307 protein-coding genes, 4 tRNA genes, 1 pseudogene and 1 riboswitch (1 of these 313 only partly in view) are annotated in these 344218 nt (G+C 69.1%); of the genes and pseudogenes, 217 read left to right on the top strand and 95 right to left on the bottom strand.

Going from position 1 to position 344218, the window contains the following annotated elements; all coding sequences use genetic code 11:
- Window positions 1-313: 313 nt before the first annotated feature.
- Together ABD708_RS14415 and ABD708_RS14410 are read right to left on the bottom strand one after the other, a co-directional pair.
- Complete coding sequence (locus ABD708_RS14415) at window positions 314-1204, bottom strand: hypothetical protein (protein ID WP_344755626.1); 891 nt, start codon at window positions 1202-1204, stop codon at window positions 314-316.
- Window positions 1205-1256: 52 nt separating this feature from the next.
- Window positions 1257-1514 carry a hypothetical protein gene (locus tag ABD708_RS14410; RefSeq protein ID WP_344755624.1) on the bottom strand — a complete coding sequence of 86 codons (258 nt, stop codon included), beginning with the start codon at window positions 1512-1514 and terminating at the stop codon, window positions 1257-1259.
- Window positions 1515-1599: 85 nt separating this feature from the next.
- On the opposite strand from ABD708_RS14410, the gene ABD708_RS14405 reads away from it, so the two are divergent.
- Window positions 1600-1968, top strand: a complete 369-nt coding sequence (locus ABD708_RS14405) for a hypothetical protein (RefSeq protein WP_344755622.1) — start codon at window positions 1600-1602, stop codon at window positions 1966-1968.
- A gap of 432 nt (window positions 1969-2400) precedes the next feature.
- Here ABD708_RS14405 and ABD708_RS14400 read toward each other — a convergent pair whose 3' ends face one another.
- Window positions 2401-3339, bottom strand: a complete 939-nt coding sequence (locus ABD708_RS14400; protein WP_344755620.1) for a diacylglycerol/lipid kinase family protein — start codon at window positions 3337-3339, stop codon at window positions 2401-2403.
- A 665-nt stretch (window positions 3340-4004) separates the two neighbouring features.
- On the opposite strand from ABD708_RS14400, the gene ABD708_RS14395 reads away from it, so the two are divergent.
- Window positions 4005-4208 carry a cold-shock protein gene (locus tag ABD708_RS14395; protein ID WP_344755651.1) on the top strand — a complete coding sequence of 68 codons (204 nt, stop codon included), beginning with the start codon at window positions 4005-4007 and terminating at the stop codon, window positions 4206-4208.
- Window positions 4209-4598: 390 nt separating this feature from the next.
- Here the strand turns inward: ABD708_RS14395 and ABD708_RS14390 are convergent, their stop codons facing one another.
- Entirely contained in the window at window positions 4599-4745 is a 147-nt protein-coding gene (locus ABD708_RS14390; protein ID WP_344755618.1) for a hypothetical protein, read from the bottom strand.
- A 736-nt stretch (window positions 4746-5481) separates the two neighbouring features.
- Here ABD708_RS14390 and ABD708_RS14385 point away from each other — a divergent pair.
- Window positions 5482-6777 (top strand): Fic family protein, encoded by a 1296-nt coding sequence (locus tag ABD708_RS14385; protein WP_344755616.1) that lies wholly within the window; start codon window positions 5482-5484, stop codon window positions 6775-6777.
- Window positions 6778-6780: 3 nt separating this feature from the next.
- Here ABD708_RS14385 and mobF read toward each other — a convergent pair whose 3' ends face one another.
- Window positions 6781-10221, bottom strand: a complete 3441-nt coding sequence (mobF, locus tag ABD708_RS14380) for a MobF family relaxase (RefSeq protein ID WP_344755614.1) — start codon at window positions 10219-10221, stop codon at window positions 6781-6783.
- 199 nt (window positions 10222-10420) lie between these two features.
- On the opposite strand from mobF, the gene ABD708_RS14375 reads away from it, so the two are divergent.
- From ABD708_RS14375 to ABD708_RS14360, 4 genes are all read left to right on the top strand, one after another.
- Window positions 10421-10960: a uracil-DNA glycosylase family protein gene (locus tag ABD708_RS14375; RefSeq protein ID WP_344755612.1), complete on the top strand. Its 540-nt coding sequence runs from the start codon at window positions 10421-10423 to the stop codon at window positions 10958-10960.
- Window positions 10961-11592: 632 nt separating this feature from the next.
- Complete coding sequence (locus ABD708_RS14370; RefSeq protein WP_344755610.1) at window positions 11593-12663, top strand: restriction endonuclease; 1071 nt, start codon at window positions 11593-11595, stop codon at window positions 12661-12663.
- A gap of 3 nt (window positions 12664-12666) precedes the next feature.
- Entirely contained in the window at window positions 12667-13785 is a 1119-nt protein-coding gene (locus ABD708_RS14365) for an adenine-specific methyltransferase EcoRI family protein (RefSeq protein WP_344755608.1), read from the top strand.
- A complete protein-coding gene (locus ABD708_RS14360; RefSeq protein WP_344755606.1) occupies window positions 13782-14948 on the top strand; it encodes an HNH endonuclease family protein in 1167 nt (388 codons plus the stop codon). Before ABD708_RS14365 ends, ABD708_RS14360 begins: the two co-directional genes overlap by 4 nt.
- A gap of 24 nt (window positions 14949-14972) precedes the next feature.
- Here the strand turns inward: ABD708_RS14360 and ABD708_RS14355 are convergent, their stop codons facing one another.
- The 3 genes from ABD708_RS14355 to ABD708_RS14345 are packed head-to-tail and all read right to left on the bottom strand — an operon-like array spanning window position 14973 to window position 17483.
- Window positions 14973-15527 (bottom strand): DUF4276 family protein, encoded by a 555-nt coding sequence (locus ABD708_RS14355; protein ID WP_344755649.1) that lies wholly within the window; start codon window positions 15525-15527, stop codon window positions 14973-14975.
- Between the two features lie 17 nt (window positions 15528-15544).
- Window positions 15545-16726, bottom strand: coding sequence for an AAA family ATPase (locus ABD708_RS14350; RefSeq protein ID WP_344755604.1), 1182 nt, complete (start codon window positions 16724-16726; stop codon window positions 15545-15547).
- 46 nt (window positions 16727-16772) lie between these two features.
- Window positions 16773-17483 (bottom strand): hypothetical protein, encoded by a 711-nt coding sequence (locus ABD708_RS14345; protein ID WP_344755602.1) that lies wholly within the window; start codon window positions 17481-17483, stop codon window positions 16773-16775.
- Window positions 17484-17626: 143 nt separating this feature from the next.
- On the opposite strand from ABD708_RS14345, the gene ABD708_RS14340 reads away from it, so the two are divergent.
- Together ABD708_RS14340 and ABD708_RS14335 are read left to right on the top strand one after the other, a co-directional pair.
- Window positions 17627-17824 (top strand): helix-turn-helix transcriptional regulator, encoded by a 198-nt coding sequence (locus ABD708_RS14340; protein WP_344755600.1) that lies wholly within the window; start codon window positions 17627-17629, stop codon window positions 17822-17824.
- A gap of 59 nt (window positions 17825-17883) precedes the next feature.
- The gene (locus ABD708_RS14335) at window positions 17884-19059 is read left to right on the top strand and encodes a tyrosine-type recombinase/integrase (protein ID WP_344755598.1); all 1176 of its coding nucleotides are present in this window, start codon (window positions 17884-17886) and stop codon (window positions 19057-19059) included.
- Window position 19060: 1 nt separating this feature from the next.
- Here the strand turns inward: ABD708_RS14335 and ABD708_RS14330 are convergent.
- From ABD708_RS14330 to ABD708_RS14320, 3 genes are all read right to left on the bottom strand, one after another.
- Window positions 19061-19136 (bottom strand) — tRNA-Phe (locus tag ABD708_RS14330).
- A gap of 83 nt (window positions 19137-19219) precedes the next feature.
- A tRNA-Asp gene (locus ABD708_RS14325) sits at window positions 19220-19293 on the bottom strand.
- 26 nt (window positions 19294-19319) lie between these two features.
- Window positions 19320-19392 (bottom strand) — tRNA-Glu (locus ABD708_RS14320).
- A 169-nt stretch (window positions 19393-19561) separates the two neighbouring features.
- Here ABD708_RS14320 and ABD708_RS14315 point away from each other — a divergent pair.
- Both ABD708_RS14315 and ABD708_RS14310 read left to right on the top strand, forming a co-directional pair.
- The gene (locus ABD708_RS14315) at window positions 19562-20872 is read left to right on the top strand and encodes a peptidoglycan DD-metalloendopeptidase family protein (protein ID WP_344755596.1); all 1311 of its coding nucleotides are present in this window, start codon (window positions 19562-19564) and stop codon (window positions 20870-20872) included.
- Window positions 20869-22215, top strand: coding sequence for a C40 family peptidase (locus ABD708_RS14310; RefSeq protein WP_344755594.1), 1347 nt, complete (start codon window positions 20869-20871; stop codon window positions 22213-22215). The genes ABD708_RS14315 and ABD708_RS14310 overlap by 4 nt, the downstream gene beginning before the upstream one ends.
- Before the next feature lie 84 nt (window positions 22216-22299).
- On the opposite strand, the gene ppa is transcribed toward ABD708_RS14310, so the two are convergent.
- On the bottom strand, window positions 22300-22794 hold the full coding sequence (gene ppa / locus ABD708_RS14305; RefSeq protein WP_344755592.1) for an inorganic diphosphatase: 495 nt from the start codon (window positions 22792-22794) through the stop codon (window positions 22300-22302).
- 17 nt (window positions 22795-22811) lie between these two features.
- Here ppa and tilS point away from each other — a divergent pair, with 17 nt between their 5' ends.
- The 8 genes from tilS (at window position 22812) to ABD708_RS14265 (ending at window position 29365) form a co-directional block, all read left to right on the top strand.
- Complete coding sequence (gene tilS / locus ABD708_RS14300; RefSeq protein WP_344755590.1) at window positions 22812-23816, top strand: tRNA lysidine(34) synthetase TilS; 1005 nt, start codon at window positions 22812-22814, stop codon at window positions 23814-23816.
- Between the two features lie 92 nt (window positions 23817-23908).
- Complete coding sequence (hpt, locus tag ABD708_RS14295; protein WP_344755588.1) at window positions 23909-24460, top strand: hypoxanthine phosphoribosyltransferase; 552 nt, start codon at window positions 23909-23911, stop codon at window positions 24458-24460.
- An 84-nt stretch (window positions 24461-24544) separates the two neighbouring features.
- Window positions 24545-26548, top strand: a complete 2004-nt coding sequence (gene ftsH / locus ABD708_RS14290; protein ID WP_344755586.1) for an ATP-dependent zinc metalloprotease FtsH — start codon at window positions 24545-24547, stop codon at window positions 26546-26548.
- Window positions 26549-26558: 10 nt separating this feature from the next.
- A complete protein-coding gene (gene folE, locus ABD708_RS14285) occupies window positions 26559-27131 on the top strand; it encodes a GTP cyclohydrolase I FolE (protein WP_344755584.1) in 573 nt (190 codons plus the stop codon).
- On the top strand, window positions 27128-27928 hold the full coding sequence (folP, locus tag ABD708_RS14280) for a dihydropteroate synthase (RefSeq protein WP_344755582.1): 801 nt from the start codon (window positions 27128-27130) through the stop codon (window positions 27926-27928). Before folE ends, folP begins: the two co-directional genes overlap by 4 nt.
- Entirely contained in the window at window positions 27925-28326 is a 402-nt protein-coding gene (folB, locus tag ABD708_RS14275; protein WP_344755580.1) for a dihydroneopterin aldolase, read from the top strand. The genes folP and folB overlap by 4 nt, the downstream gene beginning before the upstream one ends.
- On the top strand, window positions 28323-28868 hold the full coding sequence (gene folK, locus ABD708_RS14270) for a 2-amino-4-hydroxy-6-hydroxymethyldihydropteridine diphosphokinase (protein ID WP_344755578.1): 546 nt from the start codon (window positions 28323-28325) through the stop codon (window positions 28866-28868). Before folB ends, folK begins: the two co-directional genes overlap by 4 nt.
- On the top strand, window positions 28865-29365 hold the full coding sequence (locus tag ABD708_RS14265; RefSeq protein ID WP_344755576.1) for a DUF3180 domain-containing protein: 501 nt from the start codon (window positions 28865-28867) through the stop codon (window positions 29363-29365). The genes folK and ABD708_RS14265 overlap by 4 nt, the downstream gene beginning before the upstream one ends.
- Before the next feature lie 158 nt (window positions 29366-29523).
- On the opposite strand, the gene ABD708_RS14260 is transcribed toward ABD708_RS14265, so the two are convergent.
- Complete coding sequence (locus ABD708_RS14260) at window positions 29524-30129, bottom strand: biotin transporter BioY (RefSeq protein ID WP_344755574.1); 606 nt, start codon at window positions 30127-30129, stop codon at window positions 29524-29526.
- Between the two features lie 123 nt (window positions 30130-30252).
- Here ABD708_RS14260 and ABD708_RS14255 point away from each other — a divergent pair, with 123 nt between their 5' ends.
- The 5 genes from ABD708_RS14255 to lysS are packed head-to-tail and all read left to right on the top strand — an operon-like array spanning window position 30253 to window position 35469.
- On the top strand, window positions 30253-30738 hold the full coding sequence (locus ABD708_RS14255) for a PH domain-containing protein (RefSeq protein WP_344755572.1): 486 nt from the start codon (window positions 30253-30255) through the stop codon (window positions 30736-30738).
- Complete coding sequence (locus ABD708_RS14250) at window positions 30735-32264, top strand: PH domain-containing protein (RefSeq protein ID WP_344755570.1); 1530 nt, start codon at window positions 30735-30737, stop codon at window positions 32262-32264. Before ABD708_RS14255 ends, ABD708_RS14250 begins: the two co-directional genes overlap by 4 nt.
- 10 nt (window positions 32265-32274) lie before the next feature.
- The gene (locus ABD708_RS14245) at window positions 32275-33069 is read left to right on the top strand and encodes a Rossmann-like and DUF2520 domain-containing protein (protein WP_344755568.1); all 795 of its coding nucleotides are present in this window, start codon (window positions 32275-32277) and stop codon (window positions 33067-33069) included.
- Window positions 33066-33929 (top strand): pantoate--beta-alanine ligase, encoded by an 864-nt coding sequence (panC, locus tag ABD708_RS14240; protein ID WP_344755566.1) that lies wholly within the window; start codon window positions 33066-33068, stop codon window positions 33927-33929. Before ABD708_RS14245 ends, panC begins: the two co-directional genes overlap by 4 nt.
- A 10-nt stretch (window positions 33930-33939) precedes the next feature.
- Entirely contained in the window at window positions 33940-35469 is a 1530-nt protein-coding gene (gene lysS, locus ABD708_RS14235) for a lysine--tRNA ligase (protein WP_344755564.1), read from the top strand.
- Between the two features lie 48 nt (window positions 35470-35517).
- Here lysS and ABD708_RS14230 read toward each other — a convergent pair whose 3' ends face one another.
- Window positions 35518-36462: an SDR family oxidoreductase gene (locus tag ABD708_RS14230; RefSeq protein ID WP_344755562.1), complete on the bottom strand. Its 945-nt coding sequence runs from the start codon at window positions 36460-36462 to the stop codon at window positions 35518-35520.
- A gap of 131 nt (window positions 36463-36593) precedes the next feature.
- Between ABD708_RS14230 and ABD708_RS14225 the strand changes: the two genes are divergently transcribed.
- Complete coding sequence (locus ABD708_RS14225) at window positions 36594-37436, top strand: MmyB family transcriptional regulator (protein ID WP_344755560.1); 843 nt, start codon at window positions 36594-36596, stop codon at window positions 37434-37436.
- Between the two features lie 21 nt (window positions 37437-37457).
- On the opposite strand, the gene ABD708_RS14220 is transcribed toward ABD708_RS14225, so the two are convergent.
- On the bottom strand, window positions 37458-38393 hold the full coding sequence (locus ABD708_RS14220) for a cytochrome c oxidase assembly protein (RefSeq protein WP_344755558.1): 936 nt from the start codon (window positions 38391-38393) through the stop codon (window positions 37458-37460).
- Here ABD708_RS14220 and ABD708_RS14215 point away from each other — a divergent pair.
- Window positions 38392-39207: an SDR family oxidoreductase gene (locus ABD708_RS14215; RefSeq protein WP_344755556.1), complete on the top strand. Its 816-nt coding sequence runs from the start codon at window positions 38392-38394 to the stop codon at window positions 39205-39207. The two genes, ABD708_RS14220 and ABD708_RS14215, sit on opposite strands and share 2 nt — an antisense overlap.
- A gap of 67 nt (window positions 39208-39274) precedes the next feature.
- Here ABD708_RS14215 and ABD708_RS14210 read toward each other — a convergent pair whose 3' ends face one another.
- The 3 genes from ABD708_RS14210 to ABD708_RS14200 all read right to left on the bottom strand — a co-directional run bounded on the left by ABD708_RS14210 (window position 39275) and on the right by ABD708_RS14200 (window position 44829).
- Window positions 39275-41998, bottom strand: a complete 2724-nt coding sequence (locus tag ABD708_RS14210) for an AAA family ATPase (RefSeq protein WP_344755554.1) — start codon at window positions 41996-41998, stop codon at window positions 39275-39277.
- Window positions 41995-43158 (bottom strand): exonuclease SbcCD subunit D, encoded by a 1164-nt coding sequence (locus ABD708_RS14205; RefSeq protein ID WP_344755552.1) that lies wholly within the window; start codon window positions 43156-43158, stop codon window positions 41995-41997. The genes ABD708_RS14210 and ABD708_RS14205 overlap by 4 nt, the downstream gene beginning before the upstream one ends.
- Before the next feature lie 126 nt (window positions 43159-43284).
- A complete protein-coding gene (locus tag ABD708_RS14200; RefSeq protein WP_344755550.1) occupies window positions 43285-44829 on the bottom strand; it encodes an HNH endonuclease signature motif containing protein in 1545 nt (514 codons plus the stop codon).
- A gap of 137 nt (window positions 44830-44966) precedes the next feature.
- Between ABD708_RS14200 and ABD708_RS14195 the strand changes: the two genes are divergently transcribed.
- Both ABD708_RS14195 and cls read left to right on the top strand, forming a co-directional pair.
- Window positions 44967-45137 carry a hypothetical protein gene (locus ABD708_RS14195; protein ID WP_162940079.1) on the top strand — a complete coding sequence of 57 codons (171 nt, stop codon included), beginning with the start codon at window positions 44967-44969 and terminating at the stop codon, window positions 45135-45137.
- 24 nt (window positions 45138-45161) lie between these two features.
- The gene (cls, locus tag ABD708_RS14190) at window positions 45162-46637 is read left to right on the top strand and encodes a cardiolipin synthase (protein WP_344755546.1); all 1476 of its coding nucleotides are present in this window, start codon (window positions 45162-45164) and stop codon (window positions 46635-46637) included.
- 40 nt (window positions 46638-46677) lie between these two features.
- On the opposite strand, the gene ABD708_RS14185 is transcribed toward cls, so the two are convergent.
- Genes ABD708_RS14185 through rfbB form a run of 5 tightly spaced genes read right to left on the bottom strand, consistent with a single transcriptional unit; the run spans window position 46678 to window position 52079 of the window.
- The gene (locus ABD708_RS14185) at window positions 46678-47454 is read right to left on the bottom strand and encodes an NYN domain-containing protein (RefSeq protein ID WP_344755544.1); all 777 of its coding nucleotides are present in this window, start codon (window positions 47452-47454) and stop codon (window positions 46678-46680) included.
- Window positions 47455-47458: 4 nt separating this feature from the next.
- Entirely contained in the window at window positions 47459-48331 is an 873-nt protein-coding gene (rfbA, locus tag ABD708_RS14180; RefSeq protein WP_344755542.1) for a glucose-1-phosphate thymidylyltransferase RfbA, read from the bottom strand.
- 15 nt (window positions 48332-48346) lie between these two features.
- Window positions 48347-49660, bottom strand: coding sequence for a UDP-glucose dehydrogenase family protein (locus ABD708_RS14175; protein ID WP_344755540.1), 1314 nt, complete (start codon window positions 49658-49660; stop codon window positions 48347-48349).
- Window positions 49661-49670: 10 nt separating this feature from the next.
- Complete coding sequence (locus ABD708_RS14170; protein ID WP_344755538.1) at window positions 49671-51068, bottom strand: sugar nucleotide-binding protein; 1398 nt, start codon at window positions 51066-51068, stop codon at window positions 49671-49673.
- A 12-nt stretch (window positions 51069-51080) separates the two neighbouring features.
- On the bottom strand, window positions 51081-52079 hold the full coding sequence (gene rfbB, locus ABD708_RS14165) for a dTDP-glucose 4,6-dehydratase (protein WP_344755536.1): 999 nt from the start codon (window positions 52077-52079) through the stop codon (window positions 51081-51083).
- A 194-nt stretch (window positions 52080-52273) separates the two neighbouring features.
- Here rfbB and ABD708_RS14160 point away from each other — a divergent pair, with 194 nt between their 5' ends.
- Window positions 52274-52516, top strand: coding sequence for a hypothetical protein (locus ABD708_RS14160; protein WP_344755534.1), 243 nt, complete (start codon window positions 52274-52276; stop codon window positions 52514-52516).
- An 84-nt stretch (window positions 52517-52600) separates the two neighbouring features.
- On the opposite strand, the gene ABD708_RS14155 is transcribed toward ABD708_RS14160, so the two are convergent.
- Complete coding sequence (locus ABD708_RS14155; RefSeq protein WP_344755532.1) at window positions 52601-53614, bottom strand: pirin family protein; 1014 nt, start codon at window positions 53612-53614, stop codon at window positions 52601-52603.
- A 51-nt stretch (window positions 53615-53665) separates the two neighbouring features.
- Between ABD708_RS14155 and ABD708_RS14150 the strand changes: the two genes are divergently transcribed.
- The 4 genes from ABD708_RS14150 (at window position 53666) to ABD708_RS14135 (ending at window position 59091) form a co-directional block, all read left to right on the top strand.
- Complete coding sequence (locus ABD708_RS14150; protein ID WP_344755530.1) at window positions 53666-54103, top strand: hypothetical protein; 438 nt, start codon at window positions 53666-53668, stop codon at window positions 54101-54103.
- A 133-nt stretch (window positions 54104-54236) separates the two neighbouring features.
- Window positions 54237-56765, top strand: coding sequence for an ATP-dependent Clp protease ATP-binding subunit (locus ABD708_RS14145; protein ID WP_344755528.1), 2529 nt, complete (start codon window positions 54237-54239; stop codon window positions 56763-56765).
- Window positions 56766-56980: 215 nt separating this feature from the next.
- Window positions 56981-58438: an MFS transporter gene (locus tag ABD708_RS14140; protein WP_344755526.1), complete on the top strand. Its 1458-nt coding sequence runs from the start codon at window positions 56981-56983 to the stop codon at window positions 58436-58438.
- Between the two features lie 149 nt (window positions 58439-58587).
- Entirely contained in the window at window positions 58588-59091 is a 504-nt protein-coding gene (locus ABD708_RS14135) for an amino-acid N-acetyltransferase (RefSeq protein WP_344755524.1), read from the top strand.
- Here ABD708_RS14135 and ABD708_RS14130 read toward each other — a convergent pair.
- Window positions 59078-61006, bottom strand: a complete 1929-nt coding sequence (locus ABD708_RS14130; protein WP_344755522.1) for a chorismate-binding protein — start codon at window positions 61004-61006, stop codon at window positions 59078-59080. The two genes, ABD708_RS14135 and ABD708_RS14130, sit on opposite strands and share 14 nt — an antisense overlap.
- A gap of 178 nt (window positions 61007-61184) precedes the next feature.
- Here ABD708_RS14130 and ABD708_RS14125 point away from each other — a divergent pair, with 178 nt between their 5' ends.
- The 9 genes from ABD708_RS14125 (at window position 61185) to ABD708_RS14085 (ending at window position 72327) form a co-directional block, all read left to right on the top strand.
- A complete protein-coding gene (locus ABD708_RS14125) occupies window positions 61185-61859 on the top strand; it encodes a hypothetical protein (RefSeq protein WP_344755520.1) in 675 nt (224 codons plus the stop codon).
- A gap of 84 nt (window positions 61860-61943) precedes the next feature.
- Complete coding sequence (locus tag ABD708_RS14120) at window positions 61944-66452, top strand: type VII secretion EssC family protein (RefSeq protein WP_344755518.1); 4509 nt, start codon at window positions 61944-61946, stop codon at window positions 66450-66452.
- 87 nt (window positions 66453-66539) lie between these two features.
- Window positions 66540-66860 carry a hypothetical protein gene (locus ABD708_RS14115; RefSeq protein WP_344755516.1) on the top strand — a complete coding sequence of 107 codons (321 nt, stop codon included), beginning with the start codon at window positions 66540-66542 and terminating at the stop codon, window positions 66858-66860.
- Between the two features lie 9 nt (window positions 66861-66869).
- Complete coding sequence (locus tag ABD708_RS14110; RefSeq protein WP_344755514.1) at window positions 66870-68303, top strand: putative T7SS-secreted protein; 1434 nt, start codon at window positions 66870-66872, stop codon at window positions 68301-68303.
- Window positions 68304-68316: 13 nt separating this feature from the next.
- The gene (locus ABD708_RS14105) at window positions 68317-68925 is read left to right on the top strand and encodes a hypothetical protein (RefSeq protein WP_344755512.1); all 609 of its coding nucleotides are present in this window, start codon (window positions 68317-68319) and stop codon (window positions 68923-68925) included.
- 4 nt (window positions 68926-68929) lie between these two features.
- Window positions 68930-69550, top strand: a complete 621-nt coding sequence (locus ABD708_RS14100) for a hypothetical protein (RefSeq protein ID WP_344755510.1) — start codon at window positions 68930-68932, stop codon at window positions 69548-69550.
- Window positions 69543-70316 carry a hypothetical protein gene (locus ABD708_RS14095; protein WP_344755508.1) on the top strand — a complete coding sequence of 258 codons (774 nt, stop codon included), beginning with the start codon at window positions 69543-69545 and terminating at the stop codon, window positions 70314-70316. Before ABD708_RS14100 ends, ABD708_RS14095 begins: the two co-directional genes overlap by 8 nt.
- A gap of 177 nt (window positions 70317-70493) precedes the next feature.
- Window positions 70494-70790 carry a WXG100 family type VII secretion target gene (locus ABD708_RS14090; protein ID WP_344755506.1) on the top strand — a complete coding sequence of 99 codons (297 nt, stop codon included), beginning with the start codon at window positions 70494-70496 and terminating at the stop codon, window positions 70788-70790.
- Between the two features lie 169 nt (window positions 70791-70959).
- Complete coding sequence (locus ABD708_RS14085; RefSeq protein WP_344755503.1) at window positions 70960-72327, top strand: HNH endonuclease signature motif containing protein; 1368 nt, start codon at window positions 70960-70962, stop codon at window positions 72325-72327.
- 172 nt (window positions 72328-72499) lie between these two features.
- Here ABD708_RS14085 and ABD708_RS14080 read toward each other — a convergent pair whose 3' ends face one another.
- From ABD708_RS14080 to ABD708_RS14025, 12 genes are all read right to left on the bottom strand, one after another.
- Window positions 72500-73159, bottom strand: a complete 660-nt coding sequence (locus ABD708_RS14080; protein WP_344755501.1) for an FHA domain-containing protein — start codon at window positions 73157-73159, stop codon at window positions 72500-72502.
- A 33-nt stretch (window positions 73160-73192) separates the two neighbouring features.
- A complete protein-coding gene (locus ABD708_RS14075; protein WP_344755499.1) occupies window positions 73193-78475 on the bottom strand; it encodes an Ig-like domain-containing protein in 5283 nt (1760 codons plus the stop codon).
- A 25-nt stretch (window positions 78476-78500) separates the two neighbouring features.
- Window positions 78501-80786, bottom strand: coding sequence for a transglutaminase TgpA family protein (locus tag ABD708_RS14070; RefSeq protein ID WP_344755497.1), 2286 nt, complete (start codon window positions 80784-80786; stop codon window positions 78501-78503).
- Window positions 80783-82081 (bottom strand): DUF58 domain-containing protein, encoded by a 1299-nt coding sequence (locus ABD708_RS14065; protein WP_344755495.1) that lies wholly within the window; start codon window positions 82079-82081, stop codon window positions 80783-80785. Before ABD708_RS14065 ends, ABD708_RS14070 begins: the two co-directional genes overlap by 4 nt.
- A 2-nt stretch (window positions 82082-82083) precedes the next feature.
- Window positions 82084-83052, bottom strand: a complete 969-nt coding sequence (locus ABD708_RS14060) for an AAA family ATPase (protein ID WP_344755493.1) — start codon at window positions 83050-83052, stop codon at window positions 82084-82086.
- 28 nt (window positions 83053-83080) lie between these two features.
- Window positions 83081-88420 (bottom strand): Ig-like domain-containing protein, encoded by a 5340-nt coding sequence (locus tag ABD708_RS14055; protein WP_344755491.1) that lies wholly within the window; start codon window positions 88418-88420, stop codon window positions 83081-83083.
- On the bottom strand, window positions 88413-89117 hold the full coding sequence (locus tag ABD708_RS14050) for an FHA domain-containing protein (protein WP_344755647.1): 705 nt from the start codon (window positions 89115-89117) through the stop codon (window positions 88413-88415). The genes ABD708_RS14055 and ABD708_RS14050 overlap by 8 nt, the downstream gene beginning before the upstream one ends.
- A 5-nt stretch (window positions 89118-89122) precedes the next feature.
- On the bottom strand, window positions 89123-90790 hold the full coding sequence (locus ABD708_RS14045) for a serine/threonine-protein kinase (RefSeq protein ID WP_344755489.1): 1668 nt from the start codon (window positions 90788-90790) through the stop codon (window positions 89123-89125).
- Complete coding sequence (locus ABD708_RS14040; protein WP_344755487.1) at window positions 90790-92052, bottom strand: FHA domain-containing protein; 1263 nt, start codon at window positions 92050-92052, stop codon at window positions 90790-90792. Before ABD708_RS14040 ends, ABD708_RS14045 begins: the two co-directional genes overlap by 1 nt.
- 5 nt (window positions 92053-92057) lie before the next feature.
- Window positions 92058-92879 carry a PP2C family protein-serine/threonine phosphatase gene (locus tag ABD708_RS14035; RefSeq protein ID WP_344755485.1) on the bottom strand — a complete coding sequence of 274 codons (822 nt, stop codon included), beginning with the start codon at window positions 92877-92879 and terminating at the stop codon, window positions 92058-92060.
- Between the two features lie 83 nt (window positions 92880-92962).
- Window positions 92963-94297 carry a DNA repair protein RadA gene (gene radA, locus ABD708_RS14030; protein WP_344755483.1) on the bottom strand — a complete coding sequence of 445 codons (1335 nt, stop codon included), beginning with the start codon at window positions 94295-94297 and terminating at the stop codon, window positions 92963-92965.
- A 9-nt stretch (window positions 94298-94306) separates the two neighbouring features.
- Window positions 94307-95449, bottom strand: a complete 1143-nt coding sequence (locus ABD708_RS14025) for an acyltransferase family protein (protein WP_344755481.1) — start codon at window positions 95447-95449, stop codon at window positions 94307-94309.
- A gap of 129 nt (window positions 95450-95578) precedes the next feature.
- On the opposite strand from ABD708_RS14025, the gene ABD708_RS14020 reads away from it, so the two are divergent.
- Window positions 95579-95665: transfer RNA gene (locus tag ABD708_RS14020), tRNA-Ser, on the top strand.
- A 24-nt stretch (window positions 95666-95689) separates the two neighbouring features.
- Here ABD708_RS14020 and ABD708_RS14015 read toward each other — a convergent pair.
- Both ABD708_RS14015 and pdxR read right to left on the bottom strand, forming a co-directional pair.
- Window positions 95690-96091 carry a hypothetical protein gene (locus ABD708_RS14015; RefSeq protein WP_344755479.1) on the bottom strand — a complete coding sequence of 134 codons (402 nt, stop codon included), beginning with the start codon at window positions 96089-96091 and terminating at the stop codon, window positions 95690-95692.
- 34 nt (window positions 96092-96125) lie between these two features.
- Entirely contained in the window at window positions 96126-97478 is a 1353-nt protein-coding gene (gene pdxR / locus ABD708_RS14010) for a MocR-like pyridoxine biosynthesis transcription factor PdxR (RefSeq protein WP_344755477.1), read from the bottom strand.
- A gap of 86 nt (window positions 97479-97564) precedes the next feature.
- On the opposite strand from pdxR, the gene ABD708_RS14005 reads away from it, so the two are divergent.
- The 7 genes from ABD708_RS14005 (at window position 97565) to ABD708_RS13975 (ending at window position 101753) form a co-directional block, all read left to right on the top strand.
- Window positions 97565-98407: an NAD-dependent epimerase/dehydratase family protein gene (locus tag ABD708_RS14005; protein WP_344755475.1), complete on the top strand. Its 843-nt coding sequence runs from the start codon at window positions 97565-97567 to the stop codon at window positions 98405-98407.
- Complete coding sequence (locus ABD708_RS14000; RefSeq protein WP_344755473.1) at window positions 98404-98694, top strand: hypothetical protein; 291 nt, start codon at window positions 98404-98406, stop codon at window positions 98692-98694. The genes ABD708_RS14005 and ABD708_RS14000 overlap by 4 nt, the downstream gene beginning before the upstream one ends.
- A 311-nt stretch (window positions 98695-99005) precedes the next feature.
- Window positions 99006-99485 (top strand): PaaI family thioesterase, encoded by a 480-nt coding sequence (locus tag ABD708_RS13995; protein ID WP_344755471.1) that lies wholly within the window; start codon window positions 99006-99008, stop codon window positions 99483-99485.
- Between the two features lie 58 nt (window positions 99486-99543).
- Window positions 99544-100032: a YbaK/EbsC family protein gene (locus tag ABD708_RS13990; RefSeq protein WP_344755469.1), complete on the top strand. Its 489-nt coding sequence runs from the start codon at window positions 99544-99546 to the stop codon at window positions 100030-100032.
- 68 nt (window positions 100033-100100) lie between these two features.
- Window positions 100101-100451 carry a DsrE family protein gene (locus tag ABD708_RS13985; RefSeq protein ID WP_344755467.1) on the top strand — a complete coding sequence of 117 codons (351 nt, stop codon included), beginning with the start codon at window positions 100101-100103 and terminating at the stop codon, window positions 100449-100451.
- Between the two features lie 12 nt (window positions 100452-100463).
- On the top strand, window positions 100464-100775 hold the full coding sequence (locus tag ABD708_RS13980) for a RidA family protein (RefSeq protein ID WP_344755465.1): 312 nt from the start codon (window positions 100464-100466) through the stop codon (window positions 100773-100775).
- A 48-nt stretch (window positions 100776-100823) separates the two neighbouring features.
- Window positions 100824-101753 (top strand): cyclase family protein, encoded by a 930-nt coding sequence (locus tag ABD708_RS13975; RefSeq protein ID WP_344755463.1) that lies wholly within the window; start codon window positions 100824-100826, stop codon window positions 101751-101753.
- Window positions 101754-101810: 57 nt separating this feature from the next.
- Here the strand turns inward: ABD708_RS13975 and ABD708_RS13970 are convergent, their stop codons facing one another.
- A complete protein-coding gene (locus ABD708_RS13970) occupies window positions 101811-102176 on the bottom strand; it encodes a winged helix-turn-helix transcriptional regulator (protein ID WP_344755461.1) in 366 nt (121 codons plus the stop codon).
- Between the two features lie 14 nt (window positions 102177-102190).
- On the opposite strand from ABD708_RS13970, the gene ABD708_RS13965 reads away from it, so the two are divergent.
- Window positions 102191-103606 carry an MFS transporter gene (locus ABD708_RS13965; RefSeq protein WP_344755459.1) on the top strand — a complete coding sequence of 472 codons (1416 nt, stop codon included), beginning with the start codon at window positions 102191-102193 and terminating at the stop codon, window positions 103604-103606.
- A gap of 111 nt (window positions 103607-103717) precedes the next feature.
- Here the strand turns inward: ABD708_RS13965 and ABD708_RS13960 are convergent, their stop codons facing one another.
- The 5 genes from ABD708_RS13960 to ABD708_RS13940 form a co-directional block, all read right to left on the bottom strand.
- Window positions 103718-105208: a bifunctional hydroxymethylpyrimidine kinase/phosphomethylpyrimidine kinase gene (locus ABD708_RS13960; protein WP_344755457.1), complete on the bottom strand. Its 1491-nt coding sequence runs from the start codon at window positions 105206-105208 to the stop codon at window positions 103718-103720.
- Window positions 105205-105831 carry a thiamine phosphate synthase gene (thiE, locus tag ABD708_RS13955; RefSeq protein WP_344755455.1) on the bottom strand — a complete coding sequence of 209 codons (627 nt, stop codon included), beginning with the start codon at window positions 105829-105831 and terminating at the stop codon, window positions 105205-105207. Before thiE ends, ABD708_RS13960 begins: the two co-directional genes overlap by 4 nt.
- Window positions 105832-105847: 16 nt before the next feature.
- On the bottom strand, window positions 105848-106669 hold the full coding sequence (gene thiM / locus ABD708_RS13950; RefSeq protein WP_425553300.1) for a hydroxyethylthiazole kinase: 822 nt from the start codon (window positions 106667-106669) through the stop codon (window positions 105848-105850).
- Window positions 106652-106744, bottom strand: a riboswitch (TPP riboswitch). Its footprint overlaps the gene before it by 18 nt.
- Before the next feature lie 6 nt (window positions 106745-106750).
- Window positions 106751-107632, bottom strand: coding sequence for an NAD(P)-dependent oxidoreductase (locus tag ABD708_RS13945; protein ID WP_344755453.1), 882 nt, complete (start codon window positions 107630-107632; stop codon window positions 106751-106753).
- Entirely contained in the window at window positions 107629-108237 is a 609-nt protein-coding gene (locus ABD708_RS13940; RefSeq protein ID WP_344755451.1) for a TetR/AcrR family transcriptional regulator, read from the bottom strand. Before ABD708_RS13940 ends, ABD708_RS13945 begins: the two co-directional genes overlap by 4 nt.
- Before the next feature lie 129 nt (window positions 108238-108366).
- Here ABD708_RS13940 and pdhA point away from each other — a divergent pair, with 129 nt between their 5' ends.
- The 4 genes from pdhA (at window position 108367) to ABD708_RS13920 (ending at window position 112869) form a co-directional block, all read left to right on the top strand.
- Entirely contained in the window at window positions 108367-109545 is a 1179-nt protein-coding gene (pdhA, locus tag ABD708_RS13935; RefSeq protein ID WP_425553299.1) for a pyruvate dehydrogenase (acetyl-transferring) E1 component subunit alpha, read from the top strand.
- Window positions 109542-110534, top strand: coding sequence for an alpha-ketoacid dehydrogenase subunit beta (locus ABD708_RS13930; RefSeq protein ID WP_344755447.1), 993 nt, complete (start codon window positions 109542-109544; stop codon window positions 110532-110534). The genes pdhA and ABD708_RS13930 overlap by 4 nt, the downstream gene beginning before the upstream one ends.
- Window positions 110535-110562: 28 nt before the next feature.
- A complete protein-coding gene (locus tag ABD708_RS13925) occupies window positions 110563-111858 on the top strand; it encodes a dihydrolipoamide acetyltransferase family protein (RefSeq protein ID WP_344755445.1) in 1296 nt (431 codons plus the stop codon).
- A gap of 117 nt (window positions 111859-111975) precedes the next feature.
- Complete coding sequence (locus tag ABD708_RS13920; RefSeq protein WP_344755443.1) at window positions 111976-112869, top strand: arginase family protein; 894 nt, start codon at window positions 111976-111978, stop codon at window positions 112867-112869.
- 178 nt (window positions 112870-113047) lie between these two features.
- Here ABD708_RS13920 and ABD708_RS13915 read toward each other — a convergent pair whose 3' ends face one another.
- Entirely contained in the window at window positions 113048-113710 is a 663-nt protein-coding gene (locus tag ABD708_RS13915) for a hypothetical protein (protein WP_344755442.1), read from the bottom strand.
- Between the two features lie 407 nt (window positions 113711-114117).
- On the opposite strand from ABD708_RS13915, the gene ABD708_RS13910 reads away from it, so the two are divergent.
- Window positions 114118-115506 (top strand): ABC transporter substrate-binding protein, encoded by a 1389-nt coding sequence (locus tag ABD708_RS13910; protein WP_344755440.1) that lies wholly within the window; start codon window positions 114118-114120, stop codon window positions 115504-115506.
- A 388-nt stretch (window positions 115507-115894) separates the two neighbouring features.
- Here ABD708_RS13910 and ABD708_RS13905 read toward each other — a convergent pair whose 3' ends face one another.
- Window positions 115895-116782 (bottom strand): carbohydrate ABC transporter permease, encoded by an 888-nt coding sequence (locus ABD708_RS13905; protein ID WP_344755643.1) that lies wholly within the window; start codon window positions 116780-116782, stop codon window positions 115895-115897.
- 47 nt (window positions 116783-116829) lie between these two features.
- Entirely contained in the window at window positions 116830-117738 is a 909-nt protein-coding gene (locus tag ABD708_RS13900) for a carbohydrate ABC transporter permease (RefSeq protein WP_344755438.1), read from the bottom strand.
- A 291-nt stretch (window positions 117739-118029) separates the two neighbouring features.
- Here ABD708_RS13900 and ABD708_RS13895 point away from each other — a divergent pair, with 291 nt between their 5' ends.
- The 10 genes from ABD708_RS13895 (at window position 118030) to ABD708_RS13850 (ending at window position 133444) form a co-directional block, all read left to right on the top strand.
- On the top strand, window positions 118030-119094 hold the full coding sequence (locus ABD708_RS13895; protein WP_344755436.1) for a LacI family DNA-binding transcriptional regulator: 1065 nt from the start codon (window positions 118030-118032) through the stop codon (window positions 119092-119094).
- 80 nt (window positions 119095-119174) lie between these two features.
- Window positions 119175-120164 carry a BadF/BadG/BcrA/BcrD ATPase family protein gene (locus ABD708_RS13890; protein ID WP_344755434.1) on the top strand — a complete coding sequence of 330 codons (990 nt, stop codon included), beginning with the start codon at window positions 119175-119177 and terminating at the stop codon, window positions 120162-120164.
- Complete coding sequence (locus ABD708_RS13885; RefSeq protein ID WP_344755432.1) at window positions 120161-121429, top strand: 6-phospho-beta-glucosidase; 1269 nt, start codon at window positions 120161-120163, stop codon at window positions 121427-121429. The genes ABD708_RS13890 and ABD708_RS13885 overlap by 4 nt, the downstream gene beginning before the upstream one ends.
- The gene (locus ABD708_RS13880; protein ID WP_344755430.1) at window positions 121426-123312 is read left to right on the top strand and encodes an alpha-amylase family protein; all 1887 of its coding nucleotides are present in this window, start codon (window positions 121426-121428) and stop codon (window positions 123310-123312) included. Before ABD708_RS13885 ends, ABD708_RS13880 begins: the two co-directional genes overlap by 4 nt.
- Window positions 123313-123352: 40 nt before the next feature.
- A complete protein-coding gene (locus tag ABD708_RS13875) occupies window positions 123353-125197 on the top strand; it encodes an MBL fold metallo-hydrolase (RefSeq protein ID WP_344755428.1) in 1845 nt (614 codons plus the stop codon).
- Between the two features lie 128 nt (window positions 125198-125325).
- Window positions 125326-126324, top strand: coding sequence for an ROK family protein (locus ABD708_RS13870; RefSeq protein ID WP_344755426.1), 999 nt, complete (start codon window positions 125326-125328; stop codon window positions 126322-126324).
- 13 nt (window positions 126325-126337) lie between these two features.
- The gene (locus ABD708_RS13865) at window positions 126338-126937 is read left to right on the top strand and encodes a D-sedoheptulose-7-phosphate isomerase (protein WP_344755424.1); all 600 of its coding nucleotides are present in this window, start codon (window positions 126338-126340) and stop codon (window positions 126935-126937) included.
- Complete coding sequence (locus ABD708_RS13860; RefSeq protein ID WP_344755422.1) at window positions 126934-129501, top strand: alpha-mannosidase; 2568 nt, start codon at window positions 126934-126936, stop codon at window positions 129499-129501. The genes ABD708_RS13865 and ABD708_RS13860 overlap by 4 nt, the downstream gene beginning before the upstream one ends.
- Window positions 129502-129506: 5 nt before the next feature.
- Window positions 129507-131468, top strand: a complete 1962-nt coding sequence (locus tag ABD708_RS13855; RefSeq protein ID WP_344755420.1) for a hypothetical protein — start codon at window positions 129507-129509, stop codon at window positions 131466-131468.
- The gene (locus ABD708_RS13850) at window positions 131465-133444 is read left to right on the top strand and encodes a beta-N-acetylglucosaminidase domain-containing protein (RefSeq protein WP_344755418.1); all 1980 of its coding nucleotides are present in this window, start codon (window positions 131465-131467) and stop codon (window positions 133442-133444) included. The genes ABD708_RS13855 and ABD708_RS13850 overlap by 4 nt, the downstream gene beginning before the upstream one ends.
- 71 nt (window positions 133445-133515) lie before the next feature.
- On the opposite strand, the gene ABD708_RS13845 is transcribed toward ABD708_RS13850, so the two are convergent.
- Genes ABD708_RS13845 through ABD708_RS13835 form a run of 3 tightly spaced genes read right to left on the bottom strand, consistent with a single transcriptional unit; the run spans window position 133516 to window position 137209 of the window.
- The gene (locus ABD708_RS13845; RefSeq protein ID WP_344755416.1) at window positions 133516-134751 is read right to left on the bottom strand and encodes an alpha-hydroxy acid oxidase; all 1236 of its coding nucleotides are present in this window, start codon (window positions 134749-134751) and stop codon (window positions 133516-133518) included.
- A gap of 17 nt (window positions 134752-134768) precedes the next feature.
- Window positions 134769-136094: an alpha-L-fucosidase gene (locus tag ABD708_RS13840; RefSeq protein ID WP_425553303.1), complete on the bottom strand. Its 1326-nt coding sequence runs from the start codon at window positions 136092-136094 to the stop codon at window positions 134769-134771.
- Window positions 136095-136135: 41 nt separating this feature from the next.
- A complete protein-coding gene (locus ABD708_RS13835) occupies window positions 136136-137209 on the bottom strand; it encodes an acetylxylan esterase (RefSeq protein ID WP_344755412.1) in 1074 nt (357 codons plus the stop codon).
- 131 nt (window positions 137210-137340) lie between these two features.
- Here ABD708_RS13835 and ABD708_RS13830 point away from each other — a divergent pair, with 131 nt between their 5' ends.
- From ABD708_RS13830 to ABD708_RS13805, 6 genes are all read left to right on the top strand, one after another.
- On the top strand, window positions 137341-138147 hold the full coding sequence (locus ABD708_RS13830) for an RraA family protein (RefSeq protein ID WP_344755410.1): 807 nt from the start codon (window positions 137341-137343) through the stop codon (window positions 138145-138147).
- The gene (locus tag ABD708_RS13825) at window positions 138140-138913 is read left to right on the top strand and encodes an SDR family NAD(P)-dependent oxidoreductase (RefSeq protein WP_344755408.1); all 774 of its coding nucleotides are present in this window, start codon (window positions 138140-138142) and stop codon (window positions 138911-138913) included. The genes ABD708_RS13830 and ABD708_RS13825 overlap by 8 nt, the downstream gene beginning before the upstream one ends.
- 275 nt (window positions 138914-139188) lie before the next feature.
- Window positions 139189-140391, top strand: a complete 1203-nt coding sequence (locus ABD708_RS13820; RefSeq protein ID WP_344755406.1) for an ABC transporter substrate-binding protein — start codon at window positions 139189-139191, stop codon at window positions 140389-140391.
- Window positions 140370-141332 (top strand): carbohydrate ABC transporter permease, encoded by a 963-nt coding sequence (locus ABD708_RS13815; protein ID WP_344755404.1) that lies wholly within the window; start codon window positions 140370-140372, stop codon window positions 141330-141332. Before ABD708_RS13820 ends, ABD708_RS13815 begins: the two co-directional genes overlap by 22 nt.
- On the top strand, window positions 141329-142204 hold the full coding sequence (locus tag ABD708_RS13810) for a carbohydrate ABC transporter permease (protein WP_344755402.1): 876 nt from the start codon (window positions 141329-141331) through the stop codon (window positions 142202-142204). The genes ABD708_RS13815 and ABD708_RS13810 overlap by 4 nt, the downstream gene beginning before the upstream one ends.
- 4 nt (window positions 142205-142208) lie before the next feature.
- The gene (locus tag ABD708_RS13805; protein WP_344755400.1) at window positions 142209-144038 is read left to right on the top strand and encodes a DUF8034 domain-containing protein; all 1830 of its coding nucleotides are present in this window, start codon (window positions 142209-142211) and stop codon (window positions 144036-144038) included.
- Window positions 144039-144073: 35 nt separating this feature from the next.
- Here ABD708_RS13805 and ABD708_RS13800 read toward each other — a convergent pair whose 3' ends face one another.
- Window positions 144074-144754, bottom strand: coding sequence for a GntR family transcriptional regulator (locus ABD708_RS13800; RefSeq protein ID WP_344755398.1), 681 nt, complete (start codon window positions 144752-144754; stop codon window positions 144074-144076).
- Window positions 144755-144852: 98 nt separating this feature from the next.
- On the opposite strand from ABD708_RS13800, the gene ABD708_RS13795 reads away from it, so the two are divergent.
- Genes ABD708_RS13795 through ABD708_RS13785 form a run of 3 tightly spaced genes read left to right on the top strand, consistent with a single transcriptional unit; the run spans window position 144853 to window position 149705 of the window.
- Window positions 144853-146859 carry a right-handed parallel beta-helix repeat-containing protein gene (locus tag ABD708_RS13795; protein WP_344755396.1) on the top strand — a complete coding sequence of 669 codons (2007 nt, stop codon included), beginning with the start codon at window positions 144853-144855 and terminating at the stop codon, window positions 146857-146859.
- 4 nt (window positions 146860-146863) lie between these two features.
- On the top strand, window positions 146864-147700 hold the full coding sequence (locus ABD708_RS13790; protein WP_344755394.1) for an amidohydrolase family protein: 837 nt from the start codon (window positions 146864-146866) through the stop codon (window positions 147698-147700).
- Window positions 147701-147737: 37 nt separating this feature from the next.
- Window positions 147738-149705, top strand: coding sequence for a heparinase II/III domain-containing protein (locus ABD708_RS13785; protein WP_344755392.1), 1968 nt, complete (start codon window positions 147738-147740; stop codon window positions 149703-149705).
- Between the two features lie 25 nt (window positions 149706-149730).
- On the opposite strand, the gene ABD708_RS13780 is transcribed toward ABD708_RS13785, so the two are convergent.
- A complete protein-coding gene (locus ABD708_RS13780; protein WP_344755390.1) occupies window positions 149731-150603 on the bottom strand; it encodes an acyltransferase domain-containing protein in 873 nt (290 codons plus the stop codon).
- Window positions 150604-150685: 82 nt separating this feature from the next.
- Window positions 150686-151537 carry a DeoR/GlpR family DNA-binding transcription regulator gene (locus tag ABD708_RS13775; RefSeq protein WP_344755388.1) on the bottom strand — a complete coding sequence of 284 codons (852 nt, stop codon included), beginning with the start codon at window positions 151535-151537 and terminating at the stop codon, window positions 150686-150688.
- A gap of 186 nt (window positions 151538-151723) precedes the next feature.
- Here ABD708_RS13775 and ABD708_RS13770 point away from each other — a divergent pair, with 186 nt between their 5' ends.
- From ABD708_RS13770 to ABD708_RS13735, 8 genes are all read left to right on the top strand, one after another.
- Entirely contained in the window at window positions 151724-153022 is a 1299-nt protein-coding gene (locus ABD708_RS13770) for an ABC transporter substrate-binding protein (protein ID WP_344755386.1), read from the top strand.
- A 62-nt stretch (window positions 153023-153084) separates the two neighbouring features.
- Entirely contained in the window at window positions 153085-154020 is a 936-nt protein-coding gene (locus ABD708_RS13765; protein ID WP_344755384.1) for a carbohydrate ABC transporter permease, read from the top strand.
- The gene (locus tag ABD708_RS13760) at window positions 154017-154868 is read left to right on the top strand and encodes a carbohydrate ABC transporter permease (protein WP_344755382.1); all 852 of its coding nucleotides are present in this window, start codon (window positions 154017-154019) and stop codon (window positions 154866-154868) included. Before ABD708_RS13765 ends, ABD708_RS13760 begins: the two co-directional genes overlap by 4 nt.
- 37 nt (window positions 154869-154905) lie before the next feature.
- A complete protein-coding gene (locus ABD708_RS13755; protein ID WP_425553297.1) occupies window positions 154906-155769 on the top strand; it encodes a ketose-bisphosphate aldolase in 864 nt (287 codons plus the stop codon).
- Window positions 155741-156997, top strand: coding sequence for an ADP-dependent glucokinase/phosphofructokinase (locus ABD708_RS13750; protein ID WP_344755378.1), 1257 nt, complete (start codon window positions 155741-155743; stop codon window positions 156995-156997). Before ABD708_RS13755 ends, ABD708_RS13750 begins: the two co-directional genes overlap by 29 nt.
- Window positions 156994-158028 (top strand): class I mannose-6-phosphate isomerase, encoded by a 1035-nt coding sequence (locus tag ABD708_RS13745; RefSeq protein ID WP_344755376.1) that lies wholly within the window; start codon window positions 156994-156996, stop codon window positions 158026-158028. Before ABD708_RS13750 ends, ABD708_RS13745 begins: the two co-directional genes overlap by 4 nt.
- A gap of 34 nt (window positions 158029-158062) precedes the next feature.
- The gene (locus ABD708_RS13740; RefSeq protein WP_344755374.1) at window positions 158063-158944 is read left to right on the top strand and encodes a TIGR01777 family oxidoreductase; all 882 of its coding nucleotides are present in this window, start codon (window positions 158063-158065) and stop codon (window positions 158942-158944) included.
- Window positions 158945-159020: 76 nt separating this feature from the next.
- Window positions 159021-159608 carry a DUF2127 domain-containing protein gene (locus ABD708_RS13735; RefSeq protein ID WP_344755372.1) on the top strand — a complete coding sequence of 196 codons (588 nt, stop codon included), beginning with the start codon at window positions 159021-159023 and terminating at the stop codon, window positions 159606-159608.
- 13 nt (window positions 159609-159621) lie between these two features.
- Here the strand turns inward: ABD708_RS13735 and ABD708_RS13730 are convergent, their stop codons facing one another.
- Together ABD708_RS13730 and ABD708_RS13725 are read right to left on the bottom strand one after the other, a co-directional pair.
- Window positions 159622-162924 (bottom strand): S8 family peptidase, encoded by a 3303-nt coding sequence (locus tag ABD708_RS13730; RefSeq protein ID WP_344755370.1) that lies wholly within the window; start codon window positions 162922-162924, stop codon window positions 159622-159624.
- A 214-nt stretch (window positions 162925-163138) separates the two neighbouring features.
- Window positions 163139-163480 carry a carboxymuconolactone decarboxylase family protein gene (locus ABD708_RS13725; protein ID WP_344755368.1) on the bottom strand — a complete coding sequence of 114 codons (342 nt, stop codon included), beginning with the start codon at window positions 163478-163480 and terminating at the stop codon, window positions 163139-163141.
- Window positions 163481-163622: 142 nt separating this feature from the next.
- Between ABD708_RS13725 and ABD708_RS13720 the strand changes: the two genes are divergently transcribed.
- Window positions 163623-165158: a CoA-acylating methylmalonate-semialdehyde dehydrogenase gene (locus ABD708_RS13720; RefSeq protein WP_344755366.1), complete on the top strand. Its 1536-nt coding sequence runs from the start codon at window positions 163623-163625 to the stop codon at window positions 165156-165158.
- Here ABD708_RS13720 and ABD708_RS13715 read toward each other — a convergent pair.
- A complete protein-coding gene (locus ABD708_RS13715; RefSeq protein WP_344755364.1) occupies window positions 165133-165825 on the bottom strand; it encodes a hypothetical protein in 693 nt (230 codons plus the stop codon). The genes ABD708_RS13720 and ABD708_RS13715 overlap by 26 nt on opposite strands.
- Window positions 165826-166153: 328 nt before the next feature.
- Between ABD708_RS13715 and ABD708_RS13710 the strand changes: the two genes are divergently transcribed.
- The 6 genes and pseudogenes from ABD708_RS13710 to ptsP all read left to right on the top strand — a co-directional run bounded on the left by ABD708_RS13710 (window position 166154) and on the right by ptsP (window position 173518).
- A complete protein-coding gene (locus tag ABD708_RS13710) occupies window positions 166154-167860 on the top strand; it encodes a glycerol-3-phosphate dehydrogenase/oxidase (RefSeq protein WP_344755362.1) in 1707 nt (568 codons plus the stop codon).
- Window positions 167857-169359 (top strand): glycerol kinase GlpK, encoded by a 1503-nt coding sequence (gene glpK / locus ABD708_RS13705; protein WP_344755360.1) that lies wholly within the window; start codon window positions 167857-167859, stop codon window positions 169357-169359. Before ABD708_RS13710 ends, glpK begins: the two co-directional genes overlap by 4 nt.
- Before the next feature lie 20 nt (window positions 169360-169379).
- Window positions 169380-170378, top strand: coding sequence for a dihydroxyacetone kinase subunit DhaK (gene dhaK, locus ABD708_RS13700; protein ID WP_344755358.1), 999 nt, complete (start codon window positions 169380-169382; stop codon window positions 170376-170378).
- The gene (gene dhaL / locus ABD708_RS13695) at window positions 170378-171058 is read left to right on the top strand and encodes a dihydroxyacetone kinase subunit DhaL (protein WP_344755356.1); all 681 of its coding nucleotides are present in this window, start codon (window positions 170378-170380) and stop codon (window positions 171056-171058) included. Before dhaK ends, dhaL begins: the two co-directional genes overlap by 1 nt.
- A gap of 6 nt (window positions 171059-171064) precedes the next feature.
- Window positions 171065-171742, top strand: a pseudogene (gene dhaM / locus ABD708_RS19495) (dihydroxyacetone kinase phosphoryl donor subunit DhaM); the annotation flags it as partial.
- A 90-nt stretch (window positions 171743-171832) separates the two neighbouring features.
- On the top strand, window positions 171833-173518 hold the full coding sequence (gene ptsP / locus ABD708_RS13690) for a phosphoenolpyruvate--protein phosphotransferase (RefSeq protein ID WP_425553302.1): 1686 nt from the start codon (window positions 171833-171835) through the stop codon (window positions 173516-173518).
- Here the strand turns inward: ptsP and ABD708_RS13685 are convergent.
- A complete protein-coding gene (locus ABD708_RS13685; protein WP_344755352.1) occupies window positions 173508-174401 on the bottom strand; it encodes an aminoglycoside phosphotransferase family protein in 894 nt (297 codons plus the stop codon). The genes ptsP and ABD708_RS13685 overlap by 11 nt on opposite strands.
- Window positions 174402-174470: 69 nt before the next feature.
- On the opposite strand from ABD708_RS13685, the gene ABD708_RS13680 reads away from it, so the two are divergent.
- The gene (locus ABD708_RS13680; RefSeq protein ID WP_344755350.1) at window positions 174471-175778 is read left to right on the top strand and encodes a S1C family serine protease; all 1308 of its coding nucleotides are present in this window, start codon (window positions 174471-174473) and stop codon (window positions 175776-175778) included.
- Window positions 175779-175793: 15 nt separating this feature from the next.
- Here the strand turns inward: ABD708_RS13680 and ABD708_RS13675 are convergent, their stop codons facing one another.
- The gene (locus ABD708_RS13675; protein WP_344755348.1) at window positions 175794-176369 is read right to left on the bottom strand and encodes a TetR/AcrR family transcriptional regulator; all 576 of its coding nucleotides are present in this window, start codon (window positions 176367-176369) and stop codon (window positions 175794-175796) included.
- Window positions 176370-176463: 94 nt separating this feature from the next.
- On the opposite strand from ABD708_RS13675, the gene ABD708_RS13670 reads away from it, so the two are divergent.
- Window positions 176464-177522, top strand: a complete 1059-nt coding sequence (locus ABD708_RS13670) for an NAD(P)-dependent alcohol dehydrogenase (RefSeq protein ID WP_344755346.1) — start codon at window positions 176464-176466, stop codon at window positions 177520-177522.
- Between the two features lie 186 nt (window positions 177523-177708).
- Here the strand turns inward: ABD708_RS13670 and ABD708_RS13665 are convergent, their stop codons facing one another.
- Window positions 177709-179076: an HNH endonuclease signature motif containing protein gene (locus ABD708_RS13665; protein WP_344755344.1), complete on the bottom strand. Its 1368-nt coding sequence runs from the start codon at window positions 179074-179076 to the stop codon at window positions 177709-177711.
- Between the two features lie 95 nt (window positions 179077-179171).
- Window positions 179172-183920, bottom strand: coding sequence for an ATP-dependent helicase (locus ABD708_RS13660; RefSeq protein ID WP_344755342.1), 4749 nt, complete (start codon window positions 183918-183920; stop codon window positions 179172-179174).
- A gap of 66 nt (window positions 183921-183986) precedes the next feature.
- Here ABD708_RS13660 and ABD708_RS13655 point away from each other — a divergent pair, with 66 nt between their 5' ends.
- Entirely contained in the window at window positions 183987-184568 is a 582-nt protein-coding gene (locus tag ABD708_RS13655; protein ID WP_344755340.1) for an NUDIX hydrolase family protein, read from the top strand.
- On the opposite strand, the gene ABD708_RS13650 is transcribed toward ABD708_RS13655, so the two are convergent.
- From ABD708_RS13650 to ABD708_RS13640, 3 genes are all read right to left on the bottom strand, one after another.
- Window positions 184565-185047, bottom strand: a complete 483-nt coding sequence (locus ABD708_RS13650) for a GNAT family N-acetyltransferase (protein WP_344755338.1) — start codon at window positions 185045-185047, stop codon at window positions 184565-184567. The genes ABD708_RS13655 and ABD708_RS13650 overlap by 4 nt on opposite strands.
- A gap of 219 nt (window positions 185048-185266) precedes the next feature.
- Window positions 185267-186880 (bottom strand): DEAD/DEAH box helicase, encoded by a 1614-nt coding sequence (locus ABD708_RS13645; RefSeq protein ID WP_344755336.1) that lies wholly within the window; start codon window positions 186878-186880, stop codon window positions 185267-185269.
- A gap of 205 nt (window positions 186881-187085) precedes the next feature.
- Window positions 187086-187781 carry a DUF1684 domain-containing protein gene (locus ABD708_RS13640; RefSeq protein ID WP_344755334.1) on the bottom strand — a complete coding sequence of 232 codons (696 nt, stop codon included), beginning with the start codon at window positions 187779-187781 and terminating at the stop codon, window positions 187086-187088.
- Between the two features lie 40 nt (window positions 187782-187821).
- On the opposite strand from ABD708_RS13640, the gene ABD708_RS13635 reads away from it, so the two are divergent.
- Complete coding sequence (locus ABD708_RS13635; protein WP_344755332.1) at window positions 187822-188382, top strand: 2-phosphosulfolactate phosphatase; 561 nt, start codon at window positions 187822-187824, stop codon at window positions 188380-188382.
- Here the strand turns inward: ABD708_RS13635 and ABD708_RS13630 are convergent.
- The gene (locus tag ABD708_RS13630) at window positions 188339-189319 is read right to left on the bottom strand and encodes an NAD-dependent epimerase/dehydratase family protein (RefSeq protein WP_344755330.1); all 981 of its coding nucleotides are present in this window, start codon (window positions 189317-189319) and stop codon (window positions 188339-188341) included. The two genes, ABD708_RS13635 and ABD708_RS13630, sit on opposite strands and share 44 nt — an antisense overlap.
- 8 nt (window positions 189320-189327) lie before the next feature.
- Window positions 189328-190665: an MFS transporter gene (locus ABD708_RS13625; protein ID WP_344755328.1), complete on the bottom strand. Its 1338-nt coding sequence runs from the start codon at window positions 190663-190665 to the stop codon at window positions 189328-189330.
- Between the two features lie 108 nt (window positions 190666-190773).
- Here ABD708_RS13625 and ABD708_RS13620 point away from each other — a divergent pair, with 108 nt between their 5' ends.
- The 3 genes from ABD708_RS13620 to ABD708_RS13610 are packed head-to-tail and all read left to right on the top strand — an operon-like array spanning window position 190774 to window position 194194.
- Window positions 190774-193059: an FAD-dependent oxidoreductase gene (locus ABD708_RS13620; protein ID WP_344755326.1), complete on the top strand. Its 2286-nt coding sequence runs from the start codon at window positions 190774-190776 to the stop codon at window positions 193057-193059.
- Between the two features lie 3 nt (window positions 193060-193062).
- Complete coding sequence (locus ABD708_RS13615) at window positions 193063-193863, top strand: IclR family transcriptional regulator (RefSeq protein ID WP_344755324.1); 801 nt, start codon at window positions 193063-193065, stop codon at window positions 193861-193863.
- Window positions 193864-193891: 28 nt separating this feature from the next.
- Window positions 193892-194194, top strand: coding sequence for a DUF427 domain-containing protein (locus ABD708_RS13610; RefSeq protein WP_344755322.1), 303 nt, complete (start codon window positions 193892-193894; stop codon window positions 194192-194194).
- Between the two features lie 75 nt (window positions 194195-194269).
- On the opposite strand, the gene ABD708_RS13605 is transcribed toward ABD708_RS13610, so the two are convergent.
- Entirely contained in the window at window positions 194270-195121 is an 852-nt protein-coding gene (locus ABD708_RS13605; protein WP_344755320.1) for a LysR family transcriptional regulator, read from the bottom strand.
- 41 nt (window positions 195122-195162) lie between these two features.
- Here ABD708_RS13605 and ABD708_RS13600 point away from each other — a divergent pair, with 41 nt between their 5' ends.
- Window positions 195163-196173 carry a DMT family transporter gene (locus tag ABD708_RS13600; protein WP_344755318.1) on the top strand — a complete coding sequence of 337 codons (1011 nt, stop codon included), beginning with the start codon at window positions 195163-195165 and terminating at the stop codon, window positions 196171-196173.
- Here the strand turns inward: ABD708_RS13600 and ABD708_RS13595 are convergent.
- The 4 genes from ABD708_RS13595 to ABD708_RS13580 all read right to left on the bottom strand — a co-directional run bounded on the left by ABD708_RS13595 (window position 196170) and on the right by ABD708_RS13580 (window position 198824).
- Window positions 196170-196658 (bottom strand): SprT-like domain-containing protein, encoded by a 489-nt coding sequence (locus tag ABD708_RS13595; RefSeq protein ID WP_344755316.1) that lies wholly within the window; start codon window positions 196656-196658, stop codon window positions 196170-196172. The genes ABD708_RS13600 and ABD708_RS13595 overlap by 4 nt on opposite strands.
- A 9-nt stretch (window positions 196659-196667) precedes the next feature.
- Window positions 196668-197201 carry a hypothetical protein gene (locus ABD708_RS13590; protein ID WP_344755314.1) on the bottom strand — a complete coding sequence of 178 codons (534 nt, stop codon included), beginning with the start codon at window positions 197199-197201 and terminating at the stop codon, window positions 196668-196670.
- A 70-nt stretch (window positions 197202-197271) separates the two neighbouring features.
- Window positions 197272-198135 carry a spermidine synthase gene (locus ABD708_RS13585; protein ID WP_344755312.1) on the bottom strand — a complete coding sequence of 288 codons (864 nt, stop codon included), beginning with the start codon at window positions 198133-198135 and terminating at the stop codon, window positions 197272-197274.
- Between the two features lie 41 nt (window positions 198136-198176).
- The gene (locus ABD708_RS13580; RefSeq protein WP_344755310.1) at window positions 198177-198824 is read right to left on the bottom strand and encodes a GntR family transcriptional regulator; all 648 of its coding nucleotides are present in this window, start codon (window positions 198822-198824) and stop codon (window positions 198177-198179) included.
- Between the two features lie 111 nt (window positions 198825-198935).
- Here ABD708_RS13580 and ABD708_RS13575 point away from each other — a divergent pair, with 111 nt between their 5' ends.
- From ABD708_RS13575 to truA, 70 genes are all read left to right on the top strand, one after another.
- Entirely contained in the window at window positions 198936-199502 is a 567-nt protein-coding gene (locus ABD708_RS13575; RefSeq protein WP_344755308.1) for a hypothetical protein, read from the top strand.
- Window positions 199503-199507: 5 nt separating this feature from the next.
- The gene (locus ABD708_RS13570; protein WP_344755306.1) at window positions 199508-200698 is read left to right on the top strand and encodes a sensor histidine kinase; all 1191 of its coding nucleotides are present in this window, start codon (window positions 199508-199510) and stop codon (window positions 200696-200698) included.
- 4 nt (window positions 200699-200702) lie between these two features.
- Window positions 200703-201446, top strand: a complete 744-nt coding sequence (locus tag ABD708_RS13565) for a response regulator (protein ID WP_344755304.1) — start codon at window positions 200703-200705, stop codon at window positions 201444-201446.
- 76 nt (window positions 201447-201522) lie between these two features.
- The gene (locus ABD708_RS13560; RefSeq protein ID WP_344755302.1) at window positions 201523-202944 is read left to right on the top strand and encodes a serine hydrolase domain-containing protein; all 1422 of its coding nucleotides are present in this window, start codon (window positions 201523-201525) and stop codon (window positions 202942-202944) included.
- A gap of 224 nt (window positions 202945-203168) precedes the next feature.
- Window positions 203169-206660: a DNA-directed RNA polymerase subunit beta gene (rpoB, locus tag ABD708_RS13555; protein WP_344755300.1), complete on the top strand. Its 3492-nt coding sequence runs from the start codon at window positions 203169-203171 to the stop codon at window positions 206658-206660.
- Window positions 206661-206704: 44 nt separating this feature from the next.
- On the top strand, window positions 206705-210586 hold the full coding sequence (locus ABD708_RS13550) for a DNA-directed RNA polymerase subunit beta' (protein WP_344755298.1): 3882 nt from the start codon (window positions 206705-206707) through the stop codon (window positions 210584-210586).
- Between the two features lie 192 nt (window positions 210587-210778).
- Window positions 210779-211972 (top strand): serine hydrolase domain-containing protein, encoded by a 1194-nt coding sequence (locus ABD708_RS13545; protein ID WP_344755296.1) that lies wholly within the window; start codon window positions 210779-210781, stop codon window positions 211970-211972.
- A 109-nt stretch (window positions 211973-212081) separates the two neighbouring features.
- Window positions 212082-213236: a serine/threonine-protein kinase gene (locus ABD708_RS13540; RefSeq protein WP_344755294.1), complete on the top strand. Its 1155-nt coding sequence runs from the start codon at window positions 212082-212084 to the stop codon at window positions 213234-213236.
- Between the two features lie 39 nt (window positions 213237-213275).
- Window positions 213276-219359 (top strand): Ig-like domain-containing protein, encoded by a 6084-nt coding sequence (locus ABD708_RS13535; RefSeq protein ID WP_344755292.1) that lies wholly within the window; start codon window positions 213276-213278, stop codon window positions 219357-219359.
- A 27-nt stretch (window positions 219360-219386) separates the two neighbouring features.
- The gene (locus tag ABD708_RS13530; protein ID WP_344755290.1) at window positions 219387-220352 is read left to right on the top strand and encodes an AAA family ATPase; all 966 of its coding nucleotides are present in this window, start codon (window positions 219387-219389) and stop codon (window positions 220350-220352) included.
- Entirely contained in the window at window positions 220349-221701 is a 1353-nt protein-coding gene (locus ABD708_RS13525; protein WP_344755288.1) for a DUF58 domain-containing protein, read from the top strand. Before ABD708_RS13530 ends, ABD708_RS13525 begins: the two co-directional genes overlap by 4 nt.
- Window positions 221701-224214, top strand: a complete 2514-nt coding sequence (locus ABD708_RS13520) for a transglutaminase domain-containing protein (RefSeq protein ID WP_344755286.1) — start codon at window positions 221701-221703, stop codon at window positions 224212-224214. Before ABD708_RS13525 ends, ABD708_RS13520 begins: the two co-directional genes overlap by 1 nt.
- Window positions 224211-225476: a DUF5684 domain-containing protein gene (locus ABD708_RS13515; RefSeq protein ID WP_344755284.1), complete on the top strand. Its 1266-nt coding sequence runs from the start codon at window positions 224211-224213 to the stop codon at window positions 225474-225476. The genes ABD708_RS13520 and ABD708_RS13515 overlap by 4 nt, the downstream gene beginning before the upstream one ends.
- Window positions 225469-226296: a PP2C family protein-serine/threonine phosphatase gene (locus ABD708_RS13510; RefSeq protein ID WP_344755282.1), complete on the top strand. Its 828-nt coding sequence runs from the start codon at window positions 225469-225471 to the stop codon at window positions 226294-226296. Before ABD708_RS13515 ends, ABD708_RS13510 begins: the two co-directional genes overlap by 8 nt.
- Window positions 226289-226723 carry a hypothetical protein gene (locus ABD708_RS13505; protein ID WP_344755280.1) on the top strand — a complete coding sequence of 145 codons (435 nt, stop codon included), beginning with the start codon at window positions 226289-226291 and terminating at the stop codon, window positions 226721-226723. Before ABD708_RS13510 ends, ABD708_RS13505 begins: the two co-directional genes overlap by 8 nt.
- A 193-nt stretch (window positions 226724-226916) precedes the next feature.
- Entirely contained in the window at window positions 226917-227765 is an 849-nt protein-coding gene (locus ABD708_RS13500) for an endonuclease domain-containing protein (RefSeq protein ID WP_344755278.1), read from the top strand.
- A 14-nt stretch (window positions 227766-227779) separates the two neighbouring features.
- Window positions 227780-228037 (top strand): ribbon-helix-helix domain-containing protein, encoded by a 258-nt coding sequence (locus tag ABD708_RS13495; RefSeq protein WP_344755276.1) that lies wholly within the window; start codon window positions 227780-227782, stop codon window positions 228035-228037.
- Window positions 228034-228411 carry a type II toxin-antitoxin system VapC family toxin gene (locus ABD708_RS13490; protein ID WP_344755274.1) on the top strand — a complete coding sequence of 126 codons (378 nt, stop codon included), beginning with the start codon at window positions 228034-228036 and terminating at the stop codon, window positions 228409-228411. Before ABD708_RS13495 ends, ABD708_RS13490 begins: the two co-directional genes overlap by 4 nt.
- 178 nt (window positions 228412-228589) lie before the next feature.
- The gene (locus ABD708_RS13485) at window positions 228590-230266 is read left to right on the top strand and encodes a GspE/PulE family protein (RefSeq protein WP_344755272.1); all 1677 of its coding nucleotides are present in this window, start codon (window positions 228590-228592) and stop codon (window positions 230264-230266) included.
- A 51-nt stretch (window positions 230267-230317) separates the two neighbouring features.
- Entirely contained in the window at window positions 230318-231742 is a 1425-nt protein-coding gene (locus ABD708_RS13480) for a type IV pilus twitching motility protein PilT (RefSeq protein WP_344755270.1), read from the top strand.
- Entirely contained in the window at window positions 231742-232980 is a 1239-nt protein-coding gene (locus ABD708_RS13475; RefSeq protein ID WP_344755268.1) for a type II secretion system F family protein, read from the top strand. Before ABD708_RS13480 ends, ABD708_RS13475 begins: the two co-directional genes overlap by 1 nt.
- Window positions 232981-233158: 178 nt before the next feature.
- Window positions 233159-233656: a type II secretion system protein gene (locus ABD708_RS13470; protein WP_344755266.1), complete on the top strand. Its 498-nt coding sequence runs from the start codon at window positions 233159-233161 to the stop codon at window positions 233654-233656.
- A gap of 88 nt (window positions 233657-233744) precedes the next feature.
- Entirely contained in the window at window positions 233745-234161 is a 417-nt protein-coding gene (locus ABD708_RS13465) for a hypothetical protein (protein WP_344755264.1), read from the top strand.
- The gene (locus tag ABD708_RS13460; RefSeq protein WP_344755262.1) at window positions 234161-234754 is read left to right on the top strand and encodes a PulJ/GspJ family protein; all 594 of its coding nucleotides are present in this window, start codon (window positions 234161-234163) and stop codon (window positions 234752-234754) included. The genes ABD708_RS13465 and ABD708_RS13460 overlap by 1 nt, the downstream gene beginning before the upstream one ends.
- On the top strand, window positions 234745-236406 hold the full coding sequence (locus ABD708_RS13455; protein ID WP_344755260.1) for a hypothetical protein: 1662 nt from the start codon (window positions 234745-234747) through the stop codon (window positions 236404-236406). The genes ABD708_RS13460 and ABD708_RS13455 overlap by 10 nt, the downstream gene beginning before the upstream one ends.
- Before the next feature lie 5 nt (window positions 236407-236411).
- The gene (locus ABD708_RS13450; RefSeq protein ID WP_344755258.1) at window positions 236412-237233 is read left to right on the top strand and encodes a prepilin peptidase; all 822 of its coding nucleotides are present in this window, start codon (window positions 236412-236414) and stop codon (window positions 237231-237233) included.
- A gap of 18 nt (window positions 237234-237251) precedes the next feature.
- Complete coding sequence (gene pilM, locus ABD708_RS13445; RefSeq protein ID WP_344755256.1) at window positions 237252-238301, top strand: type IV pilus assembly protein PilM; 1050 nt, start codon at window positions 237252-237254, stop codon at window positions 238299-238301.
- On the top strand, window positions 238298-239134 hold the full coding sequence (locus ABD708_RS13440; protein WP_344755254.1) for a PilN domain-containing protein: 837 nt from the start codon (window positions 238298-238300) through the stop codon (window positions 239132-239134). Before pilM ends, ABD708_RS13440 begins: the two co-directional genes overlap by 4 nt.
- Before the next feature lie 8 nt (window positions 239135-239142).
- Window positions 239143-239862 (top strand): hypothetical protein, encoded by a 720-nt coding sequence (locus tag ABD708_RS13435; RefSeq protein ID WP_344755252.1) that lies wholly within the window; start codon window positions 239143-239145, stop codon window positions 239860-239862.
- A gap of 28 nt (window positions 239863-239890) precedes the next feature.
- Window positions 239891-240340 carry a MaoC/PaaZ C-terminal domain-containing protein gene (locus ABD708_RS13430; protein ID WP_344755250.1) on the top strand — a complete coding sequence of 150 codons (450 nt, stop codon included), beginning with the start codon at window positions 239891-239893 and terminating at the stop codon, window positions 240338-240340.
- A 49-nt stretch (window positions 240341-240389) separates the two neighbouring features.
- On the top strand, window positions 240390-241424 hold the full coding sequence (locus tag ABD708_RS13425; protein ID WP_344755248.1) for a hypothetical protein: 1035 nt from the start codon (window positions 240390-240392) through the stop codon (window positions 241422-241424).
- 1 nt (window position 241425) lies between these two features.
- Window positions 241426-241917, top strand: a complete 492-nt coding sequence (locus tag ABD708_RS13420) for a DUF6121 family protein (protein ID WP_344755246.1) — start codon at window positions 241426-241428, stop codon at window positions 241915-241917.
- Window positions 241918-242955 (top strand): hypothetical protein, encoded by a 1038-nt coding sequence (locus ABD708_RS13415; protein WP_344755244.1) that lies wholly within the window; start codon window positions 241918-241920, stop codon window positions 242953-242955.
- A 193-nt stretch (window positions 242956-243148) separates the two neighbouring features.
- Window positions 243149-243523: a 30S ribosomal protein S12 gene (gene rpsL / locus ABD708_RS13410; RefSeq protein WP_120788527.1), complete on the top strand. Its 375-nt coding sequence runs from the start codon at window positions 243149-243151 to the stop codon at window positions 243521-243523.
- Window positions 243523-243993 carry a 30S ribosomal protein S7 gene (gene rpsG, locus ABD708_RS13405; RefSeq protein ID WP_344755241.1) on the top strand — a complete coding sequence of 157 codons (471 nt, stop codon included), beginning with the start codon at window positions 243523-243525 and terminating at the stop codon, window positions 243991-243993. Before rpsL ends, rpsG begins: the two co-directional genes overlap by 1 nt.
- A 90-nt stretch (window positions 243994-244083) precedes the next feature.
- Window positions 244084-246228 (top strand): elongation factor G, encoded by a 2145-nt coding sequence (fusA, locus tag ABD708_RS13400; protein WP_344755239.1) that lies wholly within the window; start codon window positions 244084-244086, stop codon window positions 246226-246228.
- 142 nt (window positions 246229-246370) lie between these two features.
- On the top strand, window positions 246371-247564 hold the full coding sequence (gene tuf / locus ABD708_RS13395) for an elongation factor Tu (RefSeq protein WP_344755237.1): 1194 nt from the start codon (window positions 246371-246373) through the stop codon (window positions 247562-247564).
- Between the two features lie 134 nt (window positions 247565-247698).
- Entirely contained in the window at window positions 247699-248082 is a 384-nt protein-coding gene (locus tag ABD708_RS13390) for a hypothetical protein (protein ID WP_344755235.1), read from the top strand.
- 642 nt (window positions 248083-248724) lie between these two features.
- On the top strand, window positions 248725-249033 hold the full coding sequence (gene rpsJ / locus ABD708_RS13385) for a 30S ribosomal protein S10 (protein ID WP_027479364.1): 309 nt from the start codon (window positions 248725-248727) through the stop codon (window positions 249031-249033).
- A 15-nt stretch (window positions 249034-249048) separates the two neighbouring features.
- A complete protein-coding gene (gene rplC, locus ABD708_RS13380) occupies window positions 249049-249705 on the top strand; it encodes a 50S ribosomal protein L3 (RefSeq protein ID WP_344755231.1) in 657 nt (218 codons plus the stop codon).
- A gap of 4 nt (window positions 249706-249709) precedes the next feature.
- Window positions 249710-250354, top strand: a complete 645-nt coding sequence (rplD, locus tag ABD708_RS13375; protein WP_344755229.1) for a 50S ribosomal protein L4 — start codon at window positions 249710-249712, stop codon at window positions 250352-250354.
- Window positions 250354-250650, top strand: coding sequence for a 50S ribosomal protein L23 (rplW, locus tag ABD708_RS13370; RefSeq protein WP_344755227.1), 297 nt, complete (start codon window positions 250354-250356; stop codon window positions 250648-250650). Before rplD ends, rplW begins: the two co-directional genes overlap by 1 nt.
- Before the next feature lie 16 nt (window positions 250651-250666).
- The gene (rplB, locus tag ABD708_RS13365; protein ID WP_344755225.1) at window positions 250667-251506 is read left to right on the top strand and encodes a 50S ribosomal protein L2; all 840 of its coding nucleotides are present in this window, start codon (window positions 250667-250669) and stop codon (window positions 251504-251506) included.
- 12 nt (window positions 251507-251518) lie between these two features.
- Complete coding sequence (gene rpsS, locus ABD708_RS13360; RefSeq protein WP_022882686.1) at window positions 251519-251800, top strand: 30S ribosomal protein S19; 282 nt, start codon at window positions 251519-251521, stop codon at window positions 251798-251800.
- A 24-nt stretch (window positions 251801-251824) separates the two neighbouring features.
- The gene (rplV, locus tag ABD708_RS13355; protein WP_120788516.1) at window positions 251825-252190 is read left to right on the top strand and encodes a 50S ribosomal protein L22; all 366 of its coding nucleotides are present in this window, start codon (window positions 251825-251827) and stop codon (window positions 252188-252190) included.
- A complete protein-coding gene (rpsC, locus tag ABD708_RS13350) occupies window positions 252190-252948 on the top strand; it encodes a 30S ribosomal protein S3 (RefSeq protein ID WP_344755219.1) in 759 nt (252 codons plus the stop codon). Before rplV ends, rpsC begins: the two co-directional genes overlap by 1 nt.
- Window positions 252948-253367 (top strand): 50S ribosomal protein L16, encoded by a 420-nt coding sequence (gene rplP / locus ABD708_RS13345; RefSeq protein ID WP_120788514.1) that lies wholly within the window; start codon window positions 252948-252950, stop codon window positions 253365-253367. Before rpsC ends, rplP begins: the two co-directional genes overlap by 1 nt.
- Window positions 253367-253696, top strand: coding sequence for a 50S ribosomal protein L29 (gene rpmC, locus ABD708_RS13340; protein WP_344755217.1), 330 nt, complete (start codon window positions 253367-253369; stop codon window positions 253694-253696). The genes rplP and rpmC overlap by 1 nt, the downstream gene beginning before the upstream one ends.
- Window positions 253697-253698: 2 nt before the next feature.
- A complete protein-coding gene (rpsQ, locus tag ABD708_RS13335; RefSeq protein ID WP_344755215.1) occupies window positions 253699-253998 on the top strand; it encodes a 30S ribosomal protein S17 in 300 nt (99 codons plus the stop codon).
- Window positions 253998-254366: a 50S ribosomal protein L14 gene (rplN, locus tag ABD708_RS13330; protein ID WP_120788511.1), complete on the top strand. Its 369-nt coding sequence runs from the start codon at window positions 253998-254000 to the stop codon at window positions 254364-254366. Before rpsQ ends, rplN begins: the two co-directional genes overlap by 1 nt.
- A 5-nt stretch (window positions 254367-254371) precedes the next feature.
- Entirely contained in the window at window positions 254372-254731 is a 360-nt protein-coding gene (gene rplX, locus ABD708_RS13325; protein WP_344755212.1) for a 50S ribosomal protein L24, read from the top strand.
- Window positions 254731-255321, top strand: a complete 591-nt coding sequence (gene rplE / locus ABD708_RS13320) for a 50S ribosomal protein L5 (RefSeq protein ID WP_344755210.1) — start codon at window positions 254731-254733, stop codon at window positions 255319-255321. The genes rplX and rplE overlap by 1 nt, the downstream gene beginning before the upstream one ends.
- Window positions 255322-255496: 175 nt before the next feature.
- Entirely contained in the window at window positions 255497-255895 is a 399-nt protein-coding gene (gene rpsH / locus ABD708_RS13315; RefSeq protein WP_344755208.1) for a 30S ribosomal protein S8, read from the top strand.
- Window positions 255896-255901: 6 nt separating this feature from the next.
- The gene (rplF, locus tag ABD708_RS13310) at window positions 255902-256438 is read left to right on the top strand and encodes a 50S ribosomal protein L6 (protein ID WP_344755206.1); all 537 of its coding nucleotides are present in this window, start codon (window positions 255902-255904) and stop codon (window positions 256436-256438) included.
- Between the two features lie 2 nt (window positions 256439-256440).
- Entirely contained in the window at window positions 256441-256800 is a 360-nt protein-coding gene (gene rplR / locus ABD708_RS13305; protein ID WP_344755204.1) for a 50S ribosomal protein L18, read from the top strand.
- Window positions 256801-256829: 29 nt separating this feature from the next.
- The gene (gene rpsE, locus ABD708_RS13300) at window positions 256830-257534 is read left to right on the top strand and encodes a 30S ribosomal protein S5 (RefSeq protein WP_344755202.1); all 705 of its coding nucleotides are present in this window, start codon (window positions 256830-256832) and stop codon (window positions 257532-257534) included.
- Window positions 257534-257716, top strand: a complete 183-nt coding sequence (rpmD, locus tag ABD708_RS13295) for a 50S ribosomal protein L30 (protein WP_344755200.1) — start codon at window positions 257534-257536, stop codon at window positions 257714-257716. The genes rpsE and rpmD overlap by 1 nt, the downstream gene beginning before the upstream one ends.
- Window positions 257716-258267 carry a 50S ribosomal protein L15 gene (gene rplO / locus ABD708_RS13290; RefSeq protein WP_344755198.1) on the top strand — a complete coding sequence of 184 codons (552 nt, stop codon included), beginning with the start codon at window positions 257716-257718 and terminating at the stop codon, window positions 258265-258267. Before rpmD ends, rplO begins: the two co-directional genes overlap by 1 nt.
- 109 nt (window positions 258268-258376) lie before the next feature.
- On the top strand, window positions 258377-259699 hold the full coding sequence (secY, locus tag ABD708_RS13285; protein ID WP_344755196.1) for a preprotein translocase subunit SecY: 1323 nt from the start codon (window positions 258377-258379) through the stop codon (window positions 259697-259699).
- Window positions 259696-260322: an adenylate kinase gene (locus ABD708_RS13280; protein WP_344755194.1), complete on the top strand. Its 627-nt coding sequence runs from the start codon at window positions 259696-259698 to the stop codon at window positions 260320-260322. The genes secY and ABD708_RS13280 overlap by 4 nt, the downstream gene beginning before the upstream one ends.
- An 11-nt stretch (window positions 260323-260333) precedes the next feature.
- Window positions 260334-261170, top strand: a complete 837-nt coding sequence (gene map / locus ABD708_RS13275) for a type I methionyl aminopeptidase (protein WP_344755192.1) — start codon at window positions 260334-260336, stop codon at window positions 261168-261170.
- A 17-nt stretch (window positions 261171-261187) separates the two neighbouring features.
- Window positions 261188-262081, top strand: a complete 894-nt coding sequence (locus ABD708_RS13270) for an aminodeoxychorismate lyase (protein ID WP_344755190.1) — start codon at window positions 261188-261190, stop codon at window positions 262079-262081.
- Between the two features lie 174 nt (window positions 262082-262255).
- Window positions 262256-262477 carry a translation initiation factor IF-1 gene (gene infA / locus ABD708_RS13265; RefSeq protein ID WP_021759551.1) on the top strand — a complete coding sequence of 74 codons (222 nt, stop codon included), beginning with the start codon at window positions 262256-262258 and terminating at the stop codon, window positions 262475-262477.
- Between the two features lie 69 nt (window positions 262478-262546).
- Complete coding sequence (gene rpmJ, locus ABD708_RS13260) at window positions 262547-262663, top strand: 50S ribosomal protein L36 (protein WP_120788500.1); 117 nt, start codon at window positions 262547-262549, stop codon at window positions 262661-262663.
- Between the two features lie 138 nt (window positions 262664-262801).
- Entirely contained in the window at window positions 262802-263182 is a 381-nt protein-coding gene (gene rpsM, locus ABD708_RS13255) for a 30S ribosomal protein S13 (RefSeq protein ID WP_344755186.1), read from the top strand.
- Between the two features lie 35 nt (window positions 263183-263217).
- Window positions 263218-263616 (top strand): 30S ribosomal protein S11, encoded by a 399-nt coding sequence (rpsK, locus tag ABD708_RS13250; protein ID WP_344755184.1) that lies wholly within the window; start codon window positions 263218-263220, stop codon window positions 263614-263616.
- 126 nt (window positions 263617-263742) lie between these two features.
- Window positions 263743-264729 (top strand): DNA-directed RNA polymerase subunit alpha, encoded by a 987-nt coding sequence (locus ABD708_RS13245; RefSeq protein ID WP_344755182.1) that lies wholly within the window; start codon window positions 263743-263745, stop codon window positions 264727-264729.
- A 44-nt stretch (window positions 264730-264773) separates the two neighbouring features.
- Window positions 264774-265367, top strand: a complete 594-nt coding sequence (gene rplQ, locus ABD708_RS13240) for a 50S ribosomal protein L17 (protein WP_344755180.1) — start codon at window positions 264774-264776, stop codon at window positions 265365-265367.
- A 103-nt stretch (window positions 265368-265470) separates the two neighbouring features.
- The gene (locus ABD708_RS13235) at window positions 265471-265866 is read left to right on the top strand and encodes a YchJ family protein (protein WP_344755178.1); all 396 of its coding nucleotides are present in this window, start codon (window positions 265471-265473) and stop codon (window positions 265864-265866) included.
- A gap of 89 nt (window positions 265867-265955) precedes the next feature.
- On the top strand, window positions 265956-266831 hold the full coding sequence (gene truA / locus ABD708_RS13230) for a tRNA pseudouridine(38-40) synthase TruA (RefSeq protein WP_344755176.1): 876 nt from the start codon (window positions 265956-265958) through the stop codon (window positions 266829-266831).
- Here truA and ABD708_RS13225 read toward each other — a convergent pair.
- From ABD708_RS13225 to ABD708_RS13215, 3 genes are read right to left on the bottom strand one after another with little or no spacing between them, the layout of a single operon-like run.
- A complete protein-coding gene (locus ABD708_RS13225) occupies window positions 266806-268131 on the bottom strand; it encodes a DUF6716 putative glycosyltransferase (RefSeq protein ID WP_344755174.1) in 1326 nt (441 codons plus the stop codon). The two genes, truA and ABD708_RS13225, sit on opposite strands and share 26 nt — an antisense overlap.
- A gap of 1 nt (window position 268132) precedes the next feature.
- On the bottom strand, window positions 268133-269005 hold the full coding sequence (locus tag ABD708_RS13220; RefSeq protein WP_344755172.1) for an N-acetylneuraminate synthase family protein: 873 nt from the start codon (window positions 269003-269005) through the stop codon (window positions 268133-268135).
- Window positions 269002-269703 (bottom strand): acylneuraminate cytidylyltransferase family protein, encoded by a 702-nt coding sequence (locus tag ABD708_RS13215; RefSeq protein WP_344755170.1) that lies wholly within the window; start codon window positions 269701-269703, stop codon window positions 269002-269004. Before ABD708_RS13215 ends, ABD708_RS13220 begins: the two co-directional genes overlap by 4 nt.
- Before the next feature lie 268 nt (window positions 269704-269971).
- Here ABD708_RS13215 and rplM point away from each other — a divergent pair, with 268 nt between their 5' ends.
- Genes rplM through glmM form a run of 3 tightly spaced genes read left to right on the top strand, consistent with a single transcriptional unit; the run spans window position 269972 to window position 272338 of the window.
- A complete protein-coding gene (gene rplM / locus ABD708_RS13210; RefSeq protein WP_344755168.1) occupies window positions 269972-270418 on the top strand; it encodes a 50S ribosomal protein L13 in 447 nt (148 codons plus the stop codon).
- Between the two features lie 35 nt (window positions 270419-270453).
- On the top strand, window positions 270454-270939 hold the full coding sequence (gene rpsI, locus ABD708_RS13205) for a 30S ribosomal protein S9 (protein WP_344755166.1): 486 nt from the start codon (window positions 270454-270456) through the stop codon (window positions 270937-270939).
- Window positions 270940-270964: 25 nt separating this feature from the next.
- Complete coding sequence (glmM, locus tag ABD708_RS13200; protein ID WP_344755164.1) at window positions 270965-272338, top strand: phosphoglucosamine mutase; 1374 nt, start codon at window positions 270965-270967, stop codon at window positions 272336-272338.
- Between the two features lie 112 nt (window positions 272339-272450).
- Here the strand turns inward: glmM and ABD708_RS13195 are convergent, their stop codons facing one another.
- Window positions 272451-273488, bottom strand: a complete 1038-nt coding sequence (locus ABD708_RS13195) for a GNAT family N-acetyltransferase (protein ID WP_344755162.1) — start codon at window positions 273486-273488, stop codon at window positions 272451-272453.
- A 16-nt stretch (window positions 273489-273504) separates the two neighbouring features.
- The gene (coaA, locus tag ABD708_RS13190; protein ID WP_344755160.1) at window positions 273505-274446 is read right to left on the bottom strand and encodes a type I pantothenate kinase; all 942 of its coding nucleotides are present in this window, start codon (window positions 274444-274446) and stop codon (window positions 273505-273507) included.
- Between the two features lie 86 nt (window positions 274447-274532).
- On the opposite strand from coaA, the gene glmS reads away from it, so the two are divergent.
- Genes glmS through ABD708_RS13165 form a run of 5 tightly spaced genes read left to right on the top strand, consistent with a single transcriptional unit; the run spans window position 274533 to window position 279460 of the window.
- Window positions 274533-276383 (top strand): glutamine--fructose-6-phosphate transaminase (isomerizing), encoded by a 1851-nt coding sequence (gene glmS, locus ABD708_RS13185; protein WP_344755158.1) that lies wholly within the window; start codon window positions 274533-274535, stop codon window positions 276381-276383.
- Between the two features lie 13 nt (window positions 276384-276396).
- Window positions 276397-276795 carry a holo-ACP synthase gene (locus ABD708_RS13180; RefSeq protein WP_344755157.1) on the top strand — a complete coding sequence of 133 codons (399 nt, stop codon included), beginning with the start codon at window positions 276397-276399 and terminating at the stop codon, window positions 276793-276795.
- On the top strand, window positions 276788-277924 hold the full coding sequence (alr, locus tag ABD708_RS13175) for an alanine racemase (protein ID WP_344755156.1): 1137 nt from the start codon (window positions 276788-276790) through the stop codon (window positions 277922-277924). Before ABD708_RS13180 ends, alr begins: the two co-directional genes overlap by 8 nt.
- Window positions 277917-278402 carry a tRNA (adenosine(37)-N6)-threonylcarbamoyltransferase complex ATPase subunit type 1 TsaE gene (gene tsaE, locus ABD708_RS13170; RefSeq protein ID WP_344755155.1) on the top strand — a complete coding sequence of 162 codons (486 nt, stop codon included), beginning with the start codon at window positions 277917-277919 and terminating at the stop codon, window positions 278400-278402. The genes alr and tsaE overlap by 8 nt, the downstream gene beginning before the upstream one ends.
- Window positions 278399-279460 carry a DUF2891 family protein gene (locus tag ABD708_RS13165; protein WP_344755153.1) on the top strand — a complete coding sequence of 354 codons (1062 nt, stop codon included), beginning with the start codon at window positions 278399-278401 and terminating at the stop codon, window positions 279458-279460. The genes tsaE and ABD708_RS13165 overlap by 4 nt, the downstream gene beginning before the upstream one ends.
- 12 nt (window positions 279461-279472) lie before the next feature.
- Here the strand turns inward: ABD708_RS13165 and ABD708_RS13160 are convergent, their stop codons facing one another.
- From ABD708_RS13160 to ABD708_RS13150, 3 genes are read right to left on the bottom strand one after another with little or no spacing between them, the layout of a single operon-like run.
- Window positions 279473-280357 carry a 5-oxoprolinase subunit C family protein gene (locus tag ABD708_RS13160; RefSeq protein ID WP_344755151.1) on the bottom strand — a complete coding sequence of 295 codons (885 nt, stop codon included), beginning with the start codon at window positions 280355-280357 and terminating at the stop codon, window positions 279473-279475.
- Entirely contained in the window at window positions 280354-280980 is a 627-nt protein-coding gene (locus tag ABD708_RS13155; protein ID WP_344755149.1) for a 5-oxoprolinase subunit B family protein, read from the bottom strand. Before ABD708_RS13155 ends, ABD708_RS13160 begins: the two co-directional genes overlap by 4 nt.
- Complete coding sequence (locus tag ABD708_RS13150) at window positions 280977-281735, bottom strand: LamB/YcsF family protein (protein WP_344755147.1); 759 nt, start codon at window positions 281733-281735, stop codon at window positions 280977-280979. The genes ABD708_RS13155 and ABD708_RS13150 overlap by 4 nt, the downstream gene beginning before the upstream one ends.
- A 185-nt stretch (window positions 281736-281920) precedes the next feature.
- Between ABD708_RS13150 and tsaB the strand changes: the two genes are divergently transcribed.
- The 4 genes from tsaB to ABD708_RS13130 all read left to right on the top strand — a co-directional run bounded on the left by tsaB (window position 281921) and on the right by ABD708_RS13130 (window position 285119).
- Window positions 281921-282541, top strand: a complete 621-nt coding sequence (tsaB, locus tag ABD708_RS13145) for a tRNA (adenosine(37)-N6)-threonylcarbamoyltransferase complex dimerization subunit type 1 TsaB (protein WP_344755145.1) — start codon at window positions 281921-281923, stop codon at window positions 282539-282541.
- Window positions 282538-283002, top strand: a complete 465-nt coding sequence (gene rimI / locus ABD708_RS13140) for a ribosomal protein S18-alanine N-acetyltransferase (RefSeq protein WP_344755143.1) — start codon at window positions 282538-282540, stop codon at window positions 283000-283002. Before tsaB ends, rimI begins: the two co-directional genes overlap by 4 nt.
- The gene (tsaD, locus tag ABD708_RS13135; protein ID WP_344755142.1) at window positions 282999-284066 is read left to right on the top strand and encodes a tRNA (adenosine(37)-N6)-threonylcarbamoyltransferase complex transferase subunit TsaD; all 1068 of its coding nucleotides are present in this window, start codon (window positions 282999-283001) and stop codon (window positions 284064-284066) included. The genes rimI and tsaD overlap by 4 nt, the downstream gene beginning before the upstream one ends.
- Before the next feature lie 66 nt (window positions 284067-284132).
- Window positions 284133-285119, top strand: a complete 987-nt coding sequence (locus ABD708_RS13130; RefSeq protein WP_344755141.1) for a DUF4190 domain-containing protein — start codon at window positions 284133-284135, stop codon at window positions 285117-285119.
- Here ABD708_RS13130 and ABD708_RS13125 read toward each other — a convergent pair.
- Entirely contained in the window at window positions 285101-286318 is a 1218-nt protein-coding gene (locus ABD708_RS13125) for a class I SAM-dependent methyltransferase (protein ID WP_344755140.1), read from the bottom strand. The two genes, ABD708_RS13130 and ABD708_RS13125, sit on opposite strands and share 19 nt — an antisense overlap.
- Before the next feature lie 161 nt (window positions 286319-286479).
- Between ABD708_RS13125 and groES the strand changes: the two genes are divergently transcribed.
- The 3 genes from groES (at window position 286480) to ABD708_RS13110 (ending at window position 289201) form a co-directional block, all read left to right on the top strand.
- A complete protein-coding gene (gene groES, locus ABD708_RS13120; protein ID WP_344755138.1) occupies window positions 286480-286776 on the top strand; it encodes a co-chaperone GroES in 297 nt (98 codons plus the stop codon).
- Between the two features lie 136 nt (window positions 286777-286912).
- Complete coding sequence (rarD, locus tag ABD708_RS13115) at window positions 286913-287833, top strand: EamA family transporter RarD (protein ID WP_344755136.1); 921 nt, start codon at window positions 286913-286915, stop codon at window positions 287831-287833.
- 102 nt (window positions 287834-287935) lie between these two features.
- A complete protein-coding gene (locus ABD708_RS13110) occupies window positions 287936-289201 on the top strand; it encodes an ABC transporter substrate-binding protein (RefSeq protein WP_344755134.1) in 1266 nt (421 codons plus the stop codon).
- 118 nt (window positions 289202-289319) lie between these two features.
- Here ABD708_RS13110 and ABD708_RS13105 read toward each other — a convergent pair whose 3' ends face one another.
- Genes ABD708_RS13105 through ABD708_RS13090 form a run of 4 tightly spaced genes read right to left on the bottom strand, consistent with a single transcriptional unit; the run spans window position 289320 to window position 293424 of the window.
- Window positions 289320-290084, bottom strand: a complete 765-nt coding sequence (locus ABD708_RS13105) for an ABC transporter ATP-binding protein (protein ID WP_344755132.1) — start codon at window positions 290082-290084, stop codon at window positions 289320-289322.
- On the bottom strand, window positions 290081-291055 hold the full coding sequence (locus tag ABD708_RS13100; RefSeq protein ID WP_425553293.1) for an ABC transporter ATP-binding protein: 975 nt from the start codon (window positions 291053-291055) through the stop codon (window positions 290081-290083). The genes ABD708_RS13105 and ABD708_RS13100 overlap by 4 nt, the downstream gene beginning before the upstream one ends.
- Window positions 291048-292022, bottom strand: a complete 975-nt coding sequence (locus ABD708_RS13095) for a branched-chain amino acid ABC transporter permease (RefSeq protein WP_344755639.1) — start codon at window positions 292020-292022, stop codon at window positions 291048-291050. The genes ABD708_RS13100 and ABD708_RS13095 overlap by 8 nt, the downstream gene beginning before the upstream one ends.
- A 13-nt stretch (window positions 292023-292035) precedes the next feature.
- Complete coding sequence (locus ABD708_RS13090) at window positions 292036-293424, bottom strand: branched-chain amino acid ABC transporter permease (RefSeq protein ID WP_344755130.1); 1389 nt, start codon at window positions 293422-293424, stop codon at window positions 292036-292038.
- A gap of 250 nt (window positions 293425-293674) precedes the next feature.
- On the opposite strand from ABD708_RS13090, the gene guaB reads away from it, so the two are divergent.
- Entirely contained in the window at window positions 293675-295177 is a 1503-nt protein-coding gene (guaB, locus tag ABD708_RS13085; protein ID WP_344755128.1) for an IMP dehydrogenase, read from the top strand.
- A 79-nt stretch (window positions 295178-295256) separates the two neighbouring features.
- Window positions 295257-296249, top strand: a complete 993-nt coding sequence (locus ABD708_RS13080; protein WP_344755126.1) for an LLM class F420-dependent oxidoreductase — start codon at window positions 295257-295259, stop codon at window positions 296247-296249.
- 126 nt (window positions 296250-296375) lie between these two features.
- Here the strand turns inward: ABD708_RS13080 and ABD708_RS13075 are convergent, their stop codons facing one another.
- Window positions 296376-297539, bottom strand: coding sequence for a MalY/PatB family protein (locus ABD708_RS13075; RefSeq protein WP_344755124.1), 1164 nt, complete (start codon window positions 297537-297539; stop codon window positions 296376-296378).
- A 47-nt stretch (window positions 297540-297586) separates the two neighbouring features.
- Here ABD708_RS13075 and ABD708_RS13070 point away from each other — a divergent pair, with 47 nt between their 5' ends.
- The gene (locus tag ABD708_RS13070) at window positions 297587-298708 is read left to right on the top strand and encodes a GuaB3 family IMP dehydrogenase-related protein (RefSeq protein WP_344755122.1); all 1122 of its coding nucleotides are present in this window, start codon (window positions 297587-297589) and stop codon (window positions 298706-298708) included.
- Window positions 298709-298710: 2 nt separating this feature from the next.
- On the opposite strand, the gene ABD708_RS13065 is transcribed toward ABD708_RS13070, so the two are convergent.
- Window positions 298711-299817, bottom strand: coding sequence for a hypothetical protein (locus ABD708_RS13065; RefSeq protein ID WP_344755120.1), 1107 nt, complete (start codon window positions 299815-299817; stop codon window positions 298711-298713).
- Window positions 299818-299939: 122 nt separating this feature from the next.
- Between ABD708_RS13065 and ABD708_RS13060 the strand changes: the two genes are divergently transcribed.
- From ABD708_RS13060 to guaA, 5 genes are read left to right on the top strand one after another with little or no spacing between them, the layout of a single operon-like run.
- Window positions 299940-300473: a cation:proton antiporter regulatory subunit gene (locus tag ABD708_RS13060; protein ID WP_344755119.1), complete on the top strand. Its 534-nt coding sequence runs from the start codon at window positions 299940-299942 to the stop codon at window positions 300471-300473.
- Between the two features lie 2 nt (window positions 300474-300475).
- Complete coding sequence (locus ABD708_RS13055) at window positions 300476-301870, top strand: cation:proton antiporter (RefSeq protein ID WP_344755117.1); 1395 nt, start codon at window positions 300476-300478, stop codon at window positions 301868-301870.
- A gap of 40 nt (window positions 301871-301910) precedes the next feature.
- Window positions 301911-302723, top strand: coding sequence for an SURF1 family cytochrome oxidase biogenesis protein (locus ABD708_RS13050; protein WP_344755115.1), 813 nt, complete (start codon window positions 301911-301913; stop codon window positions 302721-302723).
- Window positions 302724-302728: 5 nt separating this feature from the next.
- Window positions 302729-303265: a DUF3817 domain-containing protein gene (locus ABD708_RS13045; RefSeq protein WP_344755113.1), complete on the top strand. Its 537-nt coding sequence runs from the start codon at window positions 302729-302731 to the stop codon at window positions 303263-303265.
- Between the two features lie 16 nt (window positions 303266-303281).
- On the top strand, window positions 303282-304859 hold the full coding sequence (gene guaA / locus ABD708_RS13040) for a glutamine-hydrolyzing GMP synthase (RefSeq protein WP_344755638.1): 1578 nt from the start codon (window positions 303282-303284) through the stop codon (window positions 304857-304859).
- A gap of 113 nt (window positions 304860-304972) precedes the next feature.
- On the opposite strand, the gene ABD708_RS13035 is transcribed toward guaA, so the two are convergent.
- Complete coding sequence (locus ABD708_RS13035; RefSeq protein ID WP_344755111.1) at window positions 304973-305851, bottom strand: SDR family oxidoreductase; 879 nt, start codon at window positions 305849-305851, stop codon at window positions 304973-304975.
- 86 nt (window positions 305852-305937) lie between these two features.
- Here ABD708_RS13035 and ABD708_RS13030 point away from each other — a divergent pair, with 86 nt between their 5' ends.
- Window positions 305938-306516, top strand: a complete 579-nt coding sequence (locus ABD708_RS13030; protein ID WP_344755109.1) for a TetR/AcrR family transcriptional regulator — start codon at window positions 305938-305940, stop codon at window positions 306514-306516.
- Between the two features lie 44 nt (window positions 306517-306560).
- Here the strand turns inward: ABD708_RS13030 and ABD708_RS13025 are convergent, their stop codons facing one another.
- Window positions 306561-307277, bottom strand: a complete 717-nt coding sequence (locus ABD708_RS13025; protein ID WP_344755107.1) for an SDR family NAD(P)-dependent oxidoreductase — start codon at window positions 307275-307277, stop codon at window positions 306561-306563.
- Window positions 307278-307379: 102 nt separating this feature from the next.
- Here ABD708_RS13025 and ABD708_RS13020 point away from each other — a divergent pair, with 102 nt between their 5' ends.
- The 4 genes from ABD708_RS13020 (at window position 307380) to ABD708_RS13005 (ending at window position 310482) form a co-directional block, all read left to right on the top strand.
- Window positions 307380-308237: a helix-turn-helix transcriptional regulator gene (locus tag ABD708_RS13020; protein WP_344755105.1), complete on the top strand. Its 858-nt coding sequence runs from the start codon at window positions 307380-307382 to the stop codon at window positions 308235-308237.
- Window positions 308238-308334: 97 nt separating this feature from the next.
- Entirely contained in the window at window positions 308335-308787 is a 453-nt protein-coding gene (locus tag ABD708_RS13015) for a YciI family protein (protein WP_344755103.1), read from the top strand.
- A 2-nt stretch (window positions 308788-308789) separates the two neighbouring features.
- Complete coding sequence (locus ABD708_RS13010) at window positions 308790-309224, top strand: YciI family protein (RefSeq protein ID WP_344755636.1); 435 nt, start codon at window positions 308790-308792, stop codon at window positions 309222-309224.
- A complete protein-coding gene (locus ABD708_RS13005; RefSeq protein WP_344755101.1) occupies window positions 309217-310482 on the top strand; it encodes an RNA polymerase sigma factor in 1266 nt (421 codons plus the stop codon). Before ABD708_RS13010 ends, ABD708_RS13005 begins: the two co-directional genes overlap by 8 nt.
- 428 nt (window positions 310483-310910) lie before the next feature.
- Here the strand turns inward: ABD708_RS13005 and ABD708_RS13000 are convergent, their stop codons facing one another.
- A complete protein-coding gene (locus ABD708_RS13000) occupies window positions 310911-311726 on the bottom strand; it encodes a Bax inhibitor-1/YccA family protein (protein ID WP_344755099.1) in 816 nt (271 codons plus the stop codon).
- Window positions 311727-311809: 83 nt separating this feature from the next.
- On the opposite strand from ABD708_RS13000, the gene ABD708_RS12995 reads away from it, so the two are divergent.
- The 4 genes from ABD708_RS12995 to ABD708_RS12980 all read left to right on the top strand — a co-directional run bounded on the left by ABD708_RS12995 (window position 311810) and on the right by ABD708_RS12980 (window position 317078).
- Window positions 311810-313237, top strand: coding sequence for a glycosyltransferase family 39 protein (locus ABD708_RS12995; RefSeq protein ID WP_344755097.1), 1428 nt, complete (start codon window positions 311810-311812; stop codon window positions 313235-313237).
- Window positions 313238-313291: 54 nt separating this feature from the next.
- On the top strand, window positions 313292-314323 hold the full coding sequence (locus ABD708_RS12990; RefSeq protein ID WP_344755634.1) for a glycerophosphodiester phosphodiesterase family protein: 1032 nt from the start codon (window positions 313292-313294) through the stop codon (window positions 314321-314323).
- Between the two features lie 77 nt (window positions 314324-314400).
- Entirely contained in the window at window positions 314401-314583 is a 183-nt protein-coding gene (locus ABD708_RS12985; protein WP_344755095.1) for an antitoxin, read from the top strand.
- A gap of 86 nt (window positions 314584-314669) precedes the next feature.
- Entirely contained in the window at window positions 314670-317078 is a 2409-nt protein-coding gene (locus ABD708_RS12980) for an ATP-dependent helicase (RefSeq protein ID WP_344755093.1), read from the top strand.
- Between the two features lie 239 nt (window positions 317079-317317).
- Here ABD708_RS12980 and ABD708_RS12975 read toward each other — a convergent pair whose 3' ends face one another.
- Window positions 317318-317800 (bottom strand): ATP-dependent zinc protease family protein, encoded by a 483-nt coding sequence (locus ABD708_RS12975; protein ID WP_344755091.1) that lies wholly within the window; start codon window positions 317798-317800, stop codon window positions 317318-317320.
- Between the two features lie 24 nt (window positions 317801-317824).
- Here ABD708_RS12975 and ABD708_RS12970 point away from each other — a divergent pair, with 24 nt between their 5' ends.
- Window positions 317825-319021: a RimK family alpha-L-glutamate ligase gene (locus tag ABD708_RS12970; RefSeq protein WP_344755089.1), complete on the top strand. Its 1197-nt coding sequence runs from the start codon at window positions 317825-317827 to the stop codon at window positions 319019-319021.
- On the opposite strand, the gene ABD708_RS12965 is transcribed toward ABD708_RS12970, so the two are convergent.
- Window positions 318978-319775, bottom strand: a complete 798-nt coding sequence (locus tag ABD708_RS12965) for an oxygenase MpaB family protein (RefSeq protein WP_344755087.1) — start codon at window positions 319773-319775, stop codon at window positions 318978-318980. The genes ABD708_RS12970 and ABD708_RS12965 overlap by 44 nt on opposite strands.
- 69 nt (window positions 319776-319844) lie before the next feature.
- On the opposite strand from ABD708_RS12965, the gene sucC reads away from it, so the two are divergent.
- Genes sucC through ABD708_RS12950 form a run of 3 tightly spaced genes read left to right on the top strand, consistent with a single transcriptional unit; the run spans window position 319845 to window position 322091 of the window.
- On the top strand, window positions 319845-321008 hold the full coding sequence (sucC, locus tag ABD708_RS12960; RefSeq protein ID WP_344755085.1) for an ADP-forming succinate--CoA ligase subunit beta: 1164 nt from the start codon (window positions 319845-319847) through the stop codon (window positions 321006-321008).
- Between the two features lie 14 nt (window positions 321009-321022).
- Entirely contained in the window at window positions 321023-321931 is a 909-nt protein-coding gene (sucD, locus tag ABD708_RS12955; RefSeq protein ID WP_344755083.1) for a succinate--CoA ligase subunit alpha, read from the top strand.
- A 22-nt stretch (window positions 321932-321953) separates the two neighbouring features.
- A complete protein-coding gene (locus ABD708_RS12950; protein WP_344755081.1) occupies window positions 321954-322091 on the top strand; it encodes a hypothetical protein in 138 nt (45 codons plus the stop codon).
- Here ABD708_RS12950 and ABD708_RS12945 read toward each other — a convergent pair.
- A complete protein-coding gene (locus ABD708_RS12945) occupies window positions 322079-322516 on the bottom strand; it encodes a MarR family winged helix-turn-helix transcriptional regulator (protein WP_344755079.1) in 438 nt (145 codons plus the stop codon). The two genes, ABD708_RS12950 and ABD708_RS12945, sit on opposite strands and share 13 nt — an antisense overlap.
- Before the next feature lie 103 nt (window positions 322517-322619).
- Between ABD708_RS12945 and ABD708_RS12940 the strand changes: the two genes are divergently transcribed.
- The 7 genes from ABD708_RS12940 (at window position 322620) to ABD708_RS12910 (ending at window position 332754) form a co-directional block, all read left to right on the top strand.
- The gene (locus tag ABD708_RS12940; protein WP_344755077.1) at window positions 322620-323531 is read left to right on the top strand and encodes an alpha/beta hydrolase; all 912 of its coding nucleotides are present in this window, start codon (window positions 322620-322622) and stop codon (window positions 323529-323531) included.
- A 173-nt stretch (window positions 323532-323704) separates the two neighbouring features.
- On the top strand, window positions 323705-325006 hold the full coding sequence (locus ABD708_RS12935) for a cell division protein PerM (protein ID WP_344755075.1): 1302 nt from the start codon (window positions 323705-323707) through the stop codon (window positions 325004-325006).
- Window positions 325007-325121: 115 nt separating this feature from the next.
- Window positions 325122-325754, top strand: coding sequence for a phosphoribosylglycinamide formyltransferase (gene purN, locus ABD708_RS12930; protein WP_344755073.1), 633 nt, complete (start codon window positions 325122-325124; stop codon window positions 325752-325754).
- Between the two features lie 9 nt (window positions 325755-325763).
- Complete coding sequence (purH, locus tag ABD708_RS12925; protein WP_344755071.1) at window positions 325764-327419, top strand: bifunctional phosphoribosylaminoimidazolecarboxamide formyltransferase/IMP cyclohydrolase; 1656 nt, start codon at window positions 325764-325766, stop codon at window positions 327417-327419.
- A 16-nt stretch (window positions 327420-327435) separates the two neighbouring features.
- Window positions 327436-328620 (top strand): dimethylarginine dimethylaminohydrolase family protein, encoded by a 1185-nt coding sequence (locus ABD708_RS12920; protein ID WP_344755069.1) that lies wholly within the window; start codon window positions 327436-327438, stop codon window positions 328618-328620.
- A gap of 394 nt (window positions 328621-329014) precedes the next feature.
- Window positions 329015-330943 (top strand): ABC transporter ATP-binding protein, encoded by a 1929-nt coding sequence (locus tag ABD708_RS12915; RefSeq protein WP_344755067.1) that lies wholly within the window; start codon window positions 329015-329017, stop codon window positions 330941-330943.
- A complete protein-coding gene (locus tag ABD708_RS12910) occupies window positions 330940-332754 on the top strand; it encodes an ABC transporter ATP-binding protein (RefSeq protein ID WP_344755065.1) in 1815 nt (604 codons plus the stop codon). The genes ABD708_RS12915 and ABD708_RS12910 overlap by 4 nt, the downstream gene beginning before the upstream one ends.
- A 202-nt stretch (window positions 332755-332956) precedes the next feature.
- On the opposite strand, the gene ABD708_RS12905 is transcribed toward ABD708_RS12910, so the two are convergent.
- Window positions 332957-333319 carry an MGMT family protein gene (locus ABD708_RS12905; protein WP_344755063.1) on the bottom strand — a complete coding sequence of 121 codons (363 nt, stop codon included), beginning with the start codon at window positions 333317-333319 and terminating at the stop codon, window positions 332957-332959.
- Entirely contained in the window at window positions 333316-333768 is a 453-nt protein-coding gene (locus tag ABD708_RS12900; RefSeq protein ID WP_344755061.1) for a GNAT family N-acetyltransferase, read from the bottom strand. The genes ABD708_RS12905 and ABD708_RS12900 overlap by 4 nt, the downstream gene beginning before the upstream one ends.
- A 144-nt stretch (window positions 333769-333912) precedes the next feature.
- Here ABD708_RS12900 and ABD708_RS12895 point away from each other — a divergent pair, with 144 nt between their 5' ends.
- The 6 genes from ABD708_RS12895 (at window position 333913) to ABD708_RS12870 (ending at window position 343885) form a co-directional block, all read left to right on the top strand.
- The gene (locus tag ABD708_RS12895) at window positions 333913-336123 is read left to right on the top strand and encodes an NADP-dependent isocitrate dehydrogenase (protein ID WP_344755059.1); all 2211 of its coding nucleotides are present in this window, start codon (window positions 333913-333915) and stop codon (window positions 336121-336123) included.
- A gap of 182 nt (window positions 336124-336305) precedes the next feature.
- Entirely contained in the window at window positions 336306-337538 is a 1233-nt protein-coding gene (locus tag ABD708_RS12890; protein WP_344755057.1) for an ROK family transcriptional regulator, read from the top strand.
- A 123-nt stretch (window positions 337539-337661) separates the two neighbouring features.
- The gene (locus ABD708_RS12885) at window positions 337662-339014 is read left to right on the top strand and encodes an extracellular solute-binding protein (RefSeq protein WP_344755055.1); all 1353 of its coding nucleotides are present in this window, start codon (window positions 337662-337664) and stop codon (window positions 339012-339014) included.
- Window positions 339015-339022: 8 nt separating this feature from the next.
- On the top strand, window positions 339023-339970 hold the full coding sequence (locus tag ABD708_RS12880; protein ID WP_344755053.1) for a carbohydrate ABC transporter permease: 948 nt from the start codon (window positions 339023-339025) through the stop codon (window positions 339968-339970).
- 1 nt (window position 339971) lies between these two features.
- Window positions 339972-340808 carry a carbohydrate ABC transporter permease gene (locus tag ABD708_RS12875; RefSeq protein ID WP_344755051.1) on the top strand — a complete coding sequence of 279 codons (837 nt, stop codon included), beginning with the start codon at window positions 339972-339974 and terminating at the stop codon, window positions 340806-340808.
- 53 nt (window positions 340809-340861) lie between these two features.
- Entirely contained in the window at window positions 340862-343885 is a 3024-nt protein-coding gene (locus ABD708_RS12870) for an alpha-mannosidase (protein ID WP_344755049.1), read from the top strand.
- Between the two features lie 81 nt (window positions 343886-343966).
- On the opposite strand, the gene ABD708_RS12865 is transcribed toward ABD708_RS12870, so the two are convergent.
- On the bottom strand, window positions 343967-344218 hold the final stretch of the coding sequence (locus ABD708_RS12865) for a carbohydrate ABC transporter permease (RefSeq protein WP_344755047.1). The gene runs 621 nt beyond the window's last position; the window shows 252 of its 873 coding nt (coding positions 622-873); the start codon falls outside the window, past its right edge — the gene reads right to left on this strand; the stop codon is at window positions 343967-343969.

The raw sequence follows: 344218 nt of genomic DNA, 5'->3' as shown, positions 1-344218 counted from the left end.
CGCAGCAGCCCGGCGGCGCGGATCTGCTCGGACAAGTCAGCGAAATCCGTGCTCCGCCGGGCCGAATGCTCCTCGCCCGAGACCGGGCGGGTCGTGCGCTGGATGGTGCCGGGCCCGGTCGATGCGAAAGAGTCGTTGTTGCCGGTCGTGATGCCTGCGGTGGCCATGGCGGCCTCCCCTGTTTGCGGCCATTGACCTGATGCCTTGACCCGCTCCGCACGCTACGGCCTGAGGGATGGAGCGGGCTCGGAGCCAGGAGAACTGCCAGGAAGCGGCGCGACCTGTCACGGGCTTTGCGGCTGACCGTGCGGGATCAATCCCGAGGTGCGACGAATCTGACGGCGGCGGCTGCAGTCGTGACGTACTGCTGTCGATTGCTCTCCTGCTCCGCCTGCCGCGCGGCGTCCGCGGCGGCTTCGACATCCCGGGTCGCGGCCTCGCTGCTGATGCCGATGAACGCCGAGCTGATGACATCGGCAAGCCCGGCCCGAAGCTCTTCGAGGCTCGTGCCGTGGATCTCGAGCCGGCGATCGCGGATCGTCAGGACGGCCTCGGGGTATCCCGCAGCGCTCATCTGCTGACGCAGCGACGTCCCGGTGATCATCTCGATCTCCCGCGGAGTGGGCGCCCGGGTGAACTCGACGGCCACGGTGTAGCGCGGAGAAGCCGAGTCGGTTCCGAGCGCGGAAGGCAGTAGGCCGGTCGCGATCCGCGCGAGGCCGAGCTGGGGCTGTTCGTCCGAGGGAGCGGAGGCCGAGAGCGGGATCTCCGCGATCAGTGCGTTGATTGCCGCCAGGCGGCGCTCTTCCGACTGCTCGTGGTCTGCGAGATCGCCGGCGGCCGAATGAGCCTGCGTGGCGTCTTCGGCGCTGAGGTGGGCGAGGAGCCCCGCGATGGTAGCTGCCAGACCGCTCGCGAGCTGTTCCAGGCTGGTGTTTGCGATCTCCAGTCTGCGGTCGCTGACCTTGAGGCTGACCTCCGGGAACTGTGCCCCGTCAAGCCAGGAGCGCGCTGCTGCTCCGTTGATTCCCGTGATCTCCCCGGCTGAAGGCCGGCGGTTGAACACGGCTGAGACGGTATAGCGCTCGGGCCCATCGCTCGTATGGACGGTGGGGGGAAGGAGGCTGGTGAGAATGTGGCTGAGGCCCAATGCCTCCGGGGCGGCTGGCTGCGACGATGTCGGCGGCCGGGTTGTCTGCATCATCTTCGGAAGCTACGCGCACAACATGTGCTCGCTCACAGGCCATGAGCTCGGTCTAGAGGGTGCCCTCGTCGATGAGGAGCAGGTCGAGGCCGCGATCGTGGATCGAGTCCCGCGCGTTGGTGCGCGAGAGCGGGTCGTTGCTGTTCGCGAGTTCCTGCAGGATGTCCAGCGCTTCTCCGAGCGCCTCGTCACGGATGCTGGCAGGGTGCAACATTCGCTGCGGATGCAGGTCCACGTCTCGCAAGGCCCGCTTGAGCCTGGCCTCATCCGGATCCGGCGCAGAACCTTCCGAGCGCGCCTCGTCATTCATCGTTTGACCATAGCCTCTCGAGCCTCCCTCAGCGTCGGCAATTCTTGCTCCTGCCGCTGCTCCAGCCGTGCCGTAGAGTCACACGATGACAACCCGCTTCCGCAGTACCTCCTTTGTGACCGTCTCGGCGGGTTCTCTTGCCGGTTTCGGCAAAGCGATCAACCGTTTCGGCCCGCGCGAACATGCCGGTCTCACGTTCGGATACACCTCCGTCATCCGGCAGACCACCGGCCCCGAGCGCGGCAAAAACAAGGTCCTCATCGATGCGCTCGGCGAGAGCGGCGATGAGGAACAGGCTCATACGGCTGCCCTGGACACAGTCGTTCGCGCGTTGAAGCATGTCGGAGCCGATCTGGACCAGGCCGTCGTGCACACCGTCAGCGTCTCGTCGCGGTCGTCAGCGGAGCCGAGCGAGAGAGATGTCGATGGCCGTCTCGTAGTCGACGGGCTCTGAGCGAACGTCGGCCTCATGAGGTCCGGTGACGACATAGCGTCCGTTGGGCTGCGGATGGACGACCGCTGACCGACCATCTTCGATGACGAGGTAAAGCCCGTCCTCCGTGCGCGCGACCGTCACGGTCCGCCCTGCGATGTCGAATTCGCGAGAGTGCCCAAATGGGACGGCGATCTGCGAGCGGATGGCGGTGGTCTTCATCGGGCGTCTCCGTTCGTCGAGCACCCCGCCCGCAATGTGGACGGACGAGATGCCCCCATGAACCGCCCGCGGTCATTCGCTGGACGACAACACCCTGGCAGCCGCCGCTGTGGGAGAGCGGCTCTCCATCTCGACGTGCGCTCGGGGTGACAGGCGTGACGCTACGCCGGGCGGCTGTGGGGGCTCACATGAAACAGGAGTAGGACTCGAGAGCCGCAGTGCGGCCGGCTCTCAGCTGATGAGCTGCAGGGCTCCGGGCCTGATGGTGATGCTCGCGGAGGTGATCGCGCCGAAGCTGTCACCATCGAGCTCGACCTCTTGAGGGGTGTTGAACGCGACATCGATCCGGCGCGCGCGGCCGTAACGCAATGCGAACGGCTGCCGGACGAGTTGGCGAAGCAGTCTGCCCGTCGTGGTGCGGTGCAGGAAGCGGGACAGCGCGAGACGGATGCCGATCTGCAGCCACGCGCCTTTTCGACGGGGCCGAAGGATGACGGTATCCAGGATGCCGTCGTCCGGGCGGGCATCCGGGATGAGCAGGATGCCGCCAGTGAGGGTGCCGCAGTTGCCGACGATGACGGTGTGCGCGCGGGTGGAATGGCGCCGCCCGCCATCGAGGCGGTAGTGGATGGCGAAATCCGCGTTGGCGATCACGGACCGTCCGATCGGATCGGCATAGGCGAGCCAGCCCAGATGCTTCTTCAGCCGGGGATTGGTTCCAGCTGCCATGCGCGCGTCCAAACCGATACCCGCCATCACCAGGAACGCGTGGGACGTGACGGTACCGTTCGCGTGCTGCAAAGTGGCATGCCCGACATCGATCCCGTGTACACCGCCGCCGAGCGCGGACTTCACCGCGGCAGGCAGGTCGTCCACCGGCAGGCCGAGCGCCCGTGCCAGTAGGTTGCCGGTCCCTGCGGCCGCGACCGCGAGCGGAACGCCACTGCCTGCCAGCTGCTCGGCAACCGTGCGGACCGTGCCGTCACCCCCGACGACGAGAACAAAAGAGGGACGAGTCGCCTCGGCGTCGGCCGCCGCCTGCCTTCCCTCGTCGCCCGAGGCAGTCTCGAACCATGACGCAGCCTCGAACCCGGCGGCGGATTCCGCCTCTCCGAGAAGCTGACGCAACCGCTCGACATCGACCTTCGTCGGGTTGTAGACCACCGCCACCCGCGGCGCTCTCGCTGGCATTGAAGAAGGCGCGGACGTCACCTGCGAAGGCTACGTCACGATCACAGCCAGGGTCCGCCGGTCGCAGGGAAAGCCGAGGGGTCGCGACCGCGCGTCACCTCCTCGAGGGCACGTCGGGCGTCGGCTCTCATCTGCGTGCCGTACACTGAGAAGGCATCGGCAGTACGACGCTCCGTCGTTGCCGAATTCATTGACGCGACCCGCACGTGAGGCATCCTGCCGCCTGCACCGCTGTCATCCAATACCGGCGCATCAATCGCCGCCGATCTTCCCGCGATAGCGAACCGATGCAGGTTCAGTCGCGGCTACGAAACGACCGCCCCATCCCTTCCCTGCTCTCCGCATCCTCTTCCGCCCGCCTCTCCACCGCCACGCTCGAATGGCGCCAAGCCGACGACGACGTCCACGTGGCCACCCTCGGCCAGGAGTTCGCCGGCTACGCCGCAGCGGTCCTCGACGGCTTCGAACTGCGCAACGCGCACGCAGTGCACATCGGAGTGTTTCCAACCCTGGCTGCCGCGCAGGCGGCCCTACACCCACAGGCGCCGACCCCACGGCACCTCCCCAGCCGTTCGCGACATCGTCACCGCCGCGACATCCCGGATCGCACCCACGGTCCGAAAACACGAAAGAAAGACGACGACATGGCCACCGGCACCGTCAAATGGTTCAACTCCGACAAGGGCTACGGCTTCATCGCCCCCGACGACGGCACCGCCGACGTCTTCGCACACTTCTCCGCTATCACCAGCAGCGGATACCGCAACCTCGAGGAAGGCCAGAAGGTCGAATTCGACACCGAACCCGGACAGAAGGGCCCGCAGGCGGCGAACATCCGCCCGCTCTAAGGCTCCGTCGCGGGTGGCGCCTGCGGGCTTGCAGGGCGAGGCGGCGGTCCTGGTTTGGGCGCTGGCTTCGGTGTATCCATCGTGCCTCCTGTCAGAAGGAATCCCGCTCGCTCCAGGAGTGAGCGGGATTCCCACCATGAACCGCCCCGTCATTGTGGGCGTCAACGCGTAAACCGGCCGCCACCGCGCGAGCTGAACCCGCTGGCGTGACGTCTACGCGGACTGCCGACTCTACGGAGAGCGGATGTGTGCCCTCACATCAAAGGGGCGTAGGATTTGGCGAGGACACATGTTCGGCGGGCGCCTGCGAATCCCGTGACCGCCTCTCGACAGAGAGCAGCCCGGCTCAGGCAGATACTTCGATGCGAGAGCCGGGCTCAGTGATGCCGATCAGCGCTTCTTAGCGCCCCCCAGCACGTCGGCGTTCTCGGCGCGAAGAACGCGCGCCTTCTTGTCGGCCTTATCGAGCCGCTTCTCCTTCAGCGTCTTCGACGCAGGAGTCTTGCTGCTGCTTTTTCGAGCGGACTTGTCGCCCATCGGTCTGGCCTCCATTGAGAGCCACGGTGACCCTGTGCTGCGAGTGTACGCGCGAACATTGCGGAGCCCATCGGGACCATCGAGGTCGTCATTGGCACCTCCATGCACGTCGTCGAGATGATGGGTGGAACAAGGGACTGCCGACGGTTGCTCTGGTTCTCCGCAGCCGCTTGAGGATCATGGGCGCCTCCCGCTGGTAGCTCCCTCCGCACGGACGCTGATTTGCTCAGTGCGGAGATCTGCTCTCAGAACCCTGCGTGGAGTGAAGCGTCAGCGTTCCCCTCGACCTCACGATCATGCGGCAGAAGGTCACCCCCTGAAAACGTGGGTGAGATCCAGGTCGTGAGTCGGCGCGAGAAATGGTCCGCGATCGTCATGAGGCCAACGTCGCGCCGAACGCGCGCCTCGGATAGATCATCTGATCAGGGCAAATATTGGTGGCTCCGACGGGCGTCGATCCCGTGACCTCACGATTTTCAGTGAGTTCGGGGCCGATTTCGCACTGTATCTCTATGCGCGACAAGCCTCTGATCAGGACTTTTTCCGTTTGGTCTCAGTTGCTCGCAGTTCGTCCTCGCCGAATTAATGGCACGTTAATGGCACAAGATCTTGCCGGGCTTGTGTTGGCGTCGAGCGAGCCGCTGAAGTCCGACTGTACTAACTGTTAGCGCCGCCGTTCTATTTCTCGTTTATCTCATCTAAAGTAGAAGTTCACGGCGAGGGGCGGGAGGCTCCGATGGGCGAGTACATCGAACGCCTCTGGCATCCGGAGGACGCGGCGGGCCTGAGTCGCAAGGATCGGGCTCCGGGTCGCTACCTGGCGTACATGCCGGACGAGCTCGGCGACCGGCTACCCGTCTTGGGGCCTGCCGCGCAAGCAGCCGCGGAGGATGCGCTGGCCGTGCTGGCGAGAGCGGATGAGCGGATCGGCTCGCGTGGCCGGTATCTGAACCATCTGCTGATCCGGTCGGAGTCGATCTCGTCGTCGTGGATCGAGGGCAACCGGGTTACGCCTAAGCGTCTGGCAATCGCGGAACTGCTGCACCATGGCCCCCGGCAGGCCCTGGATGTCGTGGCGAACGTGCGCGCCACCGAAGAAGCGATCGCCGGCTTGGCCGATCGGGATCGCGCGATCACGGCCTCGGACATTATTGATCTCCAGCACGTCATCGAACCCCGCCTGGAACACGGATTACGGCAGGAGCAGAACTGGGTCGGCGGCCCCGGATGGTCCCCATTGCGGGCCGCCTTCGTGCCGCCGCCGGAGTCCGAGGTGCCTCGCCTGGTGGAGGATCTGGTCCGCTTCGCAACCGCGACTGAGGGGAACCCGGTCGTGCGGGCGGCGATCGTGCACGCGCAGTTCGAGACAATCCACCCCTTCATCGACGGCAACGGGCGTACCGGCCGGGCGTTGATCCACACGGTGCTGCGGCGGGCGGACGCTTTGCGGAACACGCTCATCCCGATCAGCACCGTGTTCGCCGGCGACACCGACTCTTACCTCGCAGGTCTCACCGGCTATCGGGCGGACCCACCGAAGCTGGACGAGTGGGTGGCCGGCTTCGCGCAGGCCGCCGAACGCGCCGCCGGCAACGCGGTCCGCCTCGCTCAGGACATCGCCGCCCTCGACGAGCAGGTGCGCCAGGAGCTGATTGCCTTCCGCCGCGAGCGGGGCCTGAGTCCCGCGGTACCGCGCCGCGACGCGGCGGTCCTGCGCATTCTCGACACCCTCGCCTCCGATCCCGTGCTGACGGCCGAATCGGTCAGCGCCCGCCTGAGCGTCTCGCCCGCGGCCGCGCATCGGGCGCTGACGGAGCTGGCCGAGGCGGGCATCCTAGGGCGGGCGAAGGAGGGCGGCCGGCTGATCTGCTGGACCGCCGACCGCCACCTCGCCTTGGTTGCCTTGACCGAGCGCAGCAACCGCGTCGGCGGCGAGGACACCCGTAACCGCAAGCCTCGACTTGGGCCGCCCCTGCCCTTCCTGTCGGCCGGGCCGGATCGCCCCGCGGGGCGAGACGTGCCGCGCCTGTAGCTCTCAGCGCTCGAGCCCGCGGTCCGGTGCGCCGGGACTCTGCCTCGGCGGCTCCAGCGCGGCCGCGGCGCGGGCCTGTCGCTCGGCACGAGCCTGCTTGGCAGCTTCTCGGAGGGCCTGTTCCTGCTCGGTGCGAGCCTGGATGAACTCGACTGCCTCGTCCATCGGTAGGGCCTCGATGCGGGCAAGATCGGTTCGAGCAGCCTCGGACTGCTGACGCAACCGCAGCACCGTCGCCTCGACGGCGCTCGGGGCGCGGTCTCCGAGGAGTTGACGCCGGAGTGCCGCACGCTCGCGCACCTGCCGAGTCGCAAGGTCCTGCCGAGCGGCTCGGGCTTCGGCGAGCTGTTCGCGAGCGTCGACCACCGTGGGGTCGGTTTCGGCCGCCTGGTGCGCGACGTTCTGCGCCCAGACCGGAACTCCGTGCCGCGTCTGCGGGAGTTCACCCCAGCGCTGTCGTACGGACTGCTCCACGTTCTGCGCTTCCTCACTCGCCCGAGCGAGAGCGCGTGCAGCAGACCGCCCCCGGAGCCCGCGGGAATTGCGCCGGGTCTCGGATGCCGCCCACATCAGCTCCCGCGCAGCCAGGAACGCTGCCCCGTCATCCGCTGCCTCGCGGATCAGCGGCGCGACGATCTCTGCTCGAATCTTCTCGGCCTGGGCTTCCGCTGCCGCGACGATTGATTGCCGCGACTCCGCCTCGGCATGCTGCTCCTGGCCCAAACGGCTCAGCTCAGACAGCGCGCACTCCAATGCCAGCGCATGCTGCTCGGCCTGCTCGATGAACTGCGTCAGCCGGGCACGCTCGACGTTCACGAACCGCACCGGGCCGCTGCCAGTGAGCCCGGCCACCGCTGCGGCGGCCTGCTGTGTGGCCTTCTCCAGACCACGGTCGGCACGGTCCCGGGTCAACGCATTGGTGAACTGCTCGCGGGCATCGTCGGCGTCGGCCGCGACGAAGTGGAGGGCGTTGGCCTCCTTGCCGCGGGTCAAACCGACATACACACCGGCGGCGTCCACCGCCTCGGACAGGACCGTGTGCGAGCATGGTGCGGTGACGCCCTGGACTCCATAGCCGGTGGCGGCGTAGGCGAGGTGGGTGTGCTCGGCCACGTACTCGGCTGGCAGCCGCACCGTGTTGTGGTGCTTACGACCGTCGATGGGTGCGACCCAGAGGGCGCCGTCCTCGCCGACGTGCTGCACGGTGAAGGTCTGCCGATTGGTCACACCGAACTCGGCGTCGTTACGGCGAGTCTGAATGAGGTCCCCGGCCCCGATCGGCAACCCGTCGCTACCGAACGTCGTCCGGGCGTCATCGACGACACCGTCGAGGACGAACTGGGCGCGGATGCGCTCGTTGAGCTCCCGCGTTTCGTCGTTCGTCGCGGCCGTGACCGCGGCTCCATCCCGGTACTGCCCTGCGACCGCGTCCCGCAGGGCTTCCTCGTCGTCGTGGAGTCGGATCAGCCCAAGAGTCTGGAGGCGATCGAAGATCAGGGCCGGGTTGCGCGCCTCGCGCAGCTCGAGGCTGAGGGCCGCGTACTCGGGATCGGTGAAGCGGTGCACCCCGGTCATCTCCACCCGACCAGGGGTGAGGCTTGCGGCGATGTCGAGGACCCCGCCTCGGCCGACCGCGGCAAGCTGGGCACGGTCCCCGACCAGCGCAAGCGTCGCCCCGGATTCCTCGACTACGGTCAGAAGGGCGAGGGCGGTGTCCTGGTCGAGCATGCCCGCCTCATCCACCACGATCCGCTCACCACGGGTGAGGCGTGCCTCCCGGGACGGACCGTCGTAGGTCGTCCCAGTCTCGGGGTCGGCCTCGCCGGGCACGAGCCGGGCCCACACGCCATCCGCATTCCAGCGGTATCCGTGGGCATGCACGAGCGCGGCGACAGAGCCGGTCGGCACGCCCAACTCTTGTGCGGCGACGTCGGCGGCCTTCTTCGTCGGCGTCACCACCCGCACCGGCCGGCCCTCGCGCTCGGCCGTCCGGATCGCCATGCCGAGCATGGTCGTCTTGCCCGCACCAGCCGCACCCTCGACCACCACGAGGGCTGAGGTCGACGCGACCGCGGCGGCCGCCTCCGCCTGCTCATCGTCCAGACCGGGACCCCGCTCCGCCGGTGTTGCCGTACCGGTTGAAGCATCCGCGAGGTGTTGGAGGCGGTCGCGCAGCTCGGTCTCGACCGCGGCGACGTGCAGCGAGGTCAGATGCGCCACATGCTCCGGTGCCGGTGTGCCTGGCGGCAGCACCGAGAGACAGTCATCGGCCGCGAGCTTCGTGGTGATGCGCACGAACTCCCGCAACTCCGCAGGTGTTGCGCGCACACCGGCCTCGGTCGCAAGGCAGGTGACCTTCTCGTGAATGTCGTGCAGTGTCCACGTCGACGCGCCCGCTGCGCAACGGTCCAATGCGCGGGAGGCGAGCTGCTGCACCGACAGGTCCTCCAGCGAGCCCAGCGCGTGCACGGCCACGCGGGCGAGGTTCGGGGTGTAGCCGGCGTCCTCCAGCTCCCGCAACCACCCGGCCTCGCTGCCAAGCTGCGACGGCTTCTTGCTCGGTCGCTCGTGGTCCCACGCCTTTGCCTGCAACCGGGCGCGCACCACCGGCCCCGGCTCCTCACCTGGATGGGCCTGCTCCCATTGCGTCTCGAACATGGCGAGGTTGCGGGCCACCTGCGCGGCGCGCTTCGACATGACCGGGTTGAACGGTTGCAACTCCGCAACCTCCCCGGTCACCGGATCGAGGGTGAGACCGTGCGCGTCCAGCACCGCGGCGAGCTGCGGGTGCGCGGCCAGGGCCGCGGTGCCGAGCGTACGGATCGCGCCCTGTTGCTTGAACAGCGCCGCCGTGTCCAGACCCCGCCATGCGCCGGCCGCCCAGACCCGGGTGCCGACCTGGAAGTGAATATGCCGGTGCGGGTCCCCGGCGCGTGAGGTCTTGTGCGAGACGGCCACGGTCTCCAACTGCTCGACAGGCACGACCTCTTGTTTCCCGCGCGGCCCGACCCGCGTCACCGAGTGCTGGCCGAGCCAGGAACGAATCACTGCCACCGTGTCGCGCTGCGCCGCGTCCAATGCCTCAGAGACCTCTGGGTGCAGCGCGGCAGCGATTGACAGCGACTTCGGCACGTTCACGACCATCTCCGCGAACCGGGGGCTCCCTCGACGACCTTTACCTGGCAGACGTGGGGTCCCCATCGACTCGCCGGTCAGCGGGTTCACCCAATCCACCCACTGCGCGTACTCGTCCGGGGTCAATCCGACTTCGCCGACCACCCGGCCTTCTCCGTCGACAGCGGAGAACTCCGCGAGCGCGGTCCCACCCTCCAAGTAGTAGTCGTCGGCCTGCGAGCGGTCTGACTCGAGGTAACGGCGCGCGTCCGTGCCGGAGCCCCGGAACAGAATCACGCCGCCATGCATCAGCCCACCCCAGTAAGTCATGTATCTGCAACTATCGAAGGTAGCATACGTCCATTCCTGCAGGGAGTTTGCTGTCTCTTGGTGGTGATGGCGGAGAGTGATGGGGGTCTTGTAGGGAGGGGCTCTTGTAGTTGATTAGAGCGTTCTTGGGAGGGGATTGTTCGTAGTCTCTGGGGAAGGGTCTTCGAGCATCGTCATAAGGGATCAGTAGCCTGAGAGCGTGACCCTGATCGGCTACCAGTGCATCGCGGACTGGATGGGCGACCCGGTGCTGACGCTCGCCGACCTGTGGCCGGAGCATCCTCGTGCCATGATCGTCGGCCTCAACCCGGCGCCGGTCAGCGTCGCCGCGGGGCACTACTACCAGGGCCAGACCGGGCAACGACAGCTCAGCCGCCTCGTCGAGGCCGGGGTGTTCGCCCGTCCCGTCGGGCACGCCTTCGAGGAGTCCGCGCTTGCAGCCGGTATCGGCTTCACCGACATCGTCAAGCGACCGACAAAGGGTGAAGGCGGGGTCAGTGCGATCGAGATCGAGCAGGGTCGTCGGGCGCTTCGCGACAAGCTCGCGGCTTGCGAGGTCCCGCTTGTCATCTGCGTGTTCCGCCATCCGGTGAGGGCGCTACTCGGCGCTGAAGGCGCGCCGGGCGTGCAGCGTCACCGGACCGACTGGGGTGCGGCCGTGTTCCGGATGCCCGGTCCGTTCGACGCCCGGGATCGGGTGGCATCGGTGATGGCGCAGCTCCCGCCGCTGCTCGGATAGCATCAACGCTCCTGCCGCTCCCTGCCCTCAGCCGGACTGCGCCGGGCGGCGCAACATCCTCGGGCCGATCCGCGATCCACGACCCCGCTTGCGCCGACGGGGGCGGTCCGGCACGCTCTCGCCGCGGGCGGCGTCATCGATGTCGGCGGCGCGTGCGACCATGGGGCATGAGGACACGACCGCGTGAGGGGCTCCAGAAACAGCCCCGGTTCGTCCTTCGTCGAGGGGTAGCGGGCCGGGGCGCTGAGCACCCTCGGAGGCCCGCTGTGTCTCATACCGACGCCCATGTTCCGCTTCGCGTTCGTGTCGCCCGTGGCGATATCGGTTGCACGGAAGTCCACGATCACACCGATGGCGTGTGCGATCTGCCTGACCCTTTCACCGATGAGGCATGGTCTCACCGCCGCGGTCATTGCCACTGGGAGTGGCGCTACGACGGTCACGCCGTCTGCTCCTGCTGGATGCGCCACGGCGGGTACGAACTGCGCGCCGAGCGTCGCCGCAACCGCCGGCGCGCACGCCGCGAGCTCCACCCTGAGCGCGACCGTTGGAACGAGTGACCATCGACGGCTCTGCCACAGTACCGGGCGCGCCCGCGGCGAATGTCCGTGCTGCCCGGCAGGATAGAAGGCATGAGCGGGACGACGGAGCCGAGAGCCTGGCTGGTGCGCGGGTCGAAGAACTGGGCCTACGACCAGTGGATGCTCGACAACGGCTACACCGCGGTCGACTTCTCGGAGGTCGGCGACCTAAGCCCCGCGACGGACCTCCCGGCGATGCGCGCGCTCCTGACCCCGGCCATGCCTGGCAAGTCGGAGAAGGCGATCGGCAACTACGCCGCGCAGCTCAACGCCTTCGCGAACCGGATCGCAATCGGTGACATCGTCGTGTTGCCGCTCAAACAGCAGAGCCGCCTGGCCTTCGGCATCGTGACCGGCGACTACGAGTACCTCCTGGGCGCAAACATCCTCAACCACGTCCGTGAGGTCGACTGGAAGCGCCCCGATGTCGCTCGCGCAGCGATCAACCAGGATCTGCTGTACTCGCTCGGCGCGTTCAGCACCGTCGTCCAGATCAGCCGGAACGACGCCGCCTATCGGCTCGGCAAGGTGCTGACTGGTGCTGAGACCGATCCGGGCGCGCGTGCCGGAGTCCCGCTGACGGTGCCGAAGGCGAGCGAGGACGTCGTCGACACGGACGATGCGATCGCCAACGATGGGCAGGACATCGAGCAGTTCTCCCGCGACCGGATTCGCAGCCGTATCCGGGAACAGTTTGACGGCTACGGATTCCAGGGGCTCGTCGCCGCCCTGCTCGAAGCCGAGGGGATGACCTGCAAGGTGCCGCCGAAGGGCAAAGACGGTGGCATCGACATCATCGCCGGCTCGGGCGTGCTCGGAATCTCGGCGCCGACGATCATCGTGCAGGTGAAGGCGCAGGCCGGAGCGATCGGCTCGCAGGTGCTCGATCAGCTCGGCGGCGTCGTCAGTCAGCACAACGCCGACCACGGCCTGCTCGTCACCCTCAGCGACCTGACGAAGGACGCCCGAGAGAAAGTCGCCGCCCAGCAACTCAAGGTCGCCGTGTGGGATACCGAGGAAGTGCTCCGCCGCCTGCTCAAGCACTACGAAGTTCTGCCGGATGACATCAGGGCGAAGATCCCGCTCAAGCGGGTCTGGCTCATCGACGAAGCCGAGGGCTGAGCGATGGCGAACGAGAATCTCAACTCTGCCCGATGGTCGAGTTATGACGAGTTCTACACCCAATGGGCAGACATCGAGCGGGAGATGAACGCCTACCTGGAGTATGACCCGGACGTGTTCCGCGACAAGGTGATCCTGCTGCCGTGCGATGACCCTGAGTGGTCGAACTTCACGAAGTTCTTCGCCCTGCACTTCATGGACTTCGGGCTGAAGAAGCTGATCTCGACCTCGTTCGCGCCAGACTCAAACCCTGCGACGTTCAGTTACGAGCCGACCCTCTTCGAGCTGAATGATCCGGCTTTCGATCCAACGAAGACGCACGCGAACGGGCGGATGTTTGTGCTCGATTCAACGGACGTCTCTGGTGACGGGCTTGTCAATATCGATGATCTGCAGTGGTCATACCTGGCAGGCGACGGCGACTTCCGAAGTGCGGAAGTTACTGCCCTCCGGGATGAGGCAGACATCGTGATCACCAATCCGCCATTCAGTCTGTTCCGTGAGTTCGTTCAGTGGGTCGTCGATGGCAGCAAGCAACTGTCCGTAATTGGAAGCAGCAACGCGGTTACCTACCGTGAGGTGTTCCCTCTGATTCGGGAGAACCGTCTGTGGAAGGGCGCGACGGGGAACAACACGGACATGGTGTTTGCGGTGCCGAAGGGCACTGAGATCAAGGATGCAGACCGGCAAAAGGCGGAGCGACTCGGCTATCCGAGCAACGGCGAGTACGACTACACGCGACTGGGCAACTCTTGCTGGTTCACGAACATCGAGCACGGCCGTCGGCACGAGCCGCTCCAGTCAATGAGCCAGGCCGACAACACCAAGTTCAGCCGCCATAAGGAAGTGAAGGGCATTGGGTACCGCCGGTATGACAACTTCGACGCGGTCGACGTTGGGTTCGTCGACGCGATACCGAGCGACTACGCCGGCGTGATGGGCGTGCCCATCAGCTTTCTTGATCGGTACAATCCCGACCAGTTCGACATTGTCGGGATGAGCGCCTACGGGCAAGTTCTGCCAGAGCTCAAGGTTCCGTTCAAGCAAGGACACCATCGGCCCTACGTTGGCGGCGAAGCGGTGTACCAGCGCATCTTCATCCGACGAAAGGCATCTGCATGAAGGCGGAGCTGCGGCACTACACCGTTCGCGAGATCGTGGACGGCTTCGTCTACAACGAGTTCGAGGGTAAGGGTCTGTTCGGCCTGGCGGGGAAGCTCGTCATCCAGCCGGAGTTCCAGCGGAACTACATCTACAACGACGGCAAGAAGGACGTCGCCGTCATCGACTCGCTGCTCAAGGGCTACCCGCTCGGTCTGATCTACTTCAACGATGCCGGGACGAGTCTCGAAGTGCTCGACGGCCAGCAGCGCATCACGAGCGTCGGGCGGTTCGTCACCGGCAAGTTCGCGATCCAGCAGGACGGCAAGGAGCAGACGTTCTCGTCGCTGCCAGCCGAGGAGCGCGACAAGATCATGGACAGCGAGCTGCTGGTCTACGTCTGCACCGGGACGGAGAAGGAGATCAAGGAGTGGTTCCGGACGATCAACATCGCCGGGGTGCCGCTCAACGCGCAGGAGCTGCTCAACGCCATCTACTCCGGGCCGTTCGTGACGAAGGCGAAGGCCGAGTACAGCAACTCGCAGAACGCGAACCTGCAGAAGTGGTCGGCGTATGTGAAGGGCGACCCGAAGCGGCAGGAGATCCTCGCCGTCGCCCTCGACTGGGTGGCCGAGTCGCAGGGCACCGAGATCGACGCCTACATGGCGAAGCATCGGCAGGACGCCGCCGTCACCGAGCTGAAGACGTACTTCACGACCGTCATCGACTGGATCGACAGCGTCTTCACCGCCTCGCCCGAGAAGGAGATGCGCGGCCTCGACTGGGGTCGGCTCTACGAGACCTTCCACACTACCGCCTACGACCCGGCGAAGATCGACGCCGGGGTGAAGCGACTCATGGGCGATCCATTCGTGAACAACCGCAAGGGCATTTACGAGTACCTGCTCGGCGGCGAGCAGCACCCCGAGTTGCTGGAGGTGCGGCTCTTCGACGACAAGACGAAGGCGCTCGCGTACAAGCGCCAGACCGACGCCGCGACCGCGGCGGGCACGTCGAACTGCCCGCTGTGCGCGGTCGGCGAGAATGCGAACAAGACCCGCATCTACAAGCCAACCGAGATGGACGCCGACCACGTCGCCGCCTGGTCGAAGGGCGGCGCCACCGACCTCGACAACTGCGAGATGCTCTGCGTCCCGCACAACCGCGCCAAGGGCAACAGGTAGACCAGGAACAGGATCGCTCGAGGGCTAGAGCAACTCCCCGAGTAACTGGATGAACTGGGCAAACGACGGTGACCGGGACTCCGTTGCCGTGATATCCAGAATCGCCGTGAACTTCTTCTGGTCGACAGTCTCCGAGTACACGCGGTTGGTGGTCAGCTTTTTGAAAGCGCCCTTCGCCCCTCTAACTGATTCAGCACTCCCGCTGTATGTTGCGTCGGCTGGGAGAGTGAGTTGCCCTGCCATTTCGGGAATAGAGGCTATGAGCCATGCTTCGTATTCGCGTACCGCCGGTGCGACGCGAACCGGCACATGGCCGACTAACTGTTGAGCTCGCGACTCTAAGCTGCTCCGGAGCGTTGCTGGGTCGTCGTCGTCGCTGTCAAGCACAACGAGGATTCCGTCGCACTGAGGTGCCAGGAGCTGAAGAGCTTTGGAGTAGTCATCGAAGTTTGCGCTGAATCGACTTCGCGTAATACGCATGGGGGTCTTGGGCATGACTACATCTGTGCGTTGGAATCGTTCCCTCGCTACGCGCGTGATCAGAGTTGGGAGTGCGAGTGAATCACCGTGGCCCTCCACGATCGTCCCGAGGCGCACTAGAACAGCCTCACCCGCGTCGATGTTGGGGCAAAAATATCCGGCTTGATCTGCTCCAAACGCAGGAGGTCGCCGGGTGTGTACAAGTTGTTGCGGACGGCGTCGCGAGTGGCCTGGTCAACGCGACCGAACTGGCTTGTGCCTCGCTCTGCCTGAACAGCGATCACTGAGTCGATGTCGATATCGGGGTGATCCAGAAGGTCGGGGCTATGCGTCGTGAAAATCATCTGCCGTCGTTCCGAGGCTTCAAGCAGCGCGTCCATGACCCGGCGTGCGGCTCCGGGATGGACAGCGGTTTCAGGCTCCTCAATCCCGACCAGCGATGTTCCTTCCTGGAAAGCGGCGACGAGCACGCAAAGCGCTCGCAGGGTTCCGTCCGAAACGCTTGCGGCGTCGAACTTCCAGGGGTTCTGGCCGCCTACGACCTCTTGGCGAAACTCGACCGTCTCTTTGGGCCCGTATGCGCGTGCGGAGACGGACCTGATTCCGGGGACGACTGTGCCGAGGTAGTCGACGACGCGAGTCATCACATCCGAGTGGGACGCGGCGAGTCGACGGATGACCGATGCCAGATTCCTGCCGTCGCCAGCTAGCACGTCGCCAGTGTCTGGGTCCTGCAAGTCGCGGGCGCGGTCTGGGTTGAAGTTGTAGAAGCCCATGTCTGCGAGCGCAGACGCCACAGGCGCAAACGCCGGATAAGCGCCTACCAGCGGCAGTGCGAGCGCATCTTTGGCGAGGCGCACCGAACGTAGATCATGGCTTGGCGACGTGAGAACGCCATCCTCCACAGTGAACGATGTGACGGTCTTACCGTCCTCAAAGACGCGGCAGACCTCTTTCTGGACCTCGAAGGTGAAACCGGATCGGGCGGCCACCTGATACGCGTACTCCGCGTGGCCTCCCTCTATGTTGATGTCGAAACGAAGGCCGAAGTGTGTTGGGTGGCCGGTGCTTCTGCGCCTGACATCATCGACGCCGCCACGTTCGCGGATCGCGTTCTCCAAGTTGGTGCGGAGTGCATCGCGGGTAAGTTTCAGGGCGTCGAGGAAGTTCGACTTGCCGGAGCCGTTGGGGCCGACCAAGAGTGTCATCGCCCCGAGCCGGACGTCGCATGACTCAATGCTTCTGAAGTTCTTGAGGACGACGCGAGACACCGTCCTCGAGGTGTCTGCGGTGTCCACGGTTCTCCTTTTGTTTGAGACGATCACGAAAGTCGGTAGACCGAGCCTACCCAGCCCGCCCGCGCCGCCCCGGCGGCAGCAGCCCGCGGTCGCGGGCCTTGGTGACCCAGCCTTGTGCCGTGGATAGCGCGACGCCGTTGATCTGCGCCATCGTCGCGCTCGGGTTCTTGTCGCCCTGCTGCGTCAGCCGGCCGTGCTGGAGGGCGACCAGTTCGTAGAAGTCGGGTGTCTTCTTCGGATCACCGAGCGGCTTGAGCAGATCGCGCTCGGAGACCTTCCGGCCGGAGGGTAGGAGGATTTTGCCGCCGGTGATCGTTTCGGTTCGTTTCATAGCGAACAGGCGCTTGTTGATCGCCGCCTCGATGCGGGCGGTGGGCAGCTCACGCAGGAGCTGGCTGGTGATCGGGTCCCCCGGTCGCCATGGCAGGTAGATGACGCCGGTGATGCGCACCTCCTCCGGTACGGCGAACATTTGCCGCTGGAGGCGGATCATCACGCGGGTGTGCGTCTCGGTGTGTTCGATGTAGCGCCAGCGACCGTCGACCGTCTCGTTCTCGTCGGATGTCGCCTGTGATCGATGTTGTTCCTCGGGGTCGGCTTGGTCGTTGTAGCCGAGGATTGCATCGATCTGGTTGCTTGCGTCGTCCTCCCGCTCGCCGGGGAAGCGATGGGGCAGATGCCAGCCCTCGGGAAGATCGTCTTGGACGAGCAGCCCGTCATAAGTCTGGTTGCCAGGACGCGGGGAGGGGTTGGGCACGCGCCGAGTCTAACGTTCCTGAGCGTTTACCTCAGATAGTTGCTAGAAGACGCAGCATATGTCTATTCTCAGATGGTTGCAGGTATCTGCTGTCTCGTTGCGGGCGCAGATGAAGCAGCGGACCGGGCTGGGAGGAGTGCGGCATGGTCGAGGCCGCATGGCGGATCGAGTACTTGAATCGCGCGGAAGCAGCCGAGCGCTGCCGTGTTCCGGTCTCCACTTTCGACAAGCTGCGACGAGACGGCTTCATCCCGGAGCCGGACGCGCAGATGGGTAAGCACCTGCTGTGGCGGGTCGACACAATCGACGAGCTGCTTGCCCGCGGCGGGACGCGGCTCTGATGGCGGGGCGGCCAGGCAAAAACGCGCCAGGGAGAATCGACCCGCGTACGGGTCGTCGCTTGCCCGAAGGTATCCGCTGGAGGCAGGATCGGCAGCGATATCAGATCCGTTTCGTCAGCCAGAGCGTCGACGGCGCGACCGAGCGCACCGCGACCTTCGAGACCCTGAGCGAGGCCAAACGCGAATTAGCCCGCTTGGTCGCAGGACGCAACCCGAACGGTTCGATGACCCTGGAGCAATGGCACGGGAAGTACTGGCCCGCGATTGAGTCCTCCGTACGCCCGGCCACCGCGCGCTGTTACGACGTCGGCTGGCGGCTGAGGGTAAAGCCCAGCCTCGGCAAGCGCCGTCTGGATGAGATCACCTCTCCGATGGTCGAGTCGGCGATGGTGGAGTGGCCGGGCGGAGCTTCGGCGAAGAACGATGCGCTCGCGATCCTTTCCCGCCTCCTCGACGCGGCTCGCCGTGGTCGCATCATCGACTACAACCCGGCCCGCGAGGTCCGACGTCCGTCCATGCGCGAGTCCATCTCGCCGACCTCCCGCGCTCTCACCGTGGCCCAGGTGAAGTTGCTCCTCGAGCTGGTCCCTGAGGGTGTTTACCGCCGTTTCGCTGCTGCGCTGTGCTTCACAGGGATGCGCACAGGTGAGGTCACGGCACTCCGGGTCAGTGACGTCGACTTCTCCCGAGGCGTGATCCACGTCAGCCGGTCTCTCAGTCCCGGCGCTCACGGCGAGTTGGTCGAGCAGAGTCCGAAGAGCCACAAGGAGCGCGAGGTACCGCTCACCCAAGCGTTGCGTCCTTATGCCAAGGACGCCGCCCGCGGTAAGCAGCCGGACGACTTGCTGTTTGCCGGCCCCGACGGTGGACGGCTCACGAACCACAACCTGCGCCGAGCGGTCAACTGGGACAAGCTCCGGGTGACTATAGGTCGGCCCGATCTGCGTATCCATGATCTGCGGCACACCTTCGCCACGATCCTCTTCGACGCAGGGGCGAGCGCGCCCGATGTGCAGGCAACCCTCGGGCATTCAAGCCTGCAGGTCACGGAGCGCTACTCCCGTGCTCGCGAAGGAGTTGCCCAGCGTGCCGGCAGCGTGCTCGATACTGCCTTCGGCGACGCGAAGAAGCCCGGTCGCGCCCGAATTAATGGCACAAAAATGGCACAACTCAATCGATCAGAAGAATCGAACGCCGCGCGATCCAGAAAGAAGCCTGATCCGCCGCAACTTTAGGTGGTGGCTCCGACGGGCGTCGATCCCGTGACCTCACGATTTTCAGTCGTGCGCTCTACCAACTGAGCTACAGAGCCGAAGCGGGGCCGTGTCGTTCAAAGACGCAGCACCCGCCTCTGGAAGAAAAGCCCTACCTCTCGATAGGGCTTTGTCGCTTCCGCGACCCTGACGGGACTTGAACCCGCGACCTCCGCCGTGACAGGGCGGCACGCTAACCAACTGCGCTACAGGGCCATGTGTTTTGTTTTCGGTCGTCATTGTGACCCCAACGGGATTCGAACCCGTGCTACCGCCGTGAAAGGGCGGCGTCCTAGGCCACTAAACGATGGGGCCGTCGCGCGGTTTCCCGCATGACTACCGAGGACCAAGCATACGTGAGCCTGCACGGCTGGACAAATCGGTGCGGCCGGTTCGCGACACCCGGGCGTGTTAGCTGCGACGGATGCCTGCGCCGAGGTTACGTTCGAGGCGACATGCTCGCCCCCGACCTCGAAGGAGACGCATGGCGATGCGGCTGACGACGCCATCGAGCGCCCCCTCGCGAGGCTCGCTGAGGGCCGCGCCGAGGCGCGCCCTGTGGGCGGCAGGCGTGCTCGTGGCATCCCTCGCGCTCGCCATCACGGCGAGCATCGCCGGACCTGCACCGGCCTGGGCCGATCAGTACCCGACGTGGGGCGATGTGCAGGCGGCGAAGGCGAACCAGGCATCCGCACAGGCCAAGGTCAACCAGGTGACCGCCCTGATCAAGACGCTGCAGACGCGGTCGAAGCAGGCGCAGGCCGCGGCGACGGCGGCCGGTCAGAAGCTCGCCGATGCGCAGGACGCCCTCTTCGCCGCCGATCAGAAGTACCAGGGGCTGAAGGCGCAGTCCGACAAGCTCTCCGCCGACGCCGACACGGCGAGCACGCGCGCCGGCCGGGTCGCCGCGCAGCTGTACCGCTCGGGGGGCCACAACATGACGGTGTCGCTGCTGTTCTCGAGCACGAAAGACAGCGGAACCGACCCGACGGCGCTGCTCGACGATCTCGGCACGATGACGAAGCTCACGGAGTCGACCTCGAACCTCTGGGGTCAGGCGCAGCAGGCGAAGAACACCGCCAAGGCGGCATCCGATCAGGCGAAGTCCGCGCTTGATGAGCGCACCCGGTTGCAGCAACAGGCGCAGGCCGCGCTGGTCGCCGCGCAGCAGGCGTCGGCCGCCGCGCAGAAGGCCGTGTCTGACGAACAGGCGCACAGCGACGAGCTGAACACGATGCTCGCAGCGCTGAAGGACAAGACGAACAAGACGGTCGCCAGCTATCAGCACGGCGTCGAGGTGCGTGCCGCCGAAGCTCGTGCCCGCGCCGCTGCGGCGGCGGCAGCCGCTGCACGTGCCGCAGCCGCCGCAGCGGGCGCGGTCGGCGCCCAGGGCTGGTCGGTGCCGGTGAGCGGGCCGATCACCTCGCCGTTCGGAGCACGCCCCGCCCCCTGCGCCGGCTGCACGACCTACCACGAGGGCGACGACATCGGCGCGACCTGCGGCACGCCGATCCGCGCGGCACACGCCGGCACGGTCGTCTACGCGGGGTGGTACGGCGGCTACGGCAACTTCATCCTGCTCGACAACGGCGGCGGCATCGGAACCGCATACGGCCACAACATCAACGGCGGCATTGTCGTCGGGGCCGGTCAGCATGTGAGTGCAGGGCAAGTCATCGGGCACGTGGGCTCGACTGGCAACTCGACCGGGTGCCACCTGCACTTCGAGGTGCGCCAGAACGGCGTGCAGATCAACCCCGTCCCCTGGATGGCGAGCCACGGAGCAACACTGTGAACGAACACGACGGCGCGAGCTTCCGGCGCCCGGCCATCACCATCACCGCCGCAGCGATGGGGGTGCTGACCGCGTCGGTCGGCATCGTCGCGCACCCCTCCGCCGCGCTCGCCGCCGACTACCCCACGTGGAACGACGTGCAGCAGGCCAAGGCGAACGTGCAGGCGCAGAAGGCGATGGTCGACCGCATCAACTCCCTCGTCGGCCAGCTGCAGGAGCAGGCGACGAGCGCGGGCATCAAGTCCGAGCAGGCGGTCGAGGCCTACAACCAGGCGCTGACGCAGCTCGATGACGCCACCGACAAGGCCAAGAGCTTGAAGGCGCAGGCGGATGCCGCGCAGAAGACCGCCGAGACCTCGACCGTGCGCGCGGGGCTGCTCGCCTCCCACCTGATGCGCACGGCGGGGACCGACGGCTCGATCGGAATCCTGCTGCAGGGCGGCAACGCGGGCGCCGCCGACAAGCTGCTGTACCAGCTCGGAACGATGAGCCAGCTCACCGAGCAGTCGAAGCGCGTCTACGACCAGGCGGTCGCCGACCGCAACACGGCGCAGTCGCTCGCCGCGCAGGCCTCGGCTGCGCAGGACGCGAGGCAGAAGGCGGCGGATGCCGCACAGGAGGCCCTGCAGGCCGCCAATGACGCCGCGGACGCGGCCAAGGCCGCCGTGACCGCTCAGCAGCAGAAGCAGTCGGAGCTCACCGCGCAGCTCGCCTCGCTGCAGAACACCTCCAACGCGGTGGCCGCGAAGTACGTGGCCGGGCAGCAGGCGATCGCTGCCGCGAAGGCAGAGGCCGCGGCGGCGGCCGCCCAAGCCGCCGCAGCGCAGCGTCAGCGCGAGCAGCAGGCCGCCGCGGCGCAGCATCAGAACCAGAACTCGGGATCGGGCTCGTCGAACTCGTCGGGTGGGTCGAATCCGTCAGGCGGCTCGGCGCCGCCGGTGACGACGGCGCCGCCCTCGGCGTCCATCGTCCAGACCGCGATCAACTACGCGCGGGCGCAGGTCGGCAAGCCCTACATCATCAACGGCTCGGGCCCGGCCGGCTACGACTGCTCGGGGCTCACCATGCAGGCCTACGCCGCGGCAGGCGTCTACATCGGCGGCCATGGCTCGACCTGGCAGTACCAGTACGCGGCCGCGCACGGCCAGCTCGTCGCGCGCAGCAACGCGCAGCCGGGCGACCTGATCTTCTGGGGCACCCCGCCGAACGACGTGTACCACGTCGGCATCTACATCGGCGGCGGCATGATGATCGCTGCTCCGCAGGTCGGCGAGAACGTCAAGATCCAGTCGGTCTGGGGCTCGCCCCTGAACGTCGTGGCGCGCCCGTCGATCGGGCACTGAACCCACCCGAAGGTTCAGTTCGGGCGGTTAACGCCGCGAGGAGTGCGCCGAAACGCACCCCTCGGGGAAGTTGTGAAATCGGGGCTAGTGAGCCGACGTCTTGAGCCGCTCGATGGCCTCTTCGATCAGGCGCTCTGCGTCGGCGGCCGAGCCCCACTCGTCGACCTTGACCCACTTGCCGGGCTCCAGGTCCTTGTAGTGCTCGAAGAAGTGCTGGATCTCCTTCTTCGTGTACTCGGGGATGTCGTCGACGTCCTGGATCCACGTCCAGCGCGGGTCCTTGTACTGGACCGCGATGACCTTGTCGTCGCCGCCGGCCTCGTCGCTCATGTGCAGCACGCCGACCGGGCGCACCGTGACCCCGACGCCGGGGAACAGCGGGTAGTCGAGCAGCACGAGCACGTCGAGCGGGTCGCCGTCCTCGCCGAGGGTGTTCTCGAAGAAGCCGTAGTCGGTCGGGTAGGTGAAGTTCGTGTAGAGCACGCGGTCGAGGTAGACGCGACCGGTCTCGTGGTCGACCTCGTACTTGTTGCGGCTGCCGCGCGGGATCTCGATGACGGCGTCGTAGCTGTTGGTCATGCGGCTAACTTTAGTCAGTGCCCCTTGACCCCGAAGACCGCCGGCCGCGGCTCACGCCCGCCATCGCGGACGTGCGGCGGGCGGTCAGAGCGGCACTGGGTGAGGCGACGGATGCCTTGGTCCTCGTCGCGCTGAGCGGGGGAGCCGACTCGCTCGCGCTCGCCGCGGCCACCGCGTTCGAGGCGCCGCGTGCCGGGTTGCGCGCCGGGGCGGTCATCGTCGATCACGGACTGCAGGAGCATTCCGCCGAGGTCGCCGCCCGCGCGGCGGAGCAGGCACGTGAGCTCGGCCTCGACCCGGTGACCGTCGTGCGCGTGGCCGTCGACACCGAGAGTCCGGCGGGGCCGGAGGGGGCGGCACGAGCGGCGCGCTACGAGGCGCTTCGGCGTGCGGCATCCGATCTCCACGCGTCCGCCGTGCTGCTCGCACACACCCTCGACGACCAGGCCGAGACGGTGCTGCTCGGGCTCGCGCGCGGCTCGGGGGCCGGGAGCCTGCAGGGCATGGCCGCGGAGTCGGGTCTGTACCGGCGGCCTCTGCTCGGCGTCCGTCGCTCGACCACCCGTGCGTTCTGCGCGGACTCCCGCCTCGAGCCGTGGGACGACCCCCACAACGTCGACCCTTCTTATGCGCGCGTGCGCGTGCGCGAGCGGGTGCTGCCCGTGCTGGAGCGGGAACTCGGGCCGGGCGTCGCCGAGGCACTCGCTCGCACTGCTGAGCAACTGCGCGAGGACAGCGAGGCGTTCCAGCAGATGATCGACGAGACCATCGAGGACATCGTGGAGCACGTCGAGGCCGGCATCGCGATCTCGGTGTCGGCGCTCGCCGCGAACCCGCCCGCCCTGCGGGGCCGGATCGTGCGGTACGTCGCGCAGTCCGAGTTCGGCGTCGCGCTCGAGCGGGTGCACGTGCAGGCGGCGCTGCGGCTCGTCACCGACTGGCACGGGCAGCAGCCGATCGACCTGCCGGGCTGCACGGCCGCGCGCGAGGGCGGCCTGCTCGTGCTCCGCGCCGCGGGCTGAGGCATCCGTTCGCCCCGGTCGTCACACACGCGCGTGAATTCGCGCCTCTCCGTGATTTATCGACGACCTGGCGCACCGCTTACGCTTTTCGCATGCTGCCTGAAGACATCTCCTCCGACCTCGACACGGTGCTGCTGACCGAAGAGCAGATCACCGCCCGGCTCGCGGAGATCGCCCGGAAGATCGAGGCGGATTACGAGGGCCGCGATCTGCTGCTCGTCGCCGTGCTGAAGGGCGCCGTGATGGTCATGGCCGACCTCGCCCGCGAGCTCGAGCGGCATGTGGAGATCGACTTCATGGCGGTGTCGTCCTACGGGAAGAGCACCCACTCGAGCGGCGTGGTGCGCATCGTGAAAGACCTCGACGTCGACCTGTCGGGCCGCAACGTGCTCATCGTCGAGGACATCATCGACTCGGGGCTGACGCTCGACTGGCTGCGGCGCAACCTGCAGTCGCGGAACCCCGCGTCGCTCGAGGTGTGCGCGCTGCTGCGCAAGCCGGATGCCTTGAAGGTCGACATCGACGCGAAGTACGTCGGCTTCGACATCCCCAACGACTTCGTCGTCGGCTACGGCCTCGACTACGCCGAGCGCTACCGCAACGTGCGCGGCGTCGCCGTGCTCGCGCCGCACGTGTACTCGTAGGCGCGCCGCCCAGGCCAAGCCATAGCTCGCCTGCGGCGAACAGAGAGGTCCCGCCCAGATCCCAGGGCGTAACCTCTTATCACCATGAATCTCAAGAAGCTCTTCCGTGGGCCGATCCCCTATATCGTCCTCGCGGGAATCATCGTGTGGATCGGCATGAGTGTCTTCACCATGTCCGGTTTCAAGGAGATCACCACGCAGAAGGGCCTTGAGCTGCTCGCCGACGGCAAGGTCCAGTCGGCGCAGATCATCGATGGCAACCAGCGTGTCGACCTCGTGCTCAATTCGCCTGACGGCGACAACGGCGACCATGTGCAGTTCTATTACGTGAACCAGCGCGGTGCCGACGTCGTGAAGGCGGTCGACAACGCCGACCTCTCCAAGGGCTTCGACGACAAGGTGCCGCAGCCCAGCATCTGGGGCTCGGTGCTCGGATTCCTGATTCCGGTGCTCGCCATCGGCGCGCTGTTCTGGTTCATGCTCGCGGGCATGCAGGGCGGCGGCAACAAGGTCATGCAGTTCGGCAAGAGCCGCGCCAAGCTCGTCTCGAAGGAGAGCCCGAAGGTCACCTTCGACGACGTCGCCGGCGCCGACGAGGCCATCGAGGAGCTGCAGGAGATCAAGGACTTCCTCAAGGAGCCGGCCAAGTTCCAGGCCGTCGGCGCCCGCATCCCGAAGGGCGTGCTACTGTACGGCCCTCCGGGAACGGGTAAGACCCTGCTGGCCCGCGCCGTCGCGGGTGAGGCGGGCGTGCCGTTCTACTCCATCTCCGGTTCCGACTTCGTCGAGATGTTCGTCGGCGTCGGCGCGAGCCGCGTGCGCGACCTGTTCGACCAGGCCAAGCAGAACGCGCCGTCGATCATCTTCGTCGACGAGATCGACGCGGTCGGCCGTCACCGCGGCGCCGGCCTCGGCGGTGGCCACGACGAGCGCGAGCAGACCCTGAACCAGCTGCTCGTGGAGATGGACGGATTCGACGTCAAGACGAACGTCATCCTGATCGCGGCGACCAACCGCCCCGACATCCTCGACCCCGCTCTTCTCCGTCCTGGCCGCTTCGACCGTCAGATCGGCGTCGACGCGCCCGACCTCAAGGGCCGCCAGAAGATCCTCGAGGTGCACGGCCGCGGCAAGCCGCTCGCGAAGTCCGTCGACCTCGAGGTCGTCGCCCGCAAGACGCCGGGCTTCACCGGCGCCGACCTCGCCAACGTGCTGAACGAGGCCGCGCTGCTCACCGCGCGCTCCAACGCCCAGCTGATCGACAACCGCGCCCTCGACGAGGCCATCGACCGTGTCGTCGCCGGGCCGCAGCGCCGCACCCGCGTGATGAAGGACAAGGAGAAGCTCATCACGGCCTACCACGAGGGCGGTCACGCCCTCGCCGCCGCCGCGATGCGCCACACCGACCCCGTCACCAAGATCACGATCCTGCCGCGCGGCCGCGCCCTCGGCTACACGATGGTGATGCCCCTCGAGGACAAGTACTCGGTCACCCGCGAGGAGCTGCTCGACCAGCTCGCCTACGCGATGGGCGGCCGCGTCGCCGAGGAGATCGTCTTCCACGACCCGACCTCGGGTGCCGCGAACGACATCGAGAAGGCCACGGGCATCGCCCGCCAGATGGTCACCGACTACGGCATGAGCGCCGACATCGGCTCGGTCAAGCTCGGCCAGTCATCCGGCGAGATGTTCCTCGGTCGCGACATGGGGCACCAGCGCGACTACTCCGAGAACATCGCGGAGAAGGTGGATGCCGAGGTGCGCGCCCTCATCGAGAAGGCGCACGACGAGGCATACGAGGTCCTCAACGCGAACCGCGAGATCCTCGACCGGCTGGCCGGTGAGCTGCTCGAGAAGGAGACGCTCGACCACAACCAGATCGCCGAGATCTTCGCCGACATCAAGAAGCTGCCCGAGCGCCCGCAATGGGTCTCCAGCCCGAACCGGCCGCTGCCGAACATCCCCCCGATCGAGATGCCCGCACCGAAGGCCCCGATCGACCCGGGTGTGACCGACGGCGGAATCGACAGCGGAAGCTCGCGCCCGCGTCGCAGCCCGAGCACCAACCCGCGCCCCGCGACCGCGTAAGGCGTCGGGCGTGACCGGCGTCGACCGCGCGCGCGTCGAGGCGGCCGTGGCCGAGTTGCTCGCGGCGATCGGCGAGGACACCGCGCGCCCCGGCCTGCGCGAGACACCGGCCAGGGTGGCGGATGCCTACGAGGAGTTCTTCGCAGGAGTGGGTGCCGACCCGCTCGAGCCGCTGCGCGACACCATTCCGGTCGGCGACGTCGAGCCCGAGCTCGTCATCGTGCGCGACCTCGAGTTCCGCTCGGTGTGCGAGCATCACCTGCTGCCGTTCCTCGGCCGCGCGCACCTCGCATACCTGCCGGCCGAGAAGGTCGTCGGGCTGGGGCGGCTGCCTCGACTCGTCGATGTCCTCGCTGCGCGGCCGCAGTTGCAGGAGCGGCTGACCGAGCAGATCGCGGATGCTCTGATGGAGGCGCTCGAGCCACGCGGCGTCGTCGTGGTGCTCGACGCCCAGCACCAGTGCGTGACGACGCGCGGCGCGCGCCAGGTGCACTCGACGACCGTGACCGTCGCGAGCCGCGGGGTGCTCGACGACCCCGTGCGGCGGGCAGAGGTCATCACGCTGATCGGTACGGCCGCGTGACCGTCATCATGGGCGTGCTCAATGTCACGCCCGACTCGTTCAGCGACGGCGGCAGGTGGACCTCGCCGGACGCCGCGATCGAGCACGCCGCGACGATGACCGCCCAGGGGGCGGACTTCATCGACGTCGGCGGAGAGTCGACGCGCCCCGGGGCGCCGCGCGTGCCGGTCGAGGAGGAGCTGGGGCGGGTGCTGCCCGTGATCCGGGAGCTGACCGCGCGAGGCATCCGCACCTCCATCGACACGATGAACGCCGCGACCGCCCGGGCCGTGGTCGAGGCGGGTGCGAGCTGGATCAACGACGTCTCGGGCGGGCAGGCCGACCCCGACATGCTCGGCGTCGCGGCCGAGCTGGAGTGCGGCTTCATGCTCAGCCACTGGCGCGGGCACAGTGCGAACATGAACGCGCTGGCGCACTACACGGATGCCGCGGTCGACGTGCGCGACGAGCTGCGCGCGCAGCTGGAGCGCGCGCTCGACGCCGGCATCCACGGTTCCCGGCTGGTCATCGACCCCGGGCTCGGATTCGCGAAGAACCACGAGCACAACTGGCGGATCCTGGCGCGTCTCGATCTGCTCGAGGAGCTCGGATTCCCCGTGCTGATCGGCGCCAGCCGGAAGCGGTTCCTCGGCGCGCTGCTGCCCGAGGGGGCGCCGACCGGCGACCGCGATCTGCCGACGGCCGTCATCAGTGCCCTCGCCGCGCGGGCGGGGGTGTGGGGCGTGCGGGTGCATGACGTCGCCTCCACGCGCCTCGCGCTCGATGTCGTCGAGGCATGGAAAAGTGGTTCGCGATGACTTCTGCCGACTCCATCACGCTCACGGGGCTCGCCGTGCGCGCGAACCACGGCGTCTTCGACTTCGAGCGCGAGAACGGGCAGACCTTCGTCATCGACGTGACGGTGTGGCTCGACCTCGCGCCGGCGGCCCGCGGCGATGAGCTCGCGGCGACGGTGCACTACGGCGAGCTCGCCGAGGCCGTGCATCATGCTGTGGCATCCGACCCCGTCGATCTGATCGAGACGGTCGCCGAGCGGGTCGCGCGCGTGGCGCTCGGGTTCGCCGCGGTCGAGCGCGTGCGCGCGACCGTGCACAAGCCGGACGCGCCGATTCCCGTGCCGTTCGGCGACGTCGCCGTGACGGTGGAGCGGGATCGGGAATGGGCGTCGCGGTTCGAGAACGGGTGGGACGCATGATGCGGATTCCCGATCGCGGCCGCCTCGACGCGCCCAGCCGCCTGCAGCCCGCGGTGCTCGCCCTCGGCAGCAACCTCGGCGATCGCGGCGAGCTGCTGCGCGACGCCGTCGGGGCTCTGCGCTCGACGCCGGGGGTCGAGGTGCGCGCGGTGTCGCCCGTGGTGGAATCCGTCGCCGTCAAGCCAGCCGGTGTCGACCCGAGCGCGCCGCGCTATCTGAACGCCGTCGTGCTCGTCGACACGCTGCTCGACCCGCACGAGCTGCTCGCCGAAGCTCACCGCATCGAGGCCGAGCACGGCCGCGTGCGCGCCGAGCGCTGGGGCGACCGCACCCTCGACATCGATATCGTCGACTTCGACGGGGAGGTCTTGGCGGACCCGGCACTCACACTGCCGCACCCGCGCGCCGCCGAGCGCGCCTTCGTGCTCGCGCCGTGGCTGGCGGTCGATGAAGAGGCGGTGCTGCCGGGCGCGGGCCGTGTCGACGCGCTGCTCGCGGCGCTCGGCGATGACACCGTGCCCGCCGAGGGGGTGTCTCTGTGAAGCGCACGCACCCCACGACGCTCGTCATCATCGGGCTGATCGGCACGGTGGTGGGACTGCTGACGGATGCCGCGCTCGCGGCATCCGGTCGAGCGCTCTTCGTGCCGCCCGTGACGCTCAGCGTGACGCTCGCGGTGATCGCCGTGATCGTGGTGGCGCTCGCCTGGCCGATCCGGCGCGCGATCAGGGGGAAGACGACGCTGCGCATCGACCCGTTCCGCGCCGCGCGCACCGCGGTGCTCGCGAAGGCGTGCTCGATTCTGGGGGCGCTCCTCGCCGGGCTCCCGCTCGGACTGCTGCTGTTCATGCTGACCCGTACCGTGCTGGCCGACACCTCGAGCATCGTGCTGACCATCTCGGCCGTGCTGGGCGGCGCGCTGCTGCTCACGGGCGGCCTGCTCGCGGAGTGGTTCTGCACCCTGCCGCCCGACGACCCCGACTCGGATCGCGAGGAGGATCGGGGCCCCGAGCCGGGAGCGACGCACTCGCACGCGTGAGCCGGCCCTTCCCCGGTCGTCACGAAAGCGCGGAATCGCGCGTGCCGGCGTGCATTCGTGACGACCAGGGTGAGGCGAGCACGTCCGGTCGTCACGAATGCACGCTACGCGGCGGCAGAGCGTGATTTTGTGACGACCGGGCGCGGGGTGCGAGGGCGCTACTTGCGCAGGGAGCTGAGTAGCCTCCAGGCCAGGGGCAGCGCGGCGGCGGCAATCGCCCACTTCACCAGGCCGCCGACGATGAATGGCGTGAAGCCCGCGTTCAGCACGGTGACGACGTCGTGCGGCAGGCCGTAGTGTGCGAGAACCGCCGCGAGCCACGGCAGGCCGAAGAGGAACGGCACGGCCGAGGCCAGGCCGAAACCGGCGATCGAGAGCAGCGGGTGGCGGTCCCAGCGGCGCTCGGACAGCCAGCCGACGAGGGCCGCGGCGGGCAGGAATCCGATCGCGAATCCGAAGCTCGGCAGCACGCCGGCGCCGAGGCCGTGCGCGGCGCCGGCGAAGATCGGGGCGCCGGCGAGCCCGGCGGCGAGATAGAGCGCCATCGACGCGGCGCCGCGCCACATTCCGAGGGTGGCGCCGACGAGCACGACGGCGAGCGTCTGTCCGGTGATGGGCACGGGCCACAGCGGGATCTGCAGCTGTGCGAACAGCGCGGTGAACCCGGCGCCGCCCACGACGAGCAGCGTGTTGGCGAGGGCGCCGCGACGCACGAGCGCGTCAGCGAGCACGGGGCGGTTGAGCGAAGCGGAGGCGATCGTCATGCAGTCCACGATAGGGCGGGGAGAGAGCGGATGCTTGGGCCGGGTCTACATCGAACCGGTGGGTTCGTTGGCGGAATCCCATGAGCCGTCGTGCTGTCGGGGCTGGGCCGTACGATGACACTCGTGGCACAGCGGCTCGACATCGACGGGGACTGGCAACGCGTCTCGCCCAAGTACGTCTGGATCGTGATCGTCGGCTCGCTCGTCGCGGCCGTGATCTCGGCGGCCGTGGTGGCCTTCGTCTGGTACCTCGGCGATTGGGCGTGGTGGGGCTGGCTGCTCGTCGCGGCATGGGCGATCGGCTACGCGGCGCAGCTCGTGTTCGCGCCGCGGCGCGCCCGCGCGATCGGCTACCGCATGCGCGAGGACGACCTCGTCGTGCGCCGCGGCATCGCCTGGCTGCGCTTCGTCGCGGTGCCCTACGGCCGCATGCAGCTCATCGACGTCACGCGCGGGCCGATCAGCCGCGCCCTCGGCCTCTCCGACCTGCGGTTCGTGACCGCGAGCGCGTCGAGCAACGTCGCGATCCCCGGGCTGCCGGCCGAATCGGCCGATGAGCTGCGCGACCGGCTGATCGCGCTGGCGGAGACCAGGCGCGCCGGGCTATGAATCCGCTCGCCGACGGCCAGTGGCACCGCATGCACCCGGCCACGCCGCTGCTGCGCGGCGGAGCCGTGCTGGTCGCGATCGCCGCGATCGTGTTCGCCAACCTGCGTGAGCGACTCATCGACTGGGTCGCGCGCGTGCCGGATCGCACCAGGGAGGGCGACCCGATCGACGCGATCGTGCAGCACGGCTGGGTGCTCTGGGCGCTGCTCGGAGTGCTCGTGCTGATCGCCGTGATCATCGTCTGGTACCGCGTGACGTGGCAGATGATGCAGTTCCGCGTGACAGGGGATGCGGTCGAGCTCAAGTCCGGCGTGCTGAACCGGCAGAACCGGCAGGCGCGGCTTGATCGGATTCAAGGCGTGAACGTGCACCGCACGCTGTTCGCCCGCGTGTTCGGCGCCGCACGACTCGAGATCGTGGTGGCGGGGCATGACGCGAACCTCAACCTGCAGTACCTCGCCTCGAGCGCGGCGGAGGAGCTGCGGCGGGAGATCCTCGGACTCGCCGGGTCGAAACGGGCGGCTCACGTCGGCTCTGCTGCGAGTGGTCTCGATACGCCGGCTTCGCCGGCTATTCGATCAGCGGGAGCAGCCGGGGCGGGAGCGGAGTACCTCGTCCGCTCCCGCGCCGAGGAATTCGTCGCACCGGCCGACCTGCACCCCGACTTCGCACCCGCCTCCATCGTCAAGGTGCACCCGGGTCGGCTCATCGGCTCCCTGATCCTCAGCCCGTTCACGATCGTGCTCATCGCGATCGTCGTGTGGCTCGTGGTCGAGGTGGCGCGCGGCAACTATTTCCTGCTGGTCGCGGTCATCCCGTCGGTCTTCGGCATGTTCACCGGCTACTCGCGCCGCTTCAGCCGACTCGCCCGCTACACGATCTCGGGCAGCTCCGACGGCGTGCGCGTCGGCTACGGGCTGCTCTCGACGAGCAGCGAGACGATCCCCACGGGCCGCATCCACGCCGTCGAGGTCGTGCAGCCGCTCCTGTGGCGGCCGTTCGGCTGGTGGGCGATCCGCATCGCCCGCGCCGGCCGAGCCCGTCAACGCGGCCAGGCCGAGAACGCGTCGACCGTGCTTCCCGTGGGCTCGCTCGAGGACGTCGGCCGGGTGCTGCCGCTGCTGCTGCCGGCATCCGATCGCACCGCCCTGCTCGCCCTCGTCGACGCGACCGCGAGGTATTCGCGCACCGCCCGCCTGTTCTCGCAGCCGCCCCGCGCGGCGGCGTGGCTGCACCCGTTCTCGTGGCGGCGCGTCGGCTATGCGTACGTCGGCGACACGCTCGCGCTGCGTGCGGGCGTCATTCACCGCACCCTCGCCTTCGTGCCGCTCGCGCGCGTGCAGAGCGTGGCGATCAAGCAGGGGCCGATCAGGCGGATGCTGGGCCTGGTGCGGCTCGCGGTGCACGTCGTCGACGTGCGGATCCGCCCGCGGCTCTCCGTCATCGGCACCGCCGCCGGGGTCGAGCTGTACGACCAGCTCGCGCGCAGTGCCGTAATGTTGGCGAGTCGCGACGCGAGGAGTTAGGGGCGAGTCTGTGCGAGCATCCGACAGCCAGGGCCGCTCAGGCAGACTCGGCGCCGGCATCGTCGGCGCGGGCCATGTCGGCCCCGTGCTGGGCGCCGCGCTCGCCGGAGCAGGCCACGCGATCGTCGGCGTGAGCGCGATCAGCGAGGCGAGTCGCGAGCGTGCCCAGGACATGCTTCCGGGCGTGCCCATTCTGGAGACGCCCGAGCTGCTGGAGCGCAGCGAGCTCGTGCTGCTCGCCGTGCCGGACGCGCAGCTGCCGGGGCTCGTCGAGGGCCTCGCCGCCGTCGGCGCCTGGCAGCCGGGGCAGATCGTGGTGCACACGGCGCCGGGGCTCGGCGTGGGTGTGCTGCGACCGGCGCTCGCCGCTGGCGCCATTCCGCTCGCGATCCACCCGGCGATGGCGTTCACGGGCACGCGCATCGACCTCGCCCGCATGACCGAGACCTACTTCGCCGTCACCGCCCCCGCACCGGTGCAGCCGATCGGCCAGGCGCTCGTGGTCGAGATGGGCGGCGAGCCGGTGCTGGTGGCCGAGGAAGACCGCGCGGCCTACGGCGAGGCGATCGCGACCGCCACCAGCTTCAGCCGCCGCATCGTCGAGCAGGCGACGGGGATACTGGCCGAGATCGGCTTCGAGCAGCCGGGCTCCTACCTCAGCTCGCTCGTGCGCTCGACGGTCGACGAGGCGCTGCGCACGGCGGGCATGGCCGGGCCGCTCGACCTCTCCGAGCTGGACGCAGATCTGGGCCCCGAGTCTGGCTTCGGGCTCGGCGGCGGCTACGACCCGAACGGGAACGCATGACGACGACCTCCACCTCCACCCCGACGGTGCTCTCGACGATCGCGGCGACGCGCGAGCTGGTGCGCGCGGCGCGGGCCGAGGGCCGGCGCGTTGCGCTGGTGCCGACCATGGGTGCGCTGCACGAGGGGCACCTCGCGCTGGTGGCGCGCGGCCGAGAGCTCGCCGACCTCGTCGTCGTGTCGATCTTCGTGAACCCGCTGCAGTTCGGGCCGAACGAGGACTTCGAGCGCTACCCGCGCACTCTCGACGCGGACCTCGCCGCTCTCGCCGGGCGGGCGGATGCCGTGTTCGCACCGAGCGTCGCCGAGATGTACCCGGCAGGGGCGTCGCAGACGACCGTGCACGCCGGCGCCGTCGGCGAGCGCTACGAGGGTGCCGCGCGCCCCGGCCACTTCGACGGCATGCTGACGGTCGTCAGCAAGCTCTTCAACATCGTGCAGCCCGATGTCGCGCTGTTCGGGCAGAAGGATGCTCAGCAGGCGTTCCTGGTGAAGCAGATGGTCGCCGACCTGAACCTGCCGCTCGCGATCGAGGCGGTGCCGATCGTGCGCGAAGCCGACGGGCTCGCGCTCTCGAGCCGCAACCGCTACCTGTCGCAGGGCGAGCGGGTTCTCGCGCTGACGCTCTCCGCCGCGCTGGGGGATGCCGAGGAGGAATCCGTGCGCGGCGTCCCCGCCGCCCGCGCAGCGGGCCTCGCACGTTTCGACCAGCAGCCGGACGTTAGGCTGGATTACCTGGTCATCGTCGATCCGGCGACGTTCCTGCCGCTGGAGGACGACGCGACGGGCGACGGTCTCATGCTGGTCGCCGCTCGCGTGGGCGCGACCCGCCTGATCGACAACGCACCCATTCACTTCTGACAGGACTGCCATGGCCGACGCCACGCCCGCCACGCCGATCGATGAGACCCCCGAGCCGACGCCTGAGGAGATCAACGAGCAGAAGGCCGTGCGCCTGGCGAAGCGCGAGCGGCTCGAGTCGGAGGCTTCGGGGCTGGGCGGGGGTGCATACCCGGTGACCCTGCCGGTGACGACGACGATCCCCGAGGTGCGCGCGAAGTGGGGCCACCTCGTCGCCGACGAGACCTCGGGCGAGGTGGTCGGGCTCGCCGGCCGCGTGATCAACCAGCGCAACACCGGCAAGCTGTGCTTCGCGGTGCTGCAGGCGGGCGACGGCTCGCGGCTGCAGGCGATGGTCTCGCTGGCATCCGTCGGCGAGGAGTCCCTGCAGCGCTGGAAGGAGCTCGTGGACCTCGGCGACCACGTGTTCGTGCACGGCGAGGTGATCTCCTCGCGGCGCGGCGAGCTCTCGATCATGGTTGACGAGTGGCAGATCGCGGCGAAGGCGATCCTGCCGCTGCCGAACATGTACAAGGAGCTCTCGGAGGAGACCCGGGTGCGCTCGCGCTACCTCGACCTCATCCAGCGCGAGCAGGCGCGGCGCACGGTCGTGAACCGCGCGAAGGCGACCGCATCGGTGCGCGCGACCTTCGCGAAGAACGGATTCCTCGAGGTCAGCACCCCGAAGCTGCAGACCATGCACGGCGGGGCATCCGCCCGTCCCTTCGTCACACACTCGAACGCCTTCGACACCGAGCTGTACCTCTCGATCGCGCCCGAGCTGTTCCTCAAGCGCGCCGTCGTCGGCGGCATCGACCGCGTCTACGAGATCGCGCGCAACTTCCGCAACGAGGGCGCGGACTCCACGCACTCGCCCGAGTTCGAGATGATCGAGGCATACCAGGCGTACGGCGACTACAACACGATCGCCGACCTGACGCAGGAGCTGATCCAGGATGCCGCGCTGGCCACCAACGGCTCGCACGTCGTCACCTGGGCCGACGGCACGGAGTTCGACCTCGGCGGGCAGTGGGACCGCATCTCGATGTACGACTCGCTGAACGCGGCGGCGGGGACCTCGTTCACGCCGTCGACGCCGGTTTCGGAGCTGGCGGCTCTTGCGGCGCGCGAGGGCATCGAGATCTCGCACCCCATCCACGGCAAGTACGTCGAGGAGCTCTGGGAGCACTTCGTGAAGGGCTCACTGACCCGGCCGACCTTCGTCATGGACTTCCCGGTCGACACCTCGCCCCTCACCCGGCAGCACCGGTCGATTCCGGGTGTGGTGGAGAAGTGGGATCTCTACGTGCGCGGCTTCGAGCTCGCCACCGGCTATTCCGAGCTCGTCGACCCGGTGATCCAGCGCGAGCGCTTCCTCGAGCAGGCCGCTCTGGCGGCGGCCGGCGACGACGAGGCGATGCGCGTCGACGAGGACTTCCTGCGCGCTCTGGAGTTCGGGATGCCGCCGTCGGGCGGCATGGGCATGGGGGTCGACCGCCTGCTCATGGCGCTGACCGGCCTCGGCATCCGCGAGACGATCCTGTTCCCGCTGGTGAAGTAGCGGTCTGCGTCCGCGCGTGCTCGCGCGATCGGCCGCTTCGGTGCCGTGTCAGACGAGGGCGAAGGTCGCGCCGGTGAGCTGCGCCGACGTCTCCCATACCCGGGTGGCCTCTTCCGCGCTGCGCAGCCGGGAGAACAGGCGCTGCTCGGCGGGTGCACCGCCGAGGTGTCCGAAGCCCTTTGGCGCGTAGAGCCGCCCCGACGCCGCATCGGGCGAGGTGGCCGCATAGACGGCGGGAAGCGCGGCGGTCTCCGGTGTTCCGACGATGAGGCCGTGGGCGGACAGCCAGCGGATCATCCGCACCTCGCGCGTATCTTCCGAGCGTCCGAGCTCTGGTCGGGAGGCGAGCAGGCTCGTCGGTGCGACGCCGGGGTGCGAGAGCGTGCTGGTGACGCCCCACCCACCGGCCTGGCTGCGCCGATCGAGTTCGAGGGCGAACAGGCCGAAGGCGATCTTCGACTGGCTGTAGGCGCGCATCCCGTCGTAGGAGCGCTCCCAGTTGAGGTCGTCCCAGTTGATGGCGCCCTGGTTCGCCGCGACGCTGATCTGCGAGGTGACGCGTGCGCTGCCCGCGCGCAGAAGCGGCAGCAACTCGGAGACGAGGGCGAAGTGGCCGAGATGGTTCGTCCCGAACTGCAGCTCGAATCCGTCCTGCGTGACCTGTCGATCGGGCGGGGTCATCACACCGGCATTGTTGATGAGCAGATCGATGGGCGTCCCGTCGGCGCGCATCCTCGCGCCGAATTCGGCCACGGACGCGAGCGACGACAGCTCGAGCTGCTCCAGCGAGACGCGAGCCGACGGGGCGAGCCCGCGAATGCGGGCTGCTGCCCGTTCGCCTTTGGAGAGGTTGCGAACCGGCAGCACGAGCTCTGCGCCTGCCAGGGCGAGCCGGCTCGCGATGCGCAGGCCAATGCCGTCGCTCCCTCCTGTGACGATGGCGCGCTTTCCGGCGAGGCTGGGGACGGTGATGTCGATGGGGGTGCGCGGCATGATGATGCTCCTGATTCGTGGCGGTCATTCGAGCATCGTGAACGGCGTGCCGCCTATCCAGGACCTGACGAGTCACGGATAGCCGCCCGCATCCGCGATAGGAACGTAGGGAACACCGAAGGGAGGCGGACATGACCATCGATCGGGCCGGCCTGGCCGGATTCCTGCGCCATCGCCGCGCGGCGCTGCAGCCAGAGGACGTGGGGCTCCCACGCGGTCGCCGACGGCGCACCGACGGACTGCGGCGCGAGGAGGTCGCGGTGCTCGCGCACATGTCGCCTGACTATTACGCCCGCCTCGAGCGGGGGACGGGCCCGCAGCCGTCCGAGCAGATGGTGGCGGCGATCGCGCAAGGCCTTCACCTGTCGGTGGTCGAACGCGATCATCTCTTCCGGCTCGCCGGCCACCACCCGCCGCAGCGCGGCGCGTCGAGCGAGCACATCAGCCCCGGCCTGCTGAGGGTCTTCGATCGCCTGCAGGACACGCCTGCCGAGATCGTGACCGAGCTCGGCGAGACGTTGCGACAGACGCCGCTCGGCGTCGCGCTCACTGGTGAGACCACGGGATACACGGGGCCGGCGCGCAGCCTCGGCTTTCGCTGGTTCACCGACCCCGCGACCAGGAGCCTCTACGCCCCGCGGGATCATCCCTTCATGTCGCGGATGTGGGCCTCCGGCCTGCGTGAGATCGCGACCCTGCGGGGGCGGTCGTCTCGCGCAGCAGAGTTGGCGGACACGCTGCTCGCGAGAAGCGAAGAGTTCCGGGAACTCTGGGAGCTGCACGAGGTTGGCCTGCGGCCCGAGGAGACCAAGCACTTCGTCCACCCTGAGCTCGGCGAGTTGGAGCTCGCGTGCCAGGCACTCGTCGATCCCACCCAGTCGCACTCGCTTCTCGTCTATACCGCGATTCCTGGCACGGAGAGCTACGAGAAGCTGCAGTTGCTCTCCGTCATCGCGACGCCGGGCGTCCGCTGAGCCGGTGCTCGGCTGCGCGGGTCAGCCTCGCTGGGAGAGGTGCGCGCGGACCGCGGCCTCGTACTCCTCGTCGGAGAGCTCGTCGACCTTCTGCGCGTCCTTCCGGTCGACGCGCGACCAGCGCGTGAACAGGGCGATGATCACCGGCAGGTCGGCGATCTCGGCGAGGAACCAGAGGAAATCGCCCGAGAGGTGCTGGTCGTGCAGTGGGTTCGGGAACCAGTGCGGCAGCGCGGCGCCGGCGACCGTTTGCGTCGCGGCGGCGACACCGTCGAGAACGCTGCCGTTGAGGCGCAGCAGGATGCCGGGGATCGAGTCCAGCAGCAGCTCGACGATCGCCAGCAGAAACTCGTAGATGATGAAGGTGCTCGATCGGCTATCGGTGTCCTCCGTGATCGGCAGCGTGATCAGCAGGCCGATGAACGGCACGAGCAGCGTGATCGCCGCCGCCCAGCCGGGGTCGAGACGCAGCGGGCCGGCCAGCGGCGTCAGGAAGAACAGGAAGCCCACGAGCGGCACGAGGGGTGCGAAGATCGCGTTGCCCATGAGCCGCACAGGCCATGAGCGCAGCACACCCTCGAGCACGGCGCGCGCCCGTGGCCGGAACACCCGCCGCATGAGCGTGATCGGCATGCCGAGCGCGACCATCATCGGGGTGAGGAAGATCAGCAGCGCGATGCGCGTCGTGAACGCCCAGCGCAGGTCGTGCGACCACGTGCCGAGGAATCCGAACTGGATCCAGGCGTACGAGCCGAGCCCCAGCAGATAGAAGCACCAGGCGCGCCACGCCGGCCAGCGCTCGCCGCGGCGCGCGAGCACGACGAGGCCCCACGTGTACAGCACCGCGCCGATCGCGATCGCGAGCGCGGCGACGGGGTCGAATGAGAAGGTCGTCAGGAAGACGGGAATCGGCGGCGTGGTGGTGCTCCTTTCGACCGAGTACCAGCATGGACCCATGAACTATCCGCTCGCTGGACGGACCGCCCTCGTTACCGGAGTCTCGCGTCCGAAGGGCATCGGCTACGCCGTCGCGCTTCGGCTCGCGCAGCTGGGCGCGAGCGTCGTGGTGCACCATTTCGCACCGCACGACGCAGAGCAGCCATGGGGTGGCGCTGATGTCGAGGCGGTGCGGTCGGGCATCCGATCGGCGCTCGTCGATGGTGCGCAGACCGCGGATTTTCACGCGGATCTCGCGGATGCCGGGGCCGCGGCGTCTCTCATCGACGAGGCCGCCGCGGTGACGGACCGACTCGACGTGCTCGTGTGCAACCATGCCCGCTCGGGCGACGCGTCGATTCTCGACGTGAGCGCCGAACTGCTCGACGCGCATTGGAACGTGAACGCGCGGGCGAGCTTCCTGCTGACGCAGCGCTTCGCCCAGCTCTTCTCGTGGGACGGCAGCGAGCACGGCACCGGCCGTGCGATCTGGTTCACGAGTGGGCAGCTCTTCGGGCCGATGACCGCCGAGTTCGCGTATGCGGCGTCGAAGGCGGCGCTCGCCGGCGCGACGCAGACCGCGACGGCGGCGTTGCTGCCGCGCGGCATCCTGCTCAACACCGTGAATCCGGGGCCGACGAACACGGGTTACCTCGACCCGGAGACGACGGATCGGCCCGAGATCCTCGACGAGCTGAGGGCAGCGATGCCGCTCGGCCGCTTCGGCTCGCCCGACGATGTGGCCCGGCTGGTCGCGTGGCTCGTCGGGCCGGACGGGCGCTGGGTGGTCGGCGAGGTGATCTCGAGCGACGGGGGCTTCCGGCTGGGGTTGTAGGTGCGGGGGAGGGTCTCGATGCATCGACGCGGGTCGCCGGCTGCTCGACCATCGGTGTGGCGACTCCTCAGGACTGCGTGATCACGCTCCACCCTCCGTCGGCGACGTCGACCTGCAGCTTCGCCGGGATCTGCTCCTTCATGGCCTCGACGTGGCTGATCAGGCCGATGGTGCGGCCGCCGGCCCGCAGCGTGTCGAGGGTGCCCATCGCGATCTCGAGAGTCTCGGAGTCGAGCGAGCCGAAGCCCTCGTCGATGAACAGCGTGTCGAGGGTGATGCCGCCCGCGCGGCCGGTGACCACCTCGGCCAGCCCGAGCGCGAGGGCGAGACTCGCGAGGAAGGTCTCGCCGCCCGACAGCGACGGGGTCGGCCGTGCGACGCCCGTGTGCTGATCGAGGATCGCGAGCCCCAGACCGGACTGCGCCCCGCGCGCCGCCCGCTCGTCGGAGTGCTCGAGCAGATACCGCCCGCCCGACATCTGCGCGAGCCGCGCGTTCGCGGCCTGCACGATCTCCTCCAGCTCGGCCGCGAGCACGAAGCTCTCGAGCCGCATCGCCTTCGTGTTCGGCACGAGCCCGTGCACGGTGTTGGCGAGGCGCTGGACGACGTCGAAGCGCGCCGACAGCTCGACGGAGCGCTCATGCGTCGCGCACGCGCTCGACAGCAGCCCCTCGGCCGTCGCGAGATGGGCGGCGAGCGTCGTGCGCGCCGTGAGCGCGGCATCGCGAGCGGCGGATGCCTCGTCCAGCGCGCGCTTCGCGGGCTCGAGCTCCACGGGCTCGGTGGGCGCGTCGCGCACCGCCTCGTCGGCGAGCGTCGCCTCGACGCCGGCGAGCTCTGTCGCGTGCTGCTGCAGCTGCCGCTCGGCATCGCGCACGGCGCGTGCGCTCGCGCTGACGGACGCGGCGCGCTCGGCGACAGACGCATGCCCCGCGAGGGCGGAATCGACGATCTTCTGAGCCTCGGCGAGGGTCGCACTCGCGGTCGTGCGCTGAGCGTTGGCGGCGTCGCAGGCGGCCCGCAGCTTCTCGAGCTCGGCGTCGTGGTTCTCGAGCTTGGCGGCGATGGAGTCCCGCGTGCGGCGCAGCTCCGTGGCGCGCTTCGCCGCGGCCTTCGCGGTGCTCAGTCGTGCGGCGGCGGCCTGCTTGACCTCTTCGGCGGACTCGAGCGTGTGCCCGGCCGCGGCGCCCTGCAGCTCAGCGAGCTTCGCGCGCGCGTCCGTCGCCTCGCGCGATCGCTTGTTCGCCGCATTCTCGGCGGTCGCGAGCGCTGCTTCGGCCTCGGCGATGTCGGCCTCGGTCACAGGCTCGCTCGTACGGCTCGCCTTCGCGGGGTGGCGCGTCGAGCCGCACACGGGGCACGGCTCGCCCTCTGTCAGCGCTTCGGCGAGCTCGGCCGCGTGACCATCGAGCCTGCGCGCGCGCAGCTCGTCGAGCGCGCCGGATGCCTTGGTGCGCGCCTGCCCCGCCTCCAACTCGCGACGCTGCGCGGTCTCGAGAGCGCTGCGCGCCGCATCCGCGGCGGCGAGGGCCCGCAACACGGGCGCGATGCCTTCGGCGAGCTGCTGCGCGGCGCCCTCGTCGGCTGCGGCGGCGCTCGCCGCGTCGATCTCAGGGCCGAGTTCGTCGAGCGCCGTCTTCCACGCGATGGCGTTCTGCTTCGCCGCCTCCACCGCGGCGTCGGCGGTGGCGCAGCCCGCCTCGGCGGCGGTGACGGCGCGCTCGAGGCCGGGAAGGTTTCGCTCGGCGGTGACCGCCGCCCCGAGCGAACCGCTCAGCTCGGCCAGCGCGGAGCTCGCCGCCTCGAGCGACGGCTGCTCGTCGACATGCCGGCCGGCGTCGGCCAGCGTGCGCGCCGCCTCGGTCTCGAGCTCGACCGCGCTTTCGCGCAGCGCGTCTCGCTGCCGTACGGCGACGGCCCGCCGCTGCTGCAGCTTCTGCACCTCGGTGAGACGGGAGTGTTCCTCTTGTGCGCGCCGCCACGCGGCATCCGTTCGCCCGGTCTCGCTTTCAGCCTCGGCGAGCTGCTCGCGCTGTGCGCCCACGCGGGTGCCCATCCAGTCGACTACCTCGGCCGATTCGGTCGGCACCGCGCTCTCGTCGCCGTCGCTGTCGGACGGCAGCAGCTCGTCGAGCTGTCGCGCGAGGCGCGCGATCTCGTCGCGTGCGCCGCCGACCTCAGCTTCGAGCGCCTTCCGCCGCGCCTGCAGCGCCTCGTCGTAATCGTCGAAGCGCCGCGTTCCGAACAGCGTGCGCAGCAGCGACTGGCGTTCCTCACTCTTGGCGAGCAGGAACTCCTGGAAGCGGTTCTGCGCGAGCAGGATCACCTGCAGGAACTGATCCTGCGTGAGCTGCACGATCTCGGCGACCTTCACGCCGACGGTGCGCAACTGCGCCTCGAGGCCGACCCAGCTGTCGCCGTCGCGCACCGAGAGCTCGGCTTCGGCCTTCTGCGTGGTGAACCCGTCGCCGCGCGACTTCGGCCGCTCGTATTCGGGCGAACGGCGTAGCCGGTAGCGCTCGGAGCCGACGCTGAACTCGAGCTCGACGAAGCTCGGGTCGTCGGGGGCGCAGTGGTCGCTGCGCAGCTTGGTCGCGGCTTGGGTCTGCCCGTCATAGCGCGGAACGGCGCCATACAGCGCGAAGCAGATCGCGTCGAGGATCGTCGACTTCCCTGCACCCGTCTTCCCGCCGATGAGGAAGATGCCGTCGTCGCGGAACGCGTCGAAGTCGACGGTCTGGGCGGACCGGTATGGCCCGAAGCCGGCCATGGTGACCCGGTTGACTCTCATCGGGCGGCCACCGCCCGGGTGTGCTCGTCGACGATCTCGGCGATCAGCGCGGACTCCGCCTCGCTCGGCCCTTCGCCGTTGCGCACGAAGCTCAGGAACGATCCGATCAGCTCGGCGTCGGGAACGCCGCGACCGACTCGCTCGCGGTAGCGGGCGGCACCGTCTTCGGTGACATTCGCAGGCCGGTGCATGAGGTTCGCGCAGTGCGGGAATCGGCGCTGCAGCTTGCGCATCGCATCGATCGGGCGGGTGTCGTCGGTGAGCACGGCGCTCACCCAGTCCTGCGTGTGGGCCTCGAGTGCGGCATCCGTCAACAGCTCGTCGAGCGTGCCGGTCAGCACCGCGAGCGCGCGCGGTACGGGCAGCGCAATCCATTCGACGGATGCCGGCCCCGTTGCCGCGAGCTCGATGAGCCATGCCCCGCGGGGCTTTCCTGTCTCGCTGAACGAGTAGTGCAGTGGGGCGCCCGAGTAGCGCACCGACTCGGCGAGCGTCGCGCGGCCGTGGATGTGCCCGAGTGCCGCATAGTCGACACCCTCGAACGCGCCGAGCGGCACGACGTCGAGGCCGCCGGCGCTGAGGTCGCGCTCGGCGTCGCTCGCCTGGCTCGCACCGCCGGCGACGAAGCAGTGCGCGAGCACGACGGAGCGGTGATCGGATGCCGCGGCGGCGGTCGCCACATTGCGCATGGCGAAGCCCAGCGCGTCGGATTGCGTGCGCAGCGTCTCCTCGGGCCAGAGGTGCCGGATCAGCGCCGGCTCGAGATAGGGCACGCCGTAGAAGTCGGCCGTGACGCCGTCGAGCCCTGTGATCGTCACGGGGCTCGCGTGATCCTCCGGACGGGTCACGATGTGCACGCCGCCGAACGCCGCGAACTCGGATTGGAAGCCGAGCCGCGCGGGCGAGTCGTGGTTCCCGCTCGTGATGACGAGCTCGGCACCGGCCGATCGGATGCCGCGCAGCACGCGCCCGAGCACGGCGAACGCGTCTGCCGAGGGCGTCGCCGAGTCGAACACATCGCCCGCGACCGCGACGACGTCGATCTCACGCTCGCGCACCACATCGATGAGCGCGCTGAGCACGGTCTCGAGCGCATCGAGCGTCGAATGGCCGTGGAAGGTGCGCCCGACATGCCAGTCGGAGGTGTGCAGGATGCGCATGAAGTCACGCTATCCATCGCGTCTGACATGGACGCGCGCCGCTGAGGGGCGGTCGCCCAGTGAGCGACCGTGCGGCGGATGCCGAGCAGGCTATGCCTGCGAGGGCGCGGCCCAGTAGCGGGATGTTCACGAGATCGTTCCTTGTGTGCGGAGTTGGGTGGTGAGGCTGTGTTTGGGCAGGAGTCGGGTGGGTTCGCGGCCGGGCCAGTGGAGCCAGTAGGTGTTTCCGCGTCTCTCGATGTGTCCGCCTTGGTTGTGGAGGTTGAGGTGGTGGAACCGGCAGAGGCAGATGCCGTCTTTCGTCTCGGTTTTCCGGTTCTGCGGTCTTTCGTTCCAGGGGTTGAGGTGGTGTGCTTCGGTGGCGTCGGGGGGCATGGGGCAGCCGGGGATGAGGCAGCCGCCGTCGCGGATGGCCATGGCGCGTCTTTGCCGGGTGGAGAAGGTTCTTTCTGCTTTGGTGGCGTCGAGGGTCTGACCGGTCTCGTCGAGGAGGGCTGCGGCGGCGCTTCCGTCGCAGAGCGAGGTGATGAGTTGCGCCCCGGTGAGGGGGTGGGGTGTGCCGTCGAGCCAGGCGATGCCGTCCTCGGGTGGGGGTGTGGCGGGTGGCCGGTGGGTGCTCGTGCCCGAGGCGGCGCCGGGTGGCTGCCCGGGCGGTCCGTCGTGCGGTGGGCTGTTTCTGCGTGCGGCATCCGCGGTGATCGCTTTCTTCAGCTCACTCGTGGTGACGGCGATGGTGACGGTGGGGGTGTGCTTCCCGAATACCCCGGAGGAGGTGATGCCGGCGGTGAGGAACGCCGTGAAGGTGTCGGCGAGGAGCTGCTCGTTGGTGCGGGCGTCCTGCTGGAGTTCTTCCGCGCGGGCGCGTTCCTCGTCGGTGAGGAATCTCGGCCCGCCGAGGCGGGGTGCGAGGTGGCGGCGGATGGGGGTCCAGATCTGCGCGTCGGTGGCGGGGTCGACGAGGAGGTCGTATTTCACCATCCCGTCGCTGCGGACGGTGCGTTTCAGGGACCGCTGCTCATACAGTCGCTGTGCGTTCTGGGTGGCCCATTCCCGGTCGAGGACCGCCCGGGTGGCTTTCGCGTTGCGTGCGGCGTCTTCGGGGGTGAGCTCCCCGTCCCAGCAGTCGGCGATGAGCCGCAGGACCGCCTGCCGGTAGGCGGGGGTGGAGGCGTCGTCGCGGGGCACGCCGAGTCCGGAGGTGATCCGGTCGGCGTGCTCGGCCGGCAGCCACCCGTTTCTGACCGTGACGGCGATCGGCGCCGACCAGGGGCCGCCGAGCGCCGCGAGGGCCTCGATCGAGCGGGGTTCCGCCGGGGCATCCGTCTCCTCCGCAGGCGAAACGGACGCGGCGGTCTCGAGCAGGCCGCCCACCCGCACGGCCTTCCGCGCATCCGTGAGAGAGGACCCGGTCAGGCGCTGCACCAGCTCGGCTCCCGATCTCACCCCGGCCCGCCGCGCCAGCGACTCGGGGCCCAGCTCGCGTGCGGACTTCCGCTCGATGTCGGAGGCCACGAGTGAGATGGCGGTGTCGACCTCGCGGCGCAGGGCGGACAGCTCGCCGAGAAGGGCGAGCTGCGCGGCATCCGTCAGCGCTGTGATCTCGTCGGCGCACGGCAGCGCCCCGGCCGCGGCGGCGGTCAGGGAATGCACGCGCGAGACGATTTCGGACATGCCCTCAAGCTACAACCCGCAACTGACATTCAAGGCCGAACATTCAAAACTGTGTACAACTCCCCGAAACCACACCTGTGCACGCCAAGACCGTCACAGCCACCCCACACCCAGCCGCCGATAAAGTGAGCAGCAGCATGAACGCGTGGCAAGGGATCGTCTGGGCACTGGCCCCCACAGTGCTGGTCGGGCTCATCTTCTGGTGGGTGATGGCCGCGATCGTGCGCGCCGACCGCACTGAGCGCAAGGTGTACGCCAAGATTGAGGCTGAGGAGCGCGCCAAGAGAGGTCTGCCCTCCAAGAACTAGCGAAGACTGAGCGCTGGAGGCCGGATGAACGCGGGATTCTGGACCTCGGCGATCATCATCTTCGCGCTGGTCGTCGACTTCATCTTCCGCGTCGTCGCGATCATCGTCGTCCCGCGCAACCGGCGCCCCACCAGCGCGACGGCCTGGCTGCTGGCGATCAACTTCATCCCGTACCTCGGCCTGCTGGTCTTCCTGCTGATCGGCTCATACAAGCTGCCGAAGGCCCGCCGCGCGAAGCAGGCGCAGATCAACCAGTTCATCCTCGACCAGACCGAGGGCATGGAGCGCGTCCGCCGCGACCACCCGTGGCCGAACTGGCTCGAGCAGGTCGTCCACCTCAACCGCAGCCTGGGCTCGATGCCCCTCGTCGGCGGCAACTCGGCGACGCTCATCACCGACTACCAGCAGAGCTTCGACGAGATGATCGCCGCGATCGACGCGGCCGAGCGCTACGTGCACGTCGAGTTCTACATCTTCACCCTCGACCCGACGACGGCCCCGTTCTTCGACGCCCTCGAGCGTGCGAAGAATCGCGGCGTCACGGTGCGCGTGCTGCTCGACCATATCGCGAGCCTGCGCACGCGCGGCTACCGCAAGACCATCAAGCGGCTCACCGAGATGGGCGCGGAGTGGCAGCTGATGCTGCCCATCCAGCCCTTCAAGGGCCGCTACCAGCGCCCCGATCTGCGCAATCACCGCAAGCTCGTCGTCATCGACGGCGAGGTCGGCTTCATGGGCTCGCAGAACATCATCGACGCGGGCTACGACAAGGCGAGCAATCACCGCCGCGGCCTGCAGTGGAAAGAGCTCGTCGCGCGCCTCGACGGACCCATCGTCTCGGGCCTCAACGCGATCTTCATCACCGACTGGTACGTCGAGACCGACCAGCTGCTCGCCCGCGAGGCGCGTCTCGTCGAGCCGACCTTCATCGCCCCGCCGCGTGAGCAGATCGACTGCCAGCTCGTGCCGAGCGGCCCGGGATTCCCGCACGAGAACAACCTGCGGCTCTTCCTCGCGCTGCTCTACTACGCGCAGGAGCAGATCATCATCACGAGCCCCTACTTCGTTCCGGACGAGTCGATGCTCAACGCCCTGCTCACGGCCATCCAGCGCGGGGTGCGCGTCGAGCTCTTCGTCTCAGAGGTCGCAGATCAGTGGCTCGTCTACCACGCGCAGCGCTCCTACTACGAGCAGCTGCTCGAGGCCGGCGTCGTGATCTGGATGTACAAGGCGCCCACGATCCTGCACGCCAAGCACTTCACGATCGACGATGAGGTCGCCGTCGTCGGCTCGAGCAACATGGACATCCGCTCGTTCCAGCTCAACAGCGAGATCTCGCTCATGGTGCGCGGCCGCCATTTCGTCGCCGAGCTGCGCGAGGTCGAGCAGAGCTACCGCGACAACAGCCGCCAGCTCACCCGAGAGGAATGGGCGGCACAGACCACCGTGCGGTCGACGATCGCCGACAACCTCGCGCGGCTCACGAGCGCACTGCAATAACCGGGCGAACAACCGGACAGGAGAGAACGGATGCCTGCGGCTACGGCCGCTCGTCCTTGACCCGCACCAGCGCGCCGCCGCTCGGCGACTCCACGCGCTCCACGGTGAACAGCCCGATCGCGGTCACGAGGTCGGCGAGCTTCGTGAAGCCCCAGTTGCGCGAGTCGAAGTCGGGCGCCTGCTGGCGGATGAGCGTGCCCACCTGCCCGAGGTTCGCCCAGCCCTCGTCATCGGATGCATCACGGATGCCTGCGCGCAGCAGCCTCACGAGCCGGGTGTCGCCGCGCAGCGCGTTCTGAGGCGCCGGCTGCAGGGGCCGCGGCTCCGGGGCGGCCTTCGCCCGGGCATCCGTCTCGGGCTCCTGATCGTCCTCGACGGCCGCGGGCTCGAGCACATCGAGGTACGTGAAGCGGTTGCACGCGTTCACGAACGCCTGCGGTGTCTTCCGCTCGCCGAAGCCGTAGACCGTCGCGCCGGACTCCCGCAGCCGCGAGGCGAGCCGGGTGAAGTCGCTGTCGGAGGACACCAGGCAGAAGCCGTCGAACCGCCCGGTGTAGAGCAGGTCCATCGCGTCGATGATGAGCGCGCTGTCGGTCGCGTTCTTGCCCGTCGTGTACGCGAACTGCTGGATCGGCTGGATCGCGTGCTCGTTGACCGCGCTCTTCCAGCTCTTGAGCTGATCGCTGGTCCAGTCGCCGTACATGCGGCGCACCGACGCGTCGCCGTAGCGGCTCACCTCGGCCAGGAGCGCCGCGATGCGCCGAGGCGCCACGTTGTCGGCGTCGATCAGGACGGCGAGGTGCGGCGTCTCAGGCATCCGTCTACCGCTTGTTCGTGTCGACGAGCCGCTGGATGTACTGGCCGTAGCCGCTCTTGCGAAGCGGCTGGGCGAGCGCCTCGAGCTCGTCGAGGCCGATCCAGCCGGCCCGCCAGGCGATCTCCTCGATGCAGCCGACCTTGAAGCCCTGTCGGTCCTCGATGACCTTGACGTATTCGGAGGCCTGCATCATCGACTCGAAGGTGCCGGTGTCGAGCCACGCGGTACCGCGGCGCAGCACCTGCACCTGCAGCTTGCCTGCCTCGAGGTAGCGCTCGTTGACGGTCGAGATCTCGAGCTCGCCGCGCGGGCTGGGCTCGATCGTCTTCGCGATCTCGACGACCGAGTTGTCGTAGAAGTACAGGCCGGGAACGACATAGTTCGACTTCGGCTGCGCCGGCTTCTCTTCGATCGAGATCGCCTTGAAGCTCTCGTCGAACTCGACCACGCCGTAGCGCCGCGGGTCGCTGACCTCGTAGGCGAAGATCAGCCCGCCGTCGATGTGCGTGTGCTGGCGCAGCGACGAGCCGAGGCCCGCGCCGTGGAAGATGTTGTCGCCGAGCACGAGCGCGACCGAGTCGTCGCCGATGAACTCCTCGCCGATGATGAACGCCTGCGCGAGGCCGTCGGGCGACGGCTGCACGGCGTATTCGAGACGGATGCCGAGCTGCGAGCCGTCGCCGAGCAGGGCGCGGAACTGCTCGTTGTACTCAGGGGTCGTGATGATCAGGATCTCGTTGATGCCCGCCATCATCAGTGTCGACAGGGGGTAGTAGATCATCGGCTTGTCGTAGATGGGCATCAGCTGTTTCGAGATGCCCTTGGTGATCGGCCACAGGCGCGAGCCCGAGCCGCCGGCGAGGATGATTCCGCGCATTGTGTTGCTCCTTGCTTACGGGCGGCCGAGCGCTCGGTAGCGCCAGCCGGCGGCGCGCCACTGCTCTGGGTCGAGGCAGTTGCGGCCGTCGAGGATGTTCTTGGTGCCGACGACGGCGCCGAAGGCGGCGGGGTCGAGCTCGCGGAACTGCTTCCACTCGGTCAGCAGCACCACCGCGTCGGCATCCGTCGCCGCCTGCTCAGCCGATGCGGCGAAGTCGAGCTCGGGGTGCAGACGTGTCGCGTTCGGCACGGCCTCGGGGTCGTAGGCGATGACGCGGGCGCCCTGTGCGCGCAGCTGGGAGGCGACATCGAGGGCGGGGGAGTCGCGCACGTCGTCGGAGTCCGGTTTGAAGGCGAGTCCGAGGACGGCGACCTTCTTGCCGAGCAGCGAGCCGTCGAGCAGCTCGCGGGTGAGGTCGACGGCGCGCGAGCGGCGGCGGATGTTGATCGCGTCGACCTCGCGCAGGAAGGTGAGCGCCTGGTCGGCGCCGAGCTCGCCGGCGCGGGCCTGGAACGCGCGGATGTCCTTCGGCAGGCAGCCGCCGCCGAAGCCGAGGCCCGCATTGAGGAAGCGGCGGCCGATGCGCGCGTCGTAGCCGATCGCGTCCGCGATCTTGGTGACGTCCGCGCCGGTGACGTCGGCGACCTCCGCGATCGCGTTGATGAAGGAGATCTTGGTCGCGAGGAACGCGTTCGCCGAGACCTTCACGAGCTCGGCCGTCTCATAGCCGGTGACGACGAGGGGCGTCTCGTTGCCGAGCGCGACGGCGTAGATCTCGTCGAGCACGGCCTTCGCCCTCTCGCCCGCCGCGCCCTCTGGCACGCCGTAGACGAGCCGGTCGGGGCGCAGGGTGTCCTCGACGGCGAAGCCCTCGCGCAGGAACTCGGGGTTCCACGCCAGCTCGGCCTCGGGCTGCGCGGCTTTGACGATGCCGGCCAGGCGGCGGGCGGTGCCGACGGGAACGGTCGACTTCCCGATCACGAGCGCGCCGGGCTTGAGGTGCGCGGCCAGGGCGTGGGTCGCCGCGTCGACGTACGTCAGGTCTGCGGCGTTCTCGCCCTTCTTCTGCGGCGTGCCGACGGCGATGAAGTGCGCGTCGTAGTCCGCCACCTGGGAGAAGTCGGTCGTGAACTTCAGCCGCCCGGTCGCGCCGGCCGAGGCGAGCAGCTCGGGCAGGCCCGGCTCGAAGAACGGGGCGCGGCCCGCAGCGAGCAGCTCGATCTTCGCCGGGTCGACATCGATGCCGAGAACCTCGTGACCGAGCTCGGCCATGCAGGCGGCGTGCACGGCGCCGAGATAGCCGCAGCCGATGACGGTGATTCGCACGGAAGGTCTCCTACTCGTTCGCGAGGTACTCGTCGAGCGCGGCGAGGTGGTCGCGCGTGGTGAAGCCCGTCGCCTCGATCTTGTCGAGCGGCAGGACGCTGTTCAGCGGGCGGGGCGAGACCTGCTTGCCCGCGAAGTAATCGGCGGTGCTCACGCCCGTCACGGCCGCGGGGTCGTGCCCCGTCGCGGCGAAGACGCGCCGGGCGATCTCAGCCCAGCTCACGGGCGTGCCCGCGCCCGTCAGGTTGTAGGTGCCGAAGGGCGCATCGGACGCGATGAGATGACGGATGCCTGCCGCGATGTCGCTCGTGAAGCTGAGACGCCCGATCTGGTCGTCGACGACGCTCGGGGCGATGCCGCGTTCGGCGAGCGAGGCCATGGTGCGCACGAAGTTGCCGCCGTCGCCGATCACCCAGCTCGTGCGCACGATGTAGTGCCGCGGCACGGTCGCCACGATCGCGTCGCCCGCGGCCTTGGTCTGGCCGTAGACGCCCAGGGGGCTGAACGGCTCGTCCTCGGGGTGAGCAGAGGCGGCGCCGTCGAAGACGTAGTCGCTCGAGACGTGCACGAGCGTGATGCCGTTCGCCGCGGCGACGCGGGCGAGCGCGCCGACCCCGGCGACGTTGGCGGACCAGGCCGCCCGGCGCCCGGCATCCGTCTCTGCCTCGTCCACCTTCGTGTAGGCAGCGGCGTTGATGATCACGCCGTAGTCGCGCCACGCGCGCGCCGTCTCGAAGGCGGGGTCCGCGATGTCGAGCGTCGCGCGGTCGGCGAACTCGGCGTCAGGGAAGACGGCCCGCAGCGCACGGCCGAGCTGCCCGTTCGCGCCGAGTACCAGCGTCGTGCGCCCGGGCATCGGCGCCACCTCGGCGAGCCGCGGGTGCGCCCTGTCCTTGTCGCTCAGCACCGCCTGCGCGAGCGGGATGGGCCAGTCGATCGCCGCGGTCTCGTCGGCGAGGTTCAGGAACGTGTACTTCGCGCCGGCGTCGGGCGACCAGTGGTCGTTGACGAGGTAGGAGTAGACGGTGTTCGGCTCGAGGGTCTGGTACGAGTTGCCGACGCCGCGCGGCACGAAGACCGCCGTCTCGGGGCCGATCTCGACGGTGAACACCGTGCCGAAGCTCGGCCCCTCGCGCAGGTCGACCCACGCGCCGAACACGCGGCCGTTCACGACCGACACGAACTTGTCCCACGGCTCGGCGTGGATGCCGCGCGTCGTGCCGACCTCGTCGTTGAACGAGACGTTGTTCTGCACTGGGCCGAAGTCGGGCAGGCCGAGCGGCAGCATCTTCTCGCGCTGCCAGTTCTCCTTGAACCACCCGCGGTTGTCACCGCGCAGGTCGAGATCGACGACGAAGAGCCCGGGGATCGGGCTCTCGTGCAGGGCCGGGCGCTGGGAGTCGCTCATCGCACAAGGAGCCTACTGGCCCTGGGCGACGTACTTCGCCTCGGTCGCCGCCTTCTGCGGCAGCCACCAGGACTGGTTGTTCTTGTACCACTCGATCGTCGCGGCGAGGCCCGCCTCGAAGTCCTGGTACTGCGGCTGCCAGCCGAGCTCGGTGCGCAGCTTGGTCGAGTCGATGGCGTAGCGCAGGTCGTGGCCCGCGCGGTCGACCACGTGCTCGTAGGCATCCGTCGGCTGCCCCGTCAGCTTCAGGATCAGCTCGACCACGGTCTTGTTGTCCTTCTCGCCGTCGGCGCCGATGAGATAGGTCTCACCGATCACGCCCTTCTCGACGATCGTGAGCACCGCGCTGGAGTGGTCGTTCGCGTGGATCCAGTCGCGCACGTTGAGGCCCGCGCCGTAGAGCTTGGGGCGCTCGCCCGTGAGCACGTTCGTGATCTGGCGGGGGATGAACTTCTCGACGTGCTGGTACGGCCCGTAGTTGTTCGAGCAGTTCGAGATGGTCGCCTGCACGCCGAAGCTGCGCACCCAGGCGCGCACGAGCAGGTCGCTGCCGGCCTTGGTGCTCGAGTAGGGGCTCGACGGGTTGTAGGGAGTCTGCTCGGTGAAGCGCTGCGGGTCGTCGAGCTCGAGGTCGCCGTAGACCTCGTCGGTCGAGATGTGGTGGTAGCGCACCCCGTGCTTGCGCACCGCCTCGAGCAGCGTGAACGTGCCGATGAGGTTCGTGTCGACGAACGGGCGCGGGTCGTGCAGCGAGTTGTCGTTGTGGCTCTCGGCCGCATAGTGGACGACGACATCGGATGCCGCGACCAGCGGGTCGACGACGGAGGCGTCCGCGATGTCGCCCTTGACGAAGGCGAAGCGGTCTTCGGGCAGGCCGTCGAGGCTCGCCAGGTTGCCCGCGTAGGTCAGCTTGTCCAGCACGGTCACGTGGTCGTCGGTGTTCTCGAGCAGGTAGTGGACGAAGTTCGAGCCGATGAAGCCGGCGCCACCGGTGACAAGGACTTTGCGCATGCGCACCAGGCTACCGGGCGCTCTCTGAGCGAACGGATGCCTGCGCTTGCGCGCTCGCCCTCGCCCGGCGACGCCGGTTGAGCTACTACGATCCGCGGTGCGCTACTCGGACCCGAGGCGCGCACAGCGGATTCTGATAGCGCACGCTGGACTTCGCGCCGCCCGGCACGCTGAAATGGGCCAAGGAGGACTCATTGGACTATCGATGGGCGAGCGCAGTCGTCGGATTGTTCATCATCGCGATCGGGTTGCTCGTTCTCTTCAAGGGCCAGGAGCTATCGAAGTTCCTCTACGCCGGCCGTCTGATGATCTTCGGCCAGAGGGCGGCGGGGAAAGGGCAACCGGTGCTCGCCCGCTGGTGGCAGATCACCTTTTCTTGCATGATCCTCGCCTTTGGCGCCTGGGCGATTGTCTCGGGATTCTTCCCGGCGCGCTGACGTTGGAGCTCATCCATGGGTGCGAAATGCATGTCGACGCGCCGGGGAGCGTACTTTTCGCACCGCTCGATGTGCGGCAGAGAACTACTGCTCGCGGGGTTTCAGGCGCACCGTGGGAAGAACAGGTGCGGGCAAGGCGGCCTCGCCCTGCGAGACCGGGACGTAGCCGAAACGGCCATCGGGTGAGCGCGGGCCCTCGATCGCCTGCTCCTGCCAATCGGCACGGGCGCGCACGATGTCGTCGTGGGTGCGGCCGACGAAGTTCCACCACATGACGATCGGCTCGTTCAGCGGAGCGCCGCCGAGCAGCAGGATGCGCGTGGCATCCGTCGCCTGCAGGCGAACGTGCGAGCGCCCGGGTTCGAGGTAGCCCAGCTCGCGCTCGCGCAGCGGTGCGCCGTCGACGTCGACCCCTCCCTGGTCGACCAGGATGCCGTGCTCGAAGCCGGCGTCGAGCGCCAGCTCGAGCGAGGCCCCGGCCGGCAGCTCGAGCTGCGCGCCGACGAGCGGCGAGTGCACGTCGGTCACGGCGGCGTGCCCCGGGAAGCCCGGAAGCGCGCCGACGAAGACGTGCGCGCGCACCACCGCCCCGGCATCCGCCGGCAAGCTGAAGGGAACGGGCTCGGTGTGCTCGAACGACGGAGCGCGGTCCCGGGTGGCATCCGGCAGCATCAGCCAGAGCTGCACGCCGTGCAGCACCGTGGTCTCGGGCGTCGAGTACTCGGTGTGCGAGATGCCATGCCCTGCGGTCATGAGATTGAGCTCGCCGGGACGCACCAGCGCATCGGACCCGACGGAGTCGCGATGCCGGATCTCGCCGCGGAACAGCCACGACACCGTCTGCAGGCCGATGTGCGGGTGCGGGGGAACGCTCATGCCGCCGGTCGCGGAGACGTCGTCGGGGCCGTAGTGGTCGAGGAAGCACCAGGCCCCGATCGTCGAGCGGCGGCGCTGCGGCAGCGTGCGGTGCACGGTCATCGCACGCGGGCCGCCGAGGGGCACCTCGCGGGGCTCGAGCACGACCATGGGCGCCGCGGATTCGCCCGCAGCGCGGCACTCGTCGACGGTCTCCGCCGGGTCGAGCTCGAGGTTGCTCACGCGGGCGAGCCTACGGGTTTCGGACAGGTGTGGCGCTTTAAGATGCTTCGCATGTCCGCCCCACGCACTCGTCTCGTCGCGAGTCTCGTTGCGCTCGCCGCGGCGGCGCTCGTGCTCGCAGGGTGCGCGAGTCAGGCATCCGTCTCGCCCGATCCTGTCGCCAGCTACAAGGGCGAGCCGAAGGGCGTGACCGCACCCGCGTCGAGCGCCGGCGGCGCTCCGTGGGCCGTGTGGATGAAGAAGGACGGCAGCGAGTTCGCCGTCACCCTCTATGGCTCGGCGGACTGCCCGCCGTACGCCACGGGGTACAAGGTCACGGCGCCCGACGAGATCACGATGAAGGTGAAGAAGGCGACGGATTCCTGCCCTGACGGCTACACGCCGTTCACAACCGTCTTCCAGACGCCTCCGAGCCTCGACCGCGAGGTGCACATCCAGTTCACCGCGCAGAACACGCACTTCTACCTGGCTCCCGTCAAGAAAAAGTAGGCCGCGCGCCGCAGGGGCGGCGGCGCGCGAACAAACACATCCGCCTGGGGCGAACAGGGGCATTCAGGTGCCCACCCCCTGGTTACTCTCGATGTAACGCGGCTGCCAGCCCAGTCGTGACGAGAGGTGACTAATGTTCGAGAGGTTCACGGACCGGGCCCGCCGGGTCGTCGTCTTGGCTCAGGAAGAGGCCAAGATGCTCAACCACAACTACATCGGCACCGAGCACATCCTGCTCGGGCTGATCCACGAGGGCGAGGGCGTCGCCGCCAAGGCCCTCGAGTCCCTTGGTATCTCCCTTGACGCGGTGCGCGAGCAAGTGCAGGACATCATCGGCCAGGGTCAGCAGCAGCCGACCGGCCACATCCCCTTCACGCCGCGCGCGAAGAAGGTGCTCGAGCTGTCCCTGCGCGAGGCGCTGCAGCTCGGCCACAACTACATCGGCACCGAGCACATCCTGCTCGGCCTCATCCGCGAGGGTGAGGGCGTCGCCGCCCAGGTGCTCGTGAAGCTCGGGGCCGACCTCAACCGGGTGCGCCAGCAGGTCATCCAGCTGCTGTCCGGCTATCAGGGCAAGGAGCAGGTGCAGGTCGGCGCGAACGAGCAGCAGCAGGCGCAGGCCGGTTCGCAGATCCTCGACCAGTTCGGCCGCAACCTGACGCAGGCCGCGCGCGAGGGCAAGCTCGACCCGGTCATCGGGCGCGAGAAGGAGATCGAGCGCGTGATGCAGATCCTGTCGCGCCGCTCGAAGAACAACCCCGTGCTGATCGGCGAGCCCGGCGTCGGCAAGACCGCCGTCGTCGAGGGCCTCGCGCAGGCGATCGTGCGCGGCGACGTTCCCGAGACGCTGAAGGACAAGCAGCTCTACACGCTTGACCTGGGGTCGCTGATTGCAGGAAGCCGCTACCGCGGTGACTTCGAGGAGCGCCTGAAGAAGGTCACGAAGGAGATCCGCACCCGCGGCGACATCATCACCTTCATCGACGAGATCCACACGCTCGTCGGCGCGGGCGCTGCTGAGGGCGCGATCGATGCGGCATCCATTCTCAAGCCCCTGCTCGCCCGTGGCGAGCTGCAGACCATCGGCGCCACCACGCTTGACGAGTACCGCAAGCACTTCGAGAAGGATGCCGCGCTCGAGCGCCGCTTCCAGCCGATCCAGGTCGCCGAGCCGTCGCTGCCCCACGCGATCAACATCCTGAAGGGGCTGCGCGACCGCTACGAGGCGCACCACAAGGTGTCCATCACCGACGGCGCGATCGTGGCCGCGGCGAACCTGTCCGACCGCTACATCTCTGACCGCTTCCTGCCGGACAAGGCCATCGACCTGATCGACGAGGCCGGCGCCCGCCTGCGCCTGTCGATCCTGTCGGCTCCGCCCGAGCTGCGCGAGTTCGACGAGAAGATCGCCGGCGTGCGCGAGAAGAAGGAAGCCGCCATCGAGGACCAGGACTTCGAGAAGGCCGCGGCTCTGCGCGACGAGGAGAAGAACCTCCTCGGCGAGCGGCTGCGCCTCGAGAAGCAGTGGAAGTCGGGCGACGTCAAGACGACGGCAGAGGTCGACGAGGGGCTGATCGCCGAGGTGCTGGCTCAGGCCACGGGCATCCCGGTGTTCAAGCTGACGGAAGAGGAGTCGTCGCGACTCGTCTTCATGGAGAAGGCGCTGCACGAGCGCGTCATCGGCCAGGAGGAGGCCATCTCGGCCCTCGCCAAGACGATCCGCCGCACGCGTGCGGGTCTGAAGGACCCCCACCGCCCCTCTGGCTCGTTCATCTTCGCCGGCCCCACCGGTGTCGGCAAGACCGAGCTCGCCAAGGCGCTCGCCGAGTTCCTGTTCGACGACGAGTCGGCGATGATCTCGCTGGACATGTCGGAGTACGGCGAGAAGCACACCGTCTCGCGGCTGTTCGGCGCCCCCCCAGGGTTCGTCGGCTTCGAAGAGGGCGGCCAGCTCACCGAGAAGGTGCGCCGCAAGCCGTTCTCGGTCGTGCTCTTCGACGAGATCGAGAAGGCCCACCCCGACATCTTCAACTCGCTGCTGCAGATTCTTGAGGAAGGCCGCCTGACCGACGGTCAGGGCCGTGTGGTCGACTTCAAGAACACGGTCATCATCATGACGACCAACCTCGGCACCGCGGCGATCTCGGGCGGCCCCGTCGGCTTCCAGGCCGAGGGCGACGCCGGTGAGTCGAGCGGATACGACCGCATGCGCGGCAAGGTGATGGAGGAGCTGAAGAAGAACTTCAAGCCCGAGTTCCTGAACCGCGTCGACGACATCATCGTGTTCCCGCAGCTCACCAAGCCCGAGCTGCGCCAGATCGTCGATCTGTTCATCCGCCGCCTCGGCACCCGCATGCTCGACCGCGACCTGACGGTGGAGATCACGGATGCCGCGAAGGACCGCCTCATCGAGATCGGCTTCGACCCGTCGCTCGGCGCCCGGCCGCTGCGCCGCGCCGTGCAGCGTGAGGTCGAGGACCGGCTCTCCGAGAAGATCCTGGCCGGCGAGCTGAACGCGGGCGACCACGTGCAGGTCGACTTCGAGACCGGTGACTTCACCTTCCACATCGCCCCGCGCGGTGGCGAGAAGGTCGGCAGCATCGCCTCGGGTTCGCACGCCGCCGGATCGGCGACGCCCGACCTGGCCATCACCTCGGACTGATTTCCGGCATCAGAAGTGCCTCTTCCGCTTCGGCGGGAGGGGCACTTCGTCGTATCCGGCATCCGCGCTACATCTACGGGATGGCGCGCCTGTGCCAGCTGCCGCGGGGATCCGTAGCTGTAGCGCAACCGGGCAGGGTGGGCGCGCGCCTCGTGTGCGCGCCGTGAAAGCGGCACGAAAGTCTCGTGAAAGTCGCGGCTGGTCCACTGGGTGTCATGACCACTTCGACCATCGCTCCCACCCGGGCCCGGAGCTACGGCTCGCTGCGCGCAGCCTGGATTCCGCTCGCAGCCCTGTGCCTCGCGTTCTTCGTCGAGATGGTCGACAACACGCTGCTGAGCATCGCGCTGCCGACCATCGGGCGAGACCTCGGCGGCACGACCACCGCCCTGCAGTGGGTGACCGGCGCCTACTCGCTCACCTTCGGCGGCCTGCTGCTGACCGCCGGCTCCATCGCCGACCGCTTCGGGCGCCGCCGTGTGCTGCTCGTCGGCCTCGCGGTGTTCGGCCTGGTCAGCCTGCTCGTCATCTGGGTGCACTCCACCGGTGAGCTGATCGCACTGCGCGCCGCTCTCGGCATCGCCGCCGCGGCGATGGCGCCGATCACCAACTCGCTCGTGTTCCGCCTGTTCGAGGGCGAGGCCGAGCGGATGCGTGCGATGACGCTCATGATCGTCGTCGGCATGGGCGGCTTCATCCTGGGGCCTCTGCTCGGCGGCACGGCACTCGCGCATCTCAGCTGGCAGTGGCTGTTGGTCGTGAACGCCCCGATCGCGCTCATCGCCCTGATCGGCGTGCGCATCGGCGTCGCCGCCGACCGCCGTGAGGACCTGACCTCAGACCGGCTCGACCTGCCCGGCGCCGTGCTCAGCATCATCACGATCGGTCTCGCCTGCTTCGTCGGCACCAGCGGCGTGCAGTACGGCTGGCTCTCGGCCGCCACGATCGCCTCCGCGGCGGGCGCGCTCGCGGCCCTCGCCGCGTTCGTCTGGCACGAGTTGCGCACTCCGGCGCCGATGCTCGACCTGAGGCTGTTCGTGAACGGCACGATCCGCGGGGCGTTCATCGCCGAGATCGGGGCGGCGATCGCGATGGCATCCGTCATGTTCGCGCTGATCCTGCACTTCCAGTACGCGTATGGCTGGAGCCCCGTGCGCGCCGGTCTCGCCAACCTGCCGATGATCGTCACCATGGTCGCCGCCGCGCCGCTCACCGAGTGGCTCGTGAAGCGCCTCGGGCACCGCACCGCCACCCTGATCTCCGCCGCCCTACTCGCGGGGTCGCTCGGCGGCATGGCGTGGGGCGTCTCCCACGGCTACCTCGTGATCGCGGTCTTCATGGTCACCATGACCCTCGGCCTGCGCAGCATCATGACCGTCTGCGGCGTCGCCCTCGTCGCCGCGATGCCCGAGAACCGCACCTCGATCGGCACCGCGCTCAGCGACACCGGCCAGGAGCTCGGCACGAGCGTCGGCACCGCCGTCGTCGGAACCCTCATCGCCGCACTGGTCACGAAGGTGCTTCCCGCCGGCATCTGGACCCACTCGCTCGTGGCGTCCTTCTTCCACGGCGAGAGCGTGACGTTCGTGGTGATCGCCATCGTCGTCGGCATCATCACCGGGTGGGGCGCGCTCTACCTGACCGGCTCGCGCGAGACCGAAGAGGCGCACTGAGCGAGCCGGTGGCCGGCGTGGGCTGCGCAAAACTCAGGGACTTTTACCGCTCGGGCCCATGCAGCCGCCGATTTCCGGGCGCGGAGCCACCGCGCCAGCGCGTTTCCCCTGAGTTTTGCGCAGGGGCCGCCGGGCGGAAGACTACGTGAGTGACAGGAATTACGGTGCGGCGCGCCCGCACGACCGACGTGCACGGCATCCGCGACCTCATCGAACCGCTCGTCGAAGAGCGCATCCTGCTCGGCAAAGAGCTCGTCACCCTGTACGAGGGCGTGCAGGAGTTCCGCGTCGCGGAGGACGAGGACGGCCGCCTCATCGGCGTCGGCGCCCTGCACGTCATGTGGGAGGACCTCGGCGAGGTGCGCACGCTGGCCGCGGCATCCGATTGGCGCCACCGGGGTGTCGGGCACGCGCTGCTCGAGCGGCTCGAGACGGATGCCCGTGAGCTCGGCCTCTCGCGCCTGTTCTGCCTGACCTTCGAGACCGGCTTCTTCGGCCGCCACGGGTACACCGACATGGGCTCGGAGACCGTTGACCCGGCGGTCTACGCCGAGCTGCTGCGCTCGACCGATGACGGCGTCGCCGAGTTCCTCGACCTCGCCCGCGTGAAGCAGAACACCCTCGGCAACACGAGGATGATCAAACAGCTGTGACCGCGGGCTGCAGCGCGTGCTTCACGAGGCGTGCGAGGGTCGCGTAGCCGTCGCCGGAGAGCACCGACTCGAGGTGGCCCTGGATCGAGGCGATGCCCGGGCCGCGCAGGGCGGTCACGAATCCCTCGGAGTCGACGGATGCCTCGAGCTCGACCTCCGTCCTGCGCGCGCTGCGGGCGCGCGCACTGAAGGTGTTGTAGAAGCCGATCGCGGCGCGCTCGCCGAAGACGTCGACCTCGAGGCGCACTCCCTGTCGCGGCATGGGCAGCGGAGCGAGCTCGTAGCCCGCGAGGCCGGCCAGCACCTGATGGCTGAGGCAGACGGCGAGCAGCGGCAGCCCGGCCCGCAGCCGTTCGAGCAGCAGGGCGCGCAGGCGGGCGATCCTCCGTTCGGAGAGGTCCCGCGGGTCGCCCGGCCCCGGCCCGAAGACGACGAGATCGTCGTCGAGAACCGACTCAACGGCGGCCCACGGCTCGACGCGCACCGACAGCCCGAGGTGCCGCAGCTGGTGGGCGAGCATCGTCGTGAACTGGTCCTCGTTGTCGATCACGAGGGCGGTCATCCCGGTGGACAGCGCGGTTCCGGCATCCGTCGTCTGCGGCCTGACCCAGAACGACGCGAGCCGCTCGTTGCGGGCTGCGAGGGCATCGGCGACGCCCGGCTGCGCCGTGAGATCGAGGGCGGCGACGGATGCCTGTCGCGGCAGCACCCCCAGCGCGGCGAGCACGCCCGAGGCCTTCGTGCGCGTCTCGGCGACCTCGCCTTCGGGGGTCGAGTGCCGCACGAGGGTCGCGCCGGCGGGCACGGTGAGGCGGCCGCCGTCTTCGAGATACGCCGTGCGGATCAGGATCGGGGCGTCGAGGGAGTAGCCGGCGCCTGAGGGCTCGAACAGCGCCAGCACACCCGCGTAGTACCCCCGCGGCTCCGGCTCGTGCCGGGCGATCACGGTGCAGGCGTTCTGCATCGGCGACCCCGTCACGGTGGGGGCGAACATCGTGCGGCGCAGCGCCTCGCGCACATCGAGCGCAGTGCGGCCTTCGAGCAGGTACTCCGTGTGGCTGAGGCGCGACATCTGCGTGAGGTACGGGCCGAGGATCCGGCCACCCGTCGGGCAGACCGCGCTCATCATCTTCATCTCCTCGTCGACGACCATGAAGAGCTCCTCGCTCTCCTTCACGTCGGCGAGGAAGTCGAGCACCCCGGCGCGCGTCGGCCCGCCGGCCGGGTGCCGATAGGTGCCGCTGATCGGATTCATCATCGCCACGCCGTCGCGGACAGAGAGGTGCCGCTCGGGGGTCGCGCCGACCATGGACAGCGCGGTGCGGACAACTGCGGGTGATGCGGCGGCCGCAGTTGTCCGCGGCACCGACAGTCCGTCGGCAGCCCCGGGAGCGGGCAGGTGCACCGCGAAGGTCCAGTAGGCGCCCGACTCGTCGGTGAGCAGCGCGCGGAACCACGAGAGCAGGGCGGGAACGGCCGGGGCATCCGTATGCCCCACGAAACTCCGCTTGATCACGAAGTTCGCGCCCTCGCCCCGCCCGATCTCGTCGGCGATGACGCGGCGCACGATCTCGGCGTATTCCTCGTCGGAGACGTCGAAGCCCTGCGGGGTGACGTGCGCCGGGGCATCCGGCAGCATCGCCAGCACCGTGTCGAGGGGCGCGCGCGTGCTCTCGCCGACGACGAGGCAGCGCAGCGGCGCGCCGTCGTCATGCGCCGCGAAGCCGCGCTCGCGCACCTGGCGGAAGGGTGCGGCCGACAGCACGGGCCGTCCGTCGAGGGGGATGTCGGCGAGCGCGTCGACGTCGACGACCTCGCCGGTGAGCACCTCGATCTCGGGCGCGCCGTGGCGCCGCAGCAGCGCGAAGGGAAGCGAGCCGTCGGAGGCGGCGATCGTGGTGAGCAGGTCTTTCATGGCAGTCCTCGTGGTCTGCCGCCCGGCGGAGAGACCGCCCGCACACGCGAAACGACCGCCCCGAGAGGCGGTCGTCGTGATGGGTACGCGTCGGCTCGCCTAAGAGGCGGGCCACCAGTTCTGGGCGAGACGCGTGTGCATGTGAGGGACAGTACCAGACCCCGGATATCCTGCGCACATGTCGACGCCACACCACCCCGTCGGCCGCAGATCTGCCGCCGTCTACCGGCGGCGTCGCCTGGTGGTGCTGCTCGTTCTGCTCGCGATCATCGCGGCCGTCCTGTTCCTCATCTTCCGGCCGGGGGGCGGCGGCGCCGCGACCGCCGGCGGCACCCCCACGACGCCGGCCAGCACCGCGCAGTCGGGCGGCTCGGGCACCTCGCTGCCCGGCCCGTCGTCCAGCGCGAAGCCGGCCTCGACCCCCACGTCGACGCCGAAGCCCGTCGCGGGCAAGCCATGCGCGAGCTCGAACGTCGATGTGGAGGCGATCACGGATGCCTCCAGTTACCGCTCCGGCGCGCGGCCGCTGCTCTCGCTGTCCTTGACGAACACCGGTCAGGTGATGTGCACACTCGATGCGGGCACCGCGACCATGGTCTTCACGATCACGAGCGGCAAGGAGCCCTACTGGACGTCGACCGACTGCCAGTCGAACCCCGTGCACACCGACATCAAGCTCGAACCGGGCAAGACGCTGACCACGACCCCGATCCCGTGGGATCGCACCCGCTCGTCGAAGACGACCTGCGGCGGCGCCCGCCCCGCGGTGCCGGCCGGCGGGGCCGCGTACCACCTCTCGGTCTCCGTCGCCGGCATCGCGTCGAAGACGAGCAAGCAGTTCCTGCTCTATTAGGGAGCGGGGAGCGCTCCCCATCGGTGCGCGCGGCCGCACGCAGATAATGTCGTCAGCACGGGTTTCTTGGGGGAAGGGGCATAGGTGCGCCTCAAACTGACGCTGGCACGGCAATCGGGGCAGTCCGACGACATCGTGGTGACGACGGATGCCGTGGCGACGGTCGCCGACGTCGCGGCCGCCATTCGCCGGCTTGACCCGCGGGGGCAGGAATGGGCGGTCGGCGGCGCGGGCCGCGTGCTCACGCTCGCGGTCGCGATGCCGGGGCAGCAGCAGCCCGACGTGCTCTCACCGGACATCCCCATCGGCGAGGCCCAGGTCGGCGACGGCGCAACGGTGCTGCTCGCCGACTCGACGAGTTACGGCGCCGGCCAGCCCGCCGCGGTGCGCACGGTCGCGCGCCTGCGCATCCTCACCGGCCCCGCGGCCGGGAAGGAGTATCAGATCGCCGCGGGGTCGACGACGATTGTCGGCCGCGATCGGAGTTGCGACATCGTGCTCGACGACCCGTTCGTCTCAGGGCGGCACGCGCGCGTCCAGGCGACGGGCGGCCTTGAGCTGATCGACCTCGGCTCGGCCAACGGCCTCGTCGTCGACGGCGGTATCGTCGACCGCCTGCCCGTGCGGCAGGCCGTGCGGGTGCTCATCGGGGACACAGAGGTCGAGCTGACGCCGATCGCACAGGCCGCGCCGGCCCAGGCATCCGTCGCCGTCCCCACGGCGAAGCCGGGCCCGGTGCTCTTCAACCGCTCGCCCAAGGTCGAGAGCCGCTACGTCGGCGCCGAGTTCGAGGTGCCGGAGGTCCCGCAGGAGACCGAGCCGCAGCCGATGCCGCTCATCGCGCTCGCCACCCCGATTCTGATGGCCGGCGTGATGTACATGCTCACGCACCAGCTGACGTCGATCATGTTCGCGGCGATGTCGCCGCTGATGGTGGTCGGCAACTGGTTCATGGGCAAGAGCCAGCGCAAGAACAAGCTCACGCGCTCGATCGCCCGCTTCGACGAGGGGCTCGAGAGCCTCACCGCGACGCTGGGGCGCGAGCGCGAGAAGGAAGCCGTGCAGCGGGCGCTCGAGGCGCCGTCGACCGAGGAGGTCTACGACGCGGCGATCACCCGCAAGCCGCTCCTGTGGACGAGGCGCCCGGAGCACTGGTCGTTCCTCAACGTGCGGCTCGGGGTCGGCTCGGTCACCTCGCGGAACACGATCGATGTGGCATCCCGCCCCAATCTGCTCGTCGAGTTCCAGGAGCGACTGGATGCCGTGATCGAGGCGAACCGCACGGTCCCGAATGTGCCGATCACCGAGAACCTCTACGACGCGGGCGCGATCGGCGTGGCCGGCGACCCCGTGCAGACCGCCGGCGCGCTCAACTCGCTGCTCGTGCAGCTCACGGGGCTGCACTCGCCCGCCGAGCTCACGGTCGCGGCGATCGTCAGCTCGCGCTGGTCGCGCGAGGTCGAGTGGCTGAAGTGGATGCCGCACTCATCGAGCCCGCACAGCCCGCTCGAGGTGGGCCAGCTCGCCGACAGCGAGTCGAGCGCGAGCACGCTACTCGCGGGCCTTGAGGGCCTCGTCGCCGAACGACTCGCGGCGGCGCGCAACGCCGAGCGCCGCGGCGCGGTGGCGCAGGGCCAGGCGGCCAATGAGCGCGGCAAGAACGTGGCCGAGAGCGAGGCTGCGGCGGGTACCCCGTCGCCGATCCCCGCGGTCGTCGTGGTCGTCTCCGACGATGCGCCGGTCGACCGGGGGCGCCTCATCCAGCTCGCCGAGGCGGCCGCCGACGCCGGAGTGTTCCCGATCTGGGTCTCGCCGGACGTGCCCTCGCTGCCCGCCGTGTGCCGCAGCTATCTCGCGATCGACGGCGACGGAAAGGCCGAGGTCGGCTTCGTGCGCCTCGGCGAGCACATCACTGACGTCGTCACGGAACCTATCGACGCGCAGCGCGCCCAGGCGTACGCGCACCTGATGGCGCCCGTCGTCGACGCGGGCGCGCCCGTCGCCGACGCGAGCGACCTGCCCCGCAGCATCTCGCTCGTGACCCTGCTCGGCCACGACCTCGCCGAGTCGTCGGCGGCGGTCGTCGACCGGTGGCGGCAGAACGACTCGATCCACGACCGCTCGGGCGGTCCGCTGACGCCGCGGCGTGCGGGCAAGCTGCGCGCCATCGTCGGCTCGGGCGGTCACGACCCGATGCACCTCGACCTGCGCACGCAGGGCCCGCACGCGCTCGTCGGCGGCACGACCGGCGCCGGGAAGTCCGAGTTCCTGCAGGCGTGGGTGCTCGGCATGGCCGCCGAGTACTCGCCCGACCGCGTCACCTTCCTGTTCGTCGACTACAAGGGCGGGTCCGCCTTCGCCGACTGCGTGCAGCTGCCGCACTGCGTCGGACTTGTCACCGACCTCTCGCCGCACCTCGTGCGCCGCGCGCTGACGTCGCTTCGGGCAGAGCTGCACCACCGCGAGCACCTGTTCAACCGCAAGAAGGCCAAGGACCTGCTCGAGCTCGAGAAGCGCGGCGATCCCGACAGCCCGCCCGCGCTGGTCCTGGTCATCGACGAGTTCGCCGCGCTCGCCGGAGAGGTGCCCGAGTTCGTCGACGGCGTCGTCGACATCGCCCAGCGCGGTCGCTCGCTCGGCATCCACCTCATCATGGCCACCCAGCGGCCCGCCGGCGTCATCAAGGACAACCTGCGCGCCAACACGAACCTGCGCGTCGCCCTGCGCATGGCCGACGAGTCCGATTCGCAGGACGTCATCGGAGTGAAGGATTCCGCGCACATCGACCCCTCGCTGCCCGGTCGCGGCTACGCGAAGACGGGGCCGGGGCGCCTCGCCGCGTTCCAGTCCGCCTACGCGGGCGGCTGGACGACGCGCGACCCGGAGCGCGCCGACATCCAGGTCGCCGAGCTGCGCTTCGGCGGCGAGAACCGGTGGGAGGACAGCTCGGCGCCGGCATCCGCCGACAGCCATCAGCGCGATCTCGGCCCGAACGACCAGCAGCGCCTGGTCGCGAACATGATCGCGGCGCACGGCGTCGCGGGCATCCCCGCGCCGAGGCGGCCGTGGCTCGACGAGCTCGCGCCCGTCTACGACCTGTCGAAGCTGCGGCAGCGCACCGACGCCGAGCTGCTGCTCGGCGTCGCAGACGTGCCGGAGCAGCAGGAGCAGGTGACGCAGTACTACCGGCCGGATGCCGACGGGCACCTCGCCATCTTCGGCACGAGCGGCTCGGGGAAGACGACCGTACTGCGCACCCTCGCGAGCGCCGCGGCGATCACACCGCGCGGCGGCCCCGTGCACGTCTACGGCCTCGACTACGGCGCTGGGTCCCTGCGCATCCTCGACCGGCTGCCGCACGTCGGCGCGATCATCGCCGGGGAGGACACCGAGCGCATCATCCGCCTGTTCCGGACGCTGCAGGGCGAGCTCGAGCGGCGCGCGGCGGCGTGGGCGGAGGTGAACGCCTCGAGCATCGCCGAGTACCGGCAGCTGGCGAGGCGCCCCGCCGAGCCGCGCATCCTGCTGCTGATCGACAACTTCACCAACTTCAAGGACGACTTCGAGGTCGCCGCGGGGCGCGCCCAGTGGTACGACGTGTTCCGCGATGTCCTGGCGGACGGCCGCCGCCTCGGCGTCCATGTCGCGCTCACCGCCGACCGCGCGGGTGCCGTTCCGACCTCGATCGCCGCGTCGATCCAGCGTCGCGTCGTGCTGCGCCTCGCCGACGACGGCTACGGCACGCTCGGCGTGCCGAGCGACATCCTCGGCCCGGCCTCGCCCCCCGGGCGCGCCATCGTCGACGGCCTCGAGACGCAGATCGCGATCCTCGGCGGCACGACCTCGGTCTCCGAGCAGGGCGAGGCGCTCGTGAAGCTCGCCGAGGCGATGGGGCGCGCAGGGGTCGCCGCGGCGCCCGAGATCGGCTCGCTGCCCAAGGAGTACCTGCAGAGCTCGCTGCCGGCATCCGTCGCGGGTCAGCCCGTGCTCGGCATCAGCGACATCGATCTCGGGCCGTACCCGTTCGACCCGACCGGCACCGTGCTGCTCGCGGGGCCGCCGGCGAGCGGCCGCACGACCGCGCTGCAGACGATCGCGAACGCGATGCTGCGCGTGGGCGACGACACCCGCGCCTACTACTTCGGCAATGCGCGCTCCCCGCTCGCCCGCCTCGAGCTGTGGTCGGACGCCGGCACGAACCCCGACGACGTCGCCGCCATCGCGCGCGACCTCGTCGCCGCCGTGACCGACCCGGAGACCGAGGGCCGCATCGCGGTGTTCATCGAGACGATCGGCGACTTCCTGCAGACGGCGGCCGACGGCCCGCTCGTCGAGCTCATCAAAGCCGTGCGGCGCAGCGACCACTTCCTGCTGGCCGAGGGCGAGACGAGCGCGTGGGGCTCGTCGTGGCCGCTGTTCGGCGAGGTGAAGAACGGGCGCCGCGGCATCCTGCTGCAGCCCGAGGCGGTCGAGGGCGACATCCTGCTCAAGACCTCGCTGCCGCGCATGGCCCGTAACGAGTTCCCGCCGGGGCGGGGCGTCTACATCTCGCGTGGCCAGCACGCGCGCGTGCAGCTGCCGCTGCCCGGGTGACCTGATGGGGAGTTCTCCCCGTGGCCCGATGCGGCCCGGCCAAATACATTGACAGTGGATCCCACGGGGGCGACACGAGGAGGAGCCATGGGGAGCGATCTGTACCTCAACTTGCAGCGGGTGAGGGAGCTGTACCACGAGCTTGATGCCGTCGCCCGCGAATTCGAACGCGCGGACAAGCTCAGCGATGACGTGGCGGACGCGACCGGGCACGACGAATTGAGCGGCAAGGTCCACGACTTCGCGCATTCCTGGAATGACAAGCGCGAGAGCATGAACAAGAACGTCGAGGCGCTGCGGGACCAGGTCAAAGCCGTCTCCGACGGGTTCACCCAAGTCGACCAGGGGCTTGCAGACGCCTTAGAGAAGAGCGCAGGCCCTGCGCCGGCGCCGCAGGCCAAGAGCTGAGGAACTGCCATGGCAGATCAGGAATTCAAGCCTCTCACCGGCCGCCCCGACTTCCTCAGACAGAAGGCCGCGCACTACGAGCAGGTCGCCCGCGACATCGCGAAGGCGGTGCAGACCCTGCGGAGCATCCGCGATGAGTCCATGCGAAGCGAGGCGATCGACGCCCTGAAGGACAAGTCGGGCGAGGTCGCCGACGACATCACCAAGGCCTACGACCGATACAACCGGACGGCAGGCGCGCTCACGGTGTACGCGAACGCCCTGGACCAAGCGCAGCAGGACGCGCGTGCGGCGATCCTCGAGATCGCGCAGAAGCAAGATGACGCAGACGCCGCCGCCCGGACGGCGTCGACCGCGCAGCAGACCGCCGATTCGGCAGCGGATGACGATAAGTCGGACGCTCAGCACGACGCGAAGAAGGCGCAAGATCAGGCGGATGACGCGCAGCGGGCACTGGACGGCGCCAAGGCGAAGTGGCATGCGGCGCTTGACGACAAGAACAACGCGGCGCACATCGCTGCCTCCGCCATCGACGACGTGGTGAACGGGCCCGCGAATCACGGGCTCAAGGACAGCTGGTGGGACAACTGGGGTGCCGACCTGTACAAGGCCTTCAAGGCGGTGTGCAAGTGGGCTGCGATCCTCTCGATCTTCCTGGGGTGGGTGCCGATTCTCGGGCAGGTGCTGCTCATCCTCGCGGCGATCGGCGCGGTACTGGACCTGGTCGACGCGATCGTGGCCAAGGTCACCGGAAACGGAAGCTGGGGCGACATCCTGCTGGCAGCAGGTGGGGTCGCACTCACCTTCGTCGGCGGAGCTGCGTTCGCGCGCATTGCGAAGGGCCTCAAGTCGGTCGCCGTCGTCAAGAACGTCTCGCGCATCGGCAAACTCGAGGCCAGTGCGGCGAAGGTGTCCGAGATGCGGAAGATGAAGAGCATCCTCAACATCCGCGAGGGCGAGACCATCGTCGGCAAGCTCCGCCCATCGTCGACGTCCCGCGTGAAGATGTTCAGCAAGTCGTGGACGCGCAGCATGTTCAAGGACTCGTTGGCCAAGTTCCACCCGAAGCTCGGGATGTCGGACATTCAGAAGCTCAGGCCGCGGTCCGTCGGGGATGCGTTCAAGCAGGCGTGGATCAAGGGCGTCATCCCGAACCCCAAGACGATGCTGGGCGTCAGCGACGACTATGTGCAGATCGCGCGACTGGTGGCGAAGAACCCCGAGCTGCTGCGTTCGCCGGAGTTCGTCAAGCCGGCGGTCGCTCTGACGCTCTACCAGGCCGACCAGACCTTCGGCTTCGATCTCTCCGGCAAGCCCGGGGCTGTGGCCTCGCTGGTCAGTGACCCGTTGGGTAAGGTCACGGGTAGCACGTTCGGTCCGACTCGTGACCTCGTGCAGTCGATTCCAAAGCTCGTGCACGACGACTGGAAGTGGTCGGGCTGATCCAAGGGGGAGCATGGCGTTGTTCGGGAAATCGAAGTCGCGGCCGATCGCAGATTTCGATATGGGGCTCGATGAGGGGTGGCAGGGCGTCGACGCGACGTCAGCCGAGTGGGTGTCGGACGTCGTCGGCGCTCTGCCGCTGACCGAGGCGCAGCGCGCGCCGCTCGAGTACCAGCTCGGCGTCATCCGCGACCGGGTCGCCGAGCTCGATGAAGAGGGGACTCAGTCGCTGATCTGGATCCCGGGTGATGCGCCAGATCACGTCAAGTGCACGATGACGATGGCCATCCGCCCCCGCTTCGACGGTGGCCCGGAGGCGTACGCGGCCCAGCTCGCCGCGGAGGAGTCCAACGGGACGATTGAGCAGTCGTACGACGTCGCGCGCACCTGGACGGCGGAAGTCGGCGCAGGCCCGATGGCCTGCGCGTACTTCCTCATCACCTACGCCCCCGACGGCGAGGTCCCGCACAGCGAGGCCCGCACGGTGTATCGGGTTTTCCCGCCCGGTTCCTCCGAGGACTTCGAGGTGGTGTTCTCGAGCCAAGACCTCGCCGACTTCGCTGACCTCGTCGAGACCACGACGAACTACATGTCGACGGTGACCTTCGAACTCGAGAGGTGACGCCGTGCAGGTTCGACGCACCCTCTTTGACGACCGCGTCTTCAGCGTCGTGCTGCCCGGGACGTGGGCGTGGATCCCGATCGCCGACAAAGACGAGCGTGCCCGGCGCATCCAGGCACTGGTGAAGAAGCAGTTCGGCATGAACGATCGCCTCGCCGGTCGGCGCCGCCAACTTCGTGAAGAGCTGGCGAAGGCCGCACAGGATGCGGAGGATGCCGGGGCGATCGCCTTCTCCGTCGCTACAGAGCTGCTTCCCGGCATCCCCTTCGGTGGCGCCATGATGTCGCGGCTGGACGCGTGGCCGATCGGCGGCGCGGGGGTCGAGGCCATCTCGGAGAGACTGGCCGCCGCGTTCCCCGGCGCCACACTGATCGAGACCGTGTCAGGGCCGGTTGCGCGCCGGGCAACCGCCGGGGTGCAGCGCTACGTCGAGCAGGAGACGCCATCGCTCGACATCGACTACTGGGCGCCGACGCCGGGCGGTGACAAGGTGCTCGCCACCAACGTCTCGTTGCCGATGGCGCCCGATGAGCGGTTGTTCACCGAGCTGTTCGACTCGGTCATGGGGTCGCTGGAATGGGTGACCCTCATCCAAACGGACGACGACGGGGTCGCAGATGACTAGCCTCGACACGGCGAGCGCGGATGAGTCGACGCAGGCCGCCCCTGTCGCGCGAGCGGCGGTCGCGCTGCGACCCCTCGGCTATGGCCTGGTCACGCTCCTCTGGCTCGTCATCTTCTGCATCACGGTGGCGCTGGCGCTGTGCTGGGTCGTGGTCCCGCCCGGTCAGCTCAGCCAGCGGCCGGGGCTGACCACCCAGCTGTCAGGCGACCTGAAAGAGACCCTCGCGGCGCTCGTCGTGCTCGGTCTTGTCCTGCCGTTCGCGTGGGGTTTCGCACTGTGCCTCGTGGGCATGGCTCTCGGCCCGCTCCTTCTCGCCGGACTCGCGTTCTCTCGATCCCTGCGGCGCTCCTATCGACGAGAGAAGCTCACGGGGACGAATCTCAGGTACGACACCCTCGGCGGGCCGGGCGCAGCGGCCACCGGGGTGGCGATCTCGCTGCTTCCTCGACGACACACCCCGTACAGCCTGTGGGCGACCAAGCTCAACGCGCGCGCGTGGATACCCGGCTTCCAGGTGTATTTCGGGCTGGTCTGCCTGGCGTATGTCGAATTCCTGCTCGTCTTCCTCTTCCGGTGGCCCGTTCACAATCCGATCGGCATCGTCGCCATCGTGATCGTCGCCGCAGCGTTCCTCGTGCTCGCGGTGTGGCGAATCGCCATCGGGTGGTCGCGGATGCGGATCTCCGGAGCGGACGGCGAGCTGCCCACTTTTCACAAGCTCGACGCCGAGGGCAAGGTCGAGAAGCCCGAGGTCGACACCGACTAGGGCGCAGCGGGCCGGGCATGGGGAGTCCTCCCCGTTCCCCTCGTGCGACGGGGTCAGTAGCTTAGGTATCAACAAGCCGGTCGGCCAGGGGGCCGTCGCACACAGAACAGCAGAGTTCGGTGGGCGCGGGCTTGCCGACGCAGTGCATGCTGCAATCCAACAAGGGGAGTAACACTCATGGCTAACTTGAACGTCACCTACGGCGACATGACCAGCGCGGCCCAGCGCCTCACCGCCGGCAAGGACGACATCACCGCGAAGCTGCACGAGCTGCAGGCGCTGGTCAACAACCTGGTCAGCGGCGGCTTCGTGACCGACACCGCGTCGGGCGCCTTCCACAGCTCCTACGAGGAGTTCACCAAGGGCACCACGCAGGCGGTCTCCGGCCTCGACGGAATGTCGCAGTTCCTCACCAAGGCCGCCGACGCTCTGCAGAACGTCGACCAGCAGCTCGCCCAGGGCATCGGCGGCTGATCGCCAGCGCATGCGAAAGCGGGTCCGGTTTCGACCGGGCCCGCTTTTTCTTTTCGAGACGGATGCCTGTGTCAGTGGGCTGTGGGAAACTCGGGGTGCCGGCGGGGTTGTGAACAAGTCTACGAAACTCATGCTTGCAATGTGAGATTGTCGGGATAGACTCGGGGGTATGTCGAAGGTCGGTTCCGCAGCTTGTGAGGCGCTGTCGCGTCTGGGTGCGGTGCTGCCGGTGGATCCGTCGGCGCTGACGGATGGGCAGCTTCTCGATTTCGTCTCCCGGGTGGAGGCGGCTTCCGGGCAGGTGGAGGCGTTGAAGCTCGCGGCGGCGCGGGCGGTGAGTGAGCGCTCCGCGGGCGGGGCGCCGGATTCCTTGGCTCGCCGGTTGGGGTTCAAGACCGCGGCCGGGGTGATCCAGGACCTCACCAAGACCTCCGGGAAAGAAGCCGCGAGGCTGATCCGGGACGTGGAAGATCTTGCGAAGCTCCCCCAGGTGGAGGAGGCCGTCATGGACGGGCGGATCGGCCGGGAGGCGGCCGGGGTGATCGCAGGGGAGCTGAAGAAAGCCGCGGGCGGGAAGCTCGAGAACCTTGGTGCGGCATCGGGAACCCCCGAGACGCGCGAGCTCGAAACCCTGCAGACGGAGCTCGTCGAGCTCGCGACCTCTGCGGGTGCGGATGAGGTGAAGGCCAAGGCGGCGGAGAAGGCCGCGGCGTTGAACGTCGCGGCGGTGGTGGATCAGGCGGCGAAGGCGATGGACGGCCGGTTCTTCTGGATCGGGCCCACCATCGACGGCGCCGCCCGGGTGTCCGGGCTGCTGCCTGCCGGGCACGCGGCCGTGGTGCGGGGTGTGCTGGACGGGTTGTCGAACCCGAAGGGGAAGAAGACGGTGAGCTTCCAGCCTGATCCTGATGAGCCGCCGGCGGATGCGCGTACCCGGGGGCAGAAGGCTGCGGATCATCTGCGGGACGTGTTCGCCACCGCCGCCCGCTCGGCGCAGATGCCGGACATGGGCGGGGATCACCCCACCGTGTGGATCAGCACCACTGCCGCCGAGCTTCAGTCCGGTTCGGGGTTCGCGTTCTACGCCGGCACCCCCGAACCCGTCCCCGTCTCGGAGGCGGTGCAGGCGGCGTGTGCGGGCGGGATCCAGACCGTTGTCTTCGGCAAAGACGGCGACGTCCTCAACCTCGGCCTTCAGGTGCGGGGGTTCACGAAAAGGCAGCGCCGCGCGATCGCGCTCCGCGACGGGGGCACCTGCATCATCCCGGGATGCGATGTGCCTGCACAGTGGTGCGAGGTCCACCATGTCACCCCGTATCAGGACGGCGGACCCACGGACGTGTGCAACGGCGTCCTCGTGTGCTGGTTCCATCACCACGAGATCGACACGGGGCCCTGGCACCTCAGAATGACCCACGGCACCCCGGAAGTCCGGTACACCCACGGCAGCACCGACACCGGATGGAAACCCGTAGGGAACGGGGCCGCCTCGAGACTCAGAGCACAAGCACCACCCGGAGCACCACCTGGCAGCTGAGCCGGGGGCACCACCTGCGGCGTGAGCCAAGGCGTTTCTCGGCACATGACGGGGTACAAGAGCCCGGGGTACATGAGCCCGGGGTACATGAGCCCGAGGGCGCTGCTCAGCGATTGCGCCCCGGCGCATACCGGCGCGGCGTCAGCCCAGAGCAAGCACGTCCGGGCTTGGCTCAGTCGCGCTTCACCGTGACCGTGAACGAGCCGAGTTGGAGTTGCGAGCCGGTTTTGACGGGCGAGGTGCGCCCCGGCTCGAGCACGGTCACCGCTCCATTCGGCGCGATCACCGCGAGTCCGTTCGTCGAGTGCAGATCGGTCACCATCAGGTAGTCGAGCTCGGGCACCAGCAGGGCGTGCGTCTTCGACAGCGACTTGGCCGGGTCGGCCAGCGGCAGCACCGCCGCGTCGGGCGCGGCGCCCGTGGCGGTCGGATTGCGGCCGATGAAGGTGGCGCCCCCGAGCGCGACCCTCGAGCCGTCTGCGAGCACCAGCGTCCACGACGGCGCCGGAACCGAGTCTGGGCGCGTCACCTGAACCGTCTGCGCCGTCACCGGCGCCGGCTCTGCCGGAGGCGCGGGCGGCGCTGCCGGAACCTGGGCGGGCGGCGCAGGCGGCGCAGGCGGCGCCGTGGGCGCGGGCACCGGCGCGTTCGCCGGCGGCCGGAAGTTCGGGATCGTCGGCCCCGTCGTCGGGTTGGGTCCCGGGTTCGGCGTGAAGAACGGCATGCCGCCGGGCACCGCGGGCACCTGCTCGCGCTGAGGAACCCCCTCCGGCTCCCGCGGCGGCGGCAGAAGCCCAGGGGGCGGCTTGATGTATCCGTCCTTACCCGACACGGGGTCCACTATACGAACGCTCCTCTCGTCGCATCAGTTGAAGTTCACCCAGCTGCTGCCGATCTCGTTGACGAGGGCGCGTGCGTTCGGGGAGCCGCAGGTCTGGCCGCCGTCGCTCTGACTGTCCCAGCTTCCGGAGCCGTCGGAGCCCACGGCCATCGTGTACGACCCCCCGACTTGCGCGCCGTTGCAGTACAGCTTGACCGGGTAGCTGCCCGCCACGTAGTTCGAGACCGTGACGTGGTAGTAGTGGCCGCTGCCGCCGGCTGCGCCCTTCGACAGCGTCACGGTCACCTGCGGCGCCGGCAGCGTCGCCTCTCCCGACTGGGCGATGCCGGATGTCTTGCCCGCATCGTTGACCGCGCGCACCCGGAAGCTGTGCCTGCCGGAGCCCGCCGTCGGGCTCTGCACACTCGTCGCGGTGGTGCTGTTCCACGCGCCGTTGTCGAAGCTCCACTCGTAGCGCACCGACTTGCCCTCCGTGTCGGTCACGGGGCTCCAGGACAGCGTGTAGGTGGCCGGCGCGAACTGGCCGTTCTCGATGAGGCTGGCGTTCTGCGGGGTCGCGGGCGTGCCGTACGGGGTGACCGAGGCGCTCGGCGCGGAACCCTGCGACCAGCCGTCCTTGTTGTGCGCCGCGACGGTGAAGGCGTACGTCGTGCCGTTCGTCAGCCCGTCGATCGTCACCGCGCCCGCCTTGTTGAAGGTCCAGGTCTTCCCGTTCGAGGTGACGCGGTACTGGTCGATGGGCAGGCCGTTGTTGCTCGGCGCGTCGATGGTCATGGTGGCGGTGCGGTCGTCGGCGTTGACGCTCTGCGGTGCGCGCGGCGTGGCCGGCACGTCGTGGATCGTCACCCGGAACTGGCCGATGACCTGTGCGGTGCGGGCGGGGTCCTTCGTGGCATCCTGCACGTGATAGCTGACGTTCACCTCGCCGGGATCCGCGCCACTCGCCGCCGTCACCGTGATCGCGTCGGCCGTGTGGGTGACGGTCACGCCCTTCGGGGCGTTCGCGAGCGTGGCATCCGTGATCGTCAGCGGGGTGTCGGGGAACGGGTTGATCCAGTCGGCCGTCCCGACCGCGTTCGACAGGGTGACCGAGTGCGCACGCTGCAGGCTCTTCGTCTGCGGGGGGTTCTTCTGCTGTGCGAGCGGGCGGGTCGAGCTGGTGACCGTGACGTCGACCTCGCCCGGGATCGAGAAGTTCGCCGACTTCACCGTGAAGTGGAAAGCGGCCGTTGTGTTCGGCTTCTGCGTCACCGGCGCCTGCACCGTCAGGGTCGAGCCCGAGAGGGTCGCGGTCACCCCGTTCACGGTCGAGCTCTGCAGCTCCGTGTACGTCAGGCTGTCGAGGATCTGCGGGTTGGGGTGGTAGCTCGCCGCGCGCAGGTCGACCTTGGTTGCCGCCTCGCCCGGCTCGATCTGCACCTTCGGCGTGGTGAAGGTCGGCGGCACGTCGGACTGGTCTTTGGACCCCACGGTGATCGGCAGCACGAGCCGCGTGATGCGGTCGCTGCGCGCGCCGTCCTCCTTGCCGTCGTCCACATTGAAGGTGACGGATGCCGGGCCGCGGTAGTCCTTCGCGGGCGTGAAGGTGAACGAGGTGCCGGAGCCCGAGACCGTGCCGTGCTCCGCCGTCAGCGCGCCCGAGAGCTTCGCGGGGCGCCCGGACGGCACGCTCAGGATGGCGCCGAACGAGAACGTCTTCGAGCCGTTCTCGGGCACGATCTGCTCGCCTGACTTGACGTACGGCGCGTCGGTGGTCTTGTGCGAGACGGCGTTCTGGTTCTGGTTGGGCGGCAGGGTGGTCCTGACGTTGCGCGGCGGGATGACGATGAACGCCTTGCCGGTGAGCTTCGTCGCCGGATCCGTCACCTGGTAGGCGATCACGGTGCGCTGCGTCTGCGGTTTCACGGTCACTTCGCCGTCGGAGCGGGCGGTCGCGAGCTTCGCATTGCCGCCCGTTGTCTGCACGGTGAGATCGGCGACGGGGCCGGAGGGGTTCGTCGCGCCGTCGAGGGCGTCGAGGGTGACGGATGCCTTCGCGGCGTCTTTCGCGGAGACGTAGTGGTCGATCGCCGTCGGATACCGGGGCTTCGCGTTCTTCGAGACGGTCACTTGCACGTAGGCGCCGTCGCGCCCGCCGTGGCCGTTGTCGACGGTGTAGTGCAGCGAGTAGACGCCTTCTTCGTCGGGAGCGGTGAAGAGCACGGCAGAGCCGTCGGTCTTCACATCGGTGAGCGCCGGATCGACCTGGTCGAGCTTCTTCTCGAGGGTGAGCGGGTAGCCGTTCGGGTCGGAGTCGTTGGCGAGCACCTGCACCGAGCCGGTCTTCCCCGGGCGCACCTCGACCTTGTCGTTCACGGCGGTGGGCGGCTGCAGCGTGGTCGGGCGGGGGATGACGGCGATACGGATGACTCCCGTAGCGGTCTTCCCGAGCGCGTCCTCCACCTGGTAGTGGAACTGATCGGTGCCCGCGCCGGAACCCGCGGCCTCGTAGGTGAAGCCGGTGGCGTTCGTGCCGCTCACCTTCCCGAGCTTCGGGGCGTCGGTGATGCCGTCGAAGAACACCGAGTCGCCGTCCGGGTCCGTGTCCGCCACCGGCACGGTGATCGGCACCGTGCTGCCCGCGAAGACTCGGCCGGTGACCGCCTGGGGCTGCGGCGCCTGGTTCTGGCCGGAGGGGATGACGTTGAAGATGACGTTCGCCGTCGCCGACTGATGGTGGTCGTCGGTGACCGAATAGGTCACGCTGTACGAGCCGGGCTTCGACGGGGCCTGATAGCGCACCGTGCTGCCGGCGACGAAGGCGAGGCCGCCGCCGGCGTTCGCGGTCGATTTGAGGGTGGGGTCGAGGGCGAAGGGCTGGTCGTCGGGGGAGTAGTCGTTGTCGAGCACGTTCACCGTCGTGATGTCGCCGGCGCGCACGTTGACGGCGTCTGCGACGGCCACGGGTGGCTGGTAGTTGACCAGCGGGGCGACGGGGACGACGGTGATGGTTCCTTTGGCGGTTTTCACGCCGTCGCTGACGGTGTAGCTGAGTTGGACCTGTTTCTCCAGGACGCCGGGTGAGGTGATCTTGACGAGGGTGTTGTCCAGCAGCTGGATGTTGATGGCTCCGGCATCCGCCCCGCCGGTGACCTGCTGCACGGCGAGGACGCGTCCTGAGGGTGAGACGTCGTTGTCGAGGGGGGTGACGGAGGTGGTCTGGCCGGGGTGCACGTAGGCGACGTCGTTGACGGCGAGGGGCGGCGCGTTCTTGTCGCTCGGCTCGACCACATCGACCCGGATCAGCCCGTCCACCGGCTTGTGCGTGCCGGCGCCCAGTTCGTACGTGAGGTAGTAGGTGCCGGTCGCGCCGCCGATGACGGAGAGCGTGCCCTGCTGCTGGTTCACGCGGACGCTCAGCGAGGAGTCCTTCGAGGTCGCCCCGACCAGCTGCAGCTGATCGCCCGACGGTGACTCGTCGTTCGTCAGCGGGTCGACGGTCGTCGCCGCACCGAGGGTCGCCTGAGCGAAGTCGGGCACCGCAACGGGGTCGAGCGTGCCCCGCGCCTTCACGTTCACGGTCAGCGTGCCCTGCGTCTTGAGCACGCCGTCGGAGACGGTGAACTGCACCGTCTTGGTGCCGACCTGGTTGGAGGTGTTGTTGAAGGTGACGTCGCCGTCGGGGGTGAACGAGACGTCGTCCTGGCTGGTAGGGCTGGCGTTCTCGAGGAAGATGGAGTCCCCGTCGGGATCCCTCCAGTCCTGCAGCACGTTGTAGCTGATCGACTGCCCGGCCTCGACGTCGATGGAGCTGTCCCGCTGGGCGACCGGCGCCGCGTTCTCGGCGGCCTCGTGCACGCGCACCTGCACGTTCGCGGTGTCCTCGCCGCCCGGGCGGCCGTCGGTGACCGTGTATTTGAACGCCGCGCTCGAGGCGCCGGGAGCCGGGGTGAACTGCAGCGCGCGGCCGCCGTCGATGACATCCAGCTTTCCCGTCGCCGTCGGGATCGGGTCGAAGCTCTTCACCGTGAGCACGTCGCCGTCGGGGTCCTGGTCGTTGTCCAGCACGGGCAGTACGGTCGTCCGCCCCGGTCGCACGCCGAACTGGTCGTCGACCGCGTCGGGGCGGTGGTTCACCTCCGTGCGATGCGCGAGCGTCTGCTGGAACGACCTCATCGCCGGCTGCTCCTTGCCGGTGTCCGACTGCTTCTTCTGGGTGTTGTCGGGCTCGAGCATCTGCCAGTTGCGGACGAGCTTGAGGTTCGTCGAGGCGACCCATGCGTCGCCGTTCTGCACGTTGTTGAGCGCCACGATGCCGTGGTTCACGCGGAACCGCAGATCGGCGCCCGTCACGGGCTCGCCGATGCTCTGCGACACCGGTTTCGCGCCGTCGCACGCATGCAGGTAGCGGCCGCTTGCGGCCCACGCCGCGAAGTCGCAGCCGTTCACCTGCACCGGTGCCGAGACGTCCGCCGCGGAGACGGCGTCGGGGGTGTTCCCGCCTGCGGCGAGTGAGGTTGCGTCGCCTCCGTCGAGGGGCACGCGATACAGGCGATCGGATGCCGCGACCAGCACATTCGACGAGGACGAGCTGACCTGCTGCAGCCGCAGCCCGGCGGCCGGCAGCTTCAGCGTCCGCGTCGGCGTGCGCAGCCGGGCGCCGCCCTTGTCGAGCACGACGGGCGTCGAGCCGACGGCCGTGAGCTGCGGCGTGCCGTCGATCGCGAGCTTCGTCTTCGTCGCCTTGGCGCCGGGGTGGTCGATCGTGTAGAGCGTGTCGGTGGATGGTGAGGTGGCGAATGTCTCGCCTTTCGCGTCGACGGCCGCGGCGGCGTCCTTGCCGAGTTTTGCGGCGGGTTTGTCCTTCGTGGCGTTGAAGCTCAGCTGATTGCTGGTGTCGATGGTCCAGAGTCTGCCGTCGGGGGCGAGGATGGCGAGGGTGTTTCCGCCGTAGCCGAGCCAGGAGTCGTCGGGGACGGTGATCTGGTCGGTGAGGCTGACGTAGGCGGGGTCGATTTTCTGGACGGAGCCTTTTGAGGCGTCGGTGAGGAAGTAGTCGGCGCCGTTCTGGAGGACGTCGAGGTCTTCGGAGGAGCCGTTGACGGAGGCGTCCAGTTCGTCGATCTGGTGGTTGAGCCGTCCGCCGAGCAGCTTCGCGCCGTTCGTGACCCACACATCCGCCGCGTTGAGGTCGACGTCGGTGACGGGGAATCCCTTGTGCAGCACGGCGAACGTCGTCGGCACCCCCGCGAGCACGGCGAGGGCCGCCACCGACGCGATCGTCCGGTGGCGTTTCAGCCCGCTCATGAAGCCCGAGGTCAGCGACACCGCGGCATCCGTCTCACCCCGCGCACTACGACCGGCTGTAGCGGTAGTCCGAGAGCCGGCGGCGCACCCAGCTCAGGCCGTCGCGGGCGTGCGCGAGCACGCCGTCGACGTCCTTCCACAGCGCGTCGGCGGCTTCGTCGGCGAGCTGCCCCGCCGAGAACACCGCGTGGTCGACGCGGCGGGCGAGCGGGCCGAGCACGCCCGGCTGCACGGGGACACCGGATTCCTCGCTCGTGGTCTCGTAATGCCGCACCAGCTGGCCGCGGGTGGCGACGTGGCCCGGGCGGTCGAGGCCCAGCTCGTGGAATCCGCTCGCCAACTCCGCCCAGGCGCCCGCCGCACGCCGGTCCGTCGGGCCGGTGCCGCGCTTCCTGCGCCGCCGCTTGCGCAGCAGCCACACGACGAGCAGCGGCACGAACACGATCGCGAGGAGCAGCAGCAGGCCGCCGCCCGCCCAGTACGCCCAGGCCGGGATCTGGAAGCCGTGCTGGCTCTTCTTCTTCTCCTGGTCCTTGGTCTGCACCGGGGTGAGCAGCTGGTCGTCCTTGGGGTGGTCGCGCGGGGGCTGGCGCACCTGGGGTTGCGGGATGATCTTCGGCTTGACGGTCTGCTCCTTCGGGGCATCCGTCTTGGTCGGCGTCGGGAAGAACGGCACCCAGCCGACGCCCGCGAACGCGACCTCGTCCCACGCGGTGACGTCGTTGCCGGTGATCGGCACCTCGCCCGCCTTCTTCGGCACCTTCGCGCCGAGCACGACCCTCACCGGGTAGCCGAGCGAGTGCGCCATGAGCGCGAACGCCGTCACGTACTGCTCCTGGTCGCCGACCATGGGCGACTGGGTGAGCAGCTGCTCGACGCGGTCGGCCCCCTCGCCGGCGCGCGACGGCACCGGGTCGCTCGCGCGGCCGTGGCTCAGATAACCCTGGTTCACGAGCGACTTCTGCAGGTTCTGCAGCGTCTGCAGCGCCGTGGTCGCGCCGCCCGCGTACTGCTTCGCGGTGCTCGAGACGACGTCGGGCACGCTGGCCATCGGCGGGGTGGAGACGTTCGCCGCCGGGACCGCCGCGAGCGCCTTGTTGTTCGGCACCTTGAGCGCGGTCACGTCGAGGTCGTAGCTGAGGCCGGATTCCACACCGGAGGTCAGGGCGATCGTGCCGGTCTCGGTGTTGACGCGCAGGTTCTGTGACAGCTTGGCCGCGTCGGGGCCCTCGAGCGAGAGGCCCGTCGGGTAGCTCGCGTTCGGCAGCCACACGCCCGAGTAGTCCTTGATCGTGATGCTTACGGGCGTCGTCGCGCCCGCGCTGAACAGCTTCGGCTCGGGCAGGTCGCGGCCGAGCAGCCGGAACGCGCCGGAGCCGTTGGCCGTGCCGGAGTCCCGCGAGACGTTCCAGACCACGCCGTTCCAGCTGTCCATCGTGGCGAGGCGCACGTACGAGCCGGGGGCGAGGCCGTCCACGGTGAACAGCGTCTTCTTCGTCTGGTCGTTGACATAGTGGCGGAACGCGGCGAGCGGCGCCGGGTAGTCGAGCGGGTCGAACGGCGGGACGATCTCGTCGCGGGCCACGACGCGCTGCGCCGTCGCCGGCTGCACGACGGCGCCGACGAGGCTGCCCGCCACGAGCGCGCCGAGCACGACCGTGCCCATGCCCACGAGCTTGCGGCGGGTCGCCGCCGATGCGCCCGAGGTGGCCGGGGTGTTCGCCGTGGCATCCGATGCGGAGCGCCAGCAGATCCAGACCAGGGCGATCGCGGTGAACAGCACGCCGCGCAGGCCCGCGAGGAAGGTCAGGTGCGTGCCGAGGATGATCGTGGCGATCAGCAGGGCGAGCGGCGCGGCGGCGGCGACCGCGCGGCGCAGCGTGGAGCCGGCGCCGACGCGTACCGGCCAGTAGGCGACGATGGCTGCCGAGATCACGGCGGTCGCGAAGGCCGCGAAGTATGCCAGCACGGGAATGTATGGCGGCGCCTCGAGCGGGATCGTGAGCGTGACCGCGTCCGACCAGCCGAAGACGGCGCCGCGCACGAGGCCGTCGAGCGTCTCGAGGTTCGGCAGCACGCCGAAGGTCGCGACCGTCGGCATCGCGAGCGCGCTCCCGAGTAAGAAGTATGCCGCGACGGCGATCACGACGGAGGTGACGAGCGTCTGCTTCAGCAGGCGGCCGAGCAGAATCGAGCCGAGCCCGACGACGAGGCCGCCGAACGCCGGCAGCGCGAAGACCGCGCCGCCGTACATGGGCTGGAAGCCGAGGGCGGCCAGCGCGACGAGCGCGGCGGCGACGCCGAGCTCGATGAGGCGGGGGCGGGTGATCACTGCCGGGTCCCCAATCGCGAGAGCATGAGCGGCAGCTCGCGCAGGGCCGTGACCGACGCGACCGTGACGGGGCCCGAGCGGCGCAGCACGGCCTCGCCCGCCTCGTCGACGCGCACGGCGGTGAACACCGTGTCGTGGTTGAACAGCGTCGCGACGGCGCGGATGTCGGCGGGCGGGGTCTGCGAGCCCACGACGAGCAGCACGACGCTCGGCTGGGCACGCCGTGCCGCGAGCGTGCGCACGACCTCGCGCAGCGGCTTGGCGCCGCGCTTCACGGGCTCGAGCCGGCACGAATCGTCGAGCAGCGAGACCGGCGAGACGGTGTGCAGCGTGCCGCCGTCCCACCCGGCGGTGATCTGGTTCTCCTCGCCGATGACATGCACGCCGACGGATGCCAGCACCGAGACCGCCAGCTCGAACTCGTCGTCGCTCGCGTAGTGCGCGGCATCCGCCCCGAGCACGAGCAGCATCTGCGAGCGCCGTGTCTCCTGGTACTGCCGCACCATGAGCTGGCCCGTGCGCGCCGAGGTGCGCCAGTGCACATTGCGCATCGAGTCGCCCTGCTCGTAAGGGCGCAGCGCGTGGAAGGCCAGGTCGCTGTTGGTGATGGACTTGGTGGCCTGCCCCTCGAGGTCGCGCACGAGCCCCTGCGCCGAGGCCTTCAGCCGGGTGGTGAGCGGGTGCACGAAGAGCTCGATGCGGTCGGTCCAGGTCTGGGTGCGGCGCAGCAGCCCGAGCTGATCGCCGCGCACCGAGGTCGCCGGCCCGGCGAGGATCAGCGCGCGCCGGTGCGTGGGCACCGCGAACAGGTCCTCGTGCTCCTGCCCCGGGGCGAGCCGGGGCAGCTGGAACTCGGCGTGCGCGGCGCCGACCGGCAGCTCCATGCGGCTGCCGAGCACCGGCCGGGTGCCCGAGTTCGTGACGGCGATGCGCCCGAGGGCGCGGCCGCCGACGATCACGCGCCGCGGGTTGAGCTCGACGGTCACGGCGTAGGTGGTGCGGCCGATGGCGTACCCCGCGGCGATGGCCACCGCCGCGGCGAGCGTCACGCCGATGAAGACGAGCTCTGACCAGTGCAGCAGGAAGCCCGCGATCAGGCATCCGATCGCCCCACCGATCACGATGCGCCCCTGCACGGGCACCGCGGCCGCCGCCGTCCGGCCCGCGCGCGCGACCGGCGCCGCCGCGCGCGTGACGGGCTCGATGAAGCGCATCGAGCGCGTCGACAGCGCGGCGAGCCGGCTCGTGACGGTGCCGGAGACGGAGGTGGCGAGGCCGCCCAGGGTGCTCGACATCGTCAGGAGACCCGCGTAGTCGGGGGCGCGACGGCCGCCAGGGCGCGCTCGACGATGTTGGCCGCGGTCACGCCCGTGAACTCGGCCTCGGGGTCGAGGATGATGCGGTGCGCGAGCACCGGCACCGCGAGCTCCTGGATGTCGTCGGGCGTGACATAGCTGCGCCGGTCGGTGAGCGCCCAGACCTTCGCGGCGCGGGCGAGCGCGAGCGCCCCGCGGATGCTCACGCCGAGAGAGGCGTCCGAGTCCTGGCGGGTGCGCTCGACGATGTCGCTGAGATAGCTCATCACGGCGGCGTCCGCATGCACCTCGGCCGCGAGCTGGATCATCGAGGCGATGACGGATGCCTGGATGATCGGCTTCACCGCGTCGGAGCGCGTGCGGTTCTGCGAGTCGAGCAGCAGGTTCACCGTCGTCTGGCGGTCGGGGTAGCCGAGGCTCGTCTTGATGAGGAAGCGGTCGAGCTGCGCCTCCGGCAGCGAGTAGGTGCCGGCCTGCTCGACCGGGTTCTGCGTCGCGATGACCATGAACGGGCTGCCGACGGGGTGCGGGGTGCCGTCGACGGTCACGACGCCCTCCTCCATCACCTCGAGCAGCGCGGACTGCGTCTTCGGGCTCGCGCGGTTGATCTCGTCCGCGAGCACGACCGAGGCGAACACAGGGCCCGGGTGGAACTGGAAGGAGCCGCTCGACTGGTCGTAGATCGTGACGCCGGTCACGTCGGAGGGCAGCAGGTCGGGCGTGAACTGGATGCGCGACTGTGTGCCTTCGATGCTGTTCGCGAGCGACTTGGCGAGCACCGTCTTGCCGGTGCCCGGCACGTCCTCGAGCAGCACGTGGCCACCGGTGAGCATGCTCGTGACGACGAGCTTGATGACGTCGTGCTTGCCGAGGATCGCCTGGTCGAGATTGGCGATCAGCTGCGCGACGGCGTCGGCGAACCAGTCGGCCTGTTCCTGGCTTACGGGCATGGTGATTCCTTACTTGTCGGGGTCTGCATCAGCCGTTCGCGGTGAAGTCCTTGTTGCCGCTGCTCACGCCGCCCACCGTGACGGACGCCGGGTTGTAGCCGCACCACTTCTTGGGGTTCGTGGAGGTGCTGTAGCTGCCGCTGCCGTTGCCGCCGATGCTCATCGTGCGGGTCGTGCCGTTCTCGCTGCCGTCGCAGTAGAAGTGGATCGTCTGCGTCGAGTTCGCGGGGAAATTGCTGACGGAGACGTCGTAGTAGTAGCAGGTTCCGGGGGAGTGGCAGTACCCGCCGTTCCCATCGTTGATGACGCCGGTCATCCCGCCCTTGGTGAGCGTCACGGTCGGCGGGGGGTTGGTGATCTTGACCGACTTCGAGGTGACCCAGCCCGACGTGCGACCGGTCGCGACGCTGACCGCCTGCACGCTGAAGCTGTAGCTGCCCTCGCCCTTGCTGCCCGTGGTCCGTGACGTCCCGGCGATGCCGTCGACCTCGTTGCCGTCGAACTTCCAGTTGTACCTGACCGCACCGCCGCCGGTGTCGGCAGGGGCGGACCACGAGGTGTTGAAGGTGCTCGGCGCGTCCTCGCCGCTGGTCGCGTTGATCCTGAGGTCCCTCGGGACGGTCGGCGTGCCGTACGGGGTGGCCGTGGTGCCCGCGGATGCCGCCGACCAGCCGTCCGCGTTGTGGGCCTGCACCGTGAAGGTGTACGCCTTGCCGTTGGTCAGCCCTGAGACGGTGTACTTGCCCGGCGCCGTGATGCCGTCCTTGACCACGTCCTTGTCTGCAAGGATCCGATACTGGTCGATCTCCAGACCGTTGTTTGCGCTCGTCTTGAACGAGACGGACGCGCTGGCGTCGCCGGCGTCCACGACGGGCGCCGCCGGCGCATCCGGCACGTCGTGGATCGTCACCTTGTACTGGCCGATCACCTGCGCCGTGCGCGCAGGATCCTTCGTCGCATCCTGAACGTGATAGGTCACGTTCACGTCGCCGAGGAACTTCCCGCTGGAGCTCTTGACCGTGATCGTGCTGTCCGTGTGCGAGAGGGTCACGCCGTCCGGTGCGCTCGCGAGCTTGGCATCCGTGATCGTCAGCGGGGTGTCTGGGAATGGATTGATCCAGTCGGCGTCGGTGACGGCCTTGAGTGTGTATGACTCTCCGCGCTGCATGCTGTGCGTCTGCGGCGGGTTCTTCTGCTGCGCGAGCGGCCGGGTCGAGCTCGTGACGGTCACGTCGACCTCACCGGGAATCGAGAACTTGTCCGACTTCACGGTGAAGCGGAACACCGCGGTGGTGCCCGGCTTCGCCGTGACCGGCGCCTGCACCGACAGCGTCGAGCCGTTCAGCGAGGCCGTGACGCCGTTCACGCTCATCGCCTGCAGATCGGTGTACGTGAGGCTCGCGAGGATCTGCGGGTTGGGGTGGTAGCTCGCCGCGCGCAGGTCGACCTTCGTGGCGGCCTCGCCCGGCTCGATCTGCTTCTTGGGCGGCGTGAAGGTCGGCGGCACGTCGGACTGGTCCTTGGAGCCCACGGTGACGGGCAGCACGAGGGTGGTGACGCGGTCGACGCTCGAGCCGTCCTCCTTGCCGTCGTCCACATTGAAGGTGACGGATGCCGGGCCGCGGTAGTCCTTCGCGGGGGTGAAGGTGAAAGAGGTCCCCGAGCCGGTGACTCGGCCGTGGTCGCTCGTGGGGGTGCCGGCGAGCGAGGCGGGCCGGCCAGAGGGCACGTCGAGGATCTGCCCGAAGCTGAAGGTCTTCGAGCCGTTCATCTCGACGACCTGTTCGCCGATGCCCGGCTTGATGCGCGGCGCGTCGGTGGTCTTGCGGGAGACGGCGTTCTGGTTCTGGTTGGGCGGCGGGGTGGTCTTGATGCCGCGCGGCGGGATGACGATGAACGCCTTGCCGGTGAGCTTCGTCGCTGGATCCGTCACCTGGTACGCGATGATCGTGCGCTGCGACTGCGCCTGGACCGTCACGCTGCCGTCCTTGTGCACCTCGGCGAGCTTCGCGTTGTCCCCCGTGGCCTGCACGGTGAGATCGGCGACGGGGCCGGAGGGGTTCGTCGCGCCGTCGAGGGCGTCGACGGTGACGGATGCCTTCTTGGCCTGCTGCGCCGGGATGTAGTGGTCGGTCGCCGTCGGGTAGCGCGGCTTCGCGTTCTTCGTCACGGTGACCTGCACGTAGGCCGCGTTCTCGCCGCCGTGCCCGTTGCTGATGCTGTAGCGCAGCGAGTAGACGCCCTCGGTCTGGGGAGCCGTGAAGAGCACGGCAGAGCCGTCGACCTTCACGTCGGTGAGCTGCGAGTCGACCTTGTCGATCTTCTTGTCGAGGGTGAGCGGGTAGCCGTTCGGGTCGGAGTCGTTGGCGAGCACCTGCACCGAGCCGGTCTTGCCCGGGCGCACCTGGACCTTGTCGTTGACCGCCGTCGGGGGCTGCAGGCTGCTGGGGCGGGGGATCACGGCGATGCGGATGGTGCCGATCGCGGTCTTCCCGAGCGCATCCTCGACCTGGTAATGGAACTGATCGGTGCCCGCGCCCGAGTCGGCCGCGCGGTAGGTGAAGCCGGTCGCGTTCGAGCCGGAGATGGCGCCCAGCTTCGGCTTGTCGGTGACCCCGTCGAAGAACACCGAGTCGCCGTCGGGATCCGTGTCCGCCACCGGCACGGTGATCGGCACCGTGCTGCCCGCGAAGACCCGGCCGGTGACGGTGAGCGGGTCGGGCGCCTGATCGGTGCCGGTCGGGATCACATTGAAGATGACGTCAGCGGATGCCGTCTGCTGGTGCTCGTCCGAGATGGTGTAGGTGACGCTGTACTGGCCGGGCTTCGCGGGCGCCTGGTAGCGCACGGTCGAGCCGCTGACGAATGCGGTGCCGCCGGCGTGTGCGGTCGATTTGAGGGTGGGGTCGAGGGCGAAGGGCTGGTCGTCGGGGGAGTAGTCGTTGTCGAGCACATCGACGGTGGTGATGTCGCCGGCGCGTACGTTGACGGCGTCTGCGACGGCCACGGGCGGCTGGTAGTTGACCAGCGGGGCGACGGGGACGACGGTGATGGTGCCTGTGGCGGATTTCACGCCGTCGCTGACGGTGTAGCTGAGTTGGACCTGTTTCTCGAGGACGCCGGGTGAGGTGATCTTGACGAGGGTGTTGTCCAGCAGCTGGATGTTGATGGCGGCGGCATCCGCCCCGCCGGTGACCTGCTGCACGGCCAGGACACGTCCGGAGGGGGAGACGTCGTTGTCCAGGGGGGTGACGGAGGTGGTCTGGCCGGGGTGCACGTAGGCGACGTCGTTGACCGCCAGCGGCGGCGCGTTCTTGTCACTCGGCTCGACCACATCGACCCGGATCAGCCCATCCACGTCCTTCCGGTCGCCCGCCCCAAGCTTGTAGGTGAGGTAGTAGGTGCCGGCGGTGTTGCCGGTGACCGACAGCGTGCCCTGCTGCTGGTTCACCCGCACCGAGAGCGACGGGTCCGTCGACGTCGCGTCGTCGAGCACGAGCTGGTCGCCCGAGGGCGAGGTGTCGTTCGTGAGCGGGTCGATGGTGGTGGGGCTCCCGAGGGTCGCCTGCGCGAAGTCGGGAACGGCGATCTGCGGCAGGGTGCCCTTGGCCTTGACGTTCACCTCGAGCGTGCCCTGGGCCTTCAGCGTGCCGTCGGAGACGGTGAACTGCACGGTCTTCGTGCCGACCTGGTTGGAGGTGTTGTTGAAGGTGATATCGCCGTCGGGGGTGAACGAGACGTCGTCCTGGCTGGTAGGGCTCGCGTTCTCGAGGAAGATGGAGTCCCCGTCGGGATCCCTCCAGTCCTGCAGCACGTTGTAGCTGATCGACTGGCCCGCTTCGACGTCGACGGTCGAGGTGCGCTGGACCGCGGGCGCCGCGTTCTCGGCGGGCTCGTGCACGCGCACCTGGACGTTGGCGGAGGCCTCGCCGCCCGGGCGCCCATCGGTGACCGTGTACTGGAAGGCCGCGCTGGAGGCGCCGGGGGCCGGGGTGAACTGCAGCGCGCGGCCGCCGTCGATGACGTCGAGCTTTCCGGCGGCCGGCGGCACTGCGCTGGTGCTCTTGACCGTCAGGATGTCGCCGTCGGGGTCCTGGTCGTTGTCCAGCACCGGCAGGATGGTGGTGCGGCCGGGACGCACGCCGAGGGTGTCGTCTTCGGGCTCTGGCCGGTGGTTGACGTTGGTGCGGTGGGCGGCAGTCTGCTCGTAGGACTGATAAACGGGCACTTCCTGGCCCTTGTCCGACTGCTTCTTCTGCGTGTTGTTGGGCTGCAGCATCTCCCAGTTGCGGACGAGCTTCATGTTCTGGGAGACGATCCAGGCGTCGCCGTTCTGGAGGTTGTTCAGGGCGATGACGTTCCCGTTGACGCGGAAGCGGAGGTCGTCGCCGCTGACGTCGGTGCCGATGTTCTGGCTGAGGGGCTTCTTGCCTTCGCAGGCATACAGGTAGCGGCCGCTGGTCGCCCATGCGCCGTAGTCGCAACCCGCGAGCTGCACCGGCGCCGAGACGCCGCTTGCGGTCGCCTGCACCCTGCCGCCGGAAGGGACCGCGGTTGCGTCACCCCCGCTGAGAGGCACGCGGTACAGGCGATCGGATGCCGCGACCAGCACGTTCTGCGACGAGCCGCTCACTTGCTGCAGTTTGAGGCCCTCGCCCTTCAATGCGAGCGTCTTGTCCGGCGTGCGCAGCCGCTTCCCGCCGTCGTCGAGCACGACGGGTGTCGAGCCGACCGCGGTGATCTGGGGAGTGCCGTCGATCGCGAGCTTCGTCTTCGTCGTCTTGGCGCCGGGGTGGCTCACGGTGTAGAGCGCGTCGGCGGATGGCGAGGTGGCGAACGTCTCGCCTTTCGAGTCGACGGCTGCGGCGGCGTTCTTGCCGAGTTTGGCGGCGGGTTTGTCTTTGGTGGCGTTGAAGCTCAGCTGATTGCTGGTGTCGATGGTCCAGAGTCTGCCGTCGGGGGCGAGGATGGCGAGGGTGTTTCCGCCGTAGCCGAGCCAGGAGTCGTCGGGGACGGTGATCTGGTCGGTGAGGCTGACGTAGGCGGGGTCGATTTTCTGGACGGAGCCTTTTGAGGCATCCGTCAAGAAGTAGTCGGCTCCGTTCTGGAGGACGTCGAGGTCGTCGGAGGAGCCGTTGACGGAGGCGTCCAGTTCGTCGATCTGGTGGTTCAGCCGGCCGCCGAGCAGTTTCGCGCCGTTCGTCACCCACACATCCGCCGCGTTGAGGTCGACGTCGGTGACGGGGAATCCCTTGTGCAGCACGGCGAAGGTGGTCGGCACCCCCGCGAGCACGGCGAGGGCGGCGACGGATGCCAGCGTGCGGTGCTGCTTCAAGCGGCCCAGCACGCCCCGTGCCAGGTCAGTCATTGTCGATCTCCTGCGGTGCGTCGAGCAGCGGCAGGTCCTCGGGGCCGACCAGGTGCGTGGCGACCGCGTACTCGACGAGCCGGGCGCGCCGTCCCGTCGCGAGCTTCCCAGGCCCCCCGCGCAGCCCCGCGACACCGAGCTTGTCGAGCTTGTCGCAGACGTTGTCGAGCTTGCGGTTGAACTTCGTCAGGTTCCAGCCGAGCCGGGCGGCGGCTTCGGCCGAGGTGGGCACAGAGCCGCGCCCCGCGATGCGCTCGGTGAGCACGCCCTCGGCGAGGGCGACGATGAGAAGCTTCTGGCTGCTCGTGAGCGTCACCGGCAGAACGGTCGTCGAGCCGAGCTCGCGGTTCATGACCGAGGAGGTCTCGTAGACGTTGCCCTCGCTGTAGACCATGAAGTCGTAGGTGGTCGAGCCCGCGCTGAACATGACGTGCAGCTTCTGGAACACGATCGGCAGCCGAGCGCCCGGCGCGAGCCAGGCCTGCACGGAGCCCGACGCGTCGGCGACGGTCGCAGTGAGCAGATTCCCGACGTTCGCGATCCACCACATGCCGTGCTCGGAATACAGGCTGAGGAAGTGGCGATGCAAGTAGGGGTTGTCGTCGATCGACAGATCCGCCTCGCGGCCGATTATGAACGGCTCGCCTTCGACGACGTCGTACCACTCGCCGACGTACTCGACCCGCAGGCTGCTCATCTCGGTCACTTCGTGCACTCCGTGAGAGCGTTGGGCGAGGTGCGGCCCGAGCGCAGGATGCGCACCTGGATGCACACCTGTGTGCTGGGGTCCGTGCCTGTGACGACCGCCTGCGGCTTGTCGACGGTGGTCTGCGTCGGGTTCGTGGCCTGCAGCGTCCAGACGTACTGGTCGCCCTTCGCGGGCGACGGATTCGACCAGGTGAAGGTCACGGTCGAGCCGGAGCGCGTCACCGGGCCGGCCTTCGCATCGGGCACGACCTGCACGAGCGGGCCGCTGTCGCTCGTGATCGGGCTCGTCGTCGAGTGGGCCTTCGGCTTCGGGCTCGCGATCACGCCGATGATGATGGCCGCGGCGACGAGCGCCGCAGCGCCGACCGCGATGCCGATGACGAGCCCGCGGCGCTTGGGGGCCGACTGCCCGGCCGCTGCCTCGTCGCCGGCGGTCTCGGGTGTGGCGGCCTCGGCGTCGGGCTGGGCTCCGATGGTGCGGGGCCGCACGATCGTGTGCGCCTCGGTCGCCGCGCTTCCAGCGCTCGCCGAGCCCGTCGCACTCCCCGCCGGTGAAACGACGGGCGTGATGCCGCGCACCCGGGTCGCCTGTTCTTCGACGGCGGCCGCCGCGGGCGAGGGCGTCGACGCGCTGGCCGGCGGAGCCGAGATGGGCCGCGGCGGGGTCTTGGGGCTCTGCGCGTCGACCGTCGCGATGGGGCGGAAGCGGGTCTCGTCGCCGCCGTCGTTCTCGGGGCGGGTGAGCGCCTCTGCGCCGAAGCTCGGCAGGTCGATGCCGGTCGGGGAGTAGCCGAGCTCGAGCTCGATGCGCTGCAGGGCGCGCACGAAGTCGACCGCGGTGGCGTAGCGGTCGGCGCGCCGGGGCGACATCGCCTTGTTCAGCACGGCAACGAGCGACCGCGGCACGTCGTCGCGGCCGATCGGGGTGATCGCGCCGCGCTCGATGCGGCCGATGATGTCGAGGGTGCCGTTGCTCTTCCCCGGCAGCTCGAACGGGGTGCGGCCGGCGAGCACGGTGTGGATCGTCGCGGCGAGCGAGAACACATCGCTGCGCACATCGGGATCCGGATCGTCCTGGAACATCTCGGACGGGGACCACGGCACTGACAGCCCGACCGAGGCGGTGCCCTCGCCGCCGCCGCCCAGCGAGGTCGTGTGGGTCGGCACGTCGCCCTCGAGCGTCGACGCGATGCCGAAGTCGGTGAGCGCGGGCCAGCCGAAGCCGTTGGTCAGGACGTTCGCCGGCTTGATATCGCGATGCAGGATGCCCTGTGCGTGCGCCGCGGCGACGGCGCTGCCGACGCGGATGCCGGTGCGCAGCGCGTCCGCGACATCGAGCGGCCGCACCTTGTAGCGGTCGGCGAGGCTCGGGCCCGGGCAGTACTCCATGACGAAGTACGGGCGGGCGCCGTCGGCGAGGTCGGCGTGGTAGATCGTGACGATGTAGGGGTGCGTCGAGAGCTGCGCCATGACGTTCGCCTCAGCCACGAAGCGCTTGCGCGCTTCACCCTCGAGGCCGTCGGCGAGCAGCACCTTCACGGCCACATCACGGCGCGGCAGCTGCTGCTTGTAGAGGAAGACGTCGGCGAAGCCACCCGAGCCGAGCAGCTTCTCGTACTCGAACCCCGGCAGCTGCGGCGGGGTGGAGACCGCTCGGCGCATCAGCGCGCCGCCTTCTCGGTCGTGCCGGTGACGGTGATACGGATGCCCCCGCCGAGGTCCACGACGGTGCCCACGAGGGCACTTGTCGGCTCGCCTTCGCGCAGCTTCAGCGGCGGGCGGCCGGGCAGGGACATCAGCGTGCCGTTCCGGGAATGCAGATCGGTGATCACCACCGTGCCGCCCTCGACGGTGAAGCGCACGTGGTTGCGCGAGATGTCGGGGTCGGAGTCGCCGACCTTGATCAGCCGGGGCAGCTCGCTGCCGCTGACCTTGTTCGCGCTGGGGCTGCGGCCGACGATGATCGGACGGTCGAGCAGCTCCGTGCGGCCGTCGGGAAACTCGATGCGGAACTCGGGGTCGGCGTCTGCCGCGCGGCGACCCACCGGGACGCCGCCCTGAGCGGCAGACGCCGCTCTCTTCCGTAGCTCGGCGATATCCCCCGACATCATGGTGAGGCCGTCGTGGTCGCCCGCGTCCTCCACGTCGGTCGCGGGCGCGGCCGCGGGAGCGACGGATGCCTGCGCTTCGTCCTCCTCCTCGCCCTTCGGGCGAACCGCGGCCGCCTCGACGCTCTTCATCTGTGTGACGCCGAAGAGGTGGTCGTAGCCGGTCGTTCCCTCGGGCAGCGGGATGGAGTCCTCGGGGACGATGGGCGTCTCGGGCTGCTGCGTGAGCACCGGAAGGGGCGTGATGACGGTCTCTTCGTCGATCGATTCGGGAAGGAGAGTCTCCTCAGCAGGGACCGCCGTTTTGGCTGGTTGAGGAGCCTGCGAAGCAGGCGTCTCGAAACCAGCTGTGCTCGCGAAGGGTAGTTCCGCCGAGGCATCCGTGCCCCGATATTCGATGCGCTCCCCCCAAACCGCCCCATCGACGAGCGGAAGCCCCTCGCCGCCGGCAGCACCGGCCGCCGCGACGCTGAACGCGTCCACCCCCGAGATGAGCTGCTCGGTCCAGGTGGTGATGCCGGCGCCCGAGGCGGTGCGCTCGCCGCCCGAGCCGGTGAACGCGATCTCGACGCCGCCGCGCACGAAGTAGTGGGCGCTCTGGCCGCGGTACTCGACCAGGGCGAAAGCGGGCATCGCGCTGAATCCGCCTGAGGTGAGGATGTCGAGTGCAGCAGGCACCGGATCGCTGGAGTGCAGCGCGGCGAGCAGCTCGTCGGCGTCGGGTACGCGCGAAGGGGTGGACTCGACCAGCAGCAGAGTGCCGGGAATCGCGACCGTCAACCAACCCCCGGATGCGGTCGCGTGGACTCTCAACACGCGCCTTACCCCCTCGGCCTGGTCTCTTCGAGCACGCCGAGCCCCCGCTCGTGCGTCTGGTCGGCATCGCCGGCCGTCTCGCTCGCGTGCGATTCAACCACTATCGCGGTGATGTTGTCATATCCACCAGCAACATCGGCCGCTTCGACGAGCTGCTGCGCGATGGTGCCCTCGGGTTCGGCGCCGAAGACGACGTCGCCCGCGAGGATGCCGCTGATCATCTCGAGCGTGAGCAGCTTGGTGAGCCCGTCGGTGCAGATCAGGAAGGTGCGGACCTGGTCGTAGGGCAGCACCCAGACGTCGGGCTCGACCTCGTCGTCGGCGCCGAGCGCGCGGGTGATGACGTTGCGCTCGGGGTGGTGGGCGGCCTGCTCATCGGTGATGACGCCGCGGTCGACGAGTTCCTGCACGGCGGAGTGGTCAACGGTCAGCTGCGTCAGCACCCGGCCGTCCCAGCTGTACACGCGGGAGTCGCCGACATTGACGACCATCCAGTGCGGTCCGGTCTCGGTGACGATGCGGGCGACGCCGGCGAGCGTGGTGCCGGCGACCGCGAGCCCGGTCTCACCGTGGGTGGAGAGCGCCCGCACTGCGAGGTTGGCGTCGACGACGGCTTCGAGCACGTCGTCGGGCGACGGCTCCGACCCGGCAGGCACGCGCTCGGTGAGCGCTGCGACGGCCGCCTGGCTCGCGCGATCGCCGAAGGCGTGGCCGCCCATGCCGTCGGCAACGAAGAACAGCGGATCGCTGGCGAGGTAGGAATCCTCGTTGAGGGAGCGCACTCGACCGGTTGCGCTGTGTGCGCTGACGTCGATGGTGTGCGGCATCCGTCCCCCTCCGGTGGTTCTACGAATCGTAACGTGAACGGGGGTGGCGGCGTCGTGGGGAGTGCTCCCCATGACCTGCGCGGTCAGCCTGCGGGTGCCTTCACCGCCTTGGGGATCGCGAAGCTGACGTGCAGTGCGTCGGCGTCGATGAGGGTCGTGAAGCCGAGTCGGCCGGCCTCGCTGGTGCGCTGTCGCGCGGCGGGGGCGGGGCGGATGTCGCCCGCGAGGCTGATCTCGCCGAAGGCCGCTGTCTCGTTGGCGACGGTGCCGCCCGAGGTCGCGCTGGCGATCGCCAGGGCGATGGCGAGGTCGGCGGCGGGCTCGGTGACCCGCACGCCGCCCACCGTCGAGACGTACACATCGCTCTTGCGCAGCACTTCGAAGCCGACGCGGCGGTCGAGCACCGCGATCAGCATCGCCACGCGTGCCGGGTCGACGCCGCTCGTGATGCGCCGCGGGTTGGACGCCTCGGTCGGCACGACCAGCGCCTGCACCTCGACGGGCAGCGGCCGCCTGCCCTCCATCGCGATCGTGACACAGGTGCCCGAGACGGGGATGACGGAGCGGGAGAGGAACAGCCCGCTCGGGTCGGGCACCTCGGCGATGCCGTCGCCGGTCATCTCGAAGCAGCCGACCTCGTCGGTCGGGCCGAAGCGGTTCTTGAGCGCGCGCACGAAGCGCAGGGGGGTCTGCCGGTCGCCCTCGAACTGGCACACCACGTCGACGAGGTGCTCGAGCAGCCGCGGCCCCGCGACATTGCCGTCCTTCGTGACGTGCCCGACGAGCAGCACCGGGATGTTTCTCTCTTTCGCGACGCGGATCAGCGTCACCGCGACCTCGCGCACCTGGGCGGGGCCGCCCGCGAGCCCGCCGATGTTCTCGCTCGACACGGTCTGCACGGAGTCGACGATGACGAGCCCCGGTTTCACGGCGTCGATCTGCCCGACCACACGGCCCAGCTCGGTCTCCGCAGCGAGATAGAGGTTGTCGTGCAGTGCGCCCGTGCGCGCGGCGCGCAGCCGCACCTGGCCCGCGCTCTCTTCCGCGCTGATATAGAGGACGCGGTCGTACGCGGCCGCTGCCTTCGAGGCGACCTCGAGCAGCAGCGTCGACTTGCCGACCCCCGGCTCGCCGGAGAGCAGGATCGCGGCGCCCGGAACGATACCGCCGCCCAGCACACGATCGAACTCGACGATTCCGGTGGGCCAATGGCTCGCGGCATCCGTCTCGATCTCGTTGATCGGCCGCGCGCGCCGCTCACCGCCGATCGCGACCGGATTCAGGGCGCGCAGGACGCCCGTCGGCGATGCGGCCTCGACCACGGTGTTCCACTCGCCGCACTCGGCGCAGCGCCCCGCCCATTTCGAGGTGGACCACCCGCACTCGGTACAGGCGAAAGTCGTCGCGGTCTTCGGCATGCCCTCACGTTATGCGGGGGCACTGACATTGAGGGGGCGCCCCGCTCGCGGGCGGGGAATCAGCGGCATCAGCCGGCACTCGACGAGCCAGGCGCACCCCACCGTGACGCCGAGCAGGGGCAACCACACCCGCCAGCCGAAATCCTCGGCAGGCTGGATGAGCACCGGGTAGTGCAAGAGGTACAGGCCGTACGAGATGGATGCCACCCATGCCCAGATCGGCGCCCAGCCGGCGGCGAGTCGCCCGAGCGCGGTGCGCGCCGGCGTTGCGAGCAGCACGAGCAGCAGCAGGCAGACGCCGAAGTGGCGCACCATCAGGAACGGGTACGAGCTCGTGCCGTGGAATCCCGCGAGCAGAACGCCGCCCGCCGCGGTCAGGGTGAGCGCGGCCTGCCAGCCTGCCTCGACGGCGACGGCGCGCAGACGGATGCCGCCCTCGAGGTGTGCCTTCGCGGCGATGGCGCCGGCCCACCAGAGCGCGAAATACGCGGTGACGAGCAGGAAGTGGTTCGGGTGCCAGAGGAAGCCGAGATACGCGGCGACGGCCATCGCGCCGACGAAGTGGCGGGTCGCGTTCGGCCGCTTGCGCCACAGCATCATCACGAGCGGGAACACCGCGTAGAAGAAGACCTCGTAGGACAGGGACCAGAGCGGCACATTGTTGAGGTACGCGCCGCTCACGACCCCGGGCTTCGAGGTGAGATCGTCGACGCTGAACAGCGTCGCGAGGGTGCTGCGCCAACTCGGCCCGCTCTGGATGATGCCGAGCGCCCACACGATCGTCGAGACGCCCATCGCGATGAGCACGAGCGGGTAGATGCGGCGCAGGCGGCGGAGATAGAAGGAACGCAGGTCGCGCACCCGGTCGGCCTCGTTGGCGAAGATCACGAAGCCGCTCAGCAGGAAGAAGACCATGACGGCTTCCTGGCCCAACGACAGCGCGTGCGTGAGGAGCGGCGGCATCGGCAGTGCGGTCGAGGTGTGGTGGAGGACGACATAGACAGCGCTGCAGGCGCGGGCGGCGTCGAGCCCGGCGCGGGCGCGCGAGGACAGGCGAGGCCGCGGGTGCGGGGCGGCTGCCGGCCCCGGCATCCGTGTCGTCTCACGGCCCTTGTCCTGGGTCGTGTCCTGGGTTGGGATCGCCGTCGTCATCTCGCCCACCCAACGTGCCCGGCCTGGGCGTTATCTAAACGTTACGTGTTCGGAGCGTGGCAATTGCGGGCATCGTGGGCCGGGGTGCTCGATTCGCTTCCGGGGTTGCGCTCCCGTAAGATCGATCCCGGTACCGTGTCCGAGCGGCCGAAGGAGCATGTCTCGAAAACATGTGATGGTGCAAGCCATCCGTGGGTTCAAATCCCACCGGTACCGCGTTGTGATGTGTCAGGTCATCGTTTACTGGAGCCCCTCCGTGTGGAGGGGCTTCGGTCGTTTCTGGGGTTGGTAGTCCTTGGCGGCGTCGATGGTGTGCTCGGCGGTGTGGCGGCTGGTGACGATGGTCTCGAGCCGTTCATGACGACGGTGATGCGTATGCCCCGGTGGGAGCGGCCGATGGTGGGCGCGGTGTGGGCGTCTCCCGTCGTCGCACTCGCGGAACGCGTCGAGCCGAGCCTGTAGCTGCCGGGCGTCCGCGGCGAGCAGCAGGGCGGCGAGGTATTTCTGCGGGTTCTGGTGGAAGCGTTCGAACTTGTCCTGGGCCTGTGGGCGGGCGGGGAGCCGTTCTTCTGTTTCGCGCCAAGCAGCGGCCACGCCGGGCTGACCTCGTCCAGTGCTGGTCGCCGGTTTGCTCGTGCTCACCACCCAGGGGCTGTCGGGCTCCCGTGCGACCGTCCTATCGGAGCCATCGGACCAGTGCCGCGATAGCCGAGGGAAATGCTCCGCGCGAGGGTGTCGCGAAGCCGATCACCGCGGCGGGGGCGTTTCCGGGCTGTCGGGCGTATCGGCCCAAGGAGTGGGTGATGAGATCGCCAACTTGGATGACCCCGTTGGTGTCCGCGAGCGACTCCAGTGTCGCCGGGAGAGGTACGAGGGCTTGCAGGCCGGCGGGGATGCCGGTCAGGGGGATTCCGGCCTGTGTCGCCGCGGTGTGCAGAACGTCGTGCCGGCGGGCGTACTCGCGGCGCTGTCTGCGAACGTGGCGTTCGTATTCGCCGCTGCGGATCAGTTCGGCCACTGTGAGCTGGTCGAGTAGGGAGACACCGCCGGTCAGTGTGAGGGTCGCAGCGCGTACGGGCTCCACCAGATCGTGGGGCAGCGCCAACCATCCCAGCCGGAGCCGGGTGTCGAGCGTCTTGCTGACACTGCCGGCGTAGATCACGCGCTGCGGGGCGGATCGCTGGAGCGCGGCGATCGGCCGCCGGTCGAAGCGGAACTCGCCGTCGTAGTCGTCCTCGACAACGAAGCCGTCGGTTCGGTCAGCCCATGTCACCACCTCGCGTCGCCGCTGCGCGTCCAGCGCGCCGCCGAGCGGGAACTGGTGGGCGGGCGTGAGCACGGCGATGTCTGTGTCGCCGTGGAGCAGGCTGGTCTGCGCGCCCGAGTTGTCGACGGGCAGGTCGATCACGTGCAGCCCGGCGGAACTCCAGAGGCGGTCCAGCCCGGGAAGCGCCGGGTCTTCGATGGCCGCCTGAGTAGCACCGAGCGAGCGCAGGGCCGCCGCGAGGACCGTGGAGGCGGAGCGGTAGCCGGCACTCACGACGATGGACGCCGGACTTGTCTCCACCCCGCGGGCACGAGCAAGGTAGGCGGCGAGTTGGGTCCGGAGTTCCAGGCTGCCGGCCCCGTCGTCGTCTGTTGGAGCCGTCGCGAACGCGGCGACTGCGGCCTTCCGCGCTGCCGAGGTCCACCGGGCGATCGGGAACGACCCGGTCTCCGGGCGTCCCGGCCTCAGATCCAGCCGGGGCGCGTGCGGCATCGAGGCGGTTGCAGGCTCGTCCATTGCGGTCGGTGTGCGAGCCACGAAGGTCCCGGTACGGGGGCGGGTGACGAGTAGGCCGTCGGCCACGAGATCGTCGATCGCGGCGACGACGGTGCCACGGGCGACTCCGAGCTCGGCCGCCAGTTCGCGCGCTGCCGGCACGCGGCTGCCCTCCGGCAAGAGGCCGAGGAGGGCCGCGCGGCGGATCGCCTCCTCCACACCGCGGCGCTTGGGCAGCGCTGGGTCCAGGGAGAACAGCACATCCACTGGCCCAGATTATCCGGTACCAGGTGGCTCTCTTTTCTGATCCAGGGTTCTCGTAGTCTCATGCCGTGACGAAAGAGGGATCGCGCATGAGAATATTCGTTGCCGGAGCATCCGGCGTCCTGGGCCGGGCGTTCCTACCGTTGGCGGTGGAGCGTGGCTACGAGGTGATCGGCATGACCCGCTCGTCTGTCGGCGCGCGCACCGTCGAATCGCTGGGTGCGGTGCCGGCGTTGGCCGACGCGCTGGACCGCAAGCAGCTCGGCCGTGCGCTCGCCGCGGCGCGACCCGACGTCGTCGTCGATCTCCTCACCGACCTCGCCACCGGCGACTCCGGAAGCAATGCGCGCCTGCGCACCGAGGGCACCAGGAACCTGGTCGACGCGGCACATCAGGCCGGGGTCTCCCAGATCGTGGCGGAGAGCATCTCGTGGGTGTACGCACCCGGCACCGACCCTGCTGACGAGAACGAGGGCCTTGATGCGGAGGCCGTCGAGCCCCGGCTCACCACCATCCGCGGCATCACCGCGCTGGAGGCCGCGGTCCGCGAGGTCCCGCACAGTGCCGTGCTGAGGTTCGGGCAACTGTACGGCGAGGGCACGTGGTACGCCCGCGACGGCCGCTTCGCCGACGCCGCTCGGGCAGGCGAGCTGGCCGCCACCGAGACGGTCACCTCCTTCCTCCACATCGATGACGCGGCGGCCGCGACACTGGCTGCCCTGGACTGGCCGACTGGAGTATGGAACATCGTGGACGACGAGCCGGCCGCAGGAACCGAGTGGGTGCCCGTGTTCGCAGACGCCGTCGGCGCGCCTGCCCCGACGGTCACGCGGGCCGGCGACATCGGCCGCCCGGTCAGCAATGCCCGGGCACGCGCCCAAGGCCTGACTCTCCGCCATCCGAGCTGGCGCGACGGATTCCGCACTCTATGACGGACAGCAGACAGCCTTTGCGCATCGGAACCTGGCGCCAGGGGCTCCTCACCTTCGCCGGAGTCCTGCCCGTCAGCCTCGTACTCAACCTTGCCCTCGCCCCGCTCCTCGCGGGCCTCCTTCCGCACCTCGCAATCGTCGCCATCGACGCGGCGATCCTCGTGGCGGCACTCAACTGGGTCTTGCTTCCTGCGCTGCACTGGGTGACGAACGGGTGGGCTGTCAGATCACGCACCTCGGATCACGTGGACGGCGAACGCCGCTCGCGCGTGCAGGAATCCGCCTAACGCATCAGCTCGTCGCTTCCTTCATGGCGAGAAGTTGAGCTCGGCTGAGACCAGGCGCCGCTCGATCGGCGCGCTCCGCAACGGCCACCAAGAGACGTGCACGGTCGTCCGGGTCTGTGTCTTGCCAGGCGTCGGCCCGGTCGAGGCGGCCACCAGGCTGCTCGCCGAACACGGCATCCGCGTCGACGTCCTCTCGCTGCACCCAACCTCGCTCACTTCCTGGCCTAATAAGGGCGCACCCGCCTGGCTCTTCCGGCTCCGGCACGACGACCCATAACCTCGCGTCCGTCTCTCTCGAAAGGCGCCCACGCATGACGCAGACGTCCCTCCCCGTTCTCGAATATCTGCAACGACAGCTCACCGGCAGCCTGCAGCCCGGCGACACGACCCATGCGCGTTACCCGACGGCGATCTCGCGCCTGCTGGGCATCGAGATCATCGCTGTCGCCGAGCGGGAGGCCACGGTGCGGATCGCGGCCGACGTGGAGTTGCACGGAAACCAGCAGGGCACGATCCACGGCGGACTTCTGTGCGAGCTGGCGGATGCGGCGATCGGAACCGCGCATTCGACGGTCATCGAGCCGGGCGAGTCCTTCACGAGCCTCGACCTCGACGCGCGGTTCGTGAGGCCTGCCTGGACCGGGGCCCTCATTGCCGCCGCGCACTGCACCCACTCCGGACGCACCATCAGCCACTACCACTGCGACATCCGGCGCGAGGACGGCACCACGATCGCTACGGTGACGAGCGCGGTGATGACCCTCCGCGGTGCTGCAGCGGCGGGGCGGTGACGCCGCGCTCCGGGCCACGCAGTGCCACCATTCGAGAGTAAAGACAAGGAAGGACTCCATGACCGAGGAACAGGAGCTGCCGGAGCGCAGCCGGATCGTCCAGCAGCATCTGATCGACGCCGGGCTCACCGCGCGAGTGCGCGAGCTGCCCGCCTCCACCCGCACGGCGGCCGAGGCGGCTGCCGCCCTCGGCTGCGAGGTCGGCGCGATCGCCAGCAGCCTGCTCTTTCTCGCCGACGGCGCGCCCCTGCTCGTGATGACCAGCGGCCGGCACCGCGTCGACACCGCGCTCCTCGCTGTTGAAGTCGGTGCAACGACGATCGAGATGGCCAGCGCCAAGCAGGTACGCGCCGTCACCGGACAGGCCATCGGAGGCGTCGCGCCGGTCGGGCACCCCGCCCCCGTGCGCACCGTCATCGACCGTGCGCTTGCGGACTACGACACCGTCTGGACGGCCGCAGGCACGCCCCACACCGTCGTGCCGCTGAGCTTCGAACAGCTCATCGCGCTCACCGGTGGAGCCACCGTCACCGTCGCCACCACCTGAACGGCCGGCGTCCGCTCTCTCTCGGATGCCCTTCCCCCATAACGCCCCATCACGCCAAGGAACACATCATGAAGACCGTCGCGCACATCTTCCACGACGACGCAGACTCGCTGACCATCGGCAGCCGGCTCCCGGCGCGCGTCGCCGAGATCGCAGCCCACGACGACATCGCGGTCGAGGTGTTCGTCTTCGGCCCCGCGCAACGCCGGCTCACCCACGCGGACACCGAGACGGACCGCCTGTTCAACACGCAGATCGACGCGCTGATCGCCTCCGGCATCCCGGTCGGAGCGTGCGTCAACGCCGCTCGCGAAGCGGGCGCCGAAACCGCCCTCGCACAGCGCGGCCTGACGCTCTCCGTCGCCCGAGACGCGTTCATCCGCTTCACCCTCGAACGCGCCACCGTCATCACCTTCTAAGCGAAAGACGCCATGAGCACAGACTTCATCGATGCCGGACTGGATGCGCGCTGGTCAGACACTCTCGCCAGCGAGGCGACGCTCGCCGAGCAGACCCGCGCCTGCCTCGCCAACATCGACCGGATTATCACGGCCGCCGGTGGTCAGCGAACAGACATCGCCGCAGTCACGATCTACAACACCCGGCTCGCCGAACAGGACGTCGTGAACGCGGTCTGCTCGGAGTTCTTCGGAGAGCACCGCCCCGCACGCACCCATGTCGAAGTGAGCCGCCTCGCCGACCCCGAGTTGCTGATCGAGATCTCGGCGATGGCGGCGCTATGACGGGACGACCGGTTGGCGGGAACGCCGTCCTGGAAGGATCGAGACACGATGAATGACTATCGCGCCGTCTTCGACGTCCGAGTCTCTTTCGTGAACGGCGGAGGTCTCTCGGCGGACGGGTTCCGGCTCGACATCCCGGGGCAACATGTCTCCCAAGAGGAAGTGGCGCGCCTGCTGGTTCAGCACCTCGGGCTGGCTCTCGTCGGCGAAGTCCGCTTCGACCGGTTCGAGATCGTGGCCGAGCAGCACAAGGGCAGCCGTGGCATGAGCGAGTCCTCGCCGCTGCCCGGAGGCACCGACTACCGCCTTGTCGATCTCGGCCACACCATCCGCGAAGGGCTCGTCACGCTGCCGGGAGTGCCGTCTCCGGTCATCACGCCCCACCTGAGCCGCGAGGATTCCGCCCAGCGGTACGCGCCAGGGACGACGTTCGCCATGGACGTGATCTCGTTGCCGGGGAACACCGGCACCTACTTCGACACGCCGTTCCACCGCTACGAAGACGGCTCCGACCTCTCCTCGGTCGAGCTCGACAGCGTCGTGGATCTGCCCGCCGAGGTCTTCCATCTCGCCGACGCGACCGCGCGAGGCATCCCTGCGTCGGTCTTCTACGATCGCGACGTGCGGGGCAAAGCCGTCCTGCTGCACACCGGATGGGACCGCTACTTCGGCACCCCCGCGTACCAGGAGCGCGCCCCGTTCCTTCGCGAAGACGGCGTGGACTACCTCGCAAGCCAGGGAGTCAGGCTGGTCGGAATCGACTCGATCAACATCGACGACACCTCAGCTGAGGCGCACGGCGAGCGGCCGGCGCACACCGTCTTCCTCGCCGCCGGCATCCATATCGTCGAGCACCTCACGGGACTGGCAGCCCTACCTGCCACCGGCGCCAGCTTCACCGCCGTCCCGCTCAAGATCGAGCGCTTCGGCACCTCCCCGGTACGCGCGTTCGCCAAGGCGCCCGTCACCGGCGTCTGACCCGGGCGGGGAGTTGTCTTTTTCGGGGGCTTCGGATGCTCGCGAGCGCGCTATGCGTCAATTCGGCGCGGTCTCGGCCTCTGACCGTTGGGCGTAAGCCAGACCCCACCGCGCCATCGCATCCAAGACCCCCTGCGCCTCTACTCCCAAATCGGTGAGGCGGTATTCGACCTTAGGGGGCACCTCCGGGTAGACCGTGCGGGAGACCAAGCCATCGGCCTCGAGCTCTCTGAGCTGCCGCGTCAGACCTCGGTCAGTGAGCCCTGGAGTACGCCGCGCCAACTCGCCGAAACGAAGAACGCTCTCTCGGCGCAGCTCATGCATGATGAACGGCTTCCACGCGCCAGCGAGCACCGTCGCCGCGATCTCCGCAGCGCACCGGTCGCGCCAGAGCTGCACCGCTTTCTGCGTCTGTGGTCGCATGCCGCTAAGGATAAATGCTGACACTGTCAAAAATGACAGTACTTGCTCACAATGTAGATACCTCAGAAGATCGCCGTATGGGTGATACGAGCCAACCGAACGACCGTGCTCTGGGCAGACGGTGGCTCGTGCTGTCTCCGCTGCTCATCAGCGTCTTCGGAGCCAGCCTCTCAACGGGCCTCCTCACGGTCTCCGCGCCGCGCATAGGCGCCGACATCGGGTTGCCCACCGTGAGCCGGGCGTGGCTCCTCGACGCTTACCCCCTCTGCCTGGCCGCGGTGCTCGCGGCCGCGGCCAGGCTCGGAGACAGATACGGGCGACGACCAGTGCTGCTGACGAGTTCGACGCTGATCGTCGTCGCGTCCGTCGGCGCCGCCCTCTCGCCCGGCGCTGCCACGTTGATCGCCTGGCGCTGCGCCCACGGCGTCGCGGGTGCCGGAGTGCTGGCGAGCGTCGTCGGCACGATCGGGTCACGGTTTGCGGGCGCCGATCTGGCCGTCGCGAACGGCGCGTGGGTCGCCGCCGTCGGCGCGGGTAACGCGCTTGGCCCCGTCGTCGGAGGCGTCATCACGGACATGGCCGGCTGGCGCTGGCTCTTCGCCTTCCCGGCTCTTGCCGCGCTCGTCTCGATTGCGCTGTCGATCCGCTTTCTGCCGAACTCATCGGCCCCAGACCGGCCGCGTATGGATCCCTTGAGCATGGTGCTTGCGGGCGTCGCCGCCGGCACCCTGATCGAGGGGGTGAATGTGGCGCCCGGGTCACCGATCGAGGGTGCTGTGCTTCTTCTCGTCTGCGCTTCCGCTTGCGTCGCGCTGTTCCGGCGGCAGCGGCGCTCCACTCACCCGATGATCGACGTCTCGCTGTTCCGCGACCGGCGATTTGCCGTCGCCGCGGTACAGATCCTGGTCTCAGCCGCATCGGCGAGCGGATGCATGTATCTCGTCAGCCTTCATGTGCAGCAAAGCCGGGGGTACACGGCGACAGCAGCAGGGCTCGTACTGTTGCCCCTCGCCATCGGGACTACAGCAGGGGGCGTCGCCGCCCCCTTCGCCCGGTCGCGGCTTTCATCAGGCGCCATCGTGAGGGCCGCGTTGGTCCTCCAAGGAGTCGGAGCTGCGGGTGCAGGCGTCGCGGGAACTCCGCTTCAGCTCGCCGTTGCCCTTGCTGTCGCCGGAATCGGCTACGGCATCGTCGGAACGGTCGCGACCACGACACTGTTCGCGATCGCCGCGCACGTTCGCGCCTCGCAAGCCGGAGTTCTGCAGGAGATGACGTTCGCGCTGGGCTCCGGCATCGGAATCGCTTTGTTCGGCACGGTTGCAGCTTCCTCCGCGGGATTCTCACTCACGTTGGGATCCGCCGCAGCGGTCACCGCCGCCGCGGCGCTACTGCGGAGTCGACGCTGCCTGACGCGGCGCGGCTTCCGATGACGGCCTGATGCAGGACGACCTCGCCGGTGTCAGCGCATCTTTGACGGCCTCCGCGTTCCCAGAGCCTGATGATTCGCAGCGGGCCCATCTATGGATGGGCCGTCGTTGACGTCACCGCTCCGCGAGGGGCGCGGCGAAGAAGGCGTGCTCGTGTGCGGCGGATGCGCGCAGCGCATCACGCATCGCGCGACGTGTTCTCTCCTCTGCGGTGGCTGCCGCCCGTGTGGCGATTTGGATCGCTCGCCTCGTTGCGGCTGCGAACGATTCGTCCGCGTAGCTGTCGAGCCAGTCGCGGTAGGGATGCTCAGGGTGCGAGAACTGCCGCAGCCGCGCGCCCACGTCCGCGTAGATCCAGTAGCACGGCAGGACGGCCGCCGTCAGGATGCGGTAGTCGCCCCTGGCGGAGACGGCGAGCAGGTGGTTGAGGTACGCCGTGGTGGCCGCGCTCGGCGTGATGTCGTCCATCGTCGCCGAGGGAACCCAGCGTTCGTGCAACTGCAGTTCGACCGCGATTGCGTCGCGAGCGCCCGCGGCCCAGAACGCCTGCTCCTCGGCGGTCGGCGCGAGGCTGCTTGCCCGCGCGAGCACGCGGGCGTAGTCCCGCAGGTAGAGCGCGTCCTGAGCCAGATACCAGACGAATGCTGTCCTGTCGAGGGTGCCCTCGGCGAGCTGGCGGACGAAGGCCAGCTCATCGATGTCGGCCCTGATGTCCTCGATGTGCGCCCACCATCCGGACTCGACCGCCTCCGGCTCCGGCCGCGTTGCGATGCCTCCGCGCTCCCAGAGGCCGGCGAAGTGACTGACGGGGCCGTGCCCCGCGCCCACTGCCAGCTCGGCTCCGTGACGGATGCTCTCGACGAGCCACTCCTTCGACTCCGCAGCGGCCCGCGCCCAGTCGCCCGAGCGCGCGAACCTGGTGGCGAGTGCCGAGGAGAGGGAGCATCCTGTGCCATGCGTGTTGGTCGTCTCGACGCGGATGCCCGGAAACTCAGTGACCTCGATCGTGCCGTCGACGGCTTCTACAAGTGCGTCCGGCAGGCTCGCGCCGGCAAGATGACCGCCCTTGACGAGGAGCCGCGTCCCATAGCGGGCCGCGACCTCGCGGGCCTGTGTCACGGCACCGGACCAGGTTGTTGCGGCCGGCGCTTCGGCGAGGATCGCAAGCTCAGGGATGTTCGGGGTGACCAGATCCGCGAGCGGCGCCAGCGCGCGCAACTCATCTTCGGCATCCGGGTCGAGCAGTCGATCGCCGCTGGTGGCGACCATGACCGGGTCGAGCACGACGACCGGCGGGTTCACCCGCTCGAGCCACTCCCGGACAGCGCGGACGATGTCCGCGGTGGCGAGCATCCCGATCTTGACCGCGTCGATCTCGACGTCGTCGGAGACGGCGTCGAGCTGTTCGACGAGGAACGGCACGGGCGGGACATGGACGGAACGAACCCCGCGCGTGTTCTGAGCGACGAGCGCTGTGACCGCGGCCATGCCGTAGCCGCCGTTCGCGGCGATGCTCTTCAGATCCGCCTGAATCCCCGCACCGCCACTGGGGTCGGTGCCCGCGATGCTCAGGACGCGCGGGACCGGCCGGGCCTCGTCCCTCATGCTGCTGCCTCCCACGCTGCGCGCAGTTCCCGAGCGGCAGCGGCGGGGTCCGCCGCTGAGCAGATCGCCGAGACGACCGCGGCGCCGACCGCCCCGGCGGAACGCAGCGCCGGCAGGTCGGCGCGCTTCACGCCGCCGATCGCGACCGCGGGCAACGCGGTGGCGGCCAGGAGCCGAGCAAGGCCGTCATGCCCGAGCGGCGGGGGCGCGTCCGACTTCGTCGGCGTCGCGTGGAGCGCTCCGATGCCGAGATAGTCCACGCGGGCGGCGCTCATCTCCGCACGATGCACCTCGTCGTCGGTCGCAGCGCTGAGACCGAGGGTGGCGTCCGCACCGATGAGCTCGCGCACCGCCTCGACCGGAAGATCCGACTGGCCGATGTGCACGCCGGAGACCCTCGCGCCTGCGAGGCGCGCCGCGAGGAAGACGTCGACCCGATCGTTGACGATCAGCGCCACTCCTTCCGGCAGCACCGCGGCGACCCGCAGCACCGTGTCGAGGAACTCCCGCGCCGAGGCATCCTTCTCGCGCAGCTGCACCGCTGTCACTCCGGCCTCGGCGGCGGACCGCACCAGATCCACGAGGTCATGACCGGCTGCCGCGGCGAGCCTGGAGTCGGTCACGAGATAGACAGAGAGGTTAAACACGGATGGCCGCCCTCTCGCGAATGTCGTCGGCGGTCACGGTCGCAAGTGCGTCGAGGTGGGCCGCGAGGAAAGTGCCCGGCCCGGATGCTCGTTGCGCCGCGAGCTCGGCCGCCACCGTGTAAACGGTCGTCGCAGCGACGGTAGCGGCGAAGGGATTGTCGTCGATTGCGGCGAATGCCGCCATCACCGCGCCGAGCGCGCATCCGCCCCCGGTGATCTGCGTCAGCGACGGATGCCCGTTGCGGATGCGAGCCGAGCCTCGGCGATCGACGACGAGGTCCTCGGGGCCGGAGACCGCGACGACCGCGCCGATCGACTCGGCGAGGGAGCGTGCGGACGGGACAGCCGCCTCCACGACGAGCGAGGAGTCCACACCGCGTCCGCCCGGCCCGGCATCGGCCAGCGCGACGATCTCCGACGCGTTGCCGCGCACGATGGCGGGGGCCAGCGCGCGTAGCCGAGACGCGAGCGGCGTGCGCACCGGAAGGGAACCGACGGCGACGGGGTCGAGCACCCACGGCGTTCCGCTCTTGCTCGCGCCGTCGACGGCTTCGAACATGGCCTCGCGTTGCTCAGCGGTGGGCGTCCCGAGGTTGACCAGCAATCCCGAGGCCATGTCGGCGAACATGCCGGCCTCCCCGGGGATGTCCACCATCGCGGCCGATGCGCCGAGCGCCAGCAGCACGTTGGCGGTGTGGCCAGCCACGACACGGTTGATGATGCACTGGACGAGCGGCATCTGTGCCCGCACGGACGCGAGGTCGGCACAGGTTGATTCGATCAGGTTTTCTGGCGTGCGCAACATGCGCGACATCCCTTCGCTAGTACGAACTAGATCAGGTTCGACGGGTGTGATCTCAGCCCAAGTCGGGCACCCCGTGTCACGTTCTGTGAGTCAGGTTAGCGGGTGCGAATCGAACGCCGCGATCACGCCGATCATGTCGAGAGCACCGTCGCCTGCCCGCACCGCTGCCTCGTACAGCTCACGGCTTGCCCGGGTGAGCGGATGAGCTGCCTGCGCGTCTATCGCAGCGTCTTCGACGAGGCGTGCGTTCTTGAGCACATCCGCGATCGCCGCCTGTGGCGCGAAATCGCTTTGAGTCAACTTCAGCGCTTTCCCTCGGGAGGCCACGGATGACATGGGCCCGGCGTCGAGAACCGCTCGGAGCACCTCTGCGTCCACACCGGTCCTGGCTGCGAAATGGAACGTCTCGGCCAGACCCGTGACCATGGTGATCAAGAAGGTGTTGACGGCGAGCTTCGTTGCGAGCGCCGATGGCACCGGCCCGCAGCGAAAGCGCTGCGCGCACATGGCGTCGATGATCGGCTCGATGTCGGCGATGGCGTCTTCGGAGCCGGCAAGCATCGCCACCAGTGTCCCCTCGGTAGCCGGGCCGCGGGAGCCTGAGACAGGTGCCTCGACATATCGGCCGCCGTGTGCGTGGACGTCTGCGGCCAGCGCCTGCGAGTAGGCCGTGGTGAACGTGCCCATCTGAACGATGGTGTGGCTGCCGACCAGGCGCCCGAATTCGGGCGTATCGCGCGCCAGGACGGCGTCGACCGCTGCCTCGTCGCGGAGCATCAGGACCACGGTCTCCGCGTGCGAGAACACGCCCGCGACGTCGGCGGCGGCGTGAGCGCCGAGGGCGACGAGCTCCTCGACCGGCGCTGCGGAACGAGCCCAGACAGCAAGGTCGAAGCCTGCGGCGATGAGATTCTTCGCCATCGGCACTCCCATGATGCCGAGGCCGATGAATCCGAGATGTCTGCCGTTCATTCGTCATTCCCTTCCGCTTGGCCCACCAGGCGTTCGATCGCGTCCCGCGCGTGAGCGGCTGCCGCAGGCCGTGTCGGCGCAGGCAGCAGTCCGAGGAGCCGCTGCCGGTGCCGTTCGCCGAGAAGGAGGGCGAACAGGGCCTCGGCTTGCGCGGCATCAGGAGTGCCGAGGTGCTCGCTGAGCGCGGCGATATAGCCGCGAGGGCCGTCCTCGTAGAAGCGGCGCGCGAGTTCGGGGAACCGGCGGGATTCAGCGATCATCAGCCGGTGCAGGCCGACCGCCTCGTCTGAGTGGAGCGTGAAGACGATCTCCGCCGCAAGGTCGTTGAGGTCCTTTCCCCGAGCCGGTGGCCTCAGCGTGCGGTCGCGAAGACGCTCGACGGCGGCCAGGAATATCTCCGTCCGGTCTCCGAAGTAGGCGTAGATGGTGCGCTTGGTCACATGGGCCTCGGGCGCGATGTCATCGAGAGTGACCTGCTCGAATCCGCCGGCGAGGAACAAGCGCACTGCGGCGTCGAGGATGTCGTCCCGCCGTTGGGAGCGCTCAGCGTCGGTCGGGCGCCCGCGCTTGCGGGCGGTCGGCATCGAGGCCGCTTCGTCACGCATTCCGCCTCCTCACCGATCAGCCTGGCATGGATTCACCATAGAATGAAACGTAATTCGTGTCATTATGAGTGGAGCCGCCCTAACCCGCAGGCCCCAACCGCCGTACCCCAGCCACGGCCGACAGGATCGATGCTGCGGGCGCGGTTCACCCGGGCGAGAAGGAGATCCCACATGCCCCCGACTCCCAGGCCACCACAGGGCCGGAGCACAAGCTCGACACGCCCCGCAGCAGGCGGAGGCCGGACGGCGCAGCGCCGGAAGCCGGGCACTGGTACCGCCCCGGTGTCACCCGATCAGAGGCTTCGGTTCTATCGGCAGATGGTGCTGGTGCGTCGCTTCGAGGAGCGCGCGGCTCGCGCGTACACCGAGGCGAAAGTGGGTGGCTACTGCCATCTGAACCTCGGCGAGGAGGCCACCGTCGCCGGGCTGATGGCGGCGGTGCGCACAGAGGACTATGTCTTCACCAACTACCGGGAGCACGGCTACGCGTTGGCGCGGGGCATCGCGCCGGAGCGGATCATGGCCGAGTTGTACGGACGCTCAGACGGCGTCTCCCGCGGATGGGGCGGGTCAATGCACATGTTCGACATCGCCTCCCGGTTCATGGGCGGCTACGGAATCGTCGGCGGGCAGGTGCCGCTTGCCACCGGTGCCGCCCTGGCGATCGACTACCGCGGCGGCACGGAGGCCGTGGTCTGCCTGATGGGCGACGGAACGACGAACATCGGCGCCTTCCACGAGTCGCTGAACATCGCCGCGCTGTGGGGCCTGCCGATCGTCTACGTCGTCGTCAACAACGGGCTCGGCATGGGGACCACCGTCGAGCAGGCATCCGCCGAGCCCGAGCTGTACAAGCGCGCGGCGTCCTATCGGATGGCGTCGGCTCGCGTGGACGGCAACGACCCTGTCGCGGTATTCCAGGCTGCCGAGCTCGCCCTGGGCAGCGCTCGCGCGGGCAAGCCCTACCTGCTGGAGACCATCTCAGGCCGCCTCAAAGGGCACTCTGTGGTCGACCCCGCTCGCTACCGCAGCCGCGAGGAGGCGGAGGCGCTGAAGGCGGCCGACCCGGTCGCCGCATACGCCGTGCGCCTGCACCAGGAGAAGCTGCTGACCGACGATCTCATGGCCGAGATCGATGCCGATGCGGCAGCGGCGGTCGCGGCGGCGGCAAACTTCGCCGACGCGAGCCCGCACCCGAACGTCTCGACCTTGTTCGACTTCACCTACGCCACGCCGGTGCCGAACGACTCTCGGCGCTTGCCCGGCGACGCCTTGTACCCGACCCCGACGGAGCGGATGCCGGCATGAGCGTGATCAGCTACCGCCAGGCTCTCCACGATGCGCTTCGCGCGGAGATGCTGCGGGACGAGAGCGTGTTCCTGATCGGCGAGGAGATCGGCCGGTTCGAGGGCTCCTACAAGATCACGGCCGGGATGCTTGACGAATTCGGCTCCAAGCGCGTCCGGGACACCCCGATCGCCGAGGAGGGCTTCACGGGGGCCGCGATCGGTGCCGCCATGCTGGGGTTGCGGCCGGTCGTGGAGATCATGACGATCAACTTCTCGCTCCTTGCCCTGGACCAGATCGTCAACCACGCCGCGAAGATCTACGGCATGTTCGGCGGCCAAGCGCGGGTGCCGATCGTGATCCGCACACCCGGCGGCGGCGGACAGCAGCTCGGCGCCACGCACTCGCAGAACATCGAGCTGTACTACGCCTTCGTCCCCGGCATGAAGGTCGTCGCGCCCTCGAGTCCCGCGGACGCGAAGGCCCTCATGCTGGCAGCGATCCGGGACGACGATCCCGTACTCGTACTGGAGAACCTCGCCCTTTACAACACAACGGGAGAGGTGCCCGACGAGCTCGGTGCTGCCGAGATCGGCAAAGCCGCCATCACTCGTGCAGGCACTGATATCACCGTCGTGGCCTACTCGCGCATGGCTCTTGTCGCCCTCCAAGTCGCCGAGCGCCTCGCCGGCGAAGGGATCGACGTCGAGGTCGTCGATCTGCGAAGCCTCCGCCCGCTGGACAGGGAGACGGTCATCGCATCGGTGAAGAAGACCAACTGCGCCGTCATTCTCGAAGATGACTGGCTCACCTACGGAATCGGTGCCGAGGTCGCCGCCACCGTCAGCGACGGCGCCTTCGACTGGCTCGACGCACCCGTGCGCCGCGTCGCCATGGCCGAGGTTCCGTTGCCCTACGCGAAGTCCCTGGAGAGCGCGGCGCTGCCGTCCGCGGACGACGCGATCACCGCCATCCGCGAGACCCTCGCCGCCGTCGCACGGCGCTGCTGAGCGCCCCGTGAACTAGGGAAGAGACACCATGATCGACATCCTCATGCCTCGGCTGTCCGACACCATGACAGAAGGCGCCATCTCCGCATGGCTCAAGAAGCCAGGCGACGCCGTCAGCCCTGGCGACATCCTCGTCGAGATCGAGACCGACAAGGCGCTCATGGAGCAAGAGGCCTACGATGCCGGCATCCTGGCCGAGATTCTCGTCGCCGAGGGCGAGAACGTGGCGATCGGCACCCCCATCGCCCGCTTGGACAATGGCATGGATGCCGGGCGGGCCGCCCCGACGACTGCTGACGATGTGGAAGTCGAAGCTGCTGAACCGTCCACGCCAACGGCTGCCGCGGCATCGCTCGCGTCCAAGAACGCTGACGCGGAAGCGCCAGTGGCTGGCGTGGCTACACCGCCCAGCCGACTCGAACGCAGGCGTGCGACGCCATTGGTCCGCCGCATCGCGAAAGAGCGCGGCATCGACCTCGGCACCGTCACGGGGAGCGGCCCGGGCGGTCGGATCGTGCGCGCCGATCTCGACGCCCTAGCAGCTGAAAGCGCCCAAGCTGAGGCCGATGTCCCACATAAGCCGTCGGTGCTGCCAACCGACTCCACACCTATCGATCAGGACGAACGAGAATCACGTTCTGTTCCGTTCGACGCAGTCCGGCAGTCGATCGCTTCTCGGCTGACCGAAAGCAGCACCACCATTCCTACGTTCGCCGCGACCGCCTCCGCGGACATCACCGAGTTGCTCGCATTGCGCGCACAGATCAATGAGGCAAAGGCCGAGGACGGCGTCAAGCTCAGCTTGAACGACTTCCTCATTCGCGCAAGCGCACTCGCGCTGCGCGCGCACCCCGAAGTCAACGCCTCCTATTCGGCGGAGGGCCGCGGCGCCACACTTCTGCATGGTCGCGTTTACATCGGCGTCGCGGTCGCGTCGCCCGCGGGCCTCGTGGTCCCCGTCGTCCGGGATGCAGATCGCATGTCCGTGGCGACGATCGCAGCCACGTCGCGCGACCTCATCTCGCGGGCGGCCGACCGCAAGCTGACGCCCAGAGACATGAGCAACGGCACTTTCACCGTGAGCAACCTCGGCATGTACGGCGTCGAACAGTTCTCCGCCATCATCAACCCACCTCAAGGGGCGATCCTTGCAATCGGCGCGGCTCGCGACGAGCTGGCCTTGGTCAACGGGGAGCTCACGTCGCGCGCGCGGCTGAAGTACACCATCACAGCAGATCACCGCATCGTCGACGGCGCTCTTGCTGCCCAGTTCCTTGCGACTCTGACATCCCTTCTTGAGGCCCCGATGCGGATCATCGCATAGGCGCCCGTGGTCGCCACACCAGCTGAGATCACCGCCGCCGTGCGGCTCCGCCCAGGCCTCGCGAAGCGCCAGCCGCTTGTGTGATTCTGGTCGTGAGGAAGCTGTGAGGAGCTGGTTGTGAAGGTCACCGTGCTCGGCGTTCCGGACAGCGCCGGCGCCTATTGCGTTGGGGTCGAGGACGCGCCCGCCGCACTACGTGAGGCCGGGCTCCTGGACGCCCTGGCTGGCGCTGGCCACGACGTGCGCGACGCGGGCGATCTCATGATGCGACGGTGGAAGCCGGATCGGGCCCACCCGCGCGCGCAGAACCTGCCTGACGAGGTCGATGCCGCACGAGAGCTGGCGGATGCGGCATCCGTGCTTCTTGAAGACGGCGCGCGACTCCTCGTGCTCGGCGGCAGCTGCCTAGTGGCCCTCGGGGTGAGCGCCGCGGTCGCGCGACACAGCGGACGCCCCAGGCTCGTTTACATCGACCGGCACCTTGATCTGAACACCCCCGCCAGCACTGAACAAGGGTCGCTGAGCTGGATGGGAATGGCCCACGCCCTCGACATCGAAGGCTCCGTCGTCGAGCTCGCCGAGGCGTTCGGCCCGCGCCCGCTGCTTGCACCTGAGGAGCTGGTCTACCTCGGCGTGAGCGAGGCGCAGACGACCGAGTGGGAACGGCGGCAGCGAGAGGCTCTGGGGGTCTCACTCGTGCCGCAATCCGATCTGGTCGCCGACCCGGCGGCCGCCGCTCGGCGGGCGCTGAGTCACCTGCCTGCGGGCCCCTTCGTCACGCATGTCGATGTCGACGTGCTCGACTTCCTCGACGCTCCGCTCGCTGAGGACTCCAATGGAGCGAACAGCGGTCCGACCCTCGATCAGCTCGGCTTGGCCCTGCGCGAGCTGGCACAGGCCCCGCACTGCCTCGGCCTCTCGCTCGGCCAACTGAACCCGGCCCATGCCAGTGCCGACCCGACGGCACTCCCGCGGCTCGTCGGCGCGCTCACGTACGCATTCCGCGACTGAGCGCACCCGCGAGCGCCGCTAGAACGTCGTGGGAAGCGCAGGCACATTGCGCCTTGCCGACGAAGCGTTAGCGCGAAACGACCGAACGTTGCGCATTCGACAGCGGGCGGCCACAAAGAGGTGCACGCCGCGACGATTCGGGGGTGGGCTGGAAGCGTCGCAGCCTGGGAAATCGGCGTCAGAGCGTGTGGCGGAAAGCGCTGGGGTCGTCAAGCCGTGGCTGATGCGCTTCGTATTCGGCGCGGCCCGCAAGGTCGTCGCCGGGGCGAGCTCCTGCGAGCCGGTGACCGGGCACGCCGTGCGACGCGTTGTGCACCCCACCCGCGCGCATCAACATTCCGCACACGGGGCAGGTTTCGGCACCGTTTATGCGTGCCGTGCGGTCGTACCGGAAGGCCCCGTCGTCTGACTCGGCCACGTAGATGGCCTCGAGTGGCTCTTCGGCCGACGAAACCGGTACACGAATCTCGCGTACGCGACCGATGTCGCCTGGCACAAGCACGATCACGTCGCTTGTCGCGAAGGTCGGCCGGCCGCCCGTCACTGAGAGGGCGCGATGGTTGCTTATGTCGAATGCCTCGGGGTCCCGCGAGGCGCGTTGATCGTCCGCGTATGACTCCGGCATTCCGTGGGCGAGGGCGCCGCGACGGAGCCGACGGTAGCCCCGCGGGCCGCGGTCCTTCCAGTTCATCACAATGGAATCGGGCGCGACTCGAGTGAACAAGAGAACCGCCGTCTCGGCATACCCGTCCGCCTCCGTCAGAACAGCTACTCCGCTCGCCCGCACTGCATGCGGTCCCAGCGCCCACGCGTCACCGTCTGTCCCCAGCGGACCGTTCATTGATTGCACTCTGTCACCCACCTTTACGGTCGCGATAGCCGCGACCTGTTCATTAAGAGCAATGAAGAGACGTCTGGCCAGGCACTTGACAGAGGGCCTCCCGCGCGCCTCCTCTCCGGGCGCATTGTCAGTGCCCTACACGGGAACCGTGAGGTCGTACGTCGACGTCAGAGGTAAGCGGCGGAAGATCGCTCTGAAAACGTTGCCATATGGGTTCCAAAGCCCGCTTCGTCCGTTATCACTTCGAAATACCCGTTTCGTTGCAAGCCGTTGGAAAGCGAGGATTGCGCGGCTAGCGTTCTTTGTGGGAAGGTTCCCACATAAAGCTCGCTTGTGGGCGACAGCAAGCCCATGCCCCTCAACGGCGAGGATGACGTCACCATTAGGAAGGTACGAAGGCAATGCGCATGAGAAAGCTAGTGGCGGCCGCAGCGGTGTCTGCTGCGCTCGCTCTGACTGTCGCGGGATGCAGCTCGTCGGGAACGAATGCATCGTCGACGGGAAGCAACGGCGTCAAGGTGCCGGACTTTACGGCGAAGCCGGCGAAGACGTTGACGGTCGAGGGTGTCAACCCGACGGACGAAGTCGCGACGTCGCGCGTCGACTACGCAGACTCGAAGCTCAAGGCGGAAGGGGTGTCGGTCACCCTCAACAAGGCGACGTTCGACCCGCAGAAGTTCACCGCGCAGATCGCGAGCGGCAAGGTTCCCGACTTGATCTACATGGATCGCGCCCAGGTGGCGACGTTCGCGTCCAAAGGCCTCGTGGTCCCCCTGGATCAGTGCTTCAAGGACAACAACGTCAGTGCGACGAAGGCCTACTACCCGGCGATCCTTGACGCGGTGAAGTACCAGGGTGATACCTATGCCATTCCGGAGTTTTGGCAGACCAACGCGATCATGCTGAATCAGCGCGTGCTCCAGAAGGCCGGAGTGACCGCGGACGACTTCAATATGAAGAACCCCGATGCCGTGCTCGCCGCTGCCAAGAAGGTCTACCAGGCCAGCGGAGGCAAGCCGAGCGTGATCGGCTTCGACCCGGCAGTCTCGGGCGGCAACGCCAATGTGTGGCTCTTCGCCTTCGGTGGCGGGCTCGTGGACTCAAAGGGCAAGCCGACACTGAACTCGGACGCCAACATCAAGGCGTTCACCTGGCTCAAGCAGCTTTACGACGAGCAAGGCGGCTACGCAAAGGCGGCCAGCTACGTCAACACCTTCGATTACTTCGGCGACGACAATCAATATGTGAAGGATCAGGTGGGTGCCGAGCTCGTGCAGCAGTGGTATCCGGCCGTGCTCACCGCTGTCGCGTCGAAGATCGACATCTCTGCGGTACCGCTCACCAACACGTCCGGCCAGCCGATCGGGTTGGCGGACGGCAACGCGTATGCGATCCCGGCCGCGTCCAAGAACCCGCAGGCCGCATGCCAGTGGGCGCTCGACATGACATCGGCAACGGCCTGGAACAAGGCTGCGGCCGCCCGCCTGGCCACGGACGCCAAGCAGAATCCGAATATTTTCACCGGGTTGTTCACCGGTTCGCCTGAGGCGGACAAGGCGATCAATGCAAAGCAGACGTCAGGCGGAATCGCAGGGTTCCAGCAGGTCGAGCAGGCATTCAACCAGACTCTGACCAACGGCATCTCCTGGGGTTCGTCGCCGGTGGGACAGCAGGTGACCACGGAACTGACGAACGCGGTTGTGCCGGCGATGACGGGTGCCAAGTCCGTGAAGCAAGCGTTGGACGACGCGCAGACCGCCGCGCTCAGGGAGTACAGCCAGGCGAGCAAGAAATAGCGAGCGACCTTGTTGGGAGGCGGTCCTTGCTGAGGGCCGCCTCCTTTCTGATTGGCCGGTCGCTAGGCTCGGGTTGCCACCGAGTGGCGCTTCCCCACCTTCTTTATCTATATACCCGGGGGGTCTTCTTTATCTGTAAACCTGGGGATGCCGACAAACGAAACGAACCTGGGGGCGATCACCTGGTTGCAGGCTTGCGGAGTTCGAGCGAGGCGCCCGTGCCACGCCAACCGCCCAGTGGGTGTGCGCGCGACTTTGGTTCGCAGGGCCGGCTCAACAATTCATTCAAAGCGGCCGATAAACAAGCCGAGCGAGTGCGGCTCATACGGGACAGCGACAGCGGCTGCGCCACCGGATCGTGTTCCGCTCTCCGGGTCCGTGGCTCGGCTCAGCCCTTTCGCCCCTGTGTTGCGATCCCCTGGATGAAGTACCGCTGACCGAACGCAAAGATGATCAGCATCGGCAACGTCACGATGAGAGCGGCGGTCATCACATACTGATAGTCGCCCTCCCCACCCGTCTGCGGGTTGTAGAGGCTCATCGCGTACGAGATGCCAAGGGGCACGGTGTACTGCTTCGAGTCGCCAAAATTCAAGTAAATAAGCGGATTCTGCAGGTTGTTCCAACTGGCCTGGAACTCGAAGATGAACACGATGATGAATGAGGGGATCGACAGGGGCATCGCGATACGCCGGAACAGGCCCCAATATGACGCCCCATCGATACGGGCCGCCTCGAACAGCTCACGCGGCAAGCCCAGGAAGAACTGGCGCTGCAGGAAGATGTAGAAGGCCGAGCCGAAGAGGTTCGCGCCCCACAGCGGCACCGTCGTTCCGAGCAGGTGCAGGTCTTTCCAGATCAAGTAGGTCGGGATCATCGTGACGGCTCCCGGGAGCATCATCGTGCCGAGGACGAGGCCGAACAGTGCGTTGCGGAACGGGAACCGGAAGTACGCGAAGCCGAAGGCGACGAGAGAACTCGAGATCGTCACGAGCCCGGCGGCAAGCAGCGCGATATAGACGCTGTTGCCGAGCCAATGCAGCAGCGGCAGGTGCTGCCACACGGTGACGTAATTCGAGAAGTTGAAGGTCTGCGGGATCAGGCGATTGTCGAAGACGGTTCCGCGCGTCTTGAATGATGCTGCCAGAAGCCAGACGAGCGGGTACAGGAACGCGATCGAGAATGCGATCAGGGTCAGCCAGAGGACGATCTTCCCGATCAGCCAGCCCGGTCCCCGTCGCTTGCGGCGCGGTGTGAGAGCGCCCACGGGGCGCATGTCCGCGCGGGACTCCGCGATCTGTTGCGGCACAGAGGTGATGGCCATCAGTTGGCGTCTCCTTCGTAGTAGACGAAGCGGTTGCCGTATTTCACCTGGATGACCGTGATGATCATGATGATGACGAACATGAGCCAGCCCATCGCTGCGGCGAAGCCGAGGTTGAACTGCTGGAAGGCCTGCTGGAAGAGGTAGACCGCGATGAAGAGTGCCGCGTCGGGTGCGGGGATCGAACTGCTCGGTGAGTTGTAGAACAGCAGGTAGACCTGGTCGAAGATCTGCAGCGCCGCGATCGTGGCTGTGATGACGCAGAAGAACATCGCATTCGAGATCATCGGCAGCGTGACGCGGAAGAATCGTCGGAAGGGGCCGGCGCCGTCGATCTCGGCGGCCTCGTAGAGGTCCGTCGGGACGTTCTTGAGCGCGGCGAGGAAGATCAGCATCGTGCCGCTGACAGCCCACATCGCCATCAGCACGATGGACGGCTTGACCCAGTTCGGGTCGATGAGCCACTGAGGGCCTGGGATGCCGAAGAAGCCGAGGAACTTGTCGATGGCGCCCTCGTTGCCGTTGAGCAGCAAGAGGAAGACCGACGCCGCGGCGACTGAGGGTGTCATGACGGGCAGGTAGAAGATGACACGGAAAACTCCGGCGCTGCGCTGCAGACGGTTGAGGAGCATCGCGAGGAAGAGCGCGAAGCACACCGTCAGCGGCACGGCCATGACCGCGTAATACAGCGTGTTGCCCAGGGACATCATGACCTTGGGGTCCGAGAAAAGCTGCTGGTAGTTGGCGAGGCCCACAGGCGAAGCCGTGTTGGTCGAGAGGTCGTAGTTCGTGAACGAGATCACGAGGCTATAGATCATCGCGCCGAGCGTGAAGACGAGGAATCCCACGATCCATGGCGAGATGAACAGGTAGCCGGCGAGCGCCTCGCGCCGTTGCATCTTGGTCATCCGTGCGCGGTTCGGACGAACACGCCCGAACATCCGGCGCGCCGCGGTAGGCGGCGGTGCCTGGTTGACTAGTCCCATCGGGTTCCCTTCAGCGACGACTCTGACTGCTGAACAGCGCGATGTGACATCGTTACCACACCTTGCGGAGAACATTAGGTCAGTCCGGACGGATTTCGCAATCGCTTGCGTCCGCTGCGCGCCCCATGCTTCACGGTGGTCGGATACTGAATGCGAGCGCAACGAGCGCCTGGGGATCGTGCCGAATTCGCGAACCGGAGAGGATTTATCGAGGTGACCGTCGCGGACGAGGAAGACGGCAAGCCGAAGCGGCAGAGTCTGCAGCTGCGACGCGCCACCATCAAGGATGTCGCTCGCGCGGCCGGCGTCTCGCAATCCACCGCGGCGCGCGCGCTGAGCGGCGAAGGCTACGTCGCCGAGGCGGTGCAGCAGCGTGTGCGCGCCGCGGCGGACGATCTCGGCTACGTGCGTCATGCCATGGCGAGCAGCCTGCGCAGGCAGTCGAGCCGCTCGATCGGCGTCTTGGTCTCGGATCTGCGGAACGCCTTCTACGCCGATCTGGCGGCGGGCGTCGGCCGTCGGGCCCGCGAGCACGGCTACACGATGGTGCTCGTCGATGACCGGGGCTCGGTCGATGAAGAGCGTGAGGCGCTTGCGGTCTTCGTCGCAATGCGAGTCGCGGGCGTCATCCTGACTCCGCTGTCGGCAGCGGCCGTCGACTACCTCACACGCCAGCGCACGCCGTTCGTCGAGGCGGACCGCACCTTCTCGGGAGGCGCATCTGATGCGGTCGTCATCGACAATGTCGAGGCATCGAGGCGCATGGCCGACCATCTGATCTCGTTGGGGCACCGCCGGATCGCCCTGTTCATCGACGAGACGGACTGGACGACCGGTGCCGACCGGTTCCGCGGCTACCAGGAATCCCTTGCCCAGTCTGCGCTCGAGGTCGATGAATCCCTCATCATCCCGTCAGGCTGGGACGCGGGCGGCTCCCGCCGGGCGGCGGTCGACGCTCTGTCGCGACGGGATCGGCCGACTGCGATCTTCGCGGCCAACAACGTTATCGCGGAAGGCGTGTGGCGCGGCATCCAGGATCTCGGTCTGCGGGTGCCGGACGACGTCTCGCTCGTGGCCTTCGATGACGCGCCGTGGATGAGCATGGTGACGCCCGGCGTCACCGCGGTGGCTCAGGACACCGTCGCGCTCGGCGCGGCCGCGATGGACCGCATGCTCGAGCGCATCCGCGAGCCGGAAGCAGCCCCGCAGACACTCGTCCTGCCCGCCGAGATGCTGCCGCGCGGTTCGACGCTCGCGCCGCTCTCGCTGCGCCGCTGACGGGCGGGATGCTGTTGCGACGCCCCCCATTCGGTCGTCGGCGTTGACCCAGCGCGACGATGTGGGTACGTTCTCACATAATGTCTCTGCTCCTGGCCGTCGACGGCGGCAATTCGAAGACCGAAGCCGTCGTGTTCACGGAGGCGGGTCGGGTGGTCGCCGAACTGCGCGGCGAGGGCTCGGGCGGCGGCCCTGAGCACGTCTGCTCGGTCCTCGCCTCGCTCCTCGACGAGAGCCTGCGGAGTGGCATTGCGGGTGCGGCCCTCGCCCTGGCCGGTGTCGACTTCCCCGATGACGAGGAGGCCTTCACTGCGGCCGTATCCGCGCTACTGCCGGCGGCGCGCGTCGTCGTCGAGAACGACGCCGCCGCACTGCTCGACCTGCGCGAGCACCCCGACGCGAGCGTCGTCGCCGTCGTCGTGAGCGGCGCCGGTCTGAATGCCGTCGCCCGCGGCCCGATGGGTCTCGCGACGGTGCCCGCGATCGGCTGGCCATCCGGCGACTTCGGCGGCGGCGACGAGGTGGCGCGCCGCGCGATCGCCGCGGCCTACCGCTCCGCGGACGGGCGCGGGCCCTCGACCGCGCTCGAGCGGGTCGTTCTCGACGTGACGGGGGCGCCCGACCATCGCAGTCTCGCCCGGCTGATCCGCCGGGACCTGCTGCCCGGCGAGGTCTTCGCCTCGCTCAGCTCCGTCGTGGCGCGCTGCGCCGAGGAAGGCGATCCGGTCGCCGCGCAGCTCATCGCGGAGGCCGCCGACGAGGCCGTCGGGCTGCTGTGCACGGTCGTCGCCGAAGCGGCCGGCCGTCGTCGCGGCGAGGTCATCGACGGCCGCGTCGAGGTCGAGGTCGCCGGCGGGATGTTCCGCGATGAAGGCTTCCGCAGCCGCGTCGAATCGGCGGTCGTGTCGCAGGGCTGGATCGTCGAGCACGCGCACGGCCGCCCGGTGACCGGCGCGGTGCGCCTGGCATGCCGCGAGCACCTCGCGGACCCGCGCGAGGCGGAAGAGCTTGCCGAGCGGGTGCTCGGCGCATTGGACAGCGCACGCACAGAAAGGACGGCAACCGAATGAAGATCGCCGTGATCGGAGCAGGATCGACCTACACGCCGGAGCTCGCCTCCGGCCTGTGGAACGAGCGGGATCGGCTCGCCGTCGACGAGCTGTGGCTCATGGATCCCAATCTGGAACGACTGGAGACCGTCTCGGGCATGGTGAAGCGGATGCTGGCCAAGCAGGGCGCCCGTATCGCGGTGACCGCCACGACCGACCGGGCCGCGGCGATCGCCGGCGCCGACATCGTCCTGATCCAGCTGCGCGTCGGAGGCCAGGCCGCTCGCCTCAAGGATGAGACCTTCCCCCTCGCGTGCGGCTGCATCGGGCAGGAGACGACGGGGGCCGGCGGTCTCGCGAAAGCCCTGCGGACCGTGCCCGTCGTGCTCGACATCGCCGACGACGTGCGCCGCCTCGCCGCCCCCGGCGCCTGGATCGTCGACTTCACCAACCCCGTCGGGATCGTCACGCGCGCCCTGCTCGACCACGGGCATCGTGCCGTCGGCCTGTGCAACGTCTCGATCGGGGTGCAGCGCTGGATCGCCAAGGACAACGGCGTCGACCCATCGCGCGTCGAGGTCGACCCCGTCGGTCTCAATCACCTCTCCTGGTTCCGGCACCTCAGGGTCGACGGCGTCGATGTGCTGCCGGGCATGATCGCGCGCGACGCCGACGACCTCGGCAGCCGTTCCGGCACCTCCGGCGCGCTGGTACGCGAGCTCGGCGTCCTGCCGTCCTACTACCTGCACTACTACTACGAGCACGATCGCGTCGTCGAGAGCATGCGGCACGAGCAACCGCGCGCCGCCCTCGTGGCCGGCGTCGAGGAGGAGCTGCTGCGCCTCTACCGCGACCACGCCGTCGACACGAAGCCCGCTCTGCTCGAGCAGCGGGGCGGCGCCTTCTACAGCGAGGCGGCCGCGGCGCTGGTCGCATCTCTCGTCGATGACACGGGCGACGCCCAGGTCGTCAACGTGCGCAACAACGGCACCGTCGCGGGGCTCGCGGACGACGACGTGATCGAGACGCTGTGCCGGGTCGGCGCGGGCGGCCCGGAGCCGCTGCCGCAGGCGCCGGTCGCCCCGGAGCTGCTCGGTCTGATCCAGCACGTCAGTGCGTACGAGCGACTCGCCGTCCGCGCGGCCGTCGAAGGTGACCGCGGGCTGGTGCGCAAGGCGCTCCTGGCGCATCCGCTCGTCGGGCAGTGGCAACAGGTCGAGGAGCTCGAGGCGGCGATCATGCAGACGAGCGCCGACTATCTTCCGCAGTTCGGCGTCGCACGGTGAGCGGCGGGCGACTTTCGATCGCGACGGATGCTGCGGCGACGGTCATCACCGGCGACCGGTACCGCCTGACGATGCCGGCGGGCTCGGCCGACGCATACCTCGCGGACGCGGAGGGCACGGTGTGGACGCGACTGATGCTCACGACATCCGTCGACCGCGCCGACGCCGTCGACGAGCGCTACGGCCGTGCCGACATCGCAATCCGCGACGCCGGCCACTTCTTCGAGCTCATCGTCACCCAGGCGTCGAGCGCCTGGCGAGCGGAGCGGACGGTGCTCGAATGCAGGCCCGGCGACGTGCGCGTGCGCGTCGAAGTCGAGGGATCCGGCCGCGTCTCCGACGTGACGCTGCTCGGTGGCCGGGCGATCCTGCCGTCCGGCGCAGCGGGTGTGTTCCGCTCCTCGATCGGATTCCGCACTGTCTTCGTGCCGACACCCACCCGGCCCGTCGCGTTCCTGCGGCCGTCGTCCGCCCCGGCGCAGCTCGGCGTCGTGGGCGATGCCGACCCCGGTCGCCTGAACGCGATCTTCTCGCCGCCGCCGCTGTGCTTCGGGTTCGGCCGCGCGGACGAGCTGGCGACTGAGGCGGTGCTTGCCGAGGCATCCGTCACAGCCGGCGAACCCGAGCAGTGGCTCGCCGCGCACCTCGCGGCACCCGTCGAGGAGTGCGGCTTCACGACGCTCGGCTACGAGCCCCTCGACGGCGGCTACCTGTTCCGGCTGCGCTACGAGGGGCACACCACGGCACGAGACCGTTGGGTCTCGCCCGAGATCGTCCTGCACCCCGTGGACGCGCCCCTCGATACGGTCACGGGGCTGCGCGACGACCTCGTCGCGCGCGGCTGGGCGCGGTCGGCGACACGCGATGGCGCGGATGCCGCCCCCGCATGGTGGCAGGAGCCGCTGTTCTGCGGCTGGGGCGCTCAGTGCGCGGCGGCGATCGCCGACTGGCCCGACCCGGCCGAGGCGGCGGCTGCGCGCGGCTGGGACCCGTGGCTGAATCCGGTGCGGCCGCCGAAGCTGCCGACCTCCGCGCTCTCGAGCAGGGCCCGCTACGACGACTGGCTCGAGCTGCTGGAGCGGAACGGGCTCGAGCCGGGCACCGTCGTGATCGACGACCGGTGGCAGAAGAGCTACGGCCTGAACGACGTCGACGAGAGCCAGTGGCCCGACCTCAAGGGATGGATCGCGCAGCAGCACGCGCGCGGTCGCCGCGTGCTGCTCTGGTTCAAGGCGTGGGCTCCGGACGGTCTGCCGGCCGAGCTGTGCATCCGCACGGCGGCGGGCGAGCCGGTCTGCGCGGACCCCGGCAACCCCGAGTACCGCGCGCTGCTCGCCGAGCAGGTGCGGTGGATGCTCGGCCCGGACGGTCTCGGCGCCGACGGCTTCAAGGTCGACTTCACGCAGCGGGGACCGTCCGGCGTCTCGCTGCAGGGCTCGCCCGCGACGGGGGAGGGCCACTGGGGCATCGCCGCGCTCCACACGCTGCTCGGCACGCTGCGCGCCGCGGCGAAGGAGGCGAAGCCCGACGCGATGATCATCGCCCATGCCATGCATCCCGCGTTCGGCGACGTCGAAGACGTCCTGCGGCTCAACGACATGCAGGAGCGCGACGAGAGCGGCCGCCTTGTGCCGATCGCGCTGCAGGCGACGGTGCGCGCCGCGATCGCGCGAGCGGCGCTGCCGCGGCATCCGATCGACACTGATCAGTGGCCCATGCCGAACCACGCCGAATGGGCGGCCTATGTCGACGTCCAGCCCGAGCTCGGAATCCCAGCGCTCTACTACGTCGATTCGATCGACAACTCCGGCGAGTCGATCACGGCCGGTGACCTTGAGCAGGTGGCACGATCCTGGCGGGAGTACCGTGCCCGCGCGCGCTGAAGCGAGCACCGCGGCAAGGTCGGGGAGAAAAGGCGACGTGATGGTCATCCATGACGAGGTGGCGCCCGGCGTCCACCGTGTTCAGGACACCTGCAATGTGTATCTGATCGAGAACGGCACGGGTCCCGAGCGCACGGCGATCGCGATCGACTTCGGCTCGGGCCTCGCGCTCGAGATTCTCGACGAACTCGGCATCACGCGCATCACCGACGTCCTCATGACGCACCATCACCGCGACCAGGGGCAGGGCCTGCCGCGCGCGGTGGCCGCAGGCATCCCCGTGTGGGTGCCGCCGGTCGAGCAGGACCTGTTCGCCCACGTCGACGAGATGTGGGCGACGCGCACGCTCGTGAACGACTACAACCTGCGCCAGGACCGGTTCTCGATCCTCGACCCGATCCCCATCGCGGGAACGGCGCCCGAGTACCGCACGCAGGACTTCGGCGGCGTCGCCGTCACGACGGTCCCGACCCCGGGCCACACCATGGGCTCGGTCACGTACCTCGTCGACTGCGCGGGAACCCGGGTCGCTTTCACGGGGGATTTGATCTTCGCGCCGGGAAAGGTCTGGAGCCTCGCGGCGACGCAGTGGTCGTATACCGAGAACGAGGGCCCCGCCATGACGGTGCTGAGCTGCCTGCTGCTGGGCGCGGAGAATCCGCAGTTGCTGCTGCCATCGCATGGCGAGCCGATGGCGGATGCCGCGAGCGCGCTCACCCTGCTGGGAGAGCGCATGCAGGCCTACGTGGACTCGCGCCGCCCCTCGCCGTGGGACCTCGCGGAGATGCTCGACGACCCGTTCGTGCCGATCACCGAGCATTTGCTGCTCAACTGGACCGCGAATTCGTGCAGCTATGTGCTGCTGTCGAGGACGGGCGAGGCGCTGCTGATCGACTACGGCTACGACATGTCGACGGGGTGGCCGGCCGGCACCGATCGCGCCTCGCGCCGGCCATGGCTCGCTTCGTTGCCCGCACTGCGGCGGCGGTACGGCGTCACGCGCATCGAGGTGGTGCTCGGCACGCACTATCACGACGACCACGTGGCCGGCTTCAACCTGCTGCGCGACGTCGAGGGCACCGAGGTCTGGCTGCCTGACCATGTCGCCGACATCATGGAGTCTCCGATGCGGACGGACCTGCCCTGCCAGTGGTTCGACCCGATCCCCGCCGATCGCCGTCTCGAGCTGGGCGGCACCGTCGAATGGCGCGGCATCGCGATCACCACGCACGACCTACCGGGCCACACGCTCTACGCCGCAGCCTTCGAATTCGAGGTCGACGGAGTGCGCGTGCTCGCCACGGGGGATCAGCAGACCGGCCTCGGCGTTCCCGGTGTCGAGCGCGAGATCCTCAACTACCAGTACCGCAACCGGTTCCGCCGCGACGACTACATCGCGAGCGCGGCGCTGTACCGCCGAGTGGCGCCGGGTCTGATGATCAGCGGGCACTGGCGGGGACGCTGGGTCGATGACGCCTATCTCACCATGCTCGAGGAGGAAGGGCGCGAGCTCGCGGAGCTGCATCGTGACCTGCTGCCCCTGGAAGGCGCGTCGCCCGACGGCGGCATCGCCTCCTTGGAGCCGTTCTTCACGCAGGCGCGGCCCGGCGAGCGGCTGCGCTACACCGTGCGGGTGCGGAGCCCGCTGCGCGAGGCGTCCGTCGCCCACGTGACGCTCGAGGCGCCTGACGGCTGGCTCGTCGAGCCCGCCGTTGCCGCGATCGACGCCCCCGGTGGCGGTGGCGATGCGTGGACCGAGTGCAGCTTCGACGTGGTCGCGGGGGAGCGGCCCGCACGCCGCCAGCGACTTGCGGCGGATGTGGCCTTCAATGGGCGGCCGTTCGGCCAGCAGGCCGAGGCGCTGATCGACGTGGTGAATGACTGACAACGATCCCATATCAAGGGACCGGCTCATCTTCGGCTCAGTTGACGCCATCTAAACTACCGGCATAGGATTTTGTGGGAACGATGTCATATCGCACTGGGCACAGCGGCCCGAGCGTGCATCGACGCATGACTGGGGAGGACCGCATGGGAGACGGCGCGAAGCCCGTCCTTGCTCTCGACATCGGTGGAACGAAGCTGGCGGTCGCCGTGGTGACCCCCGATGGCGTACTGCACGGCTACCGGATCGAGCCGACGCGCCGCGAGGAGGGGCCGGGGGTCATCATCCCTCGTCTCTTCGCGATGGGGCGCGCGGCGATCGCATCCGCGGCCGATGAGGGCATCGGGCCGGTCGGGGCTGTCGGCATCTCGTGCGGCGGCCCGCTCGACGCGGCGGCCGGGGTGCTCGTGAACCCCCTTCACCTGCCGGGCTGGATCGACATCCCGATCGTCCGGATGGCGGCAGAGGCGTTCGGAATCCCCGCCGTGCTCGAGAACGATGCCACGGCCGGCGCCCTGGCCGAGTACCGCTTCGGCGCGGGCCGCGGTGCGTCGACCGAGCTGTATCTGACGGTCTCAACGGGCATCGGCGGCGGTGCGATCGTCGACGGACGGCTGCACCGCGGCGCGGCGGGCAACGGAGGCGAGTTCGGACACATCATGGTGCGGCCCGGCGGCCGCACCTGCCTGTGCGGTCGCCTCGGCTGTCTCGAGGCTTACGCCTCGGGAACGTCGATCGCCACCCGTGCGGTCGAGGCGCTCGCGGTCGACGACCGCGCGTCAGTGCTGCGCGACATCGAGCGCCCGACGGCAGCGGACGTCGCGCATGGCTTCGAGAGCGGTGACGCCCTCGCCAGCGAGCTGTGGACCGAGACCGCTGACGTGCTGGCAAGCGCCGTCACCGACCTCATCAACGTCTTCGAGCCGGACGTCGTGATCTTGGGTGGGGGCGTGACCCGCTCGGGCGCGGCGCTGCTCGACCCGGTGCGCAGCTCGGCCCTGTACAGCGCGATGCGCCCCGCAGCCGCGAAGGTCGACATCGTGCTCGCCGAGCTCGGCGACACGGTGTGCGTCGTCGGCGCGGCCGCTCTCGCGTTCGACGCGCTGAGCGAGGCGGCCCATGTCTGAGAGCAGGGAAGCAATGTCAGATGCCGACTGGATGGCGCAGCAGCTGCACGACCACCTGGAGGTCGTCGGTGCGAGTAAGAGCCTCATCGCCGAAGCCCGCGTAGTCGGAGAGCTGCTGTGCGAGCGCTTCGCCTCGCGTGGCATCCTCTACACGATCGGCAACGGCGGCAGCGCGGCCGACGCGCAGCACCTGACCGGCGAGCTGATCGGGCACTACCGCCACGACCGGCGACCGCTGCCCGCCGTGACCCTGACCACCGACGCGACCGTGTCGACCTGCATCGCGAACGACTACGAGTTCGACTCCGTGTTCTCCCGTCAGGTCGAGGCGCTCGCGCATGAAGGGGACATCGTGGTGGCGTTCACGACGAGCGGGCGCTCTCTCAACGTCATCCGTGCGCTTGAGGCAGCGAAGGCGAACGGCGCGACCACCGTGCTGTTCGCGGGCGGCGACGGCGGCCCCGCCCTCGCGCTCGCGGACCATGCGTTGATCGTCCCATCGCGCGAGACGCCGCGGATCCAGGAGGTGCACACGCTGCTGCTGCACATCATCAGCAAGCTCGTGGACGATTGGGCCGAGGCCCTGCAGCATGGAAACGGAGCCGCCCTGTGACGACCGCACCCTCCTCGAACGTTCCGCCGGGCCGCGACTTCGCGGATGACGGCGTGCGACCCATCGCGGCATCCGATCGCACCCTGCACATGATCGGCGCGACGCACCTCGACCCTGTCTGGCTCTGGCCGTGGCAGGAGGGCTATCAGGAGGCGCGGGCGACGTTCCGCTCCGTGCTCGATCGCATGGACGAGTACCCCGACTTCTTCTTCACCTGCGACCAGATCGTGCTGCTCAGCTGGGTCGAGGAATCCGACCCCGAGCTGTTCGAGCGCATCCGGCAGCGGGTCGCCGAGGGGCGCTGGGTCAACGCCGGCGGCTGGTGGGTCGAGCCCGATTGCAATATGCCGATGGGGGAGTCCTTCGTGCGCCAGGGACTCTACGGGCAGCGGTTCCTGATGTCCCGCTTCGGAAAAGCGGCGACGGTCGGCATGAACGTCGACCCGTTCGGGCACAACGCGATGATCCCGCAGATCCTGCGCGGTCAGGGCATGGACTCGTACTGCTTCCTGCGCCCCGGGCCGCACGAGGGGGATGCCGGCGACACGCTGTTCTGGTGGGAGTCGCCCGACGGCTCCCGCGTGCTCGGCTACCGCATCCCGAACGAGTACGGCAGCGCGCCGGGCTCGGTCCAGTACCAGACCGAGAAGTCGCTCGGGCAGCTCGACCGCTCGCTCGGGTCGATGATGGTGTTCTACGGCGTCGGCAACCACGGCGGCGGCCCGACGAAGGCGAACATCGACTCGATCCACCGCTTCGACCGGATGGGTTCCTTCGGGAGGATGACCATGTCGACCCCGCGCGCGTACTTCGATGAGATCCTCGCCCGGGGCGGCGAGTTCCTCGACGGGCTCGCGGTGCGCCGCGACGACCTGCAGCACCACGCGCCGGGCTGCTACTCCTCCCACTCGGGCATCAAGCTGTGGCAGCGCCGGGCGCAGTCCGCCGTGCTGTCGGCCGAGCGATGGTCGGCCGTCGTGACGGCGGCGTTCGGCGACGCCTACCCGCGCGCGGACCTGGAGCGCGCGTGGAAGCAGGTGCTCTTCAACCAGTTCCACGACGTGCTGCCCGGCTCGGCGATCGAACCCGCCTATGACGATGCCCGCGACCAGCTCGGCGAGGCCATCGCGATCGCGAAGCGGCAGATCGTGCGCGCCCACAATGTCATCGCGCGCCGCGTGGACATCCCGTTCGACGAGCCCACGCAGCCCGTTCTCGTCTTCAACCCGCACCCGTGGCCGGTCGAGACCGACGTCACGATCAACTACAACGGATTCGCCGGGGGAGTCCACATCGTCGACGGCAACGGCGTGCCGACCCCGTCACAGCTCATCCAGGCGACCCCAACGCTCGAGGACGCGGGCCGCGGCGCTGTCGCTTTCCGTGCAGAGGTGCCCGGGCTCGGCTACCGGCTCTACCGTCTCGCCCCGGGCTGGGGCGGCGCGGGCGCCTCCCAGCCGGCTGCGGCCGTCGCGGCGCAGGACGCGACGACGCTCGAAAACGACCTCGTGCGCATCGAGCTCGACCCGAAGACCGGCTGGATCTCGTCCTACCTCGACAAGGCGACGGGCATCGACGTCATGGCCGGCGTCGACGGCACGCAGCACACCCAGGTGTCCGAGGACCTGACCGACACCTGGGGCCACGCGGTGGTCTCGTACGCGTGGCCGGGTGCGCCGATGGCGGTCGACCGCATCCTCACCCGCGAGAGCGGCCCGCTGCGCACCCGCGTGCGCGTCGAACGCTCGTGGGGGTCGTCGCAGCTCGTCGAAGAGCTCGTGCTCGACCACGACTCGAGCGTCCTCCGCGTCGACGTCAGGCTCGACTGGCATGAGCCGCTGCGACTGCTCAAGCTCCGCTTCCCGACGAGAGTCGTCGATCCGGCAGCCACCTACGAGATCCCCTTCGGGCACCTCGAGCGCCCGGTCGACGGGGCCGAGGAGCCCGCGCAGTCGTGGGTCGACGTGAGCGGCACGGTCGAGGGCACGGCGGCGGGCCTGACCGTGATCGTTGCGGGCAAGCACGGTTACGACGTGTTGCCCGGCGACGAACCGAGCATCGGCATCACGGCCGTGCGATCTCCGGTCTACGCCTGGCACGACCCCAAGACGCTCGATCCGAACGGCATCTACGAGTACCACGACCAGGGCATCCAGCGCTTCTCGTACGAGCTCGTCCCTCACAGCGGCGACTGGCGCGAGGCACAGCCCGCCCGCCGGGCCGCGCTGCTGGCCTCCCCGGTCCGCGCGATGCTCGAGTCCTTCCACCCGGGCGAGCTGCCCCACACCTACTCATTCGCCGACGATGGCGCGGGCACCGTCATGGTGACCGCCGTCAAGGGCAGCGAGGACCCGGCGCCCGACGGTGGAACCAGGCTCATCGTGCGCGCAGTCGAGACCGACGGCCGCCACGGGCGAGCCCGGATCGCACTGCCCGTCGCCGGGCGCGAGATCGAGGCGGATTTCGGGCCGAGCCAGCTGCGCACCTTCCTCGTGCCGACCGACCCGGCGGAGGAGATCGTCGAGGTCGACCTCCTCGAGCGCCCCCTCGCCACGGGCGATTAGCGCGCATGCTGCGCCAGCCGCTGCCCGGCAGCCCGGGTGTCTTGCTGCAGGTCGCCGCCGAGGCGGCAGCTGCCACGCCGTTTGAATTCGAGCTCGGTCTCACCGAGCGCGCTGAGGACCGATGGGATGCCGCCGTCGAGGTGCGCTTCACGGGCCGGCAGCCCGTTGAGGCACGCATCGCCGTCGCGCTCGTGGTGCCGGAAGCCGATGCGCCGCACTGGCTGATCCCGGGACTCTTCTACGCAGAGAACCGCCCGAGGGGCAACGATCGCCTGTTCCCACGCTTCGAGATCGGTGCGGCGCCTGAGGCGGCGCGCGAGATGACGAGCTCCTCGTGGGGCTTCCGCGCCGATCGCTGTGCGACGCCCGCGGTCTTCCTCTGGCCTGGTGAGGGCCGTGGCGGGTTCGCACTCGCCGTCGCCGAGACGACCGAGCTGGGGCTGAGCGGTGTCGGCTTCGCGCACGACGCCGAGGCCGATGATGCGCAGCTGCGGCTGAGCTTCCCGTTCCGCGAGTACCCGATCACGTACTACGGAGACTCCGAGCCGCGGCCGCCTCAGGAAGAGGCCTATCGCTGGCAGCCCGGCGAAGTGCGCACCCTGCGCTTCTCGGTCTTCGCGATCGGGCCCGATCGGCACGGCTACGACCCCGTGCTGCGCGCGCTGCACGCGGAATCCGTCCCTGCCGCGCCCATCGAGCCGTGGGTGGATGTCGCCGAGGCGGCCGCGCTTGCCGCCGAGGGGCTCACTCGCTGGCACTTCGACTCCGACCCCGGCGTGTTGCTCGAGACGGTCGGCTTCGACCGCGAGGTGACCGGCCGCGACGGATTCACCGTCGATCGACAGGCGATGCACGTCGGCTGGGTGAGTGGCATCCCCTGGGCCTACGCGTTGCTCGCGCACGGCCTGCGCACGGGGGACGACGGAGTGAGGGATGCCGGTCGCGCGGTGATCGACACGATCACCGGTGCGCTCGCGCCGTGCGGCACGTTCTGGGGCGTGTGGTATCGCGATCACGGCTGGAGCCAGAGCTGGTCCCATGTCAGGGGCGCCCTGCACGCGCGCACCCTCGGCGAGGCGAGCCTGTTCCTGTGCCGCGCGCTCGCGCAGGAGCCCGGGCATCCGCAGTGGGAGGCGGCGCTGCGCTCGAATCTCGACGCGGTCGTCGCTCGGCAACGGGCGGACGGCAACCTCGGCACGCTCCACCATGCCGTGACCGGCGAGGTGCTGAGCTGGCAGGGCTCAGCCGGTCTCACCTGGGTCGCCGCACTCGTCGAGGCGGCCGACCGCGATCCCGCGTATCTCGCCGCCGCCATGCGGGCCGGCGAGTACTACGCCTCGTTCGTCGAGCGCGAGTACCTGCATGGGGCGCCAGAGGATGTCGACCTGGCGCCGACCTCCGAGGACGGGTATCTCGCCGTGATGTCGTACGCCGCGCTGTACCGCCGCACGGGCGAGGAGCGCTGGCTGCGCCTCGCCGCGCGCGCTGCCGACTGGACGCTCACCTTCCGCTACAGCTACAACGTCACCTTCGACCCGCGCACCATGCTCGGCGTCTACGGCTTCGCGTCGCGCGGCGCCGACCAGGCGTCCCCGTCGAACCAGCACCTGCATGCCTACGGCCTCGTGTGCACGCGCGAGTTCGCTGAGCTGAGCGAATGGACCGGCGATGCGTATTACGGGGCCAGGGCCGAGGAATCCCTCGCCTGCTTCCGGCAGTTCATCGCACGCACCGACGGCGACTTCAACGCATATCGCGGCATGGTGACCGAGCGCTACTACCAGACGGCGTGCTTCCAGCCGAAGGGCATGCTGCTGACGCTCTCGCACGCGTGGAGCGCCGGGGCTCTGCTACTTGCTTGCGAGCAGACGCTCGCTCGCGCCGCGAGCCGCGGCTTGGCCGTACTCGGCACCCTCACCCCGACCTCTCATCGATCAACGCCTCTGCGTCCCGAAGATCTCCCATGACCCCACCGCGACCCGCTGTGACCGACGCCGTCGACCCGCACCGTGCACCAACCGCGCTGCCATGGCGCGGCCTCGTCGAGGGCTTCTACGGGACACCGTGGTCGGGTGCCGAACGCCGCGCGTATTTCGCCTTCGCGGCACCGCTCGGCCTGGACCGCTACGTCTATGCCCCGAAGTCCGACCCCTATCACCGCGAGCGCTGGCGCGAGCCGTACCCCGAGGCACAGCTTGCCGAGCTGGCCGCGCTCGCCGCCGACGCTAAGGCGGTCGGCATCCGATTCGGTTATGCCATCTCTCCTGGCCTCTCGATGCGTTTCGCCGACCCCGCTGACGCCGCCGCGCTGGCCGCGAAGGCGCGGCAGCTGTTCGACGCGGGCATCCGGCACTTCTGCGTGCTCTTTGACGACGTGCCGCCGACGCTCACCGACGCAGCGGACCTCGCGCGGTTCGGCGACGATGATGCTGCCGTCGGCCGCGCGCACGGCGCGGCCGCATCCGAGTTCGCCGGCTTCCTACGCACCGAGCTCGGCATCACCGAGCCGCTGCTCGTATGCCCGACCGACTACGCGGGAATCGCGCCGTCGCCGTATCGCGAGGGGCTGGCTGAGACCCTGCCGACCGACGCACTGCTGTTCTGGACCGGCTCCGACATCGTGGTGGGCGAGGTGACGCGGGCGGCGGTGGACGCGGCGGCCGCCTCCTATCGGCGCGACCTCGTCCTGTGGGACAACTTCCCCGTCAATGACTTCGACCGCTCGCGGCTGTTCCTCGGACCGCTCACTGGACGTGCCGGCGACGTCGTGGGCAGCCGGCTCGTCGGCATCGCGGTGAACCCGATGGTCGAGGCCGCGCCGTCGCGTTTCGCGATCGCGGCGTGCGCTGAGTGGGCGGCGTATCCGGCCCGCTACGATCCGGACGCCGCCGCCGCACGTGCACGCCGGCTCGTCGCAGGCCCCGCCGCCGAGGGCCTGGCGCCGCTACTCGACGCGTGCTCGTCGTGGCCACCGTCGGCCGCGCCAGATCCGGCCCTCGACGCCCTCATCGAACGTGCCCGCAGGGGCGACGTGGCCGCGCTCGCCGAGGTGCGCGGGCGCATGGAGGCGCTCGCCGCGACGTCGTCGGCCGGCGCGCCGGCCGATCTGCGCAGCGCGCTGTTGCCGTGGGTGCGGGCGGCCCAGGCGGTCGGAGCGGCGGGCGTGCTCGCCTGTCGGCTGCTCGCGAACGACGGCAGATCGGATGCCGCCGCGACGGTCTCCGCGTTGCGCGCGGCATGGACTGCGGCAGAGGCGCACTATCCGAACGTGCTGCGCTCGAGCGTCGAGCTGCTCGTGGCCGCGGCACTCGAACGCGCCGGCGCGCCACGCTTGCCAGTGACGGCTCCGCAGGGCGGCCGCGTGCTGCTACTGACCGGCGCGAACCCGTCGCCGGGCGACCGTGAACTCGCGGAATTCCTGCACGCCGACGGACACGCCGTGACCATCCGGTCCGAGAGCGCGGCCTCCGACATCGCCCCGGACTTCGACCTCGTCATCATCGCGCGCGCGGCATCCGAACGGGCGGCACTCGAGCTTGCCGACATCGCGATCCCGGTGATCGCGTGGGGCCATCTCGTGGCGCTTCGTCTGGCGAGCGCGTCCGAGATGCCGCTCGCGCTCGACACTATCGAGCTCAGCGATGGCGACCACCCGATCGCCGCCGGTCTTGCCGGTGCCGTGCGCGCCTATCGTGGGCCCTCGCGGCTCACCTGGGGTGTGCCGGCAAGCGGTGGCCGCGTGATCGCGTCGACGCCGCAAGACCGGCATCCGGTCCTCGTTCTCTACGACGCGGGCATGCCCCTCGTCGACGGGCGTCCGGCCCCGGCCGCCCGACTCACCTTCTTCCTCGGCAGCGATGGTTTTGCGCCCTGGCTCGTCACCGACGCCACGCGTCAGATCGTGCGCGCGGCGGTGACGCACCTGCTTGGTCGAGCTGCATAGACGCTCGGGATGCGCGCGAGGCGGATGCCCCCCTCCGTCGCTTTTGTGGCGGCGAGGGCCGTTCCGCGTCGTCACAGTTGGCGGGGTTCGAGCCTCCGTAGTTGGGTGACGTGGGCGGGGGTGAGTTCGTCGAGGGATGCGACTTGGAGGAGCTTCATGGTGCGGATGAGCTGGTCCGAGAGGATCTGGATGGCGCGGTCGACGCCTTGTCGGCCGCCGGCCATGAGGCCGTAGAGGTAGGCGCGGCCGGTGAGGGTGAACTTCGCGCCGAGGGCGAGGGAGGCGATGATGTCGGCGCCGTTCATGATGCCGGTGTCGAGGATGATCTCGACGTCTTTGCCGACCTCGCGGACGACGTCGGGGAGGAGGCGGAAGGGGATGGGGGCGCGGTCGAGCTGTCGGCCGCCGTGGTTGGAGAGCACGATGCCGTCGATGCCGAGGGAGGCGAGTTTCTTGGCGTCCTCGACGTTCTGGACGCCTTTGACGGCGATCTTGCCCGGCCACAGGGCGCGGATCTCGGTGAGGTCGTCCCAGCTGATGGTCGGGTCCATCGCGGCGTCGAGGAGTTCGCCGACGGTTCCGCCGGTGGAGGACAGCGAGGCGAACTCGAGTTTGGGGGTGGTGAGGAAGTCCCACCACCACCAGGGCCGGGGGAGGGCGTTGATGACTGTCTTCGGGGTGAGCTGCGGCGGGATGGAGAAGCCGTTGCGCTTGTCGCGCAGCCGGGCGCCGGCGACCGGGGTGTCGACGGTGAAGAAGAGGGTGTCGAACCCGGCTTGGGCGGCGCGTTCGACGAGCCCGTAGGAGATCTGGCGGTCGCGCATGACGTAGAGCTGGAACCAGTTGCGCCCGGTGGGGTTCGCCTTCTTGACGTCTTCGATGCTGGTGGTGCCGAGGGTGGAGAGGATGAACGGGATGCCGGCCGCTCCTGCGGCGGAGGCCCCGGCGGTCTCGCCTTCGGTGTGCATGAGCCGGGTGAACCCGGTGGGGGCGATCCCGAAGGGCAGGGCCGACGGCCCGCCGAGAATCGTTGTGGATGGGTCGGTGTGGGAGACGTCGTGGAGGATCGAGGGGTGGAACTCGACGTCTTCGAACGCCTGCCGGGCGCGGGCGAGGGAGAGTTCGCCTTCGGCGGCGCCGTCGGTGTAGTCGAAGGCTGCGGCCGGGGTGCGCCGCTTGGCGATGTTCCGCAGGTCGTAGATCGTGAGCGCCGACTCCAGCCGCCGTTTCCGTCCGTCGAGCTCGGGCTTCTTGAACTTCATCAACTCGAAGATCTCCGCCGGCCTCGGCACCTGACGCTCAACCATAGGAAACGCAGTCCCTCTCACTCAGCCGGATTCGCATCGCGAAGGAAGATCTCGATCACCGGAACGGCGACGTCCGGGCGTCTGACGGGGAGCTCCAGGGTCAACGTTCCGGCGGGCTGCCCGCCCTGGGTCAGGTTCTGCGCCGCAGTGTCGGGGTCGATGACCCTGAACCGCACCTCGGAGCCGTCGTTCAGCAACTGCGCGTACTCGACCCGGTCGGCGAGACCCAGAAGATGGAGGCTGCCGAATGGCCAGGCGAACACGTGGACGTACAGCCTGTCGCCGCGCTGGGTGTATCGGACGTCGCTCGGCGGCACGAAGCCGCTGGCACCCGCTCCGCGGATCGAACGGGCGTGCAGTCGCATCCATTCGCCGATGCCTGCCAGGGCATGCTCGGCGTTCGGATCGAAGGCACCGCGGCCGTTCGGCCCGACATTGAGCAGGAGATTGCCGTTCTTGGCCACACCGTCGATGAGCATCCTCACCAGCAGGTCGACGCTCTTGTAGTCGGTGTTGTCGCGGTCGTAGCCCCAGCTCCCGTTGAGCGTCTGGCAGGCCTCCCACGGCACCTGCATGCCGGAGCGCTCCATGGGGCGGTCCGGCTGATATTGCTCGGGGGTGACGAAATCGCCGGGAACACCGAGCCGATCGTTGACGAGGATGCCGGGCTGAAGCTCACGCACCATCGTCAGCAACTCCGCGGATCCCCACTCTTCGGCCCCTTTCCCGCCCCACACCGGTGGATTGTGGCCTGATGCGTACGAGAAGTCGAAGAAGAGGTAGTCGATGGTGCCGTAGTGGGTGAGCAGTTCCCGCACCTGCCCGTGCAGATACTCCCGGTAGCGAGCCATGTCGCGCGACTGGTTCAGCTCCGTGACGTTCGGCGCATCCCGCTGCGGGTGGAACCCGTCGATGAGGAAATCCGGGTGGTGCCAGTCGAGAAGCGAGTAATAGAGCCCGACCTTCAGACCGGCTGCGCGCACGGCGTCGACGAACGCGGCGACGACATCTCTGCCGAACGGCGTATGCATCACCGTGTAGTCGGTGAGCGCGGAATCCCACAAACAGAATCCGTCGTGGTGTTTCGCGGTCAGCACGACGTACTGCGCTCCCGCCGCTTTCGCGGCCGCCGCCCACTCTGACGCGTCGAACAGATCGGGATCGAAGCGCGCCGCGAACCGCTCGTACTGCTGAGCAGTCATCTGCTCGCGACTCATCAGCCACTCGTGCCGCGCCCCCATCGCGTAGAGGCCCCAGTGCACGAACAGGCCGAATCGATCGTGCCGGAACCAGGCGGAGCGCGTGTCGGCGGTGGGCGTCGGCGGCGTGGTGGTTGAGAGCATGCCAGAGGTCATTCGGGTCTCCTTCGCGGAAAGGGGCCGGGTCATGCGGGGCGAGCGTCTTGAGCCTCGGCCGGATGCTCTGCCGCGGCACTGGCACCTCGTGCGCTGAGCGCGCGCACCGTGCCGAGTCGGCTCGACGCGTCGGCCTGCGGAGCGCCGAACGCGTCGGTCAAGAAGCTCAGCCGTCGCTCGGCCGCGAGTTGCCCGCCGCCCTCGTGCCCGTTGAACGGGTAGACGTCGATGGACTTGGCCCCGGCGTAGTGGTTGTAGGCCGCGAACACCGTCGAGGCCGGCGCGACGCCGTCCATCAGCGCCGCCGAGAACCGGGCGGGCGCCGTCGCCCGCGACGCGAAGTTCATGGCGTCGAAGTAGCTCAGGGTGCTGAAAGCGCGCTCGACGAGCTCGGGGCGGCTTTTACCGAGCTCGGCGAGCTCGAGGTACGGGCCCGACGAGGCCACGTCTGCCGCTCGCTTGAGGTCGCTCAGGAACGGCAGGTCGGCGAGCACGGCGATCGGGGTGTCGTCCAGCGCCGCCGCCGCAAGAGCGAGGGCTGCCCCTTGGCTTCCGCCGGCGACGGCGATGCGCGTCGCGTCGATCTCCGGATGCCTGGCGGCCGCGCGGACTGCTTGCACCGCGTCGACGATGAGCCGGCGATAGTAGAACGTCTCAGCGCTGAGCACGCCCTGCGTCAGGAAGCCGGACGCCTGCGTCCGCCGGGATGCGTCCCCGTCTGCGGTGTCACTGCCGAGCTGCCCGCGATTGTCCACGATGAGATTCGCGTACCCGGCTGAGCTGTAGAGCAGATTCGTCAGCGTGACGGGCGTTCCGCGACCGGTGCCGTAGCCCATGTACTGCACGACGCAGGGCAGTGCGCCGCGGCGGTGCCGAGGCAGATGGAGCCAGGCCTTGATCGGCTGATCGTCGAATCCGGCGAAGGTGACGTCGAAGGTCTCGATCGTGGCGAGCGGCGTCGCGACCGAGTCGAAGCGCGGGGCGCTGGCCGATCCCGCGTGATCCGTCAGCGTGGCCGCCCAGAACGCGTCGAAATCGGGGCGGGCGGTCGTCGCCGGGCGATAGTCGCGGAGCTTGTCGAGCGGCAGGTCGAGCACGGGCATCGGTGCGCGTGTCCTTTCTGAATTGACTCGGTGCGTCTCGCGCGACGGCGGGAGGCATCCGATCACAGCATCACGATGTGCTGAGACGATTATCGATGAACGATAGCATTCGTGAAGTCGAAAGGATTCACATGCGGGCAAGGGATGACATCGATGAACGGATGCCGGTCGTGTGGCCGCTTCCGGTGCGTGGCGAGCCGTTCGAGCGGGCCGATGCCGACATCGTTCGCCGGATGGATGCCGTGAGCGCCGCGACCGCCTGCGCCAAACTGCACGCCATGGGGATCACCCGCACTGCCGTGCAAGGGCCGGCGGCGTTGGAGCGCGGGCATAGGATCACCGGTTCCGCGCTCACACTGCAGTTCATGCCGCAGCGCGAGGACGTCGCGAGCGGGACCGGTCAGGAATACGTCGAACGTGACACCGCGCTCTGGGCGGTGCTCGAGACCGTCCAGCCAGGGGATGTGCTCGTCGTTCAGGCGTGGGGCAGCGCATTCACCGGCTGCTTCGGGGACATGCTCGTCAGGTATTTCCGGCGCCGCGGCGGTGCGGGCATCGTGGTGGACGGGCGGATTCGGGATGCCGCTCGGGTGCGCGAGCTCGGGGTGCCCATCTGGTGCACCGGCACGACTCCGCACTACGCGTCGCAGAGCGAGCTCTTCCCGTGGGCCTATGACGTGCCGATCGCCGCGGGCGGTGTTCTGTGCCTCCCGGGGGACATCGTCGTCGCCGATGACGATGGAGCGGTGGTCGTTCCCGCCGGCAAGGCGCGAGCGCTCGTCGAAGACGCCGAAGACCACGAGGACTGGGAGTCGTTCAGCCGCATGCGCCTCGACCAGGGCGCACGCCTGTCGGACTACTACCCGCTGAGCCCGAACAGCCGGGCAGAGTACGAGCATTGGCGTGACGAGAGGGATGTGAGGGGCAGCAATGGGTGATGAAGAGCAGGGCTCAGGGCCGCGCGTGAGAGATTTCGAAGGGCGCGTCGCGGTGGTGATCGGCGGTGCGTCGGGAATCGGGAAGGCGACTGCTCGGCTCTTCGCCGCGCGCGGTGCGCGGGTCAGTCTCTCCGATCTGGATGCCGATCGTGGGCGTGCGGTCGCGGAGGAACTGGCCGCGGGTGGTGCTGAGGCGATTTTCACGCTGGCCGACATCCGTGCCCCTGGCGACCTTGCAGAGCTCGCGCACCGCACCGTCGAGACCTTCGGCCGGATGGACGCGGTCTTCGTCAGCGCCGGCAGAGCCGAATCGGATCTCGGTGCGATGCTCGAGCTCTATCTGCAAGGACCGGCGAACTGCGTCGAGGCGATGGTGCCGCACCTGCGCCATTCGGATGCCCCGACCCTGACGTTCACGGGGTCGATGTCGGGGCTGCGGGCGCATCCCGGCGCTCCGTGGTACGCGACGGCGAAGTCCGGATTGGTGGGGATGACCCGCACCCTCGCCCTCGATCTCGCGGCACAGGGCATCCGAGTGAATTCCGTGTGCCCGAGCGGCGTCGACACGGCGATGCTGCGCGCGACGATGCGCGGCCCCGCCGACGAGATCGAGAAGCGGCTTGAGGCCGAGACCGAACGGAAGCCGCTGAGACGGTGGGTGACGCCCGAGGACGTGGCCGAGGCGGCGGTGTTCCTCGCCTCTCGGCACGCCGCCATGATCACCGGTGTCTCACTTCCGGTCGATGGCGGCGAGCGCCTGAAGTAGGGCCGCTGCCCGGGTTGACGCGCAAACATCCGATGTGCCATTCTTTCGACTATCGATAGTCGCTCCACCGGTTCAATGGTGAGTGATGCAACCCGATCGATCTGGCAGTGCAGCCGGGTTTCAGCAGCGGGCGGCGGAGCGGACTGGCGATCCTGCAACGAGGCTCGAGACCCTTCTCACGCCTCAAACCCGAACATCAGAGTGGAGTCGGAATGAAAGGCACAGGCATTTGGCGGCGCGTGGGCGCCGCGGCGGTCCTAGCTGGCGCAGCATCGATGGTGCTGGCCGGCTGCGCCGCGAAGACCCCGGCGTCGACGTCGGGGTCGGGGTCGGCGCACCTTCGCGTCATCATGAACGTCACGCCCAACCTCACCGTGGCGTTCTGGAACGACCTGTTCTCCAAATACGAGAAGGCCCATCCCGGTGTGACCATCAGCCTCGAGCGCACCGGCACCATCCAGGCCAGCGACAAGCTGAACCAGGACCTCGCCGCCGGCGATCCGCCGGACATCGTGCAGCAGGTCACGCCCACTGCTCAGACGGTCAAGCTGTTCACCGATCTCTCCGATCAGTCGTGGACCAAGGACACCCCGCTGGTCGACAACTACAAGATCAACGGGAAGACCTACCTGGTCGGCGCCGGGCAGCAGGTGCAGTCTCTGGTCTTCTATAACAAGGAGGCGTTCCAAAAGGCCGGGCTCGACGCCTCCGCGATCACCTCGGTGGCCGACCTCACCGACGCGATGGGCAAGCTCAAGGCCGCCGGTTATGTGCCGCTCCAGACGGCGGGCCAGTGGGTCACCGGAGCGCAGTTCACGCTGTTCAACGACTCCACAACCATGACCCAGACGCCGAACTGGATCAAGCAGCGCACCGAAGGAAAGGTGAAGTTCTCAGAAGGCCAGTACCTGGACTCGCTCAAGACCTATCAGTCCTGGGTCGAAGACGGATACCTCCAGAAGAGCGACCTCGGGCTCGCCTACGCCGACGGGCAGACGAACTTCCTCAACGGCAAATCGGCGATGTACATGATGGGCTCGTTCTTCGTGCCGGCGGCCGATCAGGCCAAGAAGAGCGATCAGTTCGGGGTGTTCTCGATGCCGACCACGGGGAAGTACCCGACGAAGCAGTTCAGCAACATCGCCGACTCCTATGTCGTGGTGAAGCAGTCGAAGAACCAGAAGGCGGCGATCGACTTCGTGAAGTGGCTGACCACCGACAAGACGGCTGTCACCGCCGAGCTGGCGGCCGACGGGAACTTCCGCGCCGGCTATTCCTACAAGATGTCGAGCCTGGGCGACGGAGTCCAGAAGATCGTGAACGCGTCACCCGGCGGCTTCGTGGAGGCCGCAGATGAGCAGCCTCTGACGGGCTTCTCGACGGAGCTCACCAGCCAGATCCAGTCGCTCATCTCCGGAACGAGTGCCAAGCAGGTGGCTCAGAACTTGGACAAGTGGTGGGACTCACAGACACAGTGATCGCCGACGCGCGTTCTCCCCGGGTCCAGCCCGGGGAGAACGCCGCGCGGCGCAAGCGCATCAGGCGGCTGAAGGAGACCGCGGTCTCGCTCGGAATGGCCGGCCCCGCGGTAGCGCTCTACAGCCTGCTCATGGTCGTGCCGGTGCTCGTCGCGATCTATCTGAGCCTCACGGACTGGGACGGCTTCTCAGCCGCGGACTTCATCGGCATCCGCAACTACCTGCATCTCTTCACGGACACGAACACCACGCACTCGATGTGGGTGACGCTGATCGTGGTCGTCTTCGGCTCCGCCTTCGAGATCGGCCTGGGCCTGGCATACGCGCTCGCCCTTCGGCAGAAGTCCCGCACCAACTCGGTGTTCCGCGCCCTGGCGTACTACCCCCACGTGATCAGCGCCTTGATCCTCGGATTCCTCTGGAACGCGATCCTCGGCACGAACGGCGCGTTCAACTCGCTGCTCGCCTCGTTCGGCATCAAACCGGTCGGCTTCCTGTTCGAGCAGAACCTCGCGCTGATCTCCTTGATCGCCGTCATCGTCTGGGCGGGATTCGGATTCAACGTGGTCCTGTTCGTCGCCGCGCTGCAGACCGTGCCGCTCGAGCTCATCGAGGCTGCAGAGATCGACGGGGCCAGCCGCTGGCAGATCAACCGGCACATCGTCATCCCGATGATCTCGCCGGTCGTGACCGTGGCGCTCATCCTCAACCTGATCGGGCTGCTGCGCGTCTACGACATCGTCGTCAGCCTCACCGGCGGCGGCCCAGGAGGCGCCACTCAGACCTATGCGTTCGTCATCCTCATGCAATCCTTCGGCGGCACGAAGATCGGCTATGCCAATGCCCAGGCGGTGTTCCTCATGATCGTCTCCGCGGCGCTCGCGCTGCTCGTCACCGCGCTGCGGAACCGCAGCGACAGAGCCGCTGGAGGTGAAGGATGAGCGGCGGCCAGATCGCGGACACCGCCGTGCCCCGCCGTCGGCGAGGGCGGGTCAACGTGGTGCGCGTCATCATGCTGGCGCTGCTCGTGCCGGTGATGGCCGGCCCGGCCTACATCCTGGTGGTCAACGCGTTCAAGACGCAGCAGCAGATCCAGGACCAGCCGTTCGGCATCCCCTTCGGCCATCTCACGCTGCAGCCGATGCTCGCGGCGATCACGAGCCCCGAGTACAACGTGATCGCCTCGTACGGCTTCACGGCCTCGCTCGTGGTCCTGGTCGACGTCATCTGCGTCGCACTCGCGGGCCCCGCGGCCTACGTGATCGCGCGCAGCGTGAGCCGGAAGACGCGCCTGCTCATGCTGTACTTCCTGGCGGGCACGTTCATCCCCGGGGCCGCCATGGTGATCCCCGCCATCTACGTGCTGCGCGCCATCGGGCTGGTGAACAGCTTCGCGGGGCTCGTGCTGTATCTGTCGGCGACGACCCTGCCGGTGAGCATCTTCCTGCTGGTGGGCTTCATCTCGACGCTGCCCCGCGAGATCGACGAGGCCGCGCAGATCGACGGGGCGGGCCGCTTCCGCACCTTCTGGACGCTGATCTTCCCGCTGCTAAGGCCGGCGGTCGTGACGGTGCTGATCCTCAATTCGATCGGCATCTGGAACGACTTCGTGAGCCCCCAGATCCTGCTCGGCCCGTCGTCGGGCCAGTACACCGTGACGACGGCGATCTACACCGGCATCAGCCAGTACACGACGGATCTGACCAAGGTCTTCCCCAACCTGCTGCTCGCCGTCGCGCCGGTGATCGTGTTCTTCATCTACATGCAACGTCACATCGTGAGCGGCCTCACGGTCGGCGCGACGAAGGGATAGCCCGGTGCAACACCCGGAATGGGCGCTTCTGCAGGTGAGCCTGCGTGAGCGCCTCGAAGAGGCGTGGCGCGAATTCGCCGCGAAGTACACCGACTCCGACGGCAGGCTCGTTCCCTCGGGGCGCCCGATCGGCCGTGACGGCGCCGACGACTTCCTCGAGGCGATCTTCAACTGGCCGACGCTGTACGCACTCGGCGGCAGCCCGGAGCTGCTGGAACGCTGCCTGCGCATCTGGCGGGGCGTCGGCGGACAGCTCGAGGAGCTCGGCCTCTTCAGCGACGGCTTCGAGATCGGGTACGACTGGTTCCACATCGGCGAGGGGCTCGAATTGTTCTACGGCCTCTGCCTCGCGGATCCGACGAATCCCGAGCTGGTAGAGGCGGTCACGCGTTTCGCGGGTCTCTACCTGCCCGATTCGCCTGTGGGCAACTATGACGAGCGGCTCAACATCATCCGCGCCCCACACAACGGCGCCGGCGGGCCCCGGCCCGGAATCCAGGACGGTCTGACGCGCTTCGGCACGGAACGCGTCGAGATGAGGACCTACGGCCTGCCCGTTCACGGCCTTCCCGGCATTCGCATGTGGGACGACCTCGACGCGCCCGGCAATGCCGAGCGCATGGCGGAGGCGATGCAGCGGAGGTTCGGCTCGGGCGACGTCGCCGTCAACCTCAGCGCCGTCTCGCTCGTCACGCTGGCATGGCTCCTGACGGGGGAGCGGCGCTGGCGCGACTGGGTCGAGCACTATGTCGCCGGCTGGATGCAACGCGCCGAGGACAACGGCGGCCTCCTGCCCGACAACGTCGGCAGCGACGGCGTCGTGGGCGGGGAACCGGTCGGCTCGTGGTTCGGCGGCCTGTACGGGTGGACCTGGCCGCACGGCATCCACAGCCTCCTGCCGTCTGCGCTCAATGCGGCAGCAGGGCTGCGGACGGTCGGCGGCGGTGAATCCGGATTCGCTCTGGTGCGGGGCATTCTCGACGCTGTCGCGGAACAGGCGATCCGCGAGGTCCCCGCCGCGCGCGAGATGACCATGAAGAGACGCTGGAGCACGCACTTCGGGGACGAGTTCGAGCACGAACTCGAGCTCTGGCCCACGCGTCTCGCCCCCGAGGGCTGGTTCGACTACCAGCCGCCGCAGGCCGCTTTCCCGGTATGGCTGTGGTGGCACGCGCGCGGGCAGGAGGATTACGAGCGGCTCGCCGCGTTGAGGAACACCGGCGGCTGGGACTGGCGGCGCGTTCGTCAGTTCCGCTCGAAAGAAGAGGCGGGACATGAGGATGCCTGGTTCGCTGCGCTCGCGGACGGGAGCGTCGAGCAGTTCGCGGGCCGACTGCTGCAGGTCGCGCATCGCCAGGTCGACGAGCGGCTCGCGGCGATGCGCGCAGACGACATCACGTCCGGATTCGATCAGGACCGTTGGCAGCATGCCAACCCGGTGGTGACCGAAGCGCTCGTGATGACGGCGCTCGGCGCGCCGCAGGCGCTCTATAACGGCGGCCTTCAGCACAGCCTCGTGCGCTATCTCGACCCCCTTTCCGGAAGGCCGGGACTTCCTCCACGCGTCGCTGCCCTCGTCGAGTCGATCGATCCAGAGCGGGCGATCGTGCAGCTGGTGAACCTCGACGCCGAGGCGGTCGAGCTGGTGCTTCAGGCGGGGGGATTCGGCGAACACATCATCGAGCGCGCTCGAACGACTGCGCTCGCCAGTGGGATCGAGAGCGAACTGCGCCCCGAGAACGCGTCACGCCTGACGGTGCGCATCGAGGCGGGCGAGCAGATCAGAGTGACGATGAAGCTCACGCTGCACGGCGGGGTGCCGCGGCTGGCCTGAAGCGGAGCGGCGCCCGCCATAGGGGGGCCCGCCTGCTACGGCTGCAGCAACGACGCGTGACGTGCGAACGCTTCGGCGGCCTCGTCGGCGGTGTCGGGGCGCAACAGGCTGAGGAGATGCGCGTGGTCCTCGGCGATCGCCGACCAGTCTCCGTGGAACAGGGGGTCTCCGACTGCGCGCGAGGAGCGCAGAGCCGGCTCGATGGCGTCCCAGCATTTGACGATCAGGGGATTGCCGCTCGCGACGCAGACATCGCGATGGAACGTGAAGTCAAGGGTGCGGAACGCAGCGACGTCTCCGCGGCCGGCGGCATCGCGCATCTGCTCGACGACGGATTCCAAGCCGGTGCGAGCTTCGTCGGAGATCTCCGACGAAGCGAACCGGGCGGATTCGCGCTCGATCATGGTGCGTGCGGCAATGGCGTGATCGAGGTCCTTCTCCATCACGACCGTCACGAAGTGGCCGCGACGCGGGGCGTGCGTGAGGATCCCCTCGTAGGCGAGCCGCTTGACGGCGTCGCGCACGGGGGCCTGGCTGATGCCGAGCCGCTTCGAGAGCTCCAGCTCGACCACCCGATCGCCGGGCTTGAGCGCCTGCTCGATGATGAGCCGGCGAATCAGGTCGTACACCTGATCGGAGAGCAGGCTGCGGCCGAAATCGCCGCGCTCTGCCTCCAGGGTGCGGCGCAGCAGGTCGGCATCGGGTGTGGTGGCCATGCTGCGAGTCTATCTATCGATAATTCAACGATTCAGCATTGACGCCGATTTCCCGGCTCACTAACGTTATCGATTAAATCTGATCGATAGGAGCAAAGATGCTTCGTAGTCAACGCCGCCGAGCCGACGGTCGGCTTCCGCGTCTCGCATTAGCCGCTGCGTCCATCGCAGCTATCGCCGGAGCGGCGGTCACCGTTCCCGCGGTCGCATCAGCAGATCCGGCATCCGGAACCACCTATTTCGTCTCCGTGCACGGCAACGACAGCACGGACGGGCGTTCGCCTCAGCACGCCTTCGCCACCATCCAGCGCTGTGCGGATGTCATGGTCGCCGGAGACACCTGTGAGATCGCCGGCGGCACCTATCGCGAGACGATCACTCCGACGGCCTCGGGTACGTCCCAGGCCCCCATCACCTACCGGGCCGCTCCCGGCGCGACCGTCACCGTATCGGGCGCTGACCCCGTCACCCATTGGCGGCATGTCGGCGCTGCAGATGTCTCCGCGCTCGCAACGTCGGATCCGTACGTCGTCGGCTCCGCGTTCAGCCAGGCGGTGTCGGCCGGCGACGTCTACCGGGTGCCGATCGATCTCGGCGACGATTCCAGTCCGGTCCAGGTTTTCACGAACGGCGCGATGGACGTCGAGGCCCAGTGGCCGTATCCGGGTGCAGACCCGATCCATCCGCTGACCGTCGAACGGGCGCAGGCGGGCAGCACCGGTGCGACGATCGTGGACCCGGCTCTGACCCAGCCGGCGGGATATTGGACAGGCGCCCGAGTTCTGACCAGCTATTGGTACGCCACAGAGACCGGCACGGTGATCGACTCATCACCCGGGTCACTGACCCTTGATGTCGCTCCCGCGTGTGTCCACACCATTGAGCCGGGCCAGACTCGATATTCGCTCGCCGGCCAGATCGCGGAACTGTCCCACGATGGCGAGTGGTATTACGACGCCGCCGCGAAGCAGCTTTATCTGGTGAGCCAGCGGCCGCCGGCCAGCGAGCAGATCGAGGTCAAGCAGCGTCAGCTCGGCTTCGATCTCACCAACACCAGCAACACGACGCTACGGGGGATCCACCTGTTCGGCACGTCGGTGACCACGGGGAGCAGCAGCACGGGCGTCGTACTCGACGGCGTCGTCGGAAAGTACCTGTCGCACTACACCGACGTGTCACAGGGATCGACGGACTGCGGAACCACCGTGAATCGCGGTGTCGCCGATAGCGGCATCGTTATCAAGGGAACGGGCAACACCGTGACGAACAGCACCCTGTCCTACAGCGCCGGCAACGGGATCGCGTTGCTCGGGAACGGGAACACGGCGACGCAGAACGTGATCAGCGACGTGGACTATGCGGGCACGTATGCCGCGGGCATCGCCGTGCAGGGCTACGGCGAGACGGTCCTGCACAACACCATCTCGAAAGTGGGCCGCAGCGGCATCAACCTGCAGTGGATCACTCCGCCGGCCGGAACGCAGGCCCCCGATCACATCGCATACAACGACATCTCCCAGTACGGCAATCTGAACCTGGACGTGGCGGCGATCTACGCGTGCTGCGGCTCGGCGATGCAGGGGACCTCGGTCGACCACAATGTGCTGCACGATGCGACGCCGGCGATCGGCACGACGAACACCTTCGCCATGGCGGGCGTCTATGCCGACAACGGTCAGAGCGATCTGCGGATCATCGACAACGTGGGCTGGAACAACCCCACGCAGACGGTGATGCTCAACGGACTCGGCAGCGGCTCCTACAACAACCTGGTGGCGAACAACACCGGCGGCGTCTACATGATGTACGTCAAGGCGGCGAACCAGTCGACGGGAACCGTGGTGGAGAACAACATCGGGCCGATGGTCGGAACCACCGATGCTACGCAGGGCGGCATGGTCCTCACCGACAACCTGGACTCCACCACCGTCGATCCGAAGTTCACCGACCCGGCGAACAACATCTACACACTGCAGGCGGATTCGCCGGCGCGTAACGCGGCGATTCCCCTGCCCGGGGTCAACGACGGGTCGACGGATCCGATACCGAGCCTCGGCGCCTATCAGTACGGTGCCCCGGTCTGGACGGCGGGAGCCGCGCACTAGCGCTATGAGAATCGACACACATGTCCACGTGTGGACCGATGCGCTGGCTGATCCCGGCCGGCGCATCGGCGCTCCGGCGGTCGCGAGAACGGACACCCTGGACCGGCTCCGGCCGTTCGCTGCGGCGGCCGGGGTCGACGGAGTCGTGCTCGTCCAGACCATCGGCAGCGAGCTCGAGACCGAGCAACTTCTCGGACTCGCGGCGATCGACCCGCTCGTCGTCGGCGTTGTCGGGTGGGCGGATCTCGCGGCCGAAGACCTCCCGGAGCGCCTCGATCGTCTGCTCTCCTGCGTCGGCGGTGGCTATCTTGCGGGCATCCGGTTCATGGTCCCGCCGATCGCGGACGACTTCGCCGACTCGCCCATAGCCCGAGGCATGCGCGCGATCGCCGACCGCGACCTCGCACTCGACCTTCTGCTCACCCCGAACCGCCTGCCGGACGCGGCGGCGATCGTCGCCGCGGTTCCCGGGCTCCGCTTCGTGATCGACCACCTCGCGAAACCCGACATCGTGGGAAACGACCTCGGAGCCGTGCGCGCAGGCCTCGTCGAGCTGGCCCGCCATGACGCCGTCGCGGTCAAGCTGTCCGGATTGCTCACCCAGATCGACCCGGAGCTCCAGGGGGTGGAGGATCTTCGCCCCTACGTCGACGCGGCGCTCGACCTCTTCGGCCCCCAGCGCATCATGCTCGGCTCCGACTGGCCGCTGTGTGAGCCCGTCGGCGGCTACCAGCTTGCCATGTCGGCGATGGAGGGTCTCGCCGCGGACTGGGCCGCGCGGCACAAGCAACCGCTCGCTCCCGACACGGCAGGGAAGTGGTACCGGCTCCAGGCCGGGTGAGACTCGCCACTTTTCCAGAACGAGGAAATGAGGTTTCGTGCCACAGATCGACCGGTCCGACGGCCCGCTGCATGCCATGTGGGGTGATCGGACGGCATCGGCCTCGATCGCAGCCGATCTCGCCCGTCGGCCGACGTCGCAGATCCGTGAGGCGCTGGGCATCCCGACCATCGCGGACCGGGCCGTCTGGAACGATGTGGATCCGGCGACGCGAGCTGCGTTCGCCGAATCGGTGCGACGACGGAGCGAGGAGCAGGGGGCCTGCCTGACGGCATCCGTCTTCGCACGGTATCAGCGGGACGGCGATCGCCGGCAGTACGAAGACGCTTTCGGTGCGCGACGGGAGCGTCTCACGACCGCGGTGATCATGGCCGCCGTCTCGGAGACGGACGACTGGCTCGACCAGGCCGCGGACGACGCGTGGCTGCTCTGCGAGCAGAGCACATGGTGCCTGCCGGCCCATGATGACGCGCACGATCGGCGAAAGTTCGTGCTGCCCGATGCCGCATCACCATATGTGGACCTCTACGCAGGTGAGGTCGTCGCGCAGCTGGCCGTCGCGGACCATGTGCTCGGAGAACGCTGGGATGCCGTGCTGCCGGGCATTCGGGAGCGCATCCGCCATGAGGCAGAGACGCGCGTGTTCACTCCGTTCCAGGCACGCGACGACTTCTGGTGGCTGGGCTACTCGACGCGGACGGTGAACAACTGGAATCCCTGGATCCTCGGCAATGTATTGCTCGCCGCAACTCTCCTGATCGACGACGTCGATCGGCTCGCCGGCATCGCCGCCCGGGTCGTCGACAGCCTCGACCGCTACGTCGCGACGCTTCCCGCAGACGGCGCGATCGACGAGGGTGTCGCATACTGGTGGAACGGCGCGGCTCGGATGCTGGAGTGCTTCGACCTCGTCTCTCGAGTGACGGACGGGGCTCTCGACGCGAGCGCGCTGCCTGTCGTCGCCGAGGTGCTCCGGTTCCCGTTGCGCATGCAATTCGGCTCCGACTGGTACGTGAACGTCGCCGACGGCTGGGCTCGAAGCCGGGGGCACGAGGCGTGGCAGGTGCCGTTCGCGTGGGGGCGTCGGCTCGGCGATGACCGCGTTGTTGCGTGGGCTTCGCAGGGCCGTGCTGCCGGAAAATCGATCGCCCCCATCAGCGGCGGGCTCCCGCGTCTGATGCGCGCACTCGGCGATGCCGCGTGGCGTCAGGCGACGGCTGTTCCGGCCCCGCTTCCCGCCATGGTGTGGCTGCCCTCGGTGCAGGTTCTCGTCTGCCGCGCTCGTGCGGACACGAGCGCGGGCCTCGCCCTGGCGGCGAAGGGCGGCACCAACGACGAGAGCCATAACCACAAGGACCTGGGGTCGTTCATCGTCGCCGTCGACGGTCGCCCGATGCTCATCGACGTCGGCAAGCCCACCTACACCGCGCAGACCTTCAGCGACGCGCGCTACGGCATCCGGGCGATGCAGAGCGGATGGCACAATGCCCCTGCTCCGCACGGCGTCGAGCAGGGCCTCGGCGCCGAGTTCCGCACGACCGTGCTGCAGGCGCCCGCCTCGGGCAGGGAGGCCGCAGAAGTCACCGGCGCGGCGGGGCTCGTGCTTCCCCTCGAGCTGAGACTGGATCTCTCGTCCGCCTACCCGCTTACGGCGGGGGAGCGCTGGAGCCGCGAATTCCGCCTCGTCTCTGCGGATCGCGTAGAGATCGTCGACTGCTGGCAGCTCGATACGGGGGCGCCCAGCGAGACCCATCTGATCGTCGCCGGCGACGTCGAGCTCCGTGGAGCAGAAGTCCTCGTGCATGAGGAGGATCGCAGCATCGGGATCACGACGCGAGAGGGCATCGTGCCAACAGCCGAGGTCTGGGTGCTGGATGACCCGGAACTCGTCGCGGTGTGGGGTGAGCGTCTCACCCGGTTGACCTACGGCCTTCCGGCGGCAGCCGCTGGGGGCGTGTTGACGACGGTCATCGAGCGACGTGATGTGCACCGGGCCGTGCCGTAAACCGATGGCGTCACGCAGACGGGCATCACGTCGCAGTGCACGTCCCGCTCCACAGCCCCCAGTGCCCGCCGCTCTCGAGCTTCTCGACCACCGCGCGCTGCAGCGATGTCGTGCGCGGCAGTGTCGAGAGGTCGACGTCGCCGCGCCGGCGGAAGACGAAGAAGAGCGCGTCTCCGTCGGCGGGGCCGACCTTCTCTTCGAGCCGCCAGCGCTGCTGGAACCGCACGATGTTCGACGCGGGGGCGAGCGCGCGTGCGAGCTGCGGGTCGAGCAGCCAGGACTCGCAGTGGAAGGCCGTGGCCGGGTAGTCGGGGAAGTGTTCGCCGAAGAAGGCTGCGGCCTGTGCGAAGGAGTCGTCCACCGACTCCGGCGTGAGAGGCCCTGTCTCGGGAATGTGCGTCGAGAGCATCCACTCGTCCGCGCGCCGCAGGAGGTTGAACTGCAGTCGGCCGAGCGAGTAGAGATTCCCGCAGAACGCCGCCGCGAGCCACCCGTAGGTGTGCAGCCCGAATGCGCCGTATGTGCGCCGGTGCACCCAGACCTGCTGGCCGAGGTCGGACAGCGAGCGGTCCGAGACGAACGCGGGGATGCCGCGCGAGCGGTGGAACGCCCGCACATCGTCGGCGACGGCGAGGAGCGCGAGCAGCGGCAGCACGCCGATACCGCCCCAGTTGCTCGCCGCGAGGGGGTGATCGAACGGCGCGACGCGCTCGCCGATGGCGCCGATCGTCGCGCGCACGCGCTCGGCGAGCACCTCGACCTCGGCGAGGCGCTCCCGATCGGCCAGGGCGGCGGCGATCGCGGCCTTCGCATCGGGGCGATCGTCCCGCCGGAAGCCGAGTGCGGCGAGAGCGCGGTCGGTGGTGGCGGCTTCGAGCCGCGTGGTCAACAGGGACACTCTTACATCGTCGCGCAGGTGTGATGGCAGGCGACGACCGGGCAGGATCGTGCGGAGACACTCGCTTCGCCGTCCGGAGGGATCATGTGACCGTCTCCGGGCAGATGACCTCGACCTCGTTCTCGCGCAGAGCTGCCAGAAGCTCGTCGCCCGGCGTCGTCTCGCAGATGAGGTAGTCGGCGGCGGACAGTGCGGCGATCTTGGCGAACAGATGCCGGTCGAACTTGGCCGAGTCTGCGAGCACCGCCACGCGCGCGGACCTGTCCATCATCGCCTGCATCATCGCGGCGTCGCCCAGGTTGCTGGTCGCGTAGCCGGCATCCGCTGACACCGCGCCGACGCCAATGAACGCGATGTCCGCCTGAACCTCGATGTCGTGACCGCCCGGCGCCAGCCGCAGCGAGACCGGCCCCGTCGTGGTCTGGGTGACCGTGCTCACCGAGCCGCCGAACAGGTAGAGGTCGCGGATGACGGCCGAGGAGATCTCGGCCGGGATGCGCAGATTGTTGGTCGCGATGGTGAGGTTGCGGAGCTTGTGGAGGTGCCGCGCCAGCGCCAGCGTGGTCGTGCCGCCGTTGAGCATGATGACCGACCCGTCTTCCACCAGGGAGGCGGCCAGGCGCCCGATGGTCTCCTTCGCGGCCGGCTGCACGTGCAGGCGCACTTCCAGCTCGGTGTCCGGCCGGTTGCTGGCCGCAAGGCTCACCGCACCGCCGTGGGTGCGGATGAGGAGCCCGTCGGCGTCGAGCTGATCCAGGTCTCGGCGGATGGTGTCGGTCGAGACGCCGAAGTGCGACGCAAGCTTGGCGACGGTCACCTGCCCCATCTCTGACACGTATGCCGAGAGCTCGGCTTTCCGGCCGGCCGGCAGACGTCTTTCCGGCGCAGAGTCATCGATCTCGACGTCTGCGCGGGCGCGGAGTGTTTCCCCCATGGCGTGCTCCTTCGGCTTACCGAACGCAAAACAGCATAGAACGGCACACTATCGCGGCGAAAGGCGGTCACAGAACGGCAACATCATGCTGATTCATGCTTGCAAGCGTCGTTCTTGCGTGAATAACATGCAGAGAACTGCATAAAGCAGACAAGAACAGCAACTCTTCCAATGAGGAGAAGAATCATGAGCAAGGAAGCTCGGATTTCGAGGCGTCGCGGTCGCTGGGTGTTCAGCGCCATCGCCGTCGCCGCATCCGCGGCCCTGACCCTGACCGGCTGCAGCGGCGGCGGTGCGAGCAGCGCCGACCAGAAGGTCACCCTGACTTTCTCGCAGTGGTGGGCTCCCGAGATGCCCAAGGGAGCACTGCAGGACATCGTCAATTCGTTCGAGAAGGAACACCCGAACATCACCGTCAAGCTGATCAGCGCGCCGTTCGCGTCGCTGCAGTCGCAGACGATCTCGCAAGCCGCGTCCGGAACCCTTCCGGACATCGTCGGCCTCGACGGCTCCTGGGTGAATCCGCTCTACAAGCAGGGCGCGCTCTACAACCTGAGCGACGCCATGAAGGCGGCCAAGTACGACGACAGCGAGTTGGCAAGCCAGGTCGGCTTCAGCGGCGACACGTACATGATCCCGGTGGTCAACTTCGTGTACCCGCTCTTCACCAACGATCAGATCCTCGCGAAGGCGGGCATCTCCGCACCGCCGACGACGTGGAGCGAGTTCTCCGCGGACGCGAAGAAGATCAGCCAGTCAGAGAGCGGCGTCTCCGGCTGGGTCGTTCCCCTGGGAACCACCAACCCCAACGGCGTGCAGAACGACATCCTCTCGTGGGCGTGGGCCTCGGGAGGAACCATGCTCTCGAACGGCAAGCCGGACCTCACCGGCAACGCCGACGTCAGCGGCGCGGTGAACATGGTCAAGGACCTCGTCAACTCGAAGGCCGTCCTTCCCGGCGCGAACGGCCTGCAGGAGACGGACAAGGTCACCAACTTCGTCAACGGGCGCGTCGGAATGATGATCGACTCGCTCGCGCACGTGACCACGATCACCCAGGGCGATCCGAACCTGAAGTTCACCGTCTCGGCACAGCCGACCAAGGACGGCTACACCGGGACGAAGGGCATGCTGACCGCGTCGTGGGGCATTGGGATCTCCGCCAAGACCAAGCACGCGACTCAGGCGTGGCAGTTCATCCAATACCTCATGAGCAAGGACACCAACTCCAAACTCTCGACCTTGGCGAACGGCTTCCCCGGCAACAAGACCTCGACGCCGGACTTCACCGGGGCCGACCCGCACTTCAAGACGGCATTCGGCATCTATCAGAAGAGCAGGCCGGTCAACGAGTTCACCGGCCTGCCCGCGGCGGACCAGCTGATGACCTCCTTCCTGACCGAGTTCCAGAAGGCGGTCGCGGGCCAGGAATCGACCCCGACGATGCTGAAGAACGTCCAGGCCCAGTGGAAGAAGCAGTTCTGACCGCGGTCCGACCGCCGGCCGCATCCTCGCCGGATGCGGCCGGCACCCTGAGAAGGAATTCCATGACTTCGTCTTCACCGGCCGCGGCGATCGCCACGGCCACGCAGCCGCAGCGTCGCAGTCGCCGCGGCCGCTTCGAGCCCTACCTGCTGATCGCCCCGACCGTGCTGCTCGTGCTGGGGCTGATGGTGGTGCCGATCGTCATCGTCATCGGCTACTCGCTGTTCGACAACGTCGTCACCAACCAGAACCCGCAGTTCGTCGGGGTCGCGAACTACGTCGCGATCCTCGGCAACCCCGCTTTCTGGAACGCCGTCGGCAACACCCTGATCTTCACGGTGATCAGCGTCGTCATCCACCTGCTCATCGGCATCGGTTTCGCTCTGATGCTCAACTCGAAGCTGGTGCACGGGCTCCCGCGCACGATCTTCCGGGCCATCTACATCCTTCCGTGGATCTTCACGGCCTCGGTCGTCGCCGTGCTGTGGCGGCTGCTGCTGGACCCGTCGGGCGTGATCAACTACGTGCTCACGACCATCGGCGTTCTGCACCAGGCCGTGCCCTGGCTCGCGACGCCCGCGACCGCGCTGATCTCGGTCACCGTCATCAACATCTGGTCCGGATACCCGTTCTTCATGATCAGCCTGCTCGCCGGGCTGCAGGGCGTGCCGTCCGACCTCTACGAGGCGGCGCGGGTCGACGGTGCCGGGCTCGTCCGCCAGTTCTTCAGCGTCACGCTCCCGGCCCTCAGACCGATCGTCTACAGCATGGCGCTGCTGGACCTGCTGTGGACCACGCAGCAATTCACGCTGATCTGGGCGACGACCGGCGGGGGCCCGATCAACCACACGGAGGTCGTCAGCACCTTCACCTACAAGCTCGCGTTCAACAGCTACCAGTTCTCGATGGCGTCCACGAGCGCCGTGGTGATCCTCGTCGCATCGCTGTTCGTCGCGATCTTCTATGTGCGCCAGCAGAAGAAGGCGAGTCAATCGTGAGCATCGCAATGAAGGCCCGCACCAGCCGCAGCATCGGGCGCGTCCTGCTCTACATCGGGCTCAGCGTCGGTGCGGTCTTCGCCGGCTTCCCGGTTCTCTGGATGCTGTCGAGCTCGTTCAAGTCCAACGCGAGCATCTTCGCGTTCCCGCCCAAGCTGATCGACGGCACCTTCTCACTCGGCGCTTATCTCTCCGTCCTGACCGATTCGGTCAAGATCGGCTACTTCGTCAACAGCTACATCGTCGCGATCAGCGTGGTGATCGTCACGATGGTGATCGCGCTGCTGGCGGCATACGTGTTCAGCAGGTTCGAGTTCAGGTTCAAGTCCGTCATCCGCGTCGTCATCATCGGGGTTCAGGCGGTGCCGCCCATCACGCTGCTGATCCCGTTCTTCGGCATCATGGTGGGGCTCGGGCTCTACAACACCTATCAGGGCTTGATTCTCACGTACGTCGTCTTCACCCTGCCGTACGCGATCATCATGATGACCGCGTACCTGGACAGCCTGCCGCGCGAACTCGACGAGGCGGCGCGCGTCGACGGAGCCGGTTCCATGGCGGTCCTCTGGCGGGTGCTCGTGCCGGTCTCGGTGCCTGGCATGGTCTCCGTGGGCCTGTACACGTTCATGATCTCGTGGAACGAGTACCTCTTCGCGCTCACCCTCACCCAGACCGACAACCGGCGCACGGTGCCCGTCGGGATCCAACTCCTCATGGGCCAGAACAACTACCAGTGGAACCAGGTGATGGCCATGAGCATCCTCGGCTCCATCCCGGTGCTGGTCCTCTTCCTCATCTTCCAGCGGTACTTCATCGGCGGCCTCGCGGCCGGCGCGGTGAAGTCCTGACCGCCGGATCCGACCACCCAACAGAAAGCAGATGAACGTGCTGTACACAGGAAAGTCCATCCTCGACGTCGCGAACGAGAACAACTTCGCGATCCCCGCCTTCAACATCAGCGACTGGGCGATGTTCAACGGGATCATGGACATCAGCGAGGAGCTGGCCGCTCCGGTGATCATCGCGATCCACCCCGATGAAGTCGCCCACATCACCACCGACCTGATCCCCGCAATGCACTCCCGTGCACACCGCTCGAGCGTGCCCGTCGCCATCCACTGGGATCACGGCGGCACCTACGAGCAGATGATCACCGCGATCAAGGCGGGCTTCACCTCGGTCATGATCGACGCGTCGCTGCTTCCGTTCGCCGACAACGTCGCGCTCACCCGCAAGGTCGTGGAGGCGGCGCACGCCGTCGGCATCCAGGTCGAGGGCGAACTCGGTACGATCGGCGCCAACGACAGCTACGGAGAATCGGGGGCGGCCGAGATCATCTACACCAACAAAGAGGACGCCGTGCGCTTCATCGAGGAGACGGGTGTGGACAGTCTTGCGATCGCCATCGGGACCTCGCACGGCCTCTACCCGGCCGACAAGAACCCCGAGCTGAGGCACGATCTGCTGCAGGAGATCAAGGCCGCCACCGGCATCCCGCTCGTGCTTCACGGCGGCTCGGCCAACCCTGATCAGGAACTGCGCCGCGCGGTCGGGCTCGGAATCAACAAGATCAACATCTCCAGCGACATCAAGGTCGCGTACCACAGCCGCATGCGCGAGGTGCTGGGCACGGACGAGCGGCTGCGGGAGCCCAACGTGATCCAGCCGGAGCCGATCAAGGCGATGAAGGTCACGGCCGCGCAGAAGATCGAGCTGTTCAATGCCGTCGGCAAAGCGGCTCTCTACTGACGCTGACGCACCCGCCGGCCCCGGAAGAGCCGTTCTGGGGTTCGGCGGGACGGTGGACCACGAGATCGAGTGGGATGCCGCGCTGGTCGCCCGGCTCGCTGAGGAGTACCGCATCCGCCTGACGGACTGCGACCCGGACGCGCCTATCGTCGATGAGCGGTCGCTGCTCGCGGTGATCCTCGGGCACGCACGCCTCCGCCGCGGCGGCGAGCGATTCGTCGAGAGCCCCGCGGCGCTCGAGCAGTTCGCGGCGCGGCACCGGAAGTCGGTCACGATCGGGGGGACGTGCGTGCGGGCTGGCCTCGTCATGCGCGCGCTCGGGGTGCGCTCGACCGCGCTTCTGGTCGCCGTCGACGACACCTTCCTCGAGCGATTCCCGCCCGACTGCGACTATCTCGTCAGCGACGATGCGGCCGTGCTCATTCCTCATCTGATCGTGCAGCTGCCCGAGGCGGGCAGCATTCCCGTGGCAGACGGCGAGATCGTCATCGACCGTCCCAATCGCCTCATCTTCGTGAACGACCCGGCTCAGAGCTCGATGGAGCTCAGCCCGGACCTCGGCGACACGCTCGCCGGCGCCGAGGTGTTCCTGATCTCGGGGTTCAACGCGATGACGGATGCCGCGCTGGCCCGTCGGCGCATCCACGGTCTGCGGGCGGCCATGCGTGCGCTGCCCGCCGAGGCGCTCGTGATCTACGAGGACGCGGGCTACCACTCCGCCGAGGTGAGCGCCGTCGCCAGGCGCGGCATCGTCACCCTCGCCGACGTGTTCAGCATGAACGAAGACGAGCTGCAGGAGCACCTCGGGCACGAGATCGACCTGCTCGACCCCACGGCGATCTGCGACGCGCTGGGCGCCATGCATCGCATGTTTCCCGGGCCGACGCTGGTCGTGCACACGAGGCACTGGGCGCTGGCCTCCGGCGCGCGGGCGCCCCTGCTCGAAGGGGCGCTGGCGGGCGGCATCCGCGCGGCGACAGCGCGCTACATGCACGGCGACGCCGCGACAGCGGCGGACATCGCGGCGGTCGACGGTCTGAGCGTGCCGCCTGAACACCGCATCGTCGCTGACGCTCTCACCGCCACAGATCCGAACGTCCTGCGCTGCATCCCGGCCTACGCGGTTCCCACGTCGAAACCGACGACCATCGGGTTGGGGGACAGCTTCGTCGGCGGGCTCGCGGCCGGGCTCGTGTCCGCTCGCCGCGCAGAAGGGGCCCTCAGTTGACGCACTCGCCCACACCGATCCGCCTGCCGATGAACCGCCCGGTTCCGCGCCCATATCGCGGCGGCGCGGGGATCGAGCGATTCCGGCGGCAGCCCCCAAGCGGAGAGGAATGGGCGCCTGAGGACTTCCTGGCGTCGACCGTCACCACCTTCGGCAGTGCGGAAGAGGGGCTCACGAGAATCGACGGGACGTTCCTGCGCGAGCTCATCCAGAACGACCCGATCGGGTTCCTCGGCGCGGAGCACGTGGCGTGGTTCGGCCCGGACCCGAAGCTGCTGTGCAAGCTCCTGCACACGGGCGAGCGTCTGTTCGTCCACGCGCACCCCGATGCGGAGTTCGCGCGCCGCGAGCTCGGCGCTCCGACCGGGAAGACGGAGGCGTGGATCATCCTGGACGTGGATGAAACCGAGGCAGGAGCGGCCTGGCTCGGCTTCGCGGAGGACGTCAGTGCTGAGCGGCTCGCGGGCTGGTTCGAGACGCAGGATTCTGCAGCGATGCTCGCCGCGATGAACCGGGTCGAGCTGCGGCGAGGCGACACCTTGTTCGTGCCCGCAGGAGTGCCGCATGCGATCGGCGCGGGGGTGCTGCTGCTCGAGCTTCAAGAGCCGGCCGATCTGTCGGTGATCGTGGAGTACGCGCCATTCCCGCGCCTCTCGCGCGAAGACGGATTGCTCGGCTTGGATGCCGCGACGGCACTCAGCAGCATCGACCGCACGGCGTTCTCGGGTGAGCGCATGGGCGCGGCGATCGGCGCCCTTCCTGCGGCGCGCAGCGGCGCGCTCTTCGGAGCCGACGCCGAGCCCTTCTTCCGGGCCGAGGCGTTCGCCGTCGAGCCCGGTACCCCCACCGAACTGCGACCGCAGTTCGCAGTGCTGGTCGTGACGGACGGTGAGGGCTCGCTCGAATGGGCGGGCGGCAGCCTCGGCGCGGCAGCCGGCGACACCGTTCTGGTTCCGCACGGAGCAGGCGGTCTCCGCCTCGCGGGCGAGCTGGCCGGCATCCGCTGCATGCCCCCGGCCCCCGCCGCATGAGTAGGGCGGCGGCGCCGCATGCGAGCATGAGGCCATGCGCATCGTCATCGCCGGCGCCTCCGGCCTCATCGGCACCGAGCTCACGCGGCAGCTGACCGCCCGCGGCGACGAGGTCGTGCGGCTCGTGCGCGGGCAGACCGCCGGGCCGGGCGAAGCGAGCTGGGATCCGGCATCCGATCGCCTCGACCCTGCTGTGTTGGCGAACACGGATGCCGTCGTGAATCTCGCCGGCGCGCCGATCAGCAGCCTGCCGTGGACGCGCGCCCGCAAGGCCGCGATCCTGCGCTCGCGCGTCGACGCCACCACGACGATCGTGCACGCCCTCGCCGAAGCGCCCGTCGGGGTGCTCGTGAACGGCTCGGCCGTCGGGTTCTACGGCTCGCGGCCGGGCGAGCGGCTCACCGAGTCGGCGAGTGCGGGCGACGGATTCCTCGCCGAGGTCGTCCAGAGCTGGGAGGCGGCTGCGCTCGCCGCACCACCCGCGACCCGCGTCGTGCTCGCCCGCACCGGAGTCGTCGTCGGGAACGGGGGAGCGATCGCGCCGCTGCGGCTGCTCGCGAAGTTCGGCGCGGCGGGCCCGCTCGGCAGCGGGCGGCAGCACTGGCCGTGGATCAGCCTGCGCGACGAGGCGGCCGCGCTCGTCCACCTCATCGATCACGAGCTCAGCGGACCGGTGAATCTGTCGGGGCCGAGCCCGGCTGCGGCATCCGATCTCATCCGCGCCGTGGCGCGCAGCCTGAACCGGCCCTACTGGCTGCCCGCGCCCGCGCCGCTGCTCACGCTCGCGCTCGGCGAGGCGGCGCGCGAGCTGCTGCTCGCCGACCAGCTGCAGGTGCCGCAGGCGCTGCTGGAGAGCGGATTCCGGTTCCGAGATGCGACCGTGGCCGACGCCGTCGCGCAGCTCGGGCTGCGCTGAGGGCGCTCTGCGCATGTGAGCATTCTCAGTCCCACCCGCCGCACAATGAGGTGACGGACGGATCGAGGGATGCCTGATGAGAGAGCGCGTGCTCGACCTGATCTTCCTGATCGGGGTCGTGATCAAGGGCATCGACGGCCTCATCGAGCTGATCGGCGGCGCGATCCTTCTGTTCGTCTCGCCCGCGCAGATCCTCGGCATGACCCACGCCGTTTTCTCGGGCGAGCTCGCCGAGGACCCCGACGACCTGCTCGCCAACGCGGTGCTGCACGGCCTCGCGCATCTCGACGCCGGTGCGAGCGCGTTCCTCGCCGCCTATCTGCTCATCCACGGACTCGTGAAACTGGCCGTCGTCGTTGCGCTGTTCCTCGGCTCGCGGCGCGTCTACCCGTGGGCGCTCGTCGTGCTGCTCGGGTTCCTCGTCTTCCAGGTCTACCAGCTGGTCACCGCGCCGACGGTGGGCATCGTGATCCTCACGGCGCTCGACCTGCTGATCATCTGGCTGACCTGGCGCGAGTGGCGCAATGGGCGCACCCTGCACGAGACCGCACGCGGAACCTTCGACTGGCTGCTGCGCAGAAACGGGCTTCCGGGCGGCCCTCGAAGCGGGGCCGAACACGAAGACGGGTCCCGAACCTCTCGGCCCGGGACCCGCCCCATCTAGTCAGCGCTGCGCGCTACCACCTCTCGTGGCCGCCGCCGAAGCGGGGGTGCCACTTGCTGTGCGGGGGCAGCGAGCCCTTGCCGTGCTTCTTCCCGGGCGGCGTCGGCCGGTGCGTGCCGGTGACGCCCACCGTCTCCGCACGCTGGCCGGCGGCACCCTGCAGGTGCAGCACCAGCGCCTTGGTGTCGCGCGTCGCATCCGAGCCGAGCTGGATTGGGATCGACGTGCCCGCCTTGTCGGCGTACAGCGCCGAGCCCACCGAGATCGCCGGGTCGAGCACGTCGTACGTGACAGCGGCCGAGCGGTCGATCGTGGTCGCCGCGTAGCTGCCAGAGGTGCCCACCGCGTAGGTGATCGGGAACGACTTCGCGCCGTCCGTCACGCCGATCGCCGCGGGCCACACCGGGATGAGCAGGGTGTCGGTGTCGTACACGTTCGTGTCGACGTCGCCCCAGTTCAGGTTGATCGGCTCGACGTCGAGCAGCTCGCCCGTGTTGTAGTCGAACAGCTCGGCCACGGGCAGATCGCTCGACGTGTAGTAGGTCGCGGCCACCTCGAAGTCGGGGTTGCCGTCACCGGTCGTGTCGATGTCGACGTAGGGGACGACGTCGTGGCCGATGGTCGCGCCCTGGCCCCACATGTTCACGCCGAAGTACAGCCACCCGTCGGCGTAGGAGCCCGACGACGACGGCACCGACCCGGCGCCCACATAGCGCAGGTCGCCGGCCGCGTCGGAGGGCACCGAGAGGCATCCGCTCGTCTGCGTGTCCGTGCAGGCCTTCTCCTTCGGGCTCGACGCGCCGAGCGTGAGAACGGATGTCAGCGACTGGAACTTCTCGGTGCCCGTGCCCTGATCGAAGCCCTTGCCCGAGATTGCGAGCGACGAGCCGCTCTTCGAGGTGACGAGCTTCGTCGACGTCGCCGAGGTGGGCTTCGCCGCCGCGTAGACCGGCACGCGCAGCGCCGTCTTGCCCGGCTCGGCCACGAGCACGCGACCGGACGCGTCGGAGAGGAACGACCGCGGCACGCCGACGCCCGAGAGCGGGTCCTGCGTGGGGTCGATCGTCTTCTTCAGCGCGCTCGGCGTGACGGTGAGCGTGACGGTGGCGGTCGCCGTGCGCCCGGGCGCGACGGTCAGGCGCGACGGCGAGACGGTGTACCTGACACCGGGCTCGGCCGTGATCGCCTGGTAGGACAGCGACACGGTCTTCACCTTCTTGCCCGTGTTCTGCACCGTCAGCGTGCGCTTCTGCGTCACCGACTTGCTCGTGATGGGGGCCGCGACGACGCCGAACGATGCGGAGACCGCACCGGCGGTGTCCTTGTCGTAGACGAGCAGGTCGTTGTCGACCGCGGCCTGGGCGTCCACCCGGCCGGCGCCCACGCGGGCGGGGCCGTAGATCGGGCCGCTCTGGTCGTCGCCCGAGTACACGTCGTGGCCCGCCGTGTTCATCAGGTCGGCCTTGAGCTGCTCGGTCGTCCACGTCGGGTGCGCGACCTTGACGAGCGCCGCGATGCCCGCGACGTTCGGCGTGGCCATCGAGGTGCCCGAGTCGACGAGCACGCCGCTGCCCGAGCCCATGCCCGCCGAGGCGATGGTGTCGCCGGGGGCGGCGATGTCGGGCTTCACGACGCCGATGGATCCGTGCGTGCCACGCGAGCTGAACGAGCTGAGCGTGTCGCTGATGCCCGGGCTGACGGACTTGACGGATGCCGCGAGCGACGGGTCGAACGTCACGTTGAGCGTGCCCGCGTCGACGGCCGGCTGCAGCCGGTCGGTCTGCGTCTTCGGCAGCTGGATGATCGGGATCGTCGGGTCACCCGTGATGCCCGCCGCGAACACGTCGAGCTGCGAGGTGAAGATCGCGCCGACGGCCCCCGCGGCTGCGGCGTTCGCACCGCGCGCGGCCGAGCCGCAGGCGCGGGTCGCGTCGTTGTCGTCCCAGTACTGCCAGACGATCTTGCCCGCGATCGTCGCGGCATCCGCCGCGCTGTAGGCGGCGCAGCCGTCCGGGTTGTCGGCCGGGCTCGCGACCACCTGCGCGGTCACCGGCGTCGAGCCGAGCCACGGGTACGCGATGGAGAACTGGCCGTCGGCCGTGCCTGCGAGGTCGGCGGGCGCGTTCACCGTGATGCCGTCGCGCAGCTGGTACGAGTCGACGGTCGAGGCCACGGCGAGGGAGCGCACCGCGTTGCCGGGCGATCCGCCGGCATCCGTGATGTCGCCCGCGTTGCCCATCGCGATGACGGGCAGCACGCCGTGCGCGGCGAGCGTGTCGATGACCGCGTTCTCGGGGTCATCGGCGGGGGCGTAGTCCGAGCCGAGCGACATGTTCACGATGTCGAGGTGGTCCGAGAAGTTGCCGTCGCCGTTCGGGTCGAGCGCCCAGTCGAGTGCCGGGATGACCTCGTTCGTCGAGCCCGTGCAGCCGAACACCTTCAGCGAGTAGATCTTCGCGAGCGGCGCCATGCCGGGGCCGACCTTCATCGCGAACAGGTCGTCGCTCGTGAGCGAGGCGTAGTCGCCGGTGAAGGTGGAGCCGTCGGCGTTCACGCCGTAGCCGCCGACGATTCCCGCGACGTGCGTTCCGTGGCTGTTGCAGTCCAGCGGGTTGGTGTCGGGGTGGGGAATCGGCTGGTAGGTCGCATTCTTCGGGTCGGCGTCGTAGTCGTCGCCCACGAAGTCGTAGCCGCCGACGACCTTCGCGTTCGGGGTCCATGGCCCGGCATCCGCCGCGAGTGCCGCGTCGTACGCCGCGGGGGTGCCCGCTCCGCCGAAGTCGGCGTGCGTGTAGTCGGTGCCGGTGTCGATGATGCCGACCTTGACGTCTTTGCCGAGGTTGCCGGCCTGCCACTCGCCCACCGCCTTGGTCAGCTGCGCCGTGTTGGCGTTCTCGAGGGTCTTCGGGGTCAGCGGGGTGATCTTGACGACGTCGCTGCGCGCGGCGAGCGCGTCGAGGCCGGCGGGGTCCGTGGTGACCGCGAAACCGGGGACCGCGTTGCTGACGGTGTACAGCTGGGTCGCCTTCGCGTCCTTGGCCTTCACGGCGGCGAAGGCGGCGTTCGCCGACTTCGCGACGTCGCTGCGCCGCGTCTTCGCGGCGCTTGCGCTGCTGGAGTCGACGGCGCCGGTGCCCGAGAGCTGCACGAACACCGTGCTGCTCGCCGTGCCGGGCGCTTGCTGCAGCTCGGGCGCGAGCTTGAGCTTCGCGGAGGCGCTGCCTGGCGTGATCGTGGGTGCGGCTCCTGCGTCGCCGCTGGCGGCGAAGCCGGGTGCTGACAGGCCGAGGGACGCGGCGACGGCGGTGGCGGCCACCGCGGTCGTGAGTGTCCTCCATCGGCGTGCGGACCGAGGGTTCATACACTGCTCCTGATTCGAGTGCGACGGGCCTGCGCCCCACCCCTTTTAGGGGCGAGGCGCAGAATGATTGAGACGCTAGTGGATTCCCGGTCGCCGTTGTGTAACGACCGTGTGTCGTCTATGTCGATGTCCCGCCGCCGCCGTCGCACTGCTCAGGAGCAGAGCATGGTCAGTGCTGGTGCGCGCCCTCGGTCAGCTTGAACGCGAGGCGGCCGTGCGCGTAGGACGCCCCGGCGCGCAGCGCGGCCGCGACCCACGCGGCCTCGGCGAGCTCGGCTTCGCTCGCGCCCGCCTTCACCGCGTTGTTCGAGTGTGCGTCGATGCAGTAGGTGCACTGGGTCGTGAGCGCGACGCCGAGCGCGATCAGCTCCCGGTACTTGAGCGGGATCTCCCGCCCTTCCGTGGCGAACACCGCGTTGTCGAAGTCGGCGAACGCCTTCAGGATGTCGGGGGTCTGCTCCTTGTAGACCTTGGTGTACTTGCGGTCTTCGCTGTCGAGGTAGCCGGTCACGGTTTCTCCCTTTCGATGTCGATGAGCTGAGACGGATGCCTTCCGATCATCACCCAGGAAACGCATCCGTCATCGTGCGGACGTAACCTTCCGTCAGCGACGCGAGGAGGCGTCGTCGTCACACACGTCCGAGGAGCACCCCATGACCGAGATCACCGAAGCACCCGTCGTCGCCGAGGCCACGGCGGAACTGCCGGTCGTGCCGCATTGGATCGGCGGTGCGGAGTCGCCGTCGTCGAGCGGGCGCACGGCGCCGGTGTATGACCCGGCGTTGGGGGTGGTGACGAAGCGGGTGGCGCTGGCGGATCAGGCTGAGGTCGGCGCCGCGGTGGCGAGCGCGAAGGCTGCGTTCCCCGCCTGGGCGGAGACCTCGTTGGCGCGGCGGCAGGCGGTGGTGTTCCGGTTCCGTGAGCTGCTGGATGCCCGGAAGGAGGAGCTCGCGGCGATCATCACGAGCGAGCACGGGAAGGTGCTCTCCGACGCGCTGGGTGAGATCAGCCGCGGGCAGGAGGTGGTGGAGTTCGCTTGCGGTCTCGCGCATCATCTCAAGGGCGAGTTCAGTGAGCAGGCATCCACGGGGATCGATGTGTATTCGATCCGGCAGCCGCTGGGTGTGGTGGGGATCATCTCGCCGTTCAATTTCCCGGCGATGGTGCCGGCGTGGTTCTTCCCGATCGCGATCGCGGCGGGGAACACGGTGGTGTTGAAGCCGTCCGAGAAGGACCCGTCGGCCGCGCTCTGGCTCGCGCAGCTGTGGAAGGAGGCGGGCCTGCCTGACGGCGTGTTCAACGTGTTGAACGGCGACAAGGTCGCGGTGGACGGGCTGCTGGAGCATCCGGACGTCCGCTCGATCTCCTTCGTCGGCTCGACCCCGATCGCCCGCTACGTGTACGAGAACGGCACCAGGAATGGCAAGCGGGTGCAGGCGCTCGGCGGCGCGAAGAACCACATGCTGGTGCTGCCCGACGCGGACCTGGATCTCACGGCCGACAGCGCGGTCAACGCGGGCTTCGGCTCGGCGGGGGAGCGGTGCATGGCGATCTCGGTGGTCGTCGCGGTCGAGCCGGTGGCGGATGCGCTGGTGGAGAAGATCGCCGAGCGCATCACGACCCTGAAGATCGGCGACGGGCGGCGCGGCTGCGACATGGGCCCGCTGGTGACGCGGGAGCACCGCGACAAGGTGGCCTCGTACATCGACGTCGCCGCCGCCGACGGGGCGACGGTGGTCGTGGACGGGCGCGGCGTGAACGTCGATGGGGACGAGAACGGATTCTGGCTCGGGCCGACCCTGATCGACCGGCTGCCGACCGGCTCGCGCGTCTACACGGAGGAGATCTTCGGGCCGGTGCTGTCGGTCGTGCGGGTCCCCAGCTACGAGGCCGGGGTCGAGCTGATCAACTCGGGCGCGTTCGGGAACGGCACGGCGATCTTCACGAACGACGGGGGTGCGGCCCGCCGCTTCCAGCGCGAGGTGCAGGTCGGCATGATCGGCATCAACGTGCCGATCCCGGTGCCGGTCGCGACGTTCAGCTTCGGCGGGTGGAAGGACTCGCTGTTCGGTGACACGAAAGCCCACGGCGCCGAGGGTGTCAAGTTCTTCACCCAGCTGAAGGCCGTCACGAGCCGCTGGCTCGACCCGAGCCACGGCGGCATCAACCTCGGCTTCCCCCAGAACTAGCGGAGCCGCTGCGGGCGCAGCTCGCCCCCTTCGGCACGATCACGACGTCGATCCTGATCGCGACCGTGCCGTCGGGCAGCGGTGCGAACTCGAACTGGAGCGAGTCGCTCGGATGCTCCGCCGAACGCGCGGTCATCCCGGTGAGGTCTCCCGGCCCGTTCATGGACTCGGTGAAGGCCAGTCCGTCGACGGGATGCTCTTCGGCCCACTGCTTCACCGGGTTGATGTTCGACACGTAGGTCGACCACCACTTCGTCGCCTGCACGAGCCAGTCGCACGCGGCCGAGGTGGCCGGCTGCGTCGGCGCGCCTGGCGGGGCGGAGTCCAGCACTCGCACGCCGGAGGGCGGCGGCCCGACCTGGGTGATCCACTCCTTCGCGCGGGCCATGGCCGCGTCGTCCTTCGGCGGGCTGCCGCCGGGCGCGACGAACGGCTGGGGCACCATCGTCGGAGTGCCCGGCGGCACGACCAGAACCGGCGTGGCCGAGCCTGTGACCGGCGACAGCTTCGGCTCGGTGCCCGTCGTCGGGGTCGGCCGGACGGTGGCGCGTTCCGTCGGTTGCGCTCGCGGCTCGCTGCCCGCACAGCCGACAAGGGACGCCGAGACGGATGCCAGCAGCGCCGCTGCCGCCGCCAGGCTCACGATCCCCCGTGTTGCTCGCTGCATGCCCCTCCTGAGGCGATGCTCGCATGAAGAAGAGCCTGGGGGAAGGTGACCCGAACACCTTCCACCAGGCCCTCGCACGCCTGCATCGGGAACGCGTCGCCGCTTGCCTCCCCACATGGAGTCGACGAGCCATCCGACACGGCACCTACAGAGTACGGGACTGAATGCCCCCAGAAAAGGGGGTATTGCGACGAATGTCGCACAAACATGCATCCGTATCAATCCCGTGGGTGCCGCCCCAACGTTGTCTGCACAGATGCGCAACACCTGCCCGACGCGTCCGCAGGAATGCCGCGAACGTCGGAGAGTAGTCATAAGAGGAGATCTTGTGACCGACACCACCCGCCCCGACATCGCCGCCATTGCCGCCCGCCCGCATGCCCAGGTGCTGATCATCGGCGGGGGGATCAACGGCATCGGCACCTTCCGCGACCTCGCGCTGCAGGGTGTCGACGTCGTGCTGATCGAGCGGGACGACTGGGCGAGCGGGGCGTCGGCGGCGAGCTCGCACATGATCCACGGGGGCATCCGGTACCTCGAGAACGGCGAGTTCCGGCTCGTGAAGGAATCCGTCACCGAGCGCAACGGGCTGCTGCGCATCGCGCCGCACTACGTGAAGCCGCTGCCGACGACGATCCCGATCTTCTCGACCTTCTCAGGCATCGCCAGCGCCCCGCTGCGGTTCCTGCGGCACGGCGCGGGGAAACCGAAGGAGCGCGGTGCGGCGCTCATCAAGATCGGGCTCGCGATCTACGACAGCTTCTCCAGCGGCGGCGGCGTCGTGCCGCCGCACCGCTTCCACGGACATGTCGAGTCGCTGCGAGCGCTGCCGAAGCTGAACCCGGCCGTGAAGTACACGGCCACCTACTACGACGGCTCGCTCGTGAACCCCGAGCGGCTCGCGCTCGATGTGCTGCTCGACGGGGTCGCTGCTGGAGGCAGGGCAGCTAATTATCTGTCCGCCGTCGCCGCGCACGACGACCGCGTCACGGTGCGCAACCAGCTCACCGGCGAGGAGTTCGAGCTCACCGCCGACGTCGTCGTCAACGCCACGGGTCCCTGGACCGACCTGACCAGCGGCCTGCTCGGCACCGAGACCCGCTTCATGGGCGGCACGAAGGGCTCGCACGTGGTCCTCGACAACCCCGAGCTGTACGAGGCGTGCGCCGGCCGCGAGCTGTTCTTCGAGCACCGCGACGGCCGCATCGTGCTCGTGTACCCGCTGCACGGCAAGGTGATCGTGGGCACGACTGATCTCGAGCAGAGCATGACGGAGCCGATCGAGGTGACGGATGCCGAGATCGACTACTTCTTCGACCTCATCGGCGACGTGTTCCCGACGATCCACGTCGGGCGGGAGCAGATCGTGTTCCGCTTCGTCGGCGTGCGCCCCCTGCCGCGGCACGACGACACCCAGCCGGGCTTCGTCTCACGCGACTACCGCATCGTCGAGTCGCCGCTCGCCGGCCTGCCGAACACCCCCGTGCTCAGCCTCGTGGGGGGCAAATGGACGACCTTCCGTGCGCTTGGCGAGCATCTCGCGAACGAGGTGCTCGCGAAGCTCGGGCGCGAGCGGGTGAGCAGCACGGCCGGCATCCCGATCGGCGGCGGCCGCGATTTCCCGACGACGGATGCCTCAGCGCGCGCCTGGGCCGAGGGATACGCCGATACCGTAGGTGCTGAGCGCGCCGCTCAGCTGCTGGAGCGCTACGGCACGAAGGCCGCACTCGTGATTCAGGCGCTCGGCGAGGACGATCGGCCCCTGGCATCCGTGCCCGAATACAGCCGAGACGAGATCGCCCACCTCGCGCGCACCGAGCAGGTGGTGCACCTCATCGACGTGCTGACGCGCCGCACGAGCATCGCGTTCCGCGGGCTGCTCACCGCCGAGGTCGCGCGCGAGCTGACCGAGGCGATCGGCGACGCGCTCGGGTGGGATGACGCGCGCCGCGAAGCCGAGTTGGCGGATGCCGCTGCCAGACTGGCCGAGAAGCACGGCGTCGTGCTCGAGAACGTCGAGGTGAGGCATCCGTGAGCCAATTCGTGATCGCGATCGATCAGGGCACCACCTCGACCCGGGCGATCGTCTTCGACCACGCCGGTTCGGTCGTCTCGGTCGGGCAGCTCGAGCACCGGCAGCTGCTGCCGAAGCCGGGCTGGGTCGAGCACGACCCGATGGAGATCTGGCGCAACACCCGCGAGGTGATCGGTCAGGCCCTCGCGCGCGCCGACATCACCCGGCACGACATCGTCGCCGTCGGCATCACGAACCAGCGCGAGACCACCGTCGTGTGGGACCGCTTGACCGGGCGGCCGGTCTACAACGCGATCGTCTGGCAGGACACCCGCACCCAGCCGCTCATCGACGAGCTCGCGCGCGACAGCGGTACGGACCGATTCAAGGACGCGGTCGGGCTGCCTTTGGCGACCTATTTCTCGGGCACGAAGATCCGTTGGATCCTCGACAACGTCGAGGGCGCCAGGCAGCGGGCGGATGCCGGCGAGCTGCTCTTCGGCACGACCGACACGTGGCTGCTGTGGAACCTCACGGGCGGCGCTCATGGCGGAGTGCACGCGACTGACGTGACGAACGCCTCGCGCACGCTGTTCATGGACGTGGAGACGCTCGAGTGGCGCGACGACATCCTCGAGGCGTTCGGGGTGCCGCGGTCGATGCTGCCCGAGATCCGCTCGTCGTCCGAGGTGTACGGCATCGCGGAGTCCAACAGCCTGCTGCGCGAGGTGCCCATCGCGGGCATCCTGGGCGATCAGCAGGCGGCGACCTTCGGGCAGGCGGCGTTCGACGACGGCGAGTCGAAGAGCACGTATGGCACGGGCAACTTCCTGATCTTCAACACGGGGGAGCGCATCGTGCGCTCGGGCCACGGGCTGCTCACGACGGTCGGCTACAAGCTCGGCGACGCCGCGCCGCACTACGCGCTCGAGGGTTCGATCGCCGTCACCGGATCGCTCGTGCAGTGGCTGCGCGACAATCTGGGGATCATCGGCTCCGCCTCAGAGATCGAGCAGCTCGCGGCATCCGTCGACGACAACGGCGGCGCGTACTTCGTGCCGGCCTTCTCCGGTCTCTTCGCGCCGTATTGGCGATCGGATGCCCGCGGCGCGGTCGTCGGCCTGACGAGGTTCGTCACCAAGGCGCACCTCGCGCGCGCGGCTCTCGAGGCGACGGCGTTCCAGACCCGCGAGGTGCTCGATGCGGTGTGTGCCGATGCCGGCGCCGAGCTCTCCGAGCTCAAGGTCGACGGCGGCATGACCGCGAACGAGCTGCTGATGCAGTTCCAGGCCGACATCCTGGGTGTGCCGGTCGTGCGCCCGGTCGTCGCCGAGACGACGGCGCTCGGCGCGGCCTACGCAGCGGGTCTGGCGGTCGGCTTCTGGTCGGGGCTCGATGAGCTGCGCGCCAACTGGCAGGAGGGCCGCCGTTGGGAGCCTCACCTGGACGAGGCGTCGCGCGAGGCCCTGCTGCGGCAATGGAAGAAGGCGGTCACCCGCACCTTCGACTGGGTGGAGTAGCGCCGGATAATCTGGCGTTGATGAAGAAGCTCATCAACGACCCCGCATCCGTTCTCGCCGACTCGCTGCGCGGGCTCGCCGCCGCCCACCCCGAGCTGCGCGTCGATCTCGAGCACCGTGTCGTGTACCGCGCGACGCCGAAGGCGGCAGGGAAGGTCGGCATCGTCTCGGGCGGCGGGTCGGGTCACGAGCCGCTGCACGCGGGCTATGTGGGGCCGGGGATGCTGGACGCCGCCGTCGCCGGCGAGGTGTTCACCTCACCCACTCCGGATCAGGTCGCGGCCGCGCTCGCCGCCGTCGACACCGGCGCCGGCGTGCTGCAGATCGTCAAGAACTACACGGGCGACGTCATGAACTTCGAGATGGCGGCCGAGCTCGCGACGGCCGGACCCGGCACCGCGGTCGAGACCGTGATCGTCGCCGACGATGTGGCCGTCGAGGACTCCACCTTCACGGCCGGGCGCCGCGGCGTCGGCACCACGGTGCTGCTCGAGAAGATCGTCGGCGCCGCGGCCGAGGAAGGCCAGGATCTGGCATCCGTCACCGCCCTCGCTCGCCGCGTCGCGGAGAGCGGGCGCTCGATGGGGCTCGCCCTCACGAGTTCGACCGTGCCCGCAGCGGGCAAGCCGACCTTCGAGCTGCCGGAGGATGAGATCGAGGTGGGTGTCGGCATCCACGGGGAGCCGGGCCGGAAGCGGCAGGCGACCGCGCCGGCATCCGATCTCGCGAAGCTGCTGGTCGAACCGGTGCTCGCCGATCTCGACTTCACCCAGGCGCCCGTGATCGCGCTGCTCAACGGTCTCGGCGCGACGCCGCTGATGGAGCTGCACCTCATGTACGGCGAGGTCGCCGCGCTGCTCGACGCGGCCGGAGTGCGTGTCGAGCGCCGCATCGTCGGCAACTACATCACCGCGCTCGACATGGCCGGCTGCTCGCTGACGCTGCTGCGTGCGGACGACGAGCTGCTGCGGCTGTGGGACGCTCCGGTGGCCACGCCCGGGCTGCGGTGGGGTGCCTGATGGCTGACGTCTCCCTCGAGGTGCTCGGCGCGTGGCTGCGGGGCTTCGCGGCGGCCGTCGCGGCGAACCGCGACCAGCTGACTGCGCTCGACTCGGCGATCGGCGATGCCGACCACGGCGCGAACCTCGACCGCGGCATGGCGGCGGTCGTCACGGCGCTCGACGCGCGGCCCGCCGCTGACGCCGCCGACCTCTTCGCACGTACGGGCATGGCGCTCGTCTCGAATGTCGGCGGCGCGAGCGGGCCCCTGTTCGGCACCTTCTTCCTGCGCATCGGCGCCGCCCTCGGCGCCGCGACGACCGTGTCGGCGATGGAGCTCGGCGCTGCCCTGCATGCCGGGGTCTCCGGCGTCGAAGTGCGCGGCAAGGCCGAGCTCGGCGACAAGACGATGCTCGACGTGCTCGTCCCCGCGCTCGACGCGTGGGACGCGGCGCTCGACGTGCCCGACTCCGCGCCACAGCTACGGAACGGCGCGCCTTCTGCCGCGAGCGCGCTGTCCCGCAGCTGTAGCGCGGCCGCCGCGAGGGCCGCGGCGGCCGCCCGCGACGCGACCGCACCGCTCGTGGCGCGCAAGGGGCGCGCCAGCTATCTGGGCGAGCGCTCGGTCGGCCACATCGACCCGGGGGCGGCGTCGACGGCTCTGCTCTTCGCCGCGCTCGCGGACGCGCTGGCGGAGTAAGCCCCGATGATCGGAATCGTCATCGTCTCGCACAGCGCGCCGCTCGCCGCGGCGGCTCTCGAGCTCGCCAAGCAGATGGTGCATGGCGACGGTCCGCGTGTCGCGCTCGCCGCGGGCACGGCCGACGGCGGATTGGGCACGGATGCCACCCGTGTGGCCGCCGCCGTCGACGAGGTCGCCTCGCCCGACGGCGTGCTGGTGTTCGTCGACCTGGGGTCGGCGGTCATGAGCGCGGAGCTGGGGCTCGAGCTGCGGGAGTCCGATACGCCGGTGCACGTCACGAGCGCCCCGCTCGTCGAGGGGCTGATCGCGGCGCTGGTCGCGGCGGCCGGCGGCGCCCCGCTCGAGGCGGTCGCGGCGGAGGCACGTGCGTCGCTCGCGTCCAAGGAGTCCCACCTCGAGCAGGATCCGGTCATTGAGGAGCCCGCGGGGCGTCTCGAAACGACAGCACGCCTCCTCACCCTCCCCAACCCCGCCGGCCTGCACGCACGCCCGGCGGCCACGCTGGCGGCCGAGCTGGCGGGGTTCGACGCGACCGTCCGCCTGACGAACCGCCGCACGGGCGCCGTCGTCGCCGACGCGTCGAGCATGAGCTCTCTGCTCACGCTGGGTGCGCGTCAGGGCGATGAGATCGAGGCGAGTGCTGAGGGCACGGATGCCGCGGCTGCACTGGCCCGCCTCGAATCCCTCGTCGCCGACGGCTTCGGCGAACTCGGGTCGGCGCTCAACGGCGACGGCCCAGTGGGCTATCGCGCGCCCGACCCCGAGCGGGCTGTGCCCGCGAGGCGTCGAGCAGAGCCCGAACCCGCGCCGGCCGGCGCGATCGGCCTTCCCATCAGCCCCGGCACCGCCGTTGGCCCCGTGGTCCGCATGCCGGAACCCTCCGCAGAGCCCCCGGCCGAGACGACGCTTCCCGAATCCGAGCGCGCGGCGGCCGCGGCATCCCTCGCTCCCGCCTTCGCCGCCGTGCACGAGAGCCTGACGCGCCGCGCTGCGCGGCTCGTCGACGAGCGCTTCCGCGATGCCCGCGCGGTGCTCGCGGCGACGGCGGTGCTGGCCGAGGATCCTGCGCTCGTGGCCGAGGCGTCCGAGCTCGTGACCCGACTCGGCGCCCCGCCCGATCGCGCCGCGTGGCTGGTGCTGGGCGCGCTCGCCGAGCTGCTCGCCACGCAGGGCGGCGCCATGGCCGAGCGCGCCGCCGACGTGCGCGACCTGCGCTGCCGGGTCGTCGCGCGCCTGCGCGGCGAATCCGAGCCGGGCCTGCCCGACCGGGCCGAGCCCTTCGTGCTCGTCGTCGACGAGCTCGCCCCCGCCGACGCGGCGCTGCTCGGCACGACGCCGTGCGTCGCGCTCGTCACGGCGTCGGGCGCGCCCACCTCGCACACGGCGATCCTGGCGCGCTCGCTCGGACTGCCCGCGGTCGTCTGGCCGGACGCGCGCGAGCTGCGCGACGGCGACACGGTGCTCGTCGACGGGACCCGCGGTGACGTCATCGCAGCCCCGTCGCCGGAGCGCATCGCCCAGGCATCCGCTCATCCCGAGGTCGCGCCGTTCGACGGCACCGGCCGCACGGCCGACGGACGCCGCGTCGAGCTGCTCGCCAACGTCTCCGGCGGCGATGCCGCGGCCGCGACCCGCGCCGAGGGCGTCGGCCTCTTCCGCACCGAGTTCGTCTTCCTCGACCGGCATGAGGCGCCGAGCATCGCCGATCAGACCGCCGCCTACCGCGAGGTGTTCGCGGCGTTCCGCGGGCGCCGTGTGGTCGTGCGCACACTCGACGCGGGCTCCGACAAGCCGCTCGCCTTCCTCGCCGGCCCGCGCGAGCAGAACCCGGCGCTGGGGGTCCGCGGCTATCGCACAGCCCGCGCGCACCGCGAGGTGCTCGACACCCAGCTCGCGGCGATCGCGGCGGCGGCGCAGGCCGAGCAGACGGATGCCTGGGTCATGGCCCCCATGGTTGCGACGGCCGCGGAGGCGCGAGAGTTCGCCGCGGCCTGCCGCCCGCACGGCTTCGCGGCCGTCGGCGTCATGATCGAGACGCCGTCGGCCGCGCTGTGTGCCGCCGAACTCGTGCGCGAGGTGGATTTCGTGAGCCTCGGCACCAACGACCTCGCGCAGTACGCGATGGCGGCCGACCGGCAGCTCGCGCCGCTGGCGGAGTTGACGGATGCCTGGCAGCCCGCGGTCCTGCGGCTGATCCGCCTCGTGGGCGAGGCGGGAGCGGCCGCCGGCAAGCCGGTCGGCCTGTGCGGCGAGGCGGCAGGCGATCCGGCGCTCGCGCCGGTGCTGGTCGGGCTCGGGGTGACCTCGCTGTCGATGGCGCCGCGGGCGCTCGACGAGGTGGCGGCGGCCCTCAGGGCGGTGTCGTTCGAGCAGTGCGTCGCGGCGGGCGCTGCGGCGGCTGCGGCACCGGGCCCGCGCGAGGCGCGCGCCGCAGCGGCGCCTGTCTTCAGCCGCTGAGCACCTGCTCGATCGCCTCGCGGCCCATGCGCGCCATGAGGCCGGTGCCGTCGGAGGCGGCGAAGGCCGCGGTTCCGATCGAGACGGCCCACGCCCGGGCGCGCGCCCAGCTCGCGGCATCCGTCTGGCGGTGTTCTGTGTAGCGCGCGCGGAACTCGGCCCGCCCGGCCGGCGTGAAATGCAGCCACGCCGCCGAGAGGTCGGTCGCCGGGTCACCCGAGGTGACGTCGCCGAAGTCGACCACCGTGGCCAGCAGCCCCGACGCACCGATCACGACATTGCCCGGGTGCGGGTCGCCGTGCAGCCAGACTGCGGGCCCGTCGTACGCTGCGGCGGCGGCGCCCGTGTCCCAGATCGTGCGCAGCTGCGCGAGCTCGTCCGTGTCGAGCCGCCCCACCAGCCCGTCGAGCCGGGCGTGCACCGCGACCGACCGGGTCGCCAGTCGCACCCCGCGCACCGGGTTGTGCGGCGCGTCCGCCGGCGCCGGCACGTGCAGCGCCGCGAAGAACTCGGCGAACTGCCGCGCGTAACGATCGCGCTCCGTGGGCGCGAGCTCCGCCCCGCCGACGCCGTCTGCCCACGGGATGATGCTCCACGCGAAGGGGTACTCGGGCCCCGGCCGCCCCACGCCGACCGGCACTGGCAGGGGCAGATCGACCAGCTGCTGCAGCACCGGCAGCCACTGCTGCTCGTGCTCGACCAGGTGTGCGGCGACCTCGCGCCGCGGCATCCGTATCGCCCAGGCATCGCCGAGTCGGAACAGGGCGTTGTCCCAGCCCTGCGCGACCAGCGCGACCGGCCCGGCGAGCGCCGGGAACTGCGCGCGGACGAGGCGCTCGGCGAGGTCTTTATCGACGGTCAGGTCGGCGTGCGGAATGTCCACGGATTCTCCATAGGAAACTCTTGAGCCTGCCATGGCCCGGTGCCGGGAAGCGGGCTTCTCATGGAGGGCATGAGCGAGATCAACGGTAGCGAGCCGACGCAGGATTCCCCGAAGAAGGAGTACGTGAAGAAGGAGTACTTCACGAAGCGGCAGACGCTGCTCGTCGCGGCGAGCACGGTCGCCGCCGCCGCCCTCGGCGTCGGCTGCGTCTTCGGCGTGCAGGACGCCTTCGGCGCTCTCACAGGTCACAGCGCCGCGAGCGCGCAGCAGCAGTACTCGGGCCAGCCAGCGCTCGGGCAGCGCGGCGGCTTCGGCGGGTACGGTTACGGATCCGGTCAGAGCGGCCAGGGCAGTCAGCAGGGTCAGACCGGCCAGTCCGGCTCAAGCGGCACCAACCCCTTCGATGGCAGTGCCTACGGTCAGACATCCGGTGGCACGACGACCGCGACCGCAGCCGAGTCGAAGGGCATCGTCCTGATCGACACGCAGCTCGGCTACCAGAGCGCAGAGGCGGCGGGCACCGGGCTGGTGCTCACTTCGAGCGGCGAGATCCTCACCAACAACCATGTCATCGAGGGCGCCACCTCGATCAGCGTCGACGTCGTGTCGACGGGGAAGACCTACACCGCGACCGTCGTGGGCGATGACCCCACGGACGACATCGCCGTCCTTCAGCTGCAGGGCGCGAAGGGGCTCACGACCGCGTCGCTCGACACTTCGCACAAGGTCACCTCAGGCGAGTCGGTCACGGGCGTCGGCAACGCAGAGGGCGGGGGATCCCTCGTCGCGGCAGCCGGCGAGGTCACAGGCCTCGACCAGAGCATCACGACCGAGGCCGAGTCGTCCGCGGCATCCGAGAGCCTGCATGGCCTGATCGAGACGAACGCGGCGATCGAGCCCGGCGACTCGGGCGGCCCGCTCTTCGACTCGGCCGACAAGGTGGTCGGCATCGACACCGCGGCCTCAAGCGGCGGCACGCCGGACGGCTACGCGATCCCGATCGCGACCGCCCTCGATATTGCGAAGGAGATCGAGGCAGGTCACGAGGGCGGCAACATCCAGCTCGGTTACCCGGCATTCCTCGGTATCGAATTGGGTGAGACGGATGCCGCAGGCCAGGGCGACTTGGGACAGCAGGCGGTCTCGCAGGGCGCTGAGATCGCCGGCGTCGTCGCGAACGGCCCCGCCGAGGAGGCCGGTCTCGCGGAGGGTGATGTGATCACGGCGCTCGACAGTACGGCGATCACCTCGGCTGATGTTCTGCAGACGGCGCTGAAGTCGTACAACCCCGGCGACCAGGTGACGGTCACCTGGACGGATTCCTCCGGGGCCTCGCACACCGCGTCGGTCACGCTCACCCAGGGGCCTGCGGCCTAGCCGGCTCGCGGCGCGTCAGGGGGCGAGCAGTCGCGCGACGCTCTCGCGCAGCAGCGCCCGGCGGGTTTCGTGGACGGCGTCGGGCTCGTCGGGCGTCGCCGTGTACACCTCGCTCGCCGCAGACCACGTCGAGGCCATCGAGATGACGAGCATCAGGAGCGTGGCCGGATCGCCGCGGCGGATCCGGCCATCGGCTTGCGCCGCCGTGATCGCCGTGAGCTTCGGCTCGTAGTCGCTGCCGTCGAACCACGTTCCCCGGGGTCGGCGCTCCAGTCGCACCCAGGCGATCAGCCGTGTGAGCTCGGGGCGGCGCAGGTTCTCGTCATAGACGCGCACCGCCCACGCCGGAATGTCGTCCACGTCGAAGGGGAGCGCCTCGGTCGTGCTGGTCACCCGGTCGGCGACGACCGCGTCGAACAGGCCGTCCTTGCTGCCGAAATATCCGTACAACTGGGCCTTGTTCGTCTGCGCCGCGGCGGTGATGCGCTCGACGCGCGCACCAGCGATGCCGTGCTCGGCGAACTCCGCGGTCGCGGCGTCCAGGATCCGCCGACGGGTCGCGGCCCCCTTTTTTGTGGCGGGCTCGGGCATCCCTCGATGTTAACAGACCGAACGGTTTGCTTTCGGGTGGCGAGTGAGGCTATCTTCAAAACAGACCGAACAGTTTGTTTTTTGGAGACGACACATGCGAACCACAACCGCCTGGCAGAGCAACAAGGGCACGACCGACCTCGAGCGGGTGACGATCGAGCGCCGGGAGCTGCGCGATGACGACCTCGCCGTCCGCATCGACTATTGCGGCGTCTGCCACAGTGACCTGCACGCCATTCACGGCTTGGTCGGCAAGCCTGTCGATGGGCTGGTGCCGGGGCACGAGTTCACGGGCACCGTCACCGAGATCGGCCCGGCCGTCACCGGGTTCGCCGTGGGCGACCGCGTGGCCGTCGGCACGATCGTCGACTCGTGCGGCGAGTGCGCGATGTGCCGCGTCGGGCAGGAGAACTACTGCCTGAACGGCGTCGTCACGACCTACGGCGGCACGGATCGCGTCGACGGCACGGTGACGAAGGGCGGCTACAGCCGCGAGTACATCGTCCGTGCTGGGTTCGCCTACCCGCTGCCCGAGGCGCTCGATGCAGCTGCGGCAGCACCTCTCATGTGCGCGGGCATCACGGTGTGGGAGCCGCTGCGTGCGGCCGGCGTCGGTCCGGGCAGCAAGGTCGCCGTCGCCGGGCTCGGCGGGGTCGGCCACATGGGGGTGAAGTTCGCTGTTGCGCTCGGCGCCGAGGTGACGGTGCTGAGCCGCACTCCCGATAAGGCCGACGATGCGCTTGCTCTCGGCGCTCACGAGCTGCTGGTCACCACCGATGAGGAGCAGCTGGCCCAGGCATCCGGTCGCTTCGATCTGGTCCTCGACACGATCTCGGCGCCGCACGACCTTGCGCCCTACATCACGATGCTCGCCCTGGACGGCACGCTGAGCGTCGTCGGGGCTCCGCTGCCGACGGAGGTGCCGCTCATGCTGCTGACGCGCGGCCGTCGCAAGCTGAGCTCGTCGGGCACGGGCGGGCGCCGCGGCACAGCCGAGATGCTCGCGTTCGCGGCGGAGCACGGCATCGTGGCGGAGGTGGAGGTACTGCCGTCGTCGCAGGTCGCGACGGCGCTCGACCGCCTCGAGCGCAATGATGTGCGCTACCGCTTCGTGCTCGACCTGGCCGATCTGGACGTGCCGCTCACGAACTGACCGGCCGTTCCTGCTCTCCCGGCGATACCCGGGGCCGCTGCGGATTCTCTCCGGGCGGTCCCGGGGCGCAATCGCTGAGCAGTGTCCTCGGGCTCGTGTACCTCGGGCTCATGTACCCCGGGCTCTTGTACCCCGTCATGTGCCGAGAAACGCCTCGGCCCACGCCTCAGGGGTGGTGCCCCCGGCTCAGCTGCCGGGTGGTGCTCCGGGTGGTGCTTGTGCTCTGAGTCTCGAGGCGGCGCCGTTGCCGGCGGTCTTCCATCCGGTGTCGGTGCTGCCGTGGGTGTACCGCACTTCCGGGGTGCCGTGGGTCATTCTGAGGTGCCAGGGGCCGGTGTCGATCTCGTGGTGATGAAACCAGCAGACGAGGACGCCGTTGCAGACGTCGGTGGGTCCGCCGTCCTGGTACGGGGTGACGTGGTGGACTTCGCACCACTGGGCGGGCACGTCGCATCCCGGGATGATGCAGGTGCCGCCGTCGCGGAGGGCGATCGCGCGGCGCTGTCTTTTGGTGAACCCGCGGATCTCGAGGCCGAGGTTGTGGACGTCGCCGTCTTTGCCGAAGATCACGGTCTGGATCCCGCCCGCACACGCCGCCTGCACCGCCTTCGAGACGGGGACGGGTTCGGGGGTGCCGGCGTAGAACGCGAGCCCTTTCCCGGACTCCAGCTCGGCCACGGTGGTGCTGATCCACACGGTGGGGTGATCCCCGCCCATATCCGGCATTTCCGCCGACCTCGCGGCGGTGGCGAACACGTCCCTGAGGTGATCCGCGGCCTTCTGCCCCCGGGTACGCACATCCGCCGGCGCAGCATCCGGGTCCGGGGCGAAGCTCACCGTCTTCTTCCCCTTCGGGTTCGAGAGCCCGTCCAACACACCCCGCACCACGGCAGCATGCCCCGCCGGCAGCAGCCCGGACACCCGGGCGGCGCCGTCGAGGGTGGGCCCGATCCAGAAGAACCGCCCGTCCATGGCCGTCTTCGCCTGATCCTCCACCGCCTGGACATTCAGACCCGCGGCCTTCTCCGCCGCAGCGGTCTTCACCTCATCCGCACCGACCGAGACGGCCAGCTCGACAAGCTCCGCCTGCACGGTCTCGAGCTCACGCGCCTCGGGCGTTCCGGGTGCCGCTACAAGGTTGTCGAGCTTCCCGCCGGCGGCTTTCTTCAACTCCCCCGTGATCGCGGAAGCGGCCTCCCTGCCGATCCGCCCGTCCAGCACCGCCTGCTCCACCTGGGGCAGCGCTTTCAGGTCGGCGGCGTCTTTCACGAGCTTCGCGGCCTCCCTGCCCGAGGACTTCGTGATCCCGGCCAGCACCCCGGCCGCGGTCCTGAACCCCAATCTCCTGGCCAGCGAGTCCGGGTCATCCCGCTCCGAGCGTTCGCTCACCGCCCGCGCGGCCGCGAGCTTCAACGCCTCCACCTGCCGGGAAGCCGCCTCCACCCGGGAGACGAAATCGAGAAGCTCCCCATCCGTCAACGCCGACGGATCCACCGGCAGCACCGCACCCAGACGCGACAGCGCCTCACAAGCTGCGGAACCGACTCTCGACATACCCCCGAGCCTACCCCAACCCCATCATATTGTAAGCATGAGTTTCGTAGACTTGTTCAGAACTCTGCTCACACGCAGAGTTACCCACAGCCCACTCAATACCGCAGCCGCAAGCCCCGTGGCGTCTCACTGAAACCGGCCGCCGCGAGTGCCTCACCGAGCGGAGTGCCCAGCACGAACGCCCCGTTCGCCGACTCGATCGCGAGTCGGTCCGTTCCGCCGCGCCGCACGAGCTGGGCGACCGACATAGCCGCCGCTCCCAGCACCGCCGGGTCGGAGCTGAACGCGAGCACCGTCTTGCCGCCCCGCTCGATGTACAGCACGAGCGCTCCGTCGACGAGCGCGACGAGCGCTCCCGCCTTGCGGCCGGCACGATGGCCGGAGACGCCCTCGGCGGTCACCGGCGGCTCCGGCCACGGCAGTGCCGCCCCATAGGGGTTGGCGGGGTCGGTCGCGGCCAGCGCGACGGCTGCGAGAGGAGGCGTGGTCGTGGCATCCTTCACGAATCCCCGCAGCCGGTCGACCGTCGGCGAGCTCGCGAACTGCGCCGCGCCGAGCGTCTCGATGAAGTACCCGCGCCGCACGTGCCCGGCCTGCTCGAACTCGGCGAGCACGCGGTAGGCGAGCGCGAAGCCGCCGGGCAGTCCCTCGTTCTGCACGGCTCCCCGGGTCACCACGCCGTAGCGGTCGAGCAGGTTCTCGGCCGCGGCGTGCGCGCGCAGTGTGGGTTCGGCGGTGCCGAGCGGCAGCAGCGACCAGCGGCCTGCGACCGTCGGCGGTCCCGTGCGCGTCGGCACATTCGGTCGCGAGACGCCGCTCAGCGCAGCACCCGCGAGCGGCATGCGCCCACCCCGGAACATGCGTGTGCGCGGCGCTCGCGCGGGCCGCTTGTGCGCGGCGCGGCTCCCTGTCAGCGCGCGCACCGGCGCGAGCGTGTCGTTCGTGACCAGCCCCGCCCACACGAGGTCCCACAAGGCGGTCTCGAGCACGGCGTCGTCCTGCGAGCCGACCGCGTCCGACAGCTGCCGGAAGAAGAAGCCGCCGCCCACACCGAGCGTCGTCAGGATCTCGCGCTGCAGCTCGTCGGTCTCGAAATCCATCGGGGCGGCGAGGGTGAGCGGCGCGTTCTCGGCCAGGTGGAAGCTCAACCAGCCGTCGCGCCCGGGAATCGTGCCGGCACCGGCCCAGATCACCTCGCCGCTCGCCGTGAGCTCGTCGAGCATGACGGGCGCGAAGTCGGAGACCCGCGACGGCAGGATCAGGGATTCCCAGGCGGATGCCGGCGCACGCACACCGGCAAGCTGCTCGATGACGGATGCCACGCCGTCGGTCCCCTTCAACGCCCCGGTGCCCCCAGTGCGCCGGTCCCCGCCCGGCGCACCCGCAGATTCGCCGTGCACGCCGCCGAATCTGCGGGTTCCCACGTGCTGCCACTCGGGCAGGAAGCGCGCGAACGCGGCCGGCTCGACCGGCTCGACTTCATGCCGCAGCGCGGCGAGCGAGAGCCGGCGCAGCCGCCTCAGCACATCGGCATCGCACCACTCGGCGCCGGTGGCATGCGGCCGGAACTCGCCCTCGACGACACGGCGCTCGTGCGACAGCCGGCGCAGCGTGTCCGTCACGACAGCCGTGCCGAGCCCGAAGCGCGCGGCCACTTCCTCGGCGGCGAACGGGCCGTGCGTGCGCGCGTACCGCCCGACGAGGTCGCCCAGCGGGTCGACGACCGGCTCGACGAACGCGGTCGGGACTCCGATCGGCAGCGGCACTCCGAGGGCGTCGCGCAGCCGTGGGGCATCCTCGATGGCGCCGATCTGCGCGACGCCTGCGATTGTCACCCGCAGCGCGCGCTTCGACGCGACGAGCTCGTCGACGGCGGCGCCGAGATCGGCCTCGGACCCCGCGAATCGCGCCCCCAGCTCCAAGGCTGACAGCGGTCCCAGCACCCGCAGCAGATCGGCGACCCCCTCGAGCCCGCGCGCGTGCCGCTCCTCAGGCAGCCGCTGCAGCTCGCGCTCGACCCGTGAGATCACGTCGGGGTCGAGCAGCTCGCGCAGCTCGGACCGCCCGAGCAGCTGCCCGAGCAGCTCGGTGTCGACGGTCAGCGCAGCGGCGCGGCGCTCGGCGAGCGGCGAGTCGCCCTCGTACATGAAGGCGGCGATGTAGCCGAACAGCAGGTTCGAGGCATACGGTGACGGTTTCTCGCTCGTCGTCTCGACGATCCGGATCTTCCGCTGCTCGATCTTCTTCGCCAGCTCGCGCAGCGCCGGCAGGTCGTATACGTCCTGCAGACACTCGCGCATCGTCTCGAGGATGATCGGGAACTGCGGGTACTTGTGCGCCACCTCGAGCAGCTGCGCCGAGCGCATGCGCTGCTGCCACAGGGGATTCCGCCGCCCCGGGTCGTAGCGCGGGAACAGCAGCGCCCGCTGCGCCGCTTCGCGGAACCGCGCCGCGAACAGTGCCGACCCGCCGACCTCCTCCGTCACGAGAGTCTCGAGCTCGCCTGGGGCGAACACGAACAGCTCGGCGCCCGGCGGCTCTGCGTCGGAATCCGGCAGCCGCACGATGATGCCGTCGTCGGCCGCCAGTACCGCACCCTCGAGCCCCAGGCTCTCGCGCACCCGCCGCCCGACCGCGAGCGCCCACGGCGCGTGCACCATCTGCCCGTAGGGGGAGTGCAGCACGATGCGCCAGTCGCCCAGCTCGTCGCGGAACCGCTCGACGACGAGCGTGCGATCGGTCGGCAGATGCCCGGTCGCCGTCTTCTGATCGTCGAGATAGGTGAGGAGATTGCGGGATGCCCGCTCGTCGAGCCCGTCTGCCAGGAGCCGCTGCGCGGCATCCGCCGCATCCACCGACCCGAGCTCGCGCACGAAGCCGCCGAGCGCCTCGCCCAGCTCGGCCGGGCGCCCGATGCCGTCGCCGTGCCAGAACGGCACCCGCCCAGGCTCGCCGTAGGCGGGCGTCACCATGACCCGATCATGCGTGATCTCCGCGATCTTCCAACTCGTGGTGCCGAGCGCGAAGACGTCGCCGACGCGCGACTCGTAGACCATCTCCTCGTCGAGCTCGCCGACGCGCCGCGGCTGCTTCGAGTCGTCGCCCGCGACCATGAACACCCCGAAGAGCCCGCGGTCGGGAATCGTTCCGCCGCTCGTCACCGCGAGCCGGCCCGCCCCGGGCCGCGAGGTCAGCACCCCGCGCTCGCGGTCCCAGACGAGCCGCGGCCGCAGCTCGCCGAACTCTTCGCTGGGGTAGCGGCCCGAGAGCAGGTCGAGCACCGCCTCGTACGCGCCGCGCGGCAGTGTCGCGAACGGCGCAGAGCGCCGCACCGTGTCGAACCACCCGTCGACGTCGAGGGGCCCGACCGAGACGGCGGCGATCGTCTGCTGCGCGAGGATGTCGAGCGGATTCTGCGGCACGCCGATCTTCTCGATGAGCCCCGCCCGCATGCGCTCGGTCGCGAGTGCGGACTGCACGAGATCGGCGCGGTGATTGGGGAACAGGATGCCCTTCGACACCTCGCCGACCTGGTGGCCCGCGCGCCCGATGCGCTGCAGCCCGCTCGCGATCGACGGGGGAGCGGCGACCTGCACGACGAGGTCGACCTCGCCCATATCGATTCCGAGCTCGAGCGAGCTCGTCGCGACCACGCACCTCAGGCGGCCCGTTTTGAGGTCGTCCTCGATCGTCGCGCGCTGTTCCTTCGACACCGAGCCGTGGTGCGCCCGCGCGATGGTCGGGAACTCCCCGGCCTCTGCTTCCGGTGGTCGAGTAGCCGCCGAAGGCGGCGTATCGAGGCCCCTCACCGCCGAAGAAGGGTCTCGATACGCGCTGCGCGCTGCTCGACCGCCGGTGACCCCCGACGCCCCGACCATCTCGGCGGGGAACGATGCAACGTCGAATCCGAGCCGCTCCGCGTAGAGTTCGTTGAGCCGCGCTGTCAGCCGCTCGGTCGTGCGCCGCCCGTTCGCGAACACGATCGTCGAACGATGCGCCAACACCTCGTCGAGCACGGCCTCGTCGACGTGCGTCCAGATCGTTCCCCCGACCTTGTCGCCGCCGGGGGCCGTCTGGAGCTCGCGCATGTCCTCGACGGGCACGATCACGCGCAGGTCGAACTTCTTCTGCGACTCGGGCGCCACGATCGTCGTCGGCGTGGACCCCGAGAGGAACCGCGCCACCTCTTCAGGAGGACGCACCGTCGCCGACAGCCCGATCCGCTGAGCGGGCCGCGCCAGCAGCTCGTCGAGCCGTTCGAGCGAGACCGCGAGATGCGCCCCGCGCTTCGTCGAGGCGACGGCGTGCACCTCGTCGACGATCACCGTCTCGACCTCGCGCAGCGTCTCGCGCGCTCCCGACGTGAGCATGAGATAGAGCGATTCCGGGGTGGTGATGAGGATCTCGGGCGGATGCCTGAGCAGGCGCTGCCGCTCGCTGGAGGGTGTGTCGCCCGAACGCACCCCGACGCTCACCTCGGGCGGGTCGACGCCGAGTCGCTTGGCGGTCTGCGCAATGCCCACCAGGGGGCTGCGCAGGTTCCGCTCGACATCGACGCCGAGCGCCTTCAGGGGAGAGATGTAGAGGACCTTCGTGGCTCTCGGCGGATTTCGAGACGCCGACTTCGTCGGCTCCTCAACCTGCGGATGCTCGGTTATCAGCCTGTCGATCGCCCACAGGAACGCCGCAAGCGTCTTGCCCGAGCCGGTCGGCGCGATGACGAGGGTGTTGCGGCCCGACGAGATCGCCTCCCATGCGCCGAGCTGGGCCGCGGTGGGCGCGTTGAACGCTCCCGCGAACCATTCGCGGGTCGGTGCGGAGAAGCGCTCAAGGGTGTCGGACATCGCCAGTCATTCGACCATAGGCCTCTGACATCGCGTCCGGCCGGGCGCGGGCCGTATTGTCTGGTTATGGCAGTGCGCACCCCGGACCCGTACCCCGACGGCCGCCCTGATGACGAGGAGCCGCCGAGCTTCGGCCCCGCCTGGCTCTCCGACATCGAGCTCGAGCAGATCCGCCACCGCATCCCGATCCTCTACGTCGAGGCGGTGCCCGTGCACGTCGACGGTATGGGCCGCGTGATCGACATCGGGCTGCTGCTGCGCGGCACTCCGCTCGGCGAGATCACGCGCACGATTGTCTCCGGCCGCGTGCTCTACGGCGAGACCCTGCGGGACGCGCTGTTCCGCCACCTCGAGAAGGATCTCGGCCCGATGGCCTTCCCGCAGCTGCCGGCCTCGCCGGTGCCGTTCATGGTCGCCGAGTACTTCCCGCCGCCGAGCGAGACTCCTTTCATCGATGAGCGCCAGCACGCGGTGTCGCTCGCCTATGTCGTTCCCGTGACGGGCACGACCGAGCCGCGTCAGGACGCGCTCGAGCTCACCTGGCTGACCCCTGCCGAAGCCGCGGCCGACGCGGTCTGCTCCGAGCTCGAAGGCGGTCGCGGAGCCCTCGTGCGCGCAGCCCTCGCCTCGGTCGGCGCGCTGCCCTAAGCGCGCACCATCCTGATCTCGCGGGGCGCGTCGCCCTGCGAAGCGCCGTCCGGCACGAATCCGTTGCGGCGGTAGAAGGCCTGCGCGCGCGGGTTCGGATCGGCGACCCAGAGAACGGATGCCCGATCTTCGAGTACCGCGTCGATGAGCCGCTGCCCGGCGCCGGAGCCGTGGTGCTCGGCGAGCATATACAGGTTGTACAGCTGCCAGTCGTGGGGAGTGGCTTCGCCCTGGGCGGGGCCTGCCAGCGCGATCCCGACGATCTCGCCGTCGAGCTCGGCGACGGCGGGCCGCAGCCCGGGCTCGGCGTCGGTCAGGGCGCGGGTCCAGAACCGCTCGCGCCGCTCCACGAAATCGGGCGCGTCGAGGACCTCGTCAGGCATCTGCCCGCGATAGGTCTGCTGCCACGCTCGCACGTGCACGCGGGCCATGCCGGCGGCATCCGCCGGCGTTGCAGCCCGCACCACGATCTCGCTCACGGGTCGACCATAGCGGGGCGACGAATCGCCTCGATCCCGGATTGTCCGAACCACCGCGTTTTGTACAAAACGGATTCCGCAGTGATCCTCGCCCTGATGCGGCCGTGCTACACGAGAAGCGCCGCGATGTCGTCTGGGTCGAATCTGGACAGCATCGCGGCACTTCTCGGTGGCCCTATGAGGTCGAGCGGTCCGGAGGGGACGCCGGCCGCGGAGGGCTTAGGGACGCGAAGCGCGGCGCGGGCCGCGGCCTCGACCCGAGGCCGAGCCGGAGCCGCCCACGTAGCCGCCCTGGCCGCCGGTCGACGTCGAGTAGCTCGTCGTCGAGCCGCCGCGCGTGGCGCCGTCGCGGCGAGCGGATGCCTGACCACGCCCGCCTCGCGAGGAAACACCCGCGCCCTGCGCCTGTCCGGACCGCGCCGCGCCCTGACGGCCGCCGCGTGGCTGGCCCTGGCGCGACTCGTCCCGAGCGCCCTGCGGCTGACCACCCTGGCGAGAGCCGCCCCGGCGAGAACCGCCCTGACGCTCACCCTGCTGGGTACCAGCACCAGCACCAGCACCACTGCCGCGCCGCGCGCGCTTGCGCTGCGCGTTCGCGCCGGTCGAGGTGCCGCCCTGCGACTGGCCGCGTGCGGGCGCCTCGGGCTTCACATATGGCACCAACTCGACGGGTGAGCCCACGAGGGACAGCACCTGCGGCGAGGCATCCGTCACCTGCTCGAAGTCCACGCGGATCGCGGCCTTGCGCAGCAGATCGCGCAGGTCGCGGTGCTGCTCGGGCAGGGCGATCGTCACCACGTCGCCGGCCGATCCGGCGCGGGCGGTGCGGCCGGAGCGGTGCAGGTAGGCCTTGTGCTCGACGGGCGGGTCGACGTGCACGACGAGCTCGACGTCGTCGATGTGCACGCCGCGCGCCGCGACGTCGGTGGCGACGAGCACGCGCACGGCGCCCTCGTGGAAGGCCGCGAGGTTCCGGTCTCGGGCGTTCTGCGAGAGGTTGCCGTGCAGGTCGACGGCGGGGATGCCGCCCTCGGTGAGCTTCTTGGCGAGCTTCTTCGCCTGGTGCTTGGTGCGCATGAAGAGGATGCGCCGCCCCGCGCCCCGCGCCAGGATGCGCACGAGCGCGTCCTTGCTGGCGGTCGACTCGACCGAGAACACATGGTGCGTCATCGCCGAGACGTGCGAGGTGGCCTCGTCGACCGAGTGCAGGATCTCGTCGCGCAGGTAGCGCTTCACGAGACGGTCCACCCCGTTGTCGAGCGTGGCGGAGAACAGCATGCGCTGCCCGACCTTGGGCGTCTTGTCGAGGATGCGGGTGACGACCGGCAGGAAGCCGAGGTCGGCCATGTGGTCGGCCTCGTCGAGCACGGTGATCTGGATGGCGTCGAGCGACAGCACGCCCTGCTTCATCAGGTCGTCGAGGCGGCCGGGGGTGGCGACGATGATGTCGACGCCGGCGCGCAGCGCGTCCTCCTGGCGCTTCTGGCTGACGCCGCCGAAGATGACGGTCGTGGTGAGCCCCACGCTCTGGGCGAGCGGGGCAAGGGTGTTGTCGATCTGCGTGGCGAGCTCGCGGGTCGGGGCGAGCACGAGGCCACGGGCGCGGCGGCCGCGGGCGGGACGGTGATCGGATGCCTGACCCAGTCGTGCCGCAAGGGGAACCGCGAACGCGATGGTCTTGCCGGAGCCGGTCTTGCCGCGGCCGAGCACATCGCGGCCCTTCAACGAGTCGGGAAGCGTCGCGACCTGGATCGGGAACGCCTCGGTGCGATCCATCGCAGCGAGCGCGGCGACGATGGGGGCGGGAACGCCGAGTTCGGCGAAAGAAGTCATGAAGATGTATGCCTTTCGGGGCATGAAGCCGCGCATGCCTGCATCAGGCAGGCAACGATGCGCGGGGAGTTCGGTCGCACGCGGGCGGATGCCAGCGCGGTGCGCCGTCAGAAAAGATTCGGAAGTCGATTCACGACGCGGGTGCACAGCCGTGTGACTCGTGCAACCTCTTCAGTCTAGACGATGGATGCCGGGCGAACGCCGCTCACGGCATCCGTTCGCCGACCGGCACCTCGACCGGCAGCGTGTTGCCCGGAAGCGCGAGCGGGCACGCCCATGCCGGGTCGTACGCGCATGAGGGGTTGTACGCGAAGTTCAGGTCGAGCACCACCGTTGGTCGAGTAGCCCGCGCAGCGGGCGTATCGAGACCCCTCCCGCCGACAGATCCCTCCCCGAGCCATGCCCCCTTGATCGTGTCGACGAGGTACCTCCCGCCGCCGTAGGTGCCGCCGGGCTTCCCCGCCAAAGCGTCCTTCACAGGAATGAACAGCCCACCGCCGTACGACGTCAACCGCCACACGTCGAGCGACCCGACTCCGGGCAGCTCGGCTGTTCCGAGCAGCGCGAACGGCACGACCCCGTCGGTGCCGGTCTCGACATCCCAGCTCCGGGGGTCCGCAGCCGGCTTGATCTCGACCTCGAAACGCCAGTCGGGGTCATATGGCGAGACGGGGACACCGCGGAACGCGGCGCGCTCCTCCGGCAGGATCGCGGTGGCGGGGTGCGTCGCCAGCAGCTGGTTCCGCGCGAGCACCCAGTAGGCGTGCGCCGCACCGGGGTCGTCGACCTCGGCGATCGCGCGCACGGTGTCGTACAGCTCGAAGGTCCGCCGGCGCCAGTCGAGGGTGTCGAGGGCCGTGCGGGTGGCCGCCGGATCGAGCCTGTCGAGATCATCCGTCATAGCCACAGTCTGACCCCGGGCGCCGACATAGGGTGGACGGGTGCCCCAACAGCAGAGCTACGAAGCCCGCTTCGACTGGGGCGCCGAGGGGCTGCGCAGCATCGCGCCCGGGGCCGGCGTGATCGTGATCGTCGACGTTCTGGGCGCGAGCGACCTGCGGTTGACGGCGGATTCCGCGGGCTACGGCGTCCCCGTCGTGGCCGCCGATCTGCGGAACTTTTCGGCGGTCGCCCGCTGGGTGCTGGCCCGCCAGCAGCAGCTCGGCCGCCGCGCGAACGTCGCCGTCGTCGCCGCAGGGGAGCGCCGGCCCGACGGCACGCTGCGCCCCGCCGTCGAGGACCAGCTGGCCGCCGGCGCGGTCATCGCCGCGCTCGCCGCGCTCGGCATCGACGCGTGCTCGCCAGAGGCGGCCGTCGCCTCAGCCGCGTTCGAGGCGCTGCGCCCTGCGGTGCGGCATCTGCTCACGGCATCCGTCACCGCTCGCGAACTCACGGAAGCCGGCCGGCTCGACGACGTCCGCAACGCCGCGCAACTCGATGCCTCCGACGAAGTGCCGATCATCCACGCCGGCTCTGATGCGCGGCGACGGCCAGCCGAATGAGCTCGTCGCGGTCGATGCGCGGTGCGAAGCCGAGCAGCCGACGCGCTCGCGCGTTCGACGTCGTGTAGCTCGGCGCCGACACGGGCAGCCGCACCTCGACGGTGCTGAGCCCCGCGGCCCGCGCCAGATCGCGTGCGAAATCGCCGAGGTCGATCGACGAATCCGGACCGAGGCCGATCACCTCATGCCCGCTCGTCGGCGCCTCGAGCGCGAGGACGACGCCGTGCGCGAGATCGGATGCCGCCAGGATCCCCATCTGCACGGGCGCGCCGTCTTCGCGGCGGGCCACGAGCAGGGTGTCGTCGCGGTCGGCGTACGGCTCGAGGGCGGCGACCACGGAGTCATGACCCGCGGCCCGCTCACGGTCGATCCGGCGCGAGGCGAAGAACCGCGGCCCCGAGAAGAAGGAGTCCGGGTCGAGGATCTCAGCCGGGTCTTGGGTGTGCGCGAAGCGCAGCACGACGGTGCTCCAGCCGTTGCGGCGCCCCGCGAACGCGACGGTCTCCTCCGCCACCACCTTGCTCAAGCCGTACCACGTGGTCGGCAGCCGCGGGTGGTCCTCGTCGAGCGGCTGGTACTGCGGCGCGTTCTCGGGGTAGACCTCGCCCGTGCTCGCAAGGATGAGGCGGCGCACGCGCGAGCCCTCGAGTGCGCGGACGAGGCGCTGAGTGCCCGTCGCGTTGGCCTCGAACACGGCATCCGCCTGCTCGTCGTCCCACGACATGTAGGCGCCGAGGTGCGCCACCGCGTCGACGGACGCAAGGCGTGGGTCGCGGGCGGGGAGGCCGGAGAGGTCGGCGACGATGTATTCCACGCCGTCGACCGGTTCGGCAGGCGCGACCCGATCGAGACCCAGCACCTCGTGCCCGCGCGAGACGAGCTCCGCGGCGACGGCGCGGCCGACGCGCCCCGAGGCGCCGGTGACGGCGATGCGCATCCCGGTGCTCATTCGGCGCGCAGCCGATCGCGGAAGGTCTCCCGCGCGCGCCAGACCACGATGAGCGAGACCAGCGCGGCCGCCATGATGTAGAACGCGGGTGCGAACCTGTTCCCCGTCGCGGTGATCAGGTAGGTGGCGAAGTATGGGGTGATGCCGCCGAAGATCGCGACGCACACGTTGTAGGCGATGGCCATGCTGCCGTAGCGGATGTTCGTCGGGAAGAGCTCGGCCATGGCCGCGCTCATCGCGCCGTCGAACGCGGCCATGAAGATCCCGAGGATCACCATGGCGGCCGTCGCCGCGATGAAGTTGCCGGCGCTCATCAGCATCAGGGTCGGATACGTCAGGACGACGAATCCTGCGCATCCGGCGATCATGACGGGCCTGCGGCCGATGTGGTCGCTGAGCAGGCCGAACACCGGAACCAGTGCCGCGATCACGATCATGCCGATCAGCGTCGCCGCGTAGCTGAGCACCGACGAGTAGCCGAGATCCGCTTGCAGATACGACGGCATGAAGGTCTGCAGCACCCAGTGGCCGACGGCCTTGATGACGACGAAGCCCACGCAGAAGAGCAGAGCGCCCCACGAGGTGCGGACGGACTGCAGCAGCGGGCTCTTCGCGATGCGCTGGCGCGCTTTGACCGCGCGGAACTCGGGGGTGTCCTCGAGCCTGACCCGGAGGTAGAGGCCGGCGAGGCCGAGCGGAAGGGCGATCATGAACAGCACGCGCCAGCCCCAGGAGTTCAGCGCGGCGTCGCCGAACCCGCCCGCGACGATCAGCACCAGCCCGCCACCCACGACGAACGCCGCGAAGCCGAAGACGTCGACGAAGCTCGACACGAAGCCGCGGCGGTTCGACGGCGCGTACTCGGCGAGCAGGGTCGTCGCCCCCGAGCTCTCGCCGCCCGCCGCGAACCCCTGGACGAGGCGGACGATCACGAGCAGGACCGGGGCCCAGAGGCCGACCAGCTGATAGGTCGGCAGCACGCCCATGAGGAAGGTCGCCGCGCTGGTCATCATGATGACGAAGGCGAGCGTCGTGCGGCGGCCGATGCGATCGCCCATCGACCCGAAGAAGAGGCCGCCGAGGGGCCGCATCACGAAGCCCGCGCCGAACACGGCGAACGCTGAGAGCAGCGCGACCTGCGGGGCACCCTGCTTGAAGAAATGCAGGCTGATGACCGTGGCCAGGGTGCCGTAGAGGCCGAAGTCGAACCACTCGACGAAATGGCCGATGCCGGCTGCGGTGATGACGCTCCGCATCCGGCGGCGGCGCTCCTCGTCGTCGAGGACAGGGGGCGCGCCGGGGCGGGAGTCGGCGATCTGGGCGGCGTCGCTCATGTGCATGACCTTTCACTCCGTTGTCAAGGCGACGGCGACGTTACCACTAAACGGGTGCAGGTCGCCACATAGTGGGAAAACAATGTCGCTTGGTGATAACCTCGGCGCATGCAGTCCAGAGTCGAACAGCATGACGTCGTCGTGGTCGGCGGCGGTCTCGCGGGGGTGTGCGCAGCTGTCGCGGCGGCGCGGCTGGGGTCGCGCGTGGCGCTCGTCACCAACCGGCCGGTGCTCGGCGGCAACTCGTCGAGCGAGATCAGGGTCTGGGTCGTCGGGGGCACCGCCCATGGCGTGCAGCGCTTCGCACGCGAGACCGGCATCATGGGTGAGCTCTTCCTCGAGAACCAGTACCGCAACCCGCAGGGGAACCCGGTCTACTGGGACCAGGTGGTGCTCGACCTCGTTCGGGCCGAGCCGAACATCGCGGTCCACCTCAACACCGATGTGCGCGAGGTGGAGATGGCGGATGCCGAGCACATCCGTGCCGTCTCGGGCTGGACGATGGGAAGCGAGCTCACGACTCGGTTCGAGGCGCCCGTGTTCCTCGACTGCACCGGGGACGGGCTGATCGGCGCACTTGCCGGCGCCGAGCACCGCATCGGCCGTGAGGCCCGTTCCGAGTTCGGCGAGTCGTGGGCGCCCGACGAGCCCGATCGCGAGCTGCTCGGCAGCTCGATCTTCTTCTCGAGCCACGACACCGGGAAGCCGGAGCCCTTCGTCGCGCCGTCCATCGCGCGGGACATCTCGAGCACTCCCATCCTCACCACCCGCGTCATCAGCACGGGTGACGACGGCTGCAACTACTGGTGGATCGAATGGGGCGGCGAGCTCGACACGGTCGCCGACAACGAGCGCATCCGGGACGAGCTCTGGGGGGTGGTCTACGGGATCTGGGACTACATCAAGAACTCGGGCGAGTTCGAGGCCGAGAACCTCACCCTCGACTGGGTCGGCGCCCTGCCCGGGAAGCGCGAGTACCGGCGCTTCGTCGGCGACCATGTCCTCACCCAGCAGGACCTCCTCGAGCAGCGCAGCTTCCCGGACGCCGTCGCCTTCGGCGGCTGGTCCATCGACCTGCACCCCGTCGAAGGCGTGTACGCAGAGAAGCCCGGTGCGCGGCAGCGCTTCACCCACGGCACCTATGACATCCCGTTCCGCTCCCTGTACTCGCGCAACATCAGGAATCTGCTGTTCGCCGGGCGCGACATCTCGGCGTCGCACATCGCCTTCGGCTCCACGCGCGTCATGGCGACCTGCGCGACCGAGGGGCAGGCCGCCGGCACGGCTGCCCATCTGGCCGCGCGGTTCGGGCTCGCCCCGCGTGAGCTGGCGAGCGAAGGCGTCGAGCTGCTGCAGCGAACGCTGGTGCGTGAGGACGCGCCGGTCATCGGCGTCGTCGCTCCCGATCCGGACGACCTCGCTCAGCGGGCATCCGTCTCGGCGTCCGGTGCGCTGGAGGTCATCGATACGACTCCGCACCTGCTCGACGAGATGTTCGAGCTCGACCGCGACGTCGCGATCGTCGTGCCCGTCGACCCGCGGCTCGACCAGGTCGAGCTCGTCACCGACGCGGATGCCGCGAGCGAGCTCGCCATCGAGCTGTGGGGCACCGGCAAGCCGCAGAACTATGTGCCGATCGACCGCATCAGCGCCCATACGGCGCGCGTGCCGGCCGGCAGCGGCATCACCAGGGTGCGGTTCGACTTCGCGCCCGCGCGGCCGTGCAACGCGATCGTCGTCGTGCGCCGGGCCGCCGGGGTGCGGCTCCGACTCACGAACGGGCACCCCTACGGGCTTCTTGCGCTGGTGTCGAAGGCGTCCGACCAGCCCGCCGACAAGCTCATCCCGGAGGAGCAGGACCAGCCCGTCACCGACTGGCAGGCGCGGGCGATGCGCGGCCGGGCGTTCGCCCTGACCGTGGCGCCCGCATCGAACGCGTTCGCACCGGAGAAGGTCGTCGGCCCGTACCAGCGCCCCTACGGGGGCCCGCAGCTCTGGTCGGCGCCCTTCGACGCGCAGCGCGCATGGCTCGCGCTCGAATGGCAGGAGCCGCAGGAGATCTCGTCGATCCGGGTCGTCTTCAATGACGACGTCGACGCCGACCTCATCAATCTGCATCACCACCGCACCGCGTGGTCGGCGTCGCCCACGCTCGTGCGCGACTACCGGATCGAGGCGAGCGACGGCGGGGAATGGCGCACGATCGTCGAGGTCGCGGGAAATCGGCACCGGCATCGCGTCCACGACATCGAGCCGATCACGGCGCGACGCCTGCGGCTGGTCGCGACGGCGACGAACGGCTCGCCGTACATCACTGTCTCGGCATTCAAGGTGTTCGCCGAACGCAGTGGCAGGAGCTCGCGGCCGAGCTGGCCGGCCGTAGGCCAGAATTAGCTCATGCCGACGGCCGCACCCAATCAGAGCATCGAGCGGGCTGCCGCGGTTCTGGCCGCACTGGGTGCCAGCGAGAACGGCGCGATGCGCGCCTCCGACATCGGGCGCGCGATCGGGCTCGGCGCCTCCACGACCGGCCGTCTTCTCGCGACGCTCGAGAAGCTCGAGTACGTCCGCCGCGATTCGGAGACACAGGGATACGTCATCGGAACCGCCGTTCTCGAGCTCGCGAGCCAGGGCCTCAACCACAACCCGGTGCACCGCGAGTCGCGCGCCCTCGCGCAGGAGCTCGCGCACCGTGTCGGCCTCACGGCGAACGTCGGCGTGCGCGACGGCGCCGAGTGCGTGTACCTGTGCCACTTCGAAGGCGAGCTCGCGCCGAAGAACCACACGATGGTGGGCCTGCGCCAGCCGTTGCACGCCTCCGGCCTCGGCAAGTGCCTCCTGCTCGATCTCGGCGAGGAGGAGCGCGTGCGGCTTCTCGGGGAGAAGCTGCCGCGGTTCACGACTCACACGATCACCGACCACCACGCGTTGACGACGGACCTCGACGAAGCTCGGGAGCGCGGCTGGGCGATCGAGAATCAGGAACTCGCCCTCGGGCGGTTCTGCGTCGCCGCGCCGATCCGCGGCGCGACGGGTCGTGTCGTCGCCGCCATCTCGATCTCGGGCAGGCTCACCTTCCTGCGCCAGCGCACGATGGACTCGCTCGCCGAGGATCTGATCGAGGTCGCCGATCGCATCAGCGTCGCCCTCGGAATGATCAGCGCGGTCCCCGCGCACCGGATGCCGCGCGCGGAATAGCGCACCCGCCCCCGCGGTTCGCCCCAGCATGAAGGCAGTACTCGGAGAGACCGTCATCGCCGAGGCCCCTGAAGAGGACCTCATTCGCATCGAGGGGAACTGGTACTTCCCGCCGGCATCCGTCGACCAGCAGTACCTGACCACCAGCCCGACGCCCTACACCTGCCCCTGGAAGGGCGAGTGCCAGTACTTCACCGTCACCGTCGACGGCCAGCAGTACCCGGACCGCGCCTGGAGCTACCCGACGCCCTATCCCACCGCGTTCGATCGCGTCGGCAAGGACTTCTCGAACTACGTCGCGTTCTGGAAGGACGTCACGGTCACCGACTGACCGGTGGCAACACGTTCCCGTTCCGGACACATGCGCCCGCGGCCCCGGGTGCAGACGTCCGGAACGGGAACAAGTTCACGCGGCATCCACGAGCGCCTGGGCGAGCGGATGCCACGGGCGCGACGGCGGACCTGACAGCACGAGCCGCCGCGGCCGCGGTGCGGCGAGCGGCTTCATGACGAGGTCGTCCGGCAGCATGCCGCGCCCGAGCGACGGCACGATCGCGACGCCCATGCCCTGCTCGACCATGCGGAACAGCGTGCTCATTTCGCGCACGCGGTGTGAGAACGCGTAGTCGAGCCCCTCGTCGTCGTGCATCTTTTTGACGTGGCCCTCACAGCCGCCCGTCGAGACGATGAGACCGTCGACGGCGAGCTCGGCGAGGGGAATGCCGTCGAGCCCCGCGAGCGGATGGTCGCAGCGCACGACCGCCGCGAACTCGTCCGTGGCGACGAGCTTGCTTCCCGCAGGGTCGGGCGACGGCTCCACGAGGATCGCCGCCTCGACCACTCCCGCCTCGAGCCACTCGGGCATCTCGTCGTCGTCGCCCTCGTAGATCTGCACGTCGACGTTGGGCAGCTTCGCGGCCCACAGCGGCATGAGCTCGGGCAGCAGACCCTGGCAGACGGTGGCGACCGCGCCGAGCCGCACGGTGCCGGCGAGCGTGCCGTCCTGCCTGACCGCGCTTTCGAGCGCCGAGACGGATGCCAGCGCCGCACGCGCGTGCTCGAGAACCCGGTGGCCGAGCACCGTGAGCGTGACTCCGCCGTCGCGCTGCAGTACGCGGCCGCCGACCTCCTTCTCGAGCCCGGAGACCGCGTGCGAGACGGCGGACTGGCTGACGCCGAGCTGCGCCGCGGCATCCGTGAACGACGCGCGGTCTGCGACCGTGACCAGCGCGCGCAACTGCGGCAGCGTGACGCCCATACATACTCCTCATCTGGCGATGAAGCAGATTCATTTGCTTCATGGCGACGGATGCCTCGACGATAGGCCGCATGCAGGCATCCGGCAACACCCGCGGCACCCTTGTGGCCTTCCTCGCCCTCTCGCTCGTCTGGGGCGCGAGCTTCCTCTTCATGAAGCTCGGACTCGAGGGTCTCGCCCCCGGCCAGGTCGTCATCGGGCGTGTCTGGTTCGGCGCCGTGACGCTCGCCGCCGTGATGCTGGCCACCCGGCGCCACTGGCCGCGCAACCCGCGGCTCTGGGGTCACATGGTCGTGGTCGCCGTCACCTTCGGCGTCGCGCCGTACGCGCTGTTCGCCTGGGCGGAGCAGACCGTGCCGAGCGGGCTCGCGAGCATCTACAACGCGACGACCCCGATCATGACCCTGCTGCTGACGCCCCTTCTGCTGCGCTCGGAGCGCCTCAGCCGGGCCCAGGCCGGCGGCGTGGTCATCGGCATCGTCGGCGTGCTGGTGCTGAGCGCCCCGTGGCAGCTGATCGGCTCGGCCGACCTCGCGGGCAGCCTTCCGGGCCAGCTCGCCTGCCTCGGCGCAACGCTCTGCTATGGCTTCTCGGGGCTGTACCTGCGCCGCTTCGTCTTCGGCAGGGGAGTCGACTCACTCACGCTCTCGGCCATGGAGATCTGTCTGGCCGCGCCGCTCGCCCTGATCCTCCTTCCCTTCGGCGGCCTGCAGCCGATCCAGGTCAGCGTTCCCGTCGTGCTGTCCATCGCGGCTCTCGGCGTGCTCGGGACGGGTCTCGCCTACATCTGGTACTACCGCGTGCTCGGCGAGTGGGGTGCTGCCCGTGCTTCGACAGTCACGTATCTCGCCCCTGTCGTCGGAGTGGTGCTCGGTGTTCTCGTGCTCGGCGAGACGGTGCACTGGTACGAGCCCGTCGGCGGACTCGTCGTGATCGCGGGCATCGTGGCGAGCCAGGGGAGATGGAGGATGCTCGGCCGAGCTACTTCGCCTGGCCAGGCGCAGCCTGGCCAGCGGCGCGCACGCGAGAACCCACTGGGTTCTCGCCCCTAAGTGCGCGCCGCAGCCGCTTTCCGCACCGCAGCCGAGATCTCGCGCCGAGTCCAGCTGATCAGGAACGCCCGCGAGAACGAGCGCGAGCATTTCGCGCACGACAGTGCTCTCGTGGGCTTCCGGTGCCGGTAGTGCACGTGCCCGTTCGGGCAGGTGCCGACCCAGGGGGCGAGCTCGGTCGGGGTCGGGCCGTCGTGGGTGCGGCCGCCGACGTAGCCGAGCGACTTCGCGGTGCGCCGCCAAACCGGGCCGTGCCCGGCGGCCGGGCCGGCGAGGGCGTGCGCGACCTCGTGCAGCAGCGTCTGGTGCACGTCGTCGTCGGGCCAGCTCGCGGCCAGGTACCGCGACACCGAAATCCGTTTGTGCGTGTAGTCGCACAGCCCCGCGCGCTTCTTCGCGTTGTCGAACGCGAAGGACCACGAGGGGTCGAGATGCAGGGCGATGAGCGCGTTCGCCCAGACGCTCACACGAGCCAGTTCAGCCATGCGGAAAGGCTAGAACAAAGGTACGACATTGGATTCGAGCCGACGCTTCACCGTCTCCAGCGCGAACTCGGCCGACTCGATCTGGTCGGCGGGCGCGCCGTTCTCGGTGCGCAGGCGCAGTGCCTCGGTGAAGTCCGCGACCGCGAGGTCGTCGGAGCCCTGTTCGAAGAGCACCTTCCCGCGGTGCTGCAGGCCGAACGCCTCGAGCTCGTGCCATTCGTGCGTGCGTGCCTCCTCGATACAGGCGGTCAGCTCCGAGATCGCCTCCTCGTAGCGGCCCTGGTACTGCAGCACCTGTGACCGGATCATCCGCGGCCGCTGCAGCGAGCGCCGGTCGCCGGTGAATCGGGCGAGGCGGTACGCCTCGTTCGCGACGTCCAGCGCGTCGTCGAGCGAGCCGCCGACCTTGAGCAGCCACGCCTTCTCGCACAGTGCGTCCCGGCTGCGCAGCTCGCCGAGCTCGGCGAGCCGATGGCCGACCTCGACCAGGTCCACGCGCTCGCGAAGGGTCTCAGGGTCGTAGCCGAGGATGATGCTGCTCACGCGGGCAGGCTAACCACGGCCGTGGCATCCGCGAGGCATGCCACGCCAGTTCGAGGGTGAAACGGATGTCTCACTTGCCCGGCTTCACCTGGAAGATGCTGCGCATCGGCGGGGGAGAGGGTGTCGCCGTGGCATCCGTCACGATCAGGCCCGCGCGCGCGAACTCCTCGAACTCCGAGCCGAGCACGGCGACGGCCGGGTACGGCCCTGCCGCCATCAGCCGCGGCAGCCACTTCTCGGGCAGCGGCGCCGCCGAGGCGACGAGCACGAAGTTGCCGAAGCGGCGGCCCTTGACCACCTGTGTCTCGGCCAGCACCCCGGCGTGCGGTAGCACCTGGGCGAGGGTCGCGGCCTGCGACTTCGCGAAGCGCAGCGGCGGCCCGTCGGCCACATTGACGAGCATGATGCCCGTCGGGGAGAGCAGGCGGGCGGCCTCGGTGTAGAACTCCTGGCTGGTGACGTGTGCAGGCGTGCGGGCGCCGCTGAAGATGTCGACGACGACGAGATCGGCGGTGCCGACGAGGCCCGCGGGCAGGCGGCCCAGCGTCTCGCGCGCGTCGCCGTAGCGCACGCGCACGTCGGTGCCGCGGGGCAGCGGCAGCACCGAGCGCACGAGCTCGACGAGCCCCGGCTCGAGCTCGATGACCTGCTGGCGGCTGCCCGGCCGGGTCGCCCCGATGTAGCGCGGCAGCGTCATCGCGCCGGCGCCGAGATGCACGGCGGTGATCGGCTCGCCGGGGTCGCCGATCAGGTCGATCACATTGCCCATGCGCTGGATGTACTCGAAGAACAGCTGCGTCGGGTCCTCGAGGTTGACGTGCGACTGCGGCGTGCCGTCGACGACGAGCTCATAGGCGCCCGGAACGAAGCGGTCGGGCTCGATCACCGCGCGATACCCGGAGTGCTTCAGGATCACCGAGTGGTCGTCGCTCATGACTCAAACCTAGGCGAGCGGATGCCGCCTTGAGTGGTCGGCTACCGGATCAGCACCTCGTGGATGCTCTTGAGGTGCTCGGCCAGCAGCTCTTCGAATCGCTCGGCGTCGCGCGCCTCGATGGCATCGAGCAGTGCGGCGTGAGCGCCCACGACGTCGTCGGCGACGGCGTTGTCGGAAGAGACCGAGGAGCGCGCCATGCGCACCTGCCGGTCGTAGAGCGTCGCGTAGAACTGGGCGATCAGCGCGTTCTCGCCCGCACGGATGATTGCCGAGTGGAACTCAGCGTCGGCCAGGGCGTAGCCCGCCAGGTCGCGCTCTGCGATGCGGTCGTCCTGCAGCTGCAGGTTCTCGCGCAGCTCGGCGACGAGCCGCTCCGTGCGCTCAGGGGTCGAGGTGGCCTGCCGCACGGCGTGCGTCTCGAGCACGTTGCGGGCGTCGATGACATCGCGCGCCTCGCTGCGGGCGATGGGGGTGATCATGGCGCCGCGCTTCGGGTAGAGCTTCATGAAGCCCTCCGCCTGCAGGCGCAGGAACGCCTCGCGCACGGGGGTGCGGCTGATGTTCAGGCGGTCGGCGACCTCTCCCTCGCTGATGAGGTCGCCGCCGGCGAGCTCGCTGCTCAGGATTCGGGACTTGACGTCCTCATAGGCGCGGTCGCCCGCGGCGACGGGGTTCTTCTCAGGCATACACACATGATAGATGCATCTGGCGTGGGAATGCGATCTCCACCCGGCATCCACCGCGCATCCACCCTGGGGTGGTGGGCCGCGCACCTGCCGCTCGGGAGCATGGATGTCATGACCCTGAACCTCCAGTACATCCTCGACGCGGTGCTCGGCGTGGCCGTCATCGCCTGGATCTGCTACCGCCAGATGACCTGGCGCGTCGTCGACCCCGCCCGCATGTGGCGCGGCCCGCTGATCTTCGCCATCATCGGCGCTGGAATCATCGTCACCGGCTCGAAGACGATCACGCTCGGGGCGACCGACATCGCCCTGCTGGCGCTCGAGCTCGTGGTCTCCCTCGGCGTCGGCGCGACGATGGGCGCGATCGCGCACTTCCGTCTGCTGAGTCCCGAGCGCGCCGCCGCCTACGAGGCGAAGCGCCGCCCCGGCCGCAACGGCGAGGCGCTCCCCGCCCTCGAGTACGAGAGCCGCACGAGCTGGGTGGGCGTCGCGCTCTGGATCGTCCTGATCGCGGTACGCGTCGGCATCGAGATCTTCGCCCGGCACCTCGGAGCGGAGGCGACGGCGTCCACCGGCGTCATCCTGCTCGTGCTCGCCGCGAACCGCGCCGCTCGCACGGGCGTGCTGGCCTGGCGCCTCGAGCAACACCGTCAGAGCGTGGCCGCACTGGCACGATGACCTGTATGAACGCACGCGACCGCCGCCTGCTGCCCCTGGTGCTCAACGCCCTCGGCATCGCGGCGGTCGCGTACGCGTTCTTCGGGGGCGGCTTCATCGACCGGACCGGCTGGCTCACCGTCGCCACGGTGCTGGCCCTGCTCACCTGGGGAACCGTCGAGGTTCTGCAGTGGGGCTTCATCGCCTCGCAGCGGCGCAGCACGATGCTGCGCTGGGTGCGCCGCGTCGCGACGGTCGTCGGCGTCGCGGCGGCGTCCCTCGGGGTCGGGCCGACGGACGGCATCCACCTGGCGCCGCTCGCGATTCTCGTCATCATCGCCGTCTCCGACGAGGACGAGTCGATCTGGTTCGGTGCCGGAGTCTCAGCGCTCGCGTTCGCCCTCACCCCTGTCGGCGCGGTCATCGCCGAGCTGAACGGCACGGCGGTGCTCGGCTACCTCGCCGCGAACGCCGTCTGGCTGCTGATCGGCGTCTCGCGGCGCCAGGCCAGGACGGCGACCCGCCGCAACCGCGAGCTGCTCGAGCAGCAGCGAGCGGCCCACGAGCAGGAGGCCCGGGCGAGCGCCCTCGCCGCACGGCAGGCGGCCGCCCGCGACATCCACGACGTCCTCGCGCACAGCCTGGGCGGCCTCGTGATCCAGCTCGATGCGGCCGAGGCCCTGCTCGAGTCCGGCCGCACGGCCGACGCGCAGGCGAAGGTCGAGCAGGCGCGGGCGCTCGCCGCGGACGGACTGGCGGATGCCCGCCGCGCGGTCGCCGCGCTGCGCTCGCCCGACGACTCCCGCGCGAGCGAGCAGACCGAGGCCGACCTCGCCGGCGCGGCCGAGCGCCTGCTGCGCGCGCACCGCGAGCTCGGCGGCGCGGTCGAGGCGCGCATCGAGTTGGACGGGGCGCCGCGGCTCGCGGCATCCGTCGCCACCGCGTTCGAGCGCGCCCTGCAGGAATCGCTGAGCAACGCGCGCCGGCACGCGCCGGGCGAACCGGTCTCTGTCGAGCTGACAACGGCGGACGGCCGCCTCGCGCTGATCGTCTCGAACCGCCTCGCGCCCGGCCGTGGGCACAGCACCGCCGGTGGCGGGCACGGCCTGACCGGAATGGTCGAGCGCTTCGCCGCACTCGACGGCGGCCGGGCGGCGGCGGACGAGCGCGACGGCCGATTCGTGGTGGAAGCCACGGCGCGGGTTGCGGAAAGCTAGCGGTGTGGCGCCCACTGTGATCCGTGTCCTCGTCGCCGACGATCAGGCGATCGTGCGCGACGGGCTGGTCACGGTGCTCGAGCTGCTGCCCGACATCGAGGTCGTCGGCGAGGCGCGCGACGGCGTCGAGGCGGTACGGCTCGCAGGCGAGCTCGCGCCCGACGTCGTGCTGATGGACTTGAGGATGCCTGAGCTCGACGGCGCCGCGGCGACCGAGCGCGTCCTCGCCCAGAACCCGCACGTGGCCGTGCTGGTGCTCACGACCTTCGCCGACGACGCCTCGATCGTCTCGGCGCTCAAGGCGGGAGCGCGGGGGTATCTCACGAAGGACGCGGGCCGCGCCGAGCTCGCCGCCGCCGTGCGCGCCGTGGCGAGCGGGCAGACCACGCTGGCGCCGGAGGTCGGGGCGAAGCTCATCGGGTCGTTCACTCGGGCCGATGGTTTCGAGACGCGTCCTTCGGGCGCTCCGGGGCCATCGGGGCAGCCCCCGGTCCTTGAGGAGCGCGCAGCGCGTGTCGAAGGGTCGGACCTGGCAGGCCGCTTCCCCGCGCTCACCCCGCGCGAGGCCGAGGTGCTCGCCGAGATGGCGCGCGGCCGCAGCAACCCCGAGATCGCGCAGCAGTTCTACGTCTCCGTCGCCACGGTGAAGACGCACGTGAACTCACTGTTCGCGAAGCTCGGCGTGCAGACCCGCGCGCAGGCGATCGCCCTCGCGGTGGGAAGTGCGCCCCCGGGGCTCAAGCCCTGAAGCGGTGCGAAAGGGACGTTCGCGCGTGATCGAGCGGACATTTCGCACCGTCCGAGCTCACGGCCATGCTTAAGGGATGGAGCTCGAGGCGGAACTGCTGCAGCAACTCGTCGAGGCGCTCTACGCGCCGCGGATCGCGAACGGGATCGCGCCCGGCTCCGTCGTCGCGGTGTTCGGCGCCGACGGCGAGCTCGCCCACAGCCAGGGTTTCGGCGTCGACGCCCTCGACGAAGGCGGTGCCACCCCCGACGCGGACACCGCCTTCCGCATCGCGAGCTGCACGAAGAGCTTCACGGCGTCGGCCGCGCTGCTGCTGCGCGACCGCGGAGCACTCGTGCTCGACCAGCCGATCACCGATTTCGTGCCCGAGTTCCACTGGGCCGACAGGCACCCAGATGCCCCCACCCTGCGCCAGCTGCTGTCCATGTCGGGCGGCCTGTCGACCGACGACCCGTGGGCGGATCGGCAGGAAGGCCTCACCGACGACGAGTTCCGCGCCGTGCTCGCCGCGGGAACCCCGCGCGACAGCACCCCTGGCACGACGTTCCGCTATTCGAACCTCGGCTACGCCCTCGTCGGGCAGGCGATCGCGCGGGCGGCCGGCATGCCGTTCATCGACGTCGTCACGGCTGAGCTGCTCGAGCCCCTCGCTTTGACGGCGACCGGATTCCACGCAGAGGGCCGCCCCGGCCGCACCGCGGTCGGCCATCGGCGCGACGTCGACGGGGTGTGGCATCCGCTGCCCTTCTCGAGTCCCGGAGCGTTCTCGCCGATCGGTGGCATCGTCACCACCGCGCGCGATCTCGCCCGCTGGGGCGCCTGGCTCGCGAGCGCGCTGACCGACACCCCGCAGCCCGGCCCCCTGAGCGCGGCGAGCCGGCGTGAGCTGCAGCAGGTGCACCGCACGATCCCGACGGCGCGACCCGGCGTGGAGGAGCACGGCTACGGCTTCGGGCTCATGGTGGAGAAAGGGGAACGCCTCGGTCACACGGCGGCGCATTCGGGTGGCTACCCGGGCTTCAGCGCGCACCTGCGCTGGAACGCGCCAGGCGGTTTCGGCGTCGTCGCGTTCGAGAACGCCACCTACGCCGGCGTGAGCGAGCCGACCACGGCGCTCGTCGACGCGCTGATCGAGCGCGCAGGCGGCGGAGCGCAGCGTCCGGAGCCCTGGGCGGAGACGGTCGCGCTGGCACGCGCCGCCGATCGCCTGATCGACGCGTGGGCGACGGATGCCGGATCAGACGACCTCGAGGCGGAGGTGCTCTCCCCGAACGTGGCAGCGGACCAGCCGATCGCCGAGCGCCGCGAGGTGATCGGCGCCCTCGGGGTCACGCCTCTGAGAGAAGAGAGCGTGCTCGAGGCATCCGTCTCTCCCGCGTCGGTCTCGTGGCTGCGCGCCGCGACGGGCGGGCCGGTGCGTGTGCGCATCGTGCTCGCCCCGATCGTTCCGGCGCGCATCCAGACACTCGCGATCAGCCGCGAGAATCCGCGGGAATAGAGGGAGAAACCTGAGGTTATACCCCTTGTCGCAATCAGAGTCAAGATTCGGGTGGACAGCGCGACGCGCCGCCGCATATACTTGACCTTTGCGCTCCCTCTAACGTCATGCCTTCATATTGCGGTCGGCACAGCGTGACCACGTCACGTCGAACGCGGGAGTCCTCGTCCAGACCGTCAGTAACTTGAGGCCCAATTCGCGATGGGCCTTCGGAGGTTATTTCCTTGGCTGCTGCTCGCAACGCATCGACCACCAACCCTAAGAACGGACGAGACCACACTCGTCTTTCGTTCGCAAAGATCACCGACACCCTCACCGTTCCCGACCTGCTCGCCCTCCAGACGGAGAGCTTCGATTGGCTGGTCGGAAACGACGCGTGGAAGGCGCGTGTGGCCGAAGGCCTCGCGCAGGGTCGTCAGGATCTCCCCACTCGTACCGGCCTCGAGGAGATCTTCGAGGAGATCTCTCCCATCGAGGACCTGGGCGAGACCATGCAGCTCTCCTTCACGAACCCGTTCCTCGAGGAGCGGAAGTACTCGATCGACGAGTGCAAGGAGAAGGGCAAGACCTACTCGGCCCCCCTCTACGTCGAGGCCGAGTTCATGAACCACCAGACCGGTGAGATCAAGACCCAGACGGTCTTCATGGGCGACTTCCCGCTCATGACCGACAAGGGCACCTTCATCATCAACGGCACCGAGCGCGTCGTCGTCTCGCAGCTGGTCCGCTCGCCGGGCGTCTACTTCGAGCGCACGCCCGAGAAGACCTCCGACAAGGACATCTACAGCGCCCGCGTCATCCCGAGCCGCGGTGCGTGGCTCGAGTTCGAGATCGACAAGCGCGACCAGGTCGGCGTTCGCATCGACCGCAAGCGCAAGCAGTCCGTCACCGTGTTCCTCAAGGCGCTCGGCATGACCAGCGAGGAGATCCTCGAGGAGTTCAAGGGCTTCGAGTCGATCGCCGCGACCCTCGAGAAGGACGCCATTCTCACCAAGGAGGAGGCGCTCAAGGACATCTACCGGAAGCTCCGTCCGGGCGAGCAGGTCGCCGCTGAGGCCGCCCGCGCGCTCCTCGACAACTTCTACTTCAACCCGAAGCGCTACGACCTCGCCAAGGTGGGTCGCTACAAGATCAACCGCAAGCTGGGCCTCGACAAGCCGCTCACCGACTCGGTGCTGACGGTCGAAGACGTCGTCACGACCATCAAGTACCTCGTCGCGCTGCACTCGGGCGAGACCGAGCTGCCGGGCGTCCGTGACGGCAAGCCGGTCACCATCCGCCTCGACGTCGACGACATCGACCACTTCGGCAACCGTCGCATCCGCGCCGTGGGCGAGCTGATCCAGAACCAGGTCCGCACGGGCCTGTCCCGCATGGAGCGCGTCGTGCGCGAGCGCATGACCACGCAGGACATCGAGGCGATCACCCCGCAGACCCTCATCAACGTGCGCCCCGTCGTGGCCGCGATCAAGGAGTTCTTCGGCACCTCGCAGCTCTCGCAGTTCATGGACCAGAACAACCCGCTCGCGGGTCTGACCCACAAGCGCCGCCTGTCGGCGCTCGGCCCCGGCGGCCTCTCGCGCGAGCGTGCGGGCGTCGAGGTCCGTGACGTGCACCCCTCGCACTACGGCCGCATGTGCCCGATCGAGACGCCTGAGGGCCCGAACATCGGCCTCATCGGCTCGCTGGCGTCGTTCGCCCGCATCAACTCCTTCGGCTTCATCGAGACGCCGTACCGCAAGGTCGTGAACGGCAAGGTCACCGACCAGATCGACTACCTGACGGCTGCGGAGGAGGACGAGTTCATCATCGCCCAGGCCAATGCGCCGCTGAAGGCGGACGGCCACTTCTCCGAGGAGCGCGTGCTCGCCCGTGAGAAGGGCGGCGAGGTCGACCTGATCCCCGCCGAGCAGATCGGCTACATGGACGTCTCCCCGCGCCAGATGGTGTCGGTCGCGACCTCGCTGATCCCGTTCCTCGAGCACGACGCCGCGAACCGCGCCCTCATGGGCGCGAACATGCAGCGCCAGGCCGTGCCGCTGCTGCGCTCCGAGAGCCCGGTCGTCGGCACCGGTATGGAGGGCTTCGCCGCGATCGACGCGGGCGACGTCGTCACTGCCGAGAAGGCCGGCGTTGTCACTGAGGTGTCGGCCGACGTCGTCACCGTGCAGCTCGACGAGGGCGGCACGCAGGACTACTACCTGCGCAAGTTCGACCGCTCGAACCAGGGCACGAGCTACAACCACCGCGTGATCGTCAACACGGGCGACCGGGTCGAGGTCGGCGAGGTCATCGCCGACGGTCCCGCGACCGAGAACGGCGAGCTCGCGCTCGGCAAGAACCTGCTCGTCGCGTTCATGCCGTGGGAGGGCTACAACTACGAGGACGCGATCATCCTCAGCCAGAACCTCGTGAAGGACGACACCCTCTCCTCGATCCACATCGAGGAGTACGAGGTGGATGCCCGTGACACGAAGCTCGGCAAGGAGGAGATCACCCGCGACCTGCCGAACGTCAGCCAGGAGCTGCTGGCCGACCTCGACGAGCGCGGCATCATCCGCATCGGCGCCGAGGTCCGCCCCGGCGACATCCTCGTCGGCAAGGTCACGCCGAAGGGCGAGACCGAGCTCTCGGCCGAGGAGCGCCTGCTGCGCGCCATCTTCAACGAGAAGAGCCGCGAGGTGCGCGACACCTCGCTGAAGGTTCCTCACGGCGAAGAGGGCACGATCATCGGCGTCAAGGTGTTCGACGCGCAGGACGGCGACGACGAGCTCGGCTCGGGCGTCAACCAGCGCGTGGTCGTCTACATCGCCCAGAAGCGCAAGATCACCGCGGGCGACAAGCTCGCCGGCCGTCACGGCAACAAGGGCGTCATCTCGACGATCCTGCCCGTCGAGGACATGCCGTTCCTCGCGGACGGCACGCCGGTCGACGTGGTGCTCAACCCGCTCGGCATCCCCGGTCGCATGAACTTCGGCCAGGTGCTCGAGACGCACCTCGGCTGGGTCGCGAAGACCGGTTGGAAGATCGAGGGCGACCCGGAGTGGGCGAAGAACCTGCCCGCCGAGGCGCGCGAGGTCGCTCCGAACACCAAGCTCGCGACGCCCGTCTTCGACGGCGCCTCCGAGGAGGAGATCTCGGGCCTGCTCGACTCGACCCTGGTCACCCGCGACGGCGACCGCCTGATCGGGTCCTCCGGCAAGACGGTCCTGTTCGACGGCCGCTCCGGCGAGCCGTTCCCTGACCCGGTGTCGGTCGGCTACATGTACATCCTGAAGCTGCACCACCTGGTCGACGACAAGATCCACGCCCGCTCGACCGGCCCGTACTCGATGATCACGCAGCAGCCGCTGGGTGGAAAGGCGCAGTTCGGCGGTCAGCGCTTCGGCGAGATGGAGGTGTGGGCGCTCGAGGCATACGGTGCGGCCTACGCCCTGCAGGAGCTGCTCACGATCAAGTCCGACGACATCCTCGGCCGCGTCAAGGTGTACGAGGCGATCGTCAAGGGCGAGAACATCCAGGAGCCCGGCATCCCCGAGTCCTTCAAGGTCCTCATCAAGGAGATGCAGTCGCTCTGCCTGAACGTCGAGGTGCTGTCTGCGGACGGCACGGCGGTCAGCCTGCGCGACACCGACGACGAGGCCTTCCGTGCTGCGGAAGAGCTCGGCATCAACATCTCCGCCCGCTTCGAGTCCTCTTCGATCGAAGAGATCTGAAGCCAGGCAAGCGATAACTGAGAACTTTCCTAGTAGGAGAAAAATTGCTCGACGCAACTACTTTTGACGAGCTTCGCATCGGCCTGGCCACCGCAGAGGACATCCGCAAGTGGTCGTACGGTGAGGTCAAGAAGCCCGAGACCATCAACTACCGCACCCTCAAGCCCGAGAAGGACGGTCTGTTCGGTGAGCAGATCTTCGGCCCGTCTCGCGACTGGGAGTGCGCTTGCGGCAAGTACAAGCGGGTCCGCTTCAAGGGCATCGTCTGTGAGCGCTGCGGTGTCGAGGTCACCAAGTCGTCCGTGCGCCGCGAGCGCATGGGCCACATCGAGCTGGCCGCGCCCGTCACGCACATCTGGTACTTCAAGGGTGTGCCGAGCCGCCTCGGCTACCTGCTCGACATGGCGCCGAAGGACCTCGAGAAGGTCATCTACTTCGCCGCATACATGGTCATCTTCGTCGACGAGGACGGCCGTCACGCCGACCTCCCCGGCCTCGAGAACGAGCTCCGGCTCGAGCTGAAGACGCTGGGCGACCAGCGCGACGCCGCTGTGGCCGACCGCCTCAGCCGTCTCGAGGCCGACCTCGCCGCCCTGGAGGCGGAGGGGGCGAAGGCCGACCAGAAGAAGAAGGTCAAGGACGGCGCCGAGAAGGAGATGGCGCAGCTGCGCAAGTCCTTCGACGACGACATCGCCCGTCTCGAGCGCGTGTGGGAGTCCTTCCGCACGCTGAAGGTCGGCGACCTCAAGCCCGAGGACGCCGACTTCAACGAGCTCGTCGACCGCTTCGGCCTGTACTTCGAGGCGCACATGGGCGCCGAGGCCATCAAGCGCCGCCTGCAGGACTTCGACCTGGAGGCCGAGGCCGAGACGCTGCGCGAGCAGATCGCCACGGGCAAGGGCCAGAAGAAGATCCGCGCGATCAAGCGCCTGCGGGTCGTCAACTCGTTCCTCGCCACCGGCAACTCGCCGGCCGCGATGGTGCTCGACGTCGTTCCGGTGATCCCGCCGGAGCTGCGCCCCATGGTCCAGCTCGACGGCGGCCGCTTCGCGACCTCCGACCTGAACGACCTGTACCGCCGCGTGATCAACCGCAACAACCGCCTGCGCCGCCTGCTCGACCTCGGTGCCCCCGAGATCATCGTGAACAACGAGAAGCGGATGCTGCAGGAGGCCGTCGACGCGCTGTTCGACAACGGCCGCCGCGGTCGCCCCGTCACCGGCACCGGCAACCGCGCCCTCAAGTCCCTCAGCGACATGCTGAAGGGAAAGCAGGGCCGCTTCCGCCAGAACCTGCTCGGCAAGCGCGTCGACTACTCGGGCCGTTCGGTCATCATCGTCGGCCCGACGCTCAAGCTGCACCAGTGCGGTCTGCCCAAGCAGATGGCGCTCGAGCTGTTCAAGCCGTTCGTGATCAAGCGCCTGATCGACCTGGGCCACGCCCAGAACATCAAGGCGGCCAAGCGCATGGTCGAGCGTTCGCGCCCGCAGGTGTGGGACGTCCTCGAGGAGATCATCCGCGAGCGCCCCGTGCTGCTGAACCGTGCGCCCACGCTGCACCGTCTCGGCATCCAGGCCTTCGAGCCGCTGCTCGTCGAGGGCAAGGCGATCCAGCTGCACCCGCTCGTCTGCGCCGCGTTCAACGCGGACTTCGACGGCGACCAGATGGCCGTCCACCTGCCGCTGTCGGTCGAGGCCCAGGCCGAGGCCCGCATCCTGATGCTCGCCTCGAACAACATCCTGAAGCCGTCCGACGGCCGCCCGGTCACCCTGCCCGCGCAGGACATGATCATCGGCCTGCACCACCTGACCACCGTCAAGGAGGGTGCGCTCGGCGAGGGCCGCGCGTTCTCATCCGTCGCCGAGGCGATCCTCGCGAAGGACCAGGGCACGCTCGACCTCAACGCCAAGGTGAAGATCCGTCTCACGGACCTCTACCTCGATGAGGACACCGCCCCCGAGGGCTTCGTGCAGGGCTCGACCGCGATCGTCGAGACCACGCTCGGCCGTGCGCTGTTCAACGAGGCGCTGCCGGCGGACTACCCGTTCGTCGAGGCCGTCGCCGACAAGGGCCGCATCTCGCAGCTGGTCAACGACCTCGCGGAGCGGTACCCCAAGGTCGAGGTCGCGGCCACGCTGGACCGCATCAAGGACGCCGGCTTCTTCTGGGCGACCCGCTCGGGCGTCACGGTGGCCATGTCCGACGTGACGACTCCTCCTCAGAAGAAGGAGATCATCGCGAAGTACGAGAAGCAGGCCGCGAAGGTCCAGGGCGAGTACGACCGCGGTCTCACGACCGACAACGAGCGCCGTCTCGAGCTCGTCAACATCTGGACCAAGGCCACAGAAGAGGTCGCGGCGGCCATGCGCGACAACTTCGAGAAGGACAACACCATCTACCGCATGGTGTCGTCCGGCGCCCGTGGTAACTGGCTGCAGATCCGTAACATCGCGGGTCTGCTGGGCCTGGTGACGAACCCGAAGGGTGAGACCATCGCGCGCCCGATCCTCTCGAGCTACCGCGAGGGTCTGACCGTGGCGGAGTACTTCATCAACACCCACGGTGCCCGCAAGGGTCTGTCCGACACCGCGCTGCGCACCGCCGACTCGGGTTACCTGACCCGTCGTCTGGTGGACGTCTCGCAGGACGTCATCATCCGCGAGGACGACTGCGGCACGAACAAGGGCCTCGACCTCGCGATCGCGGCGAACAACGCCGAGGGCGTGCTCACCCGCGACCCGAACGTCGAGAACTCGGTGTTCGGCCGCACCCTGGCCGTCGACGCGGTCGGTGCCGACGGCACCGTCGTCGCCGAGGCGGGCTCCGACGTGGGCGACGTGCTCATCGACAAGCTCGTCGAGGCCGGTGTCGAGCGCATCAAGGTGCGCTCGGTGCTGACCTGCGAGTCGTCGGTCGGCGTCTGCGCGAAGTGCTACGGCCGCTCGCTGGCCACCGGCAAGCTCGTCGACATCGGCGAGGCCGTCGGCATCATCGCGGCGCAGTCCATCGGCGAGCCCGGCACCCAGCTGACGATGCGTACCTTCCACCAGGGCGGCACGACCGGTGCTGACGACATCACCCAGGGTCTGCCCCGTGTCCAGGAGCTCTTCGAGGCGCGTACCCCCAAGGGTTCGTCGCCCATCGCGGAGGCCGCGGGCACGATCAAGATCGAGGAGACCGAGAAGGCCCGCCGTGTGATCCTGACGCCGGACAACGGCGACGAGGAGCACGTCTACCCGGTGCTGAAGCGCTCGACGCTCCGCGTCGAGGACGGTCAGCACGTCGAGCTCGGCGAGCAGATCATCATCGGCTCGGTCGACCCGAAGGAGGTGCTGCGCGTCATGGGCGTCCGTGCCGTGCAGGAGCACCTCGTCGGCGGTGTGCAGGGCGTCTACCGCTCGCAGGGTGTGCCGATCCACGACAAGCACATCGAGGTCATCGTGCGGCAGATGCTGCGCAAGGTGACCGTCGTCGAGCACGGCGACACCGAGCTGCTGCCCGGTGAGCTCGTCGACCGCTCCCGCTTCGTCGAGGTCAACCGCGCCGCGGTGGCCGAGGGCAAGAAGCCCGCGGCCGCCCGCCAGGAGGTCATGGGTATCACCAAGGCCTCGCTCGCGACCGAGTCGTGGCTGTCGGCGGCCTCCTTCCAGGAGACCACCCGCGTGCTCACGCAGGCGGCGATGGAGGGCAAGAGCGACCCGCTGATCGGTCTCAAGGAGAACGTGATCATCGGAAAGCTGATCCCGGCGGGCACCGGCCTCGGCCGCTACCGCAACGTGACGGTCGACGCGACGGAGGAGGCGAAGGCGGAGCGCTACCCGAACCGCATCTTCTCCGACGATTCGGTGTTCGACGAGAACTCGCTGTCCTTCGTGGACTTCGACTCGTTCTCGAGCGACGACTACACCCCCGGCACCTACAACTGAGGTCCCGCAGGGAAGTAGCACTACAGAAGGCCCCGCTTCGGCGGGGCCTTCTCGCGTCGTGTCGGGCGGCAGCTCAACTGCGTCGAACGGGCACCGCTGCGTGATGCGCGCATCCGCAGAGTGCGCCGGTGACCGTCCGGCGCATATGGGACGCACTTGGGGCGCGCCTCGGGCCCGCTTTAGGCTGGCGGGGTGAGTGACCTCGAGGGCAGCGTGCGCGCGCTGCTCGACGAGCGGCTCACGCTGGGCGGCTTCTCGGGCGCGGCCGTCGCGGTGAGCGTCGACGGCGACACGGTCCTCGAGCTGGAGGTCGGCGTGAAGGCATCCGTCGACGTCAACGGCGACAGGGTCGAGACGGATGCCGGCGAGCCGGTCACTCGCGACACGAGGTTCGACCTGGCATCCGTCACCAAACTGGCCAGCGCGCACACGCTGCTTGCGCTCGTGCAGGCGGGCGTGCTCGACCTCGACGAGCCGATCGCCGCGAAGCTGCGCGCCTACCAGAACGGCGCCAAGAAGCAGGTCACCCTGCGGCACCTGCTGACGCACACGAGCGGCCTGCCCGCCAGCTGGCACGGCTGGGAGATGCCCCTGCTCGAGCACCTCGCCGCACGCACGGCGGGCGCGCCGCCCCTCGCGGAAACCCCTTTCGAGGACCGCGAGGCGCTGCTCGCCGACCTGCTCGCGACAGAGCTCGTGTCCGGCCCCGGCGAGCACTTCCGCTACTCCGACGCCGGCTACAACACGACGATGGCCCTCGCCGAGACGGTCACCGGCGAGCCGTGGGAGCAGCTGGTGGCAGAGCACACCCTGCGGCCGCTGGGGCTCGACGCGGACATCTCCTTCGGCGCCCCGGCCGAGGCATCCGTCGCCACCGAATACGACACCCGCTTCGGCCGCGGCCTGCTGCGCGGCGCCGTACACGACGAGACGGCCTGGGTGCTCGGCGGCCGCGGCGCCAGCGCCGGGCTGTTCGGCACCGCAGCCGGCCTGCTCAAGCTGGCCGAGGCGCTGCGCGCGGGCACGGGCGAGATCCTCGGCGACTGGATGTGGGCGCCGCAGCTCGGGCGCATGCTGGGGCCCGGTCGTGAGCGCGACACTCCCTCCGGCTACGACCACAGCCTCGGCCCGCGCATCGGCCAGCTCAACATGATGGGTCGCAGCGGCTGGAACGTGCGCGGGCACACCGGCTTCACCGGCACCTCGATGCAGACCGACCGCGACGCGGGAATCAGCATCGCCCTGCTGACGAACCGCGTTCATCCGAGCCGTCACGGCGCGGGCATCTCCGGTCTGCGCGGCATGCTCGCCGACGCCGTCTATGTGGCGACCGGTCGCGCAGACGCCGAGGCGATGAAGCATCCGCTGCCTCCTGAGCTGTGGTGACGCGCACGGACTCGCGCGAGTCTGTGACCCGTTAGGGGGCGGCCAGGCCTGACACACATCTGCGCTCGGTTATCGTTGAGGCACGCGCCAGAGAGGAGGGGGATTCCGGATGGCTCATCGGCCGCCGTCGCAGCCCCCCGTGCTCTCGGGCTACGATTACCGATTCCCGCTCGGAACGGGCGGCTTCGCCGACGTGTTCCTCTACGAGCAGGACATGCCGCGGCGCTCTGTCGCGGTCAAGGTGCTGCTCGCGAACCTCGTCGATTCCGACGTGCTGCGCATGTTCAACGCCGAGGCCGACGTGATGGCGAAGCTCAGCCCGCACCCGTCGATCCTGACGGTGCACGCGGCGAGCATCTCGGCCGACGGCCGCCCCTACCTCGTCATGGAGTACTGCCCGTCGCCGCTCATCCGCCGCGACGAGAACGGCATCAGCGAGCGCGTCGCCGTCGACCGTGCGCTGCACGTGGCGATCAAGATGGCGAGCGCGCTCGAGACGGCGCACCGCGCGGGCGTGCTGCACCGCGACATCAAGCCGTCGAACATCCTGCTCACGGCCTTCGGCGCGCCGGTGCTCGGCGACTTCGGCATCGCCACGAGCCTCGCCAGCAGCCACCACGAAGAGGTCTTCGCGATGAGCGTGCCGTGGAGCGCCCCCGAGGTGCTGGGCGAGACCACGACGGGCACCGTGCAGAGCGAGGTGTGGTCGCTCGCCGCCACCGTCTACACGCTGCTGGCCGGCCACGCGCCCTTCGAGAAGCCCGACAAGAGCGAGAACTCCCGCCAGAAGCAGCGCATGCGCATCATCCGCGAGCGCCCCCGCACCCTGCCGAACGACGTGCCCGACCAGGTGCAGCGCATCCTGATGCGGGCGATGTCGAAGTCCCCCGATGCGCGCCAGCAGAGCATGCTCGCCCTCGCGCGCGAGCTGCAGCAGGCGCAGACCGACCTCGGGCTTCCGATCACGCCGCTCGAGCTCGCCGTCGACGAATGGGCTCCGCAGTCCCGGCCGGAGGACTTCGGCAACACGGGCGTGCGCGGCGCCGTCGTCTCGACGGTTCCGGTCGAGAGCAGCCGCACGCGCAAGCAGGCGCACGTCGGCCGCATGGAGACAGGCGGCAACACGATCGTCGCGAGCCGCGGCGAGACGGATTCAGAGCGGGTGCGGCCGAGTGCGGCCACTGTCGCCGGCATCGTGGGCGGGGTCATCGCCATCGGACTCGCGGTGACGGCGGTGTGGCTGGTGTACGCGGGGGTCTTCTAGATGGCAGCCCCGGGGGGGCGGCGCGCGCGATGGGGGGTCGTGCTGCGCAGCACATGGTTCAAGGTCGGTGCGGCAGTCACGGCGACGGGCGCGCTCGTCGCGGGCGCGTTCGCCGCGGGCGGCTACGACGTCGCGCAGACGAAGGTCGACGACAGCTCGGTGTGGGCGCTGCAGACCGTGCAGGGCGAGCGCTATGCGCGCGTGGACACCGCCCTCGGCCAGCTCGACACGGTCAAGAACGTCACGAGCCCGAGCGACCTCGTGCAGGCCGACGGGCACGTGCTGCTCTACTCCCAGAACTTCGCGAAGGTGGCATCCGTCGACCCGGCGCAGCCCGCCGCCTACACGGCCGCCTCGACGGGCTTCAGCAACACGCCGGACGGCACCGTGCAGATGGTGCACACGGGGGACTACGTCGGCTATCTCACGAGCACGGGTGCGGTCTACGGCTCGCGCGTCGAAGACGGCACGAAGACGTCGCGGCCGGTCACCGCACCGGGCGGCGGAAACCGTCCGTTCAGCGCCGACACGATCGCGATCGGCGCCGACGGCGTGCTGTACGCCTACTCGCACACGACGCACACGGTGCTGCGCTACGACATCCGCACGGGCAGGACGGCGGGCACGGATGCCGTGGCCGGCGGCCCCGACAGGCCGGGGGCGACCCTCACCGTGGTCGGCAGCACCTGGGCGCTGCTCGGCCCCGGCAGCAGCAGCCTCTGGATCCGAGGTCTGAAGGCGAAGCTGGCGACCGGCCTCGACGGCAAGGCGGTGCTGCAGCAGCCCTCCGCAGGGAAGGGCGTCGTGCTGGTCGCCGGCCAGACCACGCTGCGGTCCTTCGACCTCAAGGACGGTCGTCGCACGACGCTCACCAGTGGGCGCGCGGGCACCCCGGCTGCGCCCGCGTGGCAGGGGTCGAACGTCTACGCGGCGTGGGTGCAGCAGACCGCCGGATCTTTGTGGGTCGGCAGGGCCGAGCTGGGCGGCACGGTCACAGGCTCGCTGACGCAACTCGCCTACGGCGGCACCTCGGCGAAGCCGAACTCCCTGCAGCAGACGGCGACCCCGGTGTTCCGCAGCAACGGCCGCAGCGAGATCCTCAATGACGTCACGAGCGGCTGGGTGTGGTCGGTGCCCTCCGGCGAGATCGTGCAGGGCTCGCAGGACTGGGACCTGAACGACAACACGCAGACCCAGCCGACCGACTCGAACAACCCGACCACCCGCGAGACCAATCCCGAGCCGCCGGTCGCGGTCGATGACGCCTTCGGGGTGCGCGCCGGCTCGCTCGTCTCCCTGCCGGTCATGCTCAACGACTACGACCCGAACGGCGATGTGCTGTCGATCGTGACGGGGTCGCTCACCGGTCTCAACGCGGGCTTCGGCACGGCATCGATCGCCAACAACGGGCAGACGGTGTCCGTGCAGGTCGCCCCGACGGCGAGCGGCACGGCGACCTTCCAGTACACGCTGACCGACGGCACGGCGAGCGGCGGCGGTCTCAAGTCGCAGCCGGCGACCGTGACCCTCACCGTGCACCCGACCTCCGCGAACTCCCCGCCGCTGTGGTGCAACGGCTACTCGCCGTGCCTGTACTCCTGGCCGGACGGCACCACCGTCGCCCCGGGCGGCTCCGTCGAGATCCCCGTGCTGCGCGGCTGGGTCGACCCCGACGGCGACGCGATGTTCGCCGAGTCCACGGCGACCGGGCCGGACTTCACCGTGAGCGTCTCGCCCGACGGCACGGTCGTCTTCCAGGCAGCGGCCAACGCCCCGGCGGGCTCGGTCACCGTTCCCGTGACGATCTCCGACATCAACGGAGCGACGACCGAGAAGGACCTGCACGTCACGATCACCGAGCAGCCGCAGCTGCAGGTGGAGAACTTCGGCCTGATGACCGCCAAGGGCGTGCCGCTCACGGTGAACCCGGCCTCGCACATCCGCGGCGCGAAGGGCACGCCGGTGATCGCGAGCGCCACGCTCGCGACCTCGAACTCCGCCAGCACGGATGCCGGGACCTCCGTCGCCCCCGCCGACGCGACCGTCACCGTCGACAGCTCAGGATCGACCTTCGACTTCGTCGCGAGCGATGCGGGCAGCTTCCCCGTGACGATGACGATCTCCGACTCGGCGACGAAGGCGACCGTCACCGCGACCGTGCGCATCACGGTCGTCCCCGCAGACCAGCCGCTGCTGTCGACCTCGCCGGTGACGGTCTTCGTGCGCCCGCAGACCGACACCTCGGTCGACGTGTTCTCCGCCGTGCAGAACCCGACCGGGCGCGTGCTGCTGCTCAGCGAGCCGAAGCCGCAGCCCGCGGAGGGCGCCTCGCTCGACGTCGACGTCGTGGGTCAGGCCCAGCTGCGCGTGCGCGGTACGACGGGCTCCGGCGGCCCCGGGTTGCTCGGCACGGTCGACTACCTGGTGAGCGACGGCACCAACTCGCCGGACATGCGCGTGCAGGGCGTGGCCACCGTGTACCTGCTGCCCGATCAGCCACCCAGCCGCCCGGTCGCGATCAACGACTCGGTGACGGTGCGCGCCGGGGCGCAGGTCGACATCCCGGTGCTCGCCAACGACGTCGCTCCGAACGGGGACCTCGTCGAGCTGGACCCCTCCAGCATCCAGGACCCCTCCCGCCAGGGTCTCGCCTTCGCCTCGGGCAACGTGCTGCGCTTCCTCGCCCCGAGCACCTCGCCGGGGGCGCCGATCACGCTGCGCTACTCGGCGTACTCGGCAGGCAATCCGTCGGCGAAGTCCGAGGCGACGGTCACCGTCAACGTGCTGGCGCAGGGCGGCGACCGGCCGCCGCAGCCGCAGATGCTGACGGGGCGGGTCACGGCCGGGGCATCCGTTCGCATCCCCTTCGACCCCTACGGCGTCGACCCGGACGGCGATATGGTCGCGCTCGACCGCATCGTCTCGCAGCCCGAGAGCGGCACCGCGCAGATCTCGGCGGACGGCACGGCGATCGTGTTCACCGCCCTCGCCGACAGCCAGGGGCAGCAGCAGTTCACCTACCGGGTGCGCGACTCGGCGGGGGAGACGGGCCAGGCGACCGTCATGATCGGGGTGCTCAACGCGCAGACCGACCCGGCGCCGGTGACCTTCAGCGACTATGTGCAGGTGCAGGCGGGCGACGGCAACCAGGTCGTCGTGCAGCCGACTGCGAACGACGTCGACCCGACGGGCGGCGCTCTCTCGCTCATGAGCGTCACCCCGGACGCCCCGAAGGACAGCTCGCTCTACGGCTTGCTGCAGCAGAACATCAAGTCGCGCACCTCGTCGCAGGTGGTGATCACCTCGACGCCGAACCCGCGCACCCTCACCTACACGTACTCGGTGAAGAACGCGCAGGGTGATGTGAGTGCGGGCCTGATCGTCGTCGACGTCGTGATCGGGCACGTGCCCGACTACCCCGTCGCGGTCGACACGGTCGTCGACGCGCAGAACCGCGGCAGGCTCGCGCAGGGCATCGACGTGGTGCACGGCAAGGTCTCGTGGGGCTCAGGCGACATCGGCGGGCTCAAGCTCTCGCTCTACAAGAAGACCGCAGGCGTCTCGGTCTCGGGCGACACGATCAAGGTCTCGCATGTGCCGGAGTCGGGGCTGCTGGTGCCCTTCAAGCTGACGGGTGCGGATTTCACGGGGCAGCAGGCGACGACCTACGGATTCCTCAAAGTGCCGGCCCTCGCCGACGTGATCCTCGCGCTGAAGACCAACGCGAAGCCCCTGAAGGTGAACGAGGGCGGCACGGCGAACGTCGACCTCTCCGACATCGTGAGCACACCGCCGGGCGAGCCGCTCAGCACACAGGACGGCAAGATCGACGCGACGGGCGCCCGCAAGGACGCGACGTGCTCGCTCGAGCACAACGTCCTGACGTACGACGCGGGCGACGGCGCGCCCTGGACGGACGCGTGCCTGGCACCCGTGCGCCTGATCGGGCAGTCCGAGTACACGATGATCGCCGTGCCGATCCAGATCATCCCGAAGCAGCCGCAGCCGCAGCTGCGACCCGCGTCCCTCACGGCGAGCCCAGGCCAGGCGCCCGTCACCTTCGATCTCACGCAGATGACGACGTGGCTCGGCCACGCGCAGCTCAGCGGTCTGCGCTACCAGGTCTCCTACAGCGGGCAGCTGTTCAGCGTGACCCAGCACGGTCAGACGATCTCGGTGCGCGCGAGCGACACCGCACAGCCGGGTCTCGAGCAGGTCGCCCACGTCACGATCACGGGCTACAGCGGGGTCGGCACGGCCGCCGACATCACGCTCAAGGTCGGGCCGGCGCCGAACACGCGCCCCGTCGGCGGCACGACGTCGCTGAGCTGCTCGGAGGCGCAGGGCACCAGTTGCAGCACGACCGTCGTCGGGCTGCACGACGAGGTCAACGCCTACTCGAGCACGCCGCTCAAGGTGGTCTCGGTCGCGGGCGCGGTCGACGGCTGCACCGGGGTCGCGTTCAGCGTCGCGAACGACCGCACGGTCTCGGCGCGCTGGAGCCCGAACACCCCAGGGGGCACGTGCACCGTGCCGTTCGTCGTGCAGGACGCGCAGGGCAAGCGCAGCGACTCGGGCGCGGGCGCCGGCAAGCTCTCCTTCGAGCTGAAGGGCTTCCCCGCTGCGCCGGCATCCGTCGCCCAGGTCGCGTACTCGGGCGACAGCGTCACGCTCGCCGTCTCGCCCGGGAACGCGGCGAGCTCCTACCCCGCGCTGACGGGGTTCAAGGTCTACGTCGACGGCCAACCGTCCGTGACCTGTAACGCGAACGGCGCCTGCCCGCCGGTCACGGGCCTGAAGAACGGCGACAAGCACACCTTCCAGGTGAAGTCGGTGAACTCCGTCGGGGAGTCGGTCAGCGGCGTGCAGACGGTCGGCTGGGCGTTCGCGCAGCCCGTCGTCAGCGGCTTCGACGTGACGCCTACCTACGAAGCAGGGGTCACGAGCCAGACCGTTGGTGTGTTCGACGTGAGCATTCCGAACAGTGACAGTACGGCGAGCGCATACACCGTGCAGTGGGCCGGGAACTCCCAGACGGTGCAGGTGCAGGCAGGAACCGCCACGAAGGTGCCGAATCTCCCCGCGCAGGCTGGACAGTCGACGACCGTGACTGTCACCGCGGTTAGCGCGTTTACGCAGCCGCCCGGGGACAAGGTCGGGGCGGCTCCGTACACAAAGTCCGTGACGCCGGCCGGGTCGCCGATCATTGGAGACTGGTCGGGCAATCTGCAGACTACCGACAACTCCATCACGGTTAATCCGGCGGCGGGCGGGAACGCAAACGGCAGTACCAAGGCGGATGCCTATCAGTACTTCGCAGTGCCGGTGGGCTCTGACCCGCAATGCTCAAACTCCGGTGGGAACGCGGCTATCAACTACTCGATCGCGAGTTCCCCGACCGCGGGCGCGTCAGCGGTCAACTCGACCACCATCAGCAATCTCACCCAGTTCGCCACATACGAGGTCTTCGCTTGCTATACGAACGAGTACGGCGCCGTCGAGAAGGATCTTGGGCACGCTATCGTGTGGGATCAGTCGAGCGCCCCGACCCCGAGAGACTGCAGCTACTCGATCACTCGGCAGAGTGGCGTCCTACCCGACTACGAGTACGGCAGCGGTGCCCCGAACTGCAAAAGCGGCTCGCAAAAGGGTGCGTACTCGCTCTATATCAACTATGCGAACGGCGAAAGCCAGAACACCTTTGGCTCGACGCCGAGTATCTCGGCGCGTTACTGCGCCGTCGGTCAAACCTTCTGCGGGGCATCCGTGCCTGTCGCCGCGGTGGACGGCTCGGTGCCGTTCCAGATGCAGGTGACGAGCGTGAGCGCGCAGCAGTGCACCGTCTCGTCGTCTGGGCCTAGTTCGATAACGCTCGCGACCAACGACGACAACGGCGTGCCACAAGCCGGACCGAGGTTCACCGTGACGCAGTTCGACTACACCACCGACGGCGCGAATTGGACGACGATGACCGGCGACGGCACGACCATCCCGGCTGGGACGACCGCGGTCCGCAACATCCGGTACACCCTGGGGTGGATGGTGAGTGGATTCGACAGCTACAGCAGCACTGCAGCGAATACCAACCGGGGCGAGCAACCCCTGACCTGCACCACCAACTGACGCATCACAAATCACAAAGGACTGCACATGGCGATCAGCTCTGAGCAAGCGACCTGGTTCCAATCGACGTTCCAGGCGCTGGCGGACAACGTCGAGCAGGTGGTGCTCGGCAAGCGTCACGTCGTCGAGCTCGCGTTCACGGCGATGGTCAGCGAGGGCCATCTGCTGCTCGAGGATCTGCCGGGAACCGGCAAGACGAGCCTCGCCCGCGCCATGTCGCAGACGGTGCACGGCTCGTCGACGCGCATCCAGTTCACCCCTGACCTGCTGCCGGGCGACGTCACCGGCATCACCGTCTACGACCAGAAGAACGGCGAGTTCGAGTTCCATGCCGGCCCGATCTTCGCGAACGTCGTGCTCGCCGACGAGATCAACCGCGCGAGCCCGAAGACCCAGTCGGCGCTGCTCGAGGCGATGGAGGAGGGCAAGGTCACGGTCGACGGCGTCACCCGCTCGACGGGCGCGCCCTTCCTGGTGATCGCGACCCAGAACCCCATCGAGCAGGCGGGCACCTACCCACTGCCCGAGGCACAGCTGGACCGTTTCATGATCAAGACGAGCCTCGGCTACCCCGATCTCGCCGCGACGGTGCGCATCCTCGAGGCGACCAGCGAAGTGCCGCACGAGCTCAACCCGGTGATCACCCCGCAGGCGCTCGTCGGCATGTCGACGATCGCGCGCGCGGTGCACGCCGACCCCGTGATCTTCGACTACATCGGCCGCATCGTCGAGGCGACCCGCACGGCGGCGCAGACCCGCGTCGGCGTCTCGGTGCGCGGCGCCCGCGCCCTGACCAAGGCCGCCAAGACCTGGGCGGCCTCGCAGGGCCGCGGCTACGTCAACGTCGACGACGTGAAGTCGCTCGCCGTGCCCGCGCTCTCACACCGCCTCGTGCTCGACCCTGAGGCCGAGTTCGACGGCGTCACGGCAGAGGCCGTCATCGGCCAGATCCTGCTCGACGTCGTCCCGCCGGTGAGGAGCACCGTGGCGTGACCTTCGACTCGACGGGCAACAGCGGCGCCACCGTCACCGGCACGGGCACCTCGACCACCACGCACTTCGTCTCGGAGACGTGGAGCGCGAGGACCCGCTTCGCCGTGTGGGCGGTGCGGTCGGGGCGCGAGATCCAGGCGGTGGCGAACACCGTCTGGTCGCGCGTCTCCGACACGGTGACGCCCGTCGGCTGGCTCGCCATCGTCGGCGCGCTCGTCTTCCTGCCCCTCGGGCTCGTGCTCGGCTGGATGGAGTTCATCGTCGCCGGGCTCATCGCCCTGACGGTGCTGCTGATCGCGATCCCGTTCCTCGCGGGCTCGCTCGCCTACCAGGTCGGCTTCACACTGCCGGTCGAGCGCGTCGTGGCGGGCTCAGAGGTGATCGGGACGCTGACCGTGACCAACAGCTCGCGGCGCATCGAGCTGCCGAGCCGCATCGACGTGCCGATCGGCAGCGGGTTGACGGATGTCTGGGTGCCGCTGCTGCGACCGGGGCACACCCACGGCGAGGACCTCATCGTGCCGGCCTACCGCCGGGGCATCATCGACATCGGCCCGGTCACGACCGTGCGCACCGACCCGCTCGGCACGCTGAAGCGCGAGGCCGCGTGGGCAGAGGTGCACCGCCTGTTCGTGCACCCGAAGACCGTGGCGGTGCCGTCGACGAGCTCGGGCTTCGTGCGGGACCTCGAGGGGACGCCGAGCCGCGATGTGGTCGCCGAGGACATCTCGTTCCACCAGATCCGCGAGTACCAGCCCGGCGACGGTCGTCGGCACGTGCACTGGAAGTCGACGGCCAAGACCGGCCGCCTGATGGTGCGCCAGTTCGAGGAGACCCGGCGCGCGCGGCTCGCGATCGTGCTCGGCATGCGCGAGGACGAGTTCGCGAACGACGACGAGTACGAGCTCGCGGTCAGCATCGCCGGCTCGCTCGGCGTGCGCGCGGTGCGCGACGGCCGCCAGATCGCGGTCGTGGCGAGCGACCAGATCCTCGACGTCGCGAAGCGCTCGGTGCGCGCCATCCGCTCGCTCTCCGTCATGACCCCGACGGCGCTGCTCGACGACCTGTCGACCGTCGAGCGCTCGAGCGCGGCCATGGAGTTCGAAGAGGTCTGCACGCTCGCCACCCGGGCCATGACCGACCTGTCGATCGTGTTCGTCGTGTGCGGCTCGTCGACCGAGCGCGCACGGCTCGCGCAGCTGCCGCTGCGCTTCGACCCCGGTGTGCAGATCGTCGCGGTCGTCGCCGACCCGGAGTCGCGCCCCGGCTTCCGGCGCCTCGGCGACGTCGGCGTGCTCACGATCCCGCTGCTCGAGGACTTCCGCATGATGCTGCGCAGGGCCGCCTGATGGCCGCGCGCCGCCGCGGCAGGGCCGCCCGCCCCGACACCGCGCTGTTCGTCGACCTGGGCTTCGTGCTGGCGCTCGTCGCCGTCGGCGCGTTCGCGGCGTGGCCGATCTACCAGACCTGGTACCTCGTCGTCACGGTCGCCGGCGCCGTCGTGATCGCGGCGGGCGTCGTGCTGCTCGGCCGGCTGCGTCGCTGGTCGTGGGGGCTGATCTCGGTGTGCACGGCCGCCGCCTATCTCGCCTTCGGCGTGCCGCTCGCGATCCCGAGCGCGTTCGCGTCGCGCGCCGACCTGGTGCTCGGCTACCGCGACCTCGTCGTGGCGACCGTCGGCGACTGGAAGAAGCTCGTCACCGTCGATGCCCCCGTCGGGCACTTCCAGACGCTGCTCGTCCCGCTGCTCGTCACGATGCTCGTGTGCACGACGGCGGCCTTCTCGATCGTCTTCGGCCGCGCGCGCAGCTACGGCGTCCTCGTGCCGATCATGCTCCTCCCGACGGCCTTCGCGATCGTGTTCGGCACCACGTCGAACGGACATCCGCTCGAGATCGGCGGCTTCCAGGTCGCGGCGCCGACGCACACGGTGGTCGGCGTGCTGGCGCTCGGCGCGGCCGGCGGATTCCTCGTCTGGCGCGGCCAGCACGCGCGCACCCTCGCGCTGCGCGAGGCGGCCGCCGCCTCAGGCATCCGTCGCCCGGCCGGCGCATCGGTCGGCTCTGCACGCCGCATCGCCGGCGCGGTCGCCGTCGCCCTCGTCGGACTGGCGGTCGCGGTGCCGCTGTCGTCGACGGCGCTCGAGCCGAGTCAGCGGCACGTGCTGCGCTCGGCGGTCGACCCGACGGCGCAGCTCAGCCAGTACACGAGTCCGCTGACCACCTATCGCGCCGCGTTCTCGGCAGACCCCGACACCTACAACGCCGCCGTGCTGAGCTACTCGGGCGATGCGCGGCAGCTCGGCCGCCTGCGCGTCGCGACGATGAGCTTCTACAACGGGCAGCAGTACACGGTGCTGCCGAGCGACTCCGACCGCAGCAGCGCCTTCGCGCATCTGCCGCAGCTGACCAGCGCGTCGCACGGGTCCGGGCTCGCGAGCCTCGACGTCACGATCGGGAAGGGCTTCGACGCGGCGCTCGGCTCCGGCGTCTGGATGCCGACGGTCGACGGGCTGAAGGCGGTGGGCTTCGGCGGGGCCGACGTCAATGCGCTGACCGACGGCTTCTACTACAACACGACGCTGCAGGCGGGGGCCGAGCTGCACAAGCTCAGCCCGGGCGACAGCTACACGCTGCTCGCCACGCCGCAGGCGGCCACGGCGCCGCTCGGCTCGCTCACCCCGCCGCAGGGGGCGGTGCCCGCGACGGCCGACATCCCCGACAGCCTCACCCAGTGGGTGCAGTCGCAGAACCTCGGCACGGGCGGCCAGGCGCTCGCCGGGTTGATCCAGCGCCTGCGCGATCGCGGATTCCTGAGCCATTCGCTCGTCTCGCCGGGCACCGGCACGGCGAGCGACCCCACCTGGCTTCGCGAGACGGGCGGCAAATTCCAGCAGAGCCTCGCGGGCGAGTCGATGGACCGCATCGGCGAGCTGTTCAGTGACCTGCTGCGCCAGCAGCAGAAGGTCGGCGCCGACGCGCCGGCGGCCTCACTCGTGGCCGGCGTCGGCGACGACGAGCAGTTCGCCGTGGCATCCGCTCTCATCGCCGAATCGCTCGGTTTCCCCGCGCGCGTCGTTCTCGGCTTCACGCTGGCGGGCAGCGAGACGGATGCCGGAGCCATCCCCGCCTGCGACGGCGGCGTGTGCCGCGGCAAGAACCTCACCGCGTGGGTCGAGGTGCAGGGCGCCGACCAGAAGTGGGTGCCGTTCACCACCACCCCGCAGAGCAAGCTGCCGCTCGCCAAGCAGCCGGTGACCACGAGTGTGCCGAAGCTGCCGACGCAGGTGCAGCAGCATGTCGCCACCGTGCAGCCGCCGCCTGAGGCGAATCCGACCGGCGGGAACCGGCAGAACAACGACCGCACCCCGAAGGACGCGGCGGGCCCGGCCGCCTGGCTGCCCGCGCTGCGCATCGGCGGCACGATCCTGCTGGTGCTGCTGATCCTCGCGGCGCCGCTCGCGTCGCTCGTCATCGTGAAGGCGGCCCGCCGCCGTGAGCGGCGCGCGACGCCGTCCTCTGCGGGGCGCATCGCCTCGGGGTGGGACGAGCTCGTCGACACCGCCGTCGACCTCGGGCTGCCCGCCCCCGGCGTGCGCACGCGTGTCGAGGCGGCGGCGCTGTACTCGGCCGCGTCCCGCGCCGCCGATTCCACGACCTTGCGTACACTGGCTCACGGCGCCGACGATGCCGTCTTCGGCGCCTTCGACCCGACACCCGACGAAGCCGACCGCTTCTGGGCGCAACTCGACGAGCAGCGCTCGCGGCTCGCCGCGGCCTTCCCGCGGTGGAAGCGGCTGCTCGCGCTGGTGTCGCTGCGGTCGTTCCGTACGGGTTCCCGCATCGGGGGAGGAGAAAGATGAGCCCGACCGACGAGCAGTCGCTCTCGCTCGCAGTGGGCGGTGACGCTGCCGCCGTGGCGCTGCTCGTGCCGCTCGTCGTCGCACTCGCCATCTATCTCGTCGTCGTGCCGCTCGGCCTGCGCGGCATCTTCGACGCGCTCGGCGCCGAGCGCTCGCGCGCATGGATCCCGTTCGTCAACCTCGCCACCGTCTACCGCCTCGGCGGTCTGAGCGAGTTCTGGCTCATCGCCCTCGTGATCCCGGTCTCGAGCTGGCTGGGCGCGATCATGCTGTTCATCGCGAGCCATCGCATCAACCGCCGCCTCGGCCGCAGCGGCTGGTACACGGTGCTCGCCGTCGTGCTCTGGTGGGCGTGGACCCTCGTTCTCGGCCTGCAGCGCCGCATCGATCTCACCGAGGCGTCCGAGCCGCTCATCTGGTCGGCGCAGCGGCCGCCGCAGTCCCCCCTCACGATCCCCGACGGCGACGACTCCGCGCAGCCGATCGATGAGACACCGATCAGCGCAGCCGGATTCATCGCCCCCATGCCGGGCAGATTGCACGTGAATGCGGCGGATTCCCGGTCTGAGCCCACCCGCGCCCCCCAGCCGATCTTCGAAGAGCCCCCGGCGGCGGTTCTTCCGATCGCCCCGGAGCAGCGCGAAGCGCCGCGTCTCGAAACGGTCCCCGATGCGCCCCCTGCGCTTTCCCCGGACACCATCATCCGCGCTCCGCAGCCCGTTCTGCAGCCCGAGCCAGAACCCGTGCAGGACCCCGCGCCCGAGGCATCCGCCCCGCCCGTCCTCGCCCCTGCCCCGGTCCCGGTCCCGGCTCCGGTCTCTGCCCCCGCCCCCGACGAGGATGCGACGATCATCCGCCCCGTGCTGGACGACGCGACGATCATCTCGAGCCCCCGCGTCGACGAAACCGTCATCTCCCCGCGTCGCCGCCAGCGCTGGTGGGTGCAGACCTCGATGGGTGCGCGCGTCGAGCTGACGGGCGCCTCGGCGATCCTGGGTCGCCGCCCCGCGGCACACCCGCTCTACTCGGGAGCGCAGCTCATCGCGGTGACCGACGACGCGCTCTCGGTGTCGGCGACCCACGCGGTGCTCGAGTTCGTCGGCGGCAACTGGCACGTCACCGACCTCGACTCGACGAACGGAGTCTGGCTCATCGACCCGCAGAGCGGCGAGGAGACCGAGCTGGGGGCGCGCAACCGCGCCCGCATCGCCGGCAAGATCATGCTGGGCGAGCTCGGCGTCGAGGTGGTGCAGGGTGCCTAGCCGCAGTGTGACCGTCGAGGTGAGCGAGGCATCCCCGCAGCTGCGCGTTGCGGCGAGCACGGATGCCGGCCGCCAGCGCCGCGGCAATGAGGACAGCCACCTCGCCGAATTCCCCGTCTACATCGTCGCGGACGGCATGGGCGGCCACGACGCGGGCGCGGTGGCGAGCGCCTCGGTCGTGCGCGCCTTCTCCGGACTCGTCGGCCGCGACGACGTGCGCCCCGACGAGGTGGCCGATGCGATCCGCCGCGCGCACCAGACCGTGGCCGCTCTCAGCGACCGCACCCGCCGCGGCGCGGGCTCGACGCTCACCGGGGTCGTACAGGTGCGGCACGACGGCCTGCCGTACTGGCTCGTGCTGAACGTGGGCGACTCGCGGGTGTACCGCGTGGTGGGCGCGCGCTTCGAGCGCATGACGATCGACCATTCCTACATGCAGGAGCAGCTGGATGCCGGCAACCTCGCCCCCGACGAGGTCGAGACCTTCGAGCACAAGAACGTCATCACGCGCGCGGTCGGCGCCCCCGACAGCCCCGCGGACTACTGGGTGCACCCGGTCGAGGCGGGGGAGCGCATCCTGATCTGCTCCGACGGCCTGCACGGCGAGCTCAGCGAGGCGGAGCTGTACGACGTGCTCGCGCATCATGCCGACCCCGGCGAGGCGGTCGACGACCTCGTGCAGCGCGCCCTCGACCATGGCGGCCACGACAACATCACGGTCGTCCTGGTCGACGTCGCGGAAAACCCGAGTGCTGAGGAGCACGACGAAGCCGCGCGTCTCGAAACGAGCAGCCCGACCGAGGACAACACGGATGCCTGACACCGACGACACCGTCCTCACGGAAGGCCATGGCACGATCGAGGACACGGCGCCGATCGTCGCGCGTCGCGTCGCGCAGACCGAGTCGGTCGACGCGAAGTTCACGGTGGGCCGTGCCCTTCCGCCGCAGGGCCCGCCGGTGACCGACATCCACCTGCTCGAATTCCGCCCGCCCGAGGTGCCGGCGGGCGGCGTGGTGCGCTACCGGGTCCGCTCCGATCTCGAGGTCACGCAGGTGCCCGACTTCGACGCGGAGTGGAAGGTGCGCCAGCGCGCCCCGCGCGAGCTCTCGGCGACCGAGGTCGTCGCGCACCAGCAGGACGGCCGCCGCGCCTGGCGCCGCCGCGCGGTCATCACGGTCGGGGTGATCAGCCTCGCGGTGCTGATCCTCGCCGGCGCGGGCATCTGGGCTCTGCAGCAGCTGTAGCGGCTTCGCCGCGGCGTCACCCGGCCGCAAACGCGGAGATGGGTCGCAACCGCGTGCGAATCCCGCCTGACGCCCCGCCTTTGCGACCCATCTCCGCCGTTCTCCCCGCGCACAGTTCCGGCCCCACGCGAGTTCTCCCCATTTCGGCCTCTGCTCAGAACGCATCCCAGCGCAGCTGGTCCACCCTGCCACCATGGACCTCGACCGCATCCTCGATCTCAATCAGGGCTTCACCACCCGAGCCGCCCTCTATTCGGCTGGCTTCTCCAAACGCCGCATCCAAGAAGAGCTCAGCGCCGGCCGCATCGTCGCCTACGGGAAGCTGCTGGTCGGCCGCCCCACGGTGTCGCCTGCGTTCCGGCGAGCCGCCACGATGCGCGCTCGCCTGGCATGCATCACCGCGGCGAAGTCGATGGGCTTATGGACGCTCGAGACGGATGCCTTCCACGTCGTGCCCCCTGCGAGTAACTCCCACGTCCACCCCGACGGCCGGCTCCCTCGCGCCAGGGTGCATTGGTCGTCGTCGCCGATCGAACCCGACCGGAGCCGTCTCGTCGTGGAGTCCGGTCGCAACGCGCTCGCCCACATCGCGGACTGCCAGCCGATCGCCGCCGCCGTCGCGACCTTCGACTCCGCGGTTCGCAAGGGCCTCGTCAGTGTCGAAGAGCTGCAGCGGCTGGCATCCGTTCGCCGCGGCCGCTTCGCGCGGGTCGTCGCGCTCGTCAGCGATCACGCGGATTCCGGACTCGAGTCTCTCACTCGAGTGAGGCTGCTGTGGGAGGGTGTCGCGTGCCGCGAGCAGGTGGTCATCGACGGGCATCCCGTCGACCTCCTCATCGGCGACCGGCTGATCATCCAACTTGACGGCAAGCAGCACCTCGAAGACCCCGAGCAGCTGGAACGCGATCGCTGGCAGGATCGACGACTGCGCCGCATGGGCTACACGGTTCTTCGCTACAGCTACGACGATGTCGTCGCGAACTGGCCGACGACATGGGCCGAGATCCGCTCCCATCTCGCTCAAAGCGCTCACCTCGCGTGATGTATCCTTACATCATGCTGCGCACGCAGATCTCCTTGACCGAGGCGGATCGCAAGCTCCTCGACGCCGAGGCTGCGCGCACCGGCCGGTCGATCTCCGCGCTGATCCGCGACGCCGTCGCGCGAACCTACGGTGCTCAGGCGGATGCGGGCGCAGATCTTCAGGCGATCGACGCCGCCTTCGGCGCGTGGCACAGCCGAGATGTCGACGGCGAGGCCTACGTCGAGCAGCTCCGCTCCGGCACCCGCCTGCGTCATGCCGCCGGGCGATGACCTTTCTCGTCGACACCTCGGTGCTCATCGACGTGCTGCGCGGTGAGAGCGCGGCCGCACAGGTGCTCCGTGAAGCGCGTGCCGACGGCCCGCTGCACGCGAGCGAGGTCACGCGGCTCGAGGTGCTGGCCGGTATGCGCGCGACTGAGGAAGCAGCCACCCAGACGCTTCTCGGAATCCTGACGTGGCACCCTCTCGATGACCGCGTCGCCGAGGCGGCAGGGGAGCTCGGGCGCCGTTGGCTCCCCGGCAATCGAGGCATCGACTCTGCCGATCTCGCGATCGCCGCGACCACGGCACTGGTCGGTGCGCAGCTCTTGACGCGGAACGTCAAACATTTCCCGATGTTCAGCGGCTTGACCGCGCCGTACTGATCGGGCACAGTCCCCGCCCCCGCCCGCAATAGGGGCCATACAGATGTTCTGTCCCCAGCACGGGGATATGGCCCGCGATCTGGGCATCTGGATAACCTTCACAGGTCCGGGCCGACCCCCGGACCACCGACCCCCCTGGGCCCCGACCCAGGCGTGCATTCCGTAAGGAGGTACGTCCATGGCGTCCCTCACGGAGATCCTGATCCTCCACGGCGCCCTTCCCATCGAGCACCTCGACCTGATCTCGGCGACCCCAGCCGCCGAGGCGCAGGCGATCGGCGCACTCGTCGACGACGGTGTGCTCTCGGCGACACAGGTCGCCCGCGCGCGGGCCGCGCGGGCGGGTGTGCAGTTTGTGGACCTGACCGATCTCCCTGTCGACCGCCAGGCGGTCGCGCTCGTGAGCCCCACGGTGTTGCGCCGCAATCGCGTGCTGCCGATCGGGTTCTCGGGCGACCATCTCATCGTCGCCACGGACGACCCCGAGAACCTTCCCGCGATCGACGACGTGCGCACGGCATCCGGTCGCGCTCTGACGCTCGTGGTGGCGGAGTCCGCCGATCTCGAAGCCGCGCTCAACCGCTACCTGCGCGCCGACGACGAGCTCTCCGACCTCACGGCGACGTTCGAGGAAGAGCAGTCAAAGGAGGAGGCGGCCCAGAGCGCCTTCGACACTGATGACCTCGAGGACGAGGCGCCCATCGTGCGCTTCGTCAACCTCCTCGTGAGCCAGGCGATCCAGGACCGCGCGAGCGACATCCACATTGAGCCCGCCGAGCACGAGGTGCGGGTGCGGTATCGCATCGACGGTGTGCTGCACGAGATGCAGAGCGCGCCCAAGGCGATCCAGAACGGCGTCATCAGCCGTCTCAAGATCATGAGCGACATCGACATCGCCGAGCGGCGCAAGCCACAGGACGGCCGTATGTCGGTGAGTCACGGCGGTCGCAAGATCGATCTGCGCGTCGCGACCCTTCCCACGGTGTGGGGCGAGAAGATCGTCATGCGCATCCTCGACAACACGTCGACGACGATGTCGCTCGACAGTCTCAATCTCCTGCCGCGCAACTTCGAGGTCTACCGGCGGTCGTACACGAAGCCGTACGGCATGATCCTCGTCACGGGTCCCACCGGCTCCGGCAAGTCGACGACGCTCTACACGACGCTGAACACGGTCTCGAAGCCCGAGATCAACGTGATCACGGTCGAGGACCCGGTCGAATATCGGATGCCGGGCATCAACCAGGTCCAGGTGAATCCCAAGGCCGGACTGACGTTCGCGAGCGCGCTGCGCAGCATCCTGCGCTCTGACCCTGATGTGGTGCTGCTCGGTGAGATCCGCGACCACGAGACCGCCCAGATCGCGATCGAGGCGGCGCTTACCGGCCACCTCGTGCTGAGCACGCTGCACACGAACGACGCGCCGAGCGCCGTCACGCGCCTCACCGAGATGGACATCGAGCCGTTCCTCGTGGGGTCCGCCCTCGACTGTGTCGTCGCCCAGCGGCTCGCGCGCCGACTCTGCGAGCGCTGCAAGGCGCCCGCAGAGCCCGATCGGGCGTTCCTCGAGCGCGTCGGATTCCCACTGGGCATGCTCGATGCCGTTGGCGGGCTGCTCTACGGCCCGGTGGGCTGCCAGGCGTGTTCCCAAACGGGGTATCGCGGCCGCATGGCGCTGCACGAGATCATGCCGGTGACCGAGCAGATCGAGAGACTCACCGTCGAGCGCGCATCGAGCGCTGAGATCGGGCGGGTCGCGCGGGAGCAGGGGATGCTGACGCTGCGGGAAGACGGCTGGGCCAAATGCCTGGAGGGCTGGACCTCTGTCGAAGAGGTCCTGCGCGTCGTGGCCTAGTCAGTGGGGGAGAGACGGATTATGGACAAGCCTGTTTACGAGATTCCGGACATGTCTGGCGCCGAAGATGTGCTCGGCTGGGCGCCGCGCCCGTTGGCGGTGCCGACGCCGCCGGCTGTTCCCGACGCGCCGGCGGTGATTTCGACCACCCCGGCCCCGGTCGTGAACGCAGCATCGCCGGAGCCCGTGGAACCACAGGGGGTCGCCCCGCTGTCGCGCCGTGCGCTGCGAGAGCAGAACCCGCTTCCTGAGATCGATGACCGTGCGATCGTGGAGGAGTGGGTGGCAGGTCGCCCCAGCTCGACGCCCTCACCGGCACGCTCCGCCGCAGACCCGCAACTGCTCGCCGCCCTCCAAGAGGTCGTGGCCTGCAAGGCATCCGATCTCCACGTCACCGCGAACGCCGCGCCGATGCTGCGCGTCGACGGCGGCCTGCGCGCCGCCCCGGGCACCATGGTGTGGGACCGCGACCGGGTCAAGAATGCGCTCTACTCGCTGCTCACCGACGAGCAGCGGGAGCAGTTCGAACAGGAACTCGAGCTGGACTTCGCCTACACCGTGAGCGCGAACGCGCGGTTTCGCGTGAACTTCTACCAGCAGCGCGATTCGATCGGCGCCGCCTTCCGCCTCATCCCGACCGAGATCAAGACGCTCAAGGCGCTGGGCGTGCCCGAGCACATCGGCCGCTTCGCGGGTCTGCCTCGCGGGCTGGTCCTCGTCACGGGGCCGACGGGATCGGGCAAGTCGACGACCCTCGCCGCCCTCATCGACCTGGTGAACGAGACCCGCACCGACCACATCGTCACAGTCGAGGACCCGATCGAGTTCCTGCACAACCACAAGAAGTCGATCATCAACCAGCGTGAGGTCGGCCACGACACCCACAGCTTCGCGAACGCGCTGAAGCACGTGCTGCGCCAAGACCCCGACGTGATCCTGGTGGGCGAGCTGCGCGACCTTGAGACGATCTCGGTCGCGCTGACCGCCGCCGAGACGGGCCACCTGGTGTTCGCCACCCTGCACACGCAGGACGCCGCTCAGACCATCGACCGCGTCATCGACGTGTTCCCGCCGCACCAGCAGGACCAGGTGCGCGTGCAGCTCGCGGCGACGCTCCAGGGCGTCGTGTGTCAGACGCTGATCAAGAAGGCGAACGGCGAGGGCCGCGTGGTCGCGACCGAGGTGCTCGTCACCACCCCGGCGGTCGGCAACCTGATTCGCGAGGGCAAGACCTATCAGATCGCGTCGGCGATGCAGGCGGGCCGCGATCTGGGCATGCACACCATGGACCAGAACCTGGCCGAGCTGGTCAACTCGGGCAAGATCACGCGCGAGGCCGCGCTGGAGAAGTCCCACGACCCCGCGGCGTTCGACCGTCTGATCCATCGGGTGGAGACGGCGACGGATGCCACGAGTCGGGCTCTCCAATCCGCGGGACCCGACTTCGGCGACAGTTTCAGCAGGGTGGTGCAGTGATGTCCACGGTTTCCCCCACGACATTCGTCTACAAGGGGCGCGGCTCCGACGGGAAAGTCACAAAGGGCCGTCTCGAGGCTCCCAACGAGGGTGCAGCTACCGCGCGGCTCATCGGCATGGGACTCACGCCCATCACTGTCGCAGCTACGGGCACCGGGCTCAATCGCGAGATCAACCTCTCCTTCATGAAGAAGGGGGTGGGCCTCAAGGATCTCGCCGTCATGAGCCGCCAGATGTCGACCATGACGGGCGCAGGCCTGTCGCTCTTGCGCACCCTCGTGATCCTCGCCGATCAGAGCGAGAACGAGGTGCTCAGGCAGACGCTGCAGGCGGTCTCCAAGGATGTCGAGACCGGCTCCGCGCTATCCGAGAGCATGAGCAGGCACGACGACGTCTTCCCGCCGCTCATGATCAACATGGTCAGGGCAGGCGAGACGGGCGGATTCCTCGACGGGGCGCTCGACTCGGTGGCGACCACCTTCGAGAAAGAGGCCGCGCTGCGCGCGACGATCAAGTCGGCGATGGCGTACCCCATGATGGTGCTCGGCATGTCGCTGGTCGCGGTCATCGTCATGCTGACGTTCATCGTTCCGATCTTCGCGAAGATGTTCGCGAGCCTCGGTTCGAAGCTGCCGCTGCCGACGCAGATCCTCGTCGTCATCTCGCATCAGATGGTGTGGATAGTGCCGCTGCTGGCGGTGGTGTCCATTGCGGGCAGCATCTGGTGGCGCCGGAACAAGAATGAGCCGGCGGTGCGCGCCAAGATCGACCCGATCAAGCTCAAGCTGCCCGTCTTCGGCATGCTCATGAAGAAGATCGCCATCGCCCGGTTCTCACGCAACATGGCGAGCATGCTCGCCGCCGGCGTGCCGATCCTCAACGCGATCCGCATCGTCGGCGAGACCTCGGGGAACTGGGTCATCGAAACCGCCCTCGAGCGCATCGCCAAGTCCGTGCGTCAGGGGAAGTCGTTCGCGGGGCCGATGGCCGATGAAGACGTCTTCCCGCCGATGGTGACCCAGATGGTCGCAGTGGGTGAGGATTCCGGCTCGATGGAGCTCATGCTGCGCAAGATCGCCGAGTTCTACGACGCCGAGGTGCAGGCCACGACGGAGGCGCTCACGAGCCTCATCGAGCCGCTGCTGATCGCCTTCCTGGGCGTCGTGGTCGGCGGCATGATCGTGTGTCTGTACCTCCCGATCTTCAGCATCACGAGCGCCGTTCAGAACGCCGGCTGATCCACCCCCAATGAAGGGGTGAAATATGCCCCTGATCGGGGGATTAGCGCCGGAATTTCACCCCCGGACAAGGGATTTCCGGCTTTTGTCGCGGCACATAATCTCAACGTCAGACGGAGCTTGAGAGTTTGTCCGTCTGCATCAATTCCGACCAATCCGACCAAAGGAATACTCCGACATGTATTTCCGTCTCATGGGCAAGCTGAACGCTCGCCGCAAGGGCCTCCTCGCCGAGGACGAGAAGGGCTTCACCCTGATCGAACTCCTCGTCGTCGTGATCATCATCGGCATCCTCGCCGCGATCGCGATCCCCGTGTACCTCTCCGTGCAGAACAACGCAAAGAACAGTGCGACTCAAACCGACGTTGGCAACCTCAAGACGGCCATTGTCGCGCTCCAGACCAGCACCGGCTCGGTTCCGGCTCCTTCAACGCTTGTGGCGACCACTTCGACAACCGCCCCGACCATCAGCGGCGACGCGGTTGCCTCGGACGACACAACAAGCTGGAGTTCTGCTGGCGCCACGCTTAGCAAGTACACCACCGCGCTTGCATATACACTCAGCGGTTCTGGCTTCTGCATCAAGGGTGCGTCATCCGGCGGAAAAACATTCTATGCCACAGACCAGAGCGGCGTTTCCGACGCGGCGCCTAGCGGCTACACCTGCCCGGCGTAGCTTCGAAAGAGCCGCCTGCAGCCCGAGAGCTCGAGCTGCAGGCGGCTCGCCCGTCCGATCGGAATCGAACACTCAAGAGGCTGCTGCTATGAGGCGAGGGAGCGTTGAGAGCGAGCGTCAAGCCGGTCTCGGACTCATCGAGATCGTCGTCTCCATGTTCGTTCTCGCGCTTCTCACCCTGGCCGTGCTCCCGGTTCTCGTTACGGGGCTGCGCACGTCCGAAGCGAACGCGTCTCAAGCCACGGCGGGCCAGCTCGCTTCCTCTACCATCGAAAACGCCCGGTCTCGAGCGCCGAAATGCGCGGACCTGGCTGCCTTCATCAGCAGCAGCCCGGCGACGTCAGTCAGCAGGGGCACCGTTCTGACCGCGACCGTTTCACCGGTTCTGAGCTGTTCCGCCATTCCGAGCTACCCCGTCACCGTGCCCGTCATGGTCAAAGTGATCGACTCACGCGGCAAGAGCTACGCGACGGCGTCGGCCCGCGTCTTGCTCACTCAACCCTGATGCGTGCCGCACCCGACCACCACGTCGCGACCGAAGACGGCTTCACGCTCGTGGAGCTGCTCATCTACACGATGCTTCTGGCCATCGTCCTCGTCATCGTCGGAGGATTCATGTTCAACTCGATCTCGTCGTCGAACACGATCCGTACGACGTCGCAGGCGTCTACCGAGGGCCAGCTGATCGCGAGCTCGCTCCAAGCCGGCATCGAGAACGCGACGGCGGTCACCGGCACGGATTACCCCGACGGAAGCGCACTGGTCATGGCGCGTGTCGCTACCCGCGGCGCGACGCTCGACTGGCAATGCGAAGCCTGGTATTATAGCGCCGCAGATAAGGCCGTGTACACCACGACCACGCACCCCGCCGTCGCAATCACGCTTCCCACAGGTGGCCCAAAGGGCTCATGGTCCCTGCTCGGCGACGGCATCGTCCCCGTCACAGACGGAACCGGCCCGCTGGCGCTGCATGGCACGTCATACTCGGCGAGTCTCGACATCGATCTGCCCGTGACGAAGTCGCAGCCCGTGCACATCGAGATGACGGCCTACATGCGCACCGACCCGAGCGAGCTGGTGAGCGCGCCGTGCTTCTGACACTTTTACGCAAGATCCGGCGCCGAGAACGCGGCAGCGCCATGGTGGCTGTGCTCAGTGTCATGGCCGTCATCATGGTGGTGGTCGCGCTGATCGGTGCTGTCACAGTGCAGTCGCTGCGTTTCACGGGGTCCACGAAGAACTCCGTCCAAGCTCAAGCATCGGCCGAGACGGGGATCGACGTCGCGGCGTCGCTCCTCACGCAGGGCACGTGCACGAGCGCCACGTTCACCCAGCCGACATCGGCGAGCGACCCCAACTACCTCGCGGGAGCGAGTTATTCGGTTGCGATCGCGTGGAGCCCAGCGGCGACCGGCGACAGTGCGTGGACCTCGGGTTGCCCCACTGCGGCGGCTCTCCGTGTGAAACTGACTTCAACGGGTCTCGCCGGACCCGGCATGAGCAGCAAGCGGATTGTCGAAGCGATCTATGCCGCCCACAGCACCACGACAACGGCGCCGAACTCATCTCTCACGCCCAGCGGCCCTGCCATCTATGCGTACTCGGCAACCGGATTCAGCGGTTCGGGCACGCTCTCGCCGGTCAGTGGCTCCGTGCCGAGCGTCAGAATCAGGAACGGCGACGTGAACTGCACGGGCGGTAGCAACGTTCAGGGCGACCTCATCGCTGCGACCGGAAATCTGACGGTCGGCGGCTCCTGCAATGTCGGCGGGAGTGTTTGGACGCCCCAGACTCTGACTATCACCGGAAGTCTGAAGGTGGGTGGCGACGCGACCGCGAAGTCCATGAACCTCGCTGGCACTCATGTCTCTGGCAATGCGTGGACGAGCAACGACATGACGCTGCAGTGGGGCACCCAGGTCGATCAAAACGCGACGGCGAAGATTCTGAATCTGTCAGGTGGCAACGTGCTGGGCACCGCATGGTCACAGACGTCGGCGACGTACGCCGGCGGGGCCACGATCGGTGGCAATCTCGTCGCGCAGTCGACTAACTCGACCAGCAGTGCGGCGAAGGGGACCAAGATCGTCGCTGCTGGTCCCGGGCCTGGCCCTTCGGCGCCGGCGACACCAACCGTGCCGAACTGGATCGACTACGCCTATAGCGCTTCCGACTGGCCCGGGTTCACGGTCGTGACCCTGCCCGCAGGCAGCTGTGACTGGACCACCTTCTATAACGCGGACATCAGCCTCGGCGGTTCGAAGGGCATCATCGACGCGCGCAACTGTACGGGCACCATCACGATCTCGACGGCCCGTGACAAGCTGCCGGTCAACAACGACCTGGTGATCCTCGGCAAGAGCTTCGACCTCGGGGCCAGTTTCGGGTTCACCGCAACGTCGGCGCATCGCCTGTGGCTGATCACCCCCGACACCACCATGAACGGTCAGCCTGACTGCCCTGGCTCCAACGGCGCGGGGACTTTCACGGTCGAAGGCGGCGCGACGCTCGACCCGCACATCAGCGTGATGATCTACAGCCCCTGTTTCGTGAACATCACGTCGGGCATCGACTGGTACGGCCAAGTGTTCGCCGGAGAGGTCCAGGTCAATGGTTCGGCCAATCTTCACTTCGTTTCCGTCGGTCTGCCGGGCTACAACCTCGACACCGGGACGGCACTGCCGCCGACCGTAACGAGCTCGCCGAGCGTCATCACTTCACGCCAGTCCATCCGAAACATCGCTGGGTGATGCTCATGCCCGCCCTCGCCCTCGGAATCTTCGGCAGCCTCATCGGCTCCTTCCTCAACGTCGTCGTATATCGCGTCCCCGCCGGCCTCAGCATCGTGAGCCCGCCGAGTGCGTGCCCGCGCTGTGGAGAACCGATCAAGGGCTACGACAACATCCCGCTACTGTCATGGCTCATGCTGCGCGCCAAGTGCCGCCACTGCGGCGAGCCGATCAGCGCCCGCTACCCGCTGGTCGAGTTGGGTACGGGTGTCGCGTTCGCGGCGGTGGCGGTCTGGTTCGCGCTGGCGCGCTGGCATGCGGCGGATGCCGCGCAGCTGACGGCCTCGATCCTGGAGCTCGTCGCGTTCCTCTACCTCGCCGCGATCTCCATCGCGCTCGCGCTGATCGACCTCGACACCAACAGGCTGCCGAATGCGATCGTTCTGCCGAGCTACCTGATCGGCGGGGTGCTCCTCGGTGCGGCATCCGTCATCACGCGCGACTGGTCCCAGCTGGTCATCATGCTCATCGGCGGGGCCGCGCTGTTCGCCCTGTACTTCGTCGTCGCGCTGATCTCGCCGCGCGGCATGGGCTTCGGTGATGTCAAGCTCGCGGGCGTGCTCGGCCTCTTCCTCGCCCACCTCGGTATCGCCCAGCTCATGGTCGGCGCCTTCGCGGCGTTCCTGCTCGGTGGCCTGTTCGCGGTGGTGCTGCTGATCACCGGGCGAGCCCGCCGTGGCTCCGGCATCCCCTTCGGGCCCTGGATGCTTGCCGGCGCATGGTTCGGCGCTGTCGCAGGCGCCCCAGCCGCCGCTCTCTACCTCTCCCTCTTCGGGCTGACCGCCTAGGCATCAAGGAGAAGACCAATGCCCAGCACCATCGTCGGAATCGACATCGGCAGCGAGACGGTTCGCGCCGTCGAGCTCAGCGAACCCGGCAAAGGCCGGCCCGTACTGCACCGCTATCACGAGCTCGACTTGCCGGCGGGCGCTGTGACCCGCGGTGAGGTGGAGCAGCCGCACACCGTCGCCACGGCGCTCAAGCAGCTCTGGGCGCGCGGCGGGTTCAAGAGCAAGACCGTGGTGATCGGGGTCGGAAATCAGCGCGTGCTCGCCCGCGATCTCGCGGTTCCGAAGGCATCGCTCAAGCAGATCCGCGCCGCGCTGCCCTTCCAGGTTCAGGACCTGCTCCCGGTCCCCGTGTCCGATGCGTTGCTCGACTTCTACCCGCTCAGCGAGTCGGAGGGCGAAGCGGGCCCGACCGTCAACGGCCTCCTGCTCGCCGCGATCAAGGACGCGGTCCTCGGAAACGTCAAGGCCGTCCAGTCCGCCGGTCTGCATCCCTTTAACGTCGATCTCGTTCCCTTCGCGTTGGTCAGGGCTCTGCTGAGCCGCGAAGCCGACAGCGGTGTGGTCGCGATCGTCGATCTCGGCGCGACCTCGACCACGGTCGTCATCGCCTCGAGCGGCGTTCCCCAGTTCATCCGCATCATTCCGTCGGGCAGCGACGACCTCACCCGGGCGCTTGCTCAGCGCCTCGAGGTCTCAGAGGAGGAGGCTGATCGCGTCAAGCAGCGCCTCGGTCTCGCGACGACCGTCGCCGACCTGGATGAGCACAAGGCGGTGCAGGTCATCTACGAGGTGACGAACGAGATACTGGCGAGCCTGCGCAACACGGTGAGCTACTTCAGCAACGTGCACCCCGACATGCCCGTGCGCGGCCTCGTCGTCACCGGCGGGGCGGCCGTCATGCCGGGTTTCATGAAGGCGCTGGCCGACGTCGTGCAGCTGCCCGTCTCGCTCGGCGACCCGCTTGCGAACGTCGTCCTCGGCAAGGGACTCGACCCGAGTCAGTTCGCCGCCGCACGACCCACCCTTTCCGTCGCCGTTGGCCTGGCCCTCGGGAGCGCCGCATGAGCACCTCAGAGCTCCCCGCGCCTCTCACAGAGCTTCTTGCGCCGCCGATCGAGACGCTCACGGAGCAGAAGTCGAAGCGCCACGGCCGACGCGGCGGTGAGAGATCGGATGCCGCGACGGGCAGCCCTCGTGCCTCGAAGCCGGCCAAGCAGTCGCGCGCCGACGATCTGGTCCTCGGCGGTGCGCCCATTGCTCGGCTGCTGCCGCCCGAGGTCGTCGAAGCGGGCAAGGCTCGCGCGACGCGCAATCTCATGGTCCTCATCATTCTGGGAGTCCTGGTCCTGGCCGGGGTGGCGACGGGAGCGGCCTATTTGCTCGCCCAGCGCTCGCAGGCCGAGCTGGAGGCGATCCAGACCCAGAACACGACCGTGCTTGCGCAGCAAGCGCAATACGCTCCGGTGCGCAGCGTGCAGAACCAGGTCAAGCTCGCGCAGGCGGCGCAGCGGGTGGGCGCGGCGAGCGAGATCGACTGGAGCGCCTACTTCGCGAAGGTCCAGGGGGTGATGCCCGCCGGAGTGTCGATCACGGCGATCTCCGGAGAGACGGCGAGCCCCACCGCTGCCATTGCGCAAGACAGCGCTCCGTTGTCGCCGAGCCGGGCAGCGACCGTCACCCTGGCGATCGATGCGCCCAACGAGCTGACCATCGCGGATGCGCTCGACGCTCTGCAGAAGCTCCCCGGGTACACCGCGGCGGTGCCGGGCAGCATCACCCAGGGGGCGAGTGCTGCCGGGTCTGCGGATACGCCGGGCGGTTCCGCGTGGAGCACCACAATCGTCGTCTCTCTCAACGACGGCGCTTTCGCAAACCGCTTCGATCAGAAGAACCAGTAGGGGTTGCTATGAACGCCAACAGACTCTGGATGCTCGGGGGGGCCGTCGCTGCCGTCGCGATCGTGGTGCTGGGGTGGATCGTCGGCATCTCCCCGCAATTGCAGCAGGCGAGTGCCGCCGATGACCAGAAGGTGTCCGCACAGTCGCAGCTGCAGCAGACCGAGCTGCAGCTCACCCAGCTGAAGAAGGACTACGCGTCGATCGGCCAGCTGAAGGCACAGCTGTCCACATTGCAGCAGTCGCTTCCCGGCACGTCGCAGGTCACCGATTTCGTCCGCCAGCTCGCACAGCAGTCAGCCGCGGCGGGCGTCGCGGTCTCGTCGATCACCGTCGGCGAGCCCACGGCCTATGCGCCGGCGGCATCGGGCAGCGCTCCCGCAGCGAGCCCGGCCCCGTCGCCGTCTGCCCCCACGCCGAGCGCGACCGCCGCGCCGAGCACGGGCCCCACGCCGAACGCGACCGCGGCTGCGGTTGCGCCGCCTGTCAGCACCGATCCGCTCGTGACCAGCGCGAACTTCGTCATGCTCCCAGTGACCCTCTCCATCAGCGGCGAGCAGGCCGGACTGATGTCGTTCACGAGCTCGGTGCAGAATCAGGGCCCGCGACTGTTCCTGGTGAACAAGATCGATCTGAAGCAGGGCGCTGGTGCCGCCGATTCGCAATCGGGCGCGGCATCCGATGAATCCGCGACACTCTCCGGATTCATCTATGTGCTGATCGGCAACTGATCACGCGGGCGCTCGCTACCGTAGCCTCATGCCCCTCTACCTCCCCGACTTCCGCGCGGGCCAGACCTTCACCACCCCCGGCCACACCGTCACCGAGTCCGAGGTGTACCAGTTCGCCAACCTGACGAACGACAACAACGAGGTGCACACCAACGCCGAGTTCGCGAAGAACACCCGCTACGGCCAGCGCATCGTGCACGGCATGTTCGGCGCGTCGCTGTGCCTCGGCCTGATCGCCCGCACCGGAGTCTTCGAGGGCAGCGCCGTCGCCCTGCTCGGCATCGACCAGTGGAAGTTCACGGCTCCGGTCTTCATCGGCGACACGCTGACCTGCACGGTCGAGATCCTGTCGGCGCGGCCGACGAGCTCGGGGGAGTACGGCGTGCTCGAACGGCAGCTCACCCTCAGCAAGCAGACCGGCGCGGTCGTGCAGCAGGGCCGCATGGACCTGTTGGTCCTCGCCGAACCCTTGAGCTGAGGCCCGTCAATCCCTGGCGTCACGCCGCCCCGTTGCTACTGTGACCCCCATGAGCGACACGACGCCGACGCCGCGTTCCGACGACGAGCCCACCCCTCTCGCCGATGAGACGGCACGCGAGCACGCCACCGGCGAGCAGCCCATCGAGCAGCCTCTGACGACCAGCTCGGACCCCGCCGACCACACCGACACCGGCGTCGCGCCGACCCTGCCGCCCGACTACGAGCCCGTCTCCGCCTCCGACCACGTCGCCCCCGAGCCGCCCCCGATCGCGGGCGACGAGCCCGGCGCGGCCCCGCGCTTCGACGCGGCGGCCGAGGGCGCAGCGGCCGAGGGCGCAGAAACGGATGCCGCAGCCCCGGCAGCCCCCGTCGTCGGCGCCCCCGTCGAGCCCACCGCCGTCGACGAGACGACATCGGCACCCGCGCCGGCCCCCGCAGCCGAGCCGACCCCGGCACCCGTCCCGACCCCGGCACCCACCCCGGTGCAGGCCCCAGAGCCCGCCCCCTACGGCGGCCCCACCTACCTGCAGTCGCCGACTGAGCCCAAGAAGCGCAGCAACCGCGGGCTCGGCATCCTGATCGCCGTGCTCGCCGCCGTCGTCTTCGCCGCGGCCGATCTGGCCGCGACCTACGGCATCCTCCTCGTCCGCTACGGCAACGACCGCGCGCTCAACTATCTCGAGAGCTACGCGAAAGGCTGGGATTTCTGGATCCCCCTCGCCGTCTTCACCGCCGCCTTCATCGCGCTGGTCGCGATCGTCAACCGCGGCCGCTGGTGGGGCTACGTGCTCGGCAGCGTCTTCGTCGCGCTCCTCGTCTTCGCGAGCTACTACGGCGCCGCCCTGCTCACCAGCCAGGCCTGGAACTTCACGCCGGGCGAGTTCACAGACTTCACGCGCGACTACTTCCAGTCGAACATCACGTATCTCTGGGTCGCGGCCGTGGTCACCTTCATCGCGCTCGAGCTCGTGACCTGGTTCGGAGCCTGGATCGCCTTCCACGGCCAGGTCGCCAAGCGCAAGAACGCCGAAGCGCGCGCCGCCTACGAGGCCGACCTCGATCAGCAGGTGTCGACGTACTGAGTTGCCGGGCTTCCGCAAGTACGCCGCAACGGTCGCGGTCTTCGCGAGCGGGCTGTTCCTCGCCCTCCTGATCGCCGTCTTCGGCGTGATCTCGCTGCTCGCCGGCATCGAGGTCATCGCCGACCCGCGCGCGGGCGAGTTGGCAGGGCCCGTCGCGACGGCCGCGGCGACGCTGCTGGTGATCGGATGCCTGCTGCTGATCGCCCTGCGCATCCCCGAGTCGCGCCAGCGGGTCGCCCCGCTCGCGTCCTTCGGCATCGGCGTCGGCGCCTACCTGGCGTGGTCGCTGTTCGCGGCGCTCGCGTTCCTCTTCGGCCGGGGCGACCCGGTCGGGGCGCTGATCTTCTTCGGCGGCATCCTGCTCGGCCCCTTCGCGATCTCCGCGGGCGTCATCGCCTTCGTCATCGCGCTGCTCTTCACGGTGGCCCTCGCCTCGCGCGTGGCAGACAAAGGCCGGCCCCGCTGGCCGTGGGAGAAGTACGAAGATGAGTAGGTGCCATCCTCCGCGCCCGTCCTGACCCGCGGCCAGCTCGCCACCGTGATCGTCGCGGTCCTCGCCGTCGTCGGTGTGATCATCGCGGCGCTGGCGGTCGTGCCGCCCGCGGCGCGCGCCGCGAACCCCGACCTCCCGGTACGCGCCTACCTGCAGGCCATCGAGAAGGGCGAGATCGGCACGGCGATGAAGATCGGCGGCATCGAGCCGGCGGCGGGCGACAAGCTGCTGACGGATGCCGCATACGGTCAGGCATCCGATCGCATCACCGCCTTCACCGTGCTCGACGCGAGCGTCCGCGACAGGACCGGCACGGTGCGCACCCGCATCACCCAGGGCGACCGCAGCTACGTCGCCGCGTTCGACGTCGCCCGCGCGAGTACGAACCCGTTCGATCCGTGGCGGCTCGCGAAGCAGCAGCTGCCCGAGATCACGCTGAAGCTCGAGGCGCCGCTGGATCTTGCGGTCAGAATCGGCGGTGTCGACTTCACGGCATCTCGCGGCGCGCTCACGCAGCGTGTCTTTCCCGGCAGCTATGAGACGAGCCCGCGCACGACGGGTCAGGTCGACGTCGGGTATGCCACGGCGAAAGCCACCTTCGAGGCGACGCGCACGGACCCGGTGACCGTGCCCATCGGTCTGGCGGATTCGGGCAAGTCCACGGCAGACAGGCAGGTGCAGACCTGGCTTGCCAACTGCGCGGCCTCGAGCGAGCTGCATCCGGCCAACTGCCCGTTCGAGGCCGTTCCCGAGGCGTCCGTCATCTATTCGGACGGCAGGTGGACCATCGACACGCAGCCCGTGTTCGACGTGGGGGAGTGGAGCGACCGGCTCGGCGGCTGGCCGGTCACCACCAGTGCCCCCGGCTACGTCACCTTCACGGCGCGCGCCCGTCAGGGCGGCCTGGTGGGCACCGCGACGACCGGCTCGAATCCCTTTGGCGTCGCGGGCATGATCCTGCCGGACAGCAGTGGCGGGCTGCGTTTCGTGCCCTCAGCGAACTACTCATCGCCGAGCACGGCAGGGTCACTCACCTGATACCATTGATCGGGTGTGCGCTTTGGCGTGCGCGCTCGGCGTGTCCGAGCTGAGACAGGTCTGGTTCGAACCAGGGTCTCCCACGGCATACTCACCACGCAATTCCGACGTCATTCGATGTCGGCGGTGGGTCCCGATGGAAAGAACAAACCATCACATCGCTGTCACCGTGCAGCACTAACTAGGAGCATTTGTGCCAACTATTCAGCAGTTGGTCCGCAAGGGTCGCAGCCCCAAGGTCGTCAAGACCAAGGCCCCCGCCCTGAAGGCCAACCCCCAGCAGCGCGGCGTGTGCACGCGTGTGTACACCACCACCCCGAAGAAGCCGAACTCGGCCCTTCGCAAGGTCGCCCGCGTGAAGCTCTCCAACGGCACCGAGGTCACCGCCTACATCCCCGGTGAGGGCCACAACCTGCAGGAGCACTCGATGGTGCTCGTCCGCGGCGGTCGTGTGAAGGACCTCCCGGGTGTCCGCTACAAGATCATCCGCGGCGCTCTGGACACCCAGGCCGTCAAGAACCGCAAGCAGGCTCGCAGCCGCTACGGCGCGAAGATGGAGAAGAAGTAATGCCTCGCAAGGGTCCCGCTCCTAAGCGCCCGGTCGTCGCCGACCCGGTTTACGGTTCGCCCGTCGTCTCGCAGCTGGTCAACAAGATCCTGCTCGACGGCAAGAAGGGCCTCGCCGAGCGCATCGTCTACGGTGCCCTCGCCGGCGTCGAGGCCAAGACCGGCAACGACCCGGTCGCCACGCTCAAGAAGGCGCTCGACAACGTCCGCCCGACCCTCGAGGTCAAGTCCCGCCGCGTCGGCGGCTCGACCTACCAGGTCCCGGTCGAGGTCAAGCCCCACCGCGCGAACACCCTGGCGCTGCGCTGGCTCACCGGCTACGCCAAGGCCCGTCGTGAGAAGACCATGACCGACCGTCTCACCAACGAGATCCTCGACGCGTCGAACGGCCTCGGTGCCGCGGTGAAGCGCCGCGAGGACACGCACAAGATGGCCGAGTCGAACAAGGCCTTCGCGCACTACCGCTGGTAACAGCGATTCCGGGTGGGTGACGGATGCCAGAAGCATCCGTCACCCACCCGGGCCAGAACTTCCCCTTCACCATCCATCCGGAGGAACCCCGTGGCACAAGACGTGCTCTCGGACCTGCACAAGGTCCGCAACATCGGCATCATGGCGCACATCGATGCCGGTAAGACCACCACCACCGAGCGCATCCTGTTCTACACGGGCGTGAACCACAAGATCGGCGAGACCCACGACGGCGCCTCGACGACCGACTGGATGGAGCAGGAGAAGGAGCGCGGCATCACGATCACGTCTGCCGCCGTGACCTGCTTCTGGGCACCGACCTACGCGGCGAACACCGACGCGAACCGGAACCAGATCAACATCATCGACACCCCCGGCCACGTCGACTTCACCGTCGAGGTCGAGCGCTCGCTGCGCGTCCTCGACGGCGCGGTCGCGGTCTTCGACGGCAAGGAGGGCGTCGAGCCCCAGTCCGAGACCGTGTGGCGCCAGGCCGACAAGTACGACGTCCCCCGCATCTGCTTCGTCAACAAGATGGACAAGCTGGGCGCCGACTTCTACTTCACCGTCGACACGATCATCAACCGCCTCGGCGCGAAGCCGCTCGTGATGCAGCTGCCGATCGGCGCCGAGAACGACTTCATCGGCGTCATCGACCTCGTCACCATGAAGGCCCTGGTGTGGCCGGGCGACGCCAAGGGCGATGTGACCATGGGCGCCAAGTACGAGGTGCAGGAGATTCCTGCCGACCTCGCCGACAAGGCTGCGGAGTACCGCCAGAAGCTGCTCGAGACCGTTGCCGAGACCGACGACGCGCTGCTCGAGAAGTACTTCGGCGGCGAGGAGCTCACCGAGGCCGAGATCAAGGGCGCGATCCGCAAGCTCACGATCGCCTCCGAGATCTACCCCGTGCTGTGCGGCTCGGCGTTCAAGAACCGCGGTGTGCAGCCGATGCTCGACGCGGTCGTCGACTACCTGCCGTCGCCGCTCGACGTCCCGTCCATTGAGGGCCACGACGTCCGCGACGAGGAGAAGGTCATCGAGCGCCACGCCGACGCCAGCGAGCCGTTCTCGGCCCTCGCGTTCAAGGTGGTCTCGCACCCGTTCTTCGGCCGCCTCACCTACGTCCGCGTGTACTCGGGCCACCTCGAGTCGGGCGCTCAGGTCATCAACGCGACCAAGGACAAGAAGGAGCGCATCGGGAAGATCTTCCAGATGCACGCCAACAAGGAGAACCCGGTCGAGTCGCTGACGGCGGGCAACATCTACGCCGTCATCGGTCTGAAGGACACCACCACCGGTGACACCCTCGCCGACCCGCAGAGCCCGGTCGTCCTCGAGTCGATGACGTTCCCCGAGCCCGTCATCGAGGTCGCCATCGAGCCGAAGACCAAGGCCGACCAGGAGAAGCTGGGCACCGCGATCCAGAAGCTCGCCGAAGAGGACCCGACGTTCCGCACCGAGCTCAACCCCGAGACCGGCCAGACCGTCATCAAGGGCATGGGCGAGCTGCACCTCGACATCCTCGTGGACCGCATGCGCCGCGAGTTCAAGGTCGAGGCCAACGTCGGCAAGCCGCAGGTCGCGTACCGCGAGACCATCAAGAAGACGGTCGAGCGCCACGACTACACGCACAAGAAGCAGACCGGTGGTTCCGGGCAGTTCGCGAAGATCCAGTTCAAGCTGGAGCCGCTCGAGGTCACCGCTGAGACGACCTACGAGTTCGTGAACGCCGTCACCGGTGGTCGCATCCCGCGCGAGTACATCCCCTCGGTCGACGCCGGCTTCCAGGAGGCCATGCAGGGCGGCATCCTCGCCGGCTTCCCGATGGTGGGCGTCAAGGCGACTCTCACCGACGGCGGCTACCACGAGGTCGACTCGTCCGAGATGGCGTTCAAGATCGCCGGCTCGATGGGCTTCAAGGAGGCTGCGCGCAAGGCCAACCCGGTCCTGCTCGAGCCGCTGATGGCCGTCGAGGTCCGCACCCCCGAGGAGTACATGGGCGACGTGATCGGCGACCTGAACTCCCGCCGCGGCCAGATCCAGTCGATGGACGACGCCTCGGGCGTCAAGGTCATCCGCGCGATCGTGCCGCTGTCCGAGATGTTCGGCTACATCGGCGACCTGCGTTCGCGCACCGCCGGCCGCGCCGTCTACTCGATGCAGTTCGAGACCTACGGCGAGGTTCCGCGGAACGTCTCCGACGAGATCGTCCAGAAGGCCAAGGGCGAGTAGTCGTACCGCTGGTTGAGGAAGCCGTAAGGCCGTCTCGAAGCCGGCATCCAAAATCCCGTAACATAGAAAAGATCCCCGTAGAATGTCCGGTCGGCGCACGCCGCCCGCAGCTTCTACATGAGAGTCCTGAGGAGGACCCACAGTGGCTAAGGCCAAGTTCGAGCGGACCAAGCCGCACGTCAACATCGGTACGATCGGTCACGTCGACCACGGCAAGACCACTCTGACCGCGGCGATCTCGAAGGTTCTGGCGGAGAAGTATCCGTCGGCCGTCAACGTGAAGCGTGACTTCGCTTCGATCGACTCGGCGCCGGAAGAGCGTCAGCGCGGTATCACGATCAACATCTCACACGTCGAGTACGAGACCCCGAAGCGTCACTACGCTCACGTCGATGCCCCTGGGCACGCGGACTACATCAAGAACATGATCACCGGTGCTGCCCAGATGGACGGCGCGATCCTGGTCGTGGCCGCCACCGACGGCCCGATGGCTCAGACCCGTGAGCACGTTCTGCTCGCCAAGCAGGTCGGCGTCCCCTACCTGCTGGTCGCTCTGAACAAGGCCGACATGGTCGACGACGAGGAGATCCTGGAGCTCGTCGAGCTCGAGGTTCGCGAGCTGCTGTCCTCGCAGGGCTTCCCGGGCGACGACGCCCCCGTCGTGCGCGTCTCGGGCCTCAAGGCCCTCGAGGGCGACGAGAAGTGGACTCAGTCCATCCTCGACCTCATGGACGCCGTCGACGAGTCGATCCCCGACCCGGTGCGTGACCGTGACAAGCCGTTCCTCATGCCCATCGAGGACGTGTTCACCATCACCGGCCGTGGCACCGTCGTGACGGGCCGCGCCGAGCGTGGCACGCTCGCCATCAACTCCGAGGTCGAGATCGTCGGCATCCGCCCGACGCAGAAGACCACGGTCACGGGTATCGAGATGTTCCACAAGCAGCTCGACGAGGCCTGGGCCGGCGAGAACTGTGGTCTGCTCCTCCGCGGTACCAAGCGCGAGGACGTCGAGCGCGGTCAGGTCGTCGTGAAGCCGGGTTCGGTCACGCCGCACACCGAGTTCGAGGGCACCGCGTACATCCTGTCCAAGGACGAGGGTGGCCGCCACAACCCGTTCTACGCGAACTACCGTCCGCAGTTCTACTTCCGCACCACCGACGTGACCGGCGTCATCACCCTCCCCGAGGGCACCGAGATGGTCATGCCGGGTGACACCACCGACCTCCACGTTGAGCTGATCCAGCCCATCGCCATGGAGGAGGGCCTCGGCTTCGCCATCCGCGAGGGTGGCCGCACCGTCGGCGCCGGTACCGTCACCAAGATCATCAAGTAATTCCGGTTACTGCGATCTCCTGAGAGGGGGTCGGGCCTTAGGCCCGGCCCCTTTCTCTTTGCTCCGACATCAGATGCAACATAGATACAACATGTGTTAGGATGTTCCCAGGACGTAGAAGAAAGGGAACATCAATGACTGAGACATCGACGCGATCCGGCGGGCTGCGCCGCGGAGTGCGCCGAGCGGGTGCGTTGACCGCTGCTGCCGGGTTGCTGCTCGTCGGCGTGCTGATGGCCGGGCCGGCCGTCGCCGCGGCTGCTGAGCCCGTGACTCCGGTAGCGATCAGCGAGACCATCGAGCCTGAGCTCGGCCCGGTGACGGATGACACGATCATGCCGATCTCCGAGGAGGCTGCGATCGAGCCGATCTCTGAGGTCGTCGAGACGCTGACGCGTCCGCTGGGTCTGAGCATTTTCCTCGCGTCCGCTCTGACGCTGGGCGCCGGCGGCATCGCGATCGCGCGGGTTGCGGGGCAGCGCAAGCAGCAGGCTGCGCGGGTGGAATCGCGGAAGTAGTTCCGCGGCAATACGGGGGCTGAACCGGTCGGGGTTCAGCCCCTCTTTCGTGCGCGCAGCCGGCTCCGCTCGTGGTTGCGCTACTCAAATCCGCATTGCGCTACTCGGATCCCGGTAGCGCACAGCGGATTTGAGTAGCGCACCGGGTGAGACGGATGCCGATGGCTGGGTTCCGGCGCCGCGGCGCCCAAGGGCGCGCGGGGCGTGTCGCGTCTCGAAAACCCGGCCACAGCGACGCGGCGGTCGCGTCCGGCGCGTCGCGCAGCGACCCGCGCCGGGCGAGGACCGGCGCGGCAATAGGCACGACACGCCCGGGTTGCAGCATCCGTATTCATCTGGCAAACTTGTATAGTTCAACATTTCGGCAGACGGGCCCAGCTCTCACCGAATCACTGCCAGGCAGTGCATAACCGCCGACTCGCTCGGTTCAGGTTAGGCCGCAGGCAGCAGAACACCTCGCCAAAATCCGACAACGGAAATCCCGGACACTTCTGTGCCCGGGTCGCTCCATGTCGGGGCCGGGCGTTGAAAACCGAACAGTGGTGCTGCACCACGAGCTTCGAACGGCAGACCGTTCGGAGCACGTCGCGTCCAATGCGAGCCGGAAGCTCGTAAGACGCCTTACACGAGAGCGAGTCAGTGATGGCGGGACAGAAGATCCGCATTCGACTGAAGTCGTATGACCACGAGGTCATCGACACCTCGGCACGCAAGATCGTCGACACGGTCACCCGCGCGGGTGCGACCGTCGTCGGCCCGGTGCCGCTTCCGACCGAGAAGAACGTGGTCGTCGTGATCCGTTCGCCCCACAAGTACAAGGACAGCCGCGAGCACTTCGAGAAGCGCACGCACAAGCGGCTGATCGACATCATCGACCCGACGCCGAAGGCCGTCGACTCGCTCATGCGTCTCGACCTGCCGGCCGACGTCAACATCGAGATCAAGCTGTAAGGGGGCCCGGCACACATGTCTGCAAAGACCAAGAACGTCAAGGGCCTGCTGGGCACCAAGCTGGGGATGACCCAGGTGTGGGACGAGAACAACAAGCTCATCCCCGTCACCGTCGTTGAGATCACTCCGAACGTGGTCACCCAGGTCCGCACCCCCGAGGTCGACGGCTACGACGCCGTTCAGATCGCCTACGGCCAGATCGACCCGCGCAAGGTCAACCAGCCGACCGCCGGCCACTTCGAGAAGGCCGGTGTCACTCCGCGCCGCCACCTCACCGAGGTGCGCACCGCTGACGCCTCCGAGTACTCGCTCGGCCAGGAGCTCACCGTCGGTGAGACCTTCGAGGCCGGCCAGCTCGTCGACGTTGTCGGCACCAGCAAGGGCAAGGGCACCGCGGGTGTCATGAAGCGCCACAACTTCAAGGGCGTCTCGGCCTCGCACGGTTCGCACCGCAACCACCGCAAGCCCGGCTCGATCGGCGCCTCGTCGACCCCGAGCCGCGTCTTCAAGGGCATGCGCATGGCCGGCCGCATGGGCGGCGAGCGCGTGACCGTGCTGAACCTGACGGTGCACTCGGTGGATGCCGAGAAGGGCCTGCTGCTCGTCAAGGGCGCCGTTCCCGGCGCTCGCGGCCGCATCGTCTTCGTCCGCAACGCAGTGAAGGGAGCCTAAGACCATGGCTACTCTCGACGTCCTCGACGTGAAGGGTAAGAAGGCCGGCTCCGTCGAGCTGCCTTCCGAGGTCTTCGACGTCCAGACCAACGTCCCGCTGATCCACCAGGTCGTCGTCGCTCAGCTCGCCGCTGCTCGTCAGGGCACGCACAAGACGAAGAACCGCGGCGAGGTCTCCGGTGCCGGCCGCAAGCCGTTCAAGCAGAAGGGCACCGGCCGCAGCCGTCAGGGCTCGGTGCGTGCGCCCGAGCACACCGGCGGTGGCGTCGTGCACGGCCCCGTGCCGCGCAAGTACGACCAGCGCACCCCGAAGAAGATGATCGCCGCTGCTCTGCTCGGCTCGATCTCCGACCGCGCTCGCGCCGGCCGCCTGCACATCGTCCAGGCCATCGCGGTCGACACCCCGTCGACCAAGACCGCCAAGGCGCTGCTCGCCGGTCTCGGCGTCGGCAAGAACGTGCTCGTGGTGCTCGACTCCGCTGACGAGGCCGGCTGGCTCTCTGTCCGCAACCTGCCGAACGTCCACGTGCTCGCCGCCGACCAGCTGAACGCCTACGACGTGCTCCGCAGCGACGACGTCGTGTTCACGCAGGTCGCGTACGACGCCTTCGTCGCCGCCAAGACCAAGAAGCAGGAGGTGACCAAGTAATGGCCGCCAACAAGGACCCGCGCGACGTCATCATCGCCCCGGTCGTCAGCGAGAAGAGCTACGGCCTGATCGACGAGGGCAAGTACACCTTCGTCGTCGACCCGCGCTCCAACAAGACCGAGATCAAGCTCGCGATCGAGTCGATCTTCAAGGTCGAGGTCGCGTCGGTGAACACCCTGAACCGTCAGGGCAAGACCCGCCGCACCCGCTTCGGCACGGGCAAGCGCAAGGACACCAAGCGCGCCATCGTGACGCTCAAGTCCGGTTCCATCGACATCTTCACGGCTGTCGGCTAGGAGCGAAGGAAGAACTATGGCTATTCGTAACTACAAGCCCACGACCCCCGGTCGTCGCGGCTCGTCCGTTGCCGACTTCGCTGAGATCACCCGGTCGACGCCCGAGAAGTCGCTGCTCCGCCCGCTGGCGAAGACCGGCGGCCGCAACAACCAGGGCCGCATCACCACCCGCCACATCGGCGGTGGCCACAAGCGCCAGTACCGCGTCATCGACTTCCGTCGCAACGACAAGGACGGCGTCAACGCCAAGGTCGCCCACATCGAGTACGACCCGAACCGCACCGCGCGCATCGCGCTGCTGCACTTCGTCGACGGCACCAAGCGCTACATCCTGGCGCCGAACGGCCTGAAGCAGGGCGATGTCATCGAGTCGGGCGCGAGCGCCGACATCAAGCCGGGCAACAACCTGCCGCTGCGCAACATCCCCACCGGTACCGTCGTGCACGCCATCGAGCTCAAGCCGGGTGGCGGCGCCAAGCTGGCCCGCTCGGCCGGGGCATCCGTTCGCCTCGTCGCGAAGGACGGCCCGTACGCCCAGCTGCGCCTGCCTTCCGGTGAGGTCCGCAATGTCGACGCCCGCTGCCGCGCCACCATCGGCGAGGTCGGCAACGCCGAGCAGTCGAACATCAACTGGGGCAAGGCCGGCCGCAACCGCTGGAAGGGCATCCGCCCGACCGTCCGCGGTGTCGCGATGAACCCGATCGACCACCCGCATGGTGGTGGTGAGGGCAAGACCTCCGGTGGTCGCCACCCGGTCAGCCCGTGGGGTCAGCCCGAGGGCCGCACCCGTCACGCGAACAAGGAGAGCGACGGCCTCATCGTTCGTCGCCGTCCCACCGGCAAGAAGCGGAAGTAGGAGAACTAGAAGATGCCCCGCAGTCTCAAGAAGGGCCCCTTCGTCGACGAGCACCTGCTTCAGAAGGTGGTTCGTCAGAACGAGGCCAACTCGAAGAACGTGATCAAGACCTGGTCGCGTCGTTCGATGATCGTCCCGGCCATGCTCGGCCACACCATCGCGGTGCACGACGGTCGCAAGCACATCCCGGTGTTCGTCACCGAGACCATGGTCGGTCACAAGCTCGGCGAGTTCGCTCCGACCCGCACCTTCCGTGGACACGAGAAGGACGACAAGAAGGGTCGTCGCCGCTAAGCGGCGACGTGAGGAGGAGAAGAAATGGTGGAGTCGATCGCACGCGTGCGACACATCCGCATCACGCCTCAGAAGGCTCGTCGCGTCGTCAACCTGATCCGCGGCAAGCAGGCGCAGGAGGCACTGGCCATCCTGAAGTTCGCGCCTCAGAGCGCGAGCGAGCCGATCTACAAGCTGGTCGCGTCGGCCATCGCGAACGCTCGCGTCAAGGCGGATGCCTCGAACCAGTACCTGGACGAGCAGGACCTCTACATCTCGCGCGCATTCGTCGACGAGGGCACCACCCTCAAGCGCTTCCAGCCGCGAGCGCAGGGTCGTGCCTTCCGCATCAACAAGCGCACCAGCCACATCACCGTGGTCCTGGCCACTCCGGACGAAGGGACGAAGTAATGGGTCAGAAAGTCAACCCCTACGGCTTCCGTCTGGGCATCACCACGGACCATGTGTCGCGTTGGTTCTCGGACTCGACCAAGCCTGGGCAGCGTTACGCCGACTACGTCGGCGAGGACATCAAGATCCGCAAGCTGCTGACGACCACCCTCGACCGCGCGGGCGTCGCCCGTATCGAGATCGAGCGCACCCGTGACCGCGTGCGTGTGGACATCCACACCGCCCGCCCGGGTATCGTCATCGGCCGCCGCGGCGCCGAGGCCGAGCGCATCCGCGCCGACCTCGAGAAGCTCACCGGCAAGCAGATCCAGCTCAACATCCTCGAGGTGAAGAACCCCGAGGCAGACGCGCAGCTCGTCGCGCAGGGCATCGCCGAGCAGCTCTCCGCCCGCGTGGCCTTCCGCCGCGCGATGCGCAAGGGCCTGCAGGGCGCGCAGCGCGCCGGCGCCAAGGGCGTCCGCATCCAGGTCTCCGGCCGCCTCGGCGGCGCCGAGATGAGCCGCTCGGAGTTCTACCGCGAGGGCCGCGTGCCGCTGCACACCCTCCGCGCGAACATCGACTACGGCTTCTACGAGGCGAAGACCACCTTCGGCCGCATCGGCGTGAAGGTCTGGATCTACAAGGGCGACATCACCAACAAGGAACTCGCTCGCGAGCAGGCATCCCGCCCCGGCCGCGACCGTAACGACCGCAACGACCGTCCCCGCCGCGCCCCGCGCCAGGCTGAGGCCCCGGTCGCGGAAGGAGCAACGGCATAATGCTGATCCCCCGTAAGGTTGCACACCGCAAGCAGCACCACCCGGGCCGTTCCGGCCAGGCGACCGGCGGCACGAAGGTCAGCTTCGGCGAGTTCGGCATCCAGGCCCTGACCCCCGCTTATGTGACCAACCGTCAGATCGAGTCCGCTCGTATCGCCATGACGCGTCACATCAAGCGTGGCGGCAAGGTGTGGATCAACATCTACCCTGACCGTCCGCTGACCAAGAAGCCTGCTGAGACCCGCATGGGTTCCGGTAAGGGCTCGCCCGAGTGGTGGGTCGCGAACGTCAAGCCGGGTCGCGTCCTCTTCGAGGTCGCCGGCGTCAACGAGGAACTCGCTCGTGAGGCCCTGACCCGTGCCATCCACAAGCTGCCCCTCAAGGCACGAATCATCAAGCGCGAGGAGGGCGACGCGTAATGGCGATCGGTTCCAAGGAGCTCGCACCCGCCGAGCTCGACACGTTCGACGACGCTCGTCTCACCGACGAGCTCAAGAAGGCCAAGGAAGAGCTGTTCAACCTGCGCTTCCAGTCGGCCACCGGCCAGCTCGAGAGCCACGGCCGCCTGCGCGCCGTGAAGCGCGACATCGCTCGCATCTACACGGTCATCCGTGAGCGCGAGCTCGGCATCCGCGCCACCCCGGCCCCGGTCGAGGCCCCGGCGAAGAAGGCTGCCGCCAAGAAGAGCAAGAAGGCAGAAGAGGCCGCTGAGGCCCCGGCTGCCGAGACCGAGTCCGAGGAGGCATAAGCATGGCTACCAAGAAGGCTGAGGCCGAGGTCGCCGAGCAGGCCGCCGAGGCGCGCAACTACCGCAAGACCGCGCGCGGCTACGTCGTCAGCGACAAGATGGACAAGACCATCGTCGTCGAGGTCGAGGACCGCAAGAAGCACCCGCTGTACGGCAAGGTCCTGCGCACCACCAAGAAGGTCAAGGCGCACGACGAGCAGAACACTGCGGGCATCGGCGACCTCGTCATCATCAACGAGACCCGCCCGCTGAGCGCCTCCAAGCGCTGGCGTCTGGTCGAGATCCTCGAGAAGGCGAAGTAATGATCCAGACAGAGTCCCGTCTCAAGGTCGCCGACAACACCGGCGCCAAGGAGCTGCTGACCATTCGCGTGCTGGGCGGCTCGAACCGCCGCTACGCGGGGCTGGGCGACGTCATCGTCGCCACCGTCAAGGATGCAATCCCCGGCGGCAACGTCAAGAAGGGCGACGTCGTCAAGGCGGTCATCGTCCGCACCGTCAAGGAGACCCGTCGTGCCGACGGCTCCTACATCAAGTTCGACGAGAACGCCGCGGTTGTGCTCAACAACAACGGCGAGCCGCGCGGCACCCGTATCTTCGGGCCGGTCGGCCGTGAGCTTCGCGACAAGAAGTTCATGAAGATCGTCTCGCTCGCCCCGGAGGTGATTTAGTCCCCATGGCCAAGATCAAGAAGGGCGACCTCGTCGAGGTCATCGCCGGTGCCACGCAGGCGCGCGGCGGCGACCGTGGCAAGCAGGGCAAGGTCCTGCGCGTCATCACCGAGGAGAACCGCGTCGTCGTCGAGGGCATCAACTTCGTCACGAAGCACGTGAAGGTCGGCCAGACCCAGCGCGGCTCGAAGACCGGTGGTCTCGAGACCGTCGAGGCTCCGATCCACATCTCCAACGTCGCGCTCGTCGACCCCGAGACCAAGAAGCCGACCCGCGTCGGCCACCGGGTCGAGGCGGTCACCAAGGACGGCATCACCAAGAACGTCCGCGTGCGCTACGCCAAGAAGTCAGGTAAGGACCTGTAATGACCGACACCACTGCTGCGGTGGCTGGCAAGATCCAGCCCCGCCTCAAGCAGAAGTACCAGAGCGAGATCGCGCCGGCTCTCAAGGAGCAGTTCGGCTTCACCAACCCGCACCAGATCCCCGGCCTCGTCAAGGTCGTCGTGAACACCGGTGTCGGCGAGGCGGCCCGCGACGGCAAGATCATCGACGGTGCGATCGCCGACCTCACCCTGATCACCGGCCAGAAGCCGCAGGTCACGAAGTCGCGCAAGTCCATCGCGCAGTTCAAGCTGCGCGAGGGCCAGGCCATCGGCGCTCACGTCACCCTGCGCGGCGACCGCGCCTGGGAGTTCCTGGACCGCCTGCTGTCGCTCGCGCTGCCGCGCATCCGCGACTTCCGCGGCCTCTCGGACCGTCAGTTCGACGGCCACGGCAACTACACCTTCGGTGTGCAGGAGCAGTCGATCTTCCACGAGATCAACCAGGACAAGATCGACCGTGTCCGCGGCTTCGACATCACCGTGGTCACCACGGCGAAGACGGACGACGAGGGTCGCGCCCTGCTGCGCGCGCTCGGCTTCCCGTTCAAGTCGGACGACCAGGCTGCGTAAGCCCCGCCTGGGCCTCGCGCTCAGGAACGCCCGCTAAGATGGCGGGGTTTGTGCCACGGCGCAGACCCCGCCCTCCGGCGGGCAGAGTGGGCGAGGCATCCGCCCCGCCCCACCACCACAGGTCGTCGTTCGTGTAACGGCCGGCGAAACCTGGTGAACAAAGGAATCACTCGTCATGACCATGACTGATCCCGTCGCAGACATGCTCACGCGTCTGCGCAACGCGAACTCCGCGTACCACGACACCGTGTCGATGCCCCACTCGAAGCTGAAGGCGCACATCGCCGACATCCTCAAGGCAGAGGGCTACATCTCGGGCTGGTCGGTCGCCGACGCTCGCGTGGGGAAGACCCTCACGCTCGAGCTCAAGTTCGGCCCGAACCGCGAGCGCTCCATCGCCGGCATCAAGCGCGTCTCGAAGCCCGGCCTGCGCGTCTACGCCAAGTCGACCGAGATCCCCACCGTTCTCGGTGGCCTCGGTGTCGCCATCCTGTCCACCTCCTCCGGTCTGCTCACCGACCGCCAGGCTGAGAAGAAGGGCGTCGGCGGGGAAGTCCTCGCCTACGTGTGGTAATCGAAGATGTCGCGTATTGGAAGACTGCCCATCGACATCCCCGCCGGGGTCGATGTGAAGATCGACGGCGCAGCCGTCACCGTCAAGGGCCCCAAGGGTGAGCTGTCGCTCACCGTGGCGAGCCCGATCGAGGTCAAGATCGAGGAGAACCAGGTTCTCGTCACCCGTCCGGACGACGAGCGCAACTCGCGCGCGCTGCACGGCCTGACCCGGTCGCTCATCAACAACAACATCGTCGGCGTGACGCAGGGCTACTCGAAGTCGCTCGAGATCGTCGGCACCGGTTACCGCGTGGCCCAGAAGGGCGCGGCCATCGAGTTTGCCCTCGGCTTCTCGCACCCCGTCACCGTCGAGGCGCCAGCCGGCATCACCTTCGCCGTCGAGGGCAACAACAAGGTGACCGTCACCGGCATCGACAAGCAGCTCGTCGGCGAGACCGCCGCGAACGTCCGCAAGATCAAGAAGCCGGAGCCCTACAAGGGCAAGGGCATCCGCTACGCCGGCGAGGTCGTGCGTCGCAAGGCCGGAAAGGCTGGTAAGTAACCATGGCTAACAACAGCAAGTCTGCTGCCCGCGGCCGCCGCCACCTCCGCCTCCGCAAGAAGGTCGTCGGCACGGCGCTGCGTCCCCGTCTCGTCGTCACCCGCTCGGCCCGCCACGTCTTCGTGCAGGTCGTGGACGACGCCGTCGGCCACACGCTCGCGTCCGCGTCGACCCTCGAAGCCGATCTGCGCGCGTTCGAGGGCGACAAGACCGCAAAGGCCCGCCGCGTCGGCGAGCTGGTCGCCGAGCGCGCCAAGGCCGCCGGCATCGCGGCCGTCGTGTTCGACCGCGGTGGCAACAAGTACGCGGGCCGCGTCGCGGCCATCGCTGAAGGTGCACGCGAAGGCGGTCTGGACCTGTGAGCGACGAAAACATCAAGAAGGAGCAGGACGTGACTGACACGGCCTCGACGATTTCCGAGAAGCCGGTCGAGACTGCCGCGGGCAGCGACACGACCGCTCGAGACACGCGCGACAGCCGTGGTGGCCGTGGCGACCGCGGTGGCCGCGGCGACCGTGGTGGCCGTGGCGACCGCGGTTCGCGTAACGACGACCGCAGCCAGTTCCTGGAGCGCGTCGTGACCATCAACCGCGTCTCCAAGGTCGTGAAGGGTGGTCGTCGCTTCAGCTTCACCGCCCTGGTCGTCGTCGGCGACGGCAACGGCCTGGTGGGCGTCGGCTACGGCAAGGCCCGCGAGGTGCCGCTGGCGATCTCGAAGGGCGTCGAGGAGGCGAAGAAGAACTTCTTCCGCGTCCCGCGCGTCGGCTCGACCGTGCCGCACCCTGTCCAGGGTGAGGCCGCCGCCGGTGTGGTGCTGCTGCGCCCCGCCGCCCCCGGTACCGGTGTCATCGCCGGTGGTCCGGCCCGTGCCGTGCTCGAGTGCGCCGGCATCCACGACGTCCTGAGCAAGTCGCTCGGTTCGTCGAACACCATCAACATCGTGCACGCCACCGTCGCGGCTCTGAAGAGCCTCGAGGAGCCGCGCGCCGTCGCCGCCCGTCGTGGTCTCGACTACGACGAGGTCGTTCCGGCCCGCATTCTGCGTGCCGAGGCTCAGGCAGCCGAGGCTGCCGCTGCAGCGAAGGCAGGTGCCTAATGGCGCGGCTCAAGGTCACCCAGATCAAGGGCAAGGTTAGTGAGAAGCAGAACCAGCGCGACACGCTGCGCAGCCTCGGGCTGAAGCGCATCGGCGATGTGGTCGTCCGCGAGGACAACCAGCAGAACCGCGGCTACGTGCGTACCGTCGCTCACCTGGTGAAGGTTGAGGAGATCGACTAATGGCTGACGAGAAGAAGGCGGAAGAGACCGCCACGCAGTCCAAGAGCACTGCGAAGCCTGCAGCCAAGAAGGCGCCGGCCAAGGCTGCGAAGACGGATGCCCCCGCCGAGCGCGTCAGCGTTCTGAAGGTGCACCACCTGCGCCCCGCCGCAGGTGCCAAGAAGGACCGCACCCGCGTGGGCCGCGGTGAGGGTTCGAAGGGTAAGACCGCGGGCCGCGGCACCAAGGGCACGAAGGCGCGCTACCAGGTGCGCCCGGGCTTCGAGGGCGGCCAGCTGAACTCGGTCATGCGTGCGCCGAAGCTGCGCGGCTTCAAGAACCCGTTCCGCGTCGAGTACCAGGTGGTGAACCTGGAGAAGCTCGCCGAGCTCTACCCGTCGGGTGGCGACGTGACCGTCGCCGACCTGGTGGCCAAGGGCGCCGTTCGCAAGAACGAGAAGGTCAAGGTTCTGGGCACCGGCGACATCGCCGTGAAGCTCAACGTGTCCGTCGACAAGGTCTCCGGCTCGGCCGAGCAGAAGATCGTCGCGGCCGGCGGCTCCATCAAGTAGTACGCGTCTGAGGGCACCGCGCGAGCGGCATCCGCAACTGACGTAAAGTAGAGGGTCGGTGGCCTGCAGCCACCGGCCCTCTCTCATTACCTGAAAGCAGGACGAACCCTTGTTCAGCGCCATCGTGCGGGTGTTCCGCACGCCCGACCTTCGCAAGAAGCTCCTGTTCACTCTTGCGATCATCGCGATCTTCCGACTCGGGTCGTTCATCCCCTCGCCGTACGTGAACTTCAGCAACGTGCAGGCCTGTCTGAACGCCAACCAGGGCACCACGGGCCTCTACGAGCTGGTCAACCTGTTCTCCGGCGGGGCGCTGCTCAAGCTCTCGATCTTCGCGCTCGGCATCATGCCGTACATCACGTCATCGATCATCGTGCAGCTGCTGCGCGTCGTGATCCCGCACTTCGAGACGCTGTACAAAGAGGGCCAGGCCGGTCAGGCGCGCCTGACGCAGTACACGCGCTACCTCACGATCGCCCTGGGTGTGCTGCAGTCGACCACCCTGATCACCGTCGCCCGCAGCGGCGCCCTGTTCGGCACCACGAGCGCCACCGAGTGCTCGAACATCATCACCGACACCAGCTGGTACGCGATCCTGCTCATGGTCATCACGATGACCGCCGGCACCGGCCTCATCATGTGGCTCGGCGAGCTGGTCACTGAGCGCGGCATCGGCAACGGCATGTCGCTGCTGATCTTCACCTCGATCGCGGCGCAGTTCCCCACCTCGTTCTGGGCGATCGAGCAGAGCAACGGCATCGGCACCTTCCTGCTGGTGCTGCTCGTCAGCGTCGTCGTCGTCGGCGCGGTCGTCTTCGTCGAGCAGTCGCAGCGCCGCATCCCCGTACAGTACGCCAAGCGCATGATCGGCAGACGCACCTACGGCGGCAACAACACCTACATCCCGATCAAGGTGAACATGGCCGGCGTCGTGCCCGTCATCTTCGCCTCGTCGCTGCTCTACCTGCCGGCGCTCGTCGCGCAGTTCAACCAGCCTGCCGCGGGCAAGGCGCCTGCGGCGTGGGTCACCTGGGTCACGAACACCCTGACCCGCGGCGACCACCCGCTGTACATGCTGCTGTACGGCCTGCTCATCATCGGCTTCACCTACTTCTACGTCGCGATCACCTTCAATCCGGAAGAGGTCGCCGACAACATGAAGAAGTACGGCGGCTTCATCCCCGGCATCCGCGCCGGCCGCCCGACCGCCGAGTACCTCGACTACGTCCTCACGCGCATCACGCTGCCGGGTTCGTTCTACCTGGCCGTGGTCGCACTCATCCCGCTCGTCGCCTTCGCGCTGCTGGGCGCCAGCAACAACTTCACATTCGGCGGGACGTCGATCCTCATCATCGTGGGCGTCGGCCTCGAGACGGTGAAGCAGATCGACTCGCAACTGCAGCAGCGGCATTACGAAGGGTTGCTTCGATGACGGAAGCCATCACGCAGACCACGCAGGGGGTCGCCCGCCTGCTCATCGTCGGTCCGCCAGGGGCCGGCAAGGGCACGCAGGCGGTCTTCATCGCCGAATCCCTCGGAATCCCTGCCGTGTCGACCGGTGACATCTTCCGCGACAACATCAAGAACGAGACCCCTCTGGGGCTCAAGGTGAAGGAGATCACCTCCACCGGCGCGCTCGTTCCCGACGAGCTCACCAACGAGCTGATCACCGATCGTCTGAGCCAGCCCGATGCGGCGAACGGATTCCTGCTCGACGGGTACCCGCGCACGACCGGCCAGGTCGCCTACCTCGACGAGTGGCTCGCGGGTCGCGGTCTGCAGATCGACGCGGCCGTGCAGCTGACGGCCGACACCGACCACATCGTCGAGCGCCTGCTCAAGCGCGCCGCCGAGCAGGGGCGAGCGGATGACACGGAAGAGGTCATCCGGCACCGCCTCGACGTCTATGCGGAGCAGACCGCGCCGCTCATCGACGTGTTCGCCGACCGCGGGCTGCTGATCACGGTCGACGGCCTCGGCACGGTCGAAGAGGTGGCGGAGCGGATCCACGAGGGGCTCGAGGCCCGCGGCATCCGTCGCCCGGACGCCGCCTAGCCCGCGACCGCATGCGCTCGCTCCGCAAGTCCATCTACAAGTCGCCCGCGCAGCTCCGGCTCATGATCGAGCCGGGGCTCGCGACGGCGGCGAGCCTCGACGCGGTCGAGGCCCTTCTCGCGCCGGGCGTCACGACGCTCGAACTCGACGCAGCCGCAGAGGCGGCGATCGAGGGGCGCGGCCTGAAGTCGAACTTCAAGCTCGAGCACGGCTACTTCCACACGATCTGCGCGTCGATCAACGACGAGGTCGTGCACGGCATCCCCGGCTCCGCCGTCGTGGGGGCGGGCGACATCGTGTCCATCGACTCCGGCGCGATCTCGTCGCAGGGCTGGAACGGCGACGCCGCGCGCAGCTTCGTGGTCGACGATCCGAGTCGGCCCGACGAGGTCGCGGCCCGGCGCGAGCTGAACCGCGTGACCGAGCAGTCGCTGTGGCGCGGTATCGCGGCGCTGTACTCGGCGCAGCACCTCAACGAGGTCGGCGCCGCCATCGAGGAGTACATCGAGTCGCAGGGGGACTACGGCATCCTCACCGACTACATCGGCCACGGCATCGGCCGCTCGATGCACGAGGACCCGCCGGTCTTCAACTACGCGGTGCGTCAGCGAGGTCCCGAGGTGCGCCCCGGCCTCGTCGTCGCGATCGAGCCGATGGTCACGCTCGGCGGTGCCGACACCTACGTGCGCGACGACGGCTGGACCGTCGTCACCGAGGACGGCTCCGCCGCCGCGCACTGGGAGCACAGCGTCGCCGTCCACAAGGACGGCATCTGGGTGCTGACCGCGGCAGACGGCGGCGCGGCCGGCCTCGCCCCGTACGGCATCACGCCGACCCCCATCGCGTAGCAGGGAGATATCCACGGATGCCTGAGCCGATCGTCTTCGTCGTCGATGTCGCCCCCGCCGATGCGTCGCCGCCCGCGGGCGGGTGGGAGTCGACGGTGCGCCGTGCCGCCTCAGGCGAGCCCATCGTGCGGGGCACCGACCTTGCCGCGACGCGCGGTGACGGCGTGTTCGAGACCCTCGGCGTGCTCGACGGCTGCCCGCAGGCCGTCGACGCGCACTTCTGGCGGCTCGCGAACTCGGCCGAGCTGCTCGAGCTGCCCGCACCGAACCTCGAGCAGTGGCGGGTCGCCATGAGGATCGCGGGAAGCGCCCTGCCCACGGATCGCCAGGGCGGCATCAAGCTCGTGCTGTCGCGCGGCGTCGAGGGGGAGGAGCGCTCGACCGGCTGGCTGATCGCGACGGCCTCCGACGACGACTTCGCGAATCGCACCGAGGGGTGGAAGGTCGTCACGCTCGATCGCGGCTACCGCCATGACCTCTCCGAGCGAGCGCCGTGGCTGCTGCCCGGCGCGAAGACGCTGTCGTACGCGGTGAACATGGCGACGCTGCGCGAGGCCGCCCGGCGCGGCGCCGACAACGCGGTCTACCTGTCGTCAGACGGCTACGTCATGGAGGCGCCGCAGTCGAGCGTGCTGCTGCGCCGCGGTGACACGCTCGTGACGCCGAAGACCGACATCGGCATCCTGCCCGGAACCACCCAGCTGAGCGTGTTCGCGCTCGCGTCGCAGTGGGGGCTCGCGACGGAGGACCGGCTCGTCCAGGCATCCGATCTCCTCGACTCGGACGGCGTCTGGCTGCTGTCGAGCGTGAAGCTCGCGACGCCGATCACCGAGGTCGACGGGAAGCCGATCGCGGTCGACCGCGAGCTCACCGAGCGGCTGAACGCGGCCCTGCTCGCCCGTCGGGAGTAGCAACACGCCGAAGGGGCAAGCGAGCTTACGCCTGAACTCGCGTTATGGGAACACTTCGGGTACGATTGATCTTTGGTGTCTTGCGCCCGTTTTGTGGCGCGCGTCGTGCAACGTTCGAGGCATCACATCCCCCGCACGAACAGCGAATTCCGACTTCTTAGCGACAGTGAGGCTATGGCCAAAAAAGACGGCGTCATCGAGATCGAAGGATCTGTGGTCGAGGCTCTGCCCAACGCGATGTTCCGCGTCGAGCTGACCAACGGTCACAAGGTTCTTGCCCACATCAGCGGCAAGATGCGTCAGCACTACATCCGCATCCTCCCCGAGGACCGCGTGATCGTCGAGCTGAGCCCCTACGACCTGACCCGCGGCCGCATCGTCTACCGCTACAAGTAAGGATTCGCTGCACAAGTAACGGCCCTGCCTTCCAGGCAGGCGCACGATGACAGCGAAGGAAACAACTCCATGAAGGTCAAGCCCTCAGTCAAGCGCATCTGCGAGCACTGCAAGATCATCCGCCGCAACGGCCGGGTCATGGTCATCTGCTCGTCGAACCCCAGGCACAAGCAGCGCCAGGGTTAGTCGCCGCAGGCCCCTCAAACTTCATAACTTCACACAGAACAGGCAGCGCCAGAACCGCTTCGGCGGGGACACCTCGGGTTGGAGGCCCGGGCACCGGCACTGCTCCACACCTCCACTCATCTACAGGAGAAAGCCAACATGGCACGTCTTGCAGGCGTTGACATCCCGCGCGAGAAGCGCGTGGAGATCGCACTGACGTACATCTACGGTGTCGGTCGCACCCGGTCGCTTCAGACCCTCGCCGCCACCGGCATCTCGGGGGAGATCCGCGTCAAGGATCTGACCGACGACCAGCTCGTCGCCCTCCGTGACTACATCGAGGGAACCTTCAAGGTCGAGGGTGACCTCCGCCGCGAGGTCCAGGCCGACATCCGGCGCAAGGTCGAGATCGGCTCCTACGAGGGTCTGCGCCACCGCCGTGGCCTCCCGGTGCGCGGTCAGCGCACCAAGACGAACGCTCGTACCCGTAAGGGCCCGAAGCGCACCGTCGCCGGCAAGAAGAAGGCCGGCCGCAAGTAATCGCGGGCCCACGGATTCAGGAGAGATAGACACACATGGCTGCACCCAAGACGGCGGCGCGCAAGCCGCGCCGCAAGGAGAAGAAGAACATCGCTGTGGGCCAGGCCCACATCAAGAGCACGTTCAACAACACGATCGTGTCGATCACCGACACGACCGGTGCTGTGATCAGCTGGGCCTCCGCCGGCCACGTCGGCTTCAAGGGCTCGCGCAAGTCGACCCCCTACGCCGCGCAGACCGCCGCAGAGTCGGCCGCCCGCCAGGCGCAGGAGCACGGCATGAAGAAGGTCGACGTCTTCGTGAAGGGCCCTGGCTCGGGCCGCGAGACCGCCATCCGCTCGCTTCAGGCCGCCGGCCTCGAGGTGGGCAGCATCACCGACGTGACGCCGCAGGCGCACAACGGCGCCCGCCCGCCGAAGCGCCGTCGCGTCTAACTAGGACACTGTCGCGGTACGGATGCCTCAGCCGAGGCATCCGTACCCGCACAAGCTTTTCAAAAACTCCATAACTCCACTCACGCAAGGGTCATATAGCGGACCCTTAGCCGAAAGGAATCAACAGTGCTCATTGCACAGCGTCCTACTCTGACCGAGGAGTCGATCTCGGAGTTCCGCTCGCGGTTCGTCATCGAGCCGCTTGAGCCGGGCTTCGGCTACACCCTCGGCAACTCGCTTCGCCGCACGCTGCTCTCGTCCATCCCGGGCGCCGCGGTCACGAGCATCCGCATCGACGGCGTTCTGCACGAGTTCAGCACGGTGCCGGGCGTCAAGGAGGATGTCACCGAGATCATCCTGAACATCAAGGGCCTGGTCGTCTCGAGCGAGCACGACGAGCCCATCACCGCGTACCTGCGCAAGCAGGGTGCGGGTGAGGTCACGGCCGCCGACATCTCCGCTCCGGCCGGTGTCGAGATCCACAACCCCGAGCTCGTCATCGCGACGCTCAACGACAAGGCGAAGCTCGAGATCGAGCTGACCATCGAGCGCGGCCGCGGTTACGTCTCGGCGCAGCAGAACCGCAGCGAGTTCAGCGAGGCCGGCCAGATCCCGGTCGACTCGATCTACTCGCCGGTGCTCAAGGTCACCTACCGTGTCGAGGCCACCCGTGCCGGCGAGCGCACCGACTTCGACCGCCTCGTGGTCGACGTCGAGACCAAGCCCGCGATCAGCCCGCGCGACGCGATCGCCTCGGCCGGTCGCACGCTGGTCGAGCTGTTCGGCCTCGCCCGCGAGCTGAACAATCAGGCAGAGGGCATCGAGATCGGCCCGGCTCCGGTCGACGCCGTGCTCAGCTCCGAGCTGTCGATGCCGATCGAGGACCTCGACCTCTCTGTGCGCTCCTACAACTGCCTCAAGCGCGAGGGCATCAACACCGTCAGCGAGCTGGTCTCCCTCTCGGAGACGCAGCTCATGAACATCCGCAACTTCGGCCAGAAGTCGGTGGATGAGGTCAAGGAGAAGCTGACGGAGATGGGCCTGTCCCTCAAGGACTCGGTTCCCGGGTTCGACGGTGCCCACTTCTACAGCGGCTTCGAGGACGAGAACTGAGTTCTCGCGTCTCGACCAACCACCTTTACTAACGGAGAAACACCATGCCCAAGCCCACGAAGGGCCCCCGCCTCGGAGGCGGTCCCGCCCACGAGCGCCTGCTCCTCGCGAACCTGGCCGCCAGCCTGTTCACGCACAAGTCGATCCAGACGACCGAGGCCAAGGCCAAGCGCCTGCGCCCGATCGCTGAGCGCCTGATCACCTTCGCGAAGCGCGGCGACCTGCACGCCCGCCGTCGCGTGCTCGCCGTCATCAAGGACAAGTCGGTGGTGCACGAGCTGTTCACGCAGATCGCCCCGCTCGTCGCCGACCGCGAGGGCGGTTACACCCGCATCGTCAAGACCGGCTTCCGCAAGGGCGACAACGCGCCTCTCGCCGTGATCGAGCTCGTCCTCGAGCCCGTCACCCCGAAAGCGAAGAAGGCCAAGCCGGCCGCTGCCGCGCCGGCTGAGGCTTCCGCTGAGGAGCCCGCCGCCGAGGAGGAGGCCGAGGTCGTCGAGACCGAGGCCGCTGAGGAGACTGAGGTCGCCGACGAGGCCGAGGCCGCTGAGGCTCCCGCCGAGGAGACCGAGGCTGCTGCTGAGGAGACCGAGGCCGCTGCCGACGAGGCGCCCGCCGCTGAGGAGAAGGCCGAGTAACTCCGGCTTCCTTCGCCGCGCTCGCCAGAACGCCCCGCACCGAACAGGTGGGGGCGTTCTGCATATCTGGCGCACGCACCGTCCGCGGGGCGATGATGAAGGCGTGACGGATGCCGGAGACCGCTGTCCGTGCGGCAGCGGATTGAGCTACGGGGAATGCTGCGGCCCCATCCACGCCGGCGAGCGCCGCGCGGCGACCGCCGAGCAGCTGATGCGCAGCCGCTATTGCGCCTTCGCGCTGGGCGACACGGCGTACGTGCTCGCGTCCTGGCATCCGTCCACCCGGCCGGCGTCGATCGAAGCCGAGCCCGACGTCGTCTGGCGCCGCCTCGACATTCTCAAGACGGCGGGCGGCGGGCCGTTCGACACCGCCGGCGCGGTCGAGTTCCGCGCCGTCTGGCGGCAGGGTGCCGAGCGCGGCGTGCTGCACGAGCGCAGCCGCTTCGAGCGCGTCGATGGTGCGTGGCTCTACGTCGCCGGCGAGCTCCTTCCGGGGTGAGCCAGGTCGGCAGAAAGGCGCGGAAAGCTCGAGTGAAGCGCGCTTTTGCGACGACCGGCGTGGCGTGGTGCGCCGATACGCTGGGGGCGATGAGCGCCGCCGAGAATCTCACCCGCGTCCGGCTCGACGTCGCCTACGACGGCACGGACTTCAGCGGTTGGGCGCGGCAACCTGGCCTGCGCACGGTGCAGGGCGTGCTCGAAGACGCGCTCGCGAAGCTGTTCCGCCGCACCCCACCCGCTCCCACGCTGGTCGTGGCGGGGCGAACGGATGCCGGCGTGCACGCCGCCGACCAGGTGGTGCACCTCGATCTCGACCACGAGCAGCTGAACGCCCTGCGGCACGTGCGTGTCCCGGGCGGCGAGGCCGCCGATGCCGGTACGGCGCTCGCCTACCGGCTGAACGGCATCCTCGGCTCGAGCACCGACGTCGTGGTGAAGCGCGGCGGCCTCGCCCCCGCCGGCTTCGACGCGCGCTTCTCGGCGGTGTGGCGGCGCTACGAATACCGTGTCGCGGACCGTCAGGAGACGCGTGATCCGTCGCAGCGGCACCGCACCGTGTGGTGGCCGGCCGCCCTCGACGTGGACGCCATGGACCGTGCGGCGCAGAGCCTCATCGGGCTGCACGACTTCGCCGCCTACTGCAAGCCGCGTGAGGGGGCGACGACGATCCGCACGCTGCAGCGCTTCGACTGGCGCCGCGACGAGGCGGGGGTGCTCGTGGCCGCGCTGCAGGCGGACGCGTTCTGCCACAGCATGGTCCGCGCGCTCGTGGGGGGCTGCGTCGCCGTGGGGGAGGGGCGGCTCGCGGCATCCGATCTCGCGCTGATCCTCGACGTCGGCGAACGCACCAGTGCGTTCAAGGTGATGCCGGCCAAGGGGCTGACGCTCACCGAGGTCGGCTACCCGGCCGATGACCAGCTCGCGGCGCGTGCAGAGGCTACCCGCGCGCGGCGGGAGCTCTGATCGGCTCGGCGGATTCCACCGGCTGCTCGTCCTCCGCCGGCGCGGCGGAGGACGCCGCCATTCCGTCGCGCAGCGCAACGAGCCGGTGCCGCAGGGCGAGCACGGGGTAGCCGATGGCCGCGGCGGCATAGCCGAGCGGCGAGTGGTCGTAGGAGCCGAAGGCGCGCTTGCGGTCCCATGCGCGGCGCAGCGGACCACCGCGGCTGCGGCGCTTCGCGGGTCGGTGAGGCAGCGGCTCGGCGTCGCGCAGGGCGGCCAGCGCCTCGAGCCGCGTCTGCCACGTGTTCTCGCCCGCGGGGTGGAAGTAGTTGTCGCTCCTCCAACGCGGGTCGACCTCGTGGAAGCGGCCGGCGATGAGATCGCGGGACGGCCCGAGCAGCCCGCTGCCGACGAACACCTCGTTGATGAGCTCGCCGCTGACGCCGAAATCCGTAAGCACGAGGCTCGGCACGCCGGCCGCGATCGCCTCGATCGCCGCGGTCGAGCTGACCGTGACGAAGCCGACGGCGCGTGCGAGGTGGGACACCATCGATCCGCCTTCGACGACCAGATTGCGCGGGGCGTTCTGCGGCACCAGCTCGGCGTACGGATGCCGCTCGCGATGCGTCTGGCGCTCGCCGGCCTGGGCGCGGACCTTGATGACGACGCGCAGCCCGGGGTGTGCGACCGCGGTCTGCACGAGCCGGTCGACGAGCGTGCGGCGCTCAGCGAGTGTCTGCGGCACGCCCGGCTGCGCCGCGAAGACGATGCTGTCACGCTCGCCCGACCACTCGGGAACCGGCTCGTGGTGCTCAAGGAACGGCAGCGTCGCGAGCACGAACTCGTGCGGCACCCCGCGCTTCTGAGCCAGGTCTCGGTACTCGCGGATCTCGCGGTGGCTGTGCAGCACGAACAGGTCGGCCTGGGCGCGCCGGAACAGCCCCTTGTACTTCGCGGGGGTCGAGATGCCGGGCAGACCCGTCATGATGACGGGGCGCGGCCTCACCCGCTGCGTGATCTCGGTGATGACCGCCTCGGCGACGGCGCCGCTCGTGGAGACGAAGACGGCGTCGTGACCTCCGGCGTTCAGCCTGTCGATGATCTCGCCCAGGGAGGCGCTCGGCGCGGCATCCGGTCGGAATCCGGTGCCGGCGAGCGCGAACGCGAGCTGCGCGTCGCTCGCGGCCAACCGGGACACGACCCGCACGAGCTCGACGGACCAGCCGAGGCCGAGCTGCGCGAGCAGCGACGCGCCCCACTTCGCATAGGAGTCGGAGTCGATGATTCCGAGAATCCGCCTGCTCGCGGAAGTGGGCGCCAAGCTAGGCCCCGACCCGCCGCAGCTTGGCCTTGGGGGCTTCCTCGCCGGGGAACACGCGCTTCACGCCGTCGCCCATCGCCTGCTCGATGATGCGGATGTCACGCACCAGGTTCTGCAGGCCGTGCGGCTCGAGCGACGCGGCGTGGTCCGAACCCCACATGGTGCGGTCGAGCGTGATGTGGCGCTCGACCGCGACAGCTCCCAGCGCGACGGCCGCGATCGAGATCTGCAGCCCGGGCTCGTGCCCCGAGTAGCCGACCGGGACGCCGGCGTAACGGGCGGCGAGCGTGTCGATCATGCGCAGGTTCGCCTCGTCGGCGGGCAGCGGGTACGTCGAGGTCGCGTGCAGCAGCACGAGCCGGTCGCGGTCGAAGCGGGCGACGGCCGCGTCGATCTCGGCGAGCGTCGACATGCCCGTCGAGAGGATGACGGGCTTGCCGGTCGCCGCCATGGCGTCGAGCAGTTCGAGGTCGGTGACGGATGCCGAGGCCACCTTGTACGCGCACACGTTGAGGTCTTCGAGGAAGGCGACGGACGGCACGTCCCACGGAGAGGCGAACCAGTCGAGGCCGCGCATCGTGGCGTGGTCGCCGATCTCGATGTACTGCTCGCGCGAGAACTCGACGCGATAGCGGTATTCGAGGTAGGTCATGTCGCCCCATGGCGTCGAGCGCGGGGTGTTCTTCATGTGCTCCGGCGTCGAGATCTCGGGCGTGCGCTTTTGGAACTTGACGGCCTGGGCTCCGGCATCCGCCGCGACGTCGATGAGCTGCTTCGCGATCTCGACGTCGCCGTTGTGGTTCAGCCCGATCTCGCCGATGACGTAGACGGGGTGCCCCGCGCCGATGGGGTGTTCGCCGATGTGAACGGTCATGAGTGGCCTTTCGTGGTGAGGGCTTGTGCCGCCAGCGCGTCCGCGAGGGCGAGCTGGTCGGGGGTGTCGATCTCGAGCGAATGGCGCTCGTCGGTGACGGCGATGCCGATGCGGCCGAAGAAGCGGAAACCGGCGGCGCGGAAGCCGGACGCGCGCATGACGTAGAAGGCGCCCGTCTCGACGTACTGCGGCTCGCGGTCCTGACGGCGCGGTCGGAAGGACGCATCGTGGTTGATCGCCACCGCCCCGGCGTCCGTCATGCGCCACAGGAAGGCGTGCGACTCTGCGGCCGCGAGCACGACGTCGCTCTCGTCGGTGAGGATGCGCGTGATGGCGAAGTCGAGGTCGGCCGGGTCGATGAACGGGCTCGTGGCCTGGATGAAGACGAGGACGTCGGCGCGGATGCCGCGCGCATCGAGCACATCGAGGGCGTGCAGCAGTGCGGATTCACTCGTTGCCGTGTCATCGGCGAGTCGCGCGGGGCGGTCGACGATCTCGGCGCCGGCGTCGCGGGCGGCCGCGGCGATCATGGCACCGTCGGTGGAGACGGTGACGACATCGATGAGCTCTGCGGCCCGGGCGGAGGCGACGGCGCGGGCGATGAGCGGAACGCCGCCGACGAGCTGCACGTTCTTGTCGGGGACGCCGCGTGAGCCTGCGCGCGCCGGGATCACGGCGACGACGGTCTGGCGAGGCATGCGGCCAAGCTAGGTCGGCCTCCGACGGTCTCGGTGAACGGCCACCGCACCCCCGGGTGGCCGGGCGGTGAACAGTTGGGTCGCTGTTCGGCTGCCGTCGGTTTGCCGGTCGCCTGCGGCTCCGGTAAGCTTGACCTTTGGTGCCGTGTGCCTGCGCACGCACCCGAAGTTGAGCCCTCCAACCGCGGCGTTCTGTTCGATCCGAACACAACACCCGAACCGAGCGGGATTCACGACCATCCAACTCCGACAGAAAGCAGTTACTCCTGTGACGCGCACCTACACCCCCAAGGCCGGCGAGATCCAGCGCGACTGGGTCGTCATCGACGCCACCGACGTGGTGCTCGGCCGCCTGGCCAGCCACGCCGCCGCGATCCTTCGCGGCAAGAACAAGCCGACGTTCGCCCCGCACATCGACACGGGCGACTTCGTCATCATCATCAACGCCGACAAGGTCGCCCTGACCGGCCAGAAGGCCCTGCAGAAGAAGGCGTACCGCCACTCCGGCTACCCGGGCGGCCTCAAGGCCGTCGGCTACGCCGAGCTCCTCGAGAAGAACCCGGTCCGCGCCGTCGAGAAGGCGATCCGCGGCATGCTGCCGAAGAACTCGCTCGGCCGCCAGCAGCTGGGCAAGCTCAAGGTCTACACGGGTGACGTCCACCCGCACGCGGCCCAGCAGCCGAAGCCGTACACCTTCCCGCAGGTCGCTCAGTAAGCGCCGGACCTCACAGACTTTAAGGACTGAATCAAGTGGCAAAGATCGCTGACCAGATCGACGAGGCTCCCGAGAGCTTCACGACCGAGACCCCGGCCGAAGAGGCCGCCGTCGCCCCCCGCCCCGTGCTGAGCGTCCCCGGTGCCGCCGTGGGTCGCCGCAAGGAGGCCATCGCCCGCGTCCGCCTCATCCCCGGTGCAGGCACCATCACGGTCAACGGCCGTGAGTTCGCGGACTACTTCCCCAACAAGCTGCACCAGCAGCTGATCACCGACCCGTTCAAGGTGCTCGAGCTCGTCGGCTCGTACGACGTCGTCGCCCGCATCACCGGCGGCGGCCCCTCGGGCCAGGCCGGCGCGCTGCGCCTCGCCATCGCCCGTGCGCTGAACGAGATCGACCGCGAGAACAACCGTGCCGCCCTGAAGAAGGCCGGCTTCCTGACGCGCGACGCGCGCGTCACCGAGCGCAAGAAGGCCGGTCTCAAGAAGGCCCGCAAGGCCTCGCAGTTCTCGAAGCGCTAAGCGCCCGAGACGCAGGCGCCCTGCAATGCCCCGCCTCTTCGGAACAGACGGCGTTCGCGGTCTTGCGAACGGCGACGTGCTCACGGCCGAGCTGGCCCTGAACGTCGCACAGGCGGCGGCGATCGTGCTGGGCACCGGCCGAGAGGCCGATGCCCGGCGCGCCGCAGGCAAGCGCCCCACTGCGGTGGTCGCACGCGACCCCCGCATCTCCGGCGAATTCCTCGTCTCGGCCGTCGCGGCCGGGTTGGCATCCTCCGGCGTCGACGTCCTCGACGCCGGGGTGATCCCGACCCCCGCGACGGCCTTTCTCATCTCCGACATCGCCGCCGACTTCGGCGTGATGATCTCGGCGTCGCACAACCCCGCGCCCGACAACGGCATCAAGATCTTCGCCCGCGGCGGCACCAAGCTGCCCGACGTCGTCGAGGACCGCATCGAGGCGGCGATCACGCAGCGCAAGTGGACGCCCACCGGCGGCGACGTCGGTCGCATCCGCCGCTTCGCGGATGCCGAGGACCGCTACATCGTCCACCTCATCGAGTCGCTGCCGCATCGCCTCGACGGCATCCACGTCGTCCTCGACACCGCCAACGGCGCGGCGGCAGCAACCTCGCCGGAGGCGTTCACGCTCGCCGGCGCCAAAGTCACCCTGATCGGGGCCGACCCCGACGGGCTCAACATCAACGACGGCGTCGGCTCGACGCACATCGACAACCTGAAGCGTGCCGTTCTCGAGGCGGGCGCCGACGTCGGCATCGCCCACGACGGCGACGCCGACCGCTGCCTCGCCGTCGATGCCGACGGCAACGAGGTCTCCGGCGACCAGATCATGGCGATCCTCGCGCTGTCGTTGAAGGATCGCGGCAAGCTCAGGAAGGACACGCTCGTCGCCACAGTGATGAGCAACCTGGGGCTGCATCGCTGCATGGCCGAGCACGGCATCGAGGTCGTGACGACCGCCGTCGGCGACCGCTACGTGCTCGAGAAGATCAACGAAGAGGGCTACGCGATCGGCGGTGAGCAGTCGGGTCACGTCATCCTCTCCGAGTTCGCGACCACCGGCGATGGCGCGCTGACGGGGCTCACCCTGCTGTCCGAGATGGCCCGCACGGGGAAATCGCTCGCCGAGCTGGCCTCCGTCATGCGGGTGTTCCCGCAGGAGCTCATCAACGTGCGCGGCGTCGACCGCGACGGGCTCGCCGGCAATGAGGTCGTCGCCGCGGCCGTCGCCGCCGTCGAGGCCGAGCTCGGCGATGCGGGCCGCGTGCTGCTGCGCCCGAGCGGTACCGAGCCGATGATCCGCGTCATGGTCGAGGCGGCCGACGACGACGCCGCACTCGGCTACGCGCAGCGTCTGGCGGATGTGGTGAAGAAAGAACTCGCGTCCACCGCCGGTTAGCCTCGCGTTCTGCGCCTCCGCCCGACACGTGTGCTCCCGCTCGCGGGCGCAGATGCCGGGGGCGCGCACACTTCCGGGAGTGCCGCGCTGAGACGCGGCGATGCCGCGCGAGTCAGTACGTGAGCACCAGCGCGACCTGACGGCTTCCCGTGGGGCGGAAGCCCTGAGATTCGTAGAGGCCGAGCGCGCCTGTCGGGTTCTCGGTGTCGACGTCGAGCACCGCCTTCTGGAGCCCTGCGTCGCGCGACGCGGCAAGCACCCGGGCGAGCAGGCCGGAGGCGATGCCCTTGCCGCGCCACTCGCGGCGCGCGCCGACCAGCCCGATGTACGAGCTCGAATAGCCCTGCAGGGCGAAATCGTGCTCGAACACCGAGGTCACCGTGTAACCCACGACGGTCTCTGGGGCATCGGCCGCGACGGCGAGGAAGCTCAGATCGGGGCGGAAGTACGGCGGCGAGGTGAGGTTGCCCCAGGCGTCGTCCGAGATGGGCTGCGAGCCCCAGTGGTCCCGGAACGCGGCGCGGTGCGCCTCCAGGGCCGCGGCCGAGAGCGCATCGCTCCACGGGACGAGCAGGGCCGAGGCATCCGTCTCGCGCCTCTCGATCGGCGCCGCGAGGTCGCGCACCAGTGTCGCGGTGTACCGGGCGGGGCGGAAGCCGAGGAGCTCGCCGAGGCGGACGCCGCTGCCGTTGCCTGCGGACTGCCAGCTGATGATCCAGCCGGGCAGGGGGAGATCGGATGCCGCGAGCTGCTGCTGCGCCCGGCCGCGCTGCCACTGCAGGAGCTCCCGCCCGATGCCGCGCCCACGGACGTCGGGGTGGATGGCGCCGTTCAGCAGGACGCGCAGCAGCGTCACGGGGTGCTCGTCGAGCAGGTTCATGCCATAGGCGACGATGTCGCCGGCATCCGTCACCGCGGCGATCGTGTCGTGTGCGAGATCGAGGTTCGCACGGCCGAGCTCGTCGCGCAGGTCCTCTTCGGGGACGGTCCATTCCGGGTGGTCGATCGCGTCGGCGAGCCGGTGCAGCCTGGCGAGCGCCGGCACGTCGTCGTGCGTGAGCGGGCGCCAGAGCGCGACGTCGGGGTGGATCGGCGCCGCCAGCCGGTGCGGCGCTTCGACGCGCTCGCGGAGGGGGCTCAAATCAGTCACGAGTACAACTCTGGCATCACAGTTTGCGCAGGAGCACTGAAGACACCTTGTGCTCCGGGCCCTTGCGCAGCACGAGCTTGGCGCGGCTGCGGGTGGGCCGCACATTCTGGATGAGGTTCGGCTCGTTGATGCCCTTCCAGATCTCGTGCGCGACCGCGACCGCCTGGTCCTCGGTGAGGCTCGAATAGCGGTGGAAGTACGACTGCGGGTTCGCGAACGCGCCCTGCTGCAGGCGCAGGAAGCGCTCGACGTACCAGTGCTCGATCGATTTCGTCGCCGCGTCGACGTAGATGGAGAAATCGAACAGGTCGCTGACCGCGAGGCTGCCGGCTGCCGGCGACTGCAGCACGTTGAGGCCCTCGACGATGAGGATGTCGGGCTGGCGCACGATGATCTGGGCATCCGGCACGATGTCGTAGCTGAGGTGCGAGTAGAACGGTGCGCGCACCTCGGGCACCCCGGACTTCACATCGGTGACGAAACGCATCAGCGCGCGGCGGTCGTACGACTCGGGGAAGCCCTTGCGGCCCATGAGGCCGCGGCGCTCGAGCTCGGCGTTCGGGTACAGGAATCCGTCGGTCGTGATCAGCTCGACCCGGGGTGTGTTCTCCCACCGGGAGAGCAGCTCGCGCAGCAGGCGCGACACCGTCGACTTGCCGACCGCCACCGATCCGGCGACGCCGATGACGAACGGGGTGCGCGCGGCGCGCTCGCCGAGGAAGTCGCTGGTCGCGCGGTGCAGGTGCTGGGTGCCGGCGGCGTAGAGGTTCAGCAGGCGCGACAGCGGCAGGTAGACCTCGGCCACCTCGTGCATGTCGAGCACGTCGCCGAGGCCGCGCAGCTGCACGACCTCCGTCTCGGAGAGGGGCTGCGGGGTGCTGCGGGCGAGCTCGGACCAGTCCGCGCGGGAGAGCTCGACGAACGGCGTCAGCGCCGGGGAGCCGCCGTTGTCTGTCACGATCGCCCAGCTTAGTCAGGAGCATGGAGATGAGTCGGGGCACGGATGCCCCGGCCGCTCAGGCGCGCCCTTCTAGACTGAGGCCCATGTGTGGAATCGTCGGATACGTCGGCTCGCGTGACACGGTCGGTGTCCTTCTCGGCGGCCTCAAGCGGCTCGAGTACCGCGGCTACGACTCGGCGGGGGTCGCCGTGATCGGCGGTGACGGCGAGCTGCACACCGCGAAGAAGGCGGGCAAGCTCGGCATGCTGCAGGACGAGCTGGCGCAGCATCCGCTCGCCGCAGGCGTCACCGGCATCGGGCACACCCGCTGGGCGACGCACGGCGGCCCGACCGACGTGAACGCGCACCCGCACCTGGGCGACGACGGGAAGCTCGCGCTCATCCACAACGGGATCATCGAGAACTTCGCCGACCTCAAGGCCGAGCTGCTGGCGCAGGGCGTCGCATTCGACTCCGAGACCGACACCGAGGTCGCCGCCAAGCTGCTCGGGGTGGAGTACGCCCGCACGCACGACCTGCGCGCGTCCTTCCGCACCGTGCTGAAGCGCCTGCACGGCGCCTTCACCCTGCTCGCCGTGCACCGGGACGAGCCGGGCGTCGTGGTCGCCGCCCGCCGGAACTCCCCGCTCGTGATCGGCCTGGGCGAGGGCGAGAACTTCCTCGGCAGCGATGTCGCCGCGTTCATCGAGTTCACCCGCCGCGCGGTCGCCATCGGGCAGGACGAGATGGTCGTGATCACGCCGGACTCCGTGACGGTCACCGACTTCGACGGCACCCCGGTCGCCTTCGAGCCCTTCGAGGTGCAGTGGGACGCCTCGGCGGCGGAGAAGGGCGGCTGGTCGAGCTTCATGCTGAAGGAGATCACCGAGGAGCCCGAGGCGGTCGCCGACACCCTGCGCGAGCGCATCCACGACGGCGACGTGCTCGTGCCCGAGCTCGCGGCGCTCGGCGAGGAGGCGCTGCGCGACGTCGACCGCATCATCGTGGTCGCGGCGGGCACCGCCTCCTATGCCGGCCAGGTCGGCACCTACGCGATCGAGACGTGGGCCCGCGTGCCCGTCGACGTGCAGCTCGCCCACGAGTTCCGCTACCGCGACCCGGTCGTCGGGCCGAACACGCTCGTCGTCTCGATCAGCCAGTCGGGCGAGACGATGGACACGCTGATGGCCGTCAAACACGCGCGCGAGCTCGGCGCCCGCACCATCTCGATCTGCAACACGCAGGGTGCGACGATTCCGCGCGAGTCGGATGCCGCGCTCTACACCCACGCCGGGCCCGAGGTCGCCGTCGCGTCGACGAAGGCGTTCGTCGCGCAGATCACCGCCCTGTACCTGCTCGGCCTGCACCTCGCCAGGGTCAAGGGCACGCTCAGCCTCGGCGAGCGGCGCGAGATGCTCGACGAGCTGCTCGCGGTGCCCGAGAAGATCCGCTTCGCGATCGGCGAGCACGAGCGCGTCGCCGAGCTCGCGCACTGGATGGGCAGCGCCTCCGCCGTGCTGTTCCTCGGGCGCCACGTCGGCTACCCGATCGCGCTCGAGGGGGCGCTCAAGCTCAAGGAGCTCGCCTACATCCATGCGGAGGGCTTCGCCGCCGGCGAGCTCAAGCACGGCCCGATCGCCCTGATCGAGCCGGGCCTGCCGGTGTTCGTGCTCGTGCCGAGCCCGCGCCATTCCGAGGAGATGCACCGCAAGGTGATCTCGAACATCCAGGAGATCCGGGCGCGCGGCGCGCGGGTCATCGCCATCGCCGAGCAGGCGGATGCCGCGGTGCTGCCCTTCGCCGACGAGGTGATCGCGCTGCCGCTCGCCGGCAAGTTCTTCGAGCCGCTGATCGCCGTCGTGCCCCTGCAGCTGTTCGCGCTCGAGCTGGCGACCGCCAAGGGCCTCGACGTCGACCAGCCGCGCAACCTCGCGAAGTCGGTCACGGTCGAATAGCGGGGATGCGGCGATGATCACGGGGATCGGGGTGGACGTCGTCGGGCTCGACCGCTTCGCGGAGAAGCTCGCGGCGACGCCCCGGCTGCTCGAGCGGCTGTTCGCCGTGAGCGAACGCGCCCTGCCTGTTCACTCGCTGGCCGCGCGGTTCGCCGCGAAGGAGGCGCTGATCAAGGCCCTCGGCCGCTCTGACGGCCTCGTCTGGACCGACATCGAGGTGGTTCCCGACGAGCACGGCGACCCCGGATTCCGGTTGCACGGGGGCGTCGCCGAGGTCGTCGCGTCGCACGGCGTGAGCCGGCTGCACCTGTCGCTGACGCACGACGGCGGGGTCGCGGCGGCGTTCGTGGTGGCCGAGGGCGACGGACCGGTCACGGGTGCCGGATCGATCGCAGGGACGACGGATGCCTGAGCCGGGCACGCTCGCCGACGTCGGCTTCCGCGAGGCGGTCGTCGATCTCGGTGCGATCACCTCGAACGTGCGCGCGCTGCGCGAGCTGTTCGGCACGGAGCACTTCATCGCCGTCGTGAAGGCGAACGCGTACGGGCACGGCGCGGTGCCGGTGGCGCGCGCAGCGCTCGCCGGGGGCGCCGACTGGCTCGGCGTCGCCTCGGTGGACGAGGCGCTCGAGCTGCGGGCCGGCGGCATCGACGCGCCCGTCCTCGCCTGGCTGCACGATCCCGACGAGGCCTTCGACGAGGCCGTCGCCGCCGGGGTGTCGATCGGCGTCTCGACCATGGGGCAGCTGCGCGCGATGGCCGCTGCGGCGGGGCGGCGCGCGGTGCAGGCATCCGTTCAGTTCAAGCTCGACACGGGGCTGTCGCGCAATGGGCTGCCGCACGCCGACTGGCAGGAGGCGTTCACGCTCGCGGATGAGCTGGAGCGCACGGGCGCCCTGCACGTCGCGGGCGTGTTCACGCACCTCTCCAATGCGACGCTGCAGGACGACGTCGACTGCCTCGACCTGTTCGACGAGGGCGTCGCGGCAGCGCGCGCGGCGGGCCTCAGGCCCGAGCTCGTGCACGCGGCCGCCTCGGCCGCTGCGCTGCGCCAGCCGCACGCCAGATACGACTGCGTGCGCATCGGGCTCGCGCTCTACGGACTTGCGCCGACGCAGGACCCGGCGCGTGCCCGCGAGCTGGGTCTCACTCCCGCGATGACGCTGCGCGGCCGCGTCGCGCACGTCAAGCGCGTGCCGGCCGGCACCTCGGTGTCCTACGACTACACCTATCGCACCGAGCGCGAGACGACGCTCGCGCTCGTGCCGTTCGGCTACGGCGACGGGATTCCGCGGGCGGCGTCGAACCGCGGGCACGTGTGGATCGGCGGCGGCGTGCACCGCATCGCAGGCCGGGTCGCGATGGACCAGTTCGTCGTCGATGTGGGCGACACCGAGGTGGCCGTCGGCGACCCCGTCGTGCTGTTCGGCGACGGGGCGCACGGGTTCCCCACAGCGGAGGACTGGGCGACGGCATCCGACACCATCAACTGGGAGATCGTGACCCGCATCGGCGGCAGGACGAAGCTGCGGCATGTCTAGCAGGTCCGTGGCGGGCACCGAGGCCATGGAGGCGCTCGGGCGCGAGCTCGGGGCGCGGCTGCGCGCGGGCGACCTGGTCGTGCTCACCGGGCCGCTCGGCGCGGGCAAGACGACGCTCACGCGCGGCATCGGCGCGGCGCTGAACGTGCGCGGCCCGATCACCTCGCCGACCTTCGTGCTCGCGCGCACGCACCCCGCCCTCGGCGACGGGCCTGACCTTGTGCACGTCGACGCATACCGTCTGGGGAATGCGATGGAACTCGACGACCTCGACATCGACTACGAGTCGTCGGTGGTGGTGGCCGAGTGGGGGCGCGGGCTGATCGAGTCCGAATCGGCGTCGGGGTCATGGCTCGAGGTGGTGATCGCTCGGCCGGAAGGCGCGGGCGACGCTTTCGACCCGGAGGACGCCCCTGAGGAGCCGCGCACCGTGACGATCACGGGCTACGGCCCCCGCTGGGAGGGAATGCAGTGGTGACGGATGCCGCAGCGGCTCGAGCCGCCTACGCCGACCGCTTCGCGGCCGTCGTGCTCGACAACTTCGCGCAGGCGTACCCCTACGCCGCGCACCATACGACGGCCGACGCTGAGGACCGCGCCCTGCCGGGGGAACTGCACCCGGCCTTCGCCTCGTCCTACGACTGGCACTCGAGCGTGCACATGCACTGGCTCGCCACCCGGCTGCTCGAGTTCGGGGTGTCGTTCCCGCTGGCCGACCGGCTGGGGGCGGCGGTCGCCGCGAACCTGAGCGCGCCGAACCTCGCGGTCGAAGCCGCCTATCTGCGCCGGCATCCGCTCTACGAACGCCCGTACGGCTGGGGCTGGGCGCTCGCGCTCGCCGCATCGGTCGCGCGCTCGCGTGTTCCCGTGATCGCAACGCTCGCGCCCGGTTTCGAACCGTTCACCGCGGTGCTGTTCGAGCACGTGCTCGCCTGGGTCGCTCGCACGCCCGAGCCGGTGCGGCACGGCGTGCACAGCAACTCCGCATTCGGCTTGCGGCATGCGCTGCAGGCCGCGCACGTGCTGGGCCGCGACGACGTCGCGGACGCGGTGACGGATGCCGCGCGCCGCTGGTTCCTGCGCGACACCGGGTGGCCGTTCACGTGGGAGCGCAGTGGGCAGGACTTCCTCTCGCCCGGCTTCGCCGAGGCCGAGCTGATGGCGGTCGTGCTCGGCGCCGACGAGTTCACGAGCTGGGCGACCGGGTTCTTCAGCGAGCTGACGGATGCGTCGGCCGTGCTCGCCCCCGCCTCCGTCCTCGACGTGCATGACGGCCAGCAGGTGCACCTGTTCGGACTCGGGCTCTCGACCTCGGCCGCCGCCTCGCGCGTGGCCGTCACTCTGCGCTCGAACGGCATCGGCGGCGAGCTGGGGCTCGGCAACAAGGGCCGGGTCGCCGAGCTGATCGAACTGCTTGAAGCGGCGGCGCCACGGCTGCTGCCCGCGGGGCTCGATGCCGCGGTGTCCGACGAGTTCATGTCGTCGCACTGGCTCGCGACCTTCGCGTGGGACGCGCTCGACGCGCTGCCCGGCTGAGCGCAACCGGGGTCAGCGCAGGCGGAAGCGCACCTTCCGGCCGGGAGCGAGCTGCGCGGCGCGGTCGATCGAGGCATCCGTCAGCACGGCGATCACCGGGTACCCGCCCGTGACCGGATGATCGGCCAGGAAGATGATCGGATGCCCGCTCGCCGGCACCTGGAGGGAGCCGAGCGCCATCGGCTCGCTCGGCAGCTCATCCGCGACGGCGCGCACGAGCGGCGCCGGGCCCTCGAGCCGCACGCCGACGCGGTCGGATGCCGGGGTGACGGTGAAGACCTCTGTGCGCAGGGCAATCAGCGCGTCGGGCGCGAACCAGCCGTCGCGGGGGCCGCGCAGCGCGTCGAGCACCACGCCCGCGGCGTTGCCCGACTCGCCCCAGGGCGGGGCGACGGCGTCGATCACGGGGTCGCCTGCGGGCTCGTCGCCGACCGGAAGCACCTCGCCGACCGCGAGCGGCGCGGGGCCCACGCCTGCGAGGGTGTCGTACGAGCGGCTGCCGAGCACCGGCGGCACGTCGACGCCGCCGCGCACCGCGAGGTAGGCGCGCAGCCCGGCAGTCGGCGCCCCGAGCCGCAGCTCGTCGCCATCGGCGAGGTCGATGAGCTCGTACATCGCGGCATGGCGGGTCCGGCCGTTCGCCGTCGTCACCGTGAGGGGGCAGTACGCGCCGGTGACGGCGACCTCGACCGCACCCCGCGCGCGCACGCCGAGCCCGCCGAAGAGCGCCTCGATCACCGCGGCGCCGGCGTCGTTGGCGACGAGGCGGGTGCCGAGCGCGGCCGAGGCCCGATCAGCGGCGCCCGCGGTGCCGACGCCCTGATCCAGGAATCCGTGTCGTCCCCTGTCCTGCACGGTCGCGAGCAGGCCGACAGCGGTGACCTCGAGCCCGCTCACGGCCCCACCTGCACGAAGCGGACGGGCGTCCCCGCCGTGAGCAGGCCGGGCGGTGTGCGGGCGAGATCCCACATGGGCAGCTCGGTGCGGCCGATCAAGCGCCAGCCGCCGGGCGATGCGCGCGGGTAGACGCCGCTGAACTCGCCGGCGAGGCCGACGGCGCCCGCCGGTACGCGCGTGCGCGGGGTCGCGAGGCGCGGCACGTCCCACGAAGAGCCGTCGCTCACGAGGTAGCCGAAGCCCGGCGCGAAGCCGCCGAAGGCGCACACCCAGGCGCGGCCCGTGTGCGCGGCGATCAGCTCGTCGGCCGTGAGGCCGAGCAGCGCGGCCGTGTCGGCGAGGTCCTCGCCGTCGTAGACGACGGGGATCTCGACCGGGGCCGAGGCGCTCGAGCCGAGCGCCGGCGCCGGTTCGAGCGCGGCGATCGCGGTCTCGATCGCGGCGATGCTCGTGACGCCGGGATCGAAGTGCAGCATCAGGGTGCGGGCGCCGCTTGCGGCATCCGTCACTCCCGTGATCGGCGCGCGCTCCAGCGCCGCGCGCGTCCCGACCGCCTCGGCGAGCGTCGCGAACTCGACCAGCACGTCGCGCTCGCCCGCCCGCAGCACGCGCGGCGCCGTCACGCGAACGGCTTCAGCTCGACGCCCGCGGCGGCAAGCGCGTGGCGCACCTGCGCGGCGATCATGACAGCACCCGGGGTGTCGCCGTGCACGCACACCGAGCGCGCCTCGAGCTCGATCTCGCTGCCGTCGATCGCGGTCACGCGGCCCTCAGTCGCGATGCGCACGACGCGCTCCGCGATCTCGTCCACGTCATGCAGCACGCTGCCTGGCTGCGCGCGGGGCACCAGGGTGCCGTCGGGCTGGAACGCGCGGTCGGCGTACGTCTCGGCGACGGGCAGGAGGTCGTGATCGGATGCCGCGCGCAGGAGCTCGGAGCCCGGCAGCGCCAGCACGGCGAGGTTCGGGTCGACGGCGGCGACGGCGCCTGCGACGGCATCCGCCTGCGCGGCATCGCGGACCGCCACGTTGTAGAGCGCGCCGTGCGGCTTGACGTAGCCGACGCGAGTGCCGGCCGCGGTCGCGGCCGCCCGCAGGGCGCCGAGCTGGTAGACCACGTCGGCGAAGAGCTCGTCGGGCGTCGTCGGAACCGGGCGGCGACCGAAGCCGCGCAGATCGGGGTAGGCGACGTGCGCGCCGATCGCGACGCCGAGCTCCGCGGCCCTGCGGCAGGTCGCGAGCATGATCTGCGGGTCGCCGGCGTGGAATCCGCAGGCCACGTTCGCGCTGGTGACCACCTCGAGCAGCCGGTCGTCCTCGCCCATCGACCACGCGCCGAACCCTTCGCCGAGGTCGCAGTTGAGGTCGATGGTCGTCATGGACTCACCATAGTTGCGCGCCTCGCGCGGTGGCCCGCCTGGGCGGATCCTTCCCCGTGCGGAAGGGATTCGGGCGACACGCCGACGCAGTGGCCGCGACACGCCGCGGGTGCGCCCCGATCCCTTCCGTTGGAGTCGGTGCTCGCGACGCGGCGCGCGCGGGCACGCGCCGATACCCTTGAAGGATGCTGCTCGCGATCGACACCTCGGCCGGCACCTCGGTCGCGGTGGTCGACTACGACGGGGGCGTGCTGGCCGAGGCATCCGATGCAGGCACCCGCGGTCACGCCGAGCGCATCGGCCGCCTGATCTCCGATGCGCTCGCCGAGTCGGGCGTCGCCCCTGCCGAGCTGAGCGCCGTCGCCGCGGGCATGGGCCCCGGGCCGTTCACGGGGCTGCGCGTCGGCATCGTCGCCGCGCGGGCCTTCGCGCTCGCCGCTGGGAAGCCCGTCGTCAACCTCGTCAGCCATGACGCGATCGCGTTCGGCGTCTACCGCGATGGCCGTTCCGGCCCGCTGCTGGTCGTCACCGACGCGCGCCGCCGCGAGCTCTACTGGTCGTTCTACGAGGGCACGGACGACGCCGGACTGCCCGTGCGCGCCGACGGCCCCGGGCTCGCGAAGCCCGACGCGCTGCCGCACGCCGACGCGGCGCGCCTCGATGCGGCATCCGTCTCGGCCGCCGCCCTCGGCCTGCTCGCCGAGCACACCTGGAAGAACAAGCGGCCCTTCGCGAGCGGAGAGGCGCTCTACCTGCGCTCGCCCGACGTCACGCCTTCGGCCAGCCCGAAGCGGGTGACGGGATGACGGATTCCTTCCGCATCCGCCGCGCCACTGTCGCCGACCTCGACCGGCTGGCGGCACTCGAGTCCGTGATCTTCGAGAACGACGCCTGGCCAGAGGCCCTGTGGCGCTCCGAGCTCGAAAGCCCCCACACCTTCTATCTCGTGGTGGAGAGATCGGATGCCCCGGCCGAGGTCGTCGGCTATGTCGGCCTGCTCTCGCTGCCCGGCGGCCACGACGGCGACGTGCAGACCATCGGACTCGCCGAGGGCGCTCGCGGCCGCGGCCTCGGCCGCGAGCTCATGCGGCAGTTGCACGAAGAGGCGCAGCGCCGCGGCGTGCGCGAGATGTTCCTCGACGTGCGCGTCGACAACCCCGTCGCGCAGTCGCTCTACCGCTCCTTCGGGTATGAGGAGATCGGCGTGCGCAAGGGGTACTACCAGCCGGATGATGTGGACGCGCTCGTGATGAAAGCAACACTATGAACCGCACCGAACCCCTCGTGCTCGGCATCGAGACGAGCTGCGACGAGACCGGCGTCGGCATCGTGCGCGGCACCCGCCTGCTCAGCAACACGATCGCGAGCAGCATGGACGAGCACGCCCGCTACGGCGGCGTCGTGCCCGAGGTCGCTGCGCGCGCACACCTCGAGGCGATGGGTCCGGCGATCGAGGCGGCGCTGGCCGAGGCATCCGTCACTCCCGCTGAGCTGGACGCGATCGCCGTCACCAGCGGTCCGGGACTCGCCGGCGCGCTCATGGTCGGCGTCGGCGCGGCGAAGGCGTTCGCCGTCGCGCTCGGCAAGCCCCTCTACGCCGTCAACCACCTCGTCGGGCACGTGGGCGCCGACGTGCTCGACGCGACGGGCGGCCCCGGTCACCCGGTCGAGGTGCCGACCATCGCCCTGCTCGTGAGCGGGGGCCACACGAGTCTGCTGCACGTACGCGACCTGACGAGCGACGTCGAGCTGCTCGGTGAGACGATCGACGACGCGGCGGGCGAGGCGTTCGACAAGGTCGCGCGCATCCTCGGGCTGCCGTACCCCGGGGGTCCGCAGATCGACCGCGCGGCGGCGGGCGGCGACCCGAACGCCATCCGCTTCCCGCGCGGGCTGTCGCTGCCGAAGGACCTCGCGAAGCACCGCTACGACTTCTCCTTCTCTGGGCTCAAGACCGCCGTGGCGCGCTGGGTGGAGCAACGAACGGATGCCGGGGAGCCGGTCCCCACGGCTGACGTGGCTGCTTCTTTCCGTGAGGCGGTCGTCGACGTGCTCGTCACAAAGGCGGTCAACGCCTGTCTCGATCGTGGCGTGCCCCGCCTGCTGCTCGGCGGCGGCGTCATCGCGAACGCCCGCCTGCGCGAGGTCGCCGCGGAGCGGTGCGCGGCTGCGGGCATCGCCCTGCGCATCCCTGCACTGTCGCTGTGCACCGACAACGGCGCGATGATCGCAGCACTGGCGGCGCAGCTGATCATGGCCGGGCACGAGCCGTCGACGCTCGACTTCGGCGCGGATTCCACTCTGCCTGTGACGGACATCCAGGTTCGTTGACACCCGCTTAAGGCGCTGGGACCATGGGGCGTACAGCGGGCATTCAGCCCGCACTGAAGGAGCGTCATGTCCGATCCACAGCTTCCTCCCCGCGAGCCCGAGGAGCCGAGCGTGCCCGCGGAGCCGCAGGAGCCGACCATTCCCGCCGAGCCCGAGGAGCCCAGCGTTCCCGCGGAGCCCGACGAGCCGACGGTCCCGGCCGAGCCCGACACGCCCCTCGTGCCGTCCGAGCCCCCGGCCCCGGCCGAACCCGAGCGCCTTCCGGCGCCGGAGCCCTTCGAGCCCGAGTCGCCCTCGATCGTCCCGCCGGAGCCGCCCACAGCGCCCGAGACGCCGAGCGCCCCAGAGCCTCCGTCGGCGCCCTCGTTCGACCCACCGGCGCCGCCCGCACCGCCTGCTCCGCCGTCGTTCGAGCCACCCGCTCCTCCGGTTCCGCCGAGCTACGAGCCGCCGGCGCCCCCGGCCCCGCCCGCGCCCCCGGCCTCGTACACGCCGCCCGCCCCGGTGACCCCTGAGCCGCCGGTTCCCGGCGCGTACACCCCGGGCGAGCAGGCGCCGGTTCCTCCGGTGGCGCCGCCGCTTCCGGCATCCGATCTCGGCGCTCCGCCTGCCCCGCAGTACGCGGCGCCGCAGTATGAGCAGCCGCAGTACGCGCCGCCGCAGCCGGCCGCCGGAGCCGTGCCGCCGCCGACGGGCTACGCGCCGCCCCCTCCGCCGTACGGCGCCCCCGGTCAGCAGGCCTACAGCCCGTACGGCACCCCGGGCAGCGCCGCGGGGCGTTGGAACGTGCCCGCCATCCTCGCGATCATCTTCTCGGCCGCGGGCGTGGTGTTCCTCTACTTCATCGGCCAGATCGTGGGCATCATCCTGGGCTTCGTCGCCCTGAACCAGATCAAGCGCACCGGTGAGAAGGGCAGGGGGCTGGCGCTCGCCGGCGTCTGGATCGGCATCATCTCACTCGCCCTGTTCATCATCGGCGTGATCCTCGTGATCGTGTTCTCGGTGATCGCCTCGTCGCACAGCGGCGGGTACAGCTACAACTCCGATTTCTGAACAGGCAGCCGCTCGGCGAGCAGCGCGGTGTGACGGCCCGCCACCCTGGTGAGGATCAGGGTGGCGGATGCCTTCCCCTTGAGCGCCAGACGGGTGCGCAGCTTCGCCGGGTCGACGTCGACGCCGCGCTTCTTGATCTCAAGGGTGCCGATGCCGCGCGAGCGCAGCTCGGCCTTGAGGTCCTTCTCGTGGTACGGCAGCCGCTCGATGATGCGGAAGCACTGTGCGAACGGCGTCGGTCGCGCCTCGTCGGCGGTGATGTACGCGATGCCGTCGCCGACCATGCGCCCGCCGAGCGAGCGCGCGAGGTCGCCGATCAGGCGGGCGCGGATGACGGCGCCGTCGGGCTCGTAGAGGAATGCGCCGAGCTCGCCGACGGGCTCGTCATCGCTATCGGCCGGCGCCGTCAGCTCGTGTGCGCCCGAACCGCCGATGACGAGGGCGGCGCGCGTGATGCCGGGGCGAGCGAGGGACCCGAACCAGAGCACGAGCTCGGCGACCTGGCCGCCGAACGACACCCACTGCGCCTCGGCGGAGCCGGGGATCAGCTCGCGATCGAAGCCGGGGCCGAGCTTGACGCCCACCGGCATCCGGCTCGCGGCGTTGAAGACCCAGTCGAGCGACGGCGACCAGTCCACGGAATCCGTGAGCCGGCGGGTGTCGCTGTGACCAGCCGTGCGGCGCGCCGGGTCCAGCCAGAGGCCGTCGACGCGGGCGATGTCGAAGGACTCGGCGTCGCCCTGCTCGACGGTCGCGTCAGGGAACGGCGCGAGGTTGTACGACGCGATCGCGGCCGTGACCTCGTCGCGGTCGACCGCCGTGACCTCGAGCCCCAGGGCGGAGAGCGCCATCGCGTCGCCGCCGATACCGCAGCCCAGATCGGCGACCCGGTGGATGCCGGCGTCGCGGTACCGCACCGCGTGCCGCGCCGCGACGGCGAGCCGCGTCGCCTGCTCGAGGCCGGCCTCGGTGAACAGCATGCGGCCCGCGAACTCGCCGAACTTCCCGCCGGGGCCGCCTGCCTTCGCGCGCAGCTTCGCCTGCGTCAGCACGGCCGCGACGAGGGCGGGGGAGTGGCCGTCGGCGCGCAGCGAGGCCACCAGCTTCATGACGTCGCGCTGCGACTCATACGGCGGCAGCGAGTCGAGCAGGGTGAGGCCCTCGGGGCTCAGCAGTTCGACGAGCTCTTCGCGAAGCATCCGCTCACCTGCTCACCTGCTCACGTCTTAAGTCACTGGGATTCACATTTGGCACTCGCCTTGCAGGAGTGCCAGCCGGGGTCCTAGACTCGGCTTAGCACACTCGGTATGAGAGTGCTAACCCATGTCTTGGATTACACCGTACAAGAAAGAGGTCTACCGTGTCGGTCTCCATCAAGCCGCTCGAGGATCGCATCGTGATCAAGCAGGTCGAGGCAGAGACGACCACTGCGTCGGGTCTCGTGATCCCCGACACCGCGAAGGAGAAGCCGCAGGAGGGCGAGGTCGTCGCGATCGGCCCCGGTCGCATCGATGACAACGGCAACCGCGTTCCGCTCGACGTCGCCGTCGGCGACCGCGTCATCTACTCGCGCTATGGCGGCACCGAGGTCAAGTACGACAACGAGGAGTACCTCGTGCTGTCGGCCCGCGACGTGCTGGCTGTAGTGGTCCGCTGACGAAGTCAGCGACCGCGTTGGTCCGCTAAAGACGAGCAACACCGTGGAGCCCGGGCAACCGCCCGGGCTCCATTTTTTTGCAGGTGGACTCCTGCAACGGTCACGGCACCCGCGCGAGAGCCCGTAGCGTGGTGAGATGGTCGACCCGCAGCACACCCCGACGCGCAGCGGTCTGCTCTTCGGCATCGGCGCCTACGTGCTCTGGGGCCTGCTGCCCCTCTACTTCATCCTGCTCGCGCCCACCGGGCCCTTCGAGATCGTCGCCTGGCGCATCGTCTTCTCGCTCGGCTTCTGCGCGATCGCGCTCTCGCTCATCGGGGGCTGGCGCAGGCTCGGCGAGCTCGCGAGGCGCCCACGCATCCTCTTCACGCTGGCCGGCGCCGGCGTGCTGATCTTCATCAACTGGCAGACCTATGTCTACGCCGCCACCTCGGGGCAGGTCGTCCAGGCATCCCTCGGCTACTTCATCAATCCCATCGTCACCGTCTTCCTCGGCGTCCTCGTGCTGCGCGAGCGGCTGCGCCCCCTGCAGTGGATCGCCGTCGGCATCAGCGTCGTCGCCGTGGTGGTGCTGACGTTCTCGTACGGCGCCGTCCCGTGGATCGCCCTCACCCTCGCGTTCTCGTTCGGAATCTACGGATTCGTCAAGAAGCAGGTGGGCGGCGAGGTCGACGCTCTGTCCGGGCTCACCCTCGAGTCGGCGTGGCTCGTGCCGGTCGCTGTCGGCGAGTTGATCTTCGTCGGCGCGACCGGCGGAATCGTCCTCGGAACGGCCGGCACCGGGAACGTGGTGCTGCTCGTGCTCGCAGGCGTCGTCACGGCTGTGCCGCTGCTGCTGTTCGCAGCATCCGCCCGCCGCCTGCCGCTCGTCTACCTCGGGCTGCTGCAGTACCTCGCGCCCATTCTCCAGTTCGCCGTGGGCGTGTTCTTCGAGCATGAGCAGATGGAGCCGGGCCGCTGGGTGGGCTTCGCCGTGATCTGGATCGCGCTCGTGTTGCTCACCGTCGATCTGCTCCGTGCCTCGCGTCGATCGCGGCGTGCCGTTACACGACCGTAACGTCATGGAACCACCGTTGCCCATTTGTGCGCATAGCGTGACCACGCAACGGGGCGTCTTATGCGCCTCGTCGGTCACGCACACATTCCCCGAAGGAGCAGCATGCGCAGCTCGCACTCCCGGCGTCTTGCCGTCGGAGCCATCGCCACCGCTGGGGCCGTCGCCCTCGTCCTCAGCGGTTGCTCGTCCAGTCCGTCAACGTCCTCTTCCTCCGGCTCGAAGGACCTGACGCTCAACATCGGCACGATCCTGCCCCAGACCGGCAGCCTCGCGACCCTGGGCCCGCCCGCGATCGAGGCGACCAACCTCGCCGTCGACGAGATCAACAAAGCCGACAAGGGCATCAAGCTCACCATCACGCAGAAGGACTCCGGCGACACGACGACCAACATTGCGACGCAGTCCGTCACGGCTCTGCTCGCGCAGAACGTCGACGCGATCATCGGCGCCGAGTCGTCGTCGGTGACGCTCACGGTCATCAAGCAGATCTCCGGCGCGAAGGTGCTGGAGTTCTCGCCGGCGAACACCTCGCCCGACCTCTCCGACGAGAAGCTCGACAACGGCTACTTCTGGCGCGACGCCCCCTCCGACGTCCTGCAGGGCAAGGTGCTCGGCGAGAAGGTCGCCAAGGACGGCCACACCAACGTCAGCATCCTGTACCAGAACGACTCCTACGGTCAGGGCCTGAACGACAACGTCAAGAAGTCCATCGAGAGCCAGGGCGCGACCGTCGCGACCGACGTCGCGTTCGACCCGGCCGCGACCGACTTCTCGGCCGAGGTCAACAAGGTGCTCGCGCCGAAGCCCGACGCGCTCGTGCTGATCAGCTTCGACCAGATCAAGAAGATCGTGCCGCTGCTGAAGACCGCCGGCTTCGACTTCAAGAACCTGTACGGCACCGACGGCAACTACGGCGTGATCGACCCGACCACGGCCGACGTTCCGAGCATCGAGGGCGCGCAGTTCACGAACCCCGGCGTGCAGACCTCCGACGACCTCAAGTCGAAGCTGCAGGCCCAGGCCAAGAAGGACGGAGCCCCCGAGCTCAAGGCCTGGTCCTACGCGCCCGAGTCGTACGACGCGGTCACCGTCCTCGCCCTCGCGGCGCTCAAGGGCGGCGCGACCGACGGCACGACGCTGAAGAACAACCTGCGCGCGGTCACCCACGGGTCGACCGACTGCAAGACGTTCTCCGCCTGTGCCGACGCCCTGAAGGACGGCAAGTCGATCCACTACCAGGGTCAGTCCGGCCCCATCTCGTTCCAGAAGAACGGCGACCCCGGCCAGGCGTACATCTCGATCTACAAGTACAACGCGGACAACTCGAACACCTTCGAGAGCTCGCAGTTCGGCGACCTGACCAAGTAAGGCCGCCAGGCGGACGGGCCCCGGCTTCGGCTGGGGCCCGTCTCTTTCTGCGAAGAGCGGAGATATGCGAAGAGCGGATGCCTCAGGCATCCGCTCTTCGTCGTGTTCGCTGTGGCCGCTACCCGCCGACGACGGGGGTGGCGCTCGTGGCGGTGTGGTCCGTCGCGAGGGTGCCGAGGTACAGCTCGATGACCTTCGGGTCGTTCAGCAGCTCGCGGCCCGGGCCCGTGTAGGCGTCCTTGCCCTGGTCGAGCACGTAGCCGCGGTGGCAGATCTGCAGCGCCCGGCGCGCGTTCTGCTCGACGAGCAGCACGGAGACGCCGGCGCGGTTGATCTGGGCGACGTTGATGAAGGTCTCGTCCTGCCGCACGGGCGACAGGCCGGCGGACGGCTCGTCGAGCAGCAGCACCTGCGGGTCCATCATGAGCGCGCGGCTCATCGCGACCATCTGGCGCTCGCCGCCCGAGAGCGAGCCGGCGCGCTGCGCGAGCCGCTTGCCGAGCTCGGGAAAGAGCGCCGTGACGAAGTCGAGCCGCTCCTTGAACGCCTTGGGGCGCTGGAAGGCGCCCATCTCGAGGTTCTCCTGAATGGTCAGCGACGGGAAGACGTTCGCGTTCTGCGGCACGAAGCCGACCCCGCGCGAGACGAGCTTCTCGGCCTTGAGGCCCGTGATGTCCTGGCCGTTCAGCACGACCGACCCCTCGCGGATCGACACCTGGCCGAACACGGCTTTGAGCAGCGTCGACTTGCCGGCGCCGTTCGGGCCGATGATGCCGACCATCTCGCCCTTCTTCACCGTGACGGAGCACCCGTTCAAGATGTTGACGCCGGGGATGTACCCGGCGACGAGGTCCGTGGTCTGGAGGGCGATCTCGTCGGTCACTTCCCGGCCTCCTGGTCTTCCTCTTCCAGCTCTTCTTCGATCTGCTCGATCAGCTCGTCGGAGACGCCGACGTCCTCGGCGATCGCCAGCTGGCCCGTCAAGGTTCCGAGGTCGGTGTCGTGGTGCGCGCCGAGGTACGCGTCGATGACGGCCTGGTCGCTCATCACCTCGCGCGGGTAGCCCTCTGCGACGACCTTGCCCTCCGCCATGACGATCACCCAGTCCGCGATGGTCTGCACCATGTGCATGTCGTGCTCGACGAAGAGCACGGTCATGCCGTTCTCCTTGAGCCCGAGGATGTGCCCGAGCAGCGACTGCGTGAGAGCCGGGTTCACGCCCGCCATCGGCTCGTCGAGCATCACGAGGGTCGGGTCGCTCATCAGCGCGCGCGCCATCTCAAGGAGCTTGCGCTGGCCCCCCGAGAGGGATGCCGCGTAGTCCGGCGCCTTCGTGTCGAGCTTGAAGCGGGCGAGCAGCTCCATGGCCTTCTCGGTGATCTCGGCCTCGCGCTTGCTCCACAGGAACGGCATGAGCGAGGGCAGGAAGCGCTCGCCGAGCTGCTTCGTCGCCCCGAGGCGCATGTTCTCGAGCACCGAGAGCAGGCCGAGCGACTTCGTCAGCTGGAAGGTGCGCACCATTCCGCGGCGCGCGACCTTGTACGACGGGACGCCCGCGAGGTCGGAGCCATCGAAGGTCCAGGTGCCCGCGTTCGGGCGGTCGAAGCCCGTGAGCAGATTGAAGAACGTCGTCTTGCCCGCGCCGTTGGGGCCGATGAGCGCGGTGATCTTCCCGCGCGGGATCTCGACGTGCTCGACGTCGACGGCCACGTTGCCGCCGAACTGGCGCATCACCCCGTCGGCGACGAGGATCGGGTCGGCCTTGCGGACGCCCGGCCCGATGGGGGCCGCCGGGTCGGCGACGATGGGTGCGGCATCCGTCGCCGTGGTCTGGGTCGTGGTCTGATCAGACACTGAAGTGCGCCTCCTTCTTCTTGCCGAAGATGCCCTGTGGTCTGAAGATCACGAGCAGCATCAGCGCGACGCCGACGATGATGAAGCGCACCGGGCCCTGCTGCACCTGCGAGAGCGGCAGGATGTGGCTGGTCGCGAGAATGCCGATGACGCCGTCGGCGAGGTTCAGCACGACCCAGAAGATGATCGAGCCGATGATGGGGCCGAGCACGGTCGTCGCGCCGCCGAGCAGCATGATCGTCCAGAGGAAGAACGTCGTCTGGGTCGCGTAGTTGTTCGGCTGCAGCGAGGTCGGGATGATGTTGATGATCGCGCCGAGGGTGCCGAGGATGCCGCCGATGATGAGCGCCTGCAGCTTGAACGAGTAGACGTTCTTGCCGAGCGAGCGCACGGCGTCCTCGTCTTCGCGGATGCCCTTGACGATGCGGCCCCACGGGCTGCGCATGAGCTGCCACACGAACAGCGCGGCGAGCGCGACGAGCACCCAGCCGACGGTCATCACCCAGATGTCGTCGGCGGTGTAGGGCACCATGCCGATGCGGTACACCCGGTCGGGGAACGGATTCAGCCGGTTGAAGGCGGCCTCCGCCCCGTTGATGCCGTCGGAGCCGCCGGTGAACGCGGTGAAGTCCGGCGTCTGCACCGTGTATCTGATGATCTCGGCCGCCGCGATGGTCACGATCGACAGGTAGTCCGCCCGCAGCCGCAGGGTCGGGATGCCGAGCAGGAACGCGAACGCCGTCGCCCCGATGAGCGCCGCGAGCACCGACGCCCAGAGCGGGAAGCCGAAGCGCGTCGCCGTGATCGCGAAGAAGTACGCGCCGACCGACATGAAGCCCGCCTGGCCGAAGTTGAGCAGGCCGGTGAAGCCGAAGTGCACCGACAGGCCGAGGGCGGCGAGGGCGAAGGCGATCGTCTGCGGAGAGATGATCTGGTTCAGCGTGAGGGGGAGGAAGGTCCAGTCCAGCATTGCGTCGTCCTTACCCGATCCGGTCCTTCTTGCCGAGGATGCCCTGAGGCCTCACCAGCAGGATGACGATCATGGCGATCAGCGCCGCGACGAACTTGAGGTTCGCCGGCAGCCAGATCGCCGAGACATTGATGAAGAGCCCGATGACGAGCGAGCCGACCAGCGCGCCGTATGCGGTGCCGAGGCCGCCGAGGGTGACCGCGGCGAAGATCGCGAGCAGGATCTGCGCGCCCGAGTCCCACTGCACCGTCTGGTAGTAGGCGAGCAGCGCACCGGCGAGGCCGGCGAGCGCGCCGCCCGCGGTCCAGACGATGCGGATGACGGATTCCACGTCGATGCCGGACGCCGCGGCGAGCGCCCGGTTGTCGGAGACCGCGCGGGTGGCCTTGCCGATGCGGGTGTTGGTCAGCAGCCAGGCGACGCCGAGCAGGACCACGATCGCGATGACGGCTGCGGCGAGGTTCGCACTCGTCAGCCGGACGGGACCGATCGAGAGCGCGGCCGAGCTGTCCTGCGGGAGCAGCAGAGTGCCGGGGCCGTAGATGATCTGGTAGACGTAGCGCACCGCGAGCGACAGGCCGATCGACACGATCATGAGCGGGATCAGCGCGACTCTCTTGCGCCGCAGCGGCCGCCACAGGCCGAGGTCCTGCACGTAGCCGAAGGCGCCGCCGAGCACGGTGGCGATGATGATGCCGAGCCAGCCTGGCAGGTGCGCGAGGCTCGTGAAGGTGTAGGCCATCAGACCGCCGAAGGTCACCAGCTCGCCGTGCGCGAAGTTGTTGAGGCCCGTCGTGCCGTAGATCAGCGAGACGCCGATCGAGGCGAGGGCGAGCAGCAGGCCGAAGATGAGGCCGGTTGCGAGGGCGGGCCAGATGCGACGGCCGAAGTCGGCGGATGCCGAGCTGCCGCCTCCCTTCGAGGGCGTCGCCGTCGCCCCGGGGCTCGGGGTCGTGGTCTCGTGCGTCTGCGCCGCCGTCGCCGAGATGAAGAGGTAATTCGCGAGCACCTGCTTGTTGCCCTCGTCGACCTCGACGGAGCGCTCGGGCTTGAGCGCGCTCGGCAGTTTCAGCCCGGCGGGGACCTTGCTCACGTCGAGGATCACCTGGTACGTGCCCGGCCCGGGAAGGCCGACCTCGACGCGGCCGTCTGCCCCCGTGGCGACGGTGACGTCGAAGCTGTCGTTCTTGACCTGCACGGGAATGCCCGGCAGCGGCTTGGCGGGCGGCGTGCTGTTGTCGCGCGCGACGACGAGGATCGACTCCTTCGCGGTCGCCGGGTCGATCGGGGCGCTGGCCGCGGCGGCGGGGCTCACGGCGAGTCCGACGGTCAGCAGCACGCCGACCGCCGCGGCGATCGTCGTCGCGGCGCGCACGAGGCGCCTTCGGGTCGTGGGCACTCGGCCTCCTGGTGGTGCGATCTCAGGACGGCGACCCGTGGAGGGCGCGCCGATGGTGCGTAATCAGGAAGCTAGGGTCCGGATGTGTCAGCCGTGTTTCAACCGTGTGCCTGATTGGAGGCATCATTGCGCATCCCGGCTCTCGCGCGCGGAATAACTTGCAGGGGCATCCGTTACCATTCAGTAAGTCCCCGATGGCGTGCCGTGCTCGGGGATTTTTCTTCTCACGCGCGCGAGCAATAGAGGTGTCATGGACCAGGCAGATCCGTTCGGTTTCGTCGGTTTGACGTACGACGACGTCATGCTCCTGCCGGGGGCCACCGACGTCATCCCGTCCGAGGCCGAGACCGCCTCGCGGCTCACGAAGCGCATCACGGTGAACGCGCCTCTGCTGTCCGCCGCGATGGACACCGTCACCGAGGGCCGCATGGCGATCGCCATGGCCCGCGCGGGCGGCATCGGCATCATCCACCGCAACATGTCCATCCAGGACCAGGCCGAGTTCGTCGACAAGGTGAAGCGCTCAGAGTCGGGCATGATCACCAACCCGGTCACGACGACCCCCTCCGCCACGGTGGCCGAGGTCGACCGGCTGTGCCGCGACTTCCGCGTCTCCGGCCTTCCCGTCGTCGACGAGGCGGGCACGCTCGTCGGCATCATCACCAACCGCGACATGCGCTTCGTCTCGCCGTTCGAGGCCGAGACCCTGCGCGTCGCCGACGTCATGACGAAGATGCCGCTCGTCACGGCCCCCGTCGGCATCGACCCCGACCACGCCCTCGCGCTGCTCGCGCAGCACAAGATCGAGAAGCTGCCGCTCGTCGACGAGGCCGGCAAGCTCAAGGGCCTCATCACCGTCAAGGACTTCGACAAGTCCGAGAAGTACCCCTTCGCCACCAAGGACGAGGCCGGCCGCCTGCGCGTCGGCGCCGCCGTCGGCTTCTTCGGCGACGCCTGGGACCGCGCGACCGCCCTCATGGAGGCCGGCGTCGACGTCATCGTCGTCGACACCGCCAACGGCGAGAGCCGCGGTGAGCTCGAGATCATCGCGCGCATCAAGAACGACCCGGCGTTCGCGAACGTCGACGTGATCGGCGGCAACGTCGCGACCCGTTCGGGCGCGCAGGCGCTGATCGAGGCCGGGGCGGATGCCGTCAAGGTGGGCGTCGGCCCCGGCTCCATCTGCACCACGCGCGTCGTCGCGGGTGTCGGCGTTCCCCAGGTCACGGCCGTGTATGAGGCATCCCTCGCCGCCCGCGCCGCGGGTGTGCCGCTCATCGCCGACGGCGGCCTGCAGTACTCGGGCGACATCGGCAAGGCGCTCGTCGCCGGCGCCGACACCGTCATGATCGGCTCGCTGCTCGCCGGCACCGATGAGGCGCCGGGCGACATGATCTTCGTGAACGGCAAGCAGTTCAAGACCTATCGCGGCATGGGCTCGCTCGGTGCGCTGCAGACCCGCGGCAAGAAGACCTCGTACTCGCGCGACCGCTATTTCCAGGCCGACGTGCCGAGCGACGACCAGCTCATCGCCGAGGGCATCGAGGGCAAGGTGCCTTACCGAGGTGCCGTGAACTCGGTCGTCTACCAGCTGCTCGGCGGCCTGCGCCAGACGATGTTCTACGTCGGCGCCCGCACGGTCCCCGAGCTCAAGGCGCGCGGCAAGTTCGTGCGCATCACGCCGGCGGGGCTCAAAGAGAGCCACCCGCACGACATCCAGATGGTCGTCGAGGCGCCGAACTACCGCAACTGAGCTGAGAGCCCGGAATGGAAACTTTTCCGTTCCGGGCGCAGTCGTTCACACCGGCTAATCGAATCGATACGATCGCGACATGCGATTCGGACTCTTCGTTCCCCAAGGCTGGCGTCACGACCTGGTCGGCATCGACCCCGCAGAGCACTGGGCGGTGATGAACGGCCTCGCTCAACACGCCGACGCGAACGAGCAGTGGGAGTCGATCTGGGTCTACGACCACTTCCACCCGGTGCCCAAGCCCACCGATGAGGCCGTGCACGAGGCGTGGTCGCTGATGTCGGGCTTCGCCGCCGCGACGAAGCGCGTGCGCCTCGGCCAGATGTGCACCTGCATGGGCTACCGGAACCCGGCGTACCTCGCGAAGGTCGCGACGACGGCCGACATCATCTCGGGCGGCCGCGTCGAGATGGGCATCGGCGGCGGCTGGTACGAGCACGAGTGGCGGGCGTACGGCTACGGATTCCCCGAGATCGGCGAGCGCCTCGGCCGGCTGCGCGAGGGAGTCGAGATCATGAAGCAGGCCTGGACGACCGGCACCGCGACGCTCGACGGGAAGTACTACCAGGTCGACGGCGCGCTGTTCCACCCGCAGCCGCTGCAGAAGCCGGGCATCCCGTTCTGGATCTCCGGCGGCGGCGAGAAGGTCACCCTCAAGATCGCGGCGCAGTACGCGCAGTACACGAACTTCGCGGGCGACCCCGACGGCTTCGCGCGCAAGAGCGCGATCCTCAAGGACCACTGCGAGAAGCTCGGCACCGACTTCGACGCGATCGTGCGCTCGGCGAACTACAACGTGATGGTGGGTGAGTCGCAGGCCGACATCGACCGCCAGCTCGACGAGCTCGAGGCGCGCGTGCGCCCGTACCTCGGCGACGCGACCGACGGCTTCATCGGTGAGTACCGCAGCCCGAACGCCCTCGCGGTCGGAACGCCCGCGCAGATCGTCGAGCGCTTGCAGAAGCAGGCGGAGGCCGGCCTCGGCTACGCGATCTTCTACTTCCCGAACGCGGCGTACTCGACCGATGCGATCGAGCTCTTCGAGAAGGAAGTCCTTCCGCAGCTCGCGTAGACAGGTCTCGGTTGCGCTGCTCGGATCCGGTATGCGCGCCTCGGATCCGAGCAGCGCATACCGGATGCTAGTAGCGCAACCGCGTCACGGGGCGCGGATCGCTTCGAGACGCCGCTACGCGGCTCCTCAACGATCGGCGGCCGCGGCGGCGATCCGGTCGACCGCCTCGACCACGAGCTCGGGGGCGCAGGCGATGTTCATCCGCGCGAAGCCGCGGCCCTGCGTGCCGAAGCGCGGGCCGTTCGACAGCACCACGCCCGACGCGCGGCGCAGCACCCGCGCCGGGTCCTCGCCCCAGCCGTAGGCGCCCAGGTCGAGCCAGGCGAGGTAGCTCGCGTGCGGCTCGCGGTAGCGGGCCAGCGGCAGCTTCTCGGCGAGCTGCGCAGTGAGCAGCCGACGGTTCGCCTCGATCGCCGCGACGGTGCCGTCGAGCCAGTCGCGGCCCTCAGCGAAACCCACCCGCGTCGCAATGACTCCGAAGATGCCGGTGCGGTAGACGACCTCCTCGGGCAGGGATCGGATCAGCGCCCGCATCCGATCGCCGGCCGCCACGAACAGTCCGCACTTCAGTCCTGCGAGGTTGAACGCCTTGCTGGCGGAGTGCGCGGCGATGCCGTGCTCGCGCGCGGCCTCCGACACGTCGAGGTAGGGCGTGAACGCGGCATCCGTATGCACCAGCGGGCCGTGGATCTCGTCGCTCACGACGAATCCGCCGTGCCTCTCGACGATCGCTGATAGCGCCTCGAGCTGCTCGCGCGAGTGGACGAGCCCGAGCGGGTTGTGCGGGTTGCAGAGCAGGATGCCGCGGGCGCCGGCCGCGAGCGCGGCGTCGATGCCCGCGAGGTCGAGCGCCCAGGTCTCGCCGTCATCGACGAGCGGCACCTCGACGACCGTGCCGCCGGCCTCAGGCACGAACTCGAAGAACGGCGGGTAGACGGGCGGGGTGATGATGACGCCGTCGCCCGGCTCGATGAGACGGCGCAGCGACTCGACGACGACGACGCTCACGTCGGTCGTGCTCTGCATGAGCTCGGGCGACGGATGCCAGTCCCAGCGGTCGCCGGCGAAATCGGCCAACGCCCGGGCCGCGGCTCGCCCGCCGGAGCGCGGGTCGACGTAGCCCGTGTCGCCGAGCTCGACCGCGTCATGCAGGGCCGCCTTGATGACGGGTGCGAGCGGGTAGTCCATCTCGGCGACGAACATCGGCAGCATCTCCGGGCCGAACGCCCGCCATTTCGAGCTCGTGCGCTGCCGCAGGACGTCGAGGGATTCCGCTTGCGTGGGCTCCATGCGCTCAGCCTACGAGGGGTTCTCGCCGCCCTCGCTAGGCTGTTCGCGTGAGCGAGATCGAGATCGGCGTCAGCAAGCGCGGGCGTCGGGTGTACGCCTTCGACGATGTGGCGGTCGTGCCGAGCCGGCGCACCCGCGACCCCGAGAATGTCAGCGTCACCTGGCAGATCGACGCGTTCACCTTCGAGACTCCGATCATCGCCGCCCCCATGGATTCAGTGGTGTCCCCCGCGACGGCGATCGCCATAGGCAAGCTCGGCGGCCTGGGCGTGCTCGACCTCGAGGGCCTCTGGACCCGCTATGAGGACCCCGAGCCGCTGCTCGCCGAGATCCGCTCGCTGCCGGTCGAGAGCGCGACGCAGCGCATGCAGCAGATCTACGCGGAGCCGGTGAAGGCCGAGCTGATCCGCGACCGCCTTGCCGAGATCCGCAGTGCAGGAGTCACGGTCGCCGGGGCGCTCAGCCCGCAGCGCACGCAGCAGTTCTACGAGACGGTCCTCGCGGCCGGCGTCGACCTGTTCGTCATCCGCGGCACGACGGTCAGCGCCGAGCACGTTGCGCAGCAGCGCGAGCCCCTCAACCTCAAGAAGTTCATCTACGAGCTCGACGTGCCGGTCATCGTCGGCGGTGCGGCGACCTACACGGCGGCCCTGCACCTGATGCGCACCGGTGCCGCGGGCGTTCTCGTCGGCTTCGGTGGGGGAGCGGCGTCGACGACGCGCGTCGTCACCGGCATCCACGCGCCCATGGCGACCGCGGTCGCCGACGTGGCGGGCGCGCGCCGCGACTACATGGACGAGTCGGGCGGCCGGTACGTGCATGTCATCGCCGACGGGGGGCTCGGCACGTCCGGCGACCTGGTCAAGGCGATCGCGTGCGGTGCGGATGCCGTGATGCTGGGGTCCACCCTGGCGCGCGCATCTGAGGCCCCCGGCGGCGGCTGGCACTGGGGCGCAGAGGCGCACCACCCCGAGCTGCCCCGCGGCCACCGCGTGCAGGTCGGCACGGTCGGCTCGCTGGAGGAGGTGCTCTACGGCCCCGCGACGGTGGCCGACGGCACCGCGAACCTGATCGGGGCGCTGCGCCGTTCGATGGCGACCACCGGCTACTCCGACCTCAAGGAGTTCCAGCGCGTCGAGGTCGTCGTCGCGCCGTACCTCGCGGACTAGCCTCAGCCGGCGACGCGGGTCCACGCCTCGTCGTCGCGCCTCCACTCGGTGAACGTCGCGTCCAGCTCGATCGCCTCGCCGAACCAGACGGCGGCCGCAGGGTCCCAGCCGGCGAGCACCGTCGCCGTCTCGCCGTCGACAGGAACGGCGCGCTCGGCGGTGCGCAAATAGCCGGCGACGGTGAGGTGCACGGCGTCCCATTCCGCGGCGACGGCCGGCCAGTCGGGGATCACCCAGCGCCCCTGCCGTCCTGTGGCGAGGCCCCAGACATGGCGGCGGGACTCGGTGACGTCGAACGGATGCCTGCGGCACAAGTCGGCCCAGTCATCCGGCCCGGTGATCTCGAGCACGCGCGCGCCGTCGTGCGGACGGCCGTCCCAGACGCGCGCCAGGCGCTCGCCCCCGCCGTCCTCCACAAAATGCAGCGCGGCGGGCCCGCGTGCGCCGAGGGAAGGCGTCGACCACACGCCGGTGTACTGCGCCAGCGCCCACCAATCGCCCGACAGCGGTGTTCCGGGATAGTTGGCCGCGTGGTCGACGAACTGCTGCTCGGTCTCGCGTGATTCCTGCCGCCAGCGTGCGAGCTGCGCCGCGGTGCCACTCGGCTCGGGCACGGGCGGCGGCTGCTGCACGCGGGTCTCGGGGTCGGCATACGAGAACCGCGTGACCGTCTGGTGCTGGGCGACCGGATGCCACCACCATTCCACCTCGGGCATCCGGGCCACCCGCTCGGCGAGCGGCCGCAGGGCGCTCACGAACGCGGGATCCTCGAGCATCATGTCGGTGCCGTCGGGCTCCTGCCACGCCCTGGCCCAGCCGACGGAGTCCGCCAGCGCGACGACGATCCTCTCCTCGTCGACCACATCGCGGCCTGAGCGCCCGGCGATGCGCGCCGCGATCTCGCCGACCTCCTCAGCACGCTCGGGTCGGCGCTCGTGCTCGCCGGATGCGGGACCCCAGCTGACGAAGACGGCGGACCCGGAGTTGTCGAAGCTGCGCTCGACGTCCCAGGCGAAGGAGCTCAGGTGGTCATCGGCGAGGCTCGCGAGCTCGTACAGCATCCGTCGCCCTCGCGGGCCCTCGATGAGCTCGTCTGCGCGGGAATCCATGCTCACATCATCGCCACATTCCGCGGCCTCCCGCACCGCGAAGCCGTGGAATGTGGCGATCACCTGCTCTCCAGACCCCTTGCCTAGACTTGTGGCACTGAAGCCGGTGAGGAGCACGAGACATGGTCGACGTACGACGGGTGAAGCTGCCCGGGGTGGGCGTGCTGCACAGCTTCGTCGCCGAAGACGGCGGGAAGGTCGGCGTCATCGCCCACCGCAGCGGAGCCAACGACCTGATCACCTTCAGCGACGCGGAGAGCCCCGACGAGGTCACCAAGATCAGCATCCGCCTCAACGAGGACGAGGCGCACACGCTCGCCGAGCTGCTCGGCGGCACGCAGATCACCGAGAGCCTCGCGGCGCTCGACCAGATCCCGGGCCTGTCGATCGACTGGTTCGCCGTCGACTACGACGACCACATCGCGGGCCAGCCGCTCGGTGCCCCCGCCGATCACGGGCTGATCGGCCTGACGGTCGTCGCGGTCGTGCGCGGCGAGGCCGCGAACCCCGGCCCGGGCCCCGACTTCAAGGTCTTCCCCGGTGACACGCTCGTCGTCGCCGGCAGCCCGGAGAAGGTCGCCAAGGCCTTCGACTTCTTCCGCACCGGCACCGTGGCCGCGCGCGACGCGCTCGCCGACGCCCCACCGGGGAACTGACCGTGCGCGCCGCGGCCCTGCTCGCCGCCGAGGCGAGCGATCACGGCGATCTCGCCGAGAACCTCATTGTCCTCGGAATCCTGTTCCTCATCGCCTACGTGCTGGGGCGCCTGGCACGGCGGGTGGGGCTGCCCGCGATCCCCGTGTACATGGTCGTGGGCCTGCTGGCGAGCCCGCACACGCACGTGTTCCCGCTCGACTTCCAGGCGGCCAACGTCCAGCTGATCGCCGTCTTCGGCCTGCTGCTGCTGCTGTTCAGCCTCGGCCTCGAGTTCGATCAGGAGGAGTTCTTCGGCAACCTCAACCGGCTGCTGATCTCGGGCGGCTCCTATGTCGCCATCAACCTGGGCGTGGGCCTCGCGTTCGGGTTCTGGGTCGGCTGGGGCACGCGCGAGGCGTTGATCATCGCCGGCATGACGGCGACGTCGTCGAGTGCGATCGTGACGAAGCTGCTGATCGAGCTGCGCCGACTGACCAACGATGAGACGCCGATGATCCTCGGCGTCACCGTCATCGAGGACATCTTCATCGCGATCTACCTCGCCATCGTCTCAGCGGCGCTGAGCGGGGCGACCGGATTCTGGCCGATCGCCCTCAGGCTCGCGATCGACTTCGTGTTCATCGTGGCGATGTTCTCGATCGCCCGCTGGGGCGCGCGCTACGTCTCGCGGCTGCTGCAGACGAAGGACGACGAGCTGTTCACGGTGCTGTTCTTCGGCCTCGCGGTCGTCTTCGGCGGCATCGGCGAGCTGATCGGAGTGACGGATGCCATCGGCGCATTCCTCATCGGCGTGGTGCTCGGAGCGACCAGGTACCACGGCCGGATCGAGCGCGTCACGGTGCCCCTGCGCGACATTTTCGCGGCCTTCTTCTTCCTGAACTTCGGCCTCGACCTCGACATCGCGAAGTTCCCGCAGGTCACCGGCGTCGTGATCGTCGCCGTCGTGATGACGCTGCTGCTGAACTTCGGCGCGAGCCAGCTGATCGCCTGGATGAACCGCTTCGACTTCACGGCGGGCATCAACACCTTCGTCATCCTGCAGAACCGCGGCGAGTTCGTGCTGATCCTCGCGACGCTCGCCGTGGGAGCCGGCCTCGACAGCCGGCTCACGCCGTTCGCTGGCCTCTACGTCGTCATCATGGCGATCCTGGGGCCGCTCATGGCGGCGAACTCGGACCGGTTCACCGCGTGGTGGAGGCGGTGGCAGCAGCGCAGAGCGGCTCGCCGCGCTGCACGTTCGGCGAGCGATTCAGCCGCGCCTGCGGCTGAATCACAGCTTGACGATGAAATAACTGAGGTTGAGCATCACCTCGACCCCGCCGTCGAAGAGGCGATGCTCGCCGACACCGGCCTCGACACAGACCCCGACGCACGAAAGCAGCCCGAAGATCTCTGACCCAGTCCGACACCCCGGCGACCTGACCCTGTTCCAGGTCATGCGCCGACCCCGCTGGATCGGCGTTCTGCTGGTCTGCCTCGCGATCGCCGGCATCTTCGCCTTCCTCGGCAAGTGGCAGCTCGCCCGCGCCGTTGAGGCGCGCCAGGTCGGCCCGCAGATCACCGAGACGACCCGCCCGCTGCACGAGGTGTTGGTGCCCGGCAAGGCGATCGCGAACAACCGCGTCGGCCAGCTCGTCACCGTGAGCGCGACGACCGTGCCCGAGGACTACACGCTGATCCAGGGCCGCGACAACAACAGCGGCTCGCGCGGCTGGTGGGTCGTCGCGCACGCGGTCGTGAGCGATGGGCCGGATGCCGGGGCGCATCTCGCCGTCGCCCGGGGCTTCACCGCGAGCCGGGCCGTCGCCATCGCGACGCAGCATCGGCTCGAGGCATCCGCCCCTGAAACGCTTGACCTCGCGGGCCGCATCCAGCCGACGGAGCCGCCTCAGCAGCCGCAGGACAGTCTGGACGGCGATCCGCCGATGATGAAGGACCTGGCGGTCGCCATCCTCATCAACCACTGGACCGGGCTCGGCGACAGCCCGAGGTTCTTCGAGGCCTACCTCGTGGCGACGAACCATGTGCCGAGCGGGCTGAAGCCGATCTATGCGCCCGCGCCCATCCAGCAGAAGTCGATCGACTGGCTGAACGCCTTCTACGCCGCAGAGTGGGCCGTGTTCGCCGGCTTCGCCGTCTACCTCTGGTACCGGCTGACGAGGGATGCCTGGGAGAGAGAAGTCGAAGACATCGAGGCCGCTTCGGCGCAGGCATCCGATCACCCCATCGACACGCAGAAAGTAGACTGATACCCATGCCGCAGCCCGTTGCCCCGTCCACCGGCGAGGGAACGTACCTGTCCCGTCTGTGGGAGCAGCTGCGCAGCGTCAAGGGCGCCCGCCCGCGCCCGGCTGACCTGCCCAAAGTGCCCGCGGCGCTCCGGCTCTACCAGGTGACCGCCTGGATCACCGGCATCATGCTGCTGCTGCTGTGCGCCGAGATGGTCGTCAAGTACGGCTTCGGGCACTGGGTGTATGCGTTCCAGCCGGGGGAGCCGATCATCTCCTTCCCGCTCGTGAACGCGGCGACCGACCCGTACCTGAAGGGCGTCAACGTCTCGATCGCGGTGCTGATCGCGCACGGCTGGCTCTATGTGCTCTACCTGTTCGCCGACTTCCGGCTGTGGTCGCTGATGCGCATGCCGTTCACGAAGTTCGTGCAGATCGCGCTCGGCGGCGTCATCCCGTTCATGTCCTTCATCGTCGAGGGCATCATCACCAAGCAGGTCAAGACCTACCTCGCCGAGCACGCACCGGCGCCCGCCCCCGTCACCGCAGGAGGACAGGATTAGCAGCACGCACGGCAGTATTGATGAATTGGGCAGGCGGCCGGTACTCGTCGTCGACTTCGGCGCGCAGTACGCGCAGCTGATCGCGCGGCGGGTGCGCGAGGCATTCGTTTACTCCGAGATCGTGCCGCACACGATCACCGCGGCTGAGGTGGCGGCCAAGAACCCGGCCGGCATCATCCTGTCGGGCGGTCCGTCGTCGGTCTATGAGGATGGGGCGCCGTCGTTCGACGCCGGCGTCTTCGATCTCGGCGTGCCGACGCTCGGCATCTGCTACGGATTCCAGGTGATGGCGCAGGCGCTCGGCGGCGAGGTCGCGCAGACCGGCCGCCGCGAGTACGGCGCGACGGACGTCTCGGTGACGGCCCCGACGAGCACGCTGCTCGACGGTCAGCCGACCGAGCAGATCGCGTGGATGTCGCACGGCGACTCGGTTTCGCGCGCGCCCGAGGGCTTCGAGGTGCTCGCCTCGACGCTGTCGACGCCGGTCGCGGCCTTCGCTTCGGATGAGAAGAAGTTCTACGGCGTGCAATGGCACCCCGAGGTGAAGCACTCCCAGTACGGCCAGAGCGTGCTCGAGAACTTCCTGCACCGCGCGGCCGGCATCGCCGCCGACTGGAACAGCGAGAACGTCATCGAGACGCAGGTCGCGCGCATCCGCGAGCAGGTCGGGTCGGCTCGGGTCATCTCGGCGCTGTCGGGCGGGGTGGATTCCGCGGTGTCGACGGCCCTCGTGCACAAGGCCGTCGGCGACCAGCTCACCGCCGTGTTCGTCGACCACGGTCTGCTGCGCAAGGGCGAGCGCGAGCAGGTCGAGAAGGACTACGTCGCCTCGACCGGCGTGCGTCTGATCACCGTCGATGCCTCCGAGACCTTCCTCGGCCACCTGGCCGGTGTCACCGACCCCGAGCAGAAGCGCAAGATCATCGGGCGCGAGTTCATCCGCGTGTTCGAGAAGGTGCAGCGCGAGCTCGTCGCCGAAGCCGAGGCCTCGGGCGGCGAGCCGGTGAAGTTCCTCGTGCAGGGCACGCTCTACCCCGACGTCGTCGAGTCGGGCGGCGGCGCCGGCACGGCGAACATCAAGAGCCACCACAATGTCGGCGGCCTGCCGGAGGACCTCGAGTTCGAGCTCGTCGAGCCCCTGCGCACGCTGTTCAAGGACGAGGTGCGCGCCGTCGGCCGGGAGCTGGGGATTCCCGAGGCGATCGTCTCGCGCCAGCCGTTCCCCGGCCCGGGGCTCGGCATCCGCATCATCGGAGAGGTGACGCGCGAGCGGCTCGAGATCCTGCGCGAGGCCGACGCCATCGCGCGCTCCGAGCTCACCGCGGCCGGCCTCGACGGCGAGATCTGGCAGTGCCCCGTGGTGCTGCTCGCCGACGTGCGGTCGGTGGGTGTTCAAGGTGACGGGCGCACCTACGGGCATCCGATCGTTCTGCGTCCCGTGTCCTCCGAGGACGCGATGACCGCCGACTGGACCCGCGTGCCGTTCGAGGTGCTCGCCCGCATCTCGAACCGCATCACCAACGAGGTGCGCGAGGTGAACCGCGTGGTGCTTGACGTGACGTCGAAGCCCCCGGGCACCATCGAGTGGGAATGAGAGAAGCCGCCTGAGGGCGGCTTCTTTCGTCTGCCCGCGCTGCGTCGCCGCTTTCGGGCCCAAGATCGCTCGGTTAGGCCCGAACGCGGCGACGCAACGCGCTCACAACCTCGTCATGCGAAGTAGTGACCGCTGTCGATCTCCTCGAGCAAGGTCAGGTGGGTGGGGTCCCAGTCGAGCAGGGCACGGGTCTGCTCGTTCGGCATCGTGACGTCCATTCCCATGAACGGGAAAGGTGCGAAGTGCTCGGCAGCGGTGTCCGCGGGAATGCTCGCCGCGGGCACACCGAGATGCCGTGCGATGCTCTCGGCGATGTCGCGCACCGGGATGCCCGGCTCCGCGGCGCCGATGAGCTGCGCGCCGGCCGGGGCGTTCTCGAGCGCCAAACGATAGAGATGCGCGAGGTCGAGGGTGTGCACCGCAGGCCAGAGGTTCTGACCTTCGTCGATGTAGCCGGACACGCCCGTGCGCCGCGCGATGTCGATGAGCATCGGCACGAAGCCGTGGGTGTCGCGGTCGCTGTGGGTCACGGGCGGGATCGCGATGAGGATCGAGCGGATGCCGCGCGCGGCGAACTCGGCCACCTCACGCGAGACGAAGGTGCGCGGGTTCTGCTCGAGCCGGCGGTCGAGTTCCTCGTCGCCGGTGCGGCCCATTCCGATGCCGATGAATGCCTTGTCGGAGCCTTCGAGCGCGTCGGCGAAGGCGCGGACGACGAGCCGATCGGCGTCGGCTGCGGCGCCGACCCCGCCCGTGGCCGCGGCGACGTTGTCGAAGGCGAGATGGCTGACCGCGTCGACCGCCTCAGCGGTCGTGCGCAGCAGTGCGACGTCGTTGACGTCGCCGCGCAGCGGCTCCGCGCCGAGTGCGGCAACGGCGTCGGCCGAGGCTTCCGAGCGGACGAGGCCGACGACCTCGTGGCCCGCCTCGATCAACTCGGCGACGACGGCACTGCCGATATGGCCGCCCGAGCCTGTGACGAATACTCGCATGGTCTTCTCCTGACGTGTGTGATGTTACTGAGTAACGTCACTATACGCGCGTGATGTGACTGAGTCACATCACCTAGGATGGGCGCATGGGTCGTTGGGAGCCGGGCGCCATGGAGCGGCTGATCGCCGCGGCGCTCGAGCTCTTCGAGCGGCAGGGCTACGAGGCGACGACGACAGCGCAGATCGCCGAGCGCGCCGGGCTCACGAAGACCACCTTCTTCCGGCATTTCCGTGACAAGCGCGAGGTGCTTTTCGCCGGCCAGGGCGTTCTCATCGAACGGGCGACGGCCGCGGTCGACGGGGCGGCCCACGGCGCCGCGCCACTCGACCTCGGCGCCGCCGCCCTCGATGCGCTGGCCGCCGCGCATCCGGAGGAGCGCCGGGCCGATGCCACGCGGATCGGCGCGGTCATCGCAGCGCATGACGAACTGCGAGAGCGAGCAGTCTTCAAGCGCTCCGCGATCGCTGAGGCGGTCGCGCGAGCGCTGACCGCCCGGGGCGTCGACGCCGTCGCCGCGGGTCTCGTCGCCGAGCTCGCGGTGCGCGCCTACTACACCGGCTTCGACCGGTGGGCCGCCGACTCCCGGGCGGGATCGCTGCCTGAGCTGTGCCGCGCGGCTCTCGACGAGCTGCGTGCGGCCGCGGCATCCGTGACCGCACGCTGAGGCCGTCGAGTGGCTCGGCCCACTGCGCCGTCGTGCGCCAGACGCTACCAGCCGAGCTTGCCGTCGTCCTCCTGGAACGTCCCCGTCGGGCCATCGGCGCCGATCGTCGCGAGCTTCACGACGATACGTGCGCTCTCCGACGCGGGGCGGCCGGGGTGGTCGCCGGGCTCGCCGCCGCCCAGCTCGGTCGCGGTGATGCCGGGCTCGACCGCGTTGAACTTCACCTCGGGCACCGCCTTCGCGTACTGCACGGTCAGCATCGATACCGCCGCCTTGCTCGGCCCGTACACCAGGGTCGGGAAGTGCGAGGCCGGCCGGGAGTCCTCGTGCACGGCCCAGAACGAGCCGAGCGCGCTCGAGACGTTCACGACGACGGGGTTCTCCGACTTCCGCAGCAGCGGAAGCGCCGCTTGGGTCACGCGGATGATCCCGACGGCGTTCGTGTCGAACACCGCCAGGGCGCTCGGGCCGTCGGTCTTCTCGCGTACGCCGTTCTCGCCGAACTCGTACGAGGCGATGCCGGCGTTGTTCACGAGCACGTCGAGCCCGCCGTCCCTCTCGATCTGAGCGAGCGCGGCGGCCACCGATGCGTCGTCGGTCACGTCGAGCTGCACGAAGCGGGCGCCGAGCTCCTCGGCGGCGGCGCGGCCGCGGGCCTCGTCCCGCGAGCCGACATAGACGGTGTGCCCGAGCGCGACGAGTTGGCGGGCGGTTTCCTTGCCGAGGCCCTTGTTGGCCCCAGTGATGAGTGTCGTTGTCATGAGACGAGCTTCGGCCGAGGCATCCGTTCTAGGCAGTCGTCGGCTTTTCGTAGGAATGGCAGGGCCAGGCAAACGGATGCCGCATCGGCGCACACTTGAGGGGTGGAGAGTCGCGAGTTCGGTCAGGCCGTGCGTCGCTGGCGGGACCGCGTCGAGCCCGAGGCGGTCGGACTGCCGCACGGCGGGCGGCGCCGGGCCGCGGGGCTGCGGCGGGAAGAGCTCGCGGGGCTCGCCGGTATCTCCGTCGACTACCTGACCCGGCTCGAACAGGGCCGGGCAACGTCGCCGTCGATCCAGGTGCTCGAGGCGCTCGCCCGCGCACTGCGCCTCTCCGATCCCGAGCGCGAGCTGCTGTTCCGCCTCGCCGGCCAGGCGGCGCCGGGTCGCGGGCTCGTCTCATCGCGCATCCCGCCGAGCGTGCAGCGCCTGCTCGACCGGCTGACGGGGAATCCGATCGTCGTCTACGACGCGATGTGGAACCTCATCGTCGCGAACGCCGGCTACGAGGCGCTCACGGGGGCGTCGGCGTGGCACGGCATCGAGCGCAACGGCGTGTGGCGGAATGTGGTCGGCCCCGGCCCTGCCGCGGTGCACACGCCCGAGCAGCTCGCCGAGCAACAGGAGGGCATCGTCGCCGACCTGCGCCTCACGGCCGCCAAGTACCCCGACGACCCGCGGGTTCGGAAGCTCGTGGCCGAGCTGCGCAGGCAGAGCGAACTGTTTCGGCGGCTGTGGGACTCTGCCGAGCTGAGGCCGCACGAGGACCGCTCGCGGCACAAATACTTCGAGCACCCTGCCGTCGGGCGCATCGGCCTCGACTGCGACACCCTCATCGTGGCGGGCGACGACCTGCGGGTCATGGTCTACTCGGCAGAGCCCGGAAGCGAGGACGCCGAGCGGCTCGAGCTCGCGATCGTGCTGGGTTCTCAGACGATGGGTACGTCCGCGCTCGCCGAGTGATTCGAGTTTTTTCCGGCGGCTGTCGATCTGAGCCTTCCCTGCTCGACGTGTCGGTGAGAGGGTCGTGACAGGCGACCCGCCGACATAGGAGATTCACATGGGCAACTACATGCTGATCATGCGCACGGTCGACGAGGCCGCCGCGCAGCAGGCCATGGCCGACGCCGGCATGGATTTCGACAAGATGATCGAGACCATGGGGCGGTTCAACGAGGAATTGTTCAACGCAGGCGTGCTCGTCGCCATGGAAGGCCTCGAAGAGGCGACGCTCGGCGCGGTCGTCGACTACTCGGCGACACCGCCGGTCGTGACCGACGGGCCCTATGGCGAGACGAAAGAGCTGTTCAACGGATTCTGGGTCATCGACGTGCCGAGCAAAGAGGCGGCGGTCGAGTGGGCGCTCAAGGTGCCGGCCGGCCCGGGCGTCAAGACCGAGATCCGCCGCATCCCGACGATCGACGAGTTCCCGCAGGACAATCCGTGGATCCAGCGCGAGATCGAGATGCGCAAGCAGATGCTGCGCCGTCAGCTGGAGAAGGCGGAGGCGTGACCATGTCCAAGTTCATGCTGATCATGCGGGGCACGGATGCCGCGAAAGAGGCCTTCGAGAATGTCGACTTCACCGAGGTGCTCGCCGCGATGGGGACGTACAACGAGTCGATGCTCAAGGCCGGCGTGATGGTCGGCGGCGAGGGCCTCTCGCCCGAGGCCGGCCTCGTCGTCGACTTCGACCAGACGCCGCCGGTCGTCACCGACGGCCCCTACGGCGAGACGAAGGAGCTGTTCAACGGCTTCTGGATCCTCGACGTGCCGACCATCGAAGAAGCCGCCGAGTGGGCGAAGCGCGCGCCGCTCACTCCAGGCAACAAGCTCGAGATCCGCCGCATCCAGGGCGTCGAGGACTTCCCGGCCGACAACGAGTGGGTCAAGAAGGAGCAGGAATGGATCGAGCACGGGTACAGGGAGCAGCCCCAGACGGATGCCTGACATCCCGGCATCCGCCCGCCGCGCCGTCGAGGCGATCTGGCGCATCGAATCCGCACGCATCGTCGCGACGCTGACGCGCTACACGCGCGACTTCGCGCTCGCCGAGGACCTCGCGCAGGAGGCGCTCGCCGAGGCGCTCGAGGGTTGGCCGGCACACGGCGTGCCGGCCAACCCGGGCGCCTGGCTGGTCGCAGTGGGCAAGCGGCGCGCGATCGACGGGTGGCGGCGCACTGCCTTGCAGGACGAGCGGTACGCGCAGCTCGCACGCGAGCGCGAACTCGACGAGACGGATGCCGCAGCCGACGTCCCCTGGGATCCGGACGTGATCGACGACGACGTGCTGCGGCTCGTCTTCATCGCGTGCCACCCCGTGCTCTCCCGCGAGGCCTCCATCGCCCTCACGCTGCGCACCGTCGGCGGCCTCACGACGGAGGAGATCGCCCGCGCCTTCCTCGTGCCGGTGGCCACCGTGCAGCAGCGCATCGTGCGCGCGAAGAAGACGCTGGCCGCGGCGGCGGTTCCGTTCGAGGTGCCGCCGCGCGAGGAGTACCCGGCCCGGCTCTCGGCCGTGCTCTCCGTGCTGTACCTGATCTTCAACGAGGGCTATGCGGCGGCCTCCGGCGACGAGTGGATGCGCACCGAGCTCGCTCGCGAGGCGCTGCGACTCGCCCGCGTGCTCGCAGGCCTCGTGCCGCGTGAGCCGGAGGCGCACGGGCTCGCGGCCCTCATGGAGTTTCTGGTGGCGCGCTTCCCGGCGCGGGTCGATCGGGCCGGGCATCCGATTCTCCTCGCCGACCAGGACCGCACCCGCTGGGATCGCGCGCTCATCGCGCGCGGCCGGGCCGCGCTCGCCCGTGCCGATGCGCTGGGACGCGGGCGCGGGGCGTACGGCCTGCAGGCGGCGATCGCCGAATGCCACGATGTCGCGGCATCGGTCGACGACACCGACTGGGCTCGCATCGTGGTGCTGTACGAGGCGCTCGGCCGCGTCGCACCGTCGCCGGTCGTCGAGCTGAACCGCGCGGTCGCCGTCTCGATGGCCGAGGGGCCGGCGACGGCATTGCGCCTCGTCGACGAGCTCGTCGCAGCGGGGGCGCTCGCCGGCTACGGACTGCTGCCGAGTGTGCGCGGCGAGCTGCTCGCGCGTCTCGGGCGGCCGGACGAGGCGCGGGCAGAGTTCGCCCGGGCCATCGCGCAGACCGCGAACGAACGCGAGCGCGCCGTGCTTGAGGAGAAGCTGCGCGCGCTGCGTGCGTGAGAGACTCGCGGCGCCCGACTGCGCTGAACGGTCACCGCTGCATGCTGCGAGGGTTCCTCCGGTGCGACGATGACCGGCTGGCGCAGTTGGGCTTGAGCAGGTGGCACTGGGCGAGTGAGACGGATGAATGGCGGCGGCGGATGGACGCGTTCTGGGCCGAGTTCGACGAGACGGACCCCGACGGATGCCTGCGCCGCATGCGCGCCCTCGTGGAGGAGCGCCCTGCGGGAGACGCGGAAGCACTCGCCGAGCACCTGCCGCGGTACCAGCGCTCGGCCCGCGCGAGCTGCGTCCGAACCGCGCGAGCCCCGCGAGGTGTGCCCGTTTGGCGCATCCGGGCCCGCTGCTGCGGGAACATTCGCGCCGAACGGGCGCCGCCGTGCGCCGAACGGGCGCAGAAGGCTCCGCGAGCGGGCTGCGCCCGGCGCCTAGTTCCTGCTCAGGATCGCGAAGAGGCGCAGGAACTCGACGTAGAGCCAGATGAGGGTCACCATCAGGCCGAAGGCGCCCTGCCAGCCGTAGACGCGCGGGGCGCGGTTCTCGACGCCGTTCTTGATGAACTCGAAGTCGAGCACGAGTGAATACGCGCCCATCAGCACCGCGAGGATGCCGACGATGAGCCCGAGGGGGATGCCCATGAAGGTCATCGAGTTGAGCCCGAAGGCGAGGTTGGAGGAGACCCCGCCGAACATCATCAGCCCGACGTTGACGAGGCTGTAGACGAGGTAGCCGACCATCGCGCCGAGGAACACCTTGGTGAGGCGGTTCGAGGCGCGCACCTTGCCGCTCGCGAACAGGGCGAGCATGACGCCGAACACGCCGAGGGTGGCGATCACGGCCTGGATCACGACGCCGCCGAAGACCGTCTCGAAGATGCTCGAGATGCCACCGAGGAACAGCCCCTGCGCGGCGGCGTAGACGATGATCAGCGCGGGTGAGGGCTTGCGCTTGAAGGCATTGACGAGCCCGAGCACGAGACCGACGATCGCGCCGACGATGGCGAGGGCCGGCACGAACCAGCCGACGACGCCGGCGGCGAGCAGCACGGCGAAGAGCGAGACGGTCTTGATGACGGTGTCTTCGTAGCTCATGCGACCGGTCTCGGCCGCGCCGGCGCTGCGCGCGGTGAAGAGGGCTTCGAGGTCGGGGGCCTCGCCGACCGTGCTCGGGTCGACCGGCCGGGGCGCACCTGCGGCGCGGAAGGCGGGGACGCGGTTAAGGGCCGGGTTGTTGGACGCTGCCATGTATACGACGCTAGCCGCATCGCAGGCATCCGTGGCTGTAAAGCACCCTTGAGATCGCGCACAGCCGAAGCAAAGCTGGACGCATGGGGGCGGTAGGGCGCGCGTGGAGCCTCGGCGGAGCCGCCGCGATCCTTTCCTTCGCCTTCTCGTGGGTTCCGTCGTACTGGGCCGATGAGGTCGCGACGATGCGGGCGACGATGCTGCCGCCGGCCGAGCTGCTGCGGTTCACCACGACCCACGTCGACGCGGGTCACACCGTCTACTACCTCGCGCTGCACTACTGGGCGAGCGTCTTCGGCTTCGGCGAGGCATCGACCCGCGGCTTCTCGGCGGTGGGGGTTGGGGTCGCGACGGCGCTGCTGGCGCTCATCGGGCAGCGACTGGGGCGGCCACGGCTCGCTCTTCTCGCCGCGGCCTTGTTCGCCCTGATGCCCCGCATGACCTGGGCCGGCACCGAGGCGCGCTCATATGCCTGGACGGCCGCGCTCGCCGCCGCGGTGTGGCTGATCCTGCTGATCGCGCTCGAGCGCGGCGGCTGGTGGTGGGTGCTGCTCGGCGTGGTCGCGACCTTCTCCGTCGCCGTCTTCCTCACGACGAGCACGCTGCTGGCCGCCCAACTCGCCTATGTGCTGCTGCGGCGCCGCCGCGCCGCGCTGCCCCTGCTCGCGGCATGGCTCGCAGCTCTCGCCGCCGCGAGTCCCGTTCTCTACCTCGGTTGGAGCCAGCGCGCGCAGGTGTCGTGGATCGGCGCCAACGGCGCCTTCACCCCCTGGACCGTGCTCGTCGAGCCATGGGGCGAGACCTCGTGGGCGTACGGCCTGGCCGTCTGGCTCGTCCTCATCGTCGGCGCCGTGCGCTGGCGCGAGACGCTGCGCCGTGCCTGCCCCGACTGGCTGCTGCTCGCAGGCGCGTGGGTCGTGGTGCCGTTCGTCATCACGGTGGGCCTCAGCCTCATCGTGACGCCGCTGTTCACGGCGCGCTACCTCACCTTCGCGATGCCGGGGTTCGCCATGCTGCTCAGCGCGGCGCTGGCTTCGCTGGTGTCACTCCGCACGCGCCGAGTGGCCGCAGCCGTCGCCGTCGCGCTGGTTCTGATCGCGATCCCGACATATATCGGGCAACGGATGCCGTTCGCGAAGCCGCGCGAGAGCGACCTCCGGCTCGTCGCCCAGACCGTGCACGATCACTCGCGCCCCGGCGACGCGATCCTGTTTGCGCCCGGCCGACCGCGGGAGGCGCTCTACGCCTATCCGCAGGACTTCGACGGCTTGGTAGACCTCGCGCTCAAGACTCCCTTCCCCGCCTCAGGGAAGTTCAGCGACGACACGGTGCCACTCTCCAAGCGGACCGAGAGGCTCGCCGGCATCCGCTCTGTCCTGCTCGTGATCCCACGGCACGGCACGCCCTGCACGCAGCCGCGCGATGCGGCGACCCTGCGCGCGCACGGCTACATACCTGTCGCCCGCTGGCCCACCCATCGGGAAGTCGTGTGCCGCTTCACCCGTGACTGACCGGGGACTGTGAACGTCACATTCCCGGAACACGCCGTGGCTAACATCGACCGCATGCGCGGCCACGGCTCCCCCCTCGTCATCGGTCATCGGGGCGCGTGCGGCTACCGCCCAGAGCACACGAGGCAGGCCTACGAGCTCGCGTTCCAGCTCGGCGCCGACTTCGTCGAGCCGGACATCGTGGCGACCAAGGACGGCGTTCTCGTGCTGCGGCACGAGAACGAGATCTCGACCACGACGGATGTCGCGAGTCGGCCCGAGTTCGCCGAGCGCCGCACCACGAAAGAGGTCGACGGAGTCCCCGTCACCGGGTGGTTCACCGAGGACTTCACGTGGGACGAGCTCGCCACTCTGCGCTGCCGCGAGCGCCTCGGAGCGCTTCGACAGGCGAGCGCCAGCTTCGACGGGCAGTACCCGATCATGCGGCTCACGCACCTCTTCGACCTCGTCGACCACCTCGCCGAGACGACCGACCGCGAGCTCGGCGTCGTCGCCGAGATCAAGCACGCCACCTACTTCGAGTCGATCGGGCTGCCGCTCGACGAGCTGTTCGCCGACGAGCTGCAGCAGGTCGGCTGGCAGGACGAGCCGAACCGGCTGGTCATCGAGTCCTTCGAGAAGTCGGTGCTGCGCAAGGTGCGCGAGCGCGGCATCCGTGGCACCCGGATCTACCTGGTCGAGAAAGAGGGCGCCGCCTTCGATCTGGTCGCACGGGACGGGGCGGATGCCGCGAGCTACGCCGACGAGATCGGGGAGGTCGGCATGTACGGGCTCGCGACGCGCCAGGGGCTCGATGCGATCGACGGTGTCAGCGTCGACAAGTCCCTGCTGCTCGACGCGTCCGCCGAGGGCGGCACGAGCGACCTCGTCGACCGTGCCCACGCGGTCGGGCTCGCCGTCTTCACCTGGACCCTGCGACCGGAGAACACGTACCTGACGGCCCCGTTCCGCACCGAGGGCGGGAAGGCGACGTTCGGGCACTGGCAGCAGGAGTTCCGCACCATCATGGCCTCGGGCGTCGACGGGGTCTTCGCCGACCACCCCGACCTCGCCCTGGTCGTGCGCGACGCCGTCACGTCGCAGTAGACAGATTCGTCTTCCGGGCGCCGCTTGACGTGGGTAATGTGTGGCCCGTCCATCTCCACGTAACGAAAGGGGCGCCAATGGGATTCCTTGATGACGCGGTCGACAAGGCCAAGGACTTCCTCGGAACCGACCAGGGCGAGCAGGTGAGCGACAACGTCCTCGACGGCGCCGCCGCCAAAGCCAACGACCTCACGGGCGGCAAGTTCGAAGACCAGATCAAGCAGGGTCAGCAGGCTGCTGACAATGCGATCGGCAACTAGCAGTCGACAGAAGTAGGCCGGCGCCCCCTTCCTCAGGGATGGGGGCGCCCGTCTGTGTCAGTGCCGCAACCTAGACTTGCAGGGCAATGACAGACGGATTCTTGCCTTTGATCGTCGACGGCGATCAGGGCCCTCGCGGCGGCGACGAGACCCTGCTCGCCGGCCTCAACCCGCAGCAGCGCGAGGCGGTCACCTACCGCGGCCCGGCGCTGCTCATCGTCGCGGGCGCGGGCTCCGGCAAGACCCGGGTGCTGACCCACCGCATCGCGGGGCTCATCGGCTCGCGCGAGGCCTGGCCGAGCCAGATCCTCGCGATCACGTTCACCAACAAGGCGGCGAGCGAGATGCGCGAGCGCGTCGAGGGGCTGCTCGGCGCCGACTCGCAGGGCATGTGGATCTCGACCTTCCACTCGGCCTGCGTGCGCATCCTGCGCCGCGAGGCGAAGCAGTTCGGCTTCACCGAGAACTTCACGATCTACGACTCGGGTGACTCGCGAGCGCTGCTCAAGCGCATCATCAAAGAGAGCGAGGCCGACACCTTCGGCTTCACGCCGGCGAGTGCCGCCGCGAAGATCTCGAAGCTCAAGAACGAGCTCGAGGACTACGAGTCCTACGCACGCAGCGCGAACCGCGACGACCCCGCCGAGCAGGTGTTCCTGCAGGTCTTCCGCGAGTACTCGCGGGCGCTGCGGGCCGCCAACGCGTTCGACTTCGACGACCTGATCGCGCAGACGGTGTACCTCTTCCGCGCCTTCCCGCGGGTCGCCGCGAACTACCAGCGGCGCTTCCGGCACATCCTGGTCGACGAGTACCAGGACACGAACCATGCGCAGTACTCGCTCATCCGCGAGCTGACGAAGCCGGTGCCACCGCACCTCGTCGCGGACCTGAAGCTCGACGGGCTGTACGTCGATGGTTTGACGGAGCCTTCCGGCGAGATCCCCGGCGCCTCGCTCACCGTCGTGGGCGACTCCGACCAGTCGATCTACGCGTTCCGCGGCGCCGACATCCGCAACATCACCGAGTTCGAGAACGACTACCCGGGCGCCAGGGTGGTGCTGCTCGAGCAGAACTACCGCTCGACGCAGAACATCCTCTCTGCGGCGAACGCCGTCATCTCCAACAACTTCGACCGCAAGGCGAAGAACCTCTGGACCGACTCGGGCGACGGCGAGAAGATCGTCGGCTACACCGGGTACTCCGGCCACGACGAGGCGCAGTTCGTCGCCGACGAGATCGACGCGCTGCGGCGCAGCGGCGTGCCCTACAGCAGCATGGCCGTCTTCTACCGCACGAACTCGCAGACGCGTGCCCTTGAGGAGATCTTCATCCGCTCCGCCATCCCGTACCGCATCATGGGCGGCACGAAGTTCTACGAGCGGGCCGAGATCAAGGACGCGATGGCGTACCTGATCACGGTGGCGAACCCGGCCGACGAGCTCGCGGTGCGGCGCATCCTGAACACGCCCAAGCGGGGCATCGGGCCGGCGACCGAGACGCAGCTGCGGGCCTTCGCCGAGGACAACGGCATCACCTTCCGAGACGCGCTGCGCTCGGCATCCGATCTCGGCCTCGGCCCCAAGGTGACGGCGGCGATCACGCGCCTGTCCGAGCTCATCGACGAGTCCGCCGCGATGATCGACCCCGACAACCCCGCCGGAGTGAAGCCCGTCTCCGACGTCCTGACGCATCTGCTCGCCGGGTCCGGGCTGCTCGACGCGCTGCGCAACTCGCGCGACCCGCAGGACGAGGCGCGCGCCGAGAACGTCGAAGAGCTCGTGGCCGTGACGAAGGAGTTCGCGCGCAACAACCCGGGCGGCACGCTCACCGACTTCCTCACCGAGGTCTCGCTGGTCGCTGCGGCCGACGAGCTCGACGACTCAACGGGCACGGTCTCGCTCATGACGCTGCACACGGCGAAGGGCCTCGAGTTCGACGCAGTCTTCCTGACCGGCGTCGAGGAGGACCTGATCCCGCACCGCATGTCGGCGAACGAGCCGGGCGGCCTCGCGGAGGAGCGGCGGCTGTTCTACGTCGGCATCACCCGCGCGCGCAAGCGGCTGTACCTCTCGCTCGCGATGACCCGCGCGCAGTTCGGCGATGTGAACGTGGCGATGCCGAGCCGGTATCTGCAGGAGATCCCGGCCGAGCTCATCGATTGGCGCCGCTCGCCGGGGGCCGCGAACGGCCGCGACGGCACGATGTCGCGGGCGCTCAACGCGAAGCGTCCGGGCTTCGGCTCCGACCGGGCCGCGGCGACCGCGGCTGCGCTGTCGCGTCCGAAGACCGAGTGGGCCAACAAGGTCACGGGCCAGGTGCGCGACAACAGCGCGCTCGAACTCGTGCCGGGCGACCGCGTGAAGCACGCCGACTTCGGCGAAGGCCGCGTGCAGGACGTCACGGGCGAGGGGGCCAAGCGCATCGCGCACGTGCAGTTCGACGAGGCCGGCTTCAAGAAGCTGCTGATCAAGATCGCCCCGATCGAGAAGGTGTAGCGCCGCTTCGCAGCGCTTATCGTCGCCTCTGGCTCCAAAGATCCCGAGATGGCGCCAGAACCGGCGACGATCGTGGTCAGGGTGCGATGGACAGCACGCGCGTTACGTCGGTGATCATGCGCCCAGGCTTGAGGAAGGGAATCGGGCGGATGCCCGGCGTGTCGGGCACGTCGAGCGGCGTGTCTCGCCGAATCCCTTCCGTTGGAAGCCGACGCGGGAGCCCCGGCTCAAGCGGGCCGCTATTCCACGACGTTGTTCGCTCGGCGCACGCGGTGCGGGGGCTTGCCGCCGAGGTAGGACGCTGCCGGATCGACGAGGAAGCCGTTCGAGAGCGCCTCGCGCCCGACGAGCATGCGGAAGCCCATGGCGTCACGGCGGGTGAGGGTCATCTCGACCGGCAGCGTGCGTTCCAGCATCCGTAACTCCACCATGACCACCACGCGGGTCTGGATGTGCCCCGTCGAGCTGCGCACGCGGCGCCGGTCGTGCACGGGCAGCTCGACCTGCACGCCGTCGCGCGCGCTGTACTGCCAGGGATGCACCTCGAAGCGCACCCAGCGGGCGCCGTCGCGCGTGAACTCGCGCAGCCCGAAGGCGTGCAGCGACGAGGTCTGCGCGCCGGTGTCGATCTTCGCCTTGATCCAGGGAACGCCGAGTCCGGGCAATCCGACCCATTCCCGCCACCCCACCAGGCCAGGTGGTGTTGGATGTCGGGGGGCCATGCAGTCAATCAAACAGGAACCACAGTGAAGATCGCGATCTTGTCGCGCGCGCCGCGCAGCTACAGCACCCAGCGCCTGCGCGCCGCCGCAGCCGACCGCGGGCACGACCCCAAGGTGCTGAACACGTTGAGGTTCGCGATCGACCTCTCGGCGGAGCAGCCGGATCTGCTCTACCGCGGCCGCCCGCTCTCGGACTATGACGCCGTGATCCCGCGCATCGGCAACTCGATCACCTACTACGGCACGGCCGTCGTGCGCCAGTTCGAGCAAATGGACGTCTACACGCCGAACACCGCGAGCGGCATCAGCAACTCGCGCGACAAGCTGCGCGCCAACCAGATCCTCTCCCGGCACGGCATCGCGATGCCGCCGACCGCGTTCGTGCGCAACCGCGCCGACGTGGTGGCGGCGATCGAGCGCGTCGGCGGAGCGCCGGTCGTGCTCAAGCTGATCGAAGGCACGCAGGGCATCGGCGTGATCCTCGCGCCCGAGCTCAAGGTGGCCGAGGCGATCATCGAGACGCTGCAGTCGGCCAGGCAGAACGTGCTCATCCAGCGGTTCATCCGCGAGTCGCGCGGGCGCGACATCCGCGCCCTCGTCGTCGGCGACCGCGTCGTCGCGGCGATGCGGCGCAGCGCGAGCGGCACCGAGTTCCGGTCGAACGTGCACCGTGGCGGCAGCGTCGAGGGCGTCGAGCTCGACGACGAGTACGCCCGCACCGCGGTGCGGGCCGCGCAGATCATGGGGCTCAAGGTCGCCGGTGTCGACATGCTCGAGAGCGACGACGGCCCATTGGTGATGGAGGTCAACTCCTCACCCGGCCTCGAGGGCATCGAGACGGCGACCAAGCTCGACGTCGCCGGCGCCATCATCGACTACATCGCGAACCAGGTCGCCTTCCCGCAGATCGACGTCCGCGAGCGGCTGTCGGTGTCGACCGGCTACGGCGTCGCCGAGCTCGTGGTGCACGGCGACGCCGACCTCGTCGGCAAGTCCATCGGGGAATCGGGACTGCGCGAGCGCGACATCACGGTGCTCACGCTGCACCGCGGCACGGGCGTCATCCCCAACCCGTCGTTCGGGCAGCGCCTCGAGGCCGAGGACCGGCTGCTGTGCTGGGGGCGCGTCGAGGAGATGCGGTCGATGATCCCCGAGCGCCCCAAGCGCCGCCCGCGGGTCAAGAAGCTGCCGAAGCACCCGATTCCGGAAGAGATCGCGTAGCGCGAAGCTCGCGGAGCAGAACGTCGCGCGGCCAGAACCGCAGGCGGCGCGGCAGGCGCGGGTACGTCGCGCGGGTGGCGGCGAGGAGCGCGTCGAAGCGGAGAGAACGGATGCCTGACCACGGCATCCCGTAGGCCGAGCGCAGCTCGGCCGGAAGGAACCCGGCGGTGGCGAGCCGGGCGGTCGGCATGAGAGCGCGCATCCAGCGCGGGGCACTCGCCGGGTACAGCAGCTGAGCCGCCACCCGACGCGTGTCGTCGGTGACGACGAGGCCTGCTGAGGCATCCGCCCAGTACGCGGCGAACGCCGCCCGATCGGCGGGCCAGAGGTCCGTGGGCATCTGCAACCCGCCCACCGTGCTGCCGAAATCGGCGTAGAGGCGCTCGGCGCTCGCGGCGTCGAGCGGCCCGAAGAGCTGTTCCCACACGGTGACCGTCGAGTCGTAGAGCGTCGCGAACACCCATAGCTGCAGCTCGGGGTCGAAGGCGCTGTAGCCGGGGCCGCGCACCGGGCCGTGCGCGCGGTTGACCGTGCGGCGAACCGCTCTGCGATCGGCATCCGTGCCGTACACCTCGGCGTAGCTGAAAGTGAGCGTTCCCCTGAGCCGGGCCAGCGGGTCGCGCGCGAAGCCCGAGTGCGCCGCGACGCCGGCGCCGACGGCGGGATGGGCGATCTGCATCAGGATGGCGCGGCCGCCGCCCGCGAGCAGCACGGCCTCGCCCGCGAGGTCCGCCAGCCCGAGAGTCCCGCCCACCTTTCCATTCTCCCGTGCGGGGTAGAGTGGCCTGCGGAATTGTCTCGATGTCGAGAGAGATGGAACACAGTGGATCTGTACGAGTACCAGGCCCGAGACCTGTTCGAGAAGTACGGCGTGCCCGTGCTGAAGGGCATCATCGCCGACACTCCGGACGAGGTGCGAGCGGCCTCAGAGACGCTGGGCGGCGTCACGGTCGTGAAGGCGCAGGTGAAGGTCGGCGGCCGCGGCAAGGCGGGCGGCGTGAAGGTCGCGAAGACCCCCGATGACGCGTTCACCGCGGCGCAGGCGATCCTCGGCCTCGACATCAAGGGCCACACCGTGAAGCGCGTCATGGTCGCCGAGGGCGCCGACATCGCGCAGGAGTTCTACTTCTCCGTGCTGCTCGACCGGGCCAACCGCTCGTACCTCTCGCTCGCGTCCTACGAGGGCGGCATGGAGATCGAGGAGCTCGCCGTTGAGCGCCCTGAGGCGCTCGCCCGGGTCGAGGTCGACCCGGCGGCCGGGCTACCGCTCGAGAAGGCGAAGGAGATCGCGGTCGCCGCGAAGTTCCCGGCCCAGCTGGTCGACAAGGTCGCCCCGGTCTTCGTGAAGCTCTTCGAGGTCTACAAGGGCGAGGACGCCACGCTCGTCGAGGTGAACCCGCTCGTGCTCACCGGCTCGGGCGACATCGTCGCGCTCGACGGCAAGGTGTCGCTCGACGACAACGCCGCCTTCCGCCACCCCGAGCATGAGGCCCTGGTGGATGCCGCTTCCGAGGACCCGCTCGAGGCGAAGGCCAAGGCCAATGACCTCAACTACGTCAAGCTCGACGGAGAGGTCGGCATCATCGGCAACGGGGCGGGTCTCGTCATGTCGACGCTCGACGTGGTCGCCTACGCCGGCGAGGCCCACGGCGGCGTGAAGCCCGCCAACTTCCTCGACATCGGCGGCGGCGCCTCGGCCGAGATCATGGCGGCCGGCCTCGACGTCATCCTCGGCGACCCGCAGGTGAAGTCGGTGTTCGTCAACGTCTTCGGCGGCATCACCTCGTGCGTCGCGGTCGCGAACGGCATCGTCGCAGCCCTCGGCATCCTCGGCGACGCGGCGACCAAGCCGCTCGTCGTGCGCCTCGACGGCAACCAGGTGGAGGAGGGGCGCGCGATCCTCAACGCGGCCGCCCACCCGCTGGTCACCCTCGCTACCACCATGGACGACGGCGCCGACAAGGCCGCCGAGCTGGCTTCGAAGTAAGGACGGACGGAACAATGTCGATCTTCCTCAACAAGGATTCCAAGGTCATCGTCCAGGGCATCACCGGCGGCGAGGGCACCAAGCACACGGCGCTCATGCTGAAGGCCGGCACCCAGGTCGTCGGCGGTGTGAACGCGCGCAAGGCCGGCACCACGGTCTCGCACACCGCGGCGGACGGCTCGGCCGTCGAGCTGCCGGTGTTCGCGAGCGTCGCCGAGGCCATCGAGAAGACGGGCGCCGACGTGTCGATCGCGTTCGTGCCGCCGGCCTTCGCGAAGGACGCGATCATCGAGGCCATCGACGCCGAGATCCCGCTGCTGGTCGTCATCACCGAGGGCATCCCGGTGGGCGACTCGGCCGAGGCCTGGGCGCACGCGAAGGCGAAGGGCAACAAGACTCGCATCATCGGCCCCAACTGCCCCGGCGTCATCACTCCCGGCGAGTCGCTCGTCGGCATCACGCCGGCGAACATCACGGGCAAGGGCCCGATCGGGCTCGTCTCCAAGTCGGGCACGCTGACCTACCAGATGATGTACGAACTGCGCGACCTCGGCTTCTCGACCGCGATCGGCATCGGCGGCGACCCGATCATCGGCACGACGCACATCGACGCGCTCGCCGCGTTCGAGGCCGACCCCGAGACCAAGGCGATCGTCATGATCGGCGAGATCGGCGGCGACGCCGAGGAGCGCGCGGCGGCCTTCATCAAGGAGAACGTGACGAAGCCGGTCGTCGGCTACGTCGCCGGCTTCACCGCCCCAGAAGGCAAGACGATGGGCCACGCCGGTGCCATCGTCTCGGGCTCTGCGGGCACGGCGCAGGCCAAGAAGGAGGCCCTCGAGGCCGCCGGCGTCAAGGTCGGCAAGACCCCGAGCGAGACCGCGCAGCTGCTGCGCGAGGTCTTCGCCGCTGTCAGCGCGTAAGCACGAAGAGAGAACGGATGCCGTGGGCCGCTGCGCCTGCGGCATCCGCCGTTTCGACGCTGATCGCGCGCGAGTAGCCTGCGCGCGCCGCACCGTCGCCGCGATGCTCACGATGGGCAAGCTCGACCTCGCGCAGCTGCAGGTCGCCTACGAGGGCTGACCTGCCTCGATCGATGCGGCCAGCTTCACGAGCAGCGTGCGCAGCGTGCGCAGCTCGCTGTGCGAGAGTCCGCTGACGAGGTCGCGAACGGATGCCTCGAACGCCGGCCTCCCCTCGGCGAGCACCTTCGCCCCGGCATCCGTCAGCACGATCCACGACGATCGCCGATCGTCGGGGTTGGGAAGGCGCTCGACCCAGCCGGCCGACGCATAGCGGTCGATGATCTTGCTTGCCGTGCCGACGCGCAGGTCGAGGGCGCGCACGATGTCGTCGACGCGCGCATGCTCGGTCGAGTCGATCAGCGAGAGGATCTCGATCGTCCCCACGGTCACGCCGTGCTCGGCCTTCATGCGCGCATCGACCCCGTTATAGACCAGGATCTCGGCGCGCACGAGCTCGTTGAAGAAATCGATCGACGCGGACACGGCGCTCCTCAGAAATATTCTTGGGAATTAGATTCCACGGAATGTAGTTTGGTTACTTAGATTCCACGGAATCAAAATCACCATAACTCACGAGAGGAACACCATGAGCAAGGCACAGCGCGACGCCGTGAACGCCGCCATCCGCGAGGCGGCGAAGAGCCTCGTCGCCGCAACGATCGACGAGCGCCGGGCGCTCTTCGAGACGCGGGCGCGGCCAGACGACACCCGCGGGCTGACCGTGGTCGAGACGACGCTGGGCGGCCGCCCGGCGCTTGAGATCGCCGATGAGACGAGGGATGCCGGCATGCTGCTGTATCTGCACGGCGGCGGCTATGTCGTCGGCTCACACCGCACCGGCGCGCGCCTCGCCGCCGAGCTCGTGCGGCGCACGGGCCTGCGGGCGTGGTCGCTCGACTACCGGCTGGCGCCCGAGCACCGCATTCCCGCCGCGGCGCAGGACTCCGTCGCCGCCTATCGCGAGCTGCTCGAGCGGGGTGCCGACCCCGCGCGCATCGTCATCGCCGGCGATTCGGCGGGTGGCCATCTCACGGTCGGAACGCTGCTGCTGGCCCGGGACGCCGGGCTGCCGATGCCGGCTGCGGCCGTGGTCTTCTCGCCGATGAGCGACCTGGCGATGACCGGCGCCAGCCTCACCACGAAGGAGGGCATCGACCCGCTCTTCACCCGCGCAGACATCGAGTTCTTCGCCGCGCAGCAGCTGGGCGAGGACGGCGCGGACACCCCGATCGCGAGCCCCGGTCGCGTCGGCGATCTGCGCGGGCTGCCGCCCTTCCTCATCCAGACGGGGTCGTACGAGGTGCTGCTCAGCGATTCCGTGCTGCTCGCCGGGCGGCTCGCCGAGGCGGACGTCGACGTGACGCTCGAGGTCGTCGGCGGGGTGCCGCACGTGTTCCCCGACCTGTTCGGGCAGCTCGACGAGGCCGACGCCGCACTCGACCGCGCCGCCGCCTTCCTCGCCGCGCGCCTCGACGCCGCCGTCGGCCAACTGCTCTGAACGGTCACCCCTGCGCGTGACGCCGCGTCGCACGAAGCGGCAGTGACCGTTCGGCGCAGTCAGGCGCGCTCACAGCTGCCGCTGCGAGCGCTGGCTGAGAGTCGACTGACGCGTCTGCGGGGCGGGCGGCGAGGCATCCGCGCCCCCGCCGCCCGTCCGCATAGCGTGACCTCATGACCCGAGCACTCGTCGCGTTCCTGGCCGCCTTCGAGGCGGTGATCACGGCGGCGATCGGCCTCGGGGTCGGGCTCGCACCCCTCACGCTCGTGTGGGCGGTGCAGTACCACATGGCCACGAGCTGGGCCGTGTTCTGGCGTGCGGCGGCGGATGCCTGGCTGCTCGGCCTCGGCGTCGACGCCCACGTCGACCTCGACCAGCTGACGGCGGCGAGCCTCGGGCTCCCGGGCGCCGTGCCGTCGTTCACCGTCACCATCGCAGGGCTCGGCGTCGCGCTGTTCACCGTGTTCATGGGCGCACGCGTCGGGCGGCGCGCGGCCGAGACCTCGTTCGTCCTCACAGGCGCGATCGCCGCCGTCGCCGCCTTCATGCTCACCGCCTGGGTCGTCGCCCTCACCGCACAGGCCGAGGTCTTCGGACCCGTGATCGCGCAGGCGCCGCTCGTCGCCGGCGCGACGTTCGGCGCAGGCGTCGTGCTCGGCATCGGCCTCGACTGGGCGGCCGAGCGTGACCATGTCCCTCCTGCCCTCGCCCGGCTCTTCGGCGTCGAGACGCGGGCCGCCATCGCCGCGTCTTTGCGTGCGGCGACGGCCGCGGTGGCGCTGCTGGTCGCGGCATCCGCCGTGCTCGTCGCTCTGCTGCTCTTCACTCATTTCGGCAAGGCCGTGTCGCTGTACGAGGCGCTGCAGGCGGGATATCTCGGCGGCGTGACCCTCACGCTCGCGCAGCTCGCGTTCCTGCCGAATGCGGTGCTCTGGGCGATGTCGTGGCTGATCGGACCCGGTTTCGCGCTCGGCGGGGGAGCGGCGATCGCGCCCGGCTCCGGACTCTCGACCAGCCTGCCCGGCGTGCCGCTGTTCGCGATCATTCCGGCGCATTCGCCGGCGATCGCGTTCGTCGCGATCGTGATTCCCGTGCTGGCAGGGGCGGTGAGCGGATTCCTCACCCACCGCACCCTGACCAGGTCGACGCCCCCGTTCGACACTCCCGTGGACCTCGCGCTGGTCGCGGTCGGCTCTGCCGTCGCCGGCGGGCTGATGCTCGCGCTGCTCGCCTGGTGGTCGGGCGGAACGCTCGCCCCGGGCGCACTCGCGAACCTCGGCCCGAGCGCCTGGAAGACGGGGGTCTTCGGCGGCCTCGAGCTCGGCGTCGGCATGGCCTTCGGCCTGGCGGCCGCGCACCTGCGCGGTCAGTCCCTCGACTGGACCTCGCTGCGTAAGCCCGACAGCCAGGTCGTCGAGAAAGCGCGCGAAGTCGCCTCGGAACGTGATTTTGTGACGACCCACGAGCGCCCCTGACACCCGGTCGTCGAAAAGCGCGCGAAGTCGCCTCGCAGCCTGCCTTTGTAACGACCCGCGCGCGACGACTCGGGGCCGAGGCAGGCGGTCGGGCGCGGGCCGGTAGGCTGGGGGCGTGCTCTCGGTCGTCGTGCTCATCTCCGGGGGCGGGTCCAATCTGCGTGCGCTGCTCGAGGCGGCCGCCGATGCCGAGTACCCGGCCCGTGTCGTCGCGGTCGGCACCGACCGTCCTGAGGCCGAAGGCCTCGCCCACGCCGAGGACTTCGGCATCCCCACTTTCGAGGTCGCGCTGTCGAGCTTTGAGAGCCGCGAGGCGTGGGGCGACGCGCTGCTCGAGCAGATCCGGCAGTGGAATCCCGACCTCGTCGTGCTCTCGGGGTTCATGCGCCTGCTGCCGCCGCACGTCGTCGACGCGCTCGCCCCCAACCTCATCAACACGCACCCGGCCTACCTGCCCGAGTTCCCCGGCGCGCACGGCGTGCGCGACGCGCTCGCCGCGGGCGCCACCCAGACCGGGGCGAGTCTCATCGTCGTCGACAACGGCGTCGACACCGGCCCGATCATCGCTCGCGAGCGCATCCCCATCGAGCCGGGCGACACCGAGACCTCGCTGCACGAGCGCATCAAGCCCGTTGAACGGCGCCTGCTGATCCAGGCCGTGCTCGACATCGCGAACGGAAACCTCGAGCTCGCGGCCCTTCAGGGCCCCGAGGCCCGTGCCGCCGAAGGGGCGGCACTCGATGAATAAGGAGCTTGCATGAGCGCCCACGCCGCCGACCCCAGCCTCTACCGCGATCGCGACGTCGTCCCGGTGCGCCGGGCGCTGATCTCGCTCTCCGACAAGACCGACCTCGACGTGCTGGCGAAGGCGCTGGCGGATGCCGGGGTCGAGATCGTCTCCACCGGGTCGACCGCGGCCAGCATCCGTGCCCTCGGCATCGACGTGACCGACGTGGCGAGCCTCACCGGCTTCCCCGAGTCGCTCGGCGGACGCGTCAAGACCCTGCACCCCGCCGTGCACGCCGGCCTGCTCGCCGACCTGCGCCTCGAGGACCACGAGCAGCAGCTCGCCGAGCTCGGCATCGCGCCGTTCGAGCTCGTCGTCGTGAATCTGTACCCCTTCAAGGAGACGGTCGCGAGCGGCGCCCAGGGCAACGATGTCGTCGAGCAGATCGACATCGGCGGCCCCGCGATGGTGCGCGCCAGCGCCAAGAACTACGCGAACGTCGCGATCGTGGTCTCGCCGGCCTCGTACCCCGAGGTGATCGCTGCGGTGCAGTCCGGCGGCACGAGCCTCGCGCTGCGCGGCGACCTCGCCACGAAGGCGTTCCAGCACACCGCCGACTACGACGCGGCGGTGAGCGCGTGGTTCGTCTCGAACATCTCGAGCACGGATGCCGAGACGTACCCCTCTGCAGCGGGCAGCGACTTCGCGGCATCCGTCACCGTCTCCGGCACTCTGCAGCGCACGCTGCGCTACGGCGAGAACGCGCACCAGGCCGCCGCGATCTATACGGACGCCGCCGACAGCCCCCTGCAGTCCGGCGCCGGCATCGCGCAGGCCGAGCTGCTCGGCGGCAAGGAGATGTCGTACAACAACTACACCGATGCCGACGCGGCGCTGCGGGCGGCGTACGACTTCGACGAGGCGGCGGTCGCGATCATCAAGCACGCGAACCCGTGCGGCATCGCCATCGACGCCTCGGGAGACATCGCCGCCGCGCACCGCAAGGCGCACGCGTGCGACCCTGTGAGCGCATACGGCGGCGTGATCGCCGCGAACCGCACCGTCACCCTCGCGCTTGCCGAGACGGTGAAGGGCATCTTCACCGAGGTGATCATCGCCCCCGACTACGAGCCGGCCGCGCTCGAGCTGCTGCAGAGCAAGAAGAACCTGCGCATCCTGCGCCTGCCGGCCGGCTACCGGCGCGCCGAGTACGAGTTCAAGCAGATCTCGGGCGGCGTGCTCGTGCAGCAGGCTGACGCCTTCCCCTCCGGCTCCATCTCGGGCCAGTGGCAGCTCGTCGCGGGCGAGGCGGCCGACGCCGCCACGCTCGCCGATCTCGAGTTCGCGTGGCGCGCGTGCCGTGCCGCGAAGTCGAACGCGATCCTGCTGGCATCGGGCGGAGCATCCGTCGGCGTCGGCATGGGCCAGGTGAACCGGGTGGATTCCTGCCACCTGGCTGTCGAGCGGGCCAACTCGCTCGCCGAAGGCGAGGAGCGCGCCCGCGGCTCGGTCGCCGCCTCCGACGCGTTCTTCCCGTTCGCCGACGGGCCCGGCATCCTGATCGAAGCGGGTGTCGCGGCGATCGTGCAGCCCGGCGGCTCGATCCGCGACGAGGAGGTGATCGCCGCGGCCAAAGCCGCGGGCGTCACCATGTACTTCACCGGCGAGCGCCACTTCTTCCACTGAGAGATCACATCCACTCATGACCACCCCCTGGAGCCGCCGGCTCACCGCCTCCTTCTTCGCCGCGCTCGCCACTACCGTCGTCGCCTACGCGGCCACGGTCCTGGCGTTCTTCCTGGTCGATTCGGCCAGCTCGCTGAGCCTCCAGACCCTGCTGCCGCTCGCGGAGAACTTCGCGCTGCCGGCGCTCGTGCTGCTCATCATCGCGTTCATCGCCGGGCTGATCGACGCTTTCGCGAGCTGGTGGGGCGCCCTGCTGGCAGGCCTCGTCGGCGGCCTGCTCGGCGCGGCGGCGGGCGGCCTGTCGATCGCCCACGGCGACGTGGTCAAGATCCTCGACCAGGTGGTGGCGTTCTACTTCCTCTTCATCGTCGCGGCGGCCGTGACCGGCGCGCTGCTCGGCCGACGCGTCTGGCGCGCATGGATCGGGCGTCCCGCGACGAAGGGCCGCGTCGCCTTCGTGCGCATTCCTTCGGCGAAGCTCGCCGATGGCATCGTCACGAACCAGCCGCGCGTCCTCGTCGACCGCGACGCCGCAGACAAGCAGTGGGACGACTACGTCTCCGCGCTCACCGGCGCGGGGTGGCAGATCGTCGAGGTCGCGGCGGCGGACAATCAGCCCGACGCGGTGTTCGTCGAGGACGCGGCCGTCGTGCTGTCGCCGTCGGTCGCCGTGCTGACGCGGCCCGGCGCCGAGGCACGCCGCGCCGAGGTGGCGGCCGTCGGCGACCGTCTGCGCGAGAACGGCTTCACGCTGTACGAGCTCGAGGCGCCGGGCACGCTCGACGGCGGCGACGTGCTCGTCGTCGGCAACACGGTGTATGTCGGGCGCAGCGGGCGAACGGATGCCGACGGCATCCGCCAGCTGCGTGAGGTGGTCGCCATGGCCGGGCTCGACCTGACCGTCGTCGCGGTGCCGGTCAGCGCGGGGCTGCACCTCAAGAGCTCCGCGAGCGCGCTGCCCGACGGCACCGTGCTCATCTCGGGCGAGCTCGAGCCGGGTGTCTTCGGGCGCGCTCTGCGCGTGCCGGCCGGCGAGAGCGCGAACGTCGTCGCGCTCGACGAGCGCACCGTGCTGGTTCCCGCCTCCGCGCCGGGCACCGCCGATCTCGTCGCCGACCTGGGGTACACCGTGGTGAAGGTCGACCTCTCGGAGTTCGAGAAGCTCGAGGGTTCGGCGAGCTGCCTCTCGATCCGCAGCTGAGCGGTTTGTCATGAGTTCTGTCGCGTTTCGCCGCGGCTGACTTGTACGCGTTTTTCCCGCGGCGCTAGGCTGAGATTTCGCTCCGCAGGCGCAACCCGCCATCGTGGGCGTGTCACGGAACTCATTCGCGCATATTCCAGGAGGCCGGAATGTCCAACACCACGCTCGAGACGAAGTTCGTCGTCGCTGGTGTCTTCGGCACCCTTCGCGTCGCAGGTCCCGCCGCAGGCATCCGTCGGCCGCACTGACGAACTCCCGCCGCTTCGATTCGCGGCACACGTCTCTTCACTTGCGCTGAAACGCGCAGCCCTCTTTCGCCCCCCGACTCACGGCTTCCGGTGTCAGCGGTGTGCGGAATCATCGCTGACAACTCCCACGAAGAATTGCCTGGTTCATGTCTGCCCCATCGTCAGAGACTGCTGACCGTCCCACCAACACCACGCACGACACCGGCGAGGGTCTGAGCACCTTCGCCTCGATCGCGCGGCTCTACCCCTACCTGCGCCCCGCCCTGTCGCGCATCGTGCTCGGCATGGTCGCCGCGCTGCTGGCCTCCGTCGTCTCGCTCGCGATTCCCTTCGTGCTGCAGCGCCTCGTCGACGGCACGCTGCTGCATCGCGGCGGCAGCCGCTCCGAGGTGGTCGTCGCGGCCGCCGCGATCCTCGGCCTGGGCGTCGCCGAGGCGGTGCTCATCTCGCTGCGCCGTTGGTTCGTGCTCACTCCGGGCACCAAGGTCGAGGCGACGCTGCGCAACGGCCTCTACGCCAAGCTGCAGCAGCTGCCCGTCGCGTTCCACGACCGCTGGCCGAGCGGCCAGCTGCTGTCGCGCGCGGTCAGCGACCTGAATCTGATCCGCCGCTGGCTGTCTTTCGGGCTCGTGCTGTTCGTCGTCAACATCGTGACGATCGTGGTCGGCTTCGGGGTGCTGTTCTACTACCACTGGCTGCTCGCGCTGGTCATGGTCGTGCTGTCCATCCCGCTGTGGGTCGCCGGGTTCTTCTTCGAGCGCAAGTACCACGTCGTGGCGCGTCGCTCGCAGGATCAGCAGGGCGACCTGGCGACCGCGGTCGAGGAATCCGTGCACGGCATCCGCGTGCTCAAGGCCTTCGGCCGCGGCTCGCACGCGCTGAAGGGCTTCCGCGCCCAGGCCGAGCAGCTGCGCGGCACCGAGCTCGAGAAGGCGCGCGCGGTCGCCGGCCTGTGGCTGTGGCTGCTGATGGTGCCGGACGTCGCGTTCGCGGTCTGCCTCGGTCTCGGCGTCTGGCTGGTGTCGCAGGACCAGCTGACGGTCGGCCAGCTGCTCGCGTTCTTCGCGACGGCGACCGTGCTGCGCTTCCCCATCGAGTCGATCGGATTCCTGCTGTCGATGACCTTCGACACCCGCACCGCCGTCGACCGGTTCTTCGACGTCATGTCGACGCCGAACCCGATCGACGACCCCACGGCGCCGCGGCACATCGAGCAGCCGCGCGGCGAGCTCGTCTTCGACGATGTGCACTTCCGCTACGAGGACGCGCCCGAGCGCTTCCCCGACCTGGTCGACGGCATCGACCTGACGGTGCGGCCGGGCGAGACCATGGCGCTCGTGGGCCTCACCGGCTCGGGGAAGTCGACGCTCACCTCGCTCGTGCCGCGGCTGTACGACGTGACGGGCGGCGCGATCCGCATCGATGGTGTCGACGTGCGCGAGCTGACCCTCGAGGAGCTGCGCGCCCGCGTGGCCATGGCGTTCGAGGACGCGACGCTGTTCTCGACCTCGGTGCGCGACAACGTGCTGCTCGGCCGGCCCGAGCTGTTCGGCGACGATCCCGCCACCAAGAAGGCGGCCGACGCGCAGCTCGCCGAGGCGCTCGAGGTCGCGCAGGCGGCGTTCGCCTACGACCTGCCGGAGGGTGTCGAGACGAAGGTCGGCGAAGAGGGCCTCTCGCTCTCGGGCGGTCAGCGGCAGCGGCTCGCGCTCGCGCGCGCCGTCGCGGCCAAGCCGAGCGTGCTCGTGCTCGACGACCCGCTGTCGGCGCTCGACGTCGACACCGAGGCGCGCGTCACCGAGCGGCTCCACAAGGTACTCGACGGCACGACCGCGCTCATCGTGGCGCACCGGCCGTCGACCGTGACGCTCGCCGACCGGGTCGCCCTGCTGCAGGACGGCCGGGTGACCGATGTCGGCACGCACAGCGAGCTGCTCGCCCGCAACGAGCACTACCGGTTCGTGATCTCGTCGCTTGAAGACGAGGAGCGGCAGGCCGCCCCGCGCGACACCGAGGGCGTGTCCCGCAATGAGCGGGCGCGCATGGAGAACATGGAAGAGGAGGTGGACGCATGAGCACCGCAGTCGTCACCGGCGTCGCCGGCGAAGACCGCAGCGATCTCTCGAAGGAGGAGTCGCGCCGCATCCGTCAACGCTCGCTGCGCCTGCTCGGCTCGCTGATCGCGCCCATGAAGGGGCGCGTCATCGTCACGCTCGTCGTGGTCGTCGTCTCGACGATCCTGCAGGTGGCGGGTCCGGCCCTGATCGGTATCGGCATCGACCAAGGCCTCGCCGCGCTGCGCTCTGGCGACTGGATGCCGCTCGGGGTGACCGCGCTGACGTATCTCGTCGCGGGCGTCGGCGGCGCGCTCTCGATCAGCTGGTACACGGTGTCGTCTGCGCAGATCAGCCAGGCGATCCTGATCGAGCTGCGCACGCGCACCTTCCTGCACACGCAGCGGCTCAGCCTCGAGTTCCACGAGTCATACACGTCCGGCCGTATCATCTCGCGGCAGACGAGCGACCTCGACTCGATCCGCGATCTGCTCGACTCCGGTATCAACCAGCTCGTGCAGGGCGTGCTCTATTCGGGGTTCATCGCGATCGCGATCTTCACGGTCGACTGGGTCTCGGGGCTCGTGCTGCTGTGCTCGCTCGTGCCGCTGTACTTCTTGATCCGGTGGTTCCAGAAGCGTTCGCAGATCTACTTCCGCATTCAACGCGTGGCCTCCGCGAAGCTCATCGTGCACTTCGTCGAGACCATGACCGGCATCCGCGCCGTGAAGGCGTTCCGCAAGGAGAAGAGGAACGAGCGCGAGTTCGGCGAGCTCGTCGAGGACTATCGCGACGTCAACGCGAAGACGATCCAGCTGTTCGGCATCTTCGACCCCGGCCTCGTGCTGATCGGGAACGTCACGGTCGCGGTCGCGCTGCTGATCGGCGGATTCCGGGTGGCGTCCGGCTCGCTCGCGATCGGCTCGCTGCTCGCCGTGCTGCTGTACGCGCGCCGCTTCTTCGACCCGATGGAGGAGATGGCGATGTTCTACAACTCCTACCAGTCGGCGGCTGCGGCGCTCGAGAAGATCTCGGGCGTCCTCGAGGAGCGGCCGAGCGTGCCCGAGCCGGCGAAGCCCACGAGGCTCGACGGGGCTCACGGGCACGTGCGCTTCGACGATGTCTCGTTCCACTACAAGCCGGGCCGCGACATCCTGCCCCAGTTCGACCTCGACATCCCCGCGGGGCAGACGATCGCCCTCGTCGGCTCGACGGGCGCCGGGAAGTCGACGCTCGCCAAGCTCGTGTCGCGCTTCTACGACCCGTCGTCCGGCGCGATCACGCTCGACGGCGTCGACCTGCGCGAGCTCTCGTCGGAGGACCTGCGCCGCGCGATCGTCATGGTCACACAGGAGGCGTACCTGTTCTCCGGTTCGGTGGCCGACAACATCGCGCTCGGGAAGCCGGATGCGACGATCGACGAGATCCGTCGTGCGGCCGAAGCGGTCGGCGCGCACGAGTTCATCACGGCGCTGCCCGACGGCTACGACACCGACGTGAACAAGCGCGGCGGCCGCGTCTCGGCGGGGCAGCGGCAGCTGATCTCGTTCGCGCGGGCGTTCCTCGCGAACCCGGCCGTGCTGATCCTCGACGAGGCGACGTCGTCGCTCGACATCCCGAGCGAGCGGCTCGTGCAGGAGGCGCTGCAGACCCTGCTCGCCGACCGCACCGCGGTCATCATCGCGCACCGCCTCTCGACGGTCGCGATCGCCGACCGGGTGCTCGTGATGGAGCACGGTCGCATCGTGGAAGACGGCGCACCGTCCGACCTCATCGGCGGAACGGGTCGCTTCGCCCAGCTGCACGCCGCCTGGCGGGATTCGCTGGTGTAGCGCGCTGCCGTCGGCCGCCTGAGAGTGCCCATTCGGCGCAATCGTTCCCGCCACGCCGGGTGCAGAAGCGCCGAATGGGCACTTCTGCACCCGCGGCCGACAGTTGCGGCCGCGGGCCGGGGCGCAGACGTCGGTGCGGGACGCACAACCGCCGCGATGCGCGGGGCGCGGGCGGCGGGGCGAGGTGGCGCGGGTCCGCGGACTACGGACGCCAGAGGGCGTCACGCATCGCGATGCGGTAGCCCGAGGCGCCGTGGCGCAGGGGAGTGCCCTCGGCCCGGTAGTGGCCGAGGGCCTCGTCCTCGTGGCCGTCGGCGGGGCGGCCGTCGGAGTGCACGACGCGCCACCACGGCACCTCGGCCCCGTAGTGCGCCATGACCTTCCCCACCTGTCGGGAAGCCCGGGAGCCGAGCTCCGCGGCGATCGAGCCGTAGCTCATCACGAGCCCGGGCGGGATCTGCATCACGAGGTCGAGGACGGCTTCGGCGAAGGCATCTGCCTCGAAATCCCCGGCTGCTTTATGGGCGCGCAGGCCGAAGCGGTCGTTCTCGGCCGCTCGGCTCACAGCGCGCGCTTGCCGATGGTGTCGCCGTAACTCGTCTCGCCGATGGGCTCGAAGCCGGTGCGCAGGAAGAACGCCTCGGGCCCGTCCTCTCCGGGCTCCCAGAGCACGTAGAGCGCGTCGAGCCCGCGCTTCCGTGCCTCGTCGGCGAGCGCCTCGACCGCGAAGCGGCCGACGCCGCGGCCCTGGTCGTCGGCATCCACATTGATGCGCCAGAGGATCGAGCGGAACTCCTCGCTCGCCGCCTGCGGGTCGAAGTCCGCCTGGATGAACGCGACCACATCGTCGCCGTCGACGATGACCCGCTGCCACGAGGTCGCCGGGTTGATGATCACGGCGGCGGCCGAATACGAGACGGGGGTCACGTACTGTTCCTGACCGGGCTTGAGGGAGAGCGCATTGGCCGCAGCGATGTTGCTCGCGGACAGTTCTTCCAGACGCAGATCGGCCATGCAAATCACCCTAACGGGAGGCTTGGCCGCTGGATAGCATGCCTTTGGCAGGCATCCGCTACGTCTCCCATAAATATCTCGACGTCGAGATACCTGTATCGTGTTCAGAAGACCCGCACGTTCGACCCCGGGAGCCCTTAGCGCATGGCCAAGATCATCTACACCCGCACCGACGAGGCGCCGCTGCTGGCGACCTACTCGCTTCTGCCGATCATCTCGGCATATGCCGCGAAGGCGGGCGTGGACTTCGAGACCAGCGACATCTCGCTTGCCGGCCGCATCATCGCCCAGTTCCCCGAGCGGCTTACCGAAGAGCAGCGGGTGCCGGATGCCTTGAGCGAGCTCGGCGAGCTGACGAGCGACCCCAGCACCAACATCATCAAGCTGCCGAACATCTCGGCGTCCGTTCCCCAGCTCAAGGCCGCGATCGCCGAGCTGCAGGCGCTGGGCTACGACATCCCGGACTACCCCGAGGCGCCGTCGACCGACGAGGAGCGCGACTTCGCCGCCCGCTTCGACAAGGTCAAGGGCTCGGCCGTGAATCCCGTGTTGCGCCAGGGCAACTCCGACCGCCGCGCGCCCGGCGCTGTGAAGGCGTATGCGAAGGCGCACCCGCACTCGATGGGCGCGTGGAGTGCGGATTCCCAGACCGACGTCGCCACGATGGGCCACGACGACTTCCGCTCGAACGAGAAGTCGGTGACGATCCCCGCCGATGACAGCATTCGCATCGAGCACGTCGCGACCGACGGCACCGTGACGGTGCTCAAGGGCGACTTCCCCGTGCTCGCGGGCGAGATCATCGACGGCACCTTCCTCTCGGTGGCGAAGCTCGAGGCGTTCCTCGCGGAGCAGATCGCCGCAGCGCAGGCATCCGGCGTCCTGTTCTCGGTGCACCTCAAGGCGACCATGATGAAGGTCTCTGACCCGATCATCTTCGGCCACGTCGTGAAGGCGTTCTTCAAGCCGGTCTTCTCGACGTACGGCGCCGACCTCGCCGCTGCAGGCCTGTCGCCGAACGACGGCCTCGGTGCGATCCTGGCCGGCCTCGACAAGCTGCCGAACGGGGCCGAGATCCGCGCGGCGTTCGACGCGGGGCTGGCGGCCGGCCCGAAGCTCGCGATGGTGAACTCCGACAAGGGCATCACCAACCTGCACGTGCCGTCTGACGTGATCGTGGATGCCTCGATGCCCGCCATGATCCGCATCGGCGGCCACATGTGGGGTCCGGACGGCGCTGAGGCGGACACGCTTGCCGTCATCCCCGACTCGTCGTACGCCGGTGTCTACAAGACCGTCATCGACGACTGCAAGGCGAAGGGCAAGCTCGACCCGGCGACCATGGGCACCGTGCCGAACGTGGGCCTCATGGCGCAGGCCGCCGAGGAGTACGGCTCGCACAACAAGACCTTCGAGGTGCCGGCCGACGGCACCGTGCGCGTCGTGAACTCGGCGGGCGAAGTGCTCATCGAGCACCAGGTCGAGGCCGGCGACATCTGGCGCGCCTGCCAGACCAAGGACGCGCCGATCACGAACTGGATCGAGCTCGCGGTGCAGCGCGCTCGCCTCTCCGGGATGCCGGCGATCTTCTGGCTCGACGAGACGCGCGCTCACGACGCCGAGCTCATCACGAAGATCAACACGGTGCTGCCGACGCTCGACACCGAAGGGCTCGACCTCTCGATCCTCGCGCCGGCGGCCGCGACCCAGAAGTCGCTCGACCGCATCCGCGAGGGCCTCGACACCATCTCGGTGACGGGCAATGTGCTGCGCGACTACCTGACCGACCTGTTCCCGATCCTCGAGGTCGGCACCTCGGCGAAGATGCTCTCGATCGTCCCGCTCATGGCGGGCGGCGGCCTGTTCGAGACCGGTGCGGGCGGCTCGGCGCCGAAGCACGTGCAGCAGCTCGTGGAGGAGGACTACCTGCGCTGGGACTCGCTCGGCGAGTTCTTCGCGCTCGCGGCCTCGTTCGAGCACCTCGCGCAGACGACCGGCAACGCGAAGGCCCAGATCCTCGCGGACACGCTCGACCGCGCCACCGGCACCTTCCTCAACGAGGACCGCTCGCCCGGCCGCAAGCTCGGCACGATCGACAACCGGGGCTCGCACTTCTACCTCGCGCTGTACTGGGCGCAGGAGCTCGCGCGCCAGTCGGACGACGCCGACCTCGCGGCGGCCTTCGGCCCGCTCGCGGCGCGGCTCGCGACCGACGAGCAGGAGATCGTGGCCGAGCTGCTCGCGGTGCAGGGCTCGCACGTCGACCTCGGCGGCTACTACCGCCCCGACGACGCGAAGGCCGCGGCCGCCATGCGCCCGTCGGCGACGCTGAACAGCGCGATCGACGCGTTCTAGAGATCGTGCGGCCCGAGCGGATGCCTCCGCTCGGGCCCTCGCGCGTGGCGGCACCGCCGCCCGAACTCACTCTTCGGCGCACCTCGCGTGGCTGAACTCGCGAGGAGGCAGCCCGAACTCGCTCTTTGGGGAAGGAGAGGGGCGCGGAGGGGGATAGCCTCTGGAGGATCGAGGAGGTGCGCATGTCCAGCCGAGTCGGCGCGAACCTTCCGGCGGTCGGGGGCTACAACGAAGCCGTGATCCTCGACGCGATCCGACGCGCGTCGGACGGCATCAGCCGCGTCGAGCTCGCCGAGCGCACCGGCCTGTCTGCTCAGACCGTCACGAACGTCAGCCGCAGGCTGCTCGCGGGCGGCGTGATCCGCGAGGCAGGCACGGTCATCACCGGAGTCGGCAAGCCGCGCACCCTGCTGCAGCTGTGCCCGGACGGCCGATTCGCGATCGGCGTGCACCTGGACCCCTCGGTCGTGAGCATCGTGCTGCTCGACCTCGCGGGGGAACTGCTGGACCACCGCGTGCTCGACGTCGACCCCGACTCCACGGCGCAGCACACCCTCGATGAGATCGCACTCGAGACGCGGGCGATCATCGGCGCCGGCCGCGTGCTGCGCGAGCGCATGCTGGGGGCGGGCATCGCCGCCCCGGGGCCGTTGCGCGAGGAATCCGGCACCGTGCTCAACCCGCCGCTCCTGCCCAACTGGGAGCGCATCCCCGTGCGCGACCTGCTCTCCGACCGGGTCGAGCTGCCGGTGCTGCTGGAGAAGGATGTGACGGCCGCCGCCGTCGCCGAGCAATGGGTCGCCGACGGAAACCGCGAGAACTTCGCCTTCGTCTACTACGGCACGGGCATCGGCTTCGGCCTCGTGCTGCAGAACGAGGTCATCAGGGGAGCGAGCGGCAACGCGGGCGACATCGGCGGCTTCGCCGTGGGGTATACGGATGCCTCGGGCCGGTCTCGCGCCTTCGGTGAATCCGTCTCGCCGACCTCGGTCGTGTCGCGCGCCCTGGCCGCCGGCATCGAGCTCGCGACGCCCGCGCAGCGCACAGGCGGCTTCCACCTGCTCGACGAGTTCACGGCGCTGGCGCTCGCTGCCGAGCGCGGCGAGCCGCAGGCATCCGTCATCATCGATGAGGTGATCGCCGATCTGGCGAACTCGCTCGTGCCGGTCGCCAATCTGCTCGACGTCGACCGCTTCGTATTCGGCGGCCCGTTCTGGGCGCCGATCTCGCAGCGGGCGCTGGCCGAGCTGCGTCGCGCCTTCGCCGCGTCGCCGATGCTCGTCGGGGCGCACGCGATCGCCTTCGAGGAGTCGGCCGTCGCCGCCGACGTCGCGGCGATCGGCGCCGCCTGCCTGGTGCTCGACCATGCGCTTTCGCCGCGGCCGGCGCGGCTGCTGATCGCGCACAGGGGCTGACCGGGTCACCGTGATCGGAATGAGGCGCAAACCCCTTGCGCCGTTTAAATCCAAATGATTTAGTAAATGCGCTCGACCAATATCGGGCCGAGCTCTGCAGCACACATGACGCAAGGGAGCATCATGAAACGCTTGGCTTTAGCACTCGCCACCGGCGCCGCAGCCGCGCTGGTCCTCGCCGGCTGCTCCGCCCCGGGCAGCGTCTCGTCCTCAAGCGGCGGCACCATCAAGATCGCGTACCAGAAGTTCGGCAACTTCACGCAGATGGACACCCAGATGAAAGACGTGGCGAAGCAGTTCGAGGCGCAGAACAAGGGCGTGAAGGTCCAACTCGTGCCGATTCAGGCGGCCGAGAACGACTACTACACGAAGCTCGCGCTGATGAACAAGGCAGCGGCAACCGCCCCCGACGTCCTCTACGAGGACACCTTCCTCATCAAGGCGGACGCCGAGGCCGGCTATCTCGAGCCGCTCGACTCGTACGTCGCCAAGTGGAGCGACTGGAAGCAGTTCCCCGACAACGCTCGCCAGGCCGGTCAGGGCGACGACGGCAAGATATACGGCGTCTCGCTCGGCACCGACACCCGCGGGCTCTGGTACAACAAGACGCTGCTTCAGAAGGCAGGCATTCCCGTGCCGTGGCAGCCGAAGACCTGGGCCGATGTGCTCGACGCGGCGAAGAAGATCAAAGCGGCCGAGCCGGGCGTCATCCCGCTCAACGTGTACTCCGGGAAGCCGCAAGGCGAGGCGTCGACCATGCAGGGCTTCGAGATGCTGCTCTACGGCACGGCGGACCAGCTGACGGACTCCGACGGCAAGTGGGTCTCGGGCTCGAAGGGGTTCACCGACGCGCTGCAGTTCGTGCAGACCGTCTACCAGGACAAGCTCGGCCCGACCCCGCAGCAGGCGCTCGACGTGAATGTCGGCACCGAGATCTCGGGCCAGTGGATTCCGCAGGGCAAGCTCGCGATCGACCTCGACGGCTCATGGCAGAGCCAGAACTGGATCTCGAGCGGAGCCGCGCCGTGGAAGGACTGGGAGACCACGATGGGCTGGACGGCCATGCCCACCCAGAACGGGCAGGCGCCGGGCAAAGTCAGCATGTCGGGCGGTTGGACGCTCGCTCTCGGCTCCAAGTCGAAGAACAAAGAAGCCGCGTGGAACTTCATCAAGCTCGCGCTCAACAAAGAGAACTCGCTCAAGTTCGACATCCTCGACACGCAGATCCCCGTGCGCACCGATGTGGCGAGCGACCCGAAGTACACGAGCTCGAACCCGACCAACGCCTTCTTCTCGAGCCTCGTGCCTGTGACGCATTTCCGGCCGGCGACCTCGGATTACCCCAAGGTGTCGAACGCGATCCAGGTCGCGATGGAATCCGTCATGACCGGTCAACAGTCGCCGCAGCAGGCAGCCAAGGCCTATGATGACGCGCTGAAACAGGCGGTCGGGGCGAAGAACGTCGTGACGAAGTAGGGCTGGGCATGGCGACAGCGCTACCGACCACCGCACTGCAGAAGAGCACGCGCGGGCGGGGTCCTGGGAACCCCCGCCCGCGCAGGCACCCTCTGCGCACCGCAGGCAGAACCGTCCCTCTGCTACCCGCGACGATCCTGCTCGCCGTCTTCCTCGTCGGGCCTGTGATCGCCTCGTTCTACGGCTCGTTCACGAATTCGGCGCTCACGGGCGCCGCAGCGCAGCAGACGCACTTCGTCGGTTTCGACAACTACGCGCAGCTGTTCCGCACGCCCGACTTCTTCAAGTCGGTGCTGCTCACCGTGATCTTCCTGATCGGGTCGGCCGTCATCGGGCAGAACGGGCTCGGCCTCGGGCTCGCCCTGCTCATGGAACGCGCCAGCCGGGTGATGCGGGGCGTCGTCGGCACCTTCGTCGTCACGTCATGGGTTTTGCCCGAGATCGTCGCGGCGTTCGCGGCCTACGCGTTCTTCCACTCGGACGGCACCCTCAACGAGATCCTCGGGCTCGCAGGCATCCCCGGCCCCAATTGGCTTTACAGCCTGCCCATGCTCGCCGTGATCCTCGCGAACATCTGGCGCGGCACCGCCTTTTCGATGCTCGTGTACTCGGCGGCGCTCTCCGACGTGCCCGACGACGTGCAGGAATCCGCCGAGATGGACGGCGCGGGCGGCGGCAAGCGGCTCGTGTTCATCACGTTGCCCCTCATCCGCCGCAGCATCTCGACGAATCTGATGCTGACCACCCTGCAGACGCTGTCGGTCTTCACGCTCATCTTCGTGATGACCGGCGGCGGTCCAGGCACCGACAGCTCGACGCTGCCGATCCTCGCGTACCAGCAGGCCTTCAAGTTCTCGCAACTCGGCCTCGGCACCGCGATCGCGACGATCCTGCTCGTGGTCGGCGCCGTGTTCTCGGTGATCTACCTGCGCGCCCTCAAACCGGAGGTGGACTGACATGGCCATGACCTCGCCGAGCGGGCGGCACCTCAAGTGGACGTCGAACTCGATCCTGGCGCTGATCGCGGTGTGCTTCGCGCTGCCGCTGCTCTGGCTGCTCATCGCCTCGTTCGACGACCACGCCAGTCTGACGCTCAAGTGGCCCGCGCACTGGTCGCTCGCCAACTACCAGGCGGTGCTCACGCCGAACCTCGCCTACGTTCCACTGTGGAACAGCATGATGATCTCGCTGGGCTGCGCGATCATCACGGTGGCGGTCGCCGTGCTCGCGGCCTACCCCCTGTCGAGATATCGGATGCGTCTGAACCGCCCGTTCCTCTACGGGGTGCTGTTCGGCACCTGTCTTCCGATCACCGCGATGATGGTGCCGGTCTACAGCCTGTTCGTCGGGCTGAACCTGATCGACTCCGAGCCGGGCGTCGTGCTGTTCATGGCGGCGACGAGCCTGCCGATGGCGATCTGGATGATGAAGAACTTCATGGACTCGGTGCCGATCGTGCTCGAAGAGGCGGCGTGGTCGGACGGGGCGTCGATGATGAGCACGCTCTGGCACGTCGTCGTGCCGCTCATGCGACCGGGCATCGCCGTCGTTTTCGTCTTCGTGTTCGTGCAGGCGTGGGGCAACTTCTTCGTGCCGTTCATCCTGCTGCTGAGCCCCGAGAAGTTCCCGGCGGCGGTCAGCATCTTCGCCTTCTTCGGTCAGTACGGCTCGGTCATGTACGGCCAGCTCGCCGCGTTCTCTCTCGTCTACTCCGTGCCGGTGTTGGCCCTGTACGTCTTCACGTCACGTGTCCTCGGCGGCGGCTCCGCGCTCGCGGGCGCCGTCAAAGGCTGACGCCGACCCGACCCGACCGACTCGATCCGATCCACCCCACAAGGAGACCACCTGTGCACGACGACTCCGCGCTTGTCCGCGCCCGAATCCAGCGCTTCCTGCTCGAGCGCATCGCCCCGGCGGTGTACCGCGCGAGCGCGCCGCTCGAGATCACCGCGTGGGAGGTGCCCGACGAGCCGGTGCCCTTCGCCGAGGCGACGGGGCCGGGCGCATCATATGCGCCGTTCACGCTCGGCAGCCCATGGGGGCGGCCGTGGGGCACGACCTGGTTCCATGTCACGGGCGACGTGCCGAGCGAGTGGGAGGATGCCCAGGCCGGCGGCGCCCGCGCAGAAGTGCTCGTCGACCTGGGCTTCACCGAGCGCCAGCCCGGCTTCCAGGCCGAGGGTCTGGTGTGGTCGCCGGAGGGTGTGATCGTGAAGGCCATCGAACCCCGCAACGGCTATGTGCCGGCGGGAGCGTCGGGTGACCGGGTCGAGCTCTTCATCGAGGCGGCGTCGAACCCCGACGTCGGCGGCGACTGGCTGTTCCGGCCGACCGTGATGGGCGACAAACTGACCGCAGGCGACGGACCGATCTACAAGCTGCGGCGGCTCGAGCTCGCGCTGCGCGACACCGAGGTGTGGCAGCTTGAACAGGAGGTCATCGCGCTGCTCGGCCTCGCCGACGTGCTGGGGTCGGGCACGACGCGTGGCGCCGAGATCCTGCGGGCGCTCGAAGACCTCATCGACGCGATGGACCCGAGGGACATCCCCGGAACCGCGCGAGCGGGCCGCGCCGTGCTGCGCCCCGCCCTCGACAAGCCGGCCAATGCATCCGCCCACCGCGTGACGGCCGTCGGCCACGCGCACATCGACTCGGCGTGGCTGTGGCCCGTGCGCGAGACAGTGCGCAAGGTGGCCCGCACGTTCTCGAACGTGCTGCGGCTGATGGACGAGGATCCCGACTTCGTGTTCGCCGCGTCGTCGGCGGTGCAGTACCGGTGGATGAAGGACTCCTACCCCGAGCTGTTCGAACGGATCAGAGCCCGAGTCGCCGAGGGGCGCTTCGTGCCGGTCGGCGGCATGTGGGTGGAATCCGACACCAACCTGCCCGGCGGCGAGGCGCTGGCACGGCAGTTCGTCGCGGGTGCGCGTTTCTTCCGCGAGGAGTTCGGGGTGGGCACCGAGACCGTGTGGCTGCCCGACTCCTTCGGCTACACGGGCGCCCTGCCGCAGATCGCCCGCGCAGCCGGCGCCTCCACGTTCCTCACGCAGAAGATCTCGTGGAACGAGACCGACGTGTTCCCGCACCACACCTTCCTGTGGGAGGGCATCGACGGCACCAGGATCCTCACTCACTTCCCGCCCGTGAACACCTACAACTCCGACCTGTCGGCCGGCGACCTGGCGCGTGCAGAGTCGAACTACGCCGAGAAGGGGCGCGCGAACTCCTCGCTCGTGCCGTTCGGCTTCGGCGACGGCGGGGGCGGACCCACGCGCGACATGATCGCGGCCGGCCGCATCGCCGCCGACCTCGAGGGCTCGCCTGCGGTCCGGTTCGGCACGCCGGGCGAGTTCTTCCGCGAGGCGGTGGCCGAGTACCCGGCACCGCCAGTGTGGAACGGCGAGCTCTATCTCGAGTTCCACCGCGGCACGTACACGAGCCAGGCGCGCACCAAGCGCCACAACCGGCGCAGCGAGCATCTGCTGCGCGAGGCCGAGCTGTGGTCGGCGCAGGCCGCGATCCGGACGGGCGCCGAGTACCCCTACGACGAGCTCGAGGCGTGCTGGCAGACCGTGCTGCTGAACCAGTTCCACGACATCCTGCCGGGCTCCGCGATCGCATGGGTCTACCGCGTCGCCGAGGCGGAGTACGAGCGGGTCGAGGCCGCGCTCGAGGCGATCATCGGCCGAGCGCTCGCGGTGCTCGGCGATGGCGGGCGGCATGCGGCGGCCGCGAACGCGGGCCCGTTCGCGCGCGACGGCGTCGCGGCAGGCGCGATCGCGGCGACGAGTGAGCCGGATACCCCGACCGCCCGCGCCGCAGGCGACGGCTTCGTGCTCGAGAACGCGCATGCCCGTTTCGCGTTCGACGCGGCCGGCCGGGTGGTGTCGGCGGTCGACGCGGAAAACGGACGCGAATCCGTCCCGCCCGGGCAGCGCGGCGCCGAACTGCAGCTGTTCCGCGACACTCCGACGCAGTGGGACGCGTGGGACCTTGACCGCCATTACCGGCGCGACGGCCACGTGCTCGACAGTCCTGAGAAGGTCGAGCTGACGATCACGGATGCCGGCCCAGAGCTGCGCGTCGCCCACCGCGTCGGCGAGTCCCGCATCGAGGAGCGCATCACGCTCGTGCCGGGCTCGCCGACCCTGCAGATCGAGCTCGACATCGACTGGCACGAGCGCCAGCGGCTGCTGAAGCTCGCCTTCCCGGTCGACGTGCAGGCCGATCGCGCGGAATCCGAGATCCAGTTCGGTCACCTGGCGCGACCGATCGCGGAGAACACCTCATGGGACTTCGCCCGCTTCGAGACGAGCGCCCACCGCTGGGTGCACGTGGGCGAGGCCGGCTATGGCGCGGCGGTCGCGAACGACGCGAGCTACGGCCACGACGTGACCCGCCTCGCGCGCGACGGGGGAGGGGTGTTCACGCTCGTGCGGCAGTCGCTGCTGCGGGCGCCGCTGTTCCCCGACCCGGAAGCAGATCAGGGCGCGCACCGCTTCACAGCGAGTTTCACGCCGGGCGCGAGCGTGGCCGATGCGATCCGCGAGGGCTACCGGGTGAACCTGCCTGCGCGGGAGACGAGCGGCGAGGTCGCCGCCCTCGTCGTGACCGAGAACCCGGCGGTCGTGATCGAGTCCGTCAAGCTTGCGGAAGACCGCTCGGGCGATCTCGTCGTGCGGCTGTACGAGTCGCGCGGGGGCAGGGCGACCACGGCGCTCACCCTTGGATTCGACGCGGCAGAGGTCTACGAGACCGACCTGCTCGAGCAGCGGGTCGAGCCGAGCGCGTTGGCGGGCGACCCCGGCTCCGGCATCCGTCTCACCCTGCGCCCGTTCCAGCTCGTGACACTGCGTTCGCGCCGGGGCTGACCCGCGCCTCAACTCACGACTCGACGCGCCGGAATGTCACATCCGGCATATGAGCGACACCCGCTGGCTGGGCGCCCGCCGCTAGCCCTTGACCGCCCCGGCCGAGATGCCGCTCACCAGGTTGCGCTGGATGATCAGGAAGAACACCACGACAGGCAGCGAGAAGACGACGGATGCCGCCATCTGGGCCCCGTAGTCGGTGCCGCCCGTCGGCGTCGTGAACGACGCGAGCCACAGCGGCAGCGTGTACATCGAGGAATCCGACATGAAGACGTACGCCGTCAGGTAGTCGTTCCACGCCGCGATGAACGCGAAGATGCTCGACGCGATGAT

The organism is Gryllotalpicola koreensis, from assembly GCF_039538185.1.
Classification (GTDB): Bacteria; Actinomycetota; Actinomycetes; order Actinomycetales; family Microbacteriaceae; genus Gryllotalpicola; species Gryllotalpicola koreensis.
Note: the sequence above shows the minus strand (reverse complement) of the source record. Positions and strands in the feature narration are given on the sequence as shown.

Excerpts from the sequence above, each read along its gene's own strand:
- ABD708_RS14415 (WP_344755626.1), bottom strand. The coding sequence starts at position 1,204 with ATGATGCAGACAACCCGGCCGCCGACATCGTCGCAGCCAGCCGCCCCG.
- ABD708_RS14410 (WP_344755624.1), bottom strand. The coding sequence starts at position 1,514 with ATGAATGACGAGGCGCGCTCGGAAGGTTCTGCGCCGGATCCGGATGAG.
- ABD708_RS14405 (WP_344755622.1), top strand. The coding sequence starts at position 1,600 with ATGACAACCCGCTTCCGCAGTACCTCCTTTGTGACCGTCTCGGCGGGT.
- ABD708_RS14395 (WP_344755651.1), top strand. The coding sequence starts at position 4,005 with ATGGCCACCGGCACCGTCAAATGGTTCAACTCCGACAAGGGCTACGGC.
- ABD708_RS14390 (WP_344755618.1), bottom strand. The coding sequence starts at position 4,745 with ATGGGCGACAAGTCCGCTCGAAAAAGCAGCAGCAAGACTCCTGCGTCG.
- ABD708_RS14385 (WP_344755616.1), top strand. The coding sequence starts at position 5,482 with ATGGGCGAGTACATCGAACGCCTCTGGCATCCGGAGGACGCGGCGGGC.
- mobF (WP_344755614.1), bottom strand. The coding sequence starts at position 10,221 with ATGACTTACTGGGGTGGGCTGATGCATGGCGGCGTGATTCTGTTCCGG.
- ABD708_RS14370 (WP_344755610.1), top strand. The coding sequence starts at position 11,593 with ATGAGCGGGACGACGGAGCCGAGAGCCTGGCTGGTGCGCGGGTCGAAG.
- ABD708_RS14365 (WP_344755608.1), top strand. The coding sequence starts at position 12,667 with ATGGCGAACGAGAATCTCAACTCTGCCCGATGGTCGAGTTATGACGAG.
- ABD708_RS14360 (WP_344755606.1), top strand. The coding sequence starts at position 13,782 with ATGAAGGCGGAGCTGCGGCACTACACCGTTCGCGAGATCGTGGACGGC.
- ABD708_RS14340 (WP_344755600.1), top strand. The coding sequence starts at position 17,627 with ATGGTCGAGGCCGCATGGCGGATCGAGTACTTGAATCGCGCGGAAGCA.
- ABD708_RS14315 (WP_344755596.1), top strand. The coding sequence starts at position 19,562 with ATGGCGATGCGGCTGACGACGCCATCGAGCGCCCCCTCGCGAGGCTCG.
- ppa (WP_344755592.1), bottom strand. The coding sequence starts at position 22,794 with ATGACCAACAGCTACGACGCCGTCATCGAGATCCCGCGCGGCAGCCGC.
- hpt (WP_344755588.1), top strand. The coding sequence starts at position 23,909 with ATGCTGCCTGAAGACATCTCCTCCGACCTCGACACGGTGCTGCTGACC.
- ftsH (WP_344755586.1), top strand. The coding sequence starts at position 24,545 with ATGAATCTCAAGAAGCTCTTCCGTGGGCCGATCCCCTATATCGTCCTC.
- folB (WP_344755580.1), top strand. The coding sequence starts at position 27,925 with ATGACTTCTGCCGACTCCATCACGCTCACGGGGCTCGCCGTGCGCGCG.
- folK (WP_344755578.1), top strand. The coding sequence starts at position 28,323 with ATGATGCGGATTCCCGATCGCGGCCGCCTCGACGCGCCCAGCCGCCTG.
- ABD708_RS14260 (WP_344755574.1), bottom strand. The coding sequence starts at position 30,129 with ATGACGATCGCCTCCGCTTCGCTCAACCGCCCCGTGCTCGCTGACGCG.
- ABD708_RS14250 (WP_344755570.1), top strand. The coding sequence starts at position 30,735 with ATGAATCCGCTCGCCGACGGCCAGTGGCACCGCATGCACCCGGCCACG.
- panC (WP_344755566.1), top strand. The coding sequence starts at position 33,066 with ATGACGACGACCTCCACCTCCACCCCGACGGTGCTCTCGACGATCGCG.
- lysS (WP_344755564.1), top strand. The coding sequence starts at position 33,940 with ATGGCCGACGCCACGCCCGCCACGCCGATCGATGAGACCCCCGAGCCG.
- ABD708_RS14230 (WP_344755562.1), bottom strand. The coding sequence starts at position 36,462 with ATGCCGCGCACCCCCATCGACATCACCGTCCCCAGCCTCGCCGGAAAG.
- ABD708_RS14225 (WP_344755560.1), top strand. The coding sequence starts at position 36,594 with ATGACCATCGATCGGGCCGGCCTGGCCGGATTCCTGCGCCATCGCCGC.
- ABD708_RS14215 (WP_344755556.1), top strand. The coding sequence starts at position 38,392 with ATGAACTATCCGCTCGCTGGACGGACCGCCCTCGTTACCGGAGTCTCG.
- ABD708_RS14220 (WP_344755558.1), bottom strand. The coding sequence starts at position 38,393 with ATGGGTCCATGCTGGTACTCGGTCGAAAGGAGCACCACCACGCCGCCG.
- ABD708_RS14210 (WP_344755554.1), bottom strand. The coding sequence starts at position 41,998 with ATGAGAGTCAACCGGGTCACCATGGCCGGCTTCGGGCCATACCGGTCC.
- ABD708_RS14205 (WP_344755552.1), bottom strand. The coding sequence starts at position 43,158 with ATGCGCATCCTGCACACCTCCGACTGGCATGTCGGGCGCACCTTCCAC.
- ABD708_RS14200 (WP_344755550.1), bottom strand. The coding sequence starts at position 44,829 with ATGTCCGAAATCGTCTCGCGCGTGCATTCCCTGACCGCCGCCGCGGCC.
- ABD708_RS14195 (WP_162940079.1), top strand. The coding sequence starts at position 44,967 with ATGAACGCGTGGCAAGGGATCGTCTGGGCACTGGCCCCCACAGTGCTG.
- cls (WP_344755546.1), top strand. The coding sequence starts at position 45,162 with ATGAACGCGGGATTCTGGACCTCGGCGATCATCATCTTCGCGCTGGTC.
- ABD708_RS14185 (WP_344755544.1), bottom strand. The coding sequence starts at position 47,454 with ATGCCTGAGACGCCGCACCTCGCCGTCCTGATCGACGCCGACAACGTG.
- rfbA (WP_344755542.1), bottom strand. The coding sequence starts at position 48,331 with ATGCGCGGAATCATCCTCGCCGGCGGCTCGGGCTCGCGCCTGTGGCCG.
- ABD708_RS14170 (WP_344755538.1), bottom strand. The coding sequence starts at position 51,068 with ATGAGCGACTCCCAGCGCCCGGCCCTGCACGAGAGCCCGATCCCCGGG.
- rfbB (WP_344755536.1), bottom strand. The coding sequence starts at position 52,079 with ATGCGCAAAGTCCTTGTCACCGGTGGCGCCGGCTTCATCGGCTCGAAC.
- ABD708_RS14150 (WP_344755530.1), top strand. The coding sequence starts at position 53,666 with ATGTCCGCCCCACGCACTCGTCTCGTCGCGAGTCTCGTTGCGCTCGCC.
- ABD708_RS14145 (WP_344755528.1), top strand. The coding sequence starts at position 54,237 with ATGTTCGAGAGGTTCACGGACCGGGCCCGCCGGGTCGTCGTCTTGGCT.
- ABD708_RS14140 (WP_344755526.1), top strand. The coding sequence starts at position 56,981 with ATGACCACTTCGACCATCGCTCCCACCCGGGCCCGGAGCTACGGCTCG.
- ABD708_RS14130 (WP_344755522.1), bottom strand. The coding sequence starts at position 61,006 with ATGAAAGACCTGCTCACCACGATCGCCGCCTCCGACGGCTCGCTTCCC.
- ABD708_RS14125 (WP_344755520.1), top strand. The coding sequence starts at position 61,185 with ATGTCGACGCCACACCACCCCGTCGGCCGCAGATCTGCCGCCGTCTAC.
- ABD708_RS14115 (WP_344755516.1), top strand. The coding sequence starts at position 66,540 with ATGGGGAGCGATCTGTACCTCAACTTGCAGCGGGTGAGGGAGCTGTAC.
- ABD708_RS14110 (WP_344755514.1), top strand. The coding sequence starts at position 66,870 with ATGGCAGATCAGGAATTCAAGCCTCTCACCGGCCGCCCCGACTTCCTC.
- ABD708_RS14105 (WP_344755512.1), top strand. The coding sequence starts at position 68,317 with ATGGCGTTGTTCGGGAAATCGAAGTCGCGGCCGATCGCAGATTTCGAT.
- ABD708_RS14095 (WP_344755508.1), top strand. The coding sequence starts at position 69,543 with ATGACTAGCCTCGACACGGCGAGCGCGGATGAGTCGACGCAGGCCGCC.
- ABD708_RS14090 (WP_344755506.1), top strand. The coding sequence starts at position 70,494 with ATGGCTAACTTGAACGTCACCTACGGCGACATGACCAGCGCGGCCCAG.
- ABD708_RS14085 (WP_344755503.1), top strand. The coding sequence starts at position 70,960 with ATGTCGAAGGTCGGTTCCGCAGCTTGTGAGGCGCTGTCGCGTCTGGGT.
- ABD708_RS14065 (WP_344755495.1), bottom strand. The coding sequence starts at position 82,081 with ATGTCGAGCACCCTGGGCGGCCTCGCCACCTCCGTCTCCGGCACCGTC.
- ABD708_RS14060 (WP_344755493.1), bottom strand. The coding sequence starts at position 83,052 with ATGCCCGTAAGCCAGGAACAGGCCGACTGGTTCGCCGACGCCGTCGCG.
- ABD708_RS14055 (WP_344755491.1), bottom strand. The coding sequence starts at position 88,420 with ATGACTGACCTGGCACGGGGCGTGCTGGGCCGCTTGAAGCAGCACCGC.
- ABD708_RS14050 (WP_344755647.1), bottom strand. The coding sequence starts at position 89,117 with ATGAGCAGCCTGCGGGTCGAGTACGTCGGCGAGTGGTACGACGTCGTC.
- ABD708_RS14045 (WP_344755489.1), bottom strand. The coding sequence starts at position 90,790 with ATGCGCCGAGCGGTCTCCACCCCGCCGCAGCTGCCGGGGTTCGAGTAC.
- ABD708_RS14035 (WP_344755485.1), bottom strand. The coding sequence starts at position 92,879 with ATGCCGCACACCATCGACGTCAGCGCACACAGCGCAACCGGTCGAGTG.
- radA (WP_344755483.1), bottom strand. The coding sequence starts at position 94,297 with ATGCCGAAGACCGCGACGACTTTCGCCTGTACCGAGTGCGGGTGGTCC.
- ABD708_RS14025 (WP_344755481.1), bottom strand. The coding sequence starts at position 95,449 with ATGACGACGGCGATCCCAACCCAGGACACGACCCAGGACAAGGGCCGT.
- ABD708_RS14005 (WP_344755475.1), top strand. The coding sequence starts at position 97,565 with ATGAGAATATTCGTTGCCGGAGCATCCGGCGTCCTGGGCCGGGCGTTC.
- ABD708_RS14000 (WP_344755473.1), top strand. The coding sequence starts at position 98,404 with ATGACGGACAGCAGACAGCCTTTGCGCATCGGAACCTGGCGCCAGGGG.
- ABD708_RS13995 (WP_344755471.1), top strand. The coding sequence starts at position 99,006 with ATGACGCAGACGTCCCTCCCCGTTCTCGAATATCTGCAACGACAGCTC.
- ABD708_RS13990 (WP_344755469.1), top strand. The coding sequence starts at position 99,544 with ATGACCGAGGAACAGGAGCTGCCGGAGCGCAGCCGGATCGTCCAGCAG.
- ABD708_RS13985 (WP_344755467.1), top strand. The coding sequence starts at position 100,101 with ATGAAGACCGTCGCGCACATCTTCCACGACGACGCAGACTCGCTGACC.
- ABD708_RS13980 (WP_344755465.1), top strand. The coding sequence starts at position 100,464 with ATGAGCACAGACTTCATCGATGCCGGACTGGATGCGCGCTGGTCAGAC.
- ABD708_RS13975 (WP_344755463.1), top strand. The coding sequence starts at position 100,824 with ATGAATGACTATCGCGCCGTCTTCGACGTCCGAGTCTCTTTCGTGAAC.
- ABD708_RS13970 (WP_344755461.1), bottom strand. The coding sequence starts at position 102,176 with ATGCGACCACAGACGCAGAAAGCGGTGCAGCTCTGGCGCGACCGGTGC.
- ABD708_RS13965 (WP_344755459.1), top strand. The coding sequence starts at position 102,191 with ATGCTGACACTGTCAAAAATGACAGTACTTGCTCACAATGTAGATACC.
- ABD708_RS13960 (WP_344755457.1), bottom strand. The coding sequence starts at position 105,208 with ATGAGGGACGAGGCCCGGCCGGTCCCGCGCGTCCTGAGCATCGCGGGC.
- thiM (WP_425553300.1), bottom strand. The coding sequence starts at position 106,669 with ATGTCGCGCATGTTGCGCACGCCAGAAAACCTGATCGAATCAACCTGT.
- ABD708_RS13945 (WP_344755453.1), bottom strand. The coding sequence starts at position 107,632 with ATGAACGGCAGACATCTCGGATTCATCGGCCTCGGCATCATGGGAGTG.
- ABD708_RS13940 (WP_344755451.1), bottom strand. The coding sequence starts at position 108,237 with ATGCGTGACGAAGCGGCCTCGATGCCGACCGCCCGCAAGCGCGGGCGC.
- pdhA (WP_425553299.1), top strand. The coding sequence starts at position 108,367 with ATGCTGCGGGCGCGGTTCACCCGGGCGAGAAGGAGATCCCACATGCCC.
- ABD708_RS13930 (WP_344755447.1), top strand. The coding sequence starts at position 109,542 with ATGAGCGTGATCAGCTACCGCCAGGCTCTCCACGATGCGCTTCGCGCG.
- ABD708_RS13925 (WP_344755445.1), top strand. The coding sequence starts at position 110,563 with ATGATCGACATCCTCATGCCTCGGCTGTCCGACACCATGACAGAAGGC.
- ABD708_RS13915 (WP_344755442.1), bottom strand. The coding sequence starts at position 113,710 with ATGAACGGTCCGCTGGGGACAGACGGTGACGCGTGGGCGCTGGGACCG.
- ABD708_RS13910 (WP_344755440.1), top strand. The coding sequence starts at position 114,118 with ATGAGAAAGCTAGTGGCGGCCGCAGCGGTGTCTGCTGCGCTCGCTCTG.
- ABD708_RS13905 (WP_344755643.1), bottom strand. The coding sequence starts at position 116,782 with ATGCGCCCCGTGGGCGCTCTCACACCGCGCCGCAAGCGACGGGGACCG.
- ABD708_RS13900 (WP_344755438.1), bottom strand. The coding sequence starts at position 117,738 with ATGACCAAGATGCAACGGCGCGAGGCGCTCGCCGGCTACCTGTTCATC.
- ABD708_RS13890 (WP_344755434.1), top strand. The coding sequence starts at position 119,175 with ATGTCTCTGCTCCTGGCCGTCGACGGCGGCAATTCGAAGACCGAAGCC.
- ABD708_RS13885 (WP_344755432.1), top strand. The coding sequence starts at position 120,161 with ATGAAGATCGCCGTGATCGGAGCAGGATCGACCTACACGCCGGAGCTC.
- ABD708_RS13875 (WP_344755428.1), top strand. The coding sequence starts at position 123,353 with ATGGTCATCCATGACGAGGTGGCGCCCGGCGTCCACCGTGTTCAGGAC.
- ABD708_RS13870 (WP_344755426.1), top strand. The coding sequence starts at position 125,326 with ATGACTGGGGAGGACCGCATGGGAGACGGCGCGAAGCCCGTCCTTGCT.
- ABD708_RS13865 (WP_344755424.1), top strand. The coding sequence starts at position 126,338 with ATGTCAGATGCCGACTGGATGGCGCAGCAGCTGCACGACCACCTGGAG.
- ABD708_RS13855 (WP_344755420.1), top strand. The coding sequence starts at position 129,507 with ATGCTGCGCCAGCCGCTGCCCGGCAGCCCGGGTGTCTTGCTGCAGGTC.
- ABD708_RS13850 (WP_344755418.1), top strand. The coding sequence starts at position 131,465 with ATGACCCCACCGCGACCCGCTGTGACCGACGCCGTCGACCCGCACCGT.
- ABD708_RS13845 (WP_344755416.1), bottom strand. The coding sequence starts at position 134,751 with ATGGTTGAGCGTCAGGTGCCGAGGCCGGCGGAGATCTTCGAGTTGATG.
- ABD708_RS13840 (WP_425553303.1), bottom strand. The coding sequence starts at position 136,094 with ATGCTCTCAACCACCACGCCGCCGACGCCCACCGCCGACACGCGCTCC.
- ABD708_RS13835 (WP_344755412.1), bottom strand. The coding sequence starts at position 137,209 with ATGCCCGTGCTCGACCTGCCGCTCGACAAGCTCCGCGACTATCGCCCG.
- ABD708_RS13830 (WP_344755410.1), top strand. The coding sequence starts at position 137,341 with ATGCGGGCAAGGGATGACATCGATGAACGGATGCCGGTCGTGTGGCCG.
- ABD708_RS13825 (WP_344755408.1), top strand. The coding sequence starts at position 138,140 with ATGGGTGATGAAGAGCAGGGCTCAGGGCCGCGCGTGAGAGATTTCGAA.
- ABD708_RS13820 (WP_344755406.1), top strand. The coding sequence starts at position 139,189 with ATGGTGCTGGCCGGCTGCGCCGCGAAGACCCCGGCGTCGACGTCGGGG.
- ABD708_RS13810 (WP_344755402.1), top strand. The coding sequence starts at position 141,329 with ATGAGCGGCGGCCAGATCGCGGACACCGCCGTGCCCCGCCGTCGGCGA.
- ABD708_RS13800 (WP_344755398.1), bottom strand. The coding sequence starts at position 144,754 with ATGGCCACCACACCCGATGCCGACCTGCTGCGCCGCACCCTGGAGGCA.
- ABD708_RS13795 (WP_344755396.1), top strand. The coding sequence starts at position 144,853 with ATGCTTCGTAGTCAACGCCGCCGAGCCGACGGTCGGCTTCCGCGTCTC.
- ABD708_RS13790 (WP_344755394.1), top strand. The coding sequence starts at position 146,864 with ATGAGAATCGACACACATGTCCACGTGTGGACCGATGCGCTGGCTGAT.
- ABD708_RS13775 (WP_344755388.1), bottom strand. The coding sequence starts at position 151,537 with ATGGGGGAAACACTCCGCGCCCGCGCAGACGTCGAGATCGATGACTCT.
- ABD708_RS13770 (WP_344755386.1), top strand. The coding sequence starts at position 151,724 with ATGAGCAAGGAAGCTCGGATTTCGAGGCGTCGCGGTCGCTGGGTGTTC.
- ABD708_RS13765 (WP_344755384.1), top strand. The coding sequence starts at position 153,085 with ATGACTTCGTCTTCACCGGCCGCGGCGATCGCCACGGCCACGCAGCCG.
- ABD708_RS13750 (WP_344755378.1), top strand. The coding sequence starts at position 155,741 with ATGCCGTCGGCAAAGCGGCTCTCTACTGACGCTGACGCACCCGCCGGC.
- ABD708_RS13740 (WP_344755374.1), top strand. The coding sequence starts at position 158,063 with ATGCGCATCGTCATCGCCGGCGCCTCCGGCCTCATCGGCACCGAGCTC.
- ABD708_RS13735 (WP_344755372.1), top strand. The coding sequence starts at position 159,021 with ATGAGAGAGCGCGTGCTCGACCTGATCTTCCTGATCGGGGTCGTGATC.
- ABD708_RS13720 (WP_344755366.1), top strand. The coding sequence starts at position 163,623 with ATGACCGAGATCACCGAAGCACCCGTCGTCGCCGAGGCCACGGCGGAA.
- ABD708_RS13715 (WP_344755364.1), bottom strand. The coding sequence starts at position 165,825 with ATGCAGCGAGCAACACGGGGGATCGTGAGCCTGGCGGCGGCAGCGGCG.
- dhaK (WP_344755358.1), top strand. The coding sequence starts at position 169,380 with ATGAAGAAGCTCATCAACGACCCCGCATCCGTTCTCGCCGACTCGCTG.
- dhaL (WP_344755356.1), top strand. The coding sequence starts at position 170,378 with ATGGCTGACGTCTCCCTCGAGGTGCTCGGCGCGTGGCTGCGGGGCTTC.
- ABD708_RS13680 (WP_344755350.1), top strand. The coding sequence starts at position 174,471 with ATGAGCGAGATCAACGGTAGCGAGCCGACGCAGGATTCCCCGAAGAAG.
- ABD708_RS13675 (WP_344755348.1), bottom strand. The coding sequence starts at position 176,369 with ATGCCCGAGCCCGCCACAAAAAAGGGGGCCGCGACCCGTCGGCGGATC.
- ABD708_RS13670 (WP_344755346.1), top strand. The coding sequence starts at position 176,464 with ATGCGAACCACAACCGCCTGGCAGAGCAACAAGGGCACGACCGACCTC.
- ABD708_RS13665 (WP_344755344.1), bottom strand. The coding sequence starts at position 179,076 with ATGTCGAGAGTCGGTTCCGCAGCTTGTGAGGCGCTGTCGCGTCTGGGT.
- ABD708_RS13660 (WP_344755342.1), bottom strand. The coding sequence starts at position 183,920 with ATGTCCGACACCCTTGAGCGCTTCTCCGCACCGACCCGCGAATGGTTC.
- ABD708_RS13655 (WP_344755340.1), top strand. The coding sequence starts at position 183,987 with ATGGCAGTGCGCACCCCGGACCCGTACCCCGACGGCCGCCCTGATGAC.
- ABD708_RS13645 (WP_344755336.1), bottom strand. The coding sequence starts at position 186,880 with ATGACTTCTTTCGCCGAACTCGGCGTTCCCGCCCCCATCGTCGCCGCG.
- ABD708_RS13640 (WP_344755334.1), bottom strand. The coding sequence starts at position 187,781 with ATGACGGATGATCTCGACAGGCTCGATCCGGCGGCCACCCGCACGGCC.
- ABD708_RS13630 (WP_344755330.1), bottom strand. The coding sequence starts at position 189,319 with ATGCGCATCGCCGTCACCGGCGCCTCGGGGCGCGTCGGCCGCGCCGTC.
- ABD708_RS13625 (WP_344755328.1), bottom strand. The coding sequence starts at position 190,665 with ATGAGCGACGCCGCCCAGATCGCCGACTCCCGCCCCGGCGCGCCCCCT.
- ABD708_RS13620 (WP_344755326.1), top strand. The coding sequence starts at position 190,774 with ATGCAGTCCAGAGTCGAACAGCATGACGTCGTCGTGGTCGGCGGCGGT.
- ABD708_RS13615 (WP_344755324.1), top strand. The coding sequence starts at position 193,063 with ATGCCGACGGCCGCACCCAATCAGAGCATCGAGCGGGCTGCCGCGGTT.
- ABD708_RS13610 (WP_344755322.1), top strand. The coding sequence starts at position 193,892 with ATGAAGGCAGTACTCGGAGAGACCGTCATCGCCGAGGCCCCTGAAGAG.
- ABD708_RS13605 (WP_344755320.1), bottom strand. The coding sequence starts at position 195,121 with ATGGGCGTCACGCTGCCGCAGTTGCGCGCGCTGGTCACGGTCGCAGAC.
- ABD708_RS13600 (WP_344755318.1), top strand. The coding sequence starts at position 195,163 with ATGGCGACGGATGCCTCGACGATAGGCCGCATGCAGGCATCCGGCAAC.
- ABD708_RS13595 (WP_344755316.1), bottom strand. The coding sequence starts at position 196,658 with ATGGCTGAACTGGCTCGTGTGAGCGTCTGGGCGAACGCGCTCATCGCC.
- ABD708_RS13585 (WP_344755312.1), bottom strand. The coding sequence starts at position 198,135 with ATGAGCGACGACCACTCGGTGATCCTGAAGCACTCCGGGTATCGCGCG.
- ABD708_RS13580 (WP_344755310.1), bottom strand. The coding sequence starts at position 198,824 with ATGCCTGAGAAGAACCCCGTCGCCGCGGGCGACCGCGCCTATGAGGAC.
- ABD708_RS13575 (WP_344755308.1), top strand. The coding sequence starts at position 198,936 with ATGACCCTGAACCTCCAGTACATCCTCGACGCGGTGCTCGGCGTGGCC.
- ABD708_RS13570 (WP_344755306.1), top strand. The coding sequence starts at position 199,508 with ATGAACGCACGCGACCGCCGCCTGCTGCCCCTGGTGCTCAACGCCCTC.
- ABD708_RS13560 (WP_344755302.1), top strand. The coding sequence starts at position 201,523 with ATGGAGCTCGAGGCGGAACTGCTGCAGCAACTCGTCGAGGCGCTCTAC.
- ABD708_RS13540 (WP_344755294.1), top strand. The coding sequence starts at position 212,082 with ATGGCTCATCGGCCGCCGTCGCAGCCCCCCGTGCTCTCGGGCTACGAT.
- ABD708_RS13530 (WP_344755290.1), top strand. The coding sequence starts at position 219,387 with ATGGCGATCAGCTCTGAGCAAGCGACCTGGTTCCAATCGACGTTCCAG.
- ABD708_RS13520 (WP_344755286.1), top strand. The coding sequence starts at position 221,701 with ATGGCCGCGCGCCGCCGCGGCAGGGCCGCCCGCCCCGACACCGCGCTG.
- ABD708_RS13515 (WP_344755284.1), top strand. The coding sequence starts at position 224,211 with ATGAGCCCGACCGACGAGCAGTCGCTCTCGCTCGCAGTGGGCGGTGAC.
- ABD708_RS13505 (WP_344755280.1), top strand. The coding sequence starts at position 226,289 with ATGCCTGACACCGACGACACCGTCCTCACGGAAGGCCATGGCACGATC.
- ABD708_RS13500 (WP_344755278.1), top strand. The coding sequence starts at position 226,917 with ATGGACCTCGACCGCATCCTCGATCTCAATCAGGGCTTCACCACCCGA.
- ABD708_RS13495 (WP_344755276.1), top strand. The coding sequence starts at position 227,780 with ATGCTGCGCACGCAGATCTCCTTGACCGAGGCGGATCGCAAGCTCCTC.
- ABD708_RS13490 (WP_344755274.1), top strand. The coding sequence starts at position 228,034 with ATGACCTTTCTCGTCGACACCTCGGTGCTCATCGACGTGCTGCGCGGT.
- ABD708_RS13485 (WP_344755272.1), top strand. The coding sequence starts at position 228,590 with ATGGCGTCCCTCACGGAGATCCTGATCCTCCACGGCGCCCTTCCCATC.
- ABD708_RS13480 (WP_344755270.1), top strand. The coding sequence starts at position 230,318 with ATGTCTGGCGCCGAAGATGTGCTCGGCTGGGCGCCGCGCCCGTTGGCG.
- ABD708_RS13475 (WP_344755268.1), top strand. The coding sequence starts at position 231,742 with ATGTCCACGGTTTCCCCCACGACATTCGTCTACAAGGGGCGCGGCTCC.
- ABD708_RS13470 (WP_344755266.1), top strand. The coding sequence starts at position 233,159 with ATGTATTTCCGTCTCATGGGCAAGCTGAACGCTCGCCGCAAGGGCCTC.
- ABD708_RS13465 (WP_344755264.1), top strand. The coding sequence starts at position 233,745 with ATGAGGCGAGGGAGCGTTGAGAGCGAGCGTCAAGCCGGTCTCGGACTC.
- ABD708_RS13460 (WP_344755262.1), top strand. The coding sequence starts at position 234,161 with ATGCGTGCCGCACCCGACCACCACGTCGCGACCGAAGACGGCTTCACG.
- ABD708_RS13450 (WP_344755258.1), top strand. The coding sequence starts at position 236,412 with ATGCCCGCCCTCGCCCTCGGAATCTTCGGCAGCCTCATCGGCTCCTTC.
- pilM (WP_344755256.1), top strand. The coding sequence starts at position 237,252 with ATGCCCAGCACCATCGTCGGAATCGACATCGGCAGCGAGACGGTTCGC.
- ABD708_RS13440 (WP_344755254.1), top strand. The coding sequence starts at position 238,298 with ATGAGCACCTCAGAGCTCCCCGCGCCTCTCACAGAGCTTCTTGCGCCG.
- ABD708_RS13435 (WP_344755252.1), top strand. The coding sequence starts at position 239,143 with ATGAACGCCAACAGACTCTGGATGCTCGGGGGGGCCGTCGCTGCCGTC.
- ABD708_RS13430 (WP_344755250.1), top strand. The coding sequence starts at position 239,891 with ATGCCCCTCTACCTCCCCGACTTCCGCGCGGGCCAGACCTTCACCACC.
- ABD708_RS13425 (WP_344755248.1), top strand. The coding sequence starts at position 240,390 with ATGAGCGACACGACGCCGACGCCGCGTTCCGACGACGAGCCCACCCCT.
- rpsG (WP_344755241.1), top strand. The coding sequence starts at position 243,523 with ATGCCTCGCAAGGGTCCCGCTCCTAAGCGCCCGGTCGTCGCCGACCCG.
- ABD708_RS13390 (WP_344755235.1), top strand. The coding sequence starts at position 247,699 with ATGACTGAGACATCGACGCGATCCGGCGGGCTGCGCCGCGGAGTGCGC.
- rpsJ (WP_027479364.1), top strand. The coding sequence starts at position 248,725 with ATGGCGGGACAGAAGATCCGCATTCGACTGAAGTCGTATGACCACGAG.
- rplC (WP_344755231.1), top strand. The coding sequence starts at position 249,049 with ATGTCTGCAAAGACCAAGAACGTCAAGGGCCTGCTGGGCACCAAGCTG.
- rplD (WP_344755229.1), top strand. The coding sequence starts at position 249,710 with ATGGCTACTCTCGACGTCCTCGACGTGAAGGGTAAGAAGGCCGGCTCC.
- rplW (WP_344755227.1), top strand. The coding sequence starts at position 250,354 with ATGGCCGCCAACAAGGACCCGCGCGACGTCATCATCGCCCCGGTCGTC.
- rplB (WP_344755225.1), top strand. The coding sequence starts at position 250,667 with ATGGCTATTCGTAACTACAAGCCCACGACCCCCGGTCGTCGCGGCTCG.
- rpsS (WP_022882686.1), top strand. The coding sequence starts at position 251,519 with ATGCCCCGCAGTCTCAAGAAGGGCCCCTTCGTCGACGAGCACCTGCTT.
- rplV (WP_120788516.1), top strand. The coding sequence starts at position 251,825 with ATGGTGGAGTCGATCGCACGCGTGCGACACATCCGCATCACGCCTCAG.
- rpsC (WP_344755219.1), top strand. The coding sequence starts at position 252,190 with ATGGGTCAGAAAGTCAACCCCTACGGCTTCCGTCTGGGCATCACCACG.
- rplP (WP_120788514.1), top strand. The coding sequence starts at position 252,948 with ATGCTGATCCCCCGTAAGGTTGCACACCGCAAGCAGCACCACCCGGGC.
- rpmC (WP_344755217.1), top strand. The coding sequence starts at position 253,367 with ATGGCGATCGGTTCCAAGGAGCTCGCACCCGCCGAGCTCGACACGTTC.
- rpsQ (WP_344755215.1), top strand. The coding sequence starts at position 253,699 with ATGGCTACCAAGAAGGCTGAGGCCGAGGTCGCCGAGCAGGCCGCCGAG.
- rplN (WP_120788511.1), top strand. The coding sequence starts at position 253,998 with ATGATCCAGACAGAGTCCCGTCTCAAGGTCGCCGACAACACCGGCGCC.
- rplX (WP_344755212.1), top strand. The coding sequence starts at position 254,372 with ATGGCCAAGATCAAGAAGGGCGACCTCGTCGAGGTCATCGCCGGTGCC.
- rplE (WP_344755210.1), top strand. The coding sequence starts at position 254,731 with ATGACCGACACCACTGCTGCGGTGGCTGGCAAGATCCAGCCCCGCCTC.
- rpsH (WP_344755208.1), top strand. The coding sequence starts at position 255,497 with ATGACCATGACTGATCCCGTCGCAGACATGCTCACGCGTCTGCGCAAC.
- rplF (WP_344755206.1), top strand. The coding sequence starts at position 255,902 with ATGTCGCGTATTGGAAGACTGCCCATCGACATCCCCGCCGGGGTCGAT.
- rplR (WP_344755204.1), top strand. The coding sequence starts at position 256,441 with ATGGCTAACAACAGCAAGTCTGCTGCCCGCGGCCGCCGCCACCTCCGC.
- rpmD (WP_344755200.1), top strand. The coding sequence starts at position 257,534 with ATGGCGCGGCTCAAGGTCACCCAGATCAAGGGCAAGGTTAGTGAGAAG.
- rplO (WP_344755198.1), top strand. The coding sequence starts at position 257,716 with ATGGCTGACGAGAAGAAGGCGGAAGAGACCGCCACGCAGTCCAAGAGC.
- ABD708_RS13280 (WP_344755194.1), top strand. The coding sequence starts at position 259,696 with ATGACGGAAGCCATCACGCAGACCACGCAGGGGGTCGCCCGCCTGCTC.
- map (WP_344755192.1), top strand. The coding sequence starts at position 260,334 with ATGCGCTCGCTCCGCAAGTCCATCTACAAGTCGCCCGCGCAGCTCCGG.
- ABD708_RS13270 (WP_344755190.1), top strand. The coding sequence starts at position 261,188 with ATGCCTGAGCCGATCGTCTTCGTCGTCGATGTCGCCCCCGCCGATGCG.
- infA (WP_021759551.1), top strand. The coding sequence starts at position 262,256 with ATGGCCAAAAAAGACGGCGTCATCGAGATCGAAGGATCTGTGGTCGAG.
- rpmJ (WP_120788500.1), top strand. The coding sequence starts at position 262,547 with ATGAAGGTCAAGCCCTCAGTCAAGCGCATCTGCGAGCACTGCAAGATC.
- rpsM (WP_344755186.1), top strand. The coding sequence starts at position 262,802 with ATGGCACGTCTTGCAGGCGTTGACATCCCGCGCGAGAAGCGCGTGGAG.
- rpsK (WP_344755184.1), top strand. The coding sequence starts at position 263,218 with ATGGCTGCACCCAAGACGGCGGCGCGCAAGCCGCGCCGCAAGGAGAAG.
- rplQ (WP_344755180.1), top strand. The coding sequence starts at position 264,774 with ATGCCCAAGCCCACGAAGGGCCCCCGCCTCGGAGGCGGTCCCGCCCAC.
- truA (WP_344755176.1), top strand. The coding sequence starts at position 265,956 with ATGAGCGCCGCCGAGAATCTCACCCGCGTCCGGCTCGACGTCGCCTAC.
- ABD708_RS13220 (WP_344755172.1), bottom strand. The coding sequence starts at position 269,005 with ATGACCGTTCACATCGGCGAACACCCCATCGGCGCGGGGCACCCCGTC.
- ABD708_RS13215 (WP_344755170.1), bottom strand. The coding sequence starts at position 269,703 with ATGCCTCGCCAGACCGTCGTCGCCGTGATCCCGGCGCGCGCAGGCTCA.
- glmM (WP_344755164.1), top strand. The coding sequence starts at position 270,965 with ATGCCCCGCCTCTTCGGAACAGACGGCGTTCGCGGTCTTGCGAACGGC.
- glmS (WP_344755158.1), top strand. The coding sequence starts at position 274,533 with ATGTGTGGAATCGTCGGATACGTCGGCTCGCGTGACACGGTCGGTGTC.
- ABD708_RS13180 (WP_344755157.1), top strand. The coding sequence starts at position 276,397 with ATGATCACGGGGATCGGGGTGGACGTCGTCGGGCTCGACCGCTTCGCG.
- alr (WP_344755156.1), top strand. The coding sequence starts at position 276,788 with ATGCCTGAGCCGGGCACGCTCGCCGACGTCGGCTTCCGCGAGGCGGTC.
- tsaE (WP_344755155.1), top strand. The coding sequence starts at position 277,917 with ATGTCTAGCAGGTCCGTGGCGGGCACCGAGGCCATGGAGGCGCTCGGG.
- ABD708_RS13150 (WP_344755147.1), bottom strand. The coding sequence starts at position 281,735 with ATGACGACCATCGACCTCAACTGCGACCTCGGCGAAGGGTTCGGCGCG.
- tsaB (WP_344755145.1), top strand. The coding sequence starts at position 281,921 with ATGCTGCTCGCGATCGACACCTCGGCCGGCACCTCGGTCGCGGTGGTC.
- rimI (WP_344755143.1), top strand. The coding sequence starts at position 282,538 with ATGACGGATTCCTTCCGCATCCGCCGCGCCACTGTCGCCGACCTCGAC.
- tsaD (WP_344755142.1), top strand. The coding sequence starts at position 282,999 with ATGAACCGCACCGAACCCCTCGTGCTCGGCATCGAGACGAGCTGCGAC.
- ABD708_RS13130 (WP_344755141.1), top strand. The coding sequence starts at position 284,133 with ATGTCCGATCCACAGCTTCCTCCCCGCGAGCCCGAGGAGCCGAGCGTG.
- ABD708_RS13125 (WP_344755140.1), bottom strand. The coding sequence starts at position 286,318 with ATGCTTCGCGAAGAGCTCGTCGAACTGCTGAGCCCCGAGGGCCTCACC.
- rarD (WP_344755136.1), top strand. The coding sequence starts at position 286,913 with ATGGTCGACCCGCAGCACACCCCGACGCGCAGCGGTCTGCTCTTCGGC.
- ABD708_RS13110 (WP_344755134.1), top strand. The coding sequence starts at position 287,936 with ATGCGCAGCTCGCACTCCCGGCGTCTTGCCGTCGGAGCCATCGCCACC.
- guaB (WP_344755128.1), top strand. The coding sequence starts at position 293,675 with ATGGACCAGGCAGATCCGTTCGGTTTCGTCGGTTTGACGTACGACGAC.
- ABD708_RS13080 (WP_344755126.1), top strand. The coding sequence starts at position 295,257 with ATGCGATTCGGACTCTTCGTTCCCCAAGGCTGGCGTCACGACCTGGTC.
- ABD708_RS13075 (WP_344755124.1), bottom strand. The coding sequence starts at position 297,539 with ATGGAGCCCACGCAAGCGGAATCCCTCGACGTCCTGCGGCAGCGCACG.
- ABD708_RS13065 (WP_344755120.1), bottom strand. The coding sequence starts at position 299,817 with ATGGATTCCCGCGCAGACGAGCTCATCGAGGGCCCGCGAGGGCGACGG.
- ABD708_RS13060 (WP_344755119.1), top strand. The coding sequence starts at position 299,940 with ATGGTCGACGTACGACGGGTGAAGCTGCCCGGGGTGGGCGTGCTGCAC.
- ABD708_RS13050 (WP_344755115.1), top strand. The coding sequence starts at position 301,911 with ATGCGCCGACCCCGCTGGATCGGCGTTCTGCTGGTCTGCCTCGCGATC.
- ABD708_RS13045 (WP_344755113.1), top strand. The coding sequence starts at position 302,729 with ATGCCGCAGCCCGTTGCCCCGTCCACCGGCGAGGGAACGTACCTGTCC.
- ABD708_RS13035 (WP_344755111.1), bottom strand. The coding sequence starts at position 305,851 with ATGCGAGTATTCGTCACAGGCTCGGGCGGCCATATCGGCAGTGCCGTC.
- ABD708_RS13030 (WP_344755109.1), top strand. The coding sequence starts at position 305,938 with ATGGGTCGTTGGGAGCCGGGCGCCATGGAGCGGCTGATCGCCGCGGCG.
- ABD708_RS13025 (WP_344755107.1), bottom strand. The coding sequence starts at position 307,277 with ATGACAACGACACTCATCACTGGGGCCAACAAGGGCCTCGGCAAGGAA.
- ABD708_RS13015 (WP_344755103.1), top strand. The coding sequence starts at position 308,335 with ATGGGCAACTACATGCTGATCATGCGCACGGTCGACGAGGCCGCCGCG.
- ABD708_RS13010 (WP_344755636.1), top strand. The coding sequence starts at position 308,790 with ATGTCCAAGTTCATGCTGATCATGCGGGGCACGGATGCCGCGAAAGAG.
- ABD708_RS13005 (WP_344755101.1), top strand. The coding sequence starts at position 309,217 with ATGCCTGACATCCCGGCATCCGCCCGCCGCGCCGTCGAGGCGATCTGG.
- ABD708_RS13000 (WP_344755099.1), bottom strand. The coding sequence starts at position 311,726 with ATGGCAGCGTCCAACAACCCGGCCCTTAACCGCGTCCCCGCCTTCCGC.
- ABD708_RS12995 (WP_344755097.1), top strand. The coding sequence starts at position 311,810 with ATGGGGGCGGTAGGGCGCGCGTGGAGCCTCGGCGGAGCCGCCGCGATC.
- ABD708_RS12990 (WP_344755634.1), top strand. The coding sequence starts at position 313,292 with ATGCGCGGCCACGGCTCCCCCCTCGTCATCGGTCATCGGGGCGCGTGC.
- ABD708_RS12985 (WP_344755095.1), top strand. The coding sequence starts at position 314,401 with ATGGGATTCCTTGATGACGCGGTCGACAAGGCCAAGGACTTCCTCGGA.
- ABD708_RS12980 (WP_344755093.1), top strand. The coding sequence starts at position 314,670 with ATGACAGACGGATTCTTGCCTTTGATCGTCGACGGCGATCAGGGCCCT.
- ABD708_RS12975 (WP_344755091.1), bottom strand. The coding sequence starts at position 317,800 with ATGGCCCCCCGACATCCAACACCACCTGGCCTGGTGGGGTGGCGGGAA.
- sucD (WP_344755083.1), top strand. The coding sequence starts at position 321,023 with ATGTCGATCTTCCTCAACAAGGATTCCAAGGTCATCGTCCAGGGCATC.
- ABD708_RS12940 (WP_344755077.1), top strand. The coding sequence starts at position 322,620 with ATGAGCAAGGCACAGCGCGACGCCGTGAACGCCGCCATCCGCGAGGCG.
- ABD708_RS12935 (WP_344755075.1), top strand. The coding sequence starts at position 323,705 with ATGACCCGAGCACTCGTCGCGTTCCTGGCCGCCTTCGAGGCGGTGATC.
- purH (WP_344755071.1), top strand. The coding sequence starts at position 325,764 with ATGAGCGCCCACGCCGCCGACCCCAGCCTCTACCGCGATCGCGACGTC.
- ABD708_RS12920 (WP_344755069.1), top strand. The coding sequence starts at position 327,436 with ATGACCACCCCCTGGAGCCGCCGGCTCACCGCCTCCTTCTTCGCCGCG.
- ABD708_RS12915 (WP_344755067.1), top strand. The coding sequence starts at position 329,015 with ATGTCTGCCCCATCGTCAGAGACTGCTGACCGTCCCACCAACACCACG.
- ABD708_RS12910 (WP_344755065.1), top strand. The coding sequence starts at position 330,940 with ATGAGCACCGCAGTCGTCACCGGCGTCGCCGGCGAAGACCGCAGCGAT.
- ABD708_RS12900 (WP_344755061.1), bottom strand. The coding sequence starts at position 333,768 with ATGGCCGATCTGCGTCTGGAAGAACTGTCCGCGAGCAACATCGCTGCG.
- ABD708_RS12895 (WP_344755059.1), top strand. The coding sequence starts at position 333,913 with ATGGCCAAGATCATCTACACCCGCACCGACGAGGCGCCGCTGCTGGCG.
- ABD708_RS12890 (WP_344755057.1), top strand. The coding sequence starts at position 336,306 with ATGTCCAGCCGAGTCGGCGCGAACCTTCCGGCGGTCGGGGGCTACAAC.
- ABD708_RS12885 (WP_344755055.1), top strand. The coding sequence starts at position 337,662 with ATGAAACGCTTGGCTTTAGCACTCGCCACCGGCGCCGCAGCCGCGCTG.
- ABD708_RS12880 (WP_344755053.1), top strand. The coding sequence starts at position 339,023 with ATGGCGACAGCGCTACCGACCACCGCACTGCAGAAGAGCACGCGCGGG.
- ABD708_RS12875 (WP_344755051.1), top strand. The coding sequence starts at position 339,972 with ATGGCCATGACCTCGCCGAGCGGGCGGCACCTCAAGTGGACGTCGAAC.